The organism is Providencia sp. PROV252 (assembly GCF_033676005.1).
GTDB lineage: Bacteria > Pseudomonadota > Gammaproteobacteria > Enterobacterales > Enterobacteriaceae > Providencia > Providencia vermicola.
In genome coordinates, this window is record NZ_CP096294.1 from 2,071,678 (window position 1) to 2,533,050 (window position 461,373).

Sequence of the window (461,373 nt, forward strand, 5' to 3'; positions counted from 1 at the left end):
CCGTTTAGCAAAAAAAGTTGAAATGACCGAAATGCCAGAGCTGGTTGCTATTTTGCATAGCTTCGTCGGTTTAGCGGCAGTGCTCGTTGGTTTTAACAGCTTTATCGCAAGTGAAGGCCATGCTGATGCTGTGATGGAAAATATTCATTTAACTGAAGTTTTCCTCGGTATCTTCATTGGTGCGGTGACCTTTACGGGTTCAGTGGTGGCTTACGGTAAGTTATCAGGCAAAATGTCATCTAAACCAATGATGTTGCCAAACCGTCATAAACTCAACTTAGCTGCGCTGGTGGTTTCATTTATTTTATTAGTGATTTTCGTTAAGACGCAAAGCGTTGGCTTGCAAGTGTTCTTAATGTTAATCATGACGGTGATTGCATTAGCCTTTGGTTGGCACTTAGTGGCTTCTATTGGTGGTGCAGACATGCCAGTAGTCGTTTCAATGCTGAACTCCTATTCAGGTTGGGCAGCGGCAGCGGCAGGCTTCATGTTAAGTAATGACTTGCTGATTGTGACAGGGGCTTTAGTGGGCTCATCGGGTGCTATCCTGTCTTACATTATGTGTAAGGCGATGAACCGTTCATTTTTCAGTGTGATAGCGGGGGGCTTTGGTACAGATGGCTCTTCAACAGGTACTGAAGAAGAAATGGGTGAGTACCGTGAAAGTACCGCCGAAGAAGTCGCTGAAATGTTGAAAAACTCAACTTCAGTGATCATCACACCAGGCTACGGTATGGCAGTAGCTCAAGCACAGTATCCTGTAGCAGATATTACAACCAAACTGCGCGAACGCGGTATCAATGTCCGTTTTGGTATTCACCCAGTTGCTGGGCGTTTGCCAGGCCATATGAACGTGTTATTGGCTGAAGCAAAAGTCCCTTATGATATTGTATTAGAAATGGATGAAATTAATGATGATTTCTCTGACACTGATACGGTATTAGTTATTGGGGCGAATGATACGGTTAACCCTGCGGCGCAAGAGGATCCAAATAGTCCAATCGCTGGAATGCCAGTTTTGGAAGTTTGGAAAGCGAATAATGTGATTGTATTTAAACGTTCTATGAATACGGGATATGCAGGTGTGCAGAATCCATTATTCTTTAAAGAAAATACGCAAATGTTGTTTGGTGATGCGAAAGACAGCGTTGATGCTATCTTACGTGCGTTGTAATCACTGAATAATTAAATAAATATTGTGGGGTTATTGGCCTATGCCAGTAACCCCATTTTTTAATCATTTATTGGTGCAAAAGCGAGCGCAATTGGTTAAACCGCGTGCAAAGGTAAAGACCAATAAGAAAGCAAGCGTCGCAATCGTTAACATACTGGCCATGAGAACGCCACCATTGAAGTGATCCATCACATAGCCCCCAACTAAACTACCGATCGTAATTAAAATTAAAAACATAAAAGTAATTAAGGCGGAACCTTTTTCTGTTAGCTCAGGCACATGGACATGCATCCACATATTAATCGTGGCAGGAACCATACCCGCCGCTACACCCCATGAAAATACGAATATTACGCTCGTTGCCCAATTAAAATCTAAGGCAGATAATGCTAAAAATGCTAAAGCTAACAGTAATGCGCTGATGGCAAAATTATAGCGAACGTTATATTTCCCCACGTAACCCGCTAAAATGTTGCCTACGACACTAGCAAGGCCAAAAAATAGCAATAATGCAGAAATTTGCCCTTCAGCAAATCCCGCGGTTTGTTTGAAAAATACGGTAAAATAGTTATAAGCCGAAAAATGCGCTAAGAAAATCAACGTGAATATGATCAACCCTTTACGTGCAATAGGGTGTGACGGCATGAGTAATAATTCATTCCACTGCATGGATGAAGAAGGCTTCAATGAAGGTAACGAAAAATATTGCATCAATAGCGCTGCAATACCCGCAATAACTAGCGCGATGTATGGCATTCTCCAACCGTAGTTGTCAGATAACAACGCCCCTAAAGGAACTCCAATGACGGTCACTAATGTCACCGCAGAAAAGAAGATAGTTACAGAAGTGGTAATCGCCATATTTTTAGGAGCCAAACGGATCACAAGGCCAGCAGCAACCCCCCAGAAACCACCTAATGCGATTCCTAGTGCAAATCGGCCTAGTAGAACTAACCCAAAACTGGATGCAAACGCAGTAATTGCATTGGCGAATATCATCAGTGCAACTAAAAAGAGTAATACTTGGCGTCTATCAATATTTTTTGCATAAATTGGGACGAATAGTGCGGAAACCATCCCTGCAATTGACGTTACGGTGACTGTAAGGCCCGCTGTTCCTGTTGAAATTTGAAAATCGTGAGCGATGTCATTTAGCACACTAATGGCTAAAAATTCACCAGTCACAATAATGAAGCAGGCAAAAGTTGCAGATAAGAGTGAAAGCCAGTTACCATTGTGCGAAGAAAGATTAATTGTTGTCATGTGCTTTCCATGGAAAATTGAATAAAGTGTAAATGTATAATTTTATAGTGACCGCTATAGAATTATTGCGCTATTCTTTATGCTAATTTAGATGCTGTCAATTGTTTTTATAGTGATCGTTATAAAATGTTTATGGTACACTGTATCGATGACTGGTGAAGTGAGAATATGAATCAGATAAAACGTGGGCGACCTAAAGGGTTTGACCAGCAAGACGCATTAGAAAAAGCCATGTTATTGTTCTGGCAAAATGGTTATGTGGCGACATCGATTAGTGATTTAACCCAAGCACTAGGCATCACTGCGCCCAGCCTTTATTGTGCTTTTGGTGATAAAGCATCATTGTTTAATCAATGCATTGAATATTATTTAACTAATGAAGCGTGTCCCATTTTGTCTATCGTGAAGCAAGCGAAAACAGCGAAAGTGGCGATTGAATTGTTGATGTATGAGAGCGCAAAGAAGCTTATTCAACCAGGTAAGCCCGCGGGTTGTATGTTAATTACTGCGACCATGAATGGTTCTAAGCAAATTGAAGATGTGCAATTGAGTGTGCAAGAAAAGCGCAAAAGCTATCAAGAAATTTTGTTGCAGCGTATGAAAAAAGGCATTGAAGATGGTGATGTTGCGCCTGATGCCCCTATTAGTGCCATTGTAGATTTTTATATTACGGTGATTGATGGCTTTACCATTCAAGCTTGTGATGGCATCGAGCTTGAAAGATTAAACCAAGTTATTTTTAATGCGATGCAAGCCTGGCCAATACTCAATACAAATTTACAGCAACAATAATAATGCTCTTAATAGAAAACCCCCAAAAGTATGGGGGTTAAATACTTAAGGTAATGGTTTAGTCATCATCAGCGGCATTAATAGGGCACACAAAACCATCAGGTTTTATTGCTAATAAGTCACATTTTAGTTTATCAATAACGTGTTCAGCGGTATTTCCTAAGAACGCTGCGGATAGGCCAGTACGGCCTAAAATGCCCAGTACAACGACACCCGCTTGTAATTCCTCACACATTTCTGGAATGATTTTCTCTGGTAATCCTTCGCGAACATGCGTGTATTTCTCATCGATACTGAATTTTTGTCTTAATTCTTTCATGGCAATTAGGTGCTGACCACGTAGCGCATTATTATAAAGGCTTGGGTCAAAATCAGGCAGCTCAATTGCAATATTCATCGGGGCGACAGGGTAGGCGCTGACAAGATGAATTTCTTGTTCCTTAATAATTCGTGTCGCTAAATCACGCGTTTTTTCCACTAACTTAATATTTAAGTCGTCATGGTAGGATTCTTCATTAGATAAGTTAACCGCAACCACCACCGACCCGTGATCAGGCCAAACTTTATCTTTTACCATCCAAACGGGAGATGGGCATTTTCTGAGTAAATGCCAATCTAGAGGTGTGAAGATAATGGATTCAAAGTTATCGGTCTGATGAGCCATTTTTAATAACAAGTCGTGTTCACCGCTGATGACCTCTTGAATAATGGCCTCATAAGGCTTGTTATGCCAGATCACTTTTATTTCGATATCAATACCCGCTTCGAGGTAGAAGTGGGCTTGCTGTTTAATCCACGCCGCTTTTTGGCTGATGACACCTTTACGCATAGCGTTACGTTCTTCAGGAGAGAGCAGTGTTGTCATGTCATAAGACAAGTCATAGATGGGTAAAAACGCTTTTATCCGTCCACCATTACGCTGCACGATGTAGACAGCTCGTCTTAATGCAGGTTGATCATCCTGATTTGGGTCAATTGCAACTAGCAGGTTTTTATAGTTTGCCATATTGAAGTCCTCTCGATACACGGATATTTCCACATAGATAAACTAAGATATTGGCGTTAAATAGGCAAGAAATCTGGGGAAAAAAACGAAAACGGATCACCATTAATGTGATCCGTTTGGGGAAGCTAGCAAGTAATTGCTGAAACTTTACCTGCAATATCAGTCAATTTAGTCATATCTTCGATAGTGATATATTTGCCTTTTACGCTAAGCATGCCACTTTTTTGGAAGCGGCCTAATAGGCGACTAATTGTTTCGACGGTTAAACCGAGGTAATTACCGATATCACCACGAGTCATGGTTAATCTGAATTCTCTTGGTGAAAAACCACGTTCAGCAAAACGATGAGAGAGATTAAGAATAAATGCAGCTAAACGCTCTTCCGCATTTTTCTTGGATAATAAAAGGATCATTTCTTGATCGCCTTTAATCTCACCACTCATTAAGCGCATTATTTGTTGACGTAGATTCGGCATTTTGCCTGATAAATCGTCTAACGTTTCAAATGGAATTTCACAAACCATAGATGTTTCAAGTGCTTGTGCAAAACTTGGGTGCTGTGTATGAATAATAGCATCAAAACCGACGAGGTCGCCTGCTAAATGGAAACCTGTGATTTGCTCATCACCTTCTTCAGTTATGGTGTAGCTTTTTATCGTGCCTGAGCGGATGGCATATAAAGAACGTAATTCATCCCCAGCCTTAAATAATGCTTGGCCTTTTTGAATCGGTTTTTTACGCTCAATGATATTATCAAGTTGATCCAGTTCATGTTCATTCAGAGTAAAAGGAATGCAAAGTTGACTAATACTGCAGTCCTGACAATGAATTGCACAACCACCAGACTGGATGCGACGAACAACTCTTTTTTCTGGGATCATATTAAATGCTCAATCAAGTTAAAATTATTGATATGAGTCAATTTTAACATAAGATAAGGCGGCTGGTAAGTAGTAATATAGGACAGAATTGACTAATTAGACAAAATAGCCAGACAAGTAGGGGCCATCAAATTAGTTAATTTAGACATTAATGCTAAATTAACGCAGATTATTAAATATTATGTTTGATATAGATTAAATATTAGCACCTAAACAATAAAAAGCTGACTTACGTCATTATTAGAATTAATACTTAAAAATGCAATTTTAAAGCACGATTCATTAAACTAATTAGCATTAATTTAACACAAAAATAAATTTAAAAATATCAATTTTTCAAATTAACCTCTAAAAGGAGACCATGATGACACATGTTCAACAGCCTTTACCCACTACAATGACGGTTGTGAATATTATTGAACCAGGTGGCCCTGAAAAGTTGCAATTAATTGAAAAACCGCTGCCCAGAATTTCTGCAGGATATTTACTTGTTAAGGTTGAAGCCGCAGGGGTTAATCGCCCCGATATTTTTCAGCGAAAGGGTTCTTACCCACCTCCTGCCGATGCATCTCCAATTATGGGGTTAGAAATAGCAGGTACAGTTGTTGCAAAAGCAGACGATGTTGATAATTGGCAATTAGGTGACACACTTTGTGCATTAGTAGCAGGTGGAGGTTATGCAGAATATTGCTTAGTACATAAGGATATTGCATTGCCGCTAGGCAATTTGTCATTTATTGAAGGTGCCGCTATTCCTGAAAACTTTTTTACTGTTTGGGCAAATATGTGTCAGATTGGCCAACTTAAAAAAAATGAAACGGTGCTCATCCACGGGGGAACATCGGGTATTGGCAGTGTGGCCATTATGATAGCAAAAGCAATGGGGGCAACAGTGATCACCACCGTCGGTTCGGAAGAAAAAGCGAATGCTGCAAAAATATTAGGGGCAGATTGCATTATTAACTATCGAACTGATGATTTTGTCGAAGCCACGCAGAATTTCACGTTATCACGTGGTGTTAATATGGTAGTTGATATTATTGGTGGCGATTATGTGGAAAAAAACTATTTAGTTGCTGCAAAAGGTGGGCGAATAATTCAAATTGGCATGATGAAGGGAAATCCAGAACGACTTAATATGATGCCTCTTATGGTTAAACGGTTAACTCACACAGGTTCAACCATGCGTTCACGCTCTATTGATGAAAAAATACAGATAGCGACAGAACTAAAAGAACATATTTTGCCAATGTTGCAAAATGGTAAAATAAAACCAATTATTAACAAATTGTATCTGTTATCACAAATAAAAGAGGCTCATCAATATATGGAGTCGGGTGACCTGATTGGAAAAATAGTTTTAAAAAATAGCTAGTTGTGCATTTTCATTATAAGGCTGACGGCTTTCTATCTGCGAATAGAAAGTCGTTGGAGTTCACTTTCTTTATAACAAATAATTTACATTATCAAGCTTTTTCAGCGTAAATATCTCTTTACAGCTAAATAAATTTTGATTTTTTGTGCCTGCCCACAATTCCAAACAAAATCCTGATTAGTTTGTTAATAATTAAATAAAAATGAATTATATCTATAAGTAAGTTGGCCATTAACGGTTTGTTTATCAATAATTAATGCTTAAATGATATTTTTAAATGCATATCATTAATATATTGATATCTTTTATATGCATACAGCCCGTTATGCACTTTCCAATGATATTAAGTGAATTAACTTAAGTGCAATTAAGCGTTACCTAATTGTAATTTGAAGGTGTAGTTAAATGAATAATTTTAATAATTCGAAAATGAATGTGGATGCACTTTTCTTAGGCCCAAAATCTGAAAATGCAGTCTTTTTTAAAGAGATGATGGAGTATTCTGTTACGGAACACATGCATTGGCGTTCAAGTTACCATCCTGAAGATCCTGACCATATTACGACTGTTGACCGCTATGCCCCTGAGTATAGAGATACATTGTATCGAACGGAAGGGATCCTTAATCAATTATCCTCAAAGTTAAAAAGTACATCTGTTCCTTGGTTTTCACCTCGTTATATGGGGCATATGAATGCGGATACACTCATGGTTTCAAATCTCGCTTATGTGATGGCGATGATGTACAACCCCAATAATTGTGCTCAAGAGTCCTCTCCTACGACCACCGCACTGGAAATCGAAGCAGGATTAGACTTGTGCAACATGTTTGGTTATAACGTGAATCAATCCTGGGGGCATATTACATCAGGCGGAACTGTTGCGAATTATGAAGGTCTGTGGGTTGCACGAAATCTTAAAAGTTTACCTATAGCCATTGCCCAACATGAAAAATCTCAGCATTTGTTAATTGGAAAATCAGAAAAAGAACTGCTCAATTTACCAGTCGCTGCCGTTTTGGAACTCATTGATGAATTAAAAAAGTTAAATACTTTTGAAGAGGTGAGAGAGCTAACAGCACGCGGTACAGGTGTATCATTACATACCTTGGGGAAATTGTTAGTCCCTCAATCTAAGCACTATTCATGGATGAAAGCGATGGATATTTTGGGGCTTGGTCAACAAAATATCGTGCAATTGCCCGTTGATACAAGCTATCGAACCGATGTGCAGAAAATGCGTGAAACCGTGTTCTCATTAATAGAGCAAGGAGAGCCAATTCTTGCCGTTGTTGCTGTTGTCGGTACAACAGAAACAGGTGCTATAGATGATGTAAAAGCCGTTATTGATTTGCGTCGTGAATGTGAAGAGCAATACGGAGTGTCTTTTTATGTGCATGTTGATGCAGCGTATGCAGGTTATGCGTGTGCGATGTTCCGTGATGAAGATAACCAGTTTATAGAATATGACGCACTTATTCATCGTTATCATCAGGAAGGTATTTTCCCTCAAGATGTTATTTGGCCAAAATTGGATGTGTATGAAAGCTTTAAAGCACTAAATCAAGCGGATTCAATTACAGTAGACCCTCATAAAGTAGGCTTTATTCCATATGGTGCAGGGGCTATTTGTATGAAGGATAAGCGTATTGTTGATTTGATTTCTTATCATGCAGCTTATGTATTTGAAGACGTTCAGGAAAAACATCATAAATTAGACAAGCAGCACAATGTTATTTTAGGCTCATCGATAATGGAAGGTTCAAAAGCAGGGGCGACAGCAGCCGCTGTTTGGGCTGCACACAGGTTAGTTCCGTTAAATCTTTTGGGATATGGCAAAGTGCTTGCTGCGGGTATTACAACGGCCAACTGGATGATTGAAAAAATCAATCAGTGCAAGGAATTTAATATTGATGGGCGTAAGTTTACAATTTTTGCAATGCCAGATCCTGATTTTCACATGATTAACTTTATGTTCCGTGAATTAGGAAATCCCTCTTTAGAAAAGCAAAACCGCTTAAACAAACGGCTTTATGAACTGTGTTCTTATGCAGCAGGTCGCACCTATTCAAACGACTTTTTAACCTCGTCAACATCATTAACCTACGAAGAATATGGTGATAATCCATTGAATTTATGTCGAGATGCTAACTTTACTGACAGTGAATGGCATAACGTTCAGTCTGTGTATGTATTACGAGCAGCAGTAATGACTCATTGCTTACGTGATAAGCAGCATTTTGAAAATTACTGGGGTGCATTAATCGCAACGTTTGAAGAAAAATTACAACAACTCGTTGATGAAGAAAATAAAATAAATCACTCCAATTATAAATTAGCCTCTAATTAATTTGTTAGGATCTCAATATGAAAAATCGCACATTGGGTAGTATTTTTATTGTTGCAGGTACGACGATTGGTGCAGGGATGTTGGCAATGCCAATAGCGGCAGCGGGTAACGGATTTTTAGTTAGTTTAGGCATGTTATTAGCCTTATGGGCCTTGATGTGCTACACCGCACTTCTTTTGGTTGAAGTTTACCAGCATGAATCCTATGAAACAGGCATTGGTAGTGTCGCTCAGCGCTATTTAGGATCTGGGGGCAAATTTATTACTGGTTTTAGCATGATGTTTCTTATGTACGCCTTAACCGCGGCTTATGTGAGTGGGGCGGGTGAAATCATCACGTCAAATCTTAAAAGCAGTTTTGCGGTTGACATGGCGGATTGGATGGGAATACTCCTGTTTACGGTGATTGGTGGTGGGGTCGTCTGTTTTGGGACTTCGTCAGTAGACTTTATTAATCGTATATTATTCACTGCAAAAATTATTTTCTTAGTCATTATTTTGGCGTTAATGATGCCGCATGTAGAGCAACAAAATTTATTGGCTGCTCCAACGGAGAAAGTCCTGATTTTATCTGCGATCCCTGTCTTCTTTACATCGTTTGGTTTTCACGGCAGTGTCCCAAGTATTGTGAAATATATGGGGGGAGACGTTAAAAAACTGCGAGTTATCTTTATTATTGGTAGCGCCATTCCCCTTATTGCTTATATTTTATGGCAAATTGCGACGCTGGGGAGTATCGGAACAACGACGTTTGTGGGTATTTTGGCAGAAAATGTAGGGCTTAATGGCTTATTAGATGCGATTAAAGATGTGGCACAATCAGGTCGCACAGAGTTAGTTGCACAGATGTTTATGAGTTTGGCGCTAGCAACATCATTTTTAGGCGTCGCGTTAGGGCTATTTGATTTCTTAGCGGACTTATTTAAGCGACAAGATAACGCGGTAGGGCGTATACAAACAGGTTTGTTGACGTTTGGACCACCTTTAGTGTTTGCGTTGTTTTATCCGAAGGGGTTTGTGATGGCACTGGGTTATGCCGCAATCGCCTTATCAATTCTTGCGTTATTATTACCAAGCGCAATGGCATTTAAGTCTCGCACATTAAATCAGCGTCGATACCAAGTATTAGGTGGCCCGATTGGATTGCTGGTCGTATTTTTATGTGGAATAGTCGTGATTGGTGTTCAGCTGGGTATTGTATTTAACGTATTACCCAATATTGGTTAATAAATTGGATAATACCGATCTAACCTGCAGTCAAACCTAATCGGTTTGTCAGCAGTCTTAAGCCAGTCTACGGACTGGCTTTTTTATGCTCAAAAGCGAGCAATTCAGATAATTTACAGCACAATAATGACTGCTTTAAGTTATATCAATGCGTATAATCTAACTAAGAATGATTATCATTAGCACGTTATGCACAAAAACAGATATATCTAAAGCTAGCATTTTTTGTAGAAGTGACTATTATATCCGATATATCGGTTTTGGCATCAAAACAAACACTGAGAATTTGAATGGCAAACGAACAACAACTTGATCCTTGCTTATGTAATGGTAAGAGTGTGAGTCGAATGTTTAACCCTAAACAGTTAAGAATATATATTCTACACTTACTGACTGAGGGAATAAATTACGGCTATGACCTGATCAAAAAAATTTCAGAGGAAACGGCAGGGTTTTATTGCCCAAGCCCTGGGGTTATTTATCCTACACTAACATTATTAGAAGAATTAGGTTTTATTACTGCGGGAACGGGTAAAGAGAATGACAAAGGTCGTAAGTGTTTTGTCATCACTCCAGAAGGGCGGTGCTTTTTATTATTAAAAGCTGAACTTTTGGCAGAAGTTCAACTAAAGTTAAATTATGCACAAGAGCTTAAAGCGGGAAACCAATTTGCTAATGAGATTGAATGTGCAGTGGATAAATTTAAATCACTTTTGAGGCACAAAATCGTTTTACAGCAATTAAGTAAAGACGAGTCAGCAAAAGTCGTTGAAATCATTAACCAAGCAGTTGAACGAATAGAAGAGGTCAACGCGGTATTAGTGACGGAAGGAAAATCAAATGGCTAAAACTAATGATATAATTCAAGCAAAAGAGCACTCATATATGACAGATAATCGTAAAGCGGCACAGGATAATACTTCTACATCTAACGAAGCCGAAAAAAGCACAAAGAAAGATGATAAATTTAAAGAAGTTGTCTGCCCAAATGTGCCTACATCTTATTTTAAGCGCGCAAAAAAACAAAAAATCAAATAATAAGATGAATGGTTTACAAAATCTTTATTCAACAGTGGACTGAATTGGTGGTTAACTACTACTAGATGAATGCATGCCACATTTTAAATAAATCTATTTTGATGTTTAAGAAAAGCCAAATGGCTTTAACTAAAAATATAATTATTTTGTAAACTCTGCATATCCTTTGATTGATATCTGCTCTATATTTTATTTGGATTAAAAAAAACCCTGACTACATCAGTAATCAGGGGGTAAGCTTACAACCCTAATTGGGCATGTATTTGTGCTATTTCATCAACCCATTGTTGTTGTAACAATGGTTTTTGGTGGCTTAATTTACGCTGCTTATCAGCTTCTAATTTTTCCTCTAACACCAATAGTTTTTCTAACAACTCATCTTCATGGGAGATGACCTTTGGGGGAGTATTTACAGTATGGCTGTGTTTAACAGGATCTGTATTACTGTGAGATAATAATTGCGCTTGTTGTTCAATTTTATGATAAATATCATCGATATTAAGGTATTCCTCTAATCGATTCTCATCAATAAACCAAAAACGTTGGCAGCTATTTTCAATTAGCCACCTGTCGTGACTAACGACTAATAATGCCCCTGAAAACTGGCTAATTTCTTCACTCAATGCCTCTTTTCCTTCTAAATCAAGGTGGTTAGTTGGTTCATCCAATAAAATAAGTTCATATTGTGCCAAGCTTAGACCAATAAAAAGCAGTCGTGCACGTTCGCCACCACTGAGTGTTCCCACGGTTTGTTGGTGACGTGCATAAGCAAATCCAGCGCCAATAAGTGCCATTTTACGCTGTTCATCCGTAATGGAGGCAAAAGGGCGTAGCGCATCCACGAGGCTATCATTATCATTTAGCTGCTCTAGCTGTTGGTCATAATATCCCGCACGAATTGTGGGATGAAACTTTAAGTGTTTGCTATAGCGTAAGTCCTGCTGATAATGTTGCCAAAGAAGACGCAATAAGGTTGATTTACCGCAACCATTTGCTCCCATAATGGCGATACGATCACCACTTTTCACCTGATGAAACGCAGTTTTAAACAAATTTTCTCCCGCAGGCGTTGAAACTTCAGTTCCTTCGAGCTCGAGAACTCGGTCTGCAGGGATTGGTTTACCATTTAATGCCAATTTCCATTGATAACCTTCAGTGAGCTCTGTTTGAGTTTCTTTAAGTCTATCAATGTGTTTTTCCATTTGTTTCGCTTTGCGAGAAAGGCCCTCGTTATCATAAACATGCCCCCAAATAGCCAAGCGTTTTGCGCTAGAGGCGATTCGGTCAATCTCTTTTTGCTCCGCCTGATTTCGTCTTTCATCGGTAATGTCTTTTTCAGCCATGGCACGGCGTGCCTCGCTACAAGGTAACCGATAAAAATGTAACGATTTATCACGTAAAACCCACGTACAGTTAGTGACTTTATCAAGTAAAGCTTGGTCGTGGGAAACCAGTACAAAACTGCCCCTCCAAGACTGCAGAAAATTACCTAACCAAATTAAGGTGGGCAAGTCCAAATGGTTACTGGGTTCATCTAGCAATAATAAGTCAGGCTGTTCAATTAAGGCTCGGCCTAACAAGAGACGAGTATGTTGGCCGCCACTCATTTCATTGGCTTTTTGTTCCCATTGCTGGGTAGTAAAACCTAATTCTGACAGTAATACTTCAGCCCGCCAGCGTTCAGTGACCTTGTCTTGTTCTGACATTTTTTGAACCAGTGCTTCAATTAGTGTCAGATGGGCAACATCTTCGGGTAAATGTTGTTCGATATACGCCGTGACACAGTGATTTGCGTAGGTAATACTACCGCTGTTGGGGGATAGCTGGTGGGTAAGTAACTTTAATAGCGTACTTTTTCCACTGCCATTATGGCCAATTAAGCCGATGCGGTCGCCTTGTTGCAAGGTGAATGAAACATCATTTAATAGCGTGTGGGTAGAAATGTCGTAATTTAATGATTTTACAGATAATAAAGTGCTCATAGCTTACTCAAATTTTAGGCATGACAATGCCTTGGATAGTCATAACGACAACCCAGTAAGCTGAGGGAAGATCTCTTTGTGGCTTCGCTCAGGCAGGGTTATCGCAGTATAAAACTGTGAAAGCCTGAGCTCTGGCGATTACCAAAGAAGTGTGAGTATTCAATGAGATCACACAACAGCATAAATTAGCCTCCTTATTTTTCGTTAGGTTGAACAATGTACGAATCATAACAAACATAGGGGAAGGATCAAAATCCAGAAATGCGTTTTTTCATAACGGTTGTAGTAATAGGTAGGATTACAGGTATAAATATCGCTTATATCGTGTGAGTTCATATGAATTAAATTGCTAAGTGTTGGGCGTTCAAGATGTAAGGCATAAAATTGCCGTTCAAATAACAAGAGAGCCGCAAATGAACGTAGAAATAAAGCCAGCAACAATGCAAGATGCTACATTGATTTTAACGATGATAATTGAATTAGCAGAGTATGAAAAAGCTCGTCATGAAGTTAAGGCCAGTGTTGCTGATATCGAAAATTCACTATTTGGCGCAGATTCTAAAACAGAAGCCCTTATTTGTTATGTGGATGATAAACCTGCAGGGTATGCGGTTTTCTTTACTAGCTATTCAACTTGGTTAGGTAATAACGGTATTTACTTGGAAGATCTCTATGTATCTCCCGATTTTCGTGGCGCAGGTGCAGGAAAAAAACTGCTAAAACATATCGCTGTATTAGCCGTAGAAAGGAAGTGCCAACGTCTTGAATGGAGTGTTTTAGACTGGAATCAACCAGCAATTGATTTTTATAAAAGCATCGGCGCGCAACCACAAGATGAATGGGTTCGTTACCGTATGGATGAAAAAACAATTGCAGAGTTTGCACGTTAATCGCTAATAATTAAACGAATATAAAGTTTGTCTGAAAAAGCCAGTAAAATAAATTTACTGGCTTTGTTTTTATATTCTTTCATCTAAAGTTGTACAATTAATGCCTTCTGATGAATTTTGTTAATTTATTCTGATTTTTTGTGATGCAAGGCAACTATACTTAATCCAAATTTTGATAAACTTCCGTTAAATTAGATAGATAGCTGATAGTTGAATAGCAATGACACTGATTTAACCTATTTTAAAAATATAATTTTGTTTTTTCGTATTTGGCCGTATTTATTTCGCATATTAACAATTATATGGCTTTATTAATTTCACCAGGTTAATAAAAATAATTGTTGTTCATTGTTTTCTCATTTAATGGAAAAGGGATGGTATGAAAATAAATAAGCAAAAAATATCTTTTTACATCATTTTAATACTCATTATTGCAGCTGGTGGTTTTTACTACTGGAGCATAAATTCAGGTGGGTTACCCTCTGGTTTTGCGCAAAGTAATGGGCGTATAGAAGCGACAGAGATTGATATTGCGACTAAAACTGCAGGTCGAATTGAAACCATCAATGTAAGAGAAGGGGATTTTGTCAAAGAAGGGCAAGAATTAGCCCGTATGGATACTCGTGCGCTTCAAGAACAACTCCATGAAGTCCAAGCACAATTACGCCAAGCGATTAGTGCTGTCACCACCGCAGAGTCTGCGCTTGCTCAACGCAAAAGTGAAAAAGTAGCCGCTCAGGCAGTGGTACGCCAACGCGAAGCTGAACTTGATGCCGCACAAAAGCGTCTTAATCGTTCAAGAGCATTGGTGAGAACTAAAGCGGTTTCTCAGCAACAGGTTGATGATGATACCGCGCAAATGCAGGGCTCACGTGCAGCTTTAGAAGCATCAAAAGCCCAAGTTGCTGCAGCAACATCTGCGATTGACTCTGCAAGTGCTGGCATTGTTCAAGCTAAAAACCGAGTCGATGCAGCAACCGCTACAGAGCGCCGCATTATGGCTGATTTAGACGACAGTATTTTAAAAGCCCCTCGTAATGGGCGTATTCAATACCGTGTTGCAGAGCCTGGAGAAGTCCTTGGCGCTGGGGGGCGAGTATTGAATATGGTGGATTTAAGTGATGTATACATGACGTTCTTCTTGCCAACAGAAGATGCAGGAAAAGTGGCTCTGGGAAGCGATGTGCACATTATTCTTGATGCTGCACCTAATATTGTTATTCCTGCTAAAACGACCTTTGTTGCCAGTGTTGCCCAGTTCACACCCAAAACCGTTGAAACACAAAATGAACGCTTAAAACTGATGTTCCGCGTTCGTGCGCGTATCTCCCCTGAATTACTCGAACAACACCTTGAATATGTGAAAACAGGTCTACCAGGTAAAGCTTATGTCCGTTTGGACTCAAATGAATCTTGGCCTACTGAACTTGAGGTGAGATTACCACAATGACCAATAAACTGATGGATGATGTGATCATTGATATACAGCATGTCAGCCAGCATTATGGTGAAAATTGTGCATTGGATGACATTGTGCTGTCGATTCCAGCTCGCAAGATGGTTGGGTTGATAGGGCCTGATGGTGTGGGGAAATCCAGCTTGATTTCGTTGATAGCAGGGGCGCGGGCTATTCAACAAGGTAATGTGTTTGTACTTGATGGCGATATGAATGATGCTGAACACCGTCGCGCAGTATGCCCTCGAATTGCCTACATGCCGCAAGGGCTTGGTAAAAACCTCTACCATACCTTATCCGTGTATGAAAACGTCGACTTTTTCGGTCGTTTATTTGGCCAATCAAAGGCGGAAAGGGAATATCGCATTCAGGATCTACTTGAAAGTACGGGGTTAGCGCCGTTTAAAGACAGACCTGCGGGTAAATTATCAGGGGGCATGAAACAAAAACTTGGTTTATGTTGTGCATTAATCCATGATCCAGACTTGTTAATTCTTGATGAGCCTACCACAGGGGTTGACCCCTTATCACGTGCTCAGTTTTGGGATCTCATTGATCGTATCCGTTTGCGTCAAACTAATATGAGTGTATTAGTGGCAACAGCCTATATGGAGGAAGCGGAGAGATTCGATTGGCTGGTGGCAATGGATGATGGAAAAGTATTAGCGACAGGGCATGCATCGGAATTAAAAGCCCAAACACGATGTGATGATCTAGAAGCGGCTTTCATTGAACTATTGCCTGAAGAAAAACGCAGTGGCCACAAGAAAGTGGTGATCCCTCCGAGAGACACCTCAAAAGATGATGTTATCGCAATTGAAGCGCAAGATTTAACGATGCGTTTTGGCAATTTCGTTGCTGTTGACCACGTGAATTTTAAGATCCCAAAAGGGGAAATATTCGGTTTTTTAGGTTCAAACGGTTGCGGTAAATCAACAACGATGAAAATGCTGACTGGGCTTTTGCAGGCGAGTGAAGGGCAGGCTTGGTTATTTGGGCAAGAAATTGACCCGAAGGATATCGAAACGCGTAAACGAGTTGGGTATATGTCACAGGCTTTTTCTCTGTATAGCGAACTGAGTGTGGAACAAAACTTAGTTTTACATGCAAAACTGTTTCATATTCCAGAAGACAAAATTGCTCGTCGTGTTGATGACATGTGCCAACGGTTTGAACTTGATGAAGTCAGGGATACGATGCCTGATGATTTACCATTAGGTATACGCCAGCGCTTATCTTTAGCGGTTGCGGTGATCCACGAACCCGAGATGCTAATACTGGATGAACCCACATCGGGTGTTGACCCTGTAGCCAGAGACATGTTCTGGAATTTAATGGTTGATCTATCAAGACGTGACGGCGTCACAATATTTATCTCTACGCACTTTATGAACGAAGCGGAGCGCTGTGACCGTATATCCTTAATGCACGCAGGTAAGGTACTTGACTGCGATACCCCAGTTAATCTCACCAAAAAGCGCGGTTTGGCGACACTCGAGGAAACCTTTATTGCATACTTACAAGATGCCGTGGGTGATGCAGGACAAGGAACCGAAACCGCACCTGAGTTCCATGTTGATCCAGAGCTAAAAGAGCAAGCCACAGAAGCCTTAAAAAAACGCTTTAGTTTACGTCGCTTATTCAGCTATTCCATCCGTGAAGGCATGGAGTTGCGACGAGACCCAGTGCGCTCCACACTTGCTTTGCTTGGTACGGTGATCTTGATGTTTATTATGGGCTACGGGATCAGTATGGACGTTGAAAACTTACGTTTTTCTGTGCTAGACCGTGACCAGACAGGCCTAAGCCAAGGTTATACGTTAAACCTTGCAGGTTCCCGTTATTTTATTGAACAGCCACCTCTTCAAGATTATGACGCACTTGAAGAAGGCATGCGCAGTGGTCAAATCACTGTCGCTATTGAAATACCCCCAAATTTTGCTCGTGATATTGCCCGTGGAAGTAATGTGAAAATCGGTGTTTGGATTGATGGTGCAATGCCAAATCGTGCAGAAACGGTTCGCGGTTATGTTCAAGCAATGCACCTTGCATGGTTAAGTACCATGGCGGCTAGGCAGCCTGTAGGGGTAGCGGGTATGCCTGCTATTGATATAGAAACACGGTATCGTTATAACCCTGACGTACGCAGTTTACCTGCGATTGTTCCTGCCGTTATCCCATTGTTATTAATGATGATTCCAGCAATGTTAAGTGCATTAAGTGTGGTGCGTGAAAAAGAGTTGGGTTCAATTATTAACCTTTATGTCACCCCGATCACCAAATTAGAGTTTTTACTGGGCAAACAGCTCCCCTACATTTTATTGGGGATGTTTAACTTTGTACTGCTTTGTATTTTGTCGGTGTATATTTTTGGTGTGGAATTTAAAGGCAGTTTTTTAACGTTGACCTTGGCTGCATTTTTGTACGTTAGTATTGCAACAGGGATTGGATTACTCATCTCTTGCTTCATGAAAAGCCAAATCGCGGCCATTTTTGGTACGTCGATCATCACATTAATTCCCGCAACACAGTTTTCTGGAATGATTGACCCAGTTTCATCATTAGAGGGAATTGGGCGTTGGGTGGGCATGCTTTATCCAACCTCACACTTTCTCACTATCACGAGAGGGACTTTCTCCAAAGGCCTTAACTTGTTTGATTTACAGGCATCATTTATCCCGTTGTTGATTACAGTTCCTCTTGTCATCGGGCTGAGTGTATTGTTCCTGAAAAAACAGGAGTCCTAATGATGATACGTAAAATTCAAAATATCTTTAATTTAGGTGTTAAGGAGTTACGAAGCTTAGGGCGTGACAAAGCAATGCTGGCTTTGATTGTTTTTGCTTTTACGGTTTCGATTTATTCATCCGCAACGGTGACACCAGGGTCTTTACATAACGCCCCGATAGCCATTGCAGACCAAGATAAGTCGCAGTTATCAAACCGGATTATTAATAGCTTCTATGCCCCTTATTTTTTACCGCCTGCGGATATTACGCCTGATCAAATAGATGGCTTGCTTAACCGAGGTTCATATACTTTTGCCTTGGATATTCCGCCTAATTTTCAACGGGATGTCTTAGCGGGTAGGAGCCCTGAAATTCAAGTGAATATTGACGCAACACGTATGAGCCAAGCATTTTTAGGGAATAGTTATATTCAAAATATTACCCTTGGTGAGGTCAATGAGTTCTTAGCGAAATACCGCAGTAATGCGAACTTGCCTGTTGATTTGGAAGTACGGATGCGCTTTAATCCTAACCTAACCCAATCGTGGTTTGGTTCCGTGATGGCAATTATTAACAATATCACTATGTTATCGATTGTTTTAACGGGGGCAGCGTTGATCCGTGAACGAGAGCATGGCACGGTTGAGCATCTAATGGTGATGCCATTGACGCCTTTTGAGATCATGATGTCTAAAATATGGTCAATGGGATTGGTGGTGCTGATTGCATCAGGAGTTTCATTGATGCTAGTAGTGAAGACACTGTTGCAAGTCCCAATCGAAGGCTCGATTTTGCTCTTTATGTGTGGCGTTGCTTTAAGTCTTTTTGCGACAACATCCATAGGTATTTTTATGGGGACAATCGCCCGTTCAATGCCACAGTTTGGGTTATTAATGATTTTAGTCTTATTGCCATTGAATATGCTTTCTGGTGGGATGACGGCGCGGGAAAGTATGCCACAATTAGTGCAAGATATTATGTTAACGATGCCGACCACCCACTTTGTGAGCCTTGCACAGGCTATCTTGTATCGCGGAGCAGGCTTCCAGATTGTTTGGTCACAGTTTGCTATTTTACTGGTTATTGGCAGTGTTTTCTTTGCACTCGCCTTAATTCGTTTTCGCAAAACCATTGCCACAATGGCGTAATAACGTCCTAAATTGCCTACCTAAAAAGAAAACGCTTGCTGAATGCCTCAGTAAGCGTTTTAATAATTTGCCTATCAATTATTAATAAATGATTAGATTATGCCTATCAAATCGATAGCGCGTACTGATTGGATTAAGTCGCTGTAAAACAGTAACTTAATAGGCAACCAAACAGGAGAACATCATATGTCATTAATTAATACTCAAATCAAACCTTTTACTAACCAAGCATTTAAAGATGGCAAATTCATCGAAGTTTCTGAAAAAGACGTTGCGGGTAAATGGAGTGTTTTCTTCTTTTATCCAGCTGACTTTACGTTTGTTTGCCCAACTGAACTGGGTGACGTTGCAGACCACTACGAAGAATTCCAAAAATTAGGTGTTGAAATTTTCTCTGTTTCTACCGACACACACTTTACACATAAAGCATGGCACGCAAGCTCAGACACTATTGGTAAAATCAAATATGCGATGATCGGCGACCCAACAGGCGCATTAACGCGTAACTTTGAAAACATGCGTGAAGCTGAAGGCTTAGCAGACCGTGGTACATTTGTCGTTGACCCTCAAGGTATTATCCAAGCGATTGAAATCACTGCTGAAGGTATTGGTCGTGATGCAGCAGACTTACTGCGTAAAGTGAAAGCGGCTCAGTACGTTGCAAGCCACCCAGGTGAAGTTTGCCCAGCTAAATGGAAAGAAGGTGATGCAACATTGTCTCCATCTTTAGATTTAGTCGGCAAAATCTAATTAATCTTTTGATTGAATATTAGATGACTCGAGTTACAGGCATTTAGTGCAATGATGCCTTGCCTGTAACTTGCAGTATGGCGGGTATATGTACCCGATTTTAGGATTAAAATTAAAGGGGATTACATGCTCGACAACAATTTACAGGCCCAATTAAAAGCCTATTTAGAACGTTTAACTAAACCCGTTGAATTAGTTGCCAATTTAGACGACAGCCAAAAATCAAACGAAATTAAGCAATTGCTCGATCAAATTGCCTCGTTGTCTGACAAAGTGAGTGTACGTGAAGAACGTAATAGTGCGATAAGAACGCCATCATTTTTAATTACTAACCCAGGTATTGATAGTGGTTTGCGTTTTGCAGGATCGCCACTGGGACACGAATTTACCTCTCTTGTGCTAGCACTATTGCAAATTGGTGGGCATCCATCGAAAGAAGCGCAAGAGTTATTGGAACAAGTAAAAGGCCTTGAAGGCGAGTTCCAATTCGAAACATATTATTCATTATCTTGCCATAACTGCCCTGACGTTGTTCAGGCATTGAATTTAATGGCAGTTTTAAACCCAAATATCAGCCATACCGCCATTGATGGTGCGCTTTTCCAACATGAAATTGATGAGCGTAACGTGATGGGCGTTCCAGCCGTTTACCTAAATGGCAAAGAATTTGGCCAAGGCCGTATGACATTGAGTGAAATTGTCAGCAAAGTTGATACTAATGCAGATGCACGCGCCGCTAAGTCATTGACTGAACGTGAACCTTTTGAAGTGTTAGTGATTGGTAGTGGTCCCGCGGGCGCATCAGCTGCAATTTACACCGCACGTAAAGGTATCCGCACAGGTGTTATCGGTGAGCGCTTTGGTGGCCAAGTGATGGATACCGTTGATATTGAAAACTATATTTCCGTTATCAAAACGGAAGGTGCCATTTTTGCTGGCGCGTTGAAAAACCACGTTGATAGCTATGATGTTGATGTGATTGATGGTCAATCAGTGGCTAAACTGATCCCAGCCGCTGAAGAAGGTGGTTTACACCAAATCGAAACAGCATCTGGTGGTATTTTAAAATCACGCAGTATTATTATTTCGACAGGTGCGCGTTGGAGAAACATGGGCGTTCCTGGTGAACAAGAGTATCGCACCAAAGGGGTGACATTCTGCCCACACTGTGACGGTCCGTTGTTTAAGGGCAAACGCGTTGCAGTTATTGGTGGTGGTAACTCAGGTATTGAAGCTGCCATTGATTTAGCGGGTGTGGTTGAGCATGTCACTGTGCTTGAGTTTGCGCCAGAACTTAAAGCAGATTCTGTATTACAACAAAAAGCACGTAGCTTGAAGAATGTCGATATTATTGTAAATGCCCAAACCCTTGAAGTAAAAGGTGACGGTAGCAAAATGACTAGCCTTGAGTATAAAGACCGTACAGACGAAAGTGTGCATTCTTTAGAGGTTGCAGGTGCATTCGTACAAATCGGTTTATTGCCAAATACCAATTGGTTAGGTGATACAGTTGCAAGAAACCGTATGGGCGAGATTGAAATCGACGCACGTAATGAAACCAGTGTGAAAGGCATTTTCGCAGCAGGGGATTGTACAACAGTGCCTTACAAGCAAATTATCATCTCTGCTGGAGAAGGGGCAAAGGCCGCACTTAGCGCCTTTGATTACCTAATCCGCACAAGTACCAGAACCGCTGAATAGGTGTAATTTACTTTATATTCAGTGAGTTGTAGTCAAAAGGCACTCGGGGGCGAGTGCCTTTTTTTTGTGTGTAAACTCTGAACATTAAAATATCAAACTAGGCTCCTCGTAAGTTCAACACCTATCAATAACCAGGCTTATCTCATCTTTTTTACTTATACCTTTTTAATCTAAATTATGTGATACAGATCTAAATACTGCACAAAGCCAGTCATATCCATGATCATGAATTTCATTCATGTTGTAGTGAAATTAAGTCGCTTTCACTCATTCAGCGGCTCTGGCATAAATGAATTAACGCTAACAAGTTAACTTATTTACAACATAAAGATTGATGAATGAGAAACAAAAACTTCTAAAAAATCAAGAAGTCAATTTAGTTTCCATCTTGGAATTTAGGGTGCGACAAGACGATGAACAAAAATTTTACATTTACGATTAAAAGTAGTCTTTTTGATGAAAATTATAATCCTTCTGAAAATACACGGATCACAACTAACTTTGCTAATTTAGCTAGAGGGAAAAATCGTCAAGAAAATTTGCGTAACACGCTTGCCATGATGAACAACCGTTTTAATACGTTAGCCTATTGGGATAACCCGAAAAGTGACCGATATGCAATTGAGCTTGAAATTATTTCTGTGGAAATGCGTGTTGAAAATAATGCCAATACCTTCCCTGTGATTGAGGTATTAAAAACAAACATCGTTGATAACAAGACGGGGCAACGTACAGAGGGAATCGTCGGAAATAATTTTTCTTCTTATGTCCGTGATTATGATTTCAGTGTTTTATTGTTAGATCACAATAAAGACCAAACAAACTTTAGTATTCCTGAAAAATTTGGCGATTTACATGGAAATATCTTTAAATGTTTTGTTAACTCGAACGAATACAAAGCACATTTTAATAAGCCGCCAGTTATTTGTTTAAGCGTCTCAAATAAAGATGTTTACCATCGCACGGGTAATCAGCACCCAGTATTAGGTATCGAATATCAGCAAAATGGAGCTTCATTAACGGATCAATATTTTAAAAAGATGGGATTACAAGTTCGTTATTTTATGCCACAAAACAGTGTTGCTCCATTAGCCTTTTATTTTACGGGAGATTTGCTGAGCGATTACAGCAATATTGAACTGATTAGTACGATCAGTACGATGGAAACATTCCAGAAAATTTATCGCCCAGAAATTTATAATGCAAATTCAGTTGCAGGGCAATGTTATCAACCGAGTTTAACGAACCAAGATTATTCGTTAACAAAAATTGTTTATGACCGCGAAGAACGTAGCCGATTGGCTATTGAACAGGGGAAATATACAGAAGAGCATTTTATTGAACCCTATAAGCATATTCTAGAACAATGGTCTGCTAGCTACGCACTTTGATTAATGATAAAAATTTAAGGTCAATTATTATGAAAACATTATTACCAACATCTACCGCTGGCAGTTTACCAAAACCTTCTTGGCTTGCTCAGCCTGAAACCCTTTGGTCGCCTTGGAAGTTAAAAAATGAAGAATTAATTGAAGGGAAACAAGATGCGCTGCGTTTATCCCTCGAAGATCAATTGCGTGCTGGGATTGATATTGTGAGTGATGGTGAGCAAACTCGCCAGCATTTTGTGACTACATTCATTGAACATCTCAGTGGCGTTGATTTTGAAAAGCGTGAAGTGGTTAAAATCCGTGATCGTTATGATGCGAGTGTTCCGACGGTAGTTGGGGCTGTTGAGCGTCAAAAACCAGTCTTTGTTGAAGATGCTAAATTTTTGCGCCAGTTAACGAAACAGCCGATTAAATGGGCATTACCAGGCCCAATGACTATGATTGATACGTTGTATGATAACCATTATAAAAGCCGTGAAAAATTGGCATGGGAATTTGCTAAGATCCTGAATCAGGAAGCAAAAGAGCTCGAAGCCGCAGGCGTTGATATTATTCAGTTTGATGAGCCTGCGTTTAATGTATTTTTTGATGAGGTGAACGATTGGGGGGTGGCGGCGCTGGAAAGGGCGATTGAAGGCCTGAAGTGTGAAACAGCAGTGCATATCTGTTATGGATACGGCATTAAAGCCAATACAGACTGGAAGAAAACGTTGGGTTCTGAATGGCGCCAATATGAAGAAGCATTCCCTAAGCTGCAGACTTCGAGTATCGATATTATTTCACTGGAGTGCCATAACTCCCATGTTCCAATGGATTTAATTGAGCTCATTCGTGGCAAAAAAGTGATGGTCGGGGCGATTGATGTGGCAAGTAATGTCATCGAAACGCCAGAAGAGGTCGCTAATACGTTGCGTAAAGCACTTCAATTTGTGGATGCAGATAAGCTTTATCCATCAACTAACTGCGGAATGGCACCACTGTCGCGCCAAGTTGCGACGGGTAAACTCAATGCCTTAAGTGCAGGGGCAGAGATTATCCGTAGAGAGCTGTTAAATAAGTAATCTATTCGAATAATAGCGAATCAAGAGAAACCCAGAATCAATATCTGGGTTTTTTGTTGCCTTAGATTTCTTATTTCAGTCTAACTTGAGGTATATTAGATGAATTATCATTAAATAATTTTTTGAAATAGGAATGTCGGCAATGGCTCTAATCCCTAAAAACTACGCACGTTTAGAAAGCGGCTACCGTGAAAAAGCCCTAAAAATTTACCCGTGGGTGTGTGGACGTTGTACTCGCGAGTTTGTATATTCGAATTTACGCGAGTTAACGGTTCACCATATCGACCATGATCATACCAATAACCCTGAAGATGGCAGCAATTGGGAGCTATTATGTTTATTTTGCCATGATCATGAGCATTCAAAATACACAGAAGCAGACATGTATGGCACCAATGTTGTGGCGGGGGAAGATGCACAAAATGATATCGAAGCGGCAACTTATAACCCATTTGCTGATTTGAAATCGATGTTAAACAAGAAAAAATAATAACAAGTCACCTATCGAAAAATAAGCTAGAGTCTTTAGCTTTATCTTATTTGCCTTTAACTAAGCCTCTGATAAAGAGGCATTTGTGTTTTAGGCGAGCTGTTTCCAATGGATTAGAATCTTTCACTGTTTGATTGCATATCAAAATAGAATTTAGTCATTAGCACAAAATGGTCAAGCAAGGGTTTGACTTTATCTCTCAATGCGGACTATATTTAATTCATTCAAATGAATTAAATATAAATAAGAGAGGAAACAGATGAATAACCTAACGATACCAAGTCCATTTTCGTTTGAAGAACGCGATAGACGATGGGGGATTGCGCGGAAAATCATGAAACTGCATGATCTTGAAGTCCTTATGGTTTATGGGGACAGGGAATCAGCGGCACCCGCACCGTTTTGTATTGATCACTATTTCACCAATGATCGTTTAGGGTCGGTTGTGATCTTCCATCAAGATAAAGCCCCACTGGTAGTCACATTCGCCCCCATGATGGTAGCTGATCATATGCAAGCACAAATGCGAGGTGATAGGCAGTGGATATCACCAGAGCAAATAGTTGTAGGGAAAACAGGGCGTAATATTGCGCAGGTATTTGTTGATTTAGGTGTGTCTGCAAATGCGAATGTTGGTGTAGTGGGGTTAGAGCCTTACCCGCCATTTTATTTCGATGGTGCAATGCCGTATAACACATTGACGGGAATAAAAGCGCGTTTACCTCAGTTAAATTTTGTCCCTGTTTACCGCTCGTTTTTTCAACTCGCCTCCGTGAAAAGTGCAGAAGAACTTGAGCATGTAAAATATGCTGCAATGATAGGTGAGGCAATGAGTGAAGCGATGCGTTCTACAGCTATTGTCGGTAATTCAGAGGCGGATATTGCGGCGGCAGTCACCGCGAAATGTTTATCTATGGGGGGATTCACCGCCGAAATTTTGATGGGTTCAGGACCTGAATATATTGGGTGGGGTCAGCCTGCGTGGCAATACCGTTCACAAACGCCACGAAAGATACAGCAAGGTGATATTGTGTTAACAGAAATATTTGCTCTGTATGGCATGTATGAAACACAGCACCAAGCCGCGGTTGCGGTGGGGAAAATTCATCCCAATATCGAAAAAGCGGCAGCTGTTGCAAGGGAATGCTATGAAATTGGTGTTGAGTACCTTAAAGAGGGGGTCACATTCGGTGAAGTGGTGGATGAAATGGAAAAACCGCTGTTAAAATCGAAGGGGTGGCATGTACATCCATTGATCCACAGTATTAATCCTTATGGGCCTATTGGCTTTGGCACAGCCCCTGGTATTGAGTCATTACCTATTGCCCAAAAATACCGTCAATTAGAACGGTTGCCAAATCCAGGGCGTGAATTAGTTTTGCAGGAAGGGATGACGTTTGCCTTTGAACCTAACTGCGCATTTGGCTATCATTTATGTAATCTCGGTGGCACAGTGGTTGTCGGTAAAGATAGGGGGATTGAACTGAATAATAATTCTACTTATCTTATGCGCGCGGACATATAATTTTAGGAATAACAGCAAGATATGAATGACACAAATAAAAACATACTTTCATCAGAGTTAACGAAAGAAAAGTTAATTAATGAAGGGATTAAACAATTTGCGATTCATGGCATCAATGGCGTTCGTACGCGACAATTGGCTGAAAGTGCGGGTGTTAACCAGTCTGCAATTCCCTATCATTTAGGGGGAAAGCTAGGTGTTTATTGCGCTGTTATTCAAAAAATTGCGAGCGATTTATCTCGGGAAAGTAATGTTCAGGCGTTTGATGCACAGCTTAAACTAGCTATGCAACAAACACCTATTGAGCAGGCGCAAGCAAATCAGTTAATTAGTTTATTGATAACAGGGTTAGGGAATGCGTTGTTATTACCAAAGCATGAATATTATTCCGTGCTTATTCTTCGTGAGCAACTTGAGCCTACAGAAAATTATGATGTTATTTATCGGGACTTTATCGAACCTTTCCATACACGTTTGTCAGGGCTGATCCAAACGATTAATCGCATTGATAAACAAACCGCGATTATCCGAGCTCATGTATTGATAGGACAAGTATTAGGTTTTGTTGTCGCGCGAAAACCTTTTCTTAAGCGACTCAATGCTCAGCAAATTGATGAACGTTTATTGAGTGATATATTGCAGCAAATCAGCTTGATGGCAATTCAAGCTTTAATGATAGGGAATAGTGGCTTAGTATACTAAGCCACTTTTAGGCGACGTTCGGTGACTTCGCTAATATTCTATTCTTCAATTAGTGGATATCTTCGTGGCTGCGGTAAACTAACGATAGCTCAGGATGATTCCACAGACTGGCGGGCGTTACAGTAGTGCGTTCCCAAGGTATTTGACCAATAAACCAAAGTTTCCAAAAATTTAATTTTGCATTCGGATTCTTTGTTAATAATTCTTCAAACGTTTCAATTTCACCAATTTGTACAGATAAGGCAGATTGGTAAATATCAAAGACAAATTTAGAACAAAATTGCCTTGGCGACTCATAATTAAACCCCGTATGGTAAAACTTATTTAAACGGGCAGGGACTTGTGCAACCAAGGCATTTTTTTGCTCTTGTGTTAACGAGTTGGCGAAACGGCGTACACTATAACGCTTATCTGAAGAACGAGCGATAAAACGTGAAAGTGTCGTGGTTGTGGATAAAGGCACACGGCTTTCGGCAATTAAATAATCTTCACCATCGTGCCCGATGATCATACCGACATGGTTGCTCCAACATAAAGAGGCTGAAGCAATTTGACGAAATAACTCGGTACCAATACTGGTAAAAACAATATCACCCACTTCATATTCATAGGGGTAGTTTGTTTGCATCATTACAATACCTCAATATAAATGAAAGAATATCATTAAGGTATAGTTATAAAGCTTAGCAAAAATCTGACTATCAGATAAAAGCGTAAAATCTTCTTTGTTTAGCTTGGGTATATCTTATTCATCTGCTCACTTAGTAACTTCACATTGTGCACAATATCAGTTTCAGTATGTGCTGCATAACCAAATAAAATGGCGTTTTGCTTGGTACTTTTAATGCAATATCGTGATAAAGGCTGTGCACCAAAACCTAATAAGCGGCACTGTTCAAGTATAAGATTAATATCGTACCCAGCCTTTATCCAACATACAGTGTGTATTCCTGAATCTGTCATTTGTACTTCAAATAAATGAGGGAGGTACAGGTTAATCGCATTGAAAAACGCGTTCTGCCTATCATGGCATATTTTGCGTATTTTACGCACATGGCGAGCATAGTGGCCCTCTTGAATAAACTGGGCTAGAGAGGCTTGCTCTAGGTATCCACAATGGCTATCACTGTAGTATTTCATCATGGTAAATGCTTCACTCAGAACTTCTGGCACAATTAAAAAACCTAAGCGAAACCCTGGGTACATCATTTTTGAAAATGTGCCCGCATAAATGACTCTTTGCTGGTTGTCTAAGCCTTGTAATGCTTGAATTGGCTTAGATAAAAAACGAAACTCGCTGTTATAGTCATCTTCAAAAATCCATGCATTATTATGTTGTGCCCAATCAAGCAATGCTAAACGGCGGGATAGACTTAATGTAGTGCCTAAAGGAAATTGATGGGAAGGAGCGGTATAAACTAATTTGGCATCTCCATGGTGTTTCGCACCATAAGCGATATCCATGCCTTCGGAATCGGATGGTATCGGTGAAACTTCAGCCCCTGCTGCAGTTAAAATAGCGCGAGCGCTGTCATAGCCTGGGTCATCAAGCCAAACTTTATCACCTTGTTGTAACAGTACTTTCGCAGCTAAGTTAATTGCCTGTTGGGTTCCATTGACAATGATAATTTGTTTCTCTTTGCAGTGAACGCCGCGAGTGGAGTGAACATAATCCACCAGCAATTTCTTAAGGGGCGTAAACCCATCTGGATGATTGAAAAAAGGGATAGTTTGTTTCGATTTACGCCAAACACGGCCTAATAATCTTCCCCATAGTTCATGAGGAAACTGATCAACACAACCGATACCAATATTAAACATTTGGCGCGATTTTGTATTTGGTCGTGATTGATTCCACAAACTTGTCAATATTGCGACTTTAGGATTAAGATTAAGTGCATTATATTCAGGCTGCTTAATTGTTTGTGAAGTCGATGCTGTACGAACTAATTCGTCAGGAATATTTGCTGACACATAAGTGCCAGAGCCTTTTTTGGAATACAAATAGCCTTCATCAATTAACCTCTCAAAGCCTGCAATGACTGAGTTACGCGAAATAAACATCATCTCAGCTAAAGCCCTTGAGGACGGTAGTTTCACACCTGAAGCTATACGACCATCTAAGATTGCATTGCGGATCGTGTGATACACATTTTCTTTTATATATCCCTTATCAAGTAGGAGCAATGGAAACTGAGCTTGTTGTTTACGTCGCATAAGTGGATCCTAAATAAATAACAAAAGTGTATCTTATACAGCACCAGATGGGATTGTACTATAACCACATTATGTAATATATCTACAAATGGAAGGGTTATTATGAATAAAGCTACATTACCAGTTACGATTGAGTTTGTTGCCCCAGAACATTATCCAGAATGGTTAGTGTATTGGTTGGAATACCAAAAGTTCTATCAAGTTGAATTAAGTGAAGAGGTAACATTAAAAGCTTGGGAGCGTTTTTTTGACGATAATGAGCCTATGCACTGCGCAGTCGCTCTTGAAGATGGCAAAGTGGTTGGTTTCGTCAACTATTTATTTCATCGTTCAACATGGGCAAAAAATGACTTTTGCTATTTAGAAGATTTGTATGTCACGCCAGAAATGAGAGGGCGTCACGTTGGTAAGCAGCTTATTGAATTTGTTCAAGTGCAAGCACAAGATAAACAATGTGGTCGCTTATATTGGCATACACAAGAAACTAATTTACGCGGGCAAAAACTGTATAACTGGGTGGCAGAGAAACCAGGGGTGATTGAATATAGAATGCCATTGTAATCAATGTAGTAGCATATCCTACATTTCAGTGACTGACTGACCCGTTGTTTGATAACAACGGGCTTTTTAGTGGAGTGGGATTAAGTGCAAAAAATATGTTTAACTTGCGAGTTGGGAGCGAACTTCCATTAAAGCAAAACCTAAAAGATTTAATCCTTTCCACGTGAGTGGATTTTCGATATTTTCTGCATCTTCGGCAAGGCCTATTCCCCATATCTTATCAACAGGGCTGGCTTCAACTAATACGCGCTCGTTGGTTGAAAGTAAAAATGTTTTAAGTTGTTCGTTTTGGCTAAACTTGGCCATATTCGCGGCAACAACAATTTCGAAACGTTTATCATTCCAAACATCTTGTTTAAATCCACGAACCTCGCGACCAAACGCTTTTGCTGCTCCTGGGTTAGGCGCATGAATGATTTTTCCTAACGTTTCAATATCACCAAATAAACGTGCTTTTTCTGCCATCATAAAATGCTCTGCACTTGCGAATCGGTGCCCATCGACAATAAACGGTGAAGGGTACCACTGACTAAAGCAGCTTTTCGTGACTTGATTTTGTTTGGTTTGGTGCCCCCAGAAAAAAACATATTTGAATTTTTTCCCTGAGCGGTAATGCTTACAAAGGCTTTTAATATCCATAGGTTAAGTTTAATTATATAAGAATAATATTCTTAGCATACGGAGAAAAAAGGAATTGAGCTATCAGAAAAGCCTGCTTATGTTGATAAGCAGGCGGGGTAATTAGAGAACTTTGCTTAAAAACTCTGCAGTACGAGGGTTTTTAGGTGCTGAGAATAGTTGTTCAGGAGGACCTTCTTCTTGAATGATGCCTTGGTCAATAAACATAACGCGATCCGCAACCTCACGGGCAAAGCCCATTTCATGTGTGACAATAACCATCGTCATACCTTCAGTTGCTAACGTTTTCATAACAGACAATACTTCACCAACTAACTCAGGATCCAGTGCTGAAGTTGGTTCATCAAATAATAAAATAGACGGCTGCATTGCTAATGCTCGTGCAATGGCAACACGTTGTTGCTGCCCACCAGAAAGGCTTGCAGGCCACGCATCAATTTTATCTAATAGGCCAACTTTGACTAAAAGCTGCTCAGCTTGTTTTAACGCTTGCTCTTTTTTTAAACCTTTAACGAGTGTCGGAGCCATCATCAAATTTTCAAGCACTGTCATATGTGGAAATAAATTAAAGCGTTGAAAAACCATACCAACATTTTCACGCATTTTATTGAGATCTGTTTTTGGGTCATGAACATCAAATCCATTGACTTTGATTTCACCGCCGTCAGGGCGTTCCAGTGCGTTTAAACAACGTAAAAAAGTACTTTTCCCTGAGCCAGAAGGACCAATAACACAGATAACTTCTTGCGGATGGATCTCACAAGAGATTCCGCGTAAAACATGGGTATCCCCAAATTTTTTTTGTAAATCATTAACGTAAATCACTTCTGCCCAACCTTCTTTCCATATATTGCACTAACTGAGCGAGTATAAATGTCAGCATCCAATAAATTATTGATATTGTTAAGTAGGGTTCCCAGTATGTGGCATATGCCCCAGAAACAGTTCGCGCAGCATAGGCGAGATCGGCCAAACCAATTGCGGAAGCAAGTGATGAATCTTTGACAATAGCAATCGCGTTATTACCTAAAGGAGGTAGAATTCGGCGGAAAGCTTGCGGAAGAATGACCTTACGCATTGTTTTTGCCCAACTCATTCCTAACGCCCGCGAGGCTTCCATTTGCCCTTTATCAATTGATTGAATGCCTGCACGAAAAATCTCAGAAACATAAGCCCCTGAATTTAAAGTAATAGCAATGACACAAGATAAAAATGCACCATAGTCAGAACGTAGCATTTTGGCGGTATCAACGGACATTAACCCTGATGTAACGAACAACCCATCACGCGGATTAATAAATAATGGAACCAATGCAAAATGAACAACCATTATTTGTACAAATAATGGTGTACCACGAAAGGCGCTAACATAAAAACGCACGGGCCATTGTACGAAATAGCGTAAAATGGGTTTCCAAATCCCTTGTTCCGCTTTGGCCGTTCTCCCCAGCCCAAGCGTGAGCCCCCACAAAGAGCCTAAAATAACGCAAATAATGGTGGCCTTTATGGTCATTAATGCGCCTTCAGCAAATAGTGGGGCGTACTCTTCAATTATTTCCCAACGAAACGCAGACATCTTAATTTCACCCTGATTTATAACGAGAAAAAGCCACCTAAAGATGGCTTTAAATTAAATAAAGCTATTGTTTTGGTAATTGCGGAACATTTGCATCAAACCATTTTTGGTAGATTTGGTTATAAGTGCCATTTTCAAGGATGGTATTTAAACCATTATTAATCTTTTGTTGTAATTCACTATTTCCCTTAGCAACCGCAATACCGAAATATTGTTTTTCAAAATGGTTATCGTAGATTAATTTAAATTTTTTCTCTGGGTGAGTTTTGATGTAATACTTAATGACACCAACGTCACCAACTGCTGCGTCAATGCCGTCTTCATACAGTTCTTGCAACAATAAAGGTGTATTATCGAAACGTTTAATTGATGTGCTGTTTTTACCAATTACATCGGAAACCACAATATCCCCTGTACTGGAATTAACAACACCAACGTTTAAATCTTTTAAGCTATTTAAATCGGTAACATTGGAAGACTCACCGATCACGATAGCTTGTTCAGCAGGAAAATAAGGATTGGAAAAATCAACCATATTTTTGCGTTTGTCTGTGATAGTTATCCCTGAAATTAAAATATCTCTATCCCCTGAGGATAAAGTGGCAAAAATACCTTCCCATGGTGTGTTAACCAGTTTGACGTCAAAACCTTCTGCATCAGCAATGGCTTTAATAATATCAATATCAAAACCTTCCAATTGTTTTTGGCTATTTTCAAACTCAAATGGTCGATATGTTCCACCAGCACCTACGGTATAACTGTCTTTTGCGTAAACATTCCCTGCGAATGCAGCCAGTGTCATACAACCAGCAAAAACGAGCTTTTTAAACATTTTAGACCTCTTTAATTATGCATTTATAGTGAATAAAAATACATAAAATTAATCAGGCAAGCAAATAGTATTTCAAAATTAAGGTTGGATAATGTCATTTGCTGATTTACTGATGCATGGTCGACCTTGAATCTGGCTAAAATACGAACAAAAGAGTAAAGGGGAGATACGCTGTATGATATTTTTGTTAAACCAATCATAAAATCGGAAGGATATGGTTAATGAGGGCTTTTTTTACCTATCCGTTACAAAAAATTAACGTTAAACTCTGGAGTAACTTCTTATAATGGACTGATATAAAAAGATAAATCATAATGAGTAAAATATTGTTAGTGCTCTGGCCACTATTTGCATTGATTGCGATAGGCTTTATATTAAGACGTACTCGGTTATTTTCGCCTGATTTTTGGCCTGGAGCCGAAAAACTCAACTATTTTATTTTATTTCCCGCCTTATTAATTAATAGCTTAGCAAGTGCCCCTTTAAATAATCCTAAGTTAGCTTATTTAGGTAGTGCGATCCTCTGCATTTTAGCGATAAGTTCATTATTAGTGCTGGTAAGTAAATATTTATGCAAAATAACTGTCCCTCGATTTGGTGCGCATATTCAAGGGATCACGCGTTTTAATACTTATTTAGGCTTAGCTATTGTGGCCGATTTATTTGGTAAAGAGGGGGTTGCCGTTGCCGCCGTTATTATGGCAATTTTAGTGCCAAGCTGTAATGTTATCGCGGTGCTGGCGTTATCTTCAGGGAAAAAAGTGTCAGTAAAACAACTCTTATTACCCATCATTAAAAACCCGTTAATACTCTCTTGTGTTATCGGAATTTTGTTAAATTTATCGCCTGTGGGGCTACCTTTTGGTTCTGAACAATTATTAAAATTACTCGCAGCAGCAAGTTTACCATTGGGATTGATTTGTATTGGTGGTGCGCTGCAAACAACAACACTGCGTAAAGAATTCAAACCAATCATACTATCAACATTATTACGCTTGCTTGCTATGCCTGTATTAACGTTAATAATGGCTAAATTGTTTTCTTTGCCAAACTTAGAAACGATTTTATTGGTGATATTTTTTGCCATCCCTACTGCACCAACGGCCTATATTTTGACTCGTCAGTTGAATGGTGATAGCCAATTAATGGCTGGGATCATTACATTGCAAACTATTATCGCCGTGTTCACCTTGCCTATAGTTTTATCATTCGTCATGCATTAATGGTGATATGTTTTGCAACTGTCACATTGATACTCTATGTTATCGGGAGATTACTTCATCTGATTAGGAGTTGTGTGTGTCTTTGGAAAAATGCCAGAAAAATGAAAACTTATCTATTGAAGATGTTTTGGATAAACTTTCGTTGTTATATTCAAATGCCATTCAATCATTAAGAGATGCCATTGCTGTTTATGTCACAAAAGGGCAGATACCAAATACAGACGAGAGAGAAAATGGGTTATTTGCTTACCCTGAGCTTTGTGTGACGTGGGAAGGAAAAATTGATCACTGTGAAAAAACCCGTGCCTATGCACGCTTTGTAAAAAAAGGAAATTATTCCATCACTGTGACTCAACCAGAGTTATTTCGCCATTATTTAACGGAACAACTTTCTATTTTACAGCAAGATTATGATGTATCTTTTGCAGTTCGTCCGTCTAAGACGGAAATTCCATATCCGTTTGTAATTGATGGCTCGGATTTAGTCCTTGATAGAAGTATGAGTGGTAGCCTTGCCGCTCATTTTCCGATAACAGATTTAGCCCATATCAGTGATGATATTACCGATGGCTTATATACCGTTTCGGAAGAAATGCCTTTATCGCATTTCGATGCTTTACGTGTAGACTTTTCACTTGCACGCCTTAAACATTATACTGGTACGCCACCAGAGCATGTGCAACCGTATATCTTATTTACCAATTATAACCGTTATGTGGATGAGTTTGTCAGTTGGGCTTGTGAGCAAATCCGTGATCCTGAGAGCCGTTATATTGCGTTGTCTTGTGTTGGTAATAACTACCTGACGGTTGAAAATGCGGATCCACAAATTGCTATTTCAGACATGACGTGGAAAAAATTCCAAATGCCTGCATATCATCTGATTGCACGAGATGGCTCAGGAATAACATTAGTGAATATTGGTGTTGGCCCATCAAATGCAAAAAACATTTGTGATCACTTAGCGGTATTAAGACCACATGCATGGTTAATGATTGGTCATTGTGGAGGGTTAAGGGAAAGCCAAAATATTGGTGATTACGTTCTTGCGCATGCTTATTTACGTGATGACCATATTTTGGATGATGTATTACCGCCAGATATTCCTATTCCGAGCATCGCAGAAGTTCAACGAGCACTTTATGATGCGACTAAACAAGTCAGTAATATGCCTGGCGAATTGGTTAAGCAACGTTTACGTACTGGAACTGTGGTGACGACAGACGATAGAAACTGGGAGCTGCGTTTCTTTGCTACAGCAAGGCGCTTTAGTCTGAGCCGTGCAGTTGCTGTTGATATGGAAAGCGCAACCATAGCTGCACAAGGTTATCGTTTTAGAGTACCTTATGGTACGCTTTTGTGTGTGTCAGATAAGCCATTACATGGGGAAATTAAATTACCAGGCCAAGCGAATAGCTTTTATGAAGGGGCTATCTCAGAACACTTACAAATAGGTATTCGCGCTATTGATTTATTACATCAAGAAGGGGATAAATTACATTCTCGGAAGTTAAGAACCTTTGATGAACCCCCATTTAGATAGCAAGGAGATGCAATCTATGGCTTTAATACCTGAAATAGAAACAGAAAGACTGATTTTATCGAAACACCAAGTCAGTGATTTCCCCGCGTTGACAAAACTGTGGGCGACAGAATCCATGGTACGCTATATCGGCGGTATGCCGTCAACTGAACGAGAATCATGGATGAGAATGCTAGCCTATGGTGGGTTATGGCCATTGTTGGGTTTTGGTTACTGGGCGGTAAGGGAAAAAGCAACAGGGCAGTATGTTGGTGACCTTGGGTTTGCGGACTTTCATCGAATGGTTGAGCCGCAAATAAAAGGAATTCCCGAAGCAGGTTGGGTCATTGCACCAGAATTTCAAGGCAAAGGCTATGCAACCGAGGCGATGCAAGCGGCGCTGAGTTGGTTAAAAGCGCAAAATAAGTATCAGCAAACGATTTGTTTTATTGAGCCGAGAAACTTACCGTCATTACGCGTTGCCGAGAAATTAGGCTATGTTATTGATCGTGAAATATTTATGAATGGCAATATTACTGTGCTATTACGGCAGAAGCTAACGCCTACAATGTTATAATATTAACGGGTTATCGTTCTATGCATGATGAATTAGATATTTCACAAGTGAGTCAACTGTCAGGTTTAGCGGCCTCAACGCTTCGTTACTACGAAGAGAAGGGGTTAATTAAACCGATTGGCAGAAAAGGCTTAAAGCGTATTTATCATGGCAAAGATGTGATAACCCGTTTATCTCTGATAAGTTTAGGGCAGCAGGCTAAGTTTACACTCGATGAAATTGCGGCAATGCTTAATCACCAAGATGGCCCCAATATAGAGAGAGCCAGCCTGATGGCTAAAGCTGAAGAAATTGAACAGACGATCCAAAATTTATTGGCGTTAAAAGATGGCATTATTCATATAGCTAATTGCCCAGAAGAGAACCATTTTTTATGTCCAAACTTTCAAAAAATCCTGAATAACAGCCTAAAATTAAACCGTATCAAGCATAAATAACCCATCAATTATCCCATATTTGATATTAATTAATCCCAAATTCAATCATAGAATGGGATAGAATAACCCTTTACACTCTTAAAATTGTGTTAATGATTTTAAGGTCTGTATGTCTACTCATTTTTTGGCTTTTGAAAAACCGATAGTTGAACTTAATGACAAAATAGAAGCACTAGTTGCCTTCAAGCAACAGGGGCATCCTAGCGAAATTAAGCTTGAAGAAGAAATCAAACTGTTAGAAAAAAAGTCTCACTCATTGACGAAAACCATTTTTTCTTCTCTTGGTGCATGGGAAATCGTACAGTTAGCAAGGCACCCATTAAGACCATATCCCCTTGATTATATTTCTTTAATTTTTACTGAGTTTCAGGAGTTGGCGGGAGATCGCGCATTTGCTGATGATAAAGCGCTGGTGGGAGGCTTGGCGCGTATTGCAGGGCGTCCTGTCATGGTTTTAGGCCAACAAAAAGGACGAACAACCAAAGAAAAAGTGATGCGTAATTTTGGTATGCCATCACCTGAAGGTTACCGTAAAGCGTTACGCTTAATGCAAATGGCGGAACGTTTTAAATTACCTGTTATTACACTGATAGACTCAGCGGGTGCGTACCCTGGCGTAGGCGCTGAAGAGCGTGGACAGGCCGAGGCTATCGCAAAGAATATATTAGAAATGTCCCGCTTAAAAACGCCAATTATTTGTGTTGTCACGGGGGAAGGTTGTTCGGGTGGCGCGCTAGGAATTGGTGTTGGTGACAGAATTAATATGCTTGAATACAGTACGTATGCTGCAATTTCCCCCGAAGGTTGTGCATCAATTTTGTGGAAAGACGCTCAAAAAGCGCAAGTTGCAGCTGAAGTTATGGGAATGACTGCCTCTCGATTAAAAGAATTAGGCATTATCGATACGATTATTCCTGAGCCATTAGGGGGGGCGCACCGAAACTATCAGTTAGCAGCTGAACATTTAAAACAGCAATTGATAGCAGATTTAGCTGCACTAACTCGACTCGATACGGATGCTTTATTATCAGAGCGTTACCAAAAAATCATGGCATTTGGTTACTGCTAGTGTTATTAGTTTAGGCCAATCATGTTGAATGAAAAGGAAGTATGCACGGTGGTTGACCTAAATTTATTAAAGGTTTTTATTGCGGTTGTAACGCAAGGTAACTTTATTAATGCTGCAAAGCAGCTTTCGATGCCATCATCCAATGTGAGTCGACAAATTAAGCAATTAGAAGAACAGCTAAATTGCCGTTTGATTGAGCGAACAACAAGGCAGATGCGATTAACGGAAGCGGGTAACATTCTGTTTGAGCAAAGCCAAAAATTAGTGGGTGAACTGGATGATATTGTCCAACAAATTAGTCATCCTCAAGGGATTACAGGTACCTTACGCCTTACTATTCCGAGTGAAGCAGGTAGTGTATTATTAGCAGATTTATTAGCAAAGTTTGCATTACTGCATCCGCAACTCAATATCTATTGTGACACACAATTAATGCCCCGAGACGTCATTAGTGATGACATTGATTTATTACTGACTTTTCACCGTGGAGAGCTTGAGGATAGCAGCTATCACTCAAGATTAGTGAAATCTTGGCAAAGTGTGGTCGTCGCATCCCCTGAGCTGATTCATAAATTTGGTAAACCGAAAACCATCGCTGATTTAGTGAAGTTACCTTGTATTTCAAGCCTTAGTGCCTTACAAGGTCAGCCTTGGATTTTTATTGATTCTCAAGGCAAGCAACGCACAGCGATGATAAATAGCCCATATCGGGTGAATAGTGGGATACTCGCTCATGCAGCCGCGGTGAGTGGTGTTGGTTTTGCTATTTTATCGTTAGAAGCTTGTCATCAACAAATTCAATCGGGTCAATTAGACATTGTTCAATTGGAAGGGCTAAACCCTGCACCTATCGAGTTAAGAGCAGTCTACGCAAGCCGAAGTGTGCTATCCCCAAAAATAGACCTATTTTTAAACTATTTGCTACAAAATATTTAATCTGAACGCTATAGATGATGGTGTTAATAGGGCAAGGCTATTTGGTATTTACCTCATGTGCTTTAGGCAAATACCAGAGCAGAGTAAAATATGTGTTATTTATCGCCACGTAAGCGTGTGGTTAGGCCTTTAAGGAAATAACGCAGAAGTTGATCCCCACATTCACGGTAGTTTTTATGTCCAGGCTTACGGAAAACAGCATTAAGCTCAGGTTTTGATACTCGAAAGTCTGCCAATTGGTAAATTTCAATCATATCAGTATCTTTTAGTTCGAAAGCGACCCGTAGTTTTTTGAGAATAATATTGTTATTTAGACGGCTTTCTATTTCTGGTGCAGGGCGGTCTTCATCTTTACCACGACGATGATAAATTAAGCCATTTAAAAAGTGCGCGGTTACGTTATCGTTACATTCAACATATTCAGGCTCACTATCTTTTTTGAGCCAGCATACCATTTCTTCTTTCGTCACGTCTAAATCTGCAAGTTTTACGATTTTGACCATTTGAGCATCGCTCAAGTCCAACATATAGCGAACACTGCGTAAAACATAATTATTAAGCATGGTTGTTTATTATCCATTATTGATAGAATTAATTGGCGCAATTGAAAAGCCAATGGATCACAGACTTTCATAAAGAAAGGGAGTAATTGAATAGGGTCGTATTGCGACGAAGTCGGCTATTATGCGGGATTAGTGGAATAAAGCAAAGTGTTGTCACCTGACTTTACTCCTATTGAACGGTATTAACCCATGAAATAAATCAGAGAATAAAAAAATACAAGGGTCAATCCTACAGTTAACAGCATATTTTTCAGCAATGATGCGATGACAACACAGAATACAGCACCCCACAAATATGGGTTATCGGGAAAGTCCCTGAGCTCATGGTTTTCTAATAAAATAACAGGTGCGCAAATCGCCGTTAACAAGCAAGGTGCTGAGTAACCTAATGCTTGGCGAACAATCAAAGGTAACCGAAGTGGTAGCTGTGGGATTAAAAATACATAACGCAATGTAAAAATAACGGCGGTTAGCGTGATAATCAAAAGCCAGATCATTTTTCCTCCTTCAATACGCGCGAAACGATGACCGAGACAAACATTCCACCGACACCTGCAATGACAATCGCGCTACTGATGGAGTACATGGATAAGGTTATGGCTACGACGAGTGAGAAAATGACGCCACATAGCGTGCTGATTTTTTTCGTCAAAGGTACAACAATCGCAAGGAGTGTCGCTACAACAGAGAAATCAAGGTGTAAGCGACTTAGGTCTCCAACAATATTCGCCATTGCAATGCCACAAAGGCTGGTGATTAACCAAACAAGATAAAAGCTAAACCCTGCGCCAAATAGGTAAGGGAAACTCAAACTTTGACGTTTCGCCGCGCTGATTGCAAACAGCTCATCGGTGAGAAGAAAGCCAATGCTGAGCCTTTGAGGGGTTGTAAAATCTTTCACTTGAGGACGTAACGTCAGCCCATACAGTAAATGTTGAGATGTAATAAAGAACACCGAAATCACAATCGTGATAAAACCGGTGCCTGAATTGAGTAATCCGAGGGTGACTAGTTGGGCTGCACCTGCAAAAACCATCGCTGACATTGCAACACTTTGCCAAAAATCTAACCCTGTTTCTACGGCCATTGAGCCCGCGAGTACTCCCCAAGGGATCACAGCAAGGTTAAGAGGTGCGGAATGAGCCGCGCCATCCATCATGGCTTTTTGCCAGCTGCGACTTTGCTTTGAATCCATGTTAACTAATACCTGTTGAAATAATGCCTATGTAACGTGCCATTCATATTAAGGATATGAATTGGCGGCAGATAGAATAAAATTGCTCTTTTTAAGTAATTAGATGACGCACAAAATTACCTGGTGTGACGCCTAATGACTGTTTAAAGTGGCGTGTAAAATGGCTTTGATCAGAAAAACCACATAAATTCGAAACATCAGCAGGGGTGTTTCCCGCTAATAACAGTTTTTTGGCTTTATGTAGACGCGCTTGAACCAAAAAAACATGGGGCGTTGTGCCTGTTTGCAGCTTAAATTGTCTTAGAAAATGCCATTGACTGAATCCCGCTATTTGGGCTAATTCAGCTAAAGAATGTTCTTGCTCACAGGTATTTATCATCAATTCGCAAATTTGTTCTATACGCTGTTTTGCAGGGGTAATTTTAGCTAACTCGGTTTTAGTCTGGTTATAGCGTAACGTTAACCAACTTAATGTAGAGAGCAGTAAGGTTTCTTTAAACAGTAAGTTTCCAGGTTGCAATAACAAGCTGAAAAGTAACCGTAACTGAGCAGCCAGTCCTGTATCTTGCACGACCGCACAAGGAAACCAAGGCACTAGTCCTTGATTTTCAATTTTTAAGTCGGTGGTGAGCTGCGAAAACATGTCAGGGGTAGGGTAGATTGCCTGATATGACCAACCATTTTCCATTGCAGACGAACCCGTGTGTATTTCATCTGCATTGACCAAAATGATATCGCCTTTTGGTGCGTAATGGTTTTCACCTGTACGAAAGAATTGCTGAGCACCATCTTCAATAACGCCAATACAGAAACCTTCGTGGCTATGGCGAGAAAATTTTTGTTGATGATATCGAGCATTTATCATTTCAAGGCCATTGAGCTCTTGCAAATGAAAGTAGTTAGCGCTTTCCATGTGATCCCTAAAGCTGATTAAATATAAAGTACTTCTTGTTTTAATTATCCGAGATTCGTTAATTAAATGTGAGCGTAATATATTTATTACAATAGCCAAAAAAACATCTAGGCTAAATTAATATTGTTATCTATAGCCATTTTCAGGGTATTAATACGTTTCTATGTTATAACGCGAAATGAGAATCAAATCACTATCAACATTCCCAAGTTAAAACCTCCATGTAATTCCAATTTAACATTAATATATGGTATATAATCCTGATTGGTGAGGTGTTTTTAGTTTGCTTCTGGTTTAATGGTTGCAATTGAACTATAACTCTAAAATTAAGGTGTGAAACTTGTGCATTTAACTGGATTTATGATTTATATTGAAATATAAATCTATATTTTGATGTGTTAAGCAGTGATATCTTTTATAAAAAAATAAAACCTGTATCATGATCTCTATCAGAAATGAATGTGAATTTTTTGTTATAACTTTTATTGAGTTAGCGGGTTTCCTATGCTTGAAAATCTCGGTATTACAAACTTATGGACTTATCTTATCGGTGTTATTTTTATTACACTGGTACCAGGCCCTAATTCTTTATTTGTTTTAACTAGCAGTGCAAAATATGGCGTAAAAAATGGTTACAAAGCAGCGCTAGGGGTATTTACAGGGGATGCAATACTGATATTCCTATCTTTCCTAGGGGTTGCTTCATTAGTCAAAACATCGCCAATCTTTTTTAGTGTAATTAAATACGCAGGTGCGGCTTATTTATTTTATTTAGGAATAAAAACACTTTACAGCGTATTACACAAAAAAGAAGGTGTGCATGATGTTGATAGTATTATTTTAGAGACGAAAGGAACTTATAAAAAAGCGGTCTTTTTAAGTCTTCTAAACCCTAAAATGATCATTTTCTATGTGTCATTTTTTATACAATTTATTGACCCTGCATACCCAAATGCAGGTGTGCCATTCTTCGTCCTTGGTGTGATTTTAGAAATGTGCAGTATGATTTATTTATCATTGTTGATTTTCGGCGCAGTAGCCGTGACGAATATGGTAAAACACAATAAGAAACTGTCAAAATTCTCCAATAGCTGTATTGGGGCAGTGTTCTTAATGTTTGGGGCTAAATTAGCGTTAACAGCCTAAAAGAGAACGTACTGAAATATCACCCTGTGATTCAATAGCCAGCTAAATGTGCTGGCTATTTTGTGTCTAACACCTTAGCGTTTCATAATGGTGACAAGCTCATCATTAACTTTACGCTGTTCCACATCTTGCCACCCCATTTTTCGATAAAGACCCTGCATATCAGGTGTATATAGGTAAAGACTTTCACTTGTGGATTTTCGATAGTGCTGATAAAGCGTTTCAATCAGCTGGGTGCCAATCCTTTTTCCTCTGGCTGATGGCACAGTTAAGACTTCCCCTAGCCACCAAGTCGCCTGCTGAATATCTGGGAGCTCGCGAAGGATCGTGCTAGCGGTTGCAAGTAGCTGGACATTACTGTCTACGAAACAAGACAAAATTTGCGGATTAGCCGCTTGGCTGCGCTCGTGCAGCCTGTGTTTTATCTGTGCTGTGTCGGCCCATGGTGATAAACTCGCCCACTCTTGGTGTAATGCATCACTAATTTGTTCAATTAATTGAATATTTTGCTTAGTAACAATCACAAAATGCATATTTTCTAGTTCTCATGTAAAAGTAAATCAGGTAACAGCATGTCTAATTGTTCGAAAAGTCGACTGTAAATATCCCTGACAACCGCATTTTTATTGTCGTTATACTCTTTGACATAGTTGGCATCGACTACAGCGGCTAATTTAGCGTTTGCATATTTTTCGCTATCGTCGGGGTGCTCAATTAACCAATTACGAAACAGTAAGTGGCGTAAATGTTCAGGACAATCTGGTGCAAAAACGTGTAAGTTCACTTGTGGATCTTGTAATTTAAGCATTCGATGCTGGTACCAAGAGGGCTCCCGCACAGTAAGTTCAAATCCAAGTTCTTCAAGGGTTGGAACATAACTTTTTTCGTCTTCGGGGGTTGCTACAATCAAGTCAATGTCAATAACAGGCTTAGCCGCTAAGCCAGGAACGGCTGTTGAACCTATATGAGCAATCTTAAGCGCTTTATCACGTAGAGCATCACAAATATATTTTTGCTGTTGCCGATAGATTTCTGGCCACTTCAGGTCATAAGGAACAACTTGAATTAGACGAGGAACAGGCTTTCCTTTCACCCAAGGGTTTTCAGTTAGGTCACCTTCACTAAAGTGCATAATCTGCCGTTTATAATCTGCTAAAGAAAGGGCCACTGTTCGCTCCTATATAATTCATATGTAGCAGCAAATAATAAAGTAAATTTTTATTGCGATCGCGCTTTGTGTGCCTACAGATACAGCCAATTTTAACTCGCGAATTTTTTCGAGGCGGCAACGCAAAAAATAATGCCACAAGTTGATGTTATCATTAAAGAATTGACGGTCTCATCAAGCAGCCAAGCTAAAAGTAGTAAGCCAATAAAGGGTTGTAATAGTTGTAATTGCCCCACACCTGCAATACCTCCTTCTGCAAGTCCTCGATACCAAAAAAAGAACCCTAATAACATGCTAAAGAAAGAGACGTATACTAAACCTAGCCAAGCCTTTGTTGATACGTTTGCAAGGTTAGTTGGCCATAAAATCACACACAGCACTAGCTTGAAAATATAGAAAAAATAATCCGAATAACGACATGGAACGCACCAGCGCTTACAACAGCGATTATTTGTGATTGGTTAATGAAAGGTGAAGTTGCAAAAATTGAACGTAATAAACGGCAAGATGCAAGAAATAGGCAAAAAATTGTCCAACAAGTATTTGGCGATTTTCCCTATATTGCTCATCCTAATAGCTATTTTATTTGGGTACCATTACCTGAAGGTTTGCGTTCCGAATCGGTTATTCGTCAACTCAATAAACGTAATATTGCGGTGAGTCGTGCTGAGTCTTATTCGACATCAAACGCTGTGCCACAGGCCATACGTGTGGCTGTGAGTACGGTTTCTTATGATGAGCTAGCCGCTGCATTAGATACTATCAAGTCAGTAATATTGTATATGGTAGATCTGGAATAGAGCACAAAAAAATTAATACTTTTTATTATGTTAGCGTTTAATTAAGATATTCAATTAACATTAAAAGAGGGCAATTATGTTAAAACACCTCGTCGAGATTGCGAAACGATATGCGAAGCCAGCGACATTTAATGGGTACATCGAAAGTGGGCATGTTGCTGCTGCATTAGAAACCGATGATGGCAATATTTATAGTGGCGTGAGCATCGATTCCGCATGTTCACTGGGGTTCTGCGCAGAGCATGCTGCCGTTGCAGATATGCTAAAAGAAGGGCGTTCAGTGATTAAGGCGATTGTTGCTGTTGATGCATCAGGTTGTATCGTGCCACCTTGTGGCCGCTGTCGTGAGTTACTTAGTCAGCTATCAGATAAAAACAAAGAGACAATCGTTGGTGTTGATGATAATACCCAAGTGACCCTTGCTGAACTCATGCCATATGACTGGAAAACATCACGTTGTTGAACACCGAGAAGAGTCATCATCAAATGAATAATGAGATTAAACACTTTACTGCAACGGCAATGATCCGTAATGAAAAAGGGGAGTTTTTACTGCATGAACACCCTAAACTAGGTTTTTGGTTACCGCCTGGGGGGCATATTGAAGAAAATGAAGAACCGCAAGATGCGTTATATCGCGAAGTATTAGAAGAAACGGGGCTTCATTGCAATATTATTAGTTGTGGATATCCCTTTAAGACCTCAGTTGTTGCTTCATCTCATACGCAATCATTATCATTACCGATGGCCATTCTCAAGGAATTTATCGCGGATAAGAAAAAAGGTGACCATTGGCATATCGATATGGTGTATTTATGTGAATTAATTTCACCTGAGCAGCCACCTTTTTCACCGTTTAGTTGGGTGCCTTTTCAACAACTCGCGCAATTAAATATGCCTAAAGATGTTATTGAACTGGCACAAATGGCAAATGAATATTATCAGGGGCTCAATAAGGCTTAATTGATATTGAAAAAGAGCAAAGAAAAACCAAGTAAGACTAGCAAGGTGCCAATGGTTTTATCCATGACTGATTGATAACTCAATACTTTATTACGTACTGAAGGGGTGGCAAAAAATAGTGCGATTAAGCTAAACCAAACTAAGTGCACCAATGAAATAAACACCCCATAACCTAAGTTGAGCCAAACAGAGTTTCCGACTTGGATAACTTGACTATAAACGGAAACAACAAAAAACATGGTTTTGGGGTTTAGGGCATTGGTTAAAAAGCCTGTTTTAAATGCATTAAATTTAGATATTGGCTGTGTGTTGGCACTATCAGTGGTTATTTTTGTTTTGTTGGTGAATGACTTAAAGCCGATATAAACCAAATAACAAACACCGATTAACTTAACGGCTAAAAATAATGCACTTGAGCTCATAATAATTAGCGTAATACCGAAAATTGTATAAAATACATGCACTTGAACGCCAATTGCAATGCCAAAAGCACATAATAATCCTGTCTTTATGCCGTAGGTATAACTTTGCCGAGTTACCATCGCAAAATCAGGCCCTGGACTGATCACGGCAAGGATTGTTATTGTTGCTACTGCAAGGATTTCATTCATTTAAGTTTCCTAAAGAGTTATAAAAACTAACAGTTATAACCATGAATATGGTTGTAATGATCTATTTAATGTTTTTATTATCAATATATTGAATAAAGTTAAAAAGCGATTTATCCTGACTGAAATCTGTCACTTTTCGTTACCAATATGAAATTGCCGCCGTTATCGACCTTACGCTTCTTTGATGCCGCTGCTAAAGCGGGTAGCTTTGTTAAAGCTGCACAAGAATTAAATGTCACTCACAGTGCTATCAGTCGCCAAATCCGCCTATTGGAAGAACACCTTGGTGTGGCGTTATTTGAGCGGCGAAATCGTGCTGTTTTCTTAACAGCGGCAGGCCAACTTCTTTTACAGACGACCAGTAGCTTATTTGAGCAGTTAAGCGCGACAGTTGAGCAAATCAAGACAAATGCCACGCCTGACGTAGTGAGTGTGTCTTGTGAACCAACGATTGCCATGAAGTGGCTAATTCCTCGTTTAACTGATTTTTATCAACGGTATCCCCATATCACTGTTCACCTTGTTGCTGCTGGTGGCTCTATTGATTTTGCGAAGACCCATGTTGACCTTGCTTTAAGGCGCAATGATTTTGTATGGGGAGGACAAATATACGCTACCAAGGTATGTTCAGAGCAAATGGGGATAGTACGACTACCTGAAAAAGAGGCTGTTAGTTTGTTACCAAACCGCCCGCTATTAACAAGTGCATCACGCCCTGAAGCGTGGGTAACATGGCAAAAAAATAGCGGCGTAGATTTAACAGGCTATAAATATGTGACCTATGAACATTTTTACCTGTGTATTCAAGCCGCTTTATCAGGACAGGGGGCTGCGTTAGTGTCTTTTCTTATGGTTACAGATGAAATTCAATCAGGGCAACTTCAAGCTCCTGAGGGCTTTATTCCTGACGGATCTGCTTATTACTTGCTCTCGCCAAAACCTATTGCAGCAGATGGCGCAGTGGCAGTCTTTGTGAATTGGTTAATTGAGCAAATCAATATCAGCATCGGTTGTATTAATAATTTATAGATATTCCATCAAAAAACTAATGATTGCTCATTATTACAGCGAACCTCACTGTAATATAAAGATTTTATGACATAACTTTTGCCGTGCATGCTATATTTCTCCGCTAGGTATGGTGTATTACGTTGGAGCAGATAATGAGCAAAGTACGGGTAGGTGTAATTTTTGGTGGAAAATCGACAGAGCATGAAGTTTCTCTGCAATCAGCTAAAAATATTATTAACGGCCTTGATCGTCAGAAGTTTGACGTGTGCCTTTTGGGTATAAACAAAGAAGGTCAATGGCATGAATATAATGAAGCGGATTTTCTTATTCATGGGGATGATCCATCCCGTATTGCACTCAATACACCGAAACGTAGTATTGCACTTGTTCCAGGTAGGACGCATGAACAATTTATCTCCCTAGAAGACGCAAAACCATTGCCACAAATTGATGTTATTTTCCCTATTGTTCACGGTAATTTAGGCGAAGATGGGTCATTGCAAGGTTTATTGCGCATGGCAAATTTGCCGTTTGTAGGGCCAGGTGTTTTAGGTTCGTCGGCCTGTATGGATAAAGACGTAACTAAAAGATTACTCAGAGATGCAGGCTTAAATATTGCCCCGTTTATTACTGTACTGCAAAATAAACGTACAACAATAAAGTATGAAGTAACAGTGGCACAGCTAGGTTTACCGCTATTCATTAAACCCGCAAACCAAGGTTCATCGGTTGGCATCAGCAAAGTCAGTAACGAGGCAGAGTTTGAAGCAGCATTAGATTTTGCATTCCTGTTTGATACTAAAGTGCTTATTGAAAGCGCAGTAAAAGGGCGTGAAATTGAGTGTGCGGTATTGGGTAATGACGACCCACTCGCTAGCCCTTGTGGTGAAATAGTGTTACACGATAGTTTTTACGCATACCATACCAAGTATATTGATGAGAATGGCGCATCTGTCGTAGCCCCAGCTCAGTTAGAAAATGCGGTGAGTGAGAAAATTCGCGAGATTGCTTTATCCGCATACCAAGCATTAAATTGTAGTGGTATGTCCCGTGTTGATGTCTTTTTAACGGAAAATAATGACGTTGTTATCAACGAGATCAATACATTGCCTGGTTTTACAAATATCAGTATGTATCCGAAACTTTGGCAGCAAGGTGGTATGACGTATCAGCAATTAATTAGCCGTTTAATTGAATTAGGGATTGAAAAATTCCAACAAACGGCGATGCTAAAAACTGCGTGTGATGAAATTTAATCGCTGAGGTAAGGTATTCTCGGTAGCTTTTATGGCTACCGAGATGTGTTAACAGAACCTGAGTTATTTCAGCTGTTTGTCCTCAATTTGCGCTTTCATTTGTTGTAAAAACAAACGCGTTTCCTTTGGTGATGTGAGCCGAACAAATTGAATATGGCACAAGTTGATATTCGCCATATGTTTTAGGTTTCTTTCCTTATTTGGATAGTAAGTCTTTAGTAGCCATAGAATAATTGAGTCTCGGCTGAAAAAGGCTTTTCCCCAACGTTCTTTATTGCCAGTATTTTCCCATAGCTCTTGTCCTGAACGAATGCGCGATAATGTACGAGTAATTGACTGATAAAGGGTTCGCGGCAATGAATAATCAAGCCAAATCACCATATCGACATCTTTCCATTTGATAGGTTGAGTCCGTGTATAGTTTCCGTCAAGTACCCACCCAGAAGGCGCGTTATTCAAAGAAATGCTGAGCCTTTCTGCCAATGCTTCATCTGAGGAACCTTGCCAATTTGCGAGCCAATATAAACTATCTAATTCAATGGCAGGGACATTTAACAATAATGCTAGCTGTTGGCAAAGGGTGCTTTTACCGCTGCCGCTGGTACCGATAATATTAATCTTCATAGGATGTTGATGTCAGATATATTTGTGATAAATACGCAAAGAGAGCTGACTTAATGCTACAGACAACTGCCACCCACAGCGGATGAGTAAGCTATCCGCAACGGCTGTCGCACAAAAAATTTGGGGGTATTGTTGTTTATCAATGATCAACTCAAGTTGTTCAAATAAATACTGTCCGAGTCCCTGATTTCGTTTTTCTGGGATAACAAAAGCGGCACCGCCCCATGGAAATGGCGTGTTATCAGGTAAAAATTTGTCATTTTTCAAGGCAATAAAACCACAAGGTTTATTTGCCTCAAAGGCGATAATCCCCATACCCGTTCCTTCACGATGGCGATAAGTGGCGATATCTTGCCAAACATCACCTTTTCCTAGTGGACCATAGTGGGAAGGCCACTCCTGAAGGAACCATTGTGCAATTAATGGCTCCAATTCAGGTATATCGTGTAAATAACACCAGTGACGTAGGTTATTTACACCAGACATAATTGATATAGCGGAATAAGGGCTCAAAACCAAACTTTTTATACAAATCAAACCCCGCTTCAGAGGCATCAAGGAAGCAGTGTTCAACACCTTGCTGACGGCAAAATGCTAACGCGTAATCAATGAGCTGTGATGCGTAGCCATTACCTTGGTGGCTTGGTTCTGTACCTATGTCATCGAAACGAGCAAGCGTTCCTTCAATTGTTACGGTCATAGACGTAGCCGGCTCGCCATCGACAAGTAACACTAGGTGAAATTGTGGAGCGCCTTGTTGTAGGGCATCTTCGTGATAACGCACATACTCTTTAATGACTTGGTCGTGCTCTTCCGACAGGTAAAATGCAGAAACTAGCGGCTTTGCCCACAATGACAAATCGTGATTAGCTAAGACAATATCCACTTGGTTATCAGGTAGTTCAACCTTATTTTGTTTCGCTAGAGTTAATGCCATGGCAGTCGTTACGCTGTCACGTTTGTAACCTAATGATTCAGCTTCGTTAACCACCTGAGGGAGCATTTCTTCAGGGATCACTAAAGTGTGATTTTTCTTTTGCGACACAAACAGATTGTGTGCTTGCATAAATGCGTGACTGGTGGAGTCAGGTTGCAAATAGATAAAGTTAAACGCTGGCGAATTAAGCGGCGTTAAATAGCAAATGGTGTGTTGTGCAATCTGGATACTATGTTCACAAATAGATGTCCAAAACGTTTTTTCAATCGATTGATAATGTCTTAAATAGTACAACGGAATATTCATTTGTCAGTTACCTGATGCAAAACGAGTTAATCGATATGGGCCAAGTGCAGTGTGTTCTATTCCATGCAAAATTTCATCTTGAGCCAATTGGCATATCAACGGCGCTAGTGTAATCGCAGCGTGCATACTGATAATATATAAACCTTCGAAATCAGCAACTTTTCCGGCAATTGGCATCTCATCTTTTGGCATGGGTCTCATTCCGATGAAAGTTTTTTCAAGATTTAACGTATCACTACCTATAAATGAATTTTTGATAACGGTTAGGGCATTTTGTGCGATACAGTCTGCGCTATGTTCTGGGCGATCACTCAGGTAATCCTCAGCACACAGTATTTTACCTGTAGAAGCAGGACGTAACTCCATTTCAGGAGTTGAAATAATATGCTGCACTAACGGTTTTTCATCTGGCGCATTAATGTGCACAATAATTGACGGTGAAGCACTCACAGGTAACTTAACCCCAATTGAGCCAATGAGCGCAGTGGCATCAATACCCGCTGTTATCACCGTTTGGTCGGCTAAAAATGTACCATGATCTGTGATCACACCTAAAATACGCTGACCTTCTTGAACAAGTGAGAGTACTTCATGTTGGGGTAAATAGATTATACCTTGATCAATGGCTAACTTTAGCAAGGTTTGAGTCGCATAAACAGGGTCAACGCTCCCTTCATCAGGGCAAAAAGCAGCAAGCGTCGGGAGTGTACATAAATTCGGCTCCATCTTTTGTAATGCATTTTTATTTAGTGCTTTGACGTTAAAATGATTTTTCTGATGCTCATCAATAAAAGATGCTGTCGCTGTTTCGTTATCTTGCCAACTAATTGCACCGGACCACTGGATGTTTAGCTGGCCCTGTGTGTGCTCGTCAAGAGAGCGCCATTGCGCAAGTGCTTGCTTGCGAAGTTGACTGTAAGCGTCAGGGCGGCCATAAGACACATTAAGCCAAGCAAAGGCGTGTTGGGTAACACCTTGGCTTGCGTGTTTTTTGTCTAATAAGATAATGCGTTGATTTGTATGTTTTGATAAATACCATGCTAAGGTGGTGCCGACAAAGCCCGCACCCACGATAATAATTGTATTTTTAGTTGTCGAATCCATGGGTTACCTGTGTCAAAGTATTAATTACAATAGCTATCTTAATGTGTTATTGCATTTATATACACAAAACATTGTTAGCTAGCGCATTATTATTCCCATAGTAAATATGGTAGTAACGACGTCAGAGGAAAAAATGAAGTATATTTTTGAGCAAGTGAATGTTTTTTCAGCCAGTAAACTGGATGGTAACCCATTAGCCGTTGTTGTTGGGGCGGATAACCTAACAGATGCACAAATGAATAAATTCGCAAAATGGACCAATTTAAGCGAAACCGTTTTTCTATTGCAGCCAACAAAACCCGAAGCAGATTATCGTGTGAGAATTTTTACGGTAGAAGGTGAGTTACCGTTTGCAGGGCACCCGACTTTAGGGAGTTGTTTTGTGTGGCAGCAAACCTATGGGCAGCAGCAGAAAACATCGATAGTTCAAGAATGCAAAGCAGGGTTAATCGCAATTAAAATGGTGGATGGCCGGTTGGCATTTAAGGCACCACCGCTCATCCGTAGTGGTGAAATTGCTCAAAATGAAAAAATAAAGGTATTTAAAGGGTTGGGGATCACCGAAGATGATGTTGTTGACAGTAATTGGGTAGATAACGGCCCAGGTTGGATGGGGATTCAGCTTAAGTCAGTGGACACACTCTTAAATATTAAGCCTGATTATTTTCAACTGAAGGGCTATGATATCGGCTTGTGTGCGATTTACCCTGAAGGTAAAGATAAACAGCTCGAAGTCAGAGTTTTTTGTGGTACCAGTTCAGTAGAAGACCCCGTGACAGGAAGCTTTAACGCGGGTGCGGCACAATGGTTAATCCCTCAAGGAAAACTCCCAAAACAGTATACTGTTGGCCAAGGGCAGTGTGTTTATGGCGAAGGGCGAGTGTATGTGAGTGCAGATGATGACGGAATTTGGATTGCTGGTGATGTAATTAACTGCATCAGTGGGACGATTGAACTCTAATTATTTGGTTATCATAAGGTTGCCATTCATTAGCAACCTTATGATATTCATTAGACTAAACGCGGATAAAACGGGTAACAAATGCAATAAATACTAATAATACAGAAATCATTAAAAGGGCAGTCGCTAGTGTTAATTGGAATGCGACAAAGCCAATTACTGCAGGTCCCGCTAAGATCCCTAAGTAACCCAATGTCGAAATCGCAGGTACAGCCAAGGCTTCTGGCATCGTGTTTTGTTTACCCGCTGCAGAAAACATCACAGGAACGATATTCGATGAACCAGCTCCCACTAAAGCAAAACCAATAATTGCAAGGGTTAAATAAGGGGAAATAACTGCGATTACGAAACCAAGGCAAGCTAGGAGTGCACCTAGAAAGACTACACGAGCTGAACCGACCCGCATCACTATTTTGTCACCCAGTAACCGGCCAATCGTCATTGTTGTAGCAAAAGCAGCAAAACCCAAACCACCTAAGGTCTCTTTAAGACCATGGTGTTCGATTAAAAATACGCCCCCCCAATCTAGCACAGCCCCTTCGGCAAGGAACACAGCAAAACAGACGATACCAATCACCAATACAATCCCTTTAGGGATAGCAATAAGCGGGCCTGTTGGGGCATTCGCATACGTAATTAAGCCGTTATAACAGATGGCTAATAAAACTAACGCAATAACAGAAACAAAAATAGACGCTAAAGTCGCGGATACCCCTAAGAGCAGAACTAAGCTCATAGTACCTGCACCCGCAATCCCCCCGACACTGTAGAATCCATGAAAGCCCGACATAATAGGCTTATCTGAGGACTTTTCCACAATGACGGCTTGCACATTCATCGCACAATCGGTCAAGCCAATAAAAATACCGAATAATAATAAGCCTGCCACCAGAAAAATGATGCTAGAAAGTGACGATAAAACAGGAAAAAGCAAACAAAAACCAATAGTTGCGATAACCATCAAGCGGCGACAACCATATTTGGCGGCTAATGCCCCTGTCACTGGCATGGCAACAAGTGCACCACCACCAAAGCAAAGTAGTAACATGCCAAGTGTTGCATCATTTGCTCCTGTATTGACTTTGACATAGGGGACGATAGCCGCCCATGCTGCGGTAACAAAACCAGCGATAAAAAAGATAATGCGCGTGGAAATTTGCTCCCTTTTCGCAGATGCTAAGTGAACAGTGGTATTAACATGTTGAGTAGATTGCATTTTTTATAATACTTTTTTAAATGATAAATTAACTACCTGAATTTAGGATAGTCAGAACGCGCTCATGAAGGATTGGGCAACCCGTTGCGACGACAGCCCCGCCAGATTCTGCACGTTTTCCCTCAAGTGTGGTAACGACTCCACCCGCACGCTCTATGATAGGGATTAATGGAACAATATCATAAGGTTCCAGTGCGAATTCAACACAAATATCAATTCTTCCTGCTGCAAGCATTGCCATCCCATAGCACTCTCCACCATAGCGGGTCATTAAAACACGTTCATCGAGCGCCTTAAAGTGAATATCAGGTCGAGATAATATTGGTTCTGGGGACGTCGTATGTAATATAGCCTGTTCTAATTTAACGTTTTTTCGAGTAGCTAAACGAGAATGTCCATGCGGGCTACTCGTCCAACTGCCATGTCTATCTGCCCAAAAGCGTTCCCCAATATAAGGTTGGCTCATCATGCCCATCACGGCTTTTCCCTGTTCAGTCAGGCCGATTAAGTTAGCCCAAAGTGGAATACCACATAAAAAAGGGCGAGTACCGTCTATCGGGTCGAGTACCCATTGAATGTCACCATCCCCTGAAATTCCATACTCTTCACCCATGATAGAGTGATTTGGATAGGTTTTAGTGATGTGTTCGCGCATGGCTTTCTCAGCCAACTTGTCTGCTTGCGTGACAGGGTCAAAACGATAATTAGCCTTTGTCTTGTTTTCAACCACACTGAGCTCATTAGTGCGGTAATAATCGAGAGAGATTTTCCCCGCAATATTTGCGAGTTCATGTAAAAAGAAGCTGTCAGGTAGCGGTAAGTTGTTCATATCTTCTTCCTTATTACGTTGTAAAGAGGGATTGACATAATTTTGTGCTCGATTATGATCACTTTAAAATAATTAAGAGGTACTATATGCTCGATTATGCAGCTTTTCCAGAGCAAAGACAAAATAAAATTCGCCAATTGTTACGTGAGCAAGGGCGAGTAATTTGTACTATCCTTGCCCGTAATATGCAGGTTTCTGAACATACAATTCGTAGGGATTTAAATGAATTAGCTCAAGAAGGCGTTTGTCGTCGAGTACATGGCGGAGCGGTGAGTATGCTTGATGAATTAGGCTCGTTCGAGCAAAGAATCGAGCAAAATCAAGCGGAGAAAATTAAAATTGCACAGGCCTGTAGCTTGTTAATTAAACAAGGGGCGTGTGTATTTATTGATACAGGCTCAACGAATCTAGAAATTGCACGCAATTTACCCGCGCATATTGCGTTTACCGTGGTGACAAACTCTCCCGCCATTGCAATTGAATCAATGAAAAGGCCGCTTTGCGAAGTGATTTTAATTGGTGGGAAATTAAATCGTGAAATTGGTGCCAGCATTGATACATCGGCAGTTAACCAAATTGCTCATATTCATTTTGACCAATGTTTTATTGGTGGCTGCGCTTTAGATCCACAGATGGGGGTGACTATTTTTGACTATGAGGAAGCTGAGTTAAAAAAAACACTCATTGAGCGTAGTAACCAAGTCATTATGGGGGTTACTGCAGATAAGTTACCAGGTGTTGCCCGCTACACAATTGCAAACTGCGATCAAATATCTATTTTGGTAATGGATAAGAATTTGAACTCAAATATCGTTGAATTATTTGCAGAGACTTCACTAAAAATAGTGATGACAGATTAACAAGTGGAGCATGATAAGAACCAACCTAATAACCTTATTTTATATAATGGCGAATAAAAATAACTCATGGTTTCCCTATGACAATTAAACTGACTGTACTTTTAACTTCTTTTTGTTCATTTAGTGTACTTGCTGCACCTAGCTCATATCAAAAACAAACCTTACTCAATGATGGTAAAGAAATTCATTATTACGTTATTCAAAAAGGTGATAACAAATCGCAAGATTTGCTAGTTTTATTGCAGGGTTCAGATTGCAAAAGCGTGGTAAATAACCCCAATATGGTTAAAAACTTTGGTGCAGTTTTTCCCAGAAACGATATTTTATTAGTTGAGAAAACAGGGTTGAATAGTTTAGTCGGCGCAGACGGTGAAGAAGCGTCAGAAGAAGATTGCCCTGTAGAATATATGTCTCAAGATTCTCCTATTGAGCGAGCGGATAATTATGTGGCGGTATTAAAACAACTCAAAAAAGATTATCAACATATTATCTTATTAGGGGGTAGTGAAGGGGCGTTAGTCACGCATTTAATTGCAGCTAAAGGCGACTTTATTTCGGCATCCATTGCGCTAAATGTGGGTGGGCAATATTTTATCGATGATGTGCTTTATAGCATTAAAAATAATACGCCAAAGGAAGATGTCGCTAATTCATTAGAGGGCTTTAATCAATTTGCGCAGGCGGCAAAGCATAAACAATTAAATGATGACCAGTTTGTCAGTGGTCATGGGCCACGCTGGTGGTATGAAATGCTGACGATTGATAACTTGAAATTAGTGCAGGCAATTAAAACGCCGCATTTGGTTATTCAAACTATGGCAGACACGAATGTCGATGCTTACAGCACAGAAAGAATGATGAGCCAAACGAATAACCCATCAGTTAATTTTAAAAAATATGAAAAACTCGATCACTTCTTTAAGGATAATAAAGGGCAATTGCACACAGAGATGATTGTGAAAGATATTCAAAATTGGTACAGCAATGCTGGATTAAAATAGATAACGAAATATAAGGTTTGTATCTGTGGATATACTGGGTTTTATAGTGACGTTGCTTCCAATCATTGTTTCCCCAGGGGCAAGCTTTGCAATTGCGCTGAATAGTACATTAACTCAAGGAATGAAAGGGCTACTTGTTCCAATCATTGGGACTGGGTTAGGGATATTGACTCATGGCTTATTAGTTGGTATTGGTCTATCAAAAATTCTAGCCTCTTATCCATGGGCAATGCGTTCAATCGGTATTTTAGGAACATTATATTTAGTTTATTTGTCTATCACATTAATTAACACAGGTTTAAAAGTAGGTAAAAGTGCAGCAAATAATGTGATAAGGACAGTTACGGTTAAAGATGCGTATTTAGCCAATCTACTTAATCCCAAGGCAATTGTTTTATATTTAGTGGTGGTATCAAACTTTGTTGGCACAGACCCTTCTCTAATCAGTTTTCTGGTTTTATCTAGTATACATGTATTGATGATGGCGGCTTGGTTGGCGGTATCATGTGGAAGCCTTATTGTCTTTTCCTCATCAATTCAAATTAATACACTGAGAAAATATATTAATATTGGTGGTGGTATATTGCTGTTACTGATTACACTCACGCCGTATTTATTTTAAATAGCATGTACCTTTATGGCTCAGGTACACGCTAAATATTTATTCCGCAATAAAACTTAAGTAGCTAAAAATAGGCTCAAAACCCAGTTTTTTGTAGATTGAAAGCCCGTCTGATGATGCCTCTAATACGCACTGTTCAAGACCTTGCTGGTTGCAAACTGCTAATGCGTGTTTGATAAGTATTGTCGCAAATCCTTTTCCCTGAAATTGAATATCAGTGCCAATATCATCCAACCGTGCAGTTTTATCATTTACTGTTAAAGTTAAGGTAGATACAGGTTGCTCACCAGAAAATAAGACAAAATGCATCATATTGGTTTGTTTGTCTAATGCCCTTTGGTGGTAACGAATATATTCATTAATGACGATGTCGTCCTCTTCCTCATCATCGGAATCTGCAGGAAATGCGGTAATCAACGGCTGTGCCCAATCACTCAACCGTTCATTACATTGCTCAATTCGGTAGCCAGTCTCAATTGATGGTGGCTCCTTAAATAAAGACAGTGCGGACTTTGGTAAAATCATTGCTGTAGACTCGCCATCTGCAATGAAACCTCGCTTCTTAATTTCTTGCTCAAATTGGGTCAGTTCGTCTTGATGAACAACTAATATATAAGGTTTAGATTGTTGCTTAAATGTATTTTCTGCCTTTTCAAATTCGCTAAGATTAGTACCTTGATGCAGGTATATAAAATTGAAAATAGGTAAATTGAGTTCAGAAAAATAGCTAATAGTATTTTCACTAATCTTTAAAGTGTCGGAACAAATAGCAGACCAAAAATGTTCTTCTTGTTGGTAAAATAAGGTTTCGTTATTATTCATTATTGATATCCAGTTTGTTTTTAATTATGTTCAGACATAATTGTATAGAAAGCCTTGCTCCAACAGTAGAGTAAAGGCAAGCCACAGCACGAAAACAACCATTTGGTTGCATTTTGGCGATGTTATAAGAAAATGTGTTTTCAATAGGTCTTTTAATAAAATTTAGGGAAAAATTATGAATGATGCACCAGATACAATTACGTTTTTTGAGCGATTACTGCCATTGGTGGTATCTGGAAAAAAGGTAATCACAATCCGTGATAAAAGTGAAAGCCATTACGTACCAAACACAACCGTTAAGGTATATGCGCTTGAGACAGGGAAATATTATACCGAAATTGAAATACTCTCTGTTGAGCCTATTTTCTACGATGATATTTCTGAGTACCATGCAGAACAAGAAGCAATGACATTAGATACATTGAAAAAGCTCATTAAAGAAATTTATCCGACAGAGCAATCTTTATATGTGATTACCTATCGGTTATTAAATTAACCATACGTTTTTTTAGCAATTTGAATAAAAGCCTTTGTCGCGGGTGACAGTTGGCTTTTATCATTAACAGCAAAGGCGATATTGCGTTTAACTGGCGGGTCTAGTGGCTTTACAACAATATTTTGAATGTAATCTGGAATTGCAAGCTGTGCAACAATTGAAACAGCATCACCGCGAGCAACTAAAGCAAATGTACTAAGTAATTGCCGCGTTTTAAATTGGATTCTTGGTGTCAGCTTTTGTGCATGAAATAAATCTAACACGAGTTTCCCAGACCCTGCCTGCGTTAAATTAAAAGGGTATTTGCACAATTCTTTCAATGAAATACTTGGTAGGTTTGTCAATGGATGATTTTGAGGGAGAATTGCCACCATTTGGTCGTCTTTTACTTTAAAAGTATCAAACCGTTCATCAGGTAACACAACTACACCGATATCAATACGCTTTTCTTGTAACCACTGAGCGACAGTTTCGTCATCACCTTCATCAACCACAATATTAATCAGCGGGTATTTTTGGCGAAATTGGGCTAAAAGTGGTGGCAATAAGTTTAATGATGACCCAGGGCCAAAAGAACCAATCCGTAAAACACCTGCTTGTAAACCATTGGATGCAAGAGCTTCTTGTTTTATAGCTTCTTGGATATTTAGCATATGGTGAGAATGCAATAACAGTGTTTTACCTATTTCAGTTAATGTTGTTTGATTTTGCTCACGAGTGAATAGCATAACATTGAGATCTTTCTCTAAGGATTTTATCGCGTGAGAAACGGCGGGCTGGGAAATATTTAGTTTCATTGCCGCTAAAGTAAAACTTCTTAATTCAGCTACGATGGTAAAGATTTCAAGTTGCGTTAATGTCATGAGTAAACACTCATTAGTTTATGATGTTAGATTAGGGTTAGCTTATCAGTGGGAAAGAAATTAACAAGATTTATCTTTATCGCTGAGAGAACAAAATGCAAAACACAGTAACGATAGCAAAAAAGCGCTCACTAAATATTATTGTCATTCAAATGGTGTTTGTTTCAGTTATTTGGGGAGGTACATTTATTGCGGGTAGAGTTATCCAACCTGAGATCTCCCCTTTATTGTCTGCAACATTACGTTTTCTTTTTGCTAGCCTTTCATTAATTTTAGTTTTGTTTATTGGCCGTATTGGTTGGAAACGCATTTCAGTGAAGCAATTTTGCCAAATTATAGTGTTGGGGGCGAGTGGGGTATTTATTTATCAAATTTTATTTTTCTATGGGTTACAAATTATTCCTGCGTCACGAGCCGCTTTATTAGTCGCAATTAACCCTGCAATGATTGCATTAATTTCATTTATTCTATGGAAAGAGAAAATTTCAATTAAAAAAGGCATTGGAATCAGTTTTTGCGTAATAGGTGCAATTATCTTATTGTCTGATAAAACACCAGACTCAGATGGGGTTGTGGTCAGTAGCGGTGATTTAGCTATTTTAGGTTGTGTGATTAGCTGGGGGATATATACCGTCGCAGGTAAAAACGTTATCCAAGAAATAGGGGCATTACATACTGTGACTTATGCGGTTTTGTTTGGCACTATCTTATTAGTCCTTACATCTGTTTATACACAAGAAATGAATTTTGGGGCGCTGTCTTTGTTATCTGTGGGCGACTTAATCAGTTTAAGTTATTTAGGTGTCTTAGGGTCAGCTATTGCTTATGTATGGTATTACCAAGGTGTTGCACAACTAGGGGCTGCGGGAGCAGGATCATTCATTGCGCTTAATCCGTTAAGTGCTGTTATTATTGGTACGCTTTTTCTTAATGAAAAAATGAGTTCAATGATTATCATTGGTGGGGTATTCATCATACTGGGGATAATGATAACGAATAAGAAACAGTAAAAACTGAGTTGCTCGCCAGTATGTGTAGAGCAACTGATTTTATATTCTAAACTAAAGAGTTTTGTACATAATGTACTCAAGGGTTTGTTGGGATTTACTTTTAAATAAAATTTCCTTGAAGATTTGCAGCCCATTCGATTGGTATAACTGGATTGCCCGAGAATTACTGGCAAGCACATCTAACCAGAGTGCGTTAGAGCCTTTATTTATGGCTATATTTTCAATCATTTTGAAGGTTAATTTCCCATAACCTTTTCCTGTCGCTGAGGGTAAAAAATAGAGTTTATTTAATAACGTTCCAACGACTTGAGTATCGGGTATTTTTTCTTGATGTGTGAGCTTCACTAACCCTATAGGAGACTCGGATTCAATAACATACCACTCTATGTTTGTCTGGCTAATATCATGGATGATTTTATCAGCACTGTATTCCTGATTTAAGTATTCAAATAACTCATCTTTATTATTCCAGAGCACCGCAAAATGGTGCATATAGCTTTGCATACCAATTTCATGGAGGGTTAATGTATCTTGTTCACTGGCTAATTTGAGTGTGATAGGCATTGGTGTCATTGCGCTGTCTCTATGTCTACTAGGTGGATTGATATCCATTAATAAAAATGAGCTTATCAGAGGATTTTTGATACAAAGAATATAATGAAAATATTAGGTAAAAGAAAAGGGCAAAAATGCCCTTGGGGATAAACTGGAGTGATTAAATTGTTTGGCTAATATCTGCATAAGCAAACAAGGCTTGTGCACCGCCAGTATGAACAAACAACACAGGTGTTTTTTCGGCTGAGTTTTCTAAATAGTCAATTAAACCCGCCATAGCTTTTCCAGTATATACAGGGTCCAGTAATATGCCTTCTTGCTGAGCAAGAAGTGCAATCGCTGCAAGACCTTGCTGGTTAGGCATCCCGTACATGGGAGCAAAAAAGCTATCCCATAAAATGACGTCAGGCACTTGATTCAAGGCTAATAGCTGGGCTAATTCATTCTGTAGCTTTTCAACTTTAGGGGCTTGGTCTTGCTGCTTTCTTGAGACTGTCACTCCAATGACTTGGCTTCGAGGTAACAATTCTTTTAATCCAATAGCAAGACCTGCATGTGTGCCAGCACTACCTGAGGCAACGATGACTTTATCAAACTCAATGTTTTCTGGTTTCTGCCCAGCAATTTCTACTGCACATTGAATATAACCTAATGCGCCTAAAGCATTAGAGCCACCAACAGGCACAATATAGGCATCACGAAGTGACTGTGATGTAATGAGTTCTTCCATTTGGGCTTGTGGATCAGTTAATTCATCGCACATAACACAGCGCGCACCAAATAAATCCGTCAATAACTTATTACCATTATGCAGGAAATTTGTGTCATTGCTTTGAATTGGATTTTCTAATAAGGCCACACATTCCAAACCATACATAGCAGCAACTGCCGCGGTTTGTCTAACGTGGTTTGATTGAATTGCACCCGCAGTAACAATAATCTTTGCATTTTTTGCTAGTGCATCTGCCATAAGAAATTCAAGCTTACGTAATTTATTCCCACCCATAGCGAGAGGGGTCATGTCATCACGCTTAATATAAATTTCACGGCCAAACCTTTTCGACAAGTTATCAAGACGATGAAGTGGTGTTGAGGTTTTTAATAAATCAACTTTTTCAAATTGGCGTAGTGTTTGTTGAATTGACATCTAAATTTCCGTGTAATTAGTGGGTAAAACCAAGATAAAGGTAAATAGCAAGCACGACACTGGCCGTCACTAATGCATAAGGCATTTGTGTGCGAATATGTTCAATATGCTCACAATCTGTTGCCATCGAAGCCACAATAGCATCTGCAGAAATAGGCGACGTCATATCACCAAATATTGAGCCTGAAATCGCAGCGCCAATCATATACTCTACAGGCATTCCTACTGATAAGCCTAATTGCACACCAATTGGGATCATAATTGCAAATGTTCCCCACGATGTACCTGTTGCTAACGACATAATTGCGCTAATAATAAAAATAAAGCCAATGGAAAAACCAGGTGCCATTACCCCTTGGGTAACTTCAGCAATATAAGCACCGGTATTGAGTTCAGCAGAAACATCGCCCATTAAGAATGCCAAAATCATAATAGAGCTTATTTTTAGCATGTTGGCATAACCAATAAATAACTCTTTAAAAAAACTATCGATATTTAATAGACGACGACCAATGAACCAACAAAATGACACAGTAGTACCAAACATTACTCCCCAGTAAACAGAGGTTGAGCCACTACCTTTACTAAAATCGCCATCACCAGTGATATAAAGAGCGATAGGCACCATTAATACAGTGGATAAAATAGGAATAAAGAAATTTAGCGAAGAGTGAGCATTTGGATGATTGATAATCTCTTCTTCATTGTCTTGAACATTAGATGTTGAAATATTTCCAGCAATAAACGCTTGTTGATACTTGTCTTCCGCTTTTTTCATCGGTCCCCATGAAAAATTCGTGAAGACATAGATTAAAATCGTACCGAGGGATAACCAAGCCATCAGGTTATAACCAATAGAGGTAATTAAAATATCAAAAGGCTCACCTGTAATTAACCCTTGTGAAATTTGTACGCCAATTAATCCCATGATAACGGCTCCCCAGCCATTAATAATGGCGGAAGAACAAATCGAAACGCATGCAGTTTGAATTAGATAAGACATTTTTTCTGGTGCGACGCCATATTGACGTGCCAAATTTTTGGTAGAAGCACCTGCAACTAATTGGTTAATGGAGCTTTCAATAAATATGAGGGAGGTAATCACAATAGCCAGTAATTGTGTTGCTGTACGGTTTTTGATTAACCGAGTTTTATTTGTCAATAATTGAACGAGGGCTCTAACACCCCCAGTAACAACAACCAACCGCATAATTCCACCAATCATCACCATAAAAACAATAGTGCGAGTATTTCCTGCGGATGAAAAGGTGTTAATAATACCATCAACGGTGCCTTTAACACCTAAAAGAACGTTGTGATCATTAATAACCGTAAAACCTACAAGTATTCCTAACATTAGGGAAAGCATTACTTGGCGGGTGAGTATTGCCAATATAATTGTCACAATAGGGGTGATTACTGTCCAAATACCATAGTCGTGCATGTGTTTACCTGTTAATCCTATATAAAAATTTAAATTTTTGACTTTATAATTATCGAAAAATCATAGCATTAATTGGTAAAGGGTAGAATATGTTTGTGCGTTTAGAAATGTGTTGTGACAATAAAAAAGAATAAGGCATTCAGTAAGATGGCCTTATTCTCTTAAACATTACAGTAATGAAAGCCATTCTTGTTTTGTAAGTCGGCTTATTTCTTCAGTTTTTGTTTCGCCAATTAACTTAATAAATTGAGGTGCCAAGGTTTTGTAATATTTAAAACCACATTTTTCTTGTGCAATTTTTGATTGTTCATTGCCTTGAAAATAGCCACACCATAGATTATCTAATTTTAGGTCTATGAATCCATGGCGAATAATTTCTTTAATAGATTCAGGTATCAATCCTTTACCCCAAAATGGTACGCCGATCCAATAGCTGACTTCAGCATCATTATCCCCTATAGGGAAATTACTTTCATGGCTTAAAGATAATCCGATTAGGCCAATTGCGCGCTTGTCTTCTTTTAAAGTAACGGCATAAACTTCATCGCGCATGAAAATCTCTTTAATAATCATACGACTTTCTTCAACGCTTTGATGTGCAGGCCAACCAGCAACTGGGCCTATTCTTTCGTCTTTTGCATAAAAATATAGATCATCAGCATCCGTTTCTTGCCATGGACGTAAAATCAGTCGTTCTGTATAAAGTACCATCTGTTTTCCTCTTAATGATGGAATTAATTAATGCGTGTATTTTAGGTATTAATGAGTAATATTTAAGAGGTAAAGTTGCCCATTTTAGGTACTTATGACAACCATTGTGGACTGAGGCACTGTTTGCTAAGAGGGACAAACGTGATGTTAAGCATACAAACATGTTTGATTAATATTCCAGAAGCGCTCCGCATTGGCGTGACCAATATGGATAAAATGCAGAAAAAACAATTATCTTCATCATACGTAACAGTTTGCATTTGTTTGCAAGGCTGCGCGATTTTTAATATTAATTTTAGACAGTACCGAGTACAAAAAAATGACCTGATTGTTTTATATGATGATACCTTTGCCATGCTACAAGCAAAATCACGATGTTTTAACCTTGAATATTTGTTAATTGATAAAAAACTTGCCACCTCTATTGCTTATTCGCTGCCTCAACAGTTATTTGCATTTTTTAATGACTATCCTATTATTCAAATCCCTATAGAAAAGCATGAGTTGTTTGATTATTGGAAAAAAATCATGTTTTCAATAGCGATTGAACGTGGAGAATATTGGCAATTACAATTGAAAAACCATTTGCAAAATTTGTTTTTGGAAATCAGTAATGGTGCTAAAACGATTTTAGTTAAACCTGAAAAACGAAATAGACAAGAGCAACTTTGTTGGCGTTTTTGGGGCTTAATCACACGGCATTGTAAACAGCATAAAGAGGTTAAATTTTATGCTGAAAGATTATCGATAACCCCATTTTATTTATCAAAAATTAGCCAAAGCTTTTTTAATGATCCACCAAAGGCGTTGATAGATAGACAAGTTATTTTAGAAATAAAAGCATTACTCGAGATTGGCAAATTATCAATAAAGGAAATAGCAGATGAAGTTAATTTCGAAGATACCTCGTATTTATGTCGTTACTTTAAACGTCATACAGGAATAACGCTGACAGAATTTAAAAAAGGAGTAAGGTTTAAAACGGGGAAAAGCTAGAGAGGCTCTATTTTGGTTGAATATTTCTTTATAAAATCAATAAAACACCGTAGGCGAGGTGATACCGCTTGGTTTCGGTAATAAACGGCATTAATGGGCTGGCGAATAACTACGGTTTCTTTTTCTAAAACTTGCACCAATTGACCACTGGCAAATGCGTCCATGGTTACAAAATCGGCAGAGCATAAAATTCCAGCGCCTTGAATTGCGAGGTGGAATAAGACTTCACCACTTGTCCCTGCAATATTGGGTTTAATTTTAAGTAAATCTTCATTTGCATTTTTTACGGGCCAAATATTCAGTGAGTCGGGTTGAGTAAAGCCCAGTAAACAGTGTTTTTTTAATTCGTTGCTATTTTGTGGCACACCATACTTTGCTAAATAAGCAGGGCTGGCTACTAATCGCTTTTGACTAAAACCTAATAAGGTGGCATTGAGTGATGAGTCTTTTAGTACGCCAATGCGAAAAGCCACATCAATTCGATTTTCTAATAAATTAGTGACACCTTCATAATTATGAATTTCAAGTTCAACTTGTGGGTAACGCTCATGGAATAACGGGATCAGCGGGGCAATTACATGTGTCAAAAAAGGGGTTGAGGCATCAATACGTAGCTTACCGGAAGGGATGGCTTGGCGGATAGATAGCATTTCTTCTGCCTCGTGAGCGAGATCAATAATCTCTCGCGCTTTTTGCAAAAATGTGGTGCCTTCATCACTGAGCTTGATCGAACGTGTTGTTCGGTAAAGTAACGTTGTATCCATTTTTTCTTCAAGCCTAAGTAATGCCCGGCTTACCGTTGAAATGGTCATGTTTAATTGTTCGGCAGCTGAAGTAATAGAACCAGAGTCAACGACACTGATAAAAGCTTGAAGTTCTTCAAAGGTTATTTTCATTATTGCATTTCCAGCAAAAGTTATTTTCACCTTAGCGTCTTTTTCATTGGCTTTCAATATGGAAAAATTCAGCCCATTAATAAATGTTAATAATTTATTTCAATAAGGCTGAAAAAATGAGAATTAACACTGCACTGTTGGCACTAGCAGTAGGCGCTTTTGCTATTGGAGCAACTGAATTTTCCCCAATGGGAATGTTACCTTATATTGCTGATAATATTCAGGTTGATATTCCATCCGTTGGGTCAATAGTTGTTATTTATGCCCTTGGTGTGATGATAGGTGCTCCAATCATGACATTATTACTGGTGAAGAGAAAACCGAAAGTGGCATTGGTATTCTTAATGTCTATTTTTACGGTAGGAAATTTACTTTCAGCAATGTCTCCCGATTTGGTGACCTTATCAATTTCACGTTTTATTACTAGCTTAAACCATGGTGCATTTTTTGGGTTAGGGGCCATTGTGGCCGCGAGTGTTGTTCCACCGAGTAAGCAAGCTAGTGCAATTGCAGCCATGTTTATGGGATTAACTATTGCCAATATTGGTGGTGTTCCGCTCATGACCAAATTAACCCAAGTCGTGGGATGGCGGGAGGCATTTTATTTAATCGCCGCACTTGGATTATTAACCATTGCGAGTTTAATTTGGGCTTTACCCAACAACCTTCAAGGGCGAGACGTTAACGTTAAAAACGAATTACGTATTTTACGACGACCACAAGTGATGTTAGGCATGTTATCGACAGTATTAGGAGCAAGTGCAATGTTTACCCTATATACTTATATTACTCCGATGCTGATGGATTTCATCGATGCTTCCGATCAAATGATTACCATCATGTTAGTGATTATCGGTGCGGGTTTTACAATGGGTAACTATTTAGGTGGTTTATTTGCAGATAAATCATTATTCGGCACGCTGATCATCTTTTTCTTAATGTTAGCGTTAAGTATGGCAATATTCCCATTCATAGCGACTAATGCTGTTGGTGCAGGGTTAGGTTTATTGTTCTGGAGTATTTTTAGTTTTGGTATTGTCCCACCAATACAAATTTTAGTGATGAATGCAGCTACAGGTGCACAGGCGTTAGCTTCCTCCGTTAATATTGGTGCATTTAACTTAGGTAATGCGATTGGTGCAGCGATTGGTGGGGCGGTATTATCCTATGGCTATAGTTATTCAATGATTAGTTTTATGGGTACTTTCGTTGCTGTTTTAGGTATTGTTGTCATTCTTGTTATTTTTCGCAAAAAATCTGATACGAAAGTTGAGACTGAGATTGTTTGTGGCTAATCGAAAAGCAATAAACGGAAAGTCGAAATATAAGGTCTTTCTTTAATGTAGAAGAAAATCTTCAACAAATAAGAAAGGCCAAACATGAATTCAGATAAAATTTTTAGCAAAGTTGCCTATTCAAATTTATTTGCTCAAATGTCAGAGCAAATTGCTTTAGCGGTAACACCTCTTGTTGCTGTACTGATACTAAACGCCTCTGCCAGTGACACAGCTTGGCTACAAATGTTGCAGACATTGCCTTTTCTTATTGTGTCACCATTTATTGGTATTGTTGCCGATCGACATAGTGCTCGCAACCTAATGATATGCTCTGAAGCGATACGTATTGCCGTTTTAGGAATGATTTTTGCGTTATTATTTTCAAAGCTGCTTTCATTCGCATTATTAATTTTGTTTGGATTTATTGGCGCTGTTGGTACGGTAATCTACAGTGTTGCTACTTCAGCCTATATTCCAGCCGTGATCCCTAAAGACCACCTAATTAATGCGAATCGATGGATTGAACTTGCTCGAAGTTTATCTTATACGGCGGGACCTGCGCTAGGTGGTGTACTGGTTGGTTATATTGGTGCGTCATCTGCCTATAGTTTCGCCATTATTTTATCGGTGATTGCTTTAATTTTAATTTTTCAATTGCCCAAAGAGCACAAGAAAACGCTAGTTTCAACATCACTATTAAAACAATTAAAAGAAGGTGCTGACTATATTTTCCATAATCCGTATTTAAAGCCTATTTTATTGACGGCATTATTTTTTAATACAGCCTGGTTTATTATTCAGGGAGTTTTTACGGCATATGCAGTGACAGTATTAAAACTTTCAGCACAGCAAATTGGTATTGCGATTTCAGTTTACGGAATAGGAATGATTGTTGGCGCACTTGGTCTACGCCACTTATCTTTGCAGTTTAGCTATGGGACTTTGGTAATATTTGGGCCTGTTTGTGGTTTATTCGGTGCGACAACCTTGCTATTTACTGTCTGGAATTCATCATTTTACTTAGTTTGCTTTGCTTATTTTTTATTTGGTGCTGGACCAATTATTTGGACGATATCCACAGTTTCATTACGCCAGTCGGTGACCCCCAATTTGCTGATTGGGCGCGTTTCTGCATTGATGTTAACGACTTCATTTGGTGCTAGGCCATTGGGGTCAGCCATAGCCGCAATTATTGCTACATTATCGGGTGTAGAATATTGTTTATGGGCAGCTGTTTTTTTCTTTGCTATCCAATTAGGGATTATTAGTCAGTCACCTGTTCGGGCATTAAAAGCCATGCCTGCAATAAGCAGCTGATGTCATAATTAAAAAGCAAGCTGCGGAGATTCTTTATGTTGCTTATCCGTCATAATGACGTTATTAAATTAGGAAAGGACATTATCATGACGATTAAAAACATATGGAAAACACCAGAACAGCGCTGGCAAGCAGTTGTTGAAAGAAATAAAACAGCGGATGGCCATTTTGTTTATGGTGTAAAAACGTCACTTATTTACAACCATCCATCTGCGGCTGGGCGCTTGCCTAAACGAGAAAATATTGAATTTTTTGATAATGAAGCCCAAGCGATTGCACAAGGTTATCGCCAAGGAAAACGACATCGTACAGAGGCAACGCAATTAACACAATTTTATAAACAGAAAATAGAAAAAGCTTGCCGTTATATTGAGCAAAATAGCCAGACGTTAACGCTGGCCGAATTGGCAGATTATGTCGGGATCAGTCGTTACCATTTTCATCGATTATTTAAATCACAAACGGGGTTAACGCCAAAAGCTTATGCGGACGCTTTTCGGCATAAAAAATTGCAGGCTCAACTGCAAGAACAAGAGCGTATTACTGATGCAATTTATGATGCAGGGTATCAATCAAATAGCCGTTTTTATGAAACATCAACACAGCGATTAGGCATGACGCCACGAGCTTGGAAATCAGGTGGAAATGGTAGCAAAATTTATTTTGCACTTGCTTTATGTTCATTAGGAACAGTATTGGTTGCACAAAGTCTGATCGGCGTATGTGCAATTTTACTTGGGGACGATCCTGAAAAGTTACTTAATGATTTACAAGATAAATTTCCAAATGCTGAATTAATCGGTGGTGATATCAACTTCGAACAAGTTATTGCTGACGTTGTTGGTTTTATTGAAGCACCAGAGATTGGTTTTAATTTGCCGCTTGATATTCAAGGAACTGTATTCCAACAGCGTGTATGGCAAGCCTTGCGTGATATTCCTGTTGGAAAAACGGTTAGCTACAGTGATATAGCAAAAAAAATAGGGAACCCTAAAGCGGTTAGAGCAGTCGCGAGTGCATGTGGGGCAAATATGCTAGCGGTGGCTATTCCTTGCCACCGAGTGGTGAGAAATAATGGCGAACTATCAGGTTATCGCTGGGGTATCGATCGTAAACAGGCCTTATTATTAAAAGAGGCACAAGGTAGTTTAACCAAAATCAGCGAGTAACTCGATTAAAGTGCAAAGTTAATAATCGAGTTTATTAAGGAGCACCTTAATAAATTATTCATAATCGATATTAATATTTTCTTATTCTCTCATTTAGTTGTTCATAACAGAGATAAATATAATCTTTATTTATTAAAATGAGAGGCTCCCATTTTATATCCTTTAAAAATCAATTTGATAACAAGATTCTTTACATGGGGGATGGCTGATTTATATTTTTTGCCCTTTATATTTTTCATATCTTTTTTTTTTGATAAACATATTTAGTTTTTTAAATAACCATAATATTGGCTGTAATAAGATAAAATTTGGGTATGGTTTACCCCTTACGTTTTTTTCATATTCCATAAGTAATCCTAATGTTCTGCTCATTTTTATTAAGAATTACATGGAGGAAAAATATAAAAAAGTGACAGATATGATTTTTTGCAAAATACAGATCAAAAGCACTAATTTTTGTATTACATTATTCATACGGGGAAAATGAAAAGGGTTTTGCTGTGTTACTGTACAAACAAATTGCACAAATGTTGCAAGAAAAAATTAAGCGCGGAGAGTTTCTTAGTGGTGAAAAGCTGCCATCAGTGAGGGACATTGGGAGAGCTCATGATGTCAGTATTACCACGGCGCAACTTGCTTATCGTGAACTTGAAAGGCTGCAGCTCATTTATGCGGTACCTAAATCTGGGTACTTTGTGATCCCCGAAAAAACGGAATCTTTATTACCGAAAGTCGCGAATTATATTCAAAAACCTGTTCAGATCGCACAATGGAATCCGACCATGGATTTTTTACGTGTTGCTGAACGAGAAGGTGTAACATCTTTGTCTTGTGCCGTGCCAAATATTGAAGATAAAAGTTTAGATCCATTGTGGCAAGAAATGACAATGGTAACACGTAGAAAGCAATCACTGACACTTGAATATGATAATTTACAAGGGCTTGCTGCATTAAGAGAACAAATTTATTTAATTTCAGATGATCGCCACCTTTTTACGCCTGATGATGTTGTCACGACAACAAGTGGCCATCAATCGTTATCTATTGCCTTGCAAGCTTGCACACAAGGGAATGATGTTGTTGCAGTCGAGTCGCCAACTTTTCCAGGGCTATTACAGACATTGTATGGTTTAGGAAGAAAAATAATTGAAATTCCTATTGATCCTGAAACAGGTATAAACCTTGAAAGGCTAGAAGAGGCTTTTGAGTGTTGGAATGTGAAAGCAGTGGTGGTGACACCAACGTGTAATAACCCGATGGGTTGTATTATGCCTGATAGTAACAAGCGGCGTTTACTCGAAATTGTTGAAAAATATCAAGGAACCGTCATTGAAAATGATTGTTTAGCGAGTTTGGCGTATCAATACCCACGGCCGTCAACGATTCAATCACTGGATCGAAATGGGCATGTAATTTTATGTAGTTCATTTTCGAAAACGGTTGCTCCAGGAACACGTACTGGTTGGATAATTCCAGGTAAATATAAAGAAAAAGTTTTGCATTTAAAATACTTATCCCATTGTTCTGGTGAAATTTTTATGCAACAAGTGATGGCTAATTTCCTAAAGGAAGGGCATTATTTTTTGCATTTACGCCGAATGCGTCAACATTACAGTGAGCTTCAGTGCCAATATAAGGAATTAGTGGAAACACATTTCCCTGCAAATACCCGAATATCGAGGCCACAAGGCGGTTTTTCACTTTGGGTGGAACATTTACCCGTAGATAACCGTAAATTACGGGATATTTTGCATCGCAATAAAGTCACAGTATTAACAGGAGAACATTTTTCTACAGGTGACTGCTTTTCTAACCATTTGAGGGTGAATTATGCGCTACCTTTGATCGCGAGGAGGCGAAATGCGATTAAAATTTTGGGTGAGGCATTAAAGGTCACAAGTGTATAATTTGGTGCTCCCCCCTATGACTTAAACTTATGTAAGATAGGGGGGTAATAAACGATTAATCAGCTAGCAATTTGTGTTTTACGGTTTTTAGTGATTAACATATAAATCAGATATAAAAGCGTAAAACCAGCTGTATACCCTGTAAAGGCCATCCAGAAAGTTTTCCAGTCGACAACGCCATTAATGGTATTGAGCTCAATAACCCAGCCACATAATACCGCCCCTAAGAATGTACCAAACCCATTAACGAGTGTGGTGAAAACGCCCTGAGCAGTGGAGCGAAATTCTGGGGCAATTTCTTTTTCCAAAAATAATGCGCCAGCGATATTAAAGAAATCAAATGCACAACCATATACAATCATAGATAAGAAGAGGGCCAGTGTGCCTATTGCCGTGAAATCACCATAAGCAAATAAACCTAATCGTAAAATCCATGCAATCATGCTAAGAAGTAAGATAGTTTCGATTTTGAATCTTTTTAATAAAATAGGCAGCAATAAGATAAAAATAATTTCAGAAAATTGTGAAATAGACAAGAAGATAGTGGGGTATTCAGAGAAAATAGAGCCTCTGGCTTCGGGGGCTAATGCCATATCCTGTAAAAATGGAACACCAAATGTGTTGGTTATTTGTAATACAGAGCCTAATAGCATGGCAAAGAATAAAAAAACTGCCACTCTTCCTTTTTTAAAAAGCAAGATAATATTATGACAACTAAAGTTAGATGTCTCAGCTTTTTTAGTATTGATACTATTAGTAGTAATGAAAAATATAGAAAATAGACCTAGAGCAACTGAGGCGGCAGCCCCTACATATAACTGGTAATAACTCATTTCTAGTTTTAATAAACTAATTGTCCACATTGCGACAATAAATCCGACAGTTCCATAAACTCTGATTTTTGGAAAATGAATCTCTGAATCTAATTTTCGTGTACCTAACATTTCAAACACAATACTATTACAAATTGAAATGGTTGGCATGTAAAACATTAAATGAATTAATGTAGCAATAAATAAAAGAGTGATTGTATCACTATGCGCCATGACGATTAAAAAAATTGCAGAAAGAAAATGAGTAGAAACATAAACTAACTTTCTATTATTAATTTTATCGGCAATAAACCCGATGATAATGGGTGAACATAACGCAGATATTCCTAATGTACTGAATATTAATCCTATTTCACCGCCCTTTAAATGGAGTGTATTAAAAAGGTATGAGGCAAACGTGACAAGCCATGAGCCCCAGATAAAGAATTGCAAGAAAGAAACTATTTTTAATCGAGTTGTAATACTCATGCCTGCACACCTTGATTTAACCTAAACATATTTAAATGCAATTGTTAATTTAACTGATTGATGTCATTTTTTTCATAATCAACAATAGATGCGTTTATCTGATTATTGTTTTTGCATTATAAGATAGTGTATTGCTCAGTTTATTGATGTAAAGATGGCTATTTATGAATTAGTTAGGCAGATGGTCGATTTTTAATCGCCATTAATACTTAACTTGTTACATCTAAGTCGTACAATTGTGTCTGTGAACGAAAGATAAAATATAGAATCTATTAAGAATAGTTTATTAATGCTCAATGTTTTAATCTGCTATTGCAATAAAATCAATTTTAGTGTTTAATCAGTAAACATTTCTATTACTTTCTCCCCTCTGTTTTCCTTGGTTTCTTTTATTCCCCCAGATATTCAATTTCAGTGTTACACCTCTTACCTATTAAAATATTTTTCATTCATCGAATCATCATCTAATAATCCCACAATGGCTCTTCTCTGAAGCCTAACTTATTTTTTAACTTAAAATCTTAAAAGAGTATGCTATGACTTCACATCGTTGTTTACTATTTGTATTAGCAATATCGGTATACCTTGTTGGTGCAACTGAATTTATGCTTTCCGCAATAATGTTTCCATTAGCGAATGCTTTTAATGTACAAGCATTACAGATTTCATGGTTAATATCCGCTTATGCATTCTCATATGCGCTAGCTGCGCCTGTTGTCGGGTTCTTTTCGGATAAAATGGATAAGCGCAAAATGTTACTCGTTGCGATGTTATTTATCTCAATTGATAGTATTGCAATAACGTTTGCTCCTAATCTTTTGATAGCTCTTATTTTACGTGTTTTTGGTGGCGTTGCTTCCGCTGCCTTAGTGCCGATTACGTTTGCTTTTATTTCTGATGTCATCGATGAAAACAAACAGGCCATTGCAATGGGATATGTCATGCTGGGAATGACGCTTGGTATTATTACAGGGCCAATTCTTGCAGGGGTAATGACACAGTATTTTTCATGGAGAATGCCATTTATATTTATGGCAGTCGGAGGGCTTTTGGTGTTGTTTATTTCCATTAAGGTTTTGCCGTCTGTTGCTTCGTCAACGGTAAAACAAGGCTCATTCAATATTTTTAAGCAGGGAATGATCAGTAAATTTATTATTGCTAAAGGAATTTGGAATGGTATTACTGTTTGCCTATTTCTACTGGCAGGTGAAATATTACGAAGCAGGTATCAATTTAACAGTGCGATGACTGGTAGTTTAATGGGGTTATTTGGAATTGGTTTAATAATAGGTAATAGTATTGTTGCAAAAGTCGTTTCATACAAGGTTTCCGAACTATCACTGGTGCTAGCAATAATTAGGCTTTTATTCATGATTATTCTTCTCTTTATTAGTGATTGGTTAACATTAATAGGTGATTGTTTTTGTTTGTTTGGATTTGGCGTACTATTAGGTTTAATTTCACCTATCAGCACTTCGTTACTTGCCAGACTAAATGTGAATAATAAAGGTTTGATATTATCAATTTCAGAAAGCTTTAATAATATTGTGTTGTTATTGGCTATCCCACTTTTTTCTTGGTTGATTTCTGAAGGCCGTGTTTTAACGTCTACCATATTAATTAGTCTATTATTTAGTATAGTAATATTTTTTATTACAAGAGTAAAAGTAGCAATGAGATAGCAGTATCCTTGCTGATAAGCAGCAAGGATAGTGATTAGGCTACATGATCCAACTGGTTTTGCCGCAATCTCATTCCATTTAACATGGATAGCCAAGCTAAAAAAGTAATTATCATCAAGATAATAAAGATAAAATAAGCGGGTAATTCAGTTAAAATTACGCCAGTCATCATTGGGTTAAAAGCACCACCTAATAAACCTAACGATTGAGCTGAAAAATAACTTGCTTTCATACCTTCAGGGGCAATGCTATCAATCAACATGTATTCACCTGGAGCATAAATCAGTTCCCCTAAAGTGAAAAGAAAAGCACCAATAGCCCAAATATAGAGATTTTCTGCTGCAAACATGAAAGTGGCTAAACCCAGTAAGAAAAATAAACTTCCTAACGTCATTAACTTTTTCAAATTGTCTGGGGTGATCCGTTTTCCGACAGTGTATTGCAACGTTACCACAACGACCGCATTCACAGGGAGTATGACGCCGATAACGACTTGTGCAAAATCGCTATTTGCTACCGTAATAACATATTGAGAAATCCAAGTGGTAAACGTCCCAAAAACTAATGACCCTAAGAATGTTGATAAAATAAACCAAGCAAGTACACGGTCATGTAGCATTACAGCTGGGTTCCATGGTCGTTTACCGCCATCCTGATGCTGTGCAGGTTTTATACTTTGAACAAATCGCTGAATGAAAAATATCGGGAAGGCTGCCGAGATAGCGGCCAAATAAAATGGCAAATTGATACTGTACATTAACAGCCAAGTTCCAATAGGCGGACCGATCGTCCATCCGATATTGATAAAAGTATAATTTAAGGAAAAGACTTTAGCTTTTAACGATAAGGTCAGAGTATCTGCAAAATAAGCTTTAAGAACAGTAGAAAAAACAGAATAAGAACAATTGATCAAGGAGAAAAATATGATCACTAAAATGGCATTATTGGAGAGGGGAATAGCAATGAATCCGCCAATAAATGCAACTACAGCAAGTAGCATACACCGTTTTTTGTCAACCCTATCGGCGAGCATACCAAAAGCCATGCTAAATAGCACACCAACAACCATCGCCAATGACATAGCTACCCCAACAGTATCAATTGCCATTTGATACTCTCGGGTTAGGTAAATGGCCATAAATGGTAGTGTTGCCCCACGGCCAATGGTCAGAAGTAAAGACGATGCAAGTAACGCACTGTTAGATATACTGAATTTCGCTGACATAACACACGACCTAGGATTTTTATTATTGTTAACTGTTTGTTTCAACTAAAAGATATTGTAATAAAATACATAAAATCAGTGCGATGAGAAATGGACAATAATGCGCTAAATAGAAAACAATATTTTGAGGAGATCAATCTGCCATTATCGATTAAATATATTGTAATATGAAATCAGTTAAACCGTATTAAACGTTATATGCTGAGAATAAATCGCACTAAAGTCGGGGGAATAATTTAGGTAGGCTCTTCTTGTTTTTAAATAGAAAGATGTATAACTACACCTCTCTATTTAATCAACGGGCATTAAACTTACAGTGCCGCAGTATAGACACGACGACTTACATCAAGGGTGATGTCTTGGTGCTCGCCTAATTCAACCATATTATGTGCTTCTAAACTTTTTACTAGGGGCTCAATAACATCGGATGAAAGCTGATAATCACTAAAATGTGTGCCTACATTCATGGCTTCGAAAAACTGACGGGTTAACTCAATCGATTTTAATGCTTTCTCTTGGTCGTTCCCGTTTGTGATCCCCCACACTCGTTCAGCGTATTGTGCCAATTTTGTTTGTTTTTGTGGCAATTTCTCAAGCAACATTGATGGCAGCACGATTGCGAGTGTTTGTGCGTGATCTAAACCATAAAGCACAGTAATTTCATGGCCTAACATGTGAGTAGACCAATCTTGTGGAACACCAACACCAATTAAGCCATTGAGTGCTAACGTCGCTGTCCACATTAAATTTGCACGGATGTCATAATCTCTTGGGGTTTCGAGTGCTTTAGGGCCAATGTCTATGAGCGTTCTCAATAAACCTTCTGCGAAAGAATCTTGAACATAGGCATTCACAGGATAGGTTAAATACTGTTCAATAACATGAACGAATGCATCAACTACACCATTACTAATTTGGCGAGGTGGGAGTGTGTAGGTTTTCACTGGGTCAAGAATTGAAAACTGTGGAAAAACCTTATCACTCATAAAGGCTAACTTAGACTGTAATTCTTCACGTGTAATTACGGAGCCTTTATTCATTTCTGAGCCAGTTGCGGGGAGGGTTAATACAGTCCCAAAGGGTAATGCAGTTTGAATTGTTGTACCGCCCTTTGTAACAACTTCCCATTTGTCACCAGGATAGTTAACTGCCGCAGCAACAAATTTTACGCCATCAATCACTGAGCCGCCGCCAACAGCGAGTAAAAAATCAAAGCCTTCCTTTTCTATTTTATCAACCGCTTTGATGAGAGTTTCATAGCGCGGATTAGCTTCTATCCCACCAAAAAGTGAAAAATGTCTTGAACCTAAAGCGCGTTCAACCTCATCTAATGTGCCCGTTTTACGTGCGCTTTCACCGCCAAATAAAATGAGAACTTTTGCACTTTCAGGGATCAATCTGCCTAATTCACTTATCTTTCCATCCCCAAAAACGATGCGTGTCGGGTTATAAAACTCAAAGTTATTCATATATAAGCCTTAATAGAAAAATTTCTTGGTTAAACGGCAAAAAAAGTTACCGTACTTGATAGATTAACAAGAAATAGTATAACTTCTAATAATATTAGAGTTTATCAATTTGATGGCTTTGGTATATTATTTTTTAGTTAAGTAATTACATTGTTATAATATTTACTCCTGAAAGTAAAGAAAAGGCACATTAGTAAATTATTGTTTGCTATCTTTAAGATTCCACAACTAAATAAAAGGAATTAAGATGAAAGTATTAGCAGGGGAGTAATTAGAGGAAACGTTAAATATAGACTCATGGGTTAACCTAATGGACGAGGTTAATCAATTAAAAGCAATAACTATAGGTAGAATATAAGAAAATAATGGTTCTCAATATGAATATAATGTTTTGTACGCCAAGCAAAGTTAAATAAACTTATTAGGTGGTGATGACGTATTGATAAGCAATGGCGCTAATGGATTATTAGTGGATGAAAAGAGAGAGAATGTATTTATTATCAACGGTGACTTACTAGGTTGGAATTCGATTTATAGTTTGGGTGGGGAAAATACGATTTATCTCGTGAATTTTAAGCATACGTTATCAGAGAAGCACCAGATCATATCAGCAACACAACACGTTATCACTACGAGTCAGAAAAAGGGCGAACAATAAAAATATTTCAATGCCTTAATACACAAGCGCCCAAAATTGTTCATCAACAATGGGACAATGATAGTCGGTCAGATAACGTATTGCAAAAATTAGAGTATTTAGTGAGCACACTCGCTTCTATCCGTATGCAAGATGAGACACTCAGTACCACGAGTGGTGATTTAAATAATACTTTAGCGACGTGGGAACCCGTAAAACTAGTCAAAAATCATCTGATTTAGACCATAATATTTTAAATTAATTAGTATTTTGGGTATTTAAGCAAGTTTTTTGGCTTGAATCATCTTTGGAGACAGTAAGTTGCAGTAAACTTACTGTCTGTTTAATGCTAACATTTTCCTATGAATTTAATGTATGCATTTTTTAAGATAATTTTTTGCCATGTAAGGGGGGCCAATTGATAAAACGTTTTATGAATCTAGAGCTTCCTCCTGAACCCATAATTAATAGCAATTGCGTGAGAAAACGCCTCAAAAATAGCATTTGTGATAACTGTTCTACCAGCTGTCCAGTGAATGCTATCTCGTTTAGTCACATGGATGCGAAAATTGATAATGATCTTTGTTTCCAGTGTGGTAACTGTCTCTTCTCCTGCCCTGTTGATGCCATTGAAAATATTTCGCCTCACGAACGTACATATCAACAGGATTATTTAGTAGTTAACTATGATGAGCCTGTCGCAATGACGGAAGAACTGATTGTTTGGCATAAACAATTTCAAATTCGGGGTATTCAAATAGCGGAACCCTTGGTTGATAAATGGTTACCAACGATAGCGGCTCTCAATCTTAAGTTAAAAACATTACAAGAGCCTATTTGGCAGCTACGTATTGAGCAACCTCTTGCAGTAGATAGTGGGCGCCGTATGATGCTCTTTCGTCAAAAGTTAGACCAGAAACCCCTGAGTAAAGGGCAGGTGAAAACAGGGCTTAATGCACGGAAACAATTTTATCCAGAAGATAGCTGGTTCAAGATAGAACTTGAAAACGAAAGCTGTATTTTATGTGGGGCGTGCGCGAAAGTATGTGATGAAAACGCGATACAAATTGGCGATAACCAATTCATTTTAGATGAAAAGCGTTGCACAGGCTGTATGAGTTGCCAAGTGGTATGTTTTCCAAAATCGATTCAAGTTTATGAGCACACAGCTAAGCATAGCGAGCCTACCGTATTTCATTACTATGATGCCAAATGTCATACTTGCCATTTACCCTTTTTTTCGTGGGAAGAGGATGTGCAAACTTGCCCAATATGCTCGCAGCATAAAAAGCAGGGGTGGTTATAGAAAAGGTGCTATCAAAGAGCACCTTTTTTAGTTAATTTGCTGAACCTAAATGCTCAACTACTAGTTTTGCAATCTGTGGGTTAATGGCTGGGGGTGTCTCATGGCCCATACCTTCAATAATGGCGATTTTTGCGTTCGAAATGTTATCTGCGATATCTTGACCCGCTTCAACGGGGAATAACGGGTCAATTGAGCCGTGAATAACTAACGTAGGAACATTAATGTGGCTCAGATGTGGACGCATATCACCAGTCACCGCGACAGCAACAATTTGGCGTTTAGTACCTTCAGGTGAATAGTTTCGAGCAAGGGCTTGTTGCACATAATCGCGGTAATATTCCTCATCAAATGGGCAACAACTTGAGCTAATACGGCGATAAAAGGCAAGTTGCCCAGCCAGATAAGCCTCAAAATCTTCTTTGGGGTTTGCGCCTGAACTCATCAACATTTGCATCACATCAGGGGCACTTTGCGGTAAGTTGGGGTTCCCTGTTGAAGACATAATCGGGGACAAAGTGATTGTGCGTTCAGGGTATTTCGCCGCAAATAATTGAGCGATCATTCCGCCCATTGAACGACCAATTATATGCGTTTTATCAATTGATAAGCTATCTAATAAATGCACAATATCGTCCACCATATCGAATAACGTATATGCGATATCGAATGGTTGTCCTGTTTGCATTTTTTGAATCAATTCCCCTAGGTTGATTGGAGGGAAATTATCCATATGAGGAGATAAACCCGCATCACGGTTATCAATTCGGATAATATAAAAACCTGCGCTAGCGATTTGTTGGCAAAAATCTGTTGTCCAACTAATGTTGTGGCCGCCTAGACCTGGCACAAGTACAACGGCAGGGTTCTCAGGAGCGCCAAATGCATCATGAAAAAGTGAAATAGGTTGTTTGGTTGTCATTTTTTTTCCACTGAATTGAATGTTGTGCTATTTATGCCGCCATAGTGTAGCAAATACGAGCCCCAAAAATGGGTAAAGGTTGCTAAGAAAGCGAATGTAGCAGCATTGCTGTAATTTTGCAGAAAATAACACAGTTTATTATCTAACAGATATAAATCGGCTAAATATTAGCACAATAAGTGAAAAAAGAAGTAAAAACAATGCAGTAAGTATGTTTGTATTTAATGAGTAGGTGGAAACAATAAGGCTGCCTAATGCTGACCCAAAAGCAATTCCTCCATTGAAGAATGCGATATACAAGGCGCTCGTAATCTCAATTCGCGAAATGCTATATCCGATCATCCAATTCATTAAGGATACAGAGACTCCACCGTATGCCACTCCCCAAAGTGCGATGATAAAATAGCCCCAAAAAACGTTTAATGGCAAATATACAAATAAAATTAGGCTGATAATTATTAAACTAATTATCCCAAAAATAGATAGCTTTATATTTCGGCTAGAGGCCATCCCGAAGATAAAATTGCCTAAAATTCCTGTAATACCATAAAGAAGCAAAGCAAAACTGATTTGATGGTTGTCTAAATTTAAATTGGGTTCAGCGGTGCAAAGTTATATGCCGAAAGGGCGGCTTGTGTTGAATGATACGGAAGCGATTTTAAATGCGGCATTACAGGGGCATGGCATTTGCCAATTGGGTGCTTTCTTGGTGGGTGAGCAAATTGCGCAAGGAAATTTACGTCCTATTTTAGCCGAGTTTTCGAAGCCAGAGGCACCGATTTGTGCGTTATATCCAACAAAACGCTATTTGCCACCGAAAGTGCGTCAGTTTTTACAGTTTTTTGACGAGTATTGGCAAGGACGTGCAATTTGGGAGGAAAAGGATAAACGATAAGGTGATTTTTCAGCCTATTCTGTAAAGCAATTAAAAATCATTGGGATATGATAGCTACCAAGCAATTCGTTGCTTAAAGATAATTTTTAACTATAGATTTTTAGGTTTTATATGATTTATTTTATTTCAGATACCCATTTTTGCCACTCTAACATTATCAACCTGTGTGATCGTCCTTTCAAAAGCACTAGCCACATGAATGATACGTTGATTCATAACTGGAATGCTTATGTAACAGACCATGATGAAATCTACATCTTGGGGGATTTTTTATACAAAGGTAATGGGGCGGATGCGAATAAAATTTTGCGCAGGTTATCGGGCAAAAAATACCTTATTCGTGGTAACCATGACAAGTTTTTAGATGATCCAGAGTTTGATTCATCACTCTTTGAATGGGTGAAGAGTTATTACGAGTTGGATTATCAAAAACAAAAATTTGTTTTATTTCACTATCCTATCTTAGAATGGCAAGGTTTTTTTCGTGATGCAATCCATTTATATGGCCATGTGCATAATTCAGGAAAAGACCCAGAACAACGTAAACGCTTAGATATTTTAGGGCCTCGAGCGATGAATGTTGGCGTTGATGTAAATAATTTTTTCCCTATTAGTATTAAAACTATTCTAAAACGTGCAAATGGTTAATTATTTAATAATAAACAAGTCTATTTTTTAGCATACAAATAAACAGAAGCACGTGAAACACCAAGATGCTGTGCAACTGTTTCCATGGATTTTTTGACGTCAAGCAAGCCTTCGCTACGTAAAATTTCTATGAGGTTTTTTCGTTCTTCCGCTTTTAATGTCCGCGGTGTTGCGGCAAGTGTCGCGGCATATTGATCGATTCGATGACGAATAGCTTCTGATCCATTGGGCTCAATATGTTCTTTGATTGGGCTATTTCCAACTTCAATAAATTGCGACAATACACTTTGCATCCCCCGAAATAACGTCATATCTAAATTTAGGCACAAAGCAGCAACATATTCACCATTCTCATTTTTGATACCAATAGATGTGCTTTTAACGGGGCGTCCATCGGAAAATTGATTGGTATAATTGGCGACAATATTAGGAAAATCAGCAGATTCAATGCGTGCTAAGCCGAGTTCTGTGGTAGGCTCGCCTACTTGACGACCAGACAAATTATTATGAATCGATAAAATTGAATGTTCGGGGTTTTTTAGGTCATGAACGACAACCTCACAAAATGGTGCAAAAGTTTCGCTCAGCCCTTTGGCGATTGTTTCGATTTGCGCCAATAATGTATTTTCCTTGGTGCTAGACATAAAACCCCCTTATCTAAAAGCGTTAATTTATTAATTTTAACCCATTTTTTATCTCGCTAATAGATAAAGGGTGGAGAGTTACTGTGAAACTAATTCAGCAAAGCGATTGATATCGACATTACCACCACTGACAATAATACCGACTCGTTTACCTTGGAATTGGTCTTTTTGCGCTAACGCAGCAGCATAGGATAGACAACCCGTTGGTTCAACAACCACTTTCAGGCGCTCTGCATAAAATTTCATTCTGTCAATAAGTTGCTCATCGGTAACAGTAAAAATATCATCGACATTATTTTTAATAATTTCAAATGTATACTGCCCCAAATGTTGGGTCTGCGCGCCATCAGCGATGGTTTTTGGTGTATCGATATGGACAATTTTACCTTGGCGGAAAGATTGCTGTGCATCGTTACCCGCTAACGGCTCGACACCATAAACTTGACAGTTAGGGGACAATTGGCGAGCAGCAAGTGCACAGCCAGATAGCAAGCCGCCACCACCTAAGCAAACAAATAAGGCTTCCAATTCACCCACCTCTTGGAACAGCTCCATAGCGGATGTGCCTTGTCCTGCAATAATATGGGGGTGGTCATAAGGTGGAATGATGGTTAAACCCTGTTGTTCTGCGAGTTGCTTGCATAATGCTTCGCGGTCTTGCGTGTACCTATCGAAATGCACAACATTGGCGCCATAACCTTGGGTTGCCGCAACTTTAACAGCAGGTGCGTCGTTTGGCATGAGAATTGTTGCTGGTATATTCAGTAATTGGGCTGCAAGGGCGATACCTTGTGCGTGGTTACCGGATGAAAAGGCAATTACCCCCGCTTTTTTCTGCTCTGGTGTAAATTGGGCAAGTGCATTGAATGCGCCACGAAATTTAAATGCCCCCATCCGTTGGAAATTTTCGCATTTAAAAAATAGCTCACCACCAAATTCTTTATTGGCGGTTGTTGAGGTGAGTACAGGGGTTTTGTGTGCAAACCCCGCGATGCGCTTAGCTGCTGCTTCAACATCTCGATAAGTTGGTAAAGTTAAACCCGTCATTTTATGCCTCGTTGAAATTTTTTGAATTAGCCTAAAACCGCAGTTGCTTCAATTTCGAGCGCTGCGTTAAAGTGAAGTTCAGAAACACCTGCAACAGCGCGAGCAGGGCGAAAGTCACCTATCCACGCTGCATAAATTTGATTAAATTCCTGCCAATCATTCATATCAGCTATATAAACACGCACTTGGACTAAATTTGCTTTTGTTATATTGGCGGCTGACAAGCAAGCGTCAAGATTTTTTAATACTAATTTAGCCTGAACGTTAAAGGGGGTATCAGTGATTGCTTGCCCTGAAACATCGACGGGTAATTGACCCGAAATAAACATAAACCCATTAGCGCCCACACAATGGGAATAGTGGCCTCGTGGCGGGAGCAGAGTAGGGGCATTGATATATTGAATTGACTGGCTCATAGCAACCTCGAACTTGACAAAAAAGCACATGTTAGACTTTTAGTCTAATATTGTATTATATGTACAGTCAATCTGTTTTTGAAGAAAAAAACATCAATGCTTGATGCTAATATGAGAAAAAATGCAGAACAGTTTGCAGTTAAGGTTTTTGCGGATTGTTAGCTGTGGTGTTGATCATGAATATTCTTGCTTGGTAATTCGCCACTCATTTATTCAATAAAAGCGAATTTTTTAGTGAAAGAAATTGCAAAGATTAGAATGAGTAAAATTAAAAATCGTTCACAATGAAAGGGAGTTATCTTAAATAAAAGTGATTAAGAATAATCAAATTGTGACGAGAAAAATAAAATGGTAAGAAGTTGTTATATAAAAACTTTTAGGGATACGACATGGCGAAGTTTACGTTTGATATACTTTCTATTTTTGGGAAAAAAAGCAGTAAAGTGGCTGAACAATATGTTCAAGAAGCGGTTTTACCGTTATCCGTCTTGGATGATTCTTTGCCCAAAATGGTGGTTGAATATGTACTGGAAGGAACATCGCCAGAAGTCTTGGTAAAATTAAGCCAACTGGATACCGAAAAAGCCGTTATTTTATTAGACAAACCAGGCACTGTGGATTGGTGGTGGGGAGGTAATAATTTTAATACGGGCCAATATAATAAAGTGATCCGTCAAGGGAGTAATGCCCGCCATAAACTGTATTCCAAAGTCGGCGATGGTGTGAGTGCAGAGCAAGTTGCGCGATTTGCCAAAGTATTAGCCGCTGCCTGCCAAGATATTAATATTAAAGTGCTGACATCCGAATTACCGTCATGGGTAAGTTATTTAGTCGGCGATGCATTTTCCAAAACCTTCGACAATTCTCGTGATGAAAAATTAGATCACCGTAAGCATTGGAATGTGGAATTGTTGTCTGAGATGATTAGCAAAGAAACAGATAAGCCCGCTAACTCAGTGTTGTATATTATCTTCGATAGACAACATTTGTCGGATTACCACTATGAGAACTTAAACCGGTTATTTGTTCTCCCAGGCTTTAAAGAATATTTAATTGCACAGCAAGGTTTTATTAAGCAGACATTGATTGGTAATTTGTCTGCCGCAGGGCAAGTGCAGCTAATCAATGTCCTGAAAAAAGATAAAGCACTATATTCGGTGTTTGCAGATTGTTTAGTGACATTTGCAACCAGTTCATTAAAAACCGTACGCAGTGCCGCAGAGCCTACACTGTCTATTCTACCTGATGAATCAGTCAAACTATATTTGACCAAAGTGCTAACAGAAGGAACACCAAAGCAGCGTACGCAAGCCGCGGATTTATTTGCCCGAATTGGTAAGGATAGAGAAGTTCTCGAAGCTGCATTGCAAACGGAAACCAACAAAACGGTATTGAAAAGTATTGAAAGTGCCATTTCACGTTTTTCGGTGATGGATAGCGCCAGTGAAATTGAGGAAACTGCGCTGCCAGCGCTTGTTGAACTTGAAGATACCCCACTACCAGAGAGTGCAAAAGATATCTTAATCAATAACTTCAATGAGATGCTGCAAAAAGCCAAAGAAAATGCAGAGAATGAAATTGAAGAGAATAAAAAGCAAAAGCACACGTACAACTGGGCACAGCGTCATTATAAAGAATTCCAAAAACTGGATGCGAAAACCTGCGCAAAAATTATTGATAAGTTGAACTCAGGCAAAGAGGTGATTACTGACCATGAATACAATGTGGTGAAATTCAAAGAGCGTATTAATAATCTCCCAGAGTTTACGTTATTTCATGCATTACGTCTGATTAGTCATAACCGCACGGGAATGGATCATTTTTCTCATTATTACCTGACCCGTGAAGTTCCACCACGTATTATTGGCCAAATTGAATTACGTCAATTAGAACAGGTATTAACTCATTGCCATTATCAACAGGCTCACCGTCTAATTGCAGATTTCTGTTTGCGTTCATACAATGATGGCTTAAAACTGTTTAATCAACCGCAGCAAGTTTGGCCGTTCTTTACGCAATACCCTGATTTTATCGCCGAAGCATTAGGGTTAATTCCGCAGCAAGCAAAACAACGCTACTACCAAGAATATGATGCTTCAAGTGGTATAGAAGTATTAGCGATGTTACCAACTATCCCTGCTCGCTTTATTCCACGTATTATGGAACTCGCGTTAGGAGAGAATAAAACGCATCGTTTAAGTGCGCAAAAATTACTCGAAACATTGCCGAATATTCATGTTAATGCAGCAGAAGGTTTAGACTCAGGTAAACAAGAAATTCGTGTGACTGCCATTGAGTGGCTAGCGCGCCTTAAACACCCTGATTCTTTAAAACCTCTATATGCATTATTGAAAAAAGAAAAACGTGAAATTGTGCGTGCTGCACTATTAACGGCGTTGGAACAATTTGGGGAAGACATTTCCAGTTATTTATCACCAAAAGTCCTATTAGCTGAAGCACAAAAAGGGCTTAAGGGTAAAGCTCCAGCAAGCATGTCTTGGTTTAATTTAGATTCTTTACCTGCACTGACTTGGCAAAATAATAAACCTGTCGATGGGGAAATTATTCGCTGGTGGGTTATTTTAGCTGTGAAATTAAAAATGCCAGCAGGTAATGGTTTATTACAGCGTTATATCAGTTTGTTATCAGTGGATAGCCAGCGTAAGCTTGGAAGCTTTATGCTCAATAGCTTTATTGCTCAAGATACCGCAGGCCCATCGCTAGAAATGGCAATGGCAGAAGCAGAACGAGATGCACCACAGCGTTTAACCAACTACCAAGATTGGGTAAAACGTTGGCCAGAGTATTACAGTCAGTATGAAAATTACACCCTTGAGCAGTGTATTAATGACATTAAGAATGAAGTGCTTCGCCGTTATTTAGGGTCAGCGATTACCGATAAAGGCATGCTAGCGCTCATTTGTGGTATTGAAGGGCACATTGCAGTCACCGCGTTACGTAATTATATGCGTGATCATTATCAGCGTCGCGCACAAATTGAGGCCATGATTGATGCGGTAGCAACCAGCAATGACCCGCTCATTATTCAATTATTACTCTCACTTTCACGCCGTTATCGTACCGCTTCTGTACAAGAAAAAGCACGTGGTTTAGTGGCTCAAATAGCGGAGCGTAATGGCTGGAGTGCCGATGAACTTGCCGACCGGACTATTCCAACAGCAGGAATGGATGAAACAGGGGTACTTGCCCTTGAGTATGGCGAGCGTACTTTTACTGCAAAACTAGATCCCCAACAAAAATTGGTGTTGTTTAACCCTGAAGGCAAAGAGATCAAAGCATTACCAGCCGCCCGTAAAACGGATAATGAAGAGCTGATTAAAGAATCGAAAAAATTACTGAGTTCCAGTAAAAAGGAACTTAAGCAAGTTATTGATCTACAAACTGCACGCTTATACGAAGCAATGTGTGCGGAACGTTTGTGGACCACACAAGACTGGCAAGAATATATCCAAGCTCATCCGATTATGCGCGGTTTGATTGAAAGGCTTGTCTGGATGGAAATAGATAACGATAAGGTTATCAATGTATTCCGTCCTTCAGATGATGGTAGTCTGCTTAACCTTGAGGATGATGAAATCGAGTTAAGCGCAGGGTCATCAATTAAACTGGCTCATGCTGCGTTGATTTCGGAAGATGAAAGAAAAGGTTGGTTGGTCCATTTTAAAGATTACAAAGTGAAATTTTTGTTCTCGCAAATGGAACACAAAATCCCTGAATTAGACCTCGCACTCACTGAAATCGAAGATCGCAAAGGTTGGCTGACAGATACCTATACGTTACGTGGTGTGCTCACCAAAATGGGGTATCAGCGTGGCCAAGCGGAGGATGGCGGTAGCTTTATGCATTACTCGAAACACTATGCTAGCCTAGGTTTCTATGTCTACATTGAGTTTAGTGGAAGCTATGTACCAGAAGAAAATATTCCTGCGGTCTTGTACTCCTTAAGCTTTGAAAGTGGGCAACAAAGCTCATGGAATCGCAGTTACATAGAGTTAAAAGATATCCCGCCAATTTTATTAGCTGAAAGCTATGCGGATTACTTAAAAGTGGCTGACGCCTGTGCAGGATTTGACCCTGAGTGGGAAAAGAAAACACCTTGGTAATTAGGGTTTAATAGGATAACTCGATGAGTAACAAAGAAACAATAAAAGGGCATGTTCTGCGTGAAAGCGCAGAAATTCGTTTTGCTGATGAACTGGAAAAACTCACACAAGCCGATAGCCATAACCCAAAACCACAAGGTTGGCTACGTTCACCACGCGCGGTTAGGCAGTTTATTTTAGGTGATGAAGCTCTGGGTATTACGCCGAAGTTTTTTGGGGATGATGCTTTAGTTGACCGCGCAATAGTGACCTTGTTAGGTAAACAGGGTCTGATGTTAGTCGGAGAACCAGGAACAGCAAAATCCATGTTATCCGAATTATTAGCTGCAGCAATCAGCGGTGATTCGGGCTTAACTATTCAGGGAACAGCTGGAACAACCGAAGATCACATTAAATACTCATGGAACTATGCGTTGCTATTGGCAGAAGGGCCTACGGAAAAAGCGTTGGTTAGCTCGCCACTTTATCAAGGCATGCTGGAAGGAAAAATTGTGCGTTTTGAAGAGATCACCCGCTGCCCACCAGAAATACAAGATGTATTGGTCAGCTTAATGTCTGAAAAACAGATGATGATCCCCGAAATGAAAGACAATGCGAGGATCAGTGCTAAGCAAGGCTTTAATTTAATTGGTACAGCCAACTTACGTGACCGTGGCGTGCATGAAATGTCATCGGCATTAAAACGTCGCTTTAACTTCGAAACGGTGAGGCCGATTCAAGACCCTGCGTTTGAAATTGAGCTAATTAATAAACAGCTTACCAGCGAACTAGGCGAGCTAAATGGCTTGGTGACTGTGCCTGCGAATGTGATTGAATTATTAGTCACCACTTTCCAAGAGCTACGTTCAGGCAATACCAAGGATGGCGGCAATATCAAAACCCCAGATGCGGTGATGTCGACAGCAGAAGCGGTGAATATCGCTTATGCGTGTGCGTTAGAAGCCCATTATTTGGGAGACGGAACGTTAAGTGCTGGTGCAGTCGCTCGTCAGCTAATTGGGGTTGTACTCAAAGATAATGCAGATGATATCAAGCGGATGCGTTATTACATTGATAATGTCGCACGAGAAAGAGCCAAACAGAGCCCCGAATGGAAAGCATTCTTTGAAGCTTCCCGTCAGTTTTGGCAATAGGATTGTTAACGTGTAATGCATGGCGAGGTCTTTGGCTTCGCCCATATTTATCAATCAGGGAATATTACGGTGAGTTTGCCTTCCATACCTTTACCCGAACGACTCGAACAAGCATTGATGAGCTGGCAACAGCTTGAATCAGAAAAGATTTATTTTGCTCCCGTTCGCCATCACAGTCCAGCTTGTGCCTACAGCACGGCCTCATTGATTGAGCAGATTAACCCTGATTATGTACTGATTGAAGGACCTGATAGTTTTAATGGGTTGATTTCAGGGTTGCTGCATCAAGACACACAACCGCCCGTCGCTATTATGGTGCAAACGGAAATTAAAGCAGGCGCATTAAAGGATGGAAGTGACGCTGTCACTCGGTCGGCTTATTTCCCATTTTGCGAATATTCCCCAGAATGGCAAGCACTTAAGCAAGGCTCACGATATAAAGCACAATTACAGTTTATTGATTTACCTTGGGCTGCGCAGGTGAATATTGATGAAACTGATGAAGGGCAAAGTCAAAGCCTGCAAAAAGAGCGTTATTTAGCACATAGCTTATTTATTGCACAGCTAGCAAAAAAAAGTGGTTGCCGTGACCATGATGAGCTTTGGGAACAACTATTTGAATTACGTACTTTTGAGCAGCTCACTGATTGGTCTGCATTTTTTAAAGACAGTTTCATCTGGTGTGGGTTAGCTCGTTTAGATTATGAGCCTGAAGTCCTTGAATCTGAAGGCTCTACACAGCGTGAATCCCATATGCAAGCTCATATTCAAAGCATTAAAACGAAGCAGCCAAACGCCAAAATTGTTATCGTGACTGGCGGATTTCATACCCTCGCGTTAATTGAAGGTTTAGCTGAACGGGCAACTCAACAATTTGCACTCACGGCGATAGCTCAAAAGCAGTTTGTAAAACAACAAAAAACCGCTGAAAACGAGAGTGCATGGTTAATACGTTATAGTGACGATAAGCTTGATGCACTAAACGGTTATGCATCAGGTATGCCATCCCCCGCGTTTTACCAAAAAGTATGGGAAACACTATTGCAACAGCGCCAAGACCGTGAAAATGGCCGAGTTCGACCAACTCAGGTGTATCGGAATAAATTGGGGATCGCGTATCTGGCAAAGGTGGCGACTATTTTGCGCGAAAAGCAATTTGATGCGGCTCCTGGTTTTTTATCGGTAAAACTGGCCGCGGAACAAAGCATTCGCTTAGCGGCCTTTCGTGGGCATGCAGGGACAGGGCGCTATGATTTATTGGATGGACTACAAAGTGCATTTATTAAAGGCAGCCTTGATGAGAGCCAAGATGAACTTTGGCATGAAATTAAAACCTGCTTTTCAGGTTTTCGCCTAGGCCAAATCCCCAAAGGCACAACAACGCCGCCGTTGGTGGCACAAACCTATGAGATGGCAAAGGGGTTTCGCTTTAAGCTTGATGACACATTAAGCAAAATCAGTCGGTTAGATGTGTATCGTAATAAACAACATCGCCTACGTAGTCGCTTTTTACATTTATTGGCTTTTTTAGATATTCATTTTGCAAAACACCTTTCTGGCCCAAATTTTATGTCAGGAAACCAAATGGATGTGTTATTTGAAGAGTGGCAATATGCCTGGACGCCAAATGTGGAAGGCGAGTTAATTGCATTATCAGAAAAAGGGACTCAGCTTAAAACGATCGCATTGAATCGTTTATTTGAAATGGAAAAAAACCTTGAGCAACAAGGGGTCAGTCGTTCAAGCCAGAGTGCTGTGACATTATTGATGCAAGCGGCGATCATTGGCTTACATCAACGCATTCCTACACTATTTTCATTGTTAGATAGTTATATTCAGCAAGATACAAAATTCGAATCATTAGTAGCTTGTGGCCATAAGTTAGTACATTTATGGCGAGGAAGACAGTTCTTTGATATCGAAGAGAATTTTACGATTGAAGCTCGTTTGGATACTTTATTGCAGCAAGTTTTTTATTGCTTTGAGCAAATTACTCAAGGGGATGAGCAGCAGCAAGAAATGTATTTTAATGCGCTACTTTCATGCCGCGAACTGGTGACATTTATGCCTGAAATTAATAAAAATCACGATTATTATCACGATTTTTATCACCAGTTGGCTCGCTGTAAAGACCAATTAAACCATGTCCCTTTATTAAAAGGGGCCGTGGATGCTCTGCGTTATTTGGGTGCAAAAACCGATGAAGAGACATTAGTTAACGAGATCCAAAGTGCGTTTAGTGCAGGAAGTGACCCAGAAATCGCTATTGGCTATTTTATTGGCGTAATGCGCGCTGCCCCTGAATTAATTTTACGTATTCCACTCTTAATCGACTCTTTGAATGATTTACTCAGTAAATGGGATGAAAGTCGATTTATTCAGGTGCTGCCAGATTTGCGCTTTGCATTTAGCCAACTGACGCCAAAACAAAATGCACAAATGGCACAGCATATCGCGCAAAACTTATCAATCGAAGCACAAGATTTGACGCTGCACCAAACAGAATTTAATGAGAAACAAATGCTGCAAGCGTTGCAATTAGAACAACGACTACAAAATCAGCTTGTTGAGCTTGGTCTACAACGTTGGTTCACTCACACGTCGGAGGCGAAATAACGATGAGCAAAAAAGAGATGCCATTGACGCCAGAACAACTGCAACTTGCTAAACGCTGGCGTTTAGTATTAGGCCAATATGCGGATAACGCGCTGGGGCAAGCGGCATTCAGTGCGGAAGAGTTAAAAATCGAGCGCTCATTGGATTTTTTATATCGCCGTGAATATCAACGGCGTGGACTGCGACAAGAAGGTGGTCGTCACGGTTCTTTAGATGCATCGCAACTTACCGCAGTGAATTGGTTAAACCAAGCGCGGAAGTTATTCCCAAATAGTACGTTTGAGCGCATGCAATCACAGGCGCTTGAGCGTTATGAAATCAGTAGCTTACTTAAAAACCCTGACGCATTGAATGCCATGGAACCCACGAAGGCATTAGCAAAAACGCTAATGAGTTTACGGGGAAAAATGAACGAAGATACGCGTGATGCAGTGAAAAATATCATTCGCAAAGTCGTGGATGATATTCTCAGCCAAATGCGTAATCAGTTCCGCCAAGCATTAACTGGGCGGAGGAACCGTTTTCGCCGTTCGTTAATTCCAAATAGCCGTAATTTCGATTGGCGTGCGACTATTGCTGCAAATTTAAAAAATTATGATCGGCAAAACCAACGGTTAGTCATCAAAACCCCGTATTTCAACTCGCGTCAACAGCAGCACTTGCCGTGGGATGTAATTTTGTGTGTTGACCAAAGTGGTTCGATGGCCAGTTCAATTATGTATGCGGCAGTCTGTGCCAGTATTTTAGCCGCATTGCCAACAGTCAGGGTTTCACTCGTGGTTTTTGATACGCAAGTTGTTGATTTAAGCCATTTAGCCCATGACCCTGTTGAGGTTTTAATGACGGTACAATTGGGCGGTGGAACCGATATTGCCAAAGCGATGCAGTACTGTGAAAGTTTGATCCGTAACCCTAAACGTACGATTATCAGTTTGATAAGCGACTTTGAGGAAGGCGGGGCACTAAATCATCTACTTAACTGCACACAACGCCTACACGGTCAGCAAGTGAAACTTTTAGGCTTAGCCGCGTTAGATGACGATGCATTGCCTGTTTATGATCCTGAAATTGCCCAAAAATTGGCTGATAGAGGCATGCATGTCGCTGCATTAACCCCTGAGCACTTTGCTCAGTGGCTGGCGGAGGTGATGCAATGAGTTGGCAAACCATTTATTACCAATATGATGACGATGCGTTAGCGGTGTTTGCAAACGTGGGGTTATTACGCAGAGCGCGCAAAGATTTAGAGAACCAAAAGGTTAATCCTAGTGATCTGGTTGCTGGGCAGTTTGACAGTGATGGGCAAGCGGTGAAGTTAGATGCACAAGGTGTACAAAAAGCGACCTGTAATTGCACTGCATCAGGTTGTTGTAAGCATATTTTGGCCGCAGTTCTTTGGGTTCAGAATAATGTGCCAGATGAAAATATTCAGGGTATTGAAGATAAGGGGATGCTTAGTGAGCCAGAACCATTATTGCCTGAATTACTCGCATTAGAGTCAACGTCATTGATTAAACTCGTCTCTAAAGCCGATTGCCGCTTAGCGATCCGTTTGTTAGATGAATGGCAGGAGCGTGAACTCATTTTTGATGATCAATGCAACCAGTTAAGAGTGATATTAGCCGAATATGATGAGCCAATCATTTACCTGAAAGGCAGTGGTTTTCAGGGGATGATCTCCTCGGTCCCCGAAAAACAGAAAAAAGCGGTTCACCTTGCGGTGATTGCTAAACTGTTGATGCAAAATGGTGTAGTTTGGCAATGGCCTGATGATTTAGCCCCTGCGCCTGATACTGCACTGTCATTAACTGATGATGATAAAATCGTTATCGCCACCATTGGGCAATTTATCCAAGATTTGTTGCGCCAAGGTTTGTCGCACATTAGCCAAAGTAGCGCCACGCAATTGCATCTGTTGAATATGTCGGCGAAAGCGGAAGGTTTACCTCGGTTAGCCAATTATTTGAAAAGGCTGAGCCAGCAGGTGAAACTGCTAGCAGGTAAGCACTTTACGATGGATGAAGGGCAAGTTTTGCGGTTAATCGCCGAAATTGCTGCCTATTTGCAGCAACTTTCAACGGCAGATGCAACACAGCTTGCAGTGCTTAAAGGTTTGCAGCGCCGCCAATACACTGACAAAATATCGGTACTTGATTTAACGCCAATTGATGCGAATTGGTGGCAAACCCAAAACGGCGCAATTGGTGCGACGTTTAGTTTTTGGGATAACCAAGAGAAAAAAATTATTCAATGTACACAAGGGCGTGCAAATAATCTGGACCCGATGTTCAACCGTTCAAGCCTCTGGCAAACGTTATCCATTTGGAAGCAAACTGCCGATAATTTGATGCGAACACCGTTTAAATTACATGATCCGCGGCTTTCGGACGAAGGTAAATTATCGGCCAGTGGTGACAGTTTTGCTGAAAAAAATAACCAAAAGCTGTTAGCAAACGATGATTACCAAACGCTTCAAAGAGAGTTGGGGTTTACCCACTGGCAAGAGGCTAGTGAATTTCTTTCAAACTTATCCAGCGAAAATGTTTATCAACCCGTTATCTTACATCTCGCTGATTATGAACAGTTATATTGGAATGAGACTGAACAATGTATTTTGTGGGCGATATCTGATAGTGAAAAAAATAGGGCGTTTTTGCGATTAAATTGGGAAGGGAATGAAAACCATAAAATCGAAGAGTTACGCTTTATTACCAAGGAAAAATGGCCTATTGCCGCAGTGAGTGCTTTGGTCAATCATACTTCACAAGGTATTCAGTTAGTGCCTAAAACATTATGGTTGAAGAAAGAGCAAGGTATTGAACTGTTTTACCTTGATTTTGAATCAATCCCTCGCAAAAAACAACGTTCAGGTTTTTTTAGTAAGATAATGGAATACATGGAGAAAAAGCAGCAAACGAGCAATACTTTTGTGCCTGAAACAACGCTCGCAAGCCAATTGATTCGTCCAATTTTGTCAATACTGGAAACCCAGGCGTGTACGGGAAGGCAGCAGTTTTCTTCATCCCAACAAGCTGAAATTGGTTATGTCATACATGTCCTTGAGGATTTGGGCACGTTATGGTTAGCCAACCAGGTCAAATTGTTAACTGCTTCAGGGGAGATCTCCCCCGAAAACGTATTACGATTAGTGTACCTATGCGATAAATTTGAGCGCTTGCAAATGCCGTTACCGTTTCAATTTGTTTAAGATTCAAATGTTGCGAGAAATGTCCGTAATAGTTGGTTGAGCGCCTGTTGCTCTTCCAACGTTAATTTAGCGACTAGCCTTGCTTGGTTTTGCGTGTGAGCTTCAATGACTTGATTAATCAGATTCAGTCCTTCCTCAGTCAGTGACACTAAAAAGCCACGGCCATCATCTGGGTTAGTGTGGCGGGAGACTAACCCCGCTTTTTCCAGTTGATCAATGCGATTTGTCATAGTTCCTGACGTGACCATTAGCGTAGTTAGCATGTCCCCTGGGCTCAGGGTGTAAGGCGCACCAGAACGCCGCAAAGTTGCAAGCACATCAAAACTTGACCGATTAAGGCCAAATTCAGCGAAGACTTTTTCCATTTCACGAGTGAGATGATAGGCAACATTGCCTAACCGACCAATTAACCCCATTGGGCTAATATCAAGGTCTGGGCGCTCACGCTCCCATTGTTCAGTGATTTTATCGATTCTATCCATAGGTAAATAATGGGCGTTATTTATCTTGACGTCAAGGTAAATAAAAATTATCTTGATCTCAAGATAAATATTGAGAGTCATACTATGAATCGCTATGTTGTTTTAGGTTTGACAGCGTTAGCCCCCATTGTGTGGGGAAGCACTTATCTCGTTACAACCGAAATGCTACCTTCGGGCTTGCCGTTAACGTTGGCTGTTTTGCGTGCATTACCCGCAGGATTATTACTGATACTCTTTTTGCGCCAGTTGCCATCAGGGATTTGGTGGTTGCGCGTCGCCATTTTAGGGGCGTTGAATTTCTCACTGTTTTGGTGGTTATTATTTATTGCGGCTTATCGTCTGCCAGGCGGGGTTGCTGCAACCGTTGGCGCTGTGCAGCCGTTAATTGTGTTATTTTTAAGTCACTGGTTATTGAGTAACCGCTTATCAAGTGTTTCTGTCATTGGCTCACTCAGCGGTATTGTTGGTGTGGCGATTTTGCTGTTAACACCAACGGCTACCTTAGATTGGGTAGGGGTGATGGCTGGGTTGGCAGGGGCATTTTCAATGGCCGCTGGCACTGTATTAAGTCGACGTTGGCAACCTTCCGTAAGTGCATTGACCTTTACATCATGGCAATTAACCGCAGGTGGTTTGATTTTATTACCTTTTGCCTTGATTTTTGAGCCTGCATTACCCGCATTAACATCCGTGAATATTGTCGGTCTTAGCTATTTAACCTTAATTGGTGGGGCGTTAACATACGCGTTATGGTTCCGCGGATTGGCGTTATTAGGGCCGAGTTCAGTCGCATCCTTAGGTTTCCTTAGCCCTGTTAGTGCTGTGGTCTTAGGATGGTTTTACCTAAATCAGCAGCTGAGCACTTTACAATTTATTGGCATGATAGTGATCTTAGGGAGTGTTTGGGTGAGTCAGCGTGCAGAAGCACGTAAAGTACGGTGAAGTGGCATTTAATTGCGTATTATGCAAATTACCCTAGTTAAATTAATGAGATAAGCGCTTATGTTGTTTTCTGATGACGAAAACATGATTGAGATAGCCCCTGATGCCTTCTTGCTAAAAGGTTTCTTACTGGGGAACAGTAAGGTGTTATTACAATCATTAAATAATATTTTTTCGCTATCCCCATTAAGAAATATGGAAACCCCAGGTGGGTATCGCATGTCAGTCGCGATGAGCAACTGTGGTGAGTGGGGTTGGGTGACTGACAAAACAGGGTATCGCTATACTAATAGTGACCCTGTCACTAATAAGCCCTGGCAGCCGATGCCTGGGATCTTTCGTCAATTAGCACAAGACGCAGCAGAAAGAGCGGGTTTTCTGGGGTTTGAACCCGATGCATGCTTGATTAACCGTTATGCAGTAGGGGCTAAAATGTCGCTTCATCAAGATAAAGATGAAGCGGATTTTTCACAGCCGATTGTTTCGTTTTCATTAGGGTTGCCCTGCATATTTGATTTTGGCGGAGCCATACGTGAAGCGCCTAAAATAGCGCTGACACTGGAACATGGGGATGTGCTGGTTTGGGGAGGGAAGTCGCGTTTAAATTACCATGGTGTTCGAACCATCAAAGCGGGTGAACACCCATTGTTGGGGCCATACCGCTTTAATCTGACATTTCGCCGTTCGCAAAAATAACGCGTTTTTTACGTTGAGTGTGTTTACGTAATTTATACGTCAGGGCGAGTTCAATGCATATCCGTAAATCATTTTCTGGGGTTGGTTCATTGATTGGAGTGATAATTCCTCTGTTGCCTGAAAATTTGAGCATTGGAAATAACCCTCGGCACTCGTCAATTAATGTGGTCTGGCAATGTACAAATAATGCGACTTCATTTTTACTAAATTGATCAATGCGTACTGTCGTTCCTGATTGGCTGTGTGTTGCCAGGTAGCGAACTTGCCACCATTTTAACGGTTTCTTCTAATACAACTATGCTTGGATGTTGCTGGGCAACGTCTACAATTAATGTTCGAAGTTGGATAAGTTTTGCTTTGATATCAGTGGAATAAGTATCAAAGCGTATTTGAACAAAATCAGGAATAGAATTATTCATTTTATGCATTAATTAATTGAGTGGTTGAAACAAATCTAATGCTTTTGAAGTAAACAAACCTTAAATAACTTTCTATTTGCCTTTTGCACAATCAAACCGCAGTTTGATTATATTGCATCCAATTTAGTGAGAGAAAATTTCCTTGAATAATAAATTAGTTACCCATATAACTATTGCCTAAGAATTTATATGACAGGGTATTGGTAGGTGAATTAATGTACAGCTTTACAAATGATTATAATGAAATTGCACATCCTGAAGTGATGAAAGCATTGAATGATTTAGCAGGGAAACGTTTTACAGGTTATGGTACAGATGGTCTATGTAAGAAAGTGGCAGATCAAATTAAACAACGTATTGGCCAGCCGAATGCAGATATCCATTTCTTTAATGGTGGGACGATCACCAATTTAACGACGATTTCTCATATTTTACGTCCACATCAAGCCGTTATTTCCGTTGTTGGTGGCCATATTGATGTTCACGAAACAGGGGCTATTGAAGCGTCAGGGCATAAAGTCATTACGGTAGAGTCTGCTTCGGGTAAGCTTACGCCTGTTCATATTAAAAAGGTGCTGGCCGAGCATCCAGATGAACATTCGGTTCAACCCAAATTAGTTTACATCAGTAACTCTACTGAAATTGGTACGGTGTATCGCAAAGCCGAATTGGTTGCTTTGCGTGAAATCTGTGACGCCCACGGTCTATTGCTATTTATGGATGGCGCACGTTTAGCATCCGGTTTGATGTCCACCGTGAGTGACTTAACTATTGAAGATATCGCACAACTAACGGATGTTTTCTATATTGGTGGAACAAAAATTGGCGCACTGACTGGGGAAATATTAGTGCTTTTAAACCCAGCAATAAAAACCGATTTTCGCTATAGCATTAAGCAAAAAGGCGGCTTGCAAGCCAAAGGCTGGTTATTAGCTGCGCAGTTTGAAGCATTATTTAATGATGACCTTTATTTCCAGTTAGGCCAACACATTAATGATACAGCAAACCAGCTTGCCGATTTCTTTACAGAAAAAGGATTCGGCTTTTTAGCGCCAGTGGAATCAAACCAAGTCTTCGTGATTTTACCTAATTCGCTGAGTGACAAGGTATTGAGTCATTATGTGGTCAGTAAAGTTTGTGAACCAACGGCAGATACAACGTGCTTACGTTTTTGTACCTCTTGGTCAACAACGTCACAAGATATTGAAAAGCTAAAACAAACTTTCAATTCGTTAATCTAATTTTCCTTAGATATATTGCCCGCATGAATTTGTGGGCAAATCTTTCCGATTTCTCGCATATCGTTTTCACAATTAAAACGGCACTATCCTGATATCTATTTAATTGTTCTGGTCGCGAGTATGCCTTGGACGTTTTCCCATCCTGCGGTGGTTTTTCCCATTAAACAGGCCAAATATTTTCGCTGGTTAAGTCTGCCTGCGCTTATTTTAGGTAGCTTGAGCCCAGATTTATACTATTCGTTGACGTGGTACCACGCTGCGTCACTGGCGCATGACTCTATTGGGTGGTTTTATACTGGGTTACCGCTATGTATATTGGTTTATTGTTTAACGCAAAAAATGGCACCAGCACTGAATAGAATAAGCCCTTTTATTATTCACACTATAAATGCACCATCTGTTCGACAAGGGGTAATTTTTGTTATTTCCTTGTATATCGGGGCATTAACCCATATTGTTTGGGACAGTTTTACGCATGAATCTGGGGCATTTGTCCGAGAAATTTCATTTTTGCAAATGAAATTATTTGCGATGTCTGACAGCCAAGAAATTGCTTTTTATAAATTATTACAGCACGTTGGCTCGGTGGGCGGCTTAGCCTACCTGTGTTATCAATACTTTCAATTTCATCGTACGCTGCCCCATGAAATTAAAATCGAAAACAATAAAAAGCTAAAGCGATTAATCGTGCTTGGTGGCCTTGCATGTATATCGACGCTACCTTTGGCCTATTGGTTAACGCCGAAGACAAATGGTTTTAATTTCAATCGTTTTGTTTATTTAGAGTTAACACTAACGGTTCCTGTGTTTTTGATCATCGTATTGATCTTTGCATTTAGGCTCAATGTCTTATATCAACAAAACAGGGTAGATAGCGATTAGTTTTTTCGTAACCCATCAATCATTTTATCAATCGCATGAATGCTTTGCTGTAGGCGTTCTTGGCTATTGGCTTGAGAAATCCAATAAGCCGATTCGGCAAGTCCACCATTGATTAAAAAGGCAAGGGCGCGAGTATTAACATTGCCAATGATTTGCTTGCTCATTAATTCCTGTAACAAGAGGTCGACTTGCTCAGTACATTTAAGGTTTGATTTTGCAATGTCTTCAGCAATAACGGATTTGGCATCTCGTAAGATAATCTGTTGATAGTCAGTTTCTAACGCCATTTCTAAATAGGCATGACAGCGTAGGCGGAAGTTATTCCAAAGGTCAGTGGAATCGGCAGAAATTTTTTGTAATCGGCCATTCATTTGGTTATCAATTTGTTCGACAACAGCTGCAAATAAGCCTTTTTTATCGCCAAAATGATGATAAAGGGCACCTCGCGTTAAATCAACGCTTGCTGCAATTTCATCCATGGACGTTGCGGCAAACCCCAAACGGCTAAAATGTTCTCGTGCCGTGGTTAATAAAAGCTCGCGGGTCTCTTCCATTTGAGCTTGAGTTCTTCTTGCCATAAAACCTCTTACAAACACTGAATATAGTTATTTACATACACTATGTATGATTATATCATCATTATACATACTCGTTGTATGTATAATGAATTTATCACATGGAGCTTACATGCTAAGTCGCTATCAAGAACTCTTTCAAGCTGAAGGAAGCCAACGCTTTGTTATTGCAGGGTTACTGGCTCGTCTAGCGTTACCGATGATGGGCATTGGGATTATCACTATGCTGGCACAATTAAGGGATAGCTATACTTTAGCAGGGCTAATTTCGGCAACGTTTGTACTTACTTATGCATTATTATCACCACAAATTTCCCGATTAGTTGATAAACTTGGACAGTATCGCGTGTTACCTGTGGTCACGCTTATTAGTTTATCTGGGGTTTTGTTGCTCGTCACAACAACATGGTTTGCATTGCCCGATGCTGGGTTATTTATTGGTGCATTTTTAGCAGGTGCTATGCCCAGCATGTCTGCCATGATTAGGGCACGGTGGACGGAATTGTATAAAGGTCAGCCCATTTTACAAACGGCTTATTCCCTTGAAACTGTTTTTGATGATGCGACATTTATTGCAGGGCCTCCACTGTCTGTGGGATTGACGGTTATTTTGTTTCCACAAGCGGGCTTATTAGTTGCCGCTGTTTTATTATTGTTGGGTGTGATACTCCTTGTACAACAACGTAGTACGGAACCCAATGTTACCGTACATGAAACCTTATCACCGAAGCAAAAGCCGATTTTGTCGATGATAAGCTTACAACTGCTGATCGCATTAATGATTGCATTAGGGATCATTGTTGGGTCAGTGGACATCTTAAGTGTCACACTCGCGCAGATACAACAACAACCTGCTGCGGCAAGCGTAGTCTTGTCAGCTTATGCAATTGGTTCTTGTGCAATGGGGCTCGTTTTCGGGGCGCTCAATCTAAAAATATCGTTACCGCGTTTACTGGTTATTAGCGGGTTAATGACATTCTTATCTATTGTACCGATGTGGTGGGTGAGCGGCGTTTATTCCCTCGCATTTGTGGTGTTTATTTCAGGTTTATTCTTTGCACCAACAATGATTATTGCGATGTCATTAGTGGAAAATATCGTTCCACCAAATCGATTAACGGAAGGGATGACTTGGTTACTCGCCGGACTAAACATTGGTGTGGCTATTGGAGCCATGATGACGGGGAAAATGGTTGATACTTATGGGCTGAACGCGGGGTTTCTCGTGGCAATTGTTGGGGGCACTTTGGTCGTGTTATCCACCGCATTAAGTTACGTCCAACTCAATGCGCAACAAAAAATGACGAAAAAGTGCGAAACCGGGTGTCTATAGTACTAAAAGTTTAATAAAATAAGTATAAACAATAAGAGGTTATAAAATGCACAAGCCAATATTTAGGCAAGCAACACTTGGTGATGTCGATACGTGTTTCGCGATTGAAATTGAATCGTATGAAGGCGACGAGGCAGCGACAAAAGAAAAAATCGCAACACGTATAACACAGTATCCTCAAGGTTTTTTATGCATGGAAGTGGCTGGCGAAATCGTTGGCTTCATAAATGCAGGCTGCGCGTGGGATGTGGTGATGTCCGATGAAGAATTTAAAGAGCTTATCGGCCATGATGCACAGGCTCCGAATGTGGTCATTATGTCTGTTGTGGTTCACCCAAACCATCAAGGAAAGGGCTATTCATCCATGTTGATGACCGAATTTATTGCATTAATGCGAAAAAATAACAAAGAAACTATTCATCTAATGTGCAAAGAACGTCATGTGGATCTGTACAAGCATTTTGGCTACCAATATGTCAAACCTTCTGAGTCAGATCACGGTGGAATGACATGGCATGAAATGGTCATGGTGCTTTAGCTATCAAATGAAAACCAAGTTTATTTCAGATTAATTGTTAATATTATCAGTGATAAGCTTGGTTGATGTAACTTTAAATTAAACCCTACCAAAATCACTTCAGTACTGTTTCTTGCCGTTATCGTGTTATGATATCTCCATAATATACCGCTAAGTTTTGGATAAAATAATGGAAATATGGGTTGATGCGGATGCGTGTCCTAAGGTTATCAAAGAAGTTTTATATCGCGCAGCTGACAGAGAAAATGTGCAAATTACATTTGTTGCCAACCAACGCTTGTCGGTTCCGCCATCTCGTTTTTTAAAAACCTTACAAGTTCCTGCGGGCTTTGATGTCGCAGATAATGAAATCGTTCACCGTGCCCAAAAAGGGGATTTAGTGATTACTGCGGATATTCCCCTTGCTGCCGAAGTGATGGAAAAGGGGGCTGCTGCATTGAACCCTCGGGGTGAGCGTTACAGCGAGGCAACTATTCGCGAACGCCTGAATATTCGTGATTTTATGGATACGATGCGGGCAAGTGGTGTACAAACAGGCGGTCCTGCAAGCTTAAATCAACGGGATCGCCAACAATTTGCAAATGAATTAGATAAATGGTTATTGCAACGAAAAAAATCGTTAAGCTAATCATATTTGATATCGACTAAATACCCTGATTTTGCGCAGTAAATCTGTATTTTAAAATAGAGTTGATAATAATTTCGTGTCTATAATAGAAAACCCTAAATTTTCGAAGACAAAATTATGGATCCGTTACATAGCATTATTATCACTCTATTTTTATTTATACTGACGTTTTTTAATCCTGGTGCCAATTTATTTATTGTTGTCCAAACCACACTTAGTTCAGGAAAAAAGGCAGGGCTCACTTGCGGTTATGGCGTCGTTTTAGGCAACGCTATCTATTCAGGGTTAGGATTATTTGGGCTTGTGACCTTAATGTCTGAATTTGGTGCTTTGTTTTCGTTAATTAAAATACTTGGCGGATTATATTTACTGTATTACGCGATTAGCGTTTTTAAAAATAAAACCCAACTAAATTTATCCACTGAGAATATGACTGAATACTTCCCTAAAGGTGTGTATTTTCGCCGTGGCTTAATTTCTGATCTTTCTAACCCGCAAACGGTGTTGTTCTTCATGAGCATTTTCTCAACCACTATTTCCCCCTCAACGCCGCTATGGGCAAAATTGATGATCTGGCTGGGGATCGTGTTGGCTTCATTGATATGGCGAATTATTCTCTGCCAAACATTTTCTCTTTCATCTGTTAGACGGCGCTATTCCCGTATTCATAAAGTGGTTGGGAAAGTGGTCGGGTTGATTTTAGGTACATTAGCAACAAGACTTATCTATCAAGGTGTTACAGAACTAATCATTAAAAAGTAGAGGGGATTAGGCTTCATTTGACTTTGCCTGATAATTGCATTTGCAATCATTGCAAGTGCAATTAAATAAGGCAAAGCGCTAATTTTACTTCGAGCCGCTTTATTTCCATTGATAAAAGCGTGTTTTGCAGGAAATAGTGATTTATTTTGGTATGTCAGCTCATCCGTGTGTTTTGTGATGGGGATGCTGTATTTAGTTGGTGTGGTTTTTATCTAATCGAGAAAGACAAAAAGAGGCTTAAGCCTCTTTTTGCTAACTCTGGAGTATATTGCCGTTTTCTATGGCAACGTGGTATTCCGCCAACGCTGCCGCTTCTTTCGGTTCATGAGTGACTAATAAAATAGTGACACCATCGCGTTTTAATTGATTCACTTGCGACCAAAGTTGCTCTCTTGTTTGCCAATCTAAGCTGGAAAACGGTTCATCTAATAAGAGCAAAGATGGCGATGAAATCATCGCGCGAGCAAGTGCAACCCGTTGTTGTTCACCTCCTGATATTTCATGGGGGTAACGCTTGGCCAAGTGAGCAATATTCATCTTATCTAACAAAGCGATAATGTGTTGCTTATCTCTGGGGATTTTAGACGCGTACTGGGCTAAACGGAGATTGTTCATTACGTTCAACCACGGAAATAAATACAAACGCTGATTGAGATAACGGCAGGGGCGCTGCCATATGGGCAATTTATTCAATATGTTACCTTGGTAATAAATATCGCCTTGATAATGTTGGTAACCTGCAATGCAATTGAGCAGCGTGGTTTTCCCGCTACCAGAAGGGCCACAAATCGCGGTACAGCATCCCTCTCTAAGTGACAGTGTCACGTCTTTTAAAATCCCTGCATGAATATTCTCAAGATTTAGCATGGGTTTTCCGCCTTTTTAAACGGTGAAGTGCTAGCAACAGCACAACCGCTAATGCCATTAAAATTAGAGCACACCCGAGCGCGAGTGAAAAATCACCGCTGGCAATATTCAAATAAATTGCCATGGGCAAAGTTTCTGTTTTAAAGCGAGTTGCGCCAGCCAACATTAAGGTGGCTCCGAATTCCCCCAAAGCCCGTGAGTAGGCCAATATGCCGCCACTCATTAGCCCTTGCCAACAAAGAGGGATCTCAACCAAGATTAATGTTTTTGCAGGAGATAACCCCAAATTTAACCCTGTTCTGACAAAAGCAGGGTCAATGGCGGCAAATGCCCCTTGTGCAGAACGATATAGCACCGCGCTTGCCACATAAGTTTGCGCAATGATCACGCCAAGTGGGGAAAATAACCAACGGCTTAGTTCTGGGAAAATCACAGAAAAAGGCCCTTGGCTACCCAAAAGTAGCAATAAGCCTATCCCAATGACTAACGGTGGAGTGACGAGGGGCAAGTCAAACAGTGCATCTACCGCACGTTTACCGAAAAATTCGCTGCGTGTCATCACCCAAGCCGCAGGAATGGCAATTAAGAATGCGAAAAATAATGACGTCAAGGATGTAGCAAGGGACATTAAAATCGCGAAATGAAACTCAGGCTCAGCAATTAACTGTGAAAGTAGGGATGGAGTGAGCTGAAACAACAGCGCCGTCAATGATCCGACAATCAAGAGTAATAAGAGCAATAGGGGCACAAGTGCCCACTTCATGATAGGGTACATATTGATAATTATTTTTTAGCGGTAACAGGTAAAAAACCATAATCTGTAAAGGCTTTGATACCTTCAGGCGCAGCAAAATACTCAGCAAGTAATTTAGCCTCTTTTGGCGCAGCGCTAGTGCTTAGTACTGCAATAGTGGCGATTTCTTCAGGGCTACCTTCTGGGGATGGCAACACAAGCAGTTTATCTTGGTTCTTCATCGCATCAGCTCGGCCAATAATTGCGGCATCCACTTCGCCATTTAGCAAATACATGGACAGGTGCTTAATCGTTGCGGCGCGAACAATGACTTTATCGCGTAATTGGTCGCCATAACCGCTGGCATCAAGTAACAGTTCACCACTGCGGCCTAAAGCGATAGCTTTCGGATCGCCCACACCTAGCCGCAAATTACTTTTGGCGAGATCTTCAATACTGGCTATTCCTTGAGCTTTTTCTTTTCGTACGGCAACAACTGGGATATGGCGTACGATAGGGTATGCATCTGTTGCTAAAGATTTGGCTTGCAGTTTTTCAACATAATCTTCAGATCCTGGGAAAAACAAATCCCCTTGCTGAGTTAACTCAAAGCGCGTCAAAATTTGCCCCGAACCGCCATATTCAACAGTGACAGTATTGCCTGTTTCTTTTTCGAATTTTTCGACCACTTTTTCAATCGGTGGGCGCAATCCTGCTCCTGCGTACATGTGTAGCTGAGCAGCCATCGCTTGGGGTAATGTAAAGCAGATAAATAAAGAAGAGAGTAATAGGCGGCGCATGAGTACCTCGTTATCGTTATATAAAAAAACACATAATGAGGAATCAGGTTAAATTACGCAAGGCGCAACTGCGTAAGTTTTGATATTCATTAAGCTATTTGAGAATTTAATGATGAGTTGGCTTATCAGTCGAATGAACTTAAAGCCAAATCTGATTTGCTGGAGAGATAATTTGAAAGGGTTTCACACTCCCTGTTATAGAGAGAGTGGAAGCTAAAATTAGCGCTCTTCTAACACCTAACTGTAGAAGGCTGACAAGCCAAGAGGAATTTAATTAATGCGTGCGGTTTTACGTTGAATGTAAATCAACCACACAATGGCAAGAACAGCACACGCTAACCATGGTAACAACATGATATTTAAGGTTTGCCAACCTAGGTAATTTAATAGCCCGCCAGCAGCTAACGAACAGGCAAGGCTAACCATAAAGATACTCATGTCATTAGTTGCTTGCGCTTTAGCCTTTTCTTCTGGTGTGTAAGTTGAAGTCAAAAGTGCTGTGCCACTGATATACATAAAATTCCAACCAGTTCCCAATAAAATCAATGCACTAGCGAATGATGCAAAAGAAACACCTGAGAGTGCAAATAGAATATGCCCAATAAACATGGCAATACCCGCAAACATGATCTTAAGCACACCGAATCGCGTGATAAGGCTACCAGTAATAAAAGAGGGTAAAAACATACTTAATACATGAAGTTGCATTACGGTCGTGGTTGCACCTAATGAATGCTGATGGCTCATCATTGCAATCGGCATTGCTGTCATCGCAAGTACCATTACGCCGTAGCTGGTCATCCCAATAAATACTGCGACCAAATAGGTAGGTTGTAAAACGAGGGTTTTCCATGAGCGAGTTGATATAGGGGCGTGAGCCACCGTTTTTGGCTCAGCCATTGGGATATCTAATTTGCATAAAACGGCGATAGCACCGAGGGAAATTACCGCTAATAATAGAAAGGTACCTAAATATTGTGCATCAAAAAAACTGGCGCCAGAACGGGCGAGTAAAGGCCCTAAAAGCGCAGCGACTACGCCACCAGTCATCACTAACGAAATTGCTTTTGGGCGATACAAATTATCGGCTACTTCACTGGCTGCAAATCGATAAAATTGCGCAAAAGCTTGGTAACCACCAATTAAAATCGTTCCAAAGCTAAGAACATATAATGATTGGATGACTATTCCATATGCTGCAATTAGCCCACCTATTATCCCTAAGAGTGCACCGACCAAAAAACCATTTCGTCGCCCAATTTTGGCCATCCAAAGAGACGCGGGAAACATCATCGTGGCCGTTCCCAAAAACATACCTGCAATGGGTAATGTAGCTAATGTTGGAGATGAAGCCATCTGGGCTCCCGCAAGGGCTCCGATGGTCATCACCATGACAGAGACAATTTGAAATAATGCTTGGGCACTCGCTAGCAGCCACACTTGTTGGTACATTTTTTTGGGGTGCATAAAATATGGCCTTAGAAATTAATTAGAGGGCAGAATATGTTTGAGCTTTTGAATTACCAAGTCTATGTCTTGTTGGGTTACGCCAAGGCCAAGACTAAAGCGGATAGCACCAAGACCATAACTAGAGTCAACGTTCATCGCCGAGAGCACAGGTGAAAGGGTGGCTTGACCTTCGTGGCAGGCAGACCCTGTCGACGCAGCAACACCCGATAATTTACCTAGAAGATCAGCGCCTTGTTGGTGTTTGAAACCCACATTTAATGTGTTTGGCAAACGGTGGGTTTCATGGCCGTTTAGTAAAACCTGGTCACCATAAAGGTCAACAAGTTGCTGCCAAAAATTGTCGCGTAATTGTCTTATGTCAGCGTTTTTATTTTGTGTTTGTGCAATTTCGCATGCAAGGCCAAGCGCCGTGGCAAGTAACAAGCTTTCTGTACCAGCACGAAGGCCATTTTCATGCCCAGCACCGTGGTTAATGGGTTCTAACATCGTGCCGCGGCGTACATATAAAGCACCAATCCCTTTCGGGGCATAGACTTTATGTCCAGCAATACTTAACAAATCTACATTCAGCTGATTAACATCGATTGTGACTTTTCCAATGGATTGTGCCGCATCAGTGTGAAAGCAAATGTTGTTTTGTTTAGCAATATAACCAATTTCTTCAATGGGTTGGATAGTACCTGTTTCATTGTTGGCGTGCATAATACTAATGAATGTCGTGTTAGGCGTGATTGCATTACTCACATCTAGCGGCGACACACGACCAAATTGATCAACAGGAAGATAAGTGACTGTTGCACCTAATTTCTCAAGGAATGCGAGAGGGCTTAAAATTGATGGATGTTCAGTGATTTGCGTAATTATATGTGGATTAGGATGGCGTGATAACTGATTAAAAAAATGCCCTTTGAGTGCGAGATTATTTGATTCAGTTCCGCCACTGGTAAAAATAATTTCATCGGTATGTGCACCTATTAACGATGCAACTTGTGCACGGGCATGTTCCAAACGCGATTTTGCATTATCGCTAGCCCAATGCTGGCTTGAAGGGTTGCCATACAGTGAATTCAATAGCGGCTGCATTGAGGCTTGAACTTCAGGGTGAATCGGTGTGCTTGCATTAAAATCAAAATAGAGAGATGGCATAGTTAACCCAATTAAGTAATTAGAATGTTAATAACTTATCACTAGTCATGACCCAAGTAGAGAGATCTTGCATGGTTGCTTTCTGCACCCCTACAAAATAAGGCTCATTTTTATAAATACCGCAGCGAGCTTGGCAAGTACCACACACTTTGACAGAAGCACCATGGGTGATTAAGTCTTTTAAATTTTGGCTAAGATCTTGGTCGTAGTCTGTCGGTGGTTTGCAGATATCACGGGCAAGATCCACTGAGTCATTCATTAAAAAAATGCGGATTTCACATCCATCTGATAATAACTGTTTTGCTAAACGCAAAGCATTCCATGTGACATCGGTTCCATCGTAGGGTTCACGGTTTAATATTATTAAGGCTTTCATGGTATTTTACCTGTATTTAGATTATAGTAACAATCGAAACATTCAATTAATATCGATAATGATTGATCGTAAAGTTGCCTATGTCAATATGTTAAACGGAAATTTGCGGTGTAGGGGAAAGCGATAAGATAAGGTACAATTCAATGCAGATGAGCATGACAGGCGAAAAGAAGTGGGATTTTCGGAGGAAAATATGGCCAATATCGACCCTAAACAGCGTATTTATGCCAATTTGGCAGAAATAGCGCAAAGTATCAGCCATCCAAGCCGATTAGAACTTTTAGAGTACTTAGCACAAGGAAAAAGAAGTGTTGAGGAACTTGCTACACTTTGTGGTATTGAATTTGCCAACGCTTCCCGTCATTTACAAACATTACGTCGTGCGAGGTTAGTTGAAACGGAACGTAAAGGAAAACATGTTTATTACTCAATTGTGAACCAAGATTCGGTGATAGAACTCCTTAATGCTTTAGGCATTGTTGGTAAGCAAAACAATGCTGAAATTAAGCAAATCATGGCAGATTATTTTGAAGCAAGAGACAAACTAACACCAATTTCTCGTGAGGATTTGCTGGCTCAATTAACGGATGGCAGTGTCACTTTATTAGATGTTCGTCCTGAACGCGAATTTAACCAAGGTCATCTACCTGGTGCACTAAATATTAGCGTGGAGAAGCTTGCAGAGCAGTTGTCCCAACTCCCTAAAGAAATGGAAATTGTGGCGTATTGCCGTGGCCCGTATTGTTTGTTATCACTTGACGCCATTGAATTACTTACAGCCCAAGGATTTAAAATTAGGCGGCTTGAGGAAGGTTTCCCTGAATGGAAAGCAGCAGGCCTGCAAATAGAAAATGCTTAAACTTTTAAATGAGAAAAGGCCCACAGCGTGGGCTTTTAACGTCTATTAACGGAGGTTTAGCCACTGTTCAACTTCTTGATATGTACCTTGAAAAACAATTCTCTCTTGTTTCTGGCTTAATTGATAACGATACATTGGGTCATAATATTCATGTAGTAATGGGCAAAGCCAAGAAAAATGTGATTGGGTTTCGCCCGTCACTTGCTGGTGAATTAATGCAGTATCTAATAACGCCGTTAATTCAGCAGCCCGTTGAGAGCCCAATCGCTTTCGAATTGCAAACAGGCCATGATGTAAATACTCACTGTAAAATTGCCAGCCTTTCTCTTCACCGTATGCACCAAGGAAATCATGTGTCATCCGGTCAAAATATTCATTTTTAAGGCGTTCAAGACGTAATTCAAAAGGGTCATCAATAACAGCGATAGCCGCTGTTTCCATTTGAGAACGCAATGATATAGGCAGGCTATTTGCACCAATTGCTCGCCCTTCATCTTCAAGTACCCAACGCGTATGATTTGAAGACTTTTTGAGCATATCGACAGCAAGATGATTTTCAAAAGTCGCTTGGGAAAATTGTGCTTGCAAAGTGCGACCGAAAGACGAGCCGCGGTGATGGGCAATACCTTCTAAATCAATCCCATCTGGTTGGTTATGAACCAGAGTTGTTTTACCATTTCCTGTGCATCCACCGATTAAAATAGTCGGGCGTAGGGATAACTCATTAATGGCATCAATAGTGGTTTGACGAAGTTTTTTATAACCGCCATTAATTAGAGGGTAGTCTATGCCATTCTCTTTAAGCCATGCTTGTACAATATGTGAACGCATACCACCGCGAGCACAACAAATAAAACCACTTGGATATTGTTGGCAAGCCGTTTGCCATGCAGTGATACGGTTGGCTTTGGTTTCACCACTCACTAATTGATGACCAAGCTCAACCGCTTTATGTGACCCATACTGTTTGTAGCAAGTACCAACAGCAGCGCGTTCTTCATCATTCATTAGTGGAAGATTTACCGCGGCAGGCATTGCACCTTGTTGAAACTCAATGGGAGCACGGACGTCAATAATGGGGGTATCAGAAACAAGTATCTGGTGAATATTTTGCAGTGAAGGGATTAATTCCATAATAGTAAAAATACGCTTATCCAAGTAGCAATACCGAATACTATACGCCTAATTCCGTATTTTTACAGCTATCACTGAATCAAAAAAGGCCTATTAAGGTATAACGATTGTTGTTTTTCATATTATGGTGTTGCGAATAGTGTTATATTGTAAATCGGAATTTGAACATGAGTAAGGGGCTGTACGATGAAAATGTTAACTATCCAGGAAATGACAGAGACACAAAAAAACCGAGTGCGAACACGACTTGCACAAGAACGTAAGAAATTAGAACGTGAATTAACCAATTCTGAGCAAACGAAAGTCAAAAAAGAAATTATTGCGGAAATTTCTAAAGAAGTTGATAAAGAAACTAGAAAAATTCGAGCGCAACAGAAAAAAGATAAACTAGTTCCAAGCGATACAACATACAGTTGGTCTTCGAGTAATCATCGACGGGGTTATCGCTAAATTAAATGAATGAGTAATATATTTTTTAATTGTTAGTATAAAAGAATCGCGTATTTCATTAAATATGAAGTACGCGATTCTTTTATTAGATACTAAATACTAATATAGGTCACGAATCAAGCCGTGAAACATCGCAAATAATTTTCTCCTTCAATGCTTCAATAAGATAAGAGGAGAAGGATAGTGAGGTATAACCTTCATTTTTTATGTTTTCAAAAGCATCTATATATATCATTGGGACTTGTATTAACTTTGCTTTTTTTAAGTCAGGTTTCATCGGTTTTTCTGTTTTTTGATTCAGCGTGGATTCATGATTAGAGGTAAAAGATGTACTTGAAAAAATTAATTTAGAATATGTCATATTATTAATCTCATATCAATGCTATCTGCCACACAGGTTATTGAGGCTATAGCTATATCATCTAGTAAAAGTAGTAGTTCGGCTAAAATACATGTCATTGTGTTAAACTAATTCAGTGAACTTGCAATATATTAATTACCTAAAATAAGTGTATTTAGCCGAATACAGAGTAAAATATATTAATATTACTTATTTGTATATATTTATAATGATTGTATTTAAATAAATAATGTAAGAGAATGTTTCTTTTGGCTTAAATAACATTAGGAATAATCCTAATAATACTTTATATGCATACAGCTCTATTATTTAAAATATATGATAGGCATATAGTCGGTGTATGTAATATTAAGATTAAGTTAATGTTTTTCACAATTGATTTACTGTCTAAATATTTTTTTGAATAAAACTTTATTGACTGATAAATAATTTAAACTAATAATTATTGCAATGAAGGGAAGTTATAAGGAACTTAATTAGTAAGCGTAGTTATTGGTTTAATTAATATAGTTTTTGCCTGTAATATTATTTTATAAATTATCAAATTAAATTTGATTAAATTCTTGAGGAATACCTATGTTTAAAGTCTATCAGCAGACACAGAGCTTAAAAATGGAATTACTAAAAAAATCACGTAAACATCACGAAGCTAAAAAACAAAGAGGGATGACTCTATTAGAGATTATCATTGTATTAGGTATTATTGGGACAATTGCAGCGGGTGTTGTGGTATTAGCACAGCGTGCATTTGACAGCCGTGCTATTTCTGATGTCGTCAGCAATACCAATACAGTGAGAGTTGCTATGAAAGATGCATATCAGCGGGCTGCGGGATATCCAATTTCAACAGGTGCAGCGAGTGGTTATAATGTCGATAGTATTAAAGATACTGCAAAATCTAAAGAGCCGATTGCACGCCTTGTTCAATTAGGTAAGTTATCTATCGATGAAGCGCGTAATAGCATTTCGAATGACTTCCTGAATATTGGTGGTGCAAAAACAGCGACAACACAAGTTGATACGGGTCTTAAAGGTTTTGTGATTGAGATTAATGGGTTAAATCAAGATCAGTGTCGTAATATTATTTCCCAAGTGGGTAATCAGTGGGATTATGTTGCTGTAGGTGTAGCGGCAGCGGGTGCATATAGTGTAGCAGAAGCTGTTGATATGTCTGTTGAGCCATCAGCGAGTATATTACGTACATTAAATGCGAAGGGTAATCTCAATATTACACCAGATAAAGTTGCTGGTGTATGTACCGACAGCCCTGGAAACTCGGTTATTTTAGGTAGCCGTTAATAATAAGCAGTAATAACTTGCTAAAGAACCTCCCTATAATTAGGGAGGTTCAAGAGAATAAATATGAAAAATAATAGAATAGCTGGTTATTCATTATTTGAAGTTATTGTCGTTCTTGGAATTATTGGTGTGATTATGATTCCGTTGAGTCGCTTTATGATTAATCAAATTGAAAATAACCACAGGCAACATATTTCAGATGCTATTGTTGATGAAATTTATCGGTTTATTGATTTTATTAATAATGATGAACTGGAAAAAAAAGATAACAATTTTATTCGTAATCCTTTATTTCAAAAAGAACAAAAAAACATAGCTTACAGTAAGCGAACGAGTAATTATAAAATTGAAGATGCAATCACGACGGATGGTAAACATTTTAATTGGGGGACGGGGGAGAACAGCGATAGAAATTTGTTTATTGATGAAACATGTAAAGGAAGCTTGTTAGGAATTTCATTAAAAAAAGAATTTTTAAAATGCACATTGGATGCATTACTTGTTGAACATCCTGAGTTTTCTATTGAAAGAGTTGATCTTGTTGGCGATGAAGTAAAAAAAACAATTGAACGCGTAGATTTTATTATTTTATATCACCCAATTGAGGATAAGCAGGGTTTATATATTGAGTCCTTCTATGGCAATTTTAGTGAGGCGTTTAAAAATAAATTTTTATATTTAACACAGGCAAGTTTTGTTAAAAGAAATCGCTCTATAGCTAGTACTGGTTGGGAACTCATTAAGGTAGATAATGAGAATCTTCAGTTTGGTAATTTGGCATCCCATGCTGAATTAGTCAAAAGCTCGAGCTTTGATTATGGATTAAGACTTAGTTTTAATGTTAAGGCAGGGAAGTTTTTAAGGGCTGACGGCTCGGTGAATGCCGACAAGTTATGTTGGAACACCAAAACCAATCAATATGGCCCATGTTTAAAAGCTAAAGATGAAAATACGTTAGTATTGACGAGTGGTAAAACAGATAACGAAGAAAAATCACCGACTCTTTGCTGGGACAGGGAAAATAAAACAAAAGCGACATGCTTAGCATTAAAAGGACAAGACCAAAAATTTCCAATTACAGAAGCACAATATCTTCCTGAAAGTAACTTTATTTTAACAGAAACGGATATTAGAGGAAATGAAATTGCAGGTACGTTAGTAGCGAACGTTATTATCGAGGATAGTCATTATGAGGGTAATAAATTAATAAAGGAATATCGTACTGTGCCAGAGGTTAACTATCATAATTTTACGGGAAATGATGAAAAAATGATTAAGGAAGAAGACTATGTTGGAGATGACCAAAAAGAAGACGGTAAAATCATTATCCCACGTATAGTATGCCCAGTAGTGCAAAATGTTAAATTGTGGCCAAGGCTTACTGTCGCCGTTTCATCGATGATGCCTGTTGTATACCAAAATGATAAAAAGTTAGATATTGATCTTAGTAAGGAATATAGCACGCGAAAAAATAAAATCACGAATGTGGGGTTAGCTGCAGGCGTTGTTTTACAACCCCGCCTTGGTTTTATTGATGGTAAACGTGTTTGGGTGATTAGCGCCTCTTTAGGGGTAAATAATCCAGCACTGGCGGAATCAAAAACATATGTTAACCCAAAATCGTTATCCATCATGTCGGTTGAATGGTGTAGCTCAACTAAAGGTGATTACTAAACAGTATTTGATTAAAAGGTACAAGCAATATGAAATATAATTATTTGATTGTGTTATGTGGTTTTACGTTAAGCAGCTTTGCAAATACAGATATAGAAGTGCAAGAGTGGATTAATTTAAAGCCTATGAAAGAAATAAAAGCAATAGCTAACCAGCCCCAAATTAACGGACAGTTTAATACAGAAATAAACAGTGAAAAAAAATTAGTAGGTACAGAAAATAAAATTGATGCTCTTAGTGAGTTAGTATTGAAAAAGAATGAGCTTCTCAGCCAAAGTGTTGAGGATTGGGCTCGGTTTAATGGAATTGATTTTATTTGGAACAGCCCAAAAGATATTGTCGTTTTTAATGAAATAAAAATTGATGGTAAGAATAAAATTGAAGTTATGGAAAAACTAGGTAAGCAATTGTCTTACCAAAAAGCAGGGTTTTACCTTAAATTTTATGAAAAAAATAATGTTCTTGTTATAGATAACTAATAAGTAGAAACAGTAATGAAACTAAATAAAATGATTTTTTTACTAATTCCTTTTTTTATTCAAGGATGCAACAGCTTTTTTGAAGAAAAATATGATGAAAAAGAGTTGTTCGACCGTGTGACAGGATTGCAAGATATCAATGATAGTAAGCAAAGTGCATTTATGTCATTAGATTCACCTTATTTGGGAAAAGAGGTTGATTACGATCGCCAACAGAAAAAAGTCTTGGACAGAGAAATTTCATTAACTTCTTATTCGCCAGTTAATATCTATACGGTAATGGAAATGCTTGGCGAGCAAATGGAAATTACGTATAAAATTGATGCAAACACGCCTGGTGAAATTGAAAGTCAAGTATCTGGCGAGGAAATACTTAAGAGTACGGTTTATACGATTAACTTTAATGGTGATTTAAAAGAGTTTATTAGTTATCTGTCCAATTTATATGATGTAAATATACAGCTAAAGAAAAATAATTTACTCGAAGTTAATTTGTATACAAATTATGCTATTAGCCTTGATTACTATGGTAAAGATAATAATTATGAGGCTAGTTTAGATATCTCAAATAATGAGGCTGCTTCTTCTAGCGGATTAAAAGGTAAATCGACAACATCGTTTAAATCCTCATTTTGGGACGATGTAAAAGATATGATGGATAAATATATTTCATCAGGCGTTTATAATATCTTCCAAGATTCTTCAATATTGACGTTTGTTGGCCGCCAGTCGGAATATGAGCACGTAAGTAAAGTGCTAGAGCAATACAAACAAGCAAATAACCGTCAGTTTGTTGTGAGCTATAAAATTTATATTATTGATAAAGGAAAATCAAAAAATCTCGAAGCTGAATTAGGGTTTTCTTATAATAATGGAGGGACTCAAATTGGTTTTAATCAGCATTTATTGACAAAACTTACTGGAAAATTAAACGCAAATTCTAACTTCCATGGCGGGGAGGATGCAAAATTCCGTTTAGCCAGTCAATTAGATGCCGTATATAAGTTAACGGGAAGCAAAATATTACAAAGTGGCTCTTTTATTACTCGTAATAACATGCCAATACCATTGAACCTAACAAAAACACATCATTATGTTTCAGGTGTAACCAGTACCAAAAATGCCAGTATGGATATCACAGAAAGCCAATTAACAACGGACCAGATCGTAACGGGGAGTAGTTTTATCATTACGCCTAGAGCACTATCTGATGGAAAAATCGAAGTGGCTAGTGGCTTTACGCGTAAGAATTTAATCAGTATTGATAAATTTGATGGCGTTCAATTACCGAATTTTACAACAACAGAAATGTTTAATACTTCAACGATTAAACCTGGTGATTTACTGATTGTTGGCAAATATGATGAAGATAGTGATTCCGATATGCAACAAGCTGGTATTTTCTCAGGGATATTAAATGGGGAAGATACTAATTCTACTGTGATCATGATTGTTGGTATAGATAATTATTTTTCAGTTAATGAGTAAATTATGACATTAAATGAATTGCTAAAAAAGAAACTAGCGATTAATGGTATATGGGTTGACTCTTCTCAGATTAATGAACATCGGCATCGCTTCTGGTTAGAGTCAACAAAGAAAAAATATAAAAAAATACGTTATCAAACACAAAACGGTATGAAGGAAGTTTTATTTCCTCGGCATGTTAGAGTTTACGAAATTTTAGCTTTGTATATAAAGGAATTGTATGGTGATGGCTTTTTTTATGCCCCCGTAATTGAAAATGATGTAACAAACTATTATTTAATTTGTATAAAAGATGATTGTATTATTTCACCTTCGGATACCATTATTACTGAAAGCATGCTGACATACATATTAAATCAAAAAGACAGCTCTGAATATGCTTCATTAAATGTTACTGTGTTTAATAATGAAATATTTAATGCCATTTATGAAGAGTACAAAGGTCAGGAAGAAAAATATCGTATAAAGTCATTTAAATTATACTTATTAATATCAATGTCTATTTTTTTATTTACTATGGTCGTTTTTATTTTATTTCTATATTAAGGATATTAATATGAAAGATATTCTTTCTGGATGGCGTGAACATGGGTTATTGAAATCTAAAAGCATGTTGATTTCTCTAGTAGTGATTGTTGTTTTTATCATTATTTCCATCGGTACTTACTATATATATCAAAAAAAGGTTGATGAAGAAAACCGAGAGTACCAAAGGCAACAATTAGCTATTAGTGAAAAGAAAAAAATATCTGATTACTATATTAGTCAATCACAGGGATACCAAATTAATGACTTAATAACCATACTTGAGCAAATTATGGTGAGCCGTTACGCATTTACACTTAGTGGTTTTTCTGAGGATTCATTTAATTGTAATACGGAAAGTTGCGATTTTCTCTATAAATTAAAACAAGGCGCTATCTTTAGTGCTCAAGAAAAAATATTTTTTAATGAAAAATATGATGGGACAATCAGTCCTGATAGCATTGGGTTCTCTAATTTAAACATAAGCTACACGAATGGTTTAGTTATAGAAAATATCATTAATCATGTGTACGGTAAGACTCCTTTATGTAATGATTATATCAATTATATTTATGCATTTAATTCATCTAAAAATAATTCTCATGAGAAAATAACATTTATTGAGCTTCCATCATCATCAGTAGCTAGTTTAGAACAGAAATACTCAGATTATGTAGATAGTCACCATCTGCTATTTTCAAAATTCGAGTTAATACTTCCTGAAAACCCATTGAAAATTAAAAAAATACTTGAAAGACAACCGTATATCAATTTTTATACTTTTAAGTCTATCGAAAAATTAGATAGCAACAATATTAAAGTAACAGGAGTTTTTACATGCACAAAATAATTCTTCCATTATTTATCGTTATGATAGGCAGTCAAAATGCTTTTGCAGAAGAGCAGAATGAAAGCGTAGATGCAGTGGCGCCTGAAACTGCTGAACTTTCTATCGAACAGAAAAACATCATCGATTTAATGCAAAACAACCTGAAGTTTGAATCTGAAAAACTGAATATAGAAAATCAAATCACATTAGCGAAGCTAAAAAAAGAACTTAAAGAGGTTAATGAGCTACTTAATGAGCCAATGGTTCAAGAAAGAACTATTGTGAATGAGCCTGAAAATGAAGCTTATGAACAGAAAATCAATGAATTAATGGATGCCCCGATTAAACCCGCTGAAAGGCCAAAGGTAATTATGATTTCTCATATTGCGGGGGTAAAAAAAATTGGTGTCATTAATCCTGAAAATAAACAAGTCACGTTTACTACAGAAAATACACCATTTAAAATGAATGGGACGCGTTATCGTGTTGTTCTAAAAAATCAACAATATAGAGTTATTGAATGAAATGAATCTACCAGTTGATTTTATTTATTTGAATAATATAGAAAATGGCGTAAAAGCTTTAGAGAAATGTCAATTAAATTTATTAGAAAAAGATTTAATTACAGTTGATTATAATAATAAAAAATATCTGATTGTTAATAAGTTGAAAATTAACCACCTGGCTGCTGCTTATATGGATTTGCATTATGCAATATCTGTATATAAAAAGGCAATTAACGGGTTTATGTTAAGTAGTGAAGCCCAGTATTATCAAATAATTGAAAGCGCAACGCGGGCAACAAGTAACAGTATTTTACTTGAAACGAGTCATGTTCAAAAGGAACTTGAAAGTTTATTACAAATAGCGGTAGATACAGGGGCGAGTGATTTGCATATTACACGAGGAGATGTGATTTCAAAAATTGAATTTAGAGTTAATGGTTCTTTAATTCTCTATTCACAAATGACATCAACAAGTTGTGATGAGTTAGTTTTTGTCTTGTATAACGTTGAAGCCACAACGAAAGAAACAACGTGGAATCGTCAGCAGCCACAAAGTGCGAATATTCTTTATGATTTACAAGGTAAAAAATACCGCTTTAGGTATGCACATTTTCCTATATTTGGTGAATCGAGTGACTGTTATCACTGCGTTTTACGAATAATCCCCGCATCCATCGATACTAATCCAAATCCGAGACTCGAAAATACAGGGTTGTCGCCAATAGAAATTGACGATATTAAAACGATTTTAAGCAATCCTTATGGTGCATATTTTATCGCAGGTACAACAGGATCTGGAAAATCAACAACACTTAAAACAGTCATGGAGTGGCTGCAAATTAACCGCTTCAATAATAAAGGTTGTTTTTTAACTGTTGAAGATCCAGTTGAATATTATATCTATGGCACTAAACAGAGTTCAGTATTGGATGTCGATGGAGGAGGGTTTCATTCGGCGATAAAGTCTGCACTTCGCCGTGACCCAGACGTTTTAATGATAGGAGAAATTCGCGACAAAATTTCTGCTAATGCGTTATCTGGCGCAGTTGAAAGCGGACATTACTGCTTCACTACAGTCCATGCGGGAAGCATTGTGACGTTATTACAAAGATTATCTGCATTAGGAATAGCAGGTGACAAACTCTCCACACCTGGTTTTATTGCTGGTTTACAGTGTCAGAAGCTAATGCCTCTTTTATGTCCCCATTGTAAAAAAACAGAGACCGTTATCTTGGGTAAGTTTCAAAAAGACATTTCTATTATCAATCGTGACGGGTGTAAACATTGCAAAAATACAGGAATTAGCGGGAGAAAGTTAGTGGTTGAATATATGCGACCTTCAATCGATGAACTGTCAGCAATTGCTCAAAATAATTGGCTAGAAGCCTATGTTCATTGGCGGAAAAAGCGCTTTATAGGTGAGGGAATTGGTGAAGGGTTTCAAATAAAAGAAAAAACGATGTTACTCGTGATTGAAAATAAAGTTTGTTATCACTGGTTTACTCATGAGTTTGGTGTTATTCCCCCTGATGATCTGGAGGTGATATTTGAAAAAATTCACTAAGTCTCAACGATTATACTTATATCAGTTTTGTGCAGATATGATTAATTCTAACCTTCCAATATATGATTCAATCATAAAACTTAAAAAAGAAGGAGGTTCAATTATTGGAAAAGGATTTGTGAAAAAATTGAATTTCCTTTTAGATAAAATGGCTAATAAGGAATCTATCGCTTCTGTTTTTGATGGTATGGTGCCCAAAAATGAACTTAGTTTAATTTATTCGGCAGAAAAAAGTGGGGCATTAGCAAATGGTTTCACCAGCATTATTGATGTGATTAAATATAAAGATCAATTAATGGCCAAGGTGATTAAATCAATAACTTTTCCTATGATTATGTTTGTTTTGTCATTAGTTGTGATTACGGGGTATTCACTAAAGGTTTTCCCTGCTTTTGAAAAGGTTTTACCTGTGAGCCGTTGGCCTGGAGTGACTAGTTCGCTGTATAACTTCGGACTAGCATTATATGAAGGGTTATGGATATATATGCTTATTTTTTTAGTAATAAGCATCATCGTTATTCGTCTCATTATGGCAAACTTAACAGGTTTAATGCGTGACCGTTTTATTGACAAAGTTATTCCATTTTCGACATTCAAACAATTAAATGCCTCTATCGTATTAAACAGTTTATCTGGCATGCTTAAAAATAAAATACCAATTAACGATGCTTTAACAATATTAAGTTTAAATGCAAATCGCTGGTTACAAAGCCACATTAAAATTATGCAAATTAATATGTCAAAAGGTATGAACTATGGTGATGCACTTAATACTGGGTTGTTGAATGTTCATGAACTTTTGAATATTAGCTTATATTCTGCACTGCCGTCATTTCATGAGGTTTTAACATCAGTATCAGAAAAATCTAAAATAAATATTAATGAGAAAATGGATAAATTAGCAGCATTATTAAAGTCATTTTCAACGTTGATATTAGGCGGTTGCGTCATTTGGGTATTTATTGCTTTATTTTCTTTATCCGACCAACTATCGAAAATGTCACAAATGTAATGAGTAGAAAAATGAAATTAAAAAAGTTATGTTTAAGTGCATTGCTATTACCAATGGCTGTTAATGGCGTTACGACAAAAGGGATTAAATATATTGATGGTTCAGGACCAGTAAACCCTGCTACGTTGGTTTGCGCTAATACCTCTACACCGTTACCACTTGTGGTTTCAACATTAAGAGATTTTGGCATGAATTCAGATTTTAGAAACCGAGTTTCAGTCAAATTTGAAGTGGATTATTGGACAGAAAAAGAACGAGGTATTCCATTAAAACTGGCTAATTTTTTTGGTGACCGACAAATCAATTGGGATGGCCCCCCCTCTTTTGGTGTTCAAGGAATAGGAGGCCCAGTTTCGCAAGTTCCGCTCAGTACAAGATTTATGAAGGGAATGAGTGTTGCTGATGCAGGGATTGGTTATCCTAAAAAACAAGATCAAAATAAAAAGTTCGAACCATATTATAACGAAGTTATAATATGGAAATCTCCGAGCTTCTATACTATTAAATACAACCCCGTCGTACAACGTGCGGACGGGGGATCGCGGGCCTTCGATTTAAGGCAACCTGATGAAATTATCTGGTTACCAACACGTTCAATTAAAAGATTATCAATTCGCATTGAGGACAGAAAATCTCCACCAAGACCTGAAATATCGAACATAACAGCTTTTGTTGCATTTACTTGGAGAGCTAAATTTGGTTATAACCCAAAATCAATGGATCCACCGATATTAGAACTGAGTAAAGTTGAGATGTCTGGGTGGGATAAGGAAAATGGCGGCAATATGCATATAGGAATTGATAACGATTTAAAAGTTTATTTTTTATCGAACTTGAGTGCTAAAGTGAGTATGTCATTAGGGGAAACCTATATTTTAGCGATGAACTGGAGCCGAATTCCAGATATTCGAAATCTGGCAACTAATACCAATTATTCTAAAAAATATAGAGAAGCACGGAATGCTTTTGCAGGTCCTCGAGTTAATTTTCATGATTTATATTTTGGAATGGAACGTGGAGAAAAATTTCCACAATATGACATAAACTTAAAAAAAACTGATTTTATTTATACTAATGCGGACTTAATTAATGGAAACTTAGGTGAGTTTGGCTACAAAAAATATGCTCAGACGTATTTTAGGGGAAGTATTAGTGCCTACAATAACGTCTATATTAATGAGGATCAGTATCGTAAAGATGGTTCAGTCTTAAATATTTGTGATTGATATGTATAGTTTTATTTATTTTTTTTATCTCTTCCTTGCATTTATTGTAGGGTGCTGTATTGGAAGTTTTGTGAATGTGGTTATTTATCGATTGCCACTCATTATTTTTAATCGAGGAGGGAGGGAGTTATTAACATTAAGCTTTCCTCACTCTCATTGCCCACACTGTAAATTTAAGGTTTATAAACGCGATAATATCCCCGTTATTAGTTGGTTTTTATTAGAAGGTAAGTGTAGACATTGTAAAAATACAATATCAAAGATATATCCACTTTCGGAATTTATTTTTGGAGTTATTTTTAGTACGGTTTTTTATTTTTCTTACCAAAATAACGAACTGATAACAATAGTGATTTTCCTTATTGCTTTTAGTACATGTTACGCTATTTTTTTCATTGATTTAAAATGGTATATCATTCCTGACGAACTAAGTTACTTATTGATATGGTTAGGTTTAATCAGTTCAGTCATGAAATGGACATCCGTTATTCCTATTCAAGCCGTACTAGGTTGCGTTTTTATATGGGTATGCATAAAAACCATTATTATAGTATTTAAACGTGTGACAGGAAAAGAGGGTATGGGAGACGGTGATGCCAAGTTATTTGCAGCAGGAGCTACATTTATTGGCATTTCACAGGTACATTGGTTATTTTTACTATCGTCCATATTTGGCATAATATGTTATGTCATATTTAGATTATACAGTTATTCTCCTGATCGAGGTGATTATAAAAGTTACTATGACATTGATGAGAAACACCATGTTCCTTTTGGCCCTGCATTTTGTTTAGCAATTATTTTTTTATTCTATTACAACCAGATGAACTAACTTTTCATATGCTAAATATTCAAAAAGTATATTTTAATGTGTTTTAGTTAGATAGTGCATGGATTGTTTTTTTTGATTATTAATTTAATTATTTTTTTATTATTGTTTATTGGTTTTTTTTAGGGTATATTAATTTCGTAATTAATCTTTACTTTCATTTTCATGATTCGCTATTTTATGGGGTGCTGGTCACCCCTTTTTTTTATTCATAATTTTATTTATATATTATTTATATATTATTTGTATTTTCATTATATGCTTCTCTCTTTTGTTTAATGTTTACTAGCATTAATAAAAATAATTTATTATTTTTATTTTAGCACTAAATTGGAATTAGTTTAATTGGTCATAAGATTTTTACCTACTTAATGGCTGTTAAAGTAGTGTCTTATTGATTTTTAGATATGAGACTATGAAACCATAATGAGTAAGGAGTGTTTAATGCCATCATTTGAAATGATTTCAAATAAAGTTAATAAATTAAGTTCGAAAACACTATCATTAGCAGATATCATGTTAATGTCTCAAGAACAGTTACATGAGCAGTTTAGTCATATTTTAAACAGGGATGAAATTGTTAATTTATATCAAATAGCACAAGAAAAACACAATGAGAATCGATTATTTGAATCCCAATTATTGGCCCGTATTAACCCTCAAACATCTGCTTTACGGCCATTAAATGTAAAGCCTATCGCTGAAAAACACAGTTACATTGATATGTTCCCCGAGCGCTCTAATTATTTTGTTCGCGAGGGGTCTGTTTCTTCTTCTTTTTCTCCTGCTGCTTATTTAACTGAGCTTTATCGAGAGGCTCTGCCTATTCATGACAAACAGTCTGTATACAATTTAGGTAATAGGCGGCCAGATATAAGTAACATACTGTTATCTCAAGACAATATGGATACTGAAACTTCTACACTCACCTATGCAAATGAAATACTTGTGAGTGCAATTTCAAGCATTATGGTAGAACCACCTGATAAGATTGAAGAAAAATTATCATCATGCCGGCAGGGTGGAGACCTACCTTACCATCACGCTTACAACACCGTCCGCCTAGGAATTTTTCAGCAAGATCCCCATTTAAAAACAATAACAAGCTTACCATTTTTCAATCAACTACTCACGGCACAAAAGTTGACGGCCCTTAGCTTAAATCTTCCACCTGAAAGCTTTGCCATTTTGACGGAAAACCTCACTGAGGACGAAGAAAAAATTAATGAACTTTATGATAAGAATTTTGGGGAGATCAGTGAGTCTGATTTGTCATCGATAACTCAGTTGTCTCGTTATTATCAAGTTTCTACAGATGAAATTGCCACTTTAATTGAATTAACTCGTCTAAGTTGCGGTTTTACAGATACGGGTGTTGATGGTAATTACAGCGCATTATTCCTTCTTTATTTCAACAAAATGGTTCGGTTATTCAGAGCGACAGAGCTAACGATCCAAGACATGGAGCGCATTGTTCTTAATACAGATTTACCTATTGATAAGTTAACACCCGATATTATTTATCAAATAGCATATGCGAAAATATTTGTGCAGCAAGGTTATTTAACTCTATCAGAAGCCTTCATTTTAGCTAATGCAATGATTGGCATAAGGTCAACATCGCTACAAGTCAGTCAGTTTGATCTTTTATTTAATACACCATTACTTGATGGGAAACGATACGAACTTGATGAGCAACTCATTACAGTTCATCCAGATAAACTCCTTCAAGGCGACAGCTTTCACCGGTCAGTATTAAAACGCAGTTTTAACGTTGATGATGCGGGATTATGGTTACTTCATCAAATGGGGAGCAGAAATAATTCCTATGCATTTAATAATACAAGGGAAAAGCTATCCGATTTATATCGGATCGTGTTGCTTGCACGTGCTCATGCATTAACCATTGATGAACTTGAGATTATCTTGCAGTTATCTGATTATCGTGAAGTGCCACTCTATGATCTCGACAATGACCAACTATATGAAATTATACACTATGTATCGAAGATCACTTTGTGGTTAGCAGAGCAAAATTGGAACGTTTATCAGCTATTTATTATGGTAGGCGATATTACGAGTGCAGTGTGGACTCCAGCCCTCGATGATTTACAGCAAACGTTATTAAATGGTATTGGTGCTGTGCCTAATTTACATGGTGAAGCACTTGTGACAAGAATAGCGCCATTTTTTGTTTCAACATTGTCGTTAAATTCTAATTATATTTCAGAACTATGCTTGCATTGGGTTAACCAGATAAAGCCCAATGGGCAAACGGCGGATAAATTTTGGCAACTAATCCAAAAACAAATTCTTACAGATGCAGAACGCGCTGATGTTATTGCATTTACACAAACGCTAACACAATTATCTATTATTATTAATCAAATTCATCTAAGCGAACAAGAATTAGATCTGATTATTAAAAAGCCATCGTTATTGATTTCTAGCCTATCCGAATTAGGTTTAACGACCGAAATATTATTACAATTAACACAGTTTCATCAATGGGTGAATGGTTCAGGTGAATTTTCAAATGATGTGCTTACCGCACTGAATCATCAACAATTATCCGCTGAAATTTTAGCGAGTAGTCTAAACGATGATGTAGCAAAAGTGGGACAAGCACTTATGCTCGCTCGGCAAGTTGGGCTTAGCCGTAATCATAATGATGATGTCTCTTTGCCAACACAAGAACGAACCTATTTAGGGCACTGGGAGCAAGTTTCGATAGCAATACAGTTACTCTACGTGTCAAACCTACTTAATATCACACCTGATGGGATAGTTCAGCTGCTCGAATTATCTTACGAACCTAAAAAAGGCTACTTTTCCTGGACTGTACAAAGCCATCTTATCCAAGGTGCTTTGAATCAACCCGATAATGAAACGGTTTACCATCAATTAGAGGAACAATGGGGGAATGCATTAAGCACATTTTATCGTTTGAAAGCGGCTCCTGTTCCATTACCTACTCGTGATGATGTTTACTATTATTTATTAATTGATAACCAAGTCTCAGGGACAGTCACAACATCACGAATTGCAGAAACAATTGCATCGTTACAACTCTATATCTACAGAGCACTCAATGATCTAGAAGACAAAACCGAAAGTGGCGTAATCAGCCGCCCATTTTTTATTAATTGGGATAAGTATAATGCCCGGTATAGTACTTGGGCGGGGGGCGCTCAATTACTGTACTACCCTGAAAACTATCTTGACCCAACAATGCGAATTGGGCAAACACAGATGATGGATGGCATGTTGCAAGACATTAGTCAGAGTAATTTGTCCCCTGATACGATAGAAACTGCGTTTAATTCTTATCTTAGTCAATTTGAACACATCGCAAATTTAAATATCGTTAGCGGTTATCATAATAATATTAATTTTGATAATGGGCTTACCTATCTTATTGGTCATTCCGCAGATTCTAGCGGGTTTTATTGGCGTAGCGTCGACCAAGGTCAGTTTAATGAAGACGGAAAATTCCCAGCAAGTGCTTGGAGTGAATGGAAAGCCATTCAGATGGGGATAAATGCGGTTCAAGACTGGGTCAGGCCATTTATTTTTAATTCACGGCTTCATGTTGCTTGGGTTGAGAAAGAAAAACAAACAGATAGTGACAATCAACCAATAGAACACTATATACTGAAAATCAGTAAGTTAAATTACAATGGCACGTGGGCCGCGATCAACTCTTTTAGTCTTGATAGCACATTACGTATTTTTTCAAAAGACAAGTTATACCAAGTTGGGTTCTATTGTTCCTTGTATAGCAATAGGGTTGATGGGCTAGATCAAGATACTATCTATATCCTTTTTTATACGAAAAAAGAATTTTATACAGAAGAAATGCCAACGACAGCTTCAGGCTTATTTATTTACCCGAATATGACCACCCAGAATATAAGTAGTCAAGATTCGAAAAATATTGTTCTCAAGGTTTATAATGATTTTGATACATTAAAAAACCAACATTTAATTAAAAAAATAGCGCAGGATAATTATTTATATAATAAATTTCAGTATATCTATATCTATGCGAAATATGGCTACGATAACTTAACTATGGTGAATGGTAGTGGCCTTAGCAATATTAATGTTGTTGAATCAGGAAATAGGGGAATTACATTAAGCCTTGACGCTAATTTGAGTATCTCTTACCGGGGGGAAGGAACACGTCAGCGTGAACAATGTAATATGATGAAAAAATATTACAATAATGAACCAAGCGAGTTTGTTATTTATCCCCAGCAAACACTTGCTGGCAAACCGTTGTACAATGTTGTACATATGGTGAAAACGGAGGGGATGTATAATCAAAGTATTCTTCTTAATAACCCGAGTGCTGCTGACTTTTATGCATATAACTTAGGAAATAAAGGTGGTAGTGGGCCAATCCCGCCTTCAGAAGAATACTATCGACTTCCATCTTTAAAAGAATCAACGACACCAATAAGACAAATGGTTGTGTCAGATTCTGCCAACAATAAATCAAGAACAGATGGCTATTATGATATTAATACAGCACTCCCACCCCAAAATGTATATGTTCATATTTTTTCTGGGAATACAAAAAAAAGTTTTCTAGCCAGTAATTATGTTGAAAAACTACCAAATTTCAGCTTAGAGGAGATGATTTATAATTTTACGCACTTAGAGATTGATATTTCACTTTCTGAGTTTATTAATAATAAGCTAACGGTTACAGTGGATTATAATGCATACCCTATTGATATGCGCAGTTTAGGAACAAGAATTTATAAAATTGAAATACAACGGCAAAATCCCAATATCGAAGTAATTAGTTTTAATAAAACAAATTTATATGCGCAATACATGCAACGTGATATGCATCGAGTTCGAATTAATACTTTATTTGCACAGCAGTTAATTACCAAAGCGAATAAAGGTATTGATCATATTTTAACAATGGATACGCAATATTTGCCTGAACCTCAAATGGGAAATGGTGATTATATTCGTGTCACAATACCCAAATACGATACTGGGCTGCATGGTAATTCAAGAGCGGCTAAGTTACTTATCGGGTCAGAAAGCGCCTCTATGGCTGTTTTTTGGCAGGGCAGATTGAATGATATCGATACGAATATCGTGCTTTTTGTTCCTTTAAGCCGAAAGGCATCACCGTTCAATGATATTATTGATTTTCCTAGTAATACTGAATTAACTTTACAGCTGCATTTCCAAAGTCAGAGTGGTCTTTCATCTATTGGTGTACTCGCTGCCTCAGTGGAAAATAACCGACTTTATCTTTCCAATTATACGCCAAATAGTCATCAATCTGTACAAGTTGAATTGCTAAAAAATTATATTGAGCCAATGGATTTTACGGGGGCTAATTCACTGTATTTTTGGGAGATGTTTTATTACTTACCCGCTATGGTGTGTTCCCGGTTATTACAAGAAAACCAATTTGATCAAGCGCTTACCTGGCTTAAGTATATTTGGAGCCCAATGGGGTACCAAACATGGCAAGGCAATAAAGCGCCATACTCTTGGAATTGTAGACCACTTGAAGAAAGTATCTCTTGGAGTGCGTCGACGATTGATACCACAGATCCTGATGTTATCGCACAAAATGACCCTATACACTATAAGATCACAACATTTATGAAAATGCTGGACTTATTAATTGCTCGTGGGGATACAGCCTATCGGCAACTTGAAAGGGATATGTTGAATGAAGCTAAAATGTGGTATACCCATGCGCTGAGTTTACTTGGAGAAAAACCGTATATTCCTAATATAGGCGATAAATGGGGGGATATTAATTTAGGTGCCGCCGCAGAACAACAACGCATTAAGAATTATCATGATGATCTTATTCATATTCATCAAAGTGGGGTCTTACGTCGACCATCAGAAAGAGTTGAACAACTGATGCCATGTTTCTATCCGCAGGTGAATACAAAGCTTGAAGGCTACTGGGATCTATTAGAACTACGGTTATATAACTTGCGCCATAACCTTTCAATTGATGGGCAACCTTTGCATTTACCTTTGTATGCTGAGCCCCTTTCCCCAGAAGTATTAAAAAGTTCAAGCATTATTTCATCACACGGAGGGAGAGCATTACCGAAGGTACAATTACCCCTACAACGTTTTTCAGTTGCATTAGGTAATGCACGAGGATTAGTCAGTCAATTGATGCAATTTGGTAACATGTTGCAGGGGATTATTGAACGACAGGATAGTGAAGCGATGGCTGAGATGATGCAGCTACAGGCAAGTGATCTTTCGCAAGTATCCATTGCCTTGCAAGAATCAACCATTGCTGAAATTGAAGCGGATAAAAAAGTTCTGCAGGCAAATAGACAAGGCGCTTTACAGCGTTTCAATAGCTATACCCGCCTTTATGATGAAAATGTGAATGTGGGCGAACAATTGGCGATGGATCTTTTTTTATCATCATCCATCACAGCATTGAGTTGCGAAGCATTGCGTATGTCAGCAGCGATAATGAATATGATCCCTAATATTTATGGCCTTGCCGTTGGCGGTGGGGAGAGTGGCGCTATTTTCAACGCGTTAGCCATTGGTACAGAAATGAGCTCTCATGCTACGCGAATTTCAGCGGAACGCCTTAGTTATAATGAAACCTATAGACGCCGACGCCAAGAGTGGGGGATCCATAAAGATAATGCACAGAATGAGTTGGAACAAATAGATGCTCAGCTTGATCTATTGGGAATTCGTCAGGAATCGGCAAAGCTGCAAAAGCGCTATTTAGAAATGCAAAGGGGACATACACAAGCTCAACTGGAATTTATACAACGCAAATTTAGCAATAAAGCCATGTATAACTGGTTACGTGGTTGTTTATCTTCAATTTATTATCAATTTTATGACCTTACATTGTCTCGTTGTTTAATGGCTCAAGAGGCTTTCCGTTGGGAGACCAACCAACGTGATGCCACATTCATCAAACCAGGCGCATGGAACAGTAATTATGCGGGATTACTGGCAGGAGAAAACCTTGCGTTGAATTTGACTCAACTGGATGAAGCATACCTTAAACAAGAAAGTCGCCCGATGGAAGTGACTCGTACAATCTCTCTGGCACAATGGTATTCCTCACAACCTGATGGTAACGGTTTTATCTTAGCGGATGAAGTGAAAAATATCTTGATTAAAGAGGAAGGCGGGGTGGGAACTCGAGAAAATGGATTAATACTCGAGCATAATGGCATTTTAATGAGCACATTTAAACTTGCTGATTTTAATATCAAAAATGACTACCCAGATAATTTAGGCAATATTCGTCGAATTAAACAAATAAGTGTATCTCTTCCAATGCTAATGGGGGCTTATCAGGATATTCAAGCTGTGCTGAACTACAGTAGTAGCCTTATCGTTCCGAGGGGATGCAATACTATTGCACTTTCCCACGGCATTAATGATAGTGGTCAATTCCAACTCAATTTTGATGATCCCCAATTCCTACCTTTTGAAGGCATTCCTATTGATGATAGCGGGATTTTCACCCTCAGTTTTCCAAATGCAACAGGAAAGCAAAAATTATTACTTTTGAGTTTAAGTAATATTATTTTGCATATTCACTACGGTATACGTCAATAATCTCATGGAAGTACAGGCAGGAGACTGCCTGTCAGGAAAATACTATGGAAAAACAATCTGGTGTTAATATTGCGCCATTATCGCTCCCAAAGGGTGGTGGAACTAGCCAAGGTATGGGGGAGAACATTGCAAGTGCAGGCCCAAGTGGTATGTCATCAATGTCAATTCCACTTCCTTTATCTTCGGGGCGAACCTATTCCCCCTCTCTCTTATTATCCTATAGCAGTGGAGCTGGGAATGGCGCTTTTGGTTTAGGCTGGCAAGTAGGGCTGTTATCAATTAGCCTCAGAACACAACATGGCATTCCCCGTTACGCAGGAAAGGATCAGTTTTTGTCGCCAGCAGGCGAGCTATTAGTGATAGCGGTCAATACATTAGGCGCTGCCGATGTTCAACGACGCACACAATTACAGGGTGTAACGCTATCATCGACACATTTAGTGACGACGTATCAACCGAGAGTGATTGAAGATAATAGCCGCTTAGAATATTGGCAACCGAGTAGTGAAGGTGAGGAAAAGCCTTTCTGGGTTATTTATTCACCTGATGGAAATATCCATTTTTTAGGTAAGACGAAACAGGCGCGTATTTATTGCGCTGAAAATACCAACCAAATTGCACAGTGGCTTATTGAGGAAACCATTACGCCCACTGGAGAACATGTTTATTATCAGTATAAGGCCGAAAATATCGCTAACTGTGATGAACAAGAGCAAGCGCTCTCTTCCGCAAGTGTGGGGGCACAACGTTACTTATGGCAGGTTTCGTATGGCAACATTCAAGCAGCACAAACGCCTTTCATTCTAAGAGATACCCCTATTCAAGAAAATAGTTGGTTGTTTCATGCCATCTTTGATTATGGCGAGCGCAGCATCATCGATATAGATAAGCCCGATTATCATGAGCAATCACTTTGGTTGTGCCGGCCTGACTGTTTTTCACGGTTTGAATATGGTTTTGAAATAAGAACACGTCGCCTTTGCCAACAAGTTCTGATGTTTCATCGGGTCGATTTATTGTCAGGCGCAACTGCCTCTGAACAGCCACCTGAACTCGTCGCCAGAGTGGTGTTTGAATATGATTTGCAGCCTACATTAACCACGCTGGTGGCTGTAAAACAAATAGGGCATGAAATTGGAGGGGAAATAGTTACCAGAGCGCCTTTAGAATTTGATTATCAACATCAAGAACGCCCTAAAGCGAGTCAATGGGGGGAGTTCACGGCGTTACAATATTTCAATTCACAGCAGTCATATCAACTGGTTGATTTATTTGGTGAAGGAATTTCGGGGATTTTATATCAATCGCCTGAAGCTTGGTGGTACCGTTCCCCTGAGCGGGATGCCACCATTGGGGAAAATGCGGTGAGTTATGCGGAACCCACTGCATTAGTGCAAACGCCTTCTTTGAAACAAAATGCGGTTTTGATGGATTTTACTGGGAATGGCCAATTAGATTGGGTTATTGCTCAACCTGGTCTTGAAGGTTACTACAGTCAACAGCCTGATAGTCGCTGGACTCAATTTATTCCCATCTCTGCATTTCCGACGGAATACTTCCACTCTAGATCACAACTTATTGATTTAACAGGTAACGGTATCATAGACCTTGTTTTAATAGGCCCGAAAAGTGTACGTATTTACGCCAATAACAGAGAGGGATTTTCGGCGGGTGAACTCACGATACAACCTGAGGGAGTGGTTTTACCGATTGCCAATGCAGAAACATTAGTCGGGTTTAGTGATCTTTTAGGATCAGGCCAACAGCATTTGGTCGAAATTAATGCCGGAGGGGTCACTTGCTGGGCAAATTTAGGTTATGGGCAATTTAGTCCCCCACGCACGCTCGACGGTTTTAGTTTGCCAAAAGCCTTATTCAATCCAAATTTTATTTATCTTGTTGATACGGATGGCTCTGGTTATGTTGACTTAATTTATGTGCAACCGACACAACTTTTAGTGTATAGCAATGAAGCGGGTAATCGCTTTAGTGAACCTTATGTCATCGCGTTACCCACAGGGGTGCAATTTGATAATACATGCCTGTTGCAAGCTGCAGATGTGACGGGTATGGGGGTAGTTAGCTTAATCTTAACTGTTCCACATCAAGCCCCTTATCACTGGAAATTGGATTTTGCCTCGGAAAAAGCGTGGTTATTAAGCACAATCAACAACAATATGGGGGCTGAAACGTCACTGAGGTATCGAAGTTCTGCACAATTTTGGCTCGATGAAAAAGCTAAGTTGCAGAGAATGGGCTTACCTATAGTTTCGCATCTTCCATTCCCTATCCATGTTTTATGGCAGACACAAAGCGTGGATGAAATTACGCAAAACTGTTTGATCAGCAGTATCCGTTATGAGCAAGGGGTTTGGGATGGTGTTGAACGTGAATTTCGTGGTTTTGGTTACTTGGAAATGCTCGATACTGATGAGCGAGCCCAAGGGAATGCTCCCGAACGTACTGCTCCAACCCTAACAAAAAACTGGTTTTTAACGGGAAATCAAACGGTTGACCAACAGCAATATCACTATTTTTGGGAAGGAGATCCTCACGCATTTGACCATTTATATCCACGCTACAGCCAATGGGTTGATGACAAAGATATATCACTGGATACTTTTCCTGATGGGGGGGAATATTGGCTTTCCAGAAGTTTAAAGGGGATGCCGCTACGTACTGAGGTGTTTGGTTTAGACGGGAGTGATAAACAACATGTTCCCTATAATATTGTAGAATTTCGGTTTCAATCGCGTTTACTCCCCTCCACATCGGCTCAATATGTCACCCAAGTTTCACAAATAGAAGAAAGAACTTATACCTACGAGCGAATTATCTCTGATCCACAATGTGCTCAATCCATTGTTGTTGAACAGGATTTATATGGGGCAGTCCTTAAGGAAGTCACGATTGCTTACCCTCGTAGACTAAAACCAGCAAGTGATCCTTATCCGACGACACTTCCAACTACCACTGTAGGAAGTAGCTATGATGAACAACAAACTATTTTACGCTTAGTGATAAAACAATCGCGATGGCATCAATTAATCTCCTCTGATACTTATGTTTTAGGTATTGCGGATTGTCAACGTAGTGATGCATTTGAATTTGTGGCCACAGAGGTGCCAAAAGAAGGGATTACGCTTGAAACGTTGATAGCTAACAATGGCCTATTAGGTAAACATCGTGCTTCGGCGTACTTAGGTCAACAGCGGATCGTTTATACCGATGGTAAACGCGAGTTTGTGGAGCCTATTTTCCCTGTTCTCGTGGCGTATACCGAAACCGCAGTTTTAGATGAACAAGCATTAAAAGCATTTGATGGACATATTGGAAAAGAGGAGCTTATTCAATATTTATATAAAGGTGGCTATACCCAAGCGCCACAGCTATTGGGTCATTCCACGGAGTTGGTTTGGTGTGCTCGTCAAGGTTACACCGATTATGGTGATGCAAAACAATTTTGGCGGCCATTGGCGACTCGAACGACGTTATTGACGGGAAAAACACATTATCGTTGGAGTCAACATTACTGTGTAATCACTGCGATGGAAGATGCTGCAGGCATGACAACATATGCACAGTATGATTATCGGTTTATGACGCCAATTCAAATTCAAGATATCAATAATAACCAAAGTCATGCCGCATTAGATGCCCTAGGGCGAGTCACGTCTACACGTTTTTGGGGAACAGAAAATGGCTTACCGTGTGGTTATAGCCCCCCGTCAGATAAACCTTTTAAGGCACCATTAACTGTTGAGGACATTCTAAGTTTGCCAAAAGGCACCCCTGTTTCCCAAGCGATTGTTTACTGTGATGATAGCTGGATGTATCAAATTGATAAACCACATGATTTACCTCAGGATTTTAAAATAACAATAGGGAACAAAATAGGTTCTTTAGCGCTACGTCGGTTGCGAAGGTCTTGTGCATTAAAGCAAAAACCATTTGTCGCTTTGACGACGGGTATGCGTATTCCACCGCATTTTTGTACGATTACGACAGACCGTTATGATAATGACCCTGAACAGCAGCTACGCCAACAAGTGGCTTTTTTTGACGGTTTTGGGCGATCGTTACAAACGTCTATACGCCATGAAGCTGGAAATGCTTATATACGTGATGATTCAGGGGCTCTTCAGTGTGATCCTCAAGGAAAGTTAATTGAACGCTTTACATCAACTCGTTGGGCTGTAACAGGAAAAACAGAATACAACAACAAAGGTCTTGCCGTCAGAACTTATCAACCTTATTTCCTCAATAGCTGGCGTTATGTCAGTGATGCTAGCAGCCGGAGTGATTTGTATGCCGATACGGTTTATTACGACCCACTAGGAAGAGCTAGCCAAGTATTAACGGCTAAAAATTATTTACGGCGTACTCAAATATTCCCGTGGTTTACAGTTGAAGAAGACGAAAATGATACGTTAGAAGGGTAAACAGGGGGAGACGATGAAAAAAAGCGTAAACATGTCTTTTCATGCAGGAACACCCACAATACAAGTTACGGATAACCGGGACTTGACTATTCGCCATCTACAGTATTATCGGGAACCAAAGCAACCTACAGATCTTGATGAACGAGTCACATTACAGCAGTTAAACATACAGGGGTATTTAGTCAGTTCAGCTGATCCTCGGTTAGGCTCAAGCAAGATAAACAACATGATTTCCCGCTATAATTTAATGGGAGAGACTCTGTTCACTCATGGGGTTGATGTGGGAGATTCCGTTGCGCTAAATGATATTGAGGGACGTTTATTATTTAGCATTGATGCGAATGGCATTCGTCGAACTTGCCAATATGAGGCCAAAATGACGTTGGGCCGTCCTATTAGCATCTCGGAACAAATAAATAACGAAGCTCCTTATATCAGCGAATGCTTTATTTATGCAGGTTCCTCCATTGACGAACAAAAAGCAAATTTGGCAGGGGCCTGTGTTGGTCACTATGACACAGCGGGGTTATTAGTATTAAAACAGGTTTCCCTTCAAGGGAAGCCGTTGTTAACGACTCGTCAATTTATACTGAAAATTGAAGAGAGGGAAACGGATGTTAATTGGACGAATAATGAAGAAAAACAAAAACTTGAAACGGAAGAGTATGGCTATCAAATACACGTTGATGCCACAGGGAGTTTGCTGAAATCTATCGATGCGAAAGGCAATCAGCAACGCTACGCATACAATATTGCTGGGCAACTTAAACATCATTGGCTAACTATTAATGGTCAAAAAGAGCGTTCGGTGATTCAATCGGTTGAATATTTAGCATCAGGGCAAAAACAGCAAGAAGAATTGGGTAATCATGTGCTCACACAGTATGAATATGAGCCACAAACACAGCGTTTATTGCGCGTCAAAACACAACGACCCAATACTAATTCACTAGGCTTCAAACTTTTCCAAGATATCCATTATGAATATGATCCTGTGGGAAATAGGACAAGTATGCGTAATGATGCAGAAAAAACACGTTTTTGGCGTAACCAAAAAATCCCCCCTGAACAGTGCTATCAATATGATTCATTATACCAACTGGTTAGTGCTACAGGGCGTGAAATGGCGAATATTGGGCAACAACATCATCAAATACCTCACTATGTGCCTTTTGATAATGCAACTTATACCCAATATATTCGGCATTATGTTTATGACCGAGGAGGAAACCTAACCAACATCCATCATCACTCTCCTGCCACCAATCAAAGTTATATAATACAAATGACGGTAAGCGATAAGAGTAACCGTGCCATCAGTAAGTCATTAGCCACGGAATCAAACCAGGTTGATGATTTTTTCACTTTAAATGGCCAGCAAAAACAGCTGATGAAAGGACTATATCTCAATTGGAACCCGCGTCAGGAGTTACAACATGTTTCCAGCCTAAGCTTGAATGAACATTATCGTTATGACAGCGCAAGTCAGCGTGTTTTCAAAATGAGTCAACAAGATCATTCTTGTGTCCAAACAAGGTATTTAACGGATTTGGAAGTCAACATTACACAACGAAATGACATCATAAAAGAACGTTTACAGGTCGTTAACATCGGGGGGGAAGATAATGTTCAAGTGCACGTTTTACACTGGGAGGATAACGCGCCTGATGGTATCAAGAATAATTTATGGCGTTACAGTTTTGATTTTTGGGCTGGTAATGGGGGTTTAGAGTTAGATGAAGAGGGGCGAATTCTCAGCCAGGAGGAGTTTTATCCTTATGGCGGTACAGCTGTTTGGTTGGCAAGTAATCAGGTAGAAGCTGATTATAAAATACGACGTTATTCAGGTAAAGAACGTGATAAGACTGGGTTGTATTATTATGGTTACCGTTACTACCAACCGTGGGTTGGTCGTTGGTTAAGTGCCGACCCCTTGGGAACGGTGGATGGGCTGAATTTCTACCGAATGTCTCGTAATAACCCGATCAACTATCATGACCCTAATGGCCTATTTCCTTTTCATTTGCTTAATCCATTACATTGGGTCAGAGAGTTAAGGCGAAGATCAGCAGAAAGAAAAACGGCAGAAAATGCAGATTATAGTTATATTTTCATGGCTAATGGCCGTTATTGGAACAATCGTTTTAATGATAAAGCGAGCTTTGATCGGGTCACACATAAAAATATTGAGTACTTACGCAAGGTTACCTCACCATTGAATGAGGCGGAATCAAGTTTTGTTGAACGATTTACCAAATTGAATTTTACATTACTTCATGCGTCAAAGACGGATTTTATGGTTAATGGCGAGGTCACATTTAAGTCAAGAGTCGCATTACGAAATAATAATATTATTGATTACACACATAATCACACCAGCTATTCAGATGAAATGAATTTACAAACAAAGGAATTTGTTTTTTTCTCACTAGGTATTGAGGCGGCAGAAGGTAAGCAGGTTAGCCGATTTGGCGATAAATTATATTATACCCCTTTAAATAGTGTCGAAAACGAACAATACATGCCGTATTCACATATTTCGATTAATGACACTTTAAACTACAACACGCGACAATTCTCAAGGCGCTTAGGGCGTACGTTTGGTCGTGATGATGGCAATACCCTTAAAGAAGAAAGAATTGCTAAAGAAGCTAGCGAAACGGTCTATGCCTACCATAATTTTAAAGAAGCAATCGCGTTAAGGATGATCAACTCTGCAAAGTTACTTTCTCCAGCAGGATATAGCCGAATAGTTAATACTCAGAGCAATCAAGAGTTTGATATGTTTATGTCATTATTATTTCGTCCTCAACTTCTCGTTCCGAGAGAATTAAAATCAAAAAATACCACAATAAAATCAATTCAGCATAGGCCTGAACTCATGGGGACATGTTAGGAGGTAATTAATTTCTTTGTAATATAAGGAGAAACATGACTTTTTTATTGTCAACAAAAACACCAACAATCGATGTTGTTGATAATCGAGGACTAAATATACGAACGTTTGAATATCATCGACACCCTAATGCACTGAATATGACTGATGAGCGAATTTCATACCAGCAGTTTAATATAAAAGGGCATTTGTACAAAAGTACTGACCCACGTTTACATATTCATGTCCAAGCTAATTTTTGCTATCACTATGATCTGTTGGGAACACTACTTTATTCAAATGGCGTTGATAATGGTGAGGTACGACGGCTAAATGATATTGAAGGGCGTTTGTTAGTCAGTATTGATGCTAATAATATTTGGCGTACGTGTGATTACGAGGGTAAAAACACGTTAGGGAGATTAATTCGTTGCCTAGAACGTGACGCTGTCACTATTGTGAGTGATTATTTTGTTTATGCAGGTAATTCTCCTGTAGAGCAGGCAAACAACTTAGCAGGACACTGCATTTCCCACTATGACCCCGCAGGGTTATTACAGCTGAACCAAATATCCCTCACGGGATCGCCGCTTTCAACTGCTCGGTGTTTTATTCAAGATGCCGAGAATGCGGAAGTCATTGCAAATTGGCGGCAGGGTGAAATGGATAATACGCTTTCGCAAGAGATTTTTGTTAATCAAAAGGCCTATGATGCGACAGGTTCTATATTATTGACGCAGGATGCGAAAGGCCATCAGCAGCGCTTATTTTATGATATTGCGGGGCAGTGTATAGGGCATTGGCTAACGATTTCGAGTGAGCCCGAACGGGTTCTCGTTCAATCCATCACTTATACCGCCAATGGAAATATTGTGCGAGAGGAATGGGGGAATGGAGTGGTTTCATGGAATGATTATGAACCTCAAACCCAACGTTTAATTCGCTCTCGAACAGAGCGACCAGTAGCCCATCCTCTCGGTTTTAAACGCCTACAAGATTTACGTTATCAATATGATCCCGTAGGGAATATTGTTTGTATTTACAATAATGCTGAACCTGTACGCTTTTGGCGAAACCAAAAAATAGAGCCGAAACAAAGCTTTGTCTATGATAGTTTATATCAATTGGTGAGTGCATCAGGGCGTGAAATGGCAAGCAATATCACGGAAAAGACCAAACTACCCAGATATTGTTCGTTCGACAGTATGACTATCACCCAATATTTTCGTACCTATCAGTATGATCGCAGTGGCAATTTAATACAGATCCACCATCGAGCTCCTGCGACAAACCAATGCTATACCCAATCAATGACCACAAGTACGCACAGTAATCGCGCTGTTCTCGATTCACTTACTGCACACAGTGATGAAGTTGACCACTTTTTTACACCAAGCGGACAGCAGACACAGTTATTTCAAGGGCAATGCCTTGACTGGACGGTGCGGCAAGAATTACGACAGGTTTATCAGGGAGAGGTTAATGAACATTATCGTTATGATTCGAATAGTCAGCGTGTTTTAAAGGTTAGCCAACAAAAATCAAATAGTTACCAAACCTATTATTTAGACGACTTAGAATTGCGTTACAAACAAATTCATGGAAAAGAAGCAGAGCAACTACAACTGATTGTTGTAGGGAATGCGGGAATTGCATCTATTCGCGCTTTGCATTGGACAAACAGAAGGGCAGATATAATTAAAAATAACGTAATACGTTACAGTATTAATGCGTTAGCGGGGAGTGGTGATTTAGAACTGGATCAATCAGGGCAATTGATGAGTTATGAAGAGTATTATCCCTATGGTGGAACTGCAATATGGGCAGCACGCAGTGCGCTTGAAGGGGAAGATAAGACACATCGTTATTCAGGTAAAGAACGGGATGCAACAGGGCTTTACTATTATGGTTATCGCTATTATCAGCCATGGTGTGGGCGTTGGTTAAGTGCCGACCCTGGTGGAACTGTCGATGGATTGAATTTGTTTCGAATGGCAAGGAATAACCCACTGAAATATAAAGATAATAATGGGCTAAACCCGTTTAATCAAATTGTTGAATATTATCATCGGCGCATTGATGAAAAGGCTAAAATAAGAGCCAATGAAAGCTATAAAATCATGTCGACAGGTACAGATTGGGTTTCACGCGATGATGATTCAATCCCGTTTATGGACCTCGATTCTTTCAATGCAATGACGCAGGATAATATGCAGAATTTACGCCTTGCTGTGGGTGAAATCAGGGGCGATTCGTTAGAATTTGTGAATAATTTCAACGAATTAAAATTTGACTTAATTCATTTCACAGATAAACGATTTTTAGAACGTGGTAGTCATGCCGTTTTTCGTTCCCGAGATAGCTTGCTAGACAAAATGCTGATCCGCTCTGACCACACGAACACCACAGATTTCGATTTTGTGGGTTTAAAAACAAAAGATTTTGTTTTTTTCTCTCTCGGTGTTGAGGGAGTGACAGGGAAAATGGGTAGCCGATTTGGTGATTTAAAATATGTTACCCCACTAAATTCAGTGCGTGATTATAAGTATTTAAAATATGGGCATATGGCAATTAATGATACGATGCTGTTTGATAAAAGAATGACATCACAAGGTAGGCTTGTTGACAAATTTCGAGGTGATCTGTGTGCTGCCGCAACATTAACTCATGAAAAAATTGCAACAAAACCCAGTGATACGCTTTATCCGTATAGTGATTTTAAAGAAGCACTTGCATTACGCATCGTCAAATCAACGCGATTACTCAACAAACATTCGCAACAAATTGTTTTCTCAACAACTTCAGACGCAGAATTCGATAATTTAATTTCCCTTTTTTACCGCCCTCAAATTCTTGTCCCGAAAAAATTACATTCGAAGAATACTCGAATTGTACAAGGGCAGAGAATGAATATTCATTAATGATTTGAATATAAAGGAAAATAATATGAATTTGTCTTTGTTTACATCAACACCATTAGTGGTTGTAAGGGATAATCGAGGAAATAAAATCCGGAAAATTGACTATTATAGGCATCCTAATTTTGCAGAGCAGACCGAGGAGCGTATTGAGTTTTATCAATTTAACACTCATGGTTTCTTAGCAACCGTTGCTGACCCGCGGCAATATGTAAAACAACAAGTTAATTTCAATTATAGATATAACCTTTTGGGGTTTTCACTGCAAACTCAGGGAATAGATAACGGTACGGTGAGGGTTCTTAATGATTCTGCAGGACGTTTGTTATTAAGTCTTGATGCCAATAATTTATGGCGTACTTTTGTTTATGAAACGTCAGCGTCTTTAGGCCGGTTAACGTGTATTTGGGAAAAAACTGCCGAGCAGGGGGAGCGTATTAGTGATTACCTTGAATATGCAGGGAACTCACTTCACGAGCAAAATGCTAATTTGTCTGGTCAATGTATTCGTCACTATGATACGGCTGGGCTATTGCAAATAGGCCAAATCTCTCTCACTGGGGAGGCAATTCACATTACAAGAAAGTTAATTCAATCACTTGATAATCAAGATTTTTATGTTAACTGGAATACAAATGACCGAGATGGGATGTTAAATCCTGAGCCTTTTTGTACAGAACTAAAAAATGATGCAACTGGGGCTAACATTCTTAGTATAAACGCAAAGGGGCATCAACAGCGTTTACATTATGATATCGCAGGGCAGTTACAATTTTGTGGGTTAACCATAAAAGGCGAGATTACACAATGCATGATCAAATCAATAGAGTATTCCGCAGCTGGGCAAAAACTGTGTGAAAAATTGGGAAATGGTGTTGTGACATATTATGAATATGAACCACAAACACAACGGCTTATTCGGTTTAGCACTGAACGAGCAAATAATCACGAATTGGGTTTTAAATGTTTTCAGGATTTGCGTTATCAATATGACCCCGTCGGAAATATATTATGTATTCGTAATGATGCAGAGCAAACACGTTTTTGGCAAAATCAAAAAATAGAGCCTGAACAAAGGTTTACATACGATACACTGTATCAGTTAGTGAGTGTAACAGGCCGCGAAATGGCGAATATTAATCAGCAAAGGCATGCATCTCCTCAACGTTTTATGTTCGATAGTTCAATGTACACCTATTACAATCGCACATATCATTATGATAAATCAGGTAATTTAATCGAATCCCGCCATCGCACTCCAGCAATACATAGCGGCTATACAATAAAAATGACGGTCAGTGATAGAAGTAACCGCGCAATAGATTATTCATTGGCGATGGAAGCTAAAGATGTTGATGCATTTTTCACGCAGAGTGGACAGCAAAAGCAATTAATGAAGGGCCAAACGCTGGATTGGACTGTACGTCAAGAATTACTGAGTATGAGGGGGGAAACGATTTACGAACAATACCGTTATGGTAGCGACCACCAACGAATTTTTAAACTCACCGAACATAATCAACAAATAGCGACTGTCATTTACTTACCTAATCTCGAACTAAAAAATATTAACCATCAAGAGAAACTTCAGGTTATCCATATCAATGAAACCAATGGAATGCGGGTTCAGGTTTTGCATTGGGAACAAGGAAAACCCAAAGAAATAGATAATAATTCAATACGTTATTCTATTGATTCATTTAATGGCAATAGCGGATTAGAGCTAGATAGCCAAGGTAACTTAATTAGCCTAGAAGAATACTACCCCTATGGAGGGACTGCAGTATGGCTTGTACGTAATGACGTTGAAGCGGATTACAAAACGATACGCTATTCAGGAAAAGAACTTGATGCAACAGGGTTATATTACTACGGTCATCGCTATTATCAACCATGGTGTGGTCGTTGGCTAAGTGCAGACCCTGGCGGAACAGTCGATGGTTTAAATCTTTTTAGAATGACGAGAAATAACCCATTAAAATACCAAGATAATGATGGTCTTAACCCAATTGACCGCGTTGTAGGATATTACCAGCAGTATAATAATTACCGGGCAAAATCACGTGCCAACCAGAGCTACCAGATTATGTCTTTAGGTGAACGATGGTTAGATAATAATAGCTATCGCCCTGTTTTTAATAACTTAGAGACATTTTTTGCGCATACTCAGGAAAATATGGTTCAGATTAGGACTAAGGTAGGTGACCTGAGTGATGATGAGAGAGGTTTTGTTGATAACTTTACTAAGCTAGATTTCACCTTACTGCATTTTTCAGACCAACAATTTCTTAAACCCCATAACCGTGCAACGTTTCGTTCAAGAAATGAGCTCATCAAGAAAGGGATCTTATCTGCGTGTGAAACCAATACCACACCAAGCGATGTACTGAACTTGAAAACGGTTGATTTTGCTTTTTTCTCATTAGGGATCAGAGGAGTGCGCGGAAAAACACGGAGTGAATTCGGTGATAACCTGTACGTCACTTCTGTAGATGATATCACGGGCTATAAGTATATGAATTATAGCCATATGGCTATCAATGATACCTTGGACTTTTATCGCAGAGAAACGGATATAAAACGTTTAACAGCACGCTTTCCTGATGACTCATCAGGTGTCGCCGCACTAAAAAGTGAAACGATCGCAGAGAGTGCGATTAACACGTTGTATTCATTTCAAGATTTTAGAACAGCACTTGCTTTAAGAATCGTGGACTCAGCACGTTTGCTTTCCTCTGAGTCACAGTTAAGTGTTTATGAAACCTCAACCAATGACAGTTTTGACCAATTAATTTCGTTATTTTACCGTCCTCAAATGCTTGTTCCTAAGAAATTAAAATCCAAGGCAACGACGGTGTCTAATGTTCGGCTTAACTAATGGGGTCAAATTAAACGTTTTTTAAAGGAGGAAAAATGGATGAATTTTCAATGGGGAAAACACCTTCAATAACGATTACTGATAATCGCGGGCTCAATATTCGGTTAATTGAGTATTATCGCCACCCAGAGACCCCCGAAATAACAGATGAAAGACTCACCTTTCAGTCAGTTGATATTCGTGGATTTCTGCTTGGGATAAGTGATCCTCGTTTACAGGAGAAAACGTCTTTCAATTTTCGTTTTAAAGCAGATTTGTCAGGCCTTGTATTGGTGAGTGAAGGCGTAGATAACGGACAAACGGTGACGATTAACGATATAGAGAGTCGATTATTAGTGAGTATTGATGCTAATGGTGTTACCCGTACTTATGACTATGAAGATAGTACTTCCTTAGGTAGGCCATTGTGCTTAAAAGAAAAATTGGCTGGTGGAAAGACTCGAGTAACCGAATGTTTCGAATATGCGGATAATTCCATTATTTATCAAAATATTAATTTATGCGGCCAATGCATTTTCCACTACGATACGGTAGGATTATTGCAATTAGACCAAGTCTCATTATTGGGAAAAGCGATTTCACAAACTCGACGTTTAATCCAACATGCTGAAGATGCTGAATATGAGGTGGATTGGCAAACTGATGAAAGGGAGGAACAACTTGCGGTTAGCCAATTTGTCAGTTATTGCATCACGGATGCAACAGGGGCAAACTTAGTGACTGAAGACACTAAGGGCAATCAACATCGGCAATCTTATGATATTGCAGGGCAATTAAAAACCTACAGCTTAAAAATTAAAAACGCGTTAGAGCGGTGGGTTGCAAAAGAGATACAGTATTCTCCTTCAGGTTTGAAAACCAGTGAAGAACTCGGTAATGGCATTGTTGCAAACTACGAATATGAAGCACAGACTCAATATTTAGTTCGTGTGAAAACCCAAAGGCCAACGGATCATTTATTGGGGTTTAAATTAATTCAAGACTTAATTTATCAGTATGATCCCGTGGGCAATGTTGTTTGTGTTCGTGATCAGGCGGGGCAAACACGTTTTTGGCACAACCAAAAAGTTGAGGCAAGACAAGAGTTTCAGTATGACTCATTGTATCAATTAGTCAGCGCGTCTGGGCGTGAAATGGCAAACCAAGTTTACCAATCTTCAGCACCTTCCCGTTGTTTTTCGTTTGATAATGCAACCTATACGCGATATTTCCGTACTTATTGTTATGATAATAGCGGTAATTTAACGAAAATTTCCCATCGCTCACCCGCAACAAACCAACGTTATTCAACACAAATAATCACTAGCAATCAGAGTAATCGCGCAGTATTAAACGAATTGGCTTCAAGCGCAGAAAAAGTCGATGAGTTATTTACTGCAGCGGGGCAACAGAAAACACTGCTTCAAGGCCAACACCTTAACTGGACAACTCACCAGGAACTTCGCTCTGTCAAAAGCGCTGACGCTATAGAACATTACTGTTATGACCATCAATACCAACGAACAGTGAAAGTGACTGAACGTTCGGGACAAAAAATGAAAGTGATATATTTACCGAACTTAGAGTTAAGAAATCGCAACGATGATGAAATATTACAAGTGATTACGGTTAATAGCTTGATTGGGGTACAGTTTCAAGTTTTACATTGGGAATGTGGCAAGCCAAAAGGGGTTGCCAATAATGCCATGCATTATTCACTTAGTTCATTAACGGGAAACCAAGGAATTGAACTTGATAACGAAGGAAATATCCTTAGCCAAGAAGAATATTATCCTTATGGCGGAACAGCAACTTGGTTGGCAGATAATACCTCTTTAGCAGGTTATAAAACGCGGCACTATGGTAATAAGGAACTTGATATGACAGGGTTATATTATTATGGTCGCCGTTACTACCAACCATGGATTGGGCGCTGGCTGAGTGCTGACCCTCTGGGTGCTGCTGACGGGAATAATTTATACCGTATGGCGCGCAATAACCCAATGACATATTATGACGAACAAGGGCAATACCCTAAAATTGCTCATTATATTTGGCTTGGTCACAAAGAACTTCCCGCTGATGGCATCAGTAATATTGCCAGCTTTAAACATAATAACCCTCAATATCAGATTAATTTGTGGAGTGATAACCCAACAAAGTTGAAAAATAATCTCATTGAACGAGGTTATAGCCAAGCGATATTCAATGTTATCAATGTTCAAAAACCTGCCCCATTTGATTATCAATATCAAGCAGCGATTAACCGAGAATCGACTAATACAACCTATGCGAATTATGCGGCTGCATCAGATATGTTAAGAATCGGTATTTTAAGGCGGTTTGGTGGGTTATATATGGATATTGATGTTATGGTCGATGGCCCAATTGGGGAAATTAGACCACTTTTAGACAACCAAGACGAACTTCCCGATCTGCTAATTCATCATGGGAGGGATTACAAAGGAAAAACTGCCTTAGGTAATGCCGTTATTGCAGCCAAAAAGAATGCATTTAGTCTACACAGTGTAATGCGTTATATTCGCTATCTTTATACGCATAATGGGGTAGAGCCTTTTCTTGACGTTGTGCCCCAAAGCAAATTTGATACCTTGACGGCTAAAAAGAATTATTATTACCCTAATATTCCTTGGTCAGTTCTCATGTGGCAAGGAAAGCGTTTAATTCCACATATGCGCCGCAATATTACAGTCGATGGTACAGGCCCTGGTATGTTTGTCAGTTGGATCCGCTCCAGTTGCCCATTTGATAAAAGCATGCGAGCGCGAAAACTCATCAATCAGTCAGGCTTTTTTGGTCATAGAGCATCACTAACAAGTTGGGGGTTTGGGCTTAATGCAGATGGGCAAACATGGTATAAACCCCGCAAAGCTCGACGCACTTCTATCTAAAATTTAACCTCAATCTGGATAAAAAATAAGTGAGATTGGGGTTAGCAACTTGTTTGGCGAGCATCACCGCTTGTGCTGCATTTAGTCACGGGGGGATCTTGAACTAATATAGATAAGTAAAATTCACTAAGTGACTGTTTATCAGAGTGTTCTACTAGAAAATTTAGCTTATTTACCGTAATTTGGCTGAATACATTTCCGCCAAAGATGCTTTTACGATGAAAAAACGTATTTTATTGCTGATTTTGTTTACCAGTTTTAGCTATGCAAAATCCAACTATCATAATAATTCCTCCCGTCATGATACACAAGTTGTGCATATCTGTGCATTATCACCATTTTCTGAATTTTATGCAGAAGCTGCGTTTTCAGAACAAAATGCACGGCAAAAAACGTCTCGTCGCTGTGAGTTAGGGCAAGGGAAAGGCAGTATTTTTTGTAAAGCCAAAGATGCGAAATGTAGCACCAGCAAAATATCATTCAATGGTGATTATCTCGAAGAGAGCATGTTTGTATACACAAAAACATGGCAAAAGGGAGAGTATCTTGAAATTGATGAAAATATTCCTAACTTATCCCGTTATGATTTTGCAGATAAAATTGCCTCTTACAGTATTCCTGATGGCTGGACAGTGCGTTTTTATGAAGGGGTTAATTATACAGGGAAATACCACACAGAATCGGGTGGCGAGCACAACGCATTAGGTTATGGTGAGAAAATACGCTCCATTAAAATCATACGTCGTTGATTATGTGAGTACATAAGGTCAGAGAACCTGACCTTATTCGTTATTTAAGATTCTAACATATTAACGAATTGGCTGTTTATTCAATGACTAACAGCCAGTTTTGTTCTGCCATTACCTTACCATTAATTTGCAACTGTATTTGCTGTTTTCCTGCATAATATTGTCTTGTGGTGATGGGCTTAACCGTGTGTTTTTTTTCTAGGGTGAGGGTTTCATGGGCACCGAGCGTCATTGTGCGTAGCTTAAATACCTTTGGCGCTGTTTTTCCGTTCGCTTTCATAAAACCAATAATATAATCGATCACCAAATTTTGCGGTTTATCACTGAATGAACGTAGAGAAAGCTCAAGTATTAAATTTTCACCGAGTTTAATATTTGGAGTGACATTAAATTGTTCAATAGAAACTTGCGCCCCATGTTCCACACCAATAAGTGCCAACGCGTTGTGGTTTCCTTGTTTAATTAGCGTTCTTAATGCTTGTTTAGTGATCCATTTGATATATTGCTGTTCTTGTGGTGTATTGGCCTGTTGTTTCCATTCAGTCAGTAGTTGTGTCACGTAGCTAGGGTGGTCTTTCGAAATATCATTAAGGTGGTTGGCCACGCTTTTGCGGACATATAACTCACTATCAAACTTAAGTGCATCTAAAATTGGGCGAGTGATGATAGGGTTTTGGATAAACGCATGTAATTTCTCACCCCAAGGGAGGCGAGAACGAGTACCTTCAGATGCCAAACGGCGCACATGGACATTATCATCAATAGTGCATTTGGTTAGAAAGCTCATGGTTTCATTAGGGTATTGCTTGATAAAAGGGCGAATGGCCCATTCAGAGGTAAAATAGGTGGTGAGCAATTTTAAGGCATCGAGTGAAATGTCGTAGTGTGCTAAACCTTGTACTTGAATAAACTCAGCCAATGGCCAAATAGCAAATCCTTGTAATTTATTTTGTTTTAGCACCGAAATAATGATTTTAAGTGCGCTAGGGTAGTCAGATGGCAGTGCGGTAATTAAAACGTCTCGGATCGCATGGACTCGTGCTTTCATTTCAAGTTGGGACATTTTAGAGGCTAAATCATGCAATGTTTTTGCATTAAATTCTGGGTATTCAACACTAATGAGTTCAGCAAGTCGCTGTAACATCGCTTCATTAAAATGGTGCTTAAATGCTTTATCATTTTGTTCTTCGATTACACTCGTCATACCCATTCCCACCTCGCTATTTAAAGGAATATATTGCCTGAAATTGCCTTGGCAGAATATGCTATTTTTGTATTTTAGCAGGAAAAAACTTGTACTAGACCAATCAGTCCAGTACAGTAGTGCCATGAATAAACACACAGAACACGATACACGTGAACATCTTTTAGCTACGGGTGAGCGCCTTTGTCTGCATCTTGGTTTTACGGGGATGGGGCTTAGTGAACTTTTAAAAACTGCACAAGTACCTAAAGGATCGTTTTACCATTATTTTCGCTCTAAAGAAGCGTTTGGTGTTGCGATGTTAGAACGTTATTACACAGACTATTTACAACGCCTAACAAAGCACTTCGAACAAGGAGCAGGGAATTACGGCGACCGATTTTTAGCTTATTATGGTGAAATGCTGCAACAGGTCTGCCAGGTGGGGCATATTAATGGTTGCCTCACGGTAAAATTATCAGCTGAAGTGTGTGACTTATCTGAAGATATGAATAAAGCGATGGATGCGGGGGTTCGGCAAATTATTGGTTTGCTTGCGGATGCCTTAGAAAAAGGTCGCCAAGAAAAATCACTTTATTTTATGGGGGATCCTTTATCAAAGGCTCAAGTTTTCTATGCGCTTTGGTTAGGGGCAAATTTACAATCAAAAATTACACGTAGCACGGTTCCATTGGAAAACGCGTTGGAACATGTAAAGAATACACTTCAGACGCCAAATAGTTAAATGGCGTTTTTATTTCTCTAATTACTAGTCGACTGGTCTAATATGGAGCTGTTATGTCGCAAAAACAATTATTCACACCACTTAAAGTTGGTGCTTTCACTGCAGCAAATAGAATATTCATGGCACCATTAACGCGTTTGCGTAGTATTGAGCCAGGTGATGTCCCTACAGAATTAATGGGGGAGTATTATCGTCAACGTGCTAGTGCAGGGTTGATCATTTCGGAAGCGACACAAATTTCAGCGCAAGCAAAAGGCTATGCAGGGGCTCCAGGGTTACATAGCCCTGAGCAAATTGTCGCTTGGAAAAAGATCACAGAAGCGGTACATGATGCAGGTGGTCATATTGCCGTACAACTGTGGCACACGGGGCGAATTTCCCATGATACGTTACAACCTGAGAATCAATCACCTGTTGCACCTTCGGCACTAAGTGCTAACACACGTACGTCTTTACGAGACGAGCAAGGTAAACCAGTGAGGGTTGAAACCTCAATGCCGCGAGCGCTAACATTACAAGAAATCCCTCAAATTGTTGATGACTTTCGCCAAGCGGTAGAAAATGCGCGCCAAGCGGGATTTGACATGGTGGAATTACATGGTGCTCACGGGTATTTATTGCACCAATTTTTATCGCCAGATGCAAATCATCGTGATGACCAATATGGTGGTAGTATTGAAAACCGCGCACGTTTTTTGTTGGAAGTGATTGATGCCGTATGTGAACAATGGGCACCAGAGCGCATAGGTATTCGACTATCTCCAATTGGTAGTTTCCAAAATACAGGAAATGGCCCCGATGAAGAGTCAGATGCATTATATGTGATTGATGCGTTAAATCAGCGTGGGATTGGTTATTTACATCTTTCTGAGCCTGATTGGGCAGGCGGTAAGCCTTATACAGAGGCATTTCGTCAAAAAGTTCGCCAGTGTTTTGATGGTGTAATTATTGGTGCTGGTGCTTATACTATTGAAAAGGCAGAAGACTTAATCGAAAAAGGATTAATTGATGCCGTAGCTTTTGGCCGTGATTTTATCGCAAACCCTGATTTAGTTGCGCGCTTGCAGCATGGTGCACCACTGAATCCTCAGCACCCTGAAACATTTTATGGCGGTGGTGCAGAAGGTTATATTGATTATCCATTTATGAAATAGAAATATAATAGATATAGGCGCAAGCAACGGATGACTACTAATTTTGCTTGCGCCAAATTGTAATGTATATATTGCAATATTGGCTTTTTTTATACTATTTGTAATATATACGTTACCATTTTAATCTGAGTGTATTCCAAACACTCTCCCTCAGTGCAGCTGGAACACCATGGTGTTCAGCAAGCTCTCGCCACGTTGAGACCACGGCAATTGTCTCATCAATTATTTTTTTTGCTTTATTTCTACGTAGGTGTGTAATTTGTTCTGTGATTGACAATAAGTCATCATGGGTAAAATTATCACGTTTACCCGCTAATGACAGTTGGTGAGATTGTACCCATTCTGAGTCTTTTTTATAACTCCAAGCGAGGTCATAAGCAGGCGCTAACTGCCATTCGTATTGGTCGTTCACCATAAATGACCAATTCTTGGTGTGGTCATCATGGTTACGGGCGATGATATTAAACACCATTCGGCGATATATTTGCTCTTGCTCTTTATTTGATAAACCCAACTGCCTTGCAGTTAACAGTAGCTCTTCGTAACTAAATGCACCTGGTTTTCTAAAGTCTGCATGCGCTAAGCCACATAAACTAAGGACGTGATATTTTAAATTTCCCACTCTGTCAAAGCGCTTAGTCATAAAATGAGCACGTCCACTCTGTGCTTCCCTTAATAACTCACATTCTGACATTTCAATACCCACTTGTGTGGCCATCAGGTAATAAACATACTCCATCACCCCAAATCCTTTTGGGTCGCCAAAGGTTTCTTTATTGCTTTGGTGCTCTACAACACCATCAAATTTAAGTAAGTAATGTTCAAACCCTTCTGGGACTTTTACTTGGCCTGAGCGGATTTCTGTACGGTCTTTATTGACTGCGACTACGGCTTTAGCACGTGCACCACCTGCAGAGGTACCGATTTGTAGCAACTTAGACATCGAGGATTCTTCACTATCCGTTAAATGCAAATCATCTCGCGCATCCAACACTTTTTGGGCGATATTGACCAATTCTTCAATCAATATTGGGGTATCTTCTTCAATGTTCGGGTAATTCGTCGGTTGGTATTCAAGTGCGCCCATACCCCGAGTTCCAGTATAGAGTAATCGGTCTAAGGCTAAAAATTGTGATTTGTCTTTACCTTGGCGTGCCAGCCACGCATTGATCAAGGCGTTTCCGAAATCATCGGGTAAGGAGTCTGCAAATACAGCAGGTAAACCGCGATAGGTATCAACAGGTAAACTGCGGAAAGTATAGGTTTGTGAACTCAACGGTAAGTGAAGTGGGGAGAGACTAAAACCCTCTTTTTGCCACTCTTTGGTATATTCGAACGTCGCAAAGCCGCTATCATCTGTATAGGCCAAATAGCCCGTGGGTATATTATCAAAAAAGACAGTGCAAGATTTGGCTATCATATCGAACCTTTATTTTTTCGGTTAGCTAACATTTCTTTGACAGAGAGTTTGGTCTGTATTTGATTACGCCTAACATTTTGTTGTTTAACTATTTCTGAAGGACGTAAAGACGGAGGGGGGATCAATGTGTCGAACCCTTCCAATAAATTCAGCTCGCGTAATACGCTGATAAATGTTCCAAGGCTGCAAGTGCCTTTTTGTATTCGTGCGTAGGTTGGTCGGCTAATACCTAGATTTTCGACAAGCTCTTCCTGTGACAGCCCCCTAGATTGCCTATAATATTCAAGGCGGTTATAGAGTTCTTGTGTTATTGCTAAATCTGACATTGCCATTGAAATTTTCATAACGGCCTCTTTTGTAATATATATATTACAATATAGTGTTTTTTTTGGCGATCTGCAACGTATACGTTACGGTTTATATCAGGGTTAAAAATTAGATGAATTAGGTTGATGAATAAGATAATTCACTCTTTTCTTTATATAGGTAAACCTCGTACAGTAAAGGTACATTTATTCTCGTTGAGCCACTTATGAAACGTATCCTTTCATTAATCACGGCGGGGTTTATCTCACTTTGTAGCATAACAAGTGCTTTTGCAGGTGATCCTGGTCCATACCGCTTAGTGTTTCTCGATATATCCCAAGACCCATATAAAGATGGACAAAAATTAGTGATAGAGCTGCGCGAAATGAACGCGCTTTCTGACGCTCAGGATCACAACTGTTTTATTTGTGATGGCAATGATGGCAGCTATTCTGTTGAGGTGCTGTATGTTTACTCCGCTCCCGTTGGCCTATTAACGGAAGACTTACGCAAAGCCGTGGAAGGGGATAAGCAAGCGAAAACCCGCATGCAAAAGGTACTAACTGAGTTCCATGATAAGCAAGGTGAGGGTGTTGATGGCTTATTATTATATGAGCATGTTGCTGGTAAAGTGAATATCTATACTATGGATAAAAAAATTGGATCTAAACTGGAGGTTGAAAGCAAAGCGGTGAAAAACCACTTACTGCATTCCAGCTTAGATAGTTTGTTAGAAAAAGCGGCCAATAAAATAGATAGGCCTGTTTGATTAAAAACGCCTCTTACATTGGAATTTATCCTTAAAGTCTATTTAATTGGAATACCTGGTTAACCCTTACAACAAGTAACAAATAGGTATTATCAACTATAGAAAACACTTTGGGCAATTCTTAATAAGTAAGAAAAGATGTCATTTAGGCAGATATAGATCAGAACAAACTATTTGTCTCTAGATCAATTCCTTTTGCTCAACTTGAACGGACTAGATACTGGTGAATAGAAGGTATATCAAAATCGTCAGTATCTGTTGTTATTCGATAATTTTGGCGAGTCCATTGATAAATTTTTTTCATTTTCTACTCAGCATATAAGCAATAAGAAAGAAAATATACACGGATGGTAATATCATCCGTTTGTTCTTAAATGCTGATAAAGATAAAGATAAAGATAAAGATAAAGTCATGAGTATGAGGTCTTAGCTGATTCAGATAAACCATAGTTATGTTTAAGGGGAGGGAGAGCGTTTTTCATTTATAAATATTGGGTTAAGTTGAATTTCCCACCTTAATATTGAGTTGATCTCAAGAAACATAAGTCTGCGTAATGGAGAGAAGGATCGTGAACTAATGAACTCTTATAGCTTATTTAACATAATATGCATTATGCGAACCTAAGTATAAAATGAAGAAATCCAGCGTTCTGGCTGGTTAATTTCTCCGTAAATCGTAAAAATTGAATTTCAACTCAACTTCATAAATCTTACGTTTTGCTATCATTTTTATTGGCGTTTCAATCGCTCGGATGTCTGTTAGCTCCCAAGCTAGCCAACCTGCTTCATAGTAGGATGCGCAGGCTGCATCAATATCACTTTCAACGAATGGCCTCACGTTTTTCACTTTAACAATTGCGACAGCTTTCCCCATTTCTTCATTGCCATCTTTTAAAAGATAATTGTGATTTTCAACAATCAGTAAGTCTTCATTACAACCGATGTTTGGTGCCCATTTTCTTATTTCTAACGTTTTTTTTCCTAACGCAATATTTTTACCTGCTGGAGAGACTACAGATATGGCTTTCATTAATGAGATGTTTTTCCTGTTAAATTGATGTGTCCTTTATAAGGTTGATTAGTCCAATGCAAACGAACGGTTGTGCCATCAAAATTACCGTGGTTAAATATTTTCATTTTTAACCGTTGAGCCATTAATGATAGATTAATATAGCTTTACTTCTTTTTGTTTTACAAGGAAATTTTATGAGTAAAAATGGACGGCATTACACAAAAGAAAAAATCGAGAAACGTAAGGCCTTGGAGCGAAAAAATAAACACCCTATTCGTCTATTTATCAAAAGTTGGGATTTTTGGGGTAAATCGTGCTTTGGATTTATGATCTTTGGAATGGCTATTTATTCGTTAAGTGAAAATGCGACAGCACACCTGTTATGGATAATCTATGCTTGTATTTGCCTGCCTTTATTTCCTTTTGCTAAAAAATGCAGTGATGATGTTCTTCTTCACTATTTTTCAGAGCATACATTTGAAGAGATAATTAATGGGGGGGGCGCTAGAGGCTTCGGCGCTTTGTATTTAATTGCGATTATTCCATTTATCATCCCTTTAGCGACTGGATACTTTATCTACCAAATGAAAAAGTACAAATAAAATATTTTAGGCTTTATCTGTTATCAAGTGACAAACGGATAAAATATGATGAGTGAATCGCCGATTTATCAATTTTTACTCATTATATATTCTTGGAGTTTCACTATGACGGTTTCCATTCGTATTGTAAGTGGCCTACTTTTAACATCACTTCTTGCTACAGGTCATGCTCTAGCGGAAGCAGAAAGTACTTTAAATCAAAATGTTAAATTGAATCATGCAACAATATTTTTACGTGGGGCTGAGTTGGATAATGATGTGACACTGTCACTTAAACTGGGCCAAAATGATGTTATATTGACCAATATTGCAGCAAATATAGACCCACGAACCCTGTCCGTTAGTTTGAAAAATAATGATGTTATTATTCGTTCAATCAATGTCCAAAAGGTCGCTGTTCCCCCTATTTATTCACCTGAAATAATTACGCTTCAAGAACAACAAAAACAAAATAATCAACAAATTGAACGCTTAAATATTGCAATTAAAGTGGGAGAAGAACAATTATCGTTGTTGAAAGATCAACGTTTTTTTGGTGAAAGCAATAGCCAGACAATTGAGCAATCATCACAAAAATTGAATTTTATTCGTCAACAGATGACGCAAATATTGCAAGAACAGCAGCAGAACCAAGCGTCAGTGGATGAGCTTGAAGAAAAAAACATGTTGCTACAAGCTCAAATTGATGAAAACTTGCCTGCGGTTGTCGGGCAGCAAACTCAAGTGGTGATGGTCATTGATGCGAAAAACGCAACCACAGCACAAATGCAACTTTCTTACCTTACCCCTGATGCCGCCTGGTCACCAAGTTATGATTTTCGTAGTGAAGATGTTGAATCCCCTATCGTTCTTACCTACAAAGCCAATGTTGTGCAAAACACAGGGATTGATTGGCGAGATGTCAATTTAACGTTATCCTCTGTGAATCCGTCTAAAAATATTACGCCATTTAACCTGCAACCTTGGCGCTTATCGGTTTATGATGACAGTATACAGTACGAATCCCAAGCCTTAATGCAACAGGCCCCTGCTCCCGTCGCAATGACGGACGCCAGTATGCGTGCAAAAAAAAAGCGTGATAGCTCAGGTATTACCGATTTTGTCACTGCATCAAACAATGGCATCAATTTAAACTACGATATTTCATTACCTTATAGCCTAAAAAGCAGCACAAAACCCAACTCGTTAACCATCAAACAAACAGATATTATAGGGAAATACCAATACACGACGACACCGAAATTGGCGGAAGATGTCTTCTTACAAGCCGATATCGATAATTGGCAGGCGCTGAATTTACTGAATGGTAACGCCAATATTTACTATGGCAATACGTATATTGGTAATTTCCAAATTGATACCACTCAGTTGAATGATACTCTCTTTATTCCTTTTGGCATTGATAAAAACATTCAGATTTCTCGTGAAAATAACGAAAAAATGAAGAAAAAACCAAGTTTTATTGGTTCAACTATTGAACAGAAGGAAGGATATTTAATTAAAGCCAAAAATATGCATACTAAGCCAATTAATTTAACAATTGTTGACCAATTACCGATTAGTCAAGATAGCGAAATTAAAGTCTCTGAAATTGATAATAAACAGGCTGTTGTCAATAAAACAACAGGAGAATTAACTTGGGATGTGACTTTAGAAGCTAACCAACAGATTGAAATTCCATTTAATTATACGTTGAGCTACCCAAAAGATAAGCATATCGTTGGTCTTGAATAGTAACTTTTGTAGTTCCCTTTCGAAGGCGTTAGAATAAATTTACGCAAGACAACTATAATAGCTTAGAGGTTTTCATGATTATATTAGTGACTGGTGCATCATCTGGATTTGGCGAATCTATCGCGCGTAGATTCATTCAGCAAGGTCATACCGTTATTGGTACAGGGCGTCGAACTGAACGTTTAGAAGCGTTACAACGTGAATTAGGCAATAGTTTTCATCCTCTAACATTAGATGTTCAAGATAGAAAAGCGATTCAAACGGCCGTCGCTAATTTACCTACCTCCTTGAAAAATATTGATGTTCTTGTCAATAATGCAGGTTTAGCACTTGGTTTGGAACCTGCGTTTAATGCAAACCCAGACGATTGGGCAGTAATGATTGATACCAATACCAAAGGTTTGGTCAATATGACCTATGAAGTCCTACAAGGCATGGTGGCAAAAGATCATGGTCATATTATTAATATTGGTTCAACCGCAGCAAGTTGGCCTTACAAAGGTGGTAATGTGTATGGCGCCACTAAGGCATTTGTTAAACAATTTTCATTAGGTTTACGTGCTGATTTACAAGGTAAAAAAATTCGGGTGACGGATATTGAGCCAGGTTTAGTCGGTGGAACTGAGTTTTCTAACGTACGTTTTAAAGGTGATGATGATAAAGTTGCAAACACCTATAAAGGTGCTGAAGCATTAACGCCTGAAGATATCGCTGAAACGGTATTTTGGGTTGCAACGCTGCCTGCGCATATGAACGTGAATACTCTGGAATTAATGCCTGTTTGCCAAACTTTCGCTGGTTTAACCGTTCATAAACAACTTTAATTTTCGTACTATTCTCTACAGACGAAATGGTTTATCTTTGGCTATACTCAAGATATTGGCCCTGTTTAGTAAGGAATTTACATGAGTACTCAGAATATTTTGAAGAAAAGCGTAGCAGCTATGTGTGTCTGTTTACCATTACTTTGGACAACAGTCGCACCCGCTGCTCAGGGAAATACAACAACGTCATGCACTGCAGGCAGTACTTGTGTTTCTGTTGGTAAAGGTGATGATACTTTAAATAAAGAACAAGCTCGCCAAGAAAAAGAACAATGGGATAACACTCGAATGTTACGCAATAAAGTGAATACGCGTACTGAAAAAGAGTTCGATAAGATTGACGCCGCATTTGATGCAAAAGATAAGTGTGAAAAAAGCTTGAATCTGAATGCCTATTGGGAGCCTAGTACAAAGCGCTGTTTAGATGTTGGTACTGGTCGTCCAATTAACCCGTAAGTTGTTAACTTGTTCGTTATGGAGTCATTTACCAAGGAGGATCGATGCGAAAGAAATTGTTAGTTCCATTATTTTTAGTGATGTTGGCCCCTGCTTTTGCTCAAGCTTCATGTGAAAGTGTGATAGAAGAAATTAAACAGAAAATTATCAATAATGGCGTACCTGCCGATAGTTTTAGTTTAGTTGCAGTTCCTAATGATGAAGTTGACCCATCAAAAGGCCAAGTTGTCGGTCACTGCCAAAATGATTCATATAAAATTATTTATACTCGCCATTAGGCATGGATAAATAACACAAAAAGGGCGAATAAATCGCCCTTTTTATTTGTTTATTTTCAAATAATTATGCTGGTACAGTAATAAATTCCTGCAATTTTTCGATATGCAAATAGCGTCCTAAATCCCGCTCTTCTGGCCGTAATAAATACGGAATTTCACCAATTAGTGGCGCTTTAATGTGGTGCTGTAGACGGTCAATAATTTGTGCGTAATGAGCAAGACCTGGATTAATTCGGTTTGCCATCCAGCCAATTAGCGGTAAACCATCGGCCCTAATTGCATCCGCTGTTAACAAGGCATGATTGACACAACCGTGCTGAATACCCACCACTAAGATGACTCCGACAGATTGTCCTTTGAGCCAATCGGCATAAAAAGTATTATCATCAAGTAAATAGCGCCAACCACCATTTCCTTCAATAACGACCATGTCGCATTGTTCATGTAAATGCTCTAAACCTTGTTTGATTTTACTAAAATCAATACTGTTCTCATGGCTGTAGTTGTCAGTGATGCGAACTGGATTAACTTCATCATAAGAAACGAGGTCTTTAGACACACTGTGAATCAATAATGCATCTTTATTCCTGACTCCTTCAGGGGTATCAATGCATTGATCTGCAATAGGTTTGTATCCTACGGCTTTAATTCCTTGTCCATTGAGTGCTTGCAAAATAGCAAGTGTCGATACTGTCTTCCCGACATCTGTATCTGTCCCGGTAATAAATAGATTGATCATGGTCTTTTTCTATCCTGAAGTGACAGACTAGCAGCAATAAGCTGTAAAAATGATATGGATTCAGTTTATGGGAATGGGAAAGTGATAAGTTTGCGTTAGCTCAATTTTGTGGTCGATAGTCAAAAGTTTATCTAATTGTTTTAGCCTTGTAGCAATTGTAGTAGCAGAGAACCATCATATAAAGCGCGCTGAATTAATGTGGATTCACTTTCTTTTACTGAAAAATTAGATTTTTCTATTAATAAATGAGAACTATACAGAGGAGATGCGTATTGATGTATATAATGATGCAACCGCGCAAATAATCTCTCTGATGCTATATTTAAGGGGGAGTTAATAAGAATAAGTTCAGTACCAAATAGGCTTACCATTAACGATAATGGTTTGGCCAATTGTTTTGCTACCATTTCTATTAGATAAACACAAAGGGGATCGCCTAATATTGCGCCAGCGCAAATTTTATCGATTGATATTTCATTTTGTAATAAGACGCTATCAGGGTAATGACAAGATAAATTACTGGCTTTTTGTAATACCACTGGAATGGAAATATGCGTTTCCAAGCAACCCTCACCACCACAATAACAGGCAACTTGATTCGATTCACCTAACTGACTATGACCGAATAGAAGCGGTTTTTGTGTATTGGCATCTAATGTCACGCCACGGTTTAGTACAGTGGCATTCACCACATCCTGTACTTGAAGGTAAATAATATTTGTGGCTTGTCGTTTTGCTGAAAGCGAAAAATGATCCATTAATGCCAGTGCATCAACGGTTGAGTGTAAATAAACAGGTAAACCTGTCTGTTTAGTCAGATGTTGTGCTATTGGTAAAGAATTAATATTGAAACCCGTAAGTTGGAAAACAATCCCTTGGTAAGGATCTATGATACCTTCTGCAAGGATGCTGATCGCAGTAAGCCGCTCAATTAACATTTGATGATCAGCAAAAAACTGGCTGATTAACTCAAGCAATTCATGAATAAAAGCATCATTACCACACACATCAAATGGGTATGTGTTTTGCGCTAGCGTCACCCCATTAATTTCCTTCAAAGAAACCGTGATTTTACGTGGCTCAATAACCATCGAAAGAAACTGCCACCCTTCACTTTCAATGACCAGACCAATTGCGGGGCGACCTCGCAAACCCAATACTGGAAATTCTAGCTCTTTAATAAGGTGGGCATCCATTAGCTCACGGGTAATTTTAGTGATACTTGCAGGGGCTAATGAAGCTTGCTTAGATAAGGCAATACGCGATATTGGACCATGTTGATCAATTATTCGATACACAATACCTGTGTTTAATTGTTTTATTTGGTCAATATGACCCGTTTGGTTCAGCATAGCGATTATCAAATCCTTTATAAAGCAATTAGTTATTATGCCTTATTCTGTATATGAATGATTCTGCATACATACCAAGTGTGATTTCGGTCACGTTTATTTGCCGACAATATTGGAAATCAAAATTTGAGTCAATTTTTTAGCGACTGCAGGTAAGGTTCTACGGGTATTGTAAACTAACCATACTTCAGATGATGCCTCAATATTAATTAATTTTACATATCTTACACCATCAATTTTCATGCGTGTGAATGATTCAGTAATAATAGATATTCCCATTCCTGCGGAAACTAACCCAAGTATTGTCATGGCTTCCCCAGCTTCTTGTGAGATTTTAGGGACGATCCCTGCGGAGGTTAATAACTGACTGATCTCATCATGTAACGCCGTTCCTACTTCACGTTCAAAAAAAATTAGAGGGTAATTAGCCAACAATTGAATATCGACGCCTTGCTCTTCGAATTCTAACAATGGGTGCCCTTCATAAACGGCAACCATAAATGATTCTTTAAACAGCAATTGATAGTCAAGTTGCTCAGGCAAAATAGTATTTCGCATAATCCCCATGTCAATGCGCCCAGTTACTAAAGGCGCAATTTGTTGTTTTGTATTCATTTGGTGCATGTGAATAGAGACTTCAGGGTAAGTTTCACGGTATTGCCTTAAGCTCATTGTGACTTTATGCATAAAGGGGGTTGTGGAAGTAAAACCAATAGATAATTCACCGAGCTCACCTTTTTCCATTCGAGCTGCTTTAGTTGCAGCCGCATTAACTTGAGCAAGTATTTGATAAGCCTCTTTTAAAAACATGGTTCCTGCCGGTGTTAGAGCGACATTTCGATTATTTCGCTCCAATAATTTAGCATGAATTTGTTCTTCAAGTGATTGTATTTGTTGGCTTAATGGAGGTTGTGATATATGTAGGCGCTCAGCGGCTCGCCCAAAATGGAGCTCTTCTGCTACCGCAATAAAATAGCGTAAATGCCTCAGTTCAATGTTCATAAGTATATTGATATCTTTAAAGTATCATTTTAGATAATTAATATATTAGACAAAAAACTTAGGAATTTCTATTCTTTGATCAAAATCAAATGAGTTAGTATGACAAGGAATACACATGGAACACTCATCCAATAGCCTGACTACTGAGCAACCTGCTGAAAGGGAAGAAACTGACTCCGCGGTACATGTCGCACCTAAAAAACATTATATTCAAAGAGATGACGCTTTATACCTACGTGTCACCCTCTCCTTTTTTACAGTTGGTTTTGCAACATTTGCGCTGCTGTATTTTGTGCAGCCTATCCTGCCTTTATTATCCACAGATTTTAACGTATCTCCTGCAACAGCCAGCCTAGCCCTTTCATTAAGCACTGGCTTAATGGCTTTAGGTTTGTTAATCACAGGGCCAATATCAGATGCGATTGGTCGTAAAAACGTGATGGTGATAGCGTTGACATGTGCGGCATTATTTACGTTATTAAGTTCAGTGATGCAAAGCTGGCAAGGTATTTTGATTGCTAGAGCCTTAGTTGGCTTATCCCTTAGTGGCGTTGCCGCTGTAGCCATGACTTATTTAAGTGAAGAGATACACCCAAGTTATGTGGCTCTTTCTATGGGACTTTATATCAGCGGGAATTCCATTGGTGGAATGAGTGGACGATTAATGACAGGGGTTGTTGCTGATTATTTTTCATGGCGTGTCGCTGTCGTGATTTTAGGGACCTTGGCTTTGATTGCTGCGATAAGTTTCTGGCGTTTGTTACCCCCTTCCCAACACTTTCGTGCCAGCTCGTTAAAACCGAAAAATTTATGGGTCAATTTACATCTTCATTTTAGGGATAAAGGCTTACCTTGGTTATTTGTTGAGGGTTTTGTTCTCATGGGCGGGTTCGTCACCATGTATAATTATATTGGTTACCGCTTATTAGAAGCACCTTATAACTTATCACAATCTACCGTTGGTTTTTTATCTGTTATCTACTTAACAGGTACATACAGTGCGACAAAAACAGGCAGTCTAACCCAGAAATATGGATTAGGTAACATATTGATTGCTGCTATTTCATTGATGTTATTAGGTATTTTAATTACATTACATTCAAATGTCTGGATTGTTTTATTGGGAATGACCTTATTAACAACTGGTTTTTTCGCGGCACACTCTGTTGCTAGCAGCTGGGTTGGACGTCGTGCTAAACGGGCTCGAGGGCAAGCATCTTCACTGTATTTATTCAGCTATTATGCAGGCTCAAGTATTGCGGGTACAGTTGGTGGGCTATTCTGGGCTAATTATGGTTGGAACGGCGTTGCTTTATTCATCGCAGGAATATTATTGGTTGGTGTTATGATTGCATGCCGATTGAAATCAGGCTGTTATGACCATTAGCTTAGACACTGATAAAGGTTAAAATTTTCTCCCCCTCGTTATTACTGGATGATACACGCTCTTTTAATAACGAGGAAATGAGATGAAACCGTTGTTGTTTGCCCCAGTTCTTTTCTGTTGTAGTTTTCTAGTTTGGTCCCATGGATATGTCGAGTCTCCTGAAAGTCGAGCTTATTTGTGTAAAAAACAAGAAAACAAAAATTGTGGCCCTGTTCAATATGAACCCCAATCAGTTGAAGGACCGAAGGGGTTTCCAGAAAAAGGCCCGCTTGATGGTCAAATTGCGAGTGCAGGACTACCCCAGTTTAAACAGCTTGATGAACAAACTCCTCTTCGTTGGAAACGCTTGACACAATCCTCCCCTGAAATTGATTTCAGATGGCGGTTAACAGCGATACATAAAACCACGAAATGGGAATACTTCATCACCAAATTAAATTGGAATCCAAATGCACCGCTATCTCGTGCGCAATTTGAGTTAAAACCTTTTTGCAAATACGAACGCGTTGAAATACCACAGGAAGTTGTTCAACATAACTGTGTCCTTCCATTATCACATCAAGGGTACCATACCATTTTAGCAGTATGGACAATCGATGACACAGGTAATGCATTCTATCAAGCAATTGATTTAAATATACATTTTGTGAAATCGAACTGAAAATAGTGCTAAAATAAGGGGAGTCATCCCCTTTTTACTCTAGTTAACACAATCGAATTGAAAATCACTGTTGCTAATGTTAATTTATATTTAAACAAACTGTATGTTGTAACTAATTCATATGAATAAAAAACAAATATTAATCGAATTTTTTAACCAATTAGAATGCCAGATAAAACAGTTATCTGGGTTATTGTCTGAGCAGAAACAATATATAGCTAAAGTTTATACATTACCCGATGTCATTAAAGGTGATGAAAACAATGAGGTCAACGAAATTATTGTTGATGAGATTACTGGTAATAATGCAATAAAAGAAGTCATTGCCCTACTCAACCTACTGTTTATACATAATAAATCTACTGAAATTAGTAACAAAGCCGCTATTCGGCTACCAGGTGTCATTTGTATTCAAATAGACAACCAGGGTTATCAGCGGTTTAACCAATTAATAGTTGAAATCAATCAGCTGAAGATATCCATTAAAACCCTTGTTACGCAGATAGATGAGACTCAACGATTTGAGTTTATTAGAGAAAGTTTGCATGGCCTACTCACGTTAAATACTTACCGTACTATCACAAGCTTAGTGGATGTAGATACATTAGGCTTTGGTTGGGCAAATAAAAAAGTGATCAATAAAATCACTAAAGAAACATTGCTCGATAAATTACAATATAGTTTAGAAAATGGCCGTTGCCCTGCTCATTTACCGCGAGAGCATTGGCAATTGCAATTAAAAACAGAAATACAATTGATTGAGTCCCTTCCCCATGATGCCATTTTAAAAACCCAGCGCCCTGTAAAAGTGCAGCCAATTGCACGCGTTTGGGATAAGGCACAGCAAAAACAGACTCAATTTGCCTGTGCAACACCATTATTCGTTTTTGCTGTAGAGAAAACATTGGCTGAAATCAAAATTGGGGAGTTGCCTGACTACCATGCAGATAATATCGCATTACGTAATCGCCCACGCGCAAAACCTGTTGAGTTATTGATCCCTCGATTAAATCTTTACATTGAGCGATAAAAAAACACCCGCTAGTTTAACCATGCGGGTGCCTTAAGATTTAATCTTAACGTTTAGATTAAGATTTCATACTGCCAACCATGTCCTCTGGACGAACCCAATCATTAAACTGCTCTTCAGTTAAATAGTTCAGCTTTAATGCAGACTCTTTTAATGTTAGGCCTTCTTTATGCGCTTTTTTCGCAATTTCAGCTGCTTTATCATAACCAATGTGCGTATTTAATGCGGTTACTAACATTAATGATTCATGTAGTAATTTCTCAATGCGCTCACGGTTTGGCTCGATACCCACAGCGCAGTGTTCGTTAAAGCTACGCATACCATCAGCTAATAAACGTACCGATTGCAGGAAGTTATCGATTAACATTGGACGGAAAACGTTTAATTCAAAGTTACCCGAAGCACCTCCTATATTCACAGCAACATCGTTACCCATGACTTGTGCGCACAGCATGGTTAATGCTTCACATTGTGTTGGGTTAACTTTACCTGGCATGATTGAACTGCCTGGTTCGTTTTCTGGAATTGAAATTTCGCCAATACCACAACGAGGGCCAGAAGCTAACCATCTAACATCATTAGCGATTTTCATTAATGATGCCGCTAAGCCTTTTAACGCACCGTGAGCATGAACCAAGCTATCGCATGTTGCTAATGCTTCGAATTTATTCGGTGCAGTGATGAATGGTTGCCCTGTTAATTCAGCAATTTTTTTAGCAACACGAACCGCATACTCTGGATGAGTATTCAGACCTGTACCGACTGCAGTACCGCCTAATGCTAATTCACAAACATGAGGAACCGCGTTCTCAATGTGTTTTTCGCTGTGAGCTAACATCGCAGCCCAACCTGAAATTTCTTGGCCTAAAGTCAGCGGTGTTGCATCTTGTAAGTGGGTACGGCCAATTTTAACAATGTCTTTAAATTCTTTTGCTTTTGCATCTAGAGTTTTATGCAAAATTTTCAATTCTGGGAGCAGATGTTCACGAATAGCTACAACGGCAGCTACGTGCATCGCGGTAGGAAAGACATCATTTGAACTTTGGCTTTTGTTAACGTCATCGTTTGGGTGGATCAGACGGTCATTACCTCTTTGACCACCTAAAATTTCACTACCACGATTTGCTAACACTTCATTCATGTTCATGTTACTTTGTGTACCAGAACCCGTTTGCCAAATAGCTAAAGGGAATTCTGTTGGGTGTTTACCCGCTAAAACTTCGTCAGCAGCGGCAATAATTGCATCGCCACGTTCTTTAACGAGTAGTCCCAAATCCATATTCACACTTGCTGCCGCTTTTTTAGTAATCGCAAGTGCGTGGATAAGCGCGACTGGCATTTTTTCTACAGATATACGGAAATGTTCTAAAGAACGCTGCGTTTGCGCGCCCCACAACTGGTCAGCAGGTACTTCGATAGGCCCCATTGAGTCTTTTTCAATGCGAGTGGCTGCCATTACTATCTCCTTAGGTACATACACAGAATAATTAATTTTAGAATCGTCTGCTTGCAGGTAAGCAAATAACCGAGCAGTATAATGCCACAAATTGAATTTAATTTATGAGACTTGGTCGAGCTTATTGTACCCTGATGTTAAGGAAATGAGTTGATTTTTACAAAAAAGAGAATTTTGCTATGCTTAAAATGATAAACAAAGTCCAAAATTATGATTGGGGAAGTAAAAACGCCCTAACACAGCTGTATGGAATCGCAAATCCAGAGAATTTGCCAATGGCTGAACTTTGGATGGGAGCGCATCCTAAAGCTAGCTCCGACGTTATCGATAGCCAAAATAATCAAATTACTCCGTTAAATACATTGATTGATAGTCATCCTGAGTTGTATTTAGGAAAAAAGGTGGCGCAAACTTATCACCGATTGCCTTATCTTTTCAAAGTACTTTGTGCGGCTCAGCCGCTGTCAGTTCAAGTTCATCCCAATAAGAAATATGCTGAAGTTGGCTTTGCCAAAGAGAATGCGGCAGGTATACCACTCGATTCACCTCTCCGTAATTACAAAGACGATAATCATAAACCCGAATTAATCTATGCATTAACGCCTTTCAAGGCGATGAATGCGTTTCGTCCCCTGAATGAAATTGCAGCTTTACTTGATTTTGTTTCTGCTGCTCATCCTGACATTCAGTTATTTGTTCAATCTCCTTCTGAAGAGAAGCTTTCTCGATTGTTTGCACAACTTCTGAATCTAACTGGCGCACAAAAAGAGTTGGCTCTAGGGGTATTAAAGGCGGCCTTAAATAGCCGTCAGGGAGAACCTTGGGACTCAATAAAACAAATGGTTAGCTTATATCCTGAAGATAATGGCTTATTTACCCCTCTTCTTTTAAATGTCATTGAATTGCAACCTGGCGAAGCAATGTTTTTATATGCGCGAACACCACATGCTTATTTAGAAGGTGTCGGTTTAGAAGTGATGGCCAACTCCGATAATGTGCTACGCGCAGGCTTGACAAATAAGCATATCGATATACCTGAGTTAATTGCGAATATTGATTTCAAACCTACGCCTGCGCATGATTTGTTAAATATCCCCGAAAAATCTGGAAATATCTGGAAATATCATATTCCAGTAGAAGATTTTTCATTTAATATATATTCTATTAATCACTCGGGGATTACCCTAACTAACGATACAGCCTCAATTTTATTCTGTATTGAAGGCGAGTTAGTTTTAAACTCAGGTGATAAAGAAATTAGCATTGATTCTGGTGAGTCTATTTTTCTGCCTGCGTATGAGAAACATGTTTCCATTAAAGGTAATGGTAAACTTGCTCGAGTGTTTAATCTTTAGTGTCATATTCTGTATTAGCCGTCTTTCTTACGCAGCATTAAGACGGTTATATAAAACTTATACAAATTTATAAGTGCGTTAGAAACGTACTGAAAGGATGGATGTTTATAATGAAAAAGTCATTAGTCGCGGTTGGTGTTATCGTTGCTCTGGGCGCAGTGTGGACCGGTGCATCATGGTATACAGGTTCTAAAGTTAAAGATGAACTTGATAGAGTCATCCTGAAAACCAACGATTTTTTTGCTGTAAATGTGCCTGAATCAGGTGTGAACTTTAAATTAGAAAACTACAAAAAAGGCGTTTTCTCTTCACAAGCAGATATCGTAATTACGTCAGCAGATTCGACTACACCTGATGAATCAATCGTATTTAAAGCAAATATCGACCATGGCCCATTCCCTATTTCACAGGTTGCCAAATTTAATTTAATGCCTAAATTAGCAGCGACCCAAGTTGAATTAGCCAATAATGCTACAACTAAAGAATTATTTGAAGCAACCAAAGGGAAGCCATTCATTCATGGTAACGCTGTTATCGGTTACAGCAAAAGCATTGATACTAATTTAGAGTTAATCCCTGTTGAATACTCTAAAGATGATGCTACCGTTTCTTTCAGTGGTTCTAAGCTTGATATTTCAACAACGGCTGACCTTGCTGCGGTTGACGCGTCTTTAATTACTGACAGTTTAGTTATCGGTAAGAAAGATAAAACTGAATCCATGACATTAAAAGGCTTAAAATTAGTCTCTAATGTGACAAAATCTCAGTACGGTTTCTATACAGGTAAACAATCGTTTATTATTGCAGACACTGACTTTAACATCCCTGATACCAAATTCTCATTTAAAGATTTCAAAATCTCAAGTGATACAGCTATCACAGGTGAAGATGTTAAAGGGAATATCTCTTACAGTATCGCTGACTTAAAAGCATTAGAGCAAAACTTAGGTTCGGGCGAATTAACTGTTGCAATTGAAAAGTTAGATGCAAAAGCATTGGGCAAATTTGTTGAGCAATACAACGAAGCATTGGCACAAGGCTTAGCAAATGGCGATCCAACTGAAGCAACAGAACGTTTAGCGATGGAAATGATGTCTACTACATTACCTGAGCTGATGAAAAGCAAACCTGTTTTCACTGTTAGCCCGTTCTACTGGAAAAACGAAGCAGGTCAAAGCTCTGTTGACTTGAACATTACGTTTAACAAATGGAACCAAGACGAAATTACAGCCTTAGCAATGTCTAACAAAGTTGATGAAGCTGTTAAGCAATTGATTTCATCTTTCGACTTCAACCTGAAACTGAACAAACCAATGTTAATCGAATCTATGACGCAAGCCATGATCATTGACCAAGGTACACCAGTTGATGCTGATACGAAGAAAGAAATGAAAGGCATGGTAACGTCTGAGTTCGAAGGCGTGCAGCAAATGTTAACGTCTGACATGTTCTCTTCCCCATTCGAAGAAATGTTCATGACAGATGAAGAACGTGCTGAAAAAGCAAAACAGAAAAAATCACCTTGGATGATTGATAGTGAAAATGATTTAACGATGACTATCAAGTTTGCAGGTAATGACCTCACATTCAACAATGATAAGTATACATTAGCTGAATTCCTGACTAAGATGAAAATTATGTCGAATCCAGATGATGCTTTAGAGTACGAAGCTGTTCCAGCGCCTGATGCAGAGCCCGCTCCAGAAATGGAAGCACCAGAATTAGCGCCTGCTCCGCAAGAAGCTCCAGCTAACTAATTAATTTCTGTTACCTAAAAAATTTAAAGCGCCAGTCAATTTGATTGGCGTTTTTTTTTACCTCACCTAATAAATGTGATTTGAATCACAATTATTATGTAATAATTGAATGCGTTTCACATTTTTCGTGACTTAAGATTGCCTTTGGCGTTGTAACAGCCAAAATAAGGGAAGAAAATAGATAAAGGAACATTCCGTGATAAAAACAAATCTCCCTTTAACCGATTTACATCGCCACCTTGATGGTAATATCCGTCCAGAAACCATTCTTTCTTTAGCTGAAGAACACAATATTCAATTACCAGCCACGGAACTTGAAGCTCTTCGCCCTCATGTGCAAATTATAGGCCAAGAAGCCGACTTGGTGGGTTTCTTAACAAAATTAGATTGGGGTGTGGCGGTTCTTGCTGATTTAGATGCATGTCGTCGTGTTGCGTTTGAAAATGTCGAAGATGCATTCAATGCAGGTATCGATTATGCAGAATTACGCTTTTCACCTTATTACATGGCGATGAAGCACCAATTACCCGTTGAAGGTGTGGTAGAAGCGATTGTTGATGGTGTTAAAGCGGGTTGTCGCCAATATGATATTAAAATAAATCTGATTGGTATCTTGAGCCGTACGTTTGGGCAAAAAGCTTGTACCACTGAATTACAAGGTTTGCTTGCTCATCGTAACCAATTATGTGCTTTAGACCTTGCGGGTGATGAGTTAGGTTTCCCTGGTGAGCTATTTGAAGAGCATTTTATTAAAGCTCGTGATACAGGTTTAAACATTACCGTACATGCAGGAGAAGCCGCTGGTGCTGCCAGTATTTGGCATGCAATCAAAGTATTAGGCGCACAACGCATCGGCCACGGTGTAAAAGCTATTGAAGACCCTGCTCTGATTGAATATTTAGCTCAACATCAAATTGGTATGGAAAGCTGTTTGACGTCGAATATCCAAACTAGCACTGTGCCTTCATTGGCTCAGCACCCACTCAAAACCTTTTTGCAACAGGGTGTGTTAGCATCAATTAATACTGATGATCCTGCCGTTCAAGGCATTGAACTACGCCATGAATATGAAGTCGCCGCACCACAAGCAGGTTTGAGCGTTACAGAGATAGAACAAGCACAGCGTAACGGCTTAACAATGGCATTTTTATCGGATAGCGAGAAAGTCGCGCTAGCCCAAAAAGCGGCCAAACGTTAATTAGTGAGTTATTGAGGGCACAGAATGATGCCCTTTTCCTTCAGTTCCTTCTTCCAGACAAACTCACATTGTTTTCAATCATGCACGCCTGTAAAGCTGCTAACATGTTAATTACAATGCTAAGGTACTTTATTTAATAATAACAAATAGTATGTTGTAACTAAAAATTAGAGTTAGAGAGACTGAAAAGAACAAAAACAGCTTAAATAAACATGTTATTCAAGCTATTCGATACAACGATTACTTCACTAAGCGTTTTGCATAACGCTGTGCCAATACCGCACTCACCATCAATTGGACTTGGTGGAAAATCATCAGTGGCAATAAAATCACGCCTACCGTGGCTGCGGGAAATAACACATTCGCCATTGGAACGCCATTTGCTAAGCTTTTCTTTGAACCACAAAAAACAATCGTGATTTCATCTTCTTTGCTAAAGCCAAGTAAACGAGCCGCTAACGTGTTTATCACTATCACAACAAATAAAATAATGCATGTCACAACAACAATCATCAATAGTGAATAAACATCAATTTTCTGCCAAATCCCCTCAACCACTGCTTCACTAAATGCAACATAGACGACAAGTAATATCGAAGATCGGTCAGTGATATTCACTAATTTACGATGACGATTAATCCAATTAGCAATTAATGGGCGAGATAAATGCCCCACAACGAAAGGCAACATTAATTGCATAAGAATAGAACCAATAGCATTGAGTGTATCAACGGCTTGGCTACCATCTGCATCCATCAAAAGGCCAACTAAGATAGGTGAAAGAAAGACACCTAAAATGCTAGATGCAGAAGCACTGCAAATCGCAGCGGCGATATTCCCGCCTGCAACAGAAGTGAATGCAATGGCAGATTGGACGGTTGCTGGTAATGCACATAGGTAGAGGAAACCCATATAAACCGTCGGCGACATCCATGCAGGCACAATAACGGCTAAGCCGAGACCAATAATGGGGAATAAAATAAATGTACTTGCAAATACCAGTAAATGTAATCGCCAGTGCCCTATCCCAGCCATTATTGACTCGCGTGATAACTTAGCTCCATGCATAAAAAACAATAAGGCAATCGCCGCAGTTGTTAGGTATTGGAAGCCCGTTTTAATATCTCCTTCACAAGGAAATAAGCTTGCCACGCCCACAACACAAATCATGATCAGTAAAAAAGGGTCAATTCTTAATTTTGCAAGTAAGTTCATTTGCTTATCCATAACAAAAGGCAGTGCTTTAATTGGCCTTAAAATCGGTTTTAGCCTTAAAAGATAGCCGTAATAATTCATTTTTCAATGGAAAAAATCTCAGCTTCCCTGAAATTTATTAAAGTGACAGCGTCACTCCATATTACCGTTTAACAACGCTTATTTAATAAGTTCGCTAAAAAAGCCTGTTTACAGTACAAAACAGCCAGTTATTATGAAGATCCTCGCTAGATCTTAATCGATCACGGGTTAATCGTCGTTATGCCTAAGCTTTTTCATCGCTGTAGATATAAATAAGCCTCGAAAAGTAGCATTAGAAGGAATGAGTTGGCAAATAAATCTATGATAGAATTGTTAAATCGATTGCGATTGGCTAAAAATGGATAATTATTTATGAGTTCAGTTTATGACGCTAACCGCCTGACGGGTTGGCTTTTGGTTCCTGCAATCTACTTGCTACTCACTTTCTTGGCAGTTTGTAGTATGACGGTGATGTATTGCATCAAGCTGTATGAAATTGTCTCCACGGTAGAGGGTTGGATAACGTTTATTCCTGCTGCGTGGTATTTGTCATTTGCAATCTCGATTGGTATGACAGTATTTAGTGTTCATGTGCTTCAATTAATGTTTTCTCGTTCAAAGCACTTCCCTCGCCGCTTTACGATTTGGTTACTTATTTTATTATTATTAGGACTAAAAACATTTGCATTTTCACCCATTGATGACAAAACGGCTCTGCAAGTCCTTGCTTGGCCCCTGTTAGGCGCGGGGTTCTTTGTCCCTTATTTAAAACGTTCTCAACGAGTTAAAATGACTTTCACACAAGATCGATAAGCATCACAAAAATTGCTTGATATCATAATGGCTGTTTAGCTGGCTTCGGCCAGTTTTTGTTCTTTATATTTTCATTTCAGGCAATAGCATGACTGATTATCTATTACTCTTTATTGGTACGGTGCTGGTTAACAACTTCGTCCTTGTTAAATTTCTTGGGTTATGTCCATTTATGGGGGTATCAAAGAAACTTGAACCTGCCATCGGTATGGGATTAGCGACAACATTTGTCATGACATTAGCCTCCATTTCTTCATGGCTAATTGATACACTGATCCTCGTTCCCCTTGACCTACTTTATCTACGTACACTCAGCTTTATTCTTGCAATCGCTGTGGTAGTACAATTTACAGAAATGGTTGTAAGAAAAACAAGCCCTACACTTTATCGGTTATTAGGTATTTTCTTGCCTTTAATTACAACAAACTGCGCAGTATTAGGTGTGGCATTGTTGAACATTAATATGTCCCATTCGTTCCTGCAGTCAGCCGTATATGGTTTTGGAGCCGCTATTGGCTTTTCCCTTGTGATGGTTCTGTTTGCAGCGATCCGTGAACGACTCGCTGTTGCCAATGTCCCTGCCCCATTCCGTGGTTCTTCCATTGGCCTGATCACTGCAGGGCTTATGTCCCTCGCATTTATGGGCTTTAGTGGTTTGGTGAAATTCTAATGATGTCTGTATGGATTGCCATCGGTATATTAGCCGTATTCGGTTTGATTTTCGGTCTAATTTTAGGCTACGCGTCGTTACGTTTTAAAGTCGAAGCTGACCCAATTGTCGAACAAGTGGAAGCTATTTTACCTCAGAGTCAATGTGGGCAGTGTAGCTATCCAGGTTGCCGCCCTTACGCAGAAGCGGTCGCTAACAATGGTGAAATGATCAATAAATGTGCCCCTGGTGGCGAGCAAGTCATGCTAAAGATAGCCGAATTGCTGAATGTTGACCCACAACCTATTGATGGTGATGAAGCAGCGCAGAACCCTGTTCGTAAAGTTGCCATTATCGATGAAGAAAACTGTATCGGTTGCACGAAATGTATCCAAGCTTGCCCTGTTGACGCCATTGTCGGTGCCACCCGTGCAATGCATACCGTAATTGAAGATTTATGTACTGGATGCGATTTATGCGTCGCCCCCTGCCCAACTGACTGTATTGAACTTGTCCCCGTGAAAACCACAACCGCCAATTGGAAATGGGATTTAAACACTATTCCAGTGAAAAATATTTCTGTTGAACCTATTGAAAAAACTGAAGTGAAATCAAGGGAGAACTCCCATGCTTAAGTTATTTAAATGGTTGAAAAAAGACAATATCTGGGATTTTGATGGTGGCATTCACCCACCTGAAATGAAGTTGCAATCCAGCCGTACCCCTATGCGGGTTGCAACTATACCTAATGAGCTGATTATCCCATTGCAGCAGCATTTAGGCCCTGAAGGTGAACTTATCGTTCAAGTCGGTGATTCTGTGCTTAAAGGCCAGCCGTTAACTCGTGGTCTTGGTCGTACCGTACCAGTACATGCTTCAACCTCTGGAACGATTACTGCAATTGAACCTATGGTGACTGCACATCCATCGGGTTTAAAAGAATTATGTGTGCGTATTCAATCTGATGGTAAAGATACTTGGTGCCCATTAGAGCCAATCCCTGATTACTATCAATTAGCCAAACCAGATTTATTGCACAAAATTGAGCAAGCTGGAATTGCAGGCTTAGGTGGAGCGGGCTTCCCTACTGCCTCTAAATTGGCGGGAGGTAAAGATGCGATTAAAACATTGATTATCAATGCGGCTGAATGTGAACCTTATATCACCGCTGATGATAGGTTAATGCAAGAGCACGCCGAAGAAGTGATTGAAGGCTGCCGCGTCTTACAACATTTATTAAATCCAGACCAAGTATTAATTGGCATTGAAGATAATAAGCCAGAAGCTATTCAATCTCTGAATAAAGCCATCACTAAACAAGACTCAAACATTTTCGTCCGTGTGATCCCAACTAAATACCCTTCAGGTGGGGCCAAACAACTAACTAAAATTTTAACCGGTCAAGAAGTACCATCGGGTGCCCGCTCATCCCAAATAGGCGTGTTGATGCAAAACGTGGGCACTGTTGTGGCAATTAAACGTGCAGTCATTGATGGACAACCTTTAATTGAACGTGTTGTCACTGTAACAGGTGAAGCGATTTCCCAACCGGGAAATTTCTGGGCACGTTTAGGTACCCCAGTAAGGCACTTACTACAACAATCTGGATTCAACCCAGAACCTGAACAAATGGTGATCATGGGGGGGCCATTGATGGGCTTTACCCTACCCGACCTCAATGTTCCTGTTGTCAAAATTTGTAACTGTCTTTTAGTTCCTACAATGGAAGAAATGGGGCCAAAAGCCCTTGAAGAAGCGTGTATTCGTTGTGGATTATGCGTTGATGCCTGCCCAGCAGCTTTATTACCGCAGCAACTTTACTGGTTCAGTAAGGGTGACGAGCACGAAAAAGCGCAAAAGCACAATTTATTCGATTGTATTGAGTGCGGTGCCTGTGCGTATGTTTGTCCAAGCAATATCCCGTTAGTACAATATTACCGCCAAGAAAAAGCAGAAATTCGTGAAATCGCACAAGAAGAGCGCCGTGCCGCAGAAGCGAAATTGCGCTTTGAAGCGAAACAACAGCGAATGGAGCGCGATAAACTGGCCCGTGAAGAGCGCCATAAGAAAGCGGCTGTTCAAGTTGAAAGTGCCGATAAAGACGTAGTAAATGCGGCATTAGCAAGAGTGAAGACAAAACAAACTGCAAGCCAAGAGCCGATTAAAATTGTTTCTGGCGAATTGCCTGACAACAGCGCAGTTATTGCGGCACGTGAGGCACGAAAAGCCCAAGCTCGTGCTAAACAAGCTGAGAAATTGGCTAATGTGCAAGCTAATGCTCCTGTTAGTGGATCTGATGATGACCCACGCAAAGCTGCGGTTGCTGCCGCCATTGCCCGTGCGAAAGCCAAGAAAGCGGCGCAAGAGCCAACAGCTCCTGTGGTTGACGCTCAACCAGAAACAGAAGTCGACCCACGCAAAGCTGCGGTTGCTGCTGCCATTGCCCGTGCGAAAGCCAAGAAAGCGGCGCAAGAGCCAACAGCTCCTGTGGTTGACGCTCAACAAGAAACAGAAGTCGACCCACGCAAAGCCGCGGTTGCTGCTGCCATTGCCCGTGCGAAAGCCAAGAAAGCGGCGCAAGAGCCAACGGCTCCTGTGGTTAACGCTCAACCAGAAACAGAAGTCGACCCACGCAAAGCCGCGGTTGCTGCTGCCATTGCCCGTGCGAAAGCCAAGAAAGCGGCGCAAGAGCCAACTGCTCCTGTGGTTGACTCTCAACAAGAAACAGAAGTCGACCCACGCAAAGCTGCGGTTGCTGCTGCCATTGCCCGTGCGAAAGCCAAGAAAGCGGCGCAAGAGCCAACGGCTCCTGTGGTTGACGCTCAACAAGAAACAGAAGTCGACCCACGCAAAGCTGCAGTTGCTGCTGCCATTGCCCGTGCGAAAGCCAAGAAAGCAGCACAAGAGCCAACGGCTCCTGCGGTTGACGCTCAACAAGAAACAGAAGTCGACCCACGCAAAGCTGCGGTTGCTGCTGCCATTGCCCGTGCGAAAGCCAAGAAAGCGGCGCAGAAACAAGCAATAATTGATGAGTTATCGCCTGCAGCTGAGCCCCCTATAGATGAAGAGACCGACCCTAGGAAAATTGCGGTTGCTGCTGCGATTGCCCGCGTTAAAGCAAAACAAGCTGAAAAGCACAATGAACAAACGATAACAGAGTAAGTGATAACGAAATGAAATTTAGGCCAATTGATGCGAAAAATCGCCGACTAAAAATTGCAAGCGCACCATTTACTCATAATAACCAAAGCACCAGCTTAGTGATGTTTTGGGTGCTTCTCGCTGCCATTCCAGGAATAGCAGCACAAATTTACTTTTTTGGTATAGGTACGCTCTATCAAATTGTTTTAGCGATACTCACAGCGGTTGTAACTGAAGCTGTTTCCATACGCTTACGCAAGCAGCCTGTTGTTCCTGTGCTTAAAGATAATTCTGCCATTGTCACTGCCCTATTACTCGGGATCAGCTTACCCCCGTTATCACCTTGGTGGTTGATTGTATTAGGGACATTCTTTGCCATTACCATTGCCAAACAATGTTATGGTGGATTAGGGCAAAATCCATTCAACCCAGCAATGGTTGGTTATGTTGTATTATTAATATCCTTCCCTGTACATATGACCAACTGGCTGCCACCACAAGAATTGCAAAACATGCATATCTCTGCCATTGATAGCTTGTCAGTGATCTTCAGTGGGCAGACTTCTTCGGGAGTGACGCTTGATCAGTTACGAACGGGCATAGATGGTATGAGCCAAGCGACACCGCTGGATAGCTTTAAAACAGGCTTACTAACACACTCTATTTCTGACGTATTACAACAACCTATTTTACAAGGCTCATTAGCTGGGATTGGCTGGCAGTGGGTAAATATTGCTTATCTTATTGGTGGTTTAATTATGATTAACCGCCGTATTATTAGCTGGCATATTCCGTTGTCATTCTTAGGAACCTTAGCTGTTTTCTCCATAATCAGCTACCTGATTGATGATAGCCGTTATGCGCCGCCATTGGTTCATTTACTGTCAGGTGCCACCATGTTGGGTGCGTTTTTTATCGCAACCGACCCTGTTACCGCTTCAACAACACCAAAAGGGCGAATTATTTTTGGAATGATTATTGGTTTCTTAGTGTGGGTGATCCGTGTTTATGGCGGATACCCTGATGCCGTTGCCTTCGCTGTATTATTGGCAAACATCACCGTGCCGTTAATTGATTATTACACTCAACCGCGTGCATATGGACATAAATAAGGAGCCAACATGTTAAATACAATGCGACGTCACGGAACTATCCTTGCCATATTTGCCGCAGGAACCACGGCATTGAGTGCAGCGGTCTATACTTTGACGAAAGACATTATTGCAGAGCAAGCCGCCATTGTGCAGAAAAAATTGCTCGACCAAGTCATCCCCAGTGACCTCTATAATAATGATTTAACTAAAGAATGTTATCTAGTCACCAATGAGGCTATATTAGGTAATAAACAGCCACGGCGTTTATATATAGCCCGTAAAAATGGTGAACCCGTTGCTGCGGCGTTAGAAACCACGGCATTAGATGGTTACTCAGGGGCTATCCACTTGTTGGTAGGCGCTGATTTTAACGGCACTGTTTTAGGTGTCCGTGTGACCGAACACCATGAAACACCTGGGCTTGGTGATAAAATTGAAACGCGTATTTCAGATTGGATCACCCATTTAAGCGGGAAGAAAATCGAATCGCCAAATGACCCCAAATGGGCTGTAAAAAAAGATGGTGGCGAGTTTGACCAATTCACTGGCGCCACCATCACACCAAGAGCGGTGGTCAATGCCACCAAACGAACTGCGGTCTTTATGCAAACTATTCCGCAAGAATTAGCAACTTACCCAAATTGTGGGGAAGAATAATGAGTGAATCTAAAGATTTATTAGTCCAAGGGTTATGGAAAAATAACTCTGCATTAGTCCAGCTTTTAGGGCTTTGCCCGCTATTGGCTGTTTCTTCTACAGCAACGAATGCTCTCGGGCTTGGCCTTGCAACAACACTTGTGCTGATATGCACTAACGTAGCTGTTTCTGCCCTGCGCCGTTGGGTGCCATCTGAAATTCGTATCCCAATTTATGTGATGATCATTGCATCGGTTGTGAGTGCGGTACAAATGCTAATCAACGCCTATGCTTTTGGTTTATATGAATCGCTCGGGATTTTTATTCCGTTGATTGTGACGAACTGTATCGTCATTGGCCGTGCAGAAGCCTACGCATCTCGCAACCCCGTTTCGTTATCAGCATTAGATGGCTTAGCGATGGGCTTAGGGGCAACGGCGACATTGTTTGTTTTGGGGTCAATTCGTGAAATTTTAGGTAACGGTACCTTATTTGATGGCGCTGATTTACTGTTAGGCTCATGGGCTACTTCATTACGCATTGAAGTTATTCACCTTGATTCTCCATTTTTACTCGCTATGCTACCACCAGGTGCCTTTATTGGCCTTGCCCTATTGTTAGCTGCAAAATATTTAATTGATGAAAAAATGAAAAAAAGAGCGGCTTTGCAAGCTGATCATCAGTCAGTACGCGAATATGAAAAACAACAAGGTTGCGGCGGTCATCTTTCTTAATAAACAAATTAATGTGAGCAATGAATAAATCAAAACGTATTGAAATTTTAACTCGCTTACGGGACAACAATCCCCACCCAACGACGGAGCTAGAGTTTAGCTCCCCGTTTGAGCTATTAATCTCTGTGTTACTCTCCGCTCAAGCGACTGATGTCAGCGTTAATAAAGCCACGGCAAAGCTTTATCCCGTAGCAAACACACCTGAAACAATTATGGCGCTGGGTGTTGATGGTATTAAAGAATATATCAAAACTATTGGCTTATTTAATACTAAAGCAGAAAGTGTTTATAAAACCTGCAAAATACTGATTGAAAAGCACAATAGCCAAGTTCCCGAAAACCGTGAGGCCCTTGAAGCGCTTCCAGGCGTTGGCCGTAAAACAGCCAATGTCGTTCTTAATACAGCCTTCGGTTGGCCAACCATTGCCGTCGATACTCATATATTTCGCGTATGTAATCGTACCAACTTTGCCCCAGGTAAAGACGTTGTCGCTGTTGAAGAAAAGTTACTGAAAGTCGTCCCTGCTGAATTTAAGGTCGATTGCCATCACTGGTTTATTCTACATGGGCGTTATACTTGTATTGCGCGCAAACCCCGCTGTGGTTCGTGCATCATCGAAGACCTCTGTGAATTTAAAGACAAAGTCTACCCAGAGGATTAACTATATATCGTGCTTTTGATGACGAAAAAGATAGGTCATCGTGCTAATCATAAGCACAACGCATTTTTTCCTTGCTCTAGGACTTTGTCTTACGTAACAATAGAGCCAAATTCAAACTTAATAAAACGGTAAGTATGTTTCAAGACAACCCACTGCTCGCACAACTTAAACAGACATTACATGCCCAAACACCTCGTGTTGAAGGGTTGGTAAAAAGCACTGAAAAAGGTTTTGGCTTTTTAGAAGTTGATGGCCAAAAAAGCTATTTCATTCCGCCTCCTCAGATGAAAAAAGTGATGCACGGTGACCGTGTCATCGCCGCAGTACATACGGATAAAGACCGTGAGTTTGCTGAGCCAGAAGAACTTGTCGAGCCTTTTTTAGAGAGATTTGTCGGTAAAATTCAGAAAAAAGAAAACGACAATCGCTTATTTGTTATCCCCGATCACCCGTTACTCAAAGACATGATTTTATGTCGTCCTGTGAATGGTATTACCCATGAATTTAAGCAAGATGATTGGGTCGTCGCTCAAATGCGCCGTCATCCCTTAAAAGGCGATAAAAACTTTTACGCAGATATTACAGAATACATCACTGAAGGCGATGACCACTTTGCACCATGGTGGGTAACGTTACGCCGTCACCAATTAGACCGTGATGAACCTCAAATGGTGGAAAGCGAGCGTGATGATCAAGGCATTGAACGCGTTGATTTAACTGACTTACATTTTGTGACCATCGATAGCGCTAGTACTGAAGATATGGATGATGCGCTGTATGTTGAGAAAACCGCTGAAGGCAATCTCAAATTATTCATCGCTATCGCTGACCCAACCAGCTATATCCGCGAAGGCAGTGAATTAGATAAACTGGCCCTTGCACGTTCTTATACTAACTATTTACCTGGTTTCAATATCCCAATGTTACCGCGTCAATTGTCAGATGATTTATGCTCCTTGCGCCCAAATGAACGTCGCCCTGCTTTAGTATGTGTGGCGCAAATTCTTGCAGATGGCAGCCTTGATAGTCACATTGAGTTTTTCAGTGCTTGGGTCGAATCAAAAACCAAATTAGTGTATGACGAAGTTTCTGATTGGCTTGAAGAAACTGGAAATTGGCAACCCGCCAATGACACAGACAAACAACAAATATTGCTGTTAAAAGAAATGGCTGATAAACGCTTACATTGGCGTGAAACTCATGCATTAGTCTTTAAAGACCGCCCTGATTACCGCTTTGTGCTTGATGATAAAGGCAATGTCGTTGATATTGTATCAGAAAGCCGCCGCAGTTCTAACCGCATTGTTGAAGAGGCGATGATCACCTCTAACCTTTGTGCAGCCAGCGTGTTAAAAGAAAAACTCGGCTTCGGCGTTTTCAATGTGCATATGGGCTTTGAGCCATTGCAAATTGACCAGGTTGTTCAAACCTTAAAAGACAATGGTATTGAAACCACCGCGGAATCATTATTGTCTCTGGAAGGTTTCCGTCAATTACGTCGTAAGCTTGATGCCGAACCTACCCAGTTCTTAGATAGCCGAATTCGTCGCTACCAAACTTTTGCCGAAGTTAAAGCTGATCCCGGCCCTCACTTCGGCCTTGGTTTTGACGCTTACGCAACATGGACATCCCCCATTCGTAAATACACCGATATCGTTAACCATCGGTTATTAAAGTCCATTATTGCGGGCAAGCCTTCAACGGATAAACCCACTGAAGAGCTTTCCATTAAATTGGCAGAACGTCGCCGTGCAAACCGTATGGCGGAACGCGATGTGGGTGATTGGCTCTATTCACGTTACTTAAAACCGTTTGAAGGCACTGACACTAAATTCCCCGCAGAAATTATTGATATTACCCGTGGCGGTGTACGTGTACGTCTCGTGGATAATGGCGCGGTGGCATTTGTTCCTGCACCATTTATTCACAGTGTTCGTGATGAAATTCAGTGTAGCCAAGAAACTGGCAGCGTTCTGGTTAAAGGCGAAAAAGCATATCAACTCAATGATATTATTAATGTCACCATTGCGGAAGTTCGTATGGAAACACGTAATATCGTTGCTCGCCCTGCAGAATAATACTTTCTGTGCTATCTTTAAAAGACCATAAGTTAATGCTTATGGTCTTTTCTTCGTTCGCAACCTAATCAGTAGTGATTAATTCGCATTTTACGTTAAAATTTATATGCTATTCGCTATTTTTTCCTGATTATTCTTATTCGTAAATTTACCTATCATGCTAATTTATGATTTGTTTAATACGTGTTAAGGATTAAAAAATGAATACTGTCAGCAAACGCATTTTATCATTTATGGTTATCGCAGCCGTCGCTATTAGCGTGAGTGCCTGTTCCAACATGTCTAAGCGCGATAAAAATACTGCCATTGGTGCTGGTGTCGGTGCCGTCGGTGGTGCAGTGCTTACTGGGGGTAGTTCACTTGGTACGGTAGGCGGTGCCGCCGTTGGCGGGATCATTGGCCACCAAATTGGCAAATAACCGACAATAAGCTATGCCCTTATTCTCTAAATAGCGCCATCCATTTGGCGCTATTTTATTTTCAGTGTTCTAACGCTAACTCAATGTTTCACAAAGCGAATTAGCTAATGCATTAGGAACTAGCGTTGATACCATTAAAAGCTGGGAACTCAAACGACCTAACCCAACAGGGTTAGCGGCTAAAGTATTAGTGGCAATAAAAAGAAACCCTGAATTATTCAAAGAACTTGCTGCAATTTAAACCATAAAAAAACGGTGATTACATCTGCAATCACCGTTTTTTCTTTAATTATTTTAATCAGCCACCAGCTAATTTGACTTGCATACCTTTTGCTTCAAGAAGTTGCTTAATCACATCTCGCTTATCCCCTTGAATTTCAATATTTCCATCTTTTACTGCGCCACCACAACCACATTTTTTTTTCAATTCAGCCGCAAGTTTTGTGAGCTCTGCATCATCAAGGTCAAGCCCCGTTACCACACAAACCCCCTTGCCTTTACGACCTGATGTTTCACGGCGAATTCTAACGATGCCATCACCTTTTGGCCTTTCTACCTTCGGTTTTTCTTCATCAATACGCCCAACGTCTGTGCTATATACTAGACGGCTGTTTGAATCACTCATGAGAGACCTTTAATAGACTGGTTAATTTGCTGTAATGTTAACGTTGGGTTTTCACTACGCGTGATCGGGCGTCCAATCACCATATAGTCAACCCCTGCTTTGACAGCATCTTGTGGTGTCATGATACGGCGTTGATCGCCAACATCACTACCTTCTGGGCGAATACCTGGTGTGACTAATTTAAAATCTTTGCCACATAAACTTTTTAAGCGTTTTGCTTCATGGGCAGAACAGACAACGCCATCAAGACCACACTGTTTGGTCAGCAATGCAAGACGTTCTGCATGAACCGCAGGAGAGTCTTGGATCCCCACGCCCACTAGATCTGTCTCATCCATACTGGTCAAAACAGTTACTGCCGTTAATAAAGGCGCATCTTTACCATAAACTTCGAGTGATTGACGAGCCGCTTCCATCATTCGAGCCCCACCGCCCGCATGCACATTGACCATCCAGACGCCCATTTCAGCAGAAGCGGCGACGGCACGAGCAACCGTATTTGGAATATCGTGAAATTTTAAATCAAGGAAAACATCAAAGCCGCGATCATGGAGTGATTTGACAAATTGAGGACCATTGAACGTGAACATTTCTTTGCCTACTTTAAGACGGCAATCACGCGGGTCAATGCGGTCAACAAACGCCAGTGCAGCATTAGCATCTTCATAGTCAAGTGCCACAATGATTGGCGAGTGTGTCTGGTTCTCAGTTGAGGAAATCATTTCATAGCCTTTAATGAGTTGTTATGAGGTTAAAAAGTGACGTTGTCACTGGCCATCTAACCCACGAATGGGTTTAATCGTATCCCAAGAACGACAAGATGGGCAGTGCCAATATAATGAACGAGAAGTAAAGCCACATTTATGGCAACGGTAATCAGGCTTTGTTCGGATTTGTTCGCCCACCATTTTTCTTAGCAAAATCAAACTTTCTTTTGCACGGCCTTCTTCGGCTTCTTCAAGGTGGTAATCCATTAAACGATAAAACAGTCGCATGGTTGGGTGACGTTGAATTTGGTCATTAATATAATTTGCAGCAGCTTCATGATTTTGCTTTTCAACAATAATATCGGCGAGATACAGCTCTGCAATTGCACCTGAATTACCCGCTACACATTGACGCAAGTAATCTTCCCATTCATCCAATTGACCGGTGCGTTGATAGCAATCATGGAGCAGTGGCAGCGTTTCAGTAACCAACTCTCTATCTTGATCATATACTTGCTTTAAAACATGAATGGCCTTTTCATAAACGCCTTGCTCAATAAAAATACGCCCTTTCATAATCGAAACGCGCGCACAGTTTTTATCGGCTTGTTCTGCTTTATTTAATAAGGCTTGTGCATCATCAAGATCATCACTCGCCAATTGTTGTACCGCAAGCTCACAGTAAAAATGTGCAATTTGCTCGCGTAATTCGTTATGGCCTAATTTAACCAGTTTACCTGCAACATCGATAGCTTTCGACCATTCACTGGTTAACTGGTAAATATTTAATAAAGATTGTAAAGCACTTTGCTTGAAATCCACTTCATCAGTGAGTTGCTGGAACATATTTTCGGCGCGATCATACACCCCAGCGGTCATGTAATCACGGCCAAGTTGTTGGGTTGCAAGGAGGCGTTGTTCGAAGGATAACGAAGCACTTTCCACCAGCGATTGGTGAATGCGGATAGCACGTTCAACTTCACCTCGAGAACGAAATAAATTCCCTAAGGTTAAATGTGCTTCAAATGCAGAGCTATCATAATTCTTAAGCATATCTAGAAACAAATCAACCGCTTTATCTTGCTGATTTGACAAAAGAAAGTTCACGCCTGTCACATAATCACGGGACAAGCGGTTAGCATGTAGTTGTTTATCTTGTTGAGCACTTCTGCGCCCCATATACCAACCATAAGCGGCAGCCACAGGAAGCAACAGAAACAGCAACTCGAACATACAGGATTATTCCTTGTTCTGAGTCGTCACTAATGAGGTTGAGTCAGAAATATTACTTTCTCCAGCACCTAATTGTGATTCTAAACGTCTAATTTTACGACGTGCGTTTTTCAGGCTAACGATTGTACGTAAATAAAATGCCGCACACACCAGCCATCCCAGCACAAAACCGACACCAAAAAGTGATGCAAGAAGGGTTGATAAAGAAAAATCCCCTTTTGCAATCAGGTAGTTAAATGTAATAACCTGATCATTGCTTGAACCTAGCGTAATCGAGATAATAAAAAATGCGACCGCCAGTAATAAAATCAGAAAGTATTTCACATTTGTTCCCGTTATCAGTTCTTATCCATTCAATAATATCTACCTGATAAGGTAGCATTTCCCGCGCATCCAGACAAAGCAATTTATTTTATACAAATTCGAAAATTCACAGAGTTTGTCGCAACAATCACTCTCTTGACGAAAGATTAACCGACTTTTTTTTCCGCTTAAGAAACAGAAATACACCGTAAGCCAAAATGGCAAAAATGGCACTGATAAATACTGACGTAATAACATCAATTGGCCAATGCATACCTAATAACATGCGGCTAAATGCGATCCCCTCAGCCCAGAGTGCTAGGCCAATCGAAAAGCCATAGTAGCCCCTTTGCCAAAAAAAGGCGATAAACAAGAGTGCCCAGCCAGCAGCAAATAACATATGTCCTGATGGAAATGAGTACCCTGTTTCTGCTTGCCAATGCTTTCTTTGCCACTTAGCAATATCATCATGTTGTTTAACGACCGTTTTAATCAACTTGGCTCGAGCGGCTCGTGTTAATTCATAAAAATCCGAATGCGTCACATCATATTGCTCTTCGAGCCAAACCACATAAGGTCGAGGCTCTTGAAAATGGTTTTTAAGTAATGTTTTGGTACCTTGTTGCAGTAACAAAGCGCTAGCAACAATAATCACAATCTTCAAGACCATACTTTTTTCTGCACGTAGTCTGAATATGATTATCCCCATAAGTGCTAATGACGTAATAATACTGTATGGTGCACCTGCTGTATCGGTCAGCCATAACAGCCATTTCATTGATTTAAATTGATTTTCTGGCGTCCATTGCCACCCCGAAATTAGCATTATCATGGGTGGTAATGCTAATAAAATAGCAAACAGGCTAACGACGAAAGTAGTCTTTCTCATTTAATGCATTCCATAAATATTAATCCACCTTATGAAGAAATATTCCATTCACTCACGATTAACTCTGTTATAGTAATACAGTGTTGGTTGTGTGCAAAGATTACCAGCCTCTATATGCAAAACGTCATATAGCTTCGATATATTATACTCATGTACCTTATATCGATTTACGTTATTACATTAAGCAAGAGTTACTTTAACTAATGAATGAAAATATGCAGCTAAAACGTGTTGCTCAAGCAAAACTCCCAACACCGTTCGGTGAATTTCTGATGGTAGGTTTTGAAGAAATTGCAACGGGTCATGACCATGTCGCGTTAATCTTTGGCGACATCTCTGGGGATACCCCCGTTCTTAGCCGTATTCACTCTGAATGTTTAACGGGTGATGCGCTATTTAGCTTACGTTGCGATTGTGGTTTCCAATTAGAAGCCGCGCTTTCTCAGATTAGTAAAGAAGGCCGCGGGGTGTTACTTTACCATCGCCAAGAAGGCCGTAATATTGGCTTGCTCAATAAAATCCGTGCATATGCGCTACAAGACCAAGGTTTAGACACTGTCGAGGCAAATTTAAAACTGGGTTTTAAAGCCGATGAACGTGATTTTACCCTCTGCTCAGATATGTACAAATTACTGGGGATCAACGAAGTTCGTTTGCTAACGAATAACCCGAAAAAAATCGATATCATGCGTGAAGCGGGTATAAATGTGGTTGAACGTGTGCCTTTGATCGTTGGGCGTAATCCAAGTAATGAACATTATTTGGATGTTAAAGCACAAAAGATGGGTCATATGCTGTTTAAACACCAGTAAGCTACGCAATAAGGGGAGAGTTTCTACGTTCTTCCCTTTTCTCTCAATTATCCTCTCAATGTGTGCCATTTCTTGATGGTTATATTCACTTTCTTTCTATAAGGTTTATACTGTTCTCAATATTATGACTTTGATGAATGACCTTTATCTTTTGCTTATTCATCAAACTACAAGGAGATATTGTGAACAACCTGCATTCTATTCAACGCATGAGAAGACTGCGTAAAACTGAAAAACTCCGCACTTTATTCCAAGAAACCCATCTATCGATTAATGACCTTTGTTTACCTATTTTCGTTGAAGAAGAACTCGACGATTATATGCCGATCAATAGCATGCCTGGTGTTATGCGTATTCCTGAAAAACGCTTAGCGTATGAAATTGAACGCATCGCAAATGCAGGCATTAAGTCAGTCATGACATTTGGCGTTTCCCACCACCTTGATGATAATGGTAGTGATGCATGGCAGGAAAATGGCTTAGTCGCTCGTATGTCCCGTATCTGTAAAGACACAGTTCCTGAAATGATTGTGATGTCGGATACTTGTTTTTGTGAATATACTTCCCATGGTCACTGCGGGGTGATGCATGACCATGTTGTTGATAATGATGCCACTATTCACAATTTAGGTCTGCAGGCAGTTGCTGCTGCCCGAGCAGGTGCAGACTTTATCGCCCCTTCCGCTGCAATGGATGGACAAGTTGCGGCGATCCGCCGTGCACTGGATGAAGCAGGTTTTACGGATACGGCCATTATGTCCTATTCCACAAAATTTGCATCCGCATTATATGGCCCATTCCGTGATGCAGCTGGCTCATGTTTAAAAGGTGACAGAAAAACCTACCAAATGAACCCAATGAATCGCCGCGAAGCGCTACATGAATCGCTGATTGATGAGCGCGAAGGTGCAGATGCGCTGATGATCAAACCCGCTGGGGCTTATCTTGATATCATTCGTGATTTACGTGAACACACACAATTACCGATTGGTGCGTATCAAGTTAGTGGCGAATATGCGCAAATCAAATTTGCAGCACAAGCGGGTGCGATTGATGAAACACGTGTGGCACTGGAAACATTAGGTTCAATTAAACGCGCAGGTGCTGACCTTATCTTCACTTACTTTGCCCTACAACTGGCTGAAAGTAAGGCTTTATAATTTTTAGCTTATAAAAAAAACCGCAATACTGGATATAAACACAGCATTGCGGTTTTTTGGCATTTTAGATTAAAAAGCAAGCCAAAACAGATTAAAAATAAATCAATCGGTTATTTACCACGCTGAATTTCAAGCTGATGCGTTAATGTTTTTGCATAATGCTGAGCAACTTCTGCCGAAGGTAAGCCCGCTATCAATAAATCGTCTTTACCTGCAGTTGTCTTGGCAACAACGCCCCAAAATTCCACCTCAAAAGTAATACTCTCCGGGTTTTGATCCGGCATAGGCACAATATCAAAATACTCTTTTAATGGTGCGATAGTAATTGCAGTGTAATCTGCATTTAAGCCAAGTGGGAATTCTTTGTCCGCATAGAGACGTAAGTCGTGAACTTCCGTTTCAGGTGTTCTCATCACAATAGAATACAAATTAGGAATATGTTCTAAAATATCGCGAACCTCTTCATTCGACCCATCAAAATGAGAAGTTGTTAATAAGATATCTGCTGCCCACAATGCCCCTTTATAGAAATCGGTTTCATTGATATCTGCCATATATATTTCCTTTACGTTGTTTTCGATAAATTTAGCGAGCCCGAATCCATTACATGAATACTAATTCAAACAAAGAAACTGATTTATGGCGAACTTAATTCAGTACTCACTGAATTAAGAATGGTTTTCTCCCCTATATTTAACCATCTACCTAACACCATAACGTAGATCCACATCGAAAATATTGAGAAAAAACAAGATTAAGAAATAAGATAGGAATAAAAAAACGTCTGCTGGATTAACCAAACAGACGTTTTTAGTTAACCTGTGTTAATGAAGCATTTGTCGAATGACATAATGCAAGATACCGCCATGGCGGTAATACTCCATTTCAGTACCCGTATCAATACGACAACGGGTAGTGATCTCCTTGACCTCACCATTACCCAGAGTAATATTCACCTTCAAGTCTTGCCCTGGTGTCAGGGATTGCAGACCAACAACGTCAATGCGTTCGTCTCCTTTTAGTCCAAGGGTTTTGCGGGACATGCCATCTTTAAACTCCAGAGGTACAACCCCCATACCGATTAAATTTGAACGATGAATACGCTCATAAGACTCTGCAATCACCACACGAACGCCTAACAAATTAGTTCCTTTTGCAGCCCAGTCACGACTCGAACCTGAACCATATTCCTTACCTGCAATAATCGCCAATGGGCGTTTTTCTTGCTGATACAACATTGCTGCATCATAGATAGCCATTTGCTGCCCTGTTGGAATATGTAAGGTATAACCACCTTCAACACCTGGTACCATTTCATTACGAATACGAATATTCGCAAAGGTGCCGCGCATCATCACTTCATGGTTACCTCGTCGTGAGCCATAAGAGTTAAAGTCTGCAACAGCAACACCATGCTCTTGAAGGTAGCGCCCTGCTGGACTGTCTTTCTTAATATTCCCTGCAGGAGAAATATGGTCAGTAGTGACTGAATCGCCAAGGATAGCCAAAATATTGGCGCCGTGAATATCTTTAACTGGCGCAGGCTGGGCTTGCATGCCTTCAAAGAATGGTGGATGGCGAATGTACGTTGAGTCCGCCTGCCAATGATAAGTTGATGAGCTTTCAACCTCGAGAGCACGCCACGCATCGTCACCTTCAAATACGGCATTATATTCTTTGCGGAACATCTCTGTTTTAACTTGTTGCACAGCTTGGGCTATTTCAGCACTGCTTGGCCAAATATCTTTCAGATAAACGTCATTACCGTGTTTATCTACACCAAGCGGTTCATTTTTCAAGTTAATATTCATATTTCCTGCAAGGGCATAGGCCACAACTAACGGCGGAGATGCCAACCAGTTAGTTTTCACCAGAGGATGGATCCGCCCTTCAAAATTTCGGTTCCCCGAAAGCACTGCACCAACGGTTAAATCGGTTTGCTTAATCGCCGCTTCAATTGGTTCCGGTAATGGACCTGAGTTACCGATACAGGTGGTACATCCATACCCAACAAGATTGAATCCCAATTTATCTAAATAAGGTGTTAAGCCCGCTACCGCAAGGTAGTCCGTGACCACTTTGGAACCTGGTGCAAGGGATGATTTAACCCAGGGTTGACGAGACAGCCCTTTTTCAACCGCTTTTTTCGCTAACAGCCCCGCCGCCATCAAAACACTCGGATTTGAAGTATTGGTACAAGATGTAATCGCCGCAATCACGACCGCGCCATCAGTGAGTTCAAAGGTTTGATTTTGATATTTCACTTCTGGATGTGCATTTTTATCTTGTTTATTCACTTCGAGTTCAACTGCACCTCGGAACGCTTTTGGTACTTGACTCAGCTCCACTCTATCCTGTGGACGTTTTGGCCCAGCCAAGCTAGATTCAACCGTCGACATATCTAATTCAAGGGTACTGGTAAAGATAGGTTCATCACCTGCGTGACGCCATAAGCCCTGCTCTTTACTATACGCTTCCACCAGCGCCACTTCATCGTCGCTACGTCCTGTTAGTCGCATATAGGACAACGTAATATCATCGATGGGGAAGAACCCACAGGTTGCACCATATTCAGGTGACATATTGGCGATGGTGGCACGGTCAGCTAAGGGTAAATCCGCCAAACCATCACCGTAGAATTCCACAAACTTACCGACCACGCCGTGTTTACGCAGCATTTGTGTGACGGTTAATACAAGGTCAGTTGCCGTAATACCTTCCGATAATTTGCCTGTTAACTTAAACCCAACCACATCGGGGATAAGCATCGAAACAGGCTGACCTAACATCGCTGCTTCAGCCTCTATACCACCCACTCCCCAACCCAGCACACCAAGCCCATTGATCATGGTTGTGTGAGAATCGGTACCCACTAGCGTATCTGGATAAGCGTATAGCTTCCCATCGATTTCCTCATGCCAAACCGCTTTTCCAAGGTACTCTAAGTTAACCTGGTGGCAAATCCCAGTGCCCGGTGGCACAACTTGGAAACGGTTAAACGCTTTTTGCCCCCAACGCAGGAATAAATAGCGTTCGTGGTTACGTTCCATTTCAATTTCCACGTTTTCACCAAACGCAGATTGTGTGGCAAATTCATCCACCATCACCGAGTGGTCAATCACCAGATCAACAGGTGATAATGGGTTGACCTGATTGACATTTCCCCCTAACGATTTCACCGCTTCACGCATTGCTGCAAGGTCAACAACCGCAGGGACGCCAGTAAAATCTTGCATCAGTACACGAGCGGGACGATAGGCAATTTCCCTATCTGCATGAGCGTTTTTTTGCCAATCAATAATGGCTTGTAAGTCTTGTTCAACAACAGAAGTGCCATCGATATGGCGTAATAGGTTTTCGAGTAACACTTTGAGGGATTTGGGCAGCTTTGAACCATCGCCGATTTTTTTCTCGGCAAGCGCCAAACTGAAGTAATTATACTGCTTGTTTCCGACAGCGAGTGTTGAGGCACTCGTTGTTTTTAGACTCAACGACATAACTCCTCCTTGGTTTTTATGGCTATGGCAATAATGTTTATTTACCACCATTATTTTTTGTTAACCAATTGTAATCATAGTTGCTTTATAAATTTGATTTATAGATTTTGTGCCAAATTTGCAGTTTAGACCTATTTATCATAGGAAATTTGAGATAAGAATGGAAAGTATAAGCGTAAATGACGGTAAAAAGTTTGGGGGATGACGGTTATTTTCAGTTTAGATAGGCGCCGATTGCGAGCTGAAGATCAGCTAAAGTGACCATTAGCATCATTGAGTCTAGAGGTGAAGATACAAACCCAACATGTTCATAAAACCGTTTAGCATCAACTGAAAGCGCATGAACAACCATTCTCCGAATACCGACAAGCCCTGATGCTTGGATAACTCTCAGCGCCGCATCCTTTACAAGCGCCCTGCCAACACCGAATCCTTTCACGTTTGCATCCACTGCTAGGCGGCTAAGTAAAACAACAGGAATATCTGTTGGCATATTTTGCCGAAATTTACCCACCGCTTGGTTGGTAGTTATAATGCCTGTAGAAAGTGCATAATACCCCATCACCGTATTATCAGATGCAGTGACAAAAGTGCGGGATGCACCCGTTTTCTGATTTCCCATCGCGCGGTTTTTTAACCAATGATCCAACGTTTCGTCACCCGAAGAGAATACATCCAGACGGTGGTTTAAATTGAGCGGCTCAGGAGCTGTCAGGTTCAATGTCATTTCTCCCACAGAGATTTGGACATCATGGTTTTTCTGAGCGCCTCATTATTGCTCGGCGGGGCATCTAATTGAGCAACAAACTCCTGATAAACCTCAGGGCTCACATTAATCACACGGAGATCGGCTAATGTTTCTTCCGCAGCACGACGAGCCGCTTCGAGTACAAACTCAGTACTATTTTTCCCAACAGCGTTAGCAGCTCGGTCAATCAGAATTTTATCTTCTAATTTAATTCGTAAATTCAATGATGAACGTGTAAGCACCGTATCATTATCACATGTATTTTGCATCGCAATGGTTAACGCCTAACTGATGACTTATTTTTTAAGCACACAGTTTTATCCGCATTGCGGTGAATAGATGATTAATGGTAGCCACTGTTCATCATGTGGCTACCATTAGATGGGCAGGCAATAATACAAAAATCAAATAATCGGTAACTGAATATCTTTAAAGAAAGCTTCAATTTCATCATTGTTGCGAATGGCAATCGCCTTATCCACCACATCACGCGTTAAATGTGGGGCAAAACGCCATAAGAAATCATACATATAGCTACGCAAGAAACTGGTGCGTTTAAAGCCAATTTTCGTGGTGCTATAGCTGAACTTATCACGCATATCAATGACAACAAGGTCAGAATCATTTACCGCATCAACCGCCATACTGGCGATAATACCAATACCCAATCCCAGCCTGACGTAAGTTTTAATCACATCTGCATCTGTTGCTGTAAAAATGATCTTCGGCTCTAGGCCTATTTTTTGAAAAGCGACATCCAGTTCTGAACGCCCAGTAAAGCCATGGGTGTATGTCACAATTTGGTATTCCGCAATATCTTCAATGGTCACATTCTTTTTCGTCGCCAACGGATGGTCTTTTTGCACCACCACACAACGGTTCCAATGGTAGCAAGGCAGCATAATTAAGTCGCTATACAGATGGAGTGCCTCCGTGGCGATTGCAAAATCACTGTTCCCCTTGCATACCTCTTCCGCTATTTGGGTTGGTGTGCCTTGCTGCATATGCAAAGACACATGTGGGTAGCGTTCAATAAAGCCTTTAATAACCGGCGGTAATGCATAACGCGCTTGCGTGTGGGTCGTTGCTATATTTAACGTACCGCGATCTGGGTAGGTATGCTCCCCCGCAACTGAACGTATTGCTTCAATCTTCGACAACACTTCCCTTGAAATACGAACGACCTCTTCTCCCGCAGGGGTGACATGCGTTAAGTGTTTACCGCTGCGAGCAAAAATCTGAATGCCTAGCTCATCTTCTAGCATCCGCACTTGCTTACTAATACCTGGTTGCGAAGTAAAAAGCCCCTCCGCCGTAGAGGAGACATTTAAGTCATGATTAACAACTTCAACAATATAACGTAATTGCTGCAATTTCATATTTCTGCCTACCCCTTACTGGATCACGATAGAGTCGCTATAGCTAAAAAACATTAGTTATAACTAAAAATTATATACAATTGAATCGATATAACCAATATAACATTATTCTAACGAGAATAAACAGTATGATGACAAAATTTCATCTAAGGTGAATTTTTCCTGCCTCAACGTCGTAATGTATTGCAAAGACGGGTTATCTTTAATTCGTGATATGTTTCAATGAATAAAACGTAATTTGAAGGATTTCCACTTCAGTATAAGCTTGAAAAAGTGGAGTTATAGATTCTCAACGAAGAGAGGTTTTTACATGCGTATAAATATTTTGGCACTGCTTATTGGTATGTCAACGGTTTCCTTTGCACCTCAACTACTTGCAAAGGAAGTGACTTACGGACAACAGAAAATTGTTTTATCCGACACAATTAACCCTGGTAATGATTTCTACCGCTACGTGAATGAGGATTGGATAAGCAAGGCAAAAATCCCAACGGGTATGCCCCGCATTAACTCTTTTGTTGATTTGTATTTAAATACCGAAAAACAGACCCAAGCTATCATTGATGAACTACAGAAAAAACCAGAAAGCGAACTAAACCATAATCAACGCAATATTCGTCATTTGTACCAAAGTTTTCTCAATGAAGACGTCATCGAAAAGGCTGGACTTTCACCTATCAAACAGGATTTAGCCGAGATTGCAAAAGCAAAAAACCATCAGGATATCAGTCAGCTAATGACTAACCCAGATTTCAATTCATTGATTTCTTATTGGGTAGATTTAGATGCAAAATCCCCTGAAACGTATGTGTTGTATATTGGCCAAGGGGGTTTAGGATTACCTAATCGGACTTATTACCTCGATGACACCCCACAAATGCAAGATATACGAAAAAGTTATATCGCTTATATCGCAACGATGCTGAAACTGGCGGGTGAAAAAGACGTTGAACAAAAAGCGCAAAAAATATTCGATTTAGAAAAAGCCATTGCAACCGTACATTGGATTCCTGAAGCGCGCCGTGACACCATCAAAAACTACCATGCTATGTCATTAGCTGAAATGAAAAATCATACCAAAGGCTTTGATTGGAGCAGTTTTATCAGCCGCTACAAACTCACCGATAAGCAGCTTGAAAAAGTGGTAGTAGAAACAGACAGCGCCGTTGAACAAACCGCAAAAATTTTCGCGCAAACACCTGTTTCAACCTTAAAAGATTATTTAACGTTCCAATATATTAGCGATCATGCACGCTATTTAAATAAAGCTGTTTCTGATGCCAACTTTGATTTTTATTCGAAAAAACTCAACGGTGTCGAGAAACAACGTACCCGCCAAGAACGTGCGCTACAAACAGTAAACTCCCTTCAGGGCGAAGCATTAGGGCAAATCTATGTTGAAAAATATTTCGACCCGCAATCCAAAGAAAAAATTCAAGATTTAGTGAGCTATGTCAGAGGCACATTTAATTCACGTTTAAAAGACAACGATTGGATGGATGATAGCACACGCCAAGAAGCCCTGAAAAAACTGGAACAGTTCACCGTAAAAGTGGGCTACCCTGACAAATGGAATGATTTCAGTGACATTAATTTAAAACCAGATTCACTGTTTGATAACTACAAACAAGTTGTTGCATGGTCCTACAACGACATGATTAGCAAAATGGGCCAGCCTGTTCGTAAATGGGAATGGGGAATGACACCACAAACGGTGAATGCCTATTTCAACCCTGTACAAAATGAAATCGTGTTCCCTGCTGCGATTTTACAAGCCCCATTCTTTGACCCTAACGTTGACCCCGCTTATAACTACGGGGCAATTGGTGCAGTGATAGGCCATGAAATGGGTCATGGTTTTGATGACCAAGGCAGTTTATATGATGGTACAGGGCAACTACGTAATTGGTGGAGTGAAAGTGCCAAAACGCACTTCAAAGAAAAAACTGAGAAGTTGGTCGAACAATACAACGCGTTTGATGTCGATGGTTTGAAAGTTAATGGGCAATTAACTCTAGGCGAAAATATTGGGGACTTAGGCGGACTAAATATCGCGTTGAGTGCCTATAAACAATTCGCCAAAGAAAATTACCCAAATGGTGAACCACCGATTATTGACGGCACAACCGGCTTACAGCGTTTTTTCATCGCATGGGCACGCACATGGCAAGAGCTGTCGAATAAAGAGTCTGAGCGTAATAAAATTATGACTGACCCGCACAGTCCAAACCAATTCCGTGCCAATGGCGTTGTGCGTAATATTGATGATTGGTACCAAACCTTTGGTGTCGATAAAGACAATGCTCTCTATTTGGAATCTGAAAAGCGTATTCGTATTTGGTAGTCGATTGATAAATAGATAAAAAGAAAGCTCGGCATATTTCCGAGCTTTCAAACCACATCATCAGTTAAGTATTGCTTTGAACAATTAGATATTGCTCTAAATAGTCTGCGTTGTGGCTAGGCAATATATGACGCTATATCATCATTTAAATTACTTAATACCCAATGCAATACTACGCTATTAAGTATTGCTTTGGACAATTAAGACCTTGCTCTAAATAGTTTACGTTGTGGCTAGGCGGCAAATGAGGTTATCGTGGGGAGCATACTCCAGTATGTGACCCACATAACCGAATGAAGCCAACAACGCCACACCGTAAAATATGACGAGCAAAGTTATTTGATGACGCCACAGGCCATCCTAGCCCCCCCACCACCTAACGCTTCTGGATTATCGGAATAGTTATCGCCCCCCACATGCACCATTAACGCACGGTTTTGCACATCTTTCAGTGTTTTTAAACGTGGCGCTAAAACCGCATAATCGGCATTACCTTGGCTATCTGCAACGAGACCGGGTAAATCCCCTAAGTGCCCAGTATTATCATATGGCCCTTTGTGAACAGCCGTTTTTGCTGGATCTAAATGCCCACCCGCTTTTAGTGCAGGAACAGATTTGCCGTCTTTTTCCCCTGGCTCGCAGCTTGGGTTTTCGTGGACATGGAAACCATGAATACCAGATTGTAAACCTGAAAGTTTTGGTGTGAACAATAACCCATACTCAGTTTCAGAGATAACAACTTCACCAATCGTTTTACCCTCACCCGTTGGCGTTGCTTCCTTTAATACCACAGTGGATTGTGCTGCATAGGCAGTGCCCGCAGTCAGTAATGCAGCAAATAAGCACATCTTTAACTTCATATTGCCTCCAGTGGATAACATTTATCAATCATTCCATCCAATTACCTTATGATAAACAAGGTAAGAACGATTACTGTTGTTTCATTAGTACCAATGACTGTACTTAAGTTAACACAAATTTGTTATCACTTTGGTGCTGCATTTAGCTTTAGTTAATAAATGATAGTTATATCACAATCAATATTGTTAACTTAATCTTCAAAAATCACTCAATTAAGAATATTTATGCCGTTATAGACTTATTATAAAAACTTCATTTTAGTACATTTACGTAAAATAACTCTTTGATAAAAATGTTAACATGCTGTGAAAATGATCACAGTATATTATTTTCATTTCGCCTACATTTCAGACTATTCATTTCACATGAAATAAATAGGAAATAAAAATTTCATAAAATCCCACCCAGCAAAATAACGTTAAAGAGATTGGCTGTACCTTACAAAAACAAGTTAACAAAATATAACACTATGTTTTCTTTAATTTTTATAATAAGTGGAAAATAGATTATGAATACTCTTGCCAAAAAGTTTGGTTTTTCAGCACACACCATTATTCAACTGATATTTATTACTGCAAACGCCCAGCTATTGTATGCCTTTTGGGACTTGCGGAACTCCCTACCCCTTGGCTTTCCTGTCGCTATGGGGATCACTGATGCGCAAGCAGGCCAGCTCTATTCCATGCAAGGATTAGTTATCTTATTAGGCACTCTCGCTCTGGGTTGGGTCGGTGATAGATTTAAAGTCCGTGTGATTATGTTAATCACCACACTCGGAGTTGGCTTTATTTCTCTCTTTATCGCCTTAAACTCACCAGGGTTAAGCATGCCAACTTTATTACTGTGTTTTTTCTCCATGTTATTACTCAGTGAAGTGTTATTTAAGCCCGCCAACTTTAAGGCGGTGAGTTTATCTACCACCAAAGAGCACCAAGGTGTTGCTTTTGGTATGTTTGAATTTGGACGAGGTTTATTAGCATTTTTGATGAGTCTATTATGGGCTGCAATGGTTTATTACGAAGCAAGTAGCCGCACCATGATGATCACATCATCCATTATTGTGCTCGCTACTGCGATATTCATTTTCTTGGCTGTACCGAAGGACGCGCGAGTCAGTGAGGACGCTGATACCGTAAACTCAGTGAAAGAAGCGCTGCTTGGTGTATTAAAAGTTATCAAATTACCGATTGTTTGGGTAACAGGCCTCAACGTTTTCTGTATTTACGGTACTTTTGTTGCAGCGGGTACCTACTTTGCCCGTTTCTTACAAGCAGGTTATGGTACATCTGCAACCGTCGCTGCAGTATTTGTTTCTGTTGTTATTGCATTGCGAATGTTGCCATTATTATCCACATTGCTGGTCACATTAGCGTTTAAATCCACCGCCCACTTTATGCGTTTTATGTCATTCGTTTTAGTGTTCCTACTCGCCGCTATTGGTATTTTGTTCTATATGAACCCAGCTTCTATCACGGAATTTATGGCTGGCCAAGCTCCTGACAATATCATTAGCCCTGCAGTTCGTAACACTATAATGATCCTGATGTTATGTGCCTCCGCATGCTGCTTTATGATCCGAGGCGTCTACTATGCCCCGATCGGTGAGTTTGGGATTGATAAAAAGCATGCTTCCGCTGCAATGTCTTTGGCTATCACGATTGGATACCTTCCTGCACTGCTAGCGCCATTAATTTTAGGTAAGATCATTTTTAGTCCACAATTAGGTGAACAAGGGCAAGTCGTCAAAGAAATTCTGACTCCAACGAATATTATTGGTAATGTTTTTATTGGGTTATCTGTCTTAACATTAATCGCCGCCTTACTGTCTTGGACCGTTATTAAAATGAAAAAAGCGCAATAACACATTGATATTATGACGACATAAGCCGTTGTAATAACGGCTTATTGTCTATTTAGAAAATGGATTAGGTAAGCACTATGCGAAATAATAATTATATTGATTGGCTCAAATACATTGCAGATGAATTATCCGTAACTGATTTATTGATCCCAGGAACTCATGATGCCATTACATCAACCTGTGATCTGCCTTATTACCAAACCCAGACATTATCGCTAGTGGAGCAGCTTAACTGCGGCGTGCGTTTTTTTGATTTAAGGCTAACTCGCAATCTAAATATTGCACACCGTGAATGGTATAGCGACATCATGGCAGAAGACCTTCTTCACTGCTTTATTTCTTTCCTTGATACACACCCTACTGAATTTGTCATTTTACGCATTCAAAATGCCAATGAGAAAAAAAATGACTTTGAGGCCTATAAACAGGCTCTTATCCCATTTATTGAGCCTTACCTAAAACACCTTTTACTGCCTGAGCGAGTTGATGAAAACACATTCAAGTGGCCCAGTGTAAAACAGTTAAGAGGCAAAATCTTGGTGATTGAATGTGCACCACCAGAATTGCATGTTTCAACGTTAAAGGATGGCACTCGTTGGGCGCATAATTGGCATCAAAACCCCTTAATTTCATTACAAGATAACTGGAATGGCCCTGAGATCCAGGAAAAAATCAATGACATAATGGCGTTAATTCATGGCGATGATAATACCAAAGAGCATCAACTCGTTCTCAATCATATTAGTGCAACGAATGGTCAGCTGGGCAGTCCAATCGCGTATGCAAACATCATTAACCCTATTATTCGCGATGAATTAGCTACGTTAGATCAGGCTACGCCAAAAGGCATATTAATCTTTGATTTTATTGATGAAGATTTAGCAAAGAAAACGATTAAAGTGAATCAATTACAATCTGCTTAACGCAAAAAAATGCCAATCAATAACAGATTGGCATTTCTATTTTTATCTGAAAAATAACCTTAACGAATTATTTCTCTTTGACTTCCCATTTACCATCAACATAAAAAGCACTCCAACCTGTTGCTTTACCGTCTTTTTCCGAAGAAACATATTGTTGCTTGGTTTTACGGCTAAAACGAACAACTGTTGGGTTACCTTCAGCATCTTCAGCAGGTGCTTCTGCCAAGTAGGCAAGCTTTTCAGGTAATCTGTCCTTAAAGCGTTGTAACTCAGCCACTAATGGCGCACGTGTTTCTCTGGATTTCGGGAAAGTGTTGGCAGCAAGGAACACCCCAGCGGCACCATCACGCAATACAAAGTAAGCGTCAGACTTTTCACACGGTAATTCAGGCAACGGAACAGGATCTTCTTTCGGTGGCGCAACTTCACCACTTCTTAGGATTTTACGTGTGTTTTTACATTCTTCATTGGTGCAACCCATGTATTTACCAAAACGCCCCATTTTCAGGTGCATTTCAGAGCCACATTTATCACATTCAATGACAGGGCCATCATAGCCTTTAATACGGAATTCGCCTTCTTCAATTTCATAACCTTCACATGCAGGGTTATTACCACAAACATGTAATTTACGTTGGTTATCAATCAAGTAGCTATCCATCGCCGTACCACATTTAGGGCAACGACGTTTTGCTCTTAACGCGTTAGTTTCTGCATCATCCCCTTCAAGAATATTAAGTACTTCATCTTCAGGGATCAGATTGATGGTTTTTTTACAGCGTTCTTTTGGTGGCAATGCATAGCCACTACACCCCAGGAATACCCCTGTAGATGCAGTGCGAATACCCATATGGCGTTCACAATCAGGACAGGTTATTGATGTTATAACCATCGGATTGGTACGCATTCCCCCTTCTTCTGGATCTTTTTCCGCAACATCAAGCTGGGTACTAAAATCAGAGAAGAATTCATCAAGAACAGCTTTCCACTCGGCATCATGATTTGCAACATGGTCGAGCTGGTTTTCCATGCGTGCGGTAAAATCGTAGTTCATCAAATCGTTGAAGTTTTCTTCTAAACGATCAGTAACGATTTCCCCCATTTTTTCCGCATAGAAGCGACGGTTTTCAACTTTGACATATCCTCTATCTTGGATAGTCGAAATAATTGCCGCATAAGTTGAAGGACGACCAATTCCACGTTTTTCGAGTTCTTTAACCAGTGAAGCTTCACTAAAACGTGCAGGCGGTTTAGTGAAGTGCTGACTTGGCAATAATTCAATTAATGATAGTTCCGTACCCACTTGAATTGGCGGTAAGGTTTTATCTTCATCGTTTTTGCGCAGGGCAGGCATTACTTTCGTCCAACCATCAAAACGTAACGTACGCCCTTTGGCTTTCAGTTCAAAGTCTCCCGCTTTCACTGTTAAGGTCGTAGAGTCATATTTCGCTGGCGTCATTTGACACGCAACAAATTGGTTCCAAATTAATTGGTACAACCGTTTTGCGTCATTTTCCATATCTTTTAGCGAATCAGGTAATACATCAACACTAGAAGGACGGATGGCTTCATGCGCCTCTTGGGAATTATCTTTGCTGCTATATACATTGGCATCTTTCGGCAGATATTTCGCCCCAAAGTTGTCATTGATATAACCACGAACCATATCCAACGCATCTTGACTCAAGTTAGTTGAGTCAGTACGCATATAAGTAATGTAACCCGCTTCATACAGACGCTGGGCCATCATCATGGTTTTCTTCACCCCAAAGCCTAAACGCGTACTTGCCGCTTGTTGCAATGTTGAAGTGATATAAGGTGCACTTGGTTTACTTGATGTAGGGCGGTCTTCACGGTCAATAACCTCAAAGCGCGCCTTTTCAAGTAATTTTACCGCAGCGGTAGTTTGCGCTTTATTAACAGGTTTGAACGATTTACCTGCTTGCGACGTCACTTCCATGCGTAAATTTGCAATATCTTTATCTGCTAAGTCCGCGTGTAATTCCCAATACTCTTCAGGAACAAACGCTTTAATTTCTCGTTCGCGTTCAACAATCAGTTTCACTGCAACAGACTGAACACGCCCCGCAGACAAACCTCTAGCCACTTTTTTCCACAATAATGGAGATACCATGTACCCCACAACGCGATCCATAAAGCGACGTGCTTGCTGCGCGTTAACCCGATCAATATTTAGCTCACCTGGGCTATCAAATGCTTGGGTGATGGCGTTTTTCGTGATTTCGTTAAATACAACACGACTAAAACGCGAATCATCACCGCCAATCACTTCACGTAAATGCCATGCGATCGCTTCCCCCTCGCGGTCCAAGTCCGTTGCGAGGTAGATGTGATCGGCATCCGCAGCCAGAGATTTCAGCTCAGAAACCACCTTTTCCTTACCTGGTAGAATTTGGTAATTCGCCTTCCAACCATGATAAGGGTCGATACCCATGCGATTCACTAATGCATCGCGTGGATCTTTTTTAACTTTCTTTGTTTTCTCGGTAGATGAGCCTGTACTCTTTTGTGAGCCGGTTTGTGAACCAGAGCCGCTTTTCGGCAGATCACGAATATGGCCGACGCTGCTTTTCACAACGTAGCCACTGCCAAGGTATTTATTAATTGTCTTGGCTTTTGCCGGGGACTCCACGATAACAAGAGCTTTACCCATATTTACCTTTACCTAAATATCAACTATGACGCACTTTTACATTAAAATGCGTAAAATGAGAATCTGTTTTTTATATTGCGACACAATCACAATATATCAATATATTTTCAATCAATTATTTGTGTTGAAACAAAACTTATAATCTCAATCACGTTATTCTACAAGTCATGAAAGTCTTCTAGCTGACTGATTTTAACCATATAAAGGCATTAAGCCATAATTGAAAACCACACACTCTACCTGATAAAATGCGAGAAGCAACCAATTATTTTTTCAAGGGAGCCCTATTATGCAAGACGATCTACCGTACATTACAAAAACAGAGTTACTTGAAAAAGCTAACGATATCATACAGAAACATGACGAATATATTCACGGTATGTTTGTAGACACCGTGGAGCAGCATCGTGGTACGCTGGTTTTTAAAGGGGAATTCTTTCTCGATGAAAATGGTATCCCAACATTAAAAAGTACCGCTGCTTTTAATATGTACAAACATCTTGCCCATGTTCTTTCAGAACAATACCAATTACGTGAAAATGATTAATTAACATTCAATAATTGATAAAAAATTACCGGCTTCAGTGCCGGTAATTAATAGTAGAATTAAAACAGAATATTTGCGAGGCGACTATTCATTTATAACATTGGTTTTTGGCCACGCTGCCACCAACGCAATAAAAGGTTATCAACACTATTTGCTGCGCTTCCCATGACTTTATCCACCATTTTTTTACTTAGAACATAACGGACACCAACAATCTCTTTAGCATCAACTGCATCAATAATAATGTCATCACTGACGCCAATGCTATCCACAAGCCCTTTTTCTAACGCCTGTGACCCGTACCAGTATTCACCCGTTGCAACTTTATCAATATCTAATGACGGACGATTTTGATGAACAAATTGCTTGAAAAGATCATGCGTTGAATTTAAATCTTCCACAAACTTTTTACGGCCTTGCTCGGTATTTTCCCCGAGCAATGTCAGCGTTCTTTTATATTCACCTGCCGTATGAAGTTCAACATCAACATCATGTTTTTTCAATAAGCGATGAATATTAGGAATTTGTGCCACAACACCAATTGAGCCAATAATAGCAAATGGTGCAGCAACAATTTTATCTGCAATACAGGCCATCATATAGCCACCACTTGCTGCCACTTTATCAACAGCAACCGTCAACGGAATATTCTTTTCTTTTAAACGACGTAATTGTGATGCTGCAAGCCCATAACCATGAACCATACCGCCAGGGCTCTCCAAACGCAGCAAAACTTCATCTTGTGTATCAGCAACAGCCAGAACTGCACTGATTTCCTCCCTCAAAGATGCCACTTCGCGTGCATCCATGCTGCCTTTAAAGTCTAAGACATATAAACAGGGCTTTTTAATGGATGTTTGCCCAAGTTTAGCCCCTGATTTCTCACTTTTTGATTTTGCTTTTTGCTGTTTTTTGAATGCCTTGAGCCATGCTTTATGCTCAGATTCATTCATTTTCACTTGCTGCATCTGACGCTGGCGTTCGCGATAATTCTCACCCAAATCAGTGAGTTTTAACGAACCTTTAGCACTTTGGCGACGCATACCTACACCAAAGACAAAAACAGCCAGCAAAACGATAGCCACCACGATAGTGACAACTTTTGCTAAAAATAATCCATACAAAGAGAAATACTCCACAACATGATCCTTCTGATATTTATCTTCAACACAAAAATAATCTCACGATTATGGGTAAACAACCAGAAAAAATCGTATTTCACACCATAAACTACGTAGATATCTATGTTAGATTAGCCAAAAAACCAAATCAGTGCGATGATACCGTTACATTTAATTCACAATCATAGAAAAGAATATGCTTCAATATCAGCCTAGACAAGACCTATTGAAAGGCAAAACGATACTCATAACTGGCGCAGGCGATGGCATTGGTCGTGAAGCCGCCCTGACCTATGCCCGATTCGGTGCATCATTGGTTCTTGTCGGAAGAACGCAACATAAATTAGACGCGGTTAGCCAAGAAATCACTGCAATTTCTGGCAAGAAATCGCCATGTTATGTTTTAGATTTATTGACAGCAACCAATGAAAACTGCCAATCATTAGCCACGCAAATATCTAACACTGTTCCTTATCTAGATGGCGTCTTGCATAATGCGGGTATTCTTGGTGTTGTCGCCCCCATTTCAGAACAACCGCCTCAACTATGGCATGATGTCATGCAGATCAACGTCAATGCGACCTTTATGCTTACGCAATCCCTACTCCCCTTACTCTTGAAAGCGCCAAATCCATCATTAGTTTTCACAAGTTCGAGTGTTGGGAAACAAGGCCGCGCTGGTTGGGGAGCTTACGCTGTTTCTAAATTTGCAACAGAAGGTCTAATGCAAGTGCTTGCTGAGGAATATAAAAATAGTCATTTACGCGTTAACTGCATTAATCCTGGAGGAACCAGAACCAGTATGCGTGCCAGCGCATTCCCCGAAGAAGACCCCGAAAAACTCAAAACCCCAGCAGATATTATGCCTATTTACATTTATTTAATGGGTGATGATAGCATCCGTAAAACAGGCAGCAGTTATGATGCACAACCAGGCCGTAAACCAGGTGCAGCGGAGTAATTTATTATGTCACAAAGCCGACATGAAGAACGTCAACAACGCTTAAAAGAAAAAGTCGATGCGCGTATTGAAGCCGCTCAAATTGAGCGTGGGATTATCATCATCTTCACTGGCAACGGCAAAGGTAAAACGACCGCCGCATTTGGTACGGTTTGTCGTGCCATCGGCCATGGTAAAAAAGCGGCTGTTGTGCAATTTATTAAAGGAAGTTGGGATAATGGTGAACGTGAACTCTTAGAGCCGCTTGGAGCGCCTTTTTTTGTAATGTCCACTGGCTTCACGTGGGAAACACAAAATAAAGAGACGGACACACTAGCCTGCCTTGAAACCTGGCATCATGCAAAACGACTTTTAAGTGATCCTCAATATGATTTGGTTGTCTTAGATGAGCTAACCTATATGGTCAGCTATCATTACCTTGGGTTAGACGACGTTATACAAGCCTTGCTGGATCGTCCTGCCAACCAATCCGTCATCATTACAGGTAGAGGATGCCACCGTGATTTAATTAATTTAGCGGATACAGTTACTGAAATGCGCCCTGTTAAACATGCGTTTGATGTTGGTATTAAAGCGCAAAAAGGCATTGACTGGTAAACGATAAAAGTTAACTTAGCAATTATAAGCTAAAATAAGACTATTGCTAAGTTCTCTTTTTATGCATGATAAGTTTAATCAAACCATTTTGCGTGTTAATTTAATCATTCGCATATATTCCCAATTCGGCTTTAATTATATCGACCATTTTTACAATATAAATTCAGACCATAAGTTATTCTAATGATTAAACTCGCCTTTTCCCTATTTAATATAAACTAGTACGTGTTACCCCTTGAGTAAACATACCGAAAATCACAATACAGAAAGAAATTTAACCAACTGATAAAAAACAAGTTAAATACAAAATAACGCATTTATTCTAGCTTTATTCATACTAAGTTATTATTCAATACCGAATAAAAACTTAACTCATGTTAACATTATTAATTTTATTTAATTTTATATTTCCGCATAATTAAATTGCAATAATGGATTGTTAGTTATTTTAGATATTGTCTATTTTAATTTAAGGGATATATATGCAAAACGTTTCAATGAATACTTTCAATGCACCTAAATTGAAATTCAAACCTTTATTTCTGTGTGTTTCAATGATTGTCGGTTCAACAACGGTTGCTCAAGCCGCTATTACGCCAACAAATGGCGCTGGAGTAATGGTTCAAGGTAATGGTCCAACCATTGTTTATATTAATAAACCGTCTGAAAGCGGTGTTTCTCACAATATTTATAGCCAATTTGATGTTGACCAAAAAGGCGTTATTTTAAACAATAGTGCAGGCCTTTCTAATACCACAATAGGGGGTAAAATTGGCGGTAATGGCAATGTCGCAGGTAAACGCGCAAAAGTGATCCTAAATGAGGTCAACTCAAATACGGCAACAACATTAAACGGCATGATTGAAGTCGCTGGCGGTAAAGCGCAAGTGATTGTCGCAAATGCATCAGGTATCACCTGTAATAACTGCGGATTTATTAATACCAACCGCACCACATTAACTACGGGTAAAGTTTCCTTAGATGGCAATAGCTTAGTCAATGACTACAATGTGCAGCAAGGAAAAATTGCCATCAATGGTAGTTTCAATGCAAACTCACCTACTGATATAATTGCACGCTCTGTCGCGATTAACGGTGCTGTCACAGCTCAACGTCTAAACGTTATTGCAGGGAATAACCGTGTGAATTCCGCTGGTGATGTTATTGGTACGACAACAGCCATTGGTGCAAAACCAAGTATTGGTATTGACGTTTCCGCCTTAGGCGGCATGTATGCGAATAAAATTTCGTTAATGGCGACCGAAACAGGTGTTGGCGTATCTAACGCAGGTGATATCGCTTCACATAATGGTGCAATTACCATTGATAGCGCAGGCACCGTCAATAATATTAATGGCAACATTCACTCAGCAAATACCCTCTCGATTAATGCGACTGGGCTGACAAATAGCAGCACTATTTCCGCAGCAAAAAGTGTCAACATTCAGGCTGCAGGCACAGGTGCAATTAATAACGATCGTGGGCACATTACGTCCCTGAACAACGATGTAAATTTAACGACGTTAGGTACTTTGTCAAATAACAACGGAACCATTGAAGCCCAACAAAATGTGACCACGTTATCTGATACTATCGTCAATGATAATGGGTCATTTAAAGCCACTCGAGGTGACCTCAACGTCCATTCTACCAATGTAATCTATAACCGCGATAATATGGGGAATCCAAATGATCCAGCGAAGGGTTTTATTGCTGGTCAAGATATCACTATTGATGCTGTTCGTATTGTGAATGAGAACTCCAACATCACTGCGGGTCGTGATATCACCTTAAACGCACAAAACTCTATCGAAAACATGGCTAACAGTAAGATTGTGGCACAGCGACGTGCTGAGGTGAATACCATGTATTTAACACAGTCTAATTCAGAGTTAAATGCTGTTAAAGGCCGTATGGATCTTGATGCTTCTGTCGCATTGACTAATGACCCTCGTTCAAAAATTCATAGTGGTAAACTACTGAATATCAATGCAAACCAATTAACAAACTCAGGTTCAATTATTTCTGATAATGGCAAAACAGAAATAAAGTCCAATATACTCAGTAATCGTTCTGGTTATATTAAAGGTAAAAACTTAACAATAACTGCGCATAATATTGATAACCAATCTGGTTTAATTAACGCTGAAAGCAACTTAGATATTGAAACTAGCCATTTAAACAATAACTATAGTGCTGATTTTAAAAACGTAAACGCACAATTTGGTTTAACAGACCAAAATGGTGGTTTGCAAACCAATGATGGTACTATCAAAGTTAAAAGTGATAACCTTTATAACGTATATGGTTCAATCGCAGCCAATGCGAATAATAACGTTGCCTCACGCAGCGATATTGATATTAAAACAAAAGCAACCCTGAACAATAATTATGGCCAAATTACGGGGATTAATAACCATAATGTGAGTGCTGGTACACTCGATAATTATGCAGGAAAAATGGTATCTGGCAAAAACATGACCATTGAAGCTAAAAATCGCGTGAATAACCAATATGGAACTATTAGCTCTAACAATACGACGAAGGTCACTAGTCCAATTGTAACAAGTGGAACAACAGGTTCTATCACGGGTAACCGTGTTGTTATTGACGCAATTGTGAATAACTAACTGTCATTCAAGTATTAAAAAAGGCGACCTCCAAGTCGCCTTTTCATATTCAAAATTCAATTAGAATTCAGAATTAATCACCACTTCTTCACCAAAACGCCCTGCTTTTGGCAGCGGTTGATAAGATGAGTTGGCTGCACGTAAAATACGAACGCCACGAATACCTAGTTCATGAGCCGCTGCAATATCCGCATCTGCATCTCCATAATAAATAGTTAATTTATGGTCACGCATCCAACTTACTTTATTATTTTGGCCAGGCTCATCACCCGCAAAAATAACAGGTTGCATTTTATCGGCTGGGATCGCCAAGCCTTCTTGAACGTACTTAGTCACAGTTTCAGTTTTCGTTTTAGTACGGCCAGTAATAAAATAAACGGTATCTCCTCGGTCTAAGTGCATTTTGACTAAATCAATACCCACTTGTTTTGGCATACTGAATTTGTCCCACTCATTATTCATTTTCTCCCAAAACTGCTGATTTTTCAAATAACTAAAATCATTTGGGGAAAACTCGAGTTTACCACGGTAAAAACCTGGGCTAGAAAATAACACTGTATCATCGATATCAAAGCCAACTGCCATTGGCGCTTTACCTTCTAGGCTTTGTTTAATTTGTTCAATAGAAACCCAATGAATAGGTTGCTGCTGCGCTAATTCAACAACGGTAACGCCTGGGCTGACAGTTTCTGGCATTGATATTTTGGCTTGAGACGTTGCCGTAAACGTTAAAGCTAATGCAACCGCGCTCAGCGTCAGTGTTATTTTTTTCATCTTTTATCCTTATCGAGTTTACCCACTTAGAAACCATTCTTTATTCACTTGGATAAACCACATTTTTATATGTAAGTAATAGACATTGCTGCTTATCGTGTTCAGGTGTTTATAAGTACATTTTGCAGCAATTATGTGAGTTAAATCTCACATAGAGCTTGATGTTAAGTTTTTTTGTTACATTAAAATGAGACTTAAATCTCATTTTAATTATCTATTACAGACAAGTGTTGTGATTCTGTGACCTAAACCCGCAATTTACAGACACATACAGACAGTAAGCTGTAATTTTTAGGCAATAAAAAAGCGATGGTGTTATGCCATCGCTTCTTAAATAATGATAACGCAGTAATTAGATGCGTGTACGACGCTTCGCTGTCGGGCCTGAAGATTGACGCTTAGATGCAGGGCGTGATGCCACTTGAGTATGACGTTTCACAGCACGACGAATTTGATTCGCTTTGATTCTACGTTGATCACGTTCAACCGCCACTTTACTTTCTGTTTCAGCTGGCAGCTCAACTAATTCACGCAAATAGTTAGTTTGCTCTAAACCCAGCTCCGTCCAACCACCACGCGGTAGCCCTTTTGGCAAATCGATATCACCATAACGCACTCGGATCAAACGGCTAACTTGTACACCAACCGATTCCCACAAACGACGGACTTCACGATTACGCCCTTCTGTTAACGTAACATTGAACCATTGGTTCATCCCTTCACCACCACGATAAGAGACAGTTTTAAAGGACGCAGGACCATCTTCAAGTTGAACACCTTGGGTCAACTGGCGAATTTTTGCATCGTTAACTTCACCAAAAACCCGCACTGCGTATTCACGCTCAACTTCACGGCTTGGGTGCATTAAACGGTTCGCTAACTCACCATCGGTTGTGAATAACAGTAACCCACTAGTATTCACATCAAGACGACCTACCGCAATCCACCTTGCCCCTGTCAGTTTTGGCAAACGCGTAAAAACGGTTGGACGCCCTTCAGGATCGTGGCGAGTACACAATTCACCTTCAGGTTTGTAATAGGCCATCACACGGCAAATTTCTTTTTCCGCTTCTTTAATCGCTAATAAACGACCATCTAAACGAATTTTGGTTGATGCTTTGACTTCGACACGGTCACCCAAAGTGGCGATTTTACCGTCTACGCTGATCCGACCTGCTTGCAGGAAGGTTTCGATTTCACGACGTGAACCATGCCCTGAACGGGCAAGGATTTTTTGTAATTTCTCTGTATTTTGCGGTTTAGCGCTCATGTAACCCTCTACTGTCGCCTTCACAGGCGTCAAATAACTTTTCATCGAGTAAAAAAACGAGTGCAAAAAGTCATAAATTTGAAAACCCGCGCATTATACACAGGTTTCCCCTGAACCCCTATCTTTTATCGCCTTATCGCACATTCGCTACCTAAATAGCTTATTTATTCAAAGGGTGATGGATCCCCTGTGCCAACACGGGCTACAACAGGTGTATCATCAGTAAAATCAATGACTGTGGTAGGTTTCTGTCCGATATAACCACCGTGGATCACTAAATCCACTTGTTTATCTAATAAATCACGAATTTCTTCTGGATCAGATTGGGTAAAATCATCACCAGGCATAATTAAACTCGTGGACATCAGTGGTTCGCCAACCGCTTCAAGTAAATCTCGTGCAATCGGATTTGATGGTACGCGCAGGCCGATTGTCTTACGCTTTTCATTCATTAAACGACGAGGGACTTCTTTGGTGGCTTTTAAGATAAATGTATAATTACCTGGGGTATTATTCTTAATTAAACGAAAAACTGTATTATCTACGTGTGCATAATTAGAAAGCTCAGAAAGATCACGGCACATTAATGTAAAATTGTGGTTAGTATCTAACTGACGGATACGACAAATTCGCTGCAATGCATCTTTTTCTTCTAAACGACATCCAATGGCATACCCCGAATCAGTAGGATAAACAACCACACCGCCTTTATTTAGAATTTCAACACTTTGACTGATTAACCGAGCTTGCGGGTTATCCGGATGGACATAAAAAAACTGGCTCATATATACCTCAACAATTTGGTATCGACAGCATCACCCGGCAAAATACCTAAAAATGGCACTATCTCTTTGCTCAATCGAATGATTGATTTTAATCTAATCACTCTATGTATAGTATTATTTTACACCGACCGACCAATACATCAATGAATTAGCGATTTTTTACGTCCTGCCACAATGTCCAAACTGCTTGCTCATCATTTGGTAACCATAGGTTTCGCCCTAATTCAATCCAAGAACAAGGACGGTGAAAATCAGACCCCACAGATGTTCGTAAATCCGCCATTTTAGCCAATTCAGCTAAATATTGTTTTTCATTAGGGGGTTGCTGGCAATGGGAAATTTCCATCGCATCGCCCCCATGCTCTTTAAAATAAGCAATCACACGTTTTAACCATTTATTTGAAAGCTGATATTTAGATGGATGCGCTAAAACAGCCACGCCGCCAGCGGCATGAATCGCCGCAATGGACGCTTCAATACTACACCATGTTGCAGGCACATAACCTGTTTTGCCTTTAGACAAATAGCGTTTAAATACATTGTTGATGGTTTTTTCTTTGCCTATTTTCATAATATATTGCGCAAAATGAGCTCGGGTAACTTGCCCGCCACCCGATATACTTTGGGCGTTCTCCCACGCATCTTCAATGCCCGCTTTTTGTAAACGGCGCCCTATCTCAATACCCCGTGCTTCACGACGAGCCGATTGCTCCGTAAGTAACGCAACCATTGCTGGGTGTTCAGAGGTGAAATTTAAACCGACGATATGGATTTCAATATTTTCCCAAAGTGTTGAGATCTCAACACCATTCACTAACTCAATCGGCTTTTCGTTATCGCGTATATACTGTCTTGCCTGTATTAAGCCATCACACGTATCGTGGTCAGTGATCGCTAGAACATTGACGCCTTTTTCAATGGCTCGCTCGATTAATTCCTCTGGCGTTAAATCCCCATCAGAGGCTGTCGTATGGCTGTGTAAGTCGTAGCGAGTCAGTAGCGGTGTAGATACAGGTTGCAAGGTGATATCGTCTCCAATTTCCATAAATAGCTATTTTTTCCTAATAAATTAACAAAATACTTGACACTTCAAATGCGATCCAGTTTACTAGTACGCAAGATGGCTTGCAGCCAATAACATTCAGTTTATCCAGTGAGGCACATTATGGCTTTAATTAACTTAACAAATCGTTGGTGGCGTGACTTCCCAAATTGGGCGGAAGCCGCACGCGCATAGTTAAACCATGCCTCAGTGCCAAACCCGCCCTTCATACGGCGGGTTTTTTAATGTCAAAAATTAGCGTAAGGCAACAAAATGAACAAACAAAACACCACATTAGCACATTTTACGTATCTGGATAGCCCAATTAACTATCAGCCAGACCCAACGTTGTTATTCAATCACTTATGCCATGCAATTCCATCAACCATGTTGCTGGAGTCAGCTGAAATCAATAATAAAGCTAACTTACAAAGCTTATTGATTGTTAACAGCGCATTGCGTATTCGCGCTTTTGGCCAACGCGTTGAAGTTGAAGCGTTAACATTAAACGGCCAAGCCTTGCTGCCATTATTGTTAGCGCAACTTTCTGGGGTAATTTCCACCCATACCATTGAAACGGCATTATTAGTTGTCACCTTCGAGCAACCTAACCCTGCTTTAGATGAAGACAGTCGTTTAAAAGCAGCATCATGCTTAGACGTGTTACGTGCATTACCTGCCTTAGCTCAAACTTATTCGACTAAGCCAGAAACGGTATTTGTAGGAGGCTTATTTGCCTATGACCTTGTGGCAAACTTTGAGTCCATCCCTGACGTTAAAACTGTCAATCAGTGCCCTGATTATTGTTTCTTCGTCGCGGAACACTATTTAGTGATCGACCATCAAAACCAAGCGGCTCGCATTAAAAGCTGTGTTTTCAATCAAGATGAGCAAACGCTGGCGTCAGTTAAACAACGCCACAATGAAATTATTGCATCTTGCCGTCCATTTTTGCCCGCACTCCCTTTGCAAAGCGAGCCTAACTTTCAAGTTACACTGAGCAAAAACGACCAAGAATATGGCGCTATTGTCATATCATTAAAAGAGGCGATTTATCGTGGAGATATCTTCCAAGTAGTGCCCTCACGAAAATTCACCATGCCTTGTTCACATCCACTGATTGCCTACCAAAAATTAAAAGCGCAAAACCCAAGTCCTTATATGTTTTATATGCAAGATCAGGATTTTACGTTATTTGGCGCATCACCAGAAAGTGCATTGAAATATGCCACCAGCGACCGGAAGGTCGAAATTTACCCTATCGCAGGTACTCGCCCACGCGGTCGTGATGCACAAGGGGATATCGACCTCGATTTAGACAGCCGCATTGAACTATCAATGCGTACAGATGAAAAAGAGCTAGCAGAGCACATCATGCTTGTTGATCTTGCACGTAATGATCTTGCCCGTATCTGTGAAGCAGGCACCCGCTATGTGGCTAACTTAACCAAAGTCGATCGTTATTCCTTTGTGATGCATCTCGTTTCCCATGTTGTGGGAACATTACGTCACGATTTAGACATTTTTCATGCTTATCAAGCCTGTATGAATATGGGCACATTAACGGGAGCCCCCAAAGTGAAAGCCATGCAATTAATTGCGCAGTATGAACAACAGCGTCGTGGCTCCTATGGCGGTGCGGTGGGTTATTTCAACGGCAGAGGTGATTTCGATACTTGTATCGTGATCCGCTCAGCCTATGTAGAAGATGGCATTGCGACTGTGCAAGCTGGTGGTGGCGTCGTATTGGATTCGTTCCCTCAAGCTGAAGCAGATGAAACGCGCAATAAAGCACGCGCCGTGATCCGTGCGATTGCCCAAGCCCACCAAGTGAAGGAGTTATTCTAATGGCGAATATTTTACTGCTCGATAATGTGGATTCTTTCACTTACAACTTGGTCGATCAACTGCGTGCGAATGGCCACCAAGTCGTTATTTACCGTAATACCGTGAGCTCAGAACATATTTTATCTGTATTAAACCAAATGAACTCACCAATTTTAGTGTTATCACCAGGGCCAGGAAAACCGAGTGAAGCAGGCTCTATGCCTGAAGTCTTAAAACAGGTTATCGGCAAAATTCCTGTGATTGGTATTTGTTTAGGCCATCAGGCTATTGTTGAGGCTTACGGTGGTGTTGTCTCTTCCGCGGGGGAAATACTACATGGTAAGGCTTCACTTGCTACCCACGATGGGCAAGCGATGTTTGCTAATCTCGAAAATCCTGTTTCAGTCGCGCGCTACCACTCTTTAGTGGGTAGCCAAATTCCTGAAACACTGACTATTAATGCGCAATCCAACGGAATGGTCATGGCTGTGCGAAATGAGCAAGACAAAGTGTGTGGATTCCAATTTCACCCTGAATCTATTTTAACCACTCAGGGTAAACAGTTGTTAGAAAATACTGTGGCATGGGCTCTTTCTACACCCAATGCAAGCACCACGACTCATTCGCACTAACGGGATATAGAGAGCCAATTATGCAAAATATTTATGATAAATTATTCAACGCGCAGCCACTGACACAACAAGAAAGTCAGTATTTATTTAATGCCATTATTCAAGGTGAATTAACCGAACCACAACTGGCAGCCGTACTTATCAGTATGAAAATGCGTGGTGAACAACCTCAAGAAATTGCAGGTGCCGCCCTTGCCTGCTTAGAAAATGCCCAACCATTCCCTCGACCTGATTATCAATTCAGTGACATTGTGGGTACGGGGGGAGATGGCGCAAACAGTATTAACATTTCAACGGCTAGCGCATTTGTAGCCGCTGAAGCTGGAATTAAAGTCGCTAAACATGGCAATCGCAGCGTATCTAGTCGTTCTGGATCATCAGATTTATTAGCGGCCTTTGGTATTGCACTTGATTTAAGCGCTCAAAGTGCTCGGGACATTTTGGATGATTTAGGCGTGTGTTTCTTATTTGCCCCTCAGTACCATAGTGGTTTTCGCCATGCAGCACCTGTTCGTTCACAACTGAAAACACGAACATTATTTAACGTCCTTGGGCCATTAATCAACCCAGCTCGCCCACCCATCGCGTTAATCGGCGTTTATCAAGAAGCGCTGGTAAAACCCGTCGCTGAAACCTTAGATATGCTTGGTTTTACCCGTGCAGCTGTGGTACACAGTGGAGGGATGGATGAAGTTTCACTTCATGCCACAACCCAAGTTGCTGAATTAAAAGACGGTGTGTTACATCATTACCAATTAACCGCCGACGATTTTGGCTTAACACCGTATCAATTACGTGATTTGGAAGGCGGCACTCCTGATGAAAACCGTATTCTACTGACCCAGTTATTACAAGGCCATGGTAAAGCCGCTCACGAGGCTGCAGTCGCGGCTAATGTGGCAATGTTAATGCGGATTAATGGCCATGAAGATTTAAAACAAAATAGCGAACATGCTCTCTCAATTATTCGCAGCGGCAAATCATTCGACCGAGTCACTGCGCTCGCGGCAAGGAACCAGTAAAATGAAAGCGACTGTATTACAAAAGATTGTTGATGACAAAGCCGTTTACCTTGTTGAACGTAAGGCTAAACAGCCCTTAGACAGTTTCATTGACACATTACAGCCAAGTCAACGCAGCTTCTATGATGCATTAAGCGCTAAGCGCCCAGTGTTTATTTTAGAATGTAAAAAGGCGTCTCCTTCAAAAGGGTTAATTCGAGAAAATTTCGATCCCGAAGTGATTGCGAAGACCTATGCACCCTACGCATCTGCGATTTCCGTCCTCACTGACGAAAAATATTTCCAAGGCAATATGGATTATCTGACGATTGTCAGTAACACAGTTAAGCAACCTGTTTTATGTAAAGATTTTATTATCGATCCATACCAAATATACCTTGCACGTCATTATCAAGCTGATGCTATCTTATTGATGTTATCGGTATTAAATGACGAAGAATATGTGGCCTTAGCGAATGTTGCACATCAATTAAATATGGGCATTCTAACGGAAGTCAGTAACGAAGAAGAATTAGAACGAGCCATAAAATTAAAGTCTAAAGTGGTCGGTATTAATAACCGTGACTTGCGTGATTTATCCATTGATTTAAATCGTACCCGCGAATTAGCACCGCGTTTAGCGCCAGAAACAATTGTGATCAGTGAATCTGGTATTTATTTACACCAGCATATTCAATCTCTTAGCCAATATGCTAACGGTTTTCTGATTGGTAGCGCTTTAATGGAACAAGATGACCTTGCAAAGGCACTACAAAAATTGCTCGTTGGTGAACATAAAGTGTGCGGCTTAACCCGTGAACAGGATGCAAAAACCGCTTTCGACGCGGGTGCTTGTTTTGGAGGATTAATATTTGCTGAATCCTCCCCTCGGAAAGTGACACTGTCACAAGCTGAACGTATTGTTCATTCCGCCCCGCTAAAATATGTTGGTGTGTTTCGTAATCAATCGGCCGATTTTGTCGCGCATATCGCGAAAAAGTTAGCGCTCTTTGCCGTGCAGCTACACGGTAATGAAGACCTACAATATATTCAAGAAGTTCGCTCTCAATTACCAAGTTATTGTGAAGTGTGGAAAGCGCTGGATATGTCGCAAGCAAACGTATCTGAATACGAAACTCAAGATATTGATGTTCTATTACTCGATAACGGGCAAGGCGGAACAGGTAAAAGTTTCAATTGGTCGGCCATTCCAACAACTGCAAAGCAAAAGCTAATGATAGCGGGCGGATTAAATCCTCAAAACTGCCTTCAGGCCGCGAAATTGCTGTGTAATGGACTTGATTTTAATTCTGGTGTCGAAATTGAGCCTGGTATTAAGAGTGAGCAAAAAATTAAGTTAGTGTTATCAACGTTGCTGGCTGAATCAACAATCCAATAAAGCAATAAGATAAGGCTAAACAATAATTACGTTTTAACTGATGAGATGGATAACAAATAATGAGCAAATTAGATCCGTATTTCGGTGAGTTTGGTGGGCAATATGTGCCAGAGATTTTAATCCCTGCACTCAATCAATTAGAAGATGCCTTTATTGCCGCACAAGACGACGCAGAATTTATCAAAGAATTCCATGACCTACTTAAAAACTATGCAGGTCGTCCGACAGCTTTGACCCTCTGCAAAAATCTCACAGTAGGCACCAAAACAAAGTTGTATTTAAAGCGTGAAGACCTGCTTCATGGCGGGGCGCACAAAACAAACCAAGTTTTAGGCCAAGCGCTACTGGCTAAACGTATGGGCAAAACAGAGATTATCGCTGAAACAGGTGCGGGGCAACACGGTGTTGCGACAGCATTAGCTTGTGCGCTTCTCAACATGAAATGCCGTATTTATATGGGCGCTAAAGACGTTGAGCGCCAATCCCCTAACGTATTTCGCATGAAACTGATGGGCGCAGAAGTTATCCCTGTTCACAGTGGTTCCGCCACCCTAAAAGATGCTTGTAATGAAGCACTGCGAGACTGGTCTGGCAGCTACGATAACGCGCATTATCTACTGGGCACTGCCGCTGGCCCACACCCTTACCCAACCATCGTGCGTGAATTTCAACGCATGATTGGTGATGAAGCAAAACAGCAGATTCTTGAAAAAGAAGGCCGTTTACCCGATGCAGTGATTGCGTGTATTGGTGGTGGATCCAATGCCATTGGCATGTTTGCGTCTTTTATCCCTGAGGAAAATGTCAATCTTATTGGCGTTGAACCTGCAGGTTTAGGTATCGAGTCAGGGCAACATGGCGCCCCATTAAAACATGGACGCGTGGGTATCTACTTTGGAATGAAGTCCCCAATGATGCAAACTCGCGAGGGACAAATAGAAGAATCTTATTCAATATCTGCAGGGTTAGACTTCCCTTCAGTTGGGCCACAGCATGCACATTTAAATAGCATCGGTCGTGCGGAATATGTCTCTATTACCGATGATGAAGCATTAAATGCCTTTAAACTTTTATCTCGCAAGGAAGGCATTATACCTGCGTTAGAATCTTCTCATGCTTTAGCTTATGCGTTAAAAATGGCAGAACAAGAACCCAATAAAGAGCAATTATTAATTGTGAATTTATCAGGTCGCGGCGATAAAGATATTTTTACTGTGCATGATATTTTAGCTAACAAAGGGGAAATTTAATGGAACGTTATAACCAACTTTTTGAACGTCTAAACAGCCTAAATCAAGGTGCTTTCGTTCCCTTTGTGACATTAGGTGATCCCGATGCTGAAACATCACTGAAAATTATTGATGCTTTAATTGAAGGTGGTGCTGATGCGCTAGAGATTGGTATTCCCTTTTCAGATCCTCTGGCAGATGGCCCGACAATTCAAAACGCCAACCTGCGAGCATTTAAAAGTGAAATTACACCCACAATTTGCTTTGAATTATTAAGCCGCATTCGAGCAAAACACCCAACCATGCCAATCGGTTTATTGGTATATGCAAACCTCGTTTTTACAAATGGAATTGAAAATTTCTATATCCGTTGCCAGAAAGCAGGGGTTGATTCTGTATTAGTTGCAGATGTTCCCATGAGTGAATCAAAACCTTTTCGTGAAGCTGCCCTTACCCATAATATTGCCCCTATTTTTATTTGCCCTCCTAATGGTGACGATGCCTTATTACAACAAATCGGCGAACATAGCCGTGGGTATACTTACTTATTATCAAGAGCTGGTGTGACGGGTACTGAACAACGTGCTCAAATGCCATTAACACATTTGGTCGATAAGCTTAAGCAATATCAAGCCGCACCTGCACTCCAAGGGTTTGGCATTTCTGAACCAGAACAAGTCACCGAGGCAATTAAAAATGGTGCCGCTGGTGCCATTTCAGGCTCTGCTGTGGTTAAAATTATTGAAAATAACCTTGATAAGCCAGATGTCATGCTAAAAGCATTAACTGAATTTGTAACTAAAATGAAAGTAGCCACACAAAAATAATATATTTAAAATTTTAGCCACCCTATTTTACTGGGTGGCTTTTTTTAAAAAAAATATTAAATACGCAATATTAGGATTAATTGCTTATTTATTTATCTAACTTATTTTTATTTATTAAATTTTTTAAATAAAAATTTCCAGCAACCATCTAAATTATTAACCTTAATAATAAAATTACGTACCTTTTCTTAATAAACATAAATAACTCTGAATTATCAATTTATAAATCAATATCATGGTTACGTGTTACTACCCGCGTACTATCCCTTACGATATCCATTACAGAGTAAATATAATTCGATGATTTATATCATATTTATGCTTATAATAATATAAAAGACCACTATTAAAAACATAAAGATATTTTGTTCTTTTAATATTTAACTCAATCAACTTAAGTACAATTAAATTTTATTGCAAATAATAATAACGCATAATCCCTACGCTTTAATGGAATTTTAATTAGCTATTTTTAATTTTATCTATAGTCAATTTTAGGGATATTTATGAAACAATTTAATCATAAATCTATCAGCCAGCCTACGCTGAAGATTAAACCTCTGTTCTTAAGTGTATGCGTTATTTTAGGATCAGTTTCAGTCTCACAAGCTGCAATTACTAATATTAATGGCGCTGGAGTAATAAACCAAAATAATGGCCCGACTATCGTTCATATCAAAGGTGCAAGCGATAAAGGCGTTTCTCATAACATCTATAGCCAATTTGATGTTGATCAGAAAGGCGTTATTCTCAATAACAGTGCAACCAACACAAATACCACTCTGGGTGGTCAAATCAATGGGAACCTCAACCTAAATAATGGTAACGGCCCTGCAAAAGTGATTCTTAATGAAGTTAACTCCACAAATGCAAGTACCCTCAACGGTATGGTTGAAGTGGCTGGTCAGAAAGCACAAGTCATTGTCGCTAACGCATCTGGGATTACATGTAATAACTGTGGTTTTATTAATACCGACCGCGTTACCCTAACAACAGGTAAACCTATTGTTGCGGGGGGAGAAGTACTTGGCTATAACGTAGAAAAAGGCCAGATCATCATCAATAGCCGCTTACAGTCTGATTCTCCAACAGATATTATTGCGCGCTCGGCAGTGATCCGTGGTGATATTAACGCAAAAGAAATTAATATTGTTGCAGGTAATAACTTTGTTGATGCAAAGGGTAACTATGTCACTAATGTACAAGGTGTAGGTTCAACAGCTCGAGTCGGTATTGATGTGTCCGCATTAGGGGGTATGTATGCCGATAAAATTACATTAGTTTCAACAGAGAGTGGTACTGGTGTATCCAACTATGGCAGCATGGTTGCAGGCTCGGGCGGTATCAATATTGATTCAAAAGGCCTGGTTTATAATCAAAACGCCAAAATGAATGCCAACGGTAAAATTAATATCAAAACTAACTCAGGATTGTACAACAACTCCACAATCGCGAGTAACAATGATATTGATATCAATACTAACAATGGCATTTTAAGTAATGTGAATGGCCAGATTAAATCCAATGGCGGTAGTGTTACATTAACCACAGGATCAAACATTGATAACCGAAGTGGTATTGTTGATGCACAACAAAATATTAATCTGGTATCAACTAACTTGTATAACACTAACGGCTCAATCAAAACTAACCGTGGTGATATCGATATTCGTTCTACGGGAACCATTGAAAACTATTATAACTTACGTAATAACGTCATTAATACAGATAATCGTGGGATCCGTTCAGGAAACAACGTAACTATCAATGCGGGTAAAGTTGTCAATAGTAACTCAACAATTTCAGGCCGTGATATTGCGATTAATGCACGTACTTTAATTGCTAATGAAAACAGCAGTGAGATTGTAGCTAAACGTCGCATTGATATAGATGCTGAGACATTGCAAAACAGCAATTCACTGATCAAAACCACCAATGGACAAACGAATATTACGTTGTCTCACAACCTAGTAAACAATGGTTATGCAGCTATAGATAGCGGTAAAGCACTAAACATTACGGCTAATATCCTTCAAAACCAAGGTTCTTTAGTTTCTAACTCGGGAAAATCTAAATTTAATGTTTATAGCTTAATCAACCAATATGGTTACATCAAAGGAACTAATTTAGATATTAAAGCAACGAATGTAACAAACAATCGTGGCCTGATTACCGCTGACAACGACGTTGTTATCAATACGACTTCTCTGGATAACAGCTATGCAAGCGGCTTCAATGCTTATGCCAGTAAGTTCGGTGTTTCAGGTAGAACAGGCGGAATCTATGCTGAAGACGGCGCGGTTAACATTAACGCAAATAGCTTGAACAACTACTCAGGTATTATTGCTGCGGATGCATCTCAAAAAGCGGGAGTCAAAGGTGATATCAATATTAAATTGAGAAATGACTTAGATAACCGTTACGGTAAAATTCAAGGTGCAAATACTGTCAAGCTTGATGTTAACAAGTTAAATAATACTTATTCAGGCTTAGTAGATGCAGGTAAAGATTTAATCATTGATGCATTTACTCGTGTTGATAATAATAATGGCCGTTTAAGTTCTATGGGAACCACTAAAATTACAAGCCCTGTAATTTATAACAGCCCATACGGAAAAATCTTAGGCTCCATGATCATTTTAAACACACCTAATTATTACTAATTAGAGCATAAAGGAGGCTAATTAGCCTCCTTTTCATATTAAATTTACCTCTTTCAACCTAATTAGTTGTTATTCCTTACTCTATATAAATTCAGTTAAAACTATTTAATATCTCATTGAAATAAATCATAATTAAAAAACCCAAAAAACAAGTAAAAACACCTAAATACACCATTTTGGGATTTATTGTATCTAATTAATATTTAATAAAAAAAATATAAAACCAATATTTTATATCATTATCATAATATACACCGAACTAATAGCTTTTCACTTATTTCATAACTTAATTAATATAATTAATTTTTATTAAATCCCATTTTAACGCATAATCTAAAAGTTTATAAACTTACTTAAGACTATTTTTCTCGGTGAAAGCCCATAGGGATATACATGAAAAAAAACTCAAAAAAAATTAATTACCAATAAGAACAATCTTATATAATAAAGAATAAACCTTCATCATAAAAATATTCTTAATTATATTTCCAATATTTTTTAATGATCATTTAAGAATAAAAGTGGTGGCCATGAATTTTCGTTTTATTTTTTTATCCAGTACCCTATTCGCTTTCCCATTTTATGCATCAGGGACTCCCTCTTCGACCGTTGATCAACAAATCAATAATCAAATAAGCCAAGATAAATCTCGCCAGCAACAAATACAATTAGAAGCTAAAGATGTTTTAGGGAAAAAACAAGAACGCGCTAACAATATTCTAATCTTTGATAAAGAAGAACAATGTTTTGATATGAAAAAAGTAATTTTGGTGTCTGAACCTAAATTACCGTCAATGCGCCCTCTTGAAACTTATGCTAACCAAGTTGTAGGAGTCTGCATTGGAATTAAAGGGGTTGAAACATTAGCAAAAGGCTTACAAGATAATATTATTAAATCAGGTTATGTCACCACTCGAGTCAATATCCCTGAGCAAAATATTAGCGAAGGCATTTTGACGCTAGAGATAATACCCGGCAAAGTCGCTAATGTAAAATTATCTGAAGATAGCGATACCTATATTACGCTCGGTGCAATCATGCCCGCAAAAGAAGGCGATATTCTGAATATTCGCGATATAGAACAAGGCTTAGAAAACTTGGAACGCATTCCTGGAGCCAAAGCCAATATCGAATTATCCCCAGGGAAAGATTTCTCTACATCAGATATCACTATTCAACGAGAAAAATCCCCCCATGTTAATGTCGGGGGATATTACAATAACTCAGGCAGCCGCCAAACGGGTAAAGACCAAGTTGGTGTAACCATTTATGGTAATAACTTAACCAGTTTGAATGACACAGTGTATATTTCAGCAGGTAAGAACCTAAAAAACCAAGAACGATACAGTACAAGTAATGCCGCAATTTACTATGCTGTACCCTACAATTATTGGCTTTTTTCTATCTATGCTAGCAAAAGTGATTATAAACAAACGATTAAAGATATTGTCAGTTATAAATATTATGGCGACAGCAAATATTACAATGCGACTGCTAGTAATGTTTTTTTACGTGGGCAAACATTCAAAGATACCGCGTCTATTCAGTTAATAAAGCGTAAATCAGAGTATAAGCTTGAAGATGTCAAACTATTGTCTCAGGAGAGGAATTTAACCACCTTTAAAGTGGGAGTCAATCACCGACAAAATATCGATAATTCAACACTGGATGCCTCAATCAATTATCAGCGTAACGTTCCTTGGTTAGGTGCGGAACAGAGCTGGGACATGAAATACGGCGATGCAAGCCATATGGCCCGAGTTTTTACACTGGATGTGTCTGGCATGATCCCTATCTCTTTTGATAATTTTGTCATGAGTTACAATCCTCAGCTTTTTGTTCAGTACAGCAAGGACAGATTAACAATTCAAGATCAATTTTCACTCGGTAATCGATGGACAGTACGTGGTTTTGACGAAGAATTTTCACTTATTGGTGATAAAGGCTTCTATTTAAGGAATGAATTTAACTTTTATATTCCAGGTTTTTCTTTCTATCCTTATTATGCGATTGACTACGGCCGTATATTTGGTGGTGTATATCCTCTTGGCCTTTATTCCGATGACCAACTTTTAGGAACGGCAATTGGTATGCGTGGAAGCGTCAATATCTTCAGTTATGATTTATTTCTAGGCGCTCCACTTTATAAACCCGATGAGTACGAAACCAATAGCGTCAACGCAGGATTAAATGTTCAATGGTTTTGGTAATGTGACAGCTTAGATCAGCTGACTAAAAGCTAAATATCACAATGAGGTATTTAGCTTTTATGTCCCTGTAAATATTTCCCCTCACCTAATGGCGCTATCATTTATTTCGTTCTTTAACAATCAAGATAATAAAATAGACAAAAAAAGTGGTAACTCTATATTTTTAATATTTAAAAACCAAGTAATTGTAATGCAATATGCGCTTTATTGCTATAAAAATGTTTAATTGATCTTACTGTCTTTATATAATGAAAAATCCGAGAATATAAATACTCTCGGATTTCCTACTGCACTCTATTCCATCAGAATTCAGGTATTAACCTGTATTGCATCCTATCAAAACTATTAGAAGCGATAACCTGCTCCAAACATAAATACAAATGGATCTAAGCGAGTACTTACTTTTTGTTGCTCACCCATTGCTTTATATTTTACATCCGTTTCAATATTCATCCACCAAACTGATGCGTTCAACATCCAGTTATCAGTCAGCATATAATCCATACCTGCTTGTGCCGCAAAGCCCCAAGAGCTAGATAGGTCTAAATCAGATAATTGATATGTGTCTTTACCTTTGGAATTAAATTTTTCATCAAAGAAGAACGTATAGTTCAGACCTGCGCCTAAATAAGGGCGTAATTTATCTTGTTTACTACCAAAATAATATTGTGCCATTAAGGTTGGCGGTAAATGTTTAACAGTTGCAATATTACCAGTTACACCAGTGCCAACTTTGTGTTCAAACGGCGTTGCTGCTAATAATTCCACACCGATATTATCAGTGATCATATACCCAAAGGTTAAACCTAATTGTGTATTATTACTAACACCAAACGAATCATTTAATCCATATGCTCCTAACGCATTATCCGAGCCTGCATTAGGTCTTACAGTTGCAGTACCGGCGCGAAATAGAAAATCGCCAGCTTCATGAGCAATAGAAGCAGCTGGAGCTAAAGTTGCAGCCGCTAATACAAGCGCAGTGAGTTTTTTCATTATCAATCCCATTCCTGTGTTTTTATTTTAGTAAAATATACCGCATTATATAAATTGATGTTCAAATCAAGATCACATCTTTTACCAATTTATAGGTAATCCAATAAATATAGTTTTATTATTCCATCTATTATTTTTTTAATTTTGATTTAAATCAATTTTTGGAAAATAACTAATAAAATAAAAACTTGATCCTTAAATTTATATATTTACCCCATACATAAAACATATATTTAAAATGCAATTTAAGTAATTCTAATTAACCCTCTCAATTAATTTGGTTAAATATTGAGAATCATTCCCTTTACATACTTACGTTAACTTCCCGAAATTTCTTATCTTTCTCTACCTCTATGTCTGATACTCAGTTACAATTGCCTTAAAATTTTGATCCCGTTTGTAGATAGGAGCAGTTAAATGTCCATTTCGGCCAACTCACTCATCAGTGACAGCGTTAATTTTTTCAAAAATCAACTGAGTGGCCTTTTCACCATTGTTGTGTTGGCAACGGCGGTGAGCCTCGTGATTTACGCAATGATGATCCCGAATGAACAAATGATTGGTGTGCTTGCTCAAGCACAAAACCAAATGATTGAGTCAGGGAATGCAGGTTTACAAGATTGGATATTAGGCCTTTCAGAGCAAGACAAAAGCAGCATTCTACGTGTTTCCTTTGGGCTAATTCTTTCTGTAACGCTAGGCAGCTTAGTGCTTATCTGTGGCACTTTATCCTATATTGCAGGGATGTCCCGCGGTGAAGCCATGAATGCGACGCAGGCACTTAGCGCTTCATTAGGCAAAGCCCCTTCTATGTTTTTGTTACTCGTTGTTTGCTCACTTCTCATTCAACTTGGCATCACCATTATGGTGCTCCCAGGGATTGTTCTAGCGATTGGTTTTTCTCTCGCACCAGCTATCTTAATTAATGAAAAAACAAACCCGTTTAGTGCGATGGGTAAAAGCTGGAAAATGGCGTATGCAAACTGGCGTGTTGCCCTGCCAATGATTTTAATTTGGATGGCTGCACAAATGTTGGTGAGTGTATTATTAAGCAGCTTACAGATGAACCACATTGTCATTAACGGTATATCATTCCTGCTGAATAATATCGTTGCTGCTTTCGCCTTAATTTATTTCTACCGTTTATACATGTTAGTCAATAAAAACGCTTAATTTCGATTTAAAAAAGGGAGCCAAGTGGCTCCTTTTTTCTAATGCAATCAATTGAGAAAAATCTTAATTCTTTTCTGGTTTCAAATTAAGTGATTCATCAATATCTTCACAATCCCTTTGTTGTTCTAACGCGTTCATCTCTTCTTGCGCTTTTCTCTCTTCAACACATTTAATTTGAATTTGTTGCTTACTTTGAATTAAACGAATTGCAAAATAAATATCAGGGACAACTAATAAATCATCATCAGAGCGTGTAATTTTATTTTGTTCTAGCCAACGTTTAATTGATGTACGACGCCCTGCCAACACTAACGTGACACCTTTCGCTTTCAAAGATGTGACGATATCATTAAGAGTTGAAAATACACTCACATCATTATGGGTAAAACTTACCGCGGCGTCGACGATCACCCATGCAGGTCTCTTTAATTGGTTATCTAAGTGCTTATTCAACCGCTCTTTAAAGTAATTCACGTTGAAGTAAGTCAACGGAGAGTTAAAACGATAAATTAATACACCTTCAATAGGTTGAATATCATTATCTGATGTCATTGAATGCAACATGCCTTGCTCATCCACACCAAGTTGCTGATCGGTTGGCCTAAATATCACTCGGATAAACTGCAATAAACCCAATAATACGGCTAAACCCACACCACTGATTAGCCCAACTAGCAACACAGCAACTAACGTAAAGACACATAAGAAGAAGGCTTCTCTATTACGCTTACGCATGGATAAAATACTACGAAAGCTAATTAACGAGAACGTCGAAACGACCAGTACCATTCCCAAGGCTGGCATCGGAATATATTCCAATAAGTCCATAGAAAATAACAATACGGCTAAAATCGTTAGTGCCGCAACAATAGAAACGAGCTGAGTTTTCCCCCCCATCATATCGTTAACTGCAGTACGGCTGCTTGCCGCACTCACCGCAAAGCCTTGGGAAAACGCAGAGGCGATGTTGGCTATCCCTAATGCACGTAGTTCCTGATCCGCATCAATAGCATAGCCATTTTTACTAGCGAAACTACGCGCAGTCATCATAAAACTGACAAAGCTGATCACTGCCAAGTTCATTGAAGGAATAACTAAGTCGCGTAGCAGTCCCGGTGGGAACTCGGGCATTGGAATAGAAGGCAACCCGTCTCCTAAATCCCCGACAATACTAATACCATACTGTTCAAGATTAAACACGATACTAGCAACCGTCGCGAGAACCATGGCAATCAATAATGATGGCCACTTACTACGCACACGTTTAATAATTAATGTGACTGCTAATGTTGCCGCCGCAACCAATAAGGTTGGTATATGCGTTTGTGCTATTGATTGAGGAAACGCAATAAGGCGCTCGATAAATCCTGCAGGTAATGTGGTAATACCAAAAATTTTACCCATTTGGCTAACAACGATGGTTAATGCCACCCCATTTAACAAGCCTTGTAATATCGGGCGGGATAGAAAATCAGCAAAAGTTCCTAAACGGAATCTTGCTGCAATCAAACACCAAATACCCGTCATGAGGCTCATTACAATGATTAACTGCCAGCGAACATTTTCATCCCCCATTGCAAGTGGAGCAACGGCAGCAGCAATAACCGCGCAAGTCGCCGCATCAGGGCCAATAATCAGTTGCTTTGATGTCCCAAACAACGCATAAAAAAACATAGGAAGGATACAGGCATACAATCCAACAATAGCGTTCACCCCCATTAATTCGGCATAAGCAATCGCAACAGGTAATGCCACCGCCGCAACGGACAATCCAGCTTTCACATCAGAACCTAAGTTTGAAAGCTGGTAGTTAAACAGCGTTTCTAAACCTGGCATCCAGACAAATAGCTTCGCCTTTATCATTGAGGAAAAACACCTATAAATTAGCAAGTTAAATTATCTAAAACCTTATTTATAGCCGAACTGATAAAGTTTATCTAGAAGTAAGTCAAATAATAGTAAAATTGTGCAAATATGATTGGTAACAAGGCATGTTTATTGGTAAAAAGGTGCAAACTTTTAACAATTAATGCCAATATCGGTTAAACTACTCTATTATCTTGACGTTGAGGCGCTGTATTCACTGTTATGAAACAACTTATTGATTTTATCCCTCTGATTATCTTTTTCATCGTGTATAAGCGATACGACATTTTTTACGCAAGTGGTGCCTTAATGGTCACTACACCACTGGCATTGTTAGCCACTTATCTTATTTATAAGAAAGTTGAAAAAGTAGCCAAGATCACCTGTGCTATTGTGATGGGTTTTGCGGCATTAACACTAATTTTCCACAGTGATGCATTCATTAAATGGAAAGTCACCATCATTTATGGTGCATTCGCTATCGCGTTATTATTCAGCCAATGGTTTACTGAAAAACCATTAATTCAACGTATGCTAGGAAGTAACCAAGAAATTAAGTTAGCGGATAGTTACTGGAATAAGCTTAATAGTGCATGGGCTATCTTCTTTGTTTTTTGTGCAGTTTTAAATATTTATGTCGCATTTTGGATGGCACAAGATATTTGGGTCAATTTCAAAGTATTCGGTCTGACGGCAGGAACACTGATTTTTACTGTGTTAAGCGTAGTATATATTTTTAAAAACATGACCAAAGAAGCGGTTGAAAAACACGAAGAGTAGTCATGTTTCTGAATATCTAAACAAAAAAACCTGCTTTATCTGATTGAGCAGGTTTTTTTGTTTTTAAGCTAATGTCGGTTTTGACCAAACGCTTTTTCAATCTTTTTGTCAGTATTGTATTGTGATAACGCATATACAGACCAGATAGCCGCTGGCAACCAACCAATTAAAGTCAGTTGTAAAATCAGACAAATTATTCCTGCAAATGGACGACCAATAGTAAAAAATTGCAACCACGGTAATAATATCGCCAAAATGAGTCTCATACTTTCCCCCCAAATACTTATCAACGGTTTATGGTTTAAGTATAGGCAATCTAGCCAATTGACTAAATACAAAAAACACTTCTAGCGTTTTCTTTGCATAACTCTAACTTTCAGCCGAATTTAAACACAATACGCCGATGTTCTGCGCTATTTATTGGATTTTATTGGCTAAACACGTTTTATTGGCGATACTTGGACAATAAGTCTGTAGTTAGAGTTTACTTGAGTATCAGTAATTTGCTATAAATGCTAACTAGTCGTTTTTATTCCCTTTTTAATAAGAGTTAAATATGCAATTACCAAACGGTGAATTGGTTTTACGAACCCTCGCCATGCCTGCGGATACAAACGCCAATGGTGATATTTTCGGTGGCTGGTTAATGTCACAAATGGACATTGGCGGTGCTATCCTTGCAAAAGAAATCGCGCTCGGCCGTGTTGTTACCGTCGCAGTGAATGGCATAAAATTTCAAAAACCTGTCGCAGTCGGTGATGTGGTCTGTTGCTACGCGCGCTGCTTAAAAACAGGTAAAAGCTCAATTACCATTAATATTGAAGTGTGGGTGAAAAAAGTTGCAACGGAGCCTGTAGGCCAACGTTACCGTGCCACCGATGCGGTATTTACCTATGTAGCCGTGAATGATGATAATACGCCACGAGAGTTACCAACAGAAAAACAGCATTTCCAATTAGCCAGCTCTGAGCAAATCACTGAATAATCGTTTAATTCACGCTTAAATTAAAAAAGCACCGTTTTGGTGCTTTTTTAATGGCTTAATCAGCAAGTTACACTTGGCTAACCGTACCATCCAGTTTGAAGTAAATTTCGGTGACATAACCTTTTGCGGGTTGTTTCTCGAATGTCCAGCGGTTCATTGCTCGTTTAACATCTCGCTCAAACAAACCTTTCGGTGAAACCTCAACAAACTCGATATTCGTCACACGGCCGCCGTCGTCAATATCATAACGCACCTTAACATACCCCTCTTTCCCTAAACGGCGTGCACGTTCTGGATAAACAGGAGCTTGTTTATGTAGAGCCCTTGGACCACTTTTCGCGGTAGACTGGCTATTACTCGCCCCAGTATTTTTTGCGGTCGTTACTGGATTATTGTTTGTTTTCGGTGCTGTTGCATCTGATTTGATGTTATTCATCGCAAGTTGTTTTTCAACTGGCTTAACATCTTCTTTAATTTTTTTCTTTTCTTCCTGCTTTGGTTTTGGCTTTTTCTTCACTTCAGGTTTTTTCTTCGGCAAAACAATCGCAGGCTCAACCACAGGTTCGGGTTCAGGTTCGATAATCGGTTCTGGCTCTGGTTCGACAGGTGTTTCAACCTCAGGAACAGGCTCTGAAGCAGGTTCAGGGGCAGCAAAAGCAACCATCGCAATCGTCATTGGCTCAGGATCTCTAGCCAAATTAGGTTGATTAAAAATCCATGCCATCGCAAGACCTGCATGAATAGATAACGAAATGACGATAATTAAACTCCAACGGATCCAACGCATATGCAATTTCTACCCTACACCTGTCGACCTAAAAGAATATAGTCACTAGTTTAAATGCAAATAGCAATCATATTCAATAAGGTTTGTCATACAAAGTGAAAAATGTGAATGTGCGCCCTAATAACCCTACTCAACCCATTGAGTAAAAAGTAGTGAGTGTCGACGGCGATAAATATCGATTTTGCGCATGGCATAAATGTGCATATTGCGTCTTGAATGCCCTTCTAGCCAGCGTCGACGGCGACGTTGCACTTGTCTTAACATTCTCCAACGACCGACCTCATGCCTACTGCGTCTCATTTTTCTGCCCTTTTTTATGAAAAAATACGGTGAGAAAATATTATATTCCTTTGAAAAAAAGAGCCAAGAAGATCTTTTATGGTCTATCTCATAATAATTATTTAATTTCAATGTTTATTATTTCAATTTGAAATTATTATTTCCTCATGAATTATCTATTACACAAAGCTTTTACTGCAAAATTTTGCTAAATTCTATTAAGTTAATATATTGCTCACTGTTTTTTCAGGTAAAACTTCTTTTTTCGATGGTATTTCCCTATTAGCGAGAGGCATTTAATCCATTATGGCAACTGTTTATACCCTTATGAGTTGGCTTCTATTTTTCCTTTACTGGCTACTTATTGCAGCAATTACTGTCCGCATTTTAGTTAAAAGGAGGCCTGTGACCTCTGCAATGACATGGTTGTTAATTATTTATATCCTTCCTTTAGTTGGGATAATTGCCTATGTCGCCTTTGGTGAGCTTCATTTAGGGAAACGCCGTGTTGATAAAGCCCACCATATGTGGCCTTCTGTCGCCACATGGCTCGAAAACTTACGCCATTCAAAACATATTTTTGCAAATGAAAACAGTTCGGTAGCAGAACCGCTTTTTCAATTGATCGAAAAACGTCAGGGCATCGCTGGCGTTAAAGGAAACCGTATCCAACTATTAACCACTTGCGAAGATTCATTAAAAGCCATTGTTAATGACATTAATAATGCGCAGCATTCTATCGAGATGGTGTTCTACATTTGGCAACCTGGTGGATTGGTTGATGGCGTAACGGAGGCTCTGCTAAATGCCGCTAAACGTGGTGTAAAATGCCGCATCATGGTTGACTCCGCAGGGAGTTGGCACTTTTTCCGCAGTGATTATCCTGCAAAAATGCGCGCAGCAGGCATTGAGTTTGTCGAATCGCTAAAAGTGAATTTAATGCGTTTCTTCTTACGTCGCATGGATTTACGCCAACACCGTAAAATTATCATTATCGATAACTATATTTCATACACTGGAAGTATGAATATGGTTGACCCTCGCTATTTTAAACAAGACTCAGGTGTTGGTGAATGGATTGATATTTTAGTGCGTATGGAAGGTCCTGTGAGCACCACTTTAGGGATTGTGTATGCATTTGACTGGGAAATGGAAACAGGCCAACGTATTTTGCCACCACCACCAGACAGCAATATTATGCCGTTTGAGCAAGCCAATGGTCACACCACTCAAACCATCGCTTCAGGGCCTGGTTTCCCTGATGAACTGATTCAACAATCGCTGATGACCGCCATGTTTTCTGCTCGCAAACAGTTAATCATGACAACGCCCTATTTTGTCCCTAGTGATGACCTTCTGCATGCTATCTGTACCGCGGCCATGCGCGGTGTCGATGTGAGCATTATCATGCCAAGACAAAATGACTCTTTCCTCGTTCGATGGGCAAGCCGTTCATTTTATAGCGAATTACTTGAGGCTGGCGTAAAAATTTATCAATTCGAAGATGGCTTATTGCATACTAAAAGTGTCCTTGTGGATGGCGAACTCAGTTTAGTTGGTTCCGTTAATCTCGATATGCGTAGCTTATGGCTTAACTTTGAAATCACCGTCGTTATTGATGATAAAAGTTTTGGTAGCGATCTGACGTTAGTTCAGTATGATTACATGGCTCGATCAACACGCTTAGAAATTGAAGAATGGGAACAACGCCCCTTCTGGAACCGCGTAGTTGAGCGTGTTTGTTATTTCTTTAGCCCACTGTTATAGCGTAAATGAATTAGGAAAGGTCATGACTGAGAAACACAATATACATTTAATCGATGAAGACGATATCATTGAAATGGCTTATGACCTTTTTCTCGAAGGCGCAATGGATAATCTAGAACCTGCTGACCAGCTTATTTTTGCCTTACAGTTTGAAGAATCTGGTGCAGCTGAAATCATTGATTTAACTGATAATTGGCAAGGTATTCTGCCGAGTGAGGCAAATTTATCACAGTTCAGTGAAGTGATTATTGGGCTAGCGAAAAACCCTGATGACGAACTCGACGATATCTTTGCTCGCGTCTTAATTAGCCGCCATCCTACAGAACCTTTCCACTCTATTCTCTGGAAAAAATAACGATTGAGGGGCATTAGCCCCTCTTCTTCACATCTTAATCTTCTTTAGGAAAGTCGCCTGTCACTGAAAATTTTCGCAAATAATTCTGAATATTGGTCCTGACATATTCATTTTTCTCTTTTGGGAATTTTTTCCATGCACATTCTAATAGAGGAATAACATCAGGTATTACAGTATTAAGTTCAACTAGCGTTCGAATGGCCAGACAAGCCATGTCACCATCATCTGACGTAATGCTTGGGTAAAAAAGTGCAGATTTTTCCTTAACATTCGTATCAGAACTCGCTGCATAAAGAGCAGTTCTCGCAAGGTTTAGGTTCGAATGTTCAAATAAATGAGCAAAATCCTCAGCTTGCGTGGCAGCTAAGTCTTTAAGTATGTACCCTGCAAAACGAATAAAATCGGCATCTTCCACACTTTTGATTAGCTCCAAAATATTATCTTTATAATCGGCTAAGTTCTCTTTTTGATTAAAAAAGATAGTACTAATCGCTAAATTTTGCCATGCACGGTCGGTGCTTTTTAACGCAGACATAAGGTATGAGGAAGCAATATTAGGTGCATATTGCGCTAAAACTCTCAAAGCCAGTTTTGACTCTTCCCCTTGGTTTTCTTTAATAATTTCGGTCAATAACACCAAACCTTTATCAGATAAAAGCTTAAGTTTAGTCAACCCTGACAATACCTGACATCTTAATTCCGAACTATCCATTTGGATGTATAAATCAAATAACGTTTGCTCATCACCGCCAATTCTGTGACCAAACCAACTAGTTTCATAGCCTTGAATAACTTCATCTAACCAACGTTCATACCATTGTGAAAAACTCAGTTCGTAAGAAAAGAAGAAAGGCTGATTAGAACCACACCAATGGTTTGTATAAATAATTCGCCCTGCATATTCCCCTGTAATCACTAATAATAAATCATATTCACACCCGCACGTTCCAAGGTAAAAAACACCTTGGTGAATATAGTTTTCTCGCTCATCGAATTCTTCATCACTGCAATCATCATCAAGGAAAGTCAGTTTCTGCCATTCCTCTTGGCTCATCGTAGGACTTAAAATAGAGGGTAATGCTGCGGTTTGATCAAAGCGGCTTTCGCTATCTTCAAAACGGACAATTCCATAATAAGGCCCTAGTCCACCATTACCAATTTGCGTTAAAAACTGTACAAAATCTTGCGGTAATGTCGCCCCCGTTCGCTTTTGCCATTTTTCAATATCTGCTAAGGCAATAACGGGGTTTAACTCATATTCATGGCTATCTGCACCAAATAAGTTTAACTCGCTATCTACTTGTTTAACTAAAGGGATTTTCTCACGAATTCTTGCTAATGCGTCGTTTGGATACTGTTCATTAATCTGCTGCCATTGGCGTAAAACCGAAACCGTCTCTTCATCCTGTAAAAAATCATTCGTCATTTATGTTGAACCTTTATTTTATTGCCTCAATGAATAATTAGTTTATTAACATGTTTTGCTTCCATTATTTATCAGTCATTATCTGAACACAGCTAAAAAAGTGGTTTTTAAGATTAATAACAAAAAAGCAGAGCCAATTGACTCTGCTTTTAAGGTTAATTGTTGGCAAAAATGATTAAAGAGGGTCTATTTTCAAACAAGATACTGCATGTCTAAAACTACCTTCTAACAACGGACGCGTTTTCGCACACCCTTCATCTGCCAATGGACAACGTGTTCTGAAAACACAACCTGAAGGAGGGTTAATCGGTGATGGCAGCTCCCCCTCGAGTAATTCAATGCTTTTATTTTTTTCCTTGTCAGGGTCTGGCACAGGAACCGCTGACATCAACGCTCGAGTATACGGGTGTAAGGGGTTATTATAGACCTCATCATAGGTACCTAATTCCACGGCATGTCCCAAATACATCACCAGTACACGGTCAGAAATGTGCTTAACCACGGCTAAATCATGAGCAATAAATATCAGCGATAATTTCATTTCACGCTGTAGTTCTTGCAGTAAATTCACCACTTGCGCCTGAATGGATACATCCAGCGCAGAAACTGGTTCATCACAAATAACCAATTTTGGTTCTAATATCAACGCCCTAGCAATACCAATTCGCTGGCACTGCCCCCCAGAAAACTCATGGGGATAGCGGTTAATCAAGTTCGGTAATAACCCCACTCGCATCATCATCGCTTTTACTTTTTCGGTGATTTGCGATTGTGGCATTTTCGGGTGATAGGTTTTTAGTGGTTCAGCAATAATATCACCAATGGTCATTCGCGGGTTTAATGAGGCCAATGGGTCTTGGAAAATCATTTGAATATCGCTACGCACACTGCGCCACTCTTTATCACTTTTACCTAATAAATTTTGACCTAGCCAGCTAACGGTGCCGTCTGTCGCTTTGACTAAGCCAATTAGCGCACGAGCAAAGGTGGATTTACCACAACCAGACTCACCAACCACCCCCAGAGTTTCCCCTTCGTATAAGCGCAGTGTGACGCCATCCACCGCTTTTAAACTTTTGTCGGGTTGCCAAAACCACTGCTTTTTATCCCTAATGGAAAAGTGCACTTTTAGATCATTAACTTCCAGTAACACAGGCCTATTTTCATGAGTCGTCATACTAATTCCTCCATAGGCTTGAAGCAGGCACGCAGGCGGGTTTGCGCAAAGGATGATAAAGCAGGTTCACTTTCTACACATTGCTGTGTTGCATATTGGCAACGTGGTGAGAACGGACAACCTTTTGGTAATCTTAATAGATTTGGTGGGTTACCTGGTATTGTTGCGAGACTTTCATCATCCCCATCGAGTCGCGGAACTGCCGCTAGTAACCCCAAAGAATAAGGGTGAGATGGCTGATAAAAAATATCTTTGGCAGTGCCATACTCCATAGTGCGCCCCGCATACATGACCAACACTTTGTCGCAAACGCCAGCCACAACCCCCAAGTCATGGGTGATCAAAATAATTGCTGTATCAAACTCATCTTTCAATTCATTCAGCAACGTCATGATTTGCGCTTGTACCGTCACATCTAACGCCGTTGTTGGCTCATCTGCAATCAGTAATTTTGGTTGGCACAATAGTGCCATTGCAATCATCACCCTCTGGCGCATTCCGCCTGAGAATTCATGTGGATACATGTTCATACGCTTACGCGCTTCAGGCATTTTAACCGCATCCAACATTTTCACTGATGCCTCGAAAGCGTCACTTTTGCCCATCCCCTTATGGAGCATCAGTACCTCAGATAGCTGCGTGCCAATTTTTAAGTAGGGATTTAATGACGTCATTGGGTCTTGGAAGATCATGGAGATTTCTTCAGCCCGCATCCGATTTAATTCTTTTTCTTTTAAATTCAGAATTTCACGACCATTAAACATCGCCGAACCATTGATTCGGCCATTTTTTGCCAGTAGTCCCATCAAAGCAAATGCCGTTTGCGATTTCCCTGATCCTGACTCCCCAACAATACCCAAGGTTTCCCCTGCGCGTAAATCAAAATTAAGCTTATTAACCGCAGTGACATCGCCATCTTGCGTAGAAAAAGTCACACTCAAATCTTTAACTGATAACAGAGGGCTTTTGGTTGAATTTATTGACATAACATTTCCCTCTAACGGTCTTTCGGATCGAGGGCATCACGTAAGCCATCGCCGATAAAATTAAAACAAAACAACGTGATAACCAGAAAACCTGCAGGGATCAATAATAACCATGGTGTCACTTCCATCGAATTTGCCCCATCACTGAGCAAAGCCCCCCAACTGCTGAGTGGCTCTTGTGTGCCCAAACCTAGGAAGCTGAGGAATGATTCAAACAAGATCATGCTCGGTACTAACAAGGATGCATAGACTACCACCACACCCAGCACATTTGGCACAATATGGCGTAAAATAATATGACGCGTGCTGACACCACAAACTAATGCCGCTTCAATAAACTCTTTACGTTTTAACCCCAGTGTTTGACCACGTACAATACGTGCCATATCTAACCAAGAGACCATCCCAATTGCGACGAAAATCAATAAGATATTGGTGCCAAATAAGGTCACTAATAAAATAACGAAGAACATAAATGGAAATGAATTCAGAATTTCCAATAAACGCATCATGATTGAGTCAACTTTACCACCGACATAGCCTGCCAGTGAGCCATATAACGTCCCAACCACTACTGCCACCAGCGCAGCAGCAACGCCGACCATCAGCGAGATACGCCCACCAATTGCGACACGCACTAGCAAGTCACGCCCCGACGCATCCGTACCAAAATAATGGCCTGTCGCCATATCTGGCGGCATGGACATCATCTCCCAATCGGTATCATCGTATAGGAATGGTGATAGCATCGGCGCAAAAATGACAAATAATGTGATTAAAAACAACACACATAAACTGAAAATTGCCGCACGGTTATGCATGAAACGACGACGTGCATCTTGCCACAAACTTCGCCCTTCAATATCCAATTGCTCTGAAAAATTCGCCAGAGCTTCACTATTTTTTTGATTCGAAATCATAGCGTTTCTCCAATTAGTAGCGAATTTTCGGGTCAATGACGGCATACAACACATCGACAATAGCATTAAAGGTTATCGTTAATACCCCAACCAAAATGGTTAAGCTCAACACCAAGGAATAATCGCGGTTAAGTGCGCCATTAACGAATAATTGACCAATGCCAGGTAAGCCAAAAATAGTTTCAATCACCATTGAACCCGTAATGATTCCCACAAATGCAGGGCCCATATAAGAAAGCACTGGGAGCAACGCAGGTTTTAAGGCATGGCGTAAAATGATAGTTCTCAGTGGTAAGCCTTTAGCGCGTGCAGTACGGATAAAATTTGAATGCATAATTTCTATCATCGAGCCACGAGTGATACGGGAAATACTGGCAATATAGGCTAATGACAGTGCCACCATCGGCAAGATCATATGTTTCAAATTACCGCCGTCCCAGCCACCGCCGGGGAGCCATTTCAAGTGAATGGCAAATATCAGCACCAAAAGAGGTGCCACAACAAAGCTGGGGATGACAACCCCCGTCATGGCAAACCCCATGACTGTAAAGTCCCATTTAGTATTTTGATTAAGGGCAGCAATGACCCCTGCCGTGACACCAAATAAAACGGCAACCACAAAGGCAGTAGCCCCCAGTTTCGCAGAAACAGGGAAAGCTTTCGCTACTAAGTCATTGACACTATAGTCTTTATATTTAAATGAAGGCCCAAAATCGCCTTGTGAGAGTTGAATAAGGTAGTTGAAGTACTGCTTATACATCGGATCATTTAAATGGTATTTGGCTTCAATATTTGCCATCACCTCAGGTGGTAGCTTACGCTCGCCCGTAAACGGACTACCCGGCGCTAAGCGCATCATAAAAAATGAGATGGTAATGAGAATTAAAAGAGTCGGGATCGCCTCAAGCACCCGACGCAAAATAAATTTCAGCATTGCTCGTTCCTGCTTCTATTGCCCATTAGGCTAATATCTGGCCCCTCTCGGAGCCAGAGCATTGTTATTAGTGTTTGATAATATATAAATCTTTAGTATGTAAGTTATCTAATGGGTCTTTACCACTATAACCACCAACGTAAGGTTTCACCAAACGGGTGTTAACGTAGTAGTAAAGCGGAACAATGCCTGAATCTTTATCGAGTAACTTTTCAGCTTGTTGATATAAGGCCGCTCGTTCTTCGTCTGTTTTCACCTGTAATGTTTTCTTCATCACAGCATCAAAGTCCGTATTTTTATAGTGAACCGTGTTGTTACTACTGTAGGAAAGCAGCATATTCAGGAACGAAGATGGTTCGTTATAGTCTGCGCACCATCCTGCGCGGGCAACATCATAATTACCTTGATGTCGGCTATCCAAGAAGGTTTTCCACTCTTGGTTTTCGAGTTTAACGTCTGCGCCGATATTTTTCTTCCACATAGAAGAGGCAGCAATCGCAATACGTTTATGCAAATCTGACGTATTATATAGTAAGTTGAATTTTAATGGGTTTGCTTTGTTATAACCCGCCTCTTCCAGCAATTGTTTCGCTTTTTCATTACGCTGTTCCTGAGTCATATTGGCGTACCAATCTGGTTTCTCAGTTTTCATGCCGCTGGTAAAGGGTGGAGTAAAACCATAAGCGGGGATATCTCCCTGCGCTTTCACTTTATAGGTGATAGTGTCTCTGTCCATCGACAGTTTTAATGCTTCACGAACACGCGGGTCGTTAAATGGTGGTTTTTCGTTATTAATTTCATAGTAGTAAATACACAGATAAGGATTTACACGTAACTCATTGGGCATGTTTTGTTGTAAGCTTTTAAATTGCTCAATAGGTAAGTTACTGTACGTCATATCAATTTCACCACTTCGGTAGCGGTTTACATCAGTCACTTCAGAGGAAATTGGCAGGAAAGTGACTTGGTCAATAATCGTGTTTGCGTTATCCCAATATGTTGGGCTGCGCTCTAATACAATACGCTCGTTAACAGTCCAATCTTTCAGTTTATAGGCTCCGTTACCGACAAAATTTTGGGGTTGTGTCCATTTAGCTCCATTCTTTTCAATCACTTTTTTGTTTACTGGAGACATGGATGAGTGAGCTAATAATTTAGGAATATAAGGAACGGCTTCACTGAGCGAAATCACTAATGTTTTGTCATCAAGCGCTTTGACACCAAGTTCTTGCGGTTTTTTCTTACCCGCAATAATATCGTCAACATTTTTGATATGCGCGTATTGTAGGTAGCTTGCATATGGAGAGGCGGTATCAGGGTCTGCTAAACGTTGCCAACTATAAACGAAATCCTCTGCCGTGACAGGGTCACCATTTGACCATTTTGCCCCATCACGAATTTTAAACGTCCACTCGGTAAAATCTTTGTTTTCCCAGCTGGTTGCTGAGCCAGGTAAAATTTCCCCATCTGGCCCAACAATAGTAATCCCTTCAAATAGATCCCTTGCTAAAGCTGACTCTGGTACCCCTTCAATTTTATGTGGATCTAAAGACTGTGGCTCTGAACCGTTATTTCTGACCATCACTTGCTTTTCAGCAAGTTCAACACCAGCTGGAACCGTCGCAGCAAAACTGGTTGCTATTGACCCCATCGCTAACCCAGCGGTAACGCTAAGTGCAATAATCGATTTATTGATTAATTTACTCATCTTATCGGTTACTCCCATACATATTTATTATGATTGTGTGTTGATGCAGGTTTATCTTAGAGATAAACACTTTTTATAATTATTTGGATATTATTTATTAGGTTCACTTATATATAACCGTTTAATATCCGTATAATCAAGGGGGTCTTTACCTTTAAATCCACCAACGGTGGGTTTTACCATACGTGCGCTGACGCGATAATAGACAGGAACTAACGCAGAGTCCTTGTCTAACAAGGCTTCAGCTTGTTGATAAATCTGATGGCGCGCTTGTTCATCTTGTGCAGTTAACGCTTGGGCAAGTAATGCGTCAAACGTGGCGTTTGAATAGAAACCAGTGTTATTGCTGTTGTCCGTTAACATCATATTTAAAAATGCAGTTGGTTCATTGTAATCAGCACACCAAGTCGCCCTTGCAACGTCGTATTGCCCTTCATGACGGCTTTGCAGTGAAGTTTTCCATTCCTGATTTTGTAGCGTAACTTTCGCACCAATATTTTTTTGCCACATAGAAGCGGCAACAATCGCTTGCTGTTTATTTTGGTCTGACGTGTTGTATAACAACGAAAATTTCAGGGGATTCTCTTTGGTGTAACCCGCTTCTGCCAATAGTTCTCTTGCCCGTTGATAACGCTGCTCAGCGGGTAAACTGGCCCACTGCGGTGGCTCAAAATTGCCATTATTAATAAATGTTGGTGTGAACCCATAAGCCACGGTTTGGCCTTGGTTGATGATTTTATTCGTAATGGTTTCTCTATCTAACCCTAATTTAATAGCCTCCCTCACTCTAGGGTCATTAAATGGTGGGCGTTTATTATTAATTTCATAATAAAAAGTACACAAATAAGGCCTTACATATAACTCATTGGGCTTTTCTTGCTTCATCTTTTGATAAAGCGCGGGCGGAATAGCGGAATTGCTGATATCGGTTTCCCCACTGCGATAGCGGTTGATATCACTAACTTCAGAAGAAATTGCGAGGAACGTCGCTTGGTCTATCTGGCTCTGCACATTATTCCAATATAGCGGATTACGTTTTACAACAATGCGCTCGTTAACCACCCATTTATCCAGCAAATATGCCCCATTACCCACAAAATTTTGTGGTTGAGTCCATTTATCACCATGTTTTTCAATTGTCTGTTTATTAACAGGCTTCATCGCTGTATGGGATAGCATATCAACAAAATAGGGGACAGGATGGCTTAACGTGACTTGTAAGTGATGAGGATCTAAGGCTTTTACGCCAAGTTCATTGACAGGCTTTTTCCCTGCCAAAATAGCATCTGCATTTAAAATATAAGCGTTTTGTAGGTAACTTGAATAAGGTGAGCCCGTTGCTGGATCTGCGAGACGTTGCCAGCTATAGACAAAATCTTCCGCGGTGACAGGGGTTCCATCACTCCACTTTGCGTCATCTCTGAGCGTAAAAATCCAAGTAATGTAATTATCATTTACCCAGTTTTTTGCCACACCTGGTGTCACTTTGCCATCGACATCAGTATAAACCAGGCCTTCTAACAAATTTAAAATAACATTACTTTCAGGCACTCCCTCCACTTTGTGCGGGTCAAGGGAAGCCACTTCTGAACCATTGTTAATCACAATTGACTGTACAGGTTTAACAATATTGGCACTCATTGATGATGTCGTAATAAATAATGACAGTGCTCCCAAACCCATTGCCGTTCTTATCATTTTATCCCTCATGATTAGCAACCTTCGCAGTAATTAACGAAACCTTTTATCTAGCCGAACATGGCCAAATGCACCCTTTGAATATGAATAATTAAAACAATTAATTAACATTTGTTAGTTAAAAATTTCATGCCATTTCTAAAAAAAACTCACCAATACACCATCAAATACATTAAAATCAATGCGATACCATAAACCCCATCATATCGCATATCATGTCTCCCCTTCACACTTCCAAACATATCATTAACAAATACCAATTAAAATAGTGAATAAATTTACGTAGCTCACAATTCCTTACTTTTTATCCCTGTTTTAGCAAAAAATGCGATATTTAATTACAGATGTGACTTTTATTATTGCTGATTGTTTATTGTGAAAGAGATTAGATAACGACATATCCTGCTATTGGATACCACAATACTGTTTTTGAAAGGCGATAGTTTTTCTCAATGCTGCTGTCAGCAAAATGCATAACAGCAGCATTGGAAAGAGGTGTTTTAGAGTAAACCTGGGAAAAGTGCTTTAACCCCTGTGACGATAAATTCGATGCCCAACGACATCAATAATAATCCCATAATACGCGTAACAACGTTGATCCCTGTCTGCCCTAAATAGCGTACTAATAACGAAGCGGAGCGAAATAATAACCAACAACAAAAGGCAAAGAAAATACTGGTTAGGGCTAAACCCAAGAAATTTTGCCAGCCATGCCACCTTGAAGACCAAACAATACAAGAACTTATTGCTCCAGGGCCAGCCATTAACGGTAATGCCAGAGGCACAACACCAATGCTGTCGCGAACCGCTGTTTCTGTTTTTTCTTGTTTATTCTGTTTGTCTTCACCAATTTTCCCGCTGATCATCGACATTGCGATGGTGACAATCAATATCCCCCCTGCAATACGGAATGAATCAATAGAAATCCCAAATAATTGTAAGATTGAATCGCCAATTAATAATGACGTACATAAAATAATAGCAACGGAAGTATTCGCAATGGTATTGGTTTTATTTCTCCCTGCATTACTTTGATAATTAGTCATACTGATAAACACAGGCAAAATACCCACAGGGTTTACCAATGCAAATAAACCGATAAAAAATTTAATGTAGCCCGATAAGTCAAGTAATGCTGCACTCACTCATTCATTTCCTTAAATAACTCTTGTTAGAGGTTTATTGATGTCTTTAATAATTTTATCACTGATGCAGTAAATTTCCTTGAGAAAAGCACTAATTTCTGTGAATGTCTCTTTTTACCCCATTTTTTGTTAGCTTTATTATCAATCTCGACGCATTTAGCTTACTTATGTGAAAGTTAATTAATACACCAACAACACTATTTCAAATAGTACAAAAATAGCCATGCTGAAAGGTGTCAGCTTGCCATTTTCGTGATTTAGATCACTTTATTTAATTCCTGTTTTGTTAATCTATTCTTAACTGATAGACAGAGTTAATGATGAACCAATCATCAATAATTCACGTTTTAACAAGGTTTTTAAGCCAATAGGCGATGATGAGCTACGTTATTATAGATATTATCTATACTTTCTTTTTTAAGTGGTCTTTTTTAAACCTCTTTATAATAGATACATTGCTCATTGGCTTAAAAAGTTTAACATTTATCAGGAGTAATCTATATGTCCGTAACTAACGTTACCGAACTCAATGAACTCGTTGCTCGTGTCAAAAAAGCTCAACGCGAATTCGCTAGTTTTTCGCAAGAAAAAGTAGATGAAATCTTCCGCGCTGCTGCCCTTGCTGCTGCTGATGCACGTATCCCTCTCGCAAAACTCGCGGTAGAAGAGTCTGGAATGGGTATTGTTGAAGATAAAGTGATCAAAAACCACTTTGCCTCTGAATATATCTATAATGCCTATAAAGATGAAAAGACCTGCGGTGTACTTTCTGAAGACCCAACATTTGGTACGATTACAATCGCAGAACCTATTGGGATTATTTGTGGTATCGTACCAACCACAAACCCAACATCAACAGCCATCTTTAAATCCCTGATTAGCTTAAAAACCCGTAATGCCATTATCTTTTCTCCGCACCCTCGCGCAAAAGTAGCCACTAACCGTGCCGCCGAAATTGTTCTTAATGCCGCTATCGCAGCAGGTGCGCCAAAAGATATTATTGGTTGGATTGATTCCCCATCAGTTGAATTATCCAATGCATTAATGCATCACCCTGATATTAACCTGATCTTGGCGACAGGTGGCCCTGGTATGGTTAAAGCGGCTTACAGCTCAGGAAAACCCGCTATTGGTGTAGGTGCAGGAAACACCCCTGTGGTTATTGATGAAACTGCAGATATTAAACGCGCAGTGGCTTCTATTTTAATGTCCAAAACCTTCGATAACGGTGTTATCTGTGCATCTGAGCAATCTGTTGTCGTTGTCGATGAAATCTATAGTCAAGTACGTGAACGTTTTGCAAGTCACGGTGGCTACTTACTGCAAGGTAAAGAACTCAAAGCTGTTCAAGATATCATCTTAAAAAATGGCAATTTAAACGCAGCTATCGTGGGTCAACCTGCTTATAAAATTGCAGAGATGGCTGGCATTACGGTGCCAATCAATACAAAGATTTTAATTGGTGAAGTGAAACTGATCGATGATTCAGAGCCCTTTGCTCATGAAAAATTGTCTCCACTGTTAGCCATGTACCGCGGCAAAAACTTTGAGGATGCAGTATCGAAAGCTGAGCAGCTGGTTGAGATGGGCGGTATTGGCCACACATCTTGCTTATATACAGACCAAGATAATGAACATGAACGTGTCAATTATTTCGGTCAAAAAATGAAAACGGCGCGTATCCTGATCAACACCCCTGCCTCACAAGGTGGGATTGGTGACTTGTATAACTTTAAATTAGCCCCTTCTCTCACACTCGGCTGCGGTTCTTGGGGGGGTAACTCTATCTCTGAAAACGTTGGTCCTAAACATTTAATTAATACCAAAACTGTGGCGAAGAGAGCTGAAAATATGTTGTGGCATAAACTTCCAAATTCAATCTACTTCCGCCGTGGCTGTTTACCTATCGCCCTAGAAGAAATTGCAACTGACGGTGCAAAACGTGCATTTATTGTCACCGATGGCTATTTATTTAATAACGGCTATGTGGATGAAGTGGTTAATGTCCTCAAAAAACACCATATCGAAACCGATGTTTTCTTTGAAGTTGAAGCTGACCCAACGTTAACAGTTGTTCGTAAAGGTGCGGCGCAAATGCAAGCTTTCCAACCTGATGTCATTATCGCATTAGGTGGCGGTTCTCCAATGGATGCGGCGAAGATTATGTGGGTCATGTACGAACACCCTGAAACGCATTTTGAAGAGCTGGCGTTACGCTTTATGGATATCCGTAAACGTATTCACCGTTTCCCGAAAATGGGTGTGAAAGCAAAATTAGTTGCTATTACAACAACATCAGGTACAGGTTCTGAAGTCACACCATTTGCAGTTGTCACCGACGATAAAACAGGTCAAAAATACCCATTAGCGGATTATGCATTAACGCCTAATATGGCAATTGTCGATGCTAACCTCGTAATGAACATGCCTAAATCGTTAACTGCTTTTGGTGGTTTAGATGCCGTCACCCACGCATTAGAAGCTTATGTCTCCGTGTTAGCTAATGAGTTTACCGATGGTCAAGCTTTAAAAGCGCTAAGCTTATTAAAAGATTACCTGCCAGCAAGTTATCATGAAGGGGCTAAAAACCCAGTGGCACGTGAGCGTGTACACAATGGTGCAACCTTAGCAGGTATTGCCTTTGCTAACGCCTTCTTGGGTGTTTGTCACTCAATGGCACACAAACTGGGCTCTGAGTTCCATATTCCTCATGGTCTTGCGAATGCATTGCTAATTTGTAACGTTATTCGTTTCAATGCGAATGATAACCCAACCAAGCAAACTGCTTTTAGCCAATACGACCGTCCTCATGCACGCCGCCAATATGCTGAAATTGCAGATCATTTGGGGCTCACAAATGCAAATGACCGTACGGGTGTTAAAATTGAGAAATTATTAGCGTGGTTAGATGAAATTAAGGCTGACTTGGGCATTCCTAAATCTATCCGTGAAACAGGTGTTTCTGAAGCTGATTTCTTAGCCCGCGTTGATAAACTGTCAGAAGACGCTTTTGATGACCAATGTACAGGGGCTAACCCACGTTATCCATTAATCTCTGAAATTAAACAGTTATTACTGGATTCATATTATGGCCGTGAGTTTATTGAACATACAAGTGCACCATCTGCAGAAGTAAAGACAGAAAAAAAAGTTGTTGAGAAAAAGACGACAACGAAAAAAACGGCAGAGAAAAAATCATCTAAAAAATAATTTTTTGGATAATTAAATAATAAAGGCACTGCAAATGCAGTGCCTTTAATGTTTTACAAGTCAAATAATGCTATTAATCACAATCATATATTAGAGAAATTATACACAAGGGCTTTCATTAAAAGCCCATAGGTCTATTCTAAAAATAGGTTATTTTTCACTTTCCATTTTATTTTTCGTTTAATTGAAGTGAATAGCTTTTTTAGGAATAGTCCCTGCGTTCATTAATTTAGCTTGTTCAATCGCATCTGAATAATGCTTGCGACACACAGAGATGTATTTCTCATTTCCCCCTATATCCACCTGTGCGCCCTCATAAACTGGGATCCCATCACTTCCTACACGCAATACTTTATTCGCTTTACGGCCGCAGTAACAGACTGTTTTAAGCTCAACCAATTTATCAGCCCAGGCAAGTAAATATTGGCTTCCTGCAAACAGTTCACCTGCAAAATCAGTGCGTAAACCATAACATAAAACAGGGATATCGCAGTTATCAACGATATCGCATAATTGCGCTACTTGTTCTTTTGTTAAAAATTGACACTCATCAATAAGAACACAATGTACTTTCTGTGTGCTATTTTCACGTTTAATAATCTCTGCCATATTTGTCGATGGTGAGAATAATAACGCTTCAGCTGATAGCCCAATACGTGAGGATACCCTTCCTAGGGCAAAACGGTTATCAATTTCTGCCGTGAATATCAATGTTTGCATCCCTCTTTCGTTATAGTTATACGATGACTGTAACAAAGACGTTGATTTCCCCGCATTCATTGCTGAATAATAAAAATAAAGCTGAGCCATCTCGCTGTTTCCTCAAAAATTATATTCGAAATAATTTTATCATAAAACATATCATTAGATTAACTATAACCACTCTTTCTTACCTTTACTTATTGAAAATTTAACTCTTTTTACGTAAACATATCTGTATTTTATACTTATAATGATTATCTTATATGCAATAAAAACCAGTTCAATATTAACGACAAATGTTTTTGCTGAAGCACTGATGGCAAAAACCTCATCAAAAAAAGAAAATTTAAGTTAATCCCTGACATCGCTTCGTTTTGAGCTAAAGTAAAAAAGACCTTTTACTCATTTTACAGAATATTAAGTTAGTAAAACTTTTTCATATTGCTATTTTTTTCATTAGTTCAGTTATTGATAATAGTGGTATATATATCTACGAAAAGTTTATATTTCTTTTGTAAAAAAATTGCATTCGTTAAAGATTACTTTTAAACTAGGGGCGTAATTTAGCTATTGCAGAATTTAAAATAGCATTCTATTATTACTGTACACATGCCAACAAATAATTTGAGACCAGGAAAATGAGCGAATCATTAAAAGCGTTAAATAACATCCGTACTCTTCGTGCTCAAGCTCGCGAAGTTACTTTAGAATCTTTAGAAGAAATGCTGGAAAAATTAACGGTCGTTGTTGATGAGCGTCGTGATGAAGAAAGCCAAGCACGCGCGGAATTAGAAGAACGTAACCGTAAATTGGAAAAAGTTCGTGAAATGATCCTAGAACAAGGCGTAGATTTAAATGATCTTCTGCAAACTATGGACTCAGGTAAAACGACAAGCACTCGTGCTAAACGCGCTGCACGCCCTGCTAAATACAAATATGTTGATGAAAACGGCGAAACAAAAACGTGGACTGGCCAAGGCCGTACACCTGCTGTAATCAAAGTTGCTATTGAAGAGCAAGGCAAATCGTTAGACGATTTCTTAATCTAATCAACTAAACACGTATTCTAAACACCCTTTTTGAAGGGTGTTTTTATTTATAGCCTTATATATTATTTTATATTTCTCTGTGTCAGAAGTATCTTCATGCATATAAAACCAGCATCCTAATTTCAATTATTTCATATAGACTTCTCTTAAAATGCATATTCTTCGTTGTTCAAATGCCTAAAAAAATTAAATAAAATATTGTTATAGTAAAGAAATGTAATCTTAATTAGAAATAACAGGTGCATAGACAAGCATTTATTGACCTACCCTGTAAGCATATTTTTAATACTTTCATCGTAAAAGCTAAATGCCACAATTGTTGCATTTGCAATGTAAGATATACCACTTAATACTTAGCTACTGGCATTAATATTACCGATTTATCTGCACAAAAAAGGCTAACAGATAAAATTAGCCTTTAATAAAATTTGACGGATTGAAGCGATTTAGGTTTATTTAATGTTTGATGACAATTCTTTCACCCACTGTGTAAAATCATCGCCCAATGTATCGTGCTGCATTCCATATTCAACAAAAGCTTTCATGTAACCTAATTTATTTCCGCAATCATGGCTTTTACCACATAAGTGGTAGGCTTCAACAGGCTCGTTATTTTCCATCATTAAAGCAATTGCATCAGTTAATTGTATTTCATCACCAGCACCTGGTGTTGTCTTCGCTAATGCACCCCAAATCTTTTCAGATAACACATAACGGCCAACAATGGATAAATTAGATGGCGCTTCGTTTTGTTTTGGTTTTTCAACCATACGTAAAATCTTTTTACTATCGCCAGGTTGTAAGCTTTCACCATTACAATCCACAATACCGTAATTAGAAACTTCCTCTTCGGGTACAGGTTCGACCAAAATTTGACTCGCCCCTGTTTCCTCGAAATGTTCAAGCATTTCACGTAAGTTAAATTTAGTTAAATCTGTGCTGTAACGATCTAAAATTACATCAGGTAAAATTACTGCAAATGGTTCTTCGCCAACCAGGGGTTTAGCACATAAAATAGCGTGACCTAACCCTTTTGCGATTCCTTGGCGCGTTTGCATAATCGTAACATGACTTGGGCAAATAGATTGCACCTCGTCGAGTAATTGGCGCTTAACACGGGCTTCTAAAATGGCCTCTAACTCAAAGCTTGTATCAAAATGGTTTTCAATTGAGTTTTTAGAAGAATGTGTGACAAGGACAATCTCATTAATACCCGCGGCAATACATTCATTAACAACATATTGAATCAACGGTTTATCAACGATTGGTAGCATCTCTTTAGGGATCGCTTTCGTTGCTGGAAGCATCCTTGTTCCTAATCCCGCAACGGGGATTACCGCTTTACGCACCTTACGTTGTGTCATTTTATACTCCATATAATTTCTGCACACCTTTACCTCATTTTTCAAAAAAGTGAATGAGGTTTTTTTAGTGCGCAGAAGTATATCAGGAATTATTAATGAATAAATAGCGATGAGTCTGATTAGCTTTATTTGGCGCTTTACTGTGAGTCATTTTAAGATAATGCTAACTTTCAGGGTTAAACATAAGTTTTATTTTCTGGCTGTTATTACGAATTAAACACTGCCAAGCCGTTCCTTTTACTTCTAAATGATTCGGATGGTAGAATTTTAGAGCACCCAATGGAATACTTCTGTCTAATTTAAAATGGGATTCTTCTGTAGTCACTTCCGCTTCTAAACCTGCACTTGCCATAATAATCGCTTTATTCTGAGTATTAAAATACCCAAGAAGTAGAGGAAAATGGCCGGTAAACCCTGAGTCTTCTAACAAATGATTTATTTGATTAATAATTTTATCAATATTTGGTAGTTTTTTATCTGGGTAGCTCACCGCGTTTTTCAACAAATCATTGAAAACAACACGAATCAAAAACGCAGCCATGATCCCCTCTTGTGCTGAGCGCTCTGTATCAATGCAATAAAAACCGATTTGGCTTTCTGAAATTGGCGCTAAATCTAGCAACAGTCCAAATCGGTTAGCCTCATTCAATTGGCGATAATTAATTCGATAACCATTAATAATCTGATGCACTGGTGGCTGCAATTGTTTCAAGACGGCTAGCATATCTTGCGTATTACTTTGCATCAGAGACGCAATCTGGTGTATTTCATCACCAATTTGAGTGCTAAGATCATCTTCTTCGGGATAGAGAGCAGACAAAATTGTAATTTTGACTTCATCTAAATTCTTTATTGGCTTAAGTAAAGCATCCTTTGCACCAAGACGAAACATGCGATCAAGCTGAGTAAAATCTGTCGTTGCAGAAATAACGATCACAGGTGTGGTTATATTACTAGCAACCAATTCACGCATGAAGTCTTCCCCATTCATCACTGGCATATTTAGATCACAAAGAATAATATCAGGGTCAATTCCCTCAACCGTCAACATCTCAATCGCTTGTTGGCCATTACTTGCGGTATAGATCTCTAGCTCTAAACTTTCTAAGTACGTTTTCAAGATAGTACAGAAGGTGATTTCGTCTTCGATTATCAATATTTTTCTATTTTTCATTTGATACCTACCGCAATAACCCTGTTTAATTAACAATACTATTATTCATATAATAAAATCATTTTTCATCCATCATTTGAGTATAGTGATTTTTCAACCTTCTACTTATTTTTATCGAGAGTATTATGGATCACCAAGAAGAAAGTAAGTGCCATTGTGGCAGCAGAGCACAATTTGAACATTGCTGTGCCCCATTCTTACGCAATGAAGCCACCCCAGAGACGCCTGAACAGCTTATGCGTTCACGTTATAGTGCCTATGTATTGCATAACGCTGATTATTTAATTGAAACATGGCATCCAGATTGCAATGCACAAGAGTGGCGGCAAGAAATGACAAATAGCTTCGAGCATACACAATGGGTAGGGCTCCGTGTTATTAGTTCTTCTTATGCTAAAAACGCCGATGAAGGCTATGTCGAATTTTCGGCTTGCTTTATTGATGAAAAAGCTGATCATAAACAGCTTATTCATGAACGTTCCCGCTTTATTCGTTTGAATTCGCGTTGGTATTATCTCGATGGTATTACCCCCAAAGTTGGACGTAACGATTTGTGTCCCTGTGGTTCTGGCAAAAAATATAAAAAATGCTGTGAATAAAACGAATACTTTTCGTTATAAACACTAAATACTATCTACCTACGCGAGTTCATTACGCCGTATGTATTAGCCTGAAAAATAAGGCTCTGTTAGTTAAGGATTAGGCAGTTTCATGCAACACAAAATTGTACAAAAAAAAATCCTCAGGACTATTTGCCCTGATGCGAAAGGATTAATCGCAAAAATCACCAATATTTGTTACAAGCACCAACTCAACATTGTGCAAAATAATGAATTTGTGGATCACCATACGGGTCGTTTTTTTATGCGAACAGAACTTGAGGGTATTTTTAATGATGAAACCCTCCTCGCCGATCTTGATGACGCATTACCCGCGGGTTCAAAACGTGAGCTCAATGCTTCTGGCCGCCGCCGTATTGTTATCATGGTGACCAAAGAAGCACATTGTTTGGGTGACTTGTTAATGAAGAGTGCTTACGACGGGTTAGATGTTGAAATTGCAGCCGTTATTGGTAATCACGACACATTGAAAAATTTGGTTGAGCAATTTGGTATTCCATTCCATCATATTAGTCATGAAGGTTTAACTCGTGAACAACATGATGAAAAGATGACGGCGCAGATTGATCAATATCAACCTGATTATGTCGTTTTAGCAAAGTATATGCGAGTTTTAACCCCTGAGTTTGTCCAGCATTATCCTAATCAAATTATTAATATTCACCATTCATTCTTACCTGCTTTTATTGGTGCACGCCCTTATCATCAAGCTTATGAGCGTGGTGTGAAGATTATTGGCGCTACCGCACACTTTGTGAATGATAACCTGGATGAAGGTCCTATTATCACGCAAAACGTGATTAACGTTGACCATACATTTACAGCAGATGATATGATGCGAGCAGGTCGTGATGTTGAAAAAAATGTCTTAAGTCACGCATTGTATTGGGTGTTGGCGCAACGTGTATTTGTATATGGTAACCGCACTATCATTTTATAAACAAATACACGTAAGCCCTTTCTAGTAATAATTTGTAGTATTTACAATCATTAAGAACAAAAAAACAGCAAACGAATGTTTTTTGAAAATTAATGCTTTACAGCGGCGCGTCATTTGATATGATGCCGCCCGCTGTGACCGATTACAGCAATTCAAAATCTGGTGGGATACCCAAGCGGCCAAAGGGAGCAGACTGTAAATCTGCCGTCACAGACTTCGAAGGTTCGAATCCTTCTCCCACCACCATTTAAAGACACTCTACACCAAGCTTATCAACGACCCCCATAAAACGATTTAGTACACTTGAATGTGCCTTTGACTTATAGACATAACATTCGCTCTGCCCCAATAATTTATTCAGTGATATATATATTAATGACTTATCGATTAATTCTTCTTCAGGATAGTGATCAATAATGCCAATAAAATCACCATCTTGAATAAAACTCTGGCAACAACCAATATTATCCATTTGCCTCACACTCACTTTATTATCGAGTGTTTCTATTTTTTCTAATAAATCACTCATCAGTGAACTTTTATAAAACGCAGGATCACAAAGCCATGTGCTTTCTTGTAATAATGCGACAAGGTCATGATTAAATTTCTCATAAAGAGCCTTACGACAGTAAATGCCCAATGGTGAATTCTCTATTTTTTTTTGTAATGAAAATCGTTCACTTATCACTTGTTCAGAACTTAAAATCAGTGTATTTCCATCATAGTCAACTATTTCATCCACCTCATCATAATTAAACCTTAATATATTTACTTGTACATTATTTTGGTGAGCTGCTTGGTAAAGATTAATCAAATGATTTTCCTTTCCCCAGTCATAGTAAATATTTGCTTCATTGACAATATAACCTGAAAAATGTTTTTTAGTGATTTCCTTCTCCTGCAAGTACAGATCTCTAAGATCATTATAAAGTTCCTGGCCATCCTTAGTTAATGTCATTCCAAATTTTTCTCGTTTAAAAAGCCGTTTACCTAGGCTTGTTTCGAAGTCCTTGATAGACTTAGCGATAGGAGGCGTCGTTCGGTTCATCACTCTCGCAGCTTTACTTAACGAGCCATTTTCAACAACCGCCATAAACGCCTCTAATTTTCTTGAAAAGAACATATCTATGACCCCATTCTATTTATTAATATGTTAATCAACAAAATTATTATCCAATAGATAATATATTGATTATCCCATAACCAAAATCATTCAATAAAAAATAAAATTTAATTTTTTATTGAATGAGTAACAATATTTCATAAAAGTATTTTTATAATTTCCAACATAGCAAAGCAATATATTATACTGTTTCTTTTAATTATTTTTTATGCCACCACTATTAAATCACATTAAAATACAAATAACCAATTGACTTTAAATGAAATTAACAATGCTTATTTCAAATAATTAACAACCATTTTTTAATCATCAACCATAACTTTATATTAATGACAATTGAATCACACACAATAAATTATAAATAATTAAATATATCCTTATTTATTTTTAATATAGCTATTTTCCATTACACCCCTAATTCATATCTTTAATTAATTGTTATTTTTTATATTAGCCAATAACCACTATCATATGGGTTACAGTGACGATTGCATCTGTTAGAATTAACCATAAGAATATTAAAAATAGGTGATAAAAATTCATGAAATTCATATCGTTTAACATCAATGGTCTTCGTGCTCGCCCGCATCAACTTGCCGCTATCATCGAAAAACATCAACCTGAGGTCATCGGCTTACAAGAAACCAAAGTACATGATGATATGTTTCCTTATGATGAAGTGAGCCAATTGGGTTATCATGTTTTTTATCACGGCCAAAAAGCACACTACGGTGTTGCGCTTCTGACTAAAAATGAACCTATCGCTGTCCGTAAAGGCTTCCCGACTGATGATGAAGAAGCTCAACGGCGAATCATTATGGCTGACATTCAAACAGAGCGGGGATTACTCACTGTAGTCAATGGTTACTTCCCTCAAGGTGAGAGCCGTGACCATCCAACAAAATTTCCTGCAAAAGAAAAATTTTACCGTGACTTACAAAGTTATGTGACTTCCACACAAACTGCGGACTCCCAGCTACTCATCATGGGTGATATGAATATTAGCCCAACAGATTTAGATATTGGTATTGGCGATATCAACCGTAAGCGCTGGTTAAAGACAGGAAAATGTTCATTTTTACCTGAAGAACGAGAGTGGCTAGACAAGCTAATAGGTTGGGGTTTAGTTGATACTTATCGCGCAAAAAACCCAGATGTCGATGACCGTTATTCATGGTTTGATTACCGTTCGAAAGGTTTCGATGATAATCGTGGTTTACGCATCGATTTATTACTGGCATCCAATAAGCTAGCAGAACGCTGTATTGCAACAGGTATTGATTATGAAATTCGTGGAATGGAAAAACCGTCTGATCATGCCCCTGTTTGGTCTGAGTTCGATTTAACTAAATAGTTAATATTATGTGGAAAGGCGCTCAAATCAGCGCCTTTTTATTGACTTAGCCATCCGCTTTCTTCTTACTTTTCTTCGCAGTTTTAGCCATTTTCTTACCACCTTTACTTGGCGGCGGAGGTAACTCTCTAAATGCTCGTAAATTAGTAAACTGGCGTGCGTGATGAATAAGCTGTATCAATGTTTCACTCAGTGGATGCATAAAATCATCATAACGAGTTTGCTTTTCACTGATTTGCGTTAAAACTGATTCCCAGTGCGCTGTCATATCAGGCAACGTAGCCATGTCAGGCAATACATGAATCAAGGCTCTTCCTGCAGGAGATGAATGAATATATCGCCCTTTTTTATACAGAAACTGGCGTTTAAACAATAAATCGATAATCCCAGCTCGGGTTGCTTCAGTGCCAAGACCATCTGTTTCTCGCAATACTTTTTTTAATGCTTTATCTTGAACAAATCGCGCAATACCCGTCATAGCAGAGAGTAAAGTGGCATCAGTAAAAGGCCTCGGTGGCTGAGTTTGCCTCTCAATCACTTCTCCTTTTTCACACAAAAGCTCATCATCTTTAGCAACAACAGGCAATGGCATCCCATCGTTTTCAGCATCACGCTCTTTCCCGCCTAAAACAACCCGCCAGCCTGCTTCAGCTAAGAAGCGAGCTTTGGCAACAAATTTGCCCTTTTCAATTTCCAGTTCAATCGTGCATTTACGAAAAATAGCATCAGACATAAACTGGATAATATATTGGCGTGCAATTAGCTGATAAATATGATTTTCATTTTCTGTTAATTTTACTGCTGTTGCTTTAGCTGTAGGGATAATCGCATGGTGAGCATCAACTTTTTTATCATCCCAGCAACGGTTTTTCTTATCTAATTCAGGTAATTCAAATTCTGTTAAATCAGGTTGATGAACCGCAATTGCATTTAATACACTATGTCGCCCTGCAAAGTGCTCATCGGGTAAATAACGGCTATCTGAACGTGGATAGGTGATTAATTTATGGGTTTCATATAAGCGCTGGCAGATATCCAACACTTCTTGCGCACTTAACGCGTATTTTTTAGCTGCTTCTATTTGTAATGCAGACAATGAAAAAGGCAGTGGCGCAATTTCAGACTCTCGTTTGTCTTGATACAGCGTGACAATTGCGGGTTTTCCCTCAATACGAGATACGACATGCTCAGCCAACGGTCGATGAAATAAGCGCCCTTCTTCATCCTGATAATCAATACAAGACTCACTCGGTTGCCAAGTCGCAACAAAGCGTTCATCGTTTGGGGTGACAATGTGCGCTTTCACTTCAAAAAAGTCTTTAGGCACAAAATGTTCTATCTCTTCATCACGCCTCACTACCAGCCCTAAAACAGGGGTTTGTACTCGACCAACAGAAAGAACACCTTGATAGCCGCCACGTTGCCCTAGCAACGTGTAAGCGCGAGTCATATTAATACCATACAACCAATCTGCTCTTGCCCTTGCAAGGGCAGATACACACAATGGGATAAACTCGCGGTTTTCCCTTAACCGGTCAATAGCGCGCTCAACGGCTTGGGGATTAAGGTCATTGATAAGGCAACGTTTAACGTTTTTGCGTTTTTCCACATCAAGTTTTAGAAAATCGAGCACTTCATCCACCAGCAACTGACCTTCTCTATCAGGGTCTCCTGCATGGATCACAACTGTTGCTTGTTTAAGCAGTGCTTCGATGGTTTTCAGTTGTTTGGTTACTGCGGCACGCGGTTTTAGCTGCCACTTTTCAGGAATAATTGGCAAGTCTTGCAAATTCCAACGCGCATAGCGTGGCTCATAAGCATCGGGCTCAGCCTGTTCAAGAAGGTGACCAATGCACCATGTGACCGTTTGGCCATCACCGCATTTAATAAAACCATCCCCCCGCTGGTGAGGTTTTGGTAGTACATCGGCAATCGCTCTAGCGAGGCTCGGTTTTTCCGCAATAAACAAACGCATGAATTAATCTATCACTTCAACTAGTGGGACATTGTCCTGATGGGGGAGTAATCTTCCGATAGACTGTAGCAAAACACCTTGCTGCTGTGCAATCTCTTTAATTTTAATGACTTCAGATGGTTTTACAGCAATAAGTAACCCACCAGAGGTTTGAGGATCACACAATAATTGACGCTGCATATCACTCATAGGACCAATAAGATGACCATAGCTATCAAAATTACGTGATGTTCCGCCTGGCACACATCCCGCTTCGATATATTTTTCAACATCGGCTAATTTTGGCACTTTGCTAAAAGAAACCTGTGCGCGAACGCCAGAACCTTCGCAAATCTCACTTAAGTGACCAAGTAAACCGAAACCTGTCACATCCGTCATTGCAGTGACACCTTCTAGGGGGGCAATCACGGCGCCGAGTTTATTCAACTGGCACATGGTTTCTGCGGCAAGGTGCTGGTGCTCTTCTTTGAGTAAACCTTTTTTCTCCGCGGTCGTTAGCACGCCAATACCGAGTGGTTTTGTCAAAAACAGCTCACAATCTGCTGTTGCAGCACTATTTTTTTTCACATACTCCGTGTTGACGACCCCCGTGACAGCCAAGCCAAAAATAGGCTCAGGGGCATCAATAGAGTGCCCACCCGCAAGGGAAATTCCAGCATCTGCACAAGCAGCACGACCACCTTCAATCACTTCACGAGCAACCTCTGGTGGTAATTTAGCGATCGGCCATCCTAAAATCGCAATCGCCATAATCGGCTTACCCCCCATAGCAAAAATATCGCTAATCGCGTTGGTTGCCGCAATGCGCCCAAATTCAAATGGAGAGTCAACGATTGGCATAAAGAAGTCAGTGGTACTGATGATCCCAATACCATTACCTAAATCATAAACAGCAGCATCATCCTTAGTTTCATTGCCAACTAACAAATGTGGATCATGAAATTTGGCTTGTTCTGTATGTAAAATCTGTTCTAACACTTTCGGGGCAATTTTACAGCCGCAACCCGCTCCGTGACTGTATTGCGTTAGCCTAATTTTCTCAGTCATTATTGTTCCCTTAAAAATGTGTGATAAAACTGTCCATATCTGGTGTTTGAACTTTTGCTGGCGCTTTTAGTTCTGGGGTGCCTAAGTAAAGGAAACCGACAATACGGTCATTTTCTTCGCAACCTAACCCTGCACGAACAACGGCATCTTCTGTCCATGAACCTGAGCGCCAAATCCCACCAAAACCTTGTGCAACTGCAGCCATTTGCATCGCTTGGACAGTACAACTCGCAGCAACTAATTGCTCCCACTGTGGCACTTTAGCGTGATCTTTAATTTTCGCGATCACTGTGATGATTAAGGGTGCACGAAAAGGTGCATTACGTGCTTTTTCTTCAACTTCTGCACCTAGTTTGCCTTCAATCGCTGCTTTTTCTAGCAATTGACTAAAGCGCTTAATACCCGCATCTTGCATAATAACGAAATGCCATGGGCGTAATGCACCGTGATCGGGTGCTCTCATTCCTGCCGCAAGAATATTGTTAAGTTCTTCGCCTTGTGGTGCTGGTGTAGTGAGTCTGGAAGCTGAACGACGGTTCAACAAAAGAGTTAAAGCATCCATATTGGTCTCCGATTAAGAGTAGACTGATTTGATAATCATTCAATCAGGTAATTATACCCACACAACCTATTGTTATAGTAAGCTTATCGTTACACTCTGACTTGCTTGACGATTAACGTGGGTTGCATTAATTAGATTATTAATTCATTGAATTATATCATTTGTCATGAGTGAAAAATATCATTGTGACATTGTATATCGCGCATAACGGATTTGTTATGCATAAAAAATGATTCATTATCAAATAACTGTATTGTTAATAAATCAAATTTAAAGCAGTATCCAAAATAGTTTGTGCCACAAGTAGGCGGCAAGCGATTGAAGTCCCTAGGAGCATACATAAGTATGTGACTAGGGCGAGTGAGTGAAGCCAACAACCTTGTGGTGCAAAATAAGATAACAAGCAGTATCCAAAATAGTTTGTGCCACAAGTAGGCGGCAAGCGATTGAGTCCCTAGGAGCATACATAAGTCTGTGACTAGAGCGAGTGAGTGAAGCCTGCAACCTTGTGGTGCAAAATAAGATAACAAGCAGTATCCAAAATAGTTTGTGCCACAAGTAGGCGGCAAGCGATTGAGTCCCTAGGAGCATACATAAGTATGTGACTAGGGCGAGTGAGTGAAGCCAACAACCTTGTGGTGCAAAATAAGATAACAAGCAGTATCCAAAATAGTTTGTGCCACAAGTAGGCGGCAAGCGATTGAGTCCCTAGGAGCATACATAAGTCTGTGACTAGAGCGAGTGAGTGAAGCCTGCAACCTTGTGGTGCAAAATAAGATAACAAGCAGTATCCAAAATAGTTTGTGCCACAAGTAGGCGGCAAGCGATTGAGTCCCTAGGAGCATACATAAGTCTGTGACTAGAGCGAGTGAGTGAAGCCTGCAACCTTGTGGTGCAAAATAAGATAACAAGCAGTATCCAAAATAGTTTGTGCCACAAGTAGGCGGCAAGCGATTAAGTCCCTAGGAGCATACATAAGTCTGTGACTAGGGCGAGTGAGTGAAGCCAACAACCTTGTGGTGCAAAATATGAAGGATAGGAGAAAAAATGCGTCAAATATGGGACATCCTCGCCACCATCTTTAAAATCAGTTGGAAGGCACTTAACTTTATTCGGGAATTCGTTTTCAACGCGATTTTCCTTGTGCTGTTCTTCATTGTGATTGGGTCTTTTGCCCTTTATCACTCAGAATCTGAGCCTGAAAAAAATTATTATGGTGCGTTGTATGTAGACTTACAAGGCGTGGTGGTTGACCAAGTCTCTGCACCTGACCCGTTCGGGCGTATGAGCCGCGAATTATTAGGCACCTCTAATAATCGGATGCAAGAAAACTCTTTATTCGATATTGTCGATACCATTCGCACTGCCGCCGATGACGACCGTATTACAGGTATGGTATTACGCCTTGATAACTTAGTCGGGGCAGATCAACCTTCCCTTGCTTATATTGGTAAAGCCATTGCACAATTTAAGCACAAAGGTAAGCAAGTTTACGCTGTAGGTAACCATTTTTCTCAACCACAATATTACCTTGCAAGCTTTGCAGACGATATCTATCTTACACCACAAGGCTCCGTTGGCTTATATGGTTTCGCTACAAACAGCATTTACTACAAGTCCTTGTTAGAAAAACTGAAAATTAGCAGCCATATTTTCCGTGTCGGAACGTATAAATCTGCGGTTGAACCCATGATGCGTGATGATATGTCCCCTGACGCGCGCCTTGCGAATCAGCAATGGTTAAATGCTTTATGGAACAATTATTTGGATGCTTTAGCGACTAACCGTAAAATGACCACTACGCAGATTTTCCCTGGAGCTGATACAGTCCTTAGCCAATTACGTGCAGTTAAAGGTGATAGCGCTCAGTATGCATTAAAACAAAAATTGGTTGATAAAGTGTATACCAATGAGCAAGTCGAAGAGCTCCTCAGCAAGCACTTTGGTTGGAATAAAGACGATAAGCAATTCAATAATATTAGTATCTATGATTACTCAGCTAAGATTGCCGATACCACCGCAAACCAAGGCGGCAACATTGCCGTCATCGTAGTGCAAGGCGCAATCATGGATGGCCCACAGACGCCTGGAATTGCTGGGGGGGATACCATAGCAGCACAAATCCGCGATGCCCGCCTTGATGACAATATCAAAGCCATTGTTCTACGTGTGAATAGCCCAGGGGGAAGCGTTAGTGCATCTGACCTTATTCGCAGCGAATTAGCGTCCGCCCATGCTGCAGGTAAACCTGTTGTTGTTTCTATGGGCGGTATGGCGGCATCAGGCGGTTACTGGGTTTCCACACCTGCGGATTATATTATTGCAAGCCCAAATACGCTAACGGGCTCAATTGGTATCTTTGGTGTAATTAATACCTTTGAAAAATCACTGGATTCTATTGGCGTATACACTGATGGGGTTTCCACTTCACCACTTGCCGATATCTCCATAACAAAAGGGATCAACCCACAATTTGCAGATATGATGCAAATCACCATTGAAAATGGTTATGACACCTTTATTAATCTTGTAGCAAAAGCGCGAAACAAAACCCCTGAGCAAATAGACAAAATTGCCCAAGGCCGTGTTTGGATTGGTCAAGATGCATTGAAAAATGGCCTTGTCGACCAACTGGGTGATTTTGATGACGCCGTGGATAAAGCCGCAGAATTGGCTAAACTGTCAGAAGTACAATTGGATTGGATGAAACCAGAATTGTCCTTTATGGACCAGCTGCTACTTGAATTAACCAGTAATGTTCAAGCAGCCATGCCTGATGTTCTGCACGTGTTTTTACCACCCGCTGTTGCAACAGATATCCGCCAACAAGCTCAATTTTTCTTAAAAATGAATGACCCACAAAACCGTTATGCATTTTGCTTAAATTGCGCTGAAATTAACTAATCGCCATCCCCTCTAGCTTACTGGAGGGGATTTCTCTCACTAGATACTCAGTTCACCTCATTTCAATCTACAAATTAGCAATTTAACGATAGTAATACACCAGTAATTACGTCAAAATTAGGATAATTATTTTCACTTCTCCATGCGCTAATAAATTAGGTAATCAAATGCAGAAGAAATCTATTTATGTCGTTTATACTGGCGGCACCATCGGCATGCGTCACTCACCACAAGGTTACATACCTGTCTCAGGTCATTTACAAGCGCAATTGGCTCAGATGCCTGAATTTCACCGTCCAGAAATGCCTGAATTCACAATTCGCGAACATCAGCCGTTAATCGACTCATCCGATATCACCCCTGAAGATTGGCAAATCATTGCAGATGATATTTGCCAACACTATGAAAAATATGATGGGTTTGTCATTTTACACGGCACGGATACCATGGCATTTACAGCATCCGCCCTTTCTTTTATGTTTGAAAACTTAAAGAAGCCCATTATCGTGACAGGGTCACAAATTCCATTGGAAGCATTACGTTCTGATGGTCAAACTAACTTATTGAATGCCTTGTATTTAGCAGCAAATTATCCCATTAATGAAGTAGGATTATTTTTCAACAATAAATTGTACCGTGGTAACCGTACAGTCAAAGCGCATGCAGATGGTTTCGATGCCTTTAGTTCCCCGAACTGCTCACCGTTGATGGAAGCAGGTATTCATATTCGTACTTTTAATGCTTGCCCCGCCCCCATTGGCGTCGGGGAATTCAAGACACACCGCATCACACCTCAACCGATTGGCGTTGTCACGCTCTACCCTGGTTTATCTATTGATATTGTTCGTAATATCCTTCAACAACCCGTCAAAGCATTAATCTTGCGCTCTTATGGGGTCGGGAATGCACCTCAGCAGCCTGAATTACTGCGCATTCTACGGGAAGCGACTAACCGTGGGATTATTGTGGTCAATCTAACACAGTGCATTTCAGGGCGTGTGAATATGGAAGGCTATGCCACAGGACATGCCCTCGCAGAATCAGGGGTAATTAGTGGTTATGACATGACTTTTGAAGCGGCATTGAGTAAATTACATTATTTACTGAGCCAAGATTACACACCTGCGCTGATCCGCGAATTAATGCAAAATAATTTACGCGGTGAATTGAGTTACGCTGATGAATAACTGAGGAAATGATGAAAACGGCCTTATTGTTAGTCGATTTACAAAATGATTTTTGCACAGGCGGCACTCTCGCTGTGAATGAAAGTGAACACGTTATAGACATAGCAAATAAAGCAATCACGATTTGCCAACAAAAAGGGATTACCACCCTTGCAAGTCAAGATTGGCACCCTGTTAATCATTTAAGTTTTGCCGCAAACTCAGGCACACAAATTGGCGATATCGGTGAACTTAATGGGCTGGCGCAAGTATGGTGGCCTGTACATTGTGTCCAAGGCGAATATGGCTCAGAGTTCCACCCACAATTAAACACTCAAGCCATTCAAGAAACATTTACGAAAGGCGAAAACCCGCAAGTTGATAGCTATAGCGCTTTCTTTGATAACGATAAGGTAAGTCAAACTCGATTACACACATGGCTACAAGCTCAGAGGATCACCCATTTAATTATTATGGGGATTGCGACCGATTATTGCGTTAAATTTACAGTGCTCGATGCCTTGAATTTGGGCTACAGCGTTGATGTATTAGTTGACGGCTGTCGTGGGGTAAACTTAACCGCTAATGACAGCCAGATTGCATTAACCGAAATGGAACAGCAAGGCGCCAAACTTATCACACTAGACGATATTGCCTAACCCCTCATTTTCCTCAGCAATATTTTCTCTTGTACTGTATTCCTTGAGAAAATATTGCCGCTCAACCTTAATCGTTATTTTGCGGTTTGAGTGTTGCGAACATCTCCCCTTGGAACATCGCTTTCAGCTCTTGCTTGCTTTTCATGGTGATCTCACCATTGGTACCAACAGTCATATGTTCAGCATCATGGTTATGGCGTGATTGCCACAGCATCACCATCTGTAAGCTATGTTCTTTTTGCTCCGCCGTTAAAGGAACTCCATCTGGCCATTTCCCCAACTCAACGGCAGTAACGAGACGCTCATAAATCTCTGGGGTCATTACTGCAAGCAATTGTTCAATATGTTTTGGGTCGACTTCTACACTCATGGCACCGCTCCTTCGAAAAATTATACTGACGTTTAGTTAAATTGCTTTTTTATTTTTAGCTGAATCGTTATTGCTGAAGGTTGTTGATAATAACTTATAAACTTCAGCAGCCTTCAGCAGCCTAACCACGCGTCTTTTCACCCGATGACTCATCCAAAAAGCTTAAGGATGCTGAATTAATACAGTAACGTTGCCCTGTTGGCATAGGTCCATCAGGGAACACATGCCCTAAGTGGGCATTACAATTTTGGCAACGGACTTCAATACGATGCATACCATGAGAAAAATCTTCGATGTATTTGATGACATGATCATTCACTGGCTCATAGAAACTTGGCCACCCACAACCTGCATCAAATTTAGTCTCAGACATAAATAAAGGTGTACCACAACACAGGCATTCGTACACACCCTCTTTACGGTTATGCAATAATTGACCACTAAATGGCGGCTCAGTGCCCGCTTGCTGTGTAACATAACGCTGTATCTCATTTAAATCTGAAATATCAACGTGTTGTTTATCTTTCTGTGACATAACTTATCCACGTATTTAAGCAATTTGTTCTGTTGATGACTATCACACCGTAATTTTCAGCAACAAAAAATTAACAACAATTTTTATAAAACTATTCTAAACTAAGAAGCATCTTACTTTCCGTTTTGATTTGTGAAGCGTATCACATATATCACTGATAGATGGTTTCATTATGCCGTACAATCCCGATAATACGTGCGGCTGTGTTTGCCGCTGAAGTGGCTGACAAATAAGCAGTTAGTGGTATCAGAATTGATTTTTTTCAATAATTGACACGATTCCGCTTGACGGCTGGCAAGGTTTTGGTAACTTTAACTACAACTTAATTCACGAATAAATAGCTGGTGGAAATACTATGACTATCAAAGTAGGTATTAATGGTTTTGGTCGTATTGGCCGTATCGTTTTCCGTGCTGCACAAGAGCGTTCTGATATCGAAATCGTTGCTATCAACGACCTGCTCGATGCAGAATACATGGCTTACATGCTGAAATACGATTCAACTCACGGTCGTTTCAACGGTACTGTTGAAGTTAAAGATGGTCACCTGGTTGTAAACGGTAAAAAAATCCGTGTTACTGCAGAAAAAGATCCTGCAAACCTGAAATGGAACGAAGTTGGTGTTGATGTTGTTGCTGAAGCAACAGGTATCTTCCTGACTGATGAAACTGCGCGTAAACACATCCAAGCAGGTGCGAAAAAAGTTGTTCTGACTGGCCCTTCTAAAGATGACACTCCAATGTTCGTTATGGGCGTTAACCACAAAGCTTACGCAGGTCAAGAAATCGTTTCTAACGCATCTTGTACAACTAACTGCTTAGCGCCGCTGGCTAAAGTTATCAACGACAAATTCGGTATCGTTGAAGGTCTGATGACGACTGTTCACGCAACAACTGCAACGCAAAAAACAGTTGATGGCCCTTCTCACAAAGACTGGCGTGGTGGTCGTGGTGCTTCTCAAAACATCATCCCATCTTCAACTGGTGCTGCTAAAGCTGTAGGTAAAGTTATTCCTGAGCTGAACGGTAAACTGACTGGTATGTCTTTCCGTGTACCAACACCAAACGTTTCAGTTGTTGACTTAACTGCACGTTTAGAAAAACCAGCAACTTACGCGCAAATCTGTGAAGCTATCAAAGAAGCTGCAGCAGGCGAACTGAAAGGTGTTCTGGGCTACACTGAAGATGACGTTGTATCAACAGACTTCAACGGTGAAAAACTGACTTCTGTGTTTGATGCTAAAGCTGGTATCGCACTGAACGATAACTTTGTTAAATTAGTTTCTTGGTATGACAACGAAACAGGTTACTCAAACAAAGTATTAGACCTGATTGCTCACATCTCTAAATAAGTGTTGTTAAGTAATTAGCCTGACTGAGCCGCCAATTGGCGGCTCTTTTGTATCATATCGAATACTGCATTAATATTTTATCTCACTTCATTTATCTTTAATCCATTATTCGATACTGTATAAACCAACTTTCAATCAAATTTAAGATAAGTGCCATACATCGCACAAATCTGCCACACGCAAAACGTATAATGCGTATTAATGCTGTTTCTACTAACACAGGCCGATACCATGCACGAAAAAATTTTTGCTCTACCCGTTATTAAACAACTCTCTGCCTATATCACTCAACGCCAATTAGGTGACCTACCACTGATTGTGGTTTCTCACCCAAAAGTTCGTGGTGCAGTCAGTTTACAAGGCGCACATCTCATTGATTGGCAACCTGCGGGGCAAAAGCCGTGTCTTTGGCTAAGTTCTGAAAGTGCGTTTAAAAACGGCGTAGCAATCCGTGGAGGCATTCCTATCTGTTGGCCATGGTTTGGCCCTGTAGCGAGTCCGAGTCACGGCTTTGCGCGTATCTTGCCTTGGCAATTTACTGCCCATAATGAACATGATGATGGGGTAATTTTAACCTTTACGCTCACTGACACTGATTATACCCGTAAGCTATGGCCCCACGAGTTCACATTGATTTTACGAATGAAACTGGGTGAAACCTGTGAGCTTGAGCTCGAAAGCTATGGTGATTTTGAAACGACAGCAGCATTACACACTTACTTCAACATCAGTGATATTCACAAAGCGACTGTTTACGGCCTTGGCGGTCACTATTTTGATAAGGTCGCTGATAAAGAAGTGTATGCATCTGAACCATTAAAATTCAATAAACACACTGACCGCATCTATTCAGAACCTGAAGAGTACAGCTTACTGCGCGATGACGGCTGGAACCGCACGATTGAATTGCATCATTACCATAATAGTGATGTGGTGTGTTGGAATCCATGGGCTGAATTATCATGTAGTATGCAAGACATGCCAAATAATGGTTATAAACAGATGGTTTGTGTTGAAACGGCCTGTATTAATGTGCCCATGAAAAGCGATGCTCAGCACCCTGCTCGCCTGTCTTTAGTGATGGTAAGCCGCGATAATAAACCACAAAATTAATATTAAGACAAAATAAACCCCCAGTAGAGTCATCTTACTGAGGGTTTATGATTCTTTAACGACACATTAGAATGTATAGGTCACACCCGTCCACATAATGGCAGAAACAGATTTATTCACCATTGGGCTATCTTTTACTTCACTCGGTAGGCGGTCAACACGCCCCATCGCAAACACAGTCCAATTTTCGTCGAAACGGTAGTTACCTGTGACTTCCATATACGGCGTCCAGCTTGAACCTGGGTTATAACGTTTTAAACCGCTATGATTCGATTCTTTTGAAGAAACGCCATATTCATAACGATTTTGATTTTTGCTATCCCATTTGATACCTAAGCCTGGCGTGATAGACCATTTGTCGCCTTCAAAGCCATATAGGTAAGCAAACTCACCACGAATACCATTACTAATACCAAGGATATCCCCTGAAATATTCGTACGCAGTGTGCCCCAATCCGCTTTATGGCGGTAGGTAAAACCGGTCATAACCGTATCACGGCGACGATTTAGCTCACGCATTGCTTTGTCATCATTGTCTTTAGGTTTAAAAAATTGAGGATAATAGTACGCATCTAAAGACAGTTGATCTTGCGTGTCATTCCACAGATAGTAACCTGCAGCTAACGTATGAAAGTAAAAATTTTCACTGTCATAATTCACAATTGGTACTGGCGTAATATAATCACGAGACTTAATGCCTTTATATGGCGTAGATTGCGCCAGTACAGAGCCACCAACAGACCATGTTCCAGCTAAAGCTGCGCTCGATAACACGCTTAACGCCACAGCAAGTGTGGTTAACTTAATTGTTTTAGACATAGATTAAACCTAAAAATAATGAGAAATGGATCAAACTTATATGTTATATCAATATGCAAAGATCCCCAATCTTCATAATCTAAATCACATTTAAAGCTAAATATGTGAGTTAGCGATAGTATTGGTTAACAATTATTCTACGCTTTTTTCGTAACGAACAGGAACTCTTTTTGCAAGTGCACACATTAATTCATAGCCTATCGTGCCTGCCGCTTGTGCCACATCGTCCACAGGCAAATTTTGCCCCCACAATTCCACTGTGGTGCCTAATTTCACATCACTACAATGGGTGATATCAATGCTCAACATATCCATAGAAACTGCGCCTAATAGCGCACAACGTGTCCCATTGCACCAAACAGGTGTTCCATTGGGGGCATGACGTGGATAGCCATCAGCGTAACCACACGCAACCGTAGCGATACGCATCGGCTTAGATGCAGTGAATCGGCTCCCATAACCGATAGATTCCCCTGCAGCAATATCATGCATTGCTATCACCTCTGATTGTAACGTCATCGCAGCTTTTAGCGGATACTGTTGGATATCAGCTGACTTTCCACTTGGTGACGCACCATACAACAAGATCCCCGTCCGTACCCAATCATACTGAGTATCTTTGTGCCAAAGAGTTGCACCTGAATTGGCAATACAGGTTTGTAAAGACAAATGACTAAACTGTTTAATTTTCTCAAATGGCTCAATTACCCCAGTATGTGTATCTGAATTAGCAAAATGACTCATTAACGTGATGGAGCCGACATTCTCCATCTTCACTAACTGTTCAATGACATTTTGATATCCTGATACAGGAAAACCTAAACGATTCATGCCACTATTGAGTTTGACATAAACTGAAATTGGCGTAGACAGTTGCGCATTTTCAATAGCATAAAGTTGCCATTCACTGTGTACGCTAGTCGTTAAGTGATACTGGTCGATTACCCCTAAATCTTGTGGCTGAAAAAAACCTTCAAGCAACAAAATTGGCCCTTTCCAACCTTCTTCACGCAATAGAATAGCTTCTTGGAGGTCTAACACTGCAAAGCCGTCAGTGGCTTTCAGTGCGGGCCAAATGTGTTTGATACCATGACCATAACCATCCGCCTTCATGACTGACCAAATTTTTGCCTGCCCTGAATGCTGACGCACAACCGATAAATTATGTTGTAAATTGTCTAAATGAATAATGGCACTAATTGGGCGTGGCATCTTAAGTCCTTAAATACGTGTCTATTTTTATGTCAATACATCAGTTATATGGCACCAGCGAATTAACGTGCGGGGTTTAAATGCCCACCAGCCACTAATTTCGTATTAAATCCATCTAAATACCGTGATACTGACAAATCATCAGAAGCAATATCGGGTGTATTTCCTGAAATTAAATCTGACAGCAATTTCCCTGCTCCACATGCCATCGTCCAGCCCAGTGTGCCGTGGCCCGTATTCAAGTATAAATTGCTATACGCTGTTGGCCCTACAATTGGCGTACCATCTGGCGTCATTGGTCTGAGCCCTGTCCAAAATTGTGCTTGTGCGATATCGCCACCACCTTGGTACAAGTCTTGTACCACCATTTTCAGTGTTTCACAGCGTTTTTTCAGGATATTTAAATTAAAACCGACCACTTCTGCCATACCACCAACACGTATGCGTTCATCAAAACGAGTGACTGCAATTTTATAGGTTTCATCTAAAATGGTGGAAGTTGGCGCTCTTTGGGCGTCAATAATTGGCATCGTCAACGAGTAACCTTTAAGCGGATAGACTGGGATTTTAACCAGATTTTGGAGTATTGAGGTAGAATAAGACCCCATCGCAACCACATATCTATCGGCTTGCAGGATCTGACCATCAATACGCACACCACTCACACGTTGACCTTCTGTTATAATTTGCTCCACTTGCACGCCAAATTGGAATTTTACCCCTGCATCCTTCGCCATTTTAGCGAGCTTCTTGGTGAATTGCTGACAATCCCCTGTTTCATCATTTGGTAAACGCAATCCCCCCGTTAATTTGTGCTTCACAAATTCGAGTGCTGGCTCTGCTGTGATCAATTCATCAGAGGTTAATAGCTCATAAGGCACTCCCTCTTGTTGCAGCACGGCAATATCATTCGCGGCATTATCAAATTGCTTAGCCGTACGAAACAGTTGCAGTGTCCCCCCTTGGCGTTCCTCATAGTGAATACCAATGTCATTTCTAAGCTCACGCATACAATCACGGCTATATTCAGCAATACGCACCATGCGGCTTTTGTTCATTGTGTAATGCTGAATATCACAGTTTTTGAGCATTTGCCACATCCAACGTAGTTGAAATAACGACCCATCTGGACGAATAGCCAGTGGTGCATGCTTTTCAAACATCCATTTTACCGCTTTCAATGGAATACCTGGTGCCCCCCATGGCGTAGCATATCCAGGTGAAACTTGCCCTGCATTACCTGCACTAGTTTCTTCAGCAACATCATGTTGCCTATCCACAACAATAACTTCATGGCCTTCTTGCGCCAAATACCATGCTGTTGTCACACCAATAACACCTGCACCTAACACTAGAATTTTCATAAGATCCTCAGCCGCAAAATGATGACTTACTCATTAGAATAATATTCTAGTATTCATTTGCCAATGTAGTGAATTAACACTTTTAACAATTCAGATAAAAAATTCGATTATTGTCACAATGTATTTACAAAATAGATTTTTATTCTAACGCATAAAAAAGAGGCGATTAAATTAAATTTTAAATATCAACACCTTACTTAAAATAAGAAACAATTTTATAGCTGAAAGCAATATTTTTCAGTAGAATCTATCAAATAACCAGAACTTACTATTGCTTGCACTCACTCCTAACAAACGCCAACCTTGAAACTTAATATATTTTAAATAGCAACTTTTACAGCTTATTATTTTAATTAACGCTTTGTAACGACTGTTATATCGCGCATTCTCTGTAAGAACGATAAAACCAGAGATTTAGGAATGACTCACAAAATAAAAAAGCCAGCATCCATCGTTGAATGCTGGCTTGAATCATAAAAATTTGATGATGCTTAACGGATATGAGCTAAGTCAGATGGCATATTACCTTGCATAGAATGCCAAATCAGGCCACTTTCCTTACCGTAATTACGCACACATTCCATGATACGGTCATAGGCTTGCTCACGACACAGATGGCTTAATTGCTGATAGAAACTCAACGCTAAGCGTCTCGCTTCAGGGTTAGAAAAATAATACCGACCAACACGGGTATATAACCCTCTTAACCCATTAATAATTAGCCCATAAATTGGGTTACCTGAAGCAAAAGCGAGGCCACGGAAAATGTTATAATCCAAATCGCTAAAGGCATCTGAATTGTCTTCCACTTTTTCTCTGCCAGCTAATACCTCTAAGGACTTTTCAGGATTGTTACGAAAAGCCGTACGAATAAAAATTGCAGCAATATTTGTCCGCACTGCCAGCAAATTATCAATCAGTTGTGGAACTCTATCGTGATCTAATCGAGCTAATGTTTCTAAAATATTTAAGCCAGAAGTCTCCCAATAGTTATTCACCTTAGTTGGCTTACCATGTTGGATGGTTAACCAACCATCACGAGCCAAGCGTTGTAACACCTCACGTAGAGTGGTGCGTGTCACACCAATTAACTCAGACAGTTCGCGCTCAGCGGGCAAGATTGAACCTGGTGGAAAACGGTTGTTCCATATACTTTCAATAATGTACTCTTCCGCAAAACCTGCCGGGCTTTGAGCTTTAATAACCATATTTTTATTATTCCAAACCTTTTAAACGGATATTGAGGAAATCATACCAGATTGTCGTCTTCTGATATAGTTAGACTCAAAATAAAGAGTGAAGCAAATCATAGAATTTCCATATAATTCATACATTATCAATTAGCAAATAGACTTAAAATCCTTAAAAGATAAGAGTAGTATGTTGTGGAACGAGACAAAACATCCAATAAGAGGATAACAAACCATAATGGATTTTAGTTTAAAAAGCGCATTTTTGAAAAACTTTCTGGGGAACTCACCTGATTGGTACAAACTTGCCATTATTATATTCCTGGTCATCAACCCAATTGTTTTCTATTTCGCCAGCCCATTCATCGCAGGATGGCTATTGGTTATTGAATTTATATTTACATTAGCAATGGCATTAAAATGCTATCCCTTACAACCTGGAGGCCTACTCGCTATCGAGGCTGTACTGATTGGCATGACCAGCCCTGCGCAGATTTCTCATGAAATCAGCAATAATCTTGAAGTCATTTTACTGTTGATCTTCATGGTGGCTGGTATCTACTTTATGAAGCAGCTGTTGTTATTTGTTTTCACCAAATTACTGATAAACGTCCGTTCTAAACGAATTCTGTCATTAGCTTTTTGCTTAGCAAGTGCGTTTTTATCTGCTTTTTTAGATGCGTTAACCGTTATTGCTGTCGTGATCAGCGTTTCAATTGGTTTCTATTCTATTTATCACCAATATGCATCTAATCAGCACAGTGATATTGACCTGCAAAATGATGGTTTTATTAATAGCTGTGAGCAAAAACAAACCTTAGAGCAATTTCGCGCTTTTTTACGTAGCTTAATGATGCATGCAAGGATTGGTACGGCGCTGGGTGGCGTGATGACCATGGTTGGTGAACCTCAAAACTTAATCATCGCAAAGCATGTTGACTGGGATTTCATTACCTTTTATATTCGTATGGCACCTGTCACTATTCCTGTTTTCCTCTGTGGGCTAATTGTTTGTTTTCTTGTAGAAAAGTTCAAACTATTTGGTTACGGTGTAGAACTTCCAGACAGTGTTCGCCAAATTTTAACCGATCATGATAAAAAAATGACGGCGAAACGGACGAAAAAAGAACAAGCCCAACTGTGGGTACAGGGGCTAATTGGGATATGGCTAATTGTTGCTTTGGCCTTCCATTTAGCAGAAGTTGGGTTAATCGGTTTATCCGTGATTGTGTTAGCGACTGCATTTTGTGGTATCACTGAAGAACACGCTCTAGGCAAAGCTTTCGAAGAAGCCCTTCCATTCACGGCACTATTAACCGTGTTTTTCAGTATTGTCGCCGTTATTATTGATCAACAACTCTTCACGCCATTCATTCAGTTTGTCTTACAGTCGTCCGAATCGTCCCAGTTATCGCTATTTTATCTGTTTAACGGCTTATTATCCGCAGTATCAGATAACGTCTTTGTGGGCACTGTGTATATCACTGAAGCAATGAAGGCTGCAAAAGAAGGACTCGTTTCACCTGAGCAATACCAGTTTTTAGCCGTGGCTATCAATACAGGGACAAACCTCCCCTCTGTAGCAACACCAAATGGGCAAGCGGCATTCTTGTTCTTACTAACTTCCGCACTCTCACCATTAATTCGTTTATCATATGGTCGAATGGTTTGGATGGCACTTCCTTATACTGTTGTCATGACCATTGTTGGCTTATTAGGTGTTGAATACTGGCTCGTACCGATAACGCATTGGATGGCGTCCATCGGTTTGATTACATTTGGATAGGGATTATACTCAACCTCAATCAGGCGCTTTTATCAGCGCCTGATTGTAATGTTAGGTAAAACCTAACTCGAAATGGCATTTATTTTGCTTTAGGCGCTTTTTTTATCAGGCCGATAGGGGCAAAATGTGCGCATCACTCAATTAGGATATCTCAAGTATGTTCCGATTTTTTAACTACTGCTCACAAGGACGAGGCGCATGGCTATTGATGGCCTTTACAGCCTTTATGTTAGAGTGTGCGGCATTATATTTTCAACATGTTATGAAGCTTCAACCCTGCGTAATGTGTATTTATGAACGCGTTGCATTACTGGGCGTTATGTTTGCAGGTTTAATTGGTGCTATCGCACCGAGAAATATTGTCATTCGTTGGGTAGCCATCGCTGTGTGGATTTACGCCGCATGGCGCGGTTTAGACCTTGCATGGGAACATACCATGCTGCAACTTTACCCTTCGCCATTTGCTTCTTGTGATTTCTTTGTCAACTTCCCTGATTGGTTGCCACTGCAAGAGTGGGTTCCTGCGATGTTTGAAGCAACGGGTGACTGCGCGGTTAGACAGTGGGCATTTTTAGGCCTTGATATGCCGCAGTGGTTAATTGGTATTTTTGCCGCTTATATTTTAGTGGCTATTATTGTGTTAATTAGCCAATTTTTCCCCGCTAAAAAATCGGTTTAACCATAAATGAATTGAAAACGTAAAAAGCCCCTGATTAAAGGGGCTTTTCTTTTGTGAAGCCAAAAATAAATATTAAATACACGCACCACTTTGGATAACATTGGCAGCACAACGTTTGCCATTTGCAAATTGGCAAACCGCCGTTTCATCACCATTTAGTTCAAGTGTTAAGGCAGGTAATCCTCCTGCAGAAACGCAGGCTTCCTGGATCCCTGGCCCTAAATTAACCACTTGCTTTGCATACTGAGTTGCAGAGTTATCAACGGTTTTATTCACTTCTGAGCTTCCACAAGCCGATAACATCACTGACATTACAACTGCCACAACAACTGTCATCACAGGTTTTAATAACTGGCTGACCTTACGCCCCATGCTGTTTATCTCCCATCAAGCCGTTGTAACCCCTTGCCTTGCACTAGTGTGTGCTACTTTTTGAAAATAAATTGATGACTAAAACACCAATAATAATTAATAGCATACCAATAATTGCAGGTAAATCGAGTTTTTGGTGATAAATAAAAATTGCAGCAACAGAAACTAACACAATCCCTAGCCCAGACCAGATAGCATAGGCAATCCCCAATGGCATCACTTTCACTACCTGCGATAAGCCCCAGAAAGATACCCCATAGCCAATAATCACAATTAAAGACGGCCAGAAACGGCTAAAACCCTCAGAAGCTTTTAATGTGGTCGTTGCAATCACTTCTGCAAGAATCGACATCAAGAGAAAACTTAGACCTTTCATTGATAAACCTTATTGTTGTATTAAAAAAATAAATTATAGCGATAAACCAGAAAAAGCCCTGTATCCAATAAAGGTAATACAGAGCTTATTTAACTGTCTATTGTTGAGAATGTTAATGTTGTTCAGCAGGTGCCAGCTTATCCGTTAATGTTTGGCTATAACGTTTAAACAAATAGAGGCACCAAATAAGCGACATGACACCAATTATAGCCCCCACATAACCAATTTGAGTCATCCCCATATGTACAATCACTTGATTACCCAGTAACGCCCCACCACCGATACCGATGTTAAAAATTCCAGAGAAGATAGCCATCGCTAAGTCTGTTGCATCTGGTGCTAAATCAATCACTTTAACCTGCATACCTAAGCTAATACACATCATCGCAATTCCCCAGAACACGGACAATATAATGAGTGACCAGACATTGCCTCCCATAGGCAACAGCAACAACAGACATAGCGTCATTAAGGCTATTGCTGAAGGTAAGAATATTAATGAAAGTTTTGTGCTATAACGGCTAAAGATGACGCTACCAATAATACCCGCAGCACCAAAAATCAGCAGCAAGACAGTGGCAAAATTTTGGCTCTGATGGGCTACATCGCGAACAAATGGCTCAATATAACTGTAAGCAGCGAAGTGTGCAGTCACCACTAATACCGTGAGCGCGAACATTCCGACTAATGCAGGTCGCTTGAATAAAACTGGAAGGCTTTTCAAAGAACCTGAATGTTCACTTGGCAAGCGTGGTAAGAAACGAATAAGTGCAATCATCGTAAATAATGCCACGACCCCGATACACAAAAATGTCACTCGCCAGCCTAAAAACTGCCCGATAACACGGCCGATTGGTAAGCCTAAAACCGTCGCTAACGCAGTGCCTGTCGCTAATAAGCCTAATGCCTGCGCTTTTTTGCCCGCAGGAGCTACACGAATAGCTAAAGATGCCGTAATCGACCAAAACACAGCATGAGACAAAGCAACGCCAATGCGCCCCACGATCAAAACATCAAAGTTCCACGCAAAACCTGAAACAAGATGACTGATAATAAAAATAACAAACAAGAATCCCAGTAGCTTACGCCGTTCTATTTTACTGGTTAATAACATTAACGGTAATGACATGAGTGCCACTACCCATGCATAAATGGTGATCATCAGCCCTGTATGCGCCACCGTCATGCCAAAACTCGCTGCAATGTCACTTAATAATGCAACAGGGACAAACTCCGTTGTATTAAAAACAAATGCAGCAACCGCCAGCGCTAAAACACGGATCCAAGCGGTTCTTCTTGATACTTGTGTCATTATTTATTTTGCCTTCAGTTTTCCATAAGCTAATTACACAAATCGGTTACCGACTTATGATGATGGCACATGGGAAATATATGTTTAGAACTAAACTGAACGATTAAACGGTGTTTTATTGCTCAAAACTACCGTATTTTTGTGAATTGTATCACAACTATTTAGCTATTTTAAAGCTTGCTATCAGTATTGGTAATCAATTTAAAATACATATTCCTGCAATTAGCCCTTCTTAAAAACCTAACTAGGCAAAATCAAACAAACACATCATTATTTGAGTGTTTTATCTTCGATTACATACATCTTATTTATCTGAAAGCACATATTATTTTTTCTATGCTACAATCCATCAAATTACTTTTTATCTTAAAGGATCGACTTAATGAAAACGCATTTTCCTACCGAACCAGATGTCCATGCACTTGCAGATGAAGTGACATGCCTAAAAAATTTGGTTACACATATGCTTAAAGCAATTGGCCAAGCAGATGCAGGTAAGATTTTGATCAAAATGCAGCGCGAAGTTGCTCAAATGGAAGACGAAAAACAGGCTGAAACCTATACAAATATCTTAGAACAAATTAAAACAGGTTATCGCCAATAGATTATTTAGCGATAAATGCGATTTAAAGCATAAACGTATTCAAGAATGGATTAACTGCACAAATAACTAAGTTTTTGTTATCAAAATCATCTATCTTTATTGACGAATTAAACCATTCTTTATTCATTTAGCTCCCCCTTCAAAACCCTATGAAGGGGGCTTTTTTTCCTCAATTATTGCCCTGCTTGTGTATATAAGTCATTACAATAATTAGCATATTCCTCTAATGTTGTATTCTCCGTTTGCTTACCCCAACTTTTTTGCTCTTCAAAAGCCCAAACTCGAAATACCTGTCCAAGGTTTGCACCAGACATCCCCACCTCTTTATATATCCGATGGTAAAACCCTTGATCTGCTTTATAAATTTCAAATTTAATGGGGACTAGCCGTGCAGGGTTAGATGCCGTTTGAAATGAATTACCAAAAAGTATTGTTTTAACCAGTATGTCCATGCTTAACTCCCATATGAAATTGAACATAGGTAAGATTACCCTATAACTAGAGTTAATATAGCTTATTATCAGGAATATATTGAAGACTCTTAGAAAATAAATGCCTATTTTTACGTAATTAAGAATAAATATCGAGTCAGTTTGGAGCGATGTTTTAGGCGTTTATATTCTAATTTGTTGGCATACAATGCAACTCAGTCTCCCAATCCTCATATGGCGGGTCAATAACATATGAATGGTCTACATACCAACGAATATAGTCTGTCGCACGCTTTTGCGCGTGTTTGAAATTAATTACATCACCCTTTTCATCAAGCTCCAATGTATTGATTAAAATAGCATACACTTGTTCAACTAAACTCGGTTCATCTACACACAATTCAACATAATCAACACCATTTAACATATAGTGGCTACCACTAGTCATAAAATAGGCGAACGTTCTCAAGGCGCCACTGACACTGTGTGAAAGTTTCATAACTGTCCCTATGAATATTATATAAAAAAGCCACTTCATTTGAAGTGGCTTCAAACTGCTGACAAACCGATTAGATTTGGCTGCAGGTTGGATTGGTTTTGAAAATAAACGAGAAAAATCAATTCATTAATTTTTGGCTGATAACACAAAGCAGGAAAACCACGCTTTTATCCTGCTTTGTCAACAACCTCAAGCCACTTCATTTGAAGTGGCTTTCCATACTATTTTAAATATTCGCCTGAGCGAAGTGCTTCAATTCGTTTATCTAACGGAGGGTGAGACAGGAATAATTCACTGAATGCTTTACCACGACCATTAATACAAAATGCCATCAAACGCCCTTCTTCTTGCGGCTCATAACTGGTTTTCAGTCTTTGCAGTGCCGCAATCATTTTTTCACGTCCCACTAATTTTGCAGAGCCAGCATCAGCGTGGAATTCGCGATAACGAGAGAACCACATGGTGATAATGCTTGCTAAAATACCGAATACAATTTCCAGTACCATAGAAACCGCAAAATAGACCATTGGATTACCGTTGCTACTTTCACTTTCGTTATCATTGTTTGACATAAAACCTGCAGCTAATTGAGCAATGATACGGGATATAAAAATAACGAAAGTATTCACAACACCTTGTAACAAGGTCATTGTCACCATATCACCATTGGCGATATGACTGATTTCATGGGCAATAACCGCTTCCGCTTCGTCGCGACTCATGTTTTCAAGTAGCCCTGTGCTCACTGCAACCAATGAAGCATCACGACGTGCCCCTGTTGCAAAAGCATTGATATCTGGCGCATGGTAAATAGCCACTTGTGGCATTTGAATCCCCACTTGCTGGGCTTGGCGCTGAACCGTTGTCATTAACCACTGTTCAGTTTGGTTACGTGGGTTTTCAATAACTTCACCACCTACCGATTTCAGAGCCATCCACTTAGACATCAGCAATGAAATAAAAGCGCCACCAAAACCAAATAAGCCCGCCATAATCAACAAGCCTTGAACGCTACTTCCGCGAATGCCTGTTAAACTCAATATTATTCCAAACACAAACATAACCGCTAAGTTTGTGAGCAAGAATAAAGCAATTCTCATCATTTTTTGTATTCCTTGGTAAAAACTAAGATCACGTAGAATTTACTTTATAAATAAGGTTTTTTCACACTATTTCAAGTCAATTAACACGAAAACAGTAAAAAATAACATAACTTTACACAGCGAGACTAAAAAAAGGGCAAGCGCTCTACCTACCTCTCTGTTTATTAAGAGTTCAAATTTTAACTATTTGTTTTAAAAGGGTCAATTCATAGCCATTTCAATTTAAACTTATTTTTAGTTGAATCGAGGAAGCTAATTTTTGAGGGATATGAATCTTAATAATGTATTTATCGGCTCTTTTGATGAATTTCTTAGCCTGATAAACAATAGTTAAGGTTTCGCTTACGAAAAAATAATGCCACGCAGCGTGGCATTATTATCACAATATAATGATAGGTTAACAGCAAAAAAACTCGTGCCTTAATTCGCTTTCTCTTTAGCAACTTTTGCCGCTTTTTCTTTTGCTGCTTTAGCGGATTCTTTATCCGCGGCTTTGGTTGCTTTTTCTTTAGCAGCCTTAGCAGGCTCTTTATCAGTAGCCTTAGTCGCTTTTTCTTTTACTACTTTTGATTTTTCTTTATCCGCAGATTTACTTGCTTTTTCTTTTGTTTCTTTTACTGCATCTTTTTTATCTGTCGCTTTTGATGCTTTTTCTTTCACCACTTTTGCAGACTCTTTATCAACCGCCTTGGAGGCTTTTTCTTTTGTTTCCTTCACCACCTCTTTGTCAGCCGTTTTTGAGGCTTTCTCTTTCACCGTTTTCGCTACATCAGTGGCTTTATCCGAAGCTTTTGTTGCTTTTTCACTGGCTGTTTTGCTTGTTTTATCCCCTGTTGATTTGATTGAATCAGACACAGAAGGTTTGCTGGATTGTTTTGCGACTCCTGCTCCAATTACACCACCAGCAATACCCGCCTTGCTGTTAATGTCGTTTTTTAATTCAATGGTACACACTTGCTCTGAGCGACTTGTTGAACCATCATTACAAATAAACTTACCATCTTCGCAGCGATCTATCCCGCCTTTACTGCCCGAGCAAGGGTAATTTCTTGCATTCGCGGTATTGACCACAGAAACCATCATGACACTAACAGCCATTAATCCTAAAAGTAATTTACGCATGGTATTGCCTCATGTTTAAAAGAGCTACAACAAAAGTTTAGGATAAATTAAGCAAAGGTAAAGAATTCTATCGTTAGAGCATTAAGTTAACTTCAAAAATATTTTCGTTGTGACGTAAAATGAATAATGATAAGTCTGAGATTATCAATTTTAGTATAAAAAAAGCCAGCTTACGCTGGCTTCAGACTGCTGACAAACCGATTAGGTTTGACTGCAGGTTGGATAGGTTTTGAATGTATTTCGAACTACTGATTACCTGATAGCAATTTGGTGTTTTGTTTTGACAAATCAACCGCCATCTTCACTGTTTCGTCCAAGTATGGGTCTGGCGCTTCGTAATCTTTTGGTAGGTCTTCCAATTTCTTCAGTAATGGCTTACCTTCTTTCGTATTACGCTCATTTATTCGTTTTAGTTTCGTCGCCTCAATTTCATCATCTTCTTTCTTACGCTCTGCATAATTCAATGAAATCAGATTCTTACTTTCTTTATTTACTTTATAGCGAGCGATATCTTCATCGATATAATTGAATTCACGATCCTGACTAATTCTATCGAGGTGCTTAGTTTTAATGGCTGATAAATCAGGTGAAATATCCCCTACTTTGCTATAGTTCGCAGCAGGAATGCTATCCCATGGCAGCGCATTATCTTCAAAGCTTTCCCCCGTTTCAGCAGGATCTTGCCCCGTTGGCATCACAACATCAGGGGTAACGCCCTCACGTTGCGTACTACCACCATTAACACGATAAAATTTTTGAATAGTATATTGAACAGAACCTAATGATGGCCATTCAGGTTTTAGCATTTGGTCATAAACACGGCTTAAGCTACGGTGTTGCTGAACAGTACCTTTACCAAAAGTTGGTTCGCCCACAATTAAAGCACGACCATAATCCTGCATCGCAGCTGCAAAAATTTCAGACGCTGATGCACTAAACCGATCAACTAAAACAACCAAAGGACCTTTATAATAGATGACATCATCGTCATCAACATCTTGGCGCACTTGGCCATTGTTATCGCGTACTTGAACAATTGGCCCTTTTGGAATAAATAAACCCGATAATGAAACCGCTTCGGTTAATGCTCCACCACCATTACCACGAAGGTCAATAATTAGTGCAGAAACATTATCTTTCGCCATGTTTTGCAGTTGGGTTTTTACATCATTGGTTAAGCCCACGTAAAAACCAGGAATATCCAGAACAGCAACTTTATCTTTACCTTGCTGTTTAATCGTCAGTTTTACTGCACGATCCTCCAGTCGGATCTGCTCCCTCACTATAGTAACGATATGTGGCTTCGCCCCTTTAGTATCAGAAACGACTTCCAAACGAACCTGACTTCCTTTTGGCCCTTTGATCAATGCAACAACATCATCAAGACGCCAACCAACAACATCGACAATCGGTTTACCTGTTTGACCAACGCCGATGATTTTATCACCAACTTTCAACTCTTTACTTTTAGCTGCAGGGCCGCCTGCAACCAGTGAGTTGATAACCGTGTTTTCGTCATCTTGCTGTAAAACGGCACCAATTCCTTCTAATGATAAGCTCATTTCAGAATTAAATTGCTCAGTATTACGAGGCGAAAGATAACTGGTGTGCGGATCGATTTCACGCGCAAATGAGTTCACTATCAATTGAAAGACATCTTCACTTTGCGCTTGAGTTAAACGGCGTAACGCAAAATTATAACGCTTAGTGAGTTTCTCTTTGATTTCTTTGTCATCTTTGCCTGAAAGCTTTAGGTTTAACCAATCATAACGTACTTTTTGATCCCAAAGACGGTCAAGCTCTTGCTTGTCTTTAGGCCAAGGTGATTTTGAACGGTCAACTTCAATCGAATCTGTCGCATTTAAATCAATTGGTTGTTCTAAACGTGCTAATGCATATTTAAAACGTTCGAAACGTCTTTCCTGAGACAGGTTATACAGGTCATAAAACGCATCTAATTTGCCATCTTCAAGCCATTGCCCCACTTTCCCTTTATCTTTGGCATATTGGTCAACATCGGATTGAAGTAAAACATTGTGACCGAAATCTAACATATTGAGATAACGGTCAAATATTTTCCCAGAAAACGCATTGTCTAAATCAAATTGGCGGTAATGTGAACGTGTAAACCGTGAGGTTACTCTTTCACTGACGGTGCCATGCTGTGCGCTCTGTTTTAAGACAGGTAACTGAGCAGCAGTGACAGGAGCCACTGCTTGTGTATTAGCAATTGCACTGCCGAAAGTCGCCAGACTAACGACAAGTGCAACTTTAAGAAGTTTGTTCATGACCTGATTGACCTCCGTATCAGAACTTTAAATGTTCCGCGCGTACAATCATTGCCAGTCCAGTAGGCAATTGAACTCTCACACCGTCTTTCGCAATTTCCAGAACAGAAGCGTCCATCAAGCTGCTACCAACTTTCACTTTCAAGGTTTGGCCTATTTTAAGTGCATTGATATCAGTGACTGACTTCAGGTTTTGTTCAGGAGCTGGATTGTTACGACGGGGTGTTTTTTCTGATGTATTTTGCGGACGTTCTTTATTGTCTGATGGGCGACGACGTGGTGCTTTGTCTTTAGTAGCTTCTGGATTACGTGCTGGTTTTTCACCCGCTTTTTTCGCTACAGGACGTTTTTGCGCTTTTTGTTCAGCACGTTGTGCTTGAACGCGTGCTTTCGCCTCAGTTAATTGTTGGCGAGCATGAGCGATGTGCTCTGCATCTAGCTCACCACAATCTTCGCCATTTAGGTCAACGCGCTTTGCGCCTTCTTTAACACCGTAAAGGTAGCGCCAGCTAGAAGTATACATGCGTAATGCTGAACGCAATTGCGTTTTGCTAATACCATCTTCTTCCGTCAAGCACCCTACGATATCTTGAAAAATTCCGACTTTTAACGGACGTGCTTCGCCTTCAGCGATAAAACAGCGTGGAAAACGCTCTGCTAAAAATGCGATAACTTCTTTACTACTATTCAACTTAGGTTGATTTTCCATGAAATTTCCTGATAACAACGATTTTGCCAACCTCACGGGCATGAACAAGCCGACATTATAATCGTGTTGCTGACAATTGCCACGTTACTATTAATTTTACAGCCCAATATTTAGTAATATTTTGGCATAGAACACATTGCCAGATGCTGACACAACTGGTTTACAAGGTGTTGTAACCCTTTTTCATCTTCTTGGTCGAATTGGCTAATATTTGGGCTATCAATATCTAAAACCCCGATATTTTGTCCATTTACTACCAGCGGAAAGACAATTTCAGCATTACTTGCCGCGTCACAAGCGATATGACCAGGAAAAGCATGAACATCTTCAACACGCTGAACTTGGTTTTCACTAAATGCCGTACCACAGACCCCTTTACCAAATGGAATTCGAACACATGCGACTTTTCCTTGGAATGGGCCTAAAACAAGCTCTTGCCCATTGCTCAAGTAAAAGCCAGCCCAGTTCACACCATCTAAACGTTCATATAATAACGCACTGGTATTTGCCAAGGTCGCAATTAAATCATATTCTCCCGCCAATAATGCAGAGAGATTATCTGAAAGTTCGAGATAATACTTCTTTTTATCCATAATTATTTCTAGTAATAATCAAGTAATTAAAATACACATATGCAAGAGTAATGCTAAGGTTACCAAGTTGTCACTTTGAGGTAAATTTTTTTACACTAGATTACATCTAGGCGAAACCCTAAAATGAGCAAATATGAATCACATTAATCATACTGACTTGATTTTGCAACGTTGTCGTCACTGCAATCAAAAAATTCATACGCCGCCATTTAGCCCGCGGCAGGTTATTATTTGCCCACGATGCGCCTCTCAACTCAATGACGGCCGTTCATGGTCATTAAATCGACTGTCTATCCTTGCCATCACGCTGCTAATGCTTGCACCCATTGCATTTTGGCAACCACTAATATCAATTCATCTATTGGGCAGCCAAATCAATGCCAATGTTATAGAAGGAATTCGCTTAATTAACCAGCAAGGTGACCCCATTACTGCCAGTATAGTGGCTTTTTGTGCAATTGCCGCTCCTTTGCTACTTCCCATTTTAGTTTTATCGTTACAGGTTGGTCGAAAAATCGGCTTAAACCTCAGGCCTATTTTATTGGTCTTGAGCCATATAAAAGAATGGGTCATGCTTGATGTTTACTTAATTGCACTGGGTATCGCTGCGATCAAAATGCAAGATTATGCTAGTGTATTTATCGGCCACGGGCTGATTGCCTTTATCACAATGTCTATTTTGAGCTTGCTGATCCTCATCCACATGAACCTTGACCTGCTATGGAAAAACGTTTATCCCATCGAAGAAAAAGACTCGCAAGCCGACGCAATGACCTGTACAGCCTGCCATTACACAGGCCCACCCAATAAACACGGTAGGTGCCAGCGCTGCCATTGTCCGGTGCAATATCGAGATCCTCATAGCTTACAAAAAACGTGGGCCGCACTGATTGCTGCCATGGTGTTATTGTTTCCTGCTAACCTAATGCCGATTTCCATTTTTTATTTAAATGGTCAACGACTCGAGGATACCATTTACTCAGGTGTCGTTTCGCTAATCGATTCGGGTAACTGGCCAATTGCAATTATTGTTTTCATTGCCAGTATCTTAGTCCCGTTTATTAAAATTATTATTATGATTTTGTTGCTATTTTCGATTCATTTTAATAGCAAAACTGACCCTGTCTTACGCATGAAGCTCCTGAAGTTTGTTTCATGGATTGGCCGTTGGTCAATGTTAGATTTATTTGTCATCGCACTGATGATGACGCTCGTTAACCGAGAACAATTAATGTCCTTTACTATGGGGCCTGCCGCTCTCTATTTTGGCACCGCCGTGATTCTAACGATTTTAGCCGTTGAATGGTTAGACAGCCGTTTAATTTGGGATTCTTATGGAAAAACAAAACCCGCAAAATGAGCCTTCTGATGATGTTGCAGAAGCGATACAACGCCGACGTGTGCATATTTCGCCTTTTTGGCTGCTCCCCTTAGTCGCCATCTTTATCGCTGGATGGTTATTATTTCAACAGTGGGTTGAGCGCGGCACAGATATTACCATTGAATTCACCTCGGCTCCTGGTGTCGTCGCGAATCGTACCCCTATTCGTTACCAAGGTGTTGAAGTGGGTTTAGTGCAATCTGTGGCGATTAGCAAAGATATGAAAAACATCATTGTCACGGCCAGTATAAACAAAGATATGCGCTCAGCCTTGAATTCAGGTACTAAATTTTGGCTAGTCACCCCAAAAGCGTCCCTTGCAGGTGTCTCAGGGCTCGATGCCCTTGTTGGTGGGAACTATATTGGTATGCTACCAAGTACGGGATCTGAGCAATTTTCTTTTGTCGCACAAGACACGCCCCCTCAGCAAAATATTGACCAAGGCGAGCTGCTCATCCACCTTTCAGCTCCCGATTTAGGTTCATTAAATGAAAACTCGCCTATTTATTACCGCAAAGTGCCTGTTGGTCATATTTCAGATTATACCGTTTTGCCAGATAACCAAGGTGTATCCATCTCCGCTATCGTGCAAAAACGCTATGCCAATTTAGTGCGCAAAGACAGTCAATTTTGGAATGTTTCAGGCTTGCAAGGCCATTTTGACCTAAAGTCTGGCGCAAGTGTCAAAATGGAAAGTCTTTCTGCAGTCATTAATGGTGCCATTGCATTTGACTCTCCAGAAGGCAGTCCACAAGCTGAAGAAGGTCAATCGTTTGTCTTACAAAGTAATGCTGAGGTGGCAAATGCAGCGAAGCAAAACGCAAAATCACCACTGAATTTAACCTTATGGGCTCATGACACTTTTGGCGTCAATCAAGGGCAGCCCGTTGTTTACCGAGGTATTCAAATTGGTGAAGTGTTACAACGTCACTTAAGTGCTGATAAAGTTGACTTTAATATTGCAATTTATGATGAATATCGCCACCTAGTAAGAGCAGACAGTAAGTTTGTCGCCAATAGCCGTGTTGATGTTCAATTGGGGCTAAATGGATTGCAATTTCAAGGCGCTACGCCGCAAGAATGGCTCGAAGGCGGGCTTCATTTAATTGTCGGAAACAGCCAAGAAAAACTCCCTGATACTTTCCCTCTCTATCGCAGTGACGAAAATGCCAAAGCGGGTATTCTGGGAGTTTCACCACCCACAACTATTACACTTAACGCGACCACTTTACCCGATATCCAAACAGGCTCAGTTGTGCTTTACCGTCAATTTGCTGTTGGGAAAATTATTGCCATTAAACCAACAAAGTTAGGGTTTGCCATCGATGTCAATATTTCCAGTGAATACCGCCATCTACTTACCGAGAACAGTATCTTTTGGGCTGAAGGTGGTGCGAAAGTCGAACTTAACAGCAATGGATTAACCGTCCAAGCAGCGCCTCTCAGCCGTGCAATTAGCGGAGCAATTAGCTTTGATAACGTTGATAGCTCCACCGTAAATAAAGCCCGTCAACATACATTATATCCCAATGAGACCTCCGCAAAAGCCATTGGTAGCGTTGTCACATTAACGACTTTTGACGCATCTAAACTTTCTGAAGGGATGCCAATTCGCTATTTAGGGATTAATATCGGCCAGATTGAGTCCTTAAAACTCTCTGCAGATAAACGCGAAGTTCAAGCAAAGGCAATCCTCTACCCTGATTACGTGAGTACATTTACCAAATTAGGTAGCCGCTTTGCTGTTGTCACACCAGAACTGTCACCTGCTGGCTTAAATAATTTAGACAGTTTACTTCAACCTTATATTAGTGCAGAGCCAGGCCGAAGTAATAAAAATCGTTACCAATTTGAATTACAAGCCGCCAATATTACTGATTCACGCTATCTTGATGGCTTAACCGTCTATCTTGATGCCACTGATGTAGGCTCAGTCCAAGTGGGTACGCCAATTCTCTTTAGGGGCTTAGAAGTCGGCGTTGTGACGGGATTATATTTGGGAGAGCTTTCCGACCGCGTTTATGTGGCGACTCGTATTGGTAAAGAATACCAATATTTGGTTCGTGACAATACCCAATTTTGGCTATCTTCTGGCTTCAATCTTTCCTTTGGTTTAACGGGAGGTGTCGTCAAAAGTGGAACATTTAAACAATTTGTTCGAGGAGGCATTGTGTTTGCAACCCCACCAACAGTGCCACTCTCCCCTAACGCTAAGCCTGAACAGCACTTCATTCTAAAATTAGAGCCACCAAGCGATTATTTGGAATGGGGAACCTCCATTCCAAAAAAATAACGACTACAAAGGTGCTTGTTACCCCAACAATGCACCTTTTCCTTTTTAAGGATTAAAAAAATATTTTGGAAATAGATTCCATTTATACTATGCTTAATCTCGTTGGGCTGAATTTATACAGCTAAAATCAATCAGTGAGGTGTGATTATGTGTATAGTTAAATTGAAAATATCTTCCTATGAAATCAATGATGCCGTTATGGAGACCCATAAAAGCGATACAGTGAGTATCCCTTGTGATTCTGATACGGATTTTTGTATGCAATTAGACGGTTGGGATGAACACACGAGTATTCCAGCAACGATTGATGAAAAACCCGTGCTGTTATATCGCCACCGTTATGACAAAGAAAATCATCATTGGGTTATGAAGGTTGCTTAGTCGCTTATTGGGCAATAAGGCGATTAATCCAAAGATGATTGGCTTATTATTGATGGGTCAATATGTGGGAAAGCAAACCAATAGGCAAAAAAAGAGGCCTGGTAGATTCCGATTACCGGGCCTTGGGAAATGGCTCTGGCAGAGCCGTGCGCTAAAATTGCCATTGAGACGTAACAAAGTACACCTTAATACTAGCTTTCAATGTACGTTCTTACCACATTAATTATCAATTAATTTACATATTATTAACACAATTTATTGTTTAATATTCTAATATTGAACAATTTGTTTAATAGGTTATGCCTATGTAATTAATCAATAAAACCTTTCAATCAATTACTTCATTGATATATAAGATAAATTTCAACAAGCAACTATTTTAGCTTCCCACTCTTTTCAATGATAAAAACAACTTAAATATACCTACTTACTACCACACAATTTCGCAGCAGCTTCCTTTAACGGTAAAACACGTTCTTCAACACTTTTTGTAGTCTCAATCGGCTTGAGCAATACATCGATTGGTTGACCTTTAATTTCTTTATTATTCATTTGTGTTGCAGCGATATCATTTAATGGATATTGCATTAATGTGGCTGGATTGATCACCACCAGCGCACCATTAGTGCGACATTCCAACATCACCTCTTCACGTGTAAAGGGCCAATCATCACCAAATTGTTTTTTACTAACTGATGTTAAGGGAGCAGCAACAGCAGTACTAATTGTTCCACCAACTAATAAGAAGCAAATAATGAGTTTAGATTTCATTGAGATGACCTTGTTAAACGAGTGCGATAATAATTCGCTATTATCAAATAAATAAAATGGTTTTGCTACACGGGTTGATACGTGGCAAAAATGGCTACTGCTAAAATCGCCATTGTCCCTAACAATAATTCGACCCAGCTATTAATGATCAAATAATTAACTTGCCCTTTTTGCTTGATCCTTGGCACGATGTAATAACGGTTAATAGATGCAAGCATTATCATTCCCACGACCAATATAATCTTAAACCAAAGTAGTGATTGGTATTCAGAGCCTGAATACTCCATTGGCCATTGCGGCAAAATGCTTATCGCACTTATGACGCCAGTGATAACCACTAAAACAACCGCAACGTGCCCATAACAGGAGAATCGCTTCATTGTCTTAATAATTTGCGCATCCATTCCAGCCACAAGTTCACGTTTATTCCGCAAAAATTGAATACAGATTAAAAATGGCCATAAGCCACCAAACCAATAGGCTGAACTAATAAGATGAATAAATTGATTAAAGCGATGAAGCCCGCCAACGATACCATCTTGCATCGCGGCATGCCCAACGAAGGCATGTAAGCCAAGAGTAAGAATAGAAAGAAGTAAAACAAGGTGTAATCGTAACTTAATAGACTTAATAAATAAAACTACCAACAAAATTACAGATAATAATAATTCCCAGCGCCAAATTTGACCGAATGATGTCCCCAGCACGCCCTGCCAGATATCCCAATCTGTTGCATCCTCCCAGCCATCCCCCATTAACCCCGCTTGTGCTAACATCCAGCCCCAAATGGTTACAACAGTAACGACCGCACAAAAGTTGATCCCTTTATTCAAATAACGGCTAATGAGATAACTAAATTGCCCACAACTCAGCAACGCTGCAAATATTGACATTCCACACATCAATATTGCAGCAATAAAATGAATAAAACGGATTAAGGTATAAAACGCGTCCAGTGACATATTATTTCACTGTAAAGCTATAAGTCCCTTTGGTTTTGTGGCCATCAACTGAAACAACACTCCAGTTAACATCGTATTTCCCTGAAGTCAGTTTGCCTTCAACAGGCACGATGACTTTGGTGTCATTACTTGGGTCTAATGTCGCTTTTCCTGTTTTAATGATATTTTTTTCAGGTCCGATGATAGACACTTTCGTAAAGTTAGCTTCAATACCTTCAGAGAAATTTAACGTGATTGATTCAGGCGTTTGCTCAATTGCGGCACCTTCTGCTGGAAGTTGGTCTTTTAAATGTGCGTGGGCAAAAGCTTGTTGGAAAGACATGCCTAAAAATAAGACAGCGATTGCACTTAATTTGCGCCATGAAGATTTAATATGGGTAATTGGCATAGTAACCTCTTAATTTGCAGGTAAATTTAGAATAATTGCCAATCATTATACGGAAAAAAACAGTTTGTGCCGCTTAAAAACGGGATTTAAGCGTCCATCCTGTGAGTATTCACACAAAATGAAAAGAAAAAGGCTTATGAACATTGAAATTAATCACTTTTATCCATAAGCCTACTAAGGTCTTTATACATCAGATAGATTAAATTTTAGCCATAATCTATTCGTAACACAAAATTAGATATGTGTAGCTGCTGACATATTTTTCAAATCTTTATCCAATAAGAATAGTGCTTTACCAGACTCACCCACCATATCCAGTTTATCCAGCACCGATTTAAATAATTTCTCTTCTTCGTGCTGTTCTGCGACATACCATTGCAGGAAGTTAAATGTTGAATAATCTTGTGTAGTCATTGCTAGGTGCGCTAACTTATTAATTTCACGAGTAATTAATTGTTCGTGTTCATAAGTTTGATTGAACACATCAGAAATAGATTTAAAATCAACAGGTGGTGCCGCAATTTGACCTAATAATGGCAGTGCGCCAGTATCGCTAAGGTAATCAAACAAACGCTGCATATGTTCCATTTCTTCTTGAGAATGTGCCTTTAAAAAAGCAGCTGCGCCTTCGTAGCCTTTATCACTACACCAAGCGCTCATTTGCAAATAAAGATTTGCAGAGTAAAACTCAAGGTTTAATTGTTCGTTTAATTTTTTGACCATATCAGTAGTTAACATATTTTTACCTTAATGTTTAAATATTCCTGAGGCTATTATGCACAGTATTACAATAATTAAAACCCTAAAACATTCTTAAAACAAAAAAATCCAATTTACTGATTATTAATAACTTTTGCTAAAAACAATAATAATCAATCTCATTATCTTTCTCTGTTTTTAAAGTCATTACTTAAATATAAAACTATATTAGTTTGATTATATTTTCACGTTCTTTTCGATAAGAATTGAGACTTCTTCTCATTTAATCGCTACAATATTCCTAAATCCCATTAAGTGATAGAGAATTAAAATGAGCCATAATCTTGCTTTATTGCCCAAAGATGAAATGGATAAGGTTAACGTTGACTTATTGGCATCAGGCGTTGCATTCAAAGAACGCTATAATATTGCCATTCTTGCCGACGCTGTGGAGCGGGAACAACCCGAGCATTTAAGGGAATATTTTAGAGAAAGGCTGGTCTATTACCGCCAATTATCACAAAATTTCTCGCGGTTACCATACGAACCCAGAAATCGTTAAGAAAAAAGAGGGGCATCTCCCTCTTTTTCATTATCAGATATTCAATTGCAAATATTTGAAATTGAATAAAACCAAATTATTTGGATGTGTTATAAGTCACTGTATTGTTTTGGCAATCCACTGAAACAGAATAATGGAGGTCAGATTTTGCCCCTCTTACCACTAAGGGAACTGTGTAGCCTGTATCTGTTTTAGTTACTTCATTATCATTAACCCAAGCAACGGCTTTTTTACCTAGTGCGGCTTTTTCTTCCGTCCAGCGTGGTAGACGATTATGCATAAAATCACTTTTAACCTGAGCCGCAATTTGTGACTCTGTTAGTGCGCCACAGCTCACAAATGGTGCAGCCTTACCTTCTTCCTTATTAACACTTAACGCAAATGAACTAAAAACAAGAGCGCACGTTCCTAAAGCAATCGCTATTTTTTTATTCGCTTCCATACTCTCCTCCGACACCTAATTATTAGGTGAATATTTTTGATTAGTTTAGCTGCTCATTTAAGCCTATAAGAAGGTATTAAATTTGCGCGTTGTCTGTGAATTATTTTCTAACGACATTAATAAACAGAATGACTTAACTAATATTAATCTATCAGATTCATGTATGGATGTTAATAGTATGTTTACTTATTATTAATTTTCATCATCAAAACGTACATGCACTTGCTCTTTACCTTGATGTTTCTCACGAATTTCTTGTGCAACGAGTGCGATTGCTTCTCCACTACTCATACCATCAGCCATTAATTGGTGAATTTTTTCCACCGCTTCTTGCTGTTCTTCATGATTAAGTGCAGGGATCCCTGATAACATGGTTTAAACCTCATTCATAAAAGACTAAAATTAATCTTTAAGATTTTAACATCTCTTCGATTATTAAGATAAGAATATCTGTTAGTCTGGTTAGAGTCACTTGCGAAAAAATAAACTTATCACCATGATTATTAATAAAATTCAGTTACCATATAGCCCAACAGCGGCAATCGATTATTTTACGCCACTCGCTCACCAACCTTGGGCGATGCTATTGCACTCGGGCAATGCGAAACACTCACACAATCGTTTTGATATTATTGTCGCTGATCCAATAGCAACACTCACAACCTATCAAACACAAACAACAATTACCGAACAGAATCAAGAACCTATTATTTCTGGAGCATCGCCATTCGCCTTGCTTCAAACACAACTTGATAAGCACCATGCAAACCAAATATTGGATAATACATTGCCATTTAATGGCGGGGCATTGGGTATCTGGAGCTACGACCTTGGCCGCCGTATTGAAAAAATCCCAGAAATCGCGAAAACTGAATTAACATTTCCCGATATGGCAGTCGGCATCTATTTATGGGCGCTGATTGTTGATCACCAAGATAAAACCGTCACATTAATTAGTCATCAAGATGCTGAAGCTCGCCTAACTTGGTTGCAAAACCAAAAAGCCCCCCGCAAAAATAAATTTAAGCTCAATACCCCCTGGCAATCCAATATGACCGAGGATGAGTATCAGCAAAATATTGCTCGCATCCATGAATATTTGCGTAGTGGTGATTGTTATCAAATCAATTTAGCACAGCGATTTAAAGCAAAATATAAAGGAGATGAATGGAACGCTTTCCTAGCCTTGCTTGAAACGAATGGCGCCCCATTCTCTTCCTTTATACGTCTACCAGAAAATGCCGTCATTAGCATTTCCCCTGAGCGCTTTATTTTATTGAAAGATGGCGATATCCAAACCCGCCCGATTAAAGGCACACTTCCGCGTTTAGACGATGAACAAGACGACTTGGCTCAAGCGCAAAAGCTGGCTAACTCACCTAAAGATCGCGCTGAGAACTTAATGATTGTTGATTTATTACGTAATGATATCGGACGAGTAGCGAAACCAGGTACCGTTAAAGTGCCTGAATTGTTTATGGTTGAACCCTTCCCTGCCGTTCATCATCTCGTGAGCACAATTACGGCAAGATTAGATAATCCATATCGAGCCACCGACCTACTACAAGCTTGTTTTCCTGGCGGTTCCATTACAGGCGCACCAAAAATTCGAGCAATGGAAATTATTGAAGAATTAGAACCTCATCGACGGCATGGATATTGTGGCGCAATAGGCTATATTAGTTTCTGTGGCAATATGGACACCAATATCACTATCCGAACCTTACTAACCTATAAAAAGCAGATTTACTGCTGGGCAGGCGGTGGTATTGTGGCAGACAGCCAAGCTGACAAAGAATATCAAGAAACTTTTGATAAATTGAGCCTTATTCTACCTCTATTAGGAGCGTTAAATTCGGATGACCGAGCTGAATAACTTTATCAACCGTTTTCAGTTTACTTTACCGACAACCCGTCAGGCACAGCGCCAGACGGGTAAGTCGGCTGCGGTTTTATTACCTATTATTAATAAACCTAATCCAACCCTGCTACTGACCCAGCGCTCACCATTTTTACGTTCTCATGCAGGGCAAGTAGCCTTTCCAGGTGGCGCAAAAGATCCCGAAGATGGCTCATTAATTCATACTGCGCTGCGCGAAACTTTTGAAGAAGTCGCCATCCCACCGGAAAAAGTGAAGGTACTGGGGCAATTAGCACCGTTGCAAAGTTATGGTGGTTATGAGGTCACCCCCATTGTTGGCTTGCTGCCTGCCAATATTCAATATCAAGCAAACCCTAGTGAAGTCGCCTCTATCTTTGAAGTTCCACTTTTTGATGCACTGTCATTGCGACAACATAAATATGTGGATATCAAACGCTCAGGCCGTGAAAATCGAATTTTTTTCTATTGGTATAACGGCCATCTCGTTTGGGGTTTAACTGCATCCATTCTTCATCAATTAGCATTGCAACTAGATTAACTCTTGCAATATAAACCACTGAATAAAATTAATTTTTCAAACAAAAATTTTACATTGACTTTTATCTGCTTCCCTATCATTCCTAATTTTTTTAATGTGGCTGTATAAATTTAAAGCAAAACACAAGCAGATTGTGCTATTTACAATCAATTATTCCTAAGCAACTACCTTATTTCAAAAAATACTTTAAACTTACTGGTTAACACTACTAAATAACAGTAAAGTAGCGCCTTTTAAAATAAAGCACTCTATTTTCAACTTTTTTTAAGGAGTCCTGCGTGATAAGCGTTTTCGACATGTTTAAAGTGGGCATTGGCCCGTCAAGCTCTCATACCGTTGGTCCAATGAAAGCTGGTAAAGAATTTGTCGATGATTTAGTGAGCAAGAATCTATTACCTAACGTCACCCGTATCTCTGTTGACGTCTATGGGTCATTATCGCTTACTGGTAAAGGGCACCATACTGATATCGCCATTATTATGGGGCTGGCAGGTAACTTACCTGCCACCGTTGACATTGAATCTATCCCAACTTTTATCAAAACGGTAGAAGACACCGAAAAACTGCCTTTAGCGAATGGAGCTAAATCAGTTGATTTCCCACGTGAAGGTGGCATGAATTTCCGTCAGGATAACCTAGAGCTACACGAAAATGGCATGACTATTCATGCATTTGCAGGAAATGACGAAATTTATACTAAAACCTATTATTCAATTGGTGGCGGCTTTATCGTTGATGAAGAACACTTCGGTGAATCAACGGTTGATAGCAAGCCAGTATCCTATCCATTTAATTCAGCAAATGAATTGTTGCTAAATTGCAAAAAATCAGGTTTATCAATTTCCAGCCTGATGATGAAAAATGAACTCGACCTTCACTCAAAAGAAGAGATTGACGACTATTTCGCAGATGTATGGCATACCATGCAAGCATGTATTGAACGGGGCTTAAATACAGAAGGTGTGTTACCTGGCCCATTACGCGTACCGCGTCGTGCGCCTGCATTAAACCGTGTGGTCACATCATCAAGCAAGTTATCGAATGACCCAATGAATGTCATTGACCTCATTAATATGTATGCCCTCGCAGTAAATGAGGAAAATGCGGCGGGTGGACGTGTCGTTACTGCCCCAACTAACGGAGCATGTGGGATTGTTCCTGCTGTTTTGGCTTACTACAACCACTGTATTGAGCCAGTTACACCTGAACTTTATCTACGTTATTTCTTAGCGTCTGGCGCTATTGGTATTCTCTATAAAATGAATGCGTCTATTTCAGGTGCAGAAGTGGGTTGCCAAGGTGAAGTTGGTGTTGCTTGTTCGATGGCCGCTGCTGGCCTAGCAGAATTACTCGGCGGTAGCCCAGAGCAAGTGTGTATCGCCGCTGAAATTGGCATGGAACACAACTTAGGTCTTACTTGTGATCCTGTTGCAGGTCAAGTTCAAGTCCCTTGCATCGAACGCAATGCAATAGCCTCCGTTAAAGCAGTCAATGCAGCAAGAATGGCTATCCGTAGAACCAGTGAGCCTCGAGTCTCATTGGATAAAGTGATTGAAACCATGTATGAAACAGGCAAAGACATGAACGCAAAATACCGTGAAACCTCTCGCGGTGGTTTAGCTATCAAAGTGCAATGTGACTGATTAAGCCTGTTTATTCCTACAAAGCGCCCTTTTTTTCATTCGAAGGGCGTTTTTTCTTCCTCTCCCATACAATATTATTCACTTTTATTCACTAAGCCCCCGCATTACCAACAAATTTTTTTAATCAATTCACCATACTAGCCCAACGATTTTCACCTTATTCCATTCAATTTCGACTATGTGTTCAATCTCAAATCAAGACTATTTTATTCTAAAAACCAATTTTGTTAGTTCTCTCTGATTAATATTTATCATACAAAACAGTCTATTTTTCACTCAAAAAATCAATACCAAACACTTTTATATTCGCATTTTGTTACCGATAACAATAATTTACTCTGAAAAATAATTATTACTCAGAGCTAATACATAACAAAAAACAAATAAAAAGATAATAATCGCAAATTATTAAGTGCTTTTAGGTATATTCTTATTTTTCTGACGCGAAACAAGTTTTTAGGTTAAAACAAAATGATATGCTACAAATGTACTTCATACTAATAATTCAAATAGCTGACTCGTGACCGCCATAAGTAAATTGTCATTATTCAGCTAATATTATGATACAGGGGAAATTGATAAAAAGGAGTCTAACTTTAGTGTCCGATTTATCTACAGATAATATTTCGTTTTTATCTATCAATGAGGGAAAAATAGTGAGTATAGCTATTATGATTGGTACCCACGGAGTCGCCGCTGAGCAGCTTCTCCGAACCACCGAAATGTTAATTGGCGAGCAAGACAATGTCTCGTTTATTGACTTTATCCCTGGGGAAAACGCAGACACCCTGTTTGAAAAGTACACTCAAAAGTTAACGGATTTAGATACCTCAAAAGGGGTGCTATTCCTTGTCGATACTTGGGGAGGTAGCCCATTCAACGCTGCTAGCCGTATTGTGAATGAAGATGATAATTACGATATTATCACAGGTGTGAATGTCCCAATGCTGGTTGAAACCTTCATGTGCCGCGATGATGACCCATCTTTGGATGAGCTTATCACTGTTGCATTAGAAACAGGTCGTGGCGGAGTTCGTTCATTCAAATTTAAAGAAGTTGAAGCACAACCTGCACCTGCTGCTGCAAGTACCCCACCTCTGGCTCCTGCCAGAAAAGCGGGACCTGGCGAACATATGGTGATCGCCCTTGCTCGCGTCGATGACCGTTTAATTCATGGCCAAGTTGCAACGCGCTGGACAAAAGAGACCCAAGTCAAACGTATTATCGTCGTTAGTGATGAAGTCGCCAAAGACCAAGTCCGTTCAACACTGTTAAAACAAGTTGCGCCTCCAGGTGTCACTGCTCACGTTGTTGACGTTGCAAAATGTGTCCGCGTCTATAACAACCCGAAATATGCGGGTGAGCGTGTAATGTTATTATTTACTAACCCGACTGACGTAAAACGTATTGTTGAGGAAGGCGTAGAAGTTAAATCCGTCAATATTGGTGGTATGGCCTATCATGAAGGTAAAACCATGGTAACCAATGCCGTTTCTATCAACCAAACTGACATTGATGCCTTTAATTATTTGAATGACAAAAATATTGAGTTAGAAGTTCGTAAAGTTTCATCTGACAGTAAAGTCTTCATGATGGACTTAATCAATAAGCTCAAAAAATAATGTGTTATCAAACTTTTAATTTTGCTTTTTAAACCATTACTCAAACAGATTTTAAAACTTGTTGGTTACAGGAGATTAAACAATGGAACTTACCGTTGTTCAAATAGTACTGGTTTTCATCGTAGCATGTATCGCTGGTATGGGGTCAATTCTCGATGAATTCCAGTTTCACCGCCCTCTCGTTGCCTGTACGCTTATCGGTATCGTTCTGGGAGACATGAAAACGGGTATCATCATCGGTGGTACGCTAGAGATGATCGCGTTAGGTTGGATGAATATCGGTGCGGCTGTTGCCCCTGATGCGGCTTTAGCCTCCATCATCTCAACTATCTTAGTTATCGCAGGTGGTCAAAGCATTGGTGCAGGTATTGCCTTAGCAATTCCACTGGCCGCTGCGGGACAAGTATTAACTATCATCGTTCGTACTATCACCGTTGCTTTCCAGCACGCGGCTGACCGCGCTGCAATCAGTGGCAACCTAACATCACTAAGCATTATCCACGTCAGCGCATTAGTGCTGCAAGCGATGCGTGTTGCAATCCCTGCGCTGATTGTTGCTGTTTCCGTTGGTACGTCTGAGGTTCAACACTTATTAAGCTCCATTCCTGAAGTTGTGACCAGCGGTTTGAACATTGCAGGTGGTATGATCGTCGTGGTCGGTTATGCAATGGTTATCAATATGATGCGTGCTGGCTACTTAATGCCATTCTTCTATTTAGGCTTTGTCACTGCCGCATTTACAAACTTCAACCTTGTTGCCCTTGGGGTTATCGGTGTGGTTATGGCTGTTCTGTATATCCAGCTCAGTCCAAAATATAACAAATCGCAAGTTGTTGTCACACAAGGCAATAGCAACAATAACCTTGATAACGAATTAGACTAGGAGGAGCACAAACATGGTTGATACAACTCAGTCTACAGAGAAGAAACTGACACAGAGCGATATTCGCGGCGTGTTCCTGCGTTCCAACTTATTCCAAGGTTCTTGGAACTTTGAACGGATGCAAGCCCTTGGTTTTTGTTTCTCAATGGTGCCTGTTATCCGTCGTCTTTATCCAGAAAATAATGACGATAGAAAACAAGCGATTAAACGTCACCTTGAGTTCTTTAATACCCACCCATATGTTGCTGCTCCTGTTCTTGGTGTGACCATGGCGATGGAAGAGCAACGTGCCAATGGTGCTGATATTGATGATGGTGCAATAAACGGTATCAAAGTTGGTTTGATGGGGCCTTTAGCGGGTGTTGGTGACCCTATATTCTGGGGAACTGTTCGCCCTGTGTTCGCAGCATTAGGTGCGGGTATCGCGATGACAGGTAGCTTACTTGGCCCTGTCCTATTCTTCGTTTTGTTTAACCTAGTTCGTTTATTAACTCGTTACTATGGTGTTGCATACGGATATAAGAAAGGGATTGATATCGTTCAAGATATGGGTGGTGGCTTCCTGCAAAAACTGACGGAGGGAGCATCGATACTCGGTTTATTCGTTATGGGGGCCCTTGTGAACAAATGGACCCATGTGAATATCCCGCTCGAGGTTTCGCGCATTAAAAACCAAACCACGGGTGTTGAAGATATTACAACCGTCCAGATGATCCTTGACCAATTAATGCCAGGCTTAGTCCCTCTTCTGCTTACATTTGGGTGTATGTGGTTATTACGCCGTAAAGTCAATGCGCTGTGGATTATTATTGGCTTCTTCGGTTTGGGTATTTTAGGTGCTTGGCTGAAATTCTTGGCGCCATAATTTTCTCATAATATTTTACTCGGGAGGTTGCGGCCTCCCTTTTTTAATTTTAAGCTTTGCCATATGTTTACTTAGTCAAGGGCGCACCAATGACTTTAAATGATGTTATTCTCGCCATTATCATTTTGATCATGCTTGTATATGCTATTTATGATGAATTTATTCAGCATTTGCTAAAAGGGAAAACGCTATTAAAAATTAACTTAAAACGAAAACATCGCGTTGATGCCATTATTTTTATTGTCTTAATCTGTATTGTAATTTATACAAATATTGTTCGACATGGTAATTTATTAACCACTTATTTATTAATGATTACTATATTTATGTCAATCTACTTGGCGTTTATTAGAACACCTAAGCTATTCTTTAAACAAACTGGTTTTTATTTTGCCAATACCTTTATTTCCTACGATAGAATAAAAGCAATGAACTTATCTGAAGATGGTATTCTTATAATAGGTTTAGAGCAAAAGAAAATTCACATTCAAGTTTCACATCTTGATGATTTACAAAGAATTTATGAATTCCTTATAAATCATAAGTAATCATTATATATATTCATAAGAATACTAAGGTTAATTAAAAATATAATTAACCTTTTTTTTCTCATTAACTCAATTGATAATAATTCTCACTACCGTTTAATATCCACAATTAATTAAGTGTTGCCTTTAAAATAAAATGTGGTATCTTTCTTTCCACGTCATTGGGGAGTAGCCTGTTCTGGATATATATATTCCAGAAAGTCCGTATCAACATACTCGTTTGATTTCAAACGTGGTGCGGACACCATAATCTGGTTGGCAAGACCATAGACACATAAATACACCTTAGGTTGGGGGTAGTTTATGTGTATATGGAAACACCCAACCGAGGTTATGTTATGAGTTTTTACGCTACCCTTGTCTTAGCCCTCGCGCTATCAATGGACGCATTTGCAGTTGCTATTTGCAAAGGTGCCGTCCTGCATAAACCCCGTTTTAGAGAGATCCTCCGTACTGGTTTCATTTTTGGCTTCATAGAAGCTATCACTCCTATCATTGGTTGGGGAATTGGTATTCTTGCTAGCCAGTACGTTATCCGCTGGGATCACTGGATTGCATTCGCGTTATTATTTGTTTTAGGTGCTCGCATGATTTGGCAGAGTCTTAAAACAAAAGATGAAGAATGCTGTTCAAAACCTTCAAGCCACAGCTCTACTAGCCTTATTTTTTCAGCGATTGCAACGAGCTTAGATGCCATGGCAATCGGCTTAGGCTTAGCTTTCTTGCAGGTAGATATTGTCCACACTGCGATGACCATTGGCTTAATGACCATGATTATGGCAACTATCGGTATGATGATTGGCCGTTATGTAGGTCCATTATTAGGAAAAAAAGCAGAGATTATCGGCGGGTTAGTGTTAATTGGAATCGGGTTCAATATCTTATTTGAACACCTCGAATTATTTATGTACGCACCATAATAATTTATTGCCCCCTACACTTCTCTTAGGGGGCTTTACCAACATTAGTCCGCTTGGTATTGATACACTCGAATTAAAAAGTCTGCTGTATAATCTTTCACTTTCGCTTGCTTCAGATGTTGCTTCACTTCTTCAGATGCTCGCCACGCAAATGGTGTCATCGCTAACAGTTCATAAGCTTCGCTGCCAGTCAGCACCATTTTATAATTTAATTGGCTCTCATCCAGTAATTTAAAATTCGGCAAATTTTCGTCTTTAGCGGGGTGCAATTTAACTTCATCGTAGATAAGGGCTTTTAATTCTTGCAGATGTTCCGCTGCTGGCGTGACAGTGACTAAAATACCATTATCGATTAATACTCGACTTAATTCTTCCGCTTTACAAGGCGCGTAAATACGGACAACCGCTCCTAAGCTTGACTCAGGAAAAGGTAAACGGTGGCTAGTGCCTACACAGAAATTAACTAATTTATAGCGTTTGGCCGCATAACGAATTGCTACCTTTGATACATCCAACCCAAAAACTTGGGTGCTCCCAAATTTATTTTGCAGTATTTGCCCAAAATAGTCAGTGTAATACCCTTCACCACAGCCGATATCCAATACCGATAAATGACTTGAAGGTAAATATTGGACCAGTTTCTTAGCCACTTGATCTCGCATTGGCTGATAATGCCCTGCATCAAGGAATTGACGCCGCGCTTGCATCATTTCTGCGCTATCACCTGGATCTTTCGAGCGCTTATGTTGCACAGGTAGTAAATTAACATACCCTTCTTTAGCACAATCAAATTGGTGATTGGCTTCGCAACGATAACTATTGTGAGTTTGTAAGAGAGGCGTAAAACAAAGTGGGCATTGATAATTCATAAAGGTCACTGATCGCAAAATAATAGCCAGTATACCATATAAGCAACGATGCAGCGCCATGGAAAATATCCCATGGCACCGTGACGTTAGCGAATTTTATAACTGATTATTTCGCTGATTTGCTTTTTTCAGCACGCTTTTCTTTAACAACTTGCTTCTCAGCTTTCGCGTTCAAATGAGACGATTTAGCCACTTGATGTGATTGCGCAATAGGTGAAACAGGCTCAGATTTGACGGTTGTGTTTGCTAATGCTGCACCAGAAATAGCAAATGATAATCCAGTTGCGATTGCGACTAATTTTTTCATTTTTTCTACCTTTAAATTTGATCTAGGACTTACGTTAAAATACAAAGATATTTGTCACAGTTTATTGGTTCTATATTGCTTTGCTGGTTTCTTCAGTTTTACTTTTATCCTCTTTTTTCTCGGCTTTTAATTTATTAGCATGGTGGGTTTTCGCAGTATGCTGAACTTTAGCAGCATGAGTAACAGGCTCAGTTTTTACTGCCGTATTCGTATTCGCCAGAGCGGCACCAGAAACAGCAATAGACATAACCGTTGCAATTGCTAATAACGTTTTCATTTTTGTACCTTAGAATTTTAAAGCAAGGATGTTCTTGCAACACTAATAAATCACAAATGAACATTCCCCCACAATAGGACAAATTTAAAGATTTATAAATTTTTTATAGGTTATTTTGGTAAGTAAATATTTTCAGTTTGTTGATTGTTTATTTACTTTATTTTTAGCTGATTACCATTATTTAAAATAAAAAAACACAAATAAAAACAATCAATTAAAAAAACCCTTATTTGATTTCAATTTTTTATTTAAATTATCCATTTAAAATCAATTAATTTGTTGTCCTCTTTTTTTATTTTTTAGCTTAATTTTAACTGTTAATACTTTATAACTTGCTTTCCCCCTTTGTTTTTGGTTTTAATCAAATGATGTGTAATGACATTATTTAGGTAAAAAAATGCAAATTCGATTAGCAACACCAAAAGAAGCCAAACGGTTATGGTTTATTCGTAATCAAGCCATTCGCCATGGCTGTAAAACAAGCTATGAAACACAAACGATTTACAATTGGACACCTGATGAAATGCCACTAAGCTACATAAAAATGGTTGAGAACAATCCCTTTTTTGTTGCTGTAAATGAATACGATGACGCTGTATCAACTGGCTTTTTAAATTTAGAATCAAATAGTATTGATGCGATATTCACGCTGCCAGAGTATATGGGATATGGTGCAGCAGGCTTAATATTGGATGCAATAAAGGCCGAAGCGAAAAAACGAAAAATAAAAACCCTAACCTTAGACTCATCACCGAATGCAGAGCGTTTTTACCAAAAACACGGTTTTACGTCTATTTGCCATGATAATTATTATTCTGCACTCGCTCAGGTTAATTTAGCCTGTATACGAATGAAAATAGAGTTATAAGATAAAAGAAAAAGCCGTTAGCGTGTTAACGGCTTTATTCATTGCAAGTTATCTGATTAGTTCACTAAAAATCTGCAAATTCAGGGATTGGCTTACGTCCATGGGATTCAAGAAAATCCAACACTCGACGGGGAGCCACATTTAAAATTTGTGATTGAGGGAAATCAATCGATTCCAACATTTCCACTACGCGATCAAAACGCCCTAAATAGCCTGCAAAATGGGAATCAGAACCCAACGCAACCCACCCCCCTGCTTCTTTCACTGCTTTTGCAATCTCGAGACAATTTTGTTGACTGCCCGCTCTCGAGTGCAAAAAAGATGAATTATTCATTTCTAGCGCAACATTACACTCTTTAGCTGCTTGGGCAACGGCTTTGATATCAATAGGATATTTGGGATTACCGGGATGTGTAATAATGTGTACTTTTCCACTGCGAATAGTGGCAATCATTGCTTCGGTATTATCTGCAAGACTTTGTGGTTCAAGAACAGGTTCATGAAAACCTGCTAAAATAATGTCTAAGTGGCGAGCAATTTTTTCATTACAGTCTGTTTCACCTAGCTTATTTTTAATATTGGCCTCAATGCCATACAGTAAGCCAACGCCATCAACAATCCGCGGTAAAATGGGCATATTACCAAAATGCCATTCGTGCGGTGCATCCTGCATTTCAGGGCCATGATCGGTGATTGCAAATAGCTTTACACCACGGCTCGCCGCCTCAGCAAAATATTCATTAACGGTACTGTATGCGTGGGTGCTGGCAATGGTATGGGCGTGTAAATCAACTTGATACATAAATAATATCCTTCTCATTCTACTATTCGCCTTCTGAGTCTATCCGCTCAGAAAAGGTTCAACCAAGCTAACATATCAACGTAAAGGTTTCGATAGTCATTCACTTAAACAGCACTTTATCAACACATTGTAATATATTGCATATAATCCGAAATTATTTTTAGGATAAAAAACCCGCAATCAATGCGGGTTAAAATATGTTGAATAAAAAATTAATTTAATCCACTAAGACGCGTTTATTGGTAGCCCCCCAAAGGATGGACATTTCTGTAAATAGTGCACCGCTGATGTCTTCAACTTCTTCAGCCGTAACTTCTTCATTACCTTGTTTACCAAAGAAAACCACTTCATCACCTGGGCGGACTTGTTTTATATCAGTCACATCTACCATCACAGTATTCATTGAAGTTTTTCCTAATACGGGTACTTTCTGGCCATTGATAAGCACATGCCCTGTATTACTAAATACACGACGATAACCATCAGCATAACCAACAGGAATATTCGCTAAAACAGAATCACGTTTCAGTGTAAAGGTACGGTCATATCCAACCGTATTGCCTTTCGGATAATGATTTACTGAAGCAATGTTTGATTTCAATGTCATCACACGTTTGTAGTCGTTGGTTGCAATGGTATCACCATAAAAAATACCACCAACACGCACCATATCTAACCATGATTCAGGCACAGTAATTGTTGCATAAGTATTCGCAACATGCAGTGTGACATCTTCGCGTTTTAACCCCGTTATATTCAATACTTGCTGAGATTCTTTATTAAATTTAGCGAGATCTTTACGAATTTGTGCGTCATCTTCTTCTGGGTAATGGGACATAATGCCGACAATTTTTAAATTTGGTAATTGTGAAATTAGCTTAGCTTCATTAAGGCCCAAGGGCGTACTCACCTCTAACCCGTTACGCGACATACCTGCAGAGTTTAACGCAAGATGGATGGGGATGACTTTATTTTGCTGTTTCGCAATAGCATTTAAGCGCTGCGCCATTTCTAAATTACCGACCAACTCTTCCGTTTGATACTGTGTTGCTTGCTCCATTTCTTTTTCAGTTGCGCTTCTAACGCGCATTAAACGGCCTTTGAAACCAAGGTCTCTCACGGTTTTTAATTCTTGGTTATTAGTCACGCCAATACATTGCACATTATTGGCAATCATCACTGGCGTCACTAATGATAAATCATGGCCATAAGCATCCCCTTTGAGAACGGCGCACATGGCGGATTTATCCCCTAATAACGCTTGAACTTTTTTGATATTAAAATCCAATGCACTTTGTGAAATTTCAATCCATGAATTATTTACAACAACAGGCTGCACATGCGCAGCTGGCATTGCAATAGACGTGTTATTTGGATTAGTAGGCTGCTGACAAGCGGTTGCTGCAACAAAAAGAGGGAGTAATGCCAGATATTTTAAACGAAATGCCACAAGATTTTCCTTAACTGTTGTCATGTTACCCCAACTCATTATTTTGATGATTGTGGGATATAAAAATATACATGAAATGTATAACTTCTTTGGATGATAGCAATTTAAGGAAATTGAACAAGTAATAATTCACTTTAATTGCATAAAAAACCAAATTATCTTGCGGGATCATTTCGTATTGATAATATAAAGGCATCCATTAAATATCAGATGCCTAAACACTGTTATTCCCTGATTAATCCCTATTTAGGCATTAATCCCCTTCATACCCTCAACAGAATATCGGGATCCCACTGGTTGAAAATGCTCAAGGACTTGTTTAATTTGATGTAAATCCTCTGAGGTTAAACAAATATCAACTGCGCCAAAGTTGTCTTCAAGATGTTTTACTTTATTAGTCCCCGGTATTGGCACAATGTTATCTCCTTGAGCCAGTAACCACGCCAGTGAAATCTGTGCAGGAGAACATGATTTTTGCTCCGCCATCTGAATAATAAAATCAGATAATGTGCTGTTAGCTTTGAGGTTTTCAGATGTAAAACGTGGTAATCCCTTTCGAAAATCGCCACTTTCAAACGAACTCTGATCATTAAAACGACCCGTTAAGAAACCACGCCCTAAAGGGGAATACGGCACAAAACCAATACCCAGTTCTTTGCAAGTTGGCAAAATTTCAGCTTCAACATCACGCGTCCAAAGGGAATATTCTGTTTGGACTGCGCTAACGGGAAACACAGCATGAGCCTGTTTAAGCGTAGCCGCGCTCACTTCTGATAACCCTATATGGGCAATTTTCCCCTCAGCAACCAATTCAGCCAATGTTTCCATTGTCGTTTCTATTGATGCCTTTGGATCTAAGCGATGAATATAATACAAATCAATACAATCGACACCTAATCGGCGTAGTGAACTTTCACAAGCACTGCGAATATATTGGGCACTATTATCGATTCTACGCTCATATTCCCCTGAGCGGCGTACGATGCCACACTTTGTTGCAACCTTGATATCTACATCCGTCTGTTTAAGAAAATCCCCAATCAATTTTTCGTTATGAAAATTGCCATATGTATCGGCAGTATCTAGCATTGTGCAACCAAGTTCAGCCGCCTTATGTAGTACATCCATCGCCGCTTGGTCATCTTGAGGTCCATAGAACTCACTCATTCCCATGCAACCTAGCCCAATTGCCGAAACTTCGAGCCCATTTCCTAAAATACGTTTATTCATCATCTGCCCCTTGGTTTATTTAGCGTATTTCAGTATATTTTCCTAAAATAACGATTCATATGAGCAATATTAACAATCAATTTTCCAAAAATGGAAAATGGATGAGAAAAAATAGATGAACTGGGATGATGCCAAAATATTTTTAGCTATTGCACGAGAAGGCACACTAAGTGCTGCATCCAAGGTATTAAAACTGGGTATTGCAACGACATCACGGCGTTTAGAACGACTCGAAGAAGCATTAGGCGTTCGATTATTCACCCGCGATCAGCTTGGTTATAAGCTTACGGATGAAGGAAGTGCGTTAATTTCACAGGCAGAGGCTTTAGAGCAAGCAGGCTTCGCGTTTAGCTATGCTGCGCACAAAAAGAGTGAAAGCGTTATGGGGCATGTTTGCTTAGCAACCGCACAAGGCTTAGCTGACCACCTTATTATCCCTGCTCTACCATCGCTAACTGACGTTAACCCTAATCTAACCCTCGAAATTGTCACAAGCGTTTCAACCGTTAATTTGCATAGACGAGATGCCGATATTGCTCTACGTATGGTTAGACCTGAGAGTGGAAATTTGCGGATCCGCAAATTAGGTATCCTTGGCTTCGGTCTTTATGCCTCAGAAAGCTATTTACAACGTAGGCAAAACCCAGATAGGCCTAACACCTTAGAACATGATGATTTTATAGGTTGGTCTGAAACACAACAGCACCTTAATTCCGCGCAGTGGCTAGAAAGAACGCTCAGAGGAAGACCTTGCCGGTTGACTACGACCACAATGTCAGCTCAATTTAGTGCTGTAAAAACTGGTCTCGGACTTGCGGTTTTACCGCATTTTATTGCAAGAAAAATGGGTTTAATTTGCCTACAGGATGATATTGGCTGCGACCAATCAATTTGGTTAGCCATTCATTCTGACCTCGCCCATTCACGACGAGTACGTGTTGTCGCCGATTTCTTGACCGCATTAGTTTCTGATAATCAAGAAAAATTGATGTCATAAAAAAGCCCATTTTTACATGGGCTTAAGTCGTTATTTTGCTAGTCAGTGCCAGCTGATTCTTATTGCGGGATTATTCCCACTCTAATTGTCAATGAGTAGGTATTACCAATATATAACAGTTAATTATAAGGCTAATTTTACTTGATACCATCACCCATGCCATGCGCAGGATTTTTTTGATTTTTTGCTGCTTGTCGACGTTTTAGTTCAACTTTGGCCCAGGCTGAGGATTCTTGCATATCACGACGAAGCTCTTGTATCTATTCAACACTAAGCCGTCGAGGACCCGAGGTAATTCTATCCATCTTGTGCCTCCAACTTGTCGCAGTACATTTTAAAACGCATCAAAACATGAGTTACCAGCAAGAAACCTTGGGGATATTTTTAGATTATTTTTCATACACATTTTTAAAATCATCACTTTGCATAAAAATTATACAGAAAGGAATGTCCTCATTAAAGAAATTGATTAAATTATCAGCTTAAAGCGAGCAAATCCTCGATCAAGTAACATGTCCCTACTAGCGACGAATCAGAGTTAATTGTACTAATTCTTATTTTAAAACATGTTTTTTTTCTGAGGTATGCTTACCGATCATGGCAAGCACACTTTTGCTCCAAAGCTTTCTATGATTCAATTAATAAGCTGTAATTTTACGAACGAATTATATTGAAAAATCTAATTTACTAACTATTTTTTAATCTTAATTTAGTTTTTCATCATATGTAAACGACACTGTCATCTAATACACGTTATATTCAAAAAAAGTAACTTTTAAACCTGTTAAGCCAACTCACATTCGTATTATTCCAATAACGTAAATATAAAGTGACGCTAAGATAAATTATTTTGACGACACTTATACGTATATTCCGAATGGTATGCTTGAAGGAAAGTTGATGAATTTTTGCAACATAGCTAATTAACCATGCACATTTTTACTAATCTAATAAGAAAAATGAGCATGCGTACAAATAAAATGTGATACATTAAAAGAATAGTACTAAATTTTTTTCATTAGTTAGTTTTGAATAATTGAAAATTAAGGAATATAGGTAGCAATGAACCCAATTATTAAGGCACAGCTAGATAAATTTAGAGAAGCAAATCCTAATATAACTTATAATGAGTCTAATTTTTTTGAGGTTATGTCAATTTTCTCCATAGAGAATGGTGTACTTGGAGAAAACATTGATCCCTTTAGGGCTCATTTGAAAGGAGATGAATTTGGTATTGATGGAATCGCCATTTCCATACAAGGAACACTTTGTACCGATATTGATGAGGCTGAAGCTATTTTATCTGTTGGAAAAAACCACACATCAGAGTTTCGTTTCTATCAATCAAAAACATCTGACAGTCTAGATTATGGTAACATTTCAAAATTTTTAGACGCAGTATATGATTTTTTTACTGATAAAAAATTTGTTACCGGTACGCAATTAGAAAATCTTATTGAGGTGAAAGAAGAAATATACAAAGAATCAGCTAAAACCAGCCCTTCTTTGAGATGTTATTATTGTACCACTGGTTCTGGTAACATTTCGACATTAATACAACAGTTAATTGATACAAACAAAGCTCGCTTGGCGGACTTAAATATATTTGATGAAATACACATCCAATGCGTAGGCGCCAAAATAATACAAAATGGTTTTCGAGCTGCTACTAATTCATCATCTGCAAAATTAAATTTTCCTAAAGCGATAACAATGCCATCTCATGACAAGGTGGATGAAGCATACATTGGCTATGTTCCTGCATCGGAAATACTAGAGATAGCCCTTGGCGAAGCAGATCAGGACGGTGAGCGCCACATAAATAGATCATTGTTTTATGATAATGTTAGGGATTTCAATCCTAACTCAGAAATTAATAAAACAATTATTTCCGAATTAGAATCAGGTGATAATTCTTCATTTGTTTTCAAAAATAACGGTATAACAGTTGTTTCGAAAAGCATAGACCGAAAAAGTGATACTTTCACCATTGAAGACTACCAAATAGTTAATGGCTGCCAAACCACAAACATATTAGCTCATATTAAAGATAAAATTGATGGCATTTCAGTTCCTTTACGATTGATTGGTTGTAGTGATATCGATTTCATATCTAGTGTCATTATTGGAACGAATCGGCAAAACGAAGTTAAAGAAGATCAATTTTGGGCGATGCGCCCATTCATGAAAGACTTAGAAGAGTATTGCGCCTCACAAACAGGCGATGGAAAAATATTTATAGAACGACGTGATAGCCAGTATCGTGATATTTCAATTGAACGTACACGGATTTTTAAACCGTCTGATCTGATGAAGGCAGCTGCTGCAATGTTTTTCCACCAGCCACATAGAGCGGCACGTGACCATAGAGGTATAAGAAATGAGTTTGCAAATCGTATTTTTACTGAAGGCCACAATGTAGAGCTTTATTATGTTGCTGCTCTTGCACTTTATAAATTTGACTTTCTGGTGCGCACGGCAAAAATAGAACGGTCACGGGCTATTTTCAAATTCTATACTTTATATGCTTTATTTAGAAAACACTGGAAAACACCTGATATTTTGGATGCGCCACCTAAATCGCAGAAAAAAGTAAAAGATGCTGTAGCTTCTGTTTTGAATGACAACGAAATGTTTTTGAATCACGTTGAAGATGTTGCAGTTCAACTTGAACAAATAATATCTGATGCTGGTATGACCAACCGTGAAAAGATTCGAGATTACATAAGAACTGAGAGTGTTGTTACCGCATTTAGTAATAAACTATTCCCTTAATAAGAAGAACTATTAGCTTAAAGAGTAAGCTATTGTGTTAATTAAAACATTGAACAAATAAAAGCCGCCCTCATAGAGGGTGGTTTGCTCTTAATAATAGAAAAATATTACAATGAATTGCGAAAACCGATAGCAAATTGAATCGTGATGACAGACTGACTCCTCTGAAATACCAATGGGACTCAAGGTGATGCTCTACTAACGTAGTTACATCAACCTAATAGCGCTCACGGAATGCGTTAACATCTACGGGCTTACCGACAAGCTCTAATATTTTCACTTTGTCGAGTAGCTTAACTTTCTTGATTCGCGTGTCGCCGTCAACATCAATGATATCGAACGCTGATACGCTCTTGCGCCAAATTAGTGACCATTCGCTGATAAGTTTAATATCGCCCGTATTAGTGAGAATATCTGCGATATCGGCATCAAGCATATTAACCAAGCGCTCTAACACACTATCAGCATCTAACTTCTTGCGCTTGTTACACTGCGGCATAAGCTGTGCGATAGGGTCATGATGCGATAGTCTTTCATCAGTTGGGATGCACGCTTGCAGGCGCTAACTTCGGTATAGCCTGCAGCTAGCGCTGTATTGGTTTGATATATACACTTCATTTGAGCATTAAGCGGTGTGGGTTTTCTGGCTGGTGGCTTACGTGGTTTCTTTGTGGTCATAATCATCACCTCTACGGTTATTATGACCAAACAAAAGATAAACTACAAATCACAATTCATCATATTTGTCTTTACCATTACCAATCAAGTTCAAATAATCCATTGCATAACCCTTTAATTAAATTTACCTTATTCTACCTCCAATTTAGTCTCATGCCATCCTTTAGTATTCCAGCACTCAGCGGCACCAGACAGGCAGCAATTAGCTACTGGTAGCTGCTCTCCGCACTTACCACAACACCGTTTTGATAACTCAGTAATCTCACGCTTGAGCCGTGCATCATCGTTACGAATGAGCATTTGAATGTATTTCGATTCGTCATACAGTTAGCGCCCTGGTCTACGCAATGTACAATTACGCTTAATCATTTCGTGTTCTTCGACTTCTACCAACCACTACATAGAAACAAGACCAGCACTACGCTATGATGTTTTACGTAGTTTTTTGACTCCCATACTAATAAGCTATTTGTTTATTGTTGTAACAAAAAATGACATAAAATCTTATAAGGTTTTTTGTGTGCTAATTATCAATAGTCGAATCTATCAAATTTATATTTATGGTGATTCATTAATCGCAATCAGTATCATCTTCCATGATCGACATATACAATACATTGTTGTATAAACTAATTTATACAAATACATCATTTCAATTTACTAGATGGATAAAATTTAATAGTTATGACTATAAACTCCGAACAAGGAAAAATAAAATGTTTTTGGAACTGGCTATGGTCACTTAACCCAGTTGAAAAACAAGTAAATGACCCAGCAATTAAGTTATTAAATAGCATGAGAATAACTGCGAAATGTAGATTTAATGCATCAGGTAGCCTGAAGAACATTAGTAATTATTCTTTCTTAACCACAACTGTTCTTTCTCTTGGGTTGATTTTTATTCCATTACTTCAAATCACAGGTAAACAACTGCCATACAGTAGCGAGGCATTAACAGCTATTCAAATATTTTTAGCTGTTTCCATCCTTGTTTACTCTGTAGTTATTGCTACGGCAAAATACGAGTTACGTTCAAACTCCCTAGATAACTGTGGTGTAAAGATCAAAGAATTAACCCGAAAACTAAGAAATGATATTTATGAGAGTAAGGATACTGGGGTTAGTATTGACCTCGAAAGCTACCATCGCCGTTATAATAAAATTACAAGTAGCAGTGAAAACCATAAGCGCTGTCACTTTGAGCTTTGTAGATTGCAGACTGTTGATGAATTTAAAATCACAGGTATTAGACGACGCGGATTGTATTGTAAGTCTTACTTTTTATCAGTTATCCCATATATAATTCCAACAATGCTCATGATTATTGAAGTCTTATTCATATCTGATTTGCTAGGTATTAGCTCTATTTTTGTAAGTTATTTTGATACTGAGTCTATGACATCACGTTCCACAGCATATCAACACATAAATATTACAACTAATTCTCAGCTTTAATAATTTATGCTCAATAAATATTACAACTTATTATTTATTGAGCATTCTATATATTACCTGCATCATTTACTTATAAAATAACCCAATCACAAACTTACCAATTGATAGCAAGCTTATGAGTTGTCGATTTTTCTGGTAACCTTACCGTTATCTTCCCTACCTTCCCCCCAAAGCTTTGATGCTCTGCCGTCCCATACGTGGTTATATTCACCAAACACAGCATCTAAGAACGCTTTTTCAAAATTACCCTTATCAGGTCGTTGCTGGTGTGGCTGTCCATTCATGCCAGCTCGTATTTTCTCGCTCCACAATTGTGGTATATGCACTGTAAAAATACGTGATAATCGTACTCAGGAAGCCTTCTGGATTTAAGCTCTTTAATTTTTTATCGGTTAACACGTCGGTATTCCTTTGCGTGATACCGTCATTTTTATATTTTTAGCGACGGTATTAAGTTATCAATTTAATCATTATTATTTCTGATACCGTCAAAATTATCGGTAATTGTCAACTACTAAAGACTGTTAAAAACAAAAAGGCACCAGTAACTAACTGATGCCTTTGGATTTATCGATAACTAAAAACTGTTATCAACAATAACTATATTATTCCCACTCAATTATTTACATCGAACGCAACTTATTGATTTATATAAAACAGAATTAACCTAGTGGGTTATGATACCGTCACCAATACCGTCATAATGAAAAGTGAACAATATTTGTACAACAATCTATCGATACGATTCGAGTAATTTTTCTTTTGCAGCTAAGTCGGTAATACATAAATTAAGGGCCCTTGTGTTTTCATCGGCACGATTAGACTCACGCCCATAGATTTCAAGTGTGCTTCGTAGTTGTCGAGAAAGTTCACTGGCCTTTGCTCTCTCAGTTCGGCAGGTATCGGCGTCAATGGTACCATCAGTTTTTGTTTCCGTGGTACCTGCTTCGAACTGCACGCTGTCAAAGTGATTAAGAACACGCTTAAGTAAATCGTCTGTGCGCATCGTAGCACGTTCTTTCTGTTCATTGTATATCACCACCCTGTTTTGTTGCTCTTCGTCTGCCTGCTTGCGCTGGTCGATGTTAAACGCTAGGTCTTTCTCATCTTCCTGATGCCCTGCAATCTGTTTTGTCATTTGCTGGTTATCAGAAAAAATGCCGCTAGTCATAAAACCAGCGGCAAATGAGAGAGCCAAAGCGATTAAAGCTGTAATCACTTTATTCATGGCATCACCTAGATCAGTGCAAACGCATGTTCAAACACATCATCAACGTACGGCTGCTGACCATTTTCATGACGCACAATGGCTTTAGCTATGTTGATTAATGTTACTTTATCATCAAGGCTGATAACCTCATCAGGCGGCACGCTAATCTCTTTAGCAACACCATTGATATAAGCTCTTGTGTTATTCTCATTGTTTGGCGCCCAACGACTAATTAACCCTGAGACAGTTTTAATTTTATGATTTCGCTGATAATTACGTAGCAGAACCATAAGCGCACGAATACCGTACGTAACGTTTTCAAATCGACAAAAACGCGGCTCTATTGATTTATCAAAAGGCAATTGTCCTTTCCAATTATTGGCCTTGTTATAATCAATATTACCAGGGTTATTATTACGGATCCCTCTGGCACCTGTACTCACATAATTATCTTTAAAGATTTGTTGTTTATCCACTAGGTCACCCCACTTTTTTAATTAACTGCATGACATTGCCGCGCTTAGCAAACAGCGCAGCACAAAGAAAAATATTAGGAATTAAGTTCTGTAAACCAGCTTGATAGCTAGGATCTAGATAGGAATAGACTGGTACCGATATTGAGTACCCTAGAAATGCATAAGCCAGCCAACCACCAAGCTTGCTATACCCTTTGCCATTTCTCACAAAATAAAGGCCACGCAAGAACATAACAAAACAAATAAACGCATTAGTGATAAGCATGAATTTATCGTACGTCATGGCCGTTACCTCCCTTTGGGATATCAGCTTTCTTGTACAGTTTGATACTGAGCTTTACAGAGAGAAGAGAGGCTACGAATGCCCCAAGGGCATCAAGGCTATCAATGTTATACGCATCAGGTTTAACACCGATTAGGCCAGTCATTGAAACAAAGATGGTAGCGAAAGGACTAAAGAATAATAAGCCAGCACCAAGGCTGAGGATTGCAAATACCGAACGTATAGCGAAAGAGAATTCTGTTGCTGCTGTAGTAAAGTAAATAGCGCCAAGAATGGCCCCCATAACAACCTCAGGGGGCAATCCTGAAAAGTAACCTAGAAAGGATGCAAGGCTTAGACCTGTAACCGTTGTGGCATTTTCATTCATGTGTAGCACCATGGTTGAGAAATAACCATGATACTACAGCATAAAAAGATAAACAAAATTCCATAATAGCTTATTTGATTAATATTTCTTCCATCCAGTTGTTGTATTCCTACTCTCAAATGTCGCAAATCTCGAATACATATCACCTGTTGAAGAAATAAATAATTGCCCGACCCTGTTTTGGTTATAACCTGATTCAAAAAGAAAGCCATTTCCTGCGCCGACTGGCGACCATGTCGGGCAATTTACAACACCTATGCTTTGACTTCCTGAAAACACGGGTAGTGATTCATTTCGCAAACTATTATATGAGTTCTCAGTTAATTTATATAACTCGCTTTTATATAAACGAATATCTCCAAGCCAGCCGTTAGCTAAACTCCAACGGACTCTGAAAATATTGTGATCAATACTTTCTATTGTGATTGTCGTCTTGCTTGGCACAACTATCACAGCATCAACATCAACATTAAAATTGCTTTGTGTTGTCAGCGTGTATGTTGATACGCCGAGTGAGCGCATGTACTCGCACACTTCCCCTGCGTTTTGAAATTGTTCATTGCTTCGTGGGTTGTCTGCTGTCAGTGTGTGTATTCGAGTCGGAAAGTCATTATAGAATTGATTGAATGAGCTCGTTATGTTTGATAAGTCTAATGTCTCATCATCATACTCACAGTTATGCTGAATGATGATACACACTCGATTTTGATAATTACCGCCCCGCAAAACAGACAGAGAACATGAGTATATTTCAGCGATACCGTTTTCATTTGTAACACAGCACCCCTCATTCTCCATTGTTCGTATGTCTGGATATCCTGCGTTCATCATTTCATTTCTAAAGTCAGCAGGGTCAAACAGTCCATCCACAGCTAATGAACCGTCGAAATTAAACTTCATAAATCCATACATGCCGTCTGACTTACTTGCAGTTGTGCTTGTATCTCCACCACATGATGTCACAATACAGTTATCTCCGAGCGTCAAACCTTGCCTTTTAGGCTTCATCCCGCCGCGACCTGATATCATACTATCAATGCTTAATGACGAAATTTTCTTTAACTCAGAACCAGAAATAAATTGGCTAACAGGATAAATATCTACACGATTAGCATTATCATCATCTATCCCTGTCCCCTGACTGATATCTCTATTGAATGCAATCTTGTCACCGTAATGCCCGAATTGGTATCTCGCACCCGTAGGGAAAGATTCAGACCTCACCAAGTACGACATATCTTGAGTGCTGTCATTTATGATGTATTTCCGAGTTGTATAGTTTTCATGATTGGGCAATAACAGTATTCTATTATTCCCGTCATGTATAACTGAAATACCCTCTGGGGCACTCCTTGTATCAGTGCAAAGTCTGAGCAATCGCTTACCTGTTTTCCAATCGAAAACTATCACCCATGTTTTGTTTAAGTAATCACCTTCTCCGCCAATGGTTTGATATGATAAATACAACTTGCTATCTATCGTATCTACAAACATTCCCTGCTGACCGAAAAATGTATAAGCATGTTGGTTAACTATTGATTGATAGCCCTGATCTTCAAAGCTAATGATGTGTTTAATTTTTACAAACTTTGGGTTTCTTCCTTTTCTTGCTAAGTCAGCTGAATTTTCAGCAGCATTCAGCCTAACCTCTATATTCTCACCAGTCGATGAGCCGATCATTGACGCCCCTGAGTTGGATTTTATATCAATTCTCAAACTATTATCGGCAACATTAACCCACAATCCATCTGGGTTATCTTCAGTTTTTATGCCTCCGGTTGAGTGTGGCGTTGATCCTGCTGGCACCTGTTTTAAAAAATTACCGTCCCACCGAAAATACAACCTTTCCTCTTCCCAAAATAACGCTTGAAAACGCCCTGTTAATGAGGCTCCTTTTTCAAAAGAGTCAATAAATTGATAGCCTAGTGAGCCGGTTTCTATTGGATCTAATAAAGCAGGCATCCCTAAATTATCAAATCCTATCTGTTTATTTTTCCGCTCAGATGCTTTTGGAAATACTGGTATGTCCGCATCATCAACACGCAAAGTGCGCTTTTCTTTTTTCAATATCGTGCTGTTTACATCTTCTATCTCATCTTTCAGAGTACCTAAATCAACCGCATCACTATCACGTTTAGGTTTGCCAAGGTTAGCAATTCGATAACCTTTAGCATCGAACCAGTTAGCCAGAATGTTTGGGCGCTTTAGGTATAGCGATCCAAGGCTTCCCCATATGCGCTGAATAATCATGGTGAGGTAATCAAATGCATCCTCATGCGTTTCAGCAAAAAACTTACTTTGATTGCGAAATGAGGTTTCTTGTTTGATTGGAATGTCACGTGCAATGCTAATTTTGTGCCCGTTGGCAAGTGGTTTAGTTAAAATTACCTTTCCACCAGCCGACTTGTTAGCGCCTGTTACGGTGTAGTCCGTGCCTAAACGCAGCGTTACAACATTATCCCCGTCGGCATCTGACGTAATAACACTCAATTGGTTTGCTTTAAAAATCCTGAACTTATAATCAAAATCGGTTGTTACTCCGTTTCCTGTATATTCATTACTGCTGATTTCAGTTGAAACAGTCATGGCTATTCTCCACTCGGTTACGTTGGTGTATGATAGCCATTAAAATTCATTAACGGAATATTGTTTACTTTTAAATATAAAAAGATAAACATCCTTGGTGTTTTTTCGGTTACTGTAAAAGACTCACACATAAGATAGGTGATTAATATGAAAGATGTAATTAATTTCCCAGCACCAGAAAATTACGCAGAAAAAGTTAATACAGAAACTGGAATAAAGGAGTTGATGAGCAAATCGAACGTAGAAGAACTACTAAGAAAACTGGATAGTGAAGGATGTGACGTGAGCGCCGCACTCATTGAAATTACGGCAATGATGAATTACATAAATCTGAGCTTGAAAGTTAAAGATAATATAATTACCCACATTGATTACATACGGGAAGAGTTAAATAAATAACCATATATGGATAATTGAAGCACCTATGCGGGGGTGCTTTTTTAATTGCAATTTTAAAACATTATTTTTAGGGCTAACATTTTGAATGCTAATTTTAAATGCCACTTTAAATTTGTTTGTTTTTAATCCATAATAACCACAGAGGTTAATCAGTTATGTCAAAACAGATTAAAGAAAAAGTTCGCAAAACAATTCGGATGACTGATGAACATAAACAGTTGCTCGAAAAAGGTTCTAGAATTTTAGCTGCTGAAATGGCAAAACAACGTGATTTTACTAAACCGATAATGACAAAGGAACAATCAAAAGCATTTTCGGACGCTCTTCATAAAAATATGAACTCAAATGACAACCATGAGTTTGTACTATAGAAAATCTCAGGAAATCAACACATGATAACTTGGGGGTTAATATGTATAGTGATGACATTCAAGAAAAAAGACAATTAGAAACCACTCTGAATTGCGTAATGAAAGGTTACGTATCAAGAGCTACTAACGACCTGCCAGTATTATCAGATGAAAGAATTACTGAAATAATGAAATCTAGGGAAGAAATCTTACGGAGAAGTTATGACGGGTACGAGCTCGAAGAAGCTATATAAATTCTGTGGAAGAGTATTTAAACACCCTAGTTTTGTTGAGCTTTGTAAGCAGTTCCCTGAGTATGAATTATATTTCGTAGCGTTTTCTGACTACTGGAGGATGGGCCCTAGTCATGTGTTTGGTAAGGATGTTTTATGCACCGACCCTGACGCAGCAATTAGAGACCACCTCCGACATGTGCATGTGAACATGGGTAAATACCTACCGCCAAAGGGTTTAGAAGATACCTATACTTGGCGAGAAGAGTGCTGGAATGAATGGGCAGATATGCTTGCAGCTAATGACTCACCAGAAGGCGACCCCATTCGCCGTCATTATAAAATACCTACCAGTAATGCTTTCATTGTTTATTCTGTGAATGAACATAGAGACGCCATTGTTTATGATTTAATACCTGAAAATGCTCACGAAGAAATCAAGAAGCCTGAATTAATAGAAATTTACCTTCAAGAAGTTTTTCGGTTCACGCTTAGTAGAAATATTAATCCATTCCCTACTGATGCAGACATACATCATGACAAATGGCTCCTAACCAACCAGGGCACGCCTGAATAACCCACCATTCTGTTTATCTTTTCGTTTATCATCCCAAATAAAAAATTGCCATAACATAAACAATTTGGTAATTTACATCTTCTGAATTTTGCGCCATAGTGAATATACACCAGCAAAATCTGGTGTCGGGATTGGTCTCCTGCAATATATCTAATAGGCGCACATACCGCGCAAGCGGTTTTTTTATGTGCAAAGCATAGCTACACCTTCTCAATGGTGGGCTGTGCGAGGGCATCGAAAGATGCGCCAGTATCCTATTAGGCTGGTAAGACCAACCTCGTACAGTTCACCACCCAACAGATTGGTCTCTGCGGTGGTGATATTCCAAACTAATAGGAGTATCCATTATGGCTAGCATCAATATTACTGCATCTAATTTAACCCCTGAAATTATTGTCAAATCAGGTCGCCCTGTTACCACAACAAAAGCCGTAGCCGCTTATTTCGTAAAGCAACATCAGCATGTCACGCAAAAGGTTGAATCCCTTGATTGTTCAGAGCATTTTTTAACCAGCAACTTTTCGCTGGTTAACTATGAGCATAATGGGAACACATACAAAATGTATGAAATGACTAAGAATGGATTTGTATTTTTAGTTATGGGATTCACAGGAAAGAAAGCAGCTCAATTTAAAGAAACTTATATCGCTGAATTTGACAGAATGGAATCAGAGCTAGCAGCTAAACGTTATGATGTATTAGGTAATGCAAGCACAGCCAATAAAGCTGACCTGATCGCGCTGGTGGATGAACTACAGAAAGTTATCCATGAAGGTGAGTTTATTCCTGCAGGTCATGCCCTACCAGAATACAGCTTCCCTAAAACCCGTAAGCCTCGTTCACGCATTCTTGAGGACTTCATCAACAACCCTAAAGAAGATGTACTCCACCAGCTTGTAGCGTGGCTTAAGAAAGATGGTCACAATATGGAAGATGCCGAACGTGTGTTAATGCACATTCGTGATTGCATGATGGATATGGCTAAGGCTATCAACACCATTCAAACCCACGCGCAGTATATTGATTCAACAGTTAGTAAGTTGCTGTAAGTATAATGAAGCCCCTTGCGAGGGGCTTTTAATTTACTTTCTTTTTTTTCTAAATTCTAACACCTTCACTAAAGCTTTTTTATATGTTGATTGATTAATTAAATCCATCATTTCAGTTTCATTAAATGGCCTTTTCCAATAGCTCAATGGCTGGCCAGTTTCAGCTGACATTTTACATTTTGTTTTTTCATAATATGATTTTAATGACCACTTAACTTCTGGTGCACACTGATACACAACAGCCATAGCAATTTCACTTGCTGGAGATTGCCTATCATTTAACTTTGGAATATTTTTATCTATACACGAAGAAATTAAAAACTCAGAAGAATAAAGTTCAGCATCAACTTTCAGGCAAAACTCGTCGTCTGGATTTGATTTGTTCATTTTTTCTTGGAAATTTTTATACGAGTTAGGATTATCCTTAGATAAAGGATCTCTATTTTCTTGCTCATAATAATTCATATAACCATTATTCGCGCTTGCCATGAATGAAGCACAAGCAAGTAGCAAAAGTAAATATTTTCTCACCGTTTATCCTTATTTTATTGCCATTTTATATACTTAATAATGAGATACACCAAGATACCCAGCAGCAGCAGACAGTATAAGAACTATAGCAACGCCAAACTCACCTTGATCAATCACACCTTTACGCTCCAAAACAACAATCACAATTAATACCAATACAACTAAAATAAAAATCCCCATAATAACCCCTCATTACGGCGTCATATCTTGAGGTCGCCACCAGTATGTTTGATTGAATTCTTTCTTAGAACGCTTTTCCATTCTTCGTAAATAGCCCGGTGAAAAGTATTCTTGTAGTTGGTTAAATACCATATGATCCAATACTGCTTTTGTATACCATAGGTTTTGACCCGGTATTAAACCTTTGACAAATTTCACAGTATCACCACCTGTCTGCTCTGGTTTACCTTCCACTGCGTTTAATGGTATTCCTTGCGCTAATTTAATTGCATCATCGACTACACCAGCAACAGGACCTAATAATGATGCCAATGCACCAGAACCATATTTAGTATGATCAGATAAAAGGAAATCACCATATAAGCCAAGACCGCCACCTTTAAGCAAGGCTGATAACCAGAATTTATGCCAATTTTCATCAGCCATATCTCTTGGTTTTTTACCTGATGCAATATCATTTATTTGCTGTGATAACGCACCTAATACTGTAGTCCCTGCGATAAATGCAGCAAGGTATGCAACCCTACCACCTGCTGACTGCATCCCCATCGCCCTAGCCCAATGGCGCATAACAACAGAAATAGGGAAAGACTTAAATAAAAAAACGCTTCTTACTAATTCACCTTTCAAGTCACCACGCTGCAACCCAGCGCCGATCATCATTCTTTCTCTTGCCCCTGGTGATATAACAGCCATGTCAACCTCTTCTGTGACAGCGCCTAGCAATTTTCTAGCTGCCTCAAATTTGACACGTTCAGGGTTACCGAAATCAATTAATCTTTCATTTGGAATATGCATAATACTCTCAGGTGTCAACATTGTATTATTGCCATTCCCCCAATCTTCTTGCTCAGCCAAGCGCCATATAGTCCAATCAGTTTCTGTAATGCCTTTACTTTTCATGATCGCTAAATCATGCTCACCAATGCTTTTTATATCTGTATGTCGGCTTACTACATCACCAATACTTCCCATCATGGTAACCCCGAATGCGCGCTTATGAGCATCAGACCATGCACTTAAACCACTAGCACGCATTACCGCATTTGCAGACCAACGGGCAAAAGAAGGCCCCATATTATCAGTGGCCCAACGGTTGATGCTCCCTAGTAATGTTTCCATAGATAAACCAGCTCTGCGCGCTAGCCTTAATTCATCTTTATTTGCAGGGTTTAATGCAGCTAATTGGTTCTTCAATAATTGTGCGGAAGGTAAGTTATTAACTTTGGCTGTTAAATACATAGTACCTAAGTCAGAAAATGAAGACAGCAAGGCAGAACCTAGCCTACTGGCAATTAATATATTTCTTAAGTCATCGAAAAATTTAGCTATATGTACGTTTGCAACTGGCGTTGTTTTACCTGATATAAAGTTATATAAATTTTCAGTACCATCTCTTAGGCGCTTTATTTTACCCGTTTTAGATGGTGCTCCTTTAACTTCTATTTCAGTGACTTCATTCAGTAAGCTTTGGAAAACATGGTCAGGATTAGGGCCATATGTTTCTGTAAGCCCGATATCTTTACTGATCCCTTCAATATGCCCTACCATAATATCCCAAAGCGACTTTTCGCCATAAAGCTGCTGGTACTCTAAATATGATTCAGCATCTTTAAAATGTATTTGCCTTGAAGCATTTCCCCTATTCGCTCTCATTCCTGATACACCAATAGGACGATCATTAATTTTATTTAACCCACCAGTAGCAATGGTCTCATAAGCAGAATCTAAAAATTGTTTTAATTCTGCATCATTCATAACGGAGCCATCTTCCTTTATGTATTTATTGCGGTCTAGTTTACCTATAACATCTGACACCCATTTATCTTGCGTAGCTTTTGCTACACGTTGCATTGAGTGGCTTTGAGGTAATCCCCAATCTTCAAGGTGGCCTATATCACCACCAGCACGATTGAAGCTATTTCTAAGCATGCTTGTAACATTATGCCATGCGGCAGCTCCTTTTTTAGCTCTTGCATTCCTTGTATCCTGCCCTTTCATTTCAAAAATCAAATCACGAACACCGTTCTGATCTTCAAACAACTGAAAGAATTTTGGGTCAACCGCTTCAAAAGCTTCCTGTAATTGACTTAGCGCATAATTAATAGTTGCCTTAGCTCTTGTTTCCACAGACATAAAATTACTTTTACCATCAGCACTAAAGGCTATGGTTCTATTTAGCGCTTCTAACTTACTACCTTGGAAATTATTAATATGCTCATCAAGCCGTTGTCTAGCTGCTATTGTCAAAGCTACTCGGCGTTGTTTTAGATCTGCTTCTCGTTGTAATTCAGCGGCAGCCATCTGCCCTGCTCTTTGTAATCGCTCAGATTCACTTAATAGACGCCATGAGGCAGGATCGTTTCTAGCTAGATTTCTCATGCTACTAATAATCCTGTCCTCTATATTTTGTACTTCTCTGGCTGTTAATTGACGCTTGGATGCATTTTGTATGGCTTCAATACAGGCTGTACGCATAATTTTTATCCTCTAAGAAAACAACTAACAGCAACTTCAAATAAACTGGCATCATGTTTGGCTTCTTCTGCTTGCCTAACCGCTTCGTTATATAAATCAGAAGCTTTAACTTTTGATGAATTTCCAGAATCATCAAGAAAATCAATTTCTAAATTAGGGTTATTTTTCAAAGCTAGTTCGGCTGATTTGAAATCAATGTCGCTATTCTCAGCCTTGCCAGTGATCATTGATTCAGTTTTATTAACTTCATCAGATAAAATTTGAGCCTGATTTCTAGGCTTTGGCGTTGCATAATAATTTACTAGTGCATTATCTGATTGCTCTTCGGCTAATTGCCTTCTTGATAATTCGGCTTTAGCTTCATAGAAACGCCCACCAGATAAGCTATCAGATACAACGCCTTGCTTTGCCTTTAGCTCATTTTTTAAATTGGTTAACTCGTTATCTAATTTACGCAATTCAGCCTGTTTATTTTTTCTAGCAGTAGATAATTGTTTACCACTGCCTTTAGGTTCTGTATTTACTAACGAATTAATCTCACTGTTTTTTTTATCAATTCGATAATTTAAATCATGAATTGAGCTAGTAAGATTTTCACGCTCACCGCGATTAAGTAACCGACTGGCCAACTCATTCAATTCAGTGTTTTTGGCTAGCGATAAAGATGAACCTTCATCGATAATACCTACAGCTTCACGTATAGACGTATCGATTAAAGAGCGCGGCCTATGAACAAGAAATTCTGCACCGTCTAAAATGCTACCAATATCAACAGGGTTTCCTTGAGACAAGTCATTCATAGCCTTATTCATTGCTGCTAAATGACCATCTAGCGACATTGCATTGATTGGAATACCAGGGGGTAGATCAGCTTCTAAATGTAATTGCTGGTTAGCTGTTAAGGCTGCATCAACATGGGGAGTATCAAACTCAGGTAAAGGTACGTTTTCACCACGACTATTTATATACCTCCCCATACCGCCAAAGGCAACACCGAGAACGCCATCGATAGCAATTGCCTGCTTATCATAAACATCATACTGTGATGCCAGTTGATTATAACCACGCTCTTTTAATATCTGCGAGGCAAAGCCACGCTGAGCCATCCCCATTGCAATATTAGATCCTGATGCGTAAACAATATCTGGAGTGGCTCTTGCTGCTGTACCTGCCAATGATGAAAGGGTTCCACCTCTTGCAGTTAATTGAGCGCCTATGCTTTCGGCTAAAATACCACTACCTTTAAAACCTAACGTCATTGGAGTTAATACGCCCAAGCCAGCAAATAACCCCTCACCTGTAGCTTTATTAATTGCGGTGTTTTTATCAACACCATCAGCTCTAAGCTTCTCATAATCTGAAAAGCCCTGAACCCCACCAACTAACATTGCCCCACCTAATGGGCCTCCAATTAAGGCGCCAGTTAAAGCCTCACCGCCTATATCAAATAGGCTAAACATAACTTGTCCTGCTGTGCCAGTAGTCGCCCTATCAGGCGTTAGGCTCCTAACTTGTTTCTCAGCATTTTTTCTTTGCTCCTGTATAAACTGCTCAGAAGTATCATTGATATCAAATTGCTCATTTACCTCTCTGGCTATAGGGGAAACAACAGTATCCGCGATACCCCATAATACCTGCTCAGGTTTAGCTATTAAACCTGAATACAACCCTGTATAGGTAGATGTGAAAGCCCCATCGAAAAAGCCAGCATCATCATTATTGTTTTGAGTTGACCGAATAGCATCGTCTAGCTGCTGGTTAACTCTAATGGGATTTAATCCAAAATAGCTCATAGTGGTATATCCCTTATTTTTTCTTGTGATAAATCAATAAGAACAGGATTTCCATCTTTATAAAGTAAATAACCAGAACCTCTCTTTATTAGGTATTGGCTATCACCTAGACTTTGCATACCAATAGCATCAATAGAAATATTACCTATTGCTGGCTCAAGTTCTTTTAATTCCCGTTTAACCTGATTCTTAAATGTGTCACTATCCATTCCCCAAGGAAGCATCACTCTTCCTCTACCGTTGAAGTCGTAGATTCCGCCAGTAGCTATATTGATTGCTTGCTGCCATATATCTTTGTCATACTCACCATTGATATTTCCATTTTTAGCCATCATCCCAGCGTATGCATCTTTCGCTACTTCATAGGCACTATTGGCACCATCTATATCTCCAGCAAAAACGTCACCAACAAAATCTGCAAATTCCTCTCTCAATTCAGTATCTTTAGGTAAAACAAAATCCTTACCCGATTTCCTTGCCGTTGATCCTTGCACTATAAGCTGTGCGGCTTGTTGTGATGAAACAACAATATCACTGCTCATTCTGTTATATTCAACAGTTAGTTGCGTTGGTTTGCTCATAATCACCCCTGCAACCGCAAGCGAAGTATCTGACTTACTAACTTGCCTCAGTGCAGCTGTATAGCTTTCATTGTTTTTAAGCCCTTGTCTGATAGCATCTAAATACTCAATTTTTTGGCTAGCTGGTGCTTTTTCCATTAATTGAGATAACACCGCTTCTTCTTGTGCTGAAAAAACAGTTAATGGTGTTTGGTAGTTTTTTGAAATATCACCAACAGTACTTGAACGCTGAGTTAATGAGTTTGTAAAATTTTGAATGCTGGAAAAGTCCAACTGGTTTACTTGCTGCCTATCTATACTGAACTGAATAGGATCAGACGCTCTTACCTTATTGACTGTATCAATTGCCCTAGCGAGGGTATCGTAACGCTTGTAGTTATTTGCAGCATCATAATCACCTTTGGGTTTTTTAGATTCCAATAGAGATGCTTGCGCTTGCGGCGATAGGTACTGAACCGTTGCTATATCAGATCCCATTTCCATATTTTTTTGAAATTGTTCATGTTGCTTAATCCCATCGTTTTCACCATAAGCATACTTAAACTCATCCAATGATGGAGGCTTGTTATATGACTCACCTCTCAGGGCTAATGCCTCAGCATCTTTTACCCTGCCATCTAATACTGATTTATATTCTTGTCTTTGCTTATGCTCGGCTGCTTCCCCCTGCTTAATAAGCTGGTATTGCTGAACAGGTGTAAGCATAGGCCACCAAGGAAAACCGCCGCCTTGAGCCTTGCGTATTTCAGGTTGATAAAATGATTTATCTACATCAGGTAATCTAGTTAAGCCAAGCGCTGCTTGAAGACCAGTATTAACTTGATCGTCAGTAACACTGTGCTTGCCTTCTTGCTGCATGATTGCAGTTGTAATGCTTTTCAATGTATCAACATTGGTTACATCGATAGGAATATTAGGATCAACACCCATGCGCTGAGCAACGAAGGCTATATACCCCTCTGTGTCATTACCATCTTTCTTTGGTGCCCAACGGTTAATAATCTGATTTACAGTTACGAAACCTTTTTTTCTATAAGTAATTAAGTTTTTACCAAGCGCTCTAACGCCGTGCTCAGGTGATGCGAACTGAACAAACTCACCATCATCACCTATTTGACCATCCCAAATGTTATCCGATATTCTCAGGTTACCTGGGTTGTTATTTCGACCACCGCGATTATCTTTTATGTTGCCGGGCACACGCATAGATCCGCCAACATCGGAGGGCTCACCTATAACACTAAGAGCCTGAACAGGTGCGCTGGCCATATAATTTTGAGCTGCGCCCCATGCTGCACCATTTCTTATTTTTTCTACATTAACAGCAATCTCTTCATCACTAACGCCACGGGCACGATTGAACTCAACATAGTTATGCTCAGCCAGTGCGATATAGCTATTAAAAGCCTGTGGGTCGCTATAGCTATCCTGTGCATTCTTTAGATTTCCTTCAACAAGGCCATTATTAACACTAGTTTCAAATGCCTGTGTTTCTCTAAGTTCAAATGTTTTAGCTTGATTATGGTATTGGCGACCAAGCACATTACTTTGTTTTAAAAAGTCCTCTCTTGATTTCCCCTCTGGTAAAGACGCCATAAGTTCACCAGCTTTAGTTCTAATGCTATTGAGCGTTTCATCTGATTGCCCCATGGCATTGCGACCAAGCTTAGTGTACAGACCTGTTTTAGGGTTATTCATCAAGTCGTCTGAATACTCTTGCAACTGTAATAAAGCATCTTGCGATAGCGCCACATTAGCCCGTTGCTTCGCTTCTGCGAATAAGCCTGTGTATTGCTCCGCAACTTGCCCCAAACCAGATCCGAAATGCTCAGGGCTAGATTGGACACTAAAACCATTGTTTGGTAGAGGTGATGAGCTAACCTGTTGTTCTTTATACGTTGGTACAATTGGCATATATCACCCCTTAAAATACAAAACGATTGGTACCGCTTTTCTTGGCAATATCAAACATATTGTTGCTTGTACTTCCACCCGCCGCCGCGCCTGATGTACCAGAGAACGGATCCCATGTACCACCAGCCAATTGATATGCGCCGTATGCTTTAATTGGTGCAGTTAATAATGTTGTAGCAGCACTAAAATTACCCTCACGGCGTGCCATTTTTCCCTGTAGTCTGTCATTAGCTGCTTGCATTCGTAAGCCGTACGCTTCACGACTCGCATTATTAACCAGTGTTAAAGCGTCCAGCTCACCCATTGCCGCAGTATCGCTGAACATATCAAGTGCACCAGCCGAACTTAAATCAAGTCCACTCGCTGACATTGCCGCCGCCTGTGAGCCAGCTAATTGCCGTGTGCGTGAACGCTGTTTCTCTGCCTCAGCATTGCCACGATTGATTGAATCATTAGCCGCCTGCTCATTCTGGCGTGCATTTTGGTTGGCTACATCAGCGTTAAATTTTCCTGATTGATACTGTCCATAAGCTTGCATACCTGCAGATGCTAAAACACCGACCGCTAAAATCTCTGGTGAGCACATTATTTCGCCCTCGCATTCATCGTAAATTTATGAAATGGATAGTTAAGCACCCCAATTGGCTGCGCATCTTCTAGTTTGAACCCTAGCCAATGAAGCCACGCCTTTGCAATGTAATTGCGCTCATCAACGTAATTAAGCAATTCAGGGTAGATTTGTAGCATTAGTCCAACGAATGGCTTACAGCGGCGTAGAAAGGCCTTCTGGTGCTTCTCTAAAATATCTGAGCCAACTAACCAAGGAATGCCAACGCCGCCGATAATGGATGCAGGAGACACACCAAAGATAGCCGCTACCTCACCATTGAAAATAGCGGCCCATGATTTTGTAGATAGCTTGATACCTGAGGCTAAAACCTCCTCAGGTGTTGATAGGTTCATTGCATAGAATTCATCGATATCAGCCTGTCTAACATGCGGTACCAATGCTTTAGCGTGCTCTAATGTTGCAGGTACGATTTGAACAATACTCTTTGCCATATTAGAAGCCCCCCACATCTAAACGAGGTATAACAGCTAAGATAGATAGAGGTAATGGATCTGACTGCCTGACATACACACGGCCGTTTTTGCTCCACTGAGCATCGAGGTTAATTTCCACCACACCTGTGGCGTCATCAACTGGGTTGTCGTAGAACTCAAATTCACGCTGTGGGTATTCATACATATGGTCTTTATCTGTACCAGCAAATATTCCTCGACTAGCATTAACAATAAGGCTTGCCACCTTAACCAGTTTCTTTTTGTCTAGTAGTGTTTCTTGCCCGTTGATATGAATATCTAATGTTTCCATATCGCTAACGTACGGTAGACCAATGTGAACTACTACGGCAGGCTCTTCTAATGACACTGCACCACCAGATACCTTTTGCTGAGGTAATACGTTTGCATCGGCTAGAATGCTGATGGTTTTACCTTCGATATGCTGTAACCCTTCAAAACGGAAACGCGCAAAGCCCCATTCGCTTAACGGCTTATCCTGTAGTAATTCAGGCACATCACGATTAGGCGTTACCCGCACCGCATGAGTATTAATAAATTCGGTAATTTCACAACGTAACGTTTTGTTTTCATCGTCTTCAAAATAAGGCAAGTGAATAGCGTTACCGATATCGCTATCTTTAAAAATGGCATTGCTGGCGGTTAAGGCAATATCACCTTCGTACGTCCAGTTATCTACTGTTGTTAGGTGTACGGTGCTAGCATCGTCTTTATTCCTGCCGTCATAGCTAAGCCCTGAATCAACAAAGAAAGCATCCTCTGTCTTAGTGAATAGACGACTACTCAAACGCTCTATATAACGCACAGTACCGCCACCAACTTTACGGCACACAATGAAGTAAACCGCATCTTCATTACCTTCACTGACGCTGCAGGTTGATTCAAATTGCCCGTCAGTCTCTTGTGGTGCCCAAGCAAATACTTGCTGCTCTCTGAGATACGTCAATGAAAGTAATTTACCATCATCACGAATACACCAGGCTATTGAGTAAGGAACGATAGAAAACGCCCAATCAATAATCTGGTGGCGCTGAAAGAGGTGATTAGCCATGATAGTTAAATCGGTGCCTTGGTACCCGTCAACGTCGAATGAATACGCGAGGTCACGCACTGCGCTACCTTTTTCTTGGATGTACAAAGCGATATTAGCAACGGCAATTGGTGGAACATCGCTACAACCATTTGCCCCTTGCGAGGAAAAAGAGAAACTACTAGGCGTTAATACTTTATTCTGATCCCCAGTGATTTGATACTCACCGCCAGACGTTAAGGCCACCAGCGAACCCACATCAATTAAGTGACGAATTTCATTAACTTGGCGTCCTGCATAGGTGTAGATTATACGGTCATCATCTTGTATCGGGTTATTCTTGCCAAAGTCTTTATAGTCCCCACTGCGACTAGCCCAAATCGTTTGAGGATAAGCACGAGAGCCAGCAAAAAATAAGCGTTGCTGATAATACATAACAGTGCTTGGGTAGCCGTCAACATCATTCCAAACCGAACGCGCCCATTTGTACGTAGCGTTTTCTTCGCCTACAGCATTTGATGGAATGTATGAAACAACTTTACCCGTTGCCGTTAAGCCATCGGTACTGACTGAATTGATTTTAACGATACCGAAACCGCTGTGAAGGTACTCCCACTGGATCCCTGCATCACCGCCCCAACCATCCCAACTCATGCCCTCTGTGTGTGACGGTCTTAACGTTCCACTTTTACCTGCAGTATTAGCACGGTAGTAATTAGCAGCTGCACGGCGTTGATCATTAATGTTAGTCGTCTTGTCTGTTTCCCATACTGGCACAGCATCAATAGCCTGTTGCTCAATATAGATTTGCTTACCGACTAATTCAGCACCAAAGATATTATGCGTTGCAGTCAGCGTTACATCACCTGTACTGGCGCTAACATATAGCTTACGCTCTTTATCCGTATTGATATCTTCGAATGGCCCATTGCGCGTTTCAACGGGTACCAGCTTCCAATCGTCATGATCATAACGCTGTAGTTCCATTGGTGGGTAATCAGCATGTACGATAGTCATTACGTCCGCTGACTGTGTGAATTTCAAATTAAATAAGTCAGCCTCTTTGTATGGCGTTGCCAGTTCGAATATTTCGCCTTTGTGCTCACCGTCTGCATAAAGTACTTGCCCACCATCTTTAATCACACGCATGTACTTATCACCCATTTCAAGGGCGTATGTTTGCACTGTGCTGAACTGGAACGGGATCAGGCGACATTTCTTGTTAGGATATTTTGCAGCCGCAATAAACTTAGTGCCTGGTCTATTTTCAATGCCGCCATATTGACGCACAAGAAAGTTTTCACACTTACGCAAAGCGGTTGAATACTTCGCTAAGTCAATGCGCCCATAAAGGCTAGGTGCGATTTCACCGCCAGAAAAACTCGGTTGAATAATGCTATACGCCATTACGATAACCTCGCTTCTGTGAATGGATCCATGTAGTCGTTAGGCTCCGATGATTCATCAAGAGAATGCGCACCAGCGTTAGCAATCGCCATGGTATAAATCTGTAGGGCTTCATTACCCATACCAGCATTTGAAGCCAATGGGCGTGCTAGTTCGCTAGCTAAACGCCATGCCAGTGCATCAATAAATAATGAGTCGAACATATTCACATCAGTGACTGACGCAGTGTATTGGAGCCAAGCTTGCGGCTGGTCGCAGTAAATCAGTTTTCCTGTGCCGTCAGCATCCGAACCAACTAGAAAATTAATCGCATTGTGCGGTTGAGGATATTTCTGGCCAGATTGAATAATCGCTATTGCCTTTAAACAGTCGGTTGGGTAGCTGTAGGCAAACTTCCAGTCTGGTGGCGGGTTATTAGTATCAGCCAACGCAACGCGCTTACTTGCAAAGTTCCACGGAAAATCAGACAGAGTCGTATCGCGGCAATGATTGAAGTGTAAATTGCATTGCTCCGCTTCTTTGCTCTTTTCGCTTAGACTATTAATGAATCGGCTATTACCGATGCGACTAAGTGCCAAGTTGCAGATTTCGATTTCTGAGGCCATTACTCACCCCCATCAAACAAAACATCTGCCGCCGATTTGGTATCACCTGATCCCAAGGCCAGATCTGTTATCTGCAAATCAACTGATGTTGTTTTTTTGCCTTCTCGCTCATCGGTACGTTTAGATTTAATTTTGGCTATACCAGACAATTCAATTGATTCGCCAACATCAGGGATGGTTGCGCCTAGCTTTTCTAACGTTTCATTGTCCAGATAGAGAGTTAGACCGTAAGGATATTCATCACGTGTTTCGCTCTCACCTTTGGAATTCTCAAAAGTTTCTGTGCTAATTTTTAAGTTGACCATTTTCATTGTCTGTATCTCCAAAAGAAAAAAGGGGCTTTCGCCCCCTTTAGCATCGGGGGTTACACCCCAAGTTCTTTGCGTTTTTCATCTATCGCGGTACGCATTTTATCTGCGCCCATGTTGTGATGAGGTGCTTTACCAAACAGTTGTGTGTACTGTTCGCGCAAAGCTTCAAGGCTAGAATCAACCGTATCGCCTGATCCACTGATAACAGTATTGGTTACAACCTCACTACTATCACCACTAGCCCCATCAACCAAAGCGTCAGTATCAGGTTTAGCATCATCACCACCAATCAACTTTAAGTTGCTGCCAGCAATACCGCTGTATTCAACCTCCTCACCAACTTCAAGCAGACGACCAGCGATAAATGATTTTTTCAAAACTTTATATCGTGACATGTCACACCTTAATTAGTTACAGCGTTGTAGATAGGATGAGCATCAACATTAAGTACGATGCCAGCCGTAAACTTACCTGCGGTTAATGGACCATCTGTGACAACGTAACGAAGACGCAGATACTTAATGACACCATGAGGAACGGTACCGACAATGCGCTTACCTGCATTTAAATCAGCAATAGGCATTTCAACGGATTTAAACAATGCAACAGGCGTTGTAAATGCTTTATCTGCTGATGTTTCCAGTACGATTTGTACTTTTGCTTCACCTGCCGCTGTAGCTTGCTCAGAAACCTGTGCAAACAATTGCAACGGTTCACCGATACCGATATCACGGAAATCACCTTTAACTGGCGTTAGGTCAATAATACTGGTCGCAGTCGCTGATGCAGTCACTGCTTGGTCGAGAGAAAATAGGGTTTCTTTATCTAAAATCATGTTGCGAACTCCCAACAAAATTAAGTTAGCGGTACCCATTCAGGCACCGCACAATAGGTCAGCCTTGCTTACGTACCACTTGATCCTCAGTTGTAAGAATTGCATCGGTACGGCGCACAGGGATTTCATCAAAAGAAACAACCTTCTTCCCTGCAACTTCTTGCATAGAAATATTGACGTTCTTTGAGTTTTTAATCTGGCGGCGCATCCAGCTACGAACTTGCTGATTGCAATAGAAAACAGGTTTACCCATAGACAGGTTTGGAATTTTCTCAATCGCCTGAATCAGTAAATCAGGTAAATCGATAGCACCTGTTGCCTCTGGATCTTTGGTTAACTTGGATAGGTCAACGTTAGCGATGCGTACTACATAACGCCAGTCGCGAACAGTTAAACCATTTTCCCATTTGAAATGGGTGCGATAACCTTGATATTTACCGCCATTTTCATCATCCAGCGTGACTTCGCCTAAATGCTGTTGTTCAAGTCCAGCCTTGGAACCTTTAGGGTAAATACCATGAATCGTATTTTGTCCCCATACCACTAACCAGATAGAGGTTAAATTACTACCAGTGCCACCAGCATCAATGATGTTAACGGCGTTCTTAGCACTAAGATCATTAAAGCGCGCAGACAAGCCAGTAAAACGCTGAGCGTGAATGCTTGTATCACCGTAGAAAAGAGTTTCAGCCATTTGCTGGTTCATGGATTCAATGAATGCTTGCGCTTCTGACAATAAAAACTCACTAGTATTTCCATTTAAATCAGCCAGCTTCTTATCTACTTCTGAGTAAGTTTCCAACATACCAATGGTATCTGTAACTTGCGCCGTTGTTGATTTGCTTGGTTGAACACCATAGTTCAATAAGCGCCATGTTGCAGATGGTAAACCAGTACGAACAGTTGTACGGTGCCCTGTCGGTAAGTTCCCCTCAGAAAACACCATGTCATCAAGAATTTCGTTAGACTGATTGAGCAGTTCAACGATCTTCGCTTGCTTGCTGTTTGGGTCTTGGCGCTTAGCCCAATCAGTTAAAGTTAAAGCTTGAGGCATAATTTATCTCCTATACCTTATTTACTATCACCAAAAAGAACATCCGCAGTGCTGCGAGCGTTTTCACTGCTACCACCAACAAAACCGTCCTCAGACATGGCCTTGCCAATTCTTGAAAAAATGCGGAATAACTCAGGATGATTACCTAGTCCTGAATCATTCAAATATTGCTTAAGCTCTGGCGTACCGAACTGATCCATAGCTTTTTGTGCGTTACCAATAGACTCAACGGAACCAAGTTCTTTATCTGCTTTGACCGTTTCTGCCCATTCGGTTACTTGCTTTTGCCATGCGGCCTCTTGCTGTTTTGCAATTTGCGGCATGATCGCAGAGCCGTACATGTCAACAATCTTTTGCGCTTGCTCGTTGCTTAAACCAAGTTCACGGGCAAGCGGTTCAAACGCCGCTACCGCTTCTTTATCCAGCTCCTGACCTTCGCCAGCCGTAAACTCATACTTTTCAGGCGCAGCGCTTACAGGCTTCTTGTCATCACCTTTTGGCTCAGCATTGGCCTTATCATCAGCCTTACTAGGCTCTGTACCTGCAGGCGCTGGATTATCACCATTTGCTGGCGCATCTTGTTTTGCTGGTGCTGGATCTTGTGCTGGCGCTCCGCTGCCACCTTCACCACCATCAACTGAAACCTCATTACAAAGGCGACGAAACAGTAAGCGTTGAAATAAATTCATTGATTGTTCTCCTGTTCTTTGGCTTCTTCTGCCATGACCAGATAGAGATCAGGGCAAACACTCATTACATCGTTAAACAGCTCCAATCCCTTATTACGTCTACCTTCATTGAATGAAGTGATATAGGGATCAGACGTAAATGAAACTTCAAAAACACCACTGGCAGATAGTGTTTTCCAGATAAAACGACGACCATATTCAGTGCTCATAACCTGTTTTAAATCATCGTCTTCACGTTCTTTTCTCTGCTTGGCCTTAAGCTCTAAATCAGCCTGAATCGCTACCTTTTCCTCTTCGGTGTAATCATCAAGCTGTGTCATTGGCCACCACCAGCAAGCGCAGCTAAGGCGCTGTTATCATCCATAGGTGTATTTCCAAGAGCCTGAGCACCAGCAACCGCCTCTTGTGCCATTTGCATTTGTTGCATCTGCTGCTGTTGCTCTGCACGCTGCTGGCGTATAGCGGCTACTTGGTCATTGGATGAAACGATAGTCGGTGAAATACCGATTGATTCAGCGTAGTTATCAATCATTTCGTCAGTGTTCAGCTTGTCGAGTGCTTCTGGTTTGAGTTTCGATAAACCACCAACAAAGCCAACGAAACGCTCAACACTGTTAACACCAACAGATTTCTGCGCTTGTGCCATGACGGAAATGTATTCAACCTTAAGCTGCATACCCTGCATTTCTTCTGGCGGCACAGGTAATAGGTTTTTACGCGCCATGATTGCGAACGTACGATTAATTAACTTGTCGAGTAGTTCAGAATCTAAACGCTGCAAGACAGGCCCTAACATGAGCAGCTTTTCTTCACGCATTTCAATTACTGCCTCAACGGGCATTGAGCGTGTGTTTACAGACTGCATCATCATGAAAAGGTCAGAGAAATAGGCTTCTTTGATTTGATTGCGAGTATCGCCAATGTCAGCAATCAAGCCGTTAATGTCGGCTTGTACTTGAAATATCGGTTTAATCATCTGGTCAGCGCCAGCCATTGGTAAGTAAGTTATTCCACCCGGCACAAGAGAAATGCGCTGATTCTTAATTGATGCGGGCGCTTGCATCGGTGGATTGGTAACTTTATCAATCTGCTGTGCTTTACGGCGTTGTAATAGCTGCAATGCTTTAACGCTACCCAGTGCAATCATACCAGGGCATGATGAACCGTAGACGTCCTCGCCATTCACTTCCCAACGTGGCGCCATAATAGGGAATTCATCAAAGCCAGATTCGCGTAGAACGCGTTCACTATCGCCACCCATTTCAAAGTAAACGGACTTAAATAGCTTGTTCTTGGCGTCCAACTTGCCGCTGATGCGGTTTAAATTTGGGTAGACCGAATGAATAACAGTAATCCATTGGCTATAGTTGCCAGAATCCCATAGGCTTTTAACCTGCTCACTCACTTTGTCTAGCCCGAACTCCATTACCAGTTGACGCACTGTCATGCTGAATTCACGGAAACATGTGTCTACGGTTAAGTCAGGGCCATTCGCAATGTAATAGCTACCAACTGGAAAAGGTACCGTACGAATGACGCGCTCGTTATCTTCCAGCACAGCTAAGGCGCTGGTGGCAAAGGTGCCAATATCTGAATAGGTTTGCGGTAATGATTGATAAATGTTTGAACGGTTGAATACTTCGTTCATGCGCTGCTCAACAACCTCAAGCCACATTTTGACAGGGCTATAATTCATCATATCAGGGTCTGGCGTAGCTAATCGGAACCACTTACGAGCAGGACTAGTTATCCCTGACATCATACCACTTGATAAAGTACGCTCTGACTTAGCCGCTTCTTGGTCGATGATTTTCGTATTACGTCTATCACCGCGATTGACTTCTGATGTGTTAAAACGAGTGCTACGAGGGCGCGTATACTCTGCAAGCTCTTTCCAGTGCGGCTCAAATGATTGGCGCTCATTCTTAAGCTGTGAGAGTTGTTTTAATAAATCCTGCTTTAAACTCATACCGCCCCCGTTAGGTTACTGACCAAGTAGCGTTTTACCGCTGGTGGATGCTGAACTAGTCGCACCCTGCGCACCGGTTAACAATGTTGACTTACGTCCAGCGGCAGCACGGCGGCGGCGTTGTTCTTCATCACGAGAACCTACTACAGCTTCGTCCTGTTCTTGCGGCGCTGCTTGCACTGGTGGCGGGGTTTTAATCTTTGGGGTACCACCTAGGATATTTCCGCACATATAACACCTCAATAAAATAAACAATAATATACTTTATGATTTATTGTATATCTTATTTGACAAATATAAAACCAAGATATACATTTTGGTTATCTGTCGTTGTTAAGATATTCCTTTGCCCGTTATCAAGTGACTTTCCTTTGCTTACATTTGCCCTCGCTGTGAGGGCTTTTTTTTTCCTGTTAGTTAGGCATATGGGTCGTAATCAGCATCACTAACAACGTGACTTCCCTGACTAGATATAGAAATGTTATTGCGTTCTTTTTTGGTGACTGGGTAAGCAAATGTTAGCGCTAGCGCATCACCTTTACCAGGTGAGCGTCCAATACGCTTTTTGATATCATCCTTTGATTCTAATAGTATTTTACCGCTTAATTCTACCTTGTACTCTGGGGTTGATAAATCTTCGGCTACTTCTTGATCATCAATAGCCCCACCTATTTTGAGCCATGACTTAACATTATTGTACATCTCACCACGTTTATTCCGCATTTGCGGGTCAGTCGATGCGCCATTGAATTGCACGAGCTGCCAATTTCGCCCCCAATTCATACCAACAGATTGAATTCCAGTACCGTAACCAAAGTCGATATGAACAGCATCAGCACCGTACTGATCCTCAAAGTCAGCAATACGCTTAGCCATAATCACATCATCAATAGTTTTACTACCGGTCCATAGGCATTTACTGTGTAACCCTTGGCGCAAATAAATAACCGCATCATCATCACCTGAATATGCGGGGTCAACGCCGATGATAATTGGTGCATGTGATACTTCGGCCTGTGTTACTGTGCGCTTCATAGCGGCATCAGTTAATCCAGTAGGTATGAATTGCTTTTCAGATGTAGATGGGAAAATACCGCGAACACGAACCTTAACAAAGTCATCATCAACACCGTAGTCTTGAATCCATTTATCAATTTGCTCTTTGTTAGTGCCTTCAACCGTACGGCTATCAATCTGCTTAGTTTTCCAGCGGTGTTTAAACTTACGGAAACACTCACGGAAACGCCCTGTGTTACGGGTTGGGTTACCAAATGCTATCCAGATGATTTCTGTATTTTCATCCGTCAAAGCACCCTCAGCAACCTCCCACACCAGATCCGCAATGTTTGAAGCCTCATCAAAAATCAGAATGATGCGCTTGCCTTGGTTATGTAACCCTGCGAATGCCTCTGTGTTGTTCTCTGACCACGGCACAGCATCAGCACGCCAAGCATTAGCATGGTTAGGATCATTGGAATAAATAGCGGTTTTGGTACAAGTAAACCAGTCCTTGGTGATAGATAGGCGCTGCCACTTCGCAATTTCTGGCCATGTTTTAGTGCGTAGCTGATTTTCGGTGTTGGCAGTAACAACAACCTTGCAATCTTCGCATGTGTCCATGCCCCACTTGATAAGCATTGATATACAGGCGCTCTTCCCAATACCGTGGCCTGACGCCACAGATATCAATAGTGGCTGAAATCGTGCTTCAGGATTGCGTAGATGCGCCCCTATATCATTCAATGTATCAGCTTGCCATTGACGAGGCCCACTAGCATTTTCCAGTTCGGTGCCAGCTTCACCCCAAGGAAATGCGTAGAGCGCATAGCTTAACGGGTCATGCGTAAACATGCCGATATCGTTAATTAGCTGCTCTTCTGGTGATAGGGTATCAATCATTGCTCACCACCAGCGGCACGCTTACGGGCTGCTGCCAACTTATCAGCAAGGGAAATAGTTACATCGACCTGATAGCGCTCACGGAATGCGTTAACGTCTACGTGCTTACCGACCATTTCAAGCACACGCAGCTTATCTAACAGCTTCACTTTCTTAACGGTAACCTTTTCATCAATGACGGCTATTTCGAATGCATTAATACTTTTTCGCCATACTGCAGGCCAATCTTTAATTGGCTTGATATCGCCAGTATTAGTGAGTATGTCGGCAATATCAGCATCAAGCATATTAACCAATCGCTCTAACACGCTATCTGCGTCTAGCTTCTTGCGCTTATTACGCTGCTGCATAAGCTGTGCGATACGGTCAATGATGCGAGGGTCTTTCATGAGCTGGGACGCACGCTTACAGGCGCTACCTGCGGCATAGCCTGCCGCTAAAGCTGCATCAGTTTGATTATCAGGGGCTTTGATATATTCCTGACAGAAACGCTCCATCTGAGCGTTAAGCGGTGTAGGTTTTCTGGCTGGTGTCTTACGTGGTTTCTTTGTGGTCATAATCATCACCTCTACGGTTATTATGACCAACTAAAAGATAACATTCAAACCTTATAGGGATTTTGAACTAGTCGGTTAAACCGACAGGTTGGAATTGTCGTTATGTGAATTCCCATAACGGAACAATATCAATTGATTGGCAAAACCGCGTCAACCAAATTTCTATTTTGATGGCAATTTGTCAACCACAGTTAATTGTAGCTCATGCCACCCTTTAGTATTCCAGCATTCAGCGGCACCAGACAGGCAGCAATTAGCAACTGGTAGCTGCTCCCCACACTTACCACAGCACCGCTTTGATAACTCCGCAATCTCACGCTTTAGCCGTGCATCATCGTTACGTATGAGCATTTGAATGTATTCCGATTCGTCGTACGGTTCGCGCCCTGGTCTACGCAATGCACAATTACGCTTAATCATTTCGTGTTCTTCGGATTCCACCTGCCACTGCGGAGTAACCAAGCCAGCTTCGCGCTGGCGTTTACGTTGCGCTGCTTTGCGCTCTGCTGGTGATTTAGCCATTAGACCAGTGCCCCCATAAATTCACCTTGAATAATACTCTCACCATCATCAAGCAGCATTAATTCGCTTTCAGCAAAAACACTAACCCCGCTGAACTGACTACCTAAATAAATAGACACATCGCCACTTACCAGCCACTGACGCGTTGCCGTTGCGTTATCGCAGCGATATTCAGAACCATCAGGAGCCATAAAGTATTCACCATCATATAGCCTTCTGGTTAGCGTTACGCATCTTCCTATTTCTGATGGATTAAGTGACGATATCACCAACGCCAATTTTCCAGCCTCATATCTAGCCATTGAATAACATCCCCACAGCTACGGCGAACACACACCAGAACACGACGAATAATAAGTAAGTTTTTAACATTGTTAGCACTCCAACTCGTAAATAGGTCTGTATTCACTGCAACATCTATCTAAGCAGCCGTCATAATCATATGGGTTGTGTTGCCAGCTAATTTTTCCGCAGCATGGGCAATTCCATCGTGTTTTGCCGCTATTCCCTTTGCGCCTACGTTGTTTTTTAAGCCATTCAGGAACGCGCAATCCTTTGCTTTGCACCATTGAGCGAGCATTGAAGTTAGTTAATCGGAATGTTCGTCTTTTCTGTGCATCAGCAATATCGAACGGTAGCCAGACAATGTTATCCATCGTTAAATCTGGAATGGTAAATCGCTTAGCTATTGAAAAGTTTGTTGATGGATATCCGCGGTCATTCAGCCAGTAAACATCATTACCATCCCAATCACCTTTCACGTATCCAACGTAGTAATTGCATTTGCTTTCAATTATGGTTTCGTTTGGTATGTACTGACAATCAACGTGATATTCAGCAAGTGATAGAACGCTTTCAGTGCATACAGGCTGGTCGATACTTCTTCCGTGTTCCCACGCCTTTTGCGCCTCTTCCAGAGTGTATACGTGAGCCTTATCGATATCAGTTGCATAGCCGTTGCCGTCCTTGCAGTGGAACGATGCATTTGAACCAACCGTGTCGCGTGTGCATATCATATAAAATCTATTGTTCATATTTACCTCGCGTGACATGTCACGATTGTTTGTTTAGTTGAATTAACGGAATATCGAAACCGATGTGATTACCGCCCGTTAGCTGCTCAAACTCTTTCTTAACCGCGCTAATTACCTCGCCTTCGCTATCCATGAATGCCACAGGCTTTTGTTGAGTAAATGCAAGGTTTTCACGAACAACATCATCAAGGTAAGTGCAAATTGCATACACTTCTTGAGATGAGATATTTTCAGACGATACAGAGCCGTCAAGAATGTCGTAGCACAGCCTAATTGCGTCGATAGTTGCCATGATTACAATCTCATCGGCATGATCATCACAGTAACACGCTCATCATGTGGATTTTTAACCTCGCACACCACAGCATCAGTGGCTGATTTAACTCTGATTTCATACGCTGGCATGCGTGGATTAACGAACTTAGCTACCTTTTCCAACTTGGATAAATAGCCAGAGTTTAGGCACAGAACAGACGGTAATTTTTCATCTTTTTTAGCGGTGGATTCGATAAGGTGATTAATGTTTGGGTAGCGACCATCGATAACGCTACACAGCGCAACACCAACAACAAAACCAGACTCTGAATGAAGTTTTACAATCTCTTCCTCTGTGTCGAATACAGCGTATTCAAAGCTCTTGGTAGGCAACTTACCAACAGACAAAATCACCTGGTCAGTAATTTCATTGTCATGATGACCATAAGCAAGCATATGCCCGTTAGCTCCTGCCACCTTCCCATCGGGTAGAAAACAAATGCCATTGATGTAATAACGCACATCACGAACAGCCATACATTCCATGACAGCAAGCAACGTTCCACGATTAACTTTCAGTTTCATAATTAATTACCTTATTCATTTCTAATTAAGTAATTTCAATCACTTATTTACCCACTGGTAACAAGTTCATGAATTGTCGATTTTTCTGGTAACCTTACCCTTATCATTCCAGTGGCTCCCCACACCTTAGAAACTCGTCCATCCCAGATACGCGAATCATCGTCAAAGATGGCGTCCAGTAAGGCTTTTTCGAGGTTGTCCTTGTCTGGTTTTTGCTGGTGGGGCTTACCGTCCATTTCAGCCTGTTTTTTCTTGCTCCATGACTTGGGCATAGGCATAACAAAAATCACGTGGTAATCGCTTTCAGGCAGGTTAATACCTCTTGCTCTCACCTCGTCGCAGAACGCCCTATAACGCATTACCGCTGGTCGCTTCTGCCATTTGTCACGCTGAGTCATTCGTGGCTTAGGTACGGGCACAACTGGATATTCAAGGGTTTTCATACAGCCAAGCCTCGCTTGATACGCTTCGCCCTAGGCTTCGCCCTAGGCTTCGCCAGTAATTCATTAAACATGAGGTGCAAGCGCGCTGGCTCACCTGTTTGGCACCATGGCCCATACTCAGGAACCACAACAGGAACAACTGGTTTCTTGGGCTTGCTTGGCTTACTAGCCCTTACCTTGTGGCGCTGACCGCTGTTTGCTTGTCTTGTCAATCCCGCTTCGTAGTTGTCATTCAGCTTGTAGCCAAACGCTCTTACTCCGTCTTCTTCAACGGTTACCAACGAAATAACATCAAAGTATTCAAGTTGCCCTAATGCGAACTTAACGGTGTTGTACGAAGCCTTAACGCCGTTACCCTCAAAGTAAGCTCGTAGGCCTTTAATCGACATGCTCTTGCCTGATTTGAGTACCTCAATCACTCTATCCTGAAATAACATAACCATTACCTCGAATTCGATTAACCCACGCGGTTAATATAAACAATTTGTTTATCTTTTCAACCATAAAAAATCAGTAAGAATTGATTTTCTTACCACCATTTAAAACGCTCTGTAACGCTCTACATTTGATTTTCACATTCAACCTATGGGATTTATCATCCTGTATATCAAAAGTGCCTGTATGTTAATCCTGCTAACGATTTTGATAACCTTTGAATCTTATTGTGTCCGTTGTTTACCTTTTTCAATTATATCCATCCACGCAGGACGAGGTTTTGATTTATCAGCAAGCCTTAGGGTGGGCTTTGGTATTTTTCCACCAGCGGCTACCTTCTCAGACCATTCAAGTAATGATTTTTTCAATGCCTTTTCGACTTCTGGCTCGGTCATGCGGAGATCAATCATCTTTCTGCGAGTATCAGTAAATATCCAATACTGAACATGATGTCTGTATGGGTACATTTCAGCGCTGTCATACATGCCACGATCACGGCAATAGCGTTTCCAGTCAGTAAGCATCACATCAAATGAGATACCAAACGGATTGCACTTGGCTGCTTCATCAGCTAACGCGACAATCACGTCTGATAACTCTGGTGGCCATGGATTGCCATTCATGCAGCGGTCGATACAGAATTTAAACAATCCGTCCAGTTGCTGGTCACTCAATGCTCTTAGCGCTTGTTTCCACATCAATGACGGTTCCGCTCCATTCTTGTTGGTCCATTTGTCCCCATACAGCTCCGTCAGTTTGAGCCAAAGAGTCGAGATATTCCTGTCCGTGCTTTGCCCTGATTGCGTGTTCGACTTTCTGAACTGCTCTCGATTTCCCCGCAGCTGGATCAAATTTGAATTCACCTGCCCCATTTTTCACCACCTTTTCATTTTTCAATCGACTGCGTTTCAGACCGTTAGCAAGGGCTAGTTCCCATTGCTCGTGTGTTTTGGCTTTTCCCTCTGCCCCCCAGTAAGTTATAAACTCGGCTAGCTCATGAGGCTGTAACGGCTCTTTGAGTATCGTTCCCCAGTACGCGGCCTTTTGCGTAAAATCCTGATCAGGCTCCCAGCCGTGATACATCACAAATTTATCATTCACACCAAAACCACCAGCTGGAACACGACCATTCAAGATAGAATTATTGGCATTCGGATCAGATTGAAAATTATCCTCGCGCGTATTAGAGAGAGGATCTTTTATATCTCTATTCTTATCTTTATCTTGTTGTGACACATCGTGACATTTCGTGACATCTTCGTGACATGCATTTTTATTTCGCTCTTCCTCTCTTTGAACTCTTTCTCTTTCGCGTTGCTCTCTTTTTCGCTGAGCTGCTGATTTTGCTCCTGTTTCTGCGTTTCCTAAGTCTTCCTTTTTTGGCTGGCGGCTCTCCCAACCAGTAATTTTTGAGCCATCTAAAACACGCCCCTGCATGGCATTTAAAACAGCTTCAATCTGTTCATTTTCAACATCCAGGGCACTTGCTAAATCTTCAATCGTGACTGTCACGTGACCGCGTTGTGACACATCGTGACATTTCGTGACATTCTGTGACGCATCAACAAGAAGATGAATGTAAACAGCCTGAACTAATGCAATTGGCTGCTTTGAAGCCCTTGAAATTGTTCTCCATTTAGGATCGTTAGGCATGTCATGCCAGAGCCTAAGCCATTTATATGTAGACATAGGCCACCTCTACGCCGTAGCGTTATCACTAATTCCGTCTATTTCAATTGATGCAAGGCAGCTAGTATTGATTAGCTCACAGTAGGTCGTGTTTTCTGAATAGTTGAGTTGATGCCACAGTTTTAACATCGCTACTTCTTCATCTGTTTCAGGCTCAATAATAATTGTGGCGTTTTCATTAATACGTGCTTTCATGCCTGTACCCCCATTTCTCTTGCCTGCTTTAGTAGCTTGCTTATCTCTTTGCGATAAGCCGCTGAGTTAATTGCTGAGCATTCAACACAAACACCATTGCTAGTGAATCGTTCTGAATCGTGCCCATGCCTGCATGGTTTTCCCGTATAAAAACGACTAAGGCCATTCGTAACGGCCTCCTTTCTAGTGATAATCTTCATTGATACCTCTTTATCTATGATTAATTAGCAGTAAGATTATACGCTACAGAAAAAATAAACAACCATTTAAACGTTATTGTTTATCCATCTAATCAAAAAAAGACCGCTTTCGCGGCCTAGTGTGATTTACTTCATAAATTTGTCTGCTATTTGATCTAGCGTTAGCTCTATTCCGAATGTATTAAGAGCCTTCTGCAACCTCTTAGCTGTCTGTAATGATACGCTACGACTGCAATAGCGCAGATGGATAGAAACATACTGAACGGTCAAATTTGCGCTGTCTGCAAATTGCTGGCGCTCATGCTTAGATAGACCATTCCAGAATGTTTTGAAGTTAAAATCTTTCATATCAACCACCATAAAGATAAACCGATGCACAATTTCAAATCATGATAACCAAATCGGTAATTTACCTAAAGGGTTAATTTGATATTTAATAGATAAACAGAATAAACAATATCGAACAAAATAAACGCAAGGGAAAAATACAGTGAAAAGCATTCAGGATATCAGAAGAGACAATCTTGTCTTTGTGATAGAAAAGCATTACGAAGGGAAACAGAAGAGCCTAGCGGCAGCGCTTGGTTGTGCTCCTAATGTTATTTCTCGTTATTTAATGTCCTCAGACATGAAAAGCCACCGTTCGCTTAGCGATCCTATTGCCAGAAAGATTGAGCACCTTACCAAGCTGCCTAAGTATTACATGGACAAGGATCACTTAAATGTGCCCGCTGAACAAATTGCGGATGAGTTAGCACGCCAGCCTACCGACATTGGCCGCATACTTGGTGATAACATCACTACGTATATGATGATTGACGGTTTCAAATCACAGGCCCAGCTGTCAGTTAAGTCAGGGTTAGGCCAAGCAACTGTAAACCGTATTATCAAGAATGAGTCCAGTGCTACCGTCGATAGCGTTGCGGCAATTGCCGATGCACTAGGTAGGAAACCGTACGAACTACTCATGTCTAAAGATGATGAAGACGTTTTACACTACGACCATAAAAAGTTTGCGGCATTGCCCGACAATGAAAAAGAAAAGATACAAGACTTTATTGAGTTTATCATTGCCAAAAACGAAAAGTAAAACAAAGCATTACATTTATAGCCAGCCTCGAGCTGGCTTTTTTATTCACACAAAAGATAAACAATTTGGTTATTTTATTGTTTTTAACAGTTGACAACTGTCGTTTATGGTTTATTCTTTATCTCACATTAACCCGCAAGGTTAACGCTCTTTAACAATCGAGAATGGCTATCACACTCCTAAATTCTGTGAGCCGCAGAATGTCTTAGCTAACCCGTAGATTCGGAATGCAAGATTTGGACAGTGACAATATTAATCAATCTAGCTGTTTTAGCTGGATTTTTTTCACACCACAAACATAAACAATTTGTTTATTAATAGGTGATTGAAATGATGTTTTTTATCGAAAATGGTTTTCATGTATTCATCGTACGTGGGAACAAGAAAGCATTTATCAGTTTTAAAGAAGGCATCGTATGGGCCTTTACTACCTGTGTAGCAATTCAAACCGACAAGGAATTATCTAATGAGCAATCAAGAACAAGAGCAATTTGAACAACGCAAGCTAAGCAACATTGTTAGCGCAATCTTAATGGCCAATGACATTAACACGCCTGAAAATATTGATAAGCTAACAAACCACTTGAACAAAGCAGCCACCAGCGAAGAGTTTGAACCGTTCGAAAAGGTAGCTTTTGAGTTAAGCATTACTACTACCTCAACGCCAAAGCTGATGTTTCTACATGATAACGACATTATCAACGCTTACATTCATGTCATTAAGAACCCTGATAAATTCCGTTCTAATATTGACCGCAAGAAATACTTCCAGTCTTTGGTTTCACCTGATAAAGAGGAAGTAATCGAACCTGCTAAACCTGATGTGATTACTCACGCCAGTGAAGATAAACAAATTGGTAATGTTGAGCCAGAAGTTATGCAAGAATGTTCCTTGCATTTGGTACCGCCATACTTTGAACCTGGGCGTTATACCGATGTTTCAAATGATGATTACCATTCATCAAACGGTATTAGTAGCACGATGTTGAAAGATGGCCGTATCAGCTTGATGTACTTCGAACGCCGTCACATCAGTAAAGTTATCCAGCGTGAGCGCTCAGAGGCCTTAGACTTCGGTAGCTTATTTCACACCTTAGTTTTAGAACCTGAAAAAGTTGAAGATGAATTTAGCCTAGCGCCTACTATTCCTGCTGGTGCGTTTACTAATACGGACTCAATTAAAACATTCATTCGTGAATATAACGCTGACAAGCCAAAAGCAGAGCAGCTTAAATTAACAGGCAAGAAAGAAGAGTTAGCTGCCTCCGTTAAAGCCGTTAAGCCTGACGCAGTTTTTGAAGATGATTTAATCAGCGCATGGCAAGCGGATGAATCGCGAATTCGTATAACAGGTGATCAGTACCGCTTAGGTAAAGCGATGCAGCAAGCTGTATTTGACCATCCAGAGGCTGGAAAACTGGTAACCAATCCTAACCGTGCAGTTGAAGTTAGTTATTACGGTATCGACGATGACACAGGCTTAGAAGTTCGCGTACGTCCTGACTTAGAGATCCAGTATGACGAAAACCTAAGAGTTGGTTTTGACCTTAAATCAGCTTCATTAGGACGATATAAGCAGGATGCTATCACCGCAATGATACGCAAAGAAATCATTAACCGTGATTACCATGTCAGCGCTGCAATGTACTGCGATATTGCCATGCTAGACCAGTTCTTCTGGATATTCGTTAACAAAGACGAAGATTACCACTGGGTTGCAATCGTCGAAGCTTCACCAGAGTTATTAGAGCTAGGCAGATTAGAGTACAAAAAGACGCTACGCGATATCAATAACTCAATGAATACTGGCGTATGGCCTGCCCCTGTCACAGAAACACTCACAATTAATCTTACTGACCTTGAAACACGCAAGTTAGAAGAACTTCAATTAGAAGCTTAATCCATTCTAGCGCCCTGCTTACTGCGTGGCGCTTATCAATTTAGAGGTAATCATCATGTCAGAAATCGCTTTAAGTAATCAACCGCAAACCAGTGTCATGAATAACATGTCACTCCTTTTTAATACGGAAGCAATGAATTGTGTTATCCGTGTTGCTGATTTAATGGCATCTGGTACTGCGACGGTACCTAAACATTTACAGGGAAAACCAGCCGATTGCTTAGCTATCACAATGCAAGCGTCTCGCTGGGGAATGGACCCATTTGTAGTAGGCCAAAAAACACATTTAATTAACGGCACGCTTGGTTATGAAGCTCAGTTGGTCAATGCGGTGATCACAAGCTCAAACGTTGTTACAGGTCGTTTCCATTACGAATACGGCGGTGACTGGGAAAAGATTGTAGGCAAAAAAGAAAATCGTGACGAATCAGGTTTATATATTCGTGTTGGTGCAGTTCTCAGAGGTGAAACGGAAATTACGTACGGTGAACCAGTTTACTTAGCCGATGTTCAAACGCGTAACTCACCGCTATGGAAAACCATGCCTAAGCAACAAATTGCTTACTTGGCTGTTAAATACTGGTCTCGCCTCTATTGCCCTGAGGTGATCATGGGGGTTTATACGCCAGATGAACTTGAAGAGCGCACCATCAAAGATGTTACTCCACCAAAAGAGCGTGTAAGCCTCAATGAAATTACTCAGCAAAATGAGCCTGAGCAGCATCACGAAGCCACCAGCGGCGATAACGATGTAATCACAGGTGAAATTGTTGATGATGGTTTTAACCCTGAATTACTGCGCCAATCAATTACTGTTGCTTCTACACTGGATGAAGTTAAAGAAATTCGATTACAAATTGATGAGCTTAAATCATCACTTGGTACCGCACTGTTCACAGAGTTGAAAAATAAAGCGGTTCAGGCCTATCACCGCATCGATGCAAATAACAACCTTGAAGCCCAAATTAACAGCCTGCCTGCAGGTGGATCACCAGAAGCTAAAGCAGCTTTCGATAAGGTTGTTCAATTCCTTAACGCCAACAAACGCAAGCTTGGAGATGAGTTGTTCGATTCATTCAGCCTGACGTTGAACGACATGAAAGACGAATACCAATAATAAACTTGTGGTGGGGTTCGCCCCACCTTAGGGGAAATTATGAATTTAGAATCATTAAAATTAGAAATTATTGGCATAGAAGAAATCGGTACCATTGGGAAAGTTATTTCTTCTGACTTAGTTAAAAAATTAACTGGCTTGGGTAGAACGGCATTAGATAGCCGCGATAAAGAAGGTATTCTAAGAAAAATCTATCTAGCCCCGCGCAAGCATGTTTACTTATTGGATGAGGTAAACGCTTATTTAGATGACTGCATCACCAATCCAACCATGTACAAAGAAGACGAAGAAAACATAAAGCAAGCCAGACAAGCACCTGGTGCTAAAAAGGCCAAGCAATGACCCTTCCCTATGTGATTTAACCAAAGGATATAACCATGAAAACTTTACATGGTCGCTGTATTCGTCGCTGGAAGCTACGATTTAAAGATGTTTGCGATTCGAAGATTTCACCATACTGGCGTAAACGAGATTTGAAAGGGTTTTGGCGTGATATTGCCATTGTCGCTGCTGATTCAATGATTCAGGAACTAGCAGAGAGTAATGCTAAATTTGATTTTAATGGGTATCGGCATGGCTGGTCTCCTGAGTTTTCATCTTTTTTCACCAAGAACCGAGAAAAGTATATTACTGAAGCTCGGCTATTTCTCAATGAAGAGACAACAAACGATGAAATAGACGATTTAATTATAGAATTCGCATCTAATTGGAATTAGGGAATATTTGCAAGGATGCAAACAGGAGATAGATATGACTATTGAACAGTTACAAGAAGAAAACACAAAGTTAAAACAAGCCATCACTGATATATACCGCAACTGTGAAGAATGTGAATTTGATGGAAGCGGTACTTATTATGCAATAGAGCAAGGCCACGTTAATGATGCGTATGAGCTAGTAAACCCAACGTAATAATTTAACTCGCAGGGATGCAATAAGAGGAATGAATATGAGTAAGCAGATGGTTTTAGTTGCAAGGACAAATAAGGTTGGCTCTGATTCTGAAACTGGTTTAGGAATGACCGAGGCTGAATGGAACCAATTAACTGAATCTGAGCAAGGTGTAATTATTAGCGATGCAATAGAGTCGCTTATTGATTACTGGGTACAACCTGAAGATTAAAGGTGGAGTGATGGATAAATCAAGGCAGCAATTTGAAGAGATAATAAAGCAACTTAGCGACCCGTCAGAATTTGAATCAAAACTTAAACGTGCAAATAACGGGTTAAATTACGCTGACCAGCATGTAGATTTAATGTGGATTAGCTGGCAAGCATCACGCGAGAGTTTGGATGTTGAATTACCAGCTAAAGAGCCTAATCCGTCGCAAGATAATAGTTATGCCTTTGGGTATAACAGGGCTATTACTGAATCAGCTGAAATGTTAAAAAGACAGGGAGTGAAAATAAAAAATGGATAATTTCTTAGTAATAGAATTAGGTATGGGCGATAAAATACTTTCAACAATAGATGTTAAAGAGGTAAATAAAGTTGGCTTGGCAATATCTCCACGACAAGATAGTAAAAGAGATATTGGAGTAAAATTCAATCACCCAGAAGGTATTACGCTTAACGACTTAGAACCTTTGGTTTTTATTGTAAGCGATAATGTTAAATCATTTGAAGCATTGCGCGACCAAATAAATGACATCATAAATTTACTGAATAACAAAAATAATTAAACAAATAACCATGCAAATAATCGGATATGTATTACCCATGCTAATACAGGGTTCTGCTGTGCCTGTATCTGAGCAAATATACACACAGCAAGAATGCGAGAGCCGTGCTATGCAGATAATGATGGTGCGGGATGTTGAAATTAAGTGCGGAGAGGTGATTCGTGAAGTTCATAATTGGCGATAAAGTCAAAGTAAAGCAGAGTGACGACTTAGTAAGATTTAAAAATATAACATTCACAGTAATTGAAAATAATAATAATTATATTCATAGCGTTATAGTTCAAGATAAATATGGGACTATGGCTAATTTTAAACCTGACGAGCTGGAGTTAATCAATGAACAAATACACCGAACTATCTGACTTCAAGATTAATAGAAGAATCGCAGTTATGATTCATAAATATTCAGATTTCATCGAGCAATATGATAATAAAACTATTTATGTAGATGGTAATGTTTTCGACCCCTGCAACAATCCAGCCGACGCAATGCCGATTATTATCGAGAATGACATCGCTATATTTCCAGCGCACAAACTAGGAATAGAAAACTGGTGTGCTGCATCTGGCTTCTATGATATAGGAGAAAGAGAAGTTATATGGGGTATGGAGTCAAATAATAAAAACCCACTACGCGCTGCTATGGAATTATTTCTTTTAATGAGGGATGCGGAGAATAACAATGTAAATTAAATTAGGTAAACACGCAATAACATCTGACAAGTATCAATTCATTCTTAATGAAATTAAAACGATAAAAGAAGGTGAAAGCGCAGGTAAAGAAACTGGATTATATAAATGATTAGATTGACTTATCATGCTGTTTATGTGATAAATTTTTTGAAATTAAACACATATAGGGTAGTGAAAATGCAAAGTATAAAAAATAGGTTCTATCTTAGCCAAAGGGATGTTAAGGGGATTATAAACAAGCAACAAACACAAGTTATCAGGCATGCTGTCAGCGATATAGTAGAGTACATTTTTTCACATGTAGGCAAACAATTACACATCAAAGAGCATTATTTTATTTATAATGACATAGTCAAATATAATGCTTCTGAAAAACCAACAGAAGAGTATAAGCAGTTCAATGCTGCAGACATGCCAGATGAAATGGTAAGGTTAACTTTAAATATCGAACATGCAGAAGTTAAGCCGCTTTCAGAGCTAACTAACGATGACGCTAAAAGGCATGGACTTGAATCAAAAGAGCAACTTATCAAAAGGTATTGTTTAATAAAAGATATCAAAGAAGCTGATAGAGTTCTGATTTTTAATTTCTCTCATACTTTACGAGAATAAAAAAGGTAATGAATGAAAAAATACAAACTGCTGTATTGTGATCCCCCTTGGCAATACAGCAATAAAGTTTCCAACGGTGCCGCCAATAACCATTACCAAACAACCAGCCTATTTGATTTAAAACACCTACCCGTTCATACCATTGCCGCAGATAATGCAGTCCTTGCCATGTGGTATACAGGTAATTTTGTGCAAGAAGCATTTGAGCTAGCCAAAGCGTGGGGCTTTACCGTACGAACGTCAAAAGCGTTTACATGGGTTAAGTTCAATTCACTAGCTCATGAACGTTTTGATAAAGCCCTGCAAAATGGCACTCTGTTTGATTGGCATGATATCCTGGATCTACTCAATGCAGAAACCAAAATGAATGGTGGTAACTACACCAGGGCCAATAGCGAGGATGTATTAATAGCCACTCGCGGCAGCGGCTTGGAGCGCATGAGTGCCAGCGTTAAACAGGTTGTGTTTAGTTGCTTGGGTGAACACAGCCAAAAGCCTTGGGAGGTTAAAAATAGGCTTGAGCAGTTATACGGTGACGTTAATCGCATAGAATTATTTGCGCGTGACATGTCGCAAGGTTGGGACGCTTGGGGCAATGAATGCCCGAATAACAGCATTGAACTTATTGGGCCACAATTTATAACTAAGGAGGCCACGATTGATTGAATTCATTTTGATAGCGTACGCATGGATTGCAGGATATGTATTCTCTGCAATTGGTGCAGATAACGACAGCCGCCCAGTAATTATAGAGCGGCTTTTTTATTCCATACTTTGGCTGGTGGTTGGTGCATCAATGTTATCAACTTTACTGGCCACAAAAGTTTTAGGCTCAGAAAAATAAATCTCTTAAATTTTACCCCTCTCTTTTTCTATCCAACCATCCACCATATTAGCCCACTGCTGTAGCATATCGCGGCGCTGCTCTGCATACTCTGCTTTGTTATAAACAGCACGTACGCCTTTTTGCTCATGGGCTAAACACTTCTCTATCCAGTCAGAATTGAAGCCAGCCTCATGTAGCAATGTGCTGGCTGTTCTCCTCAGGTCATGTACCGTCAACGGCTCAAAATTAATCCCTTTATCATTAATGCGTTTAATAACACCAGTGATCACATTGTTTAATGATGCATTAGACATATGCTTGCTAACATCATGTCTACCTGGTATCAAATATTCACTCCCCATAGCACAGGCCTTTAAGCCAATGAGAATATCGTAGGCTTGCTCAGATAAATAAATTACGTGCGCCCTTCTTCCTTTCATCCTCGCCTTAGGTATGATCCAAGCCCTTTCCTCAAAATCTATTTCACTCCATGTCGCTTTTATAAATTCACTTTTTCTAACCAACGTTAATATCACAAACTTAACAGCCAGCTTTAGTGTTGGATAACAGCTATAATTTTCTAACTCATTAAAAAATATTCCGACTTCTTTAGCTGTCATTGCCCTATCACGTGCCTCGAAGGTAGCTATTGAAGAGGCTTTAATGCTACTAACAGGGTTTTCTATCTCATAGCCACGATCAATCACGTAGTCGAACACAGAGCCAACAATTTCACGTATCTGCAAAGCCGTTGCCTTGCCGCCACGCTCCTTAATTTTTTCACATAAGGCCCTAACCTTTTGTGTCGTGATTTCTTCTAGCTGTAGTTTACCCAGTGTTGGGTATAGATCCCTTTCGACAATAGCAGTCTTCATATCTAGCGTGCTGTCTGCGAAACGGGTTTCTGATAGGTATTTGACGGTATAGTCTTTTAGGGTTAACCCCACTTTACGTTTTGTAATACCGTCTCGCTTCTGTGAAGCTGGTGATACGCCTGCGTTCAGCGTCTTTTTGGCGTCAATTAGCATTTCCCTTGCTTCTGCAAGCGTAATACCGTCATCGCTGTAGCGTCCAAACGTTATCGTTTCTCTACGCCCGTTAAATCGGTAATCATATCTAAATGATATGGAACCTGTTTTTGTAACAGCAACATACAAACCGTCACGATCAGCTACCTTGTATAGCTTATCTTCTGGCTTTAAGCTCTTTAATTTTTTATCGGTTAACACGTCGGTATTCCTTTGCGTGATACCGTCATTTTTATGTTTTATTCGACGGTATTGAGTTATCAATTTAGTCATTATTATTTCTGATACCGTCATATATACCGTCAAAATTATCGGCAATTGTCAACTGCTAAAAACTGTTAAAAACAAAAAGGCACCAGTAACTAACTGATGCCTTTGGATTTATCAATAACTAAAAACTGTTATCAACAATAACTATATTATTCCCACTCAATCGTCGCAGGTGGCTTGCCGCTGATATCATAAACCACGCGGGAAATACCATTAACCTCATTGATGATGCGGTTAGAAACGCGGCCTAAGAAATCATATGGTAAGTGTGCCCAATGAGCAGTCATAAAGTCGATGGTTTCAACTGCACGCAGTGAAACAACCCAGTCATATTTACGGCCATCGCCCATAACGCCAACAGAGCGAACAGGTAAGAACACAGTGAATGCTTGGCTAACTTTATGATATAAGTCAGCTTTATGTAGCTCTTCGATAAAGATAGCATCTGCACGGCGCAGTAAGTCACAGTACTCTTTCTTCACTTCACCTAATACACGAACCCCTAAACCTGGGCCTGGGAATGGGTGACGATATAACATGTCATAAGGTAGGCCTAACTCTAAGCCAATTTTACGCACTTCGTCTTTGAACAGCTCTTTTAACGGCTCCACTAAGCCAAGTTTCATGTCATCTGGCAATCCACCCACATTGTGGTGAGATTTAATGACGTGTGCTTTACCAGTTGCAGATGCTGCTGACTCAATAACGTCTGGGTAGATAGTCCCTTGTGCTAACCACTTGATATTTGGTAGTTTAGATGACTCTTCATCGAAAACTTCAATAAACACATGACCAATTTTCTTACGTTTCGCTTCAGGATCGCTGATCCCCGCTAAGGCATTTAAGAAACGATCTTCAGCTTTAGCATGGATAATGTTCAGGTCAAATTTACCTGCAAACATTTCCATCACTTGGTCTGCTTCGTTTAAACGTAATAAGCCGTTATCAACAAACACGCACGTTAAGCGTTTACCAATAGCGCGGTTTAACAGTAAAGCGGTAACTGAAGAATCAACACCACCTGACAATGCCAGCAATACGTGGTCATCACCGATTTGCTCTTTCAAGCGCGCAACAGTGTCTTCGATAATTGCAGCAGGTGTCCATAATGCTTCACATTGACAAATATCTTTGACGAAACGGGATAAAATATTTAAACCTTGATGAGTGTGAGTTACTTCTGGGTGGAACTGTACACCGTAGAATTTTTTCTCTTCGTTTGCCATGATGGCATACGGGCAGCTTGGTGTGCTTGCAATCGTTTTGAAGTCCGCAGGGATAGCCGTTACTTTGTCGCCATGGCTCATCCACACGTCTAAAACAGGTTTGCCCGCTTCATTGAGAGAGTCTTTGATATCCCGGAATAATTCACATTGTTCAGTGATTTCAACGTTTGCGTAACCAAACTCACGTTCACCTGAAACTTCAACAGCACCACCCAGTTGCATTGACATGGTTTGCATGCCATAGCAAATTCCTAATACAGGTACGCCTGCGTTGAAGACGTAGTCGGGTGCTCGTGGGCTATCATTCTCAGTCGTACTTTCTGGGCCACCAGAAAGAATAATACCATTTGGATTAAATTCTCGAATTTGCTCTTCTGTAACGTCCCACGCCCAGAGTTCACAATAAACGCCAATTTCACGGATACGGCGGGCAATCAGCTGTGTATATTGCGAACCGAAGTCAAGGATAAGGATGCGATGCTTATGGATATTTGTTGTCATTTGAGGAGAATTCCAAAAATTCAAGTCAAAAATAAAAATTGGTGATGTGCAATACATCAACACACCACCCTGTAAAGTTATCGGTTATTGTCCCAAACGATAGTTTGGTGATTCTTTGGTGATAGTCACATCATGTACGTGGCTCTCTTGAATACCCGCGCCACTGATGCGGACAAATTCCGCTTTTGTTCTCAGTGCGTCAATGGTACCACAACCCGTCAGCCCCATACAGGAACGTAAACCACCCATTTGCTGGTGAATGATTTCTTTCAGGCGACCTTTATAGGCAACACGGCCTTCGATGCCTTCTGGTACTAATTTGTCTGCTGCGTTATCAGATTGGAAATAACGGTCTGAAGAGCCTTTAGACATTGCCCCTAATGAGCCCATACCACGGTATGCTTTGTAAGTACGGCCTTGGAACAGGATAGTTTCACCCGGAGATTCTTCAGTCCCTGCGAACATCGAACCCACCATCACACACGCGGCACCCGCTGCAATCGCTTTGGAGATATCACCAGAGAAACGAATACCACCATCAGCAATAACTGGAATACCCGTGCCTTCAAGTGCTTCTGCAGCTTCAGCGATTGCAGTAATTTGTGGTACACCAACACCCGTTACGATACGCGTAGTACAAATAGAGCCAGGGCCAATACCGACTTTCACTGCGCTCACGCCTGCATCTGCTAACGCTTTTGCGCCTTCAGCTGTTGCAACGTTACCACCAATGATTTGTAAGTCAGGGTATTTTTGGCGAGTTTCACGAATGCGTTGTAATACACCTTCAGAGTGGCCGTGTGAAGAGTCTATCAGTAAGACGTCTACACCAGCTGCAACCAGCGCATCAATGCGCTCTTCATTGCCACCGCCAGCACCAACCGCAGCACCAACACGTAAACGACCTTGCTCGTCTTTACATGCGTTTGGTTTACGTTCTGCTTTCTGGAAGTCTTTAACGGTGATCATCCCTAACAGATGGAAGTTATCGTCGATGACTAAGGCTTTTTCTACGCGTTTTTCATGCATTTTTTGTAATACGATTTCGCGTGCTTCACCTTCTTTGACGGTAACTAAACGCTCTTTTGGCGTCATAACCGCGGTAACCGGTTGGTCTAAATCTGTCACGAAACGCACATCACGGCCTGTAATGATACCGACTAATGAATTGTCTTTCGCCACCACTGGGTAACCTGCGAAACCATTACGTTCAGCCATTTCTTGCACTTCGCGGATAGTGGTATCTGGGGTAACGGTGACAGGGTCAGTGACAACACCACTTTCATGTTTTTTCACGCGGCGAACTTCTTCCGCTTGACGCTCGATAGACATGTTCTTGTGGATAAAGCCAATCCCACCTTCTTGAGCCAAGGCGATTGCAAGGTCAGATTCAGTGACGGTGTCCATTGCTGCAGAAAGCATTGGAATGTTCAGGCGGATGTTTGCAGTCAGTTGAGTAGAGAGATCAGCTGTATTTGGTAATACTGTTGAGTGTGCAGGAACGAGTAATACGTCGTCGAAAGTTAGTGCTTCTTTTTTAATGCGTAACATAGGCAATATCCCACCAGGCAGCGTTATGGAAAGGTATAAAATATTGCCGCGGCATTATACACACCGTAATCGGTTGCTTCCAGCCTTTTTTTGAAAAATTACTTGATAACTCCGATAGCTAGGTTAGTATTTAGCGATTAAGTCCTTGTTTTAAAATTTGATCTGGCTCACATGTCGACTTCACAAAATAGTGCAATTTTTTCTGTTAGTAAGCTTAACCTTGCCGTGCGCGAACTTCTTGATCAGCAAATGGGGCGGATATGGCTAACTGCAGAAATTTCAAATTTTTCCCAGCCTAGTTCAGGTCATTGGTATCTGACGCTAAAAGATGACCGTGCACAAGTTCGTGCGGCGATGTTCCGTGGGCAAAATGCACGGGTAACCTTCCGTCCTCAAAATGGGCAACAGGTTTTAGTGCGCGCCACTGTCACGCTATATGAACCCCGCGGCGACTACCAGTTAATTATTGAGAGCATGCAACCTGCGGGCGAAGGGTTATTGCAACAACGTTTCGAGTTGCTAAAACAAACGCTAAGCGCGCAAGGTTTATTTGATACACGGCATAAAAAACCGTTACCCAGCCCAGCAAAATCTGTGGGGATTATCACCTCTGCAACGGGTGCGGCTTTGCACGATATTTTAAATATTCTTCGCCGTCGTGACCCTTCACTGCCGATTGTTATCTACCCCACGGCGGTTCAAGGGGATCTCGCCCCTGCTCAAATCGCACGTATGATTGAATTAGCAAATTTACGCCGTGAATGTGATGTATTAATTGTTGGCCGCGGTGGCGGTTCATTAGAAGACTTATGGGCGTTTAATGAGGAAATCGTCGCAAGAGCGATATTTTCGAGCCAATTACCCATCATCAGCGCTGTAGGCCATGAAACTGACGTCACCATTGCAGATTATGTGGCGGATGTGAGAGCACCGACACCATCCGCTGCCGCGGAACTGGTCAGTCGTAACCAACAAGAAATGCTCCGCCAGATAAAATCAGCACAACAACACCTTGAAATGGCGATGGACTATTACATCGCAGGGCAACAGCAACGCTTTGCTAAGCTTCATCACCGTTTACAACAGCAACACCCGCAGTTACGTTTAGCAAGACAACATAATCAGTTGAATTTATTACAGCAAAAACTTGCACAGTCAATGACTCGTCAATTGCAAACTGCCTCAGTTAAATTTGATAGAGCCAATCGTCGTCTGCAACAAAACGATTTACGACCACAATTGCAAAAACAACAGCGCCACTTACAACAAGTTCAATACCATTTACAAAATATGATGACGCAATTAGTGAACAGTTACAGGCAACGTTTTGCAGTTGCGTGCTCAAAAATGGAAGCTGTTAGCCCATTAGCAACACTGGCTCGTGGCTTTAGCATTAGCGAAACACCTGATGGCGCAGTTTTGAAAAAAACCACCCAAGTTAAACTGGGACAACAGCTACGTACGCGCTTAAATGATGGTTGGGTAAAAAGTGAAATTACCCATATTGAAAAAGTAAAAGCAAGGCGCGCCACAAGAAAAACAAATTAACTGTTTTATGGGTTTCATCTTTTTAATTTAATGAAACCCATATTTTAACCCTAATTAGAAACGAATTTGCCCACCCAACATATAGGTACGCCCTCTTGCCGTCGCATTGTGTTTACCACGTTCCTCCATAATTGCTGTCGAATTTGAACGGTTTAGTGCATCAGAATAATTTTTATTTGTTACGTTATTTATTGTCATCATCAATTTGACGTTCTTGTTGATTTCATAATCGGTGTATAAATCAATCACGGTTGGCTGCTTTTCATATTTATCTTTTAAAGCATTCCCTTCATTATCTACAATAGATTCAACACCAATACGTTTGGATGGCCCTGTCCATGTAACCGTCGTTCCCAATGTTAACTTTTCATCCAATAAACGGACACCTGTATCTAAGGTTAGATAATAATCAGGTAGTTCCGTAAAATCTCCTGCACTAAAATCTGCGGTTTTCGCAATGGACGTAGGCTGGTCTCCAGTCTCTTTTGTATAAGAAAGCATTGAATAGAATACACCTGCATCATAGTTTGCTTGCAGTTCATAACCACGCAAATTAACGTCTTTTATTTCATTCGAATAGATATAGCTTTTTTGAGTAATATTCGGAAATTCGTTGTCCCAAACATCATCGTTCATCAAACACCATTCTAATTCAACCGCATTTGTTGGCTTACACAATAAATATGGCTTGCTCGTAATGTAATTTTTAATTTTTGTATTAAACCACAACGCTTTCAGATTAAATTGGTCGCCTTCAACAAATAAATCAGGTTTTAAACTGTTAAACCCAACCTGCCACGTATTTGCTCTTTCACCTTTTAAAAATGGGTTCATACTTTGTCCGCCATTTTGCGAATAAAAAACTTCCTGTGAATTTGGTGCCCTCATTGAATGTGCATAACTCACAAAAGGCTGGAATTCAGGTATGATTTCAGCAGAAAGTAATACTCCAGGGTTAAAACCACTCTCTTTTAAGTTAATATTAGCTTCTTCCTGAGGGAAACATTTTTCAGTTTCATCGCAAGCGGGTTTATAACCTTTTAAACGGTAGTGCATATAATTCAAATCAAATACCGCCGTATAAATATCGTATTTCGCTTCTAGTTGCGTATAACCGCTGGATAAATCCAGTGTGCCTTCTGGGGAAAAAGGGTTATATTTTAATGTGTCATCATCAATAACTGAGCTTACTGTCTTTTGGTATTTCGTTTTCGATAATTTAGAACCGATTTTCCATTGAAAATCGACATCTCCATAAGAAAATCGGCTCGTATTTGAGATATTAAGGCCATCTGCAATATTTTTAGACCCGCCCTCTCTCAAAGCCCACCCAAGGGAATCCCCTTCAAACTTTTGGTTGCTATTACTGTGGTTTGCCAACACCTCAATATCCACTAGTTCATTTAATGGCGTATATTTATATTTAAGGTAATAATCTTCACTATCAATTTTACGGCGAGTTAATTTATTTTGTAAAAAACGGCCGCTAAACTCTAATTCATGTGTATCATTGGGTTTATATTTTAATTTGGTTAATTGTGATTGAGGCTTTTGTTTGAACGTTGAATCCGTTGCAAAATCATCACTGTCATATCCCGCACCATTTTTATAACTTCCGGGAATATTGTGACCGCTGATGGCAATTAAACCACCAAAATATCCTTCCCCATCATTTAATAATGTTTTTCCTGCAACGGAAACCATACCGTTATAGCCAAGCCCGTTATCTCCCCAACTTCCTTTGCTACGTAGTCCATATAAATTATCTTTAAAAATTACATCATCAATACCAAGAGTACGAAAGTTTGCGCTACCAGCTAAAGCATTCACACTATTACTGCCATTTAATTGCCCTTTTTCTACATCAACTTCAACAATAAAATTAGGGTCAATTAACGCGCCGAAATCATTATTGGGCTGTTGCCCATGCGTGTATTGGCTAGGCGAAATACCGTAGTAACTTTGTGTGACACCATCCACCATCATATTAACGCGACCAAAACCACTCAGGCCACGAATGTTCACGTTGATAGTACCTTGGCTGCCATCCATTTGGGTGTACGTCCCTGGCATAGTACGGATAATTTTATCCATACCTTGTAACTTATTTTCAGTTCCAACAGCACTGTAAGCACCTGGTTTTTCCAGTGCTTTAACCAAAGGCGTTTGTTTTTGCGCACCTGAGACTTTTAATTGGCTAAATTTAACAACCTTTTCTTTACCTTGATTTTCTTGCTGTGTATTTTCAGCGAAAGCAATCCCCTGAGCACCAGTAAAAACCATACTCGCACTCAATATTATTATTTTATTTTTCATTTAAACCATTCCTGTAAACGCAATATTTCTATTCACGCCCACAGTGCATTCCAATATAAAAAAGATAAATTCAATACCCATAATTGAATTATCAAAAAATGTTTCCCCCTAAATATATTCACACATTTAGGGGGTTATTATTAGATTGAATAAATTATTTTAAATAAGGAAAGTATTTAGCTTTATCTTCTAGCATTAAAAGAAAACTGTAATCCAGAGCAATATCATCAAGTGCATTAAAACGCCCAGATTTCCCGCCGTGCCCTGCGTTCATGTTAGTTTCCAATAATAATAAAGAATTACCTTGTTTCATATCGCGTAATTTTGCCACCCATTTAGCGGGTTCCCAATATTGAACTTGAGAATCATGCAGGCCTGTGGTGACCAACATATGTGGATAACGCTGTGCTTTAATATTGTCATAAGGACTATAGGATTTTATGCGCCAATAAGCCTCTTCATTTTCAGGGTTTCCCCATTCATCATATTCCCCAGTGGTCAATGGAATAGAAGGGTCAAGCATTGTCGTCACAACATCCACAAATGGAACCGCAGAAACCACGCCTTCATATAACTCAGGCGCCATATTCACAATCGCCCCCATTAATAAACCACCTGCACTCCCCCCCATCGCATAAATATGCCCTTTTTTTCCATAACCTTGGTCAATAAGCGCATTGGTCGCATCGATAAAGTCAGTGAAGGTATTCATTTTATGAATAGTCTTTCCTTGCAAATACCATTTTTTACCCAGTTCACCACCACCACGAATATGTGCGATAGCATAGACAAAACCGCGATCTAACAGAGACAATCTTGATGAACTAAATGAAGGGTCCAAACCATAACCATACGCCCCATAGCCATAGATAAGTAATGGGTTTTTGCCTTGTTTAAAGAGGTCTTTGCGATAAACCAGTGAAACGGGGACTTTTACGCCATCGTTAGCCGTTATCCATAAACGTTCACTTTGGTAATTTGCCTTATCAAAATTTTTGATATCCTCTTGTTTTAGTAACTGTTTTTCTTGCGTTTGCATATTGATTTCATACACAGAAGACGGCGTAGTCATCGATGAATAGCCATAACGCAATTTGTTAGTATTAGGTTCTGGATTATTTGATATCCATGCCATGTACGCAGGGTCGTCAAACGTCACATAATTTTCTTGCTGAGTTTGCCAATCAATTTGGCGAATATTCACCAAACCATTCGCCCGCTCTTCAAGCACTAACCAGTTATTAAAGAGTTCAAATCCTTCTAAATCAACATCATCGCGAGGAGCAATCAACGTCGACCACGCCGAAAAATCATCATGTTTTTCTGCATTGTTATTAGTGTACAAACCAAATAATGGGTTTTGATGGTTTGAACGAATATAGAATTTCCCATTGAAATGATCAGGGTAGTATTCCACACCCGTTTGGCGAGGTTTAAAGGTTTCAATCGCTTTATCAGGTTGGTTAGCATCGATAATCCGATATTCTGATGTCTCAGTACTGGTAATGCCAATAAAAATGATCTCTTTCGAAGTCGATTTGCTTAAACTCACGTAAAACGTATCATCGTTTTCTTCATAAAGCAGTTTGTCTTGCGCTTGTTTTGTGCCTAACTTATGGCTAACCACTTGATATGGTAATAACGTTTGCTTGTCTTTATTCACATAGAATAAAGTTTGGTTATCATTCGCCCAAACAATATTGCCTGATGTATTCATCAACACATCATTTTGCCACTGGCTTTCATTAATTTTACGAAATGAAACCGCGAATTCATTACGCCCTTGTCTATCCTCTGCAATTGCCATTATCGTGTTATCGGGTGAAATTGTTAACGCCCCCATACGATAATATTCTGTACCTTCCGCACGTTGGTTACCATCGACTAAAACAGTCCATTCACCTTGGCTATTTACAGGGCGTCTTTCATAAATTGCATAATTTTTTCCAGCAACAACACGAGTGCGATAAGTATAGCCATTAAAATCGTACGGAACTGACTCGTCATCTTGTTTCATCCGTGAGAATAACTCGTCATAAATCGCTTTTTTTAATGACTCTCCTGATTTAAGCTCTTGCTGTGTATAGGCATTTTCTTGGGTGAGATAGTCAATGACCTCTGGCGCTTTACGCTCGTCATCCCTTAACCAATAATAGTTATCGACACGGGTATCTCCGTGGATTGTCATCGTATGTGGCTGCTTTTTGGCCATCGGTGCTGTCATTCGTTCCTCCGCAAACACTGCGCTTGTCTGTAATCCCAATAATGCAATAAGACAAAATTTAACGGCTCCTGATAAGCCTGACAATCTATTTAAGTGCGTTCGCATTTTTTACCCTGATTATTTATTTTCAATCGTAAAATCAATCGGCAATTCCACCGTCACTTTGCCTTGAGTTAACATATCGGCAGGGGGTACTGGCAAGGGCTCAGCTCGAGTGAGTACCCGTTGCGCTTCTCTATCTAATGAGTTTGTACCTGAGCTTCTGACTAATGCACTATTCACGATATATCCCTGTGCATCTACCTCAAATTTAATCACGGGCCTTCCAACGCGATTACGCCGTCTAGCATCTTCAGGATAGCGTTTAAATTTATTCAGTTGCCCAAGAACTAGCGCTTCCCATTGGCGTTGCTCATCATCTGATTGAGCATGACTGTTAAATGCAGCCGCAACGCGATCTGTTTGTTGCTTTGCCGCCGCATCGCTTGTCACTGGGGCAGCACTGGCTTTTGAGTTATCACTTTCCAACTCGCTAATTCGCTTATTTTTCACGTCCTTGCGTTCTTTTTTAGGTACTGGCTCAGTTTTCTTTTTTTCCACCTTTGTCACCAACACTTCAGCCTCTTCGTTAATTGGCACTGAAGGAGTGACAACATCATCCATAACCGATTCTTGTGCTTGGCTTGCTATCGCGAGCTCTTGAGTTTCACCGATATTAGTTTCAGTTAACTGTTTAGCTTGTGATTCAATGGAAATTTCCATAACCACTGAAGGTGGCGGTAATAAATATTGCCAATCATTTTCCGTAATTTTAAAAAAAAGGAGAATAACCGCAACATGCAGAATAACAGCCAAAGCAAAAGCGCCACTGGTTTTCGTCGTTCTACCGTATTCTAAAGTGATCGTCGACATTTTAATCTTTCATGTAACAACAAAGAACGCAAATGATAATCAATAACAAATGCAAATGAAAACCATTTATTACAAATAGTGCTAATTCATTCACATTATTAATATTTATTTAGCTTAATTAGCCTGACTATTAATCACTTGTTGGGGTATACCAGACGTAATCAGCATGTAAATTATCAATCTCACTGCCTTTTTCAGAGATAATTAATACCTTAAATTCAGTTTCTGGTGATAAATCTTGTAAGTGAAGAGGCACGCCAATCGCACGAGTTGCATGATATCCACCCGCAAACAGTAATGCAGGTTGTGGTGCGTTAATTAAAGCGTTAGCCATTGCGCGGTCACGCATTTGTTGGATAACCGTCATTTTGGTGACTTGTTCAGCTGTCAATTCACCACCATGTGAAGATTCAATCGTTTTACTAATAATCTCTTGTACAACGGGTTGAGTTGAATGTGCTCCCGTCAATTTAGGCGGATTTGCATAAGCCTTTGTAATCACATCTTTATCTAAGTTTGCGGCTAACACAGGATAAGGTTGCACTAATACATGTTTAATCAGCTCGCCGTACTGCTCCCATGGCCAACCCGTATTCCATTTGATCGCTGTTTGTAGCCGCTCATCACGAATATAAGCATTTCCCTGCAATTCCGTTTTTGCTCTATTGAATTCTTTTTGTTGCGATGGTGTCATCATCTCTAGTAAAACCGCACCTTGCGGCCTGACCTGCTGCATTTCTTGGACTAACCACTGCTCTATTTGATGGTGATAACGGTTGTCATGCTTTTCGCCCACAATCACATGGGAAGATTGAGCGAGTTGTTGCACCAGTTGTTCTGGGGTGAGTGATTTCCCTGAAGATAAATCAATCAATTGATTTTTTTCTACGAGTTTATGATCGAGTTGAAGTGTTTTTTGCGGGGATTTCTGAACACACCCCACCAGTAACACTAGGCCTGCCAGTAATGTGATTGTTTTTCCAATAAAGCGTTTTGATATCATTATTTTATTTTCCAGTATGCAGATGAAGCACACAAAATACAGATAATGATAATCATTTTCAATTAAAAAAGGGCCTCATATAAATACGAAAGCCCTTTTATGCTTAATTTAAATACAAACCGACTGCCATATTAGAGTGGGTTAGTTTGTGCCTCAACAACCGCCAGCGCCACCATGTTCACGATACGACGAACAGAGGCAATTGGCGTTAAAATATGCACAGGTTTCGCTACACCCATTAATACTGGACCGACAGTCACACCATCAGAACTGGTCACACGCAGTAAGTTATAACTAATACGTGCAGCTTCCATCGTAGGCATAATTAATAAGTTAGCAGACCCTTTTAATGGGCTATCTGGCATCACATCTTTACGAATGGACTCAACCAACGCTGCATCTGCATGCATTTCACCATCAATTTCAAGGTGCGGATCACGTGCTTTGATCATAGCTAAGGTATCGCGCATTTTTTGTGCAGAAGGACAATCGGAAGAACCAAAACTTGAGCGTGATAATAAAGCCACTTTTGGCTCAATACCAAAGCGACGTACCGTATCTGCAGCCATCAAGGTAATTTCGGTCAACTCTTCAGGGGTTGGGTCTTCATTGACGTAAGTATCGGCAATAAAAGTGTTACCGGTTGGCAGCAATAAGGCGTTCATTGCACCTGCCGTATGGACGCCTTCGCGGAAACCAAATAGATCTTTTACCACTTCATAGTGTTCGCCATAACTGCCTACTGTACCGCAAATCATACCGTCAGCTTCACCACGTAACACCATGATACCGCCAATTAACGTAGGGTTATTGATTACGGCACGGCGAGCCATTTCTTGCGACACCCCACGACGCTTCATGATTTGGTAATATTCTTGCCAGTATTCTTTATAGCGCGGGTCATTTTCATTGTTGACCACTTCAAAATCTTTGCCTAATTCAATATGTAGGCCCAGTTTCTGAATACGCATTTCAATAACACTTGGGCGACCCACTAAAATTGGGAATGCCAAACCTAATGAAACCAGCTCCTGCGTTGCATGCAATACGCGCTCTTCTTCCCCTTCCGCTAAAACAATGCGTTTTTTCGCTGTTTTCGCTTGAGAGAAAATCGGTTTCATAAATAAATTTGTTTTATAAACAAATTGGTTTAATTTTTCGATATAGGCATCGAAATCTGCAATTGGGCGAGTGGCCACACCTGAATCCATCGCAGCTTTCGCCACCGCGGGGGCAATCTTAACAATCAGACGTGGGTCAAATGGTTTAGGAATGATGTATTCTGGGCCGAAAAATAAGTCTTGATTGCCATATGCTGAAGCAACTTCTTCACTTTGTTCTGCAAGTGCCAAATCGGCGATAGCATAAACACAAGCCAGTTTCATTTCTTCGTTAATAGTCGTTGCCCCAACGTCCAGCGCACCGCGGAAAATGAATGGGAAACATAATACGTTATTAACTTGATTTGGGTAATCAGAGCGGCCTGTACAGATAATGGCATCTGGGCGAACTTCTTTCGCCAGTGGTGGTAAAATTTCAGGTTCTGGGTTCGCCAGCGCTAAAATGAGAGGGTCTTTCGCCATCGTTTTCACCATTTCTGGTGTCAATAAGCGTGGTCCTGAGCAGCCTAAGAAAATATCCGCATTTGGAATAGCATCAGCTAAAGTACGTTGACCATTATCTTCAATCGCATAAGCGGCCTTCGTAACATCCATGCGTTCATCACGGCCTTTATAAATCACACCTTTTGAATCACAAACTGTGATATTTTCACGTTTAAGGCCTAATGCAACCAACAGATTCATACATGCGATTGATGCAGCACCTGCACCCGAGACCACTAAGCGAACATCGCCAATCTCTTTTTTCACAATACGCAGGCCGTTAATTACCGCTGCTGTACAAATAATCGCCGTACCATGCTGGTCATCGTGGAACACAGGAATTTTCATGCGCTCACGTAATTTTTGCTCAATATAAAAGCACTCTGGCGCTTTGATATCTTCTAAGTTGATCCCACCAAAGGTCGGTTCAAGTGAGGCAATAATATCAACCAATTTATCAGGATCAGTTTCATCGACTTCAATATCAAAGACATCAACGCCAGAAAACTTTTTGAATAGAACCCCTTTCCCTTCCATAACGGGCTTACCCGCTAAGGCGCCAATATTCCCTAAGCCAAGAACAGCTGTTCCGTTTGATACCACTCCCACCAAATTACCTTTCGCTGTATAACGATAGGCTTTAAGTGGATCATCAGCAATTTCAAGGCATGGCACAGCAACGCCAGGAGAATACGCTAAGGCAAGGTCACGCTGGGTCGTTAAAGGTTTTGTAGGGGTAACCGTGATTTTCCCTGGATGTGGAAACTCATGAAAATCAAGAGCACTTTGTTTTAATTTATCATCCATCGTCAAGTCCTTTCAAAATAGGTAAGGTAAGAGCGATAACAGTATAAACACATCTCGCTAGCAAATCATGATCATGCTGGCAATTTCCAGAAAAATCTTTTGATAAGCAGGAATTTGCAACAGCAGACTGGATAAAACATCTGCATTTAAACGTATCATTTAGCTTTTTTCTCAGACGACATGGTGAGGTGAACCTCTAGCCTATTTAATTAAATAAAAAACATACTATGAATATAATCATTATAAATTGATAATGTATATGTCACTTAACTTTTTACTTAATTAATACATTAATTATATATTAATTAATTCCGCCCTTATTATTCATTAAGTATCATTTAAATTATTCAAATTACCGATATTAATTTTCGAAAATTAATGTATTATCAAAAATCAGTAAAAGTTATCTTAATTTCATATTTAAATTGCGCTTTACATATTCTATCTCAGCAATGTCAAATAATATTACACATATTAAACTCATAGCCATTAGCATATTAAATAATAAAAATGGTTATATTAACGTCAAAATAGTGATTATTTCTATCACACCTGTCCAAATAGTTCGTAACGTTTCAGACATAACAAAGGAACCCTCTATGTCTAATTACACAGTAATGATTGTTGATGAGCACCCTATTATACGCTTTGGATTGCGTCAGCTCATCAATACCGATGAACACTTCGTTGTAATGGCAGAAAGCTGTAATTGTACCGAAGCATTAAGTATTGCAACACATCTACAGCCCGATCTTATCGTGATAGATACCAATATGCATGGCAATAAAACCTTTGAAACCATTCGGATGCTCCGCAAACAATGCTTAAATAGCTATCTATTAGTTTTATCCGCATCTACAATTAAAACCGATATATACGGTGCTATTGATGCAGGAGCCCAAGGTTATTTATTAAAAAGTAGTGAACTTGATATGCTATATTACAGCATGAAAAAGGCCTCTGTAGGGCAACATGTATTCAGTGAAAAAATTTATCAACATTTAATGACTCGCCATCAATCTAATGACCCACTATCCACATTAACACGAAGGGAATGTGAAATTCTGCATGAGCTTGCCGCGGGGTTAAAAAACAGAGAAATTTCTAAGTTACTTTTTATTTCTGAAGAAACCGTTAAAGTACACATTCGAAATATTCTAAAAAAACTGCGCGTGCGTTCTCGACTCGAAGCCAGCTTAATTTACATGCGTTCAAAATAACCAATATGAATTATTCAACCACTCATTTATATAATAAGTATTGGTTATAATGATTATATAAGACATTCATTATAACCAACGTAATAAATACCTACTTTTATTTATATTGTTGGGGGTAGACCCATAATGCATTTTCCCGCATTATGTAAGATAAATCATTTGCTTTAGAGGAAAACTGTATGTCTAAAACCCCTTCTTCTCCTTATATCATGTACGGAATTAAAAACTGTGACACCATCAAAAAAGCACGTCGCTACTTAGAAGACAACGGGGTCGACTATCAATTCCATGACTATCGGGTTGATGGCCTAGACGATGCCTTACTTTCTGTATTGATGGAACACATTGATTGGGAGGTTTTAGTCAATAAACGAGGCACAACATGGCGTAAACTCAGTGATGAGCAAAAAAATGCAGTGGTTGACGCAACAAGTGCAAAACAAGCATTACTTGCTGAGCCAGCAATGATTAAACGCCCTGTTTTAGTTTCAGCAGATAATCGCTATCTGGTCGGTTTTAGTGCCGATGAGTACCAAACTTTTACTCAGTAGTTAGGTGGTATAAATGGATTGTCCTGTTATTCAATTAGCAAAAGAGCTTATTTCACGCCCCTCGATTAGCCCTGATGACCAAGGCTGCCAAGCATTACTCACCGAAAGGCTACAAAAAATTGGTTTTACCGTTGAACCAATGCCCTTTGGTCATACACTCAATTTTTGGGCTCACCGCGGTACTGGAACAACACTCGCGTTTGCAGGTCACACTGATGTTGTTCCCGCGGGCAATAGCGAAAACTGGCAAACGCCACCATTCACTCCAACAATTATTAACCAACATCTATATGGTCGTGGCGCAGCAGATATGAAAGGTTCTGTTGCCGCTATGATTGTAGCTGCTGAGCGTTTTGTCGAAAAACACCCTACTCACCAAGGTCGTTTAGCCTTTCTGATTACCTCTGATGAAGAAGCTGACGCCCATGATGGCACAGTTAAAGTTGTTGAGGCGCTGATCCAGCGTAACGAAACCGTTGATTACTGCTTGGTGGGTGAGCCCTCTAGCCAATCAACGCTAGGCGACATCATCAAAAATGGGCGCCGTGGTTCTATTACCGCTGATTTAACTATTCTTGGTACACAGGGTCACGTTGCTTATCCACACCTCGCCGATAACCCTGTCCATCGTGCAGCAGCCTTTTTACAAGCGCTAACGACAACAACATGGGATAACGGTAATGCATTTTTCCCTGCAACTACCATGCAAATTGCCAATATTCATGCGGGTACAGGGGCGAGTAATGTCATTCCTGGTGAATTATTTATTCAATTTAACTTCCGTTTTAGTACAGAGCTAACAGACACTGTAATTCGTGACAGGGTCACAGAAATGCTTTCGCACTATGGACTAGAATATAAAATTGAATGGTCGTTATCTGGTCAGCCATTTTTAACGGATAGTGGCAAGTTAGTTTCGGCAACCTTACAAGCAATTCAAGAATTAACAGGCCGTACTACGGAATTATCCACCAGCGGTGGTACCTCTGATGGTCGATTTATCGCACAAATGGGGACACAAGTCATAGAGCTGGGGCCTTTAAATGCCACAATCCATAAGGCTGATGAATGCGTTAGTATCGATGATCTACAGCAGTTGGCTTTGATTTATGAACGGATAATGGAGTTACTCATTCTATGATCACCATTGAAATGCTCACTGGCCGCTCAACGGATCACTTGGTCACTCTGGGGGGGCCTCACCGTTTGCAATTTAATGCAACCAAAGCCTTTCTTGCAATGCAGCAAGCCGCAGCAAAAGCAGGCTTTAAATTACAATCAGCCAGTGCGTTTCGTGATTTTTCACGGCAACAACTGATATGGAATGAGAAGTTTTCAGGTAAACGCCCTGTGCTGGATGCCAACAGCCAGCCCCTGGATATTACCCAACTTTCTGAAGGTCAACTTTGTGAGGCCATTTTGCACTGGTCTGCACTACCTGGTGCAAGTCGTCACCATTGGGGAACTGAGATTGATGTTTATGACCCCTTACGCATTCCAGCTGGGCAGACGTTGCAATTAGAGCCTTGGGAGTACGACACAGGTGGTTACCTTGCACCGCTAAATGATTGGTTGTCAGACAATATGGCCACCTTTGATTTTTACCGTCCTTTCACTGCAAGGGATTCAGGTGTTGCCTATGAACCTTGGCATATTAGCTATTGGCCGCTTTCACACGAAGCAGAACAATTGTTAACACCCGAGGTCATCAAAAATGTTTTGGAAAAAGAAGATATTCTTGGGAAAAATTGGTTAATCAATAACCTAGGCTATATTTTTAACCACTATATTAAAATTCCAGAGTAACGTTTAACCCTTCTTTTTAATTCAATGCAACCCCATAAGCAGATATTGACTTATGGGGTTGTTTTATCACGCGTTTGTATGGCCTCGTCAACGACAGGTAGCCGATACATAAAATAAAGCAACCAACAAAGTAATCCAAACAAGCCTATTTTCAACCACAAATAGCTCACAACCCAAATCGATAATGAAAAAGTGAGTAAAATCAAAATAATCGCTTTAGGCTTAGCACCTTTAGGCAGTCCTCTATACTTCTGCCAATGACGTAAATAACCACCAAACCAAGAGCGATACAATAACCACTGATGAAAACGCGGCGAGGAGCGTGAAAAGCACCATGCAGCGAATAATAAAAATGGCGTTGTTGGTAAAATAGGCAATACTACGCCTGCAAATGCAAGCGCCACCGCCAGCCAACCCAAAATAATAAGAAGGATTTTTTTCAAATTTGCCTGCGCTCCCTTGCAAACTCATGTAAACGTAAAAACCCTGATAAATATGTGGTAACTCACAGTAATATCAATGATATACTGTAATCGCAAATGGGTTTAGTGAAAAGTCGCTTTTCCCTGTTTAAACCCATCAGTGAAATCGTTGAGTTATATCGTGTCACTCTCATTAGTGATATAAACACAATATAACTGGCTCGACGAAAAAGCAAAAATGATAAATGGTGATAAAAAATGCAATGGCTAGCAGACTACTGGTGGATAATTCCGCTTCTCTTGGTTGGACTGATTTGGAACTCCGTCAAAGAAATGATGAAGCTTGACCCTAAAAAGTTTCTTGATGATAAACCAGAGGTTCCTCCCCACAAAGATAATAACCACCTGTGGGATGATGAAGATGATTGGCCTAAGGACAAAAAGTAATCACCTTTTGAACAATCTCAGATAACAGCGCTGGCTGGTATTGCCTGACAAAAACACCAACCTGCTTTCGCACACAATCCAACCACTGTTTTTTGCCTGTTAGCTTGAATTCTTCGCATATTTGAGACAGTGGCTTATCCTGTTCGAAATAATGTCTTAAAAGAGGGGCTGGATCAGAATATTGAGCCAAAAAGCGCAAAATAGCACTTTGACTGGCTGCAACTGGCCGCTTAAACTCACTAAAACCAATAAGTTCAACCCAATCTTCTTGATTAAGCTGTTGTTCATCCGTTGAACAAAGGGGGAAATCCGCTAAATCTCTTCGCCAGTAAAGATCCCGTTGAAGCAAGATTTTACCGTATTCGCATAATTGCTTAGCGCTTGAGGAAAGCGGTAAAATCGCCATCGCTGTATAACACCCGCTACTTGCTTCTTTCTGTGACCCAATACGAAGTAAACTAAACCCTGCTTTTTGCCAAAATGCATATAAATCAGGCGTTAGGCCAAAACTAACAGAAAGAAAATCAATATCTTGTATGATACAATCCTGCTTTTGTTGTTCGACTAATGTCAGACCAATTTGCTGGCGACGATAATGTGCATCGACAGCAATGCGCATCACCCTTCGCGACTTCCACTGTGCTGCCTGCGGAAAATAACTATGCGCCGCTAACGATTGAGCGACTAGATTCCCTCGAGGACGACGTAAACCCGCCCAAACTTGCCAACTTAATTCTTCATCTAATAACCCCTCATCCACCATCCATAGCGCAGCTAAATAGTGTTCATCCATTTGTTGGCTAGAGGCGGCCATGAAATGCTGTTTGTTTGCATCTAATAAACGACGTAAATCTAATGGTGATGTTCGATAATGAGCACTCATTAACAAACCATAAAATGCGGTTAATTTACGCTCATTTCTTGCCAATTCGTCCTGGCTAATTGATTGATATTCAATAATCGAATGCGAAGTCAAAGTTGAATTTGAAGTTGAATTTGGCTCTTGCAATAACAGTGCTTGATTTAGCCATTTTTCTAACGGGTCATGCCGTGCAAAACGAATCGGCTCATCGAGATTTAAAGGCGTAAAATTGGGTAAGCTTGCACAAAACTTCAACACAAAACCGCGCCCTGTACCTTCATAACCATCAACCGTGGTCGTTAATAACACACGAGGAAAATAATCAACTAATTGGCATAATATATAGTTCGGGATAGCAGCGGCCTCATCGATAACCAACCAATCTGCTGTTATTTTATGACCCGCTTGACAATAAGCGAGTAAAGCATCTGGCGCCCAAAAATGCAGTGGTTTAACAGCATGTTGTGCTAGCACTTCAGTGGAGACTTTAGCGGGTGCACAGCACCAACATTCCCCTAGCCATTGTTGTATTAGCTGACCTGCGACCGTTGATTTCCCACGGCCTCTTGGCGCAATAATCCCCCAAACCCCTGTTGACGCTGATAATAGTTGATTTAAGGCGTGCTGTTGCTGCGCTGTTAATTGCCCAGTTGGTGGTAACCAAACAGGGCTATTGCTCAGTAATTTTACGCGTACTGTATTGCCTTGCTGGTAAAAGATGACATCATCGGAGGCGCACATAGCACGTTGCAAATGGCGCACAAAATTGGGTGTTGAGATCATGCCATGCTGTTCATTCCAGCGCAGACTATCAATGTCTAGGTGATTAGGCCATGTCTCTTGCGCTACCGTGCAAAAAACCAGCAAACTGCCCGCCTTTAGTGAGCCTGCTAGCATCGCAAGTGCTTCACTATGAATACCCTTGCGTGCATCAAAAATACCATGCAAGAATTCACGTCCTAACAATAAGTGAGCATTCTCTGGTAACACACTGTTAGATAAATCAGAGGAAAGTGTCAGCCAATCCCCTGTTAAGGTGGTTTGTAGTTCAACTAACCGCTGAGTAATCCATTCATCGTCGCCAGATAAAACCAATAAGCGGCGAAAACCAAACATACGCAGCTGCTCAACGCAGGCAGACAGCAAATCATTCATGAGGTGATTAAGATTTCCCAATTAATAATGATAATATCCCTGCAGCAATCAAAGGCCCAACAGGCACACCTCTAAATAAGGCAACACCAATCACGGTGCCAACAAGCAACCCAGCGACAGTCGAGGGTTGGTTTGACATTAACGCGACCCCGCGGCTCCCTAACCAAGAAACCGCGACACCAATGACGATTGCCAGAATGGATTTCCAATTTAAAAATGAGCCCAAGACTTCACTCGCGCTGATTTTACCACTCGCAATCGGAGCCATTACCCCAATAGTTAAAATCAAGATCCCGATGGTTAATCCATACTTTTCAATCCAAGGAAAATAATTATTTAGTGGTGTTATTCGTACAACCAATAAAAATAACATGGCAAGTGTTACTGTCATATTATGGCTAATTATTCCTAACCCAGCTAAGACCAAAAGAATGATTAATGTGGGGTCAACGTGACTCATAGATTTTTCCCTGTAGAACTGGCAATTTTTTGTAAGTAGCAAAATAACTTATTTTAAAACATGTTATTGGGTCATTAGTTAAGAAGCAAATAATTACATCAACTCTTTTTATTATTAGCCATATTCACTATTAAATCTGTGTTTTTATTCACCTAAACATGAAGTTTCAAATACGCATGAGTAACAATGGGGGATTTTGATACAAATAAGCATCAAAAACCCAAGAGCGGGATATGATTAAAACTCGCGTCATGCTCCTTTTAATGAATCTCCACCTCCCAGTATAATCCATGGCAAACAAGCAAAATGAAAAAATAAACCATGACTGCACTGGAATTTAACCTCTCGATTGAAAACTTAAGTTAAATTCTTGGAATATTCATCACTCTTTATTTTTTTATCTGCCTTTTTTTTTGATTTTCCTCACTATAAACACCAACTCGTAGAGGGTTTTCCTGAAGTTTGCATCACATGTCTTATCCCCCCAGAAACGCATCAATTATTGCGTATAATGCCCCAGAGCAATCAATACACAAAAACTTATAACCTAGCATTATTTATCATTTTAATGTTTTACATGCTTGTGCGACATTCAGCACAATTTCAACTCTAGGATTGAAAACATGACCCAAGCATTACCCCTTTATTCAAATGCACGTTTTATTGCGATCCGCTTACTTCCAGGTGACGACGTTTTATTAACCTTAAGAAAACAGATTGCCCTACATGGGTTCCAAGCCGCCTTTATTGCAGGCTGTGTAGGGAGCCTTACGAATGTTGCATTACGCTTTGCTGGCCAAGAAGATGCCGACCATATCCGTGGAAAATTTGAAATTGTTTCATTAATTGGCACCTTAGAAGCCAATGGTGAACACCTGCATTTATCCGTTTCTGATGAAAAAGGCCACATGCGAGGCGGTCATATGATGCCTGGTTGTAGTGTTAGAACAACATTGGAATTAGTCATTGGTGAACTTGAAAATATTGCCTTTACACGGGAACCCTGCTCCCTTTCTGGTTATGAAGAACTTGTTGTTATTTCACGCTAATTTTTCTATTTTATTTTGCAAGGAATCATTTTTTTATGAGTAAATCATCGTTTGTTTCCAGCCGCACCCTAACGCTAATTGTTTTTTCAATTGCGATCAATATGGTTGTAGGCCAATTAAGCTCCATGTTAAAGCTGCCTATTTTTCTTGATTCTATCGGAACATTAATTTGCGCCTTACTCGCAGGGCCTTGGGCTGCTCTCACTAGCGGATTATTGACCAACTTATTATGGGGGCTTCTAAGTGGTCCAATCGCAGCGGCTTTTGCCCCCGTTGCAATGATGATAGGTTTAAGTGCAGGCCTTTTAGCACGTGCTGGCGGTTTTCGCACATTACCAAGAGTGATTTTATCAGGCGTTGCGATCACCTTCGCGTTAATGATTGTTGCCGTGCCAATTCGAACGTATTTATTTGGCGGCACAACAGGCAGTGGCGCCGATTTCTTTGTTGCCTATTTCCATGCTGTGGGTGATAACTTACTTGAATCCGTTGCTATCACCGTTTTAGGGGCAAATATTGCCGATAAGATCATCTCAGCGCTCGTTGCATGGTTATTAGTTCGACAATTACCTGAACGTGTGCAACGCAACTACCCAAATATGGCGAAGGTGCGCTAAATGCACCCGTTCACCTCACTGACGTTGTGGCTTTGGCTCAGTGCCAGTGCATTGTTATTACCGCTAGACTGGCCATTGATTCTGCTGGGGTGTAGTACATTTCTTGCTTTACTATCATGGCGCCCAGCTCGCTCTCGCTGGAAAATTGTTGCATGGTTTATGATCCCAATGGCATTAGGTTTATGGCTAATACATGGAGGGTGGTTCGCACAATTGCTGACAGGTGAAACACTGAAAAATAGCCGACCTGAGTTTGCTTTAGCCTTATGGTTTAAGTTGTTAACAATTATCAGTTGTTCACAAATTTGGCTGCAATATGTACCAATTGAGCGGTTTATCCGTGCTTTATTTGCTAGCAGACTACCTGCTAGCTTTTCTTACCTTCTTGCTGGGCCATTATTACTTGTCGAACAACTTAAGCAACAACTGAATATTATCCGTGAAGCACAATTAGCAAGAGGTGTTCCACTTGACGGTAATTTTTGGCAACGATGCACTTCATTACCCGCTATTTTGTTCCCCTTAGCCAGCAATACATTAAGCGAGCTAAGTATTCGTGGCGCAGCTCTGGATATGCATGCGTTTCGCTATAGCACCAAACGCACAACGTTGAATCCACCTGCGGATAGCTACTGGCAAGTTATATTACGTTACAGTCTGTTATTATTGATATTTATTGAAGGTGGGTTAGCTCTGTGGTGGTAAATTTACAGCAAATGCAATTTATTCCCCAAGGTGCACAGCACTCGTTACTGGGGCCCATTGATCTCCAGCTTAATGCAGGCCAATGGCTTTGCGTATTGGGAGGAAATGGTAGTGGAAAAAGCACATTAGCACAGCTTCTTGCTGGTTGGCATGGGGATTTATTACACGGTGAATTAACAGGGATAGCAAACGTATTACAACAACCGCTGGTAAATAACGCATTAGTTCAAGCGTCTGTTACACGTCAACTTATTCAGCAATCCCCTCAGTTGCAGCTTTCTGGCTGCACATTTACCGTCGAACAAGAAATCGCCTTTGGCCCCGAGAACTTAGGCTTGTCACCCGATGAAATCGCTCAGCGTATCGAACATGCTATCGCATTCACTTTTTGTGAGCCACTCAGGCATCGGCACCCTGCGACCTTATCTGGTGGCGAAGCACAACGTGTTGTTTTGGCAAGTGCCCTGGCGATGCGTCCCAAATTATTGTTGTTAGATGAAGCTTTTAGTCGATTGACCCCCAGTGCGACGCAGCGCCTATTGTCTCAATTGAAACACTATTCAATTCACACCAATTGCTGCATCATATTATTTGAGCGTAATTTATTACCCGCTATCAATTACTGTGAAGACTACCTTTTACTCAGTAGCGGTAAGGCATTTTCTGAAGCAGGAAGAATGCTCTCCAGTGGTTCTTTAAACACAATTTTTCCGAGCTCAATTGCCACGATTAATATGCCCGATGCATGGCGTGCGATTGGGGAGTTAATTAACCTCGGCGAATGGCAAAGTTCAATCCCTCGTGATGAAACACAATTAATTGATGCGTTTAAGGTGTTATATGCTACAACTCAATAACGTCAGTTACCGCTGGCCAAGTTCAAATATCAATAATATTTCTGATTTATCATTCAATGTACAGGCAAGTGAATGGGTTGCGCTTGTCGGTGATAATGGCGCAGGGAAATCGACACTTTTGCGACTTTTAGCGGGGTTATTATCCCCTAACCAAGGTGATTTACTGCTACATAACCAGCCCCTCGCACAATTAACAACCCCTCAACGCGCTAACCAAGTCGGTATCTTATTTCAAGAGGCGGAAAAGCAAATTTTTCACAGTACAGTAAAAGCCGAAGTCGCATTTGGATTAAAACGAAAAAAGCTGCCAAAAGAGGTCATTACTGAACGTGTACAAAATGCATTGGAAGCTTGCCACTTAACTGATGTTGCGGACAAACACCCACTCGACCTGCATGCAGGGCAACGCAGAATGGTTGCAGTCGCCTGTTTAGAAGCCGTCTCGCCATCGCTAATCTTACTCGACGAGCCGAGCCGTGACTTCGATGCGTTATGGATGCAGCGGTTTGAAAATTGGTTGGATTTACAACGTATTAAAGGCACTACTATTGTGACTATTAGCCATGATTTTGACTTTGTGGCGCGCCATTTTAAGCGGGTACTACATTTATCCCATGGAAAACTGATTGCAGATGGCTCACCAATAGAGGTGCTCAATCATAATGCATTACAAGTTGAGTCTGAGCTCCCTGCTCCAACCTTGATTTCATTGAGCCAAACGTTGGCATTATCAACCGCATCCGTCACACCTAAAGCATGGGTTAAAAATTTTCTTCATCTTGATGAGATAAAAAAATAGCCTGCTAAGCAGGCTAAAGTCATTCTATTTTATAGGAAATAATTAATCTAATTGAACCCCGATGCGACGCGCAACTTCTTCATAAGCTTCGATCAAACCACCAAGACTTTGGCGAAAACGGTCTTTATCCATTTTGTTTAGTGTTTCTTTATCCCACAAACGGCTACCATCAGGGGAAAACTCATCACCCAGAACCACTTGGCCGTTAAATAAACCAAACTCCAATTTAAAATCAACTAGAATCAAACCTGCATCTGCAAAAATCTTGCTTAATACATCATTAGCTTTGTAGCTAAGCTCACGCATTTTAGCGAGATTTTCTTTGCTCACCCAGCCAAACGTTTCGCAGTAAGATTCGTTAACCATTGGATCGTGTTTAGCATCATCTTTTAAGAACAGGTCAAATAATGGCGGGTTTAATACCATCCCTTCTTCAACACCTAAACGCTTCACTAATGAGCCCGCAGCACGGTTACGGATCACGCACTCAACAGGCACCATGTCTAATTTTTTGACCAGAGCTTCGGTGTCGGACAGTAACGCTTCCATTTGTGTTGGAATACCCGCTTCTTCTAACTTACTCATAATGAAGTGGTTAAACTTGTTATTAACCATGCCTTTACGGTCAAATTGCTCGATACGCTCACCATCGAGTGCTGATGTATCATTACGGAATTCCAGAACTAACAGATCAGGATCCTCAGTGGTATAGACAGTTTTTGCCTTGCCACGATACAACTCAGCTTTCTTTTGCATCTTACACACTCCAGAGATGTGATTGAACTATAGAGAAAAACAATAGGTGAATAGATTTTGTGACGCTGTTTTGCAGAACACAAAATTAACGGAAAATGGAAAACAGATAAAAATGCCTTTTCTCAGTTAATTTTTTGCTCTGTTTCAGTCAGTTAACCATCAAACCGTATCGTTAATCTAACTTACTGATATTCAATATTTTATCTTTCAATGCCTATTATGATAATAAAATTTCACGCTTGACGCAAACGATTACTTAACGATAAACACTGATTTTTTGTCCATTTGTTTTTCGCTCATGAGGTATTCGTTTTTAATTTACCAATAACTAATTAGCCAACTATATAGTTGATAATAAAAGGAAGAGTATTGATAAATGAACTGATTAATGATCAGCTTTATTATTTGGACTGGTTCAATGGTGATTGGCTGATAACAACTAATTTATGTGGATGAATATCCTTGTCTTTCCCCCAGTACACGTCCATCCAGTTAAGGTAAAAATCCTCCATATTGGCAATACGAGCAAGGGGCCTCTCTTCTTCGCCATTAGATGCGTAGACAAAGTAATGATTAAAAAATGCCCAGTTAATCATATTCTCCCAAAAGCGTTGCCCATCTTCAGTTTGTTCTTCATCCGTCACCATAATATTGTACGTATTGAGCAAATAAATGAAAAACCTTTCAGGTAAATCCTTGATAGTCATTTTATGATTAGGCGCAAAAGTTCGCCACACTTTAACCTGAGTACACGTGGTTTTCCCTATTACGATGTCCCGTCGAAACCGCAGTTCAACCAAGTACACCGTTTCAGGCTTCTCGCCTTCTGCAATTAAGCGGTATTGATCCTTCTCTCGGGATTTCACTAAACGATAACCGTTAGGTAAAACAAAACCAGGGAGTGCAAATTCACTCACTCCTTCCGCTAAAAAATGTGAGGTGTCTTCTACATTTCGGCGGGTGATGCGTAATTTTTGGTTAAATTCTGTGCCTGAAATTTTCCTTGGCATAATATCGTTGCTACCGTTTTTTGTGGGTTTCGCCTCTGCGGTGTTATTGATATTAAATAAGGTATATCCGAAAAATTTCTGATGATAAATCAATCAAAATATACGTGACGAGTATCGATTATTAATATAAATAATCGATCACTATTATTTCTTTTCCCATAAAAAAACCGTGGCTAATAACGCCACGGCTTCTATTTTTTAACCATCAAAACTGAGTGATTATTTTTTTGCTGGGGCTTTACTGAACGCCGCTTTTAATGCTGCAACCATTTCGTCATTTTGTTTCTGCGTTAATGCAACGCCTTTTGTCGAAATAAACTGCAACGTACTACGGTTGTTTAAGTCGCCCACTTGCACTTTATAGTCTGCTTCAGGCACAGTTGGGTCATCAATGCCCAACGCTTGCCACTCAGAACTGCTTAAACCTTTATAAGTCACCATTACTGAACCTGTTGAACGCGTGCGGTCACCCACTTTCATCCCCACGCTTTCTAAAGTGTGTGGTAAGCGTTCCCATACAGCATCAAACGGTGCACGGACAACAATCAGCGGTAAGCCAGTATCATCACTGCCAGTTTGCACATCAATGATGCCATAGGCGTTTTGCAGGCTATTTTTATTTGAGGTATCACGTAACGCATACAAGTTGTCAGTTAATTCATTTAATAACAATTTGTTATAACGTTGAATTTCAACAACATCCGTAATAGTTTCATCACCTTGACGCATACCTAAGTTAGTCACTGTCAAGGCTATCATGCCATTTTCAGGTTTAACTGACACTTTATGACGACTTTCCATCGGAATGTTTTCGTCAGCACGCGTCCATTTTATCCAGTCAGTTTCAATGGAGTGAGTACCGTCATCTTTCGATGAAACTGGAATGTTACGTTGCTCTAAAATCATCGTAACTTGTGACCATAAAGCACTATTTTCAGGTGTGTTTTCTAGCAACAAACGGCTTGCATCAGCGCTATTTTCCGTACGCGAACCAGCTAATTGCGAAATCGTCAGTACTGGTGGACGAATATCTAACGCTTTCCCAACTGGACCTGTTGAGGTCGTTTTTGGAATGTCGTATTCACCATTTTGTGCAGGCAATGTAATCCCTTGCGGCACATTTAATACTTTCAATGGCGCGGCGTTAAGGTATTCCTCATCACCACTGACCTGACGTTTATAGCGCTGATCGCTGGAGCAGGCTGCCAGTAACACCACAAGTGACAGGCCAGCAACCTTCATAACCTTCGATTTTTGCAATAATGTTGCCATTAAAATTCCCTAAATTTTACAGTAACCCAGCGAGTTTTAAAGCGTCCTCAACTTTTTGCTGGCCTGCCGCAGTTAACGGTGTCATTGGTAACCGTAATGTTCCATCGGCAATCAGACCTAAGCGATGACAACCCCATTTCGCTGGAATTGGATTCGGTTCAACAAATAACTGTTGGTGTAAGCCCATCAGTTTTTTATTTAATTCACGCGCCTCAGTATATTTGCCTGCAAGCGCTAAGTCACACATTTTTACCATCTGAGCCGCAGCAACGTTCGATGTCACTGAAATAACGCCCTTTCCGCCCAGTTGCATGAAATCAAGTGCGGTCGCATCGTCACCCGTTAATAGCACAAAATTATCATCAACCAGCTCTTTGATTTGATGAACACGTGCTAAGTTCCCTGTCGCTTCTTTAATTGCGACAATATTCGCCAATTTTGCTAAACGACCCACAGTTTCTGGCAGCATATCGCAACCTGTACGTGATGGTACATTATAGAGAATTTGTGGCAAGCTCGTGTTTTCTGAAATTGCTTTAAAGTGTTGATATAACCCTTCCTGTGAAGGCCTATTATAATAAGGTGTTACAGTCAGGCAAGCAACTACACCACTGTTTTCAAAATCATTTGTGAGTGAAATAGCTTCTGCAGTCGCATTTGCGCCCGCTCCTGCAATAATCGGGATACGACCATCAGCAAGCTCTAATGTTGCTTTCACAACATCCACGTGTTCTTTATGCGTTAAGGTTGCTGATTCACCAGTAGTACCAACAGAAACGATAGCCGTTGTGCCGCTTTCCACATGGTAATCGACCAATTTTTTTAAGCTAGCTTTATCTAAACGCCCCGCTGAATCCATTGGTGTGATAACTGCGACAATGCTTCCTGTTAAAAATTCTTTGTAGTTTGCGTTTCCATTAGCCATAGCGATACCCCTTAAATAATTGAACCTCCATGTTACGTTTTCATTTCCAAGAAGAAAACCACCCAACAGCAAGATTTTAATGAATTTTGTTAATGCCAACAGAGTTAACTTAAATAGAAGTAATAATTCACTGACTTTTCTCGCAAGAGTGAATGACGCCTCTTGGCAGATGTCACTTTTTATGGTTTCCTTACTCCCAGTGGCCGTCAGTTTTTATAGTCTCGTTTTAAGGCTATATTCTAATCAAATGTTTAACTGACATAATCAAAAAAATAAGGAATAGACTTTGCCTAAGACTGAACAGCAATTTCTTGTCATTACTGCGCTGGGAACAGATCGTCCGGGCATCGTGAACACCATTACACGTATTGTCAGTGAGTGTGACTGTAATATTGAAGATAGTCGCTTAGCGATGTTTGGCAAGGAGTTCACCTTCATTATGATGTTATCTGGCAGTTGGAATGCAATTACCCTCCTTGAGGCAACCTTGCCTCCTAAGGGAGCTGAACTCGACTTGCTGATTGTCATGAAGCGAACTCAGAGTGTTCAAATAACTTATTATCCATCCACAGTTACTGTGAATGTCGTTGTCGATGATGCACCTCGAATTGTCGAGCAATTCACAAATTTATTTACAACTTCGCAATGTAATATCGCAGAACTTGTTTCTAAGACTCAACCAGCCAATAATAATATGCCTGCTCAACTGGAAATTCAGATTACTGCACATGACCCGTTGGACGATAATGGCATAATTATAAAGAATAAATTTCAACAACTATGTACAATGCTAAATGCCACAGGCAATATCAGTATTGTTAACAACCCCAATATGCAGAGTTAACGGAGATATATGTAATGAACCCATTGAAAGCCGGTGATAAGGCGCCACAATTTAGCCTTCCTGACCAAGATGGTGAGATCATCAATCTTTCTGATTACCAGGGTCAGCGCGTATTAGTTTACTTTTACCCAAAAGCGATGACTCCCGGCTGTACAGTTCAAGCGTGCGGCTTGCGTGATGAGATGGATACACTCAAAGCAAAAGGCGTCGAAGTGTTAGGGATTAGCACTGACAAACCAGAGAAACTGTCGCGTTTCGCTGAAAAAGAAATGTTGAATTTCACACTGTTATCCGATGAAGACCACCAAGTGTGCGAGCAATTTGGGGTTTGGGGCGAAAAACAATTTATGGGGAAAACCTACGATGGAATTCACCGTATTAGTTTCTTAGTCGACCCAACAGGGAAAATCGAGCACGTTTTTGATGATTTCAAAACCACTAACCACCATGAAATCGTTCTCGCGTACATCAACGCAAACGCATAATACTTTATAATTCAATAGTGCTGTATATCCCATACAGCACTATGATTGATTTCTTATTTAGCCTCTTCTACTGGCTCTTCTGGCCAAACATGGATTACTGCTTTAATTAAAGTCGCCAACGGGATTGCAAAGAAAACCCCCCAAAAGCCCCACAATCCGCCAAATACCACCACGGATAAAATAATCACCAATGGGTGTAAGTTAACAGCCTCTGAAAACAGTAATGGCACTACAACGTTGCTATCCAGCCCTTGAATGACCAAATAAACTAACATCAGATACCAAAATTCACTGCCAATCCCATATTGAAATAACGCGACAATAACCACAGGAATGGTGGCAGCAACTGCACCAATATAGGGTATGAGTACCGCGACACCGACTAGCACCGATAACAATACCGCATAGCGCAAGTCGAAATAGGCAAAACATAAATAGGTTGCGACACCGACAATCACCATTTCCGTCACTTTACCGCGTAGGTAATTGGTGATTTGCTCGTTCATTTCGACCCAAACTTTCCCGACTAATAACCGGTTTTTAGGTAGCAATTTTAAGAAACTGCGACTAATACGTTCTTTATCTTTTAGTAGAAAAAAGGTCATTAATGGCACTAACACTAAATACACCGCAAGGGAAAAAATGCCAATTAGTGATGCTACCGAAGCCTTAACCACGGAATCAGCAATCCCAGACATACGGCTACGTAAGTTATCAGCCATCATATCTATGATCCCAACATCGACTAATGCAGGGTATTGCTCAGGGAGTTTTTGAGCAAACTCATTGAAGCGGTTAACCATATTGGGGAGATCGGCTATCAAATTAATACCTTGCTGCCATGCCGTTGGCGCAATAATTAAAATAACCATGGCACTTATTCCTGCAAACAAGGTCAAAATAATACTCACGGCAACTGCGCGGGATAACCCTGCGCGCTGTAGTATATTTGTTGGCCATTCAAGTAAATACGCCAAGGCAATTGCCACCAGCAATGGAGCCAGTATACTGCTGAAAAAGAAGATGATCACAAAACCTGAGACCAACAATGTAAACAGTGCCACGGCTTGTGGATCGGCAAAACGCCGACGGTACCATTGTAAAAACAATTCCAGCATGTGTTGCTCCCGAGGAATTAATGCGAAGGACAGTTCCTAAATTAACGAAAATTATACCGAATAACAGATTTTACGATAGCTTTTGCTATCATGTGTTTTAAACTTTTCGAGTTATTTGATGCCTTGTGTTTATGTACTCGAAATAAAGTTGGCACTTACCCTAAATTTTAAACGTTGTATGGGATACTCACGTTTCATGAAAAAAAAATTGAAATACCCATTATTGGCTTTCATGATCGCTGCACTCGTCAATGGTGCGGTTTTGCCTGCTTATAGTGCAATTGAAGATACCTTACCTGACATCGGTACCACTGCGGGTGGCACGCTTAGCATTAACCAAGAAATTATTATGGGTGATGCCATTACCCGGCAAATTCGCGCCAGCACACCACTAATTTACGATCCCTTGTTAACTCAGTATGTTAACAAGATTGGCATGCGTTTAGTGAAGAATGCTGACTCAGTTAAAACCCCGTTTAAGTTTTATTTAGTCAATAACCCAAATATTAACGCCTATGCTTATTTTGGCGGCAATGTGGTGCTGCACTCCGCTTTATTCCGTTATAGCCAAAATGAAAGCCAGCTCGCTTCTGTTATGGCTCACGAAATTTCTCACGTCACGCAAAGGCACCTTGCGCGAATGATGGAAGACCAAAAAAGCACCACGCCGTTAGCCATTGCAGGGACAATTGGCTCACTCCTTTTAGTCATGGCCAATCCACAAGCGGGTTTTGCTGCACTAACAGGTACGATGGCGGGTGTGCAACAAGGTAGGATTAGTTTCACACAAGCGAATGAGCAAGAAGCAGATCGTATTGGGCTGCAAACATTGCGCCGTTCGGGTTTTGATCCTCATGCAATGGCGGATTTTATGCAAACCATGGCAGATCAAACGCGCTATATGTCTAAACCGCCTGAAATCTTGTTAACGCACCCCCTTCCCGACAGCCGTTTAGCGGATGCACGTAACCGTTCAAGTCAGTTACCCAAAGCCAGTGTGCCTTCATCATTAGATTTTATGTTAGCCCGTGTCCGTATTTTAGCCATGTATGGCACAGAGCAAAAGCATGCCCTTGACCAGATCATCGAAAATTACGAGAAAGGTTCGCAAAACGAACAGCTTGCTGCGCAATATGGTAAAGCCCTGATCCTTTCACAGGATAAAAAATACGCAGATGCAGGTAAAATTCTCACTGAATTATTAAATAAACAGCCCGATAATCCGTGGTTTATCGATAGCATGACAGATGTTGATATCGAGCAAAATCAAGCAACTAAAGCCATCACTCGCCTGCAAGGTGCACTCAAAAAATCACCGAAAAACACGGTGTTTATTGTTAACTTAGCGAACGCGTTAATCAACAACCATCAGTATAAAGAAGCGACCACGTTACTGAACAAATACACTTTTGATTATCCTGATGACCCAATTGGTTGGGATTTGTTGGCTGAAGCATCAGCAAAACAAGGCAATCGCCCCGAAGAACTCGCGGCTTATGCAGAAGGCCTCGCACTACGCGGTGGTTATGACACAGCAATCAATTATTTAAGTGATGCCAGCCGCCAAAGCCGTTTAGGCAGTTATGAACAACAACGCTACGATGCACGTATCGATGCATTGAGAAAACTACAATTACGTGATGAAAATGCAAAACCGTAAGGACTCAAAATGACGGATTCAATTAAGATTTACCATAACCCGCGTTGCTCTAAAAGCCGTGAAACCTTAGCGCTTTTAGAAGAAAAAGGGATCGCACCAACGGTGGTTGAATATTTAAAAACAGCACCGACTGCTGCTGAGATTAAAAAATTATTGAAAATGCTAGGTTTTAAAGATGCTCGTCAATTAATGCGCACAAAAGAAGACTTATACAAAGAGTTGAATTTGAGTGATGACAGCTTAACGCAAGATCAACTCATTAAAGCGATGCATGAGAACCCTAAATTGATTGAACGCCCTATTGTGGTTAATGGTGATAAAGCCCGTTTAGGTCGTCCACCTGAGCAAGTGTTGGAGATTTTGTAAAAATCCCTCTTAATAAGCAAAAACCAGTCTCACTGAAAAATTAAGACTGGTTTTTTGTTATTTCTGACCTTTATATTCCATATAGCTCAGTATGGTTAAAAAAAAGCAGTGGAGAAGCCCACTATATTTGAAATTATTATTGCTTCAATAAAATCACTTTTACCATAAGAAGATTTACCAACCTTATAGAGTATATTTAATTGGTTAATTAATTGGCTTATGACTATAACGCCAAAAAATAACAAATAAACTTAAATAAAAATAGATAAAGTACAACAAAATTTTCATTTATTCATTATCTCCTTTTAAGTTGTCATCTATATTTTTCTTCGTTAATTCTGATGATATAGCACCCGTGGCACTACCAATAATATTAGGGTACTTAGATTGTTTTGGAGGAGCAGATATGGATGGCATATGTGTTAAAATCGTTCTTTCAGCCCACTAGACCATATATTCATTTTTTATCTAATAAAATAAAACCTGCATATTCCCTTTCGTTTATGATTGAGTTTCCTAACTTTATTTTATCGTAAAGAAAAATCTAAAATACTCTTTTTTATAGTCAACTAACCATATCTTTTATATTTATTATTTTAAATACCTTTGCCATTCAAGTTTAAGGCTATATTAATAATTAAGGCAGTAATAATACTATAGATTTAGAATATCTTTAACAAACGGAATGGTGAGTTTGCGTTGGGCAACAATCGAGGCGTGATCTAACTTGTTGAGAATATCAAACAACGTACCCATTTTTCTGTCGAGGCGTTTAAGCACAAAACGGCATACATCTTCAGGCAATTCAAAACCCCGCATGCGAGCACGTAATTGTAAGGCGTAGATTTTATCTTCATCACTTAATGGATGTAGTTTGTAAATCTGCCCCCAGTCGAGACGGGAAGCTAAATCAGGCAGTTTAAGGTCAATTTGACGAGGTGGACGATCACTGGTGATCAACAAGCAGGTACGGCCAATTTCGAGAATACGATTATATAAATTGAACATCGCCATTTCCCATTCCTCATCCCCAGCTATGCATTGAATATTATCAATACACACCAGTGATAGGTTTTCCATACCTTCAAGGACATCAGGCACAAAATAGGCACGTTTATCTAAAGGAACATACCCAACAGCAACGCCTTGCTCTGAAAGCTCTGCGCACGCAGCATGGAGTAAATGGCTTTTTCCGCCACCTTCACGTGACCAATAATAAATATAGCTACCATGTGCTTGATTGATTGCAGATTTTATAGCAGACAGCAACGCTTCATTTTCCCCTGCATAAAAGCTGGCAAAGGTTTCATCATCGGGTAGATAAAGTGGTAGTGAAAGCTGTGATGGTGTGTTCAGAATCGCCTCTGGCTGTACAAATCAATTTTCGCTAAACAGTTTACCACAAAAAACGCGGGTAGATGAACAAGATCCCTTTCAATTGCCGCTGCTTTAACCACAGCAGCAATTGTCATAAATTAAAAAATGTGATTACTTATCGTTATTTAGCTCTTTAACTTCACTGTTTACAAACTGTTTTTCAGGACGAACAAAGGTAATAAAACGGAACAGTAATGCCATAAAGATCCCGACAATAGTCGCTAATGCCATCCCTTTTAGTTCAGCTTGGCCAATGTGAATAACCGCGCCACTCACCCCGATAATCAAGATCACAGAGGTTAAAATTAAGTTTTGAGGCTTATTATAATCAACCTTCGAATCAATCAGAACGCGAATACCTGACGCACCAATAACTCCGTACAGTAATAATGAAACGCCCCCCATCACAGGTACAGGCACTAATTGGATTGCAGCGGCTAATTTACCAATGCACGATAACAAAATAGCGATAATCGCTGCCCCACCGATGACCCAAGTACTGTAAACCTTGGTAATTGCCATCACACCGATATTTTCACCATACGTGGTGTTTGGCGTTGAACCAAAGAAACCAGATAACACGGTTGAAAAACCGTTAGCAAACATCGAGCGGTGTAAACCTGGGGATTTCATCAAATCCCGTTCAACGATATTGGCCGTAACCACTAAGTGGCCTACGTGTTCTGCGATAACGACTAACGCCGCAGGTAAAATAGTGAGGATAGCAAACCACTCAAAACGTGGAGTATAGAATGTTGGGATTGCAAACCAAGGCGCTTCAATCACTGGGGTAAAATCCACAATCCCCATAAAGTATGACAACGCATAACCCGTTAAAAAACCGATTAAAATAGGGATAATCGATAAGAAACCACGGAACATGACCGCACATAAAATAGTCACCGATAACGTGGTTAATGAAATGATTAAAGTGTTAGTATCAACCGCCGCGCCATCTTTTGGCAGTAAACCTGCCATACCTGCCGCCGTTTGGGCGAGTTCTAAGCCGATAACAGCAACAATTGCTCCCATCGCCGCTGGCGGGAACATCACATTGATCCAGCTCCTTCCTGCCACTTTGACGATTAACGCCACAAGGCAAAACAACACACCACAAATAATAAAACCACCCAATGCCAGTTCATAACCCAATGGCAATAGAATTAACACTGGTGAAATAAAGGCAAAACTTGAGCCTAAATAAGCAGGGATCTGACCTTTACAGATAAACAAGTAGATTAATGTACCAATTCCGTTAAACAGCAAGATAGTTGCTGGGTTTACACCAAACAGAATAGGTACGACAACGGTTGCGCCAAACATCGCAAAAAGATGCTGAAAACTCAGTGGAATAGTTTGTAGTAATGGTGGTCTTTCTTCAACACCAATAGTGCGACGTGTCATTTGAGCTTATCCCCTTTTAGCTATGATTTATGCAAGTGGCCGAAGACTTGCAAACATTGATTTCATTTAATAAATCAAAAAAAAGCCGACTTCTCAGTCGGCTCATTTTTATTTAGTACCAAATATCTTATCGCCCGCATCACCGAGGCCTGGAACAATGTAACCTTCTTCATTGAGATGCTGGTCAATGGAAGCGGTATACAGCTCAACATCTGGGTGGACTTTTTCTAATGCTTTGATCCCTTCAGGTGCAGCAACTAAGACTAAAACCTTAATTGACTTACACCCTTCTTTTTTCAGTAAATCGATAGTCGCGATCATCGAACCGCCCGTTGCCAACATAGGGTCAACAACTAACGCCATACGCTCATTGATATCTGAAGTCAATTTTTGGAAATAAGGGACAGGCTGCAGTGTTTCTTCATCACGGTACACACCAACCACACTGATACGTGCGCTAGGAATGCTTTCCAATACACCATTCATCATACCGATACCTGCGCGGAGGATTGGGACTACAGTGATTTTCTTACCTTTAATTTGTTCTATTTCGACAGGACCACACCAACCATCAATAGTCACTTTTTCAGTTTCTAGGTCAGCGGTTGCTTCATAAGTCAGTAGGCTACCAACCTCTGAGGCCAGTTCACGAAAGCGTTTGGTGCTTATATCATGATCTCGCATCAGGCCAAGTTTATGTTTAACGAGAGGGTGTTTTACCTCAACGATCTTCATGGGTTTCTCCTACTATTTTAGACGCTGGCGGACAAAAAAATCGCGGGATTATAACTCTTTTAACCATGAATGCCACTAGATTACGTTTGATTTTGGTCAAAACAGCAACGATTAGGCAAACTTTTTTAAAATAGTATACCCCATATCGGTTAAGTTGCATGTTGATGATCTCCTGAATTTATTTTTTTGCCAATATTTAAATATTGGGCATATTTCACCTTGTGAACAGGCTCACTTTCTGCCATTTTCAGCCATAATAATTTTCATTCACAAAGCTATCGCAAACGTTTGCTTAGCCTGTTAGAATACTGCCCATGATGTTATTTTTTTCAAAAATGTAATTGCCTTGGGGGCCGTAGTGACTGATAAAACCTCTCTCAGCTATAAAGATGCCGGTGTCGATATTGATGCAGGTAACGCACTGGTTGAACGTATTAAAGGTGTCGTAAAAGAAACGCGTCGTCCCGAAGTGATGGGGGGTCTTGGTGGGTTCGGTGCATTATGTTCCCTGCCACAAAAATACCGCGAGCCCGTACTTGTTTCAGGTACCGACGGCGTTGGGACAAAATTACGTCTGGCAATGGATTTAAAACGCCATGATTCAATCGGGATTGACCTTGTTGCCATGTGCGTTAATGACCTTATCGTTCAAGGCGCTGAGCCATTATTCTTCCTTGATTACTACGCGACAGGTAAATTAGACGTTGATACCGCTGCCAGCGTCATCACGGGAATTGCCGATGGCTGTAAACAATCTGGCTGCGCATTAGTGGGTGGTGAAACCGCTGAAATGCCAGGAATGTACCATGGTGAAGACTATGACGTTGCAGGCTTTTGCGTTGGTGTAGTTGAGCGCTCTGAAATCATTGATGGCAGCAAAGTCAGCGCAGGTGATGCGCTAATCGCCCTCGCCTCAAGTGGCCCTCACTCAAACGGCTATTCATTAGTGCGTAAAATTTTAGAAGTCAGCAAAACGAACCCCGAAACTGAACAATTAGATGGCAAATCATTGGCTGACCATTTATTAGAACCTACACGTATTTATGTGAAAAACGTGTTAGAGCTGATTGCGAAGAATGACATTCATGCGATCGCACACATTACAGGCGGCGGTTTCTGGGAAAATATCCCACGCGTTCTACCGGATAATACCCAAGCGATTATTGATGGTAGTAGCTGGCAATGGCCTTCAGTTTTTAGTTGGCTACAAAACGCGGGTGATGTCAGTACCCATGAAATGTACCGCACCTTTAACTGCGGTGTTGGCATCATCATTGCCCTGCCACAAAGTGAAGTCAATACCGCATTAGCGTTATTAACATCACTGGGTGAAAACGCATGGCAAATTGGTTCAATCGGCCAATTACCTGCGGGTGAAGAGCAGGTTGTGATCCGCTAATGAAAAAAATCGTTGTCCTCATTTCTGGCAGTGGCAGTAACTTACAATCGATCATTGAAGGTTGCCAGTCAGGCACAATAAAGGGTCGCATTGTGGCCGTAGTGAGCAACCAAAACACGGCTTATGGACTAGTGCGGGCACAGCAGGCAGGGATCCCTGCCGCTTGTCTTGATGCAAAAGCGTATAGCAATCGCCAAGCCTATGATGCCGCTTTATTAGCGCTTATTGAACAATACCAACCAGACTTGGTAGTCTTAGCTGGGTTTATGCGTATTTTATCCCCTGATTTTGTCACTCATTTCACAGGGAAATTACTCAATATTCACCCTTCTTTATTGCCTAAATACCCTGGGCTACATACTCATCGTAAGGCTTTGGAAAATGGTGATAAAGAACATGGTACTTCCGTTCATTTTGTCACTGAGGAATTAGACGGTGGCCCTGTGATATTACAGGCTAAAGTTCCTATTTTCCCTGAAGATACCGAAGCAGACCTCATTGAACGAGTAAAAACGCAAGAACATACTATTTACCCTCTGGTTGTACAATGGTTTAGTGATAACCGCTTGACCATGGTTGAAGGTAAAGCCGTATTAGATGGTAAAGTGCTCCCTCAACAGGGTTATGCTAATGAGTAGTTTATTTTCTGTATAAATAACGATTCAAAGGGTGGAATTTCCACCCTTTTTGTTGCACTAAAATTGGCGAATATACAATCTGTCAATTGATTGTTTTTTCAGCGATTAACCACTTAGTTCTGCATAAAGTGAACTATTCTTCAACAAGGGGATGATCTCTCTGTGTTATGTCATTATTTTATCCCAAATAAGTGGTATCCTTATTTAAGCAAAAAATGTTTTTTCATAACCAATAGAGGTGTTTTATGACTACCGGGCAAGTTCATCCGTTTAGGTTGCGCCCACTTGAACGTGAAGATTTAGCGTTTATTCATCAACTTGATAACAACGCCAGTGTGATGCGCTACTGGTTTGAAGAGCCTTACGAGGCCTTTGTTGAGCTAAGTGATCTTTACGACAAACATATTCATGACCAATCCGAACGCCGTTTTATCGTGGAAAATGATAGCGAAAAAGTCGGGTTAGTTGAATTGGTTGAAATTGATTATGTTCACCGCCGTTCTGAGTTCCAAATTATCATTGCACCGCACCACCAAGGCCATGGCTATGCGAGCCGTGCAGCAAGGCTGGCAATGGACTATGCTTTCTCTGTATTAAATTTGTATAAGCTTTATCTCATTGTTGATAAAGAAAATGTCAAAGCGATCCACATTTATAATAAACTTGGCTTCCATACTGAAGGTGAATTGATTGATGAGTTTTTCGTGAATGGTCGCTACCATACGGCTATCCGTATGTGCGTTTTCCAACAGCAATATTTTGCAATGAAACAGCAATCAGAGAACCCTGAAAGCGTCATCGCACAAGATAAAGCAATTAAGCATCACATTTAGTTAACTGGCTGATACAATCGCCATTAAGTAACAAGCGTCTAATACGGAGTCAGAATGTCCCAAGAACGTCTCTATCATGAAAAAGAGCTAAGCTGGCTGTCTTTTAACGAGCGCGTTTTGCAAGAAGCCGCCGATAAGCGTAACCCGTTAATTGAGCGAATGCGTTTTTTGGGCATTTATTCCAATAACTTAGACGAGTTCTATAAAGTGCGCTTCGCCGACGTGAAGCGCCGTATTTTAATTAATGAAGAACGTGGCTCTGCCAGTGGCTCTCGCCATTTACTTAAGCGCATCCAAGCAAAAGTCGCCAAACAAGAACAAGAGTTTGACGTTTTATATAATGATTTATTGCTTGAAATGGCCCGTAACCAAATCTTCCTGATTAATGAGCGACAGATTTCCCCACGCCAACAAATTTGGTTGCGCCAATATTTTCGCCAAAATCTGCGCCAACATATTACACCGATTTTAATCAACCCAGACACAGATTTAGTTGAATTTTTAAAAGATGACTATACCTATCTTGCGGTTGAGATAATTAATGGCAATGACATTCAATATGCACTGCTAGAAATTCCATCGGATAAAGTCCCGCGTTTTGTTAATCTCCCGCCTGAGATGCCAAAGCGTCGTAAATCCATGATTTTAATTGATAACATTCTTCGTTATACGTTAGACGAAATTTTCAAAGGCTTTTTCGATTACGACGAACTTAACGCGTATTCCATGAAAATGACGCGTGACGCCGAGTATGATATCGCTACCGAAATGGAGTCCAGCTTGCTGGAAATCATGTCGTCGACGTTAAAACAGCGCTTAACCGCAGAGCCTGTGCGTTTTGTTTATCAACGGGATATGCCTGATGAAATGGTCGCCTTGTTGCGGGAAAAACTGGGATTATCCAACGATGACTCCGTCATTGCGGGTGGCCGTTATCATAACTTCAAAGACTTTATTAATTTCCCCAATGAAGGAAATAAAAATCTATTAAACAAACCATTGCCTCGCTTGCGCCACCGCTGGTTTGATAATTTCCGTAACGGTTTTGATGCCATTCGGGAACGCGATGTGTTGCTGTATTACCCGTATTATACCTTTGAGCATACCTTGGAGTTATTGCGCCAAGCCTCATTCGACCCAAATGTGATATCCATTAAAATCAATATTTATCGTGTCGCAAAAGATTCACGCATCATCGATTCCGTGATCCACGCGGCACACAACGGCAAAAAAGTCACTGTGGTCGTTGAATTACAAGCACGTTTTGATGAAGCAGCGAACATCCATTGGGCTAAACGATTAACAGAAGCGGGTGTGCATGTTATTTTCTCCGCGCCAGGTCTGAAAATTCATGCCAAGTTATTTATCATCTCCCGTATGGAAGAAGGCCAAATTGTCCGTTATGCCCACATTGGGACTGGAAACTTTAACGAAAAAACGGCACGGTTGTATACCGACTATTCCTTACTAACGGCTAACGAGCAAATCACCAATGAAGTGCGCCGCGTATTTAGCTTTATTGAAAACCCATATCGCCCTGTCACCTTCGATAATTTGATGGTTTCACCACAAAATACACGGACAAAGTTAACTGCGCTAATTGACCAAGAAATTACCAACGCTCTGGAAGGTCTACCAAGTGGAATTACATTAAAAATTAATAACTTGGTTGATAAAGAACTGACTGATAAGCTCTATGATGCCTCTAATGCAGGGGTAAAAATTCGTTTATTAGTTCGTGGGATGTGTTCGCTAGTGGCTGGCCAAGCGGGTTACAGTGAAAACATTCAAGTCACCAGCATTGTTGACCGCTTTTTGGAGCATGACCGCGTCTATGTGTTTGCCAACGCAGGAGACGAAAAAGTCTTTATTTCTTCAGCTGATTGGATGACTCGAAATATTGACTACCGAATTGAAGTCGCGGTTCAATTAGTCGATCCCCTTTTAAAACAACGGGTTTTGGATATTCTGGAATTACAATTCAGTGATACTGTAAAAGCGCGTTATGTTGACAAAGATTTAAGTAATCATTATGTTCCCCGCGGCAACAAGCGAAAAATTCGTTCTCAACTTGCCATTTATGAACATTTGAAATCACTTGAAACGCCAGATACCCGAGCTTGATACTATGCCAATAACAACATCATCAGCACCAAGACCCCAAGAAATTGCGGCCATTGACCTAGGTTCAAATAGCTTTCATATGGTGATTGCGCGCGTTGTCAATGGTGCGCTTCAAGTACTTACCCGCCTAAAAAAACGTGTTCACCTTGCTGATGGACTGAGCGATACCAATGAATTAAGTGAAGAAGCGATGGAACGCGGGCTTTCTTGTTTAGCACTATTCGCCGAACGCCTGCAAGGCTTTTCCCCCGATAACGTCTGCATTGTGGGCACCCATTCCTTACGTGTCGCCACCAATGTGAAAGATTTTTTGCAACGCGCAAAAGAGATCATACCCTATCCTATTGAAATTATTTCAGGGCAAGAAGAAGCCCGTTTAATTTTTATGGGTGTCGAACATACCCAGCCAGAAAAAGGCCGTAAACTGGTTTTAGACATTGGTGGTGGTTCGACCGAAATTGTTATCGGTGAAAAATTTGAACCCTTATTGATTGAAAGCCGCCGAATGGGCTGTGTCAGCTTTGCAAAAAACTATTTTCATAATGAAACTATCACACCTGAATTTTTTAACCGTGCTTACCTTGCGGCTTGTTTAAAATTAGAAAGCACTGCCATTCTATTTAAAAAATACACATGGGATGTCGCAATGGGGGCGTCGGGGACCATTAAAGCAGCACACGGGGTTTTAGTGGAACTTGGTTACAAAGACGGCATGATTACCCGTGAACGCCTTACTGAAATAAAAAATATGGCGTTGAAATATAAAACTTTTTCTTCTCTGGATATTCCTGGACTGTCCAATGAACGCAAACAGGTTTTTGTTCCTGGCTTAGCGATTTTACTGGCGGTTTTTGACTCATTAGAGATTAAAGAATTACGATTATCGGATGGCGCACTGCGCGAAGGGGTTTTATATGAAATGGAGGGCCGTTTTCGCCACCAAGATATTCGCCAACGTACTGCTTTAAGCCTTGCTGAGCACTACAATATTGATAGAGAACAAGCAAAACGGGTGTTGAAAACCATGGAAGAACTTTATTACCAATGGGGTCAACAAAATCCTAAACAAATCAATCCACAATTAGAGTCTATTTTAATTTGGGCAGTGATGCTTCATGAAGTTGGATTAAGCATTAACCATAGTGGCATGCATCGCCACTCCGCTTATATTTTGCAAAATACCAATTTGCCTGGCTTTAACCAAGAACAACAACTGTTGTTAGCTACGCTAGTGAGAAATCATCGCCGAGCCATAAAATACGATGATATTCCTAAGTTTAACCTATTTAAACGCAAACAGTTTATGCCGTTAATTCAAATTTTGCGGCTCGCTATTTTATTAAATAATCAACGTCAATCCACCACCATTCCATCATCTTTGCGCATCGAAACAGACGATGGATATTGGACACTTTATTTACCTGCAGAATATCTTGAGCAAAATGCCTTGATGTTATTGGATTTAGAAAAAGAAAGTGCTTATTGGGAAGATGTTCCTGGTTGGTCATTAAGTATATGCGCGGAGAATAAATAACTTTCAGCCATTATTGTGGTGATTTCTTCTTGTTTTTTTCACGCTAAACGCGGAAATCACTGCCTGTTTGGTGCGACTATTTGATATATTATTCAAATGGGCGACAATAATGATAATAAATTTCGTCCGCTCACAGACGAATTAATAAAACGCGCTTCGGCGCGGCTATTGTTTTAAGGATTAAAATGTCACAATCTGCTTTCTCAAACGATGTGGGGCCAATAGTTAACCCGCACTCACAAAAGCTGGCACACATTCGCCAGCAGATCCTGACGCTTTTTTTAGATGACGAGGAATTCGTCCACGCACTTGTTGAAAATGATCAACACGTCAGTATTGATGACAAAGCAATTAGTGAAAAAATCAGTACTGTTAAAGAATTACTTCTCGATTTACACACCGCGGATATCGCCGATATTTTAGAAATGTTACCCTACGATGAACGTCTCGCCTTATGGCGTTTAGTCGATAATAACGAGCGCGGTGAAGTACTCGTCGAGGCCTCTGTCTCTGTATGGGACAGCCTGATTAAAGACATGTCGGATAGAGAATTGCTACGCGCGGTTGCTAGCTTACATGTGGATGAACAAGCCTACATTGCCGAACATCTTCCGCGCGACACCATGCGCCGCCTGTTAACCTATTTAGAACCAAGCCTACGCAGCCGTATTCGCGAAGTTTTACAATACGCAAAAGACAGTGTCGGCCAAATGATGGATTTCGAATTCGTCACCGTTCGTCCAAACGTAGCCTTAAAAACAGTACAACGTTACTTACGCCAACGCGGCAAAATTCCAGAAGCCACCGATAAAATTTTCGTAGTAGATAACAACAATTATCTGCAAGGGGAATTACCTCTAACCACCATTTTGACACAATCACCCGATAAAATCGTCGCCGACGTCATGAAAACGGATACGGTTACCTTCCTGCCTGATGAAAAAGGGGAAGACGCAGCGAGCGCGTTCGAACGGTATGACTTAATTTCTGCTGCCGTTGTGGACAGCAATGGCTTACTGATGGGTCGTCTGACGGTTGAAGACATCGTTGATAATATTAGCGAAGAAAATGATAACAGCATCCGTCGTATGGGGGGGTTAAGCCCTGAAGAAGACGTCTTTGCACCTGTAGGCCAAGCGGTTAAAACCCGTTGGACATGGCTGGCCATCAACTTGTGTACTGCTTTCGTCGCATCCCGTGTGATTGGTGTGTTTGAAGACACCATCTCTCAGCTGGTTGCTCTCGCCACTTTGATGCCTATTGTGGCTGGGATTGGCGGAAATACAGGGAACCAAACTATCACCATGATCGTGCGTGCGATCGCACTCCACCAGATCCAAAGTGGTAGCTTTTCCTTCTTAATGCTCAGGGAGCTGGGTGTCGCCTTTATCAACGGTATTGTCTGGGGCGGTATCATGGGGGTAGTCACCTATTTCCTCTATGGCGATCTTGCCATGGGTGCAGTGATGACGCTTGCAATGGTACTAAACCTATTGATGGCGGCAATAATGGGTGTGCTTATCCCACTTATTATGATCAAAATGGGGAAAGACCCTGCTATTGGCTCTAGCGTAATGATTACAGCTATCACCGATACTGGCGGCTTCTTTATTTTCCTCGGCCTCGCTACCCTATTCTTAGTATAATCTTTGTTCGTGCATGTTCAGCGAGAGCGTTGAGCATGCACGATTTATAAAACTCCGCCATTTCCAATAAAAACCACACAAATATTTCAAACTTAACGTAGAAAGCTCATTGCATTGCAAAGTATTTATTATTTTATTAGCAAGTTCATCTATTATATAGATTAAAATTACCATTCAAATAATTATATTTAGTGTTTATTTCATTACATTAAATAGTAAGAAATTATTAAATTAATCATAATTAACTAAATATATTACTATTTTAAATATACGATATTCTGCAAAATGCAGATTATTAACATCATATAAGGTTATTTAAAGCCGCATTAGATATTAAACCCTAACAAAGAAAACTAATAAGAATGTTATGCTTGTTTTTGGTGTTGCGGTTTACAGAATATAGAATTTCCTGCTATAAATAAGGCATGCAAAAAGATACTGTGTATTGAACTACGTTATACCCATCCAACGTTTTCGACCTCTTATCTGCACCCAATAAATATGATTGGCTCATTATTTTGAGTAAATGCTTGTTACCCTGAATTTATATCATCGTGAATATTTTCAGGTATTTTAGAAGGATAGTATTATGACATCGCAAACAACCAGCCAGCCCTCGGCACGACCGTTGGGCAAAGAAGATTATAAAACCTTAGGCTTGTCCTCTTTAGGCGGCACACTGGAATTTTATGATTTCGTTATTTTCGTCTTCTACGCGAAAATTATTTCTCAGCTCTTTTTCCCTGGGGATAATGAATTTCTCGCGCTAATGGCGACACTTGGCTTGTTTGCAGCGGGTTACCTTGCTCGCCCACTTGGCGGCATTATTATGGCTCACTTTGGTGACAAAATTGGCCGTAAAAAAATGTTCACCTTGAGTATTTTCTTGATGGCATTTCCAACATTCGTGATTGGTTTCTTGCCAACATTTGAAACCATTGGTGCCGCAGCGCCACTGTTATTATTGTTAATGCGCATCATGCAAGGTGCCGCTATCGGTGGTGAAATGCCAGGGGCATGGGTATTTATCGCGGAGCATACGCCAAAACAGCGTTACGGCTTAGGTGTTGGCACATTAACGTCAGGGATCACTGGTGGTATCTTATTAGGTTCCATCGTGGCTATCATTATCGAGCGCACTTACACGACTGCTGAAGTCCATGACTTCGCATGGCGTATTCCGTTTATCTTGGGCGGTATCTTTGGCTTTATCTCTGTGTATTTACGTCGTTTCTTGCAAGAAACACCTATTTTTAGGGAGCTAGCTGCGAAGAAAGCGTTATCTCAAGAATTACCTGTAAAAACGGTCATTAAATCCCATAAGCAAGCCTGTATGATCACTGCAGCGCTGACATGGTCATTATCAACGGCGATTGTTGTGACGATTTTGATGACACCTGATGTGGTTTTAAAAGGCATCTACAATATTGACCGTAATATTGCGTTACAAGCCAACTGTGCTGCCACATTAACCCTGACGTTAGGCTGTATTTTTTGGGGCTGGTTAGGGGATAAAACAGGTACTCGTACTTCTATGACCTTGTCATGGGGCGGATTAGCAGTCACAGCGATTTATTTTTATTCGTCTTTATCAACGGATATTGCCGCCAACACCTTAATTTTTAACTATGGCTTGATGGGCTTCTTTGTCGGTGCGATTGCAACAACGCCAATTATCAGCACGCGTGCATTCCCACCTGAAATTCGTTATTCAGGTTTATCATTCGCTTATAACGTTGCCTACGCCATCTTTGGTGGTTTAACACCAATTTTAACAGGCGCATGGTTGCAACAATCTCACATGGCGCCTGCGTATTATGTGGCAGGCGTGTCATTGTTAGCCGTTGCCGTTGCCTTCATTCCTCTTTCTTGGAAGGGGTGGACGGTCAATAACAATAAAAATGATGAGCGTGTACCTGTCTTAAATTCCGAAGCAACAAATTAATAAAATATAAACTTAAATGGCCCCTCATATTCTTAATAAACAGGGGCCTCTTTATGCTAACTCCTCTGACCGTAAAAAAGCTTATCTAGTGATCTTACAAAATTATGTTGATCTTGAGCGATAACTGTATCACCGCTAGCAATGCTACTCATTAGTGAAATAATTTCATCTAGATATACTCGAGTATCATCTTTACTTAATTCTTTCTTATTATGATTGAATTCGCTTCTCTTGATCAGACTATCTAGATAGCCCTGTCGTTGTTCGTACTCTTTATTTTTTGCAATAAACAATTCTGTATCTAGCGTATTTGCACCTTCATTGTTTATCTTCTTAGATAAGCCTTTTATCTCAGTCTTTAATTGCATGACCTCACTCAATAATGCCTCTAAATGATTATGGCCTTTATATGGTATATTAGATGTAAGTCCCTTCACTTCATTCTCAATATATATTATATCTGCAATCAATTGATCTGAAGTCTTTTTCAGTTGCTTATTACTTTTAATTATCAATAATAAACGCTCTTTCTCATATGGTTCCATTATAGATATTGGTGCATATCTGTTATTGGTTATTTTTGTATAATCCTCAACTAATGACGTTTTATCATCTGAAAAATCAAAATATAAATCGTGTTTAGTTCTTTCTTTATCGTATGCACAGCAAACTTGATTTCGAATTACCCTGATAAAATCTTTTGCATGAAGCAAGGTGAACTTAAAGTTATTTAAATTACCGCAATAGTCTTTTTTGATATCAAAAATCAAATCATAATAATCTGAGTTATTTTTATATTTAACATCCCCCTGTGCGCCTAACACTGAGAAATTCGCCAAATATCCATCTACTCTTAACGCGTAAGATGCTAGCTTATCTTCAAGAAGATTAATTTTTCCATCGAGATTTAATAACTTATTTTCTATTTCCATAAGTTTATTAATATAATTTTTTCTTTTCGAATCGACTGAATAGTTCATAAATTTAACCTTGTTATTCGTTACCCATTAGCCTTCTTCCATCCAAAACAGAGGCTACTATCAATGAATTACTAAAATATCAATGCCATAAATAGCATACCAAAACATCCATTACATAATTAATGGCTATATTATTATTTTAAGTAACCGTTTGAATTTGCATCTCTGTGTTATCGGTAATATTCTTTTCAGTTATTTTCCATTTTAATAAGTTAGTTTTATACGTAAAACCTAACAATGGTACATATCGACCAGCACTTAAACTTTATGCGTTTTAAACCGCATAAACTAATTTTTTATTTATATAATTTTGAATAATTCATTTTTAAATGACGTTGAAAAAGCCATAACCGACGGAATATAAAAACAAAAAAACAGTACTCACCTCGGCTTGGAGATATTCCGAAATGTATCATCCTTCCTTTACATCAAACCACTAGTTAGTGGTACGTACATAAATTGACACTTATTCATAATTCCTCCATTTTTCTTTGTGCCTATCAGGCTAAACTATTAGTATGTGTAACTGACTCTTTTCAGTTAGTTTTTTGCCTCACAGCCAGACTAATTTTATCCACTCTTTTGAGTTAAGCGAATGACCAAAAATGAATAAGCAAAATCGCCGCAAATCTTTTACTCGCTCTGCTATTTTTGTTGCCATCATTGTGGCCGCTGGAGCGACTTGGTATTTTTACAATCAAGAAAAAACCGCAGATACGCCTAACTCAAGCGCGGTTGCCAAACCCAATTCACAACGCAGTGCAATGGGCCGCCCTCCTCGCGTTTTAGCACCAGTACAATTTGCTGTCGCTGAACAAAAAGTGGTTCCACGGTTTTTATCGGGCTTAGGAACGGTCCAAGCCGCTAATGTGGTGACAGTAACCAGCCGCGTTGAAGGGCAATTGATGAAGCTCTATTTTACTGAAGGGCAATACGTCAATGCAGGGGATTTGCTCGCACAAATCGACCCTCGCCCATTTGAGGTACAATTAGCCCAAGCTGAAGGCCAACTCGCAAAAGACAAGGCAACACTCGCCAATGCTCAACTGGATTTAGCCCGTTACCAAAAATTAGCGGGTACAAAAGTCATTTCACAACAAGAACTGGATAACCAACGTGCATTAGTATTACAAGCTCAAGGCAGTATTAAAGTCGATCAAGCCGCTGTCGACAGTGCTAAGTTGCAATTAACTTACAGCAAAATCACAGCCCCTATTTCTGGACGTGTAGGTTTAAAACAAGTCGATGTGGGTAATTTTGTCTCGTCGGGAACATCAACACCGATTGTTGTGATCACCCAAACGCAGCCCGCAGATGTATTGTTTGCCTTACCTGAAGGGGATATCCCCGCAATCCAGCAAGCCCAAGCGAACAGTAAAAATGTCCTGATTGAAGCTTGGGATCGTAATAACATTGCCCTGATTGCTCGTGGCGAACTGCTCAGTACCGATAACCAAATTGATGCGGCAACAGGCACATTGAAAATTAAAGCACGCTTCACCAATGAGGAACAAAAATTGTTCCCGAACCAATTTGTGAATGTGAAGATGCAAGTCGAAACCCTACAAGATGCTGTAGTTATCCCCACCGCAGCCTTACAAATGGGTAATGAAGGCCATTATGTCTGGGTTCTCAGTGAAGATAACAAAGTGAGCAAGCATACCGTCACTGTAGGGATGCAAGATAGCCAACAGGTAGTGATTGAAAGTGGTTTAGCCGCCAACACAAAAGTGATTACAGACGGTGTAGATAAGCTCACCGATGGTACAACAGTTGAAGTCGTTACCCCTGAAAGCTTAGCGAAAAAAGACAAAGAACCCCGTAAAGGTCAACCGACTCGTGCGGAGAAAGCATAATGCGGCCTGAAATGTTAAAAGGTGGCGGCCCATCTCGCCTATTTATCTTGCGCCCAGTTGCAACAACCTTATTCATGGTGGCTATATTACTGGCAGGGATTATTGGCTATCGCTTCTTACCCGTTTCCGCTTTACCTGAGGTCGATTACCCCACCATTCAGGTCGTGACGCTGTATCCTGGCGCAAGTCCTGATGTCATGACCTCCGCAGTTACAGCCCCTCTGGAAACCCAATTCGGGCAGATGTCAGGCTTAAAGCAGATGTCATCCCAGAGCTCAGGTGGCGCGTCTGTGATCACTTTGATGTTCCAGCTTTCATTGCCGTTAGAGGTTGCTGAACAAGAAGTACAAGCCGCGATTAATTCCGCCAGCAGTCTATTGCCATCGGATTTACCTTACCCCCCCATCTATAACAAAGTGAATCCTGCAGACCCGCCTGTTTTAACGTTAGCGGTGACATCCGATGCCATGCCGTTGACACAAGTACAAGATATTATTGAAACGCGGATCGCACAAAAAATCTCCCAAGTTAATGGTGTGGGTTTAGTGACACTCGCTGGCGGTCAACGCCCTGCTGTGCGGGTGAATCTTAACCCTCAAGCGATGGCAGCCAAAGGGCTGGACAGCGAAACTATTCGTGTCGCGATTAATAATGCCAACGTCAATTCTGCTAAAGGGAGTTTTGACGGCCCAACTCGCGCGGTGACCCTTTCCGCCAATGACCAAATGAAATCCCTCGATGATTACCGTAAGTTAATTGTTGCATTCCAAAATGGTGCACCTGTTCGCCTTGGCGACATTGCAACCGTCAAAGAAGGTGCTGAAAATGCATATCTCGGGGCATGGGCAAACAACGAACAAGCGATCGTGATTAACGTTCAGCGCCAACCTGGTGCGAACGTAATTGAAACCACGGATACTATTCGTACATTATTACCTGAACTTATTGAGAGCCTCCCTAAATCCGTTAATGTCGATATTTTAACGGACAGAACCAGCACCATCCGCGCTTCAGTCAATGATGTGCAATTTGAGTTGATGTTAGCCATCGCGCTGGTTGTCATGGTCATTTATCTCTTTTTACGCAACGGGATTGCCACGTTAATTCCAGGTATCGCAGTGCCACTTTCCCTGGTTGGCACCTTTGCGGTGATGTATTTTTGCGGATTCTCCGTGAATAACCTAACATTAATGGCGCTAACCATCGCTACAGGCTTTGTCGTGGACGATGCCATTGTCGTGATCGAAAATATCTCCCGCTATTTAGAACAAGGGGATAAACCGCTGGTTGCGGCATTAAAAGGCGCGGGGGAAATTGGTTTTACCATCATATCCCTAACCTTCTCTCTTGTTGCTGTGTTAATTCCGCTGTTATTTATGGGGGATATTGTTGGCCGCTTATTCCGTGAATTTGCCATTACCCTTGCTGTTGCCATTTTGATTTCAGCGGTGGTATCCCTCACGCTCACCCCAATGATGTGTGCGCGGTTATTAAAACCAGAATCGCAGCATAAACATAACCGTTTTGAGTTAGCATGTGAGCGATTCTTTGACCGCATGGTGGCAGGTTATGCCATTTGGCTGAAGCGAATTTTAAACCACCAGTGGCTCACGCTGTCCGTTGCGCTTGGTACTATGGTACTCACCGTCTTGTTATATATGTGGATCCCAAAAGGCTTCTTCCCATTACAAGACAGCGGCATTATTCAAGGCTCCATTGAAAGTCGGCAATCCATTTCGTTTTCTGCGATGGCACAAAAGCAGCAAGAAGTCGCGAACAAGCTCCTCGCCGACCCTGCCGTTGATAACGTCACCACCTACGTCGGCGTCGATGGCACAAACGCAACACTGAATAATGCGCGCCTTCAGATTACCTTAAAACCCCTTGATGAGCGTGAAGATCGCGTCGTTGCTATTATTGCTCGTCTGCAACAATCCGTAGATAACATTGCGGGAGTGAATTTATACCTACAACCAATGCAAGATTTAACCATTGATACGCAAGTGGCTCGTACTCAATATCAATTCACCTTGCAAGCAAGTACTCTTGATGAGTTATCGACTTGGGTGCCTAAGTTGATGAGTGAGTTAGAGCAGCAACCTGAGTTAACGGATGTGAGTAGTGATTGGCAAAATAAAGGGTTAGTCGCTTATGTGAATGTTAACCGCGATACAGCAAGCCGTTTTGGCATTACCATGTCATCCATCGATAACGCGCTGTACAATGCCTTTGGTCAGCGCATGATTTCAACCATTTATACCCAATCGAATCAATATCGCGTCATTTTAGAGCATGATACGCAAACCCGCGATGGTATGGATGCCCTGAACGATATTCGCTTAAAAGGTACCGATGGCGCCATAGTGCCACTCAGTACCTTAGTGAACATTCAAGAAGGCTATGGCCCATTGGCGATTAATCATCTTGATCAATTCCCTGCTGTGACATTCTCATTTAATGTGGCCGATGGCGCATCCTTAGAATCCGCAGTCAATGCGGTTAAGCACGCGGAATCACAAATTTCGATGCCAAAATCCATTACTACGCAATTCCAAGGCGCGACGTTAGCCTTTGAAGCTGCATTAAGCAGCACCATTTGGCTAATCGCAGCCGCGATTGTGGCGATGTACATCGTGCTAGGTATTTTATATGAGAGCTTTATTCACCCCATTACCATTCTTTCGACCTTACCCACGGCGGGCGTAGGTGCACTGCTCGCCTTAATGATGGCAGGAAAAGACCTCGATGTTATCGCGGTAATAGGGATTATCTTATTGATTGGTATCGTGAAAAAGAACGCCATCATGATGATTGACTTTGCTCTAGCCGCAGAGCGAGAACAAGGCATGTCACCGTATGATGCCATCTATCAAGCTTGTTTATTACGTTTTCGCCCAATATTGATGACAACAATGGCTGCATTGCTAGGTGCATTGCCGTTAATGCTCAGTACGGGTGTAGGTGCCGAGTTGCGCCAACCGCTGGGGATTTGTATGGTAGGGGGCTTGATTATGAGCCAGATATTAACGTTATTCACGACCCCTGTGATTTATTTGTTATTTGACCGTTTGTCACATTACCTAAAAGCACGCCGTCAAATAAATAAGGCGCAGGTATCGTAATGAAACGCTTTTTCGCCCTGTTTATTAGCCGCCCCGTTGCCACCACACTGATTAGTGTAGCGATCACCTTGTGCGGTGCATTAAGTTTTCTCTTTTTACCTGTCGCGCCGCTTCCCCAAGTGGACTACCCTGTGATTAACGTGACAGCGTCACTTCCTGGCGCATCTCCTGAAACCATGGCATCTTCCGTTGCAACGCCTTTAGAGCGTTCATTAGGCAGCATAGCAGGGATCAGCGAGATGACTTCAAGCAGCGCACTGGGTCGCACCACAATCACCCTCGAATTTAATCTTGATAAAGATATCAATAACGCGGCGCGGGAAGTCCAAGCCGCCATTAATGCCGCCCAAACCCTGCTGCCTAGCGGTATGCCCAGTCGCCCACGCTACTACAAATCGAATCCATCCGATGCGCCAATCATGATTTTAACCATGACATCGCAGACCTTAGGAACAGGGGAAATTTATGATATCGCCTCGACACGCCTTGCCCAACGTATTGCACAAATTGAAGGCGTTAGTGAGGTTTCTGTAGGCGGTGGTTCACTTCCCGCAGTGCGTGTGGAATTAAACCCAACAGCGTTATTCAACCAAGGCGTATCCCTTGATGCCGTGCGCTCAGCCATCAGTAGCGCTAACGTGCGCCAACCCCAAGGCTACATTAACGATGACGAAAAACGGTATCAGGTACAAACCAACGATGAGTTAAAAAAAGCGGCAGATTACCGGCCAATTATTGTGCACTATAAGGCAGGCAACGCAGTTAAGCTCAGTGACGTTGCCAATGTCAAAGATTCTATTGAGAATGTCCGTGCAGCTGGAATGGCAGATGGCAAGCCCGCCATCTTGATTGTGATCCGCCGTGAGGCGGGTGCCAATATTATTGAAACCGTCAATCGCATACGGGCTGAAATCCCTGAATTTAGGGACATGATCCCTGCCGCCATTGACCTCAAAGTCGCACAAGATAGAACGCCAACCATTCGCGCTTCCCTTGCAGAAGTGGAACGTGCCCTGTTAATCGCCGTCGCATTGGTTATTTTGGTGGTACTGCTATTCCTACGTTCTGGACGTGCTACCTTAATTCCCGCTATTGCCGTACCTGTTTCGCTAATTGGTACTTTTACTGCCATGTATTTATGTGGCTTTAGTCTTAACAACTTATCATTGATGGCATTGACCGTTGCTACGGGCTTTGTGGTCGATGATGCAATTGTGGTTTTGGAGAATATTTCCCGTCATATTGAAAATGGCATGAAGCCCTTTATGGCTGCAGTCAAAGGGGTGCATGAAGTCGGCTTTACTGTCGTCTCCATGAGTATATCCTTGGTTGCAGTGTTTATCCCTCTCCTCTTGATGGATGGGCTGGTTGGTCGGCTTTTTCGTGAGTTTGCCATTACCCTTGCAACCGCAATTGGGATTTCATTAATTGTTTCCCTCACTCTGACCCCCATGATGTGCGCATATTTGCTTAAAAAGCGGGGAAGAAATAGTAAAGCCAAACACCGTGGCTTTGGTCGTATCTTACTGTGGGTTCAAGAACGCTATGGTATTGCACTAAACTGGGTGTTAAACCACCGCCGTAGCGTATTAGCGATTTTGTTTGCCACTATTGGGCTTAATGTTTATTTATATATTACTGTTCCTAAAGCATTTTTTCCTGAACAAGATACAGGTCGTGTATTGGGCTTTGTCCGTGCCGACCAAAGTATCTCGTTCCAATCAATGAAAGAAAAAATGACCCGTTTTATGGAACAGGTTAAAGAAGACCCCGCTATCGATAATGTAACGGGGTTTACGGGTGGCAGCCGCGTTAACAGTGGTTTTATGTATATCTCGCTGAAACCCCTTGGGGAGCGCACTGAAAACTCAGCTACCGTTATCAACCGGTTACGCGTCAAGCTTGCCAACGAGCCAGGGGCAAACTTGTTTATGATGCCAGTACAAGATATCCGTGTTGGCGGTCGCCAGGCAAATGCCAGCTACCAATTTACCTTGCTTGCTGATGAGCTTAATGCGCTAAGAGATTGGGAGCCCGCCATCCGTAAAGCATTAGGTGAGCTTCCACAATTAACGGATGTGAACTCTGATAAAGAAGACAAAGGCGCAGAAATGGCCATCACCTATGACAGAGACCTAATGGCACAATTAGGAATAGATGTACGTGAAGCCAACAGTTTACTGAATAACGCCTTTGGTCAGCGTCAAGTTTCGACGATTTATGAAGCCATGAACCAATATAAAGTGGTGATGGAAGTCGCGCCTGAATATACCCAAGATGTAAGCGCCCTTGATAACATGTTTGTAATTAACAAAACAGGGCAAGCAATCCCCCTTTCCTATTTTGCTCGCTGGCAACCTGCCAACGCGCCACTTAGTGTGAATCACCAAGGGTTATCAGCCGCGTCCACGATCGGTTTTAACGTGGCGGATGGCTATACGCTAAATGATGCAATGGTGGAAATTGAAAAAACAATGACAGCTCTTGGAGTGCCTTCTACTGTACGGGGGACTTTTGCAGGCACCGCGCAGGTTTTCCAAGAAACCTTGAAATCACAGCTATTTTTAATTTTAGCAGCTATCGTCACAGTCTATTTAGTGCTCGGTATTTTGTATGAAAGCTACATTCACCCACTGACAATTTTGTCCACCCTACCGTCTGCAGGGGTCGGTGCATTATTAGCCTTAGAATTATTTGATACGCCATTTAGTTTAATCGCCTTAATTGGCATTATGTTGCTCATTGGCATCGTGAAGAAAAACGCCATCATCATGGTGGACTTTGCTATTCAAGCACAACGAACTGCGGGTTTAACGGCTCGAGAAGCCATTTTTCGCGCCAGTTTATTGCGCTTTCGCCCCATTTTGATGACCACACTAGCAGCGATTTTCGGTGCTTTACCCTTAGTTTTAGGCAGTGGTGATGGTGCAGAATTACGCCAACCGCTGGGGATCACCATCGTTGGCGGTTTAATCATGAGCCAGCTGCTCACACTATTCACCACGCCAGTGGTCTATTTAAGCTTTGATAGCTTGAGGCAACGTTGGGCAAGCAAAAAGGCAGCGTCACGCCTTAAAACGGAGAAACACCATGAAGCTTAGGTTTAACAGTGTGAGTACCCGCTTGTTTCTGGCAATCTTCGCCACCTGCTTGCTGCTTGTGGTGATCATGCACCAAGGCGTACGCATGAGTTTTCAACACGGCTTTGTTGATTATATTAAAGAAAATGATCAACAGCGGGTGGAACAAGTCTCTGCCGCCCTTGCGGAGCAATATCAAGAAATGGGCAATTGGCGCTTTTTATTAGGTGATGAGCGGACTTTTTTCCGCATTTTGCGCGCTGTTGAGCACCAACAACATCGAGGCCCGATGCGCCAGCGATGGAGAACAATATTTTGGGTTTATGACACGCAAGATAGACTAATTTTTGGTAAGGACACCCCGCTGCCAAGCAAAGTAATCCGAGAGCCAATTATCACCGATGATGGCAACACCGTTGGTTGGCTTGTTGCCAGCTATGAAGATGGTATTAGCAGCGCGCTTGACCGTCGCTTTGACAGCAAACAACTGTATACTAGTTGGGTGATCGCAGGGCTTTCCCTGTTTGTGGCACTGATAGCCACTATTTTTCTGGCTCGGAGTTTTTTAAAACCCATCAAACGGTTACTCGAAGGCACGAATCAGTTAGCACGTGGTGACTTTACCACCCGTGTACCTGAAGAAGGCCGCGACGAACTTGGTCAATTAGCGAAAGATTTCAACCACCTCGCCTCTACCCTTGAAAAAAATGAGCAAATGCGCCGTGATTATATGGCAGATATTTCTCACGAGTTGCGCACGCCGCTATCCGTTTTACGCGGTGAATTAGAGGCGGTACAAGATGGCGTGCGCCAAGCAACACCCGAAACAATTAATTCCCTACTCAATGAAACTCACACGCTAATCAAATTGGTAAATGATTTACATCAACTATCGCTTTCTGACCGTGGTTCACTGATCTATCGCAAACACCCTATTGATATTATTCCCTTATTGGATATGGTCATCGGGCAATCTCGCTGGCGTATTGAAGACCAACAATTAACCGTTTCACGCCACTTTAGCGAACAAGCCATTGTATTTGCTGACCCAGACCGTATTAACCAATTATTCTATAATTTGATGGAAAATAGCCTTCGTTATACTGATTCAGGTGGGAAAATTGCCATTGATGTCACAGAGCAACACCATCAGCTGTCTATTGTTTGGCAAGATAGCGCCCCAGGTCTGAGCGCGCTGCAGTGCCAACATATTTTTGAGCGATTTTACCGTGCTGAAGGCTCCCGTAACCGCGCCAGTGGCGGCTCTGGTTTAGGGTTAGCCATTTGCTATAATATTGTTGAAGCGCATAATGGTTCTATCACCGCAGAGCCTTCATCCCTCGGCGGTGTCAAAATTACCATCACTTTACCGCTACAATTTCAGGAAAAAGGGATTTAACCATGGCAGAAAATCACAATGCACATGTTTTGATTGTGGAAGATGAGCCCAAGTTAGGCCAACTTTTGTTTGATTACTTGCAAGCAGCAAATTACCTCCCTACCTTATTAAGCCGTGGTGATGAGGTTATTCCTTATGTGCAAAATAACCACACTGACCTGATTTTATTAGATTTAATGCTGCCTGGCTTAGATGGATTATCGGTTTGCCGTGAATTACGCAAATTCAGTGATGTTCCCATTGTGATGGTGACGGCAAAAACGGAGGAAATCGACCGCTTATTAGGGCTAGAAATTGGTGCTGATGACTATATTTGTAAGCCGTTTAGCCCGCGGGAAGTGGTTGCTCGTGTTAAAACCATTTTACGCCGTTGCCAAGTTGCCAATGAGCCATCTCAATCCCATCATTCAACGCAATTGATTATTGACGAAAATGCGTTCCAAGTGCGCTATGGCACAAAATTACTTGAGCTCACCCCTGCTGAGTTTCGGTTGCTTAAATATCTTTCCGATAATGCAGGCACCGTGTTCTCCCGTGATCAACTCCTCGACATTCTCTACGATGACCATCGTGTCGTCACAGACCGCACAATCGACAGCCACGTAAAAAATTTACGCCGAAAACTAGAATCATTAGATAACGAAAAAACCTTTATTCGTTCAATTTATGGACTAGGTTATCGTTGGGATGATGTTTAAAGGCTAAATAGACGTACTTTTATTAAGGGATATTTGGTTTTTGGCGCAATTAGCGTTAAAATCACCGCCCTTAATACGCCATTTCCACGGAAATGGTGCTGACTTGATATCAGATAGAGACAAACCATGTTTACACCAGAACTTTTATCCCCTGCTGGTTCATTAAAAAATATGCGCTATGCATTCGCTTATGGTGCCGATGCCGTTTATGCAGGACAACCCCGTTATAGCCTACGCGTTCGTAACAATGAGTTTAACCACGAAAACCTCGCTAAAGGCATTCAAGAAGCCCATGAGCTGGGCAAGAAATTTTATGTGGTGGTCAATATTGCACCACACAATGCCAAGTTAAAAACCTTTATTCGTGACTTAACACCTGTTATCGAAATGGGCCCTGATGCGCTAATTATGTCTGACCCAGGTCTGATTATGATGGTGCGTGAAGCCTTCCCTGACATGGACATTCACTTATCTGTTCAAGCAAATGCGGTTAACTGGGCATCGGTAAAATTCTGGAAACAAATGGGATTGACTCGTGTGATTTTGTCCCGTGAATTGTCTTTGGAAGAAATTGCAGAAATCCGCCAGCACGTGCCTGACATGGAATTGGAAGTGTTCGTCCACGGAGCACTCTGTATGGCGTATTCAGGCCGTTGCCTGCTATCAGGTTATATTAATAAACGTGACCCGAACCAAGGTACCTGCACTAATGCATGCCGTTGGGAATATAAAGTGGAAGAAGGTAAAGAAGATGATGTGGGCAATATTGTTCATGTTCATGAGCCCATTCCCGTGCAAAACATCGCCCCAACATTAGGGGCTGGCGCGCCAACGGATAAAGTGTTTATGATTGAGGAAGCCAAACGCCCGGGCGAATATATGACCGCGTTTGAAGATGAACACGGCACGTACATCATGAACTCTAAAGACCTTCGTGCGATTGAACATGTTGAAAACCTAACTAAAATGGGTGTTCATTCACTGAAAATCGAAGGCCGCACTAAATCTTTCTATTATTGTGCTCGTACTGCGCAGGTCTATCGCCGTGCGATTGATGACGCTGTCGCAGGTAAACCATTCGACCCAACGTTGCTATCCACCTTAGAAGGGTTAGCTCACCGTGGTTATACCGAAGGTTTTTTACGTCGTCATACTCATGATGCATACCAAACTTACGAATACGGCTATTCTGTGTCAGATACTCAGCAGTTTGTGGGTGAATTTACGGGTAAGCGTGTTAATGGCCTTGCGGAAGTGGATGTAAAAAATAAATTTAGCGTGGGTGATAGCTTAGAAATGATGACACCTGCAGGTAACATTGTGTTTATGCTCGATGCATTAACGAACCGTAAAGGTGAAGCCATTGATGTCGCACCAGGTAACGGCCATGTAGTATACCTGCCTATTCCTGAAGACGTTGATGTCAATTTTGGTTTGTTGATCCGTAACCTTGCAGGAACAACAACCCGCGACCCGCACCAAACTCAGTCAGAAAACCCCATTGCAAGCTAACGCTTAGCGATAATTTTCGATAAAAATACATGATGACCTAGCCAAGAATTCATAATTTAGTTATTTGAATTTTTGGCTTTTTTATCGGTAATCGATAAACCAATTTCACTTTAAGTGCCATTTCGTATTTGAGAATCATTCTCGTTATTGACATTTTCTTTGAACAGTGCACTTAATATCCAATTTTATGCAACAGATCACATCAATTGGTTATTCAATATCGTATAGTCACTATCGAAAACGAAGAACTAGAAAGTCATAAAATAAGACTAGGAACCACCTCCTTGGCTGGCTCAATCTCCCTTGAGCTAGCCATTTCTTTTATCTAAACCTTTTCTCTTCCTGACCCACTCTTCTGTAAAAAAGATAAAACATTTCCTTTCTTAAATGAAATCCCCTTATACTCATTTTAGATAATAAACCCTATGGATGAGTATTTATGATTAAATATCAGTCAGCTATGATTATCCTCAACGGCAAGCAATCAAATAACCCTGATCTGCGTAAAGCCATCGCCCATTTGCGCCAAGAAAATTATTTAATAACAGTGCGGATTCCATGGGAAATACAAGACACTCATGATTTTATTGCCGATGCCATAGCGAATAATATTGCCACTGTCATTGCTGCTGGCGGAGATGGCACAATCAATGCAGTTGCAAGTACACTCATGCAATTTCCTGCTGAAAAGCGCCCTACTTTAGGTATTCTCCCTATGGGCACCGCAAATGATTTTGCAACGAGTGCAAATATTCCCTTAGATATTGAATCTGCACTCTCCCTCGCAGTGAAAGGCAAAGCCGTTTCCATTGATATTGCTCAGGTTAATGAAAAATACTTTTTTATTAATATGGCAACGGGGGGTTTTGGCACACGGATCACCACAGAAACCCCAGAAGCACTTAAATCTGCACTTGGTGGTGCGGCTTATGTGATAAATGGCCTTTTACGCCCAGATACCCTAAAAACAGATATCTGCCGTATTGAATCAGACAATTTTACTTGGGAAGGTGAAACACTGGTTATCGCAATTGGCAATGGGAAACAGGCGGGTGGAGGCCAACAACTTACCCCTCATGCACTCATCAATGATGGCAAACTTGATTTACTGATAGTCCCTTCAAGAGACGTACTACCCGCTTTATTAAGCAATTTATTTTCAACGGATAAAAATGAGCATTTAATTGAAAAGAGCTTAACCTGGGTAAAAATTTCTTCCCCTCACACGATGGTATTAAACCTAGATGGAGAACCGTTATCAGGGGATTCCTTTACCTTTCATGTTCAAACAAATGCCATACAATGCAGACTACCACCACAATGCCACTTGTTAGCCTAAACGGTCTAATATCAGGAAACCTGACTCGAGTTTCCTGATATTCGTTTTGTTACCACCATGCATGGAAATGATGAACAGGCCCGATCCCTTGCCCCACTTCCAAGCTATCAGCTTGTTCTAGCGCAGCTTGCAGATAGGCTTTTGCCTCACTCACCGTCGACTGCCAATCAAGATGACGTGGGCGCAATGCCGCTAATGCCGCAGACAACGTACAGCCCGTACCGTGTGTATTTTTCGTGTTAATACGTACAGAAGTAAAGCGCCACTCCCCTTGTGGGGTAATTAGCCAGTCAGGGCTTTGCGCATCTGTCAGGTGCCCCCCCTTCATCAGAACAGCTTGGCAGCCCTTTTCAAGGAGCTTATAGCCTTGTGCCAACATTTCACCTTCTGTTTGCGCCACTTTTTCATCTAATAATGCCGCTGCTTCGGGTAAATTTGGGGTAATTAATGAGACTAATGGTAATAATTGCTGGCGCAGAGCATCAACCGCCTCTGGCAACAGTAAGGGATCACCACTTTTTGCAACCATCACGGTATCTAACACCACAAACGGAATAGGATATTGTTTCAATGCGTTCGAGACAACCTCCACATTGGCTTGATTAAATAACATGCCAATTTTAGCAGTATCGATGCGCACATCACTGAGAACGGAATCAAGCTGCGCAGCAACAAATTGTGCAGGTAAATCCTGAACAGATTGTACGCCACGCGTATTTTGCGCCACTAATGCTGTCATCACGCTGGTTCCATAAGCCCCAAGTGCCGAGAACGTTTTTAAATCCGCTTGGACACCTGCACCACCTGATGGGTCTGTTCCAGCAATGGTTAACGCATTAATACGCATGAGTGACTCCCCTTTCTAATTAGAAAATACGTCAATATCATCGATGTAAGATATGGTTTATAACAAACAATAAAACCGCGTTAATTGTCTCATAACATTTAACAAATGCCAGCGGTTACTGACTGAAATTTAATGAGTTAGTGAATTAAAACCGTATTTTTATATCAGAAGGGTCAGCTTGTCTTATAAATAAACATTCGGTAAATGAATATTTTCAACACCGCGCGCGCGCAACTGAGCCGCAAACGCCTCCACTTCAGTTTGCGTGGCAGCGAGCCAATTTGCCGCTTCATTTTTAACACCGTGCTGCTGAAATGCGTTAATTTTTATTCGTGTTGCTGATGGCAATGTGTTGATGAATTCCGCCAACACATCGATGTGTTCTTGATAGTCCGTTTGCTGCGGAATATACAATAAGCGCAGTTCGTATAATTTTCCTGCATTTGCTAATAATTGAATTGTTTCAAAAACGCGCTGATTATCTTTCCCTGTTAATCGTAATGCACATTCATCGCTCCAGGCCTTTAAATCCACCATCACTCCATCGGTGTAGTCTATCACCCGTGCCCACCCCGCTTTTGCAAGATGACCATTGGTATCAATAAAACAGGTTAAATGATTTAGTAATGGTGATGCTTTAATGGCTTTAAACAAATCAATAATAAAGGGAAGCTGGGTTGTCGCTTCCCCACCACTGATCGTAACGCCATTTAAAAACATCACATTTTTATTCAAGCTGCTGATGGCCTCGCTCACGCTCAATGGTATTGTCATTGGGCTTGAGTTTTTTGTACAGGTTTGCAGGCACGTATCACAAAGCTGGCAAGCCACATTGTCCCAAATGACTTTACCATCCACCATGGATAGACCACCATGGGGACAGGTAGCGACACAATCCCCACAGTCATCACACAACGCCATGGTGTATGGGTTATGGCAATTTAGGCAACGCAAATTGCAACCTTGCAAGAAAATAACTTGCCGATTACCAGGCCCATCAACACACGAGAAGGGAATGATTTTATTCAGTGTAGCGCATCGATTGCTCATGGCTAATCACTCGCTGTTGCCTTGCCGTAATTTTGCAATTTTTTGTCGCTTCCTCCCCTAACCATGTGGTATTACTTCTCGACCCTTCTGTTTTGAATTTTTCAATATCGGACAAACGTACCATATACCCCGTAACGCGCACTAAATCATTGCTAGCCACATTTGCCGTAAACTCACGCATTCCACAGCTAAATGCCCCTTTACACAACTGCAAGAGCGCTTGCGGATTTTGCTTGATAGTTTCATCGATCGTTAAGATGTCGCTGATCCCAGATAGGTAGTGTTTATGATGCGGCGCGACGGCTTGAATGTGTGAAACGGGGTCTGGCTCTTCCCCATAAGGCAACCGCGCTCCTGGCGTGGTGCCAATATCTGAACTGATCCCAGATTGAGCATGCAGCATCGCCCGCTGTTTATAACCATATTTAACGGGGGTCGACTCAACATAATCAGCAAGTTGTTCACTGATTTGATAAGATAACGGCAACGCGGGTGAATTTGGCTCATATTGGCCTTTTCGCCCATCTTTTTCCATTAACAGATTGACGGCTTCTGCTAAACCAAAAATACCAAACATCGGCGCAAAACGCCGTGGCTCAATCAATCCTTCGTGCACAAGGAAGCTAGTTTGGAAGAAGTTAGACTCTTCAAATAAAAACGCACTGCGCGTTTCGATGAGCTCCATTTGTAAATCGCAATATTTTTTCAGTTGATTTTGCAGGAAGTCATCTGAGTTTTGGCTGCGTAAAGCCACTTCACGCAGGTTGATTCGCACCAATGTGCTCCCCCCACCCGCAACAGGCAAAGAGTTATAGCAACTGACAATACCATAACCTTGCTCATCGAATGCTGCACTATGCACAAGGTCATTGGCAATATGCGGCTTACTGCATTCACAAATGTTCTCAATGGCTTGTAAAAAAAGCGATTCAGGGGTTCTTTGCGGGTGATAAACAAACGTTAAATTTGGCGCAACCTGCTTTAATTCCGCATCAATACGCAGAATAAGACGACAAATAATGTTGTCATCAGGCCCAATATTCGCGTGCATAAATGCATCAGGTAACGTGCGATCCAACATTACCCAAAAGCGTTTTAATTTCGGATAAAGTTGCTCTTCCGTCAACTCCCCCACATAAGGCATTAAAATTTTATCAAGGTACCCAAGAAAAACGGGGAATCCAGTGACAGAAGGCACATGGTTATAAATAATCATCAAATGATTAAGTGCATCGTCAAAGTCTTCTGCTGGGGCTAACTCTAAGTAGCTGGAGCCCTGTTTAAGAAACTTCACATAATCAGGTAAAACATAACGTGGCTTATAAGGCGCATTCCCTTCATACATGTCGCAAATAACACGCTCATTTAACGCTTCAGTTAAGGGCTTGCTCATTGAAAGATAGGGGATATTGCTTTCCGCCTCAATGGCTAAAAAGTTAGCTTTTTGTCTGGGTGATAATAACTTGTCCGTGGCGATGGCCAAACATTTGGCTTGGTAATCGGTTAAAGGTTCTTGGCGCTTCATCATAGGAGTTCCTTATATGTCTAGGTGCGGTAGCACACCTTGGGCAGTCAATATGCCGCCTATAGACGCATTTCATCCCATTGAGCGCTTTCTTGGTTTGACGCCCGTCATACTTTTTTGAATTGTTTGCACGTTTTTTCTCATAAATGTCTACGGCGTCAACATTATTAATAACAACACCGTAAAAGCCTAAAATATTTTGAAATTACAATCTATTAGTAACAAGCAATATGTGTAGTAATCGTCATTTCTTATCGAGCCATGATGTAATTGAAGTCTAGAAACTGACCTCCCCCTCAAAATATCGCTCAAGCCCTCCGTGAACACTTTTTAGGAAAGCTATACACTGAAATAATGTGAATTTAGGCTAATATATACCCCATGAATAATTTTACTTGTATAACCTTGTTAGGATAGCCTCACTTAATTATTTTTTCTTAACAATTGAATAAATACTGTCATCTTTTGTGTATCTTAATTAAAATAATTCAGCTAATAATTATTATAAAAATGCTAATCTAACAATCATTAGCGAGCTAATTATCATTTATATCAGCGATAAAGAACTGGATCTTCAATGAGAGTTTATAAAAAAAGACAATGGGTCATCGGTGCCTCAATATTAATGGGTGCTTCCGTCTGCATGTCAACACCTGCATTGGCACAAAACCAATCAACCAATCTTTGGGATACTTTCAAAGGGAATGTCAGTTCCACTTGGGATTCCGATAAGTATGAACTGTATGTTCCTGCGGTCACATGGCACAACCGTGCCATGTATGACAAGAAGAAAACAGATGAATACAACGAACGTCCTTGGGGAATTGGTTTTGGTAAATACCGTTATGATGAAGATAATGACTGGCACGCTATTTATGCAATGGCCTTTAAAGATTCACATAACGACTGGGAGCCAATTGGTGGCTACGCCTACCAAAAAATGTGGATCCCTGGCGATCTTGATGGTTTTCGAATGGGAGCAGGTTTCACGCTAAGTGTCACAGCACGCAAGGACATGTATTACATTCCAATCCCTGCACCGCTTCCTTTAGTTTCGGTGGAATATGACAGGCTTTCACTTCAAGCAACGTATATTCCAGGAACCTACAATAACGGAAACGTCTTGTTTGCATGGTTGCGTTGGCAGTGGTAAAAACCCTGTGATACAAAAAAGGCCAGAGATTTTATCTACTGGCCTTTTTTTAACGTTTAATTCTAGCTTTGTTGGCGTTTCGCGACATCTTGCTTCTTCGCACCAGAGAATTGATAGCCAATCCACAGCACACCAATCCATACCGGGATCATCAGAACAGAAACGCGTAACCCGTCCATCGTTAAAATAATCCCTAGAATTAACAATAAGAAAGCTAAGCACAGGTAGTTACCAAATGGATACCAGATACTCTTAAACTTAGTTGCTACACCTTGTTTATTCATTGCCGCTCTGAATTTCAAGTTCGAAACGCAAATCATAATCCAGTTCAATACTAATGTGGTGACGACTAAAGACATTAATAATTCAAATGCCTTTCCTTCCATCACAAAGCTAATCAGTATCCCACCTGATGTTGCAATACCTGAAACCAGCAATGCCATAATAGGAACCCCACCTTTATTCACTTTAGACAAGAATTTTGGGGCATTATTTTGTTGAGCCAAACCAAATAGCATGCGGCTTGTCGCGTAAGCACCACTGTTATACACAGAAAGCGCCGCAACCAAGATGACAAAGTTTAAGGTGTTCGCAACCAGCAAGTCACCTAATTCATGGAAAATTAAGACAAATGGACTCGTTTTCCCATCAAGGTCAACCCATGGGTAAAGCGCTAACAGCACTGCAAGTGAACCGATATAGAAAATCAGGATGCGGTAAACAACTTGGTTGATGGCTTTTGGAATGCTTTTTTCAGGGTCTTCCGCTTCTGCCGCCGTGATCCCCACCAGCTCTAAACCACCAAACGAAAACATGATAATGGCAAGTGCCATCAGGAGACCATGAAAATCTTTCGCAAAGAAGCCGCCATATTCCCACAAGTTACTCACTTTAGCTTGTGGCCCACCGTGACCACTTAGCAGGAGGTAACAACCAAAGATAATCATACCGACAACTGCAATCACTTTAATTAATGCAAACCAGAATTCAGTTTCACCGTAAGAACGAACATTAATCAAGTTTACCGCATTAACGGCGATAAAAAATATCACTGCTGATACCCAAATTGGTAGCTCAGGCCACCAATGTTGCATGTATTTCCCTGCCGCAGTTAACTCCGTCATGCCGACAAGAATAAACATAAACCAGTAGTTCCAGCCAGATAAAAAACCCGCAAAACCACCCCAATATTTAAAGGCAAAATGGCTAAAAGAACCTGCAACGGGTTCTTGAACAATCATCTCGCCCAGTTGACGCATAATAAGAAAGGCAATAACGCCACACAATGCATAACCTAAAAGAACAGATGGCCCTGCCATTTGTATGGTTGTTGCAATCCCAAGGAATAAGCCTGTACCAACGGCGCCCCCCAATGCAATCAACTGGATATGCCTATTTTTCAATCCCCGCTTTAGCATTTGCTGCTCTTGCGCCATAACTTTACCCTTTTGTCCTATTACTTGCTTTTTATCGTCCAAAATTATAATAATCGGACAAGTTTATTTGAATTTTCTTATTAAAACCACATTCTTATGATGCTGTTTTTGCATTTAAAATACTTAAAGGTATTTTTGATTTATTGCCTACCTTTATTCATCCATTACGCAACGATACTGAATAATTATTATCGCGCTTCAATATCAAGTATTGTGCATTAAAAAGCAAATTCAAAATGGTAACAAGTCGGTTACACGACAAATTCCAACAATAAAGTTATCTCCACCTTGATCGCACACGTTATCCATAGCAAGTAAGTAAAGAAACAAGCAAACTAACAAAACACTCACGGTGATAACAATGATACGGCTGAACACTGGGCATTCCTTCAGAATAACAAAGATGATTTTTATCTTTCAAATGATTACAATGCTTATGCACTATCATTTTATGACTGTGCATTTTGGCTGCATTGCGGGTAAATTTTCGAATAGCGAATAGTACGCCAATTCATTACTTGAAATTTGAGGAAAATAAGCAATTGGCACATCTTTACAATAATTATGCTTATTTTAAGCGCTATCCTTTGTTAACTTATTCTGTTTGTGCTTTTTTTATTCAAAAATTGCTGAATATCGCACAACCAGCCTTTGTCATGGGGAAATGAAGTTGTGTATACTTCTACTACCGTAAAACAAGAAATTATTTGAGATGCCACAAGATAACCACTTAGCACTTGTCTATGCGTTGAGTAAATGGATAGAAGAACATTTGGGTCGAGTCATACATCTAGAAGAGCTCGCAGCCTACTCTGGCTACTCACTTTGGCATATGCAAAAAATATTCAAAGAAGTCACCGGAATTTCCTTAGGAAAATACATTCGCCAGCGCCGTTTAGCAGGGGCTGTTAATTTATTACGTAATAGTAGCCAATCTATCTTTGATATCGCTCTCGATTTTGGTTTTGGTTCCCAATCTCACTTTACCTATATGTTCCGTAAAGAGTATGGCATTACACCCTTTGATTTTAGGCAAAATGACCAAATTCAACTCGATGTAAAACAACCACTGCACTTAACCCGAGAGTATGAGTGAACATGTGTTAATCACATTAATTCTTTGAATTTACTAATTAATGTTCTAACACATTGTCATTTCAACCAAGCATCCAGTTTAATACCTTGAACAGCCGCTGAAATTATGCACTGTTCAAGGACACTTTTGCGTATCCATAACTTAATTTATACCCACTTAGATAATTTACATTCCGAATAATTAGAGTAAGGTACTGTGGTAATGTATTAACTTCAGGAGGCAGTGGATGTCTATCAAACTGGTTGCTATTGATTTAGATGGCACATTACTCAATCCCCAACACCAAATCTCCCCAGCAGTTAAAGATGCCGTCATACAAGCCAGTCAAAAAGGGGTTTATGTTGTACTCGCATCAGGACGCCCTTTTTCAGGGATCGCCCCTTACCTTAAAGAGTTAGGCTTAAATACCGCTAATAATTATTGCATAAGTAATAATGGCAGTGTTATCCATCAAGCTAGCGATGGCAGCCATTTAGTGGAAGTACCGTTAGATTTTGATGATTTTCAGTATTTTGAAGAACTTGCCAGAAATGTAGGTATTCACATGCATGCACTTGCGGACAATACGATGTTCACTGCTAATCGTCATATTAGCCACTACACTGTGATGGATGCCTATCTCACTAATACCCCATTGGTTTATTGTCCTGTCAATGAAATGGACACGTCCCTTGCTTTCACGAAGTTTATGATGATTGACCATCCTGAAACCCTAGAAACAGGTATTAGTTACATTCCTGAAAATGTCTTCGACAATTATGCCTTAACGAGAACCAGCCCTTATTTTCTTGAAATATCTAATAAAGCAGCGAATAAAGGTGCTGCACTTCAGATTATTTGTGAAAAATTAGGCCTTACACCCGATAAAGTCATGAGTATTGGCGATCAAAATAATGATATTCAAATGCTGCAATATGCCAGCGTTTCTGTCGCGATGGAAAATGCGGCTGAGCCCATACGGAGAATGGCAAAATTTGTCACCACAACCAATGAAGAAGATGGTGTGGCGATCGCCATAAATAAATTTATTAATGTGTAATCTCTAAATCAAACAGAAAACAGCCCACCTTTTGAGCTGTTTTCTCTCTATTTAACCTGCTTTTGCCTGGTCGCAAGAAAACAAATAATTGAACCAATTGTTACCATTAATACCCCTTGCCAAAAACCGAGTGTTAATGCAGTACTCAATAAAATGGATGCAAAGGCTGTTGAAATAACGGGTGTGAAATATGAAAGTGTGCCCAAAAAGGCCACATTGCCTTTGATAACAGCGAAAGTCCACAATGCATTCGCCCCACCTGTCGCAATAGCAGCGATAAGGAGAAGCGTCAGGCTATTTGTCGTAAGATTAAATTCACTTGGTGTGCTAAATAAATAGAGAATCCACAGCCCTATTGCCGTCATTATAAAAAATAACACCATTCCATTGTGCCCACCTGAAATACGTTTCGTTACATTGCTATAAAATGACCAGAAGATCGCGCCAATAAAGGCTAGAAAATAACAGAGTGGGTTACTTTGAATATTGGCTAAAATAGACTCAGTGGAAAGTGGCTGATCGCCAGAAATAACCCAGACAAGCCCCATAAACGCAAGAATTAACCCTATAGCAAGTAATACGGTAAAACGCTGGCGATTAAAAAAAACAGCTAAAGCGATAGTAAAACTTGGCCATAGATAATTCACCATTCCTAGCTCAATCGCTTGCTGACGATTATTGGCTAAACCCAGTGCTAGCACAAAACATATTTCATAGCTAACAAACAGTAATGTCCCCCAAAATAAATAACGTTTAGGGTATTGTTTTATCTTTGGAAGGCCCATTGCTAAAACTAAAACAATCGAACCAATGGTATACACTAATGCCGCGCCACCGACAGGGCCGAAGTTTTCGCTAACACTACGGATCAGCCCAACCATGGTGCTCCACAATAGGATAGAAATAACCCCATACAGTGTCGCTGCGTATTGACCTAATTTCATGATTTTCTCTGCCAGTTACCCCAAACAATATGTCCGATAACAAAATGGTTATTCTTTTAAAAAACCTTATAGCTCAACACATTGGAATGCAAGCACTTTTCTTTACATAAAAAAAATTCCTAGGTATTACCCTAAGAATTTTATGATTTAATATCTTATTAATTAACGGGAGCTTTCTTTTTCAACCCATTTTTCAACCTGATCTTTTTCCCAAATCCCTTCTTCAAATTGTTTTTTTAATTCAGGATGTTGGTTGATATCAAATGTGGGAATTTTCCCCGCGGCTAATTGTTGGTTGTAATCTTTGGCTAGTTTAAATGCGATCCCCGATAATAAAAGAATTGCAATGAGGTTTGTCACAGCCATTAACCCCATAGATAAATCAGCTAACTTCCAGATAAATGGCATTTCAGCCAACGCACCAAACATCACCATACCAAGTGCCGCTATACGGAAAATAAATAGCCCCGCAGTATGGTTATTCTCCAAAAAGATCATATTACTTTCTGCGTAAGCATAATTTGCAATGATTGACGTAAAAGCAAAGAAAAATATCGCAATCGCAATAAATGTGCTCCCCCAACTTCCCACCGCTGATGACAATGCTAACTGTGTCAATTCAATGCCATTAATTTTATCAACCCCACTATCTAATACCCCAGACGATAAAATAATAATCGCTGTTGCGCTACAAATCACGATTGTATCCATAAAGACCCCAAGCATTTGAATATATCCTTGGGAAGCTGGATGAGGTGGGTAAGGAGAGGCTGATGCTGCTGCATTTGGTGCTGACCCCATTCCCGCTTCATTAGAAAATAAGCCCCGCTGAATGCCTTGAGTCATCGCTTGGGCGACACCATAACCCACTGCGCCTCCTGCAGCTTCTTGTAGCCCAAAGGCATTACGAATAATCATCATAAACACATCGGGTAAGCGTTCGATATGGTGTCCAACAACCCAGAAAGCTAAAAGCAGGTAAGCGAGCGCCATAATAGGTACAACAAGCTCTGCCACTTTTGCTATTGATTTTAATCCACCAAAAATAATCACACCACTCAGAATAACTAAGCTGATACCGACATAAAGTGGGTTGAAGTCAAAAGCAACTGCGGTCGCTTGAGCGATTGAATTAGCCTGAACGGCATTAAATACTAACCCAAATGCAATAATAAGAAAAACAGAAAAAAGGATACCCATCCAACGTTGATTCAGGCCCTTTTGCATATAATAAGAAGGCCCGCCACGATAGTTTCCTTGGTCATCTTTTGTTTTATACAGCTGTGCTAGTGTACATTCGACAAATGACGTTGCCATTCCAAGTAAAGCCACTACCCACATCCAAAATATCGCACCAGGCCCCCCTGCTGTTAATGCGATAGCGACACCCGTTAAATTTCCTGTTCCAACGCGCGCTGCTAGGCTGGTACATAATGCCTGGAATGAAGAAATCCCAGAACTATCAGATTGTTTACTATTTTTCAGAATACCAAACATATGACTAAAATGCCTAATTTGAATAAAACCTGAACGAATCGTGAAATACAACCCTGCACCGAGTAGCAAATAAATGAGTAGCGAACCCCAAATAATATTCGTTAATGAATTTATAAATTCTATCAAATTACTCTCCTTTTTTATTAAATAAGCTAACGTAACTCGTTAGCAATTAATTTTGCCCCATATCAGCTAAACATTTAAATATAACCACTAAAATAAAAACAAAAATATAATTAATGTAAAATCCAATCTGTCATGAAATTATATTTTTTTATCTTTAATGTAAATTCATTTCTCTTCTCACTGTTCATTAACCGCCAAAAATACAAAAAACCCAATTAAGCCAAATGCAGAAAAAATAAAATAATCAAAAAAATCAAAAGCATAAAAACAAGAGAAAATTACCCGACTTAAAAAATCAATCGTTTGATTTTTAGCTGATTATTTAAACCATTAACTATTTTAGTTAATGGTTAATCTTAATTCATTACATAAAATTAAATTAAATTTATTATTTTAAATATAAAACTTGCTTTTAAATTAAATTAAAAATAAGCAATAACCATTTTTATTTTAAATTTAAAATAGTGCTATTTTATTATTTCATAAAAAAACTCAGCACCTAAAATCACATTATGACAATCAAAAAACGAATATTGCTTATACTTTCTGATAACAATACACTGAACGTAAATTCGCTTTATTGACAAGAGGTTAACATATGGAAATTACGATTAAAGTATCTGATGACTCAATTGAACAGCTCCCTGCTAAAACTTATGATGCGTTTTGTGCAGAGCTAAAAGCGCGTGTTTTAGAGGTCTACCCTAGCAGTAACTTATTGATCACCCATGATAGTGGGCCAACAACTTTCTCAACTAAGGGTTTTCATAACGATAATGAAGCTCATATCGTTTTACATGAGCTTGTTGAAGATGTTTTAAAACACGGCCATTGGCTAAAAAATAATTAATCACCATTATTCACAGCAGCTGACAGTCGCTTTATAGCAACAGTCAGCTTCTTATCTCTTCCCTCCCAACTTTTATCTTCATATCCCTAAAGCCTGATCAAGATCATAGTTAACAAGGTATTTTCACTCTCTTCACTAAAATCGCTTTACCCTTAATCGTTATATGATAAAGTATATAACGTAATTTTCATTTACATTGCTTTTGCTAATTTATAGCGGCCAGTATTTATACTGGCTCTTTTTTATGAAATGGTGCGAAATGCAACACAACATCCCCGTTTTAGTCCTAATCTGCTATAGTAATTTCTAGATATTATTTAGAATAACTATTCATTGAGTGCAAACAGAGGTATGACTATGAAGCGTTTATTACTGGCTCTTTGCCTGTCACCAGCTATAACCATGGCAGCCAATGCCCCTTTAAATATTAGTGAACTGGCCAAGGATTATTGTGAAATAACAGGTCAAGCGCTAAACGAAGCATACAGCACTAACAAAAGCAGTAGTGACCTAACCCTTGAAACAATTGCAAAATTAAAAAATGAAAATGTCGATTTGAAAAAGCTGGAGACAGTTGAGACAGACCTTCGCCAAAACCTCACATCCGCTATTGATGCAATTCGTAGCAATAAATCTCAGTTCAAGAATGACGAAGAGTTTGCTAAATCATTAAATGACTCAATCTCTGCGTGTAAAATTCAAACTGAGTTACTCCTGAACAAGTCGTAATCAGAATAAATCTCATCGAGATAAGAGCGCAACAGTAAAATTGCGCTCTTTTTCATATTAAGGTGCTTTAGCACATAATTTTTCTATTGATAATTTTAGCTCTGATGTTTCACTCACAATCAGTTGAGTATGCTCTGAAATTTTACCATCTTGCACACTCACGTTGGCAACGAATGGAAGCATCTCATCTTGCGAAGACGTACGATATAGCCCACAAACTCGGTAGCTATTTCCCTCTTTATATTCACTCTTCAAAGCGATTCTGACGTCCTTAAATGTAATCTCGCCTGATTGGTTTAACTTCTTATCTACCAACTGCTTAGCTGTACTTTCAATGTCTGAATCACCAATAGTGCTATAAAAATGATAGGCAAAAACCCCCAGAGCTAACAATAAAACGATCAAGAGCTTTGTTTTTATACGTTTCAACCAGTTATCCTTCATATGATATGTTTGCTTAACTCATTATAATGACATAAGTGCCATAACAGTGAACAAAATGAGCCTTTGAGGTCGCTAGTTTGTGACTTCTTGTACGCATTTTATTATTTAATAACCAATAACATTTTTTCATGAAAATCATTTATTTTCATTAGCATTAGTTGTTTTTATATTATTTTATTAATCATTGATAAAAAAAACATTTTAAGTTTTTTCTTATCGATTTATACTTAACACATTCCAATATCTTTATTGCTAATTAATTTATGAAAGAAAAAATCGTTAAAAATTTAGTTGAATTAACTTATGGTACAAACAATGATGTTAAAATCGCAGCAATTAATGCACTCGGTGATTATAAATGTTCTATTGAACAGCAACATGCCATAGACCGCTTATTAAATCTATGCGACGATTACAATAAAGATATTGCTGTTGCATCAATCACCTCACTCAGCAAACTTGCTAAATTCTTTTCAGAAAACCCATAAATTAACGGTAATTTAATTATTTTAACAATTCATCTTCATTATGAAGAAATAATGAATTAAAGTTGTATGAAATATGATTTATTCATTTATATAAGTAAATTAAATTGAATTAATTTATTTAACTGCCAATATAATAATTAATAAATATTCTAAAGGGGATTAAATATGAATATTCTTAAACCGTTAATTATTTCGACAAGTTTATTGGCAGCAAGTTTCTCAACATTCGCATATCATGGTGATGGCTACGGAAATAGTAATGGTTCTTGGCATCGAGGCGGGTACCAAAATCAGCAACAGTATAATAATCGCCCTTGCGATAACTATCGCAATAATAACTATAATAGACACCACCAAGGTATGATGCAATATTCAACGTCAATACAAACAAGTCAACCAGAAGAAGCTCTTAAAAAAATAGTTGCAGATGTTCCTAAAGGTGAAAACGGCAAACAATATATGGTTAAAGTTGCCGTGGTCGAAATCACACCGAATACACCAGTACAAGCCCAGTAATTGAAAACTCAGGGTAGTAAATGCTACCCTGTTAGTTATTTGACCTGATTATTCTTACAGGCCAATAGGCTGATAACCTTGCCACTGTGGGACAAAGTGTTCTCCCTGTTTGTTTTCTGTTAGGTGAATATAAAAATCACCAACTTGCTCTAGGAATACGCAGTCATCCACATCTTTCAAATTATCTTTATGTTGTTGTTCACTGTTAACTAGCAACTTTTTAATTGCCTTTTGTTTTGCATCATCCGCTGTTTTCGCAACAAAAAGATCAAACTCGTGTAATTCTGCTAAGCTGTTTGGAGTATACCCGCCGACATTAACAAAATATAATTTATGGCTAGTTTTTGATGGTTCTCGGCTTAGGATCACATCAAAACCATCAGCCCATGTAATAACTGCATAGCCGTCAATATGAATCTTATCTTTATCACCAAACCAAGCTTCTCTCAATGTAGGCCAAGCATCCTCTGGTTTTTCTGCAATAACAAACTGGATATCGTGAACCTCTATATTTGATTTGCCTGCATTACCACCAATGTAAAACATAAATAATTTCATTCTTACTCCAATTTACCACCTTGTTATATAATAAATTATATAACCATTAAAATTCAATTTGCAATCTTCCATTTTGCAGAAAATAACAACCTAAATTTTTATCTATGGTTTTCATCATATTAGCTTTATTAGCATTACTCCTTCTACCCGAGATCACTATCAGCAACATAAAAAGTGAATAAGAAATCATTTTAACTATATAATTATTTACTTTGAGGTTATTTTGAGTAATCTAATGAGCTCAAGAATAATAATTTCAGGGAATAATTATGGATCGTCGTTCATTTCTAAAATCCACTTCATTAGTAGCAGGTGGATTAGCGCTAAATACATTTATAAATCAAGCGTCTGCTAACACAGCATCGGTAAAACTACCTGATGCTAAGCATCCTTTATTGCTTAATTTCAATGAAAACTCATTAGGGATGTCACCAAAGGCTAAAGATGCAATTATTGCCGCGTTACCTAATTCTTTTCGCTATCCTGACGATGCTAGAGCTGAATTAATCACCAGTATTGGCTCTCTTTATGATTTATCTGATAAACATGTCAGCATCGGTAATGGCTCATCAGAAACCATTCAAGCCACTGTTGCCATGTTGGCAAATAAAGCTAGAAACCAAGGGATCAAAATTCAACTGGTTACCCCTGATCCTACATTTAATTATGCCGAGCTGTACTCACTTCCACTTGGTGTACAAATTACAAAGGTTCCTCTAAAAGCAGATTTATCTTTTGATTTACAAAAAATGGAGCAAGCGGCAAATAATTTTGATGGTTTATCCATGATTTATATCTGTAATCCAAACAACCCGACTGCCATGATTACCCCTCATAGCCAGTTAGATGGCTGGATGAGTAAAGCTCCCGATAACCAATTTTTTATTGTTGATGAGGCTTATGCTGAGTTTGTCGAAGACCCTAGCTTTGTCAGTGCTATAGAATTAGTTAAAAAAGGCCAAAAAAATCTTATTGTTACACGAACATTTTCAAAAATATTTGCGCTAGCGGGATTACGTGTTGGTTATGGAATAGCGATACCAGAGGTTATTACTGCCGTAGATGAATTTTTATCTATTGATAACACAAATACAGCAGGGGCTGTTGCTGCCCTCGCCTCATTAAAAGATAAAACCTTTATCGCAAACAGTCTTAAATCCAATAATTTATCGCGTAAAATTGTCGAAACTGCACTAAAAGAAATTGGACTCGAATATGCCCCATCACAGGCAAACTTTATTTTCCATAAAGTAAAAGGTGATGTAAAAGCCTATAAGCAACGCATGGCAGATGCAAATGTGATGGTAGGAAGAGAATTCCCACCCGCTGTAGGCTGGAACCGTTTAACATTAGGAACTCCTGAAGAAATGGAACAATTCGTCACAGTCCTAAAAGAATTTCACAAAAAAGGTTGGGCATAACATAGCCCCTCCAGCGCTACCAAAATAAAAGGAACAGGTATTGATCTCCCCCTTTTATTTTTTAAAAAGGGCCTTTGAAAATAAAGAAGGCCCCCACAAAAATAAGGGCAAAACCAATAATATGATTAACTGTTATACTCTCTCCTAAATATAAAACTGAAAAGAGCACAAAAACACAAAGAGTGATAACTTCCTGCATTGTTTTCAATTCTGCAGCACTATAAAACTGATGCCCCAACCGGTTTGCAGGTACAGCAAAGCAATATTCAACAAAAGCAATTAGCCAACTAAAAAATACCACCACATATAAAGGTTTCGTCGTAAACTTCAAATGTCCATACCAAGCAAACATCATGAACACATTTGAAATGATAAGTAAAAATACAGGGTATAATTTTGCTAGCATGTTAATTTCATAGTAAGAAGATAATTTTCATCATTATGAAATGAAAAAATCACGATTTCAATAAGGTGTAATTAGGCTAATTATTTCATTCTAAAATTTATTTCAGCTAAGACAAATGGAGAGTTAAATGTTTATTCAATATCGCTTAATGGATCTGACAGATAGCCTCAAAGTCGCTCATTTATTACAAGCTAATGCCCCTTCTAACCATGGTGAGCTTCTTGGCGAATTTCCACTTCCTAAGGTTAAGGATATGTTGATGGGAAGCACAGGAACCATTATTGCGGTAGCGGCTCAAGACGTTATCGGTGTGGTTTTTAGCTTTAGGTCGTCATCGGCCACACTACCCCCTTTAGCTTCATTTATTATCGAACAGTTTCCTCACCTAGTTAAAAATAATTGGTTTTATGGGCCTGTTTGTATCAATAAAGAATACAGAGGCAAAGATATCCTCAAAACTTTATATGACAAAGTTTGCGCACTCAATACAGGTAAACCCGTTGCTTTTATTAACACAAAAAATTTACGTTCATTAGCGGCTCACCAGAAATTAGGTATGAGTGTTGTCGCTAACTTTATTTTCGATGAAATAGAATACTATTTAGTTATCGGCAGATAATTTTTTAGTACCATCTAGTACATTTTTATTTTAATTTGCTCACGCTTTGATAAACTAGATACATTATTGTATTAAAGAGTACATTTTATGACAGATTTTCTTACTGTAAACCAAAAGGCATGGGACAAACAGGCAGAGTCGCAACAAGCTTGGTCGACACCTGTGGATTCACAAACTATTCATGATGCTAAACAAGGTCACTGGCAAGTTCACCTTACCCCTACCCCAGTATCAAAAGATTGGCTAGGTGATATTAAAGGGAAAAAAATTCTTTGCCTTGCATCTGGCGGTGGTCAGCAAGCTCCTGTATTAGCAGCTGCGGGTGCTAAAGTTACCGTTTTTGACTTTTCAATAAAACAACTTGAACAAGATATAATGGTCGCAGAACGCGATCATTTAACATTAGAAACTGTACAAGGTGATATGCGTTCGTTATCTATGTTTGCTCGCGAAGAATTTGATATTATTTTCCACCCTATATCTAACCTATATATTCCAGATGTAAATCCTGTATGGCAAGAATGCCATCGTGTATTAAAAACAGAAGGAAAATTATTATCTAGCTTTTTTAACCCCGTAGTTTTTATTGGCGACCGGGATAAAAAATACCATGAGCAAGGCCTTATAAAACCAAGTTATACTATGCCTTTTTCGGAATTAAGCACTTTATCTGAAGAGCAAATTGCATACAAGACTGAACACCAAGAAGCCTTTGTGTTTGGCCATTCTTTAAATGATTTAATTGGTGGACAAATTAAAGCTGGCTTTCATATTGCAGGATTTGAGGAAGATTGGCAGCCACATCCACGTTTTATTGTTGACCGTTATTTACCAACATTCCTATCAACATTAGCGATTAAAATCCGCTAAAAATCCTACATTAGTTAGACTGTTGGCTAATCAATGTTAATTTTCTAAGATAGGCTATTCACCACGGTGGCAATAGCGCTCCCAAACAGATTCAAATTGTTCAGGGGGAATAATATCATCTGTCTTTTCAACAAATGGAATTGAAATCATCACCTTACCCGTTTTATTCTTATGTAGCCTAACAATAAATCGCTTATAGCCATGGGGTAATTCATTTTCAAAACCAAAGACTTCACCGCAGTAGTATCCTGTTTCCTCACCTTCATCACTTTTCGTTAGTACATAATATTTTACATTTTTGTACGTTGCTGCCGACGGATATGCCAAGAAGTCTTCAACTGAGCTTCTCACTCTACTATCCGTATCTAATTCTGGGTCAATAGTCACTTCGGTCATGATCCCCGCTATGTATGCACACCCAGCAACAAGTAATAGAACTAAAGATCTTAATAACATTTTATATAGATAATCCATGAGAAAACAGTAAACATCATTATAGTTTATACTTATTGTTTTGCGACCTCAAAGCGAATCAGGCCATTTATTTTTATAATCTACTGAATAAGTTGCCAAATATAAACTAAAATAGCAGCAGTAATTATCCATATTATTGTTGCTAAACTCAAACTACCCCAAGCCGTCATTTTCGTTGCAAATATATAAACTGTAAGTAGATACATAGCATAAGGAATTAATGACCATAACCCAAATAATGCAGTTTTTCTTAATGCCTCAGTGCCTTGCTCCTGCACAACAATCACATGTGCGATAAGCGCAAAAGTTGGAAATAAAGGCACCAACCCAGCAATATAATAAACTTTACTCCGTGAAAATAATGCAATGATAAGTACAGCTACAGCACCAATTAGACATTTTAAGAATAATGAAAACATAAGAGTTTAATTCCTTTTTACATTTAGCTTATTATCCTTTCTTACTATTGAAAAGTTAACAGCATTATCAATTCAAACAATAGCTCATAAATTTTCTTTTCATTTTGTTAACCATTCCAAAAAATAAGTAAACACACTTAGATTTCATTCATTTTTATGAACTAAGTCATATTATTGCATGTAAAGTATCCATCACGAGTGCCGATACATTGAGTTAGTCCCTACGCCTGATGCTTTCGCGTGACTATATATAACGTTTTAGTCTATAGGATAATTTTGATTCACTTATCGCTAACAATGTTATGTCTGAAAGTCGTTATTTGTATGTATTCAAAACATACTGCTCGATGGTATGAAAGGAAATAATCAATGATGTCTGATACTTCAAAAAAAATTAAATTTAACTCAGCTAAATTTACCTTCACTGGCCTCAAAACGACGACGTTGGTCTGGTTTATTTCAGGACTGCTGATCACACTACTACTGTCTACTTGCTGGTTTTTCTTTAGCTCGTTAAAACAGTATCAAGCAACACTCAATGACCTGGATATAATTTATAATGAGCAAACTGAATTAAACAATACGTGGCAATCTCTACTTCAAGCACGCAATACCTTAAACCGCGCAAGCTCTCGCCATTTATTGATCATCAATAAAATGAAAACGTCGAATACTGACATCGACAGCCTTATTCAGTTTTACCATCAAAAAATGACACAAACCAATACATATTGGAAAAATTTTTCTGAAAGTTCCATGTATCAAAACAATGCAGCTTTCACCGATTTAGAAAAATCGTATAATACATTATATGCCGCACTGAATGAACTTTCTGTGTTCTTAGTTGAAGGAAAAACCTACGATTTTTTAAATCAACCCACACAATCATTTCAAGATGCATTTGAAAAAAATTACATAAATTATCACCAACAGCTTAATAAAAATTACCATGACATCGCTATTTCAAGCGAAAAACTTTATCACCAAAGCATAATTGGTCTTATTGTGATCATTACAATAATCTCCATTGTCACGCTATTCATCCGTTTTATTTTGCAATTTTTCTTTATCCGCCCTCTCAACCAAGTTATTGATGGTATCGAAAAAGTCAGCCAAGGTATTCTTTATCATCAATTTGATAATAAAGGTCTTTCTGAAATAAAACTGCTCAAAATGCATGTCTCTAATATGCAAAGTAAGCTTATTGAAATTGTAAAAAATATTTATGACAACACTCACCATATTAAAGTTGAGTTGAATGATATTACGCAAATGAACCATGATTTGTCCATCCGAGCAGACCAGCAAGCCGCAGCAATTGTTGAAACTGCCGCCAGCGTTGAAGAACTCGACTCTTCATTTAAGCTCAATACAGCACATACAAATCAATCTTGTCAGCTTATGTCTGCAACGAGTATCACCATAGATAAGAGCAATGAGCTAATTTCTGATGTCGTCGAGAATATGGATGATATCGTCGACTTCTCTAAAGAAATCAGCAAAATTACATCTACAATTGATAATATTGCCTTCCAAACGAATTTGTTGGCGCTTAATGCAGCTGTTGAAGCCGCTCGAGTGGGTGAACATGGGAAAGGTTTTGCTGTCGTCGCTAATGAGGTTCGCGAGTTATCAATAAGCTGTACGCAAGCATCCAAAGAGATTAAATTACTAATCAATAATTCAAATGATAAAATTAATCATTGTTTCCAACTGGCGGCAGATGCTAACGATAATATTGTCTCTATTGCTCAAGATACCTCTAATATTAACGAAATGATCCAAAGCGTTGCCCTTGCCTCTAATGAGCAAACTCACGGTGTAAGCCAGATCCACCTAGCTATCAACGAATTAGATAACACGACTCAAGCGAATGCTTCAATGACACGTGAATTACAATCTTCACTAAAAGCACTCGAGTCTCAATCCAATTTACTGGAAGAGATAATTTCTATCTTCCACGTTGAAGCCGAAGATACACAACAATCTGACAGTATTGAGCAAAAAAAAGATCTACCAATTAAAAAACTCCACTAAATTAAATTATTAAACCGTTGGGCACTATTCATGGTGCCCATATTTTTATTTTCTTTCGTATTTTTTCTTCTTTATTCATGTTTGACTACCATTGAATATTTCTAACAAATTATCTGATATAACATGTAACGATTATTTCAAATAACGACGAGCCAATATGACAATTAAAATTACCGTTCTTGTTGATAATAACACTCTCATCGACAGTTATTTTTGCGGTGAGCCAGGTGTCTGCTATCACATTGAAGCTGATGACAAAAAAATATTATTTGATACAGGTTACTCTGATATTTTTATTAATAATGCCCATATACTCAATATTGACCTAGCCGATATTACCGACCTTGTACTGTCTCATGGCCACAATGATCACACATGGGGATTAGGTCATTTGATTCAGTATTTTGACCGTCGTAACGTTGAGGAAAACCACCCCAAACAGCTTATTTATCATCCAGATGCATTAAAACCAAAACAGTTTCAATCGAAAGTGATTGGAGCAAACACCCCAAAAAATGTACTCGATGCCTACTTCACTTGTATAGAATCTATAAAGCCATACTATTTATCTGATAACGTTATATTTTTAGGTCAAATACCTCGGAATAATAATTTTGAAGGAAAAGACCCAATCGGTATTATGGTTAATGAAAACCAACAACACGTTGATGACTATGTCCTTGATGACACCGCTCTGGCAGTTACAACAACAGAAGGACTGATTGTAATAACAGGTTGTTCTCATTCAGGTATTTGCAATATTGTTGAATATGCGAAACACGTCACTGGGATAAATAAAATAGTCACTGTAATTGGTGGTTTTCACTTACAACAAGCCTCAGATGATCTTTTAGAACAGACTGGCAACTACTTTACTCAACAGGACTTATTGCACATCCACCCATGCCACTGTACTGACCTTGCAGCAAAGATACACTTAGCTAAGCATGCTCCTGTTAAAGAGGTTGGTGCTGGCTTACAGCTCACTTATTCAAGTTAACTTGATTGCCCAGTAGTAAGCTGGGCATATTCTTGCAGCTAATCTGATGAACAAAAAAATCACCTTTCCATTCAGAAAATTATCTACATATAAATACGTTAAGTTCTTGACCCTAAATCACTGTCGTGTTTATTACCTTGAGTCATCCGCGTAAGCTCCTCGCAACGTACTATTTTATTATCTAAGACAGTAAAACAGGCAAATACTTCATACTCGCTGTAAGAGCCGTCTTTTTTCATTGCCTTTGCAATATGTTGAGTATGAACGCAGTTATCTCCCTCTGCGATAGATTTAATTGTTATCGTAATTGATTCAGTTGCTTCCTCTAACACCTTCATATGCGCAACGAACTCATCAAAGCCAATTTCTTTACCATCGACTATTTGAATGTAATCTCTAGAGAAAAACTGCTCTATAACAGATAGTGATCCGATTTGCGTTCCTAACACAGAGTCTAAAGCTTGTTTAACCAACTGTATTTTTCCCACTATTTACCTCTTGTTTTTTATAAATGCCTTTACTCTGTTATATGTTGTAAACCAACGATTTCAAGGGAACACTTATATTTAATTAAGCATTCTATTAACTTCAGCATTTTATGCTTTTTATAGCCCAAATATTCCCTCCACATTAAATCAGGCTCATGTTATTTCTTTTAGATACATTTTGTTTTTTTAACATTAAAACCATTTAACGCATATTAACACCAATAAATAACCTTATAATTCATACTAGTATATGGATTGATTTTATAAAAATTACTCATAAAAACAAATAAAATACGGAAAAAATCATTTATTTTTAAGCCATTTACTACATTTTTCGCTTTAGATCACAAAATTCATGTGTAATATCATATTCTTCGTAAATTTCACGCTTTTATAAAATAATGTATCTTGCTAATTCTTATGCTTTTATCCATAATCTTAAGCTATAGTATTTACCACTTTCAGTAACTTCATAGACTCAGTTTTTCCAAGTAATCTTGGATAAGTCCTGAAAACGATATCCCTAATTTATTGGGGGGGCAGTTTTATACATATCCCCCCCCTACTTATATAGGAAACATTTAATATAATCGTATGTTTTTACTGTTAAATGTAATCATGACATATATAAAGGAGGATTTGTGCTGGAAAATCATTTAAACATATTTATTCGAGCTGCATTTATTGAAAATATGGCCTTGAGCTTTTTCCTCGGAATGTGTACTTTCCTCGCGGTATCCAAAGAGGTTAAAACCTCGTTTAAATTAGGTCTAACCGTTGTTGTCTTACTCACTATCGCTACGCCCATCAATAACTTGATCTATAACTATGTTCTTCGAGACGGAGCTATAGCTGAAGGTATTGACTTATCATTTTTATCCTTTGTCACATTTATTGCTGTTCTAGCCGCTTTAGTCCAGATCTTAGAAATGTTCCTAGATAAATTTATACCTTCCCTCTATCACTCACTGGGGGTCTTCTTACCACTCTTAACTATTCACTGTGCTATTTTTGGAGCAACCATTTTTATGGTTGAAAGGAACTATACATTCACAGAATCTGTTGTTTATGGTGCTGGTTGTGGGATAGGTTGGATGTTGGCTATTATTGCGCTTGCGGGTCTTCGTGAAAAAATGAAATACTCTGATATTCCAAAAGGATTAAGAGGATTAGGAATAACATTTATTACCGTAGGTTTAATGTCCCTTGGCTTTATGTCTTTTTCAGGTATTTCGCTCTAATTTTGCATTGAATAGCACATTTCTAAAATCATCTCATTCTATAATGTTAAAAAGCCAATAAGGACATTACTTTTTAACATTTAAACTTGTTTGCTAAGAGGCTACCCCTTTCTTTCGTCCTAGCTTTTTCTCAATCCCCCTACTCTTTCTATCCGATCTGTAACTTCTATCACTTTTTTATTTTTACTCTAAATTGGATTAAAAGATAAATACTGGTATGATTCAATTGCCGACTCAAACGATAGGCACTTTATAACTATAATTATACAGATACATTTCCATTAGATACCCCTGCTTGCAGGGGCTTTTTTATAAAGAACAGTATTCACGTTGAAGTGCTATATTTGCTAATTACATTTTATACAACGAATAATATTGTAAAATTAGTCATATAATTAGATGAGAACATTTCTCTTTTCACTATATCCCTTTAGAACCCCTGTCCCCCTAGATGTCATTTCATCTTTCTTTTCATGCTACTTGTTACATTATTTAACCCTTTGTTAAGGTAATACATGGTTATTTAGCATACAGTAATACCAACTTTATCAAAATCATCAATTGGATATTTACAATTAAGGTGGCACTATGCGATTTAATTTGACCCAAATAAGTATCTTAGAAGAAAACTCCAAAATAATTGGTTTAGACCTCATTCTAAGTGGAGATGATAAATCTACTCACCATTTAAAAATGGATATCAAAGGGTTGGATATGATGAATCTCACATTAAGAGATATTGAGAAACAAGCAATTAAACAGGTTAAACATAATTTTGAACATTGCTCCAATGGATAAACTAGGCACCACATTCACTTTATCCCAATACATCTATCTCATACTGGCTTAGGCCAGACAAAACTCACCTTTTAATCAGAGGGTCATCTGAACCCCACCATCATCTAATACCCTCTAGGTATATGAGTATCTATGATTGAAAAATAATTAGTTAAAATCATCAAGTTTTAAAATGACATACCGATAAACTAAACTATTACGCCCAATTTTGATATAGAGCATCGATACGTTCCGATACAATGAACTCATTCCAAATAAGTAACAAAGCAACTAATACCTATTCTAGAAAATATTTGTAACAAATCTTTTCTACTGGTAAACTTTCATTTCAATATTGTTTTATCTATGTAAAAAATAATAATAAATTTTGTCTCAAATTGATAAAAAAGAATAATAAAAATATTGAATAAATAAAAAACCAAACAAGCATCATAAAATAATAGTTCATATTATTATTTATTAATACATGAAAAATGCTATCGCATATACACGTGATAAGAGTATTTGCGATAATCACAAAATTCGCTGTATAAAATACATAAAATTAACAAATTGGTTTATAAACTTATTTATCAATATGTTGAGACTACCTTACCACTAAAATCAAACGATTGTTTAATTTCATTTGATAGCTACCACCAATTAAAAATTGGAAAACAAGTATTTAAAACGATTGTACTTGATATAAATATTTGACTAGTTTTTATCTCAGAAAATTCTTAATAAAAAAGAGGTTGATATGAATCGTGCTATTTTAAATAGCAAAGTTAATACCTTAGTGGGAAATTATTTAAGGCAAAAACGGATTGAAAATGATATGACTGGTGCTGAAGTTAGCGAATTACTTCATGTTAGTCAGCAACAAATTTCACGTTATGAAAATGGTATTAATACAATTTCATTCAGTTTAATCCTACTGTTTCTTATCAAATTAAATATCAGTGTAGAATCTTTTTTTGTTTCTTTACTGAAGGAGCTGGAAAATGAAGGTGATATTATAGACTTAGGATTAAGTTTATATTTAAATCCATCATCTAGAGAAAATCAATATCTTTATATATAAAATGCCTCATCAACATCAGGATCAATAACTAAATCAGAACATATAAATGTTAAAAAACAATAAAAATCTTGGCCTATACATACAAAAAAACAGAATAACTAACCATATTTCAATTGAAAAAATGGCAAATTTATTAGACATATCAACAGATTTTTATCTGTCTTATGAAAATGGTGAAAAATCCATTTATGCAGACCATTTATTTTATATCGCTAAAATTTTAAATATCGATATCAGCCAGTTAGTTAACGTTTATTTAGAATAGCTAACTTATAGCATTTAAGCGTCAGAGGTTTATTAAAACCTCTGACCTTCAATAGTAAACCCACTAATAGCTCTTCTCCTCCTATTTTGTGAAAATATATCAATATGCAATAAAAAAACATGTCTTTTAATATTGGATAACGAGGTCACAACTTCGCATTTTATGTCTTCTACAATGTACAGCCTAAAAGTAGGAGAAAAAATGAACCCTAATAACAAAGTAAACGTGCTTAAACTCATTTCGGCAGAAATGAATAAAGTCATTGATTATTACTCAAAAAACACATCTAGCTCACCGCAAAGTACTGATTTAATATCATTACGTGAAGCTTATAATGAAGATAGAAAGTATTGGAATGCAGATGCCCCCATCATGCAATCAACTCATGATATTAACATTCAAACGCCTTATGGTTGTATCCTTACACGCATATTTCAGCCTACAATAACTACACCTGCGACATTATTTTATATCCATGGTGGTGGGTTTATTTTAGGTAATCTTGATACCCATGACAGAATAATGCGGTTACTAGCGCTATATACTGGCTGTACCATCATTGGTGTAGACTATTCTTTATCACCCGAAGCCCGTTACCCCCAAGCAATTGAGGAAATATCTATGGCATATCAGTTTTATGCCCATAATGCCGAGAAGTATAATATTAACATGGATCAGACAGGCTTTGCGGGGGATTCCGCTGGCGCAATGTTATCATTAGCGACAACACTTTGGCTTCGTGATAATAATATTGTAAATCATGAAATTAAAGCTAATTTACTTTGGTACGGACTTTATGGTTTACAAGATTCAGTGAGCCGTCGACTCTATGGCGGTGAGTGGGATGGATTAACACAGAAAGACCTTGAAGGGTATGACAGCGCCTATCTTGGTGAGTCAGGAAGTCGCGAAGCACCTTACTACTGTTTATTCAATAACGATTTAACTCATCATATTCCACCTTGCTTTATTGCCAGTGCGGAATTTGACCCACTTTTAGATGATAGCATCGCATTATTCAATACATTAAAAAACAATAAGATATCCTGCAAATATAAGATGTACCCAGGTACATTACATGCTTTTTTACATTATAGCCGTATGATGAATATTGCTGATGAAGCAATTAGAGATGGTGCTGAGTATTTTAAAAGACTTACCTCTGAAAATAGCCTCTAGAGCTAAATTCTGTCATTCAATTTTCTGTATTGTTTTATTTGATTAATACTTACAAGTAAAATTATCTTACAGAGCAAAACAGAGGTTATTATGCTAATTAGCCTAAAAGCGGTTACAAAAGAAAACTATGAATCCATTTGTCTTTTAGATGTATCTGATGAGCAAGAAAAATATGTTGCTTCAAACACTTGGTCACTGGTTGAAGCCGCTTATAATGAAAATTATACCGTAAGAGCTATTTACTGTGATGATGACCCAGTTGGTTTCTTTATGTGGGTACAAGAAAGCCCAATAAGAATATCAATTTGGCGGTTTATGATTGACCAACATCACCAAAATAAAGGAATAGGTAGACAAGCGCTTAGCCTCGCGCTTACAGAGATAAAACAAACACAATCAATCATAGAGATTGAAATATGTTATAACCCAAACAACCCTGTCGCCAAAAATTTTTATTCCTCATTTGGTTTCAGCGAGGTCGGTATGGATAAAAATAATGAAGATATGCTCGCGTTAATTTACCTTAAAAAAGAGCGATGAATTTTCCCCTTAATCTAGAGAAAAAACCTCTGCAGCAGTAGCCATTATCTCAATATATGCATATCGCCCTCCTGCAAGGTATTCCTATTTATTAAGTTAATAGGTAAACACACACCTATTAAAGTAATTAATCTGTGAGAGTGATATTCGGTAGCTATAGACGAATAAAGGCCGCATTAGTGTTGTGATCCCACTAATTGGACGACTAATTACTGAAGGCTTTTTACTGTCGTAATTCATCTTTCCAATGTATAAATACAGTCATCAAAGATAACTCCTCCAATAGTATAGTTATCTTTAATAACGTCTGTAAGGATAAACCCATTTTTTCTAGAACGCTAACTGATGCCTTGTTTCCATCCGTAACCACAGCTTGATACCGTGAAATGGCGGATAATTCAGGGAGTGCCAATAAGGCGGCCAATGAATCAGTAGCCAAAGACTTACCTGAGAACTCACACGCTATCATGTAACCAACTTCAGCCACTAGCTCACAGCTTTCTTGAACTATCATTAAACCCGTTAAACCCATCGGAATACCATCAACTAGTCTTAGCCGCGATTGCGCCTTCCATACCTTTAACGATTAAGCCAGCAGCTTCAGTCCAACCCATATGGCGCAGCAATACATAGCCTAATAGTTTATAACTAACTGATATTTATTATTATTAATGATTTATTGTCTTTAGTATGGTAAAAACATATTTTTTAAGCCCTTGATAACATAAACAATTAATTTAGTTTTGATAGCCACTATTTATTAAAATATAAGATATTATTATTGCGCTTAATACTAGTTATTGATTAAAACCTACCCCCAACGCCTAGACTCCATTAAATCAATTGCTATCGCATATATAGCAATCATGTGTTTTTCTTGCTCACCTTCTCTCTGCTCCTTCAAAATTGCAGATATGCGCTCTCCTGTGATGTTATGCTTTGACTCATTTAGCAACATAACAGCCCTGCCAACTACTTGGCATATCCGCATATAAATTACATCTTTATCTGTGTCCATAATCACCTCTGTGTATTCACTCAACACTAACACCTTGTTGAAATAATACCCAGATAAGATTTGTATAGTTTTCAATCTAACCAACATTTCTATGCAAAAACTCAATGGACTCATTCAAAAGTTTTTTATATTCATCATCTCCTGATGCCACCATCCTTTCGGTTAACTCGTTCACTAGTGTCGACTTAAATACCATCATATTTCCAAACAACAACTTGACGGTTGCATATCCGATTTCAATCATTATTTCACTTGTTCGGCTATCAGCCATAACTCACACCTCTTTATTGTATGAAGCTTAGATAATTATTATCGAATTTCGTTTGTTTTAAATGCGTTACCACTATGAAGTTAGTCTTTGATAACAAATACCACCTAAAGAATAATAAAAATTCCTTATAGAACATAATTTATAACAAATTATATATTTCCACACCGAAAAATTATTCTTGCTACCGCATTATATTTATAAAAGAAATTTAATTTTTACGCTGTTAACTAAAATAATGCTAAATAAACTATAACTAGTTAAATATTTTTTAAGATAAAAATAGCCATCTTATTACAAATTTTATTCTTTGGGTTTCAGTCTATCAGCATTAGCAATGTACAGGGCAATAATAAGTATTAGTATTGAAACAGAGTAAATAATAAACAGCTGAGGGTCCTTATGTTCAACTATAATAAGCCGAATTACAGCTGTAATTGCAATATAAATAAAATATTGTAATGGGAAATGGTAATTTGACTGAAAGTACTTGATAATCAACGCAACAAATTCAAAATATAGAAAATATATAATAAGCTCATCGACCAGCAAATAAATCGAAATGGAATCACTAGCGGAAAATAGTAGTTTCGATAAAACAATAGTTTCTTTTACTAAAAAAGAAATTAATATAATAGCAAGTAAAATCAGCGCAGCACTGCTAATCCACTGTAACACTCTACATATTAATTTTGATTGACTTAGCCCTGACATGGTAACTCCTCAGGAGTTTAACCTTTCTCATTAAAAATATAGCATCATTAAATATTTAAATGAACCACCATTGAGGCCTCGAACCTCGACTTTTAGTTTTGTCAGGACTAAATACTCTTCCAATTGAGCTAATGGTGGAATAAATTTATTTAGCTAAGTTTATAATATATGCGATAATTAGAATAAATATGATAATCAGTACAATAACAACAAGCATGTTTTGTGAAAAATTCAAAATACTTTGATAAAGATATGACCATTTCATAAATAATACCTTAGAAATCTCACTTACCTTTCAGATAATATTTTTTAAATGCAGAGTTATGGTAATGAGATACTTTAAATTGCTAACACTCAGAGAATTGTAATTTTTTCAATTAATTACTATAAGAACTGAATTAAGAATGCTACTCGCTTTAAAACATGACATAGAGCATACACTGGTTAATAGGATCTTTATTCACAACAACATAACACTTTAGAAAAGCTATTACACTCGATTGGTGTTAGTTTTTAGGGAAAATGTATCCACCACCGAGCTGGCTCCATGATGAACTATCGAACAAATAAATGACACCAAGAACGACGATAATTAGTACAGCCACAATGAGGATTTTTTTATAGATACTTAGAACTCGACTATAAAATGTTTGCTTTTTCATTCGTGTTTCCTTAGGAAAGTGATCCCCTTGGATACCACATCTATTTTTTAGATAAAAGCTTGCGGAGGCAAGATTTGCTACTCATAGCAATGGGGTATAATTATCAAACAAGCATACCACGTCAGCTTAAATAAATACGATTAATGCGATAAAACCTCTTTAAAAAGAGGTTTAAATGTGAATCAAATTATTTATCAGCTAACTTGAGCTTTCATGACGCTTTTACAAAAGATACATTTTGCACCATGTGGATTATTGGCCGAAACATCAAACTGTGAAGTTCTATACTGGGATCCACTACAGCAAGGACATTTAAAATACAAATAAATTTTTATAGTGCCACCACGTTTCCAGCTGCTGGGCCTTTCATTCCATTCTCGATGGTAAATGAGACTTGTTGGCCTTCAATTAACGATTTAAAGTCATCGCTCTGAATAGCAGAAAAATGGACAAATACATCTTTACTACCATCTGCTGGAGTAATAAAACCGAAGCCTTTATCGTCGTTAAACCATTTTACTGAACCAGTTAATATATTAGACATAGAAATTCCTTTAATTATTTAATATTTGCCATAAGGCATAATAGAGTTTGTTTTTAATTTTTACTTATGGGAATTAATTAGAAGGAATTCGCGATGAAGTGATATCAGGGATAACGCTAAATGGTGAACAACTTGAAACTGACTAACATAAATAGGTTTGTACTTCCAAAACAGTAAGGGCATTAAGCCACACCCCCCCGACTATAGCAAGTTTTATTTTTCACTCCACTTTAAGATAATGATTATTTAACGAATTCCTTTTCAATACAAATCTTAAAAAGTAATTACTTTGAAAATAACGACTTTTTCTCTGAGTTAACGCCTGTTTCACTAGAATAAATATAAAAAATCTACAATTTTTAATTTTATTACTTATAATTTAGTGTTTCATGCTATTTTTTATGCAATCAGAGCATATCTTAACAATCTTATAGTGTGATTTTTTAGCAGCTTCAATAGCTTGCATAGCATTAAAAAAGTTACCAAGGTAAAATCTATTTGAAGCCATAGGCATATTCTTGCATCCAAGCTTATGTATTTTATAACCACCCTGTGGTTCAACTATAGTCTGAATATAATAATTCATTTATCTCTCCTTTATTTTTCAAAGGTGCTATACCAATATTTTTCCACCATAAATTAGTCCTCGAATCTCAGCGTTGTTAAAACTCATTACTCATTTAGTTTTAGCTAACTGTGGAATAATTTTACATCCAATATACAAGTGCAAATGTAGCCAGAAGTAATACCGTTATAATTAGCACATTTTCTGTAAGTGATAAAATCCGATGATATAATGCAGATAAATTCATAGGTAAGTCCTTAGGAAACAATTCCTTTGGATACCACATCTATTTATTAGATAAAAACTTGCGAATGCAAGGTTTGCTTTTTATGGCAATGGGGTATAATGATTTAAACCACTATAACACATTACCTATACTTTTACTTGGTTAATAACCTCTGAATACCAACTTTCATCGCAGAGTGATTTAATTGAAGTAATTATCTAATTGATTTAGCTCACTATTACCATAATAAAAAGATTAAATATCGTAAGTTAACTGTTTTATTCTTACTACTTTTTATTCATCGTAACTAATCTTTAATATAAATAAAAAACAATTATGGGTCTTTTAGTCAGAAAGAAAACCATAATTCCTAACCATGTCATAGCATATTTAGGATGGAGTAACTTTATAGAAAAAAATTCTTGGCGTACATTATATTTACCAACACTTTGTTTTTGCGATATGCAACGTATCTTAGACTGTTAATTTTATTTAAATTCAAAACCTAATTAGATATTTATCAACATACTGTTTAAACTAAAATTTCTCAAAGGTTCATGTGCATGATGTGTACCTAAAAAACACGATCTCCTGTATAAATCTATCCTATAAACAATACATCTTCTGCAATATGTTATCGCCTTGTATCTAGCTCACTAAAGATCATATAGTTACACTCCATACAAAAACAACCATCGAAGACCAATCGATAAGGTTATATATTTACAAATATTAACTGGCTATTATTTAAACAAAGGCGTAGATTTAAATGGCTCACTTAATAAGCTAATACTTACAGCGAGCATGCACGACCTGTCTACTCGACAATACATAATAAAACATCAGTAAACCTAGAACGTTTAGATCCCTATCTAACATAGGGGTCTTTTTTATTCTTTAAAGATGCTTTTCCCTGAGAGATCCCCTCATAATTTCCCCAAAGCGTAACCATGTGTGAATAAATTTTGAGCTAGTAGGGTTGCAGCCACGAGTAAGTCTTCCCTTGTTATTGTGTAGCCAGAATGCCGCAAAACTTCCATGCCTAAGCGAACTGTTGAGAGTACGTTTCGATTTCTGACTGTGTTAGCCTGGAAGTGCTTGTCCCAACCTTGTTTCTGAGCATGAACGCCCGCAAGCCAACATGTTAGTTGAAGCATCAGGGCGATTAGCAGCATGATATCAAAACGCTCTGAGCTGCTCGTTCGGCTATGGCGTAGGCCTAGTCCGTAGGCAGGACTTTTCAAGTCTCGGAAGGTTTCTTCAATCTGCATTCGCTTCGAATAGATATTAACAAGTTGTTTGGGTGTTCGAATTTCAACAGGTAAGTTAGTTGCTAGAACCCATGGCTCCTTTGCCGACGCTGAGTAGATTTTAGGTGACGGGTGGTGACAATGAGTCCGTGTCGAGCGCTGATTTTTTCGGCCTTTAGAGCGAGATTTATACAATAGAATTTGGCATGAGATTGGATTGCTTTTAGTCAGCCTCTTATAGCCTAAAGTCTTTGAGTGACTAGATGACATATCATGTAAGTTGCTGATAGGTTTCCAGTTTTCCGCTCCTAGGTCTGCATATTGTACTTTTCCTCTTACTCGACTTAACCAGTACCAACCCAGCTTCTCAACGGATTTATACCATGGCACTTTAAAGCCAGCATCACTGACAATGAGCGGTGTGGTGTTACTCGGTAGAATGCTCGCAAGGTCGGCTAGAAATTGGTCATGAGCTTTCTTTGAACATTGCTCTGAAAGCGGGAACGCTTTCTCATAAAGAGTAACAGAACGACCGTGTAGTGCGACTGAAGCTCGCAATACCATAAGTCGTTTTTGCTCACGAATATCAGACCAGTCAACAAGTACAATGGGCATCGTATTGCCCGAACAGATAAAGCTAGCATGCCAACGGTATACAGCGAGTCGCTCTTTGTGGAGGTGACGATTACCTAACAATCGGTCGATTCGTTTGATGTTATGTTTTGTTCTCGCTTTGGTTGGCAGGTTACGGCCAAGTTCGGTAAGAGTGAGAGTTTTACAGTCAAGTAATGCGTGGCAAGCCAACGTTAAGCTGTTGAGTCGTTTTAAGTGTAATTCGGGGCAGAATTGGTAAAGAGAGTCGTGTAAAATATCGAGTTCGCACATCTTGTTGTCTGATTATTGATTTTTCGCGAAACCATTTGATCATATGACAAGATGTGTATCCACCTTAACTTAATGATTTTTACCAAAATCATTAGGGGATTCATCAGTGCTTTTCCCCATCTTTTCATAAAGAATTATAAAAATTAATAACTCTACACATACACCTATTAATTCTGGAACAATATTTCCTATAATATAATTATTTTCATCACAATAGTAAGCAAGTCCAACACATATAGTTAAAACCAATAAAAGAAAAATAAAAAAATGTTTTTTCTCTATTTTTGCTTAGTTTTTTGAGAAGATTTTGATAATTCGTTTTGATAACTTTTTGATAACCGTTTCAAATGTGACAATAAAAAACGGGAACTATTAAGTTCCCGTTCTTAATCACAACACGTAATAAATTACATGTGTGCGATCATTGCATCGCCGAATTCGCTACATTTCAGTAATTTAGCGCCTTCTAACTGACGTTCGAAATCGTAAGTTACAGTCTTAGCCGCGATTGCGCCTTCCATACCTTTAACGATTAAGTCAGCCGCTTCAGTCCAACCCATATGGCGCAGCATCATTTCAGCAGAAAGGATGATAGAACCAGGGTTTACTTTGTCCTGACCTGCATATTTAGGTGCAGTACCGTGAGTTGCTTCGAATAATGCACACTCAGAACCAATGTTAGCGCCTGGCGCAATACCGATACCACCAACTTGTGCTGCTAATGCATCAGAAATGTAGTCACCGTTTAGGTTCATACACGCTATAACATCATATTCCGCAGGACGCAGCAGGATTTGTTGTAAGAATGCATCTGCAATCACATCTTTAACGATGATATCTTTGCCTGTTTTAGGGTTTTTAATTTTAACCCATGGGCCGCCATCTAATAATTCGCCGCCGAATTCTTCTTGTGCTAATTGGTAACCCCAATCTTTAAACGCACCTTCAGTGAATTTCATAATGTTGCCTTTATGAACTAAAGTCACTGAATCACGACCATTATCAATTGCATATTCAATTGCCGCGCGAACTAAACGCTTTGTTCCTTCTTCTGAACATGGTTTGATACCGATACCACAATCTTGTGGGAAACGGATTTTTGTCACACCCATTTCATCTTGCAGGAATTTAATGACTTTGTCAGCTTCTGCGCTACCTGCTTTCCACTCAATTCCTGCGTAAATATCCTCCGAGTTTTCACGGAAAATAACCATATCGGTCAGTTCGGGCTGTTTAACTGGGCTTGGTGTGCCTTTGTAGTAACGTACTGGACGTAAGCAGATGTACAGGTCAAGTTGTTGACGTAGTGCAACGTTCAAAGAACGAATACCACCACCAACTGGAGTTGTTAAAGGACCTTTAATTGAAACGCGGTAATCACGGATTAAATCGAGAGTTTCTTCTGGTAACCAAACATCTTTACCATAAATTTGTGTAGATTTTTCGCCAGTGTAAATTTCCATCCAAGAAATTTTGCGCTCACCGTTGTAAGCTTTTTTAACTGCCGCATCAACCACTTTTAACATTGCTGGAGTGACATCAACACCAATGCCGTCACCTTCGATATAAGGGATAATTGGGTTGTTCGGAACGTTTAGTTTGCCTTTTGCATCAATGGTAATTTTAGCGCCTTCTGCCGGAACTACTACTTTGCTTTCCATTAACCTCTCCTTTCACTTGCGTATTTTGCTTGTTAATTTTTTGTAAGAGACGTGTCAATACTACTTCAATCTGCGTCGAACGCCAATGATTACTCACCTAAGCTTTAGTATGGATCGCATTAAACGCACTAACACGTGAATAAAAACAGAATAATTCCTTATAAAATCATATCATTACTGAAAAAGATAACTCACTCATACCCTACAAATCATCGAAACCCAATAACACTGCCTTGACGACTTTGAAACTCAATTCACATTAATTTTATCTGGAATAACATTAATAAACATTCGAACTGCTCACATAAATTGAGTTGTTTGTTATTTTTTCCTTTAATAAACAATAACTTTAATTAACAAATCCTCAATTTATTAATTTTATGATTTTAATGTTTTTAATCTCTAGTAAAGGTGAGCAAATAAAGAGCACGAATAAGCTAAGAAATAACTCCCACTAATAAATATCGCAATATAGGCAAATATAAAATGAATATAAAATCATTAATAACCAACTCATAAAAAGGTGATTATATGAAAAAACTTTCTATTTTTATTCAAAAAAAGAAAAATGAATATGCTCAACACCCTTTTTTCTTAAAACCCATCGACCCGCAGCGCCCTACAGCTGAATCTTTAGAGTTTCTGCCTAAAATAGCTTTTTTTATTATGAGCTTTGGTGATTTAAATAAATTTATTTTGCCTTTTACTTTTCCACAAAATACGTTAGAGGCAGCTGTTAATACACACGCACTTGAAGATGAAAATCATTGGCCATGGTATCTCAGTGATTTATGCACATTGAAAATGAATAAGCCACAACCTATAACAGATACTCTAGCGTGGCTGTGGTCACCACAAATGGAAGCCAATCGTAAACTCACTTACCAACTCATTGAAATGTTATCAAACCAGCCTGCAAAAATTCGATTAGTCATCATTGAATCAATAGAAGCCACAGGTCGTGTATTTTTTACTTATTTAAATGAAATTGCACAACATTCCCCTAATGCGTTAGTTTATTGTGGTGATCTTCATTTAAGTCGTGAAAGCGGTCATACCATGGGTAGTGAAGTTGAACTTATTGATACTATTCCTTTTAGTCATCAAGAATATACAATTTGCTTAGGTCTCATTGAGCGGATATTCGATATATTTAGTGAGTTCATTGATGAGATCAGCGAATAATTAATTAAAATATGAGTCATAACGCTTTGTGACTCATATTTCCCTACCCCCTAAGAATATTTTTTTTCGTTGATTTCCATTATACTTTCAGACGTACCTTTTTACTGGCACTACTATCTGGCTAACGACAAATGAATATACCCCCTAAGAAACGGGCTAAATTTGGCTCATCCCCTATAAAACAAAAACACGCCAAATCCACCAAGCATTTAGCAATTTCAGCTAGTCGCCAACCCGCTAAAGTACGCAAAGTTATTCTATTCAACAAACCCTTTGATGTACTGCCGCAATTTACCGATGAACAAGGCCGCGACACCTTAAAAAATTATATTCCTATTACGGATGTTTATGCCGCGGGTCGCCTTGATAGAGATAGCGAAGGCTTGTTAATTCTAACTAACGATGGAAAATTACAAGCGCGTTTAACACAACCCCAGAAAAAAACAGGGAAAATATACTATGCTCAAGTAGAGGGGATCCCTGATGAAAGTGCATTGGTACGATTTCGCCAAGGGCTGACGTTAAATGATGGCCCTACGCTTCCCGCAGGGATTGAGTTAGTCGAAGAACCTAAATGGTTGTGGCCCCGCAATCCGCCAATTAGAGAACGCAGAAATATTCCAACAAGTTGGCTTAAAATTACATTATACGAAGGCCGTAATCGACAAGTGCGTCGTATGACGGCAAATATCGGATTCCCAACGCTGCGCTTAATTCGCTATCAAATGGGTGAATTTAATTTAGGGGATTTATCAGTAGGTGAATGGATGGAGGTCAATGTTGTTTAAACCCAATGTCACTGTCGCAACAATTGTGCATGCTGAAGGCAAATTTTTGGTCGTTGAAGAATGGATCAATAATAAGCCTACTTGGAACCAACCCGCAGGGCACCTAGAGGCCAACGAAACTCTCTTGCAAGCTGCTGAACGTGAGTTACTTGAAGAAACTGGCATACAAGCGACGCCAACTCAATTAATTCAAATCCATCAATGGATTGCACCTGACAGCACTCAATTTATTCGCTTTTTATTTGCTGTCGAACTTGATGCTATTTGTGAAACCCACCCGCAAGATAGCGATATCGCCTGTTGTCACTGGGTCGACGCGCAAGACATTTTAGAAAGTGACTGCTTACGTTCCCCTTTAGTCGCTGAAAGCTTGCGTTGCTTTCAAACTGGAAATAATTATCCACTAGATATTCTTTCAGCTTATGGCTCCCACTACCAATAATCCCCCTTTGCTTGGTGAAATTGTCACCAAGCAATAATATTCTCTCTAACGCTGGTGCAACAAGGGGTCAACATGCTAAAGTATGGGGCTTGATTTTTCCGCAGTGAGACTATTTCCATGTCAAATAACAGTACCATGTCAGATAACAGCCAGAAAAAAGTCATCGTCGGTATGTCCGGTGGTGTTGACTCATCCGTATCCGCCTATTTGCTGCAGCAGCAAGGATATCAGGTGGCTGGCCTGTTTATGAAGAACTGGGAAGAAGATGACGATACGGAATATTGCTCCGCTGCAACTGACCTTGCTGATGCGCAAGCTGTGTGTGACAAACTCGGCATCGAGTTACACACCATCAACTTTGCCGCAGAGTATTGGGACAATGTATTCGAACATTTTTTAACCGAATACAAAGCGGGCCGCACGCCAAACCCTGATATCCTGTGTAACAAAGAAATCAAATTTAAAGCCTTCTTAGAATTTGCTGCTGAAGATTTAGGGGCAGATTATATTGCAACAGGTCACTATGTACGCCGCCGTGATGTCGACGGAAAAAGCCAGTTACTCCGTGGTTTAGATGGTAATAAAGACCAAAGCTATTTCCTGTATACACTCAGCCATGAACAAGTGGCAAAAAGCCTGTTCCCTGTCGGTGAGCTTGAAAAGCCTGAAGTCCGCCGTATTGCTGAAGAAATCGGTTTAATCACCGCAAAGAAAAAAGACTCAACGGGCATTTGCTTTATCGGTGAACGTAAATTCCGCGACTTCCTCGGTCGTTACCTTCCTGCTCAACCAGGTCCGATTGTCACGGTTGATGGTGAAACAATTGGTCAACATGAAGGCCTGATGTATCACACATTAGGCCAACGCAAGGGCTTAGGTATTGGTGGAACGAAAGAAGGTTCAGAAGAACCTTGGTATGTTGTCGATAAAGATGTTGAAAACAATATATTAATTGTTGCACAAGGCCATGAGCATCCACGGTTGATGTCTATCGGCTTGATTGCGCAGCAATTACACTGGGTTGATAGAAAAACGCTAACCCAACCATTGCGCTGTGTGGTCAAAACGCGTTACCGTCAAGGGGATATCCCTTGTACAATTACGCCTATTGATGCAGAGCGAATCGAAGTCACATTTGATTACCCAGTTGCTGCTGTCACCCCAGGGCAATCTGCCGTGTTCTATATTGACGAAGTCTGCCTTGGTGGCGGCATTATTGAAGCGCGTATTCAGGAGTAGTTGTGGCGAAAAATTATTACGACATTACGCTTGCCTTAGCGGGGATCTGCCAAGCAGGTGCTATGGTTCAAAAGCTGGCCCACGAAGGCACATGCCTTGATAGCGATGCCGAAACAATGGTCAATAGCCTGACCAACATGAACCCAAGCTCCACATTAGATGTGTATGGTAATGCCCCTGCAAATCTCAAAACAGGTTTAGGTGCAATGTTAGGCATGCTAACAGGTGGTAACAGTGGTTTATCCGCCGAGATGACGCGTTATATGCTGAGCATGATGGCCCTTGAGCGTCGTCTAAATAAAGACGATGAAGCGATGAATAAGCTTGGGCAACGTATTGAGCAATTCGAGCGCCAAGCGAGCTATTTTGAACCTCTTTCTGAAGGTGTGTTTAATGCATTAGCAGGAATCTATGTTGATGTCGTCAGCCCTGCTGGCCCACGCATTCAAGTAACGGGTTCCCCTGACATTCTGAAAAACACCTTAGTTCAGGCTAAAGTTCGCGCAATTTTGCTGGCGGGTATTCGTTCCGCAGTACTTTGGCAGCAAGTGGGTGGAAGTCGCATCCAACTTATGTTTTCTCGCAATCGTCTGGCAAATCAGGCGAAAGAAATTTTGTCTCACCTTTAAATCTGGAGTTGCTACCAATGGAATTATCCTCACTGACCGCTGTATCCCCGATTGACGGCCGTTACGGTGATAAAGTCAGCGCTTTACGCACTATTTTTAGTGAGTTTGGCTTACTGAAATTTCGCGTGCAAGTTGAAGTTCGCTGGCTGCAAAAACTGGCTGCAACCGCTCAAATCAAAGAAGTTCCTTCATTTGATGCTGACGCAATCGCTTACTTAGATGAAATTGTTGCGAACTTCTGCGAAAAAGACGCAATGCGGATTAAAGAAATTGAACGCACAACCAACCACGATGTTAAAGCCGTTGAGTATTTTCTCAAAGAAAAAGTAGAACATATTCCTGCCCTGCATTCGGTTTCTGAATTCATTCACTTTGCATGTACATCAGAAGATATCAATAACCTTTCTCATGCATTGATGCTCAAAACAGCACGTGAAGAGGTGCTTTTACCTCAATGGCGTCAAATTATTGATAAAATAAAAGCAATGGCGCATGAATACCGCGACCTGCCATTGCTCTCTCGGACTCACGGTCAACCTGCTACGCCATCAACCATTGGTAAAGAGTTTGCCAACGTTGCTTACCGTTTAGAACGTCAATTCCGTCAACTACAACATGTTGAAATTTTAGGTAAAATTAACGGCGCAGTGGGTAACTATAATGCGCATATGGTTGCTTACCCTGAAGTGAACTGGCACGAATTTAGTGAAACGTTTGTGACTTCATTAGGCATTCAGTGGAACCCATTCACTACGCAAATTGAACCACATGATTACATTGCTGAACTCTTTGATTGCGTCGCACGTTTTAACACAATTGTGTTAGATTTCGACCGTGATATTTGGGGATATGTCGCATTAAATCACTTTAAACAAAAAACTATCGCTGGCGAAATCGGCTCTTCTACCATGCCACACAAAGTTAACCCTATCGACTTCGAAAACTCCGAAGGTAACTTGGGTTTAGCAAATGCTGTTTTAGGTCATTTAGCGAGCAAACTGCCTGTTTCCCGCTGGCAACGTGACTTAACGGATTCAACTGTACTACGTAACTTGGGTGTTGGCTTAGGTTATGCCTTAATTGCCTATCAATCTACTATGAAAGGCTTAAACAAGCTGGAAGTTAACGAACAGCACTTACTGGACGAGTTAGACCAAAATTGGGAAGTGTTAGCGGAGCCTATCCAAACTGTTATGCGTCGCTATGGTATCGAAAAACCGTATGAAAAACTGAAAGAATTAACGCGTGGTAAGCGTGTTACCGCTGAAGGCATGAAACAGTTTATTGATGGTTTAGAGTTACCTGAGCATGAAAAAGTGCGCTTAAAAGCAATGACACCCGCTAACTACATTGGTTACGCTGTCACTTTTATTGATGAACTGAAATAATCTTAGTTGATTTATTCAGGCGGCCAAAGTGCCGCCTTTTTTATTAGCTCTATTTCTATATTAACCATAAATTCCCCAAAACAGCCTAATCACTCGAAAAAAACCGCTTTTTTTTTGCTTTGTTTGACTTATATTTACTTAATCCCTTGTCGTGGCTGAGATCTCTTTTTACCATGACGTTTCTAGTGCATGATTCATGATTATCTCGGTAGGCACTTTAATTTTTTACTATGAGGGTTTCAGATGCGTATTCTTATCGTCGAAGACAATGCGTTACTTCGTCATCACTTAACAGTTCAACTTAAAGAACTGGGTCATCAGGTTGATTCAGCTGAAGACGCAAAAGAAGCTGACTATTTTTTGCATGAAAGCTGCCCAGACATCGCCGTTGTCGATTTAGGCTTACCCGATGAAGATGGCCTATCAATGATCAAACGTTGGCGCAGTAATCATGTAAATATCCCCCTCCTAGTACTGACCGCCCGCGAAAGTTGGCAAGAAAAAGTCCAAGCATTAAATAGCGGAGCAGATGACTACGTCACCAAACCTTTTCAATTAGAAGAGCTTGTCGCTCGCATGCAAGCACTAATGCGCAGAAACAGCGGGTTAGCCTCTCAAGTATTGGAGTTGAATAACTTTGTTATCGACCTGTCTCGTAAAGAATTCACTGTAAATGGTGAAGCCGTTAAACTAACAGCTTTTGAATATACCATTATTGAAACCTTATTACGCAATAATGGTAAGGTTGTTAGCAAAGATTCATTAATGCGCCAACTTTATCCAGACGCAGAGCTTAGAGAAAGCCATACCATTGATGTTTTAATGGGAAGATTGAGAAAGAAAATTCAACAATTTCATAGTGATGAAGTTATCGTGACGGTTCGTGGCCAAGGCTACCGTTTTGATGTGAATGGCTAACATGTGGCTAAGTAAATTTAAAGTTAAACCGCTTTCGTTACGTGCTCGATTTTTGTGCGCAACGTCTGCTGTTATCCTTGCGTTAACACTGTCCTATGGCATCGTGGCCATACTTGGTTATTTAATCAGTTTCGATAAAACCACCTACACCCTACTACGGAGCCAAAGTAACCTAATTTATAGTCTGGCTCAGTGGCAAAACGATAAAATTGATATTCGTGTTCCTCCAAATTTCACGTTAAATAACCCTACATTAATCATTATTTACGATGAACAAGGGCAAGTATTATGGCGCCAGCGTGATGTACCTAGTGTTGAGCGCTTGATCCGCAATGATTGGTTAAAAAAAGAAGGTTTATACGAAATTGATACCGATATTCGTGAAACCCGCCAACTCCTTGATGACAATCCAGAATACAACAACAAGTTGGATAAAATAGAAAGTGATGATGAGCCGCTCACTCACTCCGTTTCAGTTAACCAATATGCCGCTGGAGAGAACCTGCCTCCTTTAACTATTGTTGTTGTCGATACATTGCCACAAGATTTACAAAATACAGGGCTAGTATGGGAATGGTTTGGTTATGTATTGCTCGCTAACTTAATTTTAGTCATTCCTTTACTGTGGCTCGCCGCCTATTGGAGCTTGCGTCCCATCAAGTCCTTAGTTTCTCAGCTAAGTAGTCTTGAAAAAGGCGAAAGGGATACCCTAGATGAAAACCCGCCTTCTGAGCTCAGAGGATTAGTGCGTAATTTGAATATTTTGTTAACTAACGAACGAAAACGCTATAGCAAATACCGCACCACTTTGTCTGATTTAACCCATAGCTTGAAAACACCACTTGCTGTTTTACAATCCACGTTGCGCTTACTTCGTTCAGGTAAACAAATGAACATCGACCAAGCTGAGCCCATCATGCTGGAACAAATTGGCCGAATTTCACAACAAGTCGGTTATTATTTGCATCGTGCGTCGACACAAGGTGATGAAAACCTGATGCTCAGAGAAATTTCATCTGTTCCATCAATATTAGATAGCTTAGCAAGCGCATTACACAAAGTTTATCAACACAAAGGCGTTTCGATTACCGTCGATATTTCCCCTGAAGTAACTTGGTTAGGTCAACCTAATGATTTTATGGAAGTGATGGGTAATATTATGGAGAACGCCTGCAAATATTGTTTGGAGTTTGTTGAAGTGACCGCCATTGTTGAACAAGACAGCCTAACATTAATTGTGGACGACGATGGCCCAGGTGTTCCTGAAAGCAAACGTAGCCTCATTTTCGTTCGTGGGCAACGTGCAGATACACTTCGACCAGGCCAAGGATTAGGCTTGTCTATCGCAGTGGATATCATTGATCAATATGATGGGGAAATCACCATTTGTGATAGCCCTCTCGGTGGGGCACGATTAGCCGTCACATTTCGGCAGCAATCTATGATTGAAGATAGTTAATATGTGATGTGAATCCGTTTATTCCCTACTTTACAAACCATTTCAGGTATACTATTTAAGAGTTTTTTTTCGCGGAGCTGTTATATTTTGATAATGCTTTTTCAATCAAAATCATCACACAGTTCCCACTTATTTAAGATAAGATCGATAGAGTAAAATAAGCCTTACTTAGGTTATTAAGACTAGAACAGCCATATTAATCTAGACATTGTAAAAGTTATCAGGAAAGCTCAACAGCTCCTAGGGACAATAAGATGGACTATACACTCAATCTTGACTGGCAGAGTTTTCTCGACAGTCACTGGCAGAAGCGCCCACTGCTTATCAAAAAAGGGTTTGCGCGTTTTATTGATCCTATCTCACCAGACGAACTTGCTGGTTTAGCGATGGAAGATGAGGTTGATAGCCGTTTAGTCAGCCATAAAGAGGGAGTTTGGCAAGTCGGCCATGGCCCATTTGAAAGTTATGATCACCTCGGTGAGGAAAATTGGTCTATTTTAGTGCAAGCTGTGGATCATTGGCATCATCCAAGTGCCGCCTTAATGAAGCCATTTCGTGTCTTATCCGACTGGCGTATGGATGACTTGATGATTTCTTATTCCGTACCTGGTGGCGGTGTTGGCCCTCATCTTGATCAATACGACGTATTTATCATTCAAGGAGAAGGCCGTCGTCGTTGGCGTGTTGGGGAAAAAATCCCAATGAAACAACATTGTCCTCACCCTGACCTTCTGCAAGTGCAGCCTTTTGACGCTATCATTGATGAAGAAATGGAGCCAGGTGATATCCTATATATCCCACCTGGATTCCCACATGAAGGCTATGCTATTGAGCCCTCATTAAACTACTCTGTTGGTTTCCGAGCACCCAATACACGCGAACTGATGAGCAGCTTTGCTGACCATTTAATTTCTAATGATTTAGGCAGTTATCGTTATAGTGATCCTGATTTATCGTTCCGTGATAACCCTGCTGAGATTTTACAAGGTGAGCAAATCAAACTGCGTGAAATGATGGAATCACTGATTAACGACCCTGATTTGTTTCGTCAGTGGCTAGGTGAGTTTATTTCTCAATCACGCCATGAATTAGATATTGCACCACCAGAACCGCCTTACGAACACGATGAAATCTATGATTTGCTAAAAACACAGCAAGAGACTTTATATAAACTGAACGGTCTTAGAGCATTACGTGTCGGCGATCAATTCTTCGTAAATGGTGAATGTTTAGAAACCACTTGCTATGAAGCTGCAGACAGCTTATGTCGTTATGATTCCGTTAATAGCCAAACTCTGGGCGAAGCTATTGATGATGTCAATTTTATCGCTCTTATGACAGCCTTAGTGAATAATGGTTATTGGTATTTTGACGACTAATTCGCTTTATTAAAAATAACATCTAAATAATATACAAGCTCATCCTAAAATGATGAGCTTGTAATTCTATAAATAAGAAATATTACTTCAAAAAATACGCTCTCTCTGCTGGAAAAAACCAGTCATAGAACCACTTTTCTTTACTTACCTCTATTTAATGGGCTTTATTGTCTATTTTATCACTAATAAATCGTCATTATTTAGCCTATTACCACCAAAAATGGCATCCATAGATAAAGCATTTTCAAAATTCATTTCTAAAATACTTTAAATTAACAACCAACTACCTTTGCAGACTTGCAATATAAACTTAATTTATATATTTCACGCTAGCATACAACATCATGAATATAGAAGTTTTTTTAGCTTTATCGATATTTTCGTTTGCTACATCAATCACCCCTGGCCCCAATAACGTCATGTTACTCACTTCAGGTGTTAATTTTGGATTTAAACGTACTGTTCCCCATAGCATTGGCGTTTCATGTGGCTTTTTTATTATGTTACTCGCTGTCGGCTTAGGTATGGGGACCATCATTCAATCTTCACCGTTGCTATACGCCATTTTGAAATATCTCGGTATTATCTATTTGCTTTGGTTAGCATGGAAAACAGCAATTAGTCACGCTATGACCAAAGCGAATAATAAAAAAAATAAACCATTAACTTTCATAGAAGCTGCGCTTTTTCAATGGATAAACCCAAAAGCTTGGATCATGGCAGTTGGAGGTATGGCAATGTATACCAACACTGTGGAACCCTATTTTTCAATATTGTTAGTCGCTGTGGTCTTCGCCTTGATAAATTGGCCTTGCGTTGCGATTTGGGCTTTGTTTGGTCATCAATTACGTGAACGATTATCGCAACCTCGCATATTAAGAAGATTTAACTTAGTGATGGGGATACTTTTGGCACTGAGTGGTATTTCTGTATTATTTCAATAAATCCGTGAAGCACACTCTAATAAATTTTGAGTGTGCTTCCTTAGATAAATAGTTTATGGCTGACGAGCATGAATTGCTGTTAATTCAGCGATTCGCATAATAACGTCTACCGCCTGTTCCATGCCCTCTTGGGTGATAAACTCATGTTTACTATGGAAGTTATATCCCCCAGTGAAAATATTTGGACAAGGTAAACCACGATGAGAAAGCTGAGCGCCGTCCGTTCCGCCACGAATTGGCTGAACAACAGGTTCAATACCACAATCAATCATGGCCTGTTTTGCTAACTCAACAACATGGGGATATTTCATCACTTCTCTTTGCATGTTGTAGTAAGTGTCATCTAATGTCAGCTCAATATAACAACTTGGGTGAAGGTTTTCTCCAACCTTTTCAGCAATACGAATAATATTTTTCTTTCTCGCTTCAAAACTGGCGAGATCAAAATCACGAATAATATAGTTTAGTTCGGCCTTTTCTACCGTTCCCTTCATAGATGTGAGGTGGTAAAATCCTTCGTAACCATCTGTATTTTCAGGTACTTCATCCGCAGGTAACATGGAATGAATTCGGTTAGCTAAATTGAGCGCATTTACCATTACCCCTTTTGCATTACCAGGATGAGTATTATTGCCAACAATTTTGATACCTACGTTTGCCGCATTGAAATTTTCATACTCTAATTCCCCTACACCACCGCCATCAACGGTGTAAGCCCACAATGCATCAAACTGCTTAAAATCAATATGACGGGCACCACGGCCAATTTCCTCATCAGGGGTAAATGCTAAGCATATTTTCCCATGTGGGATTTTATTGCCCTTTAAACGTACCAGAGCCGTGATAATTTCAGCGATCCCCGCCTTATCATCCGCACCTAATAATGTTTTACCGTCAGTCATTATCAGTGTTTTACCAATCATTTCATGTAATACAGGGAACATGACTGGCGATAAGACTTCGTCACCAATACCTAGCGCAATATCACCACCTCGATAGTTTTCTAAAACTTGTGGGCAAACATTTTTACCCGAAAAATCAGGCGCTGTGTCTAAATGAGAAATAAAACCAATGGTAGGAACATCCCAATCAACGTTCGATGGCAAAAAGGCCATTAAGCAACCTTGATCGGTTAACGTCACCTGATCAAATCCTAATTCATTCAGTTCTTTAGCTAGTGCACGGGCAAATTTTAGCTGGCCTGTGCTACTAGGTACTGTTTTTGCATTCAGTTTTGATTGTGTATCAAAAGCAGTATATTCAAAAAACCGCTCCAAGAGTTTGTCCATACCCATCCCCCTAAAATATCAATAGCTATATTATGGGAAAGATCACAGATTCAATTATTGTTTCAAATCAGCTTTGCGGTTATTGCTGGTGCTTTTTTAGCATAATGCGTAAATTATATTTAATTCACGCATTTTATTTTATATACCTGTTTGCATTTTGCCCACAAAAGAACCCATAAATAATAAAGATAATACTCAATGTGTATTATCTCGTCGGTAATCAGTTATTTTTTCTTACCTAAAGCGTCAAATTAAGTTAACTATTAACCAACAACTGCATTATTAGCCAGTTATTTTTTTAAACAACTGTGCTATACAAGGTAAATAATTATTTGCTTATCATTTAGCAAATAAACAACATTAATTTGTTTCAGGGTAATTAAGGATATTATGTCAAATACTTGTTTAATTTATGGTGTTAGCAAAGGATTAGGTAAAGCACTTGTTGAGGGTGTACCTGATCCTAGTGATGTTATTTATGGCGTTTCACGCTCAAAACCGCCATTCGAGCAGAGCAACTTTTATTGGATCCAAGCAGATTTAAGTGATAACCAGTCCGCTAACATAATTAAAAACACCATTAAGCAACAACCTATTAATACCTTAATTTATAATGTTGGTATCTGGGAGAAGTTAGCCTTTAGTGATAAATATCAATTTGAAACAAGCGATGATATTGAAATACTGAATATGATCCAAACCAATATCAGTGCTTGCTTGCTCAATTTGAAAGCATTATTACCTAACTTACGTTTAGCAAAAAATAGCAAAATTATTTTAATTGGCTCAACCTGGGGATTAGATAACCATAAAGGCAAAGAGGTTACCTTTTCTGCCACTAAATATGCATTAAGGGGTATTATTCAGTCATTAAGGGAAACTTTAAGGGAAGACAAAATTGCTATTTCAATACTGAATTTAGGCTATTTAGCAACTGAATACCCGCTGTCTTTGCCTGTAGATGATGTTATTGAACAAAGTGGAGGTCAACTGATCCCCCTACAGGATGTGGTTAGTGCTGTGCGGTTTATACTCAGCACCAGCAATGCAACATGCGTAAAAGAAATCACTATGCCAGCCATGATGGATGAAAATGTTTAACTGATTTTTATAAAAAATCTGAAAAGGGAAACTTCGTTTCCCTTAATGCTTACTGCGCGATGTCTTTAACCTGTAATTCCATTATCAACTGGTTTATATACTCCACCACCACCTGACTTGCCAAACCGTAATGTTTTTCATCGAATTCACTTTCGACTTGGCTTGGCTCTAAGTTAAGCTCAACAGTATGAGCACCATGCAATTTTGCTTCATGGACGAAACCTGCTGCTGGGTATACATGTCCAGATGTCCCAATAGAAATAAAAATTGTCGCGTTTTCAAGGGACTGATAAATATAATCCATACCAATAGGCATTTCACCAAACCATACAATATGCGGTCGCAATGGTTGAGGAAATTGGCAACAATGGCAACGGTCTTCTACCGTTAAATCCCCTTTCCACTCCAATACTTGATTGGACCAATTACAACGTACTTTTAATAATTCACCATGCATATGGACTATGCGTTTACTTCCCGCTCTTTCATGTAAATTATCAATATTTTGTGTGATCAACAAAAAATGGTCACCTAACAACTCTTCCAGTTGCGCTAACGCAAAATGTGCCGCATTGGGTTTGATATTGTCCTGCTGAAGTTGTTTACGCCTTTCATTATAAAAACGTTGCACTAATTGAGGATCCCTTTCGAAACCTTCAGGTGTCGCAACATCTTCAACACGGTGTTCTTCCCATAATCCATCCGCAGAGCGGAATGTTTGAATACCTGACTCAGCCGAAATACCTGCACCAGTTAATACAACAATGTTCACTTTTTTCATATCATTTAGTCTGTTATCTATATAAAAAGACCGGTTGCGAAGTCGCTGGCGGCGTACACATTTATTTTTACGAGCTTTTTTTAATCTATGACGATATCGCAACATCGAAAGCTTCCCTTCATTCAAGCAACCAATGTATAACAACTCAGATAATTAAATTTGTTCTCTATCGCTGTTAATACACCACTTTTCTATATTATTTAAACATTAATATACTAGAGCGCATCACGCAGTTGAATGCAAATAAAAATATCGAGGGTATCGATTTTGTCACCTTTTTATCATAAATATTTCATCATTTATTCATAATTGAGCCACAAAAATCGCGCAACCGTAAAACAATAAAAAAACCTTTCTTGATAGTACCCCATACAGTTAGAATACATCCCGCAGATTTACTGCGATGATTATTCACCATTTAAAGGGGTTTCATGGAAAAGTTTTTCGAAAGAGCAATGTATGCTTCGCGTTGGATCTTAGCACCTATCTATTTTGGGTTGTCACTGACATTATTAGCTTTAACGATTAAGTTCTTCCAAGAACTCTACCATATTCTACCTAACATATTATCCATCCCTGAGGCAGACTTAATCCTTATGCTGCTCTCATTGATTGATATGGCATTAGTTGGTGGTCTATTAGTGATGGTGATGTTTTCAGGCTATGAGAACTTTGTTTCTCAGATGGATATTCCTGATAGCAGCGAAAAACTGGGTTGGTTAGGCAAAATGGATGCCTCTTCCCTAAAAAATAAAGTTGCCGCTTCAATTGTAGCGATCTCATCTATTCACTTACTGAAAATCTTTATGGATTTAAAAAGTGTCGAAAATGACAAGCTCATGTGGTACGTCATTATCCACCTGACCTTTGTGTTATCAGCTTTTGTCATGGGCTACTTAGACAAAATGACGAAAAAGTAATTTTCTTTTGTCCTTGTTGTGCCTGTTTTTCATACGATACGAATAATCGGCCATCAATTAATTTGTTAGCACACATTTAACTCGATGTCGTTGTTCCTGCTGTGCTACGATCTCGCCTAAATAATTTGATGGCACAATAAGGACGTTAATATGAGCGAGCATTTTATCGGTAAATATGAAGCTGAAATTAAGTTTCGCTTAGTAGATCACGCGACATTCCTGCAAAAAATAAAAACCGACCACGCAGAACCTTTCACAGAGAATAATTCAGAAACAGACTATTTCTATGAAAGTACTCACCAGCCTCTTGTCAATAATAATATCAGTATGTGTGTCCGTGAAATGATCCCTTCTGGAATCAAACTGTGGATAGTCAAAGGCCCTTCGTCTTCAGAATGCAAAGCCATTAATATTGATGACTGCCAACACGTACAAAATATGCTAGTCACTTTGGGCTATCATTGCCATTTAACGACGACGAAAGTCCGTAGTATTTATTTTCTTGGGGATGTCCACATTACAGTAGACCACCTTGACGGCATCGGTTGGTTTGCTGAATTTGCCATTATGACGGATGATGAATGCCTACTTGGGCACTACTATCAAAAATTAATGTTGCTCGCAAAAAGGTATGATTTTACTGAAGAAATGATTGAAAAACGCAGCTATAAGCAAATGTTTTTAGAGAAAAAATAAAAAAACGCCAAGTATCATCATCTCGATGAGAAAGATACCTTGGCGTCTAGTC

At 39.8% G+C, this 461,373-nt stretch carries 436 protein-coding genes, 1 tRNA gene, 6 pseudogenes, 1 riboswitch and 1 other annotated feature (1 of these 445 only partly in view); of the genes and pseudogenes, 233 read left to right on the forward strand and 210 right to left on the reverse strand.

The window, feature by feature from the left end; all coding sequences use genetic code 11:
* Positions 1-1,174 carry the 3' portion of a Re/Si-specific NAD(P)(+) transhydrogenase subunit beta gene (gene pntB, locus M1F05_RS09520; protein WP_206084432.1) on the forward strand. Its footprint begins 215 nt before the window's first position, so only the last 1,174 of its 1,389 coding nucleotides appear in the window; the start codon falls outside the window, past its left edge; it ends in the stop codon at positions 1,172-1,174.
* A 63-nt stretch (positions 1,175-1,237) separates the two neighbouring features.
* Here pntB and M1F05_RS09525 read toward each other — a convergent pair whose 3' ends face one another.
* The gene (locus M1F05_RS09525; protein ID WP_206084230.1) at positions 1,238-2,437 is read right to left on the reverse strand and encodes an MFS transporter; all 1,200 of its coding nucleotides are present in this window, start codon (positions 2,435-2,437) and stop codon (positions 1,238-1,240) included.
* Positions 2,438-2,605: 168 nt separating this feature from the next.
* Between M1F05_RS09525 and M1F05_RS09530 the strand changes: the two genes are divergently transcribed.
* Complete coding sequence (locus M1F05_RS09530; RefSeq protein ID WP_206084231.1) at positions 2,606-3,229, forward strand: TetR/AcrR family transcriptional regulator; 624 nt, start codon at positions 2,606-2,608, stop codon at positions 3,227-3,229.
* Between the two features lie 58 nt (positions 3,230-3,287).
* On the opposite strand, the gene uspE is transcribed toward M1F05_RS09530, so the two are convergent.
* The gene (gene uspE, locus M1F05_RS09535) at positions 3,288-4,235 is read right to left on the reverse strand and encodes a universal stress protein UspE (protein WP_206084232.1); all 948 of its coding nucleotides are present in this window, start codon (positions 4,233-4,235) and stop codon (positions 3,288-3,290) included.
* Positions 4,236-4,360: 125 nt separating this feature from the next.
* The gene (locus M1F05_RS09540) at positions 4,361-5,116 is read right to left on the reverse strand and encodes an FNR family transcription factor (RefSeq protein WP_068443675.1); all 756 of its coding nucleotides are present in this window, start codon (positions 5,114-5,116) and stop codon (positions 4,361-4,363) included.
* 364 nt (positions 5,117-5,480) lie between these two features.
* Here M1F05_RS09540 and M1F05_RS09545 point away from each other — a divergent pair, with 364 nt between their 5' ends.
* From M1F05_RS09545 to M1F05_RS09565, 5 genes are all read left to right on the forward strand, one after another.
* Positions 5,481-6,491 (forward strand): NAD(P)H-quinone oxidoreductase, encoded by a 1,011-nt coding sequence (locus M1F05_RS09545; protein WP_371007147.1) that lies wholly within the window; start codon positions 5,481-5,483, stop codon positions 6,489-6,491.
* Positions 6,492-6,896: 405 nt separating this feature from the next.
* Positions 6,897-8,840 (forward strand): pyridoxal phosphate-dependent decarboxylase family protein, encoded by a 1,944-nt coding sequence (locus M1F05_RS09550; RefSeq protein ID WP_272516288.1) that lies wholly within the window; start codon positions 6,897-6,899, stop codon positions 8,838-8,840.
* Between the two features lie 77 nt (positions 8,841-8,917).
* Positions 8,918-10,066 carry a tyrosine transporter TyrP gene (tyrP, locus tag M1F05_RS09555; protein ID WP_318826048.1) on the forward strand — a complete coding sequence of 383 codons (1,149 nt, stop codon included), beginning with the start codon at positions 8,918-8,920 and terminating at the stop codon, positions 10,064-10,066.
* 290 nt (positions 10,067-10,356) lie between these two features.
* A complete protein-coding gene (locus M1F05_RS09560) occupies positions 10,357-10,914 on the forward strand; it encodes a PadR family transcriptional regulator (RefSeq protein WP_206084235.1) in 558 nt (185 codons plus the stop codon).
* Positions 10,907-11,104 carry a DEAD/DEAH box helicase gene (locus M1F05_RS09565; protein WP_206084236.1) on the forward strand — a complete coding sequence of 66 codons (198 nt, stop codon included), beginning with the start codon at positions 10,907-10,909 and terminating at the stop codon, positions 11,102-11,104. The genes M1F05_RS09560 and M1F05_RS09565 overlap by 8 nt, the downstream gene beginning before the upstream one ends.
* Before the next feature lie 239 nt (positions 11,105-11,343).
* On the opposite strand, the gene M1F05_RS09570 is transcribed toward M1F05_RS09565, so the two are convergent.
* Positions 11,344-13,086 (reverse strand): ABC-F family ATP-binding cassette domain-containing protein, encoded by a 1,743-nt coding sequence (locus M1F05_RS09570; protein WP_206084238.1) that lies wholly within the window; start codon positions 13,084-13,086, stop codon positions 11,344-11,346.
* Between the two features lie 413 nt (positions 13,087-13,499).
* On the opposite strand from M1F05_RS09570, the gene M1F05_RS09575 reads away from it, so the two are divergent.
* From M1F05_RS09575 to M1F05_RS09625, 11 genes are all read left to right on the forward strand, one after another.
* Positions 13,500-13,976, forward strand: coding sequence for a GNAT family N-acetyltransferase (locus M1F05_RS09575; protein ID WP_206084239.1), 477 nt, complete (start codon positions 13,500-13,502; stop codon positions 13,974-13,976).
* Between the two features lie 379 nt (positions 13,977-14,355).
* Positions 14,356-15,426 (forward strand): HlyD family secretion protein, encoded by a 1,071-nt coding sequence (locus M1F05_RS09580; RefSeq protein ID WP_206084241.1) that lies wholly within the window; start codon positions 14,356-14,358, stop codon positions 15,424-15,426.
* Entirely contained in the window at positions 15,423-18,179 is a 2,757-nt protein-coding gene (rbbA, locus tag M1F05_RS09585; RefSeq protein WP_318826049.1) for a ribosome-associated ATPase/putative transporter RbbA, read from the forward strand. Before M1F05_RS09580 ends, rbbA begins: the two co-directional genes overlap by 4 nt.
* A 5-nt stretch (positions 18,180-18,184) precedes the next feature.
* Positions 18,185-19,309, forward strand: coding sequence for an ABC transporter permease (locus M1F05_RS09590; protein WP_206084442.1), 1,125 nt, complete (start codon positions 18,185-18,187; stop codon positions 19,307-19,309).
* A gap of 186 nt (positions 19,310-19,495) precedes the next feature.
* The gene (gene ahpC, locus M1F05_RS09595; RefSeq protein WP_206084249.1) at positions 19,496-20,059 is read left to right on the forward strand and encodes an alkyl hydroperoxide reductase subunit C; all 564 of its coding nucleotides are present in this window, start codon (positions 19,496-19,498) and stop codon (positions 20,057-20,059) included.
* Positions 20,060-20,185: 126 nt separating this feature from the next.
* Positions 20,186-21,760, forward strand: coding sequence for an alkyl hydroperoxide reductase subunit F (gene ahpF, locus M1F05_RS09600; protein ID WP_206084251.1), 1,575 nt, complete (start codon positions 20,186-20,188; stop codon positions 21,758-21,760).
* Positions 21,761-22,173: 413 nt separating this feature from the next.
* The gene (locus M1F05_RS09605; RefSeq protein ID WP_206084253.1) at positions 22,174-23,151 is read left to right on the forward strand and encodes a DUF1852 domain-containing protein; all 978 of its coding nucleotides are present in this window, start codon (positions 22,174-22,176) and stop codon (positions 23,149-23,151) included.
* Positions 23,152-23,180: 29 nt separating this feature from the next.
* Positions 23,181-24,212: a methionine synthase gene (locus M1F05_RS09610; protein WP_206084255.1), complete on the forward strand. Its 1,032-nt coding sequence runs from the start codon at positions 23,181-23,183 to the stop codon at positions 24,210-24,212.
* Between the two features lie 142 nt (positions 24,213-24,354).
* Complete coding sequence (yajD, locus tag M1F05_RS09615; protein WP_206084257.1) at positions 24,355-24,702, forward strand: YajD family HNH nuclease; 348 nt, start codon at positions 24,355-24,357, stop codon at positions 24,700-24,702.
* A 259-nt stretch (positions 24,703-24,961) separates the two neighbouring features.
* The gene (locus tag M1F05_RS09620) at positions 24,962-26,227 is read left to right on the forward strand and encodes a M24 family metallopeptidase (protein ID WP_206084259.1); all 1,266 of its coding nucleotides are present in this window, start codon (positions 24,962-24,964) and stop codon (positions 26,225-26,227) included.
* Positions 26,228-26,248: 21 nt separating this feature from the next.
* Complete coding sequence (locus tag M1F05_RS09625; protein ID WP_206084261.1) at positions 26,249-26,929, forward strand: CerR family C-terminal domain-containing protein; 681 nt, start codon at positions 26,249-26,251, stop codon at positions 26,927-26,929.
* 49 nt (positions 26,930-26,978) lie between these two features.
* Here M1F05_RS09625 and M1F05_RS09630 read toward each other — a convergent pair whose 3' ends face one another.
* Positions 26,979-27,557 carry a YebB family permuted papain-like enzyme gene (locus M1F05_RS09630; protein ID WP_206084444.1) on the reverse strand — a complete coding sequence of 193 codons (579 nt, stop codon included), beginning with the start codon at positions 27,555-27,557 and terminating at the stop codon, positions 26,979-26,981.
* Positions 27,558-27,658: 101 nt separating this feature from the next.
* On the reverse strand, positions 27,659-29,146 hold the full coding sequence (locus M1F05_RS09635) for a PLP-dependent aminotransferase family protein (RefSeq protein ID WP_206084263.1): 1,488 nt from the start codon (positions 29,144-29,146) through the stop codon (positions 27,659-27,661).
* Between the two features lie 102 nt (positions 29,147-29,248).
* Here M1F05_RS09635 and M1F05_RS09640 point away from each other — a divergent pair, with 102 nt between their 5' ends.
* Positions 29,249-29,707 carry a GNAT family N-acetyltransferase gene (locus M1F05_RS09640; RefSeq protein WP_206084264.1) on the forward strand — a complete coding sequence of 153 codons (459 nt, stop codon included), beginning with the start codon at positions 29,249-29,251 and terminating at the stop codon, positions 29,705-29,707.
* Between the two features lie 99 nt (positions 29,708-29,806).
* Here M1F05_RS09640 and M1F05_RS09645 read toward each other — a convergent pair whose 3' ends face one another.
* From M1F05_RS09645 to M1F05_RS09660, 4 genes are all read right to left on the reverse strand, one after another.
* Positions 29,807-30,346: an NADAR family protein gene (locus tag M1F05_RS09645; RefSeq protein ID WP_206084272.1), complete on the reverse strand. Its 540-nt coding sequence runs from the start codon at positions 30,344-30,346 to the stop codon at positions 29,807-29,809.
* Between the two features lie 102 nt (positions 30,347-30,448).
* On the reverse strand, positions 30,449-31,171 hold the full coding sequence (locus tag M1F05_RS09650; RefSeq protein WP_206084273.1) for an amino acid ABC transporter ATP-binding protein: 723 nt from the start codon (positions 31,169-31,171) through the stop codon (positions 30,449-30,451).
* On the reverse strand, positions 31,158-31,922 hold the full coding sequence (locus tag M1F05_RS09655; protein ID WP_206084275.1) for an amino acid ABC transporter permease: 765 nt from the start codon (positions 31,920-31,922) through the stop codon (positions 31,158-31,160). Before M1F05_RS09655 ends, M1F05_RS09650 begins: the two co-directional genes overlap by 14 nt.
* Positions 31,923-31,986: 64 nt before the next feature.
* Positions 31,987-32,754 (reverse strand): basic amino acid ABC transporter substrate-binding protein, encoded by a 768-nt coding sequence (locus M1F05_RS09660; protein WP_206084277.1) that lies wholly within the window; start codon positions 32,752-32,754, stop codon positions 31,987-31,989.
* A 314-nt stretch (positions 32,755-33,068) separates the two neighbouring features.
* Here M1F05_RS09660 and M1F05_RS09665 point away from each other — a divergent pair, with 314 nt between their 5' ends.
* The 6 genes from M1F05_RS09665 to M1F05_RS09690 all read left to right on the forward strand — a co-directional run bounded on the left by M1F05_RS09665 (position 33,069) and on the right by M1F05_RS09690 (position 38,518).
* Positions 33,069-33,977: an AEC family transporter gene (locus tag M1F05_RS09665; RefSeq protein ID WP_206084279.1), complete on the forward strand. Its 909-nt coding sequence runs from the start codon at positions 33,069-33,071 to the stop codon at positions 33,975-33,977.
* Positions 33,978-34,059: 82 nt separating this feature from the next.
* Positions 34,060-35,520 carry an AMP nucleosidase gene (locus M1F05_RS09670; protein ID WP_371007212.1) on the forward strand — a complete coding sequence of 487 codons (1,461 nt, stop codon included), beginning with the start codon at positions 34,060-34,062 and terminating at the stop codon, positions 35,518-35,520.
* On the forward strand, positions 35,501-36,076 hold the full coding sequence (locus M1F05_RS09675; protein ID WP_206084283.1) for a GNAT family N-acetyltransferase: 576 nt from the start codon (positions 35,501-35,503) through the stop codon (positions 36,074-36,076). The genes M1F05_RS09670 and M1F05_RS09675 overlap by 20 nt, the downstream gene beginning before the upstream one ends.
* A gap of 20 nt (positions 36,077-36,096) precedes the next feature.
* Positions 36,097-36,513 carry a helix-turn-helix domain-containing protein gene (locus M1F05_RS09680; protein ID WP_206084285.1) on the forward strand — a complete coding sequence of 139 codons (417 nt, stop codon included), beginning with the start codon at positions 36,097-36,099 and terminating at the stop codon, positions 36,511-36,513.
* Positions 36,514-36,622: 109 nt separating this feature from the next.
* Positions 36,623-37,582 carry an acetyl-CoA carboxylase carboxyl transferase subunit alpha gene (gene accA, locus M1F05_RS09685; protein ID WP_206084287.1) on the forward strand — a complete coding sequence of 320 codons (960 nt, stop codon included), beginning with the start codon at positions 36,623-36,625 and terminating at the stop codon, positions 37,580-37,582.
* Between the two features lie 21 nt (positions 37,583-37,603).
* Entirely contained in the window at positions 37,604-38,518 is a 915-nt protein-coding gene (locus M1F05_RS09690; protein WP_206084289.1) for a LysR family transcriptional regulator, read from the forward strand.
* A 95-nt stretch (positions 38,519-38,613) separates the two neighbouring features.
* Here M1F05_RS09690 and M1F05_RS09695 read toward each other — a convergent pair whose 3' ends face one another.
* The 4 genes from M1F05_RS09695 to M1F05_RS09710 form a co-directional block, all read right to left on the reverse strand.
* Positions 38,614-39,081, reverse strand: coding sequence for a DUF1456 family protein (locus M1F05_RS09695; RefSeq protein ID WP_206084291.1), 468 nt, complete (start codon positions 39,079-39,081; stop codon positions 38,614-38,616).
* 182 nt (positions 39,082-39,263) lie between these two features.
* Positions 39,264-39,578, reverse strand: a complete 315-nt coding sequence (locus tag M1F05_RS09700; protein WP_206084293.1) for an AzlD domain-containing protein — start codon at positions 39,576-39,578, stop codon at positions 39,264-39,266.
* The gene (locus M1F05_RS09705) at positions 39,575-40,276 is read right to left on the reverse strand and encodes an AzlC family ABC transporter permease (RefSeq protein ID WP_206084295.1); all 702 of its coding nucleotides are present in this window, start codon (positions 40,274-40,276) and stop codon (positions 39,575-39,577) included. Before M1F05_RS09705 ends, M1F05_RS09700 begins: the two co-directional genes overlap by 4 nt.
* A gap of 91 nt (positions 40,277-40,367) precedes the next feature.
* Positions 40,368-41,189: an AraC family transcriptional regulator gene (locus M1F05_RS09710; protein WP_206084296.1), complete on the reverse strand. Its 822-nt coding sequence runs from the start codon at positions 41,187-41,189 to the stop codon at positions 40,368-40,370.
* Positions 41,190-41,693: 504 nt separating this feature from the next.
* Here M1F05_RS09710 and leuE point away from each other — a divergent pair.
* Positions 41,694-42,335, forward strand: coding sequence for a leucine efflux protein LeuE (gene leuE, locus M1F05_RS09715; protein WP_272516286.1), 642 nt, complete (start codon positions 41,694-41,696; stop codon positions 42,333-42,335).
* 74 nt (positions 42,336-42,409) lie between these two features.
* On the opposite strand, the gene M1F05_RS09720 is transcribed toward leuE, so the two are convergent.
* From M1F05_RS09720 to M1F05_RS09730, 3 genes and pseudogenes are all read right to left on the reverse strand, one after another.
* On the reverse strand, positions 42,410-42,868 hold the full coding sequence (locus M1F05_RS09720) for a GNAT family N-acetyltransferase (RefSeq protein WP_206084300.1): 459 nt from the start codon (positions 42,866-42,868) through the stop codon (positions 42,410-42,412).
* A 5-nt stretch (positions 42,869-42,873) separates the two neighbouring features.
* Positions 42,874-43,503, reverse strand: a complete 630-nt coding sequence (locus M1F05_RS09725; protein ID WP_241016841.1) for a GrpB family protein — start codon at positions 43,501-43,503, stop codon at positions 42,874-42,876.
* Between the two features lie 92 nt (positions 43,504-43,595).
* A pseudogene (locus M1F05_RS09730) lies at positions 43,596-43,886 on the reverse strand (EamA family transporter); the annotation flags it as partial.
* 81 nt (positions 43,887-43,967) lie between these two features.
* Here M1F05_RS09730 and M1F05_RS09735 point away from each other — a divergent pair.
* The 3 genes from M1F05_RS09735 (at position 43,968) to M1F05_RS09745 (ending at position 45,266) form a co-directional block, all read left to right on the forward strand.
* Positions 43,968-44,303 carry a hypothetical protein gene (locus M1F05_RS09735; protein WP_206084302.1) on the forward strand — a complete coding sequence of 112 codons (336 nt, stop codon included), beginning with the start codon at positions 43,968-43,970 and terminating at the stop codon, positions 44,301-44,303.
* 76 nt (positions 44,304-44,379) lie between these two features.
* A complete protein-coding gene (locus M1F05_RS09740) occupies positions 44,380-44,766 on the forward strand; it encodes a cytidine deaminase family protein (RefSeq protein ID WP_206084304.1) in 387 nt (128 codons plus the stop codon).
* 23 nt (positions 44,767-44,789) lie between these two features.
* Positions 44,790-45,266 carry an NUDIX hydrolase gene (locus M1F05_RS09745; protein ID WP_206084306.1) on the forward strand — a complete coding sequence of 159 codons (477 nt, stop codon included), beginning with the start codon at positions 44,790-44,792 and terminating at the stop codon, positions 45,264-45,266.
* Here the strand turns inward: M1F05_RS09745 and M1F05_RS09750 are convergent.
* Positions 45,263-45,877 (reverse strand): LysE family translocator, encoded by a 615-nt coding sequence (locus M1F05_RS09750; protein ID WP_206084308.1) that lies wholly within the window; start codon positions 45,875-45,877, stop codon positions 45,263-45,265. The two genes, M1F05_RS09745 and M1F05_RS09750, sit on opposite strands and share 4 nt — an antisense overlap.
* Positions 45,878-46,024: 147 nt before the next feature.
* Here M1F05_RS09750 and M1F05_RS09755 point away from each other — a divergent pair, with 147 nt between their 5' ends.
* Both M1F05_RS09755 and ddlA read left to right on the forward strand, forming a co-directional pair.
* On the forward strand, positions 46,025-46,906 hold the full coding sequence (locus M1F05_RS09755) for a LysR family transcriptional regulator (RefSeq protein WP_206084310.1): 882 nt from the start codon (positions 46,025-46,027) through the stop codon (positions 46,904-46,906).
* 134 nt (positions 46,907-47,040) lie between these two features.
* Complete coding sequence (gene ddlA / locus M1F05_RS09760) at positions 47,041-48,144, forward strand: D-alanine--D-alanine ligase (protein WP_206084313.1); 1,104 nt, start codon at positions 47,041-47,043, stop codon at positions 48,142-48,144.
* A 63-nt stretch (positions 48,145-48,207) separates the two neighbouring features.
* Here ddlA and M1F05_RS09765 read toward each other — a convergent pair whose 3' ends face one another.
* Genes M1F05_RS09765 through M1F05_RS09780 form a run of 4 tightly spaced genes read right to left on the reverse strand, consistent with a single transcriptional unit; the run spans position 48,208 to position 51,115 of the window.
* Positions 48,208-48,768: an adenylate kinase gene (locus tag M1F05_RS09765; RefSeq protein WP_206084315.1), complete on the reverse strand. Its 561-nt coding sequence runs from the start codon at positions 48,766-48,768 to the stop codon at positions 48,208-48,210.
* Positions 48,769-48,780: 12 nt separating this feature from the next.
* The gene (locus M1F05_RS09770; RefSeq protein ID WP_206084316.1) at positions 48,781-49,254 is read right to left on the reverse strand and encodes a GNAT family N-acetyltransferase; all 474 of its coding nucleotides are present in this window, start codon (positions 49,252-49,254) and stop codon (positions 48,781-48,783) included.
* Positions 49,238-50,011, reverse strand: coding sequence for a GNAT family N-acetyltransferase (locus tag M1F05_RS09775; RefSeq protein WP_206084318.1), 774 nt, complete (start codon positions 50,009-50,011; stop codon positions 49,238-49,240). The genes M1F05_RS09770 and M1F05_RS09775 overlap by 17 nt, the downstream gene beginning before the upstream one ends.
* Before the next feature lie 3 nt (positions 50,012-50,014).
* Positions 50,015-51,115, reverse strand: coding sequence for an NAD(P)/FAD-dependent oxidoreductase (locus M1F05_RS09780; RefSeq protein ID WP_206084320.1), 1,101 nt, complete (start codon positions 51,113-51,115; stop codon positions 50,015-50,017).
* 133 nt (positions 51,116-51,248) lie between these two features.
* On the opposite strand from M1F05_RS09780, the gene M1F05_RS09785 reads away from it, so the two are divergent.
* On the forward strand, positions 51,249-52,076 hold the full coding sequence (locus tag M1F05_RS09785) for a PhzF family phenazine biosynthesis protein (RefSeq protein WP_206084328.1): 828 nt from the start codon (positions 51,249-51,251) through the stop codon (positions 52,074-52,076).
* A gap of 55 nt (positions 52,077-52,131) precedes the next feature.
* Here M1F05_RS09785 and M1F05_RS09790 read toward each other — a convergent pair whose 3' ends face one another.
* Positions 52,132-53,292, reverse strand: a complete 1,161-nt coding sequence (locus M1F05_RS09790) for an MFS transporter (protein ID WP_206084330.1) — start codon at positions 53,290-53,292, stop codon at positions 52,132-52,134.
* A 28-nt stretch (positions 53,293-53,320) separates the two neighbouring features.
* A complete protein-coding gene (gene hisN / locus M1F05_RS09795; protein ID WP_206084332.1) occupies positions 53,321-54,121 on the reverse strand; it encodes a histidinol-phosphatase in 801 nt (266 codons plus the stop codon).
* Between the two features lie 86 nt (positions 54,122-54,207).
* Here hisN and M1F05_RS09800 point away from each other — a divergent pair, with 86 nt between their 5' ends.
* From M1F05_RS09800 to M1F05_RS09810, 3 genes are all read left to right on the forward strand, one after another.
* Positions 54,208-54,981 (forward strand): DeoR/GlpR family DNA-binding transcription regulator, encoded by a 774-nt coding sequence (locus tag M1F05_RS09800; protein WP_206084334.1) that lies wholly within the window; start codon positions 54,208-54,210, stop codon positions 54,979-54,981.
* 77 nt (positions 54,982-55,058) lie between these two features.
* Positions 55,059-55,982, forward strand: coding sequence for an alpha/beta hydrolase family protein (locus tag M1F05_RS09805; protein WP_206084336.1), 924 nt, complete (start codon positions 55,059-55,061; stop codon positions 55,980-55,982).
* A gap of 25 nt (positions 55,983-56,007) precedes the next feature.
* Positions 56,008-56,604: a LysE family translocator gene (locus M1F05_RS09810; RefSeq protein WP_206084338.1), complete on the forward strand. Its 597-nt coding sequence runs from the start codon at positions 56,008-56,010 to the stop codon at positions 56,602-56,604.
* Positions 56,605-56,643: 39 nt separating this feature from the next.
* Here the strand turns inward: M1F05_RS09810 and M1F05_RS09815 are convergent, their stop codons facing one another.
* Positions 56,644-57,426, reverse strand: a complete 783-nt coding sequence (locus M1F05_RS09815) for a GNAT family N-acetyltransferase (RefSeq protein ID WP_206084340.1) — start codon at positions 57,424-57,426, stop codon at positions 56,644-56,646.
* Positions 57,427-57,601: 175 nt separating this feature from the next.
* Between M1F05_RS09815 and yqfB the strand changes: the two genes are divergently transcribed.
* Positions 57,602-57,922: a N(4)-acetylcytidine aminohydrolase gene (gene yqfB / locus M1F05_RS09820; protein ID WP_206084342.1), complete on the forward strand. Its 321-nt coding sequence runs from the start codon at positions 57,602-57,604 to the stop codon at positions 57,920-57,922.
* On the opposite strand, the gene M1F05_RS09825 is transcribed toward yqfB, so the two are convergent.
* Positions 57,919-58,785, reverse strand: a complete 867-nt coding sequence (locus M1F05_RS09825) for a LysR family transcriptional regulator (protein WP_206084344.1) — start codon at positions 58,783-58,785, stop codon at positions 57,919-57,921. The two genes, yqfB and M1F05_RS09825, sit on opposite strands and share 4 nt — an antisense overlap.
* Positions 58,786-58,880: 95 nt before the next feature.
* Between M1F05_RS09825 and M1F05_RS09830 the strand changes: the two genes are divergently transcribed.
* Positions 58,881-59,795 carry a DMT family transporter gene (locus tag M1F05_RS09830; RefSeq protein ID WP_206084346.1) on the forward strand — a complete coding sequence of 305 codons (915 nt, stop codon included), beginning with the start codon at positions 58,881-58,883 and terminating at the stop codon, positions 59,793-59,795.
* Between the two features lie 51 nt (positions 59,796-59,846).
* Here the strand turns inward: M1F05_RS09830 and M1F05_RS09835 are convergent, their stop codons facing one another.
* The 4 genes from M1F05_RS09835 to M1F05_RS09850 form a co-directional block, all read right to left on the reverse strand.
* A complete protein-coding gene (locus tag M1F05_RS09835) occupies positions 59,847-60,368 on the reverse strand; it encodes a GNAT family N-acetyltransferase (RefSeq protein ID WP_241016842.1) in 522 nt (173 codons plus the stop codon).
* 142 nt (positions 60,369-60,510) lie between these two features.
* The gene (locus M1F05_RS09840; RefSeq protein WP_206084348.1) at positions 60,511-61,497 is read right to left on the reverse strand and encodes a D-cysteine desulfhydrase; all 987 of its coding nucleotides are present in this window, start codon (positions 61,495-61,497) and stop codon (positions 60,511-60,513) included.
* Between the two features lie 16 nt (positions 61,498-61,513).
* Positions 61,514-62,941, reverse strand: a complete 1,428-nt coding sequence (locus M1F05_RS09845; RefSeq protein ID WP_318826050.1) for a Na+/H+ antiporter NhaC family protein — start codon at positions 62,939-62,941, stop codon at positions 61,514-61,516.
* A gap of 168 nt (positions 62,942-63,109) precedes the next feature.
* Entirely contained in the window at positions 63,110-63,652 is a 543-nt protein-coding gene (locus tag M1F05_RS09850; RefSeq protein WP_206084357.1) for a GNAT family N-acetyltransferase, read from the reverse strand.
* A 144-nt stretch (positions 63,653-63,796) separates the two neighbouring features.
* Between M1F05_RS09850 and M1F05_RS09855 the strand changes: the two genes are divergently transcribed.
* Positions 63,797-64,648 (forward strand): helix-turn-helix domain-containing protein, encoded by an 852-nt coding sequence (locus M1F05_RS09855; RefSeq protein ID WP_206084359.1) that lies wholly within the window; start codon positions 63,797-63,799, stop codon positions 64,646-64,648.
* Here M1F05_RS09855 and M1F05_RS09860 read toward each other — a convergent pair.
* Positions 64,645-65,544 carry a LysR family transcriptional regulator gene (locus tag M1F05_RS09860; protein WP_318826051.1) on the reverse strand — a complete coding sequence of 300 codons (900 nt, stop codon included), beginning with the start codon at positions 65,542-65,544 and terminating at the stop codon, positions 64,645-64,647. The genes M1F05_RS09855 and M1F05_RS09860 overlap by 4 nt on opposite strands.
* Positions 65,545-65,660: 116 nt before the next feature.
* Here M1F05_RS09860 and M1F05_RS09865 point away from each other — a divergent pair, with 116 nt between their 5' ends.
* The 3 genes from M1F05_RS09865 to ada all read left to right on the forward strand — a co-directional run bounded on the left by M1F05_RS09865 (position 65,661) and on the right by ada (position 69,307).
* On the forward strand, positions 65,661-66,839 hold the full coding sequence (locus M1F05_RS09865) for an MFS transporter (RefSeq protein WP_206084363.1): 1,179 nt from the start codon (positions 65,661-65,663) through the stop codon (positions 66,837-66,839).
* An 84-nt stretch (positions 66,840-66,923) separates the two neighbouring features.
* Positions 66,924-68,138 carry an MFS transporter gene (locus M1F05_RS09870; protein ID WP_206084365.1) on the forward strand — a complete coding sequence of 405 codons (1,215 nt, stop codon included), beginning with the start codon at positions 66,924-66,926 and terminating at the stop codon, positions 68,136-68,138.
* Between the two features lie 86 nt (positions 68,139-68,224).
* The gene (gene ada, locus M1F05_RS09875; RefSeq protein WP_206084367.1) at positions 68,225-69,307 is read left to right on the forward strand and encodes a bifunctional DNA-binding transcriptional regulator/O6-methylguanine-DNA methyltransferase Ada; all 1,083 of its coding nucleotides are present in this window, start codon (positions 68,225-68,227) and stop codon (positions 69,305-69,307) included.
* A gap of 210 nt (positions 69,308-69,517) precedes the next feature.
* On the opposite strand, the gene M1F05_RS09880 is transcribed toward ada, so the two are convergent.
* Positions 69,518-69,655, reverse strand: coding sequence for a hypothetical protein (locus tag M1F05_RS09880; protein WP_206091093.1), 138 nt, complete (start codon positions 69,653-69,655; stop codon positions 69,518-69,520).
* A 152-nt stretch (positions 69,656-69,807) separates the two neighbouring features.
* Between M1F05_RS09880 and M1F05_RS09885 the strand changes: the two genes are divergently transcribed.
* Positions 69,808-71,214, forward strand: coding sequence for a PLP-dependent aminotransferase family protein (locus M1F05_RS09885; RefSeq protein ID WP_206084369.1), 1,407 nt, complete (start codon positions 69,808-69,810; stop codon positions 71,212-71,214).
* 59 nt (positions 71,215-71,273) lie between these two features.
* Here M1F05_RS09885 and M1F05_RS09890 read toward each other — a convergent pair whose 3' ends face one another.
* Positions 71,274-72,515 carry an MFS transporter gene (locus M1F05_RS09890; RefSeq protein WP_206084371.1) on the reverse strand — a complete coding sequence of 414 codons (1,242 nt, stop codon included), beginning with the start codon at positions 72,513-72,515 and terminating at the stop codon, positions 71,274-71,276.
* A gap of 536 nt (positions 72,516-73,051) precedes the next feature.
* On the opposite strand from M1F05_RS09890, the gene M1F05_RS09895 reads away from it, so the two are divergent.
* Positions 73,052-74,197, forward strand: coding sequence for an MFS transporter (locus M1F05_RS09895; RefSeq protein WP_206086000.1), 1,146 nt, complete (start codon positions 73,052-73,054; stop codon positions 74,195-74,197).
* A gap of 34 nt (positions 74,198-74,231) precedes the next feature.
* Here M1F05_RS09895 and ydeE read toward each other — a convergent pair whose 3' ends face one another.
* Together ydeE and M1F05_RS09905 are read right to left on the reverse strand one after the other, a co-directional pair.
* Positions 74,232-75,422: an efflux MFS transporter YdeE gene (gene ydeE / locus M1F05_RS09900; RefSeq protein ID WP_206086001.1), complete on the reverse strand. Its 1,191-nt coding sequence runs from the start codon at positions 75,420-75,422 to the stop codon at positions 74,232-74,234.
* 311 nt (positions 75,423-75,733) lie between these two features.
* On the reverse strand, positions 75,734-76,891 hold the full coding sequence (locus M1F05_RS09905; protein ID WP_206086002.1) for an iron-containing alcohol dehydrogenase: 1,158 nt from the start codon (positions 76,889-76,891) through the stop codon (positions 75,734-75,736).
* A gap of 1,070 nt (positions 76,892-77,961) precedes the next feature.
* Between M1F05_RS09905 and M1F05_RS09910 the strand changes: the two genes are divergently transcribed.
* Entirely contained in the window at positions 77,962-78,834 is an 873-nt protein-coding gene (locus M1F05_RS09910; RefSeq protein ID WP_306803690.1) for an ATP-binding protein, read from the forward strand.
* Positions 78,835-78,865: 31 nt separating this feature from the next.
* On the opposite strand, the gene M1F05_RS09915 is transcribed toward M1F05_RS09910, so the two are convergent.
* Positions 78,866-79,753 (reverse strand): alpha/beta fold hydrolase, encoded by an 888-nt coding sequence (locus M1F05_RS09915; protein WP_206086003.1) that lies wholly within the window; start codon positions 79,751-79,753, stop codon positions 78,866-78,868.
* A gap of 616 nt (positions 79,754-80,369) precedes the next feature.
* Here M1F05_RS09915 and M1F05_RS09920 point away from each other — a divergent pair.
* A complete protein-coding gene (locus M1F05_RS09920) occupies positions 80,370-80,648 on the forward strand; it encodes a LysR substrate-binding domain-containing protein (RefSeq protein ID WP_318826058.1) in 279 nt (92 codons plus the stop codon).
* 111 nt (positions 80,649-80,759) lie between these two features.
* Positions 80,760-81,296, forward strand: coding sequence for a metallophosphoesterase family protein (locus tag M1F05_RS09925; RefSeq protein WP_206086005.1), 537 nt, complete (start codon positions 80,760-80,762; stop codon positions 81,294-81,296).
* A 20-nt stretch (positions 81,297-81,316) separates the two neighbouring features.
* Here the strand turns inward: M1F05_RS09925 and M1F05_RS09930 are convergent, their stop codons facing one another.
* The 3 genes from M1F05_RS09930 to M1F05_RS09940 all read right to left on the reverse strand — a co-directional run bounded on the left by M1F05_RS09930 (position 81,317) and on the right by M1F05_RS09940 (position 83,403).
* A complete protein-coding gene (locus M1F05_RS09930) occupies positions 81,317-81,940 on the reverse strand; it encodes a transcriptional regulator (protein ID WP_206086006.1) in 624 nt (207 codons plus the stop codon).
* A 78-nt stretch (positions 81,941-82,018) separates the two neighbouring features.
* A complete protein-coding gene (locus M1F05_RS09935; protein ID WP_206086007.1) occupies positions 82,019-82,987 on the reverse strand; it encodes a threo-3-hydroxy-L-aspartate ammonia-lyase in 969 nt (322 codons plus the stop codon).
* A 26-nt stretch (positions 82,988-83,013) separates the two neighbouring features.
* Positions 83,014-83,403 (reverse strand): RidA family protein, encoded by a 390-nt coding sequence (locus M1F05_RS09940; protein WP_206086008.1) that lies wholly within the window; start codon positions 83,401-83,403, stop codon positions 83,014-83,016.
* A 389-nt stretch (positions 83,404-83,792) separates the two neighbouring features.
* Here M1F05_RS09940 and M1F05_RS09945 point away from each other — a divergent pair, with 389 nt between their 5' ends.
* The 5 genes from M1F05_RS09945 to M1F05_RS09965 all read left to right on the forward strand — a co-directional run bounded on the left by M1F05_RS09945 (position 83,793) and on the right by M1F05_RS09965 (position 94,484).
* Positions 83,793-87,527 (forward strand): DUF4132 domain-containing protein, encoded by a 3,735-nt coding sequence (locus M1F05_RS09945; protein WP_272516284.1) that lies wholly within the window; start codon positions 83,793-83,795, stop codon positions 87,525-87,527.
* A gap of 23 nt (positions 87,528-87,550) precedes the next feature.
* Entirely contained in the window at positions 87,551-88,660 is a 1,110-nt protein-coding gene (locus tag M1F05_RS09950) for an ATP-binding protein (protein WP_206086010.1), read from the forward strand.
* A gap of 69 nt (positions 88,661-88,729) precedes the next feature.
* Positions 88,730-91,276: a DUF5682 family protein gene (locus M1F05_RS09955; protein ID WP_206086199.1), complete on the forward strand. Its 2,547-nt coding sequence runs from the start codon at positions 88,730-88,732 to the stop codon at positions 91,274-91,276.
* A gap of 2 nt (positions 91,277-91,278) precedes the next feature.
* Positions 91,279-92,433, forward strand: coding sequence for a VWA domain-containing protein (locus tag M1F05_RS09960; protein ID WP_206086011.1), 1,155 nt, complete (start codon positions 91,279-91,281; stop codon positions 92,431-92,433).
* On the forward strand, positions 92,430-94,484 hold the full coding sequence (locus M1F05_RS09965) for an SWIM zinc finger family protein (protein WP_206086012.1): 2,055 nt from the start codon (positions 92,430-92,432) through the stop codon (positions 94,482-94,484). Before M1F05_RS09960 ends, M1F05_RS09965 begins: the two co-directional genes overlap by 4 nt.
* On the opposite strand, the gene M1F05_RS09970 is transcribed toward M1F05_RS09965, so the two are convergent.
* Positions 94,481-94,966, reverse strand: coding sequence for a MarR family winged helix-turn-helix transcriptional regulator (locus M1F05_RS09970; protein ID WP_206086200.1), 486 nt, complete (start codon positions 94,964-94,966; stop codon positions 94,481-94,483). The genes M1F05_RS09965 and M1F05_RS09970 overlap by 4 nt on opposite strands.
* Positions 94,967-95,050: 84 nt before the next feature.
* Between M1F05_RS09970 and M1F05_RS09975 the strand changes: the two genes are divergently transcribed.
* Together M1F05_RS09975 and alkB are read left to right on the forward strand one after the other, a co-directional pair.
* The gene (locus M1F05_RS09975) at positions 95,051-95,908 is read left to right on the forward strand and encodes an EamA family transporter (protein WP_206086013.1); all 858 of its coding nucleotides are present in this window, start codon (positions 95,051-95,053) and stop codon (positions 95,906-95,908) included.
* A gap of 60 nt (positions 95,909-95,968) precedes the next feature.
* Positions 95,969-96,604: a DNA oxidative demethylase AlkB gene (gene alkB, locus M1F05_RS09980; RefSeq protein ID WP_206086014.1), complete on the forward strand. Its 636-nt coding sequence runs from the start codon at positions 95,969-95,971 to the stop codon at positions 96,602-96,604.
* Here alkB and M1F05_RS09985 read toward each other — a convergent pair.
* Positions 96,573-96,737: a hypothetical protein gene (locus M1F05_RS09985; protein ID WP_206086015.1), complete on the reverse strand. Its 165-nt coding sequence runs from the start codon at positions 96,735-96,737 to the stop codon at positions 96,573-96,575. The genes alkB and M1F05_RS09985 overlap by 32 nt on opposite strands.
* Before the next feature lie 501 nt (positions 96,738-97,238).
* On the opposite strand from M1F05_RS09985, the gene M1F05_RS09990 reads away from it, so the two are divergent.
* On the forward strand, positions 97,239-98,264 hold the full coding sequence (locus M1F05_RS09990; RefSeq protein WP_206086016.1) for a threonine aldolase family protein: 1,026 nt from the start codon (positions 97,239-97,241) through the stop codon (positions 98,262-98,264).
* Positions 98,265-98,384: 120 nt separating this feature from the next.
* Entirely contained in the window at positions 98,385-99,146 is a 762-nt protein-coding gene (locus M1F05_RS09995; RefSeq protein WP_206086017.1) for a DUF4184 family protein, read from the forward strand.
* On the opposite strand, the gene M1F05_RS10000 is transcribed toward M1F05_RS09995, so the two are convergent.
* The gene (locus tag M1F05_RS10000) at positions 99,143-99,724 is read right to left on the reverse strand and encodes a TetR/AcrR family transcriptional regulator (protein WP_206086018.1); all 582 of its coding nucleotides are present in this window, start codon (positions 99,722-99,724) and stop codon (positions 99,143-99,145) included. The genes M1F05_RS09995 and M1F05_RS10000 overlap by 4 nt on opposite strands.
* A 109-nt stretch (positions 99,725-99,833) precedes the next feature.
* Here M1F05_RS10000 and M1F05_RS10005 point away from each other — a divergent pair, with 109 nt between their 5' ends.
* The 4 genes from M1F05_RS10005 (at position 99,834) to M1F05_RS10020 (ending at position 102,982) form a co-directional block, all read left to right on the forward strand.
* Positions 99,834-101,054 carry an MFS transporter gene (locus M1F05_RS10005; protein WP_206086019.1) on the forward strand — a complete coding sequence of 407 codons (1,221 nt, stop codon included), beginning with the start codon at positions 99,834-99,836 and terminating at the stop codon, positions 101,052-101,054.
* Between the two features lie 46 nt (positions 101,055-101,100).
* The gene (locus M1F05_RS10010; RefSeq protein WP_206086020.1) at positions 101,101-101,592 is read left to right on the forward strand and encodes a GNAT family N-acetyltransferase; all 492 of its coding nucleotides are present in this window, start codon (positions 101,101-101,103) and stop codon (positions 101,590-101,592) included.
* Between the two features lie 169 nt (positions 101,593-101,761).
* On the forward strand, positions 101,762-102,220 hold the full coding sequence (locus M1F05_RS10015) for a YaiI/YqxD family protein (protein ID WP_206086021.1): 459 nt from the start codon (positions 101,762-101,764) through the stop codon (positions 102,218-102,220).
* A 117-nt stretch (positions 102,221-102,337) separates the two neighbouring features.
* Positions 102,338-102,982 (forward strand): LysE family transporter, encoded by a 645-nt coding sequence (locus M1F05_RS10020; RefSeq protein ID WP_206086022.1) that lies wholly within the window; start codon positions 102,338-102,340, stop codon positions 102,980-102,982.
* 252 nt (positions 102,983-103,234) lie between these two features.
* Here M1F05_RS10020 and M1F05_RS10025 read toward each other — a convergent pair whose 3' ends face one another.
* From M1F05_RS10025 to M1F05_RS10050, 6 genes are all read right to left on the reverse strand, one after another.
* Entirely contained in the window at positions 103,235-103,849 is a 615-nt protein-coding gene (locus M1F05_RS10025; protein ID WP_206086023.1) for an ATP-binding cassette domain-containing protein, read from the reverse strand.
* Entirely contained in the window at positions 103,836-104,615 is a 780-nt protein-coding gene (locus tag M1F05_RS10030; RefSeq protein WP_241016889.1) for an ABC transporter permease, read from the reverse strand. The genes M1F05_RS10025 and M1F05_RS10030 overlap by 14 nt, the downstream gene beginning before the upstream one ends.
* Before the next feature lie 17 nt (positions 104,616-104,632).
* Entirely contained in the window at positions 104,633-105,382 is a 750-nt protein-coding gene (gene modA / locus M1F05_RS10035) for a molybdate ABC transporter substrate-binding protein (RefSeq protein WP_206086025.1), read from the reverse strand.
* A 270-nt stretch (positions 105,383-105,652) separates the two neighbouring features.
* A complete protein-coding gene (locus M1F05_RS10040) occupies positions 105,653-106,849 on the reverse strand; it encodes an MFS transporter (RefSeq protein ID WP_206086026.1) in 1,197 nt (398 codons plus the stop codon).
* 18 nt (positions 106,850-106,867) lie between these two features.
* Positions 106,868-107,998, reverse strand: a complete 1,131-nt coding sequence (locus M1F05_RS10045) for a cysteine desulfurase family protein (RefSeq protein WP_206086027.1) — start codon at positions 107,996-107,998, stop codon at positions 106,868-106,870.
* A 19-nt stretch (positions 107,999-108,017) separates the two neighbouring features.
* Positions 108,018-108,374 (reverse strand): DsrE/DsrF/TusD sulfur relay family protein, encoded by a 357-nt coding sequence (locus M1F05_RS10050; RefSeq protein ID WP_206086028.1) that lies wholly within the window; start codon positions 108,372-108,374, stop codon positions 108,018-108,020.
* A gap of 193 nt (positions 108,375-108,567) precedes the next feature.
* Here M1F05_RS10050 and M1F05_RS10055 point away from each other — a divergent pair, with 193 nt between their 5' ends.
* Entirely contained in the window at positions 108,568-109,233 is a 666-nt protein-coding gene (locus M1F05_RS10055; RefSeq protein WP_206086029.1) for an ArsR/SmtB family transcription factor, read from the forward strand.
* 45 nt (positions 109,234-109,278) lie between these two features.
* Here the strand turns inward: M1F05_RS10055 and mnmH are convergent, their stop codons facing one another.
* Positions 109,279-110,367 carry a tRNA 2-selenouridine(34) synthase MnmH gene (mnmH, locus tag M1F05_RS10060; RefSeq protein WP_206086201.1) on the reverse strand — a complete coding sequence of 363 codons (1,089 nt, stop codon included), beginning with the start codon at positions 110,365-110,367 and terminating at the stop codon, positions 109,279-109,281.
* 186 nt (positions 110,368-110,553) lie between these two features.
* Between mnmH and M1F05_RS10065 the strand changes: the two genes are divergently transcribed.
* On the forward strand, positions 110,554-110,817 hold the full coding sequence (locus tag M1F05_RS10065; RefSeq protein ID WP_206086030.1) for a DUF3811 domain-containing protein: 264 nt from the start codon (positions 110,554-110,556) through the stop codon (positions 110,815-110,817).
* Positions 110,818-110,926: 109 nt separating this feature from the next.
* Here M1F05_RS10065 and M1F05_RS10070 read toward each other — a convergent pair whose 3' ends face one another.
* Positions 110,927-111,178, reverse strand: a complete 252-nt coding sequence (locus M1F05_RS10070; protein ID WP_206086031.1) for a hypothetical protein — start codon at positions 111,176-111,178, stop codon at positions 110,927-110,929.
* Positions 111,179-111,754: 576 nt separating this feature from the next.
* On the opposite strand from M1F05_RS10070, the gene M1F05_RS10075 reads away from it, so the two are divergent.
* From M1F05_RS10075 to M1F05_RS10160, 18 genes are all read left to right on the forward strand, one after another.
* A complete protein-coding gene (locus M1F05_RS10075; protein ID WP_206086032.1) occupies positions 111,755-112,477 on the forward strand; it encodes a type IV pilus major pilin in 723 nt (240 codons plus the stop codon).
* A gap of 63 nt (positions 112,478-112,540) precedes the next feature.
* Positions 112,541-114,151 carry a type II secretion system protein gene (locus tag M1F05_RS10080; protein ID WP_206086033.1) on the forward strand — a complete coding sequence of 537 codons (1,611 nt, stop codon included), beginning with the start codon at positions 112,541-112,543 and terminating at the stop codon, positions 114,149-114,151.
* Between the two features lie 29 nt (positions 114,152-114,180).
* The gene (locus M1F05_RS10085; protein WP_206086034.1) at positions 114,181-114,630 is read left to right on the forward strand and encodes a TcpQ domain-containing protein; all 450 of its coding nucleotides are present in this window, start codon (positions 114,181-114,183) and stop codon (positions 114,628-114,630) included.
* 15 nt (positions 114,631-114,645) lie between these two features.
* Positions 114,646-116,118 carry a type II and III secretion system protein gene (locus M1F05_RS10090; RefSeq protein ID WP_206086035.1) on the forward strand — a complete coding sequence of 491 codons (1,473 nt, stop codon included), beginning with the start codon at positions 114,646-114,648 and terminating at the stop codon, positions 116,116-116,118.
* Positions 116,119-116,121: 3 nt separating this feature from the next.
* The gene (locus M1F05_RS10095; RefSeq protein ID WP_206086036.1) at positions 116,122-116,664 is read left to right on the forward strand and encodes a hypothetical protein; all 543 of its coding nucleotides are present in this window, start codon (positions 116,122-116,124) and stop codon (positions 116,662-116,664) included.
* 10 nt (positions 116,665-116,674) lie between these two features.
* Positions 116,675-117,493 (forward strand): hypothetical protein, encoded by an 819-nt coding sequence (locus tag M1F05_RS10100; RefSeq protein WP_206086037.1) that lies wholly within the window; start codon positions 116,675-116,677, stop codon positions 117,491-117,493.
* Positions 117,481-117,996 (forward strand): hypothetical protein, encoded by a 516-nt coding sequence (locus M1F05_RS10105; protein WP_206086038.1) that lies wholly within the window; start codon positions 117,481-117,483, stop codon positions 117,994-117,996. The genes M1F05_RS10100 and M1F05_RS10105 overlap by 13 nt, the downstream gene beginning before the upstream one ends.
* 1 nt (position 117,997) lies before the next feature.
* Positions 117,998-119,542 carry an ATPase, T2SS/T4P/T4SS family gene (locus tag M1F05_RS10110; RefSeq protein WP_206086039.1) on the forward strand — a complete coding sequence of 515 codons (1,545 nt, stop codon included), beginning with the start codon at positions 117,998-118,000 and terminating at the stop codon, positions 119,540-119,542.
* Positions 119,526-120,554 (forward strand): type II secretion system F family protein, encoded by a 1,029-nt coding sequence (locus M1F05_RS10115; RefSeq protein WP_206086040.1) that lies wholly within the window; start codon positions 119,526-119,528, stop codon positions 120,552-120,554. Before M1F05_RS10110 ends, M1F05_RS10115 begins: the two co-directional genes overlap by 17 nt.
* An 11-nt stretch (positions 120,555-120,565) precedes the next feature.
* Positions 120,566-121,780 carry a hypothetical protein gene (locus M1F05_RS10120; RefSeq protein ID WP_206086041.1) on the forward strand — a complete coding sequence of 405 codons (1,215 nt, stop codon included), beginning with the start codon at positions 120,566-120,568 and terminating at the stop codon, positions 121,778-121,780.
* A gap of 1 nt (position 121,781) precedes the next feature.
* A complete protein-coding gene (locus M1F05_RS10125) occupies positions 121,782-122,612 on the forward strand; it encodes a prepilin peptidase (RefSeq protein WP_318826052.1) in 831 nt (276 codons plus the stop codon).
* A gap of 441 nt (positions 122,613-123,053) precedes the next feature.
* The gene (locus M1F05_RS10130; RefSeq protein ID WP_206086043.1) at positions 123,054-130,217 is read left to right on the forward strand and encodes a neuraminidase-like domain-containing protein; all 7,164 of its coding nucleotides are present in this window, start codon (positions 123,054-123,056) and stop codon (positions 130,215-130,217) included.
* Between the two features lie 44 nt (positions 130,218-130,261).
* Positions 130,262-134,659, forward strand: coding sequence for a SpvB/TcaC N-terminal domain-containing protein (locus tag M1F05_RS10135; RefSeq protein WP_206086044.1), 4,398 nt, complete (start codon positions 130,262-130,264; stop codon positions 134,657-134,659).
* 13 nt (positions 134,660-134,672) lie between these two features.
* Complete coding sequence (locus tag M1F05_RS10140) at positions 134,673-137,555, forward strand: RHS repeat-associated core domain-containing protein (RefSeq protein ID WP_206086045.1); 2,883 nt, start codon at positions 134,673-134,675, stop codon at positions 137,553-137,555.
* A gap of 35 nt (positions 137,556-137,590) precedes the next feature.
* Positions 137,591-140,455: an RHS repeat-associated core domain-containing protein gene (locus M1F05_RS10145; RefSeq protein ID WP_206086046.1), complete on the forward strand. Its 2,865-nt coding sequence runs from the start codon at positions 137,591-137,593 to the stop codon at positions 140,453-140,455.
* A gap of 25 nt (positions 140,456-140,480) precedes the next feature.
* Positions 140,481-143,330 carry an RHS repeat-associated core domain-containing protein gene (locus M1F05_RS10150; protein WP_206086047.1) on the forward strand — a complete coding sequence of 950 codons (2,850 nt, stop codon included), beginning with the start codon at positions 140,481-140,483 and terminating at the stop codon, positions 143,328-143,330.
* Positions 143,331-143,365: 35 nt separating this feature from the next.
* Entirely contained in the window at positions 143,366-146,221 is a 2,856-nt protein-coding gene (locus tag M1F05_RS10155; RefSeq protein WP_206086048.1) for an RHS repeat-associated core domain-containing protein, read from the forward strand.
* Between the two features lie 218 nt (positions 146,222-146,439).
* Entirely contained in the window at positions 146,440-146,970 is a 531-nt protein-coding gene (locus M1F05_RS10160) for a beta/gamma crystallin-related protein (protein WP_206086049.1), read from the forward strand.
* A 76-nt stretch (positions 146,971-147,046) separates the two neighbouring features.
* Here the strand turns inward: M1F05_RS10160 and M1F05_RS10165 are convergent, their stop codons facing one another.
* Positions 147,047-148,174 carry a DNA alkylation repair protein gene (locus M1F05_RS10165; RefSeq protein WP_206086050.1) on the reverse strand — a complete coding sequence of 376 codons (1,128 nt, stop codon included), beginning with the start codon at positions 148,172-148,174 and terminating at the stop codon, positions 147,047-147,049.
* A 124-nt stretch (positions 148,175-148,298) separates the two neighbouring features.
* Here M1F05_RS10165 and M1F05_RS10170 point away from each other — a divergent pair, with 124 nt between their 5' ends.
* Both M1F05_RS10170 and M1F05_RS10175 read left to right on the forward strand, forming a co-directional pair.
* Positions 148,299-148,898 carry a TetR/AcrR family transcriptional regulator gene (locus tag M1F05_RS10170; RefSeq protein WP_206086051.1) on the forward strand — a complete coding sequence of 200 codons (600 nt, stop codon included), beginning with the start codon at positions 148,299-148,301 and terminating at the stop codon, positions 148,896-148,898.
* Positions 148,899-148,951: 53 nt separating this feature from the next.
* A complete protein-coding gene (locus M1F05_RS10175; RefSeq protein ID WP_206086052.1) occupies positions 148,952-150,052 on the forward strand; it encodes an alkene reductase in 1,101 nt (366 codons plus the stop codon).
* A gap of 112 nt (positions 150,053-150,164) precedes the next feature.
* On the opposite strand, the gene M1F05_RS10180 is transcribed toward M1F05_RS10175, so the two are convergent.
* Both M1F05_RS10180 and M1F05_RS10185 read right to left on the reverse strand, forming a co-directional pair.
* A complete protein-coding gene (locus M1F05_RS10180) occupies positions 150,165-151,472 on the reverse strand; it encodes a type II toxin-antitoxin system HipA family toxin (protein ID WP_206086053.1) in 1,308 nt (435 codons plus the stop codon).
* A complete protein-coding gene (locus M1F05_RS10185; protein ID WP_206086054.1) occupies positions 151,469-151,816 on the reverse strand; it encodes a helix-turn-helix domain-containing protein in 348 nt (115 codons plus the stop codon). Before M1F05_RS10185 ends, M1F05_RS10180 begins: the two co-directional genes overlap by 4 nt.
* Positions 151,817-152,004: 188 nt before the next feature.
* Here M1F05_RS10185 and M1F05_RS10190 point away from each other — a divergent pair, with 188 nt between their 5' ends.
* Positions 152,005-152,547: a hypothetical protein gene (locus M1F05_RS10190; protein ID WP_206086055.1), complete on the forward strand. Its 543-nt coding sequence runs from the start codon at positions 152,005-152,007 to the stop codon at positions 152,545-152,547.
* A gap of 658 nt (positions 152,548-153,205) precedes the next feature.
* Here the strand turns inward: M1F05_RS10190 and M1F05_RS10195 are convergent.
* Complete coding sequence (locus tag M1F05_RS10195; protein WP_206086056.1) at positions 153,206-153,577, reverse strand: ASCH domain-containing protein; 372 nt, start codon at positions 153,575-153,577, stop codon at positions 153,206-153,208.
* Between the two features lie 176 nt (positions 153,578-153,753).
* Between M1F05_RS10195 and M1F05_RS10200 the strand changes: the two genes are divergently transcribed.
* From M1F05_RS10200 to M1F05_RS10220, 5 genes are all read left to right on the forward strand, one after another.
* Complete coding sequence (locus tag M1F05_RS10200; RefSeq protein ID WP_241016886.1) at positions 153,754-154,161, forward strand: hypothetical protein; 408 nt, start codon at positions 153,754-153,756, stop codon at positions 154,159-154,161.
* A gap of 105 nt (positions 154,162-154,266) precedes the next feature.
* The gene (locus tag M1F05_RS10205; RefSeq protein WP_206086057.1) at positions 154,267-155,895 is read left to right on the forward strand and encodes a DUF4139 domain-containing protein; all 1,629 of its coding nucleotides are present in this window, start codon (positions 154,267-154,269) and stop codon (positions 155,893-155,895) included.
* Between the two features lie 74 nt (positions 155,896-155,969).
* Complete coding sequence (ydfG, locus tag M1F05_RS10210; protein ID WP_206086058.1) at positions 155,970-156,719, forward strand: bifunctional NADP-dependent 3-hydroxy acid dehydrogenase/3-hydroxypropionate dehydrogenase YdfG; 750 nt, start codon at positions 155,970-155,972, stop codon at positions 156,717-156,719.
* Positions 156,720-156,800: 81 nt separating this feature from the next.
* Positions 156,801-157,175 (forward strand): DUF1283 family protein, encoded by a 375-nt coding sequence (locus tag M1F05_RS10215; protein WP_206086059.1) that lies wholly within the window; start codon positions 156,801-156,803, stop codon positions 157,173-157,175.
* A gap of 44 nt (positions 157,176-157,219) precedes the next feature.
* Positions 157,220-157,453 (forward strand): DUF1161 domain-containing protein, encoded by a 234-nt coding sequence (locus tag M1F05_RS10220; RefSeq protein ID WP_206086060.1) that lies wholly within the window; start codon positions 157,220-157,222, stop codon positions 157,451-157,453.
* Positions 157,454-157,517: 64 nt separating this feature from the next.
* Here the strand turns inward: M1F05_RS10220 and bioD are convergent, their stop codons facing one another.
* The 3 genes from bioD to M1F05_RS10235 all read right to left on the reverse strand — a co-directional run bounded on the left by bioD (position 157,518) and on the right by M1F05_RS10235 (position 160,546).
* Positions 157,518-158,192 carry a dethiobiotin synthase gene (gene bioD, locus M1F05_RS10225; RefSeq protein ID WP_206086061.1) on the reverse strand — a complete coding sequence of 225 codons (675 nt, stop codon included), beginning with the start codon at positions 158,190-158,192 and terminating at the stop codon, positions 157,518-157,520.
* Between the two features lie 140 nt (positions 158,193-158,332).
* Positions 158,333-159,544, reverse strand: coding sequence for an ROK family protein (locus tag M1F05_RS10230; protein ID WP_206086062.1), 1,212 nt, complete (start codon positions 159,542-159,544; stop codon positions 158,333-158,335).
* A gap of 96 nt (positions 159,545-159,640) precedes the next feature.
* Entirely contained in the window at positions 159,641-160,546 is a 906-nt protein-coding gene (locus M1F05_RS10235; protein WP_206086063.1) for a LysR family transcriptional regulator, read from the reverse strand.
* Between the two features lie 115 nt (positions 160,547-160,661).
* Here M1F05_RS10235 and M1F05_RS10240 point away from each other — a divergent pair, with 115 nt between their 5' ends.
* The 3 genes from M1F05_RS10240 (at position 160,662) to tus (ending at position 163,624) form a co-directional block, all read left to right on the forward strand.
* The gene (locus M1F05_RS10240; protein WP_206086064.1) at positions 160,662-161,933 is read left to right on the forward strand and encodes an MFS transporter; all 1,272 of its coding nucleotides are present in this window, start codon (positions 160,662-160,664) and stop codon (positions 161,931-161,933) included.
* A gap of 82 nt (positions 161,934-162,015) precedes the next feature.
* Positions 162,016-162,594, forward strand: a complete 579-nt coding sequence (locus tag M1F05_RS10245; protein ID WP_206086065.1) for a lytic polysaccharide monooxygenase — start codon at positions 162,016-162,018, stop codon at positions 162,592-162,594.
* Between the two features lie 121 nt (positions 162,595-162,715).
* Positions 162,716-163,624, forward strand: a complete 909-nt coding sequence (gene tus, locus M1F05_RS10250) for a DNA replication terminus site-binding protein (protein ID WP_206086066.1) — start codon at positions 162,716-162,718, stop codon at positions 163,622-163,624.
* 58 nt (positions 163,625-163,682) lie between these two features.
* Here tus and fumC read toward each other — a convergent pair whose 3' ends face one another.
* Positions 163,683-165,080 (reverse strand): class II fumarate hydratase, encoded by a 1,398-nt coding sequence (gene fumC, locus M1F05_RS10255; RefSeq protein WP_206086067.1) that lies wholly within the window; start codon positions 165,078-165,080, stop codon positions 163,683-163,685.
* 179 nt (positions 165,081-165,259) lie between these two features.
* Between fumC and manA the strand changes: the two genes are divergently transcribed.
* The 3 genes from manA to add all read left to right on the forward strand — a co-directional run bounded on the left by manA (position 165,260) and on the right by add (position 169,390).
* Positions 165,260-166,435 (forward strand): mannose-6-phosphate isomerase, encoded by a 1,176-nt coding sequence (gene manA, locus M1F05_RS10260; protein WP_206086068.1) that lies wholly within the window; start codon positions 165,260-165,262, stop codon positions 166,433-166,435.
* Between the two features lie 110 nt (positions 166,436-166,545).
* Entirely contained in the window at positions 166,546-168,192 is a 1,647-nt protein-coding gene (locus M1F05_RS10265) for a YdgA family protein (RefSeq protein WP_206086069.1), read from the forward strand.
* A 196-nt stretch (positions 168,193-168,388) separates the two neighbouring features.
* The gene (add, locus tag M1F05_RS10270) at positions 168,389-169,390 is read left to right on the forward strand and encodes an adenosine deaminase (RefSeq protein WP_206086070.1); all 1,002 of its coding nucleotides are present in this window, start codon (positions 168,389-168,391) and stop codon (positions 169,388-169,390) included.
* A gap of 240 nt (positions 169,391-169,630) precedes the next feature.
* Here the strand turns inward: add and M1F05_RS10275 are convergent, their stop codons facing one another.
* Positions 169,631-170,605, reverse strand: coding sequence for a bile acid:sodium symporter family protein (locus M1F05_RS10275; RefSeq protein WP_206086071.1), 975 nt, complete (start codon positions 170,603-170,605; stop codon positions 169,631-169,633).
* Positions 170,606-170,998: 393 nt separating this feature from the next.
* Here M1F05_RS10275 and M1F05_RS10280 point away from each other — a divergent pair, with 393 nt between their 5' ends.
* From M1F05_RS10280 to nadS, 11 genes and pseudogenes are all read left to right on the forward strand, one after another.
* The gene (locus tag M1F05_RS10280; protein ID WP_206086072.1) at positions 170,999-171,439 is read left to right on the forward strand and encodes a DUF2569 domain-containing protein; all 441 of its coding nucleotides are present in this window, start codon (positions 170,999-171,001) and stop codon (positions 171,437-171,439) included.
* Between the two features lie 88 nt (positions 171,440-171,527).
* A complete protein-coding gene (gene rsxA, locus M1F05_RS10285; protein ID WP_206086073.1) occupies positions 171,528-172,109 on the forward strand; it encodes an electron transport complex subunit RsxA in 582 nt (193 codons plus the stop codon).
* Complete coding sequence (rsxB, locus tag M1F05_RS10290; RefSeq protein ID WP_206086074.1) at positions 172,109-172,723, forward strand: electron transport complex subunit RsxB; 615 nt, start codon at positions 172,109-172,111, stop codon at positions 172,721-172,723. Before rsxA ends, rsxB begins: the two co-directional genes overlap by 1 nt.
* Positions 172,716-175,250, forward strand: a complete 2,535-nt coding sequence (gene rsxC, locus M1F05_RS10295) for an electron transport complex subunit RsxC (RefSeq protein WP_206086075.1) — start codon at positions 172,716-172,718, stop codon at positions 175,248-175,250. The genes rsxB and rsxC overlap by 8 nt, the downstream gene beginning before the upstream one ends.
* Positions 175,251-175,261: 11 nt before the next feature.
* The gene (gene rsxD / locus M1F05_RS10300) at positions 175,262-176,341 is read left to right on the forward strand and encodes an electron transport complex subunit RsxD (RefSeq protein WP_206086076.1); all 1,080 of its coding nucleotides are present in this window, start codon (positions 175,262-175,264) and stop codon (positions 176,339-176,341) included.
* A gap of 9 nt (positions 176,342-176,350) precedes the next feature.
* Positions 176,351-176,980, forward strand: coding sequence for an electron transport complex subunit RsxG (rsxG, locus tag M1F05_RS10305; RefSeq protein WP_206086077.1), 630 nt, complete (start codon positions 176,351-176,353; stop codon positions 176,978-176,980).
* Entirely contained in the window at positions 176,980-177,693 is a 714-nt protein-coding gene (locus M1F05_RS10310; protein ID WP_206086078.1) for an electron transport complex subunit E, read from the forward strand. The genes rsxG and M1F05_RS10310 overlap by 1 nt, the downstream gene beginning before the upstream one ends.
* A 20-nt stretch (positions 177,694-177,713) precedes the next feature.
* A complete protein-coding gene (nth, locus tag M1F05_RS10315; protein ID WP_206086079.1) occupies positions 177,714-178,355 on the forward strand; it encodes an endonuclease III in 642 nt (213 codons plus the stop codon).
* 134 nt (positions 178,356-178,489) lie between these two features.
* On the forward strand, positions 178,490-180,433 hold the full coding sequence (locus M1F05_RS10320; RefSeq protein WP_206086080.1) for an exoribonuclease II: 1,944 nt from the start codon (positions 178,490-178,492) through the stop codon (positions 180,431-180,433).
* Positions 180,434-180,633: 200 nt separating this feature from the next.
* Positions 180,634-180,852, forward strand: coding sequence for an osmotically-inducible lipoprotein OsmB (osmB, locus tag M1F05_RS10325; protein ID WP_206086081.1), 219 nt, complete (start codon positions 180,634-180,636; stop codon positions 180,850-180,852).
* A gap of 79 nt (positions 180,853-180,931) precedes the next feature.
* Positions 180,932-181,093, forward strand: a pseudogene (gene nadS, locus M1F05_RS10330) (NadS family protein); the annotation flags it as partial.
* A 57-nt stretch (positions 181,094-181,150) separates the two neighbouring features.
* Here the strand turns inward: nadS and yciH are convergent.
* The 5 genes from yciH to M1F05_RS10355 form a co-directional block, all read right to left on the reverse strand.
* On the reverse strand, positions 181,151-181,477 hold the full coding sequence (gene yciH, locus M1F05_RS10335) for a stress response translation initiation inhibitor YciH (protein ID WP_206086082.1): 327 nt from the start codon (positions 181,475-181,477) through the stop codon (positions 181,151-181,153).
* Positions 181,474-182,199, reverse strand: coding sequence for an orotidine-5'-phosphate decarboxylase (gene pyrF, locus M1F05_RS10340; RefSeq protein WP_206086083.1), 726 nt, complete (start codon positions 182,197-182,199; stop codon positions 181,474-181,476). Before pyrF ends, yciH begins: the two co-directional genes overlap by 4 nt.
* A 45-nt stretch (positions 182,200-182,244) precedes the next feature.
* A complete protein-coding gene (gene lapB, locus M1F05_RS10345; RefSeq protein ID WP_206086084.1) occupies positions 182,245-183,417 on the reverse strand; it encodes a lipopolysaccharide assembly protein LapB in 1,173 nt (390 codons plus the stop codon).
* A 6-nt stretch (positions 183,418-183,423) separates the two neighbouring features.
* On the reverse strand, positions 183,424-183,741 hold the full coding sequence (locus M1F05_RS10350; protein ID WP_206086085.1) for a LapA family protein: 318 nt from the start codon (positions 183,739-183,741) through the stop codon (positions 183,424-183,426).
* A gap of 127 nt (positions 183,742-183,868) precedes the next feature.
* A complete protein-coding gene (locus M1F05_RS10355) occupies positions 183,869-184,609 on the reverse strand; it encodes a phosphatase PAP2 family protein (protein WP_206086086.1) in 741 nt (246 codons plus the stop codon).
* Positions 184,610-184,824: 215 nt separating this feature from the next.
* On the opposite strand from M1F05_RS10355, the gene ribA reads away from it, so the two are divergent.
* Together ribA and hemB are read left to right on the forward strand one after the other, a co-directional pair.
* Entirely contained in the window at positions 184,825-185,421 is a 597-nt protein-coding gene (gene ribA / locus M1F05_RS10360) for a GTP cyclohydrolase II (protein ID WP_206086203.1), read from the forward strand.
* Positions 185,422-185,603: 182 nt separating this feature from the next.
* Positions 185,604-186,581 carry a porphobilinogen synthase gene (hemB, locus tag M1F05_RS10365; protein WP_206086087.1) on the forward strand — a complete coding sequence of 326 codons (978 nt, stop codon included), beginning with the start codon at positions 185,604-185,606 and terminating at the stop codon, positions 186,579-186,581.
* A 110-nt stretch (positions 186,582-186,691) separates the two neighbouring features.
* Here the strand turns inward: hemB and M1F05_RS10370 are convergent, their stop codons facing one another.
* The 5 genes from M1F05_RS10370 to cysB form a co-directional block, all read right to left on the reverse strand.
* Positions 186,692-187,135: a hypothetical protein gene (locus M1F05_RS10370; RefSeq protein ID WP_206086088.1), complete on the reverse strand. Its 444-nt coding sequence runs from the start codon at positions 187,133-187,135 to the stop codon at positions 186,692-186,694.
* Positions 187,136-187,405: 270 nt separating this feature from the next.
* Positions 187,406-190,078: an aconitate hydratase AcnA gene (gene acnA, locus M1F05_RS10375; RefSeq protein ID WP_206086089.1), complete on the reverse strand. Its 2,673-nt coding sequence runs from the start codon at positions 190,076-190,078 to the stop codon at positions 187,406-187,408.
* A 214-nt stretch (positions 190,079-190,292) separates the two neighbouring features.
* Positions 190,293-190,799: a GNAT family N-acetyltransferase gene (locus tag M1F05_RS10380; protein WP_412990675.1), complete on the reverse strand. Its 507-nt coding sequence runs from the start codon at positions 190,797-190,799 to the stop codon at positions 190,293-190,295.
* A 2-nt stretch (positions 190,800-190,801) separates the two neighbouring features.
* Positions 190,802-191,095 carry a DUF1778 domain-containing protein gene (locus M1F05_RS10385; protein ID WP_206086091.1) on the reverse strand — a complete coding sequence of 98 codons (294 nt, stop codon included), beginning with the start codon at positions 191,093-191,095 and terminating at the stop codon, positions 190,802-190,804.
* A gap of 135 nt (positions 191,096-191,230) precedes the next feature.
* Complete coding sequence (gene cysB / locus M1F05_RS10390) at positions 191,231-192,205, reverse strand: HTH-type transcriptional regulator CysB (RefSeq protein WP_206086092.1); 975 nt, start codon at positions 192,203-192,205, stop codon at positions 191,231-191,233.
* Between the two features lie 310 nt (positions 192,206-192,515).
* Here cysB and M1F05_RS10395 point away from each other — a divergent pair, with 310 nt between their 5' ends.
* Complete coding sequence (locus M1F05_RS10395; RefSeq protein WP_318826053.1) at positions 192,516-194,549, forward strand: M13 family metallopeptidase; 2,034 nt, start codon at positions 192,516-192,518, stop codon at positions 194,547-194,549.
* Between the two features lie 335 nt (positions 194,550-194,884).
* On the opposite strand, the gene sodC is transcribed toward M1F05_RS10395, so the two are convergent.
* Positions 194,885-195,409: a superoxide dismutase family protein gene (gene sodC / locus M1F05_RS10400; RefSeq protein WP_206086094.1), complete on the reverse strand. Its 525-nt coding sequence runs from the start codon at positions 195,407-195,409 to the stop codon at positions 194,885-194,887.
* Positions 195,410-195,918: 509 nt separating this feature from the next.
* Between sodC and M1F05_RS10405 the strand changes: the two genes are divergently transcribed.
* Positions 195,919-197,271, forward strand: a complete 1,353-nt coding sequence (locus M1F05_RS10405) for an MFS transporter (protein WP_206086095.1) — start codon at positions 195,919-195,921, stop codon at positions 197,269-197,271.
* Positions 197,272-197,348: 77 nt separating this feature from the next.
* Positions 197,349-198,194 (forward strand): phosphatidylinositol-specific phospholipase C domain-containing protein, encoded by an 846-nt coding sequence (locus tag M1F05_RS10410; protein ID WP_206086096.1) that lies wholly within the window; start codon positions 197,349-197,351, stop codon positions 198,192-198,194.
* Positions 198,195-198,261: 67 nt separating this feature from the next.
* Here M1F05_RS10410 and topA read toward each other — a convergent pair whose 3' ends face one another.
* Positions 198,262-200,868 carry a type I DNA topoisomerase gene (topA, locus tag M1F05_RS10415; protein ID WP_206086097.1) on the reverse strand — a complete coding sequence of 869 codons (2,607 nt, stop codon included), beginning with the start codon at positions 200,866-200,868 and terminating at the stop codon, positions 198,262-198,264.
* A 289-nt stretch (positions 200,869-201,157) separates the two neighbouring features.
* On the opposite strand from topA, the gene M1F05_RS10420 reads away from it, so the two are divergent.
* Complete coding sequence (locus tag M1F05_RS10420) at positions 201,158-201,415, forward strand: DUF2498 family protein (RefSeq protein WP_206086098.1); 258 nt, start codon at positions 201,158-201,160, stop codon at positions 201,413-201,415.
* A 92-nt stretch (positions 201,416-201,507) separates the two neighbouring features.
* Here the strand turns inward: M1F05_RS10420 and sohB are convergent, their stop codons facing one another.
* The gene (sohB, locus tag M1F05_RS10425) at positions 201,508-202,554 is read right to left on the reverse strand and encodes a protease SohB (protein WP_206086099.1); all 1,047 of its coding nucleotides are present in this window, start codon (positions 202,552-202,554) and stop codon (positions 201,508-201,510) included.
* Between the two features lie 178 nt (positions 202,555-202,732).
* On the opposite strand from sohB, the gene M1F05_RS10430 reads away from it, so the two are divergent.
* From M1F05_RS10430 to M1F05_RS10440, 3 genes are all read left to right on the forward strand, one after another.
* Positions 202,733-203,497, forward strand: a complete 765-nt coding sequence (locus tag M1F05_RS10430) for a YciK family oxidoreductase (RefSeq protein WP_206086100.1) — start codon at positions 202,733-202,735, stop codon at positions 203,495-203,497.
* A gap of 6 nt (positions 203,498-203,503) precedes the next feature.
* Entirely contained in the window at positions 203,504-204,094 is a 591-nt protein-coding gene (gene cobO / locus M1F05_RS10435) for a cob(I)yrinic acid a,c-diamide adenosyltransferase (protein WP_206086101.1), read from the forward strand.
* A gap of 482 nt (positions 204,095-204,576) precedes the next feature.
* Positions 204,577-206,724, forward strand: a complete 2,148-nt coding sequence (locus M1F05_RS10440) for a filamentous hemagglutinin N-terminal domain-containing protein (protein ID WP_206086102.1) — start codon at positions 204,577-204,579, stop codon at positions 206,722-206,724.
* A gap of 60 nt (positions 206,725-206,784) precedes the next feature.
* On the opposite strand, the gene aphA is transcribed toward M1F05_RS10440, so the two are convergent.
* The 4 genes from aphA to rnm form a co-directional block, all read right to left on the reverse strand.
* Positions 206,785-207,498, reverse strand: a complete 714-nt coding sequence (gene aphA / locus M1F05_RS10445) for an acid phosphatase AphA (RefSeq protein WP_206086103.1) — start codon at positions 207,496-207,498, stop codon at positions 206,785-206,787.
* Between the two features lie 352 nt (positions 207,499-207,850).
* Complete coding sequence (gene rluB / locus M1F05_RS10450; protein ID WP_206086104.1) at positions 207,851-208,768, reverse strand: 23S rRNA pseudouridine(2605) synthase RluB; 918 nt, start codon at positions 208,766-208,768, stop codon at positions 207,851-207,853.
* A gap of 164 nt (positions 208,769-208,932) precedes the next feature.
* Positions 208,933-209,553: an L-threonylcarbamoyladenylate synthase gene (locus tag M1F05_RS10455; protein WP_206086105.1), complete on the reverse strand. Its 621-nt coding sequence runs from the start codon at positions 209,551-209,553 to the stop codon at positions 208,933-208,935.
* Positions 209,554-209,701: 148 nt separating this feature from the next.
* Positions 209,702-210,598 (reverse strand): RNase RNM, encoded by an 897-nt coding sequence (gene rnm / locus M1F05_RS10460; protein ID WP_206086106.1) that lies wholly within the window; start codon positions 210,596-210,598, stop codon positions 209,702-209,704.
* A 141-nt stretch (positions 210,599-210,739) separates the two neighbouring features.
* Positions 210,740-210,842, forward strand: a sequence feature (Trp leader region).
* Between the two features lie 26 nt (positions 210,843-210,868).
* On the opposite strand from rnm, the gene M1F05_RS10465 reads away from it, so the two are divergent.
* The 8 genes from M1F05_RS10465 to M1F05_RS10500 all read left to right on the forward strand — a co-directional run bounded on the left by M1F05_RS10465 (position 210,869) and on the right by M1F05_RS10500 (position 222,383).
* Positions 210,869-212,443, forward strand: a complete 1,575-nt coding sequence (locus M1F05_RS10465; protein WP_206086107.1) for an anthranilate synthase component 1 — start codon at positions 210,869-210,871, stop codon at positions 212,441-212,443.
* Positions 212,443-213,054: a glutamine amidotransferase-related protein gene (locus M1F05_RS10470; RefSeq protein WP_206086108.1), complete on the forward strand. Its 612-nt coding sequence runs from the start codon at positions 212,443-212,445 to the stop codon at positions 213,052-213,054. Before M1F05_RS10465 ends, M1F05_RS10470 begins: the two co-directional genes overlap by 1 nt.
* 20 nt (positions 213,055-213,074) lie before the next feature.
* Positions 213,075-214,076, forward strand: a complete 1,002-nt coding sequence (gene trpD, locus M1F05_RS10475) for an anthranilate phosphoribosyltransferase (protein ID WP_206086109.1) — start codon at positions 213,075-213,077, stop codon at positions 214,074-214,076.
* A gap of 1 nt (position 214,077) precedes the next feature.
* On the forward strand, positions 214,078-215,454 hold the full coding sequence (trpCF, locus tag M1F05_RS10480; protein ID WP_206086110.1) for a bifunctional indole-3-glycerol-phosphate synthase TrpC/phosphoribosylanthranilate isomerase TrpF: 1,377 nt from the start codon (positions 214,078-214,080) through the stop codon (positions 215,452-215,454).
* 59 nt (positions 215,455-215,513) lie between these two features.
* Positions 215,514-216,704: a tryptophan synthase subunit beta gene (trpB, locus tag M1F05_RS10485; RefSeq protein ID WP_206086111.1), complete on the forward strand. Its 1,191-nt coding sequence runs from the start codon at positions 215,514-215,516 to the stop codon at positions 216,702-216,704.
* Positions 216,704-217,510, forward strand: coding sequence for a tryptophan synthase subunit alpha (trpA, locus tag M1F05_RS10490; RefSeq protein ID WP_206086112.1), 807 nt, complete (start codon positions 216,704-216,706; stop codon positions 217,508-217,510). The genes trpB and trpA overlap by 1 nt, the downstream gene beginning before the upstream one ends.
* Before the next feature lie 506 nt (positions 217,511-218,016).
* Positions 218,017-220,173, forward strand: coding sequence for a filamentous hemagglutinin N-terminal domain-containing protein (locus tag M1F05_RS10495; RefSeq protein ID WP_206086113.1), 2,157 nt, complete (start codon positions 218,017-218,019; stop codon positions 220,171-220,173).
* Between the two features lie 530 nt (positions 220,174-220,703).
* Positions 220,704-222,383: a ShlB/FhaC/HecB family hemolysin secretion/activation protein gene (locus M1F05_RS10500; protein WP_206086114.1), complete on the forward strand. Its 1,680-nt coding sequence runs from the start codon at positions 220,704-220,706 to the stop codon at positions 222,381-222,383.
* A gap of 345 nt (positions 222,384-222,728) precedes the next feature.
* Here M1F05_RS10500 and ompW read toward each other — a convergent pair whose 3' ends face one another.
* Positions 222,729-223,379 (reverse strand): outer membrane protein OmpW, encoded by a 651-nt coding sequence (gene ompW / locus M1F05_RS10505; protein WP_206086115.1) that lies wholly within the window; start codon positions 223,377-223,379, stop codon positions 222,729-222,731.
* Between the two features lie 417 nt (positions 223,380-223,796).
* Here ompW and M1F05_RS10510 point away from each other — a divergent pair, with 417 nt between their 5' ends.
* Positions 223,797-224,552, forward strand: coding sequence for a YciC family protein (locus tag M1F05_RS10510; protein WP_206086116.1), 756 nt, complete (start codon positions 223,797-223,799; stop codon positions 224,550-224,552).
* A 63-nt stretch (positions 224,553-224,615) separates the two neighbouring features.
* Here the strand turns inward: M1F05_RS10510 and M1F05_RS10515 are convergent, their stop codons facing one another.
* Positions 224,616-226,415 carry a SulP family inorganic anion transporter gene (locus M1F05_RS10515; RefSeq protein WP_206086117.1) on the reverse strand — a complete coding sequence of 600 codons (1,800 nt, stop codon included), beginning with the start codon at positions 226,413-226,415 and terminating at the stop codon, positions 224,616-224,618.
* A 225-nt stretch (positions 226,416-226,640) separates the two neighbouring features.
* Between M1F05_RS10515 and M1F05_RS10520 the strand changes: the two genes are divergently transcribed.
* Positions 226,641-227,198, forward strand: coding sequence for a septation protein A (locus M1F05_RS10520; protein ID WP_206086118.1), 558 nt, complete (start codon positions 226,641-226,643; stop codon positions 227,196-227,198).
* 68 nt (positions 227,199-227,266) lie between these two features.
* Here M1F05_RS10520 and M1F05_RS10525 read toward each other — a convergent pair whose 3' ends face one another.
* Positions 227,267-227,464: a YqaE/Pmp3 family membrane protein gene (locus M1F05_RS10525; protein WP_206086119.1), complete on the reverse strand. Its 198-nt coding sequence runs from the start codon at positions 227,462-227,464 to the stop codon at positions 227,267-227,269.
* Positions 227,465-227,754: 290 nt separating this feature from the next.
* Between M1F05_RS10525 and yciA the strand changes: the two genes are divergently transcribed.
* Positions 227,755-228,183: an acyl-CoA thioester hydrolase YciA gene (gene yciA / locus M1F05_RS10530; RefSeq protein WP_206086120.1), complete on the forward strand. Its 429-nt coding sequence runs from the start codon at positions 227,755-227,757 to the stop codon at positions 228,181-228,183.
* A 67-nt stretch (positions 228,184-228,250) separates the two neighbouring features.
* Here the strand turns inward: yciA and M1F05_RS10535 are convergent, their stop codons facing one another.
* The gene (locus M1F05_RS10535) at positions 228,251-228,970 is read right to left on the reverse strand and encodes a TonB family protein (RefSeq protein WP_206086121.1); all 720 of its coding nucleotides are present in this window, start codon (positions 228,968-228,970) and stop codon (positions 228,251-228,253) included.
* Between the two features lie 126 nt (positions 228,971-229,096).
* A complete protein-coding gene (locus tag M1F05_RS10540; RefSeq protein ID WP_206086122.1) occupies positions 229,097-229,270 on the reverse strand; it encodes a YciY family protein in 174 nt (57 codons plus the stop codon).
* Between the two features lie 285 nt (positions 229,271-229,555).
* Between M1F05_RS10540 and cls the strand changes: the two genes are divergently transcribed.
* Both cls and M1F05_RS10550 read left to right on the forward strand, forming a co-directional pair.
* Entirely contained in the window at positions 229,556-231,016 is a 1,461-nt protein-coding gene (gene cls / locus M1F05_RS10545; RefSeq protein ID WP_206086123.1) for a cardiolipin synthase, read from the forward strand.
* A gap of 22 nt (positions 231,017-231,038) precedes the next feature.
* The gene (locus tag M1F05_RS10550; protein WP_206086124.1) at positions 231,039-231,371 is read left to right on the forward strand and encodes an HI1450 family dsDNA-mimic protein; all 333 of its coding nucleotides are present in this window, start codon (positions 231,039-231,041) and stop codon (positions 231,369-231,371) included.
* 34 nt (positions 231,372-231,405) lie between these two features.
* Here the strand turns inward: M1F05_RS10550 and M1F05_RS10555 are convergent, their stop codons facing one another.
* The 8 genes from M1F05_RS10555 to M1F05_RS10590 all read right to left on the reverse strand — a co-directional run bounded on the left by M1F05_RS10555 (position 231,406) and on the right by M1F05_RS10590 (position 241,365).
* A complete protein-coding gene (locus tag M1F05_RS10555; RefSeq protein ID WP_206086125.1) occupies positions 231,406-232,797 on the reverse strand; it encodes an SMI1/KNR4 family protein in 1,392 nt (463 codons plus the stop codon).
* A 175-nt stretch (positions 232,798-232,972) separates the two neighbouring features.
* Positions 232,973-233,974 (reverse strand): murein tripeptide/oligopeptide ABC transporter ATP binding protein OppF, encoded by a 1,002-nt coding sequence (gene oppF / locus M1F05_RS10560; protein WP_206086126.1) that lies wholly within the window; start codon positions 233,972-233,974, stop codon positions 232,973-232,975.
* On the reverse strand, positions 233,971-234,960 hold the full coding sequence (locus M1F05_RS10565; protein ID WP_206086127.1) for an ABC transporter ATP-binding protein: 990 nt from the start codon (positions 234,958-234,960) through the stop codon (positions 233,971-233,973). Before M1F05_RS10565 ends, oppF begins: the two co-directional genes overlap by 4 nt.
* Before the next feature lie 11 nt (positions 234,961-234,971).
* Positions 234,972-235,880 carry an oligopeptide ABC transporter permease OppC gene (oppC, locus tag M1F05_RS10570; protein WP_206086128.1) on the reverse strand — a complete coding sequence of 303 codons (909 nt, stop codon included), beginning with the start codon at positions 235,878-235,880 and terminating at the stop codon, positions 234,972-234,974.
* Between the two features lie 13 nt (positions 235,881-235,893).
* Positions 235,894-236,814, reverse strand: coding sequence for an oligopeptide ABC transporter permease OppB (gene oppB / locus M1F05_RS10575; protein ID WP_206086129.1), 921 nt, complete (start codon positions 236,812-236,814; stop codon positions 235,894-235,896).
* Between the two features lie 67 nt (positions 236,815-236,881).
* Complete coding sequence (oppA, locus tag M1F05_RS10580) at positions 236,882-238,522, reverse strand: oligopeptide ABC transporter substrate-binding protein OppA (protein ID WP_206086130.1); 1,641 nt, start codon at positions 238,520-238,522, stop codon at positions 236,882-236,884.
* Between the two features lie 90 nt (positions 238,523-238,612).
* Positions 238,613-240,220: an ABC transporter substrate-binding protein gene (locus M1F05_RS10585; RefSeq protein WP_371007206.1), complete on the reverse strand. Its 1,608-nt coding sequence runs from the start codon at positions 240,218-240,220 to the stop codon at positions 238,613-238,615.
* A 500-nt stretch (positions 240,221-240,720) separates the two neighbouring features.
* Positions 240,721-241,365 carry a YchE family NAAT transporter gene (locus M1F05_RS10590; RefSeq protein ID WP_206086132.1) on the reverse strand — a complete coding sequence of 215 codons (645 nt, stop codon included), beginning with the start codon at positions 241,363-241,365 and terminating at the stop codon, positions 240,721-240,723.
* 501 nt (positions 241,366-241,866) lie between these two features.
* Between M1F05_RS10590 and adhE the strand changes: the two genes are divergently transcribed.
* Positions 241,867-244,575, forward strand: a complete 2,709-nt coding sequence (adhE, locus tag M1F05_RS10595) for a bifunctional acetaldehyde-CoA/alcohol dehydrogenase (protein WP_206086133.1) — start codon at positions 241,867-241,869, stop codon at positions 244,573-244,575.
* A 180-nt stretch (positions 244,576-244,755) separates the two neighbouring features.
* On the opposite strand, the gene M1F05_RS10600 is transcribed toward adhE, so the two are convergent.
* The gene (locus tag M1F05_RS10600) at positions 244,756-245,385 is read right to left on the reverse strand and encodes a thymidine kinase (protein ID WP_206086134.1); all 630 of its coding nucleotides are present in this window, start codon (positions 245,383-245,385) and stop codon (positions 244,756-244,758) included.
* A gap of 530 nt (positions 245,386-245,915) precedes the next feature.
* On the opposite strand from M1F05_RS10600, the gene hns reads away from it, so the two are divergent.
* Positions 245,916-246,326, forward strand: coding sequence for a histone-like nucleoid-structuring protein H-NS (gene hns / locus M1F05_RS10605; RefSeq protein WP_206086135.1), 411 nt, complete (start codon positions 245,916-245,918; stop codon positions 246,324-246,326).
* A gap of 452 nt (positions 246,327-246,778) precedes the next feature.
* Here hns and galU read toward each other — a convergent pair whose 3' ends face one another.
* Both galU and rssB read right to left on the reverse strand, forming a co-directional pair.
* On the reverse strand, positions 246,779-247,690 hold the full coding sequence (galU, locus tag M1F05_RS10610) for a UTP--glucose-1-phosphate uridylyltransferase GalU (protein ID WP_206086136.1): 912 nt from the start codon (positions 247,688-247,690) through the stop codon (positions 246,779-246,781).
* A gap of 163 nt (positions 247,691-247,853) precedes the next feature.
* A complete protein-coding gene (gene rssB / locus M1F05_RS10615) occupies positions 247,854-248,864 on the reverse strand; it encodes a two-component system response regulator RssB (RefSeq protein ID WP_206086137.1) in 1,011 nt (336 codons plus the stop codon).
* A 125-nt stretch (positions 248,865-248,989) separates the two neighbouring features.
* On the opposite strand from rssB, the gene M1F05_RS10620 reads away from it, so the two are divergent.
* From M1F05_RS10620 to M1F05_RS10630, 3 genes are all read left to right on the forward strand, one after another.
* Entirely contained in the window at positions 248,990-249,463 is a 474-nt protein-coding gene (locus M1F05_RS10620) for a YchJ family protein (protein WP_206086138.1), read from the forward strand.
* Between the two features lie 112 nt (positions 249,464-249,575).
* A complete protein-coding gene (gene purU / locus M1F05_RS10625; RefSeq protein WP_206086139.1) occupies positions 249,576-250,424 on the forward strand; it encodes a formyltetrahydrofolate deformylase in 849 nt (282 codons plus the stop codon).
* 161 nt (positions 250,425-250,585) lie between these two features.
* Positions 250,586-250,670 (forward strand) — tRNA-Tyr (locus M1F05_RS10630).
* A gap of 1 nt (position 250,671) precedes the next feature.
* On the opposite strand, the gene M1F05_RS10635 is transcribed toward M1F05_RS10630, so the two are convergent.
* On the reverse strand, positions 250,672-251,547 hold the full coding sequence (locus M1F05_RS10635) for a LysR family transcriptional regulator (protein ID WP_206086140.1): 876 nt from the start codon (positions 251,545-251,547) through the stop codon (positions 250,672-250,674).
* Between the two features lie 541 nt (positions 251,548-252,088).
* Between M1F05_RS10635 and xthA the strand changes: the two genes are divergently transcribed.
* On the forward strand, positions 252,089-252,901 hold the full coding sequence (gene xthA / locus M1F05_RS10640) for an exodeoxyribonuclease III (protein ID WP_206086141.1): 813 nt from the start codon (positions 252,089-252,091) through the stop codon (positions 252,899-252,901).
* A gap of 46 nt (positions 252,902-252,947) precedes the next feature.
* On the opposite strand, the gene M1F05_RS10645 is transcribed toward xthA, so the two are convergent.
* Genes M1F05_RS10645 through M1F05_RS10655 form a run of 3 tightly spaced genes read right to left on the reverse strand, consistent with a single transcriptional unit; the run spans position 252,948 to position 256,485 of the window.
* Positions 252,948-254,876, reverse strand: a complete 1,929-nt coding sequence (locus M1F05_RS10645) for a DNA topoisomerase III (RefSeq protein WP_206086142.1) — start codon at positions 254,874-254,876, stop codon at positions 252,948-252,950.
* 3 nt (positions 254,877-254,879) lie between these two features.
* Positions 254,880-255,923, reverse strand: coding sequence for a selenide, water dikinase SelD (gene selD, locus M1F05_RS10650; protein WP_206086143.1), 1,044 nt, complete (start codon positions 255,921-255,923; stop codon positions 254,880-254,882).
* Between the two features lie 10 nt (positions 255,924-255,933).
* Positions 255,934-256,485 (reverse strand): NAD(P)H nitroreductase, encoded by a 552-nt coding sequence (locus M1F05_RS10655; RefSeq protein ID WP_206086144.1) that lies wholly within the window; start codon positions 256,483-256,485, stop codon positions 255,934-255,936.
* Between the two features lie 1,047 nt (positions 256,486-257,532).
* Between M1F05_RS10655 and sppA the strand changes: the two genes are divergently transcribed.
* The 3 genes from sppA (at position 257,533) to pncA (ending at position 261,214) form a co-directional block, all read left to right on the forward strand.
* Entirely contained in the window at positions 257,533-259,389 is a 1,857-nt protein-coding gene (gene sppA, locus M1F05_RS10660) for a signal peptide peptidase SppA (RefSeq protein WP_206086145.1), read from the forward strand.
* Between the two features lie 167 nt (positions 259,390-259,556).
* The gene (gene ansA, locus M1F05_RS10665; protein ID WP_206086146.1) at positions 259,557-260,576 is read left to right on the forward strand and encodes an asparaginase; all 1,020 of its coding nucleotides are present in this window, start codon (positions 259,557-259,559) and stop codon (positions 260,574-260,576) included.
* An 11-nt stretch (positions 260,577-260,587) separates the two neighbouring features.
* A complete protein-coding gene (gene pncA / locus M1F05_RS10670) occupies positions 260,588-261,214 on the forward strand; it encodes a bifunctional nicotinamidase/pyrazinamidase (RefSeq protein ID WP_206086147.1) in 627 nt (208 codons plus the stop codon).
* Between the two features lie 67 nt (positions 261,215-261,281).
* On the opposite strand, the gene M1F05_RS10675 is transcribed toward pncA, so the two are convergent.
* Positions 261,282-261,584, reverse strand: a complete 303-nt coding sequence (locus M1F05_RS10675; protein ID WP_206086148.1) for a YeaC family protein — start codon at positions 261,582-261,584, stop codon at positions 261,282-261,284.
* Between the two features lie 121 nt (positions 261,585-261,705).
* On the reverse strand, positions 261,706-262,119 hold the full coding sequence (msrB, locus tag M1F05_RS10680) for a peptide-methionine (R)-S-oxide reductase MsrB (RefSeq protein WP_206086149.1): 414 nt from the start codon (positions 262,117-262,119) through the stop codon (positions 261,706-261,708).
* A 355-nt stretch (positions 262,120-262,474) separates the two neighbouring features.
* Between msrB and gapA the strand changes: the two genes are divergently transcribed.
* Together gapA and M1F05_RS10690 are read left to right on the forward strand one after the other, a co-directional pair.
* Entirely contained in the window at positions 262,475-263,470 is a 996-nt protein-coding gene (gene gapA / locus M1F05_RS10685) for a glyceraldehyde-3-phosphate dehydrogenase (protein ID WP_206086150.1), read from the forward strand.
* A gap of 231 nt (positions 263,471-263,701) precedes the next feature.
* Positions 263,702-264,583, forward strand: a complete 882-nt coding sequence (locus tag M1F05_RS10690) for a D-hexose-6-phosphate mutarotase (RefSeq protein WP_206086151.1) — start codon at positions 263,702-263,704, stop codon at positions 264,581-264,583.
* 66 nt (positions 264,584-264,649) lie between these two features.
* On the opposite strand, the gene M1F05_RS10695 is transcribed toward M1F05_RS10690, so the two are convergent.
* The 4 genes from M1F05_RS10695 to fadR form a co-directional block, all read right to left on the reverse strand.
* On the reverse strand, positions 264,650-265,402 hold the full coding sequence (locus tag M1F05_RS10695; protein ID WP_206086152.1) for a MipA/OmpV family protein: 753 nt from the start codon (positions 265,400-265,402) through the stop codon (positions 264,650-264,652).
* Positions 265,403-265,534: 132 nt separating this feature from the next.
* Positions 265,535-266,614 carry an alanine racemase gene (gene alr / locus M1F05_RS10700; RefSeq protein ID WP_206086153.1) on the reverse strand — a complete coding sequence of 360 codons (1,080 nt, stop codon included), beginning with the start codon at positions 266,612-266,614 and terminating at the stop codon, positions 265,535-265,537.
* Between the two features lie 62 nt (positions 266,615-266,676).
* On the reverse strand, positions 266,677-267,978 hold the full coding sequence (locus M1F05_RS10705; protein WP_206086154.1) for a D-amino acid dehydrogenase: 1,302 nt from the start codon (positions 267,976-267,978) through the stop codon (positions 266,677-266,679).
* A 491-nt stretch (positions 267,979-268,469) separates the two neighbouring features.
* Entirely contained in the window at positions 268,470-269,186 is a 717-nt protein-coding gene (gene fadR, locus M1F05_RS10710) for a fatty acid metabolism transcriptional regulator FadR (RefSeq protein WP_047756875.1), read from the reverse strand.
* Between the two features lie 220 nt (positions 269,187-269,406).
* Between fadR and nhaB the strand changes: the two genes are divergently transcribed.
* Together nhaB and dsbB are read left to right on the forward strand one after the other, a co-directional pair.
* Positions 269,407-270,954, forward strand: a complete 1,548-nt coding sequence (nhaB, locus tag M1F05_RS10715) for a sodium/proton antiporter NhaB (RefSeq protein ID WP_318825844.1) — start codon at positions 269,407-269,409, stop codon at positions 270,952-270,954.
* 157 nt (positions 270,955-271,111) lie between these two features.
* Positions 271,112-271,633, forward strand: a complete 522-nt coding sequence (dsbB, locus tag M1F05_RS10720; RefSeq protein WP_206086156.1) for a disulfide bond formation protein DsbB — start codon at positions 271,112-271,114, stop codon at positions 271,631-271,633.
* A gap of 72 nt (positions 271,634-271,705) precedes the next feature.
* Here dsbB and M1F05_RS10725 read toward each other — a convergent pair whose 3' ends face one another.
* From M1F05_RS10725 to M1F05_RS10735, 3 genes are all read right to left on the reverse strand, one after another.
* Positions 271,706-272,005 carry a DUF333 domain-containing protein gene (locus M1F05_RS10725; RefSeq protein WP_206086157.1) on the reverse strand — a complete coding sequence of 100 codons (300 nt, stop codon included), beginning with the start codon at positions 272,003-272,005 and terminating at the stop codon, positions 271,706-271,708.
* Positions 272,006-272,048: 43 nt separating this feature from the next.
* Positions 272,049-272,381 (reverse strand): DMT family transporter, encoded by a 333-nt coding sequence (locus M1F05_RS10730; protein ID WP_206086158.1) that lies wholly within the window; start codon positions 272,379-272,381, stop codon positions 272,049-272,051.
* Positions 272,382-272,493: 112 nt separating this feature from the next.
* The gene (locus M1F05_RS10735) at positions 272,494-273,693 is read right to left on the reverse strand and encodes a sugar transporter (RefSeq protein WP_206086159.1); all 1,200 of its coding nucleotides are present in this window, start codon (positions 273,691-273,693) and stop codon (positions 272,494-272,496) included.
* A 382-nt stretch (positions 273,694-274,075) separates the two neighbouring features.
* On the opposite strand from M1F05_RS10735, the gene M1F05_RS10740 reads away from it, so the two are divergent.
* A complete protein-coding gene (locus M1F05_RS10740; protein WP_206086160.1) occupies positions 274,076-274,297 on the forward strand; it encodes a DUF2594 family protein in 222 nt (73 codons plus the stop codon).
* A gap of 173 nt (positions 274,298-274,470) precedes the next feature.
* Here M1F05_RS10740 and M1F05_RS10745 read toward each other — a convergent pair whose 3' ends face one another.
* The 7 genes from M1F05_RS10745 to M1F05_RS10775 all read right to left on the reverse strand — a co-directional run bounded on the left by M1F05_RS10745 (position 274,471) and on the right by M1F05_RS10775 (position 281,042).
* Complete coding sequence (locus M1F05_RS10745; RefSeq protein WP_206086161.1) at positions 274,471-274,749, reverse strand: hypothetical protein; 279 nt, start codon at positions 274,747-274,749, stop codon at positions 274,471-274,473.
* 169 nt (positions 274,750-274,918) lie between these two features.
* Positions 274,919-275,227, reverse strand: a complete 309-nt coding sequence (locus tag M1F05_RS10750; RefSeq protein ID WP_206086162.1) for a hypothetical protein — start codon at positions 275,225-275,227, stop codon at positions 274,919-274,921.
* A gap of 221 nt (positions 275,228-275,448) precedes the next feature.
* Positions 275,449-276,330 (reverse strand): protease HtpX, encoded by an 882-nt coding sequence (gene htpX / locus M1F05_RS10755; RefSeq protein WP_206086163.1) that lies wholly within the window; start codon positions 276,328-276,330, stop codon positions 275,449-275,451.
* A gap of 420 nt (positions 276,331-276,750) precedes the next feature.
* A complete protein-coding gene (locus tag M1F05_RS10760; RefSeq protein WP_206086164.1) occupies positions 276,751-277,452 on the reverse strand; it encodes a cell envelope biogenesis protein TolA in 702 nt (233 codons plus the stop codon).
* Between the two features lie 245 nt (positions 277,453-277,697).
* Positions 277,698-279,740 (reverse strand): carboxy terminal-processing peptidase, encoded by a 2,043-nt coding sequence (gene prc / locus M1F05_RS10765; protein ID WP_206086165.1) that lies wholly within the window; start codon positions 279,738-279,740, stop codon positions 277,698-277,700.
* A 19-nt stretch (positions 279,741-279,759) separates the two neighbouring features.
* The gene (gene proQ / locus M1F05_RS10770) at positions 279,760-280,449 is read right to left on the reverse strand and encodes an RNA chaperone ProQ (protein ID WP_206086166.1); all 690 of its coding nucleotides are present in this window, start codon (positions 280,447-280,449) and stop codon (positions 279,760-279,762) included.
* 110 nt (positions 280,450-280,559) lie between these two features.
* Entirely contained in the window at positions 280,560-281,042 is a 483-nt protein-coding gene (locus M1F05_RS10775; protein WP_206086167.1) for a GAF domain-containing protein, read from the reverse strand.
* A gap of 133 nt (positions 281,043-281,175) precedes the next feature.
* Between M1F05_RS10775 and yebS the strand changes: the two genes are divergently transcribed.
* The 3 genes from yebS (at position 281,176) to M1F05_RS10790 (ending at position 285,097) form a co-directional block, all read left to right on the forward strand.
* Positions 281,176-282,402: a paraquat-inducible protein A gene (gene yebS / locus M1F05_RS10780; protein WP_206086168.1), complete on the forward strand. Its 1,227-nt coding sequence runs from the start codon at positions 281,176-281,178 to the stop codon at positions 282,400-282,402.
* Positions 282,377-284,716 carry a PqiB family protein gene (locus tag M1F05_RS10785; RefSeq protein ID WP_206086169.1) on the forward strand — a complete coding sequence of 780 codons (2,340 nt, stop codon included), beginning with the start codon at positions 282,377-282,379 and terminating at the stop codon, positions 284,714-284,716. Before yebS ends, M1F05_RS10785 begins: the two co-directional genes overlap by 26 nt.
* Positions 284,717-284,863: 147 nt before the next feature.
* Positions 284,864-285,097, forward strand: a complete 234-nt coding sequence (locus M1F05_RS10790) for a DUF1480 family protein (RefSeq protein WP_206086170.1) — start codon at positions 284,864-284,866, stop codon at positions 285,095-285,097.
* A gap of 423 nt (positions 285,098-285,520) precedes the next feature.
* Here the strand turns inward: M1F05_RS10790 and M1F05_RS10795 are convergent, their stop codons facing one another.
* From M1F05_RS10795 to ftnA, 4 genes are all read right to left on the reverse strand, one after another.
* Positions 285,521-285,868, reverse strand: a complete 348-nt coding sequence (locus M1F05_RS10795) for a DUF2511 domain-containing protein (protein ID WP_206086171.1) — start codon at positions 285,866-285,868, stop codon at positions 285,521-285,523.
* A 65-nt stretch (positions 285,869-285,933) separates the two neighbouring features.
* Positions 285,934-286,830, reverse strand: a complete 897-nt coding sequence (copD, locus tag M1F05_RS10800) for a copper homeostasis membrane protein CopD (protein WP_206086172.1) — start codon at positions 286,828-286,830, stop codon at positions 285,934-285,936.
* Position 286,831: 1 nt separating this feature from the next.
* Positions 286,832-287,218, reverse strand: coding sequence for a copper homeostasis periplasmic binding protein CopC (gene copC, locus M1F05_RS10805; RefSeq protein ID WP_206086173.1), 387 nt, complete (start codon positions 287,216-287,218; stop codon positions 286,832-286,834).
* A 234-nt stretch (positions 287,219-287,452) separates the two neighbouring features.
* Complete coding sequence (ftnA, locus tag M1F05_RS10810; protein ID WP_206086174.1) at positions 287,453-287,956, reverse strand: non-heme ferritin; 504 nt, start codon at positions 287,954-287,956, stop codon at positions 287,453-287,455.
* A 292-nt stretch (positions 287,957-288,248) separates the two neighbouring features.
* On the opposite strand from ftnA, the gene M1F05_RS10815 reads away from it, so the two are divergent.
* A complete protein-coding gene (locus M1F05_RS10815) occupies positions 288,249-288,479 on the forward strand; it encodes a DNA polymerase III subunit theta (protein ID WP_206086175.1) in 231 nt (76 codons plus the stop codon).
* Positions 288,480-288,555: 76 nt separating this feature from the next.
* On the opposite strand, the gene yebF is transcribed toward M1F05_RS10815, so the two are convergent.
* Together yebF and M1F05_RS10825 are read right to left on the reverse strand one after the other, a co-directional pair.
* Positions 288,556-288,921, reverse strand: a complete 366-nt coding sequence (yebF, locus tag M1F05_RS10820; protein WP_206086176.1) for a protein YebF — start codon at positions 288,919-288,921, stop codon at positions 288,556-288,558.
* Between the two features lie 192 nt (positions 288,922-289,113).
* Positions 289,114-289,293: a YoaH family protein gene (locus M1F05_RS10825; protein ID WP_206086177.1), complete on the reverse strand. Its 180-nt coding sequence runs from the start codon at positions 289,291-289,293 to the stop codon at positions 289,114-289,116.
* Between the two features lie 124 nt (positions 289,294-289,417).
* Between M1F05_RS10825 and pabB the strand changes: the two genes are divergently transcribed.
* The 8 genes from pabB (at position 289,418) to mntP (ending at position 297,822) form a co-directional block, all read left to right on the forward strand.
* Complete coding sequence (gene pabB / locus M1F05_RS10830) at positions 289,418-290,797, forward strand: aminodeoxychorismate synthase component 1 (protein ID WP_206086204.1); 1,380 nt, start codon at positions 289,418-289,420, stop codon at positions 290,795-290,797.
* Positions 290,781-291,341 carry a CoA pyrophosphatase gene (locus M1F05_RS10835; RefSeq protein ID WP_206086178.1) on the forward strand — a complete coding sequence of 187 codons (561 nt, stop codon included), beginning with the start codon at positions 290,781-290,783 and terminating at the stop codon, positions 291,339-291,341. The genes pabB and M1F05_RS10835 overlap by 17 nt, the downstream gene beginning before the upstream one ends.
* A 278-nt stretch (positions 291,342-291,619) precedes the next feature.
* Positions 291,620-292,984: an L-serine ammonia-lyase gene (locus M1F05_RS10840; RefSeq protein ID WP_206086179.1), complete on the forward strand. Its 1,365-nt coding sequence runs from the start codon at positions 291,620-291,622 to the stop codon at positions 292,982-292,984.
* A gap of 656 nt (positions 292,985-293,640) precedes the next feature.
* The gene (gene manX, locus M1F05_RS10845) at positions 293,641-294,606 is read left to right on the forward strand and encodes a PTS mannose transporter subunit IIAB (protein ID WP_206086180.1); all 966 of its coding nucleotides are present in this window, start codon (positions 293,641-293,643) and stop codon (positions 294,604-294,606) included.
* Positions 294,607-294,688: 82 nt separating this feature from the next.
* Positions 294,689-295,489 (forward strand): PTS mannose/fructose/sorbose transporter subunit IIC, encoded by an 801-nt coding sequence (locus M1F05_RS10850; RefSeq protein WP_206086181.1) that lies wholly within the window; start codon positions 294,689-294,691, stop codon positions 295,487-295,489.
* A gap of 13 nt (positions 295,490-295,502) precedes the next feature.
* Positions 295,503-296,354: a PTS mannose transporter subunit IID gene (locus M1F05_RS10855; RefSeq protein WP_206086182.1), complete on the forward strand. Its 852-nt coding sequence runs from the start codon at positions 295,503-295,505 to the stop codon at positions 296,352-296,354.
* Positions 296,355-296,443: 89 nt separating this feature from the next.
* The gene (locus M1F05_RS10860; RefSeq protein WP_206086183.1) at positions 296,444-296,902 is read left to right on the forward strand and encodes a DUF986 family protein; all 459 of its coding nucleotides are present in this window, start codon (positions 296,444-296,446) and stop codon (positions 296,900-296,902) included.
* Positions 296,903-297,053: 151 nt separating this feature from the next.
* Positions 297,054-297,240, forward strand: a riboswitch (yybP-ykoY riboswitch).
* Entirely contained in the window at positions 297,241-297,822 is a 582-nt protein-coding gene (gene mntP / locus M1F05_RS10865) for a manganese efflux pump MntP (RefSeq protein WP_206086184.1), read from the forward strand.
* A 44-nt stretch (positions 297,823-297,866) separates the two neighbouring features.
* Here the strand turns inward: mntP and rlmA are convergent, their stop codons facing one another.
* From rlmA to M1F05_RS10880, 3 genes are all read right to left on the reverse strand, one after another.
* Positions 297,867-298,691 (reverse strand): 23S rRNA (guanine(745)-N(1))-methyltransferase, encoded by an 825-nt coding sequence (gene rlmA, locus M1F05_RS10870; protein ID WP_206086205.1) that lies wholly within the window; start codon positions 298,689-298,691, stop codon positions 297,867-297,869.
* 106 nt (positions 298,692-298,797) lie between these two features.
* The gene (locus tag M1F05_RS10875; protein ID WP_206086185.1) at positions 298,798-298,998 is read right to left on the reverse strand and encodes an acid-shock protein; all 201 of its coding nucleotides are present in this window, start codon (positions 298,996-298,998) and stop codon (positions 298,798-298,800) included.
* 70 nt (positions 298,999-299,068) lie between these two features.
* Positions 299,069-299,275, reverse strand: coding sequence for an acid-shock protein (locus tag M1F05_RS10880; protein WP_206086186.1), 207 nt, complete (start codon positions 299,273-299,275; stop codon positions 299,069-299,071).
* A 397-nt stretch (positions 299,276-299,672) separates the two neighbouring features.
* Here M1F05_RS10880 and M1F05_RS10885 point away from each other — a divergent pair, with 397 nt between their 5' ends.
* On the forward strand, positions 299,673-300,143 hold the full coding sequence (locus tag M1F05_RS10885) for a GNAT family N-acetyltransferase (protein WP_206086187.1): 471 nt from the start codon (positions 299,673-299,675) through the stop codon (positions 300,141-300,143).
* Positions 300,144-300,207: 64 nt separating this feature from the next.
* Here M1F05_RS10885 and M1F05_RS10890 read toward each other — a convergent pair whose 3' ends face one another.
* From M1F05_RS10890 to M1F05_RS10900, 3 genes are all read right to left on the reverse strand, one after another.
* Positions 300,208-300,945 (reverse strand): phosphatase, encoded by a 738-nt coding sequence (locus tag M1F05_RS10890; protein WP_206086188.1) that lies wholly within the window; start codon positions 300,943-300,945, stop codon positions 300,208-300,210.
* Positions 300,946-301,162: 217 nt separating this feature from the next.
* Positions 301,163-302,419, reverse strand: coding sequence for an alanine racemase (gene alr / locus M1F05_RS10895; RefSeq protein WP_412990538.1), 1,257 nt, complete (start codon positions 302,417-302,419; stop codon positions 301,163-301,165).
* 222 nt (positions 302,420-302,641) lie between these two features.
* Entirely contained in the window at positions 302,642-303,625 is a 984-nt protein-coding gene (locus M1F05_RS10900) for an aldo/keto reductase (protein WP_206086190.1), read from the reverse strand.
* A gap of 115 nt (positions 303,626-303,740) precedes the next feature.
* Here M1F05_RS10900 and M1F05_RS10905 point away from each other — a divergent pair, with 115 nt between their 5' ends.
* Together M1F05_RS10905 and M1F05_RS10910 are read left to right on the forward strand one after the other, a co-directional pair.
* The gene (locus M1F05_RS10905) at positions 303,741-304,622 is read left to right on the forward strand and encodes a LysR family transcriptional regulator (protein WP_206086191.1); all 882 of its coding nucleotides are present in this window, start codon (positions 303,741-303,743) and stop codon (positions 304,620-304,622) included.
* A 1,062-nt stretch (positions 304,623-305,684) separates the two neighbouring features.
* Positions 305,685-307,397, forward strand: coding sequence for an AIPR family protein (locus tag M1F05_RS10910; RefSeq protein WP_206086192.1), 1,713 nt, complete (start codon positions 305,685-305,687; stop codon positions 307,395-307,397).
* A gap of 217 nt (positions 307,398-307,614) precedes the next feature.
* Here M1F05_RS10910 and M1F05_RS10915 read toward each other — a convergent pair whose 3' ends face one another.
* The 3 genes and pseudogenes from M1F05_RS10915 to M1F05_RS10925 form a co-directional block, all read right to left on the reverse strand.
* Positions 307,615-307,896 carry a terminase small subunit gene (locus M1F05_RS10915; protein WP_241016887.1) on the reverse strand — a complete coding sequence of 94 codons (282 nt, stop codon included), beginning with the start codon at positions 307,894-307,896 and terminating at the stop codon, positions 307,615-307,617.
* The gene (locus tag M1F05_RS10920; RefSeq protein WP_241016888.1) at positions 307,866-308,075 is read right to left on the reverse strand and encodes a hypothetical protein; all 210 of its coding nucleotides are present in this window, start codon (positions 308,073-308,075) and stop codon (positions 307,866-307,868) included. Before M1F05_RS10920 ends, M1F05_RS10915 begins: the two co-directional genes overlap by 31 nt.
* Before the next feature lie 129 nt (positions 308,076-308,204).
* Positions 308,205-308,471, reverse strand: a pseudogene (locus M1F05_RS10925) (hypothetical protein); the annotation flags it as partial.
* A 288-nt stretch (positions 308,472-308,759) separates the two neighbouring features.
* Here M1F05_RS10925 and M1F05_RS10930 point away from each other — a divergent pair.
* Positions 308,760-309,530, forward strand: coding sequence for an SLATT domain-containing protein (locus tag M1F05_RS10930; RefSeq protein ID WP_206086193.1), 771 nt, complete (start codon positions 308,760-308,762; stop codon positions 309,528-309,530).
* A 113-nt stretch (positions 309,531-309,643) separates the two neighbouring features.
* Here the strand turns inward: M1F05_RS10930 and M1F05_RS10935 are convergent, their stop codons facing one another.
* The 6 genes from M1F05_RS10935 to M1F05_RS10960 all read right to left on the reverse strand — a co-directional run bounded on the left by M1F05_RS10935 (position 309,644) and on the right by M1F05_RS10960 (position 314,452).
* On the reverse strand, positions 309,644-309,814 hold the full coding sequence (locus M1F05_RS10935; protein ID WP_206086194.1) for a hypothetical protein: 171 nt from the start codon (positions 309,812-309,814) through the stop codon (positions 309,644-309,646).
* Between the two features lie 449 nt (positions 309,815-310,263).
* Positions 310,264-310,758: a hypothetical protein gene (locus tag M1F05_RS10940; protein ID WP_206086195.1), complete on the reverse strand. Its 495-nt coding sequence runs from the start codon at positions 310,756-310,758 to the stop codon at positions 310,264-310,266.
* 8 nt (positions 310,759-310,766) lie between these two features.
* Positions 310,767-311,216: a structural protein gene (locus M1F05_RS10945; protein WP_412990541.1), complete on the reverse strand. Its 450-nt coding sequence runs from the start codon at positions 311,214-311,216 to the stop codon at positions 310,767-310,769.
* Between the two features lie 4 nt (positions 311,217-311,220).
* Positions 311,221-311,499, reverse strand: a complete 279-nt coding sequence (locus tag M1F05_RS10950) for a phage holin family protein (protein WP_206086196.1) — start codon at positions 311,497-311,499, stop codon at positions 311,221-311,223.
* A complete protein-coding gene (locus M1F05_RS10955) occupies positions 311,486-311,866 on the reverse strand; it encodes a putative holin (protein WP_036957679.1) in 381 nt (126 codons plus the stop codon). Before M1F05_RS10955 ends, M1F05_RS10950 begins: the two co-directional genes overlap by 14 nt.
* Positions 311,867-311,944: 78 nt before the next feature.
* On the reverse strand, positions 311,945-314,452 hold the full coding sequence (locus M1F05_RS10960) for a hypothetical protein (protein ID WP_318825845.1): 2,508 nt from the start codon (positions 314,450-314,452) through the stop codon (positions 311,945-311,947).
* 147 nt (positions 314,453-314,599) lie between these two features.
* On the opposite strand from M1F05_RS10960, the gene M1F05_RS10965 reads away from it, so the two are divergent.
* The 4 genes from M1F05_RS10965 to M1F05_RS10980 all read left to right on the forward strand — a co-directional run bounded on the left by M1F05_RS10965 (position 314,600) and on the right by M1F05_RS10980 (position 317,060).
* The gene (locus tag M1F05_RS10965; protein WP_206086623.1) at positions 314,600-314,851 is read left to right on the forward strand and encodes a hypothetical protein; all 252 of its coding nucleotides are present in this window, start codon (positions 314,600-314,602) and stop codon (positions 314,849-314,851) included.
* A gap of 155 nt (positions 314,852-315,006) precedes the next feature.
* Positions 315,007-315,222 (forward strand): hypothetical protein, encoded by a 216-nt coding sequence (locus tag M1F05_RS10970; RefSeq protein WP_206086622.1) that lies wholly within the window; start codon positions 315,007-315,009, stop codon positions 315,220-315,222.
* Between the two features lie 201 nt (positions 315,223-315,423).
* Complete coding sequence (locus tag M1F05_RS10975; protein WP_206086621.1) at positions 315,424-316,011, forward strand: type II toxin-antitoxin system YafO family toxin; 588 nt, start codon at positions 315,424-315,426, stop codon at positions 316,009-316,011.
* 347 nt (positions 316,012-316,358) lie between these two features.
* Entirely contained in the window at positions 316,359-317,060 is a 702-nt protein-coding gene (locus M1F05_RS10980; RefSeq protein ID WP_272516274.1) for a Rha family transcriptional regulator, read from the forward strand.
* 33 nt (positions 317,061-317,093) lie between these two features.
* Here the strand turns inward: M1F05_RS10980 and M1F05_RS10985 are convergent, their stop codons facing one another.
* The 31 genes from M1F05_RS10985 to M1F05_RS11135 all read right to left on the reverse strand — a co-directional run bounded on the left by M1F05_RS10985 (position 317,094) and on the right by M1F05_RS11135 (position 341,682).
* Positions 317,094-317,591 carry a hypothetical protein gene (locus M1F05_RS10985; RefSeq protein ID WP_272516273.1) on the reverse strand — a complete coding sequence of 166 codons (498 nt, stop codon included), beginning with the start codon at positions 317,589-317,591 and terminating at the stop codon, positions 317,094-317,096.
* 33 nt (positions 317,592-317,624) lie between these two features.
* Complete coding sequence (locus tag M1F05_RS10990; protein ID WP_272516272.1) at positions 317,625-317,771, reverse strand: hypothetical protein; 147 nt, start codon at positions 317,769-317,771, stop codon at positions 317,625-317,627.
* Between the two features lie 12 nt (positions 317,772-317,783).
* Positions 317,784-320,249, reverse strand: coding sequence for a hypothetical protein (locus tag M1F05_RS10995; RefSeq protein WP_272516271.1), 2,466 nt, complete (start codon positions 320,247-320,249; stop codon positions 317,784-317,786).
* Positions 320,250-320,254: 5 nt separating this feature from the next.
* Positions 320,255-322,042, reverse strand: coding sequence for a hypothetical protein (locus M1F05_RS11000; RefSeq protein WP_272516270.1), 1,788 nt, complete (start codon positions 322,040-322,042; stop codon positions 320,255-320,257).
* Positions 322,039-324,537 carry a hypothetical protein gene (locus M1F05_RS11005; protein ID WP_272516269.1) on the reverse strand — a complete coding sequence of 833 codons (2,499 nt, stop codon included), beginning with the start codon at positions 324,535-324,537 and terminating at the stop codon, positions 322,039-322,041. The genes M1F05_RS11000 and M1F05_RS11005 overlap by 4 nt, the downstream gene beginning before the upstream one ends.
* 10 nt (positions 324,538-324,547) lie before the next feature.
* The gene (locus tag M1F05_RS11010) at positions 324,548-325,123 is read right to left on the reverse strand and encodes a hypothetical protein (RefSeq protein ID WP_272516268.1); all 576 of its coding nucleotides are present in this window, start codon (positions 325,121-325,123) and stop codon (positions 324,548-324,550) included.
* The gene (locus M1F05_RS11015; protein ID WP_272516267.1) at positions 325,123-325,617 is read right to left on the reverse strand and encodes a hypothetical protein; all 495 of its coding nucleotides are present in this window, start codon (positions 325,615-325,617) and stop codon (positions 325,123-325,125) included. Before M1F05_RS11015 ends, M1F05_RS11010 begins: the two co-directional genes overlap by 1 nt.
* The gene (locus tag M1F05_RS11020) at positions 325,601-328,057 is read right to left on the reverse strand and encodes a hypothetical protein (RefSeq protein WP_272516266.1); all 2,457 of its coding nucleotides are present in this window, start codon (positions 328,055-328,057) and stop codon (positions 325,601-325,603) included. Before M1F05_RS11020 ends, M1F05_RS11015 begins: the two co-directional genes overlap by 17 nt.
* Positions 328,057-328,662 carry a hypothetical protein gene (locus M1F05_RS11025; RefSeq protein WP_206086612.1) on the reverse strand — a complete coding sequence of 202 codons (606 nt, stop codon included), beginning with the start codon at positions 328,660-328,662 and terminating at the stop codon, positions 328,057-328,059. The genes M1F05_RS11020 and M1F05_RS11025 overlap by 1 nt, the downstream gene beginning before the upstream one ends.
* Positions 328,662-328,973, reverse strand: coding sequence for a capsid staple protein (gene gp10 / locus M1F05_RS11030; RefSeq protein ID WP_164528787.1), 312 nt, complete (start codon positions 328,971-328,973; stop codon positions 328,662-328,664). The genes M1F05_RS11025 and gp10 overlap by 1 nt, the downstream gene beginning before the upstream one ends.
* 53 nt (positions 328,974-329,026) lie before the next feature.
* Positions 329,027-329,368: a hypothetical protein gene (locus M1F05_RS11035; RefSeq protein ID WP_036964049.1), complete on the reverse strand. Its 342-nt coding sequence runs from the start codon at positions 329,366-329,368 to the stop codon at positions 329,027-329,029.
* Positions 329,369-329,376: 8 nt separating this feature from the next.
* Positions 329,377-329,808, reverse strand: coding sequence for a Bbp16 family capsid cement protein (locus M1F05_RS11040; RefSeq protein ID WP_206086611.1), 432 nt, complete (start codon positions 329,806-329,808; stop codon positions 329,377-329,379).
* Between the two features lie 58 nt (positions 329,809-329,866).
* Positions 329,867-330,862 (reverse strand): major capsid protein, encoded by a 996-nt coding sequence (locus M1F05_RS11045; RefSeq protein WP_206086610.1) that lies wholly within the window; start codon positions 330,860-330,862, stop codon positions 329,867-329,869.
* Between the two features lie 17 nt (positions 330,863-330,879).
* Complete coding sequence (locus M1F05_RS11050; protein WP_206086609.1) at positions 330,880-331,551, reverse strand: peptidase; 672 nt, start codon at positions 331,549-331,551, stop codon at positions 330,880-330,882.
* Positions 331,548-331,871, reverse strand: a complete 324-nt coding sequence (locus tag M1F05_RS11055) for a hypothetical protein (protein ID WP_206086608.1) — start codon at positions 331,869-331,871, stop codon at positions 331,548-331,550. Before M1F05_RS11055 ends, M1F05_RS11050 begins: the two co-directional genes overlap by 4 nt.
* Positions 331,868-333,520, reverse strand: a complete 1,653-nt coding sequence (locus tag M1F05_RS11060; RefSeq protein ID WP_206086607.1) for a portal protein — start codon at positions 333,518-333,520, stop codon at positions 331,868-331,870. The genes M1F05_RS11055 and M1F05_RS11060 overlap by 4 nt, the downstream gene beginning before the upstream one ends.
* Positions 333,521-333,535: 15 nt before the next feature.
* Positions 333,536-333,751, reverse strand: coding sequence for a hypothetical protein (locus M1F05_RS11065; protein WP_206086606.1), 216 nt, complete (start codon positions 333,749-333,751; stop codon positions 333,536-333,538).
* 186 nt (positions 333,752-333,937) lie between these two features.
* A complete protein-coding gene (locus M1F05_RS11070; protein ID WP_206086605.1) occupies positions 333,938-335,419 on the reverse strand; it encodes a terminase in 1,482 nt (493 codons plus the stop codon).
* Complete coding sequence (locus M1F05_RS11075) at positions 335,416-335,976, reverse strand: terminase small subunit (protein WP_318825846.1); 561 nt, start codon at positions 335,974-335,976, stop codon at positions 335,416-335,418. The genes M1F05_RS11070 and M1F05_RS11075 overlap by 4 nt, the downstream gene beginning before the upstream one ends.
* Before the next feature lie 162 nt (positions 335,977-336,138).
* Positions 336,139-336,498 (reverse strand): hypothetical protein, encoded by a 360-nt coding sequence (locus M1F05_RS11080; protein WP_206086603.1) that lies wholly within the window; start codon positions 336,496-336,498, stop codon positions 336,139-336,141.
* Positions 336,498-336,800, reverse strand: coding sequence for a hypothetical protein (locus M1F05_RS11085; RefSeq protein ID WP_206086602.1), 303 nt, complete (start codon positions 336,798-336,800; stop codon positions 336,498-336,500). The genes M1F05_RS11080 and M1F05_RS11085 overlap by 1 nt, the downstream gene beginning before the upstream one ends.
* A 72-nt stretch (positions 336,801-336,872) precedes the next feature.
* The gene (locus tag M1F05_RS11090) at positions 336,873-337,532 is read right to left on the reverse strand and encodes a hypothetical protein (RefSeq protein ID WP_206086601.1); all 660 of its coding nucleotides are present in this window, start codon (positions 337,530-337,532) and stop codon (positions 336,873-336,875) included.
* A 19-nt stretch (positions 337,533-337,551) separates the two neighbouring features.
* On the reverse strand, positions 337,552-337,824 hold the full coding sequence (locus tag M1F05_RS11095; RefSeq protein WP_206086600.1) for a hypothetical protein: 273 nt from the start codon (positions 337,822-337,824) through the stop codon (positions 337,552-337,554).
* A gap of 2 nt (positions 337,825-337,826) precedes the next feature.
* A complete protein-coding gene (locus tag M1F05_RS11100; RefSeq protein WP_206086599.1) occupies positions 337,827-338,372 on the reverse strand; it encodes a hypothetical protein in 546 nt (181 codons plus the stop codon).
* A gap of 47 nt (positions 338,373-338,419) precedes the next feature.
* On the reverse strand, positions 338,420-338,815 hold the full coding sequence (locus tag M1F05_RS11105; RefSeq protein WP_206086598.1) for a RusA family crossover junction endodeoxyribonuclease: 396 nt from the start codon (positions 338,813-338,815) through the stop codon (positions 338,420-338,422).
* The gene (locus M1F05_RS11110) at positions 338,812-339,252 is read right to left on the reverse strand and encodes a hypothetical protein (RefSeq protein ID WP_241016908.1); all 441 of its coding nucleotides are present in this window, start codon (positions 339,250-339,252) and stop codon (positions 338,812-338,814) included. Before M1F05_RS11110 ends, M1F05_RS11105 begins: the two co-directional genes overlap by 4 nt.
* Positions 339,253-339,474: 222 nt before the next feature.
* Positions 339,475-339,948 carry a replication protein P gene (locus M1F05_RS11115; protein ID WP_206086596.1) on the reverse strand — a complete coding sequence of 158 codons (474 nt, stop codon included), beginning with the start codon at positions 339,946-339,948 and terminating at the stop codon, positions 339,475-339,477.
* The gene (locus tag M1F05_RS11120) at positions 339,917-340,939 is read right to left on the reverse strand and encodes a DnaT-like ssDNA-binding domain-containing protein (RefSeq protein ID WP_241016907.1); all 1,023 of its coding nucleotides are present in this window, start codon (positions 340,937-340,939) and stop codon (positions 339,917-339,919) included. The genes M1F05_RS11115 and M1F05_RS11120 overlap by 32 nt, the downstream gene beginning before the upstream one ends.
* Before the next feature lie 9 nt (positions 340,940-340,948).
* Complete coding sequence (locus M1F05_RS11125) at positions 340,949-341,134, reverse strand: hypothetical protein (RefSeq protein WP_144141184.1); 186 nt, start codon at positions 341,132-341,134, stop codon at positions 340,949-340,951.
* Positions 341,131-341,334, reverse strand: a complete 204-nt coding sequence (locus tag M1F05_RS11130; RefSeq protein WP_144141182.1) for a hypothetical protein — start codon at positions 341,332-341,334, stop codon at positions 341,131-341,133. Before M1F05_RS11130 ends, M1F05_RS11125 begins: the two co-directional genes overlap by 4 nt.
* 126 nt (positions 341,335-341,460) lie before the next feature.
* On the reverse strand, positions 341,461-341,682 hold the full coding sequence (locus M1F05_RS11135; protein WP_241016906.1) for a hypothetical protein: 222 nt from the start codon (positions 341,680-341,682) through the stop codon (positions 341,461-341,463).
* Positions 341,683-341,962: 280 nt separating this feature from the next.
* On the opposite strand from M1F05_RS11135, the gene M1F05_RS11140 reads away from it, so the two are divergent.
* From M1F05_RS11140 to M1F05_RS11200, 13 genes are all read left to right on the forward strand, one after another.
* A complete protein-coding gene (locus M1F05_RS11140; RefSeq protein WP_272516250.1) occupies positions 341,963-342,424 on the forward strand; it encodes a helix-turn-helix domain-containing protein in 462 nt (153 codons plus the stop codon).
* Positions 342,425-342,890: 466 nt separating this feature from the next.
* Positions 342,891-344,324, forward strand: a complete 1,434-nt coding sequence (locus tag M1F05_RS11145; RefSeq protein WP_206086593.1) for a PD-(D/E)XK nuclease-like domain-containing protein — start codon at positions 342,891-342,893, stop codon at positions 344,322-344,324.
* Positions 344,325-344,379: 55 nt separating this feature from the next.
* Positions 344,380-345,441 (forward strand): RecT family recombinase, encoded by a 1,062-nt coding sequence (locus tag M1F05_RS11150; RefSeq protein WP_206086592.1) that lies wholly within the window; start codon positions 344,380-344,382, stop codon positions 345,439-345,441.
* Positions 345,442-345,480: 39 nt separating this feature from the next.
* Positions 345,481-345,783: a hypothetical protein gene (locus M1F05_RS11155; RefSeq protein ID WP_206086591.1), complete on the forward strand. Its 303-nt coding sequence runs from the start codon at positions 345,481-345,483 to the stop codon at positions 345,781-345,783.
* Between the two features lie 35 nt (positions 345,784-345,818).
* Positions 345,819-346,157: a hypothetical protein gene (locus M1F05_RS11160; RefSeq protein WP_206086590.1), complete on the forward strand. Its 339-nt coding sequence runs from the start codon at positions 345,819-345,821 to the stop codon at positions 346,155-346,157.
* A gap of 34 nt (positions 346,158-346,191) precedes the next feature.
* Positions 346,192-346,353 (forward strand): hook protein, encoded by a 162-nt coding sequence (locus M1F05_RS11165; RefSeq protein WP_206086589.1) that lies wholly within the window; start codon positions 346,192-346,194, stop codon positions 346,351-346,353.
* A 37-nt stretch (positions 346,354-346,390) separates the two neighbouring features.
* The gene (locus M1F05_RS11170; protein WP_181489727.1) at positions 346,391-346,564 is read left to right on the forward strand and encodes a hypothetical protein; all 174 of its coding nucleotides are present in this window, start codon (positions 346,391-346,393) and stop codon (positions 346,562-346,564) included.
* A gap of 10 nt (positions 346,565-346,574) precedes the next feature.
* Complete coding sequence (locus tag M1F05_RS11175; protein ID WP_206086588.1) at positions 346,575-346,862, forward strand: hypothetical protein; 288 nt, start codon at positions 346,575-346,577, stop codon at positions 346,860-346,862.
* Positions 346,855-347,124 (forward strand): hypothetical protein, encoded by a 270-nt coding sequence (locus M1F05_RS11180; RefSeq protein WP_206086587.1) that lies wholly within the window; start codon positions 346,855-346,857, stop codon positions 347,122-347,124. The genes M1F05_RS11175 and M1F05_RS11180 overlap by 8 nt, the downstream gene beginning before the upstream one ends.
* A gap of 336 nt (positions 347,125-347,460) precedes the next feature.
* Positions 347,461-347,817: a phage protein NinX family protein gene (locus M1F05_RS11185; protein WP_206086586.1), complete on the forward strand. Its 357-nt coding sequence runs from the start codon at positions 347,461-347,463 to the stop codon at positions 347,815-347,817.
* 177 nt (positions 347,818-347,994) lie between these two features.
* Entirely contained in the window at positions 347,995-348,429 is a 435-nt protein-coding gene (locus M1F05_RS11190; RefSeq protein ID WP_206086585.1) for a hypothetical protein, read from the forward strand.
* 12 nt (positions 348,430-348,441) lie between these two features.
* Positions 348,442-349,095 (forward strand): MT-A70 family methyltransferase, encoded by a 654-nt coding sequence (locus M1F05_RS11195; protein WP_206086584.1) that lies wholly within the window; start codon positions 348,442-348,444, stop codon positions 349,093-349,095.
* Entirely contained in the window at positions 349,088-349,273 is a 186-nt protein-coding gene (locus M1F05_RS11200; RefSeq protein ID WP_206086583.1) for a hypothetical protein, read from the forward strand. The genes M1F05_RS11195 and M1F05_RS11200 overlap by 8 nt, the downstream gene beginning before the upstream one ends.
* Before the next feature lie 5 nt (positions 349,274-349,278).
* Here the strand turns inward: M1F05_RS11200 and M1F05_RS11205 are convergent, their stop codons facing one another.
* The 3 genes from M1F05_RS11205 to guaB form a co-directional block, all read right to left on the reverse strand.
* Positions 349,279-350,484, reverse strand: a complete 1,206-nt coding sequence (locus M1F05_RS11205) for a tyrosine-type recombinase/integrase (protein ID WP_206086632.1) — start codon at positions 350,482-350,484, stop codon at positions 349,279-349,281.
* A 218-nt stretch (positions 350,485-350,702) separates the two neighbouring features.
* The gene (guaA, locus tag M1F05_RS11210; protein ID WP_206086582.1) at positions 350,703-352,280 is read right to left on the reverse strand and encodes a glutamine-hydrolyzing GMP synthase; all 1,578 of its coding nucleotides are present in this window, start codon (positions 352,278-352,280) and stop codon (positions 350,703-350,705) included.
* An 84-nt stretch (positions 352,281-352,364) separates the two neighbouring features.
* Complete coding sequence (gene guaB / locus M1F05_RS11215; RefSeq protein WP_206086581.1) at positions 352,365-353,831, reverse strand: IMP dehydrogenase; 1,467 nt, start codon at positions 353,829-353,831, stop codon at positions 352,365-352,367.
* Between the two features lie 171 nt (positions 353,832-354,002).
* On the opposite strand from guaB, the gene xseA reads away from it, so the two are divergent.
* The gene (gene xseA, locus M1F05_RS11220; protein ID WP_206086580.1) at positions 354,003-355,379 is read left to right on the forward strand and encodes an exodeoxyribonuclease VII large subunit; all 1,377 of its coding nucleotides are present in this window, start codon (positions 354,003-354,005) and stop codon (positions 355,377-355,379) included.
* A 54-nt stretch (positions 355,380-355,433) separates the two neighbouring features.
* Here the strand turns inward: xseA and M1F05_RS11225 are convergent, their stop codons facing one another.
* From M1F05_RS11225 to maeB, 5 genes are all read right to left on the reverse strand, one after another.
* On the reverse strand, positions 355,434-357,695 hold the full coding sequence (locus tag M1F05_RS11225; RefSeq protein ID WP_206086579.1) for a TonB-dependent receptor: 2,262 nt from the start codon (positions 357,693-357,695) through the stop codon (positions 355,434-355,436).
* Between the two features lie 154 nt (positions 357,696-357,849).
* Positions 357,850-360,024 carry a S9 family peptidase gene (locus M1F05_RS11230; RefSeq protein ID WP_206086578.1) on the reverse strand — a complete coding sequence of 725 codons (2,175 nt, stop codon included), beginning with the start codon at positions 360,022-360,024 and terminating at the stop codon, positions 357,850-357,852.
* Positions 360,025-360,036: 12 nt separating this feature from the next.
* A complete protein-coding gene (locus tag M1F05_RS11235) occupies positions 360,037-360,831 on the reverse strand; it encodes an energy transducer TonB (RefSeq protein WP_206086577.1) in 795 nt (264 codons plus the stop codon).
* 130 nt (positions 360,832-360,961) lie between these two features.
* Positions 360,962-361,834, reverse strand: a complete 873-nt coding sequence (locus M1F05_RS11240) for a ChaN family lipoprotein (protein WP_206086576.1) — start codon at positions 361,832-361,834, stop codon at positions 360,962-360,964.
* Positions 361,835-361,965: 131 nt separating this feature from the next.
* On the reverse strand, positions 361,966-364,245 hold the full coding sequence (maeB, locus tag M1F05_RS11245) for an NADP-dependent malic enzyme (protein WP_206086575.1): 2,280 nt from the start codon (positions 364,243-364,245) through the stop codon (positions 361,966-361,968).
* A 599-nt stretch (positions 364,246-364,844) separates the two neighbouring features.
* Between maeB and M1F05_RS11250 the strand changes: the two genes are divergently transcribed.
* The 4 genes from M1F05_RS11250 to M1F05_RS11265 all read left to right on the forward strand — a co-directional run bounded on the left by M1F05_RS11250 (position 364,845) and on the right by M1F05_RS11265 (position 367,822).
* Positions 364,845-365,465 (forward strand): LuxR C-terminal-related transcriptional regulator, encoded by a 621-nt coding sequence (locus tag M1F05_RS11250; protein ID WP_206086574.1) that lies wholly within the window; start codon positions 364,845-364,847, stop codon positions 365,463-365,465.
* Between the two features lie 179 nt (positions 365,466-365,644).
* Complete coding sequence (locus M1F05_RS11255; protein ID WP_241016903.1) at positions 365,645-366,016, forward strand: ArsC family reductase; 372 nt, start codon at positions 365,645-365,647, stop codon at positions 366,014-366,016.
* A gap of 13 nt (positions 366,017-366,029) precedes the next feature.
* Positions 366,030-367,157 carry a succinyl-diaminopimelate desuccinylase gene (gene dapE, locus M1F05_RS11260; protein WP_206086573.1) on the forward strand — a complete coding sequence of 376 codons (1,128 nt, stop codon included), beginning with the start codon at positions 366,030-366,032 and terminating at the stop codon, positions 367,155-367,157.
* The gene (locus tag M1F05_RS11265; protein WP_206086572.1) at positions 367,154-367,822 is read left to right on the forward strand and encodes a M15 family metallopeptidase; all 669 of its coding nucleotides are present in this window, start codon (positions 367,154-367,156) and stop codon (positions 367,820-367,822) included. Before dapE ends, M1F05_RS11265 begins: the two co-directional genes overlap by 4 nt.
* 50 nt (positions 367,823-367,872) lie before the next feature.
* Here M1F05_RS11265 and M1F05_RS11270 read toward each other — a convergent pair whose 3' ends face one another.
* Positions 367,873-368,265, reverse strand: coding sequence for a DUF454 family protein (locus tag M1F05_RS11270; RefSeq protein WP_206086571.1), 393 nt, complete (start codon positions 368,263-368,265; stop codon positions 367,873-367,875).
* A 237-nt stretch (positions 368,266-368,502) separates the two neighbouring features.
* On the opposite strand from M1F05_RS11270, the gene M1F05_RS11275 reads away from it, so the two are divergent.
* Positions 368,503-368,691, forward strand: coding sequence for a YpfN family protein (locus tag M1F05_RS11275; protein WP_047757402.1), 189 nt, complete (start codon positions 368,503-368,505; stop codon positions 368,689-368,691).
* On the opposite strand, the gene M1F05_RS11280 is transcribed toward M1F05_RS11275, so the two are convergent.
* Both M1F05_RS11280 and M1F05_RS11285 read right to left on the reverse strand, forming a co-directional pair.
* On the reverse strand, positions 368,675-370,708 hold the full coding sequence (locus M1F05_RS11280; protein WP_206086570.1) for a tRNA(Met) cytidine acetyltransferase TmcA: 2,034 nt from the start codon (positions 370,706-370,708) through the stop codon (positions 368,675-368,677). The genes M1F05_RS11275 and M1F05_RS11280 overlap by 17 nt on opposite strands.
* A gap of 7 nt (positions 370,709-370,715) precedes the next feature.
* Complete coding sequence (locus tag M1F05_RS11285) at positions 370,716-371,168, reverse strand: DUF441 domain-containing protein (RefSeq protein WP_206086569.1); 453 nt, start codon at positions 371,166-371,168, stop codon at positions 370,716-370,718.
* Positions 371,169-371,791: 623 nt separating this feature from the next.
* Between M1F05_RS11285 and M1F05_RS11290 the strand changes: the two genes are divergently transcribed.
* The 5 genes from M1F05_RS11290 to M1F05_RS11310 are packed head-to-tail and all read left to right on the forward strand — an operon-like array spanning position 371,792 to position 375,195.
* The gene (locus M1F05_RS11290) at positions 371,792-372,217 is read left to right on the forward strand and encodes a PPC domain-containing DNA-binding protein (RefSeq protein ID WP_206086568.1); all 426 of its coding nucleotides are present in this window, start codon (positions 371,792-371,794) and stop codon (positions 372,215-372,217) included.
* A 35-nt stretch (positions 372,218-372,252) separates the two neighbouring features.
* The gene (locus M1F05_RS11295) at positions 372,253-372,834 is read left to right on the forward strand and encodes an ECF transporter S component (RefSeq protein ID WP_206086567.1); all 582 of its coding nucleotides are present in this window, start codon (positions 372,253-372,255) and stop codon (positions 372,832-372,834) included.
* Positions 372,835-373,539, forward strand: coding sequence for an energy-coupling factor transporter transmembrane component T (locus tag M1F05_RS11300; RefSeq protein WP_206086566.1), 705 nt, complete (start codon positions 372,835-372,837; stop codon positions 373,537-373,539). It abuts the gene before it with no gap.
* Entirely contained in the window at positions 373,530-374,396 is an 867-nt protein-coding gene (locus M1F05_RS11305; RefSeq protein ID WP_206086565.1) for an energy-coupling factor ABC transporter ATP-binding protein, read from the forward strand. Before M1F05_RS11300 ends, M1F05_RS11305 begins: the two co-directional genes overlap by 10 nt.
* On the forward strand, positions 374,380-375,195 hold the full coding sequence (locus M1F05_RS11310; RefSeq protein ID WP_206086564.1) for an energy-coupling factor ABC transporter ATP-binding protein: 816 nt from the start codon (positions 374,380-374,382) through the stop codon (positions 375,193-375,195). Before M1F05_RS11305 ends, M1F05_RS11310 begins: the two co-directional genes overlap by 17 nt.
* A gap of 42 nt (positions 375,196-375,237) precedes the next feature.
* Here M1F05_RS11310 and purC read toward each other — a convergent pair whose 3' ends face one another.
* The 4 genes from purC to dapA form a co-directional block, all read right to left on the reverse strand.
* On the reverse strand, positions 375,238-375,951 hold the full coding sequence (gene purC, locus M1F05_RS11315; RefSeq protein ID WP_206086563.1) for a phosphoribosylaminoimidazolesuccinocarboxamide synthase: 714 nt from the start codon (positions 375,949-375,951) through the stop codon (positions 375,238-375,240).
* A gap of 401 nt (positions 375,952-376,352) precedes the next feature.
* Positions 376,353-376,961 (reverse strand): hypothetical protein, encoded by a 609-nt coding sequence (locus M1F05_RS11320; protein WP_206086562.1) that lies wholly within the window; start codon positions 376,959-376,961, stop codon positions 376,353-376,355.
* A 219-nt stretch (positions 376,962-377,180) separates the two neighbouring features.
* Positions 377,181-378,233 carry an outer membrane protein assembly factor BamC gene (gene bamC, locus M1F05_RS11325; protein ID WP_206086561.1) on the reverse strand — a complete coding sequence of 351 codons (1,053 nt, stop codon included), beginning with the start codon at positions 378,231-378,233 and terminating at the stop codon, positions 377,181-377,183.
* 16 nt (positions 378,234-378,249) lie between these two features.
* Positions 378,250-379,158, reverse strand: coding sequence for a 4-hydroxy-tetrahydrodipicolinate synthase (gene dapA / locus M1F05_RS11330; protein WP_206086560.1), 909 nt, complete (start codon positions 379,156-379,158; stop codon positions 378,250-378,252).
* Positions 379,159-379,444: 286 nt separating this feature from the next.
* On the opposite strand from dapA, the gene M1F05_RS11335 reads away from it, so the two are divergent.
* Both M1F05_RS11335 and bcp read left to right on the forward strand, forming a co-directional pair.
* The gene (locus tag M1F05_RS11335) at positions 379,445-380,002 is read left to right on the forward strand and encodes a glycine cleavage system transcriptional repressor (protein ID WP_206086559.1); all 558 of its coding nucleotides are present in this window, start codon (positions 379,445-379,447) and stop codon (positions 380,000-380,002) included.
* A gap of 14 nt (positions 380,003-380,016) precedes the next feature.
* Positions 380,017-380,487, forward strand: coding sequence for a thioredoxin-dependent thiol peroxidase (gene bcp, locus M1F05_RS11340; protein WP_206086558.1), 471 nt, complete (start codon positions 380,017-380,019; stop codon positions 380,485-380,487).
* 53 nt (positions 380,488-380,540) lie between these two features.
* Here the strand turns inward: bcp and M1F05_RS11345 are convergent, their stop codons facing one another.
* Positions 380,541-381,605, reverse strand: a complete 1,065-nt coding sequence (locus M1F05_RS11345; RefSeq protein ID WP_206086557.1) for an AI-2E family transporter — start codon at positions 381,603-381,605, stop codon at positions 380,541-380,543.
* A gap of 196 nt (positions 381,606-381,801) precedes the next feature.
* Here M1F05_RS11345 and M1F05_RS11350 point away from each other — a divergent pair, with 196 nt between their 5' ends.
* On the forward strand, positions 381,802-383,265 hold the full coding sequence (locus M1F05_RS11350) for a tetratricopeptide repeat protein (protein ID WP_206086556.1): 1,464 nt from the start codon (positions 381,802-381,804) through the stop codon (positions 383,263-383,265).
* Between the two features lie 9 nt (positions 383,266-383,274).
* Entirely contained in the window at positions 383,275-383,631 is a 357-nt protein-coding gene (arsC, locus tag M1F05_RS11355) for an arsenate reductase (glutaredoxin) (protein WP_206086555.1), read from the forward strand.
* Between the two features lie 654 nt (positions 383,632-384,285).
* On the opposite strand, the gene hda is transcribed toward arsC, so the two are convergent.
* The 3 genes from hda to upp form a co-directional block, all read right to left on the reverse strand.
* Entirely contained in the window at positions 384,286-384,990 is a 705-nt protein-coding gene (gene hda / locus M1F05_RS11360) for a DnaA inactivator Hda (protein WP_206086630.1), read from the reverse strand.
* A gap of 129 nt (positions 384,991-385,119) precedes the next feature.
* Positions 385,120-386,412 carry a uracil permease gene (gene uraA, locus M1F05_RS11365; RefSeq protein ID WP_206086548.1) on the reverse strand — a complete coding sequence of 431 codons (1,293 nt, stop codon included), beginning with the start codon at positions 386,410-386,412 and terminating at the stop codon, positions 385,120-385,122.
* 108 nt (positions 386,413-386,520) lie between these two features.
* Positions 386,521-387,147: a uracil phosphoribosyltransferase gene (upp, locus tag M1F05_RS11370; RefSeq protein WP_206086546.1), complete on the reverse strand. Its 627-nt coding sequence runs from the start codon at positions 387,145-387,147 to the stop codon at positions 386,521-386,523.
* Positions 387,148-387,505: 358 nt separating this feature from the next.
* On the opposite strand from upp, the gene purM reads away from it, so the two are divergent.
* From purM to M1F05_RS11405, 7 genes and pseudogenes are all read left to right on the forward strand, one after another.
* Entirely contained in the window at positions 387,506-388,546 is a 1,041-nt protein-coding gene (gene purM / locus M1F05_RS11375) for a phosphoribosylformylglycinamidine cyclo-ligase (protein ID WP_206086540.1), read from the forward strand.
* A complete protein-coding gene (gene purN, locus M1F05_RS11380; RefSeq protein WP_206086538.1) occupies positions 388,546-389,184 on the forward strand; it encodes a phosphoribosylglycinamide formyltransferase in 639 nt (212 codons plus the stop codon). Before purM ends, purN begins: the two co-directional genes overlap by 1 nt.
* A 245-nt stretch (positions 389,185-389,429) precedes the next feature.
* Positions 389,430-390,017, forward strand: coding sequence for a spermidine N1-acetyltransferase (gene speG / locus M1F05_RS11385; RefSeq protein ID WP_206086537.1), 588 nt, complete (start codon positions 389,430-389,432; stop codon positions 390,015-390,017).
* A gap of 54 nt (positions 390,018-390,071) precedes the next feature.
* Positions 390,072-392,141, forward strand: a complete 2,070-nt coding sequence (gene ppk1, locus M1F05_RS11390; protein ID WP_206086530.1) for a polyphosphate kinase 1 — start codon at positions 390,072-390,074, stop codon at positions 392,139-392,141.
* Positions 392,142-392,145: 4 nt separating this feature from the next.
* Positions 392,146-393,675: an exopolyphosphatase gene (ppx, locus tag M1F05_RS11395; RefSeq protein ID WP_206086517.1), complete on the forward strand. Its 1,530-nt coding sequence runs from the start codon at positions 392,146-392,148 to the stop codon at positions 393,673-393,675.
* Positions 393,676-394,040: 365 nt separating this feature from the next.
* Positions 394,041-395,321 (forward strand): annotated as a pseudogene (gene mgtE, locus M1F05_RS11400) (magnesium transporter); the annotation flags it as partial.
* A 589-nt stretch (positions 395,322-395,910) separates the two neighbouring features.
* A complete protein-coding gene (locus M1F05_RS11405) occupies positions 395,911-397,266 on the forward strand; it encodes an MFS transporter (protein ID WP_206086508.1) in 1,356 nt (451 codons plus the stop codon).
* 56 nt (positions 397,267-397,322) lie between these two features.
* Here M1F05_RS11405 and M1F05_RS11410 read toward each other — a convergent pair whose 3' ends face one another.
* Complete coding sequence (locus M1F05_RS11410) at positions 397,323-398,246, reverse strand: hypothetical protein (protein WP_206086506.1); 924 nt, start codon at positions 398,244-398,246, stop codon at positions 397,323-397,325.
* A 605-nt stretch (positions 398,247-398,851) separates the two neighbouring features.
* Here M1F05_RS11410 and M1F05_RS11415 point away from each other — a divergent pair.
* From M1F05_RS11415 to yegS, 7 genes are all read left to right on the forward strand, one after another.
* A complete protein-coding gene (locus M1F05_RS11415) occupies positions 398,852-400,102 on the forward strand; it encodes an MdtA/MuxA family multidrug efflux RND transporter periplasmic adaptor subunit (RefSeq protein ID WP_206086504.1) in 1,251 nt (416 codons plus the stop codon).
* A complete protein-coding gene (locus M1F05_RS11420; RefSeq protein WP_206086502.1) occupies positions 400,102-403,224 on the forward strand; it encodes an MdtB/MuxB family multidrug efflux RND transporter permease subunit in 3,123 nt (1,040 codons plus the stop codon). The genes M1F05_RS11415 and M1F05_RS11420 overlap by 1 nt, the downstream gene beginning before the upstream one ends.
* Positions 403,224-406,325: a multidrug efflux RND transporter permease subunit MdtC gene (gene mdtC, locus M1F05_RS11425; protein WP_206086500.1), complete on the forward strand. Its 3,102-nt coding sequence runs from the start codon at positions 403,224-403,226 to the stop codon at positions 406,323-406,325. The genes M1F05_RS11420 and mdtC overlap by 1 nt, the downstream gene beginning before the upstream one ends.
* On the forward strand, positions 406,315-407,703 hold the full coding sequence (gene baeS, locus M1F05_RS11430; RefSeq protein WP_206086498.1) for a two-component system sensor histidine kinase BaeS: 1,389 nt from the start codon (positions 406,315-406,317) through the stop codon (positions 407,701-407,703). Before mdtC ends, baeS begins: the two co-directional genes overlap by 11 nt.
* A gap of 2 nt (positions 407,704-407,705) precedes the next feature.
* Positions 407,706-408,401, forward strand: a complete 696-nt coding sequence (gene baeR / locus M1F05_RS11435; protein WP_206086496.1) for a two-component system response regulator BaeR — start codon at positions 407,706-407,708, stop codon at positions 408,399-408,401.
* A 126-nt stretch (positions 408,402-408,527) separates the two neighbouring features.
* Positions 408,528-409,913, forward strand: a complete 1,386-nt coding sequence (yegQ, locus tag M1F05_RS11440; RefSeq protein ID WP_206086495.1) for a tRNA 5-hydroxyuridine modification protein YegQ — start codon at positions 408,528-408,530, stop codon at positions 409,911-409,913.
* 439 nt (positions 409,914-410,352) lie between these two features.
* Positions 410,353-411,252: a lipid kinase YegS gene (yegS, locus tag M1F05_RS11445; RefSeq protein ID WP_206086493.1), complete on the forward strand. Its 900-nt coding sequence runs from the start codon at positions 410,353-410,355 to the stop codon at positions 411,250-411,252.
* A gap of 49 nt (positions 411,253-411,301) precedes the next feature.
* Here yegS and thiD read toward each other — a convergent pair whose 3' ends face one another.
* The 3 genes from thiD to M1F05_RS11460 all read right to left on the reverse strand — a co-directional run bounded on the left by thiD (position 411,302) and on the right by M1F05_RS11460 (position 414,677).
* Entirely contained in the window at positions 411,302-412,099 is a 798-nt protein-coding gene (gene thiD, locus M1F05_RS11450; RefSeq protein WP_206086490.1) for a bifunctional hydroxymethylpyrimidine kinase/phosphomethylpyrimidine kinase, read from the reverse strand.
* A gap of 183 nt (positions 412,100-412,282) precedes the next feature.
* Complete coding sequence (locus M1F05_RS11455) at positions 412,283-413,149, reverse strand: YjjW family glycine radical enzyme activase (RefSeq protein ID WP_206086488.1); 867 nt, start codon at positions 413,147-413,149, stop codon at positions 412,283-412,285.
* Positions 413,121-414,677 (reverse strand): YjjI family glycine radical enzyme, encoded by a 1,557-nt coding sequence (locus tag M1F05_RS11460; protein ID WP_206086487.1) that lies wholly within the window; start codon positions 414,675-414,677, stop codon positions 413,121-413,123. The genes M1F05_RS11455 and M1F05_RS11460 overlap by 29 nt, the downstream gene beginning before the upstream one ends.
* A 574-nt stretch (positions 414,678-415,251) precedes the next feature.
* Between M1F05_RS11460 and pagP the strand changes: the two genes are divergently transcribed.
* Positions 415,252-415,827, forward strand: coding sequence for a lipid IV(A) palmitoyltransferase PagP (gene pagP, locus M1F05_RS11465; RefSeq protein ID WP_206086485.1), 576 nt, complete (start codon positions 415,252-415,254; stop codon positions 415,825-415,827).
* A gap of 62 nt (positions 415,828-415,889) precedes the next feature.
* Here the strand turns inward: pagP and M1F05_RS11470 are convergent, their stop codons facing one another.
* Together M1F05_RS11470 and mgrB are read right to left on the reverse strand one after the other, a co-directional pair.
* Positions 415,890-417,263, reverse strand: coding sequence for an amino acid permease (locus M1F05_RS11470; RefSeq protein WP_206086483.1), 1,374 nt, complete (start codon positions 417,261-417,263; stop codon positions 415,890-415,892).
* A gap of 231 nt (positions 417,264-417,494) precedes the next feature.
* On the reverse strand, positions 417,495-417,626 hold the full coding sequence (gene mgrB / locus M1F05_RS11475; protein ID WP_371007564.1) for a PhoP/PhoQ regulator MgrB: 132 nt from the start codon (positions 417,624-417,626) through the stop codon (positions 417,495-417,497).
* A gap of 349 nt (positions 417,627-417,975) precedes the next feature.
* Here mgrB and M1F05_RS11480 point away from each other — a divergent pair, with 349 nt between their 5' ends.
* Both M1F05_RS11480 and yidA read left to right on the forward strand, forming a co-directional pair.
* Positions 417,976-418,359, forward strand: a complete 384-nt coding sequence (locus M1F05_RS11480) for a helix-turn-helix domain-containing protein (RefSeq protein ID WP_206086481.1) — start codon at positions 417,976-417,978, stop codon at positions 418,357-418,359.
* A gap of 226 nt (positions 418,360-418,585) precedes the next feature.
* Positions 418,586-419,398: a sugar-phosphatase gene (gene yidA, locus M1F05_RS11485; protein ID WP_206086479.1), complete on the forward strand. Its 813-nt coding sequence runs from the start codon at positions 418,586-418,588 to the stop codon at positions 419,396-419,398.
* 47 nt (positions 419,399-419,445) lie between these two features.
* Here the strand turns inward: yidA and yddG are convergent, their stop codons facing one another.
* On the reverse strand, positions 419,446-420,342 hold the full coding sequence (gene yddG, locus M1F05_RS11490; protein WP_206086477.1) for an aromatic amino acid DMT transporter YddG: 897 nt from the start codon (positions 420,340-420,342) through the stop codon (positions 419,446-419,448).
* A 162-nt stretch (positions 420,343-420,504) separates the two neighbouring features.
* Positions 420,505-421,965, reverse strand: coding sequence for an alanine/glycine:cation symporter family protein (locus M1F05_RS11495; protein WP_206086469.1), 1,461 nt, complete (start codon positions 421,963-421,965; stop codon positions 420,505-420,507).
* A 598-nt stretch (positions 421,966-422,563) separates the two neighbouring features.
* Between M1F05_RS11495 and M1F05_RS11500 the strand changes: the two genes are divergently transcribed.
* Both M1F05_RS11500 and M1F05_RS11505 read left to right on the forward strand, forming a co-directional pair.
* A complete protein-coding gene (locus M1F05_RS11500; protein ID WP_206086467.1) occupies positions 422,564-422,815 on the forward strand; it encodes a DinI-like family protein in 252 nt (83 codons plus the stop codon).
* A gap of 357 nt (positions 422,816-423,172) precedes the next feature.
* On the forward strand, positions 423,173-423,544 hold the full coding sequence (locus M1F05_RS11505; protein ID WP_241016902.1) for a hypothetical protein: 372 nt from the start codon (positions 423,173-423,175) through the stop codon (positions 423,542-423,544).
* A gap of 57 nt (positions 423,545-423,601) precedes the next feature.
* On the opposite strand, the gene M1F05_RS11510 is transcribed toward M1F05_RS11505, so the two are convergent.
* The gene (locus M1F05_RS11510; RefSeq protein ID WP_206086464.1) at positions 423,602-423,973 is read right to left on the reverse strand and encodes a hypothetical protein; all 372 of its coding nucleotides are present in this window, start codon (positions 423,971-423,973) and stop codon (positions 423,602-423,604) included.
* Positions 423,974-424,251: 278 nt separating this feature from the next.
* On the opposite strand from M1F05_RS11510, the gene M1F05_RS11515 reads away from it, so the two are divergent.
* Both M1F05_RS11515 and M1F05_RS11520 read left to right on the forward strand, forming a co-directional pair.
* A complete protein-coding gene (locus M1F05_RS11515; protein WP_206086463.1) occupies positions 424,252-424,476 on the forward strand; it encodes a HEAT repeat domain-containing protein in 225 nt (74 codons plus the stop codon).
* Positions 424,477-424,641: 165 nt separating this feature from the next.
* Positions 424,642-424,992 (forward strand): hypothetical protein, encoded by a 351-nt coding sequence (locus tag M1F05_RS11520; protein WP_206086461.1) that lies wholly within the window; start codon positions 424,642-424,644, stop codon positions 424,990-424,992.
* A 54-nt stretch (positions 424,993-425,046) separates the two neighbouring features.
* Here the strand turns inward: M1F05_RS11520 and M1F05_RS11525 are convergent, their stop codons facing one another.
* The gene (locus M1F05_RS11525; protein ID WP_206086459.1) at positions 425,047-425,550 is read right to left on the reverse strand and encodes a DUF1543 domain-containing protein; all 504 of its coding nucleotides are present in this window, start codon (positions 425,548-425,550) and stop codon (positions 425,047-425,049) included.
* A 269-nt stretch (positions 425,551-425,819) separates the two neighbouring features.
* Here M1F05_RS11525 and M1F05_RS11530 point away from each other — a divergent pair, with 269 nt between their 5' ends.
* Positions 425,820-426,971, forward strand: a complete 1,152-nt coding sequence (locus M1F05_RS11530; protein ID WP_206086457.1) for a pyridoxal phosphate-dependent aminotransferase — start codon at positions 425,820-425,822, stop codon at positions 426,969-426,971.
* A gap of 61 nt (positions 426,972-427,032) precedes the next feature.
* Here M1F05_RS11530 and M1F05_RS11535 read toward each other — a convergent pair whose 3' ends face one another.
* A complete protein-coding gene (locus M1F05_RS11535; RefSeq protein ID WP_206086451.1) occupies positions 427,033-427,377 on the reverse strand; it encodes a DMT family protein in 345 nt (114 codons plus the stop codon).
* A 127-nt stretch (positions 427,378-427,504) separates the two neighbouring features.
* Between M1F05_RS11535 and M1F05_RS11540 the strand changes: the two genes are divergently transcribed.
* Together M1F05_RS11540 and M1F05_RS11545 are read left to right on the forward strand one after the other, a co-directional pair.
* Positions 427,505-427,996, forward strand: a complete 492-nt coding sequence (locus M1F05_RS11540) for an N-acetyltransferase (RefSeq protein WP_206086449.1) — start codon at positions 427,505-427,507, stop codon at positions 427,994-427,996.
* An 87-nt stretch (positions 427,997-428,083) separates the two neighbouring features.
* Positions 428,084-428,866, forward strand: a complete 783-nt coding sequence (locus tag M1F05_RS11545) for a class I SAM-dependent methyltransferase (RefSeq protein WP_206086447.1) — start codon at positions 428,084-428,086, stop codon at positions 428,864-428,866.
* 54 nt (positions 428,867-428,920) lie between these two features.
* On the opposite strand, the gene M1F05_RS11550 is transcribed toward M1F05_RS11545, so the two are convergent.
* Together M1F05_RS11550 and M1F05_RS11555 are read right to left on the reverse strand one after the other, a co-directional pair.
* Entirely contained in the window at positions 428,921-429,322 is a 402-nt protein-coding gene (locus M1F05_RS11550) for a hypothetical protein (RefSeq protein WP_206086441.1), read from the reverse strand.
* A gap of 98 nt (positions 429,323-429,420) precedes the next feature.
* Complete coding sequence (locus tag M1F05_RS11555; protein ID WP_206086439.1) at positions 429,421-429,759, reverse strand: GlpM family protein; 339 nt, start codon at positions 429,757-429,759, stop codon at positions 429,421-429,423.
* 369 nt (positions 429,760-430,128) lie between these two features.
* On the opposite strand from M1F05_RS11555, the gene M1F05_RS11560 reads away from it, so the two are divergent.
* Together M1F05_RS11560 and M1F05_RS11565 are read left to right on the forward strand one after the other, a co-directional pair.
* Positions 430,129-431,796: a methyl-accepting chemotaxis protein gene (locus M1F05_RS11560; protein ID WP_206086437.1), complete on the forward strand. Its 1,668-nt coding sequence runs from the start codon at positions 430,129-430,131 to the stop codon at positions 431,794-431,796.
* A gap of 157 nt (positions 431,797-431,953) precedes the next feature.
* On the forward strand, positions 431,954-432,796 hold the full coding sequence (locus M1F05_RS11565) for an MBL fold metallo-hydrolase (protein WP_206086435.1): 843 nt from the start codon (positions 431,954-431,956) through the stop codon (positions 432,794-432,796).
* A gap of 98 nt (positions 432,797-432,894) precedes the next feature.
* On the opposite strand, the gene M1F05_RS11570 is transcribed toward M1F05_RS11565, so the two are convergent.
* Positions 432,895-433,284, reverse strand: a complete 390-nt coding sequence (locus M1F05_RS11570; protein ID WP_206086433.1) for a nuclear transport factor 2 family protein — start codon at positions 433,282-433,284, stop codon at positions 432,895-432,897.
* Between the two features lie 641 nt (positions 433,285-433,925).
* Between M1F05_RS11570 and nqrE the strand changes: the two genes are divergently transcribed.
* The 6 genes from nqrE to M1F05_RS11600 all read left to right on the forward strand — a co-directional run bounded on the left by nqrE (position 433,926) and on the right by M1F05_RS11600 (position 438,370).
* Positions 433,926-434,525 (forward strand): NADH:ubiquinone reductase (Na(+)-transporting) subunit E, encoded by a 600-nt coding sequence (gene nqrE, locus M1F05_RS11575; RefSeq protein ID WP_206086428.1) that lies wholly within the window; start codon positions 433,926-433,928, stop codon positions 434,523-434,525.
* A 588-nt stretch (positions 434,526-435,113) separates the two neighbouring features.
* Entirely contained in the window at positions 435,114-435,323 is a 210-nt protein-coding gene (locus tag M1F05_RS11580) for a hypothetical protein (RefSeq protein ID WP_206086420.1), read from the forward strand.
* A 739-nt stretch (positions 435,324-436,062) separates the two neighbouring features.
* Positions 436,063-436,386, forward strand: a complete 324-nt coding sequence (locus M1F05_RS11585) for a helix-turn-helix domain-containing protein (RefSeq protein ID WP_206086416.1) — start codon at positions 436,063-436,065, stop codon at positions 436,384-436,386.
* Positions 436,387-436,432: 46 nt separating this feature from the next.
* Positions 436,433-436,651 (forward strand): helix-turn-helix domain-containing protein, encoded by a 219-nt coding sequence (locus M1F05_RS11590; RefSeq protein WP_206086415.1) that lies wholly within the window; start codon positions 436,433-436,435, stop codon positions 436,649-436,651.
* A 201-nt stretch (positions 436,652-436,852) separates the two neighbouring features.
* The gene (gene aes / locus M1F05_RS11595; protein WP_206086414.1) at positions 436,853-437,830 is read left to right on the forward strand and encodes an acetyl esterase; all 978 of its coding nucleotides are present in this window, start codon (positions 436,853-436,855) and stop codon (positions 437,828-437,830) included.
* Positions 437,831-437,920: 90 nt separating this feature from the next.
* Positions 437,921-438,370 (forward strand): GNAT family N-acetyltransferase, encoded by a 450-nt coding sequence (locus M1F05_RS11600; RefSeq protein ID WP_206086413.1) that lies wholly within the window; start codon positions 437,921-437,923, stop codon positions 438,368-438,370.
* Positions 438,371-438,593: 223 nt separating this feature from the next.
* Here the strand turns inward: M1F05_RS11600 and M1F05_RS11605 are convergent, their stop codons facing one another.
* The 11 genes and pseudogenes from M1F05_RS11605 to icd all read right to left on the reverse strand — a co-directional run bounded on the left by M1F05_RS11605 (position 438,594) and on the right by icd (position 446,163).
* Positions 438,594-438,902: a GNAT family N-acetyltransferase gene (locus tag M1F05_RS11605; protein ID WP_206086412.1), complete on the reverse strand. Its 309-nt coding sequence runs from the start codon at positions 438,900-438,902 to the stop codon at positions 438,594-438,596.
* A gap of 16 nt (positions 438,903-438,918) precedes the next feature.
* Positions 438,919-438,999: pseudogene (locus M1F05_RS11610) on the reverse strand (hypothetical protein); the annotation flags it as partial.
* A gap of 182 nt (positions 439,000-439,181) precedes the next feature.
* On the reverse strand, positions 439,182-439,388 hold the full coding sequence (locus M1F05_RS11615) for a hypothetical protein (RefSeq protein WP_206086411.1): 207 nt from the start codon (positions 439,386-439,388) through the stop codon (positions 439,182-439,184).
* Positions 439,389-439,464: 76 nt separating this feature from the next.
* Complete coding sequence (locus M1F05_RS11620) at positions 439,465-439,659, reverse strand: hypothetical protein (protein WP_117162315.1); 195 nt, start codon at positions 439,657-439,659, stop codon at positions 439,465-439,467.
* Positions 439,660-439,959: 300 nt separating this feature from the next.
* Entirely contained in the window at positions 439,960-440,370 is a 411-nt protein-coding gene (gene psiE / locus M1F05_RS11625) for a phosphate-starvation-inducible protein PsiE (protein ID WP_206086410.1), read from the reverse strand.
* Positions 440,371-440,876: 506 nt separating this feature from the next.
* Positions 440,877-441,032 (reverse strand): hypothetical protein, encoded by a 156-nt coding sequence (locus M1F05_RS11630; RefSeq protein ID WP_180312531.1) that lies wholly within the window; start codon positions 441,030-441,032, stop codon positions 440,877-440,879.
* Between the two features lie 212 nt (positions 441,033-441,244).
* Positions 441,245-441,367: pseudogene (locus M1F05_RS11635) on the reverse strand (cold-shock protein); the annotation flags it as partial.
* Positions 441,364-441,576 (reverse strand): RNA chaperone/antiterminator CspA, encoded by a 213-nt coding sequence (gene cspA, locus M1F05_RS11640; RefSeq protein WP_123381878.1) that lies wholly within the window; start codon positions 441,574-441,576, stop codon positions 441,364-441,366. The pseudogene M1F05_RS11635 and the gene cspA, both read right to left, overlap by 4 nt.
* A gap of 379 nt (positions 441,577-441,955) precedes the next feature.
* On the reverse strand, positions 441,956-442,162 hold the full coding sequence (locus M1F05_RS11645) for a hypothetical protein (RefSeq protein ID WP_206086409.1): 207 nt from the start codon (positions 442,160-442,162) through the stop codon (positions 441,956-441,958).
* 1,131 nt (positions 442,163-443,293) lie between these two features.
* Positions 443,294-444,502, reverse strand: coding sequence for an IS4-like element ISVsa5 family transposase (locus tag M1F05_RS11650; protein WP_001339197.1), 1,209 nt, complete (start codon positions 444,500-444,502; stop codon positions 443,294-443,296).
* Between the two features lie 407 nt (positions 444,503-444,909).
* Positions 444,910-446,163: an NADP-dependent isocitrate dehydrogenase gene (gene icd, locus M1F05_RS11655; RefSeq protein WP_206086408.1), complete on the reverse strand. Its 1,254-nt coding sequence runs from the start codon at positions 446,161-446,163 to the stop codon at positions 444,910-444,912.
* A gap of 531 nt (positions 446,164-446,694) precedes the next feature.
* Here icd and M1F05_RS11660 point away from each other — a divergent pair.
* The 10 genes from M1F05_RS11660 to M1F05_RS11705 all read left to right on the forward strand — a co-directional run bounded on the left by M1F05_RS11660 (position 446,695) and on the right by M1F05_RS11705 (position 456,534).
* Complete coding sequence (locus M1F05_RS11660; protein WP_206086407.1) at positions 446,695-447,348, forward strand: hypothetical protein; 654 nt, start codon at positions 446,695-446,697, stop codon at positions 447,346-447,348.
* Between the two features lie 131 nt (positions 447,349-447,479).
* A complete protein-coding gene (gene rluE, locus M1F05_RS11665; protein WP_206086406.1) occupies positions 447,480-448,136 on the forward strand; it encodes a 23S rRNA pseudouridine(2457) synthase RluE in 657 nt (218 codons plus the stop codon).
* Entirely contained in the window at positions 448,129-448,578 is a 450-nt protein-coding gene (locus M1F05_RS11670) for an NUDIX domain-containing protein (protein ID WP_206086629.1), read from the forward strand. The genes rluE and M1F05_RS11670 overlap by 8 nt, the downstream gene beginning before the upstream one ends.
* Before the next feature lie 135 nt (positions 448,579-448,713).
* On the forward strand, positions 448,714-449,817 hold the full coding sequence (mnmA, locus tag M1F05_RS11675; protein WP_206086628.1) for a tRNA 2-thiouridine(34) synthase MnmA: 1,104 nt from the start codon (positions 448,714-448,716) through the stop codon (positions 449,815-449,817).
* A 2-nt stretch (positions 449,818-449,819) separates the two neighbouring features.
* Positions 449,820-450,446: a high frequency lysogenization protein HflD gene (gene hflD, locus M1F05_RS11680; RefSeq protein ID WP_206086405.1), complete on the forward strand. Its 627-nt coding sequence runs from the start codon at positions 449,820-449,822 to the stop codon at positions 450,444-450,446.
* A gap of 17 nt (positions 450,447-450,463) precedes the next feature.
* On the forward strand, positions 450,464-451,834 hold the full coding sequence (gene purB, locus M1F05_RS11685; RefSeq protein ID WP_206086404.1) for an adenylosuccinate lyase: 1,371 nt from the start codon (positions 450,464-450,466) through the stop codon (positions 451,832-451,834).
* 243 nt (positions 451,835-452,077) lie between these two features.
* Positions 452,078-452,752 carry a two-component system response regulator PhoP gene (phoP, locus tag M1F05_RS11690; protein WP_206086403.1) on the forward strand — a complete coding sequence of 225 codons (675 nt, stop codon included), beginning with the start codon at positions 452,078-452,080 and terminating at the stop codon, positions 452,750-452,752.
* 1 nt (position 452,753) lies between these two features.
* Positions 452,754-454,211, forward strand: a complete 1,458-nt coding sequence (gene phoQ / locus M1F05_RS11695; RefSeq protein ID WP_206086402.1) for a two-component system sensor histidine kinase PhoQ — start codon at positions 452,754-452,756, stop codon at positions 454,209-454,211.
* Between the two features lie 254 nt (positions 454,212-454,465).
* Positions 454,466-455,590 carry a cupin domain-containing protein gene (locus tag M1F05_RS11700; RefSeq protein WP_206086401.1) on the forward strand — a complete coding sequence of 375 codons (1,125 nt, stop codon included), beginning with the start codon at positions 454,466-454,468 and terminating at the stop codon, positions 455,588-455,590.
* Positions 455,591-455,934: 344 nt separating this feature from the next.
* Complete coding sequence (locus M1F05_RS11705; RefSeq protein WP_206086400.1) at positions 455,935-456,534, forward strand: LysE family translocator; 600 nt, start codon at positions 455,935-455,937, stop codon at positions 456,532-456,534.
* Between the two features lie 53 nt (positions 456,535-456,587).
* Here the strand turns inward: M1F05_RS11705 and pepT are convergent, their stop codons facing one another.
* Entirely contained in the window at positions 456,588-457,823 is a 1,236-nt protein-coding gene (gene pepT / locus M1F05_RS11710) for a peptidase T (protein ID WP_206086399.1), read from the reverse strand.
* A 390-nt stretch (positions 457,824-458,213) separates the two neighbouring features.
* Between pepT and M1F05_RS11715 the strand changes: the two genes are divergently transcribed.
* Entirely contained in the window at positions 458,214-458,924 is a 711-nt protein-coding gene (locus M1F05_RS11715) for an SDR family oxidoreductase (RefSeq protein WP_206086398.1), read from the forward strand.
* 49 nt (positions 458,925-458,973) lie between these two features.
* On the opposite strand, the gene cobB is transcribed toward M1F05_RS11715, so the two are convergent.
* Positions 458,974-459,807 carry a Sir2 family NAD+-dependent deacetylase gene (gene cobB, locus M1F05_RS11720; protein ID WP_206086627.1) on the reverse strand — a complete coding sequence of 278 codons (834 nt, stop codon included), beginning with the start codon at positions 459,805-459,807 and terminating at the stop codon, positions 458,974-458,976.
* A 329-nt stretch (positions 459,808-460,136) separates the two neighbouring features.
* Here cobB and M1F05_RS11725 point away from each other — a divergent pair, with 329 nt between their 5' ends.
* Together M1F05_RS11725 and M1F05_RS11730 are read left to right on the forward strand one after the other, a co-directional pair.
* The gene (locus M1F05_RS11725) at positions 460,137-460,625 is read left to right on the forward strand and encodes a TIGR00645 family protein (protein ID WP_206086397.1); all 489 of its coding nucleotides are present in this window, start codon (positions 460,137-460,139) and stop codon (positions 460,623-460,625) included.
* Positions 460,626-460,775: 150 nt separating this feature from the next.
* Positions 460,776-461,321 carry a class IV adenylate cyclase gene (locus tag M1F05_RS11730; protein ID WP_206086396.1) on the forward strand — a complete coding sequence of 182 codons (546 nt, stop codon included), beginning with the start codon at positions 460,776-460,778 and terminating at the stop codon, positions 461,319-461,321.
* Positions 461,322-461,373 lie beyond the last annotated feature (52 nt).

Excerpts from the sequence above, each read along its gene's own strand:
- M1F05_RS09525 (WP_206084230.1), bottom strand. The coding sequence starts at position 2,437 with ATGACAACAATTAATCTTTCTTCGCACAATGGTAACTGGCTTTCACTC.
- M1F05_RS09530 (WP_206084231.1), top strand. The coding sequence starts at position 2,606 with ATGAATCAGATAAAACGTGGGCGACCTAAAGGGTTTGACCAGCAAGAC.
- uspE (WP_206084232.1), bottom strand. The coding sequence starts at position 4,235 with ATGGCAAACTATAAAAACCTGCTAGTTGCAATTGACCCAAATCAGGAT.
- M1F05_RS09540 (WP_068443675.1), bottom strand. The coding sequence starts at position 5,116 with ATGATCCCAGAAAAAAGAGTTGTTCGTCGCATCCAGTCTGGTGGTTGT.
- M1F05_RS09545 (WP_371007147.1), top strand. The coding sequence starts at position 5,481 with ATGACACATGTTCAACAGCCTTTACCCACTACAATGACGGTTGTGAAT.
- M1F05_RS09550 (WP_272516288.1), top strand. The coding sequence starts at position 6,897 with ATGAATAATTTTAATAATTCGAAAATGAATGTGGATGCACTTTTCTTA.
- tyrP (WP_318826048.1), top strand. The coding sequence starts at position 8,918 with ATGTTGGCAATGCCAATAGCGGCAGCGGGTAACGGATTTTTAGTTAGT.
- M1F05_RS09560 (WP_206084235.1), top strand. The coding sequence starts at position 10,357 with ATGGCAAACGAACAACAACTTGATCCTTGCTTATGTAATGGTAAGAGT.
- M1F05_RS09565 (WP_206084236.1), top strand. The coding sequence starts at position 10,907 with ATGGCTAAAACTAATGATATAATTCAAGCAAAAGAGCACTCATATATG.
- M1F05_RS09570 (WP_206084238.1), bottom strand. The coding sequence starts at position 13,086 with ATGAGCACTTTATTATCTGTAAAATCATTAAATTACGACATTTCTACC.
- M1F05_RS09575 (WP_206084239.1), top strand. The coding sequence starts at position 13,500 with ATGAACGTAGAAATAAAGCCAGCAACAATGCAAGATGCTACATTGATT.
- M1F05_RS09580 (WP_206084241.1), top strand. The coding sequence starts at position 14,356 with ATGAAAATAAATAAGCAAAAAATATCTTTTTACATCATTTTAATACTC.
- rbbA (WP_318826049.1), top strand. The coding sequence starts at position 15,423 with ATGACCAATAAACTGATGGATGATGTGATCATTGATATACAGCATGTC.
- ahpC (WP_206084249.1), top strand. The coding sequence starts at position 19,496 with ATGTCATTAATTAATACTCAAATCAAACCTTTTACTAACCAAGCATTT.
- ahpF (WP_206084251.1), top strand. The coding sequence starts at position 20,186 with ATGCTCGACAACAATTTACAGGCCCAATTAAAAGCCTATTTAGAACGT.
- M1F05_RS09605 (WP_206084253.1), top strand. The coding sequence starts at position 22,174 with ATGAACAAAAATTTTACATTTACGATTAAAAGTAGTCTTTTTGATGAA.
- M1F05_RS09610 (WP_206084255.1), top strand. The coding sequence starts at position 23,181 with ATGAAAACATTATTACCAACATCTACCGCTGGCAGTTTACCAAAACCT.
- yajD (WP_206084257.1), top strand. The coding sequence starts at position 24,355 with ATGGCTCTAATCCCTAAAAACTACGCACGTTTAGAAAGCGGCTACCGT.
- M1F05_RS09620 (WP_206084259.1), top strand. The coding sequence starts at position 24,962 with ATGAATAACCTAACGATACCAAGTCCATTTTCGTTTGAAGAACGCGAT.
- M1F05_RS09625 (WP_206084261.1), top strand. The coding sequence starts at position 26,249 with ATGAATGACACAAATAAAAACATACTTTCATCAGAGTTAACGAAAGAA.
- M1F05_RS09630 (WP_206084444.1), bottom strand. The coding sequence starts at position 27,557 with ATGCAAACAAACTACCCCTATGAATATGAAGTGGGTGATATTGTTTTT.
- M1F05_RS09635 (WP_206084263.1), bottom strand. The coding sequence starts at position 29,146 with ATGCGACGTAAACAACAAGCTCAGTTTCCATTGCTCCTACTTGATAAG.
- M1F05_RS09640 (WP_206084264.1), top strand. The coding sequence starts at position 29,249 with ATGAATAAAGCTACATTACCAGTTACGATTGAGTTTGTTGCCCCAGAA.
- M1F05_RS09645 (WP_206084272.1), bottom strand. The coding sequence starts at position 30,346 with ATGGATATTAAAAGCCTTTGTAAGCATTACCGCTCAGGGAAAAAATTC.
- M1F05_RS09655 (WP_206084275.1), bottom strand. The coding sequence starts at position 31,922 with ATGTCTGCGTTTCGTTGGGAAATAATTGAAGAGTACGCCCCACTATTT.
- M1F05_RS09660 (WP_206084277.1), bottom strand. The coding sequence starts at position 32,754 with ATGTTTAAAAAGCTCGTTTTTGCTGGTTGTATGACACTGGCTGCATTC.
- M1F05_RS09665 (WP_206084279.1), top strand. The coding sequence starts at position 33,069 with ATGAGTAAAATATTGTTAGTGCTCTGGCCACTATTTGCATTGATTGCG.
- M1F05_RS09675 (WP_206084283.1), top strand. The coding sequence starts at position 35,501 with ATGAACCCCCATTTAGATAGCAAGGAGATGCAATCTATGGCTTTAATA.
- M1F05_RS09680 (WP_206084285.1), top strand. The coding sequence starts at position 36,097 with ATGCATGATGAATTAGATATTTCACAAGTGAGTCAACTGTCAGGTTTA.
- accA (WP_206084287.1), top strand. The coding sequence starts at position 36,623 with ATGTCTACTCATTTTTTGGCTTTTGAAAAACCGATAGTTGAACTTAAT.
- M1F05_RS09690 (WP_206084289.1), top strand. The coding sequence starts at position 37,604 with ATGTTGAATGAAAAGGAAGTATGCACGGTGGTTGACCTAAATTTATTA.
- M1F05_RS09695 (WP_206084291.1), bottom strand. The coding sequence starts at position 39,081 with ATGCTTAATAATTATGTTTTACGCAGTGTTCGCTATATGTTGGACTTG.
- M1F05_RS09700 (WP_206084293.1), bottom strand. The coding sequence starts at position 39,578 with ATGATCTGGCTTTTGATTATCACGCTAACCGCCGTTATTTTTACATTG.
- M1F05_RS09705 (WP_206084295.1), bottom strand. The coding sequence starts at position 40,276 with ATGGATTCAAAGCAAAGTCGCAGCTGGCAAAAAGCCATGATGGATGGC.
- M1F05_RS09710 (WP_206084296.1), bottom strand. The coding sequence starts at position 41,189 with ATGGAAAGCGCTAACTACTTTCATTTGCAAGAGCTCAATGGCCTTGAA.
- leuE (WP_272516286.1), top strand. The coding sequence starts at position 41,694 with ATGCTTGAAAATCTCGGTATTACAAACTTATGGACTTATCTTATCGGT.
- M1F05_RS09720 (WP_206084300.1), bottom strand. The coding sequence starts at position 42,868 with ATGCATTTTGTGATTGTTACTAAGCAAAATATTCAATTAATTGAACAA.
- M1F05_RS09735 (WP_206084302.1), top strand. The coding sequence starts at position 43,968 with ATGAAAGGTGAAGTTGCAAAAATTGAACGTAATAAACGGCAAGATGCA.
- M1F05_RS09740 (WP_206084304.1), top strand. The coding sequence starts at position 44,380 with ATGTTAAAACACCTCGTCGAGATTGCGAAACGATATGCGAAGCCAGCG.
- M1F05_RS09745 (WP_206084306.1), top strand. The coding sequence starts at position 44,790 with ATGAATAATGAGATTAAACACTTTACTGCAACGGCAATGATCCGTAAT.
- M1F05_RS09750 (WP_206084308.1), bottom strand. The coding sequence starts at position 45,877 with ATGAATGAAATCCTTGCAGTAGCAACAATAACAATCCTTGCCGTGATC.
- M1F05_RS09755 (WP_206084310.1), top strand. The coding sequence starts at position 46,025 with ATGAAATTGCCGCCGTTATCGACCTTACGCTTCTTTGATGCCGCTGCT.
- ddlA (WP_206084313.1), top strand. The coding sequence starts at position 47,041 with ATGAGCAAAGTACGGGTAGGTGTAATTTTTGGTGGAAAATCGACAGAG.
- M1F05_RS09765 (WP_206084315.1), bottom strand. The coding sequence starts at position 48,768 with ATGAAGATTAATATTATCGGTACCAGCGGCAGCGGTAAAAGCACCCTT.
- M1F05_RS09770 (WP_206084316.1), bottom strand. The coding sequence starts at position 49,254 with ATGTCTGGTGTAAATAACCTACGTCACTGGTGTTATTTACACGATATA.
- M1F05_RS09775 (WP_206084318.1), bottom strand. The coding sequence starts at position 50,011 with ATGAATATTCCGTTGTACTATTTAAGACATTATCAATCGATTGAAAAA.
- M1F05_RS09780 (WP_206084320.1), bottom strand. The coding sequence starts at position 51,115 with ATGGATTCGACAACTAAAAATACAATTATTATCGTGGGTGCGGGCTTT.
- M1F05_RS09785 (WP_206084328.1), top strand. The coding sequence starts at position 51,249 with ATGAAGTATATTTTTGAGCAAGTGAATGTTTTTTCAGCCAGTAAACTG.
- M1F05_RS09790 (WP_206084330.1), bottom strand. The coding sequence starts at position 53,292 with ATGCAATCTACTCAACATGTTAATACCACTGTTCACTTAGCATCTGCG.
- hisN (WP_206084332.1), bottom strand. The coding sequence starts at position 54,121 with ATGAACAACTTACCGCTACCTGACAGCTTCTTTTTACATGAACTCGCA.
- M1F05_RS09800 (WP_206084334.1), top strand. The coding sequence starts at position 54,208 with ATGCTCGATTATGCAGCTTTTCCAGAGCAAAGACAAAATAAAATTCGC.
- M1F05_RS09805 (WP_206084336.1), top strand. The coding sequence starts at position 55,059 with ATGACAATTAAACTGACTGTACTTTTAACTTCTTTTTGTTCATTTAGT.
- M1F05_RS09815 (WP_206084340.1), bottom strand. The coding sequence starts at position 57,426 with ATGAATAATAACGAAACCTTATTTTACCAACAAGAAGAACATTTTTGG.
- yqfB (WP_206084342.1), top strand. The coding sequence starts at position 57,602 with ATGAATGATGCACCAGATACAATTACGTTTTTTGAGCGATTACTGCCA.
- M1F05_RS09825 (WP_206084344.1), bottom strand. The coding sequence starts at position 58,785 with ATGACATTAACGCAACTTGAAATCTTTACCATCGTAGCTGAATTAAGA.
- M1F05_RS09830 (WP_206084346.1), top strand. The coding sequence starts at position 58,881 with ATGCAAAACACAGTAACGATAGCAAAAAAGCGCTCACTAAATATTATT.
- M1F05_RS09835 (WP_241016842.1), bottom strand. The coding sequence starts at position 60,368 with ATGACACCAATGCCTATCACACTCAAATTAGCCAGTGAACAAGATACA.
- M1F05_RS09840 (WP_206084348.1), bottom strand. The coding sequence starts at position 61,497 with ATGTCAATTCAACAAACACTACGCCAATTTGAAAAAGTTGATTTATTA.
- M1F05_RS09845 (WP_318826050.1), bottom strand. The coding sequence starts at position 62,941 with ATGCACGACTATGGTATTTGGACAGTAATCACCCCTATTGTGACAATT.
- M1F05_RS09850 (WP_206084357.1), bottom strand. The coding sequence starts at position 63,652 with ATGGTACTTTATACAGAACGACTGATTTTACGTCCATGGCAAGAAACG.
- M1F05_RS09855 (WP_206084359.1), top strand. The coding sequence starts at position 63,797 with ATGTTAAGCATACAAACATGTTTGATTAATATTCCAGAAGCGCTCCGC.
- M1F05_RS09860 (WP_318826051.1), bottom strand. The coding sequence starts at position 65,544 with ATGAAAATAACCTTTGAAGAACTTCAAGCTTTTATCAGTGTCGTTGAC.
- M1F05_RS09865 (WP_206084363.1), top strand. The coding sequence starts at position 65,661 with ATGAGAATTAACACTGCACTGTTGGCACTAGCAGTAGGCGCTTTTGCT.
- M1F05_RS09870 (WP_206084365.1), top strand. The coding sequence starts at position 66,924 with ATGAATTCAGATAAAATTTTTAGCAAAGTTGCCTATTCAAATTTATTT.
- ada (WP_206084367.1), top strand. The coding sequence starts at position 68,225 with ATGACGATTAAAAACATATGGAAAACACCAGAACAGCGCTGGCAAGCA.
- M1F05_RS09880 (WP_206091093.1), bottom strand. The coding sequence starts at position 69,655 with ATGGAATATGAAAAAAACGTAAGGGGTAAACCATACCCAAATTTTATC.
- M1F05_RS09890 (WP_206084371.1), bottom strand. The coding sequence starts at position 72,515 with ATGAGTATTACAACTCGATTAAAAATAGTTTCTTTCTTGCAATTCTTT.
- M1F05_RS09895 (WP_206086000.1), top strand. The coding sequence starts at position 73,052 with ATGACTTCACATCGTTGTTTACTATTTGTATTAGCAATATCGGTATAC.
- ydeE (WP_206086001.1), bottom strand. The coding sequence starts at position 75,422 with ATGTCAGCGAAATTCAGTATATCTAACAGTGCGTTACTTGCATCGTCT.
- M1F05_RS09905 (WP_206086002.1), bottom strand. The coding sequence starts at position 76,891 with ATGAATAACTTTGAGTTTTATAACCCGACACGCATCGTTTTTGGGGAT.
- M1F05_RS09910 (WP_306803690.1), top strand. The coding sequence starts at position 77,962 with ATGAATCTAGAGCTTCCTCCTGAACCCATAATTAATAGCAATTGCGTG.
- M1F05_RS09915 (WP_206086003.1), bottom strand. The coding sequence starts at position 79,753 with ATGACAACCAAACAACCTATTTCACTTTTTCATGATGCATTTGGCGCT.
- M1F05_RS09920 (WP_318826058.1), top strand. The coding sequence starts at position 80,370 with ATGCCGAAAGGGCGGCTTGTGTTGAATGATACGGAAGCGATTTTAAAT.
- M1F05_RS09925 (WP_206086005.1), top strand. The coding sequence starts at position 80,760 with ATGATTTATTTTATTTCAGATACCCATTTTTGCCACTCTAACATTATC.
- M1F05_RS09930 (WP_206086006.1), bottom strand. The coding sequence starts at position 81,940 with ATGTCTAGCACCAAGGAAAATACATTATTGGCGCAAATCGAAACAATC.
- M1F05_RS09935 (WP_206086007.1), bottom strand. The coding sequence starts at position 82,987 with ATGACGGGTTTAACTTTACCAACTTATCGAGATGTTGAAGCAGCAGCT.
- M1F05_RS09940 (WP_206086008.1), bottom strand. The coding sequence starts at position 83,403 with ATGAGCCAGTCAATTCAATATATCAATGCCCCTACTCTGCTCCCGCCA.
- M1F05_RS09945 (WP_272516284.1), top strand. The coding sequence starts at position 83,793 with ATGGCGAAGTTTACGTTTGATATACTTTCTATTTTTGGGAAAAAAAGC.
- M1F05_RS09950 (WP_206086010.1), top strand. The coding sequence starts at position 87,551 with ATGAGTAACAAAGAAACAATAAAAGGGCATGTTCTGCGTGAAAGCGCA.
- M1F05_RS09960 (WP_206086011.1), top strand. The coding sequence starts at position 91,279 with ATGAGCAAAAAAGAGATGCCATTGACGCCAGAACAACTGCAACTTGCT.
- M1F05_RS09965 (WP_206086012.1), top strand. The coding sequence starts at position 92,430 with ATGAGTTGGCAAACCATTTATTACCAATATGATGACGATGCGTTAGCG.
- M1F05_RS09970 (WP_206086200.1), bottom strand. The coding sequence starts at position 94,966 with ATGGATAGAATCGATAAAATCACTGAACAATGGGAGCGTGAGCGCCCA.
- M1F05_RS09975 (WP_206086013.1), top strand. The coding sequence starts at position 95,051 with ATGAATCGCTATGTTGTTTTAGGTTTGACAGCGTTAGCCCCCATTGTG.
- alkB (WP_206086014.1), top strand. The coding sequence starts at position 95,969 with ATGTTGTTTTCTGATGACGAAAACATGATTGAGATAGCCCCTGATGCC.
- M1F05_RS09985 (WP_206086015.1), bottom strand. The coding sequence starts at position 96,737 with ATGCTCAAATTTTCAGGCAACAGAGGAATTATCACTCCAATCAATGAA.
- M1F05_RS09990 (WP_206086016.1), top strand. The coding sequence starts at position 97,239 with ATGTACAGCTTTACAAATGATTATAATGAAATTGCACATCCTGAAGTG.
- M1F05_RS09995 (WP_206086017.1), top strand. The coding sequence starts at position 98,385 with ATGCCTTGGACGTTTTCCCATCCTGCGGTGGTTTTTCCCATTAAACAG.
- M1F05_RS10000 (WP_206086018.1), bottom strand. The coding sequence starts at position 99,724 with ATGGCAAGAAGAACTCAAGCTCAAATGGAAGAGACCCGCGAGCTTTTA.
- M1F05_RS10005 (WP_206086019.1), top strand. The coding sequence starts at position 99,834 with ATGCTAAGTCGCTATCAAGAACTCTTTCAAGCTGAAGGAAGCCAACGC.
- M1F05_RS10010 (WP_206086020.1), top strand. The coding sequence starts at position 101,101 with ATGCACAAGCCAATATTTAGGCAAGCAACACTTGGTGATGTCGATACG.
- M1F05_RS10015 (WP_206086021.1), top strand. The coding sequence starts at position 101,762 with ATGGAAATATGGGTTGATGCGGATGCGTGTCCTAAGGTTATCAAAGAA.
- M1F05_RS10020 (WP_206086022.1), top strand. The coding sequence starts at position 102,338 with ATGGATCCGTTACATAGCATTATTATCACTCTATTTTTATTTATACTG.
- M1F05_RS10025 (WP_206086023.1), bottom strand. The coding sequence starts at position 103,849 with ATGCTAAATCTTGAGAATATTCATGCAGGGATTTTAAAAGACGTGACA.
- modA (WP_206086025.1), bottom strand. The coding sequence starts at position 105,382 with ATGCGCCGCCTATTACTCTCTTCTTTATTTATCTGCTTTACATTACCC.
- M1F05_RS10040 (WP_206086026.1), bottom strand. The coding sequence starts at position 106,849 with ATGCACCCCAAAAAAATGTACCAACAAGTGTGGCTGCTAGCGAGTGCC.
- M1F05_RS10045 (WP_206086027.1), bottom strand. The coding sequence starts at position 107,998 with ATGCCATCTCTCTATTTTGATTTTAATGCAAGCACACCGATTCACCCT.
- M1F05_RS10050 (WP_206086028.1), bottom strand. The coding sequence starts at position 108,374 with ATGAAAGCCTTAATAATATTAAACCGTGAACCCTACGATGGAACCGAT.
- M1F05_RS10055 (WP_206086029.1), top strand. The coding sequence starts at position 108,568 with ATGGCCAATATCGACCCTAAACAGCGTATTTATGCCAATTTGGCAGAA.
- mnmH (WP_206086201.1), bottom strand. The coding sequence starts at position 110,367 with ATGGAATTAATCCCTTCACTGCAAAATATTCACCAGATACTTGTTTCT.
- M1F05_RS10065 (WP_206086030.1), top strand. The coding sequence starts at position 110,554 with ATGAAAATGTTAACTATCCAGGAAATGACAGAGACACAAAAAAACCGA.
- M1F05_RS10070 (WP_206086031.1), bottom strand. The coding sequence starts at position 111,178 with ATGACATATTCTAAATTAATTTTTTCAAGTACATCTTTTACCTCTAAT.
- M1F05_RS10075 (WP_206086032.1), top strand. The coding sequence starts at position 111,755 with ATGTTTAAAGTCTATCAGCAGACACAGAGCTTAAAAATGGAATTACTA.
- M1F05_RS10080 (WP_206086033.1), top strand. The coding sequence starts at position 112,541 with ATGAAAAATAATAGAATAGCTGGTTATTCATTATTTGAAGTTATTGTC.
- M1F05_RS10085 (WP_206086034.1), top strand. The coding sequence starts at position 114,181 with ATGAAATATAATTATTTGATTGTGTTATGTGGTTTTACGTTAAGCAGC.
- M1F05_RS10090 (WP_206086035.1), top strand. The coding sequence starts at position 114,646 with ATGAAACTAAATAAAATGATTTTTTTACTAATTCCTTTTTTTATTCAA.
- M1F05_RS10095 (WP_206086036.1), top strand. The coding sequence starts at position 116,122 with ATGACATTAAATGAATTGCTAAAAAAGAAACTAGCGATTAATGGTATA.
- M1F05_RS10100 (WP_206086037.1), top strand. The coding sequence starts at position 116,675 with ATGAAAGATATTCTTTCTGGATGGCGTGAACATGGGTTATTGAAATCT.
- M1F05_RS10105 (WP_206086038.1), top strand. The coding sequence starts at position 117,481 with ATGCACAAAATAATTCTTCCATTATTTATCGTTATGATAGGCAGTCAA.
- M1F05_RS10110 (WP_206086039.1), top strand. The coding sequence starts at position 117,998 with ATGAATCTACCAGTTGATTTTATTTATTTGAATAATATAGAAAATGGC.
- M1F05_RS10120 (WP_206086041.1), top strand. The coding sequence starts at position 120,566 with ATGAAATTAAAAAAGTTATGTTTAAGTGCATTGCTATTACCAATGGCT.
- M1F05_RS10125 (WP_318826052.1), top strand. The coding sequence starts at position 121,782 with ATGTATAGTTTTATTTATTTTTTTTATCTCTTCCTTGCATTTATTGTA.
- M1F05_RS10130 (WP_206086043.1), top strand. The coding sequence starts at position 123,054 with ATGCCATCATTTGAAATGATTTCAAATAAAGTTAATAAATTAAGTTCG.
- M1F05_RS10135 (WP_206086044.1), top strand. The coding sequence starts at position 130,262 with ATGGAAAAACAATCTGGTGTTAATATTGCGCCATTATCGCTCCCAAAG.
- M1F05_RS10140 (WP_206086045.1), top strand. The coding sequence starts at position 134,673 with ATGAAAAAAAGCGTAAACATGTCTTTTCATGCAGGAACACCCACAATA.
- M1F05_RS10145 (WP_206086046.1), top strand. The coding sequence starts at position 137,591 with ATGACTTTTTTATTGTCAACAAAAACACCAACAATCGATGTTGTTGAT.
- M1F05_RS10150 (WP_206086047.1), top strand. The coding sequence starts at position 140,481 with ATGAATTTGTCTTTGTTTACATCAACACCATTAGTGGTTGTAAGGGAT.
- M1F05_RS10155 (WP_206086048.1), top strand. The coding sequence starts at position 143,366 with ATGGATGAATTTTCAATGGGGAAAACACCTTCAATAACGATTACTGAT.
- M1F05_RS10160 (WP_206086049.1), top strand. The coding sequence starts at position 146,440 with ATGAAAAAACGTATTTTATTGCTGATTTTGTTTACCAGTTTTAGCTAT.
- M1F05_RS10165 (WP_206086050.1), bottom strand. The coding sequence starts at position 148,174 with ATGACGAGTGTAATCGAAGAACAAAATGATAAAGCATTTAAGCACCAT.
- M1F05_RS10170 (WP_206086051.1), top strand. The coding sequence starts at position 148,299 with ATGAATAAACACACAGAACACGATACACGTGAACATCTTTTAGCTACG.
- M1F05_RS10175 (WP_206086052.1), top strand. The coding sequence starts at position 148,952 with ATGTCGCAAAAACAATTATTCACACCACTTAAAGTTGGTGCTTTCACT.
- M1F05_RS10180 (WP_206086053.1), bottom strand. The coding sequence starts at position 151,472 with ATGATAGCCAAATCTTGCACTGTCTTTTTTGATAATATACCCACGGGC.
- M1F05_RS10185 (WP_206086054.1), bottom strand. The coding sequence starts at position 151,816 with ATGAAAATTTCAATGGCAATGTCAGATTTAGCAATAACACAAGAACTC.
- M1F05_RS10190 (WP_206086055.1), top strand. The coding sequence starts at position 152,005 with ATGAAACGTATCCTTTCATTAATCACGGCGGGGTTTATCTCACTTTGT.
- M1F05_RS10195 (WP_206086056.1), bottom strand. The coding sequence starts at position 153,577 with ATGAAAGCCATATCTGTAGTCTCTCCAGCAGGTAAAAATATTGCGTTA.
- M1F05_RS10200 (WP_241016886.1), top strand. The coding sequence starts at position 153,754 with ATGAGTAAAAATGGACGGCATTACACAAAAGAAAAAATCGAGAAACGT.
- M1F05_RS10205 (WP_206086057.1), top strand. The coding sequence starts at position 154,267 with ATGACGGTTTCCATTCGTATTGTAAGTGGCCTACTTTTAACATCACTT.
- ydfG (WP_206086058.1), top strand. The coding sequence starts at position 155,970 with ATGATTATATTAGTGACTGGTGCATCATCTGGATTTGGCGAATCTATC.
- M1F05_RS10215 (WP_206086059.1), top strand. The coding sequence starts at position 156,801 with ATGAGTACTCAGAATATTTTGAAGAAAAGCGTAGCAGCTATGTGTGTC.
- M1F05_RS10220 (WP_206086060.1), top strand. The coding sequence starts at position 157,220 with ATGCGAAAGAAATTGTTAGTTCCATTATTTTTAGTGATGTTGGCCCCT.
- bioD (WP_206086061.1), bottom strand. The coding sequence starts at position 158,192 with ATGATCAATCTATTTATTACCGGGACAGATACAGATGTCGGGAAGACA.
- M1F05_RS10230 (WP_206086062.1), bottom strand. The coding sequence starts at position 159,544 with ATGCTGAACCAAACGGGTCATATTGACCAAATAAAACAATTAAACACA.
- M1F05_RS10235 (WP_206086063.1), bottom strand. The coding sequence starts at position 160,546 with ATGAACATTGAACTGAGGCATTTACGCTATTTTATTGCGGTAGCAGAA.
- M1F05_RS10240 (WP_206086064.1), top strand. The coding sequence starts at position 160,662 with ATGGAACACTCATCCAATAGCCTGACTACTGAGCAACCTGCTGAAAGG.
- M1F05_RS10245 (WP_206086065.1), top strand. The coding sequence starts at position 162,016 with ATGAAACCGTTGTTGTTTGCCCCAGTTCTTTTCTGTTGTAGTTTTCTA.
- tus (WP_206086066.1), top strand. The coding sequence starts at position 162,716 with ATGAATAAAAAACAAATATTAATCGAATTTTTTAACCAATTAGAATGC.
- fumC (WP_206086067.1), bottom strand. The coding sequence starts at position 165,080 with ATGGCAGCCACTCGCATTGAAAAAGACTCAATGGGGCCTATCGAAGTA.
- manA (WP_206086068.1), top strand. The coding sequence starts at position 165,260 with ATGCTTAAAATGATAAACAAAGTCCAAAATTATGATTGGGGAAGTAAA.
- M1F05_RS10265 (WP_206086069.1), top strand. The coding sequence starts at position 166,546 with ATGAAAAAGTCATTAGTCGCGGTTGGTGTTATCGTTGCTCTGGGCGCA.
- M1F05_RS10275 (WP_206086071.1), bottom strand. The coding sequence starts at position 170,605 with ATGAACTTACTTGCAAAATTAAGAATTGACCCTTTTTTACTGATCATG.
- M1F05_RS10280 (WP_206086072.1), top strand. The coding sequence starts at position 170,999 with ATGAGTTCAGTTTATGACGCTAACCGCCTGACGGGTTGGCTTTTGGTT.
- rsxA (WP_206086073.1), top strand. The coding sequence starts at position 171,528 with ATGACTGATTATCTATTACTCTTTATTGGTACGGTGCTGGTTAACAAC.
- rsxB (WP_206086074.1), top strand. The coding sequence starts at position 172,109 with ATGATGTCTGTATGGATTGCCATCGGTATATTAGCCGTATTCGGTTTG.
- rsxC (WP_206086075.1), top strand. The coding sequence starts at position 172,716 with ATGCTTAAGTTATTTAAATGGTTGAAAAAAGACAATATCTGGGATTTT.
- rsxD (WP_206086076.1), top strand. The coding sequence starts at position 175,262 with ATGAAATTTAGGCCAATTGATGCGAAAAATCGCCGACTAAAAATTGCA.
- rsxG (WP_206086077.1), top strand. The coding sequence starts at position 176,351 with ATGTTAAATACAATGCGACGTCACGGAACTATCCTTGCCATATTTGCC.
- M1F05_RS10310 (WP_206086078.1), top strand. The coding sequence starts at position 176,980 with ATGAGTGAATCTAAAGATTTATTAGTCCAAGGGTTATGGAAAAATAAC.
- nth (WP_206086079.1), top strand. The coding sequence starts at position 177,714 with ATGAATAAATCAAAACGTATTGAAATTTTAACTCGCTTACGGGACAAC.
- M1F05_RS10320 (WP_206086080.1), top strand. The coding sequence starts at position 178,490 with ATGTTTCAAGACAACCCACTGCTCGCACAACTTAAACAGACATTACAT.
- osmB (WP_206086081.1), top strand. The coding sequence starts at position 180,634 with ATGAATACTGTCAGCAAACGCATTTTATCATTTATGGTTATCGCAGCC.
- yciH (WP_206086082.1), bottom strand. The coding sequence starts at position 181,477 with ATGAGTGATTCAAACAGCCGTCTAGTATATAGCACAGACGTTGGGCGT.
- pyrF (WP_206086083.1), bottom strand. The coding sequence starts at position 182,199 with ATGATTTCCTCAACTGAGAACCAGACACACTCGCCAATCATTGTGGCA.
- lapB (WP_206086084.1), bottom strand. The coding sequence starts at position 183,417 with ATGTTCGAGTTGCTGTTTCTGTTGCTTCCTGTGGCTGCCGCTTATGGT.
- M1F05_RS10355 (WP_206086086.1), bottom strand. The coding sequence starts at position 184,609 with ATGAGAAAGACTACTTTCGTCGTTAGCCTGTTTGCTATTTTATTAGCA.
- ribA (WP_206086203.1), top strand. The coding sequence starts at position 184,825 with ATGCAGCTAAAACGTGTTGCTCAAGCAAAACTCCCAACACCGTTCGGT.
- M1F05_RS10370 (WP_206086088.1), bottom strand. The coding sequence starts at position 187,135 with ATGGCAGATATCAATGAAACCGATTTCTATAAAGGGGCATTGTGGGCA.
- acnA (WP_206086089.1), bottom strand. The coding sequence starts at position 190,078 with ATGTCGTTGAGTCTAAAAACAACGAGTGCCTCAACACTCGCTGTCGGA.
- M1F05_RS10385 (WP_206086091.1), bottom strand. The coding sequence starts at position 191,095 with ATGCAAAATACATGTGATAATGATACGGTGCTTACACGTTCATCATTG.
- cysB (WP_206086092.1), bottom strand. The coding sequence starts at position 192,205 with ATGAAATTGCAGCAATTACGTTATATTGTTGAAGTTGTTAATCATGAC.
- M1F05_RS10395 (WP_318826053.1), top strand. The coding sequence starts at position 192,516 with ATGCGTATAAATATTTTGGCACTGCTTATTGGTATGTCAACGGTTTCC.
- sodC (WP_206086094.1), bottom strand. The coding sequence starts at position 195,409 with ATGAAGTTAAAGATGTGCTTATTTGCTGCATTACTGACTGCGGGCACT.
- M1F05_RS10405 (WP_206086095.1), top strand. The coding sequence starts at position 195,919 with ATGAATACTCTTGCCAAAAAGTTTGGTTTTTCAGCACACACCATTATT.
- M1F05_RS10410 (WP_206086096.1), top strand. The coding sequence starts at position 197,349 with ATGCGAAATAATAATTATATTGATTGGCTCAAATACATTGCAGATGAA.
- topA (WP_206086097.1), bottom strand. The coding sequence starts at position 200,868 with ATGGGTAAAGCTCTTGTTATCGTGGAGTCCCCGGCAAAAGCCAAGACA.
- M1F05_RS10420 (WP_206086098.1), top strand. The coding sequence starts at position 201,158 with ATGCAAGACGATCTACCGTACATTACAAAAACAGAGTTACTTGAAAAA.
- M1F05_RS10430 (WP_206086100.1), top strand. The coding sequence starts at position 202,733 with ATGCTTCAATATCAGCCTAGACAAGACCTATTGAAAGGCAAAACGATA.
- cobO (WP_206086101.1), top strand. The coding sequence starts at position 203,504 with ATGTCACAAAGCCGACATGAAGAACGTCAACAACGCTTAAAAGAAAAA.
- M1F05_RS10440 (WP_206086102.1), top strand. The coding sequence starts at position 204,577 with ATGCAAAACGTTTCAATGAATACTTTCAATGCACCTAAATTGAAATTC.
- aphA (WP_206086103.1), bottom strand. The coding sequence starts at position 207,498 with ATGAAAAAAATAACACTGACGCTGAGCGCGGTTGCATTAGCTTTAACG.
- rluB (WP_206086104.1), bottom strand. The coding sequence starts at position 208,768 with ATGAGCGCTAAACCGCAAAATACAGAGAAATTACAAAAAATCCTTGCC.
- M1F05_RS10455 (WP_206086105.1), bottom strand. The coding sequence starts at position 209,553 with ATGAGCCAGTTTTTTTATGTCCATCCGGATAACCCGCAAGCTCGGTTA.
- rnm (WP_206086106.1), bottom strand. The coding sequence starts at position 210,598 with ATGGAAATTGGAGACGATATCACCTTGCAACCTGTATCTACACCGCTA.
- M1F05_RS10465 (WP_206086107.1), top strand. The coding sequence starts at position 210,869 with ATGAACAAACAAAACACCACATTAGCACATTTTACGTATCTGGATAGC.
- M1F05_RS10470 (WP_206086108.1), top strand. The coding sequence starts at position 212,443 with ATGGCGAATATTTTACTGCTCGATAATGTGGATTCTTTCACTTACAAC.
- trpD (WP_206086109.1), top strand. The coding sequence starts at position 213,075 with ATGCAAAATATTTATGATAAATTATTCAACGCGCAGCCACTGACACAA.
- trpCF (WP_206086110.1), top strand. The coding sequence starts at position 214,078 with ATGAAAGCGACTGTATTACAAAAGATTGTTGATGACAAAGCCGTTTAC.
- trpB (WP_206086111.1), top strand. The coding sequence starts at position 215,514 with ATGAGCAAATTAGATCCGTATTTCGGTGAGTTTGGTGGGCAATATGTG.
- trpA (WP_206086112.1), top strand. The coding sequence starts at position 216,704 with ATGGAACGTTATAACCAACTTTTTGAACGTCTAAACAGCCTAAATCAA.
- M1F05_RS10495 (WP_206086113.1), top strand. The coding sequence starts at position 218,017 with ATGAAACAATTTAATCATAAATCTATCAGCCAGCCTACGCTGAAGATT.
- M1F05_RS10500 (WP_206086114.1), top strand. The coding sequence starts at position 220,704 with ATGAATTTTCGTTTTATTTTTTTATCCAGTACCCTATTCGCTTTCCCA.
- ompW (WP_206086115.1), bottom strand. The coding sequence starts at position 223,379 with ATGAAAAAACTCACTGCGCTTGTATTAGCGGCTGCAACTTTAGCTCCA.
- M1F05_RS10510 (WP_206086116.1), top strand. The coding sequence starts at position 223,797 with ATGTCCATTTCGGCCAACTCACTCATCAGTGACAGCGTTAATTTTTTC.
- M1F05_RS10515 (WP_206086117.1), bottom strand. The coding sequence starts at position 226,415 with ATGATAAAGGCGAAGCTATTTGTCTGGATGCCAGGTTTAGAAACGCTG.
- M1F05_RS10520 (WP_206086118.1), top strand. The coding sequence starts at position 226,641 with ATGAAACAACTTATTGATTTTATCCCTCTGATTATCTTTTTCATCGTG.
- M1F05_RS10525 (WP_206086119.1), bottom strand. The coding sequence starts at position 227,464 with ATGAGACTCATTTTGGCGATATTATTACCGTGGTTGCAATTTTTTACT.
- yciA (WP_206086120.1), top strand. The coding sequence starts at position 227,755 with ATGCAATTACCAAACGGTGAATTGGTTTTACGAACCCTCGCCATGCCT.
- M1F05_RS10535 (WP_206086121.1), bottom strand. The coding sequence starts at position 228,970 with ATGCGTTGGATCCGTTGGAGTTTAATTATCGTCATTTCGTTATCTATT.
- M1F05_RS10540 (WP_206086122.1), bottom strand. The coding sequence starts at position 229,270 with ATGAGACGCAGTAGGCATGAGGTCGGTCGTTGGAGAATGTTAAGACAA.
- cls (WP_206086123.1), top strand. The coding sequence starts at position 229,556 with ATGGCAACTGTTTATACCCTTATGAGTTGGCTTCTATTTTTCCTTTAC.
- M1F05_RS10550 (WP_206086124.1), top strand. The coding sequence starts at position 231,039 with ATGACTGAGAAACACAATATACATTTAATCGATGAAGACGATATCATT.
- M1F05_RS10555 (WP_206086125.1), bottom strand. The coding sequence starts at position 232,797 with ATGACGAATGATTTTTTACAGGATGAAGAGACGGTTTCGGTTTTACGC.
- oppF (WP_206086126.1), bottom strand. The coding sequence starts at position 233,974 with ATGACGACTCATGAAAATAGGCCTGTGTTACTGGAAGTTAATGATCTA.
- M1F05_RS10565 (WP_206086127.1), bottom strand. The coding sequence starts at position 234,960 with ATGTCAATAAATTCAACCAAAAGCCCTCTGTTATCAGTTAAAGATTTG.
- oppC (WP_206086128.1), bottom strand. The coding sequence starts at position 235,880 with ATGATTTCGAATCAAAAAAATAGTGAAGCTCTGGCGAATTTTTCAGAG.
- oppB (WP_206086129.1), bottom strand. The coding sequence starts at position 236,814 with ATGCTGAAATTTATTTTGCGTCGGGTGCTTGAGGCGATCCCGACTCTT.
- oppA (WP_206086130.1), bottom strand. The coding sequence starts at position 238,522 with ATGAGTAAATTAATCAATAAATCGATTATTGCACTTAGCGTTACCGCT.
- M1F05_RS10585 (WP_371007206.1), bottom strand. The coding sequence starts at position 240,220 with ATGATAAGAACGGCAATGGGTTTGGGAGCACTGTCATTATTTATTACG.
- adhE (WP_206086133.1), top strand. The coding sequence starts at position 241,867 with ATGTCCGTAACTAACGTTACCGAACTCAATGAACTCGTTGCTCGTGTC.
- M1F05_RS10600 (WP_206086134.1), bottom strand. The coding sequence starts at position 245,385 with ATGGCTCAGCTTTATTTTTATTATTCAGCAATGAATGCGGGGAAATCA.
- hns (WP_206086135.1), top strand. The coding sequence starts at position 245,916 with ATGAGCGAATCATTAAAAGCGTTAAATAACATCCGTACTCTTCGTGCT.
- galU (WP_206086136.1), bottom strand. The coding sequence starts at position 247,690 with ATGACACAACGTAAGGTGCGTAAAGCGGTAATCCCCGTTGCGGGATTA.
- rssB (WP_206086137.1), bottom strand. The coding sequence starts at position 248,864 with ATGAAAAATAGAAAAATATTGATAATCGAAGACGAAATCACCTTCTGT.
- M1F05_RS10620 (WP_206086138.1), top strand. The coding sequence starts at position 248,990 with ATGGATCACCAAGAAGAAAGTAAGTGCCATTGTGGCAGCAGAGCACAA.
- purU (WP_206086139.1), top strand. The coding sequence starts at position 249,576 with ATGCAACACAAAATTGTACAAAAAAAAATCCTCAGGACTATTTGCCCT.
- M1F05_RS10635 (WP_206086140.1), bottom strand. The coding sequence starts at position 251,547 with ATGTTCTTTTCAAGAAAATTAGAGGCGTTTATGGCGGTTGTTGAAAAT.
- xthA (WP_206086141.1), top strand. The coding sequence starts at position 252,089 with ATGAAATTCATATCGTTTAACATCAATGGTCTTCGTGCTCGCCCGCAT.
- M1F05_RS10645 (WP_206086142.1), bottom strand. The coding sequence starts at position 254,876 with ATGCGTTTGTTTATTGCGGAAAAACCGAGCCTCGCTAGAGCGATTGCC.
- selD (WP_206086143.1), bottom strand. The coding sequence starts at position 255,923 with ATGACTGAGAAAATTAGGCTAACGCAATACAGTCACGGAGCGGGTTGC.
- M1F05_RS10655 (WP_206086144.1), bottom strand. The coding sequence starts at position 256,485 with ATGGATGCTTTAACTCTTTTGTTGAACCGTCGTTCAGCTTCCAGACTC.
- sppA (WP_206086145.1), top strand. The coding sequence starts at position 257,533 with ATGCGTCAAATATGGGACATCCTCGCCACCATCTTTAAAATCAGTTGG.
- ansA (WP_206086146.1), top strand. The coding sequence starts at position 259,557 with ATGCAGAAGAAATCTATTTATGTCGTTTATACTGGCGGCACCATCGGC.
- pncA (WP_206086147.1), top strand. The coding sequence starts at position 260,588 with ATGAAAACGGCCTTATTGTTAGTCGATTTACAAAATGATTTTTGCACA.
- M1F05_RS10675 (WP_206086148.1), bottom strand. The coding sequence starts at position 261,584 with ATGAGTGTAGAAGTCGACCCAAAACATATTGAACAATTGCTTGCAGTA.
- msrB (WP_206086149.1), bottom strand. The coding sequence starts at position 262,119 with ATGTCACAGAAAGATAAACAACACGTTGATATTTCAGATTTAAATGAG.
- gapA (WP_206086150.1), top strand. The coding sequence starts at position 262,475 with ATGACTATCAAAGTAGGTATTAATGGTTTTGGTCGTATTGGCCGTATC.
- M1F05_RS10690 (WP_206086151.1), top strand. The coding sequence starts at position 263,702 with ATGCACGAAAAAATTTTTGCTCTACCCGTTATTAAACAACTCTCTGCC.
- M1F05_RS10695 (WP_206086152.1), bottom strand. The coding sequence starts at position 265,402 with ATGTCTAAAACAATTAAGTTAACCACACTTGCTGTGGCGTTAAGCGTG.
- alr (WP_206086153.1), bottom strand. The coding sequence starts at position 266,614 with ATGCCACGCCCAATTAGTGCCATTATTCATTTAGACAATTTACAACAT.
- M1F05_RS10705 (WP_206086154.1), bottom strand. The coding sequence starts at position 267,978 with ATGAAAATTCTAGTGTTAGGTGCAGGTGTTATTGGTGTGACAACAGCA.
- fadR (WP_047756875.1), bottom strand. The coding sequence starts at position 269,186 with ATGGTTATTAAAGCTCAAAGCCCGGCAGGTTTTGCGGAAGAGTACATT.
- nhaB (WP_318825844.1), top strand. The coding sequence starts at position 269,407 with ATGGATTTTAGTTTAAAAAGCGCATTTTTGAAAAACTTTCTGGGGAAC.
- dsbB (WP_206086156.1), top strand. The coding sequence starts at position 271,112 with ATGTTCCGATTTTTTAACTACTGCTCACAAGGACGAGGCGCATGGCTA.
- M1F05_RS10725 (WP_206086157.1), bottom strand. The coding sequence starts at position 272,005 with ATGGGGCGTAAGGTCAGCCAGTTATTAAAACCTGTGATGACAGTTGTT.
- M1F05_RS10730 (WP_206086158.1), bottom strand. The coding sequence starts at position 272,381 with ATGAAAGGTCTAAGTTTTCTCTTGATGTCGATTCTTGCAGAAGTGATT.
- M1F05_RS10735 (WP_206086159.1), bottom strand. The coding sequence starts at position 273,693 with ATGACACAAGTATCAAGAAGAACCGCTTGGATCCGTGTTTTAGCGCTG.
- M1F05_RS10740 (WP_206086160.1), top strand. The coding sequence starts at position 274,076 with ATGAAAACGCATTTTCCTACCGAACCAGATGTCCATGCACTTGCAGAT.
- M1F05_RS10745 (WP_206086161.1), bottom strand. The coding sequence starts at position 274,749 with ATGGACATACTGGTTAAAACAATACTTTTTGGTAATTCATTTCAAACG.
- M1F05_RS10750 (WP_206086162.1), bottom strand. The coding sequence starts at position 275,227 with ATGAAACTTTCACACAGTGTCAGTGGCGCCTTGAGAACGTTCGCCTAT.
- htpX (WP_206086163.1), bottom strand. The coding sequence starts at position 276,330 with ATGATGAGAATTGCTTTATTCTTGCTCACAAACTTAGCGGTTATGTTT.
- M1F05_RS10760 (WP_206086164.1), bottom strand. The coding sequence starts at position 277,452 with ATGCGTAAATTACTTTTAGGATTAATGGCTGTTAGTGTCATGATGGTT.
- prc (WP_206086165.1), bottom strand. The coding sequence starts at position 279,740 with ATGAACAAACTTCTTAAAGTTGCACTTGTCGTTAGTCTGGCGACTTTC.
- proQ (WP_206086166.1), bottom strand. The coding sequence starts at position 280,449 with ATGGAAAATCAACCTAAGTTGAATAGTAGTAAAGAAGTTATCGCATTT.
- M1F05_RS10775 (WP_206086167.1), bottom strand. The coding sequence starts at position 281,042 with ATGGATAAAAAGAAGTATTATCTCGAACTTTCAGATAATCTCTCTGCA.
- yebS (WP_206086168.1), top strand. The coding sequence starts at position 281,176 with ATGAATCACATTAATCATACTGACTTGATTTTGCAACGTTGTCGTCAC.
- M1F05_RS10785 (WP_206086169.1), top strand. The coding sequence starts at position 282,377 with ATGGAAAAACAAAACCCGCAAAATGAGCCTTCTGATGATGTTGCAGAA.
- M1F05_RS10790 (WP_206086170.1), top strand. The coding sequence starts at position 284,864 with ATGTGTATAGTTAAATTGAAAATATCTTCCTATGAAATCAATGATGCC.
- M1F05_RS10795 (WP_206086171.1), bottom strand. The coding sequence starts at position 285,868 with ATGAAATCTAAACTCATTATTTGCTTCTTATTAGTTGGTGGAACAATT.
- copD (WP_206086172.1), bottom strand. The coding sequence starts at position 286,830 with ATGTCACTGGACGCGTTTTATACCTTAATCCGTTTTATTCATTTTATT.
- copC (WP_206086173.1), bottom strand. The coding sequence starts at position 287,218 with ATGCCAATTACCCATATTAAATCTTCATGGCGCAAATTAAGTGCAATC.
- ftnA (WP_206086174.1), bottom strand. The coding sequence starts at position 287,956 with ATGTTAACTACTGATATGGTCAAAAAATTAAACGAACAATTAAACCTT.
- M1F05_RS10815 (WP_206086175.1), top strand. The coding sequence starts at position 288,249 with ATGAGCCATAATCTTGCTTTATTGCCCAAAGATGAAATGGATAAGGTT.
- yebF (WP_206086176.1), bottom strand. The coding sequence starts at position 288,921 with ATGGAAGCGAATAAAAAAATAGCGATTGCTTTAGGAACGTGCGCTCTT.
- M1F05_RS10825 (WP_206086177.1), bottom strand. The coding sequence starts at position 289,293 with ATGTTATCAGGGATCCCTGCACTTAATCATGAAGAACAGCAAGAAGCG.
- pabB (WP_206086204.1), top strand. The coding sequence starts at position 289,418 with ATGATTATTAATAAAATTCAGTTACCATATAGCCCAACAGCGGCAATC.
- M1F05_RS10835 (WP_206086178.1), top strand. The coding sequence starts at position 290,781 with ATGACCGAGCTGAATAACTTTATCAACCGTTTTCAGTTTACTTTACCG.
- M1F05_RS10850 (WP_206086181.1), top strand. The coding sequence starts at position 294,689 with ATGGAACTTACCGTTGTTCAAATAGTACTGGTTTTCATCGTAGCATGT.
- M1F05_RS10855 (WP_206086182.1), top strand. The coding sequence starts at position 295,503 with ATGGTTGATACAACTCAGTCTACAGAGAAGAAACTGACACAGAGCGAT.
- M1F05_RS10860 (WP_206086183.1), top strand. The coding sequence starts at position 296,444 with ATGACTTTAAATGATGTTATTCTCGCCATTATCATTTTGATCATGCTT.
- mntP (WP_206086184.1), top strand. The coding sequence starts at position 297,241 with ATGAGTTTTTACGCTACCCTTGTCTTAGCCCTCGCGCTATCAATGGAC.
- rlmA (WP_206086205.1), bottom strand. The coding sequence starts at position 298,691 with ATGAATTATCAATGCCCACTTTGTTTTACGCCTCTCTTACAAACTCAC.
- M1F05_RS10875 (WP_206086185.1), bottom strand. The coding sequence starts at position 298,998 with ATGAAAAAATTAGTCGCAATCGCAACTGGATTATCATTTGCTATTTCT.
- M1F05_RS10880 (WP_206086186.1), bottom strand. The coding sequence starts at position 299,275 with ATGAAAACGTTATTAGCAATTGCAACGGTTATGTCTATTGCTGTTTCT.
- M1F05_RS10885 (WP_206086187.1), top strand. The coding sequence starts at position 299,673 with ATGCAAATTCGATTAGCAACACCAAAAGAAGCCAAACGGTTATGGTTT.
- M1F05_RS10890 (WP_206086188.1), bottom strand. The coding sequence starts at position 300,945 with ATGTATCAAGTTGATTTACACGCCCATACCATTGCCAGCACCCACGCA.
- alr (WP_412990538.1), bottom strand. The coding sequence starts at position 302,419 with ATGACAACAGTTAAGGAAAATCTTGTGGCATTTCGTTTAAAATATCTG.
- M1F05_RS10900 (WP_206086190.1), bottom strand. The coding sequence starts at position 303,625 with ATGAATAAACGTATTTTAGGAAATGGGCTCGAAGTTTCGGCAATTGGG.
- M1F05_RS10905 (WP_206086191.1), top strand. The coding sequence starts at position 303,741 with ATGAACTGGGATGATGCCAAAATATTTTTAGCTATTGCACGAGAAGGC.
- M1F05_RS10910 (WP_206086192.1), top strand. The coding sequence starts at position 305,685 with ATGAACCCAATTATTAAGGCACAGCTAGATAAATTTAGAGAAGCAAAT.
- M1F05_RS10915 (WP_241016887.1), bottom strand. The coding sequence starts at position 307,896 with ATGCCGCAGTGTAACAAGCGCAAGAAGTTAGATGCTGATAGTGTGTTA.
- M1F05_RS10920 (WP_241016888.1), bottom strand. The coding sequence starts at position 308,075 with ATGACCACAAAGAAACCACGTAAGCCACCAGCCAGAAAACCCACACCG.
- M1F05_RS10930 (WP_206086193.1), top strand. The coding sequence starts at position 308,760 with ATGACTATAAACTCCGAACAAGGAAAAATAAAATGTTTTTGGAACTGG.
- M1F05_RS10935 (WP_206086194.1), bottom strand. The coding sequence starts at position 309,814 with ATGAATGGACAGCCACACCAGCAACGACCTGATAAGGGTAATTTTGAA.
- M1F05_RS10940 (WP_206086195.1), bottom strand. The coding sequence starts at position 310,758 with ATGAATAAAGTGATTACAGCTTTAATCGCTTTGGCTCTCTCATTTGCC.
- M1F05_RS10950 (WP_206086196.1), bottom strand. The coding sequence starts at position 311,499 with ATGACGTACGATAAATTCATGCTTATCACTAATGCGTTTATTTGTTTT.
- M1F05_RS10955 (WP_036957679.1), bottom strand. The coding sequence starts at position 311,866 with ATGAATGAAAATGCCACAACGGTTACAGGTCTAAGCCTTGCATCCTTT.
- M1F05_RS10960 (WP_318825845.1), bottom strand. The coding sequence starts at position 314,452 with ATGACTGTTTCAACTGAAATCAGCAGTAATGAATATACAGGAAACGGA.
- M1F05_RS10965 (WP_206086623.1), top strand. The coding sequence starts at position 314,600 with ATGAAAGATGTAATTAATTTCCCAGCACCAGAAAATTACGCAGAAAAA.
- M1F05_RS10970 (WP_206086622.1), top strand. The coding sequence starts at position 315,007 with ATGTCAAAACAGATTAAAGAAAAAGTTCGCAAAACAATTCGGATGACT.
- M1F05_RS10975 (WP_206086621.1), top strand. The coding sequence starts at position 315,424 with ATGACGGGTACGAGCTCGAAGAAGCTATATAAATTCTGTGGAAGAGTA.
- M1F05_RS10980 (WP_272516274.1), top strand. The coding sequence starts at position 316,359 with ATGGCTAGCATCAATATTACTGCATCTAATTTAACCCCTGAAATTATT.
- M1F05_RS10990 (WP_272516272.1), bottom strand. The coding sequence starts at position 317,771 with ATGGGGATTTTTATTTTAGTTGTATTGGTATTAATTGTGATTGTTGTT.
- M1F05_RS10995 (WP_272516271.1), bottom strand. The coding sequence starts at position 320,249 with ATGCGTACAGCCTGTATTGAAGCCATACAAAATGCATCCAAGCGTCAA.
- M1F05_RS11000 (WP_272516270.1), bottom strand. The coding sequence starts at position 322,042 with ATGAGCTATTTTGGATTAAATCCCATTAGAGTTAACCAGCAGCTAGAC.
- M1F05_RS11005 (WP_272516269.1), bottom strand. The coding sequence starts at position 324,537 with ATGCCAATTGTACCAACGTATAAAGAACAACAGGTTAGCTCATCACCT.
- M1F05_RS11010 (WP_272516268.1), bottom strand. The coding sequence starts at position 325,123 with ATGTGCTCACCAGAGATTTTAGCGGTCGGTGTTTTAGCATCTGCAGGT.
- M1F05_RS11015 (WP_272516267.1), bottom strand. The coding sequence starts at position 325,617 with ATGTGGGGGGCTTCTAATATGGCAAAGAGTATTGTTCAAATCGTACCT.
- M1F05_RS11020 (WP_272516266.1), bottom strand. The coding sequence starts at position 328,057 with ATGGCGTATAGCATTATTCAACCGAGTTTTTCTGGCGGTGAAATCGCA.
- M1F05_RS11025 (WP_206086612.1), bottom strand. The coding sequence starts at position 328,662 with ATGGCCTCAGAAATCGAAATCTGCAACTTGGCACTTAGTCGCATCGGT.
- gp10 (WP_164528787.1), bottom strand. The coding sequence starts at position 328,973 with ATGAAAATGGTCAACTTAAAAATTAGCACAGAAACTTTTGAGAATTCC.
- M1F05_RS11035 (WP_036964049.1), bottom strand. The coding sequence starts at position 329,368 with ATGTCACGATATAAAGTTTTGAAAAAATCATTTATCGCTGGTCGTCTG.
- M1F05_RS11040 (WP_206086611.1), bottom strand. The coding sequence starts at position 329,808 with ATGATTTTAGATAAAGAAACCCTATTTTCTCTCGACCAAGCAGTGACT.
- M1F05_RS11045 (WP_206086610.1), bottom strand. The coding sequence starts at position 330,862 with ATGCCTCAAGCTTTAACTTTAACTGATTGGGCTAAGCGCCAAGACCCA.
- M1F05_RS11050 (WP_206086609.1), bottom strand. The coding sequence starts at position 331,551 with ATGAATTTATTTCAACGCTTACTGTTTCGTCGCCTTTGTAATGAGGTT.
- M1F05_RS11055 (WP_206086608.1), bottom strand. The coding sequence starts at position 331,871 with ATGACACAGCTTGATGATTACACCGAAGAGGAAAAGGTAGCGATTCAG.
- M1F05_RS11060 (WP_206086607.1), bottom strand. The coding sequence starts at position 333,520 with ATGAGTTTAAAGCAGGATTTATTAAAACAACTCTCACAGCTTAAGAAT.
- M1F05_RS11065 (WP_206086606.1), bottom strand. The coding sequence starts at position 333,751 with ATGTGCGGAAATATCCTAGGTGGTACCCCAAAGATTAAAACCCCGCCA.
- M1F05_RS11070 (WP_206086605.1), bottom strand. The coding sequence starts at position 335,419 with ATGATTGATACCCTATCACCAGAAGAGCAGCTAATTAACGATATCGGC.
- M1F05_RS11075 (WP_318825846.1), bottom strand. The coding sequence starts at position 335,976 with ATGACCACAAAGAAACCACGTAAGACACCAGCCAGAAAACCTACACCG.
- M1F05_RS11080 (WP_206086603.1), bottom strand. The coding sequence starts at position 336,498 with ATGGCTAAATCACCAGCAGAGCGCAAAGCAGCGCAACGTAAACGCCAG.
- M1F05_RS11085 (WP_206086602.1), bottom strand. The coding sequence starts at position 336,800 with ATGGCTAGATATGAGGCTGGAAAATTGGCGTTGGTGATATCGTCACTT.
- M1F05_RS11090 (WP_206086601.1), bottom strand. The coding sequence starts at position 337,532 with ATGAACAATAGATTTTATATGATATGCACACGCGACACGGTTGGTTCA.
- M1F05_RS11095 (WP_206086600.1), bottom strand. The coding sequence starts at position 337,824 with ATGGCAACTATCGACGCAATTAGGCTGTGCTACGACATTCTTGACGGC.
- M1F05_RS11100 (WP_206086599.1), bottom strand. The coding sequence starts at position 338,372 with ATGAAACTGAAAGTTAATCGTGGAACGTTGCTTGCTGTCATGGAATGT.
- M1F05_RS11105 (WP_206086598.1), bottom strand. The coding sequence starts at position 338,815 with ATGAAAACCCTTGAATATCCAGTTGTGCCCGTACCTAAGCCACGAATG.
- M1F05_RS11110 (WP_241016908.1), bottom strand. The coding sequence starts at position 339,252 with ATGTTATTTCAGGATAGAGTGATTGAGGTACTCAAATCAGGCAAGAGC.
- M1F05_RS11115 (WP_206086596.1), bottom strand. The coding sequence starts at position 339,948 with ATGTGGAAACAAGCGCTAAGAGCATTGAGTGACCAGCAACTGGACGGA.
- M1F05_RS11120 (WP_241016907.1), bottom strand. The coding sequence starts at position 340,939 with ATGTCTACATATAAATGGCTTAGGCTCTGGCATGACATGCCTAACGAT.
- M1F05_RS11125 (WP_144141184.1), bottom strand. The coding sequence starts at position 341,134 with ATGAAAGCACGTATTAATGAAAACGCCACAATTATTATTGAGCCTGAA.
- M1F05_RS11130 (WP_144141182.1), bottom strand. The coding sequence starts at position 341,334 with ATGAAGATTATCACTAGAAAGGAGGCCGTTACGAATGGCCTTAGTCGT.
- M1F05_RS11135 (WP_241016906.1), bottom strand. The coding sequence starts at position 341,682 with ATGAAAGATTTTAACTTCAAAACATTCTGGAATGGTCTATCTAAGCAT.
- M1F05_RS11140 (WP_272516250.1), top strand. The coding sequence starts at position 341,963 with ATGAAAAGCCACCGTTCGCTTAGCGATCCTATTGCCAGAAAGATTGAG.
- M1F05_RS11145 (WP_206086593.1), top strand. The coding sequence starts at position 342,891 with ATGAGCAATCAAGAACAAGAGCAATTTGAACAACGCAAGCTAAGCAAC.
- M1F05_RS11150 (WP_206086592.1), top strand. The coding sequence starts at position 344,380 with ATGTCAGAAATCGCTTTAAGTAATCAACCGCAAACCAGTGTCATGAAT.
- M1F05_RS11155 (WP_206086591.1), top strand. The coding sequence starts at position 345,481 with ATGAATTTAGAATCATTAAAATTAGAAATTATTGGCATAGAAGAAATC.
- M1F05_RS11160 (WP_206086590.1), top strand. The coding sequence starts at position 345,819 with ATGAAAACTTTACATGGTCGCTGTATTCGTCGCTGGAAGCTACGATTT.
- M1F05_RS11165 (WP_206086589.1), top strand. The coding sequence starts at position 346,192 with ATGACTATTGAACAGTTACAAGAAGAAAACACAAAGTTAAAACAAGCC.
- M1F05_RS11170 (WP_181489727.1), top strand. The coding sequence starts at position 346,391 with ATGAGTAAGCAGATGGTTTTAGTTGCAAGGACAAATAAGGTTGGCTCT.
- M1F05_RS11175 (WP_206086588.1), top strand. The coding sequence starts at position 346,575 with ATGGATAAATCAAGGCAGCAATTTGAAGAGATAATAAAGCAACTTAGC.
- M1F05_RS11180 (WP_206086587.1), top strand. The coding sequence starts at position 346,855 with ATGGATAATTTCTTAGTAATAGAATTAGGTATGGGCGATAAAATACTT.
- M1F05_RS11185 (WP_206086586.1), top strand. The coding sequence starts at position 347,461 with ATGAACAAATACACCGAACTATCTGACTTCAAGATTAATAGAAGAATC.
- M1F05_RS11190 (WP_206086585.1), top strand. The coding sequence starts at position 347,995 with ATGCAAAGTATAAAAAATAGGTTCTATCTTAGCCAAAGGGATGTTAAG.
- M1F05_RS11195 (WP_206086584.1), top strand. The coding sequence starts at position 348,442 with ATGAAAAAATACAAACTGCTGTATTGTGATCCCCCTTGGCAATACAGC.
- guaA (WP_206086582.1), bottom strand. The coding sequence starts at position 352,280 with ATGACAACAAATATCCATAAGCATCGCATCCTTATCCTTGACTTCGGT.
- guaB (WP_206086581.1), bottom strand. The coding sequence starts at position 353,831 with ATGTTACGCATTAAAAAAGAAGCACTAACTTTCGACGACGTATTACTC.
- xseA (WP_206086580.1), top strand. The coding sequence starts at position 354,003 with ATGTCGACTTCACAAAATAGTGCAATTTTTTCTGTTAGTAAGCTTAAC.
- M1F05_RS11225 (WP_206086579.1), bottom strand. The coding sequence starts at position 357,695 with ATGAAAAATAAAATAATAATATTGAGTGCGAGTATGGTTTTTACTGGT.
- M1F05_RS11230 (WP_206086578.1), bottom strand. The coding sequence starts at position 360,024 with ATGCGAACGCACTTAAATAGATTGTCAGGCTTATCAGGAGCCGTTAAA.
- M1F05_RS11235 (WP_206086577.1), bottom strand. The coding sequence starts at position 360,831 with ATGTCGACGATCACTTTAGAATACGGTAGAACGACGAAAACCAGTGGC.
- M1F05_RS11240 (WP_206086576.1), bottom strand. The coding sequence starts at position 361,834 with ATGATATCAAAACGCTTTATTGGAAAAACAATCACATTACTGGCAGGC.
- maeB (WP_206086575.1), bottom strand. The coding sequence starts at position 364,245 with ATGGATGATAAATTAAAACAAAGTGCTCTTGATTTTCATGAGTTTCCA.
- M1F05_RS11250 (WP_206086574.1), top strand. The coding sequence starts at position 364,845 with ATGTCTAATTACACAGTAATGATTGTTGATGAGCACCCTATTATACGC.
- M1F05_RS11255 (WP_241016903.1), top strand. The coding sequence starts at position 365,645 with ATGTCTAAAACCCCTTCTTCTCCTTATATCATGTACGGAATTAAAAAC.
- dapE (WP_206086573.1), top strand. The coding sequence starts at position 366,030 with ATGGATTGTCCTGTTATTCAATTAGCAAAAGAGCTTATTTCACGCCCC.
- M1F05_RS11265 (WP_206086572.1), top strand. The coding sequence starts at position 367,154 with ATGATCACCATTGAAATGCTCACTGGCCGCTCAACGGATCACTTGGTC.
- M1F05_RS11275 (WP_047757402.1), top strand. The coding sequence starts at position 368,503 with ATGCAATGGCTAGCAGACTACTGGTGGATAATTCCGCTTCTCTTGGTT.
- M1F05_RS11280 (WP_206086570.1), bottom strand. The coding sequence starts at position 370,708 with ATGAATGATTTGCTGTCTGCCTGCGTTGAGCAGCTGCGTATGTTTGGT.
- M1F05_RS11285 (WP_206086569.1), bottom strand. The coding sequence starts at position 371,168 with ATGAGTCACGTTGACCCCACATTAATCATTCTTTTGGTCTTAGCTGGG.
- M1F05_RS11290 (WP_206086568.1), top strand. The coding sequence starts at position 371,792 with ATGACCCAAGCATTACCCCTTTATTCAAATGCACGTTTTATTGCGATC.
- M1F05_RS11295 (WP_206086567.1), top strand. The coding sequence starts at position 372,253 with ATGAGTAAATCATCGTTTGTTTCCAGCCGCACCCTAACGCTAATTGTT.
- M1F05_RS11300 (WP_206086566.1), top strand. The coding sequence starts at position 372,835 with ATGCACCCGTTCACCTCACTGACGTTGTGGCTTTGGCTCAGTGCCAGT.
- M1F05_RS11310 (WP_206086564.1), top strand. The coding sequence starts at position 374,380 with ATGCTACAACTCAATAACGTCAGTTACCGCTGGCCAAGTTCAAATATC.
- purC (WP_206086563.1), bottom strand. The coding sequence starts at position 375,951 with ATGCAAAAGAAAGCTGAGTTGTATCGTGGCAAGGCAAAAACTGTCTAT.
- M1F05_RS11320 (WP_206086562.1), bottom strand. The coding sequence starts at position 376,961 with ATGCCAAGGAAAATTTCAGGCACAGAATTTAACCAAAAATTACGCATC.
- bamC (WP_206086561.1), bottom strand. The coding sequence starts at position 378,233 with ATGGCAACATTATTGCAAAAATCGAAGGTTATGAAGGTTGCTGGCCTG.
- dapA (WP_206086560.1), bottom strand. The coding sequence starts at position 379,158 with ATGGCTAATGGAAACGCAAACTACAAAGAATTTTTAACAGGAAGCATT.
- bcp (WP_206086558.1), top strand. The coding sequence starts at position 380,017 with ATGAACCCATTGAAAGCCGGTGATAAGGCGCCACAATTTAGCCTTCCT.
- M1F05_RS11345 (WP_206086557.1), bottom strand. The coding sequence starts at position 381,605 with ATGCTGGAATTGTTTTTACAATGGTACCGTCGGCGTTTTGCCGATCCA.
- M1F05_RS11350 (WP_206086556.1), top strand. The coding sequence starts at position 381,802 with ATGAAAAAAAAATTGAAATACCCATTATTGGCTTTCATGATCGCTGCA.
- arsC (WP_206086555.1), top strand. The coding sequence starts at position 383,275 with ATGACGGATTCAATTAAGATTTACCATAACCCGCGTTGCTCTAAAAGC.
- uraA (WP_206086548.1), bottom strand. The coding sequence starts at position 386,412 with ATGACACGTCGCACTATTGGTGTTGAAGAAAGACCACCATTACTACAA.
- upp (WP_206086546.1), bottom strand. The coding sequence starts at position 387,147 with ATGAAGATCGTTGAGGTAAAACACCCTCTCGTTAAACATAAACTTGGC.
- purN (WP_206086538.1), top strand. The coding sequence starts at position 388,546 with ATGAAAAAAATCGTTGTCCTCATTTCTGGCAGTGGCAGTAACTTACAA.
- speG (WP_206086537.1), top strand. The coding sequence starts at position 389,430 with ATGACTACCGGGCAAGTTCATCCGTTTAGGTTGCGCCCACTTGAACGT.
- ppk1 (WP_206086530.1), top strand. The coding sequence starts at position 390,072 with ATGTCCCAAGAACGTCTCTATCATGAAAAAGAGCTAAGCTGGCTGTCT.
- ppx (WP_206086517.1), top strand. The coding sequence starts at position 392,146 with ATGCCAATAACAACATCATCAGCACCAAGACCCCAAGAAATTGCGGCC.
- M1F05_RS11405 (WP_206086508.1), top strand. The coding sequence starts at position 395,911 with ATGACATCGCAAACAACCAGCCAGCCCTCGGCACGACCGTTGGGCAAA.
- M1F05_RS11410 (WP_206086506.1), bottom strand. The coding sequence starts at position 398,246 with ATGAACTATTCAGTCGATTCGAAAAGAAAAAATTATATTAATAAACTT.
- M1F05_RS11415 (WP_206086504.1), top strand. The coding sequence starts at position 398,852 with ATGAATAAGCAAAATCGCCGCAAATCTTTTACTCGCTCTGCTATTTTT.
- M1F05_RS11420 (WP_206086502.1), top strand. The coding sequence starts at position 400,102 with ATGCGGCCTGAAATGTTAAAAGGTGGCGGCCCATCTCGCCTATTTATC.
- mdtC (WP_206086500.1), top strand. The coding sequence starts at position 403,224 with ATGAAACGCTTTTTCGCCCTGTTTATTAGCCGCCCCGTTGCCACCACA.
- baeS (WP_206086498.1), top strand. The coding sequence starts at position 406,315 with ATGAAGCTTAGGTTTAACAGTGTGAGTACCCGCTTGTTTCTGGCAATC.
- baeR (WP_206086496.1), top strand. The coding sequence starts at position 407,706 with ATGGCAGAAAATCACAATGCACATGTTTTGATTGTGGAAGATGAGCCC.
- yegQ (WP_206086495.1), top strand. The coding sequence starts at position 408,528 with ATGTTTACACCAGAACTTTTATCCCCTGCTGGTTCATTAAAAAATATG.
- yegS (WP_206086493.1), top strand. The coding sequence starts at position 410,353 with ATGATTAAATATCAGTCAGCTATGATTATCCTCAACGGCAAGCAATCA.
- thiD (WP_206086490.1), bottom strand. The coding sequence starts at position 412,099 with ATGCGTATTAATGCGTTAACCATTGCTGGAACAGACCCATCAGGTGGT.
- M1F05_RS11455 (WP_206086488.1), bottom strand. The coding sequence starts at position 413,149 with ATGAGCAATCGATGCGCTACACTGAATAAAATCATTCCCTTCTCGTGT.
- M1F05_RS11460 (WP_206086487.1), bottom strand. The coding sequence starts at position 414,677 with ATGATGAAGCGCCAAGAACCTTTAACCGATTACCAAGCCAAATGTTTG.
- pagP (WP_206086485.1), top strand. The coding sequence starts at position 415,252 with ATGAGAGTTTATAAAAAAAGACAATGGGTCATCGGTGCCTCAATATTA.
- M1F05_RS11470 (WP_206086483.1), bottom strand. The coding sequence starts at position 417,263 with ATGGCGCAAGAGCAGCAAATGCTAAAGCGGGGATTGAAAAATAGGCAT.
- M1F05_RS11480 (WP_206086481.1), top strand. The coding sequence starts at position 417,976 with ATGCCACAAGATAACCACTTAGCACTTGTCTATGCGTTGAGTAAATGG.
- yidA (WP_206086479.1), top strand. The coding sequence starts at position 418,586 with ATGTCTATCAAACTGGTTGCTATTGATTTAGATGGCACATTACTCAAT.
- yddG (WP_206086477.1), bottom strand. The coding sequence starts at position 420,342 with ATGAAATTAGGTCAATACGCAGCGACACTGTATGGGGTTATTTCTATC.
- M1F05_RS11500 (WP_206086467.1), top strand. The coding sequence starts at position 422,564 with ATGGAAATTACGATTAAAGTATCTGATGACTCAATTGAACAGCTCCCT.
- M1F05_RS11505 (WP_241016902.1), top strand. The coding sequence starts at position 423,173 with ATGAAGCGTTTATTACTGGCTCTTTGCCTGTCACCAGCTATAACCATG.
- M1F05_RS11515 (WP_206086463.1), top strand. The coding sequence starts at position 424,252 with ATGAAAGAAAAAATCGTTAAAAATTTAGTTGAATTAACTTATGGTACA.
- M1F05_RS11520 (WP_206086461.1), top strand. The coding sequence starts at position 424,642 with ATGAATATTCTTAAACCGTTAATTATTTCGACAAGTTTATTGGCAGCA.
- M1F05_RS11525 (WP_206086459.1), bottom strand. The coding sequence starts at position 425,550 with ATGAAATTATTTATGTTTTACATTGGTGGTAATGCAGGCAAATCAAAT.
- M1F05_RS11530 (WP_206086457.1), top strand. The coding sequence starts at position 425,820 with ATGGATCGTCGTTCATTTCTAAAATCCACTTCATTAGTAGCAGGTGGA.
- M1F05_RS11535 (WP_206086451.1), bottom strand. The coding sequence starts at position 427,377 with ATGCTAGCAAAATTATACCCTGTATTTTTACTTATCATTTCAAATGTG.
- M1F05_RS11540 (WP_206086449.1), top strand. The coding sequence starts at position 427,505 with ATGTTTATTCAATATCGCTTAATGGATCTGACAGATAGCCTCAAAGTC.
- M1F05_RS11545 (WP_206086447.1), top strand. The coding sequence starts at position 428,084 with ATGACAGATTTTCTTACTGTAAACCAAAAGGCATGGGACAAACAGGCA.
- M1F05_RS11550 (WP_206086441.1), bottom strand. The coding sequence starts at position 429,322 with ATGTTATTAAGATCTTTAGTTCTATTACTTGTTGCTGGGTGTGCATAC.
- M1F05_RS11555 (WP_206086439.1), bottom strand. The coding sequence starts at position 429,759 with ATGTTTTCATTATTCTTAAAATGTCTAATTGGTGCTGTAGCTGTACTT.
- M1F05_RS11560 (WP_206086437.1), top strand. The coding sequence starts at position 430,129 with ATGATGTCTGATACTTCAAAAAAAATTAAATTTAACTCAGCTAAATTT.
- M1F05_RS11565 (WP_206086435.1), top strand. The coding sequence starts at position 431,954 with ATGACAATTAAAATTACCGTTCTTGTTGATAATAACACTCTCATCGAC.
- M1F05_RS11580 (WP_206086420.1), top strand. The coding sequence starts at position 435,114 with ATGCGATTTAATTTGACCCAAATAAGTATCTTAGAAGAAAACTCCAAA.
- M1F05_RS11585 (WP_206086416.1), top strand. The coding sequence starts at position 436,063 with ATGAATCGTGCTATTTTAAATAGCAAAGTTAATACCTTAGTGGGAAAT.
- M1F05_RS11590 (WP_206086415.1), top strand. The coding sequence starts at position 436,433 with ATGTTAAAAAACAATAAAAATCTTGGCCTATACATACAAAAAAACAGA.
- aes (WP_206086414.1), top strand. The coding sequence starts at position 436,853 with ATGAACCCTAATAACAAAGTAAACGTGCTTAAACTCATTTCGGCAGAA.
- M1F05_RS11600 (WP_206086413.1), top strand. The coding sequence starts at position 437,921 with ATGCTAATTAGCCTAAAAGCGGTTACAAAAGAAAACTATGAATCCATT.
- M1F05_RS11605 (WP_206086412.1), bottom strand. The coding sequence starts at position 438,902 with ATGGGTTTAACGGGTTTAATGATAGTTCAAGAAAGCTGTGAGCTAGTG.
- M1F05_RS11615 (WP_206086411.1), bottom strand. The coding sequence starts at position 439,388 with ATGGACACAGATAAAGATGTAATTTATATGCGGATATGCCAAGTAGTT.
- M1F05_RS11620 (WP_117162315.1), bottom strand. The coding sequence starts at position 439,659 with ATGGCTGATAGCCGAACAAGTGAAATAATGATTGAAATCGGATATGCA.
- psiE (WP_206086410.1), bottom strand. The coding sequence starts at position 440,370 with ATGTCAGGGCTAAGTCAATCAAAATTAATATGTAGAGTGTTACAGTGG.
- M1F05_RS11630 (WP_180312531.1), bottom strand. The coding sequence starts at position 441,032 with ATGAAAAAGCAAACATTTTATAGTCGAGTTCTAAGTATCTATAAAAAA.
- cspA (WP_123381878.1), bottom strand. The coding sequence starts at position 441,576 with ATGTCTAATATATTAACTGGTTCAGTAAAATGGTTTAACGACGATAAA.
- M1F05_RS11645 (WP_206086409.1), bottom strand. The coding sequence starts at position 442,162 with ATGAATTATTATATTCAGACTATAGTTGAACCACAGGGTGGTTATAAA.
- M1F05_RS11650 (WP_001339197.1), bottom strand. The coding sequence starts at position 444,502 with ATGTGCGAACTCGATATTTTACACGACTCTCTTTACCAATTCTGCCCC.
- icd (WP_206086408.1), bottom strand. The coding sequence starts at position 446,163 with ATGGAAAGCAAAGTAGTAGTTCCGGCAGAAGGCGCTAAAATTACCATT.
- M1F05_RS11660 (WP_206086407.1), top strand. The coding sequence starts at position 446,695 with ATGAAAAAACTTTCTATTTTTATTCAAAAAAAGAAAAATGAATATGCT.
- rluE (WP_206086406.1), top strand. The coding sequence starts at position 447,480 with ATGAATATACCCCCTAAGAAACGGGCTAAATTTGGCTCATCCCCTATA.
- mnmA (WP_206086628.1), top strand. The coding sequence starts at position 448,714 with ATGTCAGATAACAGCCAGAAAAAAGTCATCGTCGGTATGTCCGGTGGT.
- purB (WP_206086404.1), top strand. The coding sequence starts at position 450,464 with ATGGAATTATCCTCACTGACCGCTGTATCCCCGATTGACGGCCGTTAC.
- phoP (WP_206086403.1), top strand. The coding sequence starts at position 452,078 with ATGCGTATTCTTATCGTCGAAGACAATGCGTTACTTCGTCATCACTTA.
- phoQ (WP_206086402.1), top strand. The coding sequence starts at position 452,754 with ATGTGGCTAAGTAAATTTAAAGTTAAACCGCTTTCGTTACGTGCTCGA.
- M1F05_RS11700 (WP_206086401.1), top strand. The coding sequence starts at position 454,466 with ATGGACTATACACTCAATCTTGACTGGCAGAGTTTTCTCGACAGTCAC.
- M1F05_RS11705 (WP_206086400.1), top strand. The coding sequence starts at position 455,935 with ATGAATATAGAAGTTTTTTTAGCTTTATCGATATTTTCGTTTGCTACA.
- pepT (WP_206086399.1), bottom strand. The coding sequence starts at position 457,823 with ATGGACAAACTCTTGGAGCGGTTTTTTGAATATACTGCTTTTGATACA.
- M1F05_RS11715 (WP_206086398.1), top strand. The coding sequence starts at position 458,214 with ATGTCAAATACTTGTTTAATTTATGGTGTTAGCAAAGGATTAGGTAAA.
- M1F05_RS11725 (WP_206086397.1), top strand. The coding sequence starts at position 460,137 with ATGGAAAAGTTTTTCGAAAGAGCAATGTATGCTTCGCGTTGGATCTTA.
- M1F05_RS11730 (WP_206086396.1), top strand. The coding sequence starts at position 460,776 with ATGAGCGAGCATTTTATCGGTAAATATGAAGCTGAAATTAAGTTTCGC.